The 449,427-nt window shown below is 70.4% G+C and carries 442 protein-coding genes, 9 tRNA genes, 1 other RNA gene and 2 pseudogenes (1 of these 454 cut by a window edge); 203 read left to right on the top strand and 251 right to left on the bottom strand.

Going from position 1 to position 449,427, the window contains the following annotated elements; all coding sequences use genetic code 11:
• Positions 1–2,079, top strand: the 3' portion of a protein-coding gene (locus E4V99_RS15975; RefSeq protein WP_167758140.1) for a DEAD/DEAH box helicase family protein. 864 nt of this gene lie to the left of the window's left edge; the window shows 2,079 of its 2,943 coding nt (coding positions 865–2,943); the start codon falls outside the window, past its left edge; its stop codon occupies positions 2,077–2,079.
• Between the two features lie 428 nt (positions 2,080–2,507).
• Here E4V99_RS15975 and E4V99_RS15970 read toward each other — a convergent pair whose 3' ends face one another.
• Entirely contained in the window at positions 2,508–4,016 is a 1,509-nt protein-coding gene (locus E4V99_RS15970; RefSeq protein WP_135071100.1) for an amidohydrolase family protein, read from the bottom strand.
• A gap of 117 nt (positions 4,017–4,133) precedes the next feature.
• Here E4V99_RS15970 and E4V99_RS15965 point away from each other — a divergent pair, with 117 nt between their 5' ends.
• Genes E4V99_RS15965 through E4V99_RS15920 form a run of 10 tightly spaced genes read left to right on the top strand, consistent with a single transcriptional unit; the run spans position 4,134 to position 18,975 of the window.
• The gene (locus E4V99_RS15965) at positions 4,134–5,522 is read left to right on the top strand and encodes a serine hydrolase domain-containing protein (RefSeq protein ID WP_135117820.1); all 1,389 of its coding nucleotides are present in this window, start codon (positions 4,134–4,136) and stop codon (positions 5,520–5,522) included.
• A gap of 35 nt (positions 5,523–5,557) precedes the next feature.
• The gene (locus E4V99_RS15960; protein ID WP_135065649.1) at positions 5,558–7,153 is read left to right on the top strand and encodes an ABC transporter substrate-binding protein; all 1,596 of its coding nucleotides are present in this window, start codon (positions 5,558–5,560) and stop codon (positions 7,151–7,153) included.
• A 37-nt stretch (positions 7,154–7,190) separates the two neighbouring features.
• A complete protein-coding gene (locus E4V99_RS15955) occupies positions 7,191–8,186 on the top strand; it encodes an ABC transporter permease (RefSeq protein WP_135117819.1) in 996 nt (331 codons plus the stop codon).
• Position 8,187: 1 nt separating this feature from the next.
• The gene (locus tag E4V99_RS15950; protein WP_135117818.1) at positions 8,188–10,086 is read left to right on the top strand and encodes a dipeptide/oligopeptide/nickel ABC transporter permease/ATP-binding protein; all 1,899 of its coding nucleotides are present in this window, start codon (positions 8,188–8,190) and stop codon (positions 10,084–10,086) included.
• Entirely contained in the window at positions 10,083–10,850 is a 768-nt protein-coding gene (locus E4V99_RS15945) for an ATP-binding cassette domain-containing protein (RefSeq protein WP_135065658.1), read from the top strand. Before E4V99_RS15950 ends, E4V99_RS15945 begins: the two co-directional genes overlap by 4 nt.
• Positions 10,847–14,275, top strand: a complete 3,429-nt coding sequence (locus E4V99_RS15940) for a serine hydrolase (RefSeq protein ID WP_135117817.1) — start codon at positions 10,847–10,849, stop codon at positions 14,273–14,275. The genes E4V99_RS15945 and E4V99_RS15940 overlap by 4 nt, the downstream gene beginning before the upstream one ends.
• Positions 14,272–15,396: a M20 family metallopeptidase gene (locus E4V99_RS15935; protein ID WP_135117816.1), complete on the top strand. Its 1,125-nt coding sequence runs from the start codon at positions 14,272–14,274 to the stop codon at positions 15,394–15,396. Before E4V99_RS15940 ends, E4V99_RS15935 begins: the two co-directional genes overlap by 4 nt.
• Positions 15,393–16,205 (top strand): GNAT family N-acetyltransferase, encoded by an 813-nt coding sequence (locus E4V99_RS15930; RefSeq protein WP_135065667.1) that lies wholly within the window; start codon positions 15,393–15,395, stop codon positions 16,203–16,205. The genes E4V99_RS15935 and E4V99_RS15930 overlap by 4 nt, the downstream gene beginning before the upstream one ends.
• The gene (gene menC / locus E4V99_RS15925; protein ID WP_135065670.1) at positions 16,202–17,308 is read left to right on the top strand and encodes an o-succinylbenzoate synthase; all 1,107 of its coding nucleotides are present in this window, start codon (positions 16,202–16,204) and stop codon (positions 17,306–17,308) included. The genes E4V99_RS15930 and menC overlap by 4 nt, the downstream gene beginning before the upstream one ends.
• Before the next feature lie 17 nt (positions 17,309–17,325).
• Entirely contained in the window at positions 17,326–18,975 is a 1,650-nt protein-coding gene (locus tag E4V99_RS15920; protein ID WP_135065673.1) for a helix-turn-helix domain-containing protein, read from the top strand.
• A 13-nt stretch (positions 18,976–18,988) separates the two neighbouring features.
• On the opposite strand, the gene E4V99_RS15915 is transcribed toward E4V99_RS15920, so the two are convergent.
• The gene (locus tag E4V99_RS15915; protein WP_135065676.1) at positions 18,989–19,939 is read right to left on the bottom strand and encodes an ADP-ribosylglycohydrolase family protein; all 951 of its coding nucleotides are present in this window, start codon (positions 19,937–19,939) and stop codon (positions 18,989–18,991) included.
• A gap of 176 nt (positions 19,940–20,115) precedes the next feature.
• Between E4V99_RS15915 and E4V99_RS15910 the strand changes: the two genes are divergently transcribed.
• Positions 20,116–20,847, top strand: coding sequence for an HNH endonuclease family protein (locus E4V99_RS15910; RefSeq protein WP_135065679.1), 732 nt, complete (start codon positions 20,116–20,118; stop codon positions 20,845–20,847).
• A gap of 16 nt (positions 20,848–20,863) precedes the next feature.
• On the opposite strand, the gene E4V99_RS15905 is transcribed toward E4V99_RS15910, so the two are convergent.
• Positions 20,864–21,370 carry a DUF4188 domain-containing protein gene (locus E4V99_RS15905; protein WP_135065682.1) on the bottom strand — a complete coding sequence of 169 codons (507 nt, stop codon included), beginning with the start codon at positions 21,368–21,370 and terminating at the stop codon, positions 20,864–20,866.
• 71 nt (positions 21,371–21,441) lie between these two features.
• Here E4V99_RS15905 and E4V99_RS15900 point away from each other — a divergent pair, with 71 nt between their 5' ends.
• From E4V99_RS15900 to E4V99_RS15855, 10 genes are all read left to right on the top strand, one after another.
• On the top strand, positions 21,442–22,050 hold the full coding sequence (locus E4V99_RS15900; protein ID WP_135065685.1) for a MerR family transcriptional regulator: 609 nt from the start codon (positions 21,442–21,444) through the stop codon (positions 22,048–22,050).
• An 82-nt stretch (positions 22,051–22,132) separates the two neighbouring features.
• The gene (locus tag E4V99_RS15895; RefSeq protein ID WP_245233214.1) at positions 22,133–23,416 is read left to right on the top strand and encodes an HNH endonuclease signature motif containing protein; all 1,284 of its coding nucleotides are present in this window, start codon (positions 22,133–22,135) and stop codon (positions 23,414–23,416) included.
• Positions 23,417–23,704: 288 nt separating this feature from the next.
• Complete coding sequence (gene rpsA / locus E4V99_RS15890; RefSeq protein ID WP_135065688.1) at positions 23,705–25,180, top strand: 30S ribosomal protein S1; 1,476 nt, start codon at positions 23,705–23,707, stop codon at positions 25,178–25,180.
• Between the two features lie 124 nt (positions 25,181–25,304).
• On the top strand, positions 25,305–25,550 hold the full coding sequence (locus E4V99_RS15885) for a hypothetical protein (RefSeq protein WP_135065691.1): 246 nt from the start codon (positions 25,305–25,307) through the stop codon (positions 25,548–25,550).
• Entirely contained in the window at positions 25,547–26,533 is a 987-nt protein-coding gene (locus E4V99_RS15880; protein ID WP_135117815.1) for an SRPBCC domain-containing protein, read from the top strand. Before E4V99_RS15885 ends, E4V99_RS15880 begins: the two co-directional genes overlap by 4 nt.
• 570 nt (positions 26,534–27,103) lie before the next feature.
• Positions 27,104–27,457 carry a metalloregulator ArsR/SmtB family transcription factor gene (locus E4V99_RS15875; protein ID WP_135117814.1) on the top strand — a complete coding sequence of 118 codons (354 nt, stop codon included), beginning with the start codon at positions 27,104–27,106 and terminating at the stop codon, positions 27,455–27,457.
• On the top strand, positions 27,454–28,095 hold the full coding sequence (locus E4V99_RS15870) for a cation transporter (RefSeq protein ID WP_245233213.1): 642 nt from the start codon (positions 27,454–27,456) through the stop codon (positions 28,093–28,095). Before E4V99_RS15875 ends, E4V99_RS15870 begins: the two co-directional genes overlap by 4 nt.
• A 29-nt stretch (positions 28,096–28,124) precedes the next feature.
• Positions 28,125–29,345 (top strand): MFS transporter, encoded by a 1,221-nt coding sequence (locus E4V99_RS15865; RefSeq protein WP_240742863.1) that lies wholly within the window; start codon positions 28,125–28,127, stop codon positions 29,343–29,345.
• Between the two features lie 42 nt (positions 29,346–29,387).
• Positions 29,388–30,038, top strand: coding sequence for a YoaK family protein (locus tag E4V99_RS15860; protein WP_135065703.1), 651 nt, complete (start codon positions 29,388–29,390; stop codon positions 30,036–30,038).
• The gene (locus E4V99_RS15855; protein ID WP_135117813.1) at positions 30,035–30,526 is read left to right on the top strand and encodes a hypothetical protein; all 492 of its coding nucleotides are present in this window, start codon (positions 30,035–30,037) and stop codon (positions 30,524–30,526) included. Before E4V99_RS15860 ends, E4V99_RS15855 begins: the two co-directional genes overlap by 4 nt.
• A gap of 32 nt (positions 30,527–30,558) precedes the next feature.
• On the opposite strand, the gene E4V99_RS15850 is transcribed toward E4V99_RS15855, so the two are convergent.
• Positions 30,559–30,885 carry a hypothetical protein gene (locus tag E4V99_RS15850; protein WP_135117812.1) on the bottom strand — a complete coding sequence of 109 codons (327 nt, stop codon included), beginning with the start codon at positions 30,883–30,885 and terminating at the stop codon, positions 30,559–30,561.
• Between the two features lie 125 nt (positions 30,886–31,010).
• Here E4V99_RS15850 and E4V99_RS15845 point away from each other — a divergent pair, with 125 nt between their 5' ends.
• From E4V99_RS15845 to E4V99_RS15835, 3 genes are all read left to right on the top strand, one after another.
• Positions 31,011–31,553: a GIY-YIG nuclease family protein gene (locus E4V99_RS15845; RefSeq protein WP_135117811.1), complete on the top strand. Its 543-nt coding sequence runs from the start codon at positions 31,011–31,013 to the stop codon at positions 31,551–31,553.
• A gap of 151 nt (positions 31,554–31,704) precedes the next feature.
• Positions 31,705–33,345, top strand: coding sequence for an ATP-binding protein (locus tag E4V99_RS15840; protein WP_135117810.1), 1,641 nt, complete (start codon positions 31,705–31,707; stop codon positions 33,343–33,345).
• Positions 33,342–34,508 (top strand): hypothetical protein, encoded by a 1,167-nt coding sequence (locus tag E4V99_RS15835; RefSeq protein WP_135117809.1) that lies wholly within the window; start codon positions 33,342–33,344, stop codon positions 34,506–34,508. The genes E4V99_RS15840 and E4V99_RS15835 overlap by 4 nt, the downstream gene beginning before the upstream one ends.
• Positions 34,509–34,513: 5 nt before the next feature.
• Here E4V99_RS15835 and E4V99_RS15830 read toward each other — a convergent pair whose 3' ends face one another.
• Positions 34,514–34,882: a response regulator gene (locus E4V99_RS15830; RefSeq protein WP_135117808.1), complete on the bottom strand. Its 369-nt coding sequence runs from the start codon at positions 34,880–34,882 to the stop codon at positions 34,514–34,516.
• 122 nt (positions 34,883–35,004) lie between these two features.
• Between E4V99_RS15830 and coaE the strand changes: the two genes are divergently transcribed.
• Entirely contained in the window at positions 35,005–35,598 is a 594-nt protein-coding gene (coaE, locus tag E4V99_RS15825) for a dephospho-CoA kinase (protein WP_135065724.1), read from the top strand.
• A gap of 66 nt (positions 35,599–35,664) precedes the next feature.
• Positions 35,665–37,746 carry an excinuclease ABC subunit UvrB gene (gene uvrB / locus E4V99_RS15820; protein WP_135065727.1) on the top strand — a complete coding sequence of 694 codons (2,082 nt, stop codon included), beginning with the start codon at positions 35,665–35,667 and terminating at the stop codon, positions 37,744–37,746.
• A 4-nt stretch (positions 37,747–37,750) separates the two neighbouring features.
• Here the strand turns inward: uvrB and E4V99_RS15815 are convergent, their stop codons facing one another.
• Positions 37,751–37,987, bottom strand: a complete 237-nt coding sequence (locus E4V99_RS15815; RefSeq protein WP_135065730.1) for a hypothetical protein — start codon at positions 37,985–37,987, stop codon at positions 37,751–37,753.
• A gap of 35 nt (positions 37,988–38,022) precedes the next feature.
• Here E4V99_RS15815 and E4V99_RS15810 point away from each other — a divergent pair, with 35 nt between their 5' ends.
• From E4V99_RS15810 to E4V99_RS15760, 11 genes are all read left to right on the top strand, one after another.
• A complete protein-coding gene (locus E4V99_RS15810; RefSeq protein ID WP_135065733.1) occupies positions 38,023–38,454 on the top strand; it encodes a MarR family transcriptional regulator in 432 nt (143 codons plus the stop codon).
• Positions 38,455–38,545: 91 nt separating this feature from the next.
• Positions 38,546–41,461 carry an excinuclease ABC subunit UvrA gene (gene uvrA, locus E4V99_RS15805; protein ID WP_135065736.1) on the top strand — a complete coding sequence of 972 codons (2,916 nt, stop codon included), beginning with the start codon at positions 38,546–38,548 and terminating at the stop codon, positions 41,459–41,461.
• A 20-nt stretch (positions 41,462–41,481) separates the two neighbouring features.
• The gene (gene uvrC, locus E4V99_RS15800) at positions 41,482–43,374 is read left to right on the top strand and encodes an excinuclease ABC subunit UvrC (RefSeq protein WP_135117987.1); all 1,893 of its coding nucleotides are present in this window, start codon (positions 41,482–41,484) and stop codon (positions 43,372–43,374) included.
• Positions 43,375–43,395: 21 nt separating this feature from the next.
• Positions 43,396–44,274 (top strand): RNase adapter RapZ, encoded by an 879-nt coding sequence (gene rapZ / locus E4V99_RS15795; RefSeq protein WP_135065742.1) that lies wholly within the window; start codon positions 43,396–43,398, stop codon positions 44,272–44,274.
• 55 nt (positions 44,275–44,329) lie between these two features.
• Positions 44,330–45,307, top strand: coding sequence for a DNA-binding protein WhiA (whiA, locus tag E4V99_RS15790; protein ID WP_135065745.1), 978 nt, complete (start codon positions 44,330–44,332; stop codon positions 45,305–45,307).
• A 131-nt stretch (positions 45,308–45,438) separates the two neighbouring features.
• The gene (locus E4V99_RS15785) at positions 45,439–46,065 is read left to right on the top strand and encodes a superoxide dismutase (protein ID WP_135117807.1); all 627 of its coding nucleotides are present in this window, start codon (positions 45,439–45,441) and stop codon (positions 46,063–46,065) included.
• A 101-nt stretch (positions 46,066–46,166) separates the two neighbouring features.
• Positions 46,167–47,171, top strand: coding sequence for a type I glyceraldehyde-3-phosphate dehydrogenase (gene gap, locus E4V99_RS15780; protein WP_135065751.1), 1,005 nt, complete (start codon positions 46,167–46,169; stop codon positions 47,169–47,171).
• Positions 47,172–47,179: 8 nt separating this feature from the next.
• Positions 47,180–48,397 carry a phosphoglycerate kinase gene (locus E4V99_RS15775; protein ID WP_135065754.1) on the top strand — a complete coding sequence of 406 codons (1,218 nt, stop codon included), beginning with the start codon at positions 47,180–47,182 and terminating at the stop codon, positions 48,395–48,397.
• Positions 48,385–49,176, top strand: coding sequence for a triose-phosphate isomerase (gene tpiA / locus E4V99_RS15770; protein ID WP_135065757.1), 792 nt, complete (start codon positions 48,385–48,387; stop codon positions 49,174–49,176). Before E4V99_RS15775 ends, tpiA begins: the two co-directional genes overlap by 13 nt.
• 61 nt (positions 49,177–49,237) lie before the next feature.
• Entirely contained in the window at positions 49,238–49,486 is a 249-nt protein-coding gene (secG, locus tag E4V99_RS15765) for a preprotein translocase subunit SecG (RefSeq protein WP_135065760.1), read from the top strand.
• 1 nt (position 49,487) lies between these two features.
• Positions 49,488–49,844 (top strand): RNA polymerase-binding protein RbpA, encoded by a 357-nt coding sequence (locus tag E4V99_RS15760; protein ID WP_135065763.1) that lies wholly within the window; start codon positions 49,488–49,490, stop codon positions 49,842–49,844.
• Between the two features lie 22 nt (positions 49,845–49,866).
• On the opposite strand, the gene pgl is transcribed toward E4V99_RS15760, so the two are convergent.
• Genes pgl through tkt form a run of 6 tightly spaced genes read right to left on the bottom strand, consistent with a single transcriptional unit; the run spans position 49,867 to position 57,995 of the window.
• A complete protein-coding gene (gene pgl, locus E4V99_RS15755; protein ID WP_135065766.1) occupies positions 49,867–50,658 on the bottom strand; it encodes a 6-phosphogluconolactonase in 792 nt (263 codons plus the stop codon).
• On the bottom strand, positions 50,651–51,601 hold the full coding sequence (locus tag E4V99_RS15750) for a glucose-6-phosphate dehydrogenase assembly protein OpcA (RefSeq protein ID WP_135065769.1): 951 nt from the start codon (positions 51,599–51,601) through the stop codon (positions 50,651–50,653). Before E4V99_RS15750 ends, pgl begins: the two co-directional genes overlap by 8 nt.
• Complete coding sequence (gene zwf, locus E4V99_RS15745; RefSeq protein WP_135065772.1) at positions 51,598–53,148, bottom strand: glucose-6-phosphate dehydrogenase; 1,551 nt, start codon at positions 53,146–53,148, stop codon at positions 51,598–51,600. The genes E4V99_RS15750 and zwf overlap by 4 nt, the downstream gene beginning before the upstream one ends.
• Positions 53,149–53,158: 10 nt before the next feature.
• Positions 53,159–54,784: a glucose-6-phosphate isomerase gene (locus tag E4V99_RS15740; RefSeq protein WP_135065775.1), complete on the bottom strand. Its 1,626-nt coding sequence runs from the start codon at positions 54,782–54,784 to the stop codon at positions 53,159–53,161.
• A complete protein-coding gene (tal, locus tag E4V99_RS15735; RefSeq protein WP_135065778.1) occupies positions 54,781–55,902 on the bottom strand; it encodes a transaldolase in 1,122 nt (373 codons plus the stop codon). Before tal ends, E4V99_RS15740 begins: the two co-directional genes overlap by 4 nt.
• Positions 55,899–57,995, bottom strand: coding sequence for a transketolase (gene tkt / locus E4V99_RS15730; protein ID WP_135117806.1), 2,097 nt, complete (start codon positions 57,993–57,995; stop codon positions 55,899–55,901). The genes tal and tkt overlap by 4 nt, the downstream gene beginning before the upstream one ends.
• A 213-nt stretch (positions 57,996–58,208) precedes the next feature.
• Between tkt and E4V99_RS15725 the strand changes: the two genes are divergently transcribed.
• Positions 58,209–59,135, top strand: a complete 927-nt coding sequence (locus E4V99_RS15725; RefSeq protein ID WP_135065784.1) for a heme o synthase — start codon at positions 58,209–58,211, stop codon at positions 59,133–59,135.
• A 75-nt stretch (positions 59,136–59,210) separates the two neighbouring features.
• Here the strand turns inward: E4V99_RS15725 and E4V99_RS15720 are convergent, their stop codons facing one another.
• Positions 59,211–59,645 (bottom strand): dinucleotide-utilizing enzyme, encoded by a 435-nt coding sequence (locus E4V99_RS15720; protein ID WP_135065787.1) that lies wholly within the window; start codon positions 59,643–59,645, stop codon positions 59,211–59,213.
• Between the two features lie 102 nt (positions 59,646–59,747).
• Positions 59,748–60,851 (bottom strand): COX15/CtaA family protein, encoded by a 1,104-nt coding sequence (locus E4V99_RS15715; protein WP_135117805.1) that lies wholly within the window; start codon positions 60,849–60,851, stop codon positions 59,748–59,750.
• A 244-nt stretch (positions 60,852–61,095) separates the two neighbouring features.
• Between E4V99_RS15715 and sufB the strand changes: the two genes are divergently transcribed.
• From sufB to E4V99_RS15635, 16 genes are all read left to right on the top strand, one after another.
• A complete protein-coding gene (sufB, locus tag E4V99_RS15710) occupies positions 61,096–62,514 on the top strand; it encodes a Fe-S cluster assembly protein SufB (protein WP_135065793.1) in 1,419 nt (472 codons plus the stop codon).
• A complete protein-coding gene (gene sufD / locus E4V99_RS15705) occupies positions 62,515–63,702 on the top strand; it encodes a Fe-S cluster assembly protein SufD (protein WP_135065796.1) in 1,188 nt (395 codons plus the stop codon). It abuts the gene before it with no gap.
• On the top strand, positions 63,699–64,025 hold the full coding sequence (locus tag E4V99_RS15700) for a non-heme iron oxygenase ferredoxin subunit (protein WP_135065799.1): 327 nt from the start codon (positions 63,699–63,701) through the stop codon (positions 64,023–64,025). Before sufD ends, E4V99_RS15700 begins: the two co-directional genes overlap by 4 nt.
• Positions 64,026–64,799 (top strand): Fe-S cluster assembly ATPase SufC, encoded by a 774-nt coding sequence (gene sufC / locus E4V99_RS15695; protein ID WP_135117804.1) that lies wholly within the window; start codon positions 64,026–64,028, stop codon positions 64,797–64,799. It abuts the gene before it with no gap.
• A gap of 27 nt (positions 64,800–64,826) precedes the next feature.
• A complete protein-coding gene (locus tag E4V99_RS15690) occupies positions 64,827–65,156 on the top strand; it encodes a metal-sulfur cluster assembly factor (RefSeq protein WP_135065805.1) in 330 nt (109 codons plus the stop codon).
• Positions 65,157–65,196: 40 nt separating this feature from the next.
• A complete protein-coding gene (locus E4V99_RS15685; RefSeq protein ID WP_135117803.1) occupies positions 65,197–66,357 on the top strand; it encodes an aminotransferase class I/II-fold pyridoxal phosphate-dependent enzyme in 1,161 nt (386 codons plus the stop codon).
• A complete protein-coding gene (locus E4V99_RS15680) occupies positions 66,354–67,727 on the top strand; it encodes an MFS transporter (RefSeq protein WP_135065811.1) in 1,374 nt (457 codons plus the stop codon). The genes E4V99_RS15685 and E4V99_RS15680 overlap by 4 nt, the downstream gene beginning before the upstream one ends.
• Positions 67,728–67,736: 9 nt before the next feature.
• A complete protein-coding gene (locus E4V99_RS15675) occupies positions 67,737–68,468 on the top strand; it encodes a TetR/AcrR family transcriptional regulator C-terminal domain-containing protein (RefSeq protein ID WP_135117802.1) in 732 nt (243 codons plus the stop codon).
• A 76-nt stretch (positions 68,469–68,544) separates the two neighbouring features.
• A complete protein-coding gene (locus E4V99_RS15670) occupies positions 68,545–69,318 on the top strand; it encodes an ABC transporter ATP-binding protein (RefSeq protein ID WP_135117801.1) in 774 nt (257 codons plus the stop codon).
• 6 nt (positions 69,319–69,324) lie between these two features.
• Positions 69,325–71,838: an FtsX-like permease family protein gene (locus E4V99_RS15665; RefSeq protein ID WP_135117800.1), complete on the top strand. Its 2,514-nt coding sequence runs from the start codon at positions 69,325–69,327 to the stop codon at positions 71,836–71,838.
• A 76-nt stretch (positions 71,839–71,914) separates the two neighbouring features.
• On the top strand, positions 71,915–72,859 hold the full coding sequence (locus E4V99_RS15660) for a siderophore-interacting protein (protein ID WP_135117799.1): 945 nt from the start codon (positions 71,915–71,917) through the stop codon (positions 72,857–72,859).
• Positions 72,856–73,869, top strand: coding sequence for an iron chelate uptake ABC transporter family permease subunit (locus E4V99_RS15655; protein ID WP_135117798.1), 1,014 nt, complete (start codon positions 72,856–72,858; stop codon positions 73,867–73,869). The genes E4V99_RS15660 and E4V99_RS15655 overlap by 4 nt, the downstream gene beginning before the upstream one ends.
• Positions 73,866–74,915, top strand: coding sequence for an iron ABC transporter permease (locus E4V99_RS15650; RefSeq protein WP_240742864.1), 1,050 nt, complete (start codon positions 73,866–73,868; stop codon positions 74,913–74,915). The genes E4V99_RS15655 and E4V99_RS15650 overlap by 4 nt, the downstream gene beginning before the upstream one ends.
• Positions 74,912–75,727: an ABC transporter ATP-binding protein gene (locus E4V99_RS15645; protein WP_245233212.1), complete on the top strand. Its 816-nt coding sequence runs from the start codon at positions 74,912–74,914 to the stop codon at positions 75,725–75,727. Before E4V99_RS15650 ends, E4V99_RS15645 begins: the two co-directional genes overlap by 4 nt.
• Before the next feature lie 29 nt (positions 75,728–75,756).
• The gene (locus E4V99_RS15640) at positions 75,757–76,791 is read left to right on the top strand and encodes an ABC transporter substrate-binding protein (protein ID WP_135117797.1); all 1,035 of its coding nucleotides are present in this window, start codon (positions 75,757–75,759) and stop codon (positions 76,789–76,791) included.
• A 142-nt stretch (positions 76,792–76,933) separates the two neighbouring features.
• On the top strand, positions 76,934–78,532 hold the full coding sequence (locus tag E4V99_RS15635) for an ABC-F family ATP-binding cassette domain-containing protein (RefSeq protein WP_135065833.1): 1,599 nt from the start codon (positions 76,934–76,936) through the stop codon (positions 78,530–78,532).
• Positions 78,533–78,541: 9 nt separating this feature from the next.
• Here the strand turns inward: E4V99_RS15635 and E4V99_RS15630 are convergent, their stop codons facing one another.
• From E4V99_RS15630 to E4V99_RS15615, 4 genes are read right to left on the bottom strand one after another with little or no spacing between them, the layout of a single operon-like run.
• Positions 78,542–79,354, bottom strand: a complete 813-nt coding sequence (locus tag E4V99_RS15630) for an SURF1 family protein (RefSeq protein WP_135117796.1) — start codon at positions 79,352–79,354, stop codon at positions 78,542–78,544.
• Entirely contained in the window at positions 79,351–79,554 is a 204-nt protein-coding gene (locus tag E4V99_RS15625) for a hypothetical protein (protein WP_135065839.1), read from the bottom strand. Before E4V99_RS15625 ends, E4V99_RS15630 begins: the two co-directional genes overlap by 4 nt.
• Positions 79,551–79,916 carry a DUF3099 domain-containing protein gene (locus E4V99_RS15620; RefSeq protein ID WP_135065842.1) on the bottom strand — a complete coding sequence of 122 codons (366 nt, stop codon included), beginning with the start codon at positions 79,914–79,916 and terminating at the stop codon, positions 79,551–79,553. The genes E4V99_RS15625 and E4V99_RS15620 overlap by 4 nt, the downstream gene beginning before the upstream one ends.
• Positions 79,917–79,955: 39 nt before the next feature.
• A complete protein-coding gene (locus tag E4V99_RS15615) occupies positions 79,956–80,435 on the bottom strand; it encodes a DUF4190 domain-containing protein (RefSeq protein WP_135065845.1) in 480 nt (159 codons plus the stop codon).
• Positions 80,436–80,562: 127 nt separating this feature from the next.
• Here E4V99_RS15615 and fabG point away from each other — a divergent pair, with 127 nt between their 5' ends.
• Positions 80,563–81,273, top strand: coding sequence for a 3-oxoacyl-ACP reductase FabG (gene fabG, locus E4V99_RS15610; protein ID WP_135117795.1), 711 nt, complete (start codon positions 80,563–80,565; stop codon positions 81,271–81,273).
• 22 nt (positions 81,274–81,295) lie between these two features.
• On the opposite strand, the gene E4V99_RS15605 is transcribed toward fabG, so the two are convergent.
• Complete coding sequence (locus tag E4V99_RS15605) at positions 81,296–81,988, bottom strand: alpha/beta fold hydrolase (protein ID WP_135117794.1); 693 nt, start codon at positions 81,986–81,988, stop codon at positions 81,296–81,298.
• Positions 81,989–82,019: 31 nt separating this feature from the next.
• Positions 82,020–82,658 (bottom strand): phosphoserine phosphatase SerB, encoded by a 639-nt coding sequence (gene serB / locus E4V99_RS15600; protein ID WP_135117793.1) that lies wholly within the window; start codon positions 82,656–82,658, stop codon positions 82,020–82,022.
• 95 nt (positions 82,659–82,753) lie between these two features.
• On the opposite strand from serB, the gene E4V99_RS15595 reads away from it, so the two are divergent.
• Positions 82,754–83,227 carry an S-ribosylhomocysteine lyase gene (locus tag E4V99_RS15595; protein WP_135117792.1) on the top strand — a complete coding sequence of 158 codons (474 nt, stop codon included), beginning with the start codon at positions 82,754–82,756 and terminating at the stop codon, positions 83,225–83,227.
• A 6-nt stretch (positions 83,228–83,233) separates the two neighbouring features.
• Here the strand turns inward: E4V99_RS15595 and glgC are convergent, their stop codons facing one another.
• Positions 83,234–84,478: a glucose-1-phosphate adenylyltransferase gene (gene glgC, locus E4V99_RS15590; protein WP_135065860.1), complete on the bottom strand. Its 1,245-nt coding sequence runs from the start codon at positions 84,476–84,478 to the stop codon at positions 83,234–83,236.
• A 77-nt stretch (positions 84,479–84,555) separates the two neighbouring features.
• Between glgC and glgA the strand changes: the two genes are divergently transcribed.
• The 3 genes from glgA to E4V99_RS15575 all read left to right on the top strand — a co-directional run bounded on the left by glgA (position 84,556) and on the right by E4V99_RS15575 (position 86,905).
• Positions 84,556–85,749 (top strand): glycogen synthase, encoded by a 1,194-nt coding sequence (glgA, locus tag E4V99_RS15585; protein WP_135117791.1) that lies wholly within the window; start codon positions 84,556–84,558, stop codon positions 85,747–85,749.
• Positions 85,750–85,758: 9 nt separating this feature from the next.
• Entirely contained in the window at positions 85,759–86,544 is a 786-nt protein-coding gene (locus tag E4V99_RS15580) for an ABC transporter ATP-binding protein (RefSeq protein ID WP_135117790.1), read from the top strand.
• Positions 86,545–86,653: 109 nt separating this feature from the next.
• A complete protein-coding gene (locus tag E4V99_RS15575) occupies positions 86,654–86,905 on the top strand; it encodes a type B 50S ribosomal protein L31 (RefSeq protein WP_135065871.1) in 252 nt (83 codons plus the stop codon).
• A 62-nt stretch (positions 86,906–86,967) separates the two neighbouring features.
• On the opposite strand, the gene E4V99_RS15570 is transcribed toward E4V99_RS15575, so the two are convergent.
• The gene (locus E4V99_RS15570; protein ID WP_240742866.1) at positions 86,968–87,702 is read right to left on the bottom strand and encodes a 3'-5' exonuclease; all 735 of its coding nucleotides are present in this window, start codon (positions 87,700–87,702) and stop codon (positions 86,968–86,970) included.
• A gap of 63 nt (positions 87,703–87,765) precedes the next feature.
• Here E4V99_RS15570 and E4V99_RS15565 point away from each other — a divergent pair, with 63 nt between their 5' ends.
• The gene (locus E4V99_RS15565) at positions 87,766–88,659 is read left to right on the top strand and encodes an alpha/beta hydrolase (RefSeq protein WP_135065875.1); all 894 of its coding nucleotides are present in this window, start codon (positions 87,766–87,768) and stop codon (positions 88,657–88,659) included.
• Here the strand turns inward: E4V99_RS15565 and E4V99_RS15560 are convergent.
• Complete coding sequence (locus E4V99_RS15560) at positions 88,619–89,182, bottom strand: CGNR zinc finger domain-containing protein (protein WP_135117789.1); 564 nt, start codon at positions 89,180–89,182, stop codon at positions 88,619–88,621. The two genes, E4V99_RS15565 and E4V99_RS15560, sit on opposite strands and share 41 nt — an antisense overlap.
• A gap of 76 nt (positions 89,183–89,258) precedes the next feature.
• On the opposite strand from E4V99_RS15560, the gene E4V99_RS15555 reads away from it, so the two are divergent.
• Positions 89,259–90,233 (top strand): DMT family transporter, encoded by a 975-nt coding sequence (locus tag E4V99_RS15555; protein WP_135065881.1) that lies wholly within the window; start codon positions 89,259–89,261, stop codon positions 90,231–90,233.
• On the opposite strand, the gene E4V99_RS15550 is transcribed toward E4V99_RS15555, so the two are convergent.
• Positions 90,205–90,678, bottom strand: a complete 474-nt coding sequence (locus E4V99_RS15550) for an Lrp/AsnC family transcriptional regulator (RefSeq protein ID WP_135065884.1) — start codon at positions 90,676–90,678, stop codon at positions 90,205–90,207. The two genes, E4V99_RS15555 and E4V99_RS15550, sit on opposite strands and share 29 nt — an antisense overlap.
• A gap of 176 nt (positions 90,679–90,854) precedes the next feature.
• Between E4V99_RS15550 and pdhA the strand changes: the two genes are divergently transcribed.
• The 10 genes from pdhA to E4V99_RS15500 all read left to right on the top strand — a co-directional run bounded on the left by pdhA (position 90,855) and on the right by E4V99_RS15500 (position 101,549).
• Positions 90,855–91,976, top strand: a complete 1,122-nt coding sequence (pdhA, locus tag E4V99_RS15545; RefSeq protein WP_135117788.1) for a pyruvate dehydrogenase (acetyl-transferring) E1 component subunit alpha — start codon at positions 90,855–90,857, stop codon at positions 91,974–91,976.
• A complete protein-coding gene (locus E4V99_RS15540) occupies positions 91,973–92,983 on the top strand; it encodes an alpha-ketoacid dehydrogenase subunit beta (RefSeq protein WP_135065887.1) in 1,011 nt (336 codons plus the stop codon). The genes pdhA and E4V99_RS15540 overlap by 4 nt, the downstream gene beginning before the upstream one ends.
• Entirely contained in the window at positions 92,980–94,248 is a 1,269-nt protein-coding gene (locus tag E4V99_RS15535) for a dihydrolipoamide acetyltransferase family protein (RefSeq protein ID WP_135065890.1), read from the top strand. The genes E4V99_RS15540 and E4V99_RS15535 overlap by 4 nt, the downstream gene beginning before the upstream one ends.
• The gene (locus E4V99_RS15530; protein ID WP_135117787.1) at positions 94,245–95,816 is read left to right on the top strand and encodes a carboxyl transferase domain-containing protein; all 1,572 of its coding nucleotides are present in this window, start codon (positions 94,245–94,247) and stop codon (positions 95,814–95,816) included. Before E4V99_RS15535 ends, E4V99_RS15530 begins: the two co-directional genes overlap by 4 nt.
• A 5-nt stretch (positions 95,817–95,821) precedes the next feature.
• Positions 95,822–97,780, top strand: coding sequence for a biotin carboxylase N-terminal domain-containing protein (locus tag E4V99_RS15525; protein WP_135117786.1), 1,959 nt, complete (start codon positions 95,822–95,824; stop codon positions 97,778–97,780).
• Complete coding sequence (locus E4V99_RS15520; protein ID WP_135117785.1) at positions 97,770–98,939, top strand: acyl-CoA dehydrogenase family protein; 1,170 nt, start codon at positions 97,770–97,772, stop codon at positions 98,937–98,939. The genes E4V99_RS15525 and E4V99_RS15520 overlap by 11 nt, the downstream gene beginning before the upstream one ends.
• A gap of 9 nt (positions 98,940–98,948) precedes the next feature.
• Positions 98,949–99,428, top strand: a complete 480-nt coding sequence (locus tag E4V99_RS15515; RefSeq protein WP_135065902.1) for a MaoC family dehydratase — start codon at positions 98,949–98,951, stop codon at positions 99,426–99,428.
• Positions 99,425–100,234 carry a CoA ester lyase gene (locus E4V99_RS15510; RefSeq protein WP_135065905.1) on the top strand — a complete coding sequence of 270 codons (810 nt, stop codon included), beginning with the start codon at positions 99,425–99,427 and terminating at the stop codon, positions 100,232–100,234. Before E4V99_RS15515 ends, E4V99_RS15510 begins: the two co-directional genes overlap by 4 nt.
• 320 nt (positions 100,235–100,554) lie before the next feature.
• The gene (locus tag E4V99_RS15505; RefSeq protein WP_135065908.1) at positions 100,555–101,004 is read left to right on the top strand and encodes a hypothetical protein; all 450 of its coding nucleotides are present in this window, start codon (positions 100,555–100,557) and stop codon (positions 101,002–101,004) included.
• 32 nt (positions 101,005–101,036) lie between these two features.
• A complete protein-coding gene (locus tag E4V99_RS15500; protein ID WP_167747757.1) occupies positions 101,037–101,549 on the top strand; it encodes an RNA polymerase sigma factor in 513 nt (170 codons plus the stop codon).
• Between the two features lie 75 nt (positions 101,550–101,624).
• Here E4V99_RS15500 and E4V99_RS15495 read toward each other — a convergent pair whose 3' ends face one another.
• The 3 genes from E4V99_RS15495 to E4V99_RS15485 all read right to left on the bottom strand — a co-directional run bounded on the left by E4V99_RS15495 (position 101,625) and on the right by E4V99_RS15485 (position 104,546).
• Entirely contained in the window at positions 101,625–102,950 is a 1,326-nt protein-coding gene (locus E4V99_RS15495) for an HNH endonuclease signature motif containing protein (RefSeq protein WP_135117784.1), read from the bottom strand.
• 114 nt (positions 102,951–103,064) lie between these two features.
• Entirely contained in the window at positions 103,065–103,670 is a 606-nt protein-coding gene (locus tag E4V99_RS15490; protein ID WP_135117783.1) for a histidine phosphatase family protein, read from the bottom strand.
• Between the two features lie 9 nt (positions 103,671–103,679).
• Positions 103,680–104,546 (bottom strand): Sir2 family NAD-dependent protein deacetylase, encoded by an 867-nt coding sequence (locus E4V99_RS15485; protein ID WP_245233211.1) that lies wholly within the window; start codon positions 104,544–104,546, stop codon positions 103,680–103,682.
• 72 nt (positions 104,547–104,618) lie between these two features.
• On the opposite strand from E4V99_RS15485, the gene E4V99_RS15480 reads away from it, so the two are divergent.
• Positions 104,619–105,428, top strand: a complete 810-nt coding sequence (locus E4V99_RS15480) for an RNA methyltransferase (protein ID WP_135117782.1) — start codon at positions 104,619–104,621, stop codon at positions 105,426–105,428.
• Positions 105,429–105,441: 13 nt separating this feature from the next.
• On the opposite strand, the gene E4V99_RS15475 is transcribed toward E4V99_RS15480, so the two are convergent.
• Positions 105,442–106,182 (bottom strand): alpha/beta fold hydrolase, encoded by a 741-nt coding sequence (locus tag E4V99_RS15475; protein WP_135117781.1) that lies wholly within the window; start codon positions 106,180–106,182, stop codon positions 105,442–105,444.
• Between the two features lie 73 nt (positions 106,183–106,255).
• On the opposite strand from E4V99_RS15475, the gene E4V99_RS15470 reads away from it, so the two are divergent.
• A complete protein-coding gene (locus tag E4V99_RS15470; RefSeq protein WP_135117780.1) occupies positions 106,256–106,954 on the top strand; it encodes a YafY family protein in 699 nt (232 codons plus the stop codon).
• Between the two features lie 191 nt (positions 106,955–107,145).
• Here the strand turns inward: E4V99_RS15470 and E4V99_RS15465 are convergent.
• Positions 107,146–107,958, bottom strand: a pseudogene (locus E4V99_RS15465) (SGNH/GDSL hydrolase family protein); the annotation flags it as partial.
• Positions 107,959–108,087: 129 nt separating this feature from the next.
• On the opposite strand from E4V99_RS15465, the gene E4V99_RS15460 reads away from it, so the two are divergent.
• The 3 genes from E4V99_RS15460 (at position 108,088) to E4V99_RS15450 (ending at position 111,644) form a co-directional block, all read left to right on the top strand.
• Positions 108,088–109,998 carry a DEAD/DEAH box helicase gene (locus E4V99_RS15460; RefSeq protein ID WP_135117778.1) on the top strand — a complete coding sequence of 637 codons (1,911 nt, stop codon included), beginning with the start codon at positions 108,088–108,090 and terminating at the stop codon, positions 109,996–109,998.
• Entirely contained in the window at positions 109,995–110,519 is a 525-nt protein-coding gene (locus tag E4V99_RS15455) for a hypothetical protein (protein WP_135117777.1), read from the top strand. Before E4V99_RS15460 ends, E4V99_RS15455 begins: the two co-directional genes overlap by 4 nt.
• An 81-nt stretch (positions 110,520–110,600) precedes the next feature.
• Positions 110,601–111,644, top strand: coding sequence for a VIT1/CCC1 family protein (locus E4V99_RS15450; RefSeq protein WP_135117984.1), 1,044 nt, complete (start codon positions 110,601–110,603; stop codon positions 111,642–111,644).
• Between the two features lie 115 nt (positions 111,645–111,759).
• On the opposite strand, the gene gdhA is transcribed toward E4V99_RS15450, so the two are convergent.
• Positions 111,760–113,106 carry an NADP-specific glutamate dehydrogenase gene (gene gdhA, locus E4V99_RS15445; RefSeq protein WP_135065938.1) on the bottom strand — a complete coding sequence of 449 codons (1,347 nt, stop codon included), beginning with the start codon at positions 113,104–113,106 and terminating at the stop codon, positions 111,760–111,762.
• 165 nt (positions 113,107–113,271) lie between these two features.
• Positions 113,272–113,356: transfer RNA gene (locus tag E4V99_RS15440), tRNA-Leu, on the bottom strand.
• 129 nt (positions 113,357–113,485) lie between these two features.
• On the opposite strand from E4V99_RS15440, the gene E4V99_RS15435 reads away from it, so the two are divergent.
• Both E4V99_RS15435 and E4V99_RS15430 read left to right on the top strand, forming a co-directional pair.
• Positions 113,486–114,787, top strand: coding sequence for a M20/M25/M40 family metallo-hydrolase (locus E4V99_RS15435; RefSeq protein ID WP_135117776.1), 1,302 nt, complete (start codon positions 113,486–113,488; stop codon positions 114,785–114,787).
• A 9-nt stretch (positions 114,788–114,796) separates the two neighbouring features.
• A complete protein-coding gene (locus E4V99_RS15430) occupies positions 114,797–115,627 on the top strand; it encodes an undecaprenyl-diphosphate phosphatase (RefSeq protein ID WP_135117775.1) in 831 nt (276 codons plus the stop codon).
• A gap of 3 nt (positions 115,628–115,630) precedes the next feature.
• On the opposite strand, the gene E4V99_RS15425 is transcribed toward E4V99_RS15430, so the two are convergent.
• Positions 115,631–116,500: a PAC2 family protein gene (locus E4V99_RS15425; RefSeq protein WP_135065947.1), complete on the bottom strand. Its 870-nt coding sequence runs from the start codon at positions 116,498–116,500 to the stop codon at positions 115,631–115,633.
• A 99-nt stretch (positions 116,501–116,599) separates the two neighbouring features.
• Here E4V99_RS15425 and E4V99_RS15420 point away from each other — a divergent pair, with 99 nt between their 5' ends.
• The 9 genes from E4V99_RS15420 to lnt all read left to right on the top strand — a co-directional run bounded on the left by E4V99_RS15420 (position 116,600) and on the right by lnt (position 126,511).
• Positions 116,600–117,283 (top strand): HAD family phosphatase, encoded by a 684-nt coding sequence (locus E4V99_RS15420; protein ID WP_135117774.1) that lies wholly within the window; start codon positions 116,600–116,602, stop codon positions 117,281–117,283.
• Entirely contained in the window at positions 117,280–118,293 is a 1,014-nt protein-coding gene (locus E4V99_RS15415) for a tRNA (adenine-N1)-methyltransferase (RefSeq protein ID WP_135065953.1), read from the top strand. The genes E4V99_RS15420 and E4V99_RS15415 overlap by 4 nt, the downstream gene beginning before the upstream one ends.
• Positions 118,294–118,302: 9 nt before the next feature.
• Positions 118,303–119,250 carry an FKBP-type peptidyl-prolyl cis-trans isomerase gene (locus tag E4V99_RS15410; RefSeq protein WP_135065956.1) on the top strand — a complete coding sequence of 316 codons (948 nt, stop codon included), beginning with the start codon at positions 118,303–118,305 and terminating at the stop codon, positions 119,248–119,250.
• An 85-nt stretch (positions 119,251–119,335) separates the two neighbouring features.
• Positions 119,336–120,328, top strand: coding sequence for a WYL domain-containing protein (locus E4V99_RS15405; protein WP_135065960.1), 993 nt, complete (start codon positions 119,336–119,338; stop codon positions 120,326–120,328).
• The gene (locus E4V99_RS15400; protein WP_135065963.1) at positions 120,325–121,296 is read left to right on the top strand and encodes a WYL domain-containing protein; all 972 of its coding nucleotides are present in this window, start codon (positions 120,325–120,327) and stop codon (positions 121,294–121,296) included. The genes E4V99_RS15405 and E4V99_RS15400 overlap by 4 nt, the downstream gene beginning before the upstream one ends.
• Positions 121,297–121,376: 80 nt before the next feature.
• Complete coding sequence (tatA, locus tag E4V99_RS15395) at positions 121,377–121,628, top strand: twin-arginine translocase TatA/TatE family subunit (RefSeq protein ID WP_135065966.1); 252 nt, start codon at positions 121,377–121,379, stop codon at positions 121,626–121,628.
• 72 nt (positions 121,629–121,700) lie between these two features.
• The gene (gene tatC, locus E4V99_RS15390; protein WP_135065969.1) at positions 121,701–122,459 is read left to right on the top strand and encodes a twin-arginine translocase subunit TatC; all 759 of its coding nucleotides are present in this window, start codon (positions 121,701–121,703) and stop codon (positions 122,457–122,459) included.
• Complete coding sequence (locus E4V99_RS15385; RefSeq protein WP_135117773.1) at positions 122,456–124,942, top strand: DEAD/DEAH box helicase; 2,487 nt, start codon at positions 122,456–122,458, stop codon at positions 124,940–124,942. The genes tatC and E4V99_RS15385 overlap by 4 nt, the downstream gene beginning before the upstream one ends.
• Before the next feature lie 39 nt (positions 124,943–124,981).
• The gene (gene lnt, locus E4V99_RS15380; protein ID WP_135117772.1) at positions 124,982–126,511 is read left to right on the top strand and encodes an apolipoprotein N-acyltransferase; all 1,530 of its coding nucleotides are present in this window, start codon (positions 124,982–124,984) and stop codon (positions 126,509–126,511) included.
• 75 nt (positions 126,512–126,586) lie between these two features.
• Here the strand turns inward: lnt and E4V99_RS15375 are convergent, their stop codons facing one another.
• The 4 genes from E4V99_RS15375 to E4V99_RS15360 all read right to left on the bottom strand — a co-directional run bounded on the left by E4V99_RS15375 (position 126,587) and on the right by E4V99_RS15360 (position 129,393).
• On the bottom strand, positions 126,587–126,964 hold the full coding sequence (locus E4V99_RS15375; protein WP_135065978.1) for an RNA polymerase-binding protein RbpA: 378 nt from the start codon (positions 126,962–126,964) through the stop codon (positions 126,587–126,589).
• A 106-nt stretch (positions 126,965–127,070) separates the two neighbouring features.
• Positions 127,071–127,847 (bottom strand): glycerophosphodiester phosphodiesterase family protein, encoded by a 777-nt coding sequence (locus E4V99_RS15370; RefSeq protein ID WP_135065981.1) that lies wholly within the window; start codon positions 127,845–127,847, stop codon positions 127,071–127,073.
• Positions 127,848–127,849: 2 nt separating this feature from the next.
• Positions 127,850–128,923 carry an SPFH domain-containing protein gene (locus E4V99_RS15365; protein ID WP_135065984.1) on the bottom strand — a complete coding sequence of 358 codons (1,074 nt, stop codon included), beginning with the start codon at positions 128,921–128,923 and terminating at the stop codon, positions 127,850–127,852.
• Entirely contained in the window at positions 128,920–129,393 is a 474-nt protein-coding gene (locus E4V99_RS15360) for an NfeD family protein (protein WP_240742868.1), read from the bottom strand. The genes E4V99_RS15365 and E4V99_RS15360 overlap by 4 nt, the downstream gene beginning before the upstream one ends.
• 119 nt (positions 129,394–129,512) lie before the next feature.
• Between E4V99_RS15360 and E4V99_RS15355 the strand changes: the two genes are divergently transcribed.
• The 3 genes from E4V99_RS15355 to E4V99_RS15345 are packed head-to-tail and all read left to right on the top strand — an operon-like array spanning position 129,513 to position 132,803.
• The gene (locus E4V99_RS15355; protein WP_135117771.1) at positions 129,513–130,277 is read left to right on the top strand and encodes an SDR family oxidoreductase; all 765 of its coding nucleotides are present in this window, start codon (positions 129,513–129,515) and stop codon (positions 130,275–130,277) included.
• Positions 130,278–130,279: 2 nt separating this feature from the next.
• On the top strand, positions 130,280–132,274 hold the full coding sequence (locus E4V99_RS15350) for a S9 family peptidase (protein ID WP_135117770.1): 1,995 nt from the start codon (positions 130,280–130,282) through the stop codon (positions 132,272–132,274).
• Between the two features lie 46 nt (positions 132,275–132,320).
• On the top strand, positions 132,321–132,803 hold the full coding sequence (locus E4V99_RS15345) for a GNAT family N-acetyltransferase (protein ID WP_135117769.1): 483 nt from the start codon (positions 132,321–132,323) through the stop codon (positions 132,801–132,803).
• Here E4V99_RS15345 and E4V99_RS15340 read toward each other — a convergent pair.
• From E4V99_RS15340 to E4V99_RS15330, 3 genes are all read right to left on the bottom strand, one after another.
• Positions 132,778–133,335, bottom strand: a complete 558-nt coding sequence (locus E4V99_RS15340; protein ID WP_135065997.1) for a DUF308 domain-containing protein — start codon at positions 133,333–133,335, stop codon at positions 132,778–132,780. The genes E4V99_RS15345 and E4V99_RS15340 overlap by 26 nt on opposite strands.
• A gap of 82 nt (positions 133,336–133,417) precedes the next feature.
• Positions 133,418–133,930 (bottom strand): hypothetical protein, encoded by a 513-nt coding sequence (locus E4V99_RS15335; RefSeq protein ID WP_135117768.1) that lies wholly within the window; start codon positions 133,928–133,930, stop codon positions 133,418–133,420.
• Positions 133,927–135,078: a serine/threonine-protein kinase gene (locus E4V99_RS15330; RefSeq protein WP_245233209.1), complete on the bottom strand. Its 1,152-nt coding sequence runs from the start codon at positions 135,076–135,078 to the stop codon at positions 133,927–133,929. The genes E4V99_RS15335 and E4V99_RS15330 overlap by 4 nt, the downstream gene beginning before the upstream one ends.
• 149 nt (positions 135,079–135,227) lie before the next feature.
• On the opposite strand from E4V99_RS15330, the gene E4V99_RS15325 reads away from it, so the two are divergent.
• Positions 135,228–135,782, top strand: coding sequence for a hypothetical protein (locus E4V99_RS15325; protein ID WP_135117767.1), 555 nt, complete (start codon positions 135,228–135,230; stop codon positions 135,780–135,782).
• 71 nt (positions 135,783–135,853) lie between these two features.
• On the opposite strand, the gene E4V99_RS15320 is transcribed toward E4V99_RS15325, so the two are convergent.
• Entirely contained in the window at positions 135,854–136,594 is a 741-nt protein-coding gene (locus tag E4V99_RS15320) for a hypothetical protein (RefSeq protein WP_135117766.1), read from the bottom strand.
• 217 nt (positions 136,595–136,811) lie between these two features.
• Complete coding sequence (locus E4V99_RS15315) at positions 136,812–137,453, bottom strand: TetR/AcrR family transcriptional regulator (protein ID WP_135117765.1); 642 nt, start codon at positions 137,451–137,453, stop codon at positions 136,812–136,814.
• Positions 137,454–137,535: 82 nt separating this feature from the next.
• On the opposite strand from E4V99_RS15315, the gene E4V99_RS15310 reads away from it, so the two are divergent.
• The 5 genes from E4V99_RS15310 (at position 137,536) to E4V99_RS15285 (ending at position 140,923) form a co-directional block, all read left to right on the top strand.
• A complete protein-coding gene (locus E4V99_RS15310; RefSeq protein WP_135066023.1) occupies positions 137,536–138,402 on the top strand; it encodes an NAD(P)H-binding protein in 867 nt (288 codons plus the stop codon).
• Positions 138,403–139,008: 606 nt separating this feature from the next.
• On the top strand, positions 139,009–139,275 hold the full coding sequence (locus E4V99_RS15300; protein WP_135117764.1) for a hypothetical protein: 267 nt from the start codon (positions 139,009–139,011) through the stop codon (positions 139,273–139,275).
• A complete protein-coding gene (locus E4V99_RS15295) occupies positions 139,275–139,808 on the top strand; it encodes a sigma-70 family RNA polymerase sigma factor (RefSeq protein WP_135117763.1) in 534 nt (177 codons plus the stop codon). The genes E4V99_RS15300 and E4V99_RS15295 overlap by 1 nt, the downstream gene beginning before the upstream one ends.
• A gap of 210 nt (positions 139,809–140,018) precedes the next feature.
• The gene (locus tag E4V99_RS15290) at positions 140,019–140,252 is read left to right on the top strand and encodes a hypothetical protein (RefSeq protein ID WP_135117762.1); all 234 of its coding nucleotides are present in this window, start codon (positions 140,019–140,021) and stop codon (positions 140,250–140,252) included.
• A gap of 176 nt (positions 140,253–140,428) precedes the next feature.
• Positions 140,429–140,923 (top strand): DUF2199 domain-containing protein, encoded by a 495-nt coding sequence (locus E4V99_RS15285; protein ID WP_135117761.1) that lies wholly within the window; start codon positions 140,429–140,431, stop codon positions 140,921–140,923.
• Positions 140,924–140,990: 67 nt separating this feature from the next.
• Here E4V99_RS15285 and E4V99_RS15280 read toward each other — a convergent pair whose 3' ends face one another.
• The 5 genes from E4V99_RS15280 to E4V99_RS15260 form a co-directional block, all read right to left on the bottom strand.
• Entirely contained in the window at positions 140,991–141,323 is a 333-nt protein-coding gene (locus E4V99_RS15280; protein ID WP_135117760.1) for a hypothetical protein, read from the bottom strand.
• Positions 141,324–141,645: 322 nt separating this feature from the next.
• The gene (locus E4V99_RS15275) at positions 141,646–142,242 is read right to left on the bottom strand and encodes a GrpB family protein (RefSeq protein WP_135117759.1); all 597 of its coding nucleotides are present in this window, start codon (positions 142,240–142,242) and stop codon (positions 141,646–141,648) included.
• Positions 142,243–142,296: 54 nt separating this feature from the next.
• Entirely contained in the window at positions 142,297–143,043 is a 747-nt protein-coding gene (locus E4V99_RS15270) for a MerR family transcriptional regulator (protein ID WP_135117758.1), read from the bottom strand.
• The gene (locus E4V99_RS15265; protein WP_135117757.1) at positions 143,036–144,289 is read right to left on the bottom strand and encodes an MFS transporter; all 1,254 of its coding nucleotides are present in this window, start codon (positions 144,287–144,289) and stop codon (positions 143,036–143,038) included. The genes E4V99_RS15270 and E4V99_RS15265 overlap by 8 nt, the downstream gene beginning before the upstream one ends.
• Before the next feature lie 107 nt (positions 144,290–144,396).
• A complete protein-coding gene (locus E4V99_RS15260; protein ID WP_135117756.1) occupies positions 144,397–144,843 on the bottom strand; it encodes a DUF2975 domain-containing protein in 447 nt (148 codons plus the stop codon).
• A 97-nt stretch (positions 144,844–144,940) separates the two neighbouring features.
• On the opposite strand from E4V99_RS15260, the gene E4V99_RS15255 reads away from it, so the two are divergent.
• From E4V99_RS15255 to E4V99_RS15245, 3 genes are read left to right on the top strand one after another with little or no spacing between them, the layout of a single operon-like run.
• Positions 144,941–145,342, top strand: a complete 402-nt coding sequence (locus tag E4V99_RS15255; protein WP_135066054.1) for a metalloregulator ArsR/SmtB family transcription factor — start codon at positions 144,941–144,943, stop codon at positions 145,340–145,342.
• Positions 145,342–145,860 carry an SRPBCC domain-containing protein gene (locus E4V99_RS15250; protein WP_135066057.1) on the top strand — a complete coding sequence of 173 codons (519 nt, stop codon included), beginning with the start codon at positions 145,342–145,344 and terminating at the stop codon, positions 145,858–145,860. Before E4V99_RS15255 ends, E4V99_RS15250 begins: the two co-directional genes overlap by 1 nt.
• A gap of 4 nt (positions 145,861–145,864) precedes the next feature.
• The gene (locus E4V99_RS15245) at positions 145,865–146,428 is read left to right on the top strand and encodes a dihydrofolate reductase family protein (protein WP_135117755.1); all 564 of its coding nucleotides are present in this window, start codon (positions 145,865–145,867) and stop codon (positions 146,426–146,428) included.
• A 43-nt stretch (positions 146,429–146,471) separates the two neighbouring features.
• Here the strand turns inward: E4V99_RS15245 and E4V99_RS15240 are convergent, their stop codons facing one another.
• The gene (locus E4V99_RS15240) at positions 146,472–147,140 is read right to left on the bottom strand and encodes a DUF4166 domain-containing protein (protein ID WP_135117754.1); all 669 of its coding nucleotides are present in this window, start codon (positions 147,138–147,140) and stop codon (positions 146,472–146,474) included.
• Positions 147,137–147,763 carry an SRPBCC family protein gene (locus E4V99_RS15235; protein WP_135117753.1) on the bottom strand — a complete coding sequence of 209 codons (627 nt, stop codon included), beginning with the start codon at positions 147,761–147,763 and terminating at the stop codon, positions 147,137–147,139. The genes E4V99_RS15240 and E4V99_RS15235 overlap by 4 nt, the downstream gene beginning before the upstream one ends.
• Positions 147,764–148,042: 279 nt before the next feature.
• Here E4V99_RS15235 and E4V99_RS15230 point away from each other — a divergent pair, with 279 nt between their 5' ends.
• The gene (locus tag E4V99_RS15230; protein WP_135117752.1) at positions 148,043–148,384 is read left to right on the top strand and encodes a hypothetical protein; all 342 of its coding nucleotides are present in this window, start codon (positions 148,043–148,045) and stop codon (positions 148,382–148,384) included.
• 86 nt (positions 148,385–148,470) lie between these two features.
• On the opposite strand, the gene E4V99_RS15225 is transcribed toward E4V99_RS15230, so the two are convergent.
• Entirely contained in the window at positions 148,471–148,842 is a 372-nt protein-coding gene (locus tag E4V99_RS15225; RefSeq protein WP_135117751.1) for a VOC family protein, read from the bottom strand.
• Positions 148,843–149,073: 231 nt separating this feature from the next.
• Here E4V99_RS15225 and E4V99_RS15220 point away from each other — a divergent pair, with 231 nt between their 5' ends.
• A complete protein-coding gene (locus tag E4V99_RS15220) occupies positions 149,074–149,454 on the top strand; it encodes a hypothetical protein (protein ID WP_135117750.1) in 381 nt (126 codons plus the stop codon).
• Positions 149,455–149,479: 25 nt separating this feature from the next.
• On the opposite strand, the gene E4V99_RS15215 is transcribed toward E4V99_RS15220, so the two are convergent.
• Genes E4V99_RS15215 through E4V99_RS15200 form a run of 4 tightly spaced genes read right to left on the bottom strand, consistent with a single transcriptional unit; the run spans position 149,480 to position 151,999 of the window.
• Positions 149,480–149,743, bottom strand: a complete 264-nt coding sequence (locus tag E4V99_RS15215; protein WP_135117749.1) for a hypothetical protein — start codon at positions 149,741–149,743, stop codon at positions 149,480–149,482.
• Positions 149,744–149,755: 12 nt separating this feature from the next.
• Positions 149,756–151,192 (bottom strand): AAA family ATPase, encoded by a 1,437-nt coding sequence (locus tag E4V99_RS15210; protein WP_135117748.1) that lies wholly within the window; start codon positions 151,190–151,192, stop codon positions 149,756–149,758.
• Between the two features lie 43 nt (positions 151,193–151,235).
• A complete protein-coding gene (locus E4V99_RS15205) occupies positions 151,236–151,478 on the bottom strand; it encodes a hypothetical protein (RefSeq protein ID WP_135066081.1) in 243 nt (80 codons plus the stop codon).
• Complete coding sequence (locus tag E4V99_RS15200) at positions 151,475–151,999, bottom strand: helix-turn-helix transcriptional regulator (protein WP_209305638.1); 525 nt, start codon at positions 151,997–151,999, stop codon at positions 151,475–151,477. The genes E4V99_RS15205 and E4V99_RS15200 overlap by 4 nt, the downstream gene beginning before the upstream one ends.
• Positions 152,000–152,174: 175 nt before the next feature.
• Here E4V99_RS15200 and E4V99_RS15195 point away from each other — a divergent pair, with 175 nt between their 5' ends.
• From E4V99_RS15195 to E4V99_RS15175, 5 genes are read left to right on the top strand one after another with little or no spacing between them, the layout of a single operon-like run.
• Complete coding sequence (locus E4V99_RS15195) at positions 152,175–152,978, top strand: ATP-binding cassette domain-containing protein (protein WP_135117746.1); 804 nt, start codon at positions 152,175–152,177, stop codon at positions 152,976–152,978.
• Positions 152,975–153,745 (top strand): ABC transporter permease, encoded by a 771-nt coding sequence (locus E4V99_RS15190; RefSeq protein WP_135117745.1) that lies wholly within the window; start codon positions 152,975–152,977, stop codon positions 153,743–153,745. The genes E4V99_RS15195 and E4V99_RS15190 overlap by 4 nt, the downstream gene beginning before the upstream one ends.
• Before the next feature lie 13 nt (positions 153,746–153,758).
• Positions 153,759–154,562, top strand: coding sequence for a MerR family transcriptional regulator (locus tag E4V99_RS15185; RefSeq protein WP_135117744.1), 804 nt, complete (start codon positions 153,759–153,761; stop codon positions 154,560–154,562).
• Positions 154,563–154,616: 54 nt separating this feature from the next.
• Positions 154,617–155,054, top strand: coding sequence for an alternative ribosome rescue aminoacyl-tRNA hydrolase ArfB (gene arfB, locus E4V99_RS15180; RefSeq protein ID WP_135117743.1), 438 nt, complete (start codon positions 154,617–154,619; stop codon positions 155,052–155,054).
• Positions 155,055–155,080: 26 nt separating this feature from the next.
• Entirely contained in the window at positions 155,081–155,524 is a 444-nt protein-coding gene (locus E4V99_RS15175) for a VOC family protein (protein WP_135117742.1), read from the top strand.
• 10 nt (positions 155,525–155,534) lie between these two features.
• Here E4V99_RS15175 and E4V99_RS15170 read toward each other — a convergent pair.
• Together E4V99_RS15170 and E4V99_RS15165 are read right to left on the bottom strand one after the other, a co-directional pair.
• A pseudogene (locus E4V99_RS15170) lies at positions 155,535–155,888 on the bottom strand (pyridoxamine 5'-phosphate oxidase family protein); the annotation flags it as partial.
• A gap of 24 nt (positions 155,889–155,912) precedes the next feature.
• A complete protein-coding gene (locus E4V99_RS15165) occupies positions 155,913–156,341 on the bottom strand; it encodes a hypothetical protein (RefSeq protein ID WP_135066105.1) in 429 nt (142 codons plus the stop codon).
• A 72-nt stretch (positions 156,342–156,413) separates the two neighbouring features.
• On the opposite strand from E4V99_RS15165, the gene E4V99_RS15160 reads away from it, so the two are divergent.
• The 4 genes from E4V99_RS15160 to E4V99_RS15145 all read left to right on the top strand — a co-directional run bounded on the left by E4V99_RS15160 (position 156,414) and on the right by E4V99_RS15145 (position 159,503).
• On the top strand, positions 156,414–156,782 hold the full coding sequence (locus E4V99_RS15160; RefSeq protein WP_135066108.1) for a hypothetical protein: 369 nt from the start codon (positions 156,414–156,416) through the stop codon (positions 156,780–156,782).
• Positions 156,779–157,408, top strand: coding sequence for an ABC transporter ATP-binding protein (locus tag E4V99_RS15155; protein WP_135117740.1), 630 nt, complete (start codon positions 156,779–156,781; stop codon positions 157,406–157,408). The genes E4V99_RS15160 and E4V99_RS15155 overlap by 4 nt, the downstream gene beginning before the upstream one ends.
• On the top strand, positions 157,405–158,895 hold the full coding sequence (locus E4V99_RS15150; protein ID WP_135117739.1) for a hypothetical protein: 1,491 nt from the start codon (positions 157,405–157,407) through the stop codon (positions 158,893–158,895). The genes E4V99_RS15155 and E4V99_RS15150 overlap by 4 nt, the downstream gene beginning before the upstream one ends.
• Before the next feature lie 125 nt (positions 158,896–159,020).
• Positions 159,021–159,503: a hypothetical protein gene (locus E4V99_RS15145; protein ID WP_135117738.1), complete on the top strand. Its 483-nt coding sequence runs from the start codon at positions 159,021–159,023 to the stop codon at positions 159,501–159,503.
• Here the strand turns inward: E4V99_RS15145 and E4V99_RS15140 are convergent.
• The 7 genes from E4V99_RS15140 to E4V99_RS15110 all read right to left on the bottom strand — a co-directional run bounded on the left by E4V99_RS15140 (position 159,472) and on the right by E4V99_RS15110 (position 166,329).
• On the bottom strand, positions 159,472–160,281 hold the full coding sequence (locus tag E4V99_RS15140) for a DeoR/GlpR family DNA-binding transcription regulator (RefSeq protein ID WP_135066121.1): 810 nt from the start codon (positions 160,279–160,281) through the stop codon (positions 159,472–159,474). The two genes, E4V99_RS15145 and E4V99_RS15140, sit on opposite strands and share 32 nt — an antisense overlap.
• On the bottom strand, positions 160,278–161,381 hold the full coding sequence (locus E4V99_RS15135; RefSeq protein WP_209305637.1) for a galactitol-1-phosphate 5-dehydrogenase: 1,104 nt from the start codon (positions 161,379–161,381) through the stop codon (positions 160,278–160,280). Before E4V99_RS15135 ends, E4V99_RS15140 begins: the two co-directional genes overlap by 4 nt.
• A complete protein-coding gene (locus E4V99_RS15130; RefSeq protein WP_167758138.1) occupies positions 161,378–162,112 on the bottom strand; it encodes a glycerophosphodiester phosphodiesterase family protein in 735 nt (244 codons plus the stop codon). Before E4V99_RS15130 ends, E4V99_RS15135 begins: the two co-directional genes overlap by 4 nt.
• 70 nt (positions 162,113–162,182) lie before the next feature.
• Positions 162,183–163,484, bottom strand: coding sequence for an ABC transporter substrate-binding protein (locus E4V99_RS15125; protein ID WP_135066127.1), 1,302 nt, complete (start codon positions 163,482–163,484; stop codon positions 162,183–162,185).
• Positions 163,485–163,524: 40 nt separating this feature from the next.
• Positions 163,525–164,433: a carbohydrate ABC transporter permease gene (locus E4V99_RS15120; protein WP_135117736.1), complete on the bottom strand. Its 909-nt coding sequence runs from the start codon at positions 164,431–164,433 to the stop codon at positions 163,525–163,527.
• Complete coding sequence (locus tag E4V99_RS15115; protein WP_135117735.1) at positions 164,430–165,308, bottom strand: sugar ABC transporter permease; 879 nt, start codon at positions 165,306–165,308, stop codon at positions 164,430–164,432. Before E4V99_RS15115 ends, E4V99_RS15120 begins: the two co-directional genes overlap by 4 nt.
• The gene (locus E4V99_RS15110; RefSeq protein WP_135117734.1) at positions 165,301–166,329 is read right to left on the bottom strand and encodes an ABC transporter ATP-binding protein; all 1,029 of its coding nucleotides are present in this window, start codon (positions 166,327–166,329) and stop codon (positions 165,301–165,303) included. The genes E4V99_RS15115 and E4V99_RS15110 overlap by 8 nt, the downstream gene beginning before the upstream one ends.
• Before the next feature lie 219 nt (positions 166,330–166,548).
• On the opposite strand from E4V99_RS15110, the gene E4V99_RS15105 reads away from it, so the two are divergent.
• The 4 genes from E4V99_RS15105 to E4V99_RS15090 are packed head-to-tail and all read left to right on the top strand — an operon-like array spanning position 166,549 to position 170,079.
• On the top strand, positions 166,549–167,580 hold the full coding sequence (locus E4V99_RS15105) for a zinc-binding dehydrogenase (RefSeq protein WP_135066139.1): 1,032 nt from the start codon (positions 166,549–166,551) through the stop codon (positions 167,578–167,580).
• On the top strand, positions 167,577–168,515 hold the full coding sequence (locus E4V99_RS15100) for a hexose kinase (protein ID WP_135117733.1): 939 nt from the start codon (positions 167,577–167,579) through the stop codon (positions 168,513–168,515). Before E4V99_RS15105 ends, E4V99_RS15100 begins: the two co-directional genes overlap by 4 nt.
• Positions 168,512–169,387, top strand: coding sequence for a class II fructose-bisphosphate aldolase (locus E4V99_RS15095; protein ID WP_135117732.1), 876 nt, complete (start codon positions 168,512–168,514; stop codon positions 169,385–169,387). Before E4V99_RS15100 ends, E4V99_RS15095 begins: the two co-directional genes overlap by 4 nt.
• Entirely contained in the window at positions 169,381–170,079 is a 699-nt protein-coding gene (locus tag E4V99_RS15090) for an MgtC/SapB family protein (RefSeq protein WP_135066148.1), read from the top strand. Before E4V99_RS15095 ends, E4V99_RS15090 begins: the two co-directional genes overlap by 7 nt.
• Before the next feature lie 66 nt (positions 170,080–170,145).
• Here the strand turns inward: E4V99_RS15090 and E4V99_RS15085 are convergent, their stop codons facing one another.
• Positions 170,146–170,406, bottom strand: coding sequence for a DUF6458 family protein (locus E4V99_RS15085; RefSeq protein ID WP_135117731.1), 261 nt, complete (start codon positions 170,404–170,406; stop codon positions 170,146–170,148).
• A gap of 160 nt (positions 170,407–170,566) precedes the next feature.
• Between E4V99_RS15085 and E4V99_RS15080 the strand changes: the two genes are divergently transcribed.
• Positions 170,567–171,133: a dihydrofolate reductase family protein gene (locus E4V99_RS15080; RefSeq protein ID WP_135117730.1), complete on the top strand. Its 567-nt coding sequence runs from the start codon at positions 170,567–170,569 to the stop codon at positions 171,131–171,133.
• Between the two features lie 119 nt (positions 171,134–171,252).
• Here the strand turns inward: E4V99_RS15080 and E4V99_RS15075 are convergent, their stop codons facing one another.
• Genes E4V99_RS15075 through E4V99_RS15065 form a run of 3 tightly spaced genes read right to left on the bottom strand, consistent with a single transcriptional unit; the run spans position 171,253 to position 174,466 of the window.
• Positions 171,253–172,017 carry an SGNH/GDSL hydrolase family protein gene (locus E4V99_RS15075; protein WP_135066157.1) on the bottom strand — a complete coding sequence of 255 codons (765 nt, stop codon included), beginning with the start codon at positions 172,015–172,017 and terminating at the stop codon, positions 171,253–171,255.
• Positions 172,018–172,052: 35 nt separating this feature from the next.
• Entirely contained in the window at positions 172,053–173,435 is a 1,383-nt protein-coding gene (locus tag E4V99_RS15070) for an MFS transporter (protein ID WP_135117729.1), read from the bottom strand.
• Positions 173,435–174,466 (bottom strand): LLM class flavin-dependent oxidoreductase, encoded by a 1,032-nt coding sequence (locus tag E4V99_RS15065; RefSeq protein WP_135066163.1) that lies wholly within the window; start codon positions 174,464–174,466, stop codon positions 173,435–173,437. Before E4V99_RS15065 ends, E4V99_RS15070 begins: the two co-directional genes overlap by 1 nt.
• Before the next feature lie 192 nt (positions 174,467–174,658).
• Here E4V99_RS15065 and E4V99_RS15060 point away from each other — a divergent pair, with 192 nt between their 5' ends.
• From E4V99_RS15060 to E4V99_RS15050, 3 genes are all read left to right on the top strand, one after another.
• Complete coding sequence (locus E4V99_RS15060) at positions 174,659–176,026, top strand: hemolysin family protein (RefSeq protein WP_135117728.1); 1,368 nt, start codon at positions 174,659–174,661, stop codon at positions 176,024–176,026.
• Positions 176,019–177,065, top strand: coding sequence for a hemolysin family protein (locus E4V99_RS15055; protein ID WP_135117727.1), 1,047 nt, complete (start codon positions 176,019–176,021; stop codon positions 177,063–177,065). Before E4V99_RS15060 ends, E4V99_RS15055 begins: the two co-directional genes overlap by 8 nt.
• A gap of 63 nt (positions 177,066–177,128) precedes the next feature.
• On the top strand, positions 177,129–177,758 hold the full coding sequence (locus E4V99_RS15050) for a phosphoribosyltransferase family protein (protein ID WP_135117726.1): 630 nt from the start codon (positions 177,129–177,131) through the stop codon (positions 177,756–177,758).
• A 6-nt stretch (positions 177,759–177,764) separates the two neighbouring features.
• Here E4V99_RS15050 and E4V99_RS15045 read toward each other — a convergent pair whose 3' ends face one another.
• Positions 177,765–179,438 (bottom strand): DUF885 domain-containing protein, encoded by a 1,674-nt coding sequence (locus tag E4V99_RS15045; protein ID WP_135117725.1) that lies wholly within the window; start codon positions 179,436–179,438, stop codon positions 177,765–177,767.
• A gap of 416 nt (positions 179,439–179,854) precedes the next feature.
• Positions 179,855–182,491, bottom strand: a complete 2,637-nt coding sequence (gene polA / locus E4V99_RS15040; protein WP_135117724.1) for a DNA polymerase I — start codon at positions 182,489–182,491, stop codon at positions 179,855–179,857.
• 57 nt (positions 182,492–182,548) lie between these two features.
• Between polA and E4V99_RS15035 the strand changes: the two genes are divergently transcribed.
• The gene (locus E4V99_RS15035) at positions 182,549–182,980 is read left to right on the top strand and encodes a hotdog fold thioesterase (protein ID WP_135066181.1); all 432 of its coding nucleotides are present in this window, start codon (positions 182,549–182,551) and stop codon (positions 182,978–182,980) included.
• A 24-nt stretch (positions 182,981–183,004) separates the two neighbouring features.
• Here the strand turns inward: E4V99_RS15035 and E4V99_RS15030 are convergent, their stop codons facing one another.
• From E4V99_RS15030 to fdhD, 38 genes are all read right to left on the bottom strand, one after another.
• Entirely contained in the window at positions 183,005–183,616 is a 612-nt protein-coding gene (locus E4V99_RS15030) for a response regulator (protein WP_135066185.1), read from the bottom strand.
• Between the two features lie 88 nt (positions 183,617–183,704).
• A tRNA-Leu gene (locus E4V99_RS15025) sits at positions 183,705–183,787 on the bottom strand.
• 70 nt (positions 183,788–183,857) lie between these two features.
• Positions 183,858–185,306, bottom strand: coding sequence for a pyruvate kinase (gene pyk, locus E4V99_RS15020; RefSeq protein WP_135066188.1), 1,449 nt, complete (start codon positions 185,304–185,306; stop codon positions 183,858–183,860).
• A 58-nt stretch (positions 185,307–185,364) separates the two neighbouring features.
• A complete protein-coding gene (locus tag E4V99_RS15015; protein ID WP_135066191.1) occupies positions 185,365–186,831 on the bottom strand; it encodes a glutamate synthase subunit beta in 1,467 nt (488 codons plus the stop codon).
• Complete coding sequence (gene gltB, locus E4V99_RS15010) at positions 186,824–191,401, bottom strand: glutamate synthase large subunit (protein WP_135117723.1); 4,578 nt, start codon at positions 191,399–191,401, stop codon at positions 186,824–186,826. Before gltB ends, E4V99_RS15015 begins: the two co-directional genes overlap by 8 nt.
• Positions 191,402–191,457: 56 nt before the next feature.
• Entirely contained in the window at positions 191,458–192,441 is a 984-nt protein-coding gene (lgt, locus tag E4V99_RS15005) for a prolipoprotein diacylglyceryl transferase (protein WP_135117722.1), read from the bottom strand.
• Positions 192,442–192,477: 36 nt separating this feature from the next.
• Entirely contained in the window at positions 192,478–193,278 is an 801-nt protein-coding gene (gene trpA, locus E4V99_RS15000) for a tryptophan synthase subunit alpha (protein ID WP_135117721.1), read from the bottom strand.
• Positions 193,275–194,537, bottom strand: coding sequence for a tryptophan synthase subunit beta (gene trpB / locus E4V99_RS14995; protein WP_135117720.1), 1,263 nt, complete (start codon positions 194,535–194,537; stop codon positions 193,275–193,277). Before trpB ends, trpA begins: the two co-directional genes overlap by 4 nt.
• On the bottom strand, positions 194,534–195,310 hold the full coding sequence (gene trpC / locus E4V99_RS14990; RefSeq protein WP_135066206.1) for an indole-3-glycerol phosphate synthase TrpC: 777 nt from the start codon (positions 195,308–195,310) through the stop codon (positions 194,534–194,536). The genes trpB and trpC overlap by 4 nt, the downstream gene beginning before the upstream one ends.
• 2 nt (positions 195,311–195,312) lie before the next feature.
• A complete protein-coding gene (locus E4V99_RS14985; protein WP_135066209.1) occupies positions 195,313–195,543 on the bottom strand; it encodes a DUF6704 family protein in 231 nt (76 codons plus the stop codon).
• Between the two features lie 88 nt (positions 195,544–195,631).
• Positions 195,632–196,216, bottom strand: a complete 585-nt coding sequence (locus E4V99_RS14980) for a Trp biosynthesis-associated membrane protein (protein ID WP_135117719.1) — start codon at positions 196,214–196,216, stop codon at positions 195,632–195,634.
• The gene (gene hisI, locus E4V99_RS14975; RefSeq protein WP_135066215.1) at positions 196,213–196,572 is read right to left on the bottom strand and encodes a phosphoribosyl-AMP cyclohydrolase; all 360 of its coding nucleotides are present in this window, start codon (positions 196,570–196,572) and stop codon (positions 196,213–196,215) included. The genes E4V99_RS14980 and hisI overlap by 4 nt, the downstream gene beginning before the upstream one ends.
• Positions 196,569–197,333, bottom strand: a complete 765-nt coding sequence (gene hisF / locus E4V99_RS14970; protein WP_135071136.1) for an imidazole glycerol phosphate synthase subunit HisF — start codon at positions 197,331–197,333, stop codon at positions 196,569–196,571. The genes hisI and hisF overlap by 4 nt, the downstream gene beginning before the upstream one ends.
• 17 nt (positions 197,334–197,350) lie before the next feature.
• Positions 197,351–198,193 carry an ATP phosphoribosyltransferase gene (gene hisG, locus E4V99_RS14965; RefSeq protein WP_135066218.1) on the bottom strand — a complete coding sequence of 281 codons (843 nt, stop codon included), beginning with the start codon at positions 198,191–198,193 and terminating at the stop codon, positions 197,351–197,353.
• Between the two features lie 44 nt (positions 198,194–198,237).
• A complete protein-coding gene (locus tag E4V99_RS14960; RefSeq protein ID WP_135066221.1) occupies positions 198,238–198,501 on the bottom strand; it encodes a phosphoribosyl-ATP diphosphatase in 264 nt (87 codons plus the stop codon).
• A gap of 34 nt (positions 198,502–198,535) precedes the next feature.
• Positions 198,536–199,225: a ribulose-phosphate 3-epimerase gene (gene rpe / locus E4V99_RS14955; protein WP_135117718.1), complete on the bottom strand. Its 690-nt coding sequence runs from the start codon at positions 199,223–199,225 to the stop codon at positions 198,536–198,538.
• A gap of 51 nt (positions 199,226–199,276) precedes the next feature.
• On the bottom strand, positions 199,277–200,641 hold the full coding sequence (locus tag E4V99_RS14950; protein WP_135117981.1) for a transcription antitermination factor NusB: 1,365 nt from the start codon (positions 200,639–200,641) through the stop codon (positions 199,277–199,279).
• A gap of 2 nt (positions 200,642–200,643) precedes the next feature.
• Positions 200,644–201,564 carry a methionyl-tRNA formyltransferase gene (fmt, locus tag E4V99_RS14945; protein ID WP_135117717.1) on the bottom strand — a complete coding sequence of 307 codons (921 nt, stop codon included), beginning with the start codon at positions 201,562–201,564 and terminating at the stop codon, positions 200,644–200,646.
• An 8-nt stretch (positions 201,565–201,572) separates the two neighbouring features.
• Positions 201,573–203,543, bottom strand: a complete 1,971-nt coding sequence (locus E4V99_RS14940) for a primosomal protein N' (protein ID WP_135117716.1) — start codon at positions 203,541–203,543, stop codon at positions 201,573–201,575.
• A 27-nt stretch (positions 203,544–203,570) separates the two neighbouring features.
• On the bottom strand, positions 203,571–204,764 hold the full coding sequence (gene metK, locus E4V99_RS14935; protein WP_135117715.1) for a methionine adenosyltransferase: 1,194 nt from the start codon (positions 204,762–204,764) through the stop codon (positions 203,571–203,573).
• Positions 204,765–204,869: 105 nt separating this feature from the next.
• On the bottom strand, positions 204,870–205,124 hold the full coding sequence (gene rpoZ / locus E4V99_RS14930) for a DNA-directed RNA polymerase subunit omega (protein ID WP_135066236.1): 255 nt from the start codon (positions 205,122–205,124) through the stop codon (positions 204,870–204,872).
• A 132-nt stretch (positions 205,125–205,256) separates the two neighbouring features.
• On the bottom strand, positions 205,257–206,069 hold the full coding sequence (locus tag E4V99_RS14925; protein WP_135117714.1) for an ABC transporter permease: 813 nt from the start codon (positions 206,067–206,069) through the stop codon (positions 205,257–205,259).
• Between the two features lie 2 nt (positions 206,070–206,071).
• A complete protein-coding gene (locus E4V99_RS14920; RefSeq protein WP_135117713.1) occupies positions 206,072–207,103 on the bottom strand; it encodes an aliphatic sulfonate ABC transporter substrate-binding protein in 1,032 nt (343 codons plus the stop codon).
• Positions 207,100–207,957: an ATP-binding cassette domain-containing protein gene (locus E4V99_RS14915; RefSeq protein WP_135117712.1), complete on the bottom strand. Its 858-nt coding sequence runs from the start codon at positions 207,955–207,957 to the stop codon at positions 207,100–207,102. Before E4V99_RS14915 ends, E4V99_RS14920 begins: the two co-directional genes overlap by 4 nt.
• 99 nt (positions 207,958–208,056) lie before the next feature.
• Complete coding sequence (gene gmk, locus E4V99_RS14910; protein WP_135066249.1) at positions 208,057–208,953, bottom strand: guanylate kinase; 897 nt, start codon at positions 208,951–208,953, stop codon at positions 208,057–208,059.
• Positions 208,946–209,794, bottom strand: a complete 849-nt coding sequence (gene pyrF / locus E4V99_RS14905) for an orotidine-5'-phosphate decarboxylase (protein WP_135117711.1) — start codon at positions 209,792–209,794, stop codon at positions 208,946–208,948. Before pyrF ends, gmk begins: the two co-directional genes overlap by 8 nt.
• The gene (gene carB, locus E4V99_RS14900) at positions 209,791–213,078 is read right to left on the bottom strand and encodes a carbamoyl-phosphate synthase large subunit (RefSeq protein WP_135066255.1); all 3,288 of its coding nucleotides are present in this window, start codon (positions 213,076–213,078) and stop codon (positions 209,791–209,793) included. The genes pyrF and carB overlap by 4 nt, the downstream gene beginning before the upstream one ends.
• The gene (carA, locus tag E4V99_RS14895; RefSeq protein ID WP_135117710.1) at positions 213,078–214,244 is read right to left on the bottom strand and encodes a glutamine-hydrolyzing carbamoyl-phosphate synthase small subunit; all 1,167 of its coding nucleotides are present in this window, start codon (positions 214,242–214,244) and stop codon (positions 213,078–213,080) included. Before carA ends, carB begins: the two co-directional genes overlap by 1 nt.
• Positions 214,241–214,738: a hypothetical protein gene (locus tag E4V99_RS14890; protein WP_135066261.1), complete on the bottom strand. Its 498-nt coding sequence runs from the start codon at positions 214,736–214,738 to the stop codon at positions 214,241–214,243. The genes carA and E4V99_RS14890 overlap by 4 nt, the downstream gene beginning before the upstream one ends.
• The gene (locus tag E4V99_RS14885; protein ID WP_135117709.1) at positions 214,735–216,045 is read right to left on the bottom strand and encodes a dihydroorotase; all 1,311 of its coding nucleotides are present in this window, start codon (positions 216,043–216,045) and stop codon (positions 214,735–214,737) included. The genes E4V99_RS14890 and E4V99_RS14885 overlap by 4 nt, the downstream gene beginning before the upstream one ends.
• The gene (locus E4V99_RS14880) at positions 216,042–217,010 is read right to left on the bottom strand and encodes an aspartate carbamoyltransferase catalytic subunit (RefSeq protein ID WP_135066267.1); all 969 of its coding nucleotides are present in this window, start codon (positions 217,008–217,010) and stop codon (positions 216,042–216,044) included. Before E4V99_RS14880 ends, E4V99_RS14885 begins: the two co-directional genes overlap by 4 nt.
• A 3-nt stretch (positions 217,011–217,013) precedes the next feature.
• Complete coding sequence (gene pyrR / locus E4V99_RS14875; protein WP_135066269.1) at positions 217,014–217,547, bottom strand: bifunctional pyr operon transcriptional regulator/uracil phosphoribosyltransferase PyrR; 534 nt, start codon at positions 217,545–217,547, stop codon at positions 217,014–217,016.
• Positions 217,548–217,748: 201 nt separating this feature from the next.
• Positions 217,749–219,311, bottom strand: a complete 1,563-nt coding sequence (locus E4V99_RS14870) for a Rieske 2Fe-2S domain-containing protein (protein ID WP_135117708.1) — start codon at positions 219,309–219,311, stop codon at positions 217,749–217,751.
• Between the two features lie 78 nt (positions 219,312–219,389).
• Entirely contained in the window at positions 219,390–222,326 is a 2,937-nt protein-coding gene (locus tag E4V99_RS14865) for a DEAD/DEAH box helicase (RefSeq protein WP_135117707.1), read from the bottom strand.
• A gap of 46 nt (positions 222,327–222,372) precedes the next feature.
• Entirely contained in the window at positions 222,373–222,783 is a 411-nt protein-coding gene (gene nusB, locus E4V99_RS14860; RefSeq protein ID WP_135066278.1) for a transcription antitermination factor NusB, read from the bottom strand.
• Positions 222,784–222,786: 3 nt separating this feature from the next.
• Entirely contained in the window at positions 222,787–223,347 is a 561-nt protein-coding gene (gene efp, locus E4V99_RS14855) for an elongation factor P (RefSeq protein WP_135066281.1), read from the bottom strand.
• 86 nt (positions 223,348–223,433) lie between these two features.
• Complete coding sequence (aroQ, locus tag E4V99_RS14850) at positions 223,434–223,892, bottom strand: type II 3-dehydroquinate dehydratase (RefSeq protein WP_135066284.1); 459 nt, start codon at positions 223,890–223,892, stop codon at positions 223,434–223,436.
• Positions 223,889–224,782 (bottom strand): formate dehydrogenase accessory sulfurtransferase FdhD, encoded by an 894-nt coding sequence (gene fdhD / locus E4V99_RS14845; protein WP_135117706.1) that lies wholly within the window; start codon positions 224,780–224,782, stop codon positions 223,889–223,891. Before fdhD ends, aroQ begins: the two co-directional genes overlap by 4 nt.
• A gap of 556 nt (positions 224,783–225,338) precedes the next feature.
• On the opposite strand from fdhD, the gene glp reads away from it, so the two are divergent.
• Complete coding sequence (gene glp / locus E4V99_RS14840; RefSeq protein ID WP_135066289.1) at positions 225,339–226,577, top strand: gephyrin-like molybdotransferase Glp; 1,239 nt, start codon at positions 225,339–225,341, stop codon at positions 226,575–226,577.
• Positions 226,574–227,440: an NTP transferase domain-containing protein gene (locus tag E4V99_RS14835; RefSeq protein ID WP_135066292.1), complete on the top strand. Its 867-nt coding sequence runs from the start codon at positions 226,574–226,576 to the stop codon at positions 227,438–227,440. The genes glp and E4V99_RS14835 overlap by 4 nt, the downstream gene beginning before the upstream one ends.
• Positions 227,441–227,444: 4 nt before the next feature.
• Here E4V99_RS14835 and E4V99_RS14830 read toward each other — a convergent pair whose 3' ends face one another.
• From E4V99_RS14830 to E4V99_RS14780, 11 genes are all read right to left on the bottom strand, one after another.
• Positions 227,445–229,766, bottom strand: coding sequence for an FdhF/YdeP family oxidoreductase (locus E4V99_RS14830; protein WP_135117705.1), 2,322 nt, complete (start codon positions 229,764–229,766; stop codon positions 227,445–227,447).
• A 35-nt stretch (positions 229,767–229,801) separates the two neighbouring features.
• Positions 229,802–230,875, bottom strand: coding sequence for a 3-dehydroquinate synthase (gene aroB / locus E4V99_RS14825; RefSeq protein ID WP_135066298.1), 1,074 nt, complete (start codon positions 230,873–230,875; stop codon positions 229,802–229,804).
• Positions 230,872–231,402 carry a shikimate kinase gene (locus tag E4V99_RS14820; protein ID WP_135066301.1) on the bottom strand — a complete coding sequence of 177 codons (531 nt, stop codon included), beginning with the start codon at positions 231,400–231,402 and terminating at the stop codon, positions 230,872–230,874. Before E4V99_RS14820 ends, aroB begins: the two co-directional genes overlap by 4 nt.
• Positions 231,389–232,618, bottom strand: a complete 1,230-nt coding sequence (gene aroC / locus E4V99_RS14815) for a chorismate synthase (protein ID WP_135066304.1) — start codon at positions 232,616–232,618, stop codon at positions 231,389–231,391. Before aroC ends, E4V99_RS14820 begins: the two co-directional genes overlap by 14 nt.
• 4 nt (positions 232,619–232,622) lie before the next feature.
• Positions 232,623–233,477: a shikimate dehydrogenase gene (locus tag E4V99_RS14810; protein WP_348630754.1), complete on the bottom strand. Its 855-nt coding sequence runs from the start codon at positions 233,475–233,477 to the stop codon at positions 232,623–232,625.
• Positions 233,447–234,898: an endolytic transglycosylase MltG gene (mltG, locus tag E4V99_RS14805; RefSeq protein ID WP_135117704.1), complete on the bottom strand. Its 1,452-nt coding sequence runs from the start codon at positions 234,896–234,898 to the stop codon at positions 233,447–233,449. Before mltG ends, E4V99_RS14810 begins: the two co-directional genes overlap by 31 nt.
• A 1-nt stretch (position 234,899) precedes the next feature.
• Positions 234,900–235,373 (bottom strand): Holliday junction resolvase RuvX, encoded by a 474-nt coding sequence (ruvX, locus tag E4V99_RS14800; RefSeq protein WP_135066312.1) that lies wholly within the window; start codon positions 235,371–235,373, stop codon positions 234,900–234,902.
• Positions 235,370–238,036: an alanine--tRNA ligase gene (alaS, locus tag E4V99_RS14795; protein ID WP_135117703.1), complete on the bottom strand. Its 2,667-nt coding sequence runs from the start codon at positions 238,034–238,036 to the stop codon at positions 235,370–235,372. Before alaS ends, ruvX begins: the two co-directional genes overlap by 4 nt.
• Positions 238,037–238,102: 66 nt before the next feature.
• A complete protein-coding gene (locus tag E4V99_RS18655) occupies positions 238,103–238,513 on the bottom strand; it encodes an ATPase (protein ID WP_245233207.1) in 411 nt (136 codons plus the stop codon).
• A 73-nt stretch (positions 238,514–238,586) separates the two neighbouring features.
• Complete coding sequence (gene rpsD, locus E4V99_RS14785; RefSeq protein WP_135066318.1) at positions 238,587–239,216, bottom strand: 30S ribosomal protein S4; 630 nt, start codon at positions 239,214–239,216, stop codon at positions 238,587–238,589.
• A gap of 209 nt (positions 239,217–239,425) precedes the next feature.
• On the bottom strand, positions 239,426–240,772 hold the full coding sequence (locus E4V99_RS14780; protein WP_135117702.1) for a replication-associated recombination protein A: 1,347 nt from the start codon (positions 240,770–240,772) through the stop codon (positions 239,426–239,428).
• A gap of 107 nt (positions 240,773–240,879) precedes the next feature.
• Here E4V99_RS14780 and E4V99_RS14775 point away from each other — a divergent pair, with 107 nt between their 5' ends.
• The 3 genes from E4V99_RS14775 (at position 240,880) to E4V99_RS14765 (ending at position 243,208) form a co-directional block, all read left to right on the top strand.
• Positions 240,880–241,203, top strand: coding sequence for a dioxygenase (locus tag E4V99_RS14775; protein ID WP_135117701.1), 324 nt, complete (start codon positions 240,880–240,882; stop codon positions 241,201–241,203).
• Between the two features lie 87 nt (positions 241,204–241,290).
• Positions 241,291–242,556, top strand: a complete 1,266-nt coding sequence (locus E4V99_RS14770; protein ID WP_135066328.1) for a DUF349 domain-containing protein — start codon at positions 241,291–241,293, stop codon at positions 242,554–242,556.
• A gap of 91 nt (positions 242,557–242,647) precedes the next feature.
• Positions 242,648–243,208, top strand: coding sequence for a hypothetical protein (locus E4V99_RS14765; RefSeq protein ID WP_135117700.1), 561 nt, complete (start codon positions 242,648–242,650; stop codon positions 243,206–243,208).
• 7 nt (positions 243,209–243,215) lie between these two features.
• On the opposite strand, the gene E4V99_RS14760 is transcribed toward E4V99_RS14765, so the two are convergent.
• From E4V99_RS14760 to E4V99_RS14725, 8 genes are all read right to left on the bottom strand, one after another.
• A complete protein-coding gene (locus tag E4V99_RS14760) occupies positions 243,216–245,468 on the bottom strand; it encodes a bifunctional (p)ppGpp synthetase/guanosine-3',5'-bis(diphosphate) 3'-pyrophosphohydrolase (RefSeq protein WP_135066334.1) in 2,253 nt (750 codons plus the stop codon).
• A gap of 57 nt (positions 245,469–245,525) precedes the next feature.
• Positions 245,526–246,515, bottom strand: coding sequence for a protein translocase subunit SecF (gene secF, locus E4V99_RS14755; protein WP_135066337.1), 990 nt, complete (start codon positions 246,513–246,515; stop codon positions 245,526–245,528).
• Positions 246,515–248,236: a protein translocase subunit SecD gene (gene secD / locus E4V99_RS14750; protein WP_135066341.1), complete on the bottom strand. Its 1,722-nt coding sequence runs from the start codon at positions 248,234–248,236 to the stop codon at positions 246,515–246,517. Before secD ends, secF begins: the two co-directional genes overlap by 1 nt.
• Before the next feature lie 33 nt (positions 248,237–248,269).
• Complete coding sequence (locus tag E4V99_RS14745) at positions 248,270–248,716, bottom strand: preprotein translocase subunit YajC (protein WP_135066343.1); 447 nt, start codon at positions 248,714–248,716, stop codon at positions 248,270–248,272.
• Positions 248,717–248,793: 77 nt separating this feature from the next.
• On the bottom strand, positions 248,794–249,819 hold the full coding sequence (gene ruvB / locus E4V99_RS14740) for a Holliday junction branch migration DNA helicase RuvB (protein WP_135066346.1): 1,026 nt from the start codon (positions 249,817–249,819) through the stop codon (positions 248,794–248,796).
• On the bottom strand, positions 249,812–250,432 hold the full coding sequence (gene ruvA, locus E4V99_RS14735; RefSeq protein ID WP_135066349.1) for a Holliday junction branch migration protein RuvA: 621 nt from the start codon (positions 250,430–250,432) through the stop codon (positions 249,812–249,814). The genes ruvB and ruvA overlap by 8 nt, the downstream gene beginning before the upstream one ends.
• Positions 250,433–250,441: 9 nt before the next feature.
• Entirely contained in the window at positions 250,442–251,044 is a 603-nt protein-coding gene (ruvC, locus tag E4V99_RS14730) for a crossover junction endodeoxyribonuclease RuvC (RefSeq protein WP_187270370.1), read from the bottom strand.
• Positions 251,045–251,112: 68 nt separating this feature from the next.
• Positions 251,113–251,874, bottom strand: a complete 762-nt coding sequence (locus E4V99_RS14725) for a YebC/PmpR family DNA-binding transcriptional regulator (protein WP_135066351.1) — start codon at positions 251,872–251,874, stop codon at positions 251,113–251,115.
• A gap of 32 nt (positions 251,875–251,906) precedes the next feature.
• On the opposite strand from E4V99_RS14725, the gene E4V99_RS14720 reads away from it, so the two are divergent.
• Together E4V99_RS14720 and E4V99_RS14715 are read left to right on the top strand one after the other, a co-directional pair.
• Positions 251,907–252,839: a phosphotransferase gene (locus tag E4V99_RS14720; RefSeq protein ID WP_135066354.1), complete on the top strand. Its 933-nt coding sequence runs from the start codon at positions 251,907–251,909 to the stop codon at positions 252,837–252,839.
• A gap of 56 nt (positions 252,840–252,895) precedes the next feature.
• The gene (locus E4V99_RS14715; protein ID WP_135066357.1) at positions 252,896–254,275 is read left to right on the top strand and encodes an aminotransferase class V-fold PLP-dependent enzyme; all 1,380 of its coding nucleotides are present in this window, start codon (positions 252,896–252,898) and stop codon (positions 254,273–254,275) included.
• Here E4V99_RS14715 and E4V99_RS14710 read toward each other — a convergent pair.
• The 3 genes from E4V99_RS14710 to pdxS are packed head-to-tail and all read right to left on the bottom strand — an operon-like array spanning position 254,259 to position 256,302.
• Positions 254,259–254,783 carry a DUF1697 domain-containing protein gene (locus tag E4V99_RS14710; protein ID WP_135066360.1) on the bottom strand — a complete coding sequence of 175 codons (525 nt, stop codon included), beginning with the start codon at positions 254,781–254,783 and terminating at the stop codon, positions 254,259–254,261. The genes E4V99_RS14715 and E4V99_RS14710 overlap by 17 nt on opposite strands.
• A gap of 41 nt (positions 254,784–254,824) precedes the next feature.
• Positions 254,825–255,415 (bottom strand): pyridoxal 5'-phosphate synthase glutaminase subunit PdxT, encoded by a 591-nt coding sequence (gene pdxT, locus E4V99_RS14705; RefSeq protein ID WP_135066363.1) that lies wholly within the window; start codon positions 255,413–255,415, stop codon positions 254,825–254,827.
• Between the two features lie 2 nt (positions 255,416–255,417).
• Positions 255,418–256,302 (bottom strand): pyridoxal 5'-phosphate synthase lyase subunit PdxS, encoded by an 885-nt coding sequence (gene pdxS, locus E4V99_RS14700; protein ID WP_135066366.1) that lies wholly within the window; start codon positions 256,300–256,302, stop codon positions 255,418–255,420.
• A 90-nt stretch (positions 256,303–256,392) separates the two neighbouring features.
• Between pdxS and E4V99_RS14695 the strand changes: the two genes are divergently transcribed.
• Positions 256,393–257,721, top strand: coding sequence for an aminotransferase class I/II-fold pyridoxal phosphate-dependent enzyme (locus tag E4V99_RS14695; RefSeq protein ID WP_135117699.1), 1,329 nt, complete (start codon positions 256,393–256,395; stop codon positions 257,719–257,721).
• 12 nt (positions 257,722–257,733) lie between these two features.
• On the opposite strand, the gene E4V99_RS14690 is transcribed toward E4V99_RS14695, so the two are convergent.
• Entirely contained in the window at positions 257,734–258,930 is a 1,197-nt protein-coding gene (locus E4V99_RS14690) for a DUF418 domain-containing protein (protein ID WP_135117698.1), read from the bottom strand.
• 66 nt (positions 258,931–258,996) lie between these two features.
• On the opposite strand from E4V99_RS14690, the gene pdxY reads away from it, so the two are divergent.
• A complete protein-coding gene (gene pdxY, locus E4V99_RS14685; RefSeq protein ID WP_135117697.1) occupies positions 258,997–259,848 on the top strand; it encodes a pyridoxal kinase PdxY in 852 nt (283 codons plus the stop codon).
• Positions 259,849–259,851: 3 nt separating this feature from the next.
• On the opposite strand, the gene E4V99_RS14680 is transcribed toward pdxY, so the two are convergent.
• The 3 genes from E4V99_RS14680 to thrS all read right to left on the bottom strand — a co-directional run bounded on the left by E4V99_RS14680 (position 259,852) and on the right by thrS (position 263,068).
• Positions 259,852–260,427, bottom strand: a complete 576-nt coding sequence (locus tag E4V99_RS14680) for a hypothetical protein (protein ID WP_135117696.1) — start codon at positions 260,425–260,427, stop codon at positions 259,852–259,854.
• Positions 260,428–260,504: 77 nt separating this feature from the next.
• Entirely contained in the window at positions 260,505–261,068 is a 564-nt protein-coding gene (locus tag E4V99_RS14675; protein ID WP_240742872.1) for an HIT domain-containing protein, read from the bottom strand.
• Positions 261,065–263,068, bottom strand: a complete 2,004-nt coding sequence (thrS, locus tag E4V99_RS14670; RefSeq protein WP_135066381.1) for a threonine--tRNA ligase — start codon at positions 263,066–263,068, stop codon at positions 261,065–261,067. Before thrS ends, E4V99_RS14675 begins: the two co-directional genes overlap by 4 nt.
• A gap of 215 nt (positions 263,069–263,283) precedes the next feature.
• On the opposite strand from thrS, the gene E4V99_RS14665 reads away from it, so the two are divergent.
• The gene (locus tag E4V99_RS14665) at positions 263,284–264,420 is read left to right on the top strand and encodes an SLC13 family permease (RefSeq protein WP_240742873.1); all 1,137 of its coding nucleotides are present in this window, start codon (positions 263,284–263,286) and stop codon (positions 264,418–264,420) included.
• Positions 264,421–264,501: 81 nt separating this feature from the next.
• Here E4V99_RS14665 and E4V99_RS14660 read toward each other — a convergent pair whose 3' ends face one another.
• Both E4V99_RS14660 and E4V99_RS14655 read right to left on the bottom strand, forming a co-directional pair.
• Positions 264,502–264,993 carry a hypothetical protein gene (locus E4V99_RS14660; protein ID WP_135117695.1) on the bottom strand — a complete coding sequence of 164 codons (492 nt, stop codon included), beginning with the start codon at positions 264,991–264,993 and terminating at the stop codon, positions 264,502–264,504.
• A gap of 179 nt (positions 264,994–265,172) precedes the next feature.
• Entirely contained in the window at positions 265,173–265,487 is a 315-nt protein-coding gene (locus E4V99_RS14655) for a hypothetical protein (RefSeq protein ID WP_135117694.1), read from the bottom strand.
• A gap of 90 nt (positions 265,488–265,577) precedes the next feature.
• On the opposite strand from E4V99_RS14655, the gene E4V99_RS14650 reads away from it, so the two are divergent.
• Positions 265,578–266,399, top strand: a complete 822-nt coding sequence (locus E4V99_RS14650; RefSeq protein WP_135066393.1) for a zinc-ribbon domain-containing protein — start codon at positions 265,578–265,580, stop codon at positions 266,397–266,399.
• 99 nt (positions 266,400–266,498) lie between these two features.
• Here E4V99_RS14650 and E4V99_RS18515 read toward each other — a convergent pair whose 3' ends face one another.
• Genes E4V99_RS18515 through E4V99_RS14640 form a run of 3 tightly spaced genes read right to left on the bottom strand, consistent with a single transcriptional unit; the run spans position 266,499 to position 268,306 of the window.
• Positions 266,499–266,666, bottom strand: a complete 168-nt coding sequence (locus E4V99_RS18515; RefSeq protein ID WP_167747762.1) for a hypothetical protein — start codon at positions 266,664–266,666, stop codon at positions 266,499–266,501.
• Between the two features lie 58 nt (positions 266,667–266,724).
• Positions 266,725–267,438: a type II CAAX endopeptidase family protein gene (locus E4V99_RS14645; RefSeq protein WP_135066396.1), complete on the bottom strand. Its 714-nt coding sequence runs from the start codon at positions 267,436–267,438 to the stop codon at positions 266,725–266,727.
• A 25-nt stretch (positions 267,439–267,463) separates the two neighbouring features.
• Complete coding sequence (locus tag E4V99_RS14640) at positions 267,464–268,306, bottom strand: alpha/beta hydrolase (protein WP_135066399.1); 843 nt, start codon at positions 268,304–268,306, stop codon at positions 267,464–267,466.
• A gap of 222 nt (positions 268,307–268,528) precedes the next feature.
• Between E4V99_RS14640 and E4V99_RS14635 the strand changes: the two genes are divergently transcribed.
• Positions 268,529–269,002, top strand: coding sequence for a carboxymuconolactone decarboxylase family protein (locus E4V99_RS14635; protein WP_135066402.1), 474 nt, complete (start codon positions 268,529–268,531; stop codon positions 269,000–269,002).
• A gap of 190 nt (positions 269,003–269,192) precedes the next feature.
• Here E4V99_RS14635 and E4V99_RS14630 read toward each other — a convergent pair whose 3' ends face one another.
• The 4 genes from E4V99_RS14630 to E4V99_RS14615 form a co-directional block, all read right to left on the bottom strand.
• Complete coding sequence (locus E4V99_RS14630; RefSeq protein ID WP_135066405.1) at positions 269,193–269,693, bottom strand: hypothetical protein; 501 nt, start codon at positions 269,691–269,693, stop codon at positions 269,193–269,195.
• A gap of 125 nt (positions 269,694–269,818) precedes the next feature.
• Positions 269,819–269,893 (bottom strand) — tRNA-Val (locus E4V99_RS14625).
• A gap of 24 nt (positions 269,894–269,917) precedes the next feature.
• Positions 269,918–269,991, bottom strand: a tRNA-Cys gene (locus tag E4V99_RS14620).
• A gap of 63 nt (positions 269,992–270,054) precedes the next feature.
• Positions 270,055–270,127: transfer RNA gene (locus E4V99_RS14615), tRNA-Gly, on the bottom strand.
• Between the two features lie 148 nt (positions 270,128–270,275).
• Here E4V99_RS14615 and E4V99_RS14610 point away from each other — a divergent pair.
• Positions 270,276–270,348, top strand: a tRNA-Val gene (locus tag E4V99_RS14610).
• 241 nt (positions 270,349–270,589) lie between these two features.
• Here the strand turns inward: E4V99_RS14610 and E4V99_RS14605 are convergent.
• Positions 270,590–271,096 (bottom strand): type II toxin-antitoxin system PemK/MazF family toxin, encoded by a 507-nt coding sequence (locus tag E4V99_RS14605; RefSeq protein ID WP_135117693.1) that lies wholly within the window; start codon positions 271,094–271,096, stop codon positions 270,590–270,592.
• A gap of 76 nt (positions 271,097–271,172) precedes the next feature.
• A complete protein-coding gene (locus E4V99_RS14600) occupies positions 271,173–272,396 on the bottom strand; it encodes an ammonium transporter (RefSeq protein WP_135117692.1) in 1,224 nt (407 codons plus the stop codon).
• 237 nt (positions 272,397–272,633) lie between these two features.
• Here E4V99_RS14600 and E4V99_RS14595 point away from each other — a divergent pair, with 237 nt between their 5' ends.
• On the top strand, positions 272,634–272,861 hold the full coding sequence (locus tag E4V99_RS14595) for a hypothetical protein (protein ID WP_135117691.1): 228 nt from the start codon (positions 272,634–272,636) through the stop codon (positions 272,859–272,861).
• A 424-nt stretch (positions 272,862–273,285) separates the two neighbouring features.
• On the opposite strand, the gene zapE is transcribed toward E4V99_RS14595, so the two are convergent.
• A complete protein-coding gene (gene zapE / locus E4V99_RS14590) occupies positions 273,286–274,326 on the bottom strand; it encodes a cell division protein ZapE (RefSeq protein ID WP_135117690.1) in 1,041 nt (346 codons plus the stop codon).
• A 122-nt stretch (positions 274,327–274,448) separates the two neighbouring features.
• Here zapE and E4V99_RS14585 point away from each other — a divergent pair, with 122 nt between their 5' ends.
• The 3 genes from E4V99_RS14585 to E4V99_RS14575 are packed head-to-tail and all read left to right on the top strand — an operon-like array spanning position 274,449 to position 276,551.
• Complete coding sequence (locus E4V99_RS14585; protein ID WP_135066414.1) at positions 274,449–275,354, top strand: sulfurtransferase; 906 nt, start codon at positions 274,449–274,451, stop codon at positions 275,352–275,354.
• A 50-nt stretch (positions 275,355–275,404) separates the two neighbouring features.
• Entirely contained in the window at positions 275,405–275,845 is a 441-nt protein-coding gene (locus E4V99_RS14580) for a SufE family protein (protein ID WP_135066417.1), read from the top strand.
• Position 275,846: 1 nt separating this feature from the next.
• Positions 275,847–276,551 (top strand): dihydrofolate reductase family protein, encoded by a 705-nt coding sequence (locus E4V99_RS14575; RefSeq protein WP_245233206.1) that lies wholly within the window; start codon positions 275,847–275,849, stop codon positions 276,549–276,551.
• Here the strand turns inward: E4V99_RS14575 and E4V99_RS14570 are convergent.
• Positions 276,520–277,743 carry an alpha/beta fold hydrolase gene (locus E4V99_RS14570; protein WP_135066420.1) on the bottom strand — a complete coding sequence of 408 codons (1,224 nt, stop codon included), beginning with the start codon at positions 277,741–277,743 and terminating at the stop codon, positions 276,520–276,522. The two genes, E4V99_RS14575 and E4V99_RS14570, sit on opposite strands and share 32 nt — an antisense overlap.
• Before the next feature lie 19 nt (positions 277,744–277,762).
• Here E4V99_RS14570 and E4V99_RS14565 point away from each other — a divergent pair, with 19 nt between their 5' ends.
• The 4 genes from E4V99_RS14565 (at position 277,763) to E4V99_RS14550 (ending at position 282,973) form a co-directional block, all read left to right on the top strand.
• Positions 277,763–278,359 (top strand): DUF3000 domain-containing protein, encoded by a 597-nt coding sequence (locus E4V99_RS14565; RefSeq protein WP_135066423.1) that lies wholly within the window; start codon positions 277,763–277,765, stop codon positions 278,357–278,359.
• Positions 278,352–279,548 (top strand): HRDC domain-containing protein, encoded by a 1,197-nt coding sequence (locus E4V99_RS14560; RefSeq protein ID WP_135117689.1) that lies wholly within the window; start codon positions 278,352–278,354, stop codon positions 279,546–279,548. The genes E4V99_RS14565 and E4V99_RS14560 overlap by 8 nt, the downstream gene beginning before the upstream one ends.
• Before the next feature lie 72 nt (positions 279,549–279,620).
• Complete coding sequence (locus E4V99_RS14555; protein WP_135066429.1) at positions 279,621–280,826, top strand: thiolase family protein; 1,206 nt, start codon at positions 279,621–279,623, stop codon at positions 280,824–280,826.
• Between the two features lie 8 nt (positions 280,827–280,834).
• Positions 280,835–282,973 (top strand): 3-hydroxyacyl-CoA dehydrogenase NAD-binding domain-containing protein, encoded by a 2,139-nt coding sequence (locus E4V99_RS14550; RefSeq protein ID WP_135071155.1) that lies wholly within the window; start codon positions 280,835–280,837, stop codon positions 282,971–282,973.
• Positions 282,974–283,349: 376 nt separating this feature from the next.
• Here the strand turns inward: E4V99_RS14550 and dxs are convergent, their stop codons facing one another.
• From dxs to dut, 5 genes are all read right to left on the bottom strand, one after another.
• Positions 283,350–285,308: a 1-deoxy-D-xylulose-5-phosphate synthase gene (dxs, locus tag E4V99_RS14545; RefSeq protein ID WP_135066432.1), complete on the bottom strand. Its 1,959-nt coding sequence runs from the start codon at positions 285,306–285,308 to the stop codon at positions 283,350–283,352.
• Positions 285,309–285,483: 175 nt separating this feature from the next.
• Positions 285,484–288,351, bottom strand: coding sequence for an aconitate hydratase (locus E4V99_RS14540; RefSeq protein WP_135117688.1), 2,868 nt, complete (start codon positions 288,349–288,351; stop codon positions 285,484–285,486).
• A gap of 133 nt (positions 288,352–288,484) precedes the next feature.
• Positions 288,485–289,192 carry a DUF3159 domain-containing protein gene (locus tag E4V99_RS14535; RefSeq protein WP_240742882.1) on the bottom strand — a complete coding sequence of 236 codons (708 nt, stop codon included), beginning with the start codon at positions 289,190–289,192 and terminating at the stop codon, positions 288,485–288,487.
• A 59-nt stretch (positions 289,193–289,251) separates the two neighbouring features.
• Positions 289,252–289,848 carry a DUF3710 domain-containing protein gene (locus tag E4V99_RS14530; RefSeq protein WP_135066441.1) on the bottom strand — a complete coding sequence of 199 codons (597 nt, stop codon included), beginning with the start codon at positions 289,846–289,848 and terminating at the stop codon, positions 289,252–289,254.
• Complete coding sequence (gene dut / locus E4V99_RS14525; protein ID WP_135066444.1) at positions 289,845–290,300, bottom strand: dUTP diphosphatase; 456 nt, start codon at positions 290,298–290,300, stop codon at positions 289,845–289,847. Before dut ends, E4V99_RS14530 begins: the two co-directional genes overlap by 4 nt.
• A gap of 18 nt (positions 290,301–290,318) precedes the next feature.
• Between dut and E4V99_RS14520 the strand changes: the two genes are divergently transcribed.
• Positions 290,319–290,804 (top strand): DUF3093 domain-containing protein, encoded by a 486-nt coding sequence (locus E4V99_RS14520; RefSeq protein ID WP_308195119.1) that lies wholly within the window; start codon positions 290,319–290,321, stop codon positions 290,802–290,804.
• On the opposite strand, the gene E4V99_RS14515 is transcribed toward E4V99_RS14520, so the two are convergent.
• Entirely contained in the window at positions 290,779–291,072 is a 294-nt protein-coding gene (locus E4V99_RS14515; protein ID WP_135066447.1) for a DUF4193 domain-containing protein, read from the bottom strand. The two genes, E4V99_RS14520 and E4V99_RS14515, sit on opposite strands and share 26 nt — an antisense overlap.
• A 227-nt stretch (positions 291,073–291,299) precedes the next feature.
• Here E4V99_RS14515 and sepH point away from each other — a divergent pair, with 227 nt between their 5' ends.
• On the top strand, positions 291,300–292,322 hold the full coding sequence (gene sepH / locus E4V99_RS14510) for a septation protein SepH (protein WP_135117686.1): 1,023 nt from the start codon (positions 291,300–291,302) through the stop codon (positions 292,320–292,322).
• Positions 292,323–292,326: 4 nt separating this feature from the next.
• Here the strand turns inward: sepH and E4V99_RS14505 are convergent, their stop codons facing one another.
• Positions 292,327–293,454 (bottom strand): alkaline phosphatase family protein, encoded by a 1,128-nt coding sequence (locus E4V99_RS14505; protein ID WP_135117685.1) that lies wholly within the window; start codon positions 293,452–293,454, stop codon positions 292,327–292,329.
• Between the two features lie 85 nt (positions 293,455–293,539).
• Between E4V99_RS14505 and E4V99_RS14500 the strand changes: the two genes are divergently transcribed.
• Positions 293,540–295,996, top strand: coding sequence for a DNA topoisomerase IV subunit A (locus E4V99_RS14500; RefSeq protein ID WP_135066456.1), 2,457 nt, complete (start codon positions 293,540–293,542; stop codon positions 295,994–295,996).
• A gap of 46 nt (positions 295,997–296,042) precedes the next feature.
• On the opposite strand, the gene E4V99_RS14495 is transcribed toward E4V99_RS14500, so the two are convergent.
• A complete protein-coding gene (locus tag E4V99_RS14495; RefSeq protein WP_135117978.1) occupies positions 296,043–298,115 on the bottom strand; it encodes a DNA topoisomerase IV subunit B in 2,073 nt (690 codons plus the stop codon).
• 164 nt (positions 298,116–298,279) lie between these two features.
• Here E4V99_RS14495 and E4V99_RS14490 point away from each other — a divergent pair, with 164 nt between their 5' ends.
• A complete protein-coding gene (locus tag E4V99_RS14490; protein WP_135117684.1) occupies positions 298,280–298,504 on the top strand; it encodes a hypothetical protein in 225 nt (74 codons plus the stop codon).
• A gap of 27 nt (positions 298,505–298,531) precedes the next feature.
• Here E4V99_RS14490 and E4V99_RS14485 read toward each other — a convergent pair whose 3' ends face one another.
• Together E4V99_RS14485 and E4V99_RS14480 are read right to left on the bottom strand one after the other, a co-directional pair.
• On the bottom strand, positions 298,532–299,590 hold the full coding sequence (locus tag E4V99_RS14485) for an alanine racemase (RefSeq protein WP_135117683.1): 1,059 nt from the start codon (positions 299,588–299,590) through the stop codon (positions 298,532–298,534).
• Complete coding sequence (locus E4V99_RS14480; protein WP_245233205.1) at positions 299,587–300,240, bottom strand: alanine racemase C-terminal domain-containing protein; 654 nt, start codon at positions 300,238–300,240, stop codon at positions 299,587–299,589. Before E4V99_RS14480 ends, E4V99_RS14485 begins: the two co-directional genes overlap by 4 nt.
• A gap of 46 nt (positions 300,241–300,286) precedes the next feature.
• Between E4V99_RS14480 and E4V99_RS14475 the strand changes: the two genes are divergently transcribed.
• The gene (locus tag E4V99_RS14475) at positions 300,287–301,309 is read left to right on the top strand and encodes a sugar-transfer associated ATP-grasp domain-containing protein (protein ID WP_135117681.1); all 1,023 of its coding nucleotides are present in this window, start codon (positions 300,287–300,289) and stop codon (positions 301,307–301,309) included.
• Positions 301,310–301,712: 403 nt separating this feature from the next.
• Here E4V99_RS14475 and E4V99_RS14470 read toward each other — a convergent pair whose 3' ends face one another.
• The 3 genes from E4V99_RS14470 to E4V99_RS14460 form a co-directional block, all read right to left on the bottom strand.
• Entirely contained in the window at positions 301,713–302,411 is a 699-nt protein-coding gene (locus E4V99_RS14470) for a coenzyme F420-0:L-glutamate ligase (protein WP_135066471.1), read from the bottom strand.
• A gap of 12 nt (positions 302,412–302,423) precedes the next feature.
• Entirely contained in the window at positions 302,424–303,758 is a 1,335-nt protein-coding gene (locus tag E4V99_RS14465) for an RNA polymerase sigma factor (protein ID WP_135066474.1), read from the bottom strand.
• Positions 303,759–303,986: 228 nt separating this feature from the next.
• The gene (locus E4V99_RS14460; protein ID WP_135117680.1) at positions 303,987–304,922 is read right to left on the bottom strand and encodes a PAC2 family protein; all 936 of its coding nucleotides are present in this window, start codon (positions 304,920–304,922) and stop codon (positions 303,987–303,989) included.
• Between the two features lie 83 nt (positions 304,923–305,005).
• Here E4V99_RS14460 and E4V99_RS14455 point away from each other — a divergent pair, with 83 nt between their 5' ends.
• The 3 genes from E4V99_RS14455 to sucB are packed head-to-tail and all read left to right on the top strand — an operon-like array spanning position 305,006 to position 309,720.
• Complete coding sequence (locus tag E4V99_RS14455; RefSeq protein ID WP_135066481.1) at positions 305,006–306,475, top strand: leucyl aminopeptidase; 1,470 nt, start codon at positions 305,006–305,008, stop codon at positions 306,473–306,475.
• Positions 306,472–307,845: a dihydrolipoyl dehydrogenase gene (lpdA, locus tag E4V99_RS14450; protein WP_135117679.1), complete on the top strand. Its 1,374-nt coding sequence runs from the start codon at positions 306,472–306,474 to the stop codon at positions 307,843–307,845. The genes E4V99_RS14455 and lpdA overlap by 4 nt, the downstream gene beginning before the upstream one ends.
• Positions 307,846–307,902: 57 nt before the next feature.
• Entirely contained in the window at positions 307,903–309,720 is a 1,818-nt protein-coding gene (gene sucB / locus E4V99_RS14445; RefSeq protein WP_135117678.1) for a 2-oxoglutarate dehydrogenase, E2 component, dihydrolipoamide succinyltransferase, read from the top strand.
• Here sucB and E4V99_RS14440 read toward each other — a convergent pair whose 3' ends face one another.
• Positions 309,721–311,001, bottom strand: a complete 1,281-nt coding sequence (locus E4V99_RS14440; RefSeq protein WP_167758137.1) for a hypothetical protein — start codon at positions 310,999–311,001, stop codon at positions 309,721–309,723. It lies immediately after the preceding gene.
• Positions 311,002–311,124: 123 nt separating this feature from the next.
• Between E4V99_RS14440 and E4V99_RS14435 the strand changes: the two genes are divergently transcribed.
• Entirely contained in the window at positions 311,125–311,835 is a 711-nt protein-coding gene (locus E4V99_RS14435) for a DUF4191 domain-containing protein (RefSeq protein WP_135066493.1), read from the top strand.
• A gap of 30 nt (positions 311,836–311,865) precedes the next feature.
• Here E4V99_RS14435 and E4V99_RS14430 read toward each other — a convergent pair whose 3' ends face one another.
• Positions 311,866–312,267, bottom strand: a complete 402-nt coding sequence (locus E4V99_RS14430) for an RDD family protein (protein ID WP_135117676.1) — start codon at positions 312,265–312,267, stop codon at positions 311,866–311,868.
• A 135-nt stretch (positions 312,268–312,402) separates the two neighbouring features.
• Between E4V99_RS14430 and glnA the strand changes: the two genes are divergently transcribed.
• Positions 312,403–313,827 carry a type I glutamate--ammonia ligase gene (gene glnA, locus E4V99_RS14425; protein ID WP_135117675.1) on the top strand — a complete coding sequence of 475 codons (1,425 nt, stop codon included), beginning with the start codon at positions 312,403–312,405 and terminating at the stop codon, positions 313,825–313,827.
• Between the two features lie 160 nt (positions 313,828–313,987).
• Here glnA and E4V99_RS14420 read toward each other — a convergent pair whose 3' ends face one another.
• The 8 genes from E4V99_RS14420 to E4V99_RS14385 all read right to left on the bottom strand — a co-directional run bounded on the left by E4V99_RS14420 (position 313,988) and on the right by E4V99_RS14385 (position 321,476).
• Positions 313,988–314,713 carry an FCD domain-containing protein gene (locus E4V99_RS14420; protein ID WP_135117674.1) on the bottom strand — a complete coding sequence of 242 codons (726 nt, stop codon included), beginning with the start codon at positions 314,711–314,713 and terminating at the stop codon, positions 313,988–313,990.
• The gene (locus tag E4V99_RS14415) at positions 314,710–315,702 is read right to left on the bottom strand and encodes a fumarylacetoacetate hydrolase family protein (RefSeq protein ID WP_135117673.1); all 993 of its coding nucleotides are present in this window, start codon (positions 315,700–315,702) and stop codon (positions 314,710–314,712) included. The genes E4V99_RS14420 and E4V99_RS14415 overlap by 4 nt, the downstream gene beginning before the upstream one ends.
• Positions 315,699–316,559: an ABC transporter ATP-binding protein gene (locus E4V99_RS14410; RefSeq protein WP_245233204.1), complete on the bottom strand. Its 861-nt coding sequence runs from the start codon at positions 316,557–316,559 to the stop codon at positions 315,699–315,701. The genes E4V99_RS14415 and E4V99_RS14410 overlap by 4 nt, the downstream gene beginning before the upstream one ends.
• Positions 316,559–317,398, bottom strand: a complete 840-nt coding sequence (locus tag E4V99_RS14405; RefSeq protein WP_245233203.1) for an ABC transporter permease — start codon at positions 317,396–317,398, stop codon at positions 316,559–316,561. The genes E4V99_RS14410 and E4V99_RS14405 overlap by 1 nt, the downstream gene beginning before the upstream one ends.
• Positions 317,395–318,132 (bottom strand): ABC transporter permease, encoded by a 738-nt coding sequence (locus E4V99_RS14400; RefSeq protein ID WP_245233202.1) that lies wholly within the window; start codon positions 318,130–318,132, stop codon positions 317,395–317,397. Before E4V99_RS14400 ends, E4V99_RS14405 begins: the two co-directional genes overlap by 4 nt.
• Positions 318,133–318,228: 96 nt before the next feature.
• Positions 318,229–319,161, bottom strand: coding sequence for an ABC transporter substrate-binding protein (locus E4V99_RS14395; protein WP_280790888.1), 933 nt, complete (start codon positions 319,159–319,161; stop codon positions 318,229–318,231).
• 84 nt (positions 319,162–319,245) lie between these two features.
• Entirely contained in the window at positions 319,246–320,154 is a 909-nt protein-coding gene (locus E4V99_RS14390; protein ID WP_280790887.1) for a 3-keto-5-aminohexanoate cleavage protein, read from the bottom strand.
• Between the two features lie 503 nt (positions 320,155–320,657).
• A complete protein-coding gene (locus tag E4V99_RS14385; protein ID WP_135117670.1) occupies positions 320,658–321,476 on the bottom strand; it encodes a GNAT family N-acetyltransferase in 819 nt (272 codons plus the stop codon).
• A gap of 124 nt (positions 321,477–321,600) precedes the next feature.
• Here E4V99_RS14385 and E4V99_RS14380 point away from each other — a divergent pair, with 124 nt between their 5' ends.
• On the top strand, positions 321,601–321,945 hold the full coding sequence (locus tag E4V99_RS14380) for a hypothetical protein (protein WP_209305635.1): 345 nt from the start codon (positions 321,601–321,603) through the stop codon (positions 321,943–321,945).
• A 6-nt stretch (positions 321,946–321,951) separates the two neighbouring features.
• Here the strand turns inward: E4V99_RS14380 and E4V99_RS14375 are convergent, their stop codons facing one another.
• A complete protein-coding gene (locus tag E4V99_RS14375) occupies positions 321,952–322,521 on the bottom strand; it encodes an Lrp/AsnC family transcriptional regulator (RefSeq protein WP_245233200.1) in 570 nt (189 codons plus the stop codon).
• 133 nt (positions 322,522–322,654) lie between these two features.
• On the opposite strand from E4V99_RS14375, the gene E4V99_RS14370 reads away from it, so the two are divergent.
• The 7 genes from E4V99_RS14370 to E4V99_RS14340 all read left to right on the top strand — a co-directional run bounded on the left by E4V99_RS14370 (position 322,655) and on the right by E4V99_RS14340 (position 329,249).
• A complete protein-coding gene (locus E4V99_RS14370; protein WP_245233199.1) occupies positions 322,655–324,241 on the top strand; it encodes an ABC transporter substrate-binding protein in 1,587 nt (528 codons plus the stop codon).
• A 1-nt stretch (position 324,242) separates the two neighbouring features.
• Positions 324,243–325,307, top strand: a complete 1,065-nt coding sequence (locus tag E4V99_RS14365) for an ABC transporter permease (protein WP_245233198.1) — start codon at positions 324,243–324,245, stop codon at positions 325,305–325,307.
• On the top strand, positions 325,304–326,233 hold the full coding sequence (locus tag E4V99_RS14360) for an ABC transporter permease (RefSeq protein WP_135117668.1): 930 nt from the start codon (positions 325,304–325,306) through the stop codon (positions 326,231–326,233). The genes E4V99_RS14365 and E4V99_RS14360 overlap by 4 nt, the downstream gene beginning before the upstream one ends.
• A complete protein-coding gene (locus E4V99_RS14355; RefSeq protein ID WP_135117667.1) occupies positions 326,230–327,054 on the top strand; it encodes an ABC transporter ATP-binding protein in 825 nt (274 codons plus the stop codon). The genes E4V99_RS14360 and E4V99_RS14355 overlap by 4 nt, the downstream gene beginning before the upstream one ends.
• Complete coding sequence (locus E4V99_RS14350; protein WP_135117666.1) at positions 327,051–327,899, top strand: ABC transporter ATP-binding protein; 849 nt, start codon at positions 327,051–327,053, stop codon at positions 327,897–327,899. The genes E4V99_RS14355 and E4V99_RS14350 overlap by 4 nt, the downstream gene beginning before the upstream one ends.
• A gap of 69 nt (positions 327,900–327,968) precedes the next feature.
• Positions 327,969–328,904, top strand: coding sequence for an isoprenylcysteine carboxylmethyltransferase family protein (locus E4V99_RS14345; RefSeq protein ID WP_135117665.1), 936 nt, complete (start codon positions 327,969–327,971; stop codon positions 328,902–328,904).
• A 99-nt stretch (positions 328,905–329,003) separates the two neighbouring features.
• Complete coding sequence (locus E4V99_RS14340) at positions 329,004–329,249, top strand: hypothetical protein (RefSeq protein WP_135117664.1); 246 nt, start codon at positions 329,004–329,006, stop codon at positions 329,247–329,249.
• Here E4V99_RS14340 and E4V99_RS14335 read toward each other — a convergent pair.
• The 4 genes from E4V99_RS14335 to E4V99_RS14320 are packed head-to-tail and all read right to left on the bottom strand — an operon-like array spanning position 329,240 to position 334,800.
• A complete protein-coding gene (locus tag E4V99_RS14335; protein ID WP_245233197.1) occupies positions 329,240–330,190 on the bottom strand; it encodes a DUF1731 domain-containing protein in 951 nt (316 codons plus the stop codon). The two genes, E4V99_RS14340 and E4V99_RS14335, sit on opposite strands and share 10 nt — an antisense overlap.
• A gap of 29 nt (positions 330,191–330,219) precedes the next feature.
• On the bottom strand, positions 330,220–333,216 hold the full coding sequence (locus E4V99_RS14330) for a bifunctional [glutamine synthetase] adenylyltransferase/[glutamine synthetase]-adenylyl-L-tyrosine phosphorylase (protein ID WP_135117662.1): 2,997 nt from the start codon (positions 333,214–333,216) through the stop codon (positions 330,220–330,222).
• Between the two features lie 13 nt (positions 333,217–333,229).
• Positions 333,230–334,570 (bottom strand): glutamine synthetase family protein, encoded by a 1,341-nt coding sequence (locus tag E4V99_RS14325; protein WP_135066553.1) that lies wholly within the window; start codon positions 334,568–334,570, stop codon positions 333,230–333,232.
• Positions 334,571–334,590: 20 nt separating this feature from the next.
• Positions 334,591–334,800: an SPOR domain-containing protein gene (locus E4V99_RS14320; protein ID WP_135066556.1), complete on the bottom strand. Its 210-nt coding sequence runs from the start codon at positions 334,798–334,800 to the stop codon at positions 334,591–334,593.
• Between the two features lie 93 nt (positions 334,801–334,893).
• Between E4V99_RS14320 and ppgK the strand changes: the two genes are divergently transcribed.
• On the top strand, positions 334,894–335,688 hold the full coding sequence (ppgK, locus tag E4V99_RS14315) for a polyphosphate--glucose phosphotransferase (protein WP_135066559.1): 795 nt from the start codon (positions 334,894–334,896) through the stop codon (positions 335,686–335,688).
• Between the two features lie 8 nt (positions 335,689–335,696).
• Here ppgK and rnpB read toward each other — a convergent pair.
• The 4 genes from rnpB to E4V99_RS14295 all read right to left on the bottom strand — a co-directional run bounded on the left by rnpB (position 335,697) and on the right by E4V99_RS14295 (position 338,978).
• Positions 335,697–336,070: RNase P RNA component class A (rnpB, locus tag E4V99_RS14310), an RNA gene on the bottom strand.
• 40 nt (positions 336,071–336,110) lie between these two features.
• A complete protein-coding gene (locus E4V99_RS14305) occupies positions 336,111–337,838 on the bottom strand; it encodes a bifunctional 3'-5' exonuclease/DNA polymerase (RefSeq protein ID WP_245233196.1) in 1,728 nt (575 codons plus the stop codon).
• Entirely contained in the window at positions 337,810–338,250 is a 441-nt protein-coding gene (locus E4V99_RS14300) for a reverse transcriptase-like protein (protein ID WP_135117661.1), read from the bottom strand. Before E4V99_RS14300 ends, E4V99_RS14305 begins: the two co-directional genes overlap by 29 nt.
• On the bottom strand, positions 338,247–338,978 hold the full coding sequence (locus tag E4V99_RS14295; RefSeq protein ID WP_135066565.1) for a C4-type zinc ribbon domain-containing protein: 732 nt from the start codon (positions 338,976–338,978) through the stop codon (positions 338,247–338,249). Before E4V99_RS14295 ends, E4V99_RS14300 begins: the two co-directional genes overlap by 4 nt.
• Before the next feature lie 189 nt (positions 338,979–339,167).
• Here E4V99_RS14295 and dgt point away from each other — a divergent pair, with 189 nt between their 5' ends.
• Positions 339,168–340,679, top strand: coding sequence for a dGTP triphosphohydrolase (gene dgt, locus E4V99_RS14290; protein ID WP_135117660.1), 1,512 nt, complete (start codon positions 339,168–339,170; stop codon positions 340,677–340,679).
• A 4-nt stretch (positions 340,680–340,683) separates the two neighbouring features.
• Here the strand turns inward: dgt and E4V99_RS14285 are convergent, their stop codons facing one another.
• The gene (locus tag E4V99_RS14285) at positions 340,684–341,286 is read right to left on the bottom strand and encodes a glucose-6-phosphate isomerase family protein (RefSeq protein WP_135066571.1); all 603 of its coding nucleotides are present in this window, start codon (positions 341,284–341,286) and stop codon (positions 340,684–340,686) included.
• A 99-nt stretch (positions 341,287–341,385) separates the two neighbouring features.
• On the opposite strand from E4V99_RS14285, the gene xylB reads away from it, so the two are divergent.
• Genes xylB through E4V99_RS14265 form a run of 4 tightly spaced genes read left to right on the top strand, consistent with a single transcriptional unit; the run spans position 341,386 to position 345,725 of the window.
• Positions 341,386–342,876 carry a xylulokinase gene (xylB, locus tag E4V99_RS14280; protein WP_135066573.1) on the top strand — a complete coding sequence of 497 codons (1,491 nt, stop codon included), beginning with the start codon at positions 341,386–341,388 and terminating at the stop codon, positions 342,874–342,876.
• Complete coding sequence (locus E4V99_RS14275; protein WP_135117659.1) at positions 342,876–343,826, top strand: NAD(P)-dependent oxidoreductase; 951 nt, start codon at positions 342,876–342,878, stop codon at positions 343,824–343,826. The genes xylB and E4V99_RS14275 overlap by 1 nt, the downstream gene beginning before the upstream one ends.
• 10 nt (positions 343,827–343,836) lie before the next feature.
• The gene (locus E4V99_RS14270; RefSeq protein WP_135117658.1) at positions 343,837–344,766 is read left to right on the top strand and encodes a shikimate dehydrogenase; all 930 of its coding nucleotides are present in this window, start codon (positions 343,837–343,839) and stop codon (positions 344,764–344,766) included.
• Positions 344,766–345,725, top strand: coding sequence for an aryldialkylphosphatase (locus tag E4V99_RS14265; protein ID WP_187270372.1), 960 nt, complete (start codon positions 344,766–344,768; stop codon positions 345,723–345,725). Before E4V99_RS14270 ends, E4V99_RS14265 begins: the two co-directional genes overlap by 1 nt.
• A gap of 76 nt (positions 345,726–345,801) precedes the next feature.
• On the opposite strand, the gene E4V99_RS14260 is transcribed toward E4V99_RS14265, so the two are convergent.
• The 3 genes from E4V99_RS14260 to E4V99_RS14250 form a co-directional block, all read right to left on the bottom strand.
• The gene (locus tag E4V99_RS14260; RefSeq protein WP_135066579.1) at positions 345,802–346,803 is read right to left on the bottom strand and encodes an ABC transporter substrate-binding protein; all 1,002 of its coding nucleotides are present in this window, start codon (positions 346,801–346,803) and stop codon (positions 345,802–345,804) included.
• 61 nt (positions 346,804–346,864) lie between these two features.
• Positions 346,865–347,896 carry an ABC transporter permease gene (locus E4V99_RS14255; RefSeq protein WP_187270373.1) on the bottom strand — a complete coding sequence of 344 codons (1,032 nt, stop codon included), beginning with the start codon at positions 347,894–347,896 and terminating at the stop codon, positions 346,865–346,867.
• Complete coding sequence (locus tag E4V99_RS14250; RefSeq protein ID WP_135117657.1) at positions 347,893–349,398, bottom strand: sugar ABC transporter ATP-binding protein; 1,506 nt, start codon at positions 349,396–349,398, stop codon at positions 347,893–347,895. The genes E4V99_RS14255 and E4V99_RS14250 overlap by 4 nt, the downstream gene beginning before the upstream one ends.
• Positions 349,399–349,594: 196 nt before the next feature.
• Between E4V99_RS14250 and E4V99_RS14245 the strand changes: the two genes are divergently transcribed.
• On the top strand, positions 349,595–350,467 hold the full coding sequence (locus E4V99_RS14245) for a sugar phosphate isomerase/epimerase family protein (protein ID WP_135117656.1): 873 nt from the start codon (positions 349,595–349,597) through the stop codon (positions 350,465–350,467).
• A 56-nt stretch (positions 350,468–350,523) separates the two neighbouring features.
• On the opposite strand, the gene E4V99_RS14240 is transcribed toward E4V99_RS14245, so the two are convergent.
• From E4V99_RS14240 to E4V99_RS14230, 3 genes are read right to left on the bottom strand one after another with little or no spacing between them, the layout of a single operon-like run.
• A complete protein-coding gene (locus E4V99_RS14240; RefSeq protein WP_135117655.1) occupies positions 350,524–350,943 on the bottom strand; it encodes an RbsD/FucU domain-containing protein in 420 nt (139 codons plus the stop codon).
• Between the two features lie 28 nt (positions 350,944–350,971).
• Positions 350,972–351,934 carry an aldo/keto reductase gene (locus E4V99_RS14235; RefSeq protein WP_135117654.1) on the bottom strand — a complete coding sequence of 321 codons (963 nt, stop codon included), beginning with the start codon at positions 351,932–351,934 and terminating at the stop codon, positions 350,972–350,974.
• Complete coding sequence (locus E4V99_RS14230; RefSeq protein WP_135117653.1) at positions 351,921–353,216, bottom strand: enolase C-terminal domain-like protein; 1,296 nt, start codon at positions 353,214–353,216, stop codon at positions 351,921–351,923. The genes E4V99_RS14235 and E4V99_RS14230 overlap by 14 nt, the downstream gene beginning before the upstream one ends.
• A gap of 125 nt (positions 353,217–353,341) precedes the next feature.
• Here E4V99_RS14230 and E4V99_RS14225 point away from each other — a divergent pair, with 125 nt between their 5' ends.
• Both E4V99_RS14225 and E4V99_RS14220 read left to right on the top strand, forming a co-directional pair.
• The gene (locus E4V99_RS14225; RefSeq protein ID WP_135117652.1) at positions 353,342–354,202 is read left to right on the top strand and encodes a fumarylacetoacetate hydrolase family protein; all 861 of its coding nucleotides are present in this window, start codon (positions 353,342–353,344) and stop codon (positions 354,200–354,202) included.
• Positions 354,199–354,978 (top strand): SDR family oxidoreductase, encoded by a 780-nt coding sequence (locus E4V99_RS14220; protein ID WP_135117651.1) that lies wholly within the window; start codon positions 354,199–354,201, stop codon positions 354,976–354,978. The genes E4V99_RS14225 and E4V99_RS14220 overlap by 4 nt, the downstream gene beginning before the upstream one ends.
• Before the next feature lie 23 nt (positions 354,979–355,001).
• Here E4V99_RS14220 and E4V99_RS14215 read toward each other — a convergent pair whose 3' ends face one another.
• A complete protein-coding gene (locus E4V99_RS14215) occupies positions 355,002–355,889 on the bottom strand; it encodes an amidohydrolase family protein (RefSeq protein ID WP_135117650.1) in 888 nt (295 codons plus the stop codon).
• 47 nt (positions 355,890–355,936) lie between these two features.
• On the opposite strand from E4V99_RS14215, the gene E4V99_RS14210 reads away from it, so the two are divergent.
• Complete coding sequence (locus E4V99_RS14210; RefSeq protein WP_135117649.1) at positions 355,937–356,614, top strand: FadR/GntR family transcriptional regulator; 678 nt, start codon at positions 355,937–355,939, stop codon at positions 356,612–356,614.
• A 6-nt stretch (positions 356,615–356,620) separates the two neighbouring features.
• Here E4V99_RS14210 and E4V99_RS14205 read toward each other — a convergent pair whose 3' ends face one another.
• The gene (locus tag E4V99_RS14205; RefSeq protein ID WP_135117648.1) at positions 356,621–357,289 is read right to left on the bottom strand and encodes a transaldolase family protein; all 669 of its coding nucleotides are present in this window, start codon (positions 357,287–357,289) and stop codon (positions 356,621–356,623) included.
• Positions 357,290–357,394: 105 nt separating this feature from the next.
• Between E4V99_RS14205 and E4V99_RS14200 the strand changes: the two genes are divergently transcribed.
• From E4V99_RS14200 to E4V99_RS14180, 5 genes are all read left to right on the top strand, one after another.
• On the top strand, positions 357,395–358,342 hold the full coding sequence (locus E4V99_RS14200; RefSeq protein WP_135117647.1) for a ribokinase: 948 nt from the start codon (positions 357,395–357,397) through the stop codon (positions 358,340–358,342).
• A gap of 12 nt (positions 358,343–358,354) precedes the next feature.
• On the top strand, positions 358,355–358,753 hold the full coding sequence (rbsD, locus tag E4V99_RS14195) for a D-ribose pyranase (protein WP_135066615.1): 399 nt from the start codon (positions 358,355–358,357) through the stop codon (positions 358,751–358,753).
• Entirely contained in the window at positions 358,754–359,575 is an 822-nt protein-coding gene (locus tag E4V99_RS14190) for a GntR family transcriptional regulator (RefSeq protein ID WP_135066618.1), read from the top strand.
• Between the two features lie 99 nt (positions 359,576–359,674).
• Positions 359,675–360,313: a bifunctional 4-hydroxy-2-oxoglutarate aldolase/2-dehydro-3-deoxy-phosphogluconate aldolase gene (locus E4V99_RS14185; RefSeq protein ID WP_135117646.1), complete on the top strand. Its 639-nt coding sequence runs from the start codon at positions 359,675–359,677 to the stop codon at positions 360,311–360,313.
• A 240-nt stretch (positions 360,314–360,553) separates the two neighbouring features.
• Positions 360,554–360,629 (top strand) — tRNA-Val (locus tag E4V99_RS14180).
• A 107-nt stretch (positions 360,630–360,736) separates the two neighbouring features.
• On the opposite strand, the gene E4V99_RS14175 is transcribed toward E4V99_RS14180, so the two are convergent.
• A complete protein-coding gene (locus E4V99_RS14175) occupies positions 360,737–361,057 on the bottom strand; it encodes a transcriptional regulator (protein ID WP_135117645.1) in 321 nt (106 codons plus the stop codon).
• Positions 361,054–361,485 (bottom strand): hypothetical protein, encoded by a 432-nt coding sequence (locus tag E4V99_RS14170; RefSeq protein ID WP_135117644.1) that lies wholly within the window; start codon positions 361,483–361,485, stop codon positions 361,054–361,056. The genes E4V99_RS14175 and E4V99_RS14170 overlap by 4 nt, the downstream gene beginning before the upstream one ends.
• A gap of 218 nt (positions 361,486–361,703) precedes the next feature.
• Between E4V99_RS14170 and aceE the strand changes: the two genes are divergently transcribed.
• From aceE to E4V99_RS14140, 6 genes are all read left to right on the top strand, one after another.
• Positions 361,704–364,430 (top strand): pyruvate dehydrogenase (acetyl-transferring), homodimeric type, encoded by a 2,727-nt coding sequence (aceE, locus tag E4V99_RS14165; protein WP_135066645.1) that lies wholly within the window; start codon positions 361,704–361,706, stop codon positions 364,428–364,430.
• Between the two features lie 7 nt (positions 364,431–364,437).
• On the top strand, positions 364,438–365,658 hold the full coding sequence (locus E4V99_RS14160; protein ID WP_135117643.1) for a helix-turn-helix domain-containing protein: 1,221 nt from the start codon (positions 364,438–364,440) through the stop codon (positions 365,656–365,658).
• Between the two features lie 82 nt (positions 365,659–365,740).
• Positions 365,741–366,661, top strand: a complete 921-nt coding sequence (locus E4V99_RS14155; protein ID WP_135117642.1) for an ACP S-malonyltransferase — start codon at positions 365,741–365,743, stop codon at positions 366,659–366,661.
• The gene (locus E4V99_RS14150; protein ID WP_135066654.1) at positions 366,658–367,659 is read left to right on the top strand and encodes a beta-ketoacyl-ACP synthase III; all 1,002 of its coding nucleotides are present in this window, start codon (positions 366,658–366,660) and stop codon (positions 367,657–367,659) included. The genes E4V99_RS14155 and E4V99_RS14150 overlap by 4 nt, the downstream gene beginning before the upstream one ends.
• Before the next feature lie 71 nt (positions 367,660–367,730).
• A complete protein-coding gene (locus E4V99_RS14145) occupies positions 367,731–367,979 on the top strand; it encodes an acyl carrier protein (RefSeq protein WP_135066657.1) in 249 nt (82 codons plus the stop codon).
• Positions 367,980–368,027: 48 nt separating this feature from the next.
• Complete coding sequence (locus tag E4V99_RS14140; protein WP_135066660.1) at positions 368,028–369,266, top strand: beta-ketoacyl-[acyl-carrier-protein] synthase family protein; 1,239 nt, start codon at positions 368,028–368,030, stop codon at positions 369,264–369,266.
• 135 nt (positions 369,267–369,401) lie between these two features.
• Here the strand turns inward: E4V99_RS14140 and E4V99_RS14135 are convergent, their stop codons facing one another.
• The 3 genes from E4V99_RS14135 to E4V99_RS14125 form a co-directional block, all read right to left on the bottom strand.
• Entirely contained in the window at positions 369,402–369,905 is a 504-nt protein-coding gene (locus tag E4V99_RS14135; RefSeq protein WP_135117641.1) for a DUF3145 domain-containing protein, read from the bottom strand.
• A 163-nt stretch (positions 369,906–370,068) separates the two neighbouring features.
• A complete protein-coding gene (locus E4V99_RS14130; protein WP_135117640.1) occupies positions 370,069–370,599 on the bottom strand; it encodes a DUF1269 domain-containing protein in 531 nt (176 codons plus the stop codon).
• A gap of 132 nt (positions 370,600–370,731) precedes the next feature.
• Positions 370,732–373,593: a cation-translocating P-type ATPase gene (locus E4V99_RS14125; protein ID WP_135117639.1), complete on the bottom strand. Its 2,862-nt coding sequence runs from the start codon at positions 373,591–373,593 to the stop codon at positions 370,732–370,734.
• A gap of 208 nt (positions 373,594–373,801) precedes the next feature.
• Here E4V99_RS14125 and E4V99_RS14120 point away from each other — a divergent pair, with 208 nt between their 5' ends.
• Complete coding sequence (locus E4V99_RS14120; protein ID WP_167758135.1) at positions 373,802–374,242, top strand: Hsp20/alpha crystallin family protein; 441 nt, start codon at positions 373,802–373,804, stop codon at positions 374,240–374,242.
• Positions 374,239–374,385: a hypothetical protein gene (locus E4V99_RS18510; RefSeq protein ID WP_167758134.1), complete on the top strand. Its 147-nt coding sequence runs from the start codon at positions 374,239–374,241 to the stop codon at positions 374,383–374,385. The genes E4V99_RS14120 and E4V99_RS18510 overlap by 4 nt, the downstream gene beginning before the upstream one ends.
• 82 nt (positions 374,386–374,467) lie before the next feature.
• Here E4V99_RS18510 and E4V99_RS14115 read toward each other — a convergent pair whose 3' ends face one another.
• Entirely contained in the window at positions 374,468–375,241 is a 774-nt protein-coding gene (locus E4V99_RS14115; RefSeq protein ID WP_135066675.1) for a hypothetical protein, read from the bottom strand.
• A gap of 214 nt (positions 375,242–375,455) precedes the next feature.
• On the opposite strand from E4V99_RS14115, the gene E4V99_RS14110 reads away from it, so the two are divergent.
• Positions 375,456–377,471 carry a DUF262 domain-containing protein gene (locus tag E4V99_RS14110; RefSeq protein ID WP_135117637.1) on the top strand — a complete coding sequence of 672 codons (2,016 nt, stop codon included), beginning with the start codon at positions 375,456–375,458 and terminating at the stop codon, positions 377,469–377,471.
• Between the two features lie 97 nt (positions 377,472–377,568).
• On the opposite strand, the gene E4V99_RS14105 is transcribed toward E4V99_RS14110, so the two are convergent.
• Positions 377,569–378,042, bottom strand: a complete 474-nt coding sequence (locus tag E4V99_RS14105) for a MarR family transcriptional regulator (protein WP_135117636.1) — start codon at positions 378,040–378,042, stop codon at positions 377,569–377,571.
• An 80-nt stretch (positions 378,043–378,122) separates the two neighbouring features.
• Here E4V99_RS14105 and E4V99_RS14100 point away from each other — a divergent pair, with 80 nt between their 5' ends.
• Positions 378,123–379,031, top strand: a complete 909-nt coding sequence (locus tag E4V99_RS14100) for an alpha/beta hydrolase (protein ID WP_135117635.1) — start codon at positions 378,123–378,125, stop codon at positions 379,029–379,031.
• Here the strand turns inward: E4V99_RS14100 and E4V99_RS14095 are convergent.
• Together E4V99_RS14095 and E4V99_RS14090 are read right to left on the bottom strand one after the other, a co-directional pair.
• Positions 379,029–379,102: transfer RNA gene (locus E4V99_RS14095), tRNA-Ile, on the bottom strand. The genes E4V99_RS14100 and E4V99_RS14095 overlap by 3 nt on opposite strands.
• A 43-nt stretch (positions 379,103–379,145) precedes the next feature.
• On the bottom strand, positions 379,146–380,138 hold the full coding sequence (locus E4V99_RS14090) for a DMT family transporter (protein ID WP_135066687.1): 993 nt from the start codon (positions 380,136–380,138) through the stop codon (positions 379,146–379,148).
• Positions 380,139–380,180: 42 nt separating this feature from the next.
• Between E4V99_RS14090 and def the strand changes: the two genes are divergently transcribed.
• The 3 genes from def to E4V99_RS14075 all read left to right on the top strand — a co-directional run bounded on the left by def (position 380,181) and on the right by E4V99_RS14075 (position 381,815).
• A complete protein-coding gene (gene def, locus E4V99_RS14085) occupies positions 380,181–380,747 on the top strand; it encodes a peptide deformylase (protein ID WP_135066690.1) in 567 nt (188 codons plus the stop codon).
• A 77-nt stretch (positions 380,748–380,824) separates the two neighbouring features.
• Positions 380,825–381,511: an HAD family hydrolase gene (locus E4V99_RS14080; protein ID WP_135117634.1), complete on the top strand. Its 687-nt coding sequence runs from the start codon at positions 380,825–380,827 to the stop codon at positions 381,509–381,511.
• A gap of 40 nt (positions 381,512–381,551) precedes the next feature.
• Positions 381,552–381,815, top strand: coding sequence for a hypothetical protein (locus E4V99_RS14075; RefSeq protein ID WP_135066696.1), 264 nt, complete (start codon positions 381,552–381,554; stop codon positions 381,813–381,815).
• A 15-nt stretch (positions 381,816–381,830) separates the two neighbouring features.
• Here the strand turns inward: E4V99_RS14075 and E4V99_RS14070 are convergent, their stop codons facing one another.
• Positions 381,831–382,025, bottom strand: coding sequence for a hypothetical protein (locus tag E4V99_RS14070; protein WP_135066699.1), 195 nt, complete (start codon positions 382,023–382,025; stop codon positions 381,831–381,833).
• Between the two features lie 335 nt (positions 382,026–382,360).
• Between E4V99_RS14070 and E4V99_RS14065 the strand changes: the two genes are divergently transcribed.
• The gene (locus E4V99_RS14065) at positions 382,361–383,134 is read left to right on the top strand and encodes a tyrosine-type recombinase/integrase (protein ID WP_209305633.1); all 774 of its coding nucleotides are present in this window, start codon (positions 382,361–382,363) and stop codon (positions 383,132–383,134) included.
• Here E4V99_RS14065 and E4V99_RS14060 read toward each other — a convergent pair.
• The 3 genes from E4V99_RS14060 to E4V99_RS14050 form a co-directional block, all read right to left on the bottom strand.
• The gene (locus tag E4V99_RS14060) at positions 383,057–383,302 is read right to left on the bottom strand and encodes a hypothetical protein (protein ID WP_135117631.1); all 246 of its coding nucleotides are present in this window, start codon (positions 383,300–383,302) and stop codon (positions 383,057–383,059) included. The genes E4V99_RS14065 and E4V99_RS14060 overlap by 78 nt on opposite strands.
• Before the next feature lie 88 nt (positions 383,303–383,390).
• Positions 383,391–383,588 carry a hypothetical protein gene (locus E4V99_RS14055; protein ID WP_135117630.1) on the bottom strand — a complete coding sequence of 66 codons (198 nt, stop codon included), beginning with the start codon at positions 383,586–383,588 and terminating at the stop codon, positions 383,391–383,393.
• A 31-nt stretch (positions 383,589–383,619) separates the two neighbouring features.
• The gene (locus E4V99_RS14050) at positions 383,620–384,201 is read right to left on the bottom strand and encodes a hypothetical protein (RefSeq protein ID WP_135117629.1); all 582 of its coding nucleotides are present in this window, start codon (positions 384,199–384,201) and stop codon (positions 383,620–383,622) included.
• A 46-nt stretch (positions 384,202–384,247) separates the two neighbouring features.
• Between E4V99_RS14050 and E4V99_RS18505 the strand changes: the two genes are divergently transcribed.
• A complete protein-coding gene (locus tag E4V99_RS18505) occupies positions 384,248–384,391 on the top strand; it encodes a hypothetical protein (protein WP_167758133.1) in 144 nt (47 codons plus the stop codon).
• On the opposite strand, the gene E4V99_RS14045 is transcribed toward E4V99_RS18505, so the two are convergent.
• The 25 genes from E4V99_RS14045 to dusB form a co-directional block, all read right to left on the bottom strand.
• A complete protein-coding gene (locus E4V99_RS14045) occupies positions 384,388–385,689 on the bottom strand; it encodes an SGNH/GDSL hydrolase family protein (RefSeq protein WP_135117628.1) in 1,302 nt (433 codons plus the stop codon). The genes E4V99_RS18505 and E4V99_RS14045 overlap by 4 nt on opposite strands.
• The gene (locus E4V99_RS14040; protein ID WP_135117627.1) at positions 385,682–385,924 is read right to left on the bottom strand and encodes a hypothetical protein; all 243 of its coding nucleotides are present in this window, start codon (positions 385,922–385,924) and stop codon (positions 385,682–385,684) included. Before E4V99_RS14040 ends, E4V99_RS14045 begins: the two co-directional genes overlap by 8 nt.
• Positions 385,925–385,935: 11 nt before the next feature.
• Positions 385,936–386,229 (bottom strand): hypothetical protein, encoded by a 294-nt coding sequence (locus tag E4V99_RS14035; RefSeq protein WP_135117626.1) that lies wholly within the window; start codon positions 386,227–386,229, stop codon positions 385,936–385,938.
• On the bottom strand, positions 386,226–386,900 hold the full coding sequence (locus E4V99_RS14030; RefSeq protein ID WP_135117625.1) for a peptidoglycan DD-metalloendopeptidase family protein: 675 nt from the start codon (positions 386,898–386,900) through the stop codon (positions 386,226–386,228). The genes E4V99_RS14035 and E4V99_RS14030 overlap by 4 nt, the downstream gene beginning before the upstream one ends.
• Positions 386,897–387,664 (bottom strand): tail fiber domain-containing protein, encoded by a 768-nt coding sequence (locus E4V99_RS14025; RefSeq protein ID WP_135117624.1) that lies wholly within the window; start codon positions 387,662–387,664, stop codon positions 386,897–386,899. Before E4V99_RS14025 ends, E4V99_RS14030 begins: the two co-directional genes overlap by 4 nt.
• Position 387,665: 1 nt before the next feature.
• The gene (locus E4V99_RS14020) at positions 387,666–389,312 is read right to left on the bottom strand and encodes a hypothetical protein (protein ID WP_135117623.1); all 1,647 of its coding nucleotides are present in this window, start codon (positions 389,310–389,312) and stop codon (positions 387,666–387,668) included.
• The gene (locus E4V99_RS14015; RefSeq protein WP_135117622.1) at positions 389,309–389,674 is read right to left on the bottom strand and encodes a hypothetical protein; all 366 of its coding nucleotides are present in this window, start codon (positions 389,672–389,674) and stop codon (positions 389,309–389,311) included. Before E4V99_RS14015 ends, E4V99_RS14020 begins: the two co-directional genes overlap by 4 nt.
• On the bottom strand, positions 389,671–390,882 hold the full coding sequence (locus tag E4V99_RS14010) for a hypothetical protein (protein ID WP_135117621.1): 1,212 nt from the start codon (positions 390,880–390,882) through the stop codon (positions 389,671–389,673). The genes E4V99_RS14015 and E4V99_RS14010 overlap by 4 nt, the downstream gene beginning before the upstream one ends.
• A gap of 1 nt (position 390,883) precedes the next feature.
• Positions 390,884–391,369, bottom strand: a complete 486-nt coding sequence (locus tag E4V99_RS14005) for a hypothetical protein (RefSeq protein WP_135117620.1) — start codon at positions 391,367–391,369, stop codon at positions 390,884–390,886.
• A gap of 1 nt (position 391,370) precedes the next feature.
• A complete protein-coding gene (locus tag E4V99_RS14000) occupies positions 391,371–391,769 on the bottom strand; it encodes a hypothetical protein (RefSeq protein WP_135117619.1) in 399 nt (132 codons plus the stop codon).
• Between the two features lie 5 nt (positions 391,770–391,774).
• Entirely contained in the window at positions 391,775–392,152 is a 378-nt protein-coding gene (locus E4V99_RS13995; RefSeq protein WP_135117618.1) for a hypothetical protein, read from the bottom strand.
• Complete coding sequence (locus E4V99_RS13990) at positions 392,142–392,510, bottom strand: hypothetical protein (protein ID WP_135117617.1); 369 nt, start codon at positions 392,508–392,510, stop codon at positions 392,142–392,144. The genes E4V99_RS13995 and E4V99_RS13990 overlap by 11 nt, the downstream gene beginning before the upstream one ends.
• Positions 392,511–392,530: 20 nt before the next feature.
• The gene (locus E4V99_RS13985; protein WP_135117616.1) at positions 392,531–394,282 is read right to left on the bottom strand and encodes a hypothetical protein; all 1,752 of its coding nucleotides are present in this window, start codon (positions 394,280–394,282) and stop codon (positions 392,531–392,533) included.
• A 3-nt stretch (positions 394,283–394,285) separates the two neighbouring features.
• Positions 394,286–395,374, bottom strand: coding sequence for a hypothetical protein (locus E4V99_RS13980; protein WP_135117615.1), 1,089 nt, complete (start codon positions 395,372–395,374; stop codon positions 394,286–394,288).
• Positions 395,375–395,425: 51 nt separating this feature from the next.
• Positions 395,426–397,039 (bottom strand): hypothetical protein, encoded by a 1,614-nt coding sequence (locus tag E4V99_RS13975; protein WP_167758132.1) that lies wholly within the window; start codon positions 397,037–397,039, stop codon positions 395,426–395,428.
• A 252-nt stretch (positions 397,040–397,291) separates the two neighbouring features.
• On the bottom strand, positions 397,292–397,603 hold the full coding sequence (locus E4V99_RS13970; RefSeq protein WP_135117613.1) for a hypothetical protein: 312 nt from the start codon (positions 397,601–397,603) through the stop codon (positions 397,292–397,294).
• A 483-nt stretch (positions 397,604–398,086) separates the two neighbouring features.
• The gene (locus tag E4V99_RS13960) at positions 398,087–398,281 is read right to left on the bottom strand and encodes a hypothetical protein (RefSeq protein ID WP_135117611.1); all 195 of its coding nucleotides are present in this window, start codon (positions 398,279–398,281) and stop codon (positions 398,087–398,089) included.
• A 100-nt stretch (positions 398,282–398,381) separates the two neighbouring features.
• On the bottom strand, positions 398,382–398,576 hold the full coding sequence (locus tag E4V99_RS13955) for a hypothetical protein (RefSeq protein ID WP_135117610.1): 195 nt from the start codon (positions 398,574–398,576) through the stop codon (positions 398,382–398,384).
• On the bottom strand, positions 398,573–398,860 hold the full coding sequence (locus E4V99_RS13950) for a hypothetical protein (protein ID WP_135117609.1): 288 nt from the start codon (positions 398,858–398,860) through the stop codon (positions 398,573–398,575). Before E4V99_RS13950 ends, E4V99_RS13955 begins: the two co-directional genes overlap by 4 nt.
• Before the next feature lie 116 nt (positions 398,861–398,976).
• Positions 398,977–399,159, bottom strand: a complete 183-nt coding sequence (locus tag E4V99_RS13945) for a helix-turn-helix domain-containing protein (protein ID WP_135117608.1) — start codon at positions 399,157–399,159, stop codon at positions 398,977–398,979.
• 352 nt (positions 399,160–399,511) lie between these two features.
• Positions 399,512–399,584: transfer RNA gene (locus E4V99_RS13935), tRNA-Asn, on the bottom strand.
• Between the two features lie 62 nt (positions 399,585–399,646).
• Positions 399,647–400,420 carry an ATP-binding cassette domain-containing protein gene (locus E4V99_RS13930; protein ID WP_135066702.1) on the bottom strand — a complete coding sequence of 258 codons (774 nt, stop codon included), beginning with the start codon at positions 400,418–400,420 and terminating at the stop codon, positions 399,647–399,649.
• A 32-nt stretch (positions 400,421–400,452) separates the two neighbouring features.
• Positions 400,453–402,318: a DNA primase gene (gene dnaG / locus E4V99_RS13925; protein WP_135066705.1), complete on the bottom strand. Its 1,866-nt coding sequence runs from the start codon at positions 402,316–402,318 to the stop codon at positions 400,453–400,455.
• On the bottom strand, positions 402,318–403,655 hold the full coding sequence (locus E4V99_RS13920) for a deoxyguanosinetriphosphate triphosphohydrolase (protein ID WP_209305632.1): 1,338 nt from the start codon (positions 403,653–403,655) through the stop codon (positions 402,318–402,320). Before E4V99_RS13920 ends, dnaG begins: the two co-directional genes overlap by 1 nt.
• Positions 403,645–404,817, bottom strand: coding sequence for a tRNA dihydrouridine synthase DusB (dusB, locus tag E4V99_RS13915; protein ID WP_167758131.1), 1,173 nt, complete (start codon positions 404,815–404,817; stop codon positions 403,645–403,647). Before dusB ends, E4V99_RS13920 begins: the two co-directional genes overlap by 11 nt.
• 53 nt (positions 404,818–404,870) lie before the next feature.
• Between dusB and E4V99_RS13910 the strand changes: the two genes are divergently transcribed.
• The gene (locus E4V99_RS13910; protein ID WP_135066713.1) at positions 404,871–405,371 is read left to right on the top strand and encodes a glutathione peroxidase; all 501 of its coding nucleotides are present in this window, start codon (positions 404,871–404,873) and stop codon (positions 405,369–405,371) included.
• Between the two features lie 7 nt (positions 405,372–405,378).
• On the opposite strand, the gene E4V99_RS13905 is transcribed toward E4V99_RS13910, so the two are convergent.
• The 3 genes from E4V99_RS13905 to recO form a co-directional block, all read right to left on the bottom strand.
• Positions 405,379–406,065: a DsbA family oxidoreductase gene (locus E4V99_RS13905; protein ID WP_135117606.1), complete on the bottom strand. Its 687-nt coding sequence runs from the start codon at positions 406,063–406,065 to the stop codon at positions 405,379–405,381.
• A 66-nt stretch (positions 406,066–406,131) separates the two neighbouring features.
• The gene (locus tag E4V99_RS13900) at positions 406,132–406,938 is read right to left on the bottom strand and encodes an isoprenyl transferase (protein ID WP_135071185.1); all 807 of its coding nucleotides are present in this window, start codon (positions 406,936–406,938) and stop codon (positions 406,132–406,134) included.
• Complete coding sequence (gene recO, locus E4V99_RS13895; RefSeq protein WP_135066719.1) at positions 406,938–407,663, bottom strand: DNA repair protein RecO; 726 nt, start codon at positions 407,661–407,663, stop codon at positions 406,938–406,940. Before recO ends, E4V99_RS13900 begins: the two co-directional genes overlap by 1 nt.
• 60 nt (positions 407,664–407,723) lie before the next feature.
• Here recO and E4V99_RS13890 point away from each other — a divergent pair, with 60 nt between their 5' ends.
• The gene (locus E4V99_RS13890) at positions 407,724–408,422 is read left to right on the top strand and encodes a TRIC cation channel family protein (RefSeq protein WP_135066722.1); all 699 of its coding nucleotides are present in this window, start codon (positions 407,724–407,726) and stop codon (positions 408,420–408,422) included.
• A gap of 162 nt (positions 408,423–408,584) precedes the next feature.
• Here E4V99_RS13890 and leuA read toward each other — a convergent pair whose 3' ends face one another.
• Entirely contained in the window at positions 408,585–410,345 is a 1,761-nt protein-coding gene (gene leuA / locus E4V99_RS13885) for a 2-isopropylmalate synthase (RefSeq protein ID WP_135066725.1), read from the bottom strand.
• Positions 410,346–410,537: 192 nt separating this feature from the next.
• Here leuA and E4V99_RS13880 point away from each other — a divergent pair, with 192 nt between their 5' ends.
• Positions 410,538–411,140 carry a hypothetical protein gene (locus E4V99_RS13880; RefSeq protein ID WP_135066728.1) on the top strand — a complete coding sequence of 201 codons (603 nt, stop codon included), beginning with the start codon at positions 410,538–410,540 and terminating at the stop codon, positions 411,138–411,140.
• Here E4V99_RS13880 and era read toward each other — a convergent pair.
• The 12 genes from era to E4V99_RS13820 all read right to left on the bottom strand — a co-directional run bounded on the left by era (position 411,137) and on the right by E4V99_RS13820 (position 422,065).
• Entirely contained in the window at positions 411,137–412,045 is a 909-nt protein-coding gene (gene era, locus E4V99_RS13875) for a GTPase Era (RefSeq protein WP_135066731.1), read from the bottom strand. The two genes, E4V99_RS13880 and era, sit on opposite strands and share 4 nt — an antisense overlap.
• Entirely contained in the window at positions 412,045–413,016 is a 972-nt protein-coding gene (gene bsh / locus E4V99_RS13870; RefSeq protein WP_135066733.1) for a choloylglycine hydrolase, read from the bottom strand. The genes era and bsh overlap by 1 nt, the downstream gene beginning before the upstream one ends.
• 62 nt (positions 413,017–413,078) lie before the next feature.
• A complete protein-coding gene (locus E4V99_RS13865; RefSeq protein WP_135066736.1) occupies positions 413,079–414,416 on the bottom strand; it encodes a hemolysin family protein in 1,338 nt (445 codons plus the stop codon).
• Positions 414,413–414,880 carry an rRNA maturation RNase YbeY gene (gene ybeY / locus E4V99_RS13860; protein ID WP_135066743.1) on the bottom strand — a complete coding sequence of 156 codons (468 nt, stop codon included), beginning with the start codon at positions 414,878–414,880 and terminating at the stop codon, positions 414,413–414,415. Before ybeY ends, E4V99_RS13865 begins: the two co-directional genes overlap by 4 nt.
• A complete protein-coding gene (locus E4V99_RS13855) occupies positions 414,877–416,004 on the bottom strand; it encodes a PhoH family protein (RefSeq protein WP_135066745.1) in 1,128 nt (375 codons plus the stop codon). Before E4V99_RS13855 ends, ybeY begins: the two co-directional genes overlap by 4 nt.
• Positions 415,961–416,308: an HIT domain-containing protein gene (locus E4V99_RS13850; protein WP_135066747.1), complete on the bottom strand. Its 348-nt coding sequence runs from the start codon at positions 416,306–416,308 to the stop codon at positions 415,961–415,963. The genes E4V99_RS13855 and E4V99_RS13850 overlap by 44 nt, the downstream gene beginning before the upstream one ends.
• Positions 416,309–416,387: 79 nt before the next feature.
• Positions 416,388–417,119 carry a 16S rRNA (uracil(1498)-N(3))-methyltransferase gene (locus E4V99_RS13845; protein ID WP_135066749.1) on the bottom strand — a complete coding sequence of 244 codons (732 nt, stop codon included), beginning with the start codon at positions 417,117–417,119 and terminating at the stop codon, positions 416,388–416,390.
• A 3-nt stretch (positions 417,120–417,122) separates the two neighbouring features.
• Complete coding sequence (gene dnaJ / locus E4V99_RS13840; protein ID WP_135066752.1) at positions 417,123–418,247, bottom strand: molecular chaperone DnaJ; 1,125 nt, start codon at positions 418,245–418,247, stop codon at positions 417,123–417,125.
• Between the two features lie 51 nt (positions 418,248–418,298).
• Positions 418,299–419,339 carry a heat-inducible transcriptional repressor HrcA gene (hrcA, locus tag E4V99_RS13835; RefSeq protein ID WP_135066755.1) on the bottom strand — a complete coding sequence of 347 codons (1,041 nt, stop codon included), beginning with the start codon at positions 419,337–419,339 and terminating at the stop codon, positions 418,299–418,301.
• Between the two features lie 78 nt (positions 419,340–419,417).
• A complete protein-coding gene (gene hemW / locus E4V99_RS13830) occupies positions 419,418–420,635 on the bottom strand; it encodes a radical SAM family heme chaperone HemW (RefSeq protein ID WP_135066758.1) in 1,218 nt (405 codons plus the stop codon).
• Entirely contained in the window at positions 420,635–421,285 is a 651-nt protein-coding gene (locus E4V99_RS13825) for a DUF1990 family protein (protein ID WP_135066761.1), read from the bottom strand. Before E4V99_RS13825 ends, hemW begins: the two co-directional genes overlap by 1 nt.
• 57 nt (positions 421,286–421,342) lie before the next feature.
• Positions 421,343–422,065 carry a DUF899 family protein gene (locus tag E4V99_RS13820; RefSeq protein ID WP_135117605.1) on the bottom strand — a complete coding sequence of 241 codons (723 nt, stop codon included), beginning with the start codon at positions 422,063–422,065 and terminating at the stop codon, positions 421,343–421,345.
• Positions 422,066–422,134: 69 nt separating this feature from the next.
• Between E4V99_RS13820 and E4V99_RS13815 the strand changes: the two genes are divergently transcribed.
• Positions 422,135–422,812, top strand: a complete 678-nt coding sequence (locus E4V99_RS13815; RefSeq protein ID WP_135066767.1) for a winged helix-turn-helix transcriptional regulator — start codon at positions 422,135–422,137, stop codon at positions 422,810–422,812.
• A 6-nt stretch (positions 422,813–422,818) separates the two neighbouring features.
• Here E4V99_RS13815 and lepA read toward each other — a convergent pair whose 3' ends face one another.
• Complete coding sequence (lepA, locus tag E4V99_RS13810) at positions 422,819–424,666, bottom strand: translation elongation factor 4 (protein WP_135117604.1); 1,848 nt, start codon at positions 424,664–424,666, stop codon at positions 422,819–422,821.
• Between the two features lie 293 nt (positions 424,667–424,959).
• Between lepA and E4V99_RS13805 the strand changes: the two genes are divergently transcribed.
• From E4V99_RS13805 to rpsT, 3 genes are all read left to right on the top strand, one after another.
• The gene (locus tag E4V99_RS13805; protein ID WP_245233195.1) at positions 424,960–429,030 is read left to right on the top strand and encodes an ExeM/NucH family extracellular endonuclease; all 4,071 of its coding nucleotides are present in this window, start codon (positions 424,960–424,962) and stop codon (positions 429,028–429,030) included.
• A 110-nt stretch (positions 429,031–429,140) separates the two neighbouring features.
• The gene (locus E4V99_RS13800; RefSeq protein WP_135117602.1) at positions 429,141–429,860 is read left to right on the top strand and encodes an alpha/beta hydrolase; all 720 of its coding nucleotides are present in this window, start codon (positions 429,141–429,143) and stop codon (positions 429,858–429,860) included.
• A 112-nt stretch (positions 429,861–429,972) separates the two neighbouring features.
• Positions 429,973–430,233, top strand: a complete 261-nt coding sequence (gene rpsT / locus E4V99_RS13795; RefSeq protein WP_135066779.1) for a 30S ribosomal protein S20 — start codon at positions 429,973–429,975, stop codon at positions 430,231–430,233.
• A gap of 85 nt (positions 430,234–430,318) precedes the next feature.
• Here rpsT and holA read toward each other — a convergent pair whose 3' ends face one another.
• The 3 genes from holA to E4V99_RS13780 are packed head-to-tail and all read right to left on the bottom strand — an operon-like array spanning position 430,319 to position 434,274.
• Positions 430,319–431,356 (bottom strand): DNA polymerase III subunit delta, encoded by a 1,038-nt coding sequence (gene holA / locus E4V99_RS13790; protein WP_135117601.1) that lies wholly within the window; start codon positions 431,354–431,356, stop codon positions 430,319–430,321.
• A 9-nt stretch (positions 431,357–431,365) separates the two neighbouring features.
• Positions 431,366–433,687, bottom strand: coding sequence for a ComEC/Rec2 family competence protein (locus E4V99_RS13785; RefSeq protein WP_245233194.1), 2,322 nt, complete (start codon positions 433,685–433,687; stop codon positions 431,366–431,368).
• Positions 433,684–434,274 carry a ComEA family DNA-binding protein gene (locus E4V99_RS13780; RefSeq protein ID WP_240742648.1) on the bottom strand — a complete coding sequence of 197 codons (591 nt, stop codon included), beginning with the start codon at positions 434,272–434,274 and terminating at the stop codon, positions 433,684–433,686. The genes E4V99_RS13785 and E4V99_RS13780 overlap by 4 nt, the downstream gene beginning before the upstream one ends.
• Before the next feature lie 266 nt (positions 434,275–434,540).
• Between E4V99_RS13780 and E4V99_RS13775 the strand changes: the two genes are divergently transcribed.
• Positions 434,541–435,140 carry a peptidase M23 gene (locus E4V99_RS13775; protein ID WP_245233193.1) on the top strand — a complete coding sequence of 200 codons (600 nt, stop codon included), beginning with the start codon at positions 434,541–434,543 and terminating at the stop codon, positions 435,138–435,140.
• 35 nt (positions 435,141–435,175) lie between these two features.
• On the opposite strand, the gene leuS is transcribed toward E4V99_RS13775, so the two are convergent.
• Together leuS and pabB are read right to left on the bottom strand one after the other, a co-directional pair.
• A complete protein-coding gene (gene leuS / locus E4V99_RS13770; protein ID WP_135117600.1) occupies positions 435,176–437,755 on the bottom strand; it encodes a leucine--tRNA ligase in 2,580 nt (859 codons plus the stop codon).
• A 69-nt stretch (positions 437,756–437,824) separates the two neighbouring features.
• Complete coding sequence (gene pabB / locus E4V99_RS13765; RefSeq protein ID WP_135066788.1) at positions 437,825–439,123, bottom strand: aminodeoxychorismate synthase component I; 1,299 nt, start codon at positions 439,121–439,123, stop codon at positions 437,825–437,827.
• Between the two features lie 42 nt (positions 439,124–439,165).
• Here pabB and E4V99_RS13760 point away from each other — a divergent pair, with 42 nt between their 5' ends.
• Genes E4V99_RS13760 through E4V99_RS13745 form a run of 4 tightly spaced genes read left to right on the top strand, consistent with a single transcriptional unit; the run spans position 439,166 to position 442,438 of the window.
• Complete coding sequence (locus E4V99_RS13760) at positions 439,166–439,828, top strand: DedA family protein (RefSeq protein WP_135066791.1); 663 nt, start codon at positions 439,166–439,168, stop codon at positions 439,826–439,828.
• 5 nt (positions 439,829–439,833) lie between these two features.
• A complete protein-coding gene (locus E4V99_RS13755) occupies positions 439,834–440,877 on the top strand; it encodes a phosphatase domain-containing protein (RefSeq protein WP_135066794.1) in 1,044 nt (347 codons plus the stop codon).
• 28 nt (positions 440,878–440,905) lie between these two features.
• A complete protein-coding gene (locus tag E4V99_RS13750; protein WP_135117599.1) occupies positions 440,906–441,619 on the top strand; it encodes an SOS response-associated peptidase in 714 nt (237 codons plus the stop codon).
• Between the two features lie 9 nt (positions 441,620–441,628).
• Positions 441,629–442,438 carry an alpha/beta hydrolase gene (locus E4V99_RS13745; protein WP_135066800.1) on the top strand — a complete coding sequence of 270 codons (810 nt, stop codon included), beginning with the start codon at positions 441,629–441,631 and terminating at the stop codon, positions 442,436–442,438.
• 3 nt (positions 442,439–442,441) lie between these two features.
• Here the strand turns inward: E4V99_RS13745 and E4V99_RS13740 are convergent, their stop codons facing one another.
• On the bottom strand, positions 442,442–443,872 hold the full coding sequence (locus tag E4V99_RS13740) for an FAD-dependent monooxygenase (protein ID WP_135117598.1): 1,431 nt from the start codon (positions 443,870–443,872) through the stop codon (positions 442,442–442,444).
• A 171-nt stretch (positions 443,873–444,043) separates the two neighbouring features.
• Between E4V99_RS13740 and E4V99_RS13735 the strand changes: the two genes are divergently transcribed.
• On the top strand, positions 444,044–444,967 hold the full coding sequence (locus tag E4V99_RS13735; protein WP_245233192.1) for a 3-methyladenine DNA glycosylase: 924 nt from the start codon (positions 444,044–444,046) through the stop codon (positions 444,965–444,967).
• Positions 444,968–445,611: 644 nt separating this feature from the next.
• Here E4V99_RS13735 and E4V99_RS13730 read toward each other — a convergent pair.
• The 4 genes from E4V99_RS13730 to E4V99_RS13720 form a co-directional block, all read right to left on the bottom strand.
• Entirely contained in the window at positions 445,612–446,811 is a 1,200-nt protein-coding gene (locus E4V99_RS13730; RefSeq protein ID WP_245233191.1) for a glycoside hydrolase family 3 N-terminal domain-containing protein, read from the bottom strand.
• Between the two features lie 35 nt (positions 446,812–446,846).
• Positions 446,847–447,002, bottom strand: a complete 156-nt coding sequence (locus E4V99_RS18500; protein ID WP_167747769.1) for a hypothetical protein — start codon at positions 447,000–447,002, stop codon at positions 446,847–446,849.
• On the bottom strand, positions 446,999–447,904 hold the full coding sequence (locus tag E4V99_RS13725) for a DUF5996 family protein (protein ID WP_135117597.1): 906 nt from the start codon (positions 447,902–447,904) through the stop codon (positions 446,999–447,001). The genes E4V99_RS18500 and E4V99_RS13725 overlap by 4 nt, the downstream gene beginning before the upstream one ends.
• A 141-nt stretch (positions 447,905–448,045) precedes the next feature.
• Positions 448,046–448,561, bottom strand: a complete 516-nt coding sequence (locus E4V99_RS13720; protein ID WP_135117596.1) for a hypothetical protein — start codon at positions 448,559–448,561, stop codon at positions 448,046–448,048.
• A gap of 78 nt (positions 448,562–448,639) precedes the next feature.
• Between E4V99_RS13720 and E4V99_RS13715 the strand changes: the two genes are divergently transcribed.
• A complete protein-coding gene (locus tag E4V99_RS13715; RefSeq protein ID WP_135066812.1) occupies positions 448,640–449,170 on the top strand; it encodes a TetR/AcrR family transcriptional regulator in 531 nt (176 codons plus the stop codon).
• Positions 449,171–449,427: the final 257 nt, after the last annotated feature.

Raw genomic sequence — 449,427 nt, 5'->3', positions numbered from 1 at the left:
CTCGCCTTCCTCGCCGCGCATGCCGAGGGCCTCGCCGTGCTCCTGCGGACCACGTTCGCCCGTGACACGGGGCTGCAGTTCCTCCTCGACGTCCTGCAGCCCGAGCCCGATCCCGAGCCGCCGCGGTCGGCGCTGGAGCCGCCGCCGTTGCCGGAGGACCCCGTGGACGCGCGGCTGGCCGCGGCGTTCGCGGCGGATTTCGCCGGTGCCGAGGCGGCGTCGGCGATGCTGGGGACGGTCGCTCCGCAGCATCCGCTCGTCGCGCGGATCCCCGACGTCGCACGTCGACCGCCGAGCACCGACGAGTCGCTGCGCCTGCTGGCCCGCTTCGCGCTGGATCGGGTGCTGCCCGATCCCGCCGCGCAGGCGCAATGGCACCGCATCCGCCGCCTGCTGGCCGATTTCGGCTACGCGCTCACCGACCGGGGCGTGCGACGGACGCGTGACCCGGTGGATACGATGCTCGCCTCCTCGCTCGGGAAGGACTACGGTGCGTGCGACATCCTCCGCCTGGAGCAGGCGGCGCTGGGCGAGCGGCTGCGCGCCCTGGTCGTCACGGATTTCGCCGAGCACGGCAACACGCACGGCGGGCTCGTCGGCACCGCCGGAGCGCTCCGCACGTTCGCGACGCTGGTGGCGGATGCAGGGACCTCCCGCCTCACCCCGATCCTCGTGACCGGGGGGCGCACGCGCATCGCCACGCGCGATGCCGACCGGCTGGTGCCGGCGCTGGAGGAGCTGGTCGGCGTGCCGGTCGCCGCGGCCGCGCTGCTGGAGTCGCCGGACGCGTCCGAACTGCACGCGCCCGGCGTGGGTGCCGCGTTGCTCGTGCGCGCCGCATCCGTCCTCCTCACCCGCGGCGCCGTGCAGGTCGTGGTCGGCACGCGCGGGCTGTTCGGTGAGGGCTGGGACTGCCCGGCGGTCAATACGCTCATCGACTTGACGGCCGTGTCGAGCGCGTCGGCGACCCAGCAGCTGCGGGGGCGCACGCTGCGCCTGGACCCGGCGTGGCCCGACAAGGTCGCGCACAACTGGACCGTCACCGCGCTCCTGCCTTCGTCCTTCCCGCTGCAGGCCCAGCCGGACGCGACGCGGCTGCGCCGCAAGCACGCGCGGCTGTGGGGGCTCGACGTCGATGATCCGGCGCGCGTGGTGCGCGGGCTCTCCATCGCCCTGTCGGCCGGCCAGCGCGCGGCGGTGGATGCGGTGCTGGCGAAGGACGAGAACGCCTCGGTCCAGGCCCTGAACGCCGCGTCGCCGCTTCCGGAGCGCCGCGCCACACGCGCGCAGTGGCGCATCGGTGCGGAGTACGCCGATCGGGAGGTCGTGTCCGCCCTCGTGCCGCGACGGCCCCACACCCCGGTGTTCCGCACCAGCGCGCCGGCCTCCCGCGCCGTCGGCGCCGCGCTCGGCGGCGTGCTGGCCGCATCCGCCGTCGCCGGTGCGGTCGCGGCATCCGCCGGGGCACTGGTCTCCCCGGAGCTCGGGATCGTGGCCGGCATCACGGTGGTGGTGGCCGGGATCGGCAACGCGGTGCCGCTGGCGGCGACGTGGCGGCAGACCCGCGCGCAGGCGGCTGCGGGGTCGGAGCCGTACCGGCGCATCGCGGCGCTCGTGTGGGCGGCGCTGCGCCGCGCGGGCCGCGTCGCCGACACGGAGCCGGCGATCGTGGTGGTCGAGGCGGATCCGCAGGCCGGCCTCATCCCGCTGACGATCGAGGCGCCCTCGGCGGCGCGGGCGGATCAGCAGGTGTTCGCCGACGCGATGGCGGAGTTGCTGGGGCCGGTGCGCACGCCCCGCTTCCTGCTCGAGACCGGACGCGGGGGCCGCTCTGCCGCGGTGCGATTCGCCCTGCGTCGCGCGGCTCGGCGCGAGCCGGCGGGGCACTTCCTCGCCGTGCCCTCGCTCGTCGGACGTCGCCGGGAGGATGCCGAAGCCTTCGCCGCCGCATGGGAGCGCGAGGTCGGGCCCTGCGTGCTGCACGCCATGGACCGCCCCGGTCAGCTCGCACTCCTGGCGCGGGCGCGACGGGGCGGGCCGGAGACCCCGGCGCCGGCCACCCGGGAGGAGTGGCGGTAGCAGCCGCTGTCCGGCACCCCCGCTGCGTCCGCCCCTCACGCCCGCCTCATCCGCCCCCCTCGTCCCGCCTCGCGCCTGCGCGTCCCGCCTGCCCCGCTGCCCGAACTCCTCAAATCTCGGGCATTGCGGTGCAGTTGCAGCCGATTCCGGCCGCGATGTCCGCGGATTTGAGGAGTTGGGGTCGGCCGGGGGCGAGGAACGGGGGACGACAGGGGCGGACCCCGGTCGCGCGTGGTCAGTGGGCCGGCGGCATGTGCCGCGTGCGGCCGCTGCCCGAACTCCTCACTTCGGCCGCCGCGACGCCCGGTTTGGCCGGTTTTGGCCGCGCGTGCCCTCGGTTTTGAGGAGTTCGGGATGGGGGCCCCGAGCAGTGCGCAGGGCGGAAGGGTGGCAGGCCCGGGCGGCCGGGCCGAGCGGTGCGGCGCGGGTCAGCGCGGCCGGCCCCGCACGGCGCGGCCGGGGTAGGCGGCGGGATCGAGCTGCCCGTCGCGGATGACGAAGCTCCCGCCCACGAGCAGGTGACGGACGCCGCTGGAGGGACGCACGGGATCCGCCGTGGAGGCGTTGTCGGTGAGCGCGTCCGGGTCGATCACGACGAGGTCGGCATCCGCGCCCGGCTCGAGCCGGCCCCTCGTGCGCATCGCCGGGGCGACCTCGTCCAGCACGCGGGCAGGCAGGTACGCGCAGCGGCGGAACGCCTCGACCCAGTCCCACAGGCCGTGCTCGCGGACCATGAGCCGGATGCTGCGGGCGAACGTGCCCGCCGTCCGCGGGTGCGTCGACGCGCCGGCCGGCAGCGGCCACTCGCGCGAGTCGGGCCGGCCGTCCGGCCACTCCAGGGGCATCGCGTCGCTGGCCACGATCGCGTCGGGGAAGGCCAGCGAGCGGCGCAGGCGCGCGCGGTCGGCCTCGTCGCGCTCGTCCAGGAACTCCACGAAGCACGTCGCGGCCGGGTCGGACTCCCGCACCTGCCGGAGGCGCCGCTCGTCGGCGATCCGTTCGCCGCTGCCGAGCATGACGATGCTCGACGGCGACAATCCCGTCTCCCGCAGCCGCTCGGGGGAGAGGAAGGCCGCGCCCACGCTCGTGCTGCCCATGCCGTACGGGTATGCCTCCACGGTGATGCGCGAGCCGGACGCGCGCGCGGCCTCCAGGTCGCCCAGCACCCGGTCGACGTGCCGGCGGGACGTGCTGTTGACGTGGCAGTGGTGCATGGCGGCACCCGTCTCTGCCGCGGCGAGCGCCACCTCCCGCGAGCCGTCGATCGGCGTGGTGGGGTCCAGCTCGATGAGATCGCGCACGTGCGTGAAGGTCGGCGCCCCCGCGGCGGCGGCGAGCCTGGCCACCGCGACGTACTCGGCGGGGTCGGATCGCGGTGCGTAGCCGAGCAGTACGCCGATGCCGAGGGCGCCGGCGGCGAGCTCGCCCTCGAGGAGGCTCAGCCACGCGGCGCGCTCGCGGGGCGACGACGTGCGCTGCCACCGGGCGTCGCCGAGCAGGGCGGAAGAGGCGTGGAAGTCGGCGGCGGGCGTGACGCCCGCCAGTACCTGGCCACGCGCATCCGACCACGACGCCGAGAATCCGTAGTTCAGCACGCGGCCCTCCGCCGCGGCGGCGGCGTACGCGGCGTCGATCGGCATGAGGCCGGCCTCGAGGTCGAGCGTCGTGGTGACGCCGTCGAAGGCCTGCAGCCGCTGCCCCGCGATGGAGTGGACGTGGCTGTGCAGATCCACGAACCCGGGCCCCACGACCATCCCCGTCACGTCCACGACCGTGCCGCCATCGACCGTGCCGCCACCGGGATCGCCCGCACCGGCCCCGCCGGTACCGGCGGTGACCCGTTCCACGCGGCCATTACGGATGACGACGTCGGCGACCGTCTCCGTCCCGGCGACCGGATCGATGACGCGGCCGCCGCGCAGGATCGTCGTATTCATCACGGTCCATCATTCTCGTCCGCAGCCGCTGCGACCTGTGCGATCGAACGAGGTTCGCGTGTCATATCCGTCGAATCGAACCAACGACCGCCCGACAGACGTCCCTATGGTGAGACCATGCGTACCCCCGATGACATCGCCGCGTTTCTGGACGCGGACTTCGCCCGCCTGGTCTCGGAGCACGGGGTACCCGGTGCCGCGGTCGCCGTCCTGAAGGACGGCGTGATCGTCGATCGTGCGGCCGGCGTGCTGAGCACCGCCACGGGAGTCGACGCCACCCCCGACTCGGTCTTCCAGATCGGTTCCATCACGAAGGTGTGGACCACGACCCTCGTGATGCAGCTCGTCGACGAGGGGCTGCTGGATCTGGATGCGCCGTTGCGGCAGTACCTGCCGGCCTTCCGCGTCGCCGACGAGGCGGCCGCCGCCACGATCACGACGCGTCATCTGCTGAGCCATGTGGGCGGCTTCGAGGGCGACATCTTCACCGACACCGGACGCGGCGAGGACGCCATCGAGAAGTACCTCGAGCATGTCGCCGTGCTGCCGCAGGTGTTCGCGCCGGGGCAGATCTTCTCCTACAACAACGCGGCCTTCACCGTGCTGGGGCGCCTCATCGAGGTGCTGCGCGGGACGCATTGGGAGGCTGCCCTCACCGAGCACCTGGCCGCGCCCCTCGGGCTCACCTCCGTCGCCCCGAGCGCCTACGAGGCGATTCTGTTCCGTGCGGCCGTCGGGCACATGGGCGAGGGCGAGGACGGCGCCCCCACGCCGGCGCCGGTGTGGGCGCTGGCGAAATCCAACGAACCTGCCGGATCGATGCTGGCCATGACGGCGCGCGACCTCGTCGCCTTCGCGAAGATGCACCTGGACGGCGGACTGGCCGCAGACGGCACCCGGGTGCTGTCGGAGGAGTCGGTGCGCGCGATGCAGGAGCGGCAGATCTCCCTTCCCCGCCTGACCGGAATGGGTGAGGCATGGGGTCTGGGCTGGGAGATCTTCGTCGAGGGCGCACCCACGGTCATCGGTCACGACGGCGGCACGATCGGGCAGTCCGCCTTCCTCCGCGTGGTTCCCGAGGCGGGCCTGGTGGTGGCTCTCCTGACCAACGGCGGCGACGTCATGGGCCTGTTCGGCGACGTCGTCAAGACGATCGTGACGGACGTCGCCGGCGTGGAGCTCCCCGGCTTCCCCACCGTGCCCACGGAGGAGGTGCCCGTGGATGCGGCACCGCTCGTGGGGTTCTACTCCAATTCCACGTTCGACATGACCGTCAGCGTCGACGACGACGGGCGGATCTGGCTCGACAGCATCCCCAAGGGCATCGCCGCGGAGATGGGCGAGGAGGCCGAGCACGTGCAGCTGGTGGGCCTGGATGCCGACTCGCTCATCGCGGTCGAACCCACCATGAAGGAGATGCACGTCGTGTACGCCTTCCTCGGTGAGGACGGCGACGGACGCCGCACGCACATGCACTACGGACGCGCGATCTCGCGCGCCGACTGACAGGCGCACCACCCGACTCAGAAGAGAGAACCCGCATGAAGACGTTCACGAGACCCGCGCTGGCGACGGCGACCGCGATCATCGGCGTCGTCGCCCTGGCCGGATGCGCCGGCGGTGGCAGTGGCGGCGGCGGCGGTGATGCCGACTACGTCGAGGACGGGACGTTCACGCTGTCGATGGTGGCCGACCCCGGGGCGCTGGATCCGCAGATGTCCGCCGTCAGCGCGCTGTTCCAGCTGAGCCAGTTCGCCTACGACTCGCTGGTCTCCCTCGACGAAGAGGGCGAGATCCAATCGCAGCTCGCGTCGGAGTGGGAGCTCGAGGGCGACACCGTCACGCTGACCCTCAACGAGGGCATCACGTGTTCGGACGGCTCGGAGTTCACGGCCGACACCGCGGCGCAGAATCTGACCTGGATCGGCGACCCCGAGAACCAGAGCCCCTTCCTGGGCACGTTCTTCCCGCCCGGTGCGACGGCCGAAGCAGACGGCAGCACCCTGACCATCACGCTGGCCGGCCCTGCGCCCTTCGTGCTCCAGGGCCTGGCGAACCTCCCGATGGTGTGCGAGGCCGGCATGGAGGATCGCGGACAGCTGAGCGATGGAACGCTCGGCACAGGCCCCTACGTCCTGACCGAGGCCGTCCAGAACGACCACTACACGTACGAGGTGAACGAGGACTACGCGTGGGGCCCCGGCGGTGCCACGACGCAGGAGCAGGGCCTGCCCGCCACCATCGTGGCGCGGGTCATTCCCAACGAGACCACCGCGGCCAACCTCGTCATGTCCGGTGAGGTCAACGCGGCCGCCATCGTCGGCCCCGATGCCCAGCGCCTGGATGGCGCGGGCCTGTACTCGCAGCAGGTCGAGGCGCTCGTGGGCGAGCACTGGTTCAATCAGGACGACACCCGCCCCACGAGCGACCCCGCGGTGCGGATCGCGCTGACGCAGGCGCTCGACCTCGCCGAGCTGCAGAAGGTGCTCACCAGCGGCGCGGGCGCCCCGGCCACCCGGCTCACGGTCGTCGAGCCCTCATCTTGCGACTACGACGCGGTCAGCGGGAACGTCCCGGCCACCGATGTGGACGCCGCCGCTGCGGCACTGGATGCTGCGGGATGGGTCGAGGGCGCCGACGGCGTCCGTGAGAAGGACGGGCAGAAGCTCGCCCTGTCCTTCCTGTACGCCAACACGCTCGGCACCGGCGGCACGTCGGCGGCCGAACTGGCCGTCAGCGCGTGGGAGGAGATCGGCGTGCAGGTGACCGCGACGCAGAACGACTCCACGACGCTGTCCAACGCCATCTTCGGCACCGGGGACTGGGACATGGCCTGGGTGCCGCTGAACGTCAACAACCCCGACCAGGTCGTCGGCTTCGTCTCGGGACCGACGGCGCCGGAGGGCACCAACTTCGCCGGCATCCAGAACGCCGACTACGAAGCCGCCGTCGCCGAGGCGATGACGATCCCCGGCACCGAGGGATGCGACGCGTGGCAGGCGGCGGAGGAGGCCCTGTTCCAGGCCGCCGACGTGGTGCCGTTCGCCAACAACGTGGTGAAGACCTTCGGCAACAAGGCGGAGTTCACGATGATCGACACGGTCATCCCGACGAGCATCCGCCTCCTCGCGCAGTAACCGCGCCCGCCTACCGGCGCCGGAAGGAACGTCCCCCATGAGCACTGCAGTCGCCCCGCCCCGCGAGGAGGTGCGCCGCGCCCGCGATTCCCGCTGGCCGCGGTTCATCCTCCGGCGGACGGGGCGACTGCTCGTGTCGCTGTGGATCCTGGTGACCGCCGCGTTCCTGATGATCCACCTCATCCCGGGCGACCCGGTGCGCACGGCGCTGGGGCCGACGGCCTCCGCCGAGCTGGTCGCCGCCAAGCGCGAGTCGCTCGGGCTGAACGATCCGCTGCCCGTGCAGTACATCGACTACCTCCGGGGCCTCCTCGTCGGCGACTTCGGCACGTCGATCCAGTCGAACCTCCCGGCCATCGACGTGATCACCGTGCGGCTCCCCGCCACCGCGAGCCTCGCCCTGCTCGCGTTCGCCTTCGCCGTGGTCATCTCCGTTCCGCTGGGCGTCATCATGGCCGTCGCCACCCGCCGCGGCCGGCGGCGCAAGCTCGAACTGGGCTTCGCCACGAGCAGCGTCCTGGTCTCCGCCATCCCCGACTTCCTCCTGGGCGTCGCGCTCGTGGCCGTCTTCGGCGTCTCGCTCGGATGGCTCCCGATCGCCGGGCGCAGCGGCCCCGAGTCCTACATCCTGCCGGTCATCGCCCTCTCGCTCGGGCCCGCCGCCGTGCTCGCGCGCATCGTCCGCGTCGAGATGCTCGGGGTGCTGGAGGCGGACTTCGTCCGCACGGCACGCGCCAAGCGGCTGCCGGCGTGGCGCATCCACCTCACGCACGCTCTTCCCAACGCCGTGACCGCCGCCCTCACCCTGGGCGGGCTCCTGCTGGGGTCCCTCGTCGTGGGCACCGTGCTGGTGGAGAACGTCTTCGCGTGGCCGGGGCTGGGCTCCACGATCGTGTCGGCGATCCAGACGAAGGACTACCCGATGGTGCAGGCCACGGTGCTCGTGTACGGCGCCGGCGTGCTGATCATCAACACGGTCGTCGACGCCGTGCTGGCCGCGCTCGACCCGCGCACGACCGTGGGGGAGCACTGACATGCGCATCCTGCGCCGCACCCTTCTGACGCCGCTGGGCGCGACGGCCGCCGTCCTGCTCGCCCTCGTGCTGCTCACCGCGGTCTTCGCGCCGATCCTGTGGGGCGCTCAGGCCGACACGTTCGACACCGATGACATCCTCGCCGGCCCCTCGGGGGAGCACCTGATCGGCACCGACGGGCTGGGGCGCGACCTCCTCCTGCGGGTGCTGGTGGCCACGCGCCTGTCGGTCGTCCTCGCCCTCACCGCCACGTTCGTCGCGGTGAGCGCGGGCCTGCTGCTCGGCGTCGCCCCCTACCTGCTGGGGCGGGCCGGCCGACCGGTCACGTGGTTCGTGGGGATCGCCGTGGCGTTCCCGGGCCTGCTCCTCGCACTGTTCTTCGCCGTCATCTTCGGAAGCGGCTGGGTGGGTGCGACCCTCGCGATCGGCCTCGCCGGTGCGCCGGCGTTCGGGCGCCTGTGCCAGACGCTCGTGGCCGGCATCGCGGCGCGCGACTTCGTCGCGGCCGCGCGCGTGGGCGGCGTCGGGCGCGTGCGCGTGCTGTTCCGCCACATCCTGCCCAACATCGGCGAGCCCCTCATCGTCAACGCGACGATCGGCGCCGGCGGTGCACTGCTGTCCTTCGCGGGGCTGTCGTTCCTCGGCCTGGGCGTGCAGCCGCCCGAGTACGACTGGGGGAGGCTCATGATGGAGGGCCTCTCCGGCATCTACATCAACCCCCTGGCCGCGCTCGCGCCCGGCCTCGCCGTCGTCATCGCCGGCCTCGCGTTCAACCTCGTGGGGGAGGCGGCCGCACGCGCCCTGGGAATCCGCAGCACGGGCCTCATCGCGACCCTCGCCGGCGTGCAGCCGCGCCCGCCGCGCACCGCATCCGCGCCCGACGCCGACGAGGTGCTCGCGGTGCGCGATCTCACCGTGACCTTCCCCGGTGCCGACGGCCCCGTGTCGCCGGTGCGCGGCGTGAGCTTCACGATGCGCCGCGGCGAGGTCGTCGGGATCGTGGGGGAGTCGGGGTCGGGCAAGTCGCTCACCGCGCTGTCCATCGCGCAGCTCGTCGAGTCGCCGGGGGTGGTGGATGCCGAGAGCCTGCGTTTCCTCGGGACCGAACTCCTCGAGGGCGGCCCGGCCGAGCACCGACGGCTGCTCGGCACGTCGCTGGCGATGGTCTTCCAAGACCCCATGACGAGCTTCAACCCGACCCAGCGCATGGGTGCGCAGCTGGGCGAGGTCGCGATCCACCACGGCGGCATGACCCGCCGACAGGCGCATGCGCGGGCCGTGGACCGCCTCGGCGCCGTCCGCATCGCCGAGCCCGGACGGCGCGCGAGGCAGTATCCCCACGAGTTCTCCGGCGGCATGCGCCAGCGCGCGATGATCGGCATGGGCCTCATGGGCAGCCCCAAGCTGATCATCGCCGACGAGCCGACGACGGCGCTCGATGTGACGGTGCAGCGACAGGTGCTGAACCTGCTGAAGGCCATCCGCGACGAGGACGACGTCGCCATCCTGCTGATCAGCCATGACGTCTCAGTGGTCGCCGAGATCTGCGACCGCGTGCTGGTGATGTACGCCGGGCGCATCGTGGAAGACCTCCCCGTGTCGCAGCTGGCCCGCGCGCGCCACCCGTACACGCGCGCGCTGCTGGCGGCCGTGCCCGACATGGAGACCGACCTGGACCGTCCGCTCGCGACGGTGCCCGGCCGCCCCGTCGATCCGGCTCATGTGCCCGCGGGCTGTGCCTTCGCGGCGCGCTGCCCGCTCGCCGACGCGCACTCCCGCGCCGTGGAGCCCCCGCTGGTGGCGGATGCCACGGGCGCCCGGGTCGCGTGCTGGCATGCGGGTGAGCCCCTCCCTGTCCCGGTCGTGCCGGCGCGCGACCCGGAGGAGGTGGTGGCATGAGCGAACTGCGTTTCGAGGGCGTCGGCGTCCGGTTCGGATCCGGCCGTTCGGCCACGACCGCCGTGGACGACGTGAGCTTCACGATTCCCGATGGACAGGTGCTCGGGCTCGTGGGCGAGTCGGGGTCGGGCAAGTCGACGGTCGCCCGCGCGGCGGTGGGACTCGTTCCCCTCTCCCAGGGCCGCATCCTCCTGGACGGCCGGCCGATCGACCCGCGCCGTGGTCGCCGTCCGCTGCAGATGGTGTTCCAGGACCCGTTCTCCTCGCTCGACCCGCGCATGACGATCGGGGCGAGCATCGCCGAGATCCTGCCTCGGGGGATGAGCCGTTCCGCCCAGCGAGCCGAGGTCGAGCGGCTCCTGGACCTCGTGCACCTGGACCCGGCGCGCGCCGGTGCGTATCCGGCGGACCTGTCGGGTGGTCAGCGTCAGCGCGTCGCGATCGCGCGGGCTCTCGCCGGCCGGCCGCAGGTGCTCATCGCCGATGAGATCACCTCGGCGCTGGACGTGTCGATCCAGGGGGCGATCCTCAACCTCGTCCGCGAGCTCCAGGCCGAGCTCGGGCTGTCGATGCTCTTCATCTCCCACAACCTCGCCGTCGTGCGTTACGTGGCCTCCCGCGTCGCGGTGATGCACCGCGGCCGCATCGTCGAGCAGGGTCCCACGTCCGAGGTCCTGAGCGACCCGCGCGACGACTACACCCGCGAACTCCTGGCCGCCATCCCCGGCCGGATCCCGCTTCACGCGCAAGGAGAACACCCGTGACTCGCAGACTGCGTATCGGCGACCTGGCCGCTCTGACGATCCCCGCCCAGCCGGCGCTCTCGCCCGACGGCGCCCGGCTCGCGTACGTCCTCGGCGGCGTCGACACGCAGGCCGACCGGCCGGTGAGCTCCCTGTGGCTGGCCGAGCGGGGCGCCGAGCCGCGACGGCTGACGCTGGGCTCCGCGGATGCGGCGCCGGTGTTCTCCCCGGATGGCCGGACGCTCGCGTTCCTGCGCGAGGGACAGGTGTGGACGCTGCCGCTGGCGGGGGGAGAGGCGCAGCAGCGCACGAGCCTCCCGCTGGGTGCCGGCGCTGCGGTGTGGAGCCCCGACGGCGCGACGATCGCGTTCGCGGCGCCCGTGGACCTCCTCGCGGACGGGGACGAGACGGACGAGGATCGCGCCGCACGCGGATCGAGCCCCATCGTCACCGACGGCGCCGGGTACCAGGCCGACGGCATGGGTTTCCTCCGCGGCATCCGCACCCAGCTGCATGCCCTGGATATCGCGTCCGGCGAGGTGCGGCAGCTGACCGAAGCCGACGCGTTCGCCTCAAGCCCGGCCTGGTCACCCGACGGCACGCGCCTGGCCTACGTCGCCAAGCCGGTCGGAGTGGACGATCTCACCTATCGCTCCGCGGTGCACGTGCTCGATCCGTCCGACCCCGCCGCGCCGCCGGCGGTCGTGGCGTTCGAGGGCGGGGTGGCGGCGACCGTCGCCTACGCGCCGGATGGACGCATGGTCGTCGCGGGGTGGCCGGGGGAGCCCGCCGGCATCGCGCGGCTGTACCGCGTCGACCCGGCCACGGGCGAGGCGGCCGAACTGGCCGCATCCCTCGATCGCAACATCATGCCCGGCGGGCCCGGCTACCCCGGCGGGCTGCCGCAGGTGTCGGCGGCCGGCGAGGTCGTCTTCGCCGCCCGCGACCGCGGCTGCACGCACGTGTACGCCGTGTCGCTGGAGGGCGGGGAGCCCCGGGTCGTGCACGGCGGCGACGCGCACGTGGTCGCAGGGCTCGCCGTCGCGGGCGACCACGCGGCGATCGTGCTGTCCACCGCGACCTCGTTCGGCGAGGTCGTGCGCATCGACCTCGCCTCGGGCGCCGAGCAGGTGGTCACCGATCACGGCGCCGCCCTGGACGGCGTCGAGCTGTTCGTGCGCGAATCGCGCGACTTCACCATCAGCGACGGTGTCACGGTGCAGGGCTGGCTGCTGCGCGATCCGGACCGCGCCGGATCGGGCCCCGCCCCGCTCCTCGTCGACGTGCACGGCGGCCCGCACAACGCGTGGAACGGCGCCGTGGATGACATGCACCTTTACCACCAGGAGCTCGTCAGCCGCGGATGGAGCGTCCTCATGCTCAATCCGCGGGGCAGCGACGGGTACGGCGAGGAGTTCTTCACGGCGGTTAACGGCCGCTGGGGCGAGGTGGACGCGAAGGACTTCCTCGAGCCGGTCGACCAGCTCGTGGCCGAGGGCGCCGCCGACCCGGAGCGCCTCGCCGTCACCGGGTACAGCTACGGCGGGTTCATGACGTGCTACCTGACCAGTCGCGACGACCGGTTCGCCGCAGCCGTGGCCGGCGGGGTCGTCAGCGACCTGATCAGCATGGGCGGCACGGCCGACGAAGCGCATCTGCTGAACGTGTTCGAGGTGGCGGCGATGCCGTGGGACCCGCGCGACCGCGAGCGCATCGCCGCGATGAACCCGTACGCGCAGGTCGACCGCGTGCAGACGCCGACCCTCGTGCTGCACGGGGGCGCCGACGTGCGCTGCCCCGTGGGGCAGGCCGAGCAGTGGCATCTGGCGCTGCGGGAGCGCGGCGTGCCCACCCGCCTCGTGCTCTACCCCGGCGGCAGCCACCTCTTCCCGCTCTCGGGAACGCCGAGCCACCGGATCGACTACAACACGCGCGTCGTGGAGTGGGTGGAGCAGTACGCGGCGGATGCGGCGGGCCCCCGTCCTGCCGCGATCGACGCGGCACACTGGCAGCGGCGCCTGACGGCGCTGGCCAAGCGCCACAAGGTCCCCGGCGCGCAATTGGGTATCCTCCGACTGGGCGACGGCCGCGCCGACGATGTCGTGGTCGCCGCTCATGGCACGCTCAACAAGAACGTCGAGACGGCGCCGGTGGCGAAGGACTCGATCTTCCAGATCGGGTCGATCTCCAAGGTGTGGACGGCGAGCGTCGTCCTGCGCCTGGTGGATGAGGGCAGGCTCGCCCTCGACACCAGGGTGAAGGACGTCATCCCCGGGTTCCGGCTGAGCGAGGACGAGCTCACCGACGGCATCACCGTGTGGCACCTGCTGACGCACACGAGCGGGCTGGACGGCGACGTGTTCACCGACACCGGGCGCGGCGACGACTGCATCGAGAAGTACGTCGGCCTCCTCGACACGGCGGGCATGAACCATCCGCTGGGCGCCACGTGGTCGTACTGCAACTCCGGCTACTCCATCCTCGGGCGGATCATCGAGATCCTCACCGGCAGGACGTGGGACGCGGCGATGCGCGAACTGCTGTACGAGCCGCTGGGTCTCACGCACACCGTGACGCTCCCCGAGGACGCGATCCTCCACGGCGCGGCCGTGGGACACGTCGAGGTGGCGGGGGAGCAGATCGTGACCCCGGCGTGGCTCCTGCCGCGCGGGATCGGCCCGGCCGGGCTCATCACCTCACGTGCCGAGGACGTGCTCGCCTTCGCCCGGCTGCACATGACCGGGGGCGTCACGGCCGCGGGGGAGCGACTGCTCAGCGAGGACACCGTCGCGCAGATGCAGGCGTTCCAGGCCGAGGTACCCGACAAGCACGTCCTGGGCGACTCGTGGGGGCTGGGCTGGATCCGGTTCGACTGGAACGGCGACCGCCTGTACGGGCACGACGGGAACACCCTCGGGCAGGCGGCGTTCCTGCGCATCCATCCCGAGTCCGGCGTGGCCGTGACGCTGCTGACCAACGGCGGCAACACGCGCGACCTGTACGAGGAGCTCTACCGTGAGATCTTCGCCGAGCTCTCCGGTCTGGACATGAGCCACCCCGTCACGGTCCCCGCCGAGCCGGTCGAGGTCGACCTCGCACCGTTCGTCGGCACGTACGAGCGTGCCTCGGTGCGCATGGAGGTCTTCGCCGGCGAGGACGGACCGCGGCTGCGCACGACGATGCTCGGGCCGCTGGCGGAACTCGAGCCGCACACCGTCGAGGAGTACCCGCTGGTGCCCCTGGACGACCACCTCTTCGCCCTGCGCGCCCCCGGCACGCAGACCTGGATGACCCTCACCTTCTATTCCCTGCCCACGGGCGAGGAGTACCTCCACTTCGGTGCGCGGGCGACCCCGAAGGTGTCGGACCGGGTCTCGGCGCCGGATGCCGCGACGGCGGCGGATGCGGCGGGCGCACCGGCGGAGAAGGTCGACGTCCCGGCATGATCACCGCTTCCTCCGACGTCGCGACCGACGTGCTCGTCGGCACGCTGCGTCGCCTCGTCGAGTGCGAGTCGCCCTCCGCGGACTCCGCGGCCGTGGCGCGCTCGGCCGACCTCGTCGCCGCGATCGGGGACGAGCTGTTCGGCCGCGTGCCCGAGCGCATCGTCGTGGACGGCGTCTCCCACCTCCGATGGCGGTTCGGCGCGCACACGCGCGTGCTCGTCCTGGCCCATCACGACACGGTGTGGCCCTCGGGCACGCTGACGCGCCTGCCCTTCGCTGTGCACGAGGGGACGCTCACAGGTCCGGGATGCTTCGACATGAAGGCCGGGCTCGCCATGGCGCTGCACGCCGTGGCGGGGCTGGACGACCGTGACGGCGTCACGGTGCTGGTCACCGGCGACGAGGAGGTCGGCTCGCCGGCCTCGCGCGCCCTCATCGAGGACACCGTCCGCGGGGCGCGCGCCGCACTCGTGCTCGAGGCATCCGCCGACGGTGGGGCCCTCAAGCTCGAGCGCAAGGGCGTGTCGCTGTACGAGATCGGAGTGCACGGACTCGCCGCGCACGCGGGCCTCGAGCCCGAGCGCGGCGTCAACGCGACGGTGGCCCTCGCGCACGCGGTCCTGGCCGTGTCGGCCCTCGCCGACCCGGCGCGGGGGACGACGGTGACCCCCACCGTGGCGCGCTCGGGTGCGACGACCAATACCGTCCCGGCGCTGGCGACCTTCGCGGTCGACGTGCGTGCGCGCACGGCCGCCGAGCAGGATCGCGTGGATGCGGCGGTCCGCTCCCTCACCGCGGAGGTCCCTGGTGCACGCCTGGAGGTGCGCGGCGGGGTCAACCGGCCGCCCTTGGAGGCCGCGGCATCCGCAGCCCTGTTCCAGCGGGCGCAGCGCATCGCCGCGCGCCTGGACCTCGAGCCCCTGCGGGGGACCGCGGTGGGCGGCGCGAGCGACGGCAACTTCACCGCCGGCATGGGAGTGCCGACGCTCGACGGCCTGGGCGCGGTGGGCGGGGGCGCCCACGCCGAGCACGAGCACGTCGTGGTGGCCGACCTGGCTCCGCGCACGCAACTGCTGCGCGCGCTTCTCGCCGAGCTCGCCGCAGAGCAGGAGACACCATGACCGATCTGATGTTCGCCGACGTCGTCGTGGCCACGGCGCTCACGGCCGCCGAGACGGCGGCGGAGGCCGCCGGCGTGCGGGTGCGCGAAGTGGCCGGCGTCGCCGAGCAGGCCGCCGTCGTCGACCTGCTGTCGCAGATCTGGGGGCGGGGGCCGGAGAACCCCGCCGTTCCGCCCGAGCTGCTGCGCGCCCTCGGCAAGGCGGGCAACTACATCGCGGGCGCGTTCGCCGGCGACGACCTCGTCGGCGCGACGATCGGGTTCCACTCGGCGCCGGACCGGCATGCGCTGCACAGCCACATCGCGGGGGTCGCGCCATCCCATATCGGCCGATCCGTGGGTTTCGCGATGAAGCTGCACCAGCGCGGGTGGGCGCTCTCGCGCGGCATCGACGCGATCGAGTGGACCTTCGACCCGCTCGTGTCACGCAACGCGTACTTCAACATCGCCAAGCTGCACGCGCTGCCGGTGGAGTACCTGACCAACTTCTACGGCGCCATGTCGGACGCGATCAACAGCGACGGCGACACCGACCGGCTGCTCGTGCGGTGGGATCTGCGCGACGACGACGTCGCCGACGCGGCGGCGGGGCATCCGCCGGCCGTCTCCGCCCACGGCCCGTGCCACGCGACCGTCGCGGTGCCCGACGACATCCAGCGGATGCGCCGGACCGATGTCGACGCGGCACGCGCGTGGCGCCGGACGCTGCGCGAGCAGCTCACCGCTCACCTGGAGTCCGGCGGCCGGGTCGTCGGCTTCGACCGTGCCGAGGGGTACATCATCAGGCTCGGAGAGGGAATCACCGTATGAAGATCGAGGGCTTCGAACTGCGCCGGGTGGCGATGCCGCTGGCGTCGCCGTTCCGCACGTCGTTCGGCACGCAGACCGACCGCGACATCCTGCTGGTGAAGGCGGTGACCGATGCGGCCGAGGGCTGGGGCGAATGCGTCACGCTGCCGAACCCGGTGTACTCGCCTGAGTACACCGAAGGCGCCGTCGACGTTCTGAAACGGTTCTTCATCCCCGCCCTCGGGGCCGCCGGCATCGGGGACGCGAACGCGGTCGCCGAGGTGCTCAAGCCCTTCAAGGGCCACCGCATGGCGAAGGCGGCGCTGGAGACCGCCGTGCTCGACGCCGAGCTGCGCGGGGAGGGCCGCTCGTTCGCGCGCGAGCTCGGTTCCGTGCGCGACACCGTGCCGTGCGGGGTGTCGGTGGGGATCATGGACTCGGTGCCGAAGCTGCTGGAGGCCGTCGGGGGGTACCTCGACGAGGGCTACGTGCGCATCAAGCTCAAGATCGAGCCCGGCTGGGACGTCGACGTCGTGCGCGCCGTGCGGGAGCGCTTCGGCGACGACGTGCTGCTGCAGGTCGACGCGAACACCGCGTACACGCTGCGCGACGCGCCCCACCTCGCCAAGCTCGACGCCTTCGACCTGCTGCTGATCGAGCAGCCCCTCGAGGAGGAGGACGTCCTCGGGCACGCCGACCTCGCGAAGATCGTGAAGACGCCCATCTGCCTGGACGAGTCGATCACCTCGGCGCAGACGGCGGCCGCCGCGATCCGCCTGGGCGCGACGAGCATCATCAACATCAAGCCCGGCCGGGTCGGCGGGTACCTCGAGGCCCGCCGCATCCACGACCTCGCCTCAGCGCACGGCATCCCGGTGTGGTGCGGGGGGATGGTCGAATCGGGCCTCGGGCGCGCCGCGAACATCGCGCTGGCGTCCCTGCCCGGCTTCACGCTGCCCGGCGACGTCTCGGCGAGCGGGCGCTTCTACGCCACCGACATCACCAAACCCTTCGTCATGCACGACGGCCACCTCACGGTGCCGTCGGGTCCCGGTCTGGGGGTGACCCCCGTGCCGCACATCCTCGACGAGCTGACCACCGCCGTGGAGTGGGTTCCGATCTGACGGATATGCTCCACCTCATGAGTGCGGGCCGGGCGGAGGGCTTTGCGCGGTCGAGTCTGGGTCGCGTCATCGACGACCTCGGCGTCACCCTCCTCGACGTCGCGCACGGCCGCATCGACGCCGAGCGCGATGTGGGCGGCGTGGTCATCCACGACCCCGCCGACGAACCGGTCTACCCGCCCGGCGCGATCGTGCTGGGCGTCGGGGTGCGCGGCGCGCAGGGCATCACGGCGCTGCTGCACGAACTCGGTGCGCACGCCGTGGCGGCGCTCGTCGTCCGCTCACCCGTCGAGGTGACCGAGGAGGTGCGCGGGGCGTGCGACGCGCACGGGATCGCCCTGCTGGGCCTCGCGCGCGGCGCGACCTGGACGCAGTTGGCGGCTCTGCTGCGGTCGCTGCTGGCGGAGGACGACATCGGCGAGACCCACGTGGAGTCGCTCGGCGGCCTTCCCTCCGGCGACCTGTTCGCCGTCGCCGGTGCCATCGCGTCGCTGCTGGATGCACCGATCACGATCGAGGATCGCTCCTCGCGCGTCCTCGCCTTCTCGGGGCGTCAGGAGGAGGCGGACGCGTCGCGAGCGGAGACGATCATCGGCCGTCAGGTGCCCGAGCGGTACGCCCGCGTGCTGACGGAGATGGGCGTCTTCCGCGACCTGTACCGCGACGACCGCCCCGTCGTGGTCGACCCCATCCGGCTCGGGGAGGGGGCGACGACCCAGCGCGTCGCGATCGCCGTGCGCGCCGGCGACGAGGTGCTCGGATCGATCTGGGCCGCGATGGACGGTCCCCTCACCGCCGAGCGCACGGCCACGCTGCGGGATGCGGCGAAGCTCGTCGCGCTGCACCTGCTGCGCGTGCGCGCCGGCGCCGACGTGCAGCGGCGCCTGCGCACCGAACTGGTCAGCACGGCGCTGGAGGGCCGCGGCGGCGCGAGCGACGCGCTCGGGCGCCTGAGCCTCACCGGACGCCGCGTGTGCGTGATCGCCGCGGCGCTGGTGGCCGGCGAACGCGGCACTGCGCCAGCGGACCAGCAGCAGCTCGCCGAGCGCGAGAGATTCACCGACGCCCTCGCCGTGCACCTTTCGGCCGTGCAGCCCGGTGCCGCAGCGGCGCTCGTCGGCGACGTCGTCTACGCGATCCTCCCCGCCGCGGGGGAGGAGGCCGAGGAGCGGTCGGTGCGCGTGCTGGAGGAGTTCCTCGAGCGCGTCGGCACCCGCATGCCCGCCGTTGTGGCCGTCGGCCCCGCATCCGATGACATCGCCGGGCTCGCCCGGTCGCGCGCGGCGGCTCTCCGGGTGCTCCGGGTCCTCCGGGAACAGGCCGCGGCGGCGGCCGTGCGGCGCCCCGTCGCGCGCGTGGCCGACGTGCAGACCGACTCCCTGCTGCTCGAGCTGCGCGACCTCCTCGCCGCGCGCGGTGACCGGCTGAGCGGACCGGTGAGCCGGCTCGTCGAGCACGACAGCCGCGGCGACGGACGTCTCGTCGAGACACTGCAGGCGTGGCTGGACTCCTTCGGGGATGTCGGTGCGGCGGCGGCGGCATCCTTCGTCCACCCCAACACGTTCCGCTACCGGCTGCGCCGGGCGGCGGAGGTGTCGGGGCTCGACCTCAACGACCGCGACGCGCGGTTCGCCGCGATGCTGCACTTGCGGATGCTGGGACGCTGACGCGCACGGCGTTTCAGGGGGTGTGGCGTTCGGCCGCCGTCGCAGCCAGGTGCGCGAGGTCATCCGCTCCCAGCCCCGGCCACCCGTGCAGCATCCGCCGCCACGGCTCCGGCACCGCGCCGGCCCCGTAGACCGCCCCGGCCAGGGAGCCGGCGATGGCGGCGACGGTGTCGGTGTCATTGCCGCCGCGCACGGCGCGCTCGAGTGCGTCCACGAGCGACGCGGACCCGGCGACGGCCGACAGCGCCGCCTGGAACGCGCGCACGACCCATCCGTTCTGCGCGGCGAAATCGCGCGGGTGCGTCCCCGGCGCCAGGGCCTCGTCGATGATCGCGGCCCAGCGATCGCGACGCGTGGCCGGCAGCCATGCCACCTGGGCGCGCACGTCGAGGTCCCCGGTGAGGATCGCGTGGCGGATCGCGAGACACCACAGCGCGCACGCGTCGGCGTTGTCCTCCTCCCAGTGGGTCAGGCGCGCCACGCGGCCGGCGTCGTCGACCAGCGCCGCAGGGTCGTCATCGAGATGGCCCAGCGCGACGGGGCCCGTGCGCATGAGCGAGCCGTTGCCGCCGCTGCGTCCGGCGGCCAGGTGCACCGCCTCGGAGGTGGCGAGCGCGTCGCTCTCCGTCGGGGTGGGGCCGAGGCGCTCGAGCACCGCGCGGGTCTGCGCGCCGACGTCCTTCGCCGTGGCCGCCCATCCGATCCACGCGGTCACGATCCCCGCCAGCACCCGCTCGTCGTCGAGCCGGTCGCCGGCGGCGAGGGCCTGCAGGATCGGCACCGCCATGCTCGTGTCGTCGGTCCATTCGCCGACGTCGTGCCCGAACGTGCCCCGCCCGAACTCGACGGGCGTCGTGTCGGCGAGCGCCGGTCCGAACTCGTACTGCGCGCCCAGCGCGTCGCCGGCGGCCGAGGCGACGACGGCGCCCACGGCGCGATCCAGTCGGGCGGTGGTCAAGGTCATGGCGGCTCCCGGTGGCTGTCGCGGGTCGAGGGGCACTCCGCATCGTACGGCGGCGTGGTCGGATCGGACGTCTATGATCTGGATCGGGACGGGGACGGGATCGCCTGCAACAGCTGATCCGCCCCAGCACGGCGTGTGTTCGACGTCGTGATGGTGCGAAAGATCGGTGAAGCGCAGTGAGTTCGACGAGACGTCTTCCGCGCGCCCGCCGGCGCGCCCGCGGCGCCGCCCGCACGCTGGTCGCTGTGCTCGCGGGTCTTGTGCTGTGCCTGGGGCTGACGCTCGTCGCCCCCGGGTGGTTCGCCGATCCGGCCCCCGGCACGGCTTCCGCGCCCGTGGATGCGCGCGCCGACGTCGAGCGCGCCCGCGAGACTCTCACGGCGCTGGACACGGTGCCCGGCCAGTCGATCGCCCGCTACTACCGGGAGGCCTTCGGGACGGCGTGGCACGATCTCGACCGGAACGGATGCGACACGCGCAACGACGTCCTGCGCCGCGATCTGGACGACGCCGTCCTGAAGGAGGGCACCAACGGCTGCAAGGTGCTCAGCGGCGTGCTCGTGGATCCCTACACCGGCGACCGCGTGGAGTTCGTCTCGGGGACGGACACGTCGGCACGGGTGCAGATCGACCATCTCGTCCCGCTCGCGTGGGCGTGGCGGCACGGCGCGGAGTTCTGGAGCGACGAGGACCGGCTGGCCTTCGCCAACGACCCCGACAACCTTCGCGCGACGGCCGGCGCGGTGAACCAGTCGAAGGGCGATTCCGGACCGGTGGAGTGGATGCCGCCGGCCGAGGCGTCGCACTGCGCGTACGCCGCCGATTACATCGCCGTGCTCGGTGAGTGGGACCTGGGCGTCACCGGCGATGACCGCACGGCGCTGGAGCAGGTCCTGGCCCGCTGCTGAGCACCGCGCGACCCGTTCACCCGGCCGCGGAGGGCGCCGCCGCGCTGGTGCGCCCTTCGGCGTAGCGATCCCGCGCGCGGTCGTGGCGCTTGGTCACCGGCACGAGCTCGGTCGCCTTCGGCAGCCCCATCGGCTTCGTCGACACGTACACGCTCTCGGCGCGCTCGACGAGGAACGTCTCGTGCCAGATCCCCACGGCGCCCGGCGCCTTCCGCGCCATCCGGTTGAAGCGCGTCCAGGCCGGCCGGTGCTCCTGCGTGGGGGAGGAGGCGTATCGATAGAGCTTGTCGATCGAGGACCAGTACTGCACGACGTACGGTCCTCGGGCGCCGAAGAGGATGGCGTAGCCGAGCATGCCGGAGTCCACCTCGACGCTGAGCTCCCGCAGCATCCGTGGCATGGCCACGAATGTGGGGAGCCACAGGTCCGGCCGCCACCACCGGTTGATCTCCATGCCGATGTGGAACACCACGAGCTCGCCCTCGTAGCGGTGCGTCGCCCGGCCCGGCACGATCCGACTCATTGTCTGCTCCCATCTCGATAGCTTCACTATCCAGATTGGATAGCGCTACTATCTGTGTCAAGGGGTGAGGGATGCGGATCTCGGAACTTTCCGCGGCGACCGGTGTGCCGGTGCCGACGATCAAGTACTACCTGCGCGAGAAGCTGCTGCCCGAGGGCACTCGTACCTCGGCGACGCAGGCGAGCTACGACGAGGTGCACGTCCAGCGGCTGCGCGTGATCCGGGCGCTCGTCGACTCCGGCGTCAGCATCGCCGAGACCCGCAATGTGATCGCCGCGCTGGATGCTCCGCCGCCGACCCCGTACGAGCTCCTCGGAGTCGCGCACGCCGCCGTCGCGCCGCCCGCGGAGGACGGTATCGACACCGCGGCGGCGGAGGATCTCTTCACGCAGCTGGGCGGCAAGCCGGAATCGTGCGATCCGGCGCAGCTGGCCGGACTGGCTCACGCGCTGCGGAACGTCGAGCGCGCGGGGTTCCGGATCCCGCCCGACGTGCTCGCGGCCTACGTCGCCGCGGCCCGCCTGATCGCCGAGGCCGAGATCGCCGGCATCCCCACGGACTCGGCGGAGTCGGTCGTCCGCTACGTCGTGCTGGGTACCGTGCTGCCGGAGCAGGTGCTGCTCGCCCTGCGCCGCGTGGCGGAGCAGGTGGTGTCCGCCGAGCGATTCGGCGCCGACTGACATCTCCCGCCTTCCTTCGTCACCGGCTGAGTCAGGGGGCGGCAGCCGTTCGAGTGTCGGAGGTATGTTCTAGTCTTCAGGCATGAACACGGATCGCATCGACCGGCTGGAGAGCGTCCTCGGCGACGCGCCGTGGGATGACGAAGACCGCTCCGCCGAGCCACCCGACCCGATCGACCTCGTGACGGAAGTATCGACGATGATGTCGGTGTTCGCCGCGGAGCGGTTCGAGCGGGTCGACGCGATGCACCGTGAGGCTCTGCGGGAGCTCGCGACGTTCCGAGGGTCGAGCCTCGAGATCATCGAACGATCGCTGCGCCTGGAGCTGGCCGCCGCGCTCCAGATGACCGAGCGTGCCGCCGACCGGCTGCTGGTCACGGCGGACGGGCTCGTCGGCCGGTACCCCGCGATGCTCGCCTCGCTGCACGCCGGGCGTACGACCGAGCGCCATGCGGAGGTGTTCGTCGAGCTCGTCGACACCGTCGAGGCGGTCTTACGTGATCAGGTCGTCGCCGTTGCGGTCGAGCTCGCCGAGGCGCACCCGCTCGGCACCTTCCGCCGTCTGCTGCAGAAGCTGGTCGCCACGGTGCGCGCCGCTTCCCTGGAAGAGCGGCACCGCGAGGCGGTGGCCGCGCGCCGCGTGGTCATCGAGCCGAGCGAAGACGGCATGGCGTGGCTGCTCGTGCACCTGCCGGCCGTCGAGGCGCAGGCCGTGCACGCCCGCATCACCGGCATCGCCCAGATCCTCCGTGCGCAGGACGGCGAAGAACGCACGCTCGACCAGATCCGGGCCGACGTCGTGGGCGACCTCCTGGTGGACGGCGTCGTCGAGGCGCACCCGGGGGTCGCCCGGGGGATCCGGGCCACGGTGGCGGTCACCGTTCCCGCTCTCGCCCTCCTCAGCGACGAGCTCGCGGCGCAGAGCGAGCCGGCCACGGTCGAAGGCGTGGGCCCGATCCCTATCGAGCGGGCCAGGGAGCTGTGCGGCACCGCTCGCACCTGGACGCGGATCCTTACCCATCCGGAGCGCGGCACCGTGCTCTCGGTCGGGCGGAAGAAGTACAAGCCTCCGGCCGCACTCCGGGACCTCGTCCGCTGGCGGGCCGGTCGATGTATGAGCCCCGGATGCGGCCTCCCCGCCTCCCGATGTCAGATCGATCACCAGACCGCGTGGGAGGACGGCGGGCGAGCAGAGCTCTCCAACCTCGCGCCGCTGTGTCAGGGCCACCACACCGTGAAGCATCGCGGCGGCTGGCGGGTGCGACAGGTGGAGGGCGGGGGTGGTGCGATCGAATGGACGTCACCTCTGGGCCGGCGCTATGTCGTCGAACCCGAACGTCGGGTCCCCGTCTTCCGCGCCGCGTGACCAGCGCCGCGATCGCGGCCGCCGAAACGCCTCGGCGCAGGAACATTTCGCCCGGCCCCGGCGTTTGCTAGTCTTGAGTGTCACTCGTGTGGCTCGTTCCGCACGTCCAGGCCCCGGCCGCAGTGACATCGCACGAAACAATCCGCTTCGCTTCGGCTCACGCCGTCTCGTCTCGGTCGTCGCGCGAACTCGTTCGACGATCGTATGGCTGCGGACTGCCTCATCCCTCAACCGGGGGAGAGGCACGAGCAGAAGCCCGACACCAACCCCAATAGGACAACCCACTACATGACTACCGCAACGACCGCCCCGGCCACCAAGCAGGTCGCGATCAACGACATCGGCTCTGCTGAGGACTTCCTGGCCGCGGTCGAAAAGACCCTGAAGTTCTTCAACGACGGCGACCTCATCGAAGGCACCGTGGTGAAGATCGACCGCGACGAGGTCCTCCTCGACGTCGGATACAAGACCGAGGGCGTCATCCCCTCGCGCGAACTCTCGATCAAGCACGACGTCGACCCCAACGAGGTCGTCAACGTCGGCGACCACGTCGAGGCGCTGGTTCTCCAGAAGGAGGACAAGGAAGGCCGCCTCATCCTGTCCAAGAAGCGTGCGCAGTACGAGCGCGCGTGGGGCGACGTGGAGAAGATCAAGGAGACCGACGGTGTTGTCACCGGCTCCGTGATCGAGGTCGTCAAGGGTGGCCTCATCGTCGACATCGGCCTGCGTGGCTTCCTCCCCGCGTCGCTCATCGAGCTGCGTCGCGTCCGCGACCTCACGCCGTACCTCGGCCAGGAGATCGAGGCGAAGATCCTCGAGCTCGACAAGAACCGCAACAACGTGGTTCTCTCGCGCCGCGCGCTGCTGGAGCAGACGCAGTCCGAGTCGCGCTCGAACTTCCTCAACAACCTGCACAAGGGCCAGGTCCGCAAGGGCACGGTCTCCTCGATCGTCAACTTCGGTGCGTTCGTCGACCTGGGCGGCGTGGACGGCCTCGTGCACGTCTCCGAGCTCTCGTGGAAGCACATCGAGCACGCGTCCGAGGTCGTCGAGGTCGGCCAGGAGGTCACCGTCGAGATCCTCGAGGTCGACCTGGACCGCGAGCGCGTCTCCCTGTCGCTGAAGGCGACGCAGGAGGACCCGTGGCAGGTCTTCGCCCGCACCCACGCGATCGGCCAGATCGCACCGGGCAAGGTCACCAAGCTCGTTCCGTTCGGTGCGTTCGTCCGCGTCGCGGACGGCATCGAGGGCCTCGTGCACATCTCCGAGCTGTCGGGCCGCCACGTCGAGCTCGCGGAGCAGGTCGTCTCCGTCGGTGAAGAGGTCTTCGTCAAGATCATCGACATCGACCTCGAGCGTCGCCGCATCTCGCTGTCGCTCAAGCAGGCGAACGAGTCGGTCGACCCGTTCGGCACCGAGTTCGACCCGGCCCTGTACGGCATGGTCACCGAGTACGACGAGCGCGGGGAGTACAAGTACCCCGAGGGCTTCGACCCGGAGACCAACGCCTGGCTCGAAGGATTCGACGAGCAGCGCGAGAAGTGGGAGCAGGAGTACGCCGCTGCCCAGGCTCGCTGGGAGGCCCACAAGGCTGCCGTCGCCAAGGCCCTCGAGGCCGAGGCGAACGCTCCGGCCGGTGGCTCCTCGGATGGTGCCGTCTCGACCGGTGGCGGAGGCTCGTACACCTCGGAGTCGGCTTCGGCCGGCACCCTGGCCGACGACGCCGCTCTCGCCGCTCTGCGCGAGAAGCTGTCGGGTCGCTGATCCAGAACTGAGCTCACGCTCCACGAAGCGGGCCGGAACCTTCGGGTTCCGGCCCGCTTTCGCGTTGCCGCCGGCATAAGCAACTCCGGTTGACAAGCCTGGCGGAGCAACGTAGGTTGACAGTATGCACGCCGGAGAGATCGCCGGGCGGGCGGCGGACACGAGCGACCCGCGCGCGGGACTCCGCGCGGTGGCGTCGCTGCGCGTCCTCGCCGACGCGCTCGAGCTGCGCCAGGTCGAGGCGGGCCTGCGGGCAGGCATGAGCTGGCAGCAGGTCGCCGATGCGCTCGGAGTCTCCCGTCAGGCGGTGCACAAGAAATACGCCAAGAGGATCGACCAGACCATCCCCGTCCCGAGGAGGAATACGTGAGCAAGCTCGCCGATGTCGCCAAGACCGCGCAGAGCCTTTCGCTGACGGCGATGGAGGAGGCGTCGCGGGTGGGTCTGCGCACGAGCGACATCGACCATCTCTTCCTGGCCCTGGTTCTCAGCGACCAGCATGCCGGCCGTGTGCTCCGGGGGAGCGGCATCACGCTCGAGGAGGCCCGTCGGGCGGTCGCCGAGCAGCACGCCGCACAGCTCGCGTCGGTCGGTATCAGCGTCGGCGCTGCGGACCCCGGACGCATCGTCTTCAACGAGACCGGCGGATACACCTGGAGCGACCGCGTGCTGGACATCTTCAAGGAGTCCTGCCGCGGCGGCAAGCGCGGCGACGCCGCGGCCGTGCTGCGCGAACTCCTGGACGAGCCCAGCGGGATGATCGCGGAGGTGCTGTATCGGCTCGGCACCTCGCCGGACACGATCCGCCGGCGCCTCGACGAAGACGCCCCCACCGCGCGGCCTGCGGTACCTGTCTCCACCGACGGGCTGACCGGCCACGCCGAATTATTCGTGCCCGCTCCGGTCGACGAGGTGTGGACGCTCTTGGCCGATCCGTTCCGCATGCCGGACTGGGAGCCGAGCATCGGAGGCGTCGTCGACGCCGGCGGACCGGTCCGCCCGGGCGATGTCCTCACCGCGTACCGCCGTGATCGTCGTCCGGACGGGAAGCCCCTGCGTATCGCGCCTGCCCTTCGACGCATCCGGGTGGAGGTCGATGCGGTGCAGGAGCAGTTCTCCATCGCGTGGTCGTTCTCGACCCCCGACGCCCCCGACGCCAACACCCGGTACGTCCGGATCTCACTCGCTCCGACCGACGGCGGAACCCGCCTGCGCATGACGCAGGCGTGGCAGCGGCAGCCCGCGCGCCGCGTCGGCCCCGTCCGGGCCCGGCTCCTGCGCCCTCTGTACCGGTTCGTGACCTGGATGCAACTGTCCCAGCTCTGCGTCGCGATCGGCCGCGTCTTCCGCTGACCGCCCCGGTGGCCCCGCCGCGCTCCCGCGCCACTCTCGGCCTCCGGCCCGCCCCTCGCGCTGCTCCTCGTCTCGCTCCTCGTCCCGCTCCTCGTCCGGCCCGAACTCCTCAAATCCGGGGCCCCCGCGGTCGGAAGAGTGCGGAAATCAGCCCACGCCGCGCGTTCTTGAGGAGTTCGGGCGGGCAGGGTGTTCGCTCACGGGACCTTCGACGCCGTGCGCACCTCCGTCTCGCCGGGAGTGCCCCTGTACCCGCGCGCGGGTGCGCCTCCATCGCGGCCCCACTCGCCGGGTTCTGCCTTCGTCGCGCCGGAACTCCTCAAATATGCGCTCCGCGTGGCGAGAAGCGCCTCGAACCCGGCGGATGCCGGGCGGGTTTGCGGAGTTCGGGTGCGGCACGGCGCGCGCGCAACGCTCGCGCCGACGCGATCGCCGCCGACAGCGGACTGGACCGCGGCACCGGCTCCTTCGCGCCGTTCCGTCCCCACGCGAGGCTGCGCCCCGGACCGCGCCCGGCTCATCGCCCTGCGCGGACACGCGACTGTACAGTGACGGCTGTACAATCAGCTCATGCTGACCGCGCAGACCGGACTGGACGTGATGAACCGCCTGGGGCGGGCGATGGCGGATCCCACGAGGTCGCGCATCCTAATGACGCTGCTGGCGGGGCCCGCGTATCCGGCTGAGCTGGCCCACGACCTCGCATTGACGCCCTCCAACGTCTCCAACCACCTCACATGCCTGCGCGACGGCGGCATCGTCGTCGCCGAGCCGGAGGGACGGCGCACGCGGTACGCCGTCGCGGATCCGCATCTCGCCGCCGGGCTCCTCGCGCTGCTGGAGGTCACTCTGGCCGTGGACGAGAGCGCGCCGTGCGTGGATCCGTCCTGCTCGGTCGACGGATGCTGCCAGGGGCAGGCGTGACGGCCCTCTCGCCCGACCGTCGGCGACGACTGCATCGACGGGTCCGGGCGATCGTCGCGATCACGATCGGGTACAACGCGATCGAGGCGATCGTGGCCATCACCGCCGGCGTGCTGGCGTCATCGGCCGCGCTCATCGGCTTCGGGCTGGACTCCGTGATCGAGGTGCTCTCGGCCGTCGCCGTGGCATGGCAGTTCACCAGGGCCGATCCGGAACGGTACGAGCGCGTCACCGTTCGCGCGATCGCGCTGGCGTTCTTCGCCCTCGCCGCCTACGTCACCGTGGACGCAGTCGTGAGCCTCATCAGCGGCGAGGGCCCCGACGCCAGCCCCCTGGGGATCGGCATCACCCTGCTGAGCGTGATCGCGATGCCCGTGCTGGCATGGATCGAGATCCGCACGGGGCGGGAGCTCGGATCCCGCAGCGTGCTCGCAGACGCCCGGCAGCTCGTGCTGTGCGTGTACCTCTCCGGCGCAGTGCTCGTGGGTCTCCTGGCCAACCCCCTCCTCGGCTGGTGGTGGGCCGACTCCGTCGCCGCGCTCGTGGTCGCCGTCCTCGCCGTGCGGGAGGGGCTGGAGGCGTGGCGGGGTGACCTCGAGTCGCCCTTCGACGCCCTCAGCGACCTCGAGGACGAGTAGTCCTTCCCGCAGGCAATAACGTGAGAGGAGTGAGCGGCTTCAGCGGACACCTGCCCGGAACCCGCGAATACCGCCGCCTGCTCGCCGGACTCTTCTTCGCCGGCATCGCCACCTTCGCGCAGCTGTACTCGCCGCAGGCGGTGCTGCCCATGATCGCCGCCGACCTCGGGGTCGCCCCCGCGACGGCGGCGCTGTCGGTCTCCGCCTGCACCCTGGGCCTTGCCGCGGCGGTGATCCCGTGGTCGATGGTCGCCGACCGCGTCGGGCGGGTCCCGGCGATGGCGCTCGGGATCCTCGCCGCGACCCTCCTGGGCGTGGCCGCCCCCTTCGCGGGCGACATCGCGTTGTTCCTCGTCGTCCGGCTGCTCGAGGGGATCGCCCTCGGCGCCGTCCCGGCCGTCGCGCTGGCCTACCTCAGCGAGGAGGTCGATGCCGGGCACGCCGCGGCCGCGGCGGGCAGCTACGTCGCCGGAACGACCGTGGGCGGCCTCGCCGGACGGCTCGTCGCCGGACCGGTCGCCGACCTCACTGAATGGCGCGCGGGGCTGTGGGGTGTCGCGGGGCTGTGCGCCGCATCCGCCGTCCTGTTCCTGTGGCTCGTGCCGAGGGCGCGTGGGTTCGTGCCGCACCGCCACCTGGCCCAGCGCGGACCGGGCATCGCCGCGCGCCTCGCGGTGAACCTGCGGTCGCGCGTGCAGCTCGTGCTGTACGCGCAGGCGTTCCTGCTCATGGGTGGATTCGTCGCGGTCTACAACTACTTGGGCTTCCACCTCACCGCCCCGCCGTTCGTGCTGCCGGCGTGGGTCGTCACGCTGCTGTTCCTCGCGTACCTCGCGGGGACTCTGGTCTCGCCGTGGGCGGGCACGCTCGTCTCGCGGCACGGGCCGCTGCCGGTGCTGCTGGCGTCGGTGGGATGCAGCGTCTTCGGGCTGATCCTGATGTTCGTGCCGCTCGTGCCGGCCCTGCTGGTGGGACTGGTCGTCTTCACGGCCGGATTCTTCGGCGCCCATACCGTCGCCTCGGGCTGGGCGCCGTCGGCTGCGCGGCCGGACACACGGGCGCAGGCGTCGTCGCTGTACTACCTCGCATATTACGGGGGGTCCAGCGTCTTCGGCTGGGCTCTCGGCTGGCTCTTCGCCGATGCCGGGTGGGCGGTCTTCGTCGCCGCCGTCATCGCCATGTGCGCCGTGGCGGGCGTTCTCGCCACGCTCACCCTCCGCCGCGCCCCGGGGCCGCGACCCCGCGCCTGAGCCGTCCATGGGCCGGCACGGGGCGGCGATACGCTCCCATGCATGGTGAAGTCACTGACCCGGCGTCGTCTGGCCACGGCATCGCTGCTCGCCGCGATCGCGGGGTACATCGACGGTTTCGGGTTCCTCTACCTCGGCGGGTACTTCGTGTCGTTCATGAGCGGCAACACCACGCGCGCGAGCGTGGATCTGTCCACCGCGTCGCTCCCGGCTGCGGCATCCGCGCTGCTGCTGATCGGATGCTTCGTGGCGGGTGCCATGGCCGGCACGGCGATGCCGCGCGGGCACGGCCGGGGACCGGTCCGCGTGCTCGCGATGGTCCTGACGCTGGTGTGCGTGGCCGCCGCCGTCGCGGCGGGGGAGTGGCGGTGGGCGGCGGGAGGCGTGCTGGCCTTCGCCATGGGCGCCATGAACACGGTGTTCGCCCAGGACGGGGACATTCCCTTCGGCGTCACCTATATGACGGGTGCGCTCGTGAAGCTCGGTCAGGGTCTCGTGCGCGCGGCCCGGGGCGAGCAGCACACGGGGTGGCAGCGGCAGCTGCTGATGTGGGCATCCATCGCGTGCGGTGCCGTGCTGGGCGCCGCGGCGCTGGGCTGGCTCGGTGCCGCCGCGCTGTGGGTGGTGGCCGCGGTGCTCGTGGTGATGCTTGCGGTACCCGCTCTGCGACGGTCGCTGGGTTCGGTCGCATGACGGGCACGAGCCGGTCCGGCGCCGACTACTGGCGGGGCGCAGGGGTCATCCTGGGCTGGAACCCCTCGCTGTGGGACGAATGGCCGGGTTCGTACGCCGCGGTGGTGGCACGCGTCGCCGAAGGCGCGCCGTTCGTGACGCAGTGGTCCGTGGGCGCGCGGAAGGAGGTGGAGCCCGGAACGGATGCGTGGCTTCTGCGTCAAGGCGGCTCCTACGGCCTGATCGGGCACGGCACCGTCAGAACGCATCCCTACCAGGACGTCCACTTCGCCGACTCCCGACGCACCGCGAGCTTCGTCGACGTGGCCTTCGATGAGCTCGTGATAGAGGCCGACCGGGTGCCGCGCGATGTCCTCGAAGTGGTGGTTCCCGAAGTGGCATGGCGCTTTCAGTTCCGCTCGGGCAATCGCATCCCACCCGGCCCCAATCAGCGCCTGCGGGAGGTGTGGGCCGACGCTGCCCGCGCGCCGGACGAACCGCGGGGCTAGGTGCCGGATGCGCCGGACCGTCGATCGCCGGGTCACTCCGTATGCGGCCTGCGCAGCCGCTCCGGGTGGAGGATCTCCTGGACGAGGATCCAACCGTAGGAGGCGTCCACCCCCTCCTTGTTCTTCCACATCCACGCCGTGGACAGCAGCGAGAACAGGACGATCAGCACCGCCACAGCCGCGCCCAGCCATGGCTCACGGGGGCCGACCATGACGACCGCGATCGCGAGGGCGGTCGCCAGCGTCAGCGCGACGGTCACGGGCACGGCACGGATCCTCGGCACGCGTGCGATGCCGAGCAGGAGCCCCGTGCACGCGCCGGCGAGCAGCAGGGCAGCTGTGGTGAGCAGGGTGGTCATGCTTCCTCGCGTCCGCCGGTGGGGGGAATACGGCGACGCTCTCCGACCCTAGGCCGCACGGACGGCGGCTGTCTGTAGGGCGAACGGGGGACAGCGGTGTCGGCGCCGCGACGTACTGTCGAGACGTGCGATGCCTGGTGGACGGATGCGGCGAGGCGGTGTTCCCCGCGACGCCGCTGCCGCTGTGCGAGCGACACCTCGCCGTCGCCGGTGAATGGGACCAGCGCGTGCACGGCGTCACCGACCTGCTGCCCTCGCCGTGCCTGGTGTGCCGGTCGCGACTGGGGGTGCGGTGGCCGTCCGGCTGGCTGTGCGCCGCGTGCGAGTGGCGCTACGGCGACGTCCCCGACGACGACCTGCCGCCCCCGCGCGTGGACGTGGTGTACTACCTGCGGTACTCCGACCGCGTGAAGATCGGCACGACGGCGAACCCCCGTCAGCGCCTGGCCGCCATCCGACACGACGACCTGCTCGCCTTCGAGCGCGGCGACCGCACGCTCGAACAGCGCCGTCAGGGCGAGTTCGCCGCCGACCGCTTCGAGGGTACGGAGTGGTTCCGCCTCTCCGAGCGTCTCGCCGCCCACATCGCGGTGCTGGCCGCCGGCGTCGGCGACCCCTGGATGCTGTGGACCCGCTGGCGCAGCGAGGCGCTCGCCCGCCGGGGCTGAACACCGTCGTCGGCACAGGATTCAGCCGGTACAAAGGGTGCGCACGTACCGTCGCACCGCGCCCGTCCCGGCTCCCCCCGCCGGGGCGGGCGCCCCATCCGTGTCACGTCGCGACGGGGATGGAGGTGCACGGGGCGCTACTGTCATGCGCATGGCCTTGCTGTCCGGCGGTGCGCGGCGGGTCCGCGATGAGGAGAGCACGCGCGACCGGACGGTGCTGCTCAATCAGTTCCTGCTGAGCGGGGTGACCCTCGTGGTCACCGTGGTGGCGCTGCTGCTGGGGGAAGTTCTCCGACCCGCCAGCCACATCATCGGCGTCGCCGTCATCTACCTGGGCGCCGTGGCGGCGGTGCTCATCCCATGGACGCGCCTGCCCCACTGGGCCGCCGGCATCCTGCCCATCATCGACATCGTCGCGATCGGGTTCATCCGCGAATCCGCGCCGACGGCCGGTCTCGGACTGCTGTGGGCGTTCCCCGCGATGTGGATCGCCTCCGTGTACGGCTTCATCGGCGTGATCGCCTCCACCGCCGCGACCACCGCGATGCTGATCGTGCTCACCGCCCTGGACCCGGCGGCCCGCCTGACCGCCTCGCTGTTCCTGCTGCCGATCCTGATCGCCGCGCTCGGAGTGCTCGTGGCCATCTACACGCGCCGCTCGCACGTGCAGCGGGAGCTGCTGGAGAAGCAATCCGCCTACCTCAAGCGTTCCGTCGACCGGGCGCGCCGGCAGGAGGCGGTCGTGACGGAGGTCCTGGATGCGGTCGACTTCGGCGTCACGCGCATCACCCGCTCCGGCGACCTCGTCCTGACCAACGAGGCGCACGCGAGGCTGCAGGGCAGCTCCACCTGGAGCGGGGAGGACATCCCGGCGTTCGCGGCCGACGGCACCACGCGCCTGGACGCCGACGAGGCGCCCCTCGCCCGCGCGCGCCGCGGCGAGACCTTCGAGAACGAGCTCGTCTGGTACGGCATGCCGGGGGAGGGCCGCCGCGCCCTCATCGTCACCGCGCGGCGGCTCACCGACCTCGACGGCAGTCCGGCGGGGGCGATCGTGATCTCGCGCGACGTCACCAACGAGGAGCAGGCGCTGCGCGCGCGTGAAGACCTCGTCGCCTCGGTCTCCCACGAACTGCGCACGCCGCTGACCTCGATCGTGGGGTACCTCGAGCTGGCGCTGGACGCACCCGAGCTGTCGCCGCAGACCCGCCGCGACCTCGAAGTCGCCGAGCGCAACGCGGGCCGCCTGCTCGAACTGGTCGCCGACATCCTGGTGGTCTCGGCCTCGTCCCGCCAGGGCGTGCGGCTCCTCGTGCATCCCGAGCGCGTCGACCTGTCGCAGATCCTCGCGGCGGCGGTCGAATCGATCGGGCCCCGCGCGGCGGAGCGGCACATCACGATCGACATGTCCGAGGTGCGCCCCGTCTCCGCATCCGTGGACCCCCACCGCATCCGCCAGGTCGTGGACAACCTGCTCTCCAACGCGGTGAAGTACAACCACGACGGCGGCGTCGTCCGCGCAGGGCTCAGCAGCGACGACACGGATGCGTGGATCACCGTGGCCGATGAGGGTCCGGGCATCTCCGTCGACGAGCAGCCGCACCTGTTCGAGCGCTTCTTCCGCTCCGACTCGGTGCGCAACTCCACGACCCACGGATCCGGGCTCGGCCTGGCCATCAGCCGCGACATCGTGCACGCGCACAACGGCGAGATCTTCGTGCACACCCGGCCGGGCGCGGGCGCGGCGTTCACGGTGCGCCTGCCCATCACGTTCCAGGAGGAGACCCGATGACCTCGATCGACGTGTTCACGATCACGACCGCCACCGCGCTGGTCGTCCTCGTCTCCGGCGTGCTCTACCTCGTCGAGACGCTGCTGCGCAAGGAGGGCGGCGCGGGGCGGCTGTGGGCGATCGCGTATCTCGCCGGCATCCTGAGCGTGCTGTGCTACCTCGTGTGGTCGATCGAGGCCGACGCGTACATCGCGGTGGCGATCGGCAACGGCGCGTTCGTGGCGACCACCGGCTTCCTGTGGCTCGGGTGCCGGGCCTACAACCGGCGCGACGTGCGCGGGGCCGGCGTGGTCCTGGTCGTGGGGATCACCGTGGTCGTGGCCGCGGTCCTGTCGGCGGGGCTCGAGGGCGGTGCATGGGCGGGCGCGGTGGCGATGTTCCTCGGGAACGCCGCCTTCGCCGCCCTGGGCGCGGTCGAGACGCGTCGGGGTGCCCTGGCGGCGCAGTGGAGCGGCATCGGCCTGACGATCGTCCTGTCGGCCGAGACCGTGTGGTTCGTCGTGCGCACGGGCGTCTTCCTGGTCGCCGGGCCCGACAGCGAGCTGTTCCGCGCGTGGTTCGACACCCCGGTCGCGTCGCTTCTGACCATGGCGCTGACCATCACGGCGGTCGTGACCACCTCCGTGCTCCGGGCCGGGGAGTCCAGCCTGCGCGGGCAGCGCGAGACCGTGACGCTGCACATGGCGCTGGACGGCGTGCTGCTGCCCGGATCCTTCCGGGAACTGGCCTCGCGCCTGGTGCGCAGCGCCCGCTACAACGACGAGACGATCTGCGTCATCGCGCTGCGCATGGACGACCTCTCCCGCATCGGCACGGCGTTCGGGCCGGGTGAGGCGGAGGCGGTCGCGGCGGCCTGGCGCGCCGGCGCGCGCCGCCACGCGCCCAGTTCGGCGATCGTGGGGGAGGGCGACCGCCGGACGGTGCTCGCCGCGTTCGTCACGACGTCCTTCGCCGACGTGCGGCGCATCGCCGCCGCCCTCCATCAGCGGACGCTCGACGACATGTCCGACATCGGGCTGTCGGTGATCCCCGCCGTCGCCGTCGGGGTGGCGCTGTCCGACCAGGTCGGCCACGACTTCGACGCACTCGTGGAGGCGGCGCAGGACGCCGCCCGCCGTTCGGCCTCGAGCACGGATGCCTCGGTGATCCTCTCGGAGGGCTGATCGCGTCAGTCGCGGCCGACGATCTCCTCCACGTGTGCGCGCAGGTCGCGCGGGCGGAACGGCTTGGCGATGTAGTCGTCGGCGCCCGCCTCCCGGCCCAGCCGCACGTCGCTCTCGTCGGCGCGCGCAGTGACCATGAGGATGCGCGTGTCGCTGAAGGCGCGGATGCGGCGGGCCGTCTCGTAGCCGTCGATGCCGGGCATGCTGACATCCAGCGTCGTGACGGCGGGGGAGAGCTGCCGGACGAGCTCGATGCCCTCCAGTCCCGCCGAGGCCGTGTGCACGTCGAAGCCGGACCCTGTCAGCACGGTGCAGATCAGGGACCGGATATCCGCGTCATCCTCGATGACGACCGCGACACGCGCGTGGGGCATGCGTCACCTTCGGGAGGCCGCCGGTCTCGGGTGACCCGCGGTATAGCAGGATCGTAATACAGGAGCGCATCGACACGTCAACACGACTCCCCGCGCGGGACGGGCATGGCATGCTCGAGGTCATGCCATTGATCGCATTGACCGGCGGCATCGCCTCGGGCAAGTCCACGATCGCGGGTCGTCTCGCCGAGCACGGGGCCGTGATCGTCGACGCCGACCAGATCGTCCGCGACGTCCAGCAGCCCGGGTCGCCCGTACTCGAGCAGATCGCCGCATCCTTCGGCGCCGATCTCGTGCGTGCCGACGGCAGCCTGGATCGTGCCGCCCTGGGCGCCAGGGTCTTCGCCGACCCCGCGCAGCTCGCCGCGCTCAACGCCATCGTGCACCCGGCGGTGCGGGCCGAGTCCGCCCGGCGGTTCGCGGAGGCCGCTGCCGATCCGCACGCGGTGATCGTGTACGACGTGCCGCTGCTGGCCGAGGCGCGCGCGAGCGATCCGTGGGACCTCGTCGTCGTCGCGCACGCCCCCGCCGAGATCCGGGTGCAGCGCCTCATCCGCGAACGCGGGATGAGCGAGGCCGACGCCCGCGCCCGCATCGCCGCCCAGGCCTCCGACGAGGACCGCCTCAAGCTCGCCGACGTCGTCATCGACACGACCGGAACACTCGAGGACACCCGGAGCCGGGCCGATGCGCTGTGGGAGCGGCTCTCGGGCTGAGCCCTGCCCCCTCCGCGCTGGGCGAACGGCCGCCCGGGCGTCGGAGGGCCGCCCTACGCTGGAAGCATGCAGGCCACCCGATCCGTCCGTCCGTTCGAGGTCGTCAGCGAATACGAGCCGTCCGGCGACCAGCCGCAGGCGATCGCCGAACTCGCCGCCCGCATCAACGCCGGCGAGACCGACGTCGTCCTGCTGGGCGCCACCGGCACCGGGAAGTCGGCCACCACGGCGTGGCTGGTCGAGCAGGTCCAGCGCCCCACGCTCGTGCTCGCGCACAACAAGACCCTGGCCGCGCAGTTGGCGAACGAGTTCCGCGAGCTCATGCCCAACAACGCCGTGGAGTACTTCGTCTCGTACTACGACTACTACCAACCCGAGGCGTACGTCCCGCAGACCGACACCTTCATCGAGAAGGACTCCTCGATCAACGCCGAGGTGGAGCGCCTGCGGCACTCCACCACCAACTCCCTCCTGAGCCGGCGCGACGTCATCGTGGTCTCCACCGTCTCGTGCATCTACGGCCTCGGGTCGCCCGAGGAGTACCTCCGCGCCATGGTCGCGCTGCAGGTGGGGGAGCGGTACGACCGCGACACCCTCATCCGCAAGTTCATCGCGATGCAGTACAACCGCAACGACGTCGACTTCTCCCGCGGCAACTTCCGCGTGCGCGGCGACACGATCGAGATCATCCCGGTGTACGAGGAGTTCGCCATCCGCATCGAGATGTTCGGTGACGAGATCGAGGCGCTCTACATGCTGCACCCCCTCACCGGAGACGTGCTGCAGCGGATGGAGGCCATCCCGATCTTCCCCGCGACGCACTATGCGGCGGGCACCGACACCGTCAAGCGAGCGATCGGCACGATCGAACACGAGCTGGCCGAGCGACTCAAGGAACTGGAATCGCAGGGGAAGCTCCTGGAAGCGCAGCGCCTGCGCATGCGGACCACCTTCGATCTCGAGATGCTGCAGCAGCTGGGCTTCTGCTCGGGTATCGAGAACTACTCCCGCCACCTCGACGGCCGCGGTCCCGGCGATCCGCCGCACACGCTGCTGGACTTCTTCCCCGACGACTTCCTCATGGTCATCGACGAGTCGCACGTCACGGTGCCCCAGATCGGGGCGATGTACGAGGGCGACGCCTCGCGCAAGCGCACGCTCGTCGAGCACGGCTTCCGGCTGCCCAGCGCGATGGACAACCGGCCGCTGAGGTGGGACGAGTTCAAGAACCGCGTGGGGCAGACGGTGTACCTCTCCGCCACACCGGGACGCTACGAGATGGGCATCGCCGACGGCGTCGTGGAGCAGATCATCCGTCCGACGGGCCTCGTCGACCCCCAGATCATCGTGAAGCCCTCGAAGGGACAGATCGACGACCTGCTCGAGCAGATCCGCGTGCGGGCGAGCCGCGACGAGCGCGTGCTGGTGACCACGCTGACGAAGAAGATGGCCGAAGAGCTCACCGACTTCCTCGGCGAGCATGGGGTGCGGGTGCGGTACCTCCACTCCGACGTCGACACGCTCCGCCGCGTCGAGCTCCTCACCGAGCTGCGTGCGGGTGTCTACGACGTCCTCGTCGGCATCAACCTCCTGCGCGAAGGCCTGGACCTGCCGGAGGTCTCGCTCGTCGCCATCCTCGATGCCGACAAGGAGGGGTTCCTGCGCAGCGGCACGTCGCTCATCCAGACCATCGGGCGCGCCGCGCGCAACGTGTCCGGCGAAGTGCACATGTACGCCGACAAGATCACCGACTCGATGGCCAAGGCCATCGAGGAGACTGATCGTCGCCGTGAGAAGCAGATCGCCTACAACACCGAGCACGGCATCGATCCGCAGCCGCTGCGGAAGAAGATCGCCGACATCACCGACGTGCTCGCCCGCGAGGCCAGCGACACCAAGCAGCTGCTCTCGCGTCGCGATGCGGCGGCGTCGAAGAACGGCAAGGGCAAGTCGCCCACGCCGCAGCTGCGCCGCACGGGCATCGCGGCGGAGGGCGCCGACCAGCTGGAGGCGACCATCGCCGATCTGAGCGAGCAGATGCTGGCCGCCGCGGCCGAACTGAAGTTCGAGCTGGCCGGGCGCCTGCGCGACGAGGTCCAGGACCTCAAGAAGGAGCTGCGCGCCATGGAGCGCGCCGGCCACGCCTGACGGGTCAGGGGCAGTGCATGAGGGGCTTGGGGCCCGAGCGGTCGAACGTGTGCTCCGACATGGGAGAGCCGCACAGGGGGCACGGGCGGCCCGTGCGCGTGGGCTCGGGCGTCGTCTCGTACGGGCCGACCGAGGCGGGGCCGGCGACGCGGATGAGCCGGGAGTTGAGGTAGCTGTACCAGCCGCCGGCCTTGCGGACGCGGTCACGCAGCGGAGGCTTGTCCGCATCCTTTCGTGCCATGATGCTTAGTGTACTAACGATCGGAAGGGGTGCGGATGTCCGCCGACGATCTCCTCGCTCTGGAGAACCAGGTGTGCTTCGCGCTGGTCACCGCCGCACGCAACGTCGTGTCGATCTACCGTCCCGTCCTCGAGCCGCTCGGGCTGACGCATCCGCAGTACCTCGTGATGCTCGCGCTGTGGGAGCGTTCGCCGCGATCGCTGGGCGAGCTCGCCGCCGAGCTGGCGATGGACCCGGCGACGCTGTCGCCGCTGGTGAAGCGGCTCGAGGCGCAGGGTCGCGTGAGCCGCGGGCGACGGGCGGGGGATGAGCGCGTACTCGAGATCACCCTGACCGATGCCGGCCGCGAGCTCCGAGCGCAGGCGCTCGACGTGCCGCAGCAGGTCATGGCCGCCACCGGCATGACCCCCGACGCCCTCGCCGCCCTCCGCGACGGCCTCGCACCGTTCGCCGGCCGCCGCGGCTGACGAGCTCCGCGGGGTGAACCTGGGAGCCGGCAGGATGTGCGCTGGGCGCGAACCCAGACCCCGTGTCGGAGGCCCCGCCTAGACTTGACGGGTGCCCATCCTTCCTGTCGCCCTGCCCGGAAACACCAGTGGAAAGCTCAGCGTGCGGGGTGCGCGCGTCCACAATCTGAAGGACGTCGACCTCGACATCCCGCGCGATTCGCTCGTGGTCTTCACCGGCCTGTCCGGCTCCGGCAAGTCCAGCCTCGCGTTCGACACGATCTTCGCCGAGGGCCAGCGCCGCTACGTCGAGTCGCTCAGCGCGTACGCACGTCAGTTCCTCGGCCAGGTCGACCGGCCCGATGTGGACTTCATCGAGGGACTGAGCCCGGCCGTCTCGATCGACCAGAAGTCCACGAACCGCAACCCCCGATCCACGGTGGGCACGATCACCGAGATCCACGACTACATGCGTCTGCTGTGGGCGCGCATCGGCGTGCCGCACTGCCCCGTGTGCGGAGCGCAGATCCAGCGCCAGACCGTGCAGCAGATCGCCGACCAGCTTCTCGAACTGCCCGAGCGCACGCGCTTCCAGATCGTCGCGCCGGTGGTGAGCCAGAAGAAGGGCGAGTTCGTCGACCTCTTCAAGGAGCTCAGCGCCAAGGGCTACGCGCGCGCGGTCGTGGACGGCGAGCTCGTGCAGCTGGCCGAACCGCCGACCCTCAAGAAGAGCTACAAGCACGACATCGCCGTCGTCGTGGATCGCCTCGTCGCCGGCCCCGACATCCTCGGTCGCGTCACCGACTCCGTCGAGACCGCCCTGAGCCTTGCCGGCGGGGTCATGCAGGTCAACTTCGTCGACGAGGAGGGGGATGCCGCGTGGCAGTCCTTCTCCGAGAAGCTCGCGTGCCCCAACGGCCACCCGCTGCAGCTGACCGAGATCGAGCCGCGTACGTTCTCCTTCAACGCGCCCTTCGGGGCCTGCCCGACCTGCTCGGGACTCGGCACGCGCATGTCGGTGGACGTCGACCTCATGCTCGGCGACCCTGAGCTGTCGATCCGCGAGGGCGTCATCATCCCCTGGACGACGCAGGGCAAGGGCCTGTTCCAGTACTACGAGCGCCTGCTGGAGGGTCTCGCGCGCGACCTGGACTTCTCCCTCGACACCCCGTGGCACCGCCTGCCGGCCGACGTGCAGGACGCGGTGCTGCGCGGGGAGAACTACAAGGTCACCGTGAAGTGGAAGAACCGGTACGGCCGCGAGATGCGGTACGCGTCGGGATTCGAGGGCGTCGTGCCCTACATCGAGCGGCAGTACCTGCAGGCCGAGTCCGACACGCAGCGGCAGCGCTGGTCGGAGTTCCTCCGCGAGGTGCCGTGCCCCGTGTGCGACGGCGACCGCCTCAAGCCGGAGGTGCTCGCGGTGCTCGTGCACGGCCACTCGATCGCCGAGGCATCGCGCCTGAGCCTCTCCGACGCGCAGGCCTTCTTCGCCCAGCTCGAGCTCACCGACCGCGAGGCGCACATCGCCGCCCAGGTGCTGCGCGAGATCCGCGTGCGGCTGGAGTTCCTCATCGAGGTCGGGCTCAACTACCTCAACCTCAGCAGGTCGGCCGGATCGCTCTCCGGCGGCGAGGCGCAGCGCATCCGTCTCGCGACCCAGATCGGCTCCGGCCTCACCGGAGTGCTGTACGTGCTGGACGAGCCCTCGATCGGCCTGCACCAGCGCGACAACCGCCGCCTCATCGACACCCTCGTCAAGCTCCGCGACCTCGGCAACACGCTCATCGTCGTCGAGCACGACGAGGAGACCATCCACGCCGCCGACTGGATCGTCGACATCGGACCGCGCGCGGGCGTGGACGGCGGCCACGTCGTGCACTCCGGGCCCCTCGACGCGCTCCTCGCGGAGGAGGGGTCGATCACCGGCGACTACCTCGCCAAGCGCCGCGAGATCCCGACGCCGAAGAAGCGCCGGCGCATAGACAAGAAGCGGCAGATCTCCGTCGTCGGCGCGCGCGAGAACAACCTCAAGAACGTCACCGCCGACTTCCCCCTCGGAGTGCTGACCGCCGTCACCGGCGTCAGCGGCTCGGGCAAGTCGTCGCTCGTGAACGACATCCTGTACGAAGTGCTCGCCACGCGCCTGAACGGTGCGCGCCGCGTGCCCGGCAAGCACACGCGCGTGACGGGCCTGGACAACCTCGACAAGGTCGTCCACGTCGACCAGGCGCCCATCGGCCGGACGCCCCGGTCCAACCCCGCCACCTACACCGGCGTGTTCGACCGCATCCGCACGCTCTTCAGCGAGACGCCCGAGGCCAAGGTGCGCGGCTACCAGCCCGGACGGTTCAGCTTCAACGTCAAGGGCGGACGCTGCGAGGCGTGCGCGGGCGACGGCACGATCAAGATCGAGATGAACTTCCTCCCCGACGTCTACGTCGACTGCGAGGTGTGCCACGGCAAGCGGTACAACCGCGACACCCTCGCCGTGCACTACAAGGGCAAGAACATCGCCGAGGTGCTGGAGATGCCCATCGAGGAGGCAGCGGAGTTCTTCGAGCCGATCCAGGCGATCCACCGCTACCTCAAGACGCTCGTGGACGTCGGTCTCGGATACGTGCGACTCGGACAGTCGGCCACGACCCTCTCCGGCGGCGAGGCGCAGCGCGTGAAGCTCGCCACCGAGCTCCAGCGTCGCAGCAACGGCCGCTCGATCTACGTGCTCGACGAGCCCACCACGGGTCTGCACTTCGAAGACGTGCGCCGGCTCCTGGAGGTGCTCAACAGCCTCGTCGACAAGGGGAACACCGTCCTGGTCATCGAGCACAACCTCGACGTCATCAAGTCGGCGGACTGGATCATCGACCTCGGCCCCGAGGGCGGCTCCGGCGGCGGGCAGATCGTGGCCACCGGCACGCCGGAGCAGGTCGCGCGAGCACAGGGCAGCCACACCGGCGCGTTCCTGGCCGAGGTGCTGGGGATGCGCGAGGCACGCGAGCCGGAACTCGAGCGCAAGGCCGGCTGAGGGTGGCATCCCGCGAGCGGATGTCGCAGCTTCCGTACCGCCCGAAGCCCGGCGAGATCCCCACCAATCCCGGCGTCTACCGGTTCCGCGATGCCGACGGGCGCGTGCTGTACGTCGGCAAGGCGAAGAACCTGCGGGCGCGCCTGTCGAACTACTTCGCACCGCTGCGTTCGCTGCACGAGCGGACGCGGCGCATGGTCACCACTGCCGCATCCGTGGAGTGGACGGTCGTGGCCAGCGACGTGGACTCCTTACAGCTGGAGTACATGTGGATCAAGGAGTTCGATCCGCCGTTCAACGTGCGCTACCGAGACGACAAGTCGTACCCGTTCATGGCGATCACCCTCGCCGACGAGGCGCCGCGGGTGATCGTCACACGCAACCGGCGCATCCCCGGCGCCAAGTACTTCGGGCCCTACCCGAAGGTGTGGGCGGTGCACGACACGATCGACCTGATGATCAAGGTCTTCCCGATCCGCACGTGCAGCGACGCGTCGTACCGCAAGGCCATGCAGTCCGGGCGGCCGTGCTTCCCCGGGCAGATCGGACGCTGCGGCGGACCATGCTCGATGAAGGTCACGATCGAGGAGCACCGCGCGATCGTCGACGACTTCGTCGCCTTCATGGCCGGCGGCGACCAGCGTTTCACCAAGGCGCTGACCGCGCGGATGCGGGAGGCCTCGGCCGCGATGGACTACGAGGCGGCCGCGGGCTACCGCGACAAGCTGCAGGCCATCGAGGCGGTGCTCAACAAGAGCGCCCTCGTGCTCGCCCCCGACACCGACGCCGATCTGTTCGGCATCGCGGAGGACGAACTGGCTGCCGCCGTGCAGCACTTCGTCGTCCGCGGCGGCCGCGTCCGGGGTGTGCGGGCCACCACGATCGAGAAGGAGATCGACATCTCCGGAGCGGATCTGGTGGACCAGGTGCTCCAGCGCACCTACGGAGACGCCGCCGCCGCCGACATCCCCAAGCAGGTGCTCGTGCCGACCCTGCCCGAAGACACCGCCGAGCTGGAGGCGTGGCTGCGCGAGCGGCGCGGCACGAATGTCACGATCCAGGTGGCTCAGCGCGGGCGCAAGGCCGAGCTGCTGAAGACTGCGACCCTCAACGCGCAGCAGGCGCTCATGCTCCACAAGACGCGCCGCACGAGCGACTACGTCGCGCGGTCGCAGGCGCTGACCGATCTGCAGGAGGCACTCGACCTCGCCGAGGCGCCGCTGCGCATCGAGTGCTACGACGTGTCGCATCTGTCGGGTACGAACGTCGTGGCCTCGATGGTGGTCTTCGAAGACGGGCTGCCGCGCAAGGATCAGTACCGCTCGTTCGGGGTCGCCGAGACCACCGACGACACCGACTCGCTGTACCAGGTGCTCACGCGGCGCCTGGCCTACCTCGACCGGCCGGAGGAGCCGGAGGAGGCGGATGTGGTGACCGATCCGGATGCGGAGGTCGTCACCACCCGCAAGCGCCCGCGCTTCGCCTACCGGCCGCAGCTGCTGGTGGTCGACGGCGGGAAGCCGCAGGTGGAGGCCGCCGCGCGGGCGCTGGCGGACGCCGGACACGAGGAGATCGCGCTGTGCGGGATCGCCAAGCGGCTCGAGGAGGTGTGGCTGCCGGGGGAGGAGTACCCGGTGATCCTGCCGCGCACGAGCGAGGCGCTGTACCTGCTGCAGCGGCTGCGGGACGAGGCGCACCGCTTCGCGATCCGGCATCAGCGCACGCGTCGCAAGCGCGACATCACCAGCGTGCTGTCGGAGGTGCCCGGCCTGGGGGAGGCGCGCATCAAGGCGCTGCTGCGGCATTTCGGGTCGGTCACGGCGCTGCGGGAGGCATCCCCCGAGCAGATCGCCGAGCTCCCCGGCATCGGCCCGAAGCTCGCGGAGGCGGTCCACGCCCATCTGGCTCGCTAGGCTGGGGTCCCGGGGGTGGTCATGACCGATCAAGCACGTCACAGCGGCGAAGTGCTGATCGTCACCGGCATGTCCGGTGCCGGACGCACGACGGTCGCCAACGCGCTGGAGGACCTCGGCTGGTACGTCGTGGACAACCTGCCGCCGCAGATGTTCCGCCCGCTGCTGGAGCTCACCGAACTGGCCGGCGGCGCCGTCCCGCGCGTGGCCGTCGTGGTCGATGTGCGCGGCGGCGAGCTGTTCTCCGACCTGCCCCGTGTCATGGAGATCCTGCGCGCCGGGCGGCAGGTGCGGGTGGTGTTCCTGGACGCCGGCGACGACGTGCTCGTGCGCCGGTTCGAGGCGGTGCGCCGGCCGCATCCGCTGCAGGGCGACGGCACGATCCTGGACGGGATCCGCCGCGAGCGCGAGCAGCTGGCCGAGGTGCGCGCGTCGGCCGACGTGCTCATCGACACCTCCACGACCAACATCCACCAGCTCACTTCCCGCGCGGTCGAGCTGTTCAGCGAGGAGGGTGCGGCCCGTCACACCGTCACGCTCATGAGCTTCGGGTTCAAGTACGGCCTGCCCACCGATGTCGACATGGTCGCCGACATGCGGTTCCTGCCCAACCCGTACTGGAAGGACGACCTGCGCCCCCTCAGCGGCGAGGACGCTCCGGTGCGCGAGGAGGTCCTCGCCCAGCCCGGCGCCGCCGAGTTCCTGGACGCCTACGCGGCAGCGCTGGCTCCCGTGCTCGCCGGGTATCAGCGGGAGAACAAGCGGCACTCCGTCGTGGCCATCGGCTGCACCGGCGGACGGCACCGCTCGGTCGTGATGGCGCGGGAGCTGGCAGAGCGCCTGCGCGGCACTCCGGGAGTCGCCGTGCGGGTCGCACACCGTGACCTGGGTCGTGAGTGAGATGGGCGCCGAGTAGTCTGGACTGTTGTCCCCACCCGCCGTCCCGAGGAGAATTGTGCCGCTGACCGCCGACGTGAAGGCCGAGCTGACCACCGTCCGCGATCCCCGACCGACGGCTCGCGTCGCCGAGCTGACGGCGCTGCTGCGCTTCTCCGGGGGGCTGCACTCGATCGCCAACCGGGTCGCCGTGGAGGCCGAACTCGACTCCGAGCTGCTCGCGCGCCGCGTCGCGCGCGACCTCATGGAGCTCTACGGCGTGCGCCCCGAGCTCGTCCACGTGCAGGGCTCGGGCGGACGCACCGGCGGGCACTACGCCGTGCGCGTCATCGAGGCGGGGGAGACCCTCGCGCGTCAGACGGGCCTGCTCGACCAGCGCCGTCGCCCGGTGCGGGGCCTGCCCAACAAGCTCACCACCGGCTCCCGCGCCGACCTGGCCGCGGTGTGGCGCGGCGCGTTCCTCGCGGCGGGCTCGCTGAGCGAGCCGGGCCGCTCGGCGTCACTGGAGATCGCGTGCCCCTCGCCCGAGGCCGCGATGGCGCTCGTGGGCGCCGCGCATCGCATCGGCGTGCCCGCGAAGGCGCGTGAAGTGCGCGGGGTGCCGCGCGTGGTCGTGCGCGACGGCGAGGCGATCCGGGCGACCCTGGCCGAGATGGGCGCCCGCCGCACCGCCGCCGAATGGGACCAGCTGCGTCAGCGCCGAGAGGTGCGCGCGGGCGTGAACCGCCTCGTCAACTTCGACGACGCCAACCTCCGCCGCTCGGCGCAGGCCGCCGTCGCCGCGTGCGCCCGTGTCGAGCGCGCGCTGGAGATCCTCGGCGACGACGTCCCCGACCACCTCCGCGAGGCGGGCGACCTGCGCCTGGCCCACCGCGACGCGAGCCTGGACGAGCTCGGCCACCACGCCGACCCGCCGCTGACGAAGGATGCCGTGGCCGGCCGCATCCGCCGGCTCCTCGCGATGGCCGACAAGAAGGCCGAGGCCGAGGGCATCCCGGGCACCGAGTCGGCCGTCCCCGTCGGCGCAGAGGACTGACGAGCACCGCAGCTAGCGCGCGCCGTGGCGGGAAGCAACCGGGGTGCGCGCGCGTTGGCGCTCACTAGGATGAAACACGTCATCCTCGCTGCGCCGGGGTTCTCGGCGCGCGCCGAACGGAAGAAGAGAATATGGCGAAGTACACCTTGCCCGACCTCCCTTACGACTATGCCGCGCTGGAGCCGCATATCAGCGGCAAGATCATGCAGCTGCACCACGACAAGCACCACCAGACCTACGTCACGGGTGCCAACACCGCGCTGGAGCAGCTCGCCGAGGCCCGCGAGACGGGCAACCTCGCCAACGTCAACAAGCTGACCAAGGACCTCTCGTTCAACCTCGGCGGGCACGTCAACCACTCCATCTTCTGGACGAACATGTCGCCGGACGGCGGGGACCAGCCCACGGGTGAACTGGCCGCGGCTCTCGACGACGCCTTCGGCTCGTTCGAGAAGTTCCAGGCCCACTTCACCGCTGCCGCGCTGGGCGTGCAGGGCGCAGGCTGGGCCGGCCTGTTCTGGGACTCCATCGGCGAGAACCTCGTCATCCAGCAGATCCAGGACCAGCAGGGTCAGATCGCCGCGGCCACCGTGCCGCTGCTGCTGCTGGACGTGTGGGAGCACGCGTACTACCTCGACTACCTCAACGTCCGCGCCGACTACGTCAAGGCGTTCTGGAACATCGCGAACTGGGCCAACGTCCAGGACCGCTTCGCGACGGCCCGAGTGAAGACCGCAGGTCTGCTGGTACTGTCGTAAACGGCGGAGGTGTCCCGGTGGGACCCCCGCCGGGACACCGTCGTCCACCCTGGAACAGCATTTCCCACCGCGCTTCGCGCACAACATTCAGGAGTGACTCCGTGACCGTCAAGATCGGGATCAACGGCTTCGGCCGGATCGGACGCAACTACTTCCGCGCGGCGCTCGCACAGGGTGCCGACCTCGACATCGTCGCGGTCAACGACCTCACCGACAACAAGACCCTCGCCCATCTCCTGAAGTACGACTCGGTCACCGGCCGCCTCGACGGCGACGTCTCGTTCGACGAGAAGTCCATCACGGTCAACGGCAAGTCCTTCCAGGTGTTCGAGGAGCGCGATCCCGCGAACCTCCCCTGGGGCGAGCTGGGCGTGGACATCGTGATCGAGTCCACCGGCCGCTTCACGAAGGCCGAGGATGCGCGCAAGCACCTCGAGGCCGGCGCCAAGAAGGTCCTCATCTCCGCCCCCGCCACCGGCGAGGACGGCACGTTCGTCATGGGCGTGAACGAGCAGGACTACGACGCGGCGACGATGCACATCATCTCCAACGCGTCGTGCACCACGAACTGCCTCGCGCCGCTGGCGAAGGTCTTCAACGACGCGTTCGGCATCGAGCGCGGTCTCATGACCACGGTGCACGCCTACACCGCCGACCAGAACCTGCAGGACGGCCCGCACAAGGACCTGCGCCGTGCGCGCGCCGCCGCCGTCAACATCGTCCCCACCTCCACCGGTGCCGCCAAGGCGATCGGCCTCGTGCTGCCCGAGCTCAAGGGCAAGCTCGACGGCTTCGCGCTGCGCGTTCCGATCCCCACCGGCTCGATCACCGACCTGACGGTCACTTCATCCCGCCCGGTCACGGTCGACGAGGTCAAGGCCGCGTACAAGGCTGCCGCCGAGGGGCCCCTGAAGGGCATCCTGAAGTACACCGAGGACGAGATCGTCTCCAGCGACATCGTGACCGACCCGCACTCGGCCATCTTCGACTCGGGTCTGCTCCGCGTCCTCGGCGACCAGGTCAAGCTGTCGGCGTGGTACGACAACGAGTGGGGTTACTCCAACCGCCTGGTCGACCTGACCGAGTACGTCGCCGATCGCCTGTAAGGCCCATCATGGCTCTGCGCACCCTCGCCTCTCTGGGGTCGCTCGCAGGCAAGCGCGTCGTCGTCCGTTGTGACCTGAACGTCCCCCTGCGGGACGGGGTCATCTCGGACGACGGGCGCGTGCGTGCGTCGCTGCCCACCCTCAACACGCTCATCAACGCCGGCGCCCGCGTCGTCGTGTGCTCGCACCTCGGCCGACCCAAGGGTGAACCCGACCCGCAGTACAGCCTCGCCCCCGTCGCCCAGCGGCTGTCGGAGCTGCTGGGCAAGCCCGTCGCGTTCGCGCGCGACACCGTGGGCGAGTCCGCCCACGACGCCGTGGCCGCCCTGGCCGACGGCGACGTCGCGGTCCTGGAGAACCTCCGCTTCAACGCGGGGGAGACGGCCAAGGACGACGCGGAGCGCCGCGCCTTCGCCGAGCAGCTCGCCGACCTCGGCGACGCGCTGGTGTCCGACGGGTTCGGCGTCGTGCACCGCAAGCAGGCCAGCGTCTACGACCTCGCCGAGATCCTCCCCTCCGCGGCGGGGCTGCTCATCGAGGCCGAGGTCGACGTGCTGGACCGCCTCACCGAGAACCCGCAGCGTCCGTACACGGTCGTGCTGGGCGGCTCGAAGGTGAGCGACAAGCTCGGCGTCATCGAGCACCTGCTCCCACGTGTGAACCGCCTGCTCATCGGCGGCGGCATGATGTTCACGTTCCTCGCCGCGCAGGGCCACAAGGTCGGCGCGAGCCTGCTGGAGCAGGACCAGATCGACACCGTCAAGGGCTACCTCGCTGATGCGGCGGAGCGGGGCGTGGAGATCGTGCTGCCCGTGGACGCCGTCGTGGCGGCATCCTTCTCCGCCGACGCCGACCACGTCGTCGCCGAAGCCACCGCGCTGGAGGACACCCCCTTCGGAGCATCCGGCATCGGCCTGGACATCGGACCGCGCACGGCGGAGACCTTCGCCCGGGCGATCGCCGACAGCCGCACCGTGTTCTGGAACGGTCCCATGGGCGTGTTCGAGATGGCGCCCTTCGCCGCAGGGACACGCGCCGTCGCGCAGGCCCTGACGGAGGTCGACGGCCTCAGCGTCGTCGGCGGCGGGGACTCCGCAGCCGCCGTGCGCCAGCTGGGCTTCTCGGACGACCAGTTCGGCCACATCTCCACCGGCGGCGGTGCCAGCCTGGAGTTCCTCGAAGGCAAGAAGCTTCCCGGACTGGAGGTCCTCGGATGGGCGCAGTAGCCCGCACCCCTTTCATCGCAGGCAACTGGAAGATGAACCTCGACCACCTGCAGGCGGTGGCGTTCGTGCAGAAGCTGCACTGGACGCTCAAGGAGGCCAAGCACGACGCCGGCACCGTCGAGGTGGCGGTCTTCCCGCCCTTCACCGACCTGCGCACCGTGCAGACGCTCATCGACGCCGACAAGATCCCGTTCGGCCTGGGTGCGCAGGATCTCTCCACGCACGACTCCGGTGCGTACACGGGTGAGATCTCGGGGCAGTTCCTGGCCAAGCTCGACGCCCGGTACGTCATCATCGGCCACTCCGAGCGCCGGCAGTACCACGCCGAGTCCGACGAGATCGTGGCGCAGAAGGTGCAGGCCGCGCTCCGTCACGGACTGATCCCCGTCATCTGCGTGGGCGAGACCGCGGAGGACCTGGAGGAGTTCGGCGCGAGCGCCGTGCCCGTCGGGCAGCTGCAGACGGCTCTGGCCGGAGTGCCCGCCGACGCCGACATCGTCGTGGCCTACGAGCCGGTCTGGGCCATCGGCTCGGGACAGGCCGCCACGCCGGATCAGGCGCAGGAGGTGTGCGCCAAGCTCCGCGAGGTCGTCGGCTCCGCGCTCGGCCCGGATGCGGCGGCGCGCACGCGCGTGCTCTACGGCGGGTCGGTGAAGTCGGGAAACATCGCCAGCTTCATGCGCGAACCCGATGTCGACGGCGCCCTCGTGGGCGGCGCGAGCCTCGTCGTGGACGAGTTCGCCGCGATCGTCCGCTTCCAGAAGCACGTCGGCGTCTAGCGCTCCGACTACACTGGACCCTTGTGCGACCGGGGAGGGTCGCCACGAAAGGCTTTCGACTGTGCAGATCATCGAGTTCGTCCTGCAGGTGCTGCTGGGCATCACCAGCCTCCTGCTGACCCTGCTGATCCTGCTCCACAAGGGGCGCGGCGGGGGGCTGTCCGACATGTTCGGCGGCGGCATGACCTCCGCTCTGGGCTCGTCGGGGCTGGCCGAGCGCAACCTCAACCGTTTCACCATCGTCCTGGCCCTCGTATGGTTCGTGACCATCGTCGGGCTGGGCCTCATCACGAAGTTCCAGGGACTCTGACATGGCGACAGGCGGCAACGCGATCCGGGGCACGCGCGTAGGTGCGGGCCCGATGGGCGAACAGGACCACGGCTTCCACGCCGACCGCATCACGGTCTCGTACTGGGATGCGCTGGGCAATGAGACCGTGCGGCACTTCGCCGCGGGCATCCCCGAGGAGGAGATCCCCGAGACGATCGACTCGCCGCACTCGGGGCTCCCGGCCGGCCGCGACAAGGCGAACCCGCCGGCGCTGGCCAAGACCGAGCCGTACAAGACGCACCTGGCCTACGTGAAGGAGCGCCGCACCGAGGAAGAGGCCGAAGCCCTCCTCGACGACGCGCTGCAGTCGCTGCGCGAGCGCCGCGGCCAGGCCTGACCCTCGTCCCCGAGGCCGAGGGTCAGTACTCGCGGTCGATGAGGGTGGGCGGTACCTGCGCGGCGGCCGCCTCGTCCACGAAGAGGATCGTGCGCTTGCGTCCCTTCGCGCCCGCGGCGGGAACGCTCAGGTAGCTGGCTCCGGCCAGCGCCAGGCCGAGGGCCGACGCCTTGTCGGCACCGGCGAGCACCATCCACACGCGCTTGGACGAATTGATCACGGGGCGCGTGAGCGAGATGCGCTCGGGGGGCGGCTTGGGCGAATCGCGTACGGCCGCCGTCGCGCGGTCGGTGATCTGGATCTCCGGGCGGTCGGGGAACAGCGAGGCGATGTGCCCGTCGGGTCCCACCCCCAGGAAGCAGATGTCGAAGCTCGGCCAGGGCCCGGTCTCGGAGCGGTCCGCCGGGGCGAACTGCGCGAGCTCGTCGGCGTACGCGGTGGCCGCGGCATCCAGGTCCAGCGTCTCATCGCTCGAGGCCATCGCGTGGATGTTCTCGGCCGGCAGGTCCAGGCCCTCGAGCAGGGCGTCGCGCGCCTGACGCTCGTTGCGGTCGTCGGAATCGCGCGGGACCCAGCGCTCGTCGCCCCACCAGAAGTGCACGCCGGACCAGTCGATCCGTGCGACCCGCGGGTCGGCGGCCGCCGCGCGCAGCACGGCACCGCCCATCGACCCGCCGGTGAGGCAGATGTGGACGGTCTTGCCGCGCTCCACCTGCTTGCTCACGCGGTCGATGAAACGCCGGGCGACCGAGGTCGCCAGCGTCTCGGCGTCGTCGCTGATGACGACGCGCTTCTCGGTACCGGCATCAGCCACGATCGCTCCCGTCCCGGCCACGGGCCAGCAGCTCCATGCCCTCGGTGATGACGCGACCGTACAGCACGTCGGGGTCCAGGCGCCGCAGCTCCTCCGCGAGGCACTCGCGCAGCGTCCGCCGCGGGAATGCCAGCTCGTGGGAGGGCTGGCCGGGCTGGGTGAGCACGGCCACCCCCGGCGTGGGGCGCTCCAGCAGGGTGTCGCCGTTGGATCGGGTGAGTCGCACGCTCTTGATGCCGCCGCGCCACTGGTCGGTGGGGACGTACTCCGAGTCGACGGGCACCCCGAGCTTCAGGCGCAGCCATGCCGCCAGGAGCACCGTGGAGGGGGAATCGGCGGCGCCGCGCACCTGCACCGCCGTGACCGGCACGTACGGAGGCTGGTCGAGGACGGCCGCGAGCTGCTCGCGCCAGCGCGTGAGGCGGGTCCAGGCGAAGTCGGTGTCGCCGGGGGAGTGGTGGCTGCCGAGGGCATCCACCCACGCGGCCGGGTCGGGCTGGTTCGAGGCGTCGGTGATCCGTCGCTGGGCGATGCGGCCCACCTCCGACTCCGCCGGCGAGGCGGGGGGATCGGCCGGCCACCACGCCACGACGGGCGCGTCGGGCAGCAGGAGCCCCGTGACGAGGCTCTCCGCGTTCGAGCCGGCGGCGCCGTAGACCCGGAGCACGACGACCTCGCTCGCGCCGGCGTCGCCGCCCACGCGGATCTCGGCATCCAGGCGCGGACGGCCGTCCTCGTCGTTGATCATGAGGACGATGACGCGCATCGGATGCTCCCGCGATGCGTCGTTGGCGGCCTCGATGACCTCCTCCTCCGCGCCGTGATGCGTCACGATGATGAGCGTCAGCACGCGTCCGAGGGCGACCGCGCCACCCTCCTCGCGCACGTTGACGAGCGCCTTGGAGATCTTGCTGACGGTCGTGTCGGGCAGGTCGATGATCACGGGCGCCTCCAGGTGCGGCCGTCGCGGGCGAGGAGTTCATCGGCCGAGGCCGGACCCCACGATCCCGGCGAGTACTGTTCGAGGGGTCCGCCCTGTTCGGCCCAGTACTCCTCGATCGGGTCGAGGATGCGCCAACTGAGCTCGACCTCCTCGTGACGGGGGAACAGGGGCGGGTCGCCCAGGAGCACGTCCAGGATGAGGCGCTCGTAGGCTTCGGGGCTGGCCTCGGTGAACGCGTGCCCGTAGCCGAAGTCCATCGTGACGTCGCGGACCTGCGTGCCGTCGCCGGGCACCTTGGATCCGAAGCGGATCGTGACGCCCTCATCCGGCTGCACGCGGATGACGAGCGCGTTCTGCCCGAGCTCCTCGGTCTGGCTGCGGCTGAACAGCAGCTGCGGGGCGCGCTTGAAGACCACGGCCACCTCGGTGACGCGCCGGCCGAGGCGCTTGCCCGTGCGGAGGTAGAACGGCACGCCCGCCCAGCGGCGGGTGTTCACCTCGAGCTTGACGGCGGCGTAGGTCTCCGTCGTGGAAGCCGGGTCCATGCCGTCCTCTTCGAGGAAGCCGGTCACCTGCTCCCCGCCCTGCCACCCGCCGGCGTACTGTCCGCGTGCCGTGGCGAGGGAGAGGTCTTCGGGCAGGCGGACCGCGGCGAGCACCTTCTCCTTCTCGGCGCGCAGGTCTCGCGCGTTGAAGCTGATCGGCTCCTCCATCGCGGTGAGCGCCATGAGCTGCAGGAGGTGGTTCTGGATGACGTCGCGCGCCGCGCCGATGCCGTCGTAGTACCCGGCCCGTCCGCCCACGCCGATGTCCTCGGCCATCGTGATCTGCACGTGGTCGACGTAGTTGCGGTTCCAGATCGGCTCGTACAGCTCGTTGGCGAAGCGCAGCGCCAGGATGTTCTGGACCGTCTCCTTGCCGAGGTAGTGGTCGATGCGGAAGATCGAGTCGGCCGGGAAGGCCGTCTCCAGCGCCGCGTTGAGCTCACGGGCCGATTCCAGGTCGTGCCCGAACGGCTTCTCGATGACCACGCGCCGCCAGCCGGAGTCGCCGTCGGCGGTGCTGCCGACGAGGCCCGATTCCTTCAGCTGCTGCGCCACGAGAGGGAACGCCTTGGGCGGGATGGAGAGGTAGTACGCGTGGTTGCCCATGGTGCCGCGTTCGACGTCGAGGCTCTCGACGGTCTCGCGCAGGCGGCGGAACGCATCGGGATCGTCGAACTCGCCCGGCACGAAGCGGATGCCCTCCAGGAGCTCCTTCCACGTCTCGTCGCGGAACTCGGTGCGCGCGTACTGCTTCACGGCGTCGTGGACGACCTCCGCGAAGTCCTGGTCCTCCCAGTCGCGGCGGGCGAACCCGACCAGCGCGAAGCCCGGGGGCAGGAGCCCGCGGTTGGCGAGGTCGTAGACGGCGGGCATGAGCTTCTTGCGCGACAGGTCGCCGGTGACCCCGAAGATCACGAGAGCGCTGGGGCCCGCGATGCGGCTGAGCCGGCGGTCCTCCGGGTCGCGCAGCGGGTTGTGTCCCTGCGAGATCTCGACGGTCATGCGCGTACCCTCACTGTGCGGCCTCGAAGAGGGAGAGCACGTCGACCTGCGGATCCGTGAGGGTCAGGGTCACGACCGGACGTCCGTGGCCCTCGGCCAGGACGGTCGCATCGCCGGCGGCCTGCGCCTGGATCAACTCCCCGAAGGTGAAGGGGCGACCGGGGATCTCCAGCTCGACGTCGGACTGCTCCGTGATCTGCAGGAACACCCCTACGGCGGGTCCGCCCTTGTGGTATTGGCCGGTGGAGTGCAGGAACCGTGGTCCCCATCCGAACGTCGTGGGCCGCCCGGAGTCGGCGGCGACGAGCTCGCGCAGGCCGTGCAGCTGCGGCACGGCCAGGCGGTTCACGTACGCCTGTACGGCGACGTATCCGTCGGCGGGGATGCGCGCCCACAGCGCGTCCAGCACGCCCGCGAGCGTGCCGGAGGCGGCCAGGGCGGGGTCGCTCACCCGCACCTCGACGCCGTCGTCGGTGACGAAGGCGGGAGCCGTGGGTTCGGGGCGGGCCTCCAGCAGTCCGCGCGCGGCGGCCTTGGCCGACTCGACGTCGGGCTGGTCGAACGGGTTGATCCCCAGCATCCGGCCCGCGATCGCGGTGGCGTACTCCCACACCACGAACTGCGCACCCAGGGAGCCGCTCACCAGGATCTCGCCGAAGTGGCGCTCGAAGAGGTGGAAGGCGTCGGCGTCGTCCACGAGCCGCAGGATCTGCAGGTCGGCGGGCGGGTTCTCCACCTCGGGGGAGACCGGCAGCAGGACCACGGGGAGGATGCCCGTGCCGTTCTTCCCGGTGGACTCGGCGATGAGCTGCTCGATCCAGTCGGGCAGGCCCACGATGTGGGTGCCGTCGCTGACCAGGCCCAGCTTGTCCTTGCGCGGATCGCCGCCGGCGATCGCGGCGGCCAGGGTGAGCGCCGGATTATCGCGGCCGTCGATGGCCACTTCCAGGAGGGTCGCCTCGGCCTCGTCCAGCAGATCGCCGATGTCGACGCCGGCCAGCCCCGCCGGCACGAGGCCGAAGGCGGTCAGCGCCGAGTAGCGCCCACCCACGTCGGGGTCGGCGTTGAACACGCGGTACCCGTCGGCGCGCGCGGACTGATCCAGCGGCGAGCCGGGGTCGGTCACCACGACGATGCGCTCGAGCGGGTCGATGCCCAGGTCGCGGAACGCCGCCTCGAAGGCGCGCTTGGCCGAGTCGGTCTCCACGGTCGAGCCCGACTTTGACGACACCACCAGCACGGTCTGCTGGAGCCCCCCGGCCTCGGCGTCGCCGTCGATCGCGGCGAGCACCTGTCCGGGGGAGGTGGAGTCCAGGATCACCAGCGGCACGCCGGCGGTCTGGGCGATCACCTCGGGGGCGAGCGAGGAGCCGCCCATCCCCGCCAGCACCACGCGCGTCACGCCTCGGGCGACGAGCTCGGCGCGCAGGGCCTCGATCTCGGGGACGAGGGGTCGCGAGACAGATACCGACTGCACCCAGCCCAGGCGCCGGGATGCCTCGTCCTCGGCGGCGGCGCCCCACAGCGTGGCGTCACCGGCGGTGACGCCCGACGCCACGAGCGAGGCGGCCAGCCCCGGCACGATCGAGTCCACGAGCTCCTTGGGTCGCCCGGAGACGTGGATCTCGAAACTCATCGAGCGGCCTCCGCGGTGCCCGCTTGCAGCGCCGTGGAGACCGTTTCCTGCAGCTCCTGCCACGAGGCGATGAACTTCTGGACGCCCTCATCCTCGAGCACCTGGGTGATGTCGGCGAAGTCGACCCCGGCGTCGGCCAGCTGGGCGAACACCTCGCGCGACTGCTCGTACGTGCCGGTGACGGTGTCGCCGCCGATGACCCCGTGATCGAACGTGGCCTCGAGCGTCTTCTCGGGCATCGTGTTCACCACACCGCGCGCGACGAGCTCGGTCACGTACAGGGTGTCCGGCAGAGCCGGGTCCTTGACGCCGGTGGAGGCCCACAGCGGGCGCTGCACCGTGGCGCCGGCGTCCAGCAGCGCCTTGGCGCGGTCGGAGGCGAACTCCTTCTGGTACAGCTCGTAGGCCAGCCGCGCGTTGGCGAGTCCGGCCTTGCCCTTGAGCGCCTCGGCCTCGGGGGTGCCGACGGCGGCGAGGCGCTTGTCGACCTCCGTGTCCACGCGTGAGACGAAGAACGACGCGACGGACTGCAGCGTGGAGATGTCGTGGCCGGCCGCCTTCGCCCGCTCGACGCCCGTGAGGTAGGCGTCGATGACCTCGGCGTACCGCTCGAGGCTGAAGATGAGGGTCACGTTGACGGAGATACCGGCGGCGATGACCTCGGTGATGGCGGGCAGGCCGGCCTTCGTCGCCGGGATCTTGATCAGGACGTTCGGCCGGTCCACGCGCGCGGCGAGGTCCTTCGCCTGTGCCACGGTCGCTGCGGTGTCGTGGGCGAGCTCGGGCGAGACCTCGATCGACACGCGACCGTCCACGCCCCCGGTCGCGGCGAACACCGGCGCGAACACGTCGGATGCGGCGCGCACGTCGTCGGTCGTGATCTCGAAGATCGCCTCGTCGGTGCTGGCGCCCTTGGCGGCCAGCTGCTGGACCTGCGCCTCGTAGGCCTCGCCCTGCGACAGTGCGCCGGCGAAGATCGTCGGGTTGGTCGTGACGCCACTGACGTTGCGCGTGGCGATGAGGTCGGCGAGGTTGCCCGTCAGGATCCGCTGGCGCGACAGGTCGTCGAGCCAGATGCTGACGCCTTCGTTGACGAGCTGGGCGGTGGGGGTGCTCATGCGTTCTCCTCGATGCTCTCGCGTGCCGCCTGCGCGACGGCCTCGGCGGTGATGCCGAACTTCTGGAACAGGGTCTTGTAATCGGCCGAGGCACCGAAGTGCTCGATGGAGACCGAGCGGCCGGTGTCGCCGACGATGCCTCGCCACGGAAGGGCGATGCCGGCCTCGACCGACACGCGCGCGCGCACCGACGGCGGCAGGACGGAGTCGCGGTACGCGGCGTCCTGCTCGTCGAACCACTCCAGCGACGGCGCAGACACCACGCGCGCGTTCACGCCCTCGGCGGCCAGCTGGTCGCGGGCGGCCACGGCGACCTGCACCTCGGATCCGGTCGCGATGAGGATGACGTCCGGCGTGCCGCTGGGGGCTTCGGCCAGCACGTAGGCACCGCGAACGGCGCCCTGCGCCGACGCGAACTCGTCGCCGCTGGCGTCGCCCTCTCCACGCGGGAACACCGGGATGTTCTGACGCGTGAGCGCCAGGCCCGCCGGTCCCGCCGTCCGCCGCAGGATCTCCAGCCACACCACGGCCGTCTCGTTCGCGTCGGCGGGGCGCACGAGCGTGAAGTTCGGGATGGCGCGGAGGGTAGCCAGCTGCTCGATCGGCTGGTGGGTGGGCCCGTCCTCGCCGAGGGCGACGGAGTCGTGCGTCCACACGAAGATCGACGGGATGTTCATCAGGGCGGCCAGGCGCACCGGCGGGCGCATGTAGTCGCTGAAGATGAGGAAGGTGCCGCCGAACGCGCGCGTCGGGCCGTGGAGCACGATGCCGTTGACGATGGAGCCCATCGCGTGCTCGCGGATGCCGAAGTGCAGCACGCGGCCGTACGGGGCCCCGTCCCACTCGTGCGTGGACCACTCCTGCGGGATGAAGGACTTCGCGTCCTTGATGGTGGTCAGGTTCGACTCGGCCAGGTCGGCCGACCCTCCCCACAGCTCGGGGAGCTCGGCGGCGAGGGCGTTGATGACGGTGCCGGAGGCCGCGCGCGTGGAGACCTCTTTGCCCGCCTCGAACGCCGGGAGGGCGTCGGCGATGTCGGCAGGGAGCTCCCGTGCCTGCAGGCGGTCCCACAGCGCCTTGCGCTCGGGGTTCGCCGCGGCCCACGCGTCGAACGCCTCCTGCCATGCGGCCTTCTCCGCCTCGCCGCGGGCGATGAGGCCGCGCGTGTGCTCGAGGACGTCGTCGGCGACGGCGAAGGTCTGCTCGGGGTCGAATCCGAGCACCTCCTTCGTGGCGCGCAGCTCGTCGGCGCCGAGGGCGGAGCCGTGGATCTTGCCGGTGTTCTGCTTGCCGGGGGAGGGCCACCCGATGATCGTCTTGAGGATGATGAGGGACGGCTTGTCGGTCTCGCCCTTGGCTGCCTCGATGGCGGCGTACAGCTCGTGGACGTCTTCGGCGTACTCGCCGGTCTTCTTCCAGTCCACCGTCTGCACATGCCAGCCGTACGCGTCGTAGCGCTGGGCGACGTCCTCGGTGAAGGCGACGTTCGTGTCGTCCTCGATGGAGATCTGGTTGGAGTCGTAGATGACGACGAGGTTGCCGAGGTTCTGGTGGCCCGCGAGCGAGGACGCCTCGCTCGTGACGCCCTCCTGGAGGTCGCCGTCGGAGGCGATCACGTACACGAAGTGGTCGAACGGGCTCTGGCCCGCGGGCGTCTCGGGGTCGAAGAGGCCGCGCTCGTAGCGGGCGGCGTAGGCGAAGCCGACCGAGGACGCCAGGCCCTGACCGAGCGGGCCGGTCGTGATCTCCACGCCGTCGGTGTGGCCGAACTCCGGGTGCCCCGGGGTCTTCGAGCCCCACGTGCGCAGCGCCTGCAGGTCGGAGAGCTCCAGGCCGAAACCGCCCAGGTACAGCTGGACGTACTGCGTGAGGGAGGAGTGACCCGCCGAGAGGATGAAGCGGTCACGTCCCGGCCAGTGCGGGTCGGCGGGGTCATGGCGCAGGACCCGCTGATACAGCAGGTACGCGGCGGGGGCGAGGCTCATCGCGGTGCCGGGGTGGCCGTTGCCCACCTTCTCCACGGCATCCGCCGCAAGCACCCGCGCGGTGTCGACCGCGCGCCCATCGATTTCATCCCATTGCAAGTCCGACACCCGGTCGCCTTTCTCGATCCCTGCGCCCAACCGCATGCGATCCGCGGCCTCGATCGTCGAGGGTCAGGGGGAGATGCGCTGGGCGCGCGTTGGTTGTCAGCATAGCGAAGGAGGGCACCGCCGGGGCCGGGATGACGCTCGCGGGCGGGCCGGGGCACACGCGCCCATGGCCTAGACTCGGAAGGACCTGGACAGAGCGCGATACGGGGAGCGATGGACATCTCTACGACGACGCACACGGCCCTGCCGACGGTGCGTCGCTCCGCCGGACGCACCGTGCGTGCGTACATCACGCTCACCAAGCCGCGCGTGCTCGAGCTGCTGCTGGTGACCACCGTTCCGGTGATGATCCTCGCCCAGAACGGCCTGCCGGATCTGTGGCTGGTGCTGGCGACCGTCATCGGCGGTTCGCTCAGCGCGGGCTCTGCCGCGGCGTTCAACATGTACCTGGACCGCGACATCGACGCGCACATGCAGCGCACCGAGAACCGGCCGCTCGTGACCGGCGAGGTCTCTCCGCGCGGCGCGCTCATCTTCGCCTGGACCCTCGCGGTGGTCTCCACCGTGTGGCTCCTGCTGACGACGAACTGGGTCGCTGCAACCCTGTCGGCCACCGCCATCTTCTTCTACGTCGTGATCTACACGATGATCCTCAAGCGCCGCACCGAGCAGAACATCGTGTGGGGCGGCATCGCGGGCTGCTTCCCGGTGCTGATCGGCTGGTCCGCGGTGACCGGGACGCTCAGCTGGGCCGCCCTCATCCTGTTCGTGCTGGTGTTCCTGTGGACGCCGCCGCACTACTGGCCGCTGTCGATGAAGTACAAGGACCAGTACGAAGAGGTCGACGTGCCCATGCTCGGCGCCACGCGCAGCGGCTCGCAGGTGGGCCTGCAGGTCATTCTGTACGCGTGGGCGACCGTCGCGTGCTCGCTGCTGCTGATTCCGGTGGCATCGATGGGTCTGCTCTACTCCGTGTCGTCGCTGGTGTTCGGCGGCTGGTTCATCTACGAGTCGCACCGGCTGTACTCCCGCGCCGTGCGAGGCACCGAGCCGCGTCCGATGCGCGTGTTCCACGCATCGATCACGTACCTGACGCTGCTGTTCGTGGCCATCGCGGTCGACCCGCTGCTGCCCTTCTGACGCGGCACCCGCCGAAACGGACGATCCCGCCGGAAACCGCATAGCGGTTCCTCGGCGGGATCGTCTCCTCGTGGATCAGTCGCGCGCGCCCCGGGGCGGCGGCGCGTCGCTGGGGGTCTCCACATCGGGGTCCTCCGCGATGACGGGGGCAGCATGAGTGGAAGCTTCGCCTGCTGCGGGGGAGAGGACCTCGTCGGCTGCGGAGTCGTCCTCGGTCCACTCGACCGTCTCCACGACCTCACCGGTGGGCAGCAGCGAGCGCAGGGCCGCGAGCGTGAGGGCCAGCAGCAGGCCCACGAGACCGGCGCCGAGGACGACGGCACCGGCCGTGGCGGCGGGCGGGCCGATGTAGACCGCGATGGCCCCTTCGGCGGTCTGGCTGCGGATACCGGATTCGATGCGGCCGAGGTGGTCGAGGACGAGCCAGGCGCCGACACCCGTGAGGGCGAGGGATCCGACGACGAGCACCCAGAACGGGATGCTGCGCACGAGGCTGGGGCGGGAGGTCATAACGGGGGCTCCTAGCGTGGATTGCCGGGCCCGATCGGCCGCGGCATCCCTCCAGCTTGACCGATGGGGCCGGATATCACCACGGCCCTGCCGATGGATCCGCTATGAGTGAACCCTGTCGCGTGCTGCGACCGGGCGCTTGAGCCGCAGCACGAGCACGGTGTACGCCGCTGCCGACAGTGCGGCGAGCACCATGTGGATGCCGACGAGGATCTCGGGAAGCCCCGCTCGCGCCTGCCACACCCCCACCGCGACCTGCACCGCGATCGCCGCGACCAGGACGAGGAGCCAGCGGCGCGGCTCGAGCCGGAGGAGCCAGGCCGAGACGGTGAGCGCGGCAACGAGGGCGGCGAGGATGTACCCGGGCCACGCGTGCACGTGCGCGAGCACGGTGGCGTCGAATCCCTCGCGGACGATGTCGGCGTCGCCGGAGTGGGGGCCGGAGCCCGTGGTGAGCACGCCGAAGAAGATCGTCGCGGCCAGCGCGACGCCGGTGACATGGGTGAGGGCCGCGAACCACGCCGGCACGACCCGCACACGCGGACCGGCGGCCGTCCGCATCCGCACGAGGTAGGCGGCGGTCACGCACGACAGCAGCAGCGATGCCGTGTAGTGGAAGCCCACCACGAACGGGTTCAGATCGCTCACGACGGCGAGTCCGCCGACGACGGCCTGCGCCATGACCCCGGCCAGCGTGATCCACGCGAGGGCGGCGAGGTCGCGACGCCGCGGCGTGCGTCGCAGCGAGTCGATCGCGGCGATGACGACCGCGAGCAGCAGCGCGCCGGACGCGAAGCCGAACGCGGGCAGCCCGAACGGCGCCGTGACGGCGTACGCCGCCACGGCGGCGATCACCCCGACTCCGGCGGCCCACAACGCGCGCGTGACGAGGGGGCGTCCGGCGACGGCGTGCAGCGTGAGGAGGAGGACGGCCAAGGCGAGGATGCCGACGACTCCGGTCATGGTCCGGTTGCCGAACTCGATGATGCCGTGGATCCCCTGTTCGGGGAGGGGGACGAGCGACTCCGGCGTGCACAGCGGCCACTCCGTGCAGCCGAGGCCGGAGCCGGTCAGTCGCACGGCGCCGCCGGTTCCGATGATGATGACCTCCGCCGCGAACGACAACCACGCCAGCACCCGCAGGGCGCGGGAGGGGGTGACGTCAGGGACCTCGACCGCGGGGAGGGGGGTGGCGGTGCGGGACATCAGAGCGACGTTCTCCTCGAGGGGTGCGGCGGGCCGGGCGGCGGCCCCGGGGAAGGGCCGGAACCTGTAGAATCAAGGGGTTCGGGATGCGGCGCTTGCGCGTTCCGCATCACTGACAGTCTAGGCGCGAGAACTGCGCCACAGAGCGGGCCCACCAGCGGCGTCCCCCCTCCGGAACTCCACGGAGGACGTGGAATGCCGGAGCGGATCACACCGTTGCGGCCCGAGAGGAGAGTGACCCGATATGGCTGATGTCCTGATCGACCGGCCCGAACTCGAGAGCCTCGGAGTCTACGAGTTCGGATGGCACGACCCCGACGCTGCGGGCGCGAGCGCGAAACGAGGTCTCAGTGAGGCCGTCGTGCGTGACATCTCCGCGCTCAAGGCCGAGCCGGAATGGATGCTGAAGACCCGTCTGAAGGGGCTGCAGCTGTTCGGTCGCAAGCCGATGCCGACGTGGGGCGCCGACCTCAGCGACATCGACTTCGAGAACATCAAGTACTTCGTCCGCTCCACCGAGAAGCAGGCGCAGACGTGGGAAGACCTCCCCGACGACATCCGCAACACGTACGAGCGCCTCGGCATCCCCGAGGCCGAGCGCCAGCGCCTGGTCTCCGGCGTCGCCGCGCAGTACGAGTCCGAGGTCGTGTACCACCAGATCAACGAGCAGCTCGAGGCCCAGGGCGTCATCTTCATGGACACCGACACGGCGCTGCGCGAGCACCCCGAGTTCTTCGAGGAGTACTTCGGCACCGTCATCCCCGCCGGCGACAACAAGTTCGCGGCGCTGAACACCGCGGTGTGGTCGGGCGGCTCGTTCGTCTACGTGCCGCCGGGTGTCCACGTGGAGATCCCGCTGCAGGCGTACTTCCGGATCAACACCGAGAACATGGGGCAGTTCGAGCGGACGCTCATCATCGCCGACGAAGGCTCCTACGTGCACTACATCGAGGGCTGCACGGCGCCGATCTACAAGAGCGACTCGCTGCACTCGGCCGTCGTGGAGATCATCGTGAAGAAGAACGCCCGCGTGCGCTACACGACGATCCAGAACTGGTCGAACAACGTGTACAACCTCGTCACCAAGCGTGCGGTCGCGCACGAGGGCGCGACGATGGAGTGGGTCGACGGCAACATCGGCTCGAAGGTCACGATGAAGTACCCGTCGATCTTCCTCATGGGCGAGCACGCCAAGGGCGAGACGCTGTCGGTCGCCTTCGCGGGCCCCGGCCAGCACCAGGACGCCGGCGCGAAGATGATCCACATGGCTCCGTACACGCAGTCCTCGATCGTCTCGAAGTCGATCGCACGCGGCGGCGGGCGAGCCGGCTACCGCGGTGAGGTGCGGGTGGACGCCAACGCCCATCACTCCGCCAACACCGTGCGCTGCGACGCGCTCCTGGTGGACTCCATCTCCCGCAGCGACACCTACCCGGCCATCGACATCCGCGTCGACGACGTGCAGCTCGGCCACGAGGCCACCGTCTCCAAGGTCAGCGAGGAGCAGCTGTTCTACCTGCAGTCCCGCGGCATGCCCGAGGACGAGGCGATGGCGATGATCGTGCGCGGGTTCATCGAGCCGATCGCGCGGGAGCTGCCCATGGAGTACGCCCTCGAACTCAACAAGCTCATCGAGATGGGCATGGAAGGATCCGTCGGCTAAATGACGACCACGACCACCCCCCTGCCGGGAAGCCGAGCGCACACCGACGGAGGATGGGGCCGGGCCGACGCGCCTGCCGCGCCCATCCAGACGCGTTCGGAGCGACCCTGGTCCTTCGACCCCGCCGACTTCGGGGCCCCCTCGGGCCGCGAGGTGAACTGGAAGCACACTCCCATCGAGCGCCTGCGCGGCGTGCTGACGCCGGGCGAGGACTCCTCCGCCGTCCGCATCGACGCCGGCGCCGCAGCCGCCTACGTCGTGTCCGACACCGGCACGCGGGGGGAGTTCTTCCGCCCGGAGGACCTGCCCGCCGCGATCGCGTGGCAGCGTGACACCGCGGGCCTGCACGTGCGCATCCCCGCCGGGCAGGAGCTGCCCGAGCCGTTGCGCATCGATCTCGTGGGTGAGCGCACCGACGGCTTCGGCGCGGCCCACATCGTGCTGGAGGCGCAGCCGAACGCACGCGCCACGGTCGTGCTGTATCACTCCGGCTCGGCGCAGTACGCGCAGAACGTCGAGATCCTCGTGCGCGACGGCGCGGCTCTCACGGTCATCACTGTGCAGCGCTGGGACGACGACGCCGTGCATGCGGCCACCCACCAGGCCCGCGTGGACCGCGACGCCAAGCTCACCCACGTCGTGGTGACCCTCGGCGGCGGCGTCGTGCGCGTGAACCCGTCGGTGGAGCTGTCCGGACCGGGCGCCGAAGGCCGCCTGTTCGGACTGTCCTTCGCCGACGCCGGCCAGCACTTCGAGTCGCAGGTGTACCTGCACCACAAGGGCCCGCACACCGTCGGCGACGTGCTCTACAAGGGTGCGCTGCAGGGCGTGGGCGCCCGCAGCGTGTGGATCGGCGACGTACTGATCGGCCGGGATGCCGTGGGCACCGACTCGTACGAGGCCAACCGCAACCTCGTGCTCACCGACGGAGCCCGTGCCGACAGCATCCCGAACCTCGAGATCGAGACGGGCGAGATCGTCGGCGCCGGGCACGCGAGCGCGACGGGCCGGTTCGACGACGAGCAGTTGTTCTACCTGCAGGCGCGCGGCATCGACGAGGAAGAAGCCCGGCGCCTGGTGGTGCTCGGCTTCCTCAGCGAGATCGTCCAGCGCATCGGCGTGCCCGATCTGGAGGCGGAGCTGACCGAGGCGATCGAGCGCGAACTCCTCGAGGGAGCCGCGCTGTGAGCGCCGAGCGGGCCTGCGCCCTCAGCGAGCTGGAGACCGACACGCCGCTGCGCGTGGAGATCGGCGGCAAGCCCATCTCGATCGTGCTCGATTCCGACGGCGAGGTGCACGCGATCGGCGACACGTGCACGCACGGCGACATCTCCCTCTCCGAGGGATTCGTCGACGGCGACACTCTGGAGTGCTGGGCGCACGGCTCGGCGTTCTCGCTGCGCACCGGACACCCCCTGAACCTCCCGGCCTTCGAGCCGGTGCCCGTCTACGTCGTCGAGATCGACGGCGACGACGTGCTCATCGACCCCACCCGAACGAAGGAAGTCTGAATGTCTGTCCTCGAGATCCGCGACCTGCACGTGACGGTCGAGACGGATGCGGGCACCACGCCCATCCTCAACGGCGTCACGCTGACGATCCGCACGGGCCAGACCCACGCGATCATGGGCCCCAACGGCTCCGGCAAGTCCACCCTGGCGTACACGATCGCCGGTCACCCCAAGTACACCGTGACCTCCGGTTCGATCACGCTGGACGGCGAGGACGTGCTGGCCATGAGCGTGGACGAGCGTGCCCGCGCGGGCCTGTTCCTGGCGATGCAGTACCCGGTGGAGATCCCCGGCGTCACGGTGACGAACTTCCTCCGCACCGCCAAGACGGCGATCGAGGGGGAGGCGCCCAGCATCCGCGGGTGGACCAAGGACGTCAAGGAGGCCATGAAGAACCTCCGCATGGACCCCAAGTTCGCCCAGCGCAACGTCAACGAGGGCTTCTCCGGTGGTGAGAAGAAGCGTCACGAGATCCTGCAGCTCAAGCTGCTCAAGCCGAAGATCGCCGTGCTGGACGAGACCGACTCCGGCCTGGACGTCGACGCGCTGAAGATCGTGTCGGAGGGCGTCAACCGCGCGAAGGCCGAGAGCGACCTGGGCGTGCTGCTCATCACGCACTACACCCGCATCCTCCGCTACATCCGTCCCGACTTCGTGCACGTCATCGTCAGCGGGCGCATCGTCGAGGAGGGCGGCCCCGAACTGGCCGACCGGCTCGAGGAAGAGGGCTACGACCGCTTCATCACCGAGGCCGGCACCTCGGTCGATGCCTGACGGCGCCCCGGCGCGTAGGATCGTTACATGACCGCAACACTCGCTCCCGAGAAATTCGACGAGGTCACCGAGGCCCTCAAGGACGTCATGGACCCCGAACTGGGGATCAACGTCGTCGACCTGGGTCTCATCTACGACCTCGGGTGGGACGACGAGAACGACGCGCTGGTCATCCACATGACCCTCACGTCGGCCGGCTGCCCGCTCACCGACGTGCTGGAGGAGCAGACCGCACAGGCCCTGGACAACGTCGTGGAGCGGTTCCGCATCAACTGGGTGTGGATGCCGCCGTGGGGTCCCGAGCGGATCACCGACGACGGGCGCGACATGATGCGCGCGCTCGGCTTCGCGATCTGAGCGGCTCGCCGCGCGCCCGCGCTCGTCGTAGGCTCTTGCAGTGAGCGTCACCCCCCTTCAGGCCCTGCCCCTCGATCAGTTGCGTGAACGCACCAGCGCGAAGTGGCGGACCTACCCCGACGAGGTGCTGCCGCTGTTCGTGGCGGAGACCGATTTCCCCCTCGCCCCCGCGATCACTCGCGCCCTCGCGGACGCCGTGCGCCTGGGCGACACCGGCTACACCGGGCCGGACCCGGGGCTGCGGGCCGCGTACGCGGGCTTCGCGCGGCGCCGCTTCGGCTGGAGCCCGGACCCTGCCCGCATGAGGTCGACGTGCGACGTCATGATGGGCATCGTCGAGGTGCTTCGCGGCGTCCTGGACCCGGGCGACCGCGTGATCGTGACGCCGCCGGTGTACCCGCCGTTCTACGACGGCATCCCCGAGGCCGGCGGAGTCGTCGAGCGCGCGCCGCTGCGCGACACGGGGGAGGGCTGGGAGCTGGACCTGGACGGCATCGATGCGGCGCTGGCCGGCGGCGCGCGTGCGGTGCTCCTGTGCAACCCGCACAACCCGACCGGCACCGTGCACTCCCGCGAGACCCTCGCCGAGCTTGCCGCGATCGCCGCGCGACACGGCGCCGTCGTCCTCAGCGACGAGATCCATGCCCCGCTCACGCAGCCGGAAGCGACGTTCACGCCGTTCCTGTCGGTGTCCGAGGAGGCCGCCCGCGTCGGGTTCGCGCTCGTCAGCGCCAGCAAGGCGTTCAATCTCGCCGGGCTCAAGTGCGCGCTCATGGTGGCCTCATCCGAGGAGCACGCGGCTGTCCTGCGGGCGATGCCCGCCGAGGTGGAATGGCGTACCGGCCACTTCGGTGCCCTGGCCTCCGTCGCCGCGTTCGCGCCGGAGAGCGACGCGTGGCTGGACGCCCTCCTGGCTGCGCTGGATGAGAACCGGCGGCTTCTGGCCGAGCTCCTCGCCGAGCACGTGCCCGGAGCGCGCTATCGCATCCCGGACGCGGGCTTCCTCGCGTGGATCGACCTGTCGGCACTGGGATGGGGCGAGAACCCGGCCCGCCGCATCCGCCGCGAGGCGCGCGTCGCGCTGCACCACGGCCCGATGTTCGGCGACGAGGGCACCGGTCATGTGCGGCTGAACTTCGGCTGCAGCCCGGAGGTGCTCCGCGAGGCCGTCGCGCGCATCGGCGCGCTGGTGCGCTCGTGACCACCGACACGCGGACGGCGACGGGCATCTGGAGCGCGCAGTACGTCTGGGTCACTGTCGGCGCGCTGGGCCTCATCCTCCTGGCCGCCATCCAGTCGCTGGCCGTCACGACCGTCATGCCGGTGGTCAGCGCCGATCTGGACGGCGAGGCGCTGTACGCCGTCGCCTTCTCGGGGACCCTCGCCACGAGTGTCATCGGCATGGTGGTCGCGGGGGCCTGGTGCGACCGGGCCGGCGTGCTCGCGCCGCTGACCACGGCGGTGGTGCTGTTCCTGGCGGGGCTCGTCGTCGCAGGCCTTGCCGGCTCGATGGAGCTCCTCGTCGTCGGCCGCCTGGTCCAGGGGCTGGGCACGGGCGGTCAGACCGTCGCGCTGTACGTCGTCGTAGCGCGGGTGTATCCGGCGGCGCTGCACGGACGGGTGTTCGCCGCCTTCGCCGCCGCGTGGGTCGTGCCCTCGCTGATCGGCCCGTTCCTGGCCGGCGCGGTGACGGAGTTCCTGCACTGGCGCTGGGTGTTCCTCGGGGTGGCGGGGCTCACCGTCGTCGCGTACGTCATGGTCGTCGCGCGGCTGCACGCCCTCCCGCTGCGCCCGGACGAGCCGGCGCGCGGAGGCATCGGATCGCGCCTGGCATGCGCCGTGGCCGTCGCGGTGGCGGCCCTCGCCCTGGGGCTCTCGGGCGCGCTCGGGGCCTGGGCGTGGGCCGGAGTGGCGGCCTCGGTCGTGGTGATCGTGGTCGCGGTGCGCCCGCTCCTCCCGGCCGGAACGCTGCGTGCCGGCCGCGGACTGCCCAGCGTCGTGCTGATGCGCGGCCTCATCGCCGGCGCACTGTTCGGCGCCGAGGTGTACGTGCCCTACCTGCTGATCGACGACTACGGGTTCTCGCCGACGTGGGCGGGCCTCGGACTGACCGCCGCCGCGCTGGCATGGGCCGCCGGCGCGGAGGTGCAGGGGCGCGTCGGTGACCGGCTCGGCAACGCGCGCCTGACCGGGATGGGGATCACGATGCTGGTGGCGGCGACCACGGCGGCCTTCCTCACGACGGTGCTGCACCTGCACCCCGGTGTCCTGATCGCCGGGTGGGCGCTGGCGGGAGCGGGTATGGGGCTGATGTACTCGCGGCTGACCGTTCTGACGCTCGCCTACTCGACGCCGCAGACCCAGGGCTTCTCCTCATCCGCCCTGTCGATCTCCGATGCGCTGGGCTCGGCGATGACGATCGCCATGATGGGCCTGGTCTTCACCGCGCTGGCCGGGTCGGGCCTGGGGTTCCCCGCCGTGTTCGCGATCGCGACGGCGCTCGCCCTCCTGGCCCTGGTCCCCGGACTCCGGCTCGGGCATGCGCGCGAGCTCCGCGGGGGCCGAGGATAGGCTGCCACGATGACCGAGCGATCCACGGGCGCGCCTCTCCCGCGCGGGCTGCGCCAGGCCTGGGGGCTGGACACGACGGCCGGCCGGCCGGGACCGAAGGCGATGCTGAGCCTTGCCGGCATCGCAGCCTCGGCGATCGCGCTGGCCGATGCCGAGGGGGCTGAGGCGCTGTCCCTGGGGCGGATCGCCGAGCGGCTGGGGGTGACCACGAACGCCCTGTACCGGTACGTCGACTCCCGCGACGACCTGGACGTCATCGTGCACGACCACGCGCTCGGCGCTCCGCCGCGCATTCCGGAGGGCGCGGACTGGGTGGAGGCGGCGGCTGCATGGTGCCGCGCCCTGCGGGACAGGTACGCACGCCACCCGTGGCTCAGCGACATGCGCGTCCGCATCCCGTTCGCGCCCCACTCGCTCGCGTGGCTGGAGGATCTCCTCGAGCGCCTGGAGGGCAGCGGGCTCGGTGACCGGGAGAGGCTGCAGGCCGCCGGACTCCTGGACGGATATGTGCGCACGCGCGCCGGCGCGGCCCGCGATCTCCTGCGGGCAGACGCCGGCACGCCCGACGCGGGCGAGGTCATCGAGCGGATCGGACCCGACCTCTTCGCGGCGCGTGTCCCGCGAGTGGCCTCCCTCATCTCCGCCGGCCTGTACCGCACTCCGCACGAGGTCGCGGAGGAGGACTTCGAGTTCGGGCTGGACCGGATCCTCTCCGGGCTCCGCCGACTCGCCGGCGGCTGACGCCCCTCTTCCCGCGCACATCCGATCTGTGTACGCTACGAACTGTTCGTAGTGATCACAGATCGGGGAACGCGGCATGAGCGCGACGGCGACGAGCGAGCGGGGAGCAGGTGCCACCCCGGTGGCGCTGGAGCAGATCACCAAGACCTACGGTGCGGGCGCCGGCACGGTGCGGGCTCTGGACGGGGTCAGCCTCGTGCTGCCGGAGGGCTCGTTCACCGCGGTGATGGGGCCGTCCGGATCGGGCAAGAGCACGCTGCTGCACTGCGCGGCGGGACTGGATGCGCCGACGACCGGCCGCGCCGTCCTGGTCGGGCAGGACCTGACCGGGCTCTCGGAGGACGCGCTGACCCGGTTGCGCCGGGATCACGTCGCATTCGTGTTCCAATCCTTCAACCTCATCCCCACCCTGACGGCCGCGCAGAACGTCGCCCTCCCCGAGATCCTCGCCGGCCGCCGGCCCGACGAACGCGCCATCGACGCCGCCCTGGACCGCGTCGGGCTGGCCGACCGGTGGCGCCACCGCCCGAGCGAGCTCTCCGGTGGGCAGCAGCAGCGCGTGGCGATCGCGCGGGCGCTGGCAGCCAGGGCGGCGGTCCTGTTCGCCGACGAGCCCACCGGCGCCCTGGACACGCGAACAGCCGCCAGCATCCTCGAGCTGCTGCGCGCAGCCGCCGTCGAGGACGGGCAGACGATTCTGATGACCACGCACGACCCGGTGGCCGCCTCCTCCGCCGACACCGTGATCTTCCTCGTCGACGGGCGAATCGTGGAGCAGATGACCCGGCCCTCCGCCGACCGGATCGCAGCCCGCCTCTCCCACCTGTCCTCCGACGAGAGGGCGCGGTGATCCCGCATGCTCACTCTCATCCTGGCGGGTCTGCGTCAGCGCGCCGCTGCCGTCGTCTCGATCGTCATCGCGGCAGGGCTCGGCTCGGCGCTCATCGTGCTCAGCGGAGCCATGTTCGAAACCGGCATCCGACTCGCCGCGCCACCTGAGCGCGTCGCCGGTGCCGACCTCGTGCTCATCGGCTCCCCGAGCTACGCGATGCTCGACGCGGAGGGGCGACTCACGACCGATCTGCGCCCATTCCCCGAGCGGCACCGGCTTCCGGAAGAGTTCGTCGCCGACGCCGCGCAGCTGGACGGCGTCGAGCAGGCCGTGCCCGTCCGGTTCTTCGACGCCGTCGTCCGCACCCCCGAGCGTGCCGTCACGACGGCCGGACAGAACTGGGCCTCGGCCCCCGTGAGCGGTCTGGAGATCCCGCGCGGTTCGAAGCCCGGCGCCGGCGAGGCGGTCCTCACGGCGGCGGCCGCCGCATCGCTGGGCGTGGAAGCGGGCGACCGCCTCACCGTGACGGTGGCGGGTCGAACCGGCGCCGTCGAGGTCACGACGGTCATCGGTGACGCCGCACACGCGTCGACGCTGTTCCTCGGCGACGCGGCGCTGCCGGATGAGGGCATCGACGCGCTCGGTGTCGTTCGGTCCGACGGCGCGGCGGAAGCCGACGTGCGCGCGGCGCTGGAGTCGCACTTCGCCGATGTGCGCGTGCTGACCGGCGAGGGGAGGGGCGCCGCGGAGGACCCCGCCGTGTCCGCCGCGCGCACGCCGACCATCGTGATCGGAGCGGTCTTCGGCGGCATCGTGCTGACGGTGCTGGCCACCGTCGCATCCGGGATCGTCGCGCTCTCGGTGCGCCAGCGTGGCCGCGAGATCAGTCTGCTCCGCGCCACCGGTGCCACCGGACGCCAGGCGCGCGCGCTGCTGGTGGGCGAGGCGTCCCTCGCCGGGATCGTCGGAGCGCTCATCGGACTCGCCCTCGGCGTCCCGCTCGCGCACGGCCTGTTCGCCGCCATGCGGGCGTGGGGTGTCGTGCCGGGCATCCTGCAGCTGCGCGTGGGGGTGATCCCCTTCGCGATCGCACTGGTCACCACCACGGCGGTGGTCTGGTTCGCCGCGCGCCTGGCCGCCCGCCCCGCGCGCCGGGCACGCGCGATCGACGCGATGAGGGAAGCGGAGCTTCCGCGAGCCCGTGTCGGGTTCGTCCGGTGGCTCCTGGGGCTCGTGTTCGGTGGTGGCGCGGTGGCCCTGGCGATTCTCACGTGCTTCTTGCCGCCGTCGCTGGTCTCCGCCACCGCGGGCCCCGCCGTGCTGGCCGGGGCGATCTCGGCGTCGTTGCTGGCCCCCGTGCACCTGCGCCTGGGGAGGCTCGTGCTGCGCCCGGTCATCGGGGGACTCGACCGCGGGCTGGGCGGCCTGGCCGGTGTCAACGTCCGATCCCGCATCGCCACCTTCTCCACGGTGACCGGCGCGGCCGCCCTCGTGGTCGGGATCGGGGCGGGGAACCTGGTCTCGCAGGCGATGATCACCACCGCGGCCGCGCGGGCGCAGGTGCAGACCATCTCCGCCGAGGTCGTCGCCTGGGGGCCCGCCGGGACCGCCGCCGAGCTCGCCGATGACATCGCGGCGCTGCCCGAGGTGGACGCCGTCAGCCGCTTCGTCGCGTCCGGCGGCTGGATCGAGCAGCCGCACGATCCCTCCCATCCCGACCGTCCGTGGCCGCTGCGAGGGCTCGACGGTGCGGGGGTCCCGTACGTGCTCGCCAACGAGCTCGTGGCGGGCGACTTCACCGACCTCACGGGCCGCACCCTCGCGCTGCCCGCGACCACCGCCACGGAGCTGGGTGTGGCCATCGGCGACACCGTCGACTTCCGGTTCGGGGACGGCGCCGCCGCCGAACTCCGCATCGTCGCCACATACGACGACCTGCCCGGATACGAGCATCTTCTCCTGCCCGCCGACCTGCTCGCCGCGCACACCACCGCGCGCGTCGCGGAGACGGTGCTGATCGCAGGGAGTGAGGGAACCACGCCGGCCGCGCTCCATGCGGCGGTGGAAGGGGCCGTCGCCGAGCAGCCGGCCGTCGCCGTGGGCGACCGCGCCGCCCTGGAGAACGCTCTCCAACAGGGTCTCAACGTCAACGCCCTCATCAACGGCCTGATGATCCTGGTCGTCCTGGCTTACGCGATGATCGCCGTCATCAACACCGTCGCCGTCTCGACGCTCGGCAGGCGGCGGGAATTGGCGATGATGCGCCTCACCGGCGCCACCCAGCGTCAGGTCACCGCGGTCCTCCTCATCGAGACCGGCCTCGCGGCCGGCACGGGGCTCGGCGTCGGCCTGGTCGTCGCGTGCGCGGCGATCCTGCCCACCGCCCTCGTCGTCGGGGCACACCTGTTGGCACCCCTGCCGCTGGCGATCCTCGTCGCCGTGGGCGTGGCCGTGGCGGCGATCACCCTGCCGATCACGGCGGTCGCGGCCCGGCGCGGGATGGCAGGGCGGCCCACGGACGCCATCGCGCGGTCGTGACTTGAGACCCTGCCTGACTTCTCGATGTCGAGAGGACGCCTTGGCAGTCGAGGGCAGGTAAGGCTAGCCTAACGTTGTGACTTCTCCGGCTGACGTGCTCGTCCGTCCCGCGTACCGCCCGTATCTCGCGCGCGTCGCGGGCGTCCGCCGGCTCTCGCCCGCGTTCCTCCGGGTGACCTTCACGAGCCCCGACTTCGCCCACGTCGGCACCGCACGCCTCGATCAGCGCGTCAAGCTCGTCCTGCCGCGGCCGGACGGGTCGCTGTGCGACGTGGGGCAGACCGACCCCGAGATCATCGCCGCGGGCACGTGGTACCAGAGGTGGCGCGACCTGCCCGCGCACGAACGCGGCCCGTTCCGGACCTACACGATCGGGCGCACCGACCCCGATGCGGGCGAGGTGGACATCGACTTCGTCCTGCACCACGATGCCGGCCCCGCCGGGTCCTGGGCGGAGCGGGCCGCCGTGGGCGACGAGATCGTCCTGGTCGGTCCGGACGAGCGCAGTGAGCAGCGCCGGCTGGGGATCGACTGGCACCCTGGGACGGCGCGCCGGCTGCTGCTGGCCGGCGACGAGACCGCCGTGCCTGCGATCGGTGCGATCGTGGGCGCGCTCGGGGACGACGTGGACGCCGACGTCTTCGTGGAGGTGCCGACCTCGGCGGACGTGCTGACGTGGACGGTCCCCGCCCGCACGCGCGTGCGCTGGATCGGCCGCGACGGGGCCGATCACGGTGTGGGACTCATCGACGCCGTGAGCCGGTGGTGCGCGGGCAACCCGGACTGCCTGGAGCGCGCAGCCGCGCCGCGTCCCGAGGTCCTCGCCGACATCGATGTGGACCGCGATCTGCTGTGGGATGCGCCGGAGGACGGCGAAGGGGAGTTCTACGCCTGGATCGCGGGCGAGGCTGCGACCGTCAAGACGCTGCGGCGCATGCTCGTCAGCGCGCACGGTGTGGACCGCAAGCGCGTCGCCTTCATGGGCTACTGGCGCCTGGGACAAGCCGAACGGCAGGAATGAGCGCCACCGCCCGTCAGCGCCGGGCGCGATCGGCCGCGGGAGGAGCGATCGTCCTGCTCGTGGTCATCGTCGCGGCGAGCCTCATGATCGGCGCTCGCCCGGTGCCCCCCGCCGTCGTATGGGAGGCGTTCGTGCGCCCTGACATGTCCCTCCCGGACCACGTCGTGATCCTCACGCAGCGGCTGCCGCGAACCGTGATCGGGATCGTCGCGGGAGCGGCGCTGGCCGTCGCCGGGACGCTCATGCAGGGGCTCACGCGTAATCCGCTCGCCGACCCGGGGCTGCTCGGCGTCAACGCCGGCGCCTCCGTCGCCGTCCTCGCGGCCATCACGCTGCTGGGCATCACGCAGCCCGCCGGCTTCGTGTGGTTCGCATTCGGCGGCGCTGCGGCCGCCGCGATCGTCGTCGCTCTGATCGGCACGCGCGGCCCCGAAGCGGGCAACCCCGCCAAGCTCGCCCTGACCGGCGCGGCCGTGACAGCCGGGCTCACCGCCGTCACGACCCTCATTCTCACGACCTCCGTCCTCGCCCTCGACGTCTACCGGTACTGGTCGGTCGGCGGCCTCACCGCGCGGGGCCTGGACACCGTCGCCGTCGTGGCGATCCCCGTGGTGGTGGGGGCGGTCATCGCCTTCGCGAGCGCGCGCGGCCTGGACATGATCGCGATGGGCGAGGCGACGGCATCCGGACTGGGCGCGCATGTCGGCCGGACCCGCGCGCTCGGCGTCATCGCCGCCGTCCTGCTGTGCGGCGCCGCGACGTCCATCGCGGGACCCATCGTCTTCCTCGGACTCGTCGTCCCGCACGCGCTGCGGGCGATCGTCGGCTCCGATTACCGCCGCCTCCTCCTGATCGCGGCGCCCGCGGGCGCGGCGCTGCTCGTCCTCGCCGACATCGTCGGGCGGGTCATCGCACCGCCCGGGGAGATCCAGGCGGGCCTCGTGGTCGCCTTCCTCGGCGCGCCGGTGCTCATCGCGCTCGTCCTGCGCCGCCGGCAGGTGGCGCTGTGATCGCCCCCGCGGTCGGACGCACGCTCACCGCCGGCCCGCTCGAACGCGTGCGCCGGCGCCGGACCCGGCGCAGCCGCGTGGTGGTGGGCGCCCTGGTCCTGGTGACCCTCGCGCTCGTCGTGATCGCGCTGTCGACGGGGGACTACCCGCTCTCGCTCGCGCAGCTGTGGCGCACCGTGTGGGGCGGCGGCGAGCGCGTGGAGGAGTACGTGCTGTTCCAGGTGCGCGCCCCGCGCGTGGCGATGGCCGTGGCCGTCGGCGCGTGCCTCGGGGTGGCCGGCGCGCTCCTGCAGGCGCTGCTGCGCAATCCGCTCGCCAGCCCCGACCTGCTCGGCGTCAGCGGCGGCAGCAGCGTCGCGGCGGTGTTCGTGCTGCTCGTGCTGGGGATCACCGGACCCGTCCTCGCCGTCGCGGCGTTCGCCGGCGGTCTCGCCGTGGCGATCCTGCTGCTGTGGGCGGCGCGGCGATCCGGAGAGGGCGGGTTCCGGCTCATCCTCGCCGGCATCGGCATCTCCTTCCTCACGGTGTCCATCACGGGGTACCTCATGGTGCGCGCACAGGTGGAGCTCGCCGCCTCGGCGCTGGTGTGGATGACCGGTTCGCTCTCGGCCACCGCGTGGTGGCACGTGGCGGTGATCGTCCTCGTCGGCGTGCTCACCCTGCCGGCCGTCCTGGCTGCCGCGCGCTGGCTGCCCATCACGCAGCTGGGCGCCTCGGCGGCGTCGGGTCTGGGCGTGCGGCCTGAGACCGCGCGCCTCGTCACGGTCGTCGCGGCGGTGCTGCTCACGGCGGTCACGTGCGCGTTCGCCGGCCCGATCTCGTTCATCGCACTGTGCGCACCCGCGATCGCGCGGCCGCTGCACGGTCACGGCGCGATCGCGATCGGCTCGAGCGCGCTCGTGGGGGCGACCCTGCTCACGGCCGCCGACCTCGTGGCGCAGTTCGCGCTGCCGGGCTACTCCCTGCCGGTGGGTGTGGTCACCGGTGCGCTGGGGGCGGTTTTCCTCCTGTGGATCCTCGCGACCTCGAAAGGACGCCAATTGTGAACGCCGCACCCGTCCTGCGCGCGCGTGCCCTGACGGCCGGCTATCCCGGCCGCCGCGTGCTGCACGACCTCGATCTGGAGATCACCCCCGGGCGCGTCACGATGATCATCGGCGCGAACGCGTCGGGCAAGTCGACGCTGCTGGGCGCACTCGCGCGCCTCAACGCGCCCTCGGCCGGAACCGTGGAGCTCGACGGCGTGGATGTCGCGGGCATCCCGAGGCGCGCGTTCGCCCAGACCGTCGGGCTGCTGCCGCAGCAGCCGATCGCCCCCGACGGCATCACGGTGGCCGAGCTGGTCTCGCGCGGCCGACACCCCCACCGCGGCGTGTTCCAGCGCTGGAGTGCGCAGGACAGCCAGCGCGTCGACGACGCGATGGCGAAGACGGGCCTGACCGATCTGGCCGACCGCTCCATCGGCGACCTGTCCGGGGGGCAGCGCCAGCGGGTGTGGATCGCCATGGCGCTGGCACAGAACCCCCGCATCCTGCTGCTGGACGAGCCGACCACGTTCCTGGACCTGAGTCACCAGCTCGAGGTGCTCGACCTGCTCGTCCAGCTGAACCGGACCGAGGGGACGACGATCGTCGTCGTCCTGCACGAACTCAACCTCGCGGCCCGCTACGCCGACGACCTCGTCGTGATGTGCGAAGGGCGCATCGTCGCCCACGGCGCCCCGGCCGACGTGCTGACGACCGACGTGGTCGCGACCGCGTTCGCGCTGGACGCGCTCGTCATGCCCGATCCGCTCACCGGTACGCCCCTGGTCGTGCCGGTCCCCGGCGGGGCGCACGCGCACCCCGATCCGCGATGAACCCGATGAACCCGATGAAAGGAACACCCATGACCCGCTTCTCCCGCAGGCTGGCAGCCCTCGCTGCCACCGGAGCCGTCGGAGCGCTCGTCCTGGCCGGTTGCGCCTCGGCTGCGCCGCAGTCCGCCACGTCCGCCGGCAGCGCGGGCGACTCGGAGGCCTTCCCCGTCACGATGGAGCACATGTACGGGACGACGACTCTCGAGTCCGCCCCCGAGCGGATCGCGACGTGGGGATGGGGCGCGACCGACGCCGTGCTGGCGCTGGGCATCGTCCCGGTCGCGATCTCCTCGATGGACTACGGCGGGGGAGAGGACCGCATCACGCCGTGGGTCGAGGACAAGATCGATGAGCTCGGCGGCGAGACCCCCGTCATTCTGGACAACGCGACGTACGAACTGTCGGTCGAGGAACTGCTCGCGGCCGACCCCGACGTGCTCATCGCCCCCTACTCGGGGTTGACGCAGGAGGAGTACGACGCGGTCACCGGCGCCGGCATCCCCGTCGTCGCGCCCGAGGAGGCGCTGTGGGCCACGCCGTGGCGCGACGTCGTGACCGAGACCGGCACGGCACTGGGCATGGCGGACGAGGCGCAGCAGGTGCTCGACGACCTCGACGCGCAGATCGCCGAGGCCGCCGCCGAGCACCCCGAGTTCGAGGGCACCTCGATCGCCTACGCCGCGGACGACGTCGACACGTTCTACCTCTACCTCCCCTCCGACGCGCGGGTGGAGATCCTCGAGGACCTCGGCTTCGTGACGGCCGACACCGTCACGGCGATGGACACCGGGGAGTCGACCTTCTACACGACGGTGAGCGCGGAGAACCTCGACGCGATCGACGCGGAGGTCATCTTCACGCAGACCGACTCCGAGGAGCAGCTGCAGACCTTCCTCACCTCCGACCGCACGCGCATCATCCCGGCCGTCCAGAAGGGCGCGGTCGCCGCGATCGTCGGCGAGGAGAACGTCGCGGCGATCTCCCCGACCGCTCTGACCATCCCGTGGATCCTGCCGCGCATGGTCGAGCAGCTCGCCGAGGCCACCGCGGTCGCACAGGGCTGACCCCACGCGCGAAGGGTCCCGGCTGCGGCCGGGGCCCTTCGCGCGTGCGCATCCTGGGAGGAGCATGCGGCGCGGCGACTTATACTAGGGGGCTGACCATCGGTCACCTCCTGACCTCCTCCCTGAAGATCGGACTTCCGCTGTGCTCGCCGTGCACGATCTCGAGATCCGCGTGGGCGCCCGCGTACTCATGTCCGACGTCTCGTTCCGCGTCTCCGACGGCGACAAGGTCGGGCTGGTCGGACGCAACGGCGCCGGCAAGACCACCCTGACGAAGGTGCTCGCCGGCGACCTGCTGCCCAGCGAGGGACGCGTCGACCGCTCGGGCGAACTCGGCTATCTGCCCCAGGACCCGCGCTCGGGCGACCCGGAGATGCTCGCGCGCACCCGTATCCTCGACGCCCGGGGCCTGGGGACCCTGGCCCTCGGCATGCACGAGGCATCGCTGCAGATGGCCGACGATGACGTGGATGTCGCGGCACGGGCCATGCGGCGCTACGGCAACCTCACCGAGCGCTTCGAGGCGCTCGGCGGCTACGCGGCCGAAGCTGAGGCCGCCTCGATCGCGCACAACCTCTCGCTTCCCGACCGCATCCTCGACCAGCCCCTGAAGACGCTCTCGGGCGGCCAGCGGCGCCGTATCGAGCTCGCGCGCATCCTGTTCTCCGACGCCAGCACCATGATCCTGGACGAGCCCACCAACCACCTCGACGCGGACAGCGTCGTGTGGCTGCGGGAGTTCCTCAGGGGGTACAAGGGCGGGCTGATCGTGATCAGCCATGACGTGGAGCTGGTCGGCGAGACGGTGAACCGCGTCTTCTACCTCGACGCCAATCGCCAGGTCATCGACGTCTACAACATGAACTGGAAGAACTACCTGCGTCAGCGGGTGGCCGACGAGGAGCGCCGCAAGAAGGAGCGCGTCAACGTCGAGAAGAAGGCCACGGCATTGCAGCTGCAGGCGGCTCGGTTCGGCGCGAAGGCGTCCAAGGCCGCCGCGGCTCATCAGATGGTCGCTCGTGCGGAGAAGATGCTGTCGGGCCTGGACGACGTGCGTCAGGAGGAGCGCGTCGCGAAGCTGCGATTCCCGAAGCCGGCTCCGTGCGGCAAGACCCCGCTCATGGCGCGCGGACTCTCGAAGTCGTACGGGTCGCTGGAGATCTTCACCGACGTCGACCTCGCGATCGACCGCGGCTCACGCGTGGTGATCCTCGGCTTCAACGGTGCCGGCAAGACCACGCTGCTGCGCATGCTCGCGGGCGTGGACAAGCCCGACACCGGGGTCATCGAACCCGGCCACGGCCTGAAGATCGGCTACTACGCCCAGGAGCACGAGAATCTCGACGTCAACCGTTCGGTGCTCGAGAACATGATGTCCGCCGCGCCGGACATCACCGCGACCGAGGCTCGCAAGGTGCTCGGTTCGTTCCTCTTCACCGGCGACGACGTACTCAAGCCCGCCGGCGTGCTCTCCGGCGGCGAGAAGACGCGCCTGTCGCTGGCGACGCTCGTGGTCTCCAGCGCCAACATGCTGCTGCTGGACGAACCGACCAACAACCTCGACCCCGCCTCCCGTGAGGAGATCCTCGGGGCCCTCGCGCACTACGAGGGCGCCGTCGTGCTCGTCTCCCACGACGAGGGCGCCGTCGAGGCGCTCAACCCCGAGCGCGTGCTGATCCTCCCCGACGGCGTCGAAGACATCTGGGGTCGCGACTACGCCGACCTCGTCGCCCTCGCCTGACGCGGCGGATCACGCGTCGATGAGCGCGTCCTCGGCCTCCGCGTCGCGGTCGCGGCGCCGGGGACGGCGGGTCGCGGCGTCCTCTCGCGCGTGGCGGCGCTCGGTCACCAGGATGTACAGGATGAACGCGAAGCCCATGATCGCGAACAGGATCCACTGCACGGCGTAGGACAGGTGCGGCCCCGGGTCCTCCGACGGTGAGGCGATCGTGCCGGGCGTGGTCGCCGGCGCCGGGTCCTCGGACACCAGCATCCCGTAGGCGCCGGTCTCCAGCGGATGACCGCCGACCATGTCGGCCAGGAGCGGCAGGTTGATGGTGGGCACCTGTCCCTCCGGCGCCGTGCGGCCGGATGTGGGCAGCGGCTCGCCCGGACGCAGACGCACGATCACGGTGGCCTCCCCGGTGGGCGGGGCCGGCACGACGTCGGGATCGGGCTGGTTCTCGCCCGGGGGCACCCACCCGCGGTCCACCAGCAGGCCACGGCCGTCGTCGAGCAGGAAGGGCACGAGCACCTCGAACGCCGCCGTCCCGCCGTGCGGGCGATTGCGGACCAGGACCTGCTCCTCGGCGAGGTACTCGCCCGTGAGGATCACGGGGGTCCACTCGTCGGATGCGGCCAGCTCCCCGCCCGGCGCGAGCACGTCGGCGAGCGGCACGGGCGTCTTGTCGTAGTTGGCCTCCACCAGAGCGAGCTGGCGGCCGCGCTCCTCACCGCGCGAGAACTGCCAGTTCGCGAGGAAGCCGCACGCGATCGCGAAGACGACGGCGACGGCGACGTACGCCGTCCAGCGCACGAGCGGGGGCGCGGCTCGGCGGCTCATGCGCTGGCTCCTTCGGGGGTGAGCGGGCCGACCTCGAGCGGGAAGTCGCGTGCGGCCAGGAAGTCGCGGAGGTAGCCCACGTGCGCGTCGCACGCGACCCACTCCTTGCGCCGGTCGGGGGTGTGGATGCGCGGGTTCCGCCACGTGATCAGCCACGTCGCGGTGTCGCGGCATCCGGCTCGGGAGCACTCGGCGGTCATCGTTCGTCCTCCGGTCCCGGGTTCAGCCGTGGCGTCTCGCTGATCCGGATCACACCCGGCGCGGCCGGGGGAGCGGGCGCCTCGGCGGCCGGCGTGGCGATCTGGCGGTCGGGACTCTCGGCCTCTGCGCGCCGCGGATCGGCCCCGACGTTCGCGATCACGACGGCGATGTAGGGCAGGAAGACCGCCGCCGCACCCAGGACCCACGTGTACCAGCCGTACGGCGTGATGAGCACCATCGCGATGAAGCACGCGATGCGGATCCCCATCGTGATCATGTACTTGGCCAGCCGCGCGCCCGCCTCGTCGCGCGGAGCGCGCGGAAGCGATGTTGCGGAGGGCGTGCGGGGGGACGGTTTCACGGTCCTCCCAGCCTACGCCGGGCCCGCCTGGGCGGGATCTCAGGCGCTGTACGTGGTGGTCGCCGCCCCCATGATGCCGATGAACAGAAGGAAGGGGAGCACCACCAGCAGGACGAACATCAGCACGGTCAGGGCCACGCCCGCCCAGCCGATGATCGTCCCGGCCATCGCCATGCCGTATCCGGCTTCGCCCGAGGTCTTCAGGCGCTTGAGCGAGAGGTGGCCGAGGATGACGCCGGCCACCGCGGCCAGCCCGAGCACGATCGTGAAGGAGAAGACGATGCCCACGATCGAGCACACCAGCGACGCGACGGCCATCCCGTTCGTCTTCGGCCGCGGGTAGGCGGGGACGCCGTAGCCCTGCGGGGCGGAGTAGGGCTGGCGCGCGGGGTACCCCTGCGGCACCTGCGGCGCGCCGTAGCCCTGCGGGTAGGCCGGCGGTGCGTACACCGCGGGCGGCGGCGGGGTCGGCGCGCGGGGGACGGTGTCGTCGTCAGGCGGCGAGGTGGGGTCGCTCACGCGAGGCCCCCCTTTCTTCTCGAGTGCTCCCACATTCCCAGTGGCGCCGCCGTGGTGTCAAACACGGCGGATGCCGCTCGCCTAGGCTGGGGCCGTCCTCATCCCCTCGCCGAAACGGAGTGTGCCCATGGCGACCGATCGTGTCGTGCTCGTGACCGGAGGAAACCGAGGGATCGGGCGCGCGATCGCCGAGCGCTTCGTGAGCGAGGGATACCGCGTGGCGGTGACCGCCCGCTCGGGCGACGGGCCGATGGGCACCCTCACCGTGCGCGCCGACGTCACCGACGCCGCGGCCGTGGATGCCGCGTTCCGTGAGGTGGAGGCCGCGCTCGGGCCGGTGGAGATCGTCGTCGCCAACGCCGGCATCACGAAGGACACCCTCCTCATGCGCATGAGCGAGGACGACTTCGACTCGGTCGTCGCGACCAACCTCGGCGGAGCCTTCCGCGTCGTCAAGCGCGCCTCCAAGGGGATGCTGCGGGCGCGCTGGGGGCGCGTCATCCTGATCTCCAGCGTCGTGGGCCTGCTGGGGTCGGCGGGGCAGGTCAACTACGCCGCATCCAAGAGCGGACTGGTGGGCTTCGCCCGCTCGCTCACGCGCGAGCTCGGCGGTCGCGGCATCACCGCGAACGTCGTGGCGCCGGGGTTCATCGAGACCGATATGACCTCGGAGCTTCCCGAGGAGACGCAGGCGGAGTACAAGCGGAGCATCCCCGCCGGCCGCTTCGCGACCCCCGACGAGGTCGCGGGCGTGGTGACGTGGCTCGCGTCGGAGGACGCCTCCTACATCTCCGGCGCCGTCATCCCCGTCGACGGCGGTCTCGGCATGGGGCACTGACCCGCGCCGGGGTGACGCGTGCTCAGCGGACGGCGGCGGCGATCGCGCGGCCGAGTTCGGCCGGCTGCGAGAACTGCGGCCAGTGCCCCGAGCTCAGCTCGACGATCGTGAGGTCCTCGAGGGCGGCCAGATCGGCGGCCCACGGGGCGGGCTGGGCCCTGATGGCACTGAGGTCAGCCGCGGGCATGGTGCCGGTGAGCATCGTCACCGGGATCGCGTAGCGCCCGGGGTCGGCGAGGGGGAGCGGATCGGTGGGCACGCGCGCGGGAACCGAGAGGGCACGGGATGCCGCATCCGCCCGCGTCTGCTCGTCCAGGTCGCCCACCTCGGCGTCTTCGAACGCGTCCCACCCGGGGAAGGGGACGACTCCGTCGACCACGGGGAACTCCCAGATGCTGCCGCCGTCGGAGGGCGGGAAGGTGTCGACGAAGATGACCCGGGCGACCCGGCCGGGGCGCGCGTCGGCCGCGCCCCACGCGACGTTGCCGCCCCCGGAGTGGCCCACCACGACGACGTCGCCGGGGAAACAGTCGATCTCGGCGACCACCGCGGCGACCCAGTCGGCGATGCCGATGTCGGCGGAGCGCTCGGCCGGCTCGCCCACGCCGGGCATCGTCAGCGGATGAGCGGTGTGACCGGCGGCCTCGAGGCCGGGGACGACGTCGTCCCACGTGGCGGCATCGAGCCAGAGGCCGGGGATGAGGATGATGTCCATGGCGCGACGCTACCGCCGGCCGCTGACATCGTCACGGCAGCAGCGGGATGACGTGGGAGAGGTCGATCGGGCCGATCACCAGGTCGGCGCGCTCGCGCACGGCGGGTTTGGCGTTGAAGGCCAGGCCGAGGCCGGCCTCGGCGAGCATGAGGAGATCGTTCGCGCCGTCGCCGATGGCGATCGTTCCGCCGGCGGGCACCCCGAGCTCGCGTGCCCACTCCCGCAGCGATGCGGCCTTGGCGGCGCCGTCGACGATGGCACCGGACACGCGTCCGGTGAGCACGCGGTCCGCGCTCTCGAGGCGGTTGGCGCGCCAGCGGTCGATCCCGAGCGCCGGGGCGATCTCGTCCAGCACCTCGTGGAAGCCGCCGGAGACCACCGCGACCACGCCGCCGCGGTCGTGCACCGCGGCGACCAGCTCCCGCACGCCGGGGGTCGGCTCCACGCGGGCCGCCACGCGTGCGAACGCCGAGACCGGCACGCCCCGCAGCTCCGTCACGCGCGAGCGCAGGCTCTCGGCGAAGTCCACCTCGCCGCGCATCGCCGCCTCGGTCGCCGCGGCGACCTCCGCGCCGCGGCCGGCCTCCTCGGCGATCAGCTCGATGACTTCATTGCGCAGGAGTGTGGAGTCGGCGTCGAGGACGACCAGGAGGGGAACAGCGTCGGGCACGGCCTCGACCCTAGCGCGCCGTGGCGGACAGCACGTCGTAGGCTCGAACGGTCGCGTGCGCGCGATGCCCCCTGAACCACGCGAGGAGTACCGCCATGGCCGACGTCGAGAGCTTCACCCTGGACCACACCGCCGTCAAGGCGCCCTACGTGCGCCTCATCGGCACCGAGACCGGCCTGCGCGGCGATGTCATCTCGAACTTCGACGTGCGCTTCGTCCAGCCCAACGAGGGGGAGATCCCCACCGCCGGCATCCACACGATCGAGCACATGCTCGCCAGCCTCCTGCGCGATCGCCTCGAGGGGATCATCGACATCTCGCCGTTCGGCTGCCGCACCGGCTTCCACCTCATCACGTGGGGTGAGCCGGCCCTGGACGACGTCGTCGCGGCGCTGCGGGAGGGCCTGCGCTTCATCGCCGAAGAGGCCGTGGAAAGCGACATCCCCGGCGTCGACGCGGTGAGCTGCGGCAACTACCGCGACCACAGCCTGCACACCGCGCGCGAGTGGTCGGCGCTCATCCTGCAGCAGGGCATCAGCCTCGACGCCTTCGAGCGCGTCGGGGTCTGAGCCCGCTCAGGCGTCGATGCGGACGCCCTTGCCGACGACGGTGATGCCGCTGTCGGTGACGGTGAAGCCGCGCGCGATGTCCCGCTCGCGGTCCACGCCCACCGTGGCGCCGTCGGCGAGGGAGACGTTCTTGTCCAGGATCGCGCGGTGCACCCGCGCGCCCGCGCCGACGTGCACGTAGTCGAACAGGACCGAGTCGGTGATCGTGGATCCGCCGCCCGCGAGGGTCCACGGCCCCACGACGCTGCGCTCCAGGTGCGTGCCCGACAGGACGGACCCGAGCGAGACGATCGAGTCGATCGCGTTGCCGATGCGGCCCACCGAGTCGCGCACGAACTTCGCCGGCGGCGCGTTCACCGTCTGCGAGTAGATCGGCCAGTCGGTGTTGTACAGGTTGAAGATCGGCAGCGTCGCGATGAGATCGGCGTGCGCGTCGTAGAACGAGTCGATGGTCCCCACGTCGCGCCAGTAGGCCCGGTCGCGGTCGGTGGAGCCGGGCACGTCGTTGCGCTTGAAGTCGTACACCGCCGCCTCGCCGCGCTGGACGAAGTACGGCACGATGTCGCCGCCCATGTCGTGGTTGGAGGTGGGTGACTCACCGTCGACCTGCACCGCCTCGATGAGGGCGTCGGCGTCGAAGATGTAGTTGCCCATCGAGGCGAGCACCTCGTGCGGGGCATCCGAGAGCCCTTCCGGATTCTGCGGCTTCTCCAGGAAGTCGCGGATGCGGACGTTGTCGGTGGGGTCGACGTCGATGACGCCGAACTGGTTGGCTAGCGAGATGGGCTGACGGATGCCGGCGACGGTCGCCCGCGCCCCGGATTCGATGTGCGCCTCCAGCATCTGGCCGAAATCCATGCGGTAGACGTGGTCCGCGCCGATGACCATCACGATGTCGGGCTTCTCGTCGGTGAGCAGGTTCATGCTCTGCAGGATCGCGTCGGCCGAACCCGAGAACCAGCGCTTCCCCAGGCGCTGCTGCGCCGGCACGGAGGCGACGTACGCGCCCAGCATCGGCGACATCCGCCACGTCTGGGAGATGTGCCGGTCGAGGCTGTGCGACTTGTACTGCGTGAGCACGACGAGCTGGCGGAGCCCGGAATTGATGAGGTTCGAGATGGCGAAGTCGATGAGGCGGTACTGCCCGCCGAAGGGCACCGCGGGCTTGGCGCGGTCGGCCGTGAGGGGCATGAGCCGCTTGCCCTCGCCCCCGGCGAGGATGATTCCGAAGACTTTGGGAGCTGCAGGCATGGCACCACCCTAGGGCGGGCCCCGCTGCGCGACCACCCGGTGCTCGCCCCCTTGACAGCTGTACTACCGTTCGTCACATGCGCGTGGACATCGTGACCAAGGAGTACCCCCCGGAGATCTACGGCGGCGCCGGTGTGCACGTCACCGAGCTCGTGCGAGCGCTGCGTCGCACGATCGACGTGCGGGTGCGCGCGTTCGGCGCGCCGCGCGAGGAGGAGGGCACGACGGCCTATTCCGTGCCCGGAGAACTGGCGGCGGCGAACGGTGCGCTGCAGACCCTCGGCACCGATCTGGAGATCGTCCCCGATGTCGCGGGTGCCGACGTCGTGCACAGCCACACGTGGTACGCCAACTTCGCGGGGCACCTGGCGTCGCTCCTGCACGGGATCCCGCACGTCGTGACCGCCCACAGCCTCGAACCGCTGCGCCCGTGGAAGGCCGAACAGCTCGGCGGCGGGTACGCCGTGTCGAGCTACATCGAGAAGACCGCGTACGAGGGCGCGGCGGCGATCGTCGCCGTCAGCGAGGGGATGCGCGCCGACATCCTCCGCAGCTATCCGGAACTCGACCCGGCCAAGGTGCACGTCATCTACAACGGCATCGACACGCAGGCGTGGCATCCCGTCGAGGACCCCGCGTTTCTCGCGGAGGCGGGGATCGACCCGGCGCGGCCCTCGGTCGTCTTCGTCGGCCGCATCACGCGGCAGAAGGGCCTGCCCTACCTCCTGCGCGCCGCCGAGCAGCTGCCCCCGGAGGTGCAACTGGTGCTGTGCGCCGGAGCGCCGGACACCCCCGAGATCCTCGCCGAGGTGAAGGAGCTCGTGCGCGGGCTCCAGGCCACGCGCGAAGGCGTCGTGTGGATCGACCGGCTGCTGCCGCGGCACGAGCTGTCCGCGATCCTCAGCGCCGCGACGACGTTCGTGTGCCCGTCCGTGTACGAGCCGCTGGGGATCGTCAACCTCGAGGCGATGGCGTGCGGCGCCGCGGTCGTCGGGACCGCCACCGGCGGCATCCCGGAGGTCGTCGCCGACGGCGTGACCGGGCGGCTCGTGCCGATCGAGCAGGTGCAGGACGGCACCGGCACGCCGGTGGTTCCGCAGCGCTTCGTGGACGACCTGGCCCGCGTGCTGACCGAGGTCGTCACCGATCCCGACCGCGCCGCCGCGTACGGGGACGCGGGGCGGCGCCGCGCCGTGGAGGAGTTCGGGTGGGACCGGATCGCCGCGCAGACGGCCGCGCTGTACGCCGGACTGACCGGCGCCGGCCGATAGGCTGGGAGCATGCCTGAAGTCCTGGAGTTCTCCGACGTCGTCGTCCGCCGGAACGCCCGCGACATCGTCGCACACCTGGACTGGACCGTCGCAGACGACGAACGGTGGGTCATCCTGGGGCCCAACGGCGCGGGCAAGACGACGGTGCTCCAGCTGGCCGACACGCTGCTGCATCCGACGTCGGGCTCGGTGACGATCCTCGGCGAGCGGATGGGGCGCACCGACGTGTTCGAGCTGCGTCCGCGCGTCGGCTTCGCCTCCTCGGCGATGGCGCGGCGGCTGCCGCCGGAGGAGACCGTGCTCAACGTCGTGCTGACGGCGGCGTATTCGGTCACCGGCCGGTGGCGCGAGGCGTACGAGGACATCGACGAGCGCCGCGCGCTGCGAGTGCTGTCGGAGTGGAGCCTCGACCACCTCGCCGACCGCACGTTCGGCACCCTCTCGGACGGCGAGCAGAAGCGCGTTCAGATCGCGCGGGCGGTCATGACCGACCCCGAGCTCCTGCTGCTGGACGAGCCCACCGCGAGCCTCGATCTCGGCGCGCGGGAAGAGCTGCTCACGCTCCTGTCCGGGTACGCGCAGGCGCCCACGACGCCGGCGATGGTGATGGTCACCCACCACGTGGAGGAGATCCCGGTCGGGTTCACGCATGTGCTGCTGCTGCGCGACGGCGCCGCGATGGCCGCCGGACCCGTTCCGCAGACGCTCACCGCGGAGAACCTCACCGCGACCTTCGGCGTGCCCATCGTCCTCACGGAGGACGGCGGTCGCTACGCCGCGCGCGCCGCATCCTGACGTGTTCCCGGCGGCGAGCCGGTACTGATAGAATCGACCCTTGGTGCCCTGTGCACCGCAGACTTTTCCCGGCCCCGCCGAGGGGCCTCGTCCACAACGAGGATCACGCATGAAGACTGACATCCACCCCGAGTACCGCGCCGTCGTTTTCCGCGACCTCGGCTCGGGTGAGACCTTTCTCACCCGTTCGACCGTGACCAGCGACAAGACCATCGAGCTCGACGGCACCGAGTACCCCGTCATCGACGTGGAGATCTCGTCCGCCTCGCACCCGTTCTACACGGGCAAGCAGCGCATCATGGACTCCGCCGGTCGCGTCGAGAAGTTCAACCAGCGCTTCAAGAACTTCGGCGGTCGCTGAACCGTTCCGTTCTTCCCGAAGGCCCCGCTCCGGCGGGGCCTTCGGCGTTCCCGAGGCGCCGCTCAGCGGATGGGCCAGCGACCGTCGACGGAGTCGTCGGGGTCGAGCCGCCCGATCTGCACGAAGTACTCCGTGAGGCTCTCCGCCTGCGACCGCGCCCACCCGATCTGCCGCGTGTGCAGTTCGTCGAGGGTCGGTGGCAGCCACGCCGCATACCGGTCGGCGAGGGCGAGGGCCACGCGTCCGGCGGCGACGGCGTCGGCGGATGCCTCGTGCGCGCCGTCCAGCCGCACGGCGTAGTGCTGCGCCACCACCGAGAGCGTGCGCTTGCCGCGGCGGTAGCGGTCGCAGCGCTTGTCGACCACGAGCGGGTCGATGACGGGGGAGGGCGACTCCAGGGGTGCGACGCCGTGGCGGAGGGCCTCGTGCTTGAGCAGCGAGAAGTCGTAGGGCGCGTTGTACGCCACGACCGGGATCCCCGCCGCGAAGATGCCCGCGAGCGCGTCGACCACCTCGGCGACGACGGTGGCCGCATCCCGCCCGTGCGCGCGGGCGTGCTCGGTGGAGATGCCGTGGATGGCGGCGGCGCCGTCGGGGATCGGCACGCCGGGGTCGGCGAGCCAGTCGCGTGCCGTGAGCACGGCTCCGTCGGCGTCGAGCACGCCCACGTGGGCCGTGACGATCCGATCGCGCGTGACGTCGACGCCGGTCGTCTCCAGGTCGAAGACGCCGATGACGCGCGTCCACTCGGGCGCCTGGAACAGCGGGAGCTGATCGGGGCGTGCCGCGCGGTGCATACCCGACACGGTATGCGCGGCATCCGACATCGGACCGGAGGCGCACCCTTCTAGACTCGAAGCATGCCCAACCCGTATGCCGACCTGCTCTCCCGCGTCGCCGTCGAGCGGCGCGAGACCGAGGTGCTGGGCGGCACGACGGCGTACTGGGTCTACGGCGAGGCGGATGCGGCGACCACCGTGGTCGCCGTGCACGGCTTCCGCGGCGATCACCACGGACTCGAACCCGTCATCGCCCACCTTCCCGGTGTGCGGGTCATCTCGCCCGACCTCCCGGGATTCGGTGAGACCGCCCCCGTCCCCGGCCGCGCGCACGACCTGACGCTGTACACCGAATGGCTCACGGCGTTCGCAGCCGCCGTGGCGCCGGGGGCGGTCGTGCTGGGCCATTCGTTCGGCTCGATCGTGTCGGCGGCGGCCGTGGCGGAGGGGCTCGAGACGCCCGCCCTCGTGCTCGTGAACCCCATCGGCGCCCCCGCGCTGGAGGGCCCGCGCGGGATCCTCACGCGCCTGGCGGTGTTCTACTACTGGGCCGGCGCGCACCTGCCCCGCCGCGTCGGCGAAGCGCTCCTGCGCAACCGCGTGATCGTGCGCGTCATGAGCCTGGCGATGGTCAAGACCAAGGAGCCGGGGCTGCGCCGCTTCGTCCACGAGCAGCATGACGCGTACTTCTCACGGTTCTCCGACCGTGACGTGCTGCACGACGCGTTCGTGGCATCCGTCTCGCACGACGTCAGCGGCTACGCCGCCCGCATCACGCAGCCGGTGCTCCTGGTCGCCGCCGTCCGCGACGACATCACTCCGATCGAGGCAGAGCGGCGCCTGGCGACGGTCTTCCCCCGCGCGGAGCTCGTGGAGATCGCCGATGTGGGACACCTCATCCACTACGAGACGCCGGCGGCCGCGGCCGGCGCGGTCACGCGCTTTCTCTCGCCTTCCGGCGCCGGTACGCGTTGACGTTCATGCGGTTGCCGCAGTTGCCGGTGTCGCAGTAGCGCTTGGATCCGTTGCGGGAGTAGTCCACGTACACCGACGCGCAGTCGTCGGCCCCGCACAGCCGGATGCGGTCGTACTCGTCGGCGCGGATGACGTCGACGAACGCCATGGCCGTCTCCACGAGGATGCGGGTGGCGATCGGCGCATCGTCGTCGGTGGCGTGGATGTGCCACTCGGGGAATCCCTCGTGCGTCACGAGCTGGGGGAGGGCCCGGCCGTCGGCGAGCATGCGGTTGACCAGCGGCACGGCCGCGTCCCGTCCCACGGTCCACAGCTCGTACAGGCGCGGGCGGATGCTGCGGAGGGCCGCGAGCTCCTCGGCGTTCCGGTCCATGCGTCCCGTGTAGGAGTTGCCGGTGAGGAACGCCTCCAGGTCCGCCGGCGTCGTGAACGCGTCCGATCCCTCCGACGAGGCCTCCGGAAGCGTGTTGACGAGATCCACGGCGGCGGCGAGCGCGACGCGGGTGTCATGGATGAATACCACGTTGACTCCTGACGGTGTGACGGCGTAGGGTGGCGTGTCACTAGCGTACATACTTTCACTCCTGACAGGTGTCGTCATGACCTCCATCCCCGGAACAGCGGACCTCGCGCGGGCGCGCACCCTCGGTGTGGTCATCGGCCTGGCCTCGGCGGTCTCGTTCGCCTCCAGCGGGCCGGTCATGAAGCCGCTCCTGGAGGCGGGCTGGTCGGTCGGTGCTGCGCTCCTGCTCCGGATGGGCGGAGCGGCGCTGCTGCTGTCGCCGTGGCTCATCCGCGCGATCGCCCGCGACCCCGGCATCCTGCGCCGTCACGGTCTTCTGATGGTGGGGTTCGGTCTCACCGGTGTCGCGGGATGTCAGCTGTTCTATTTCTCCGCCATGCAGCGCATGCCGGTGGCCATCGCTCTCCTGGTGCAGTACACCGCGCCGGTGATGCTCGTGGCGTGGGTCTGGATGCGCACGCGTCGTCGTCCCTCTGCGGTCGTCCTCGCCGGCACCGCCCTGGCGATCGTGGGCCTGGGGCTGGTGGTCGATGTCACCGGCGCGGCCTTCGACCCGTGGGGGGTCGCGCTCGCACTCGGGGCCGCGGTGTGCATGGCGGCGTACTTCGTCATCGCCGAGCGCACGAGCGACACGATGCCGCCGCTGGTCCTCGCGGCCGGCGGATTGGCGGTGGGTGCCGCACTCATGGCGGTCCTGTGCGCCAGCGGTGTGCTGCCCTTCGTCGCGCCGGCGGCGAGCACCGACCTCCTCGGTGCCGCCGTGCCGTGGTTCGTCTCCGTCGCGTGGGTCGTGCTCGTGGCCACCGCGCTCGGGTACGGCCTCGGCGTCCTGGCCGTCCCGCGGATCGGGGCGCGCCTGGCGTCCTTCGTGGGACTGACCGAAGTTCTCTTCGCGATGCTGTTCGGCTGGCTGCTGCTGGGCGAGGCGCCCGCCCCCGTGCAGGGCGTGGGCGGCGTCCTCATCCTGGCCGGCGTGGTCCTCGTGCGTGCCGACCGCGCAGCCGTGCCGAAGGGGGAGGTCGCTATCGCTCGGGCCGTGCCAGCTCCATGAGGGGCACGACGCGGTAGGGGATGACCTCGCCCATCACGAGTGAGGTCTCGGTGCGTTCGACCCCCTCCACGGCGAGGATGCGGGCGTCGACGTCGAAGAGGTGTCGCGTGTCGCGGCAGGCCACCCGTGCGACCAGATCGATCTGACCGCTCATGCCGTGGGCCTGCAGCACTTCGGGGATGCGTTCGAGGTCGCCGACGATGCGGGGGAGCGCGGCCTGACGCACCGTGATGTGGATGAACGCCTCGATGGGGAATCCCAGGGCCGCCGGCGACAGCGACCGCTCGAACGACAGCACGACCTCGGCGCGCTCGAGCCGGGTCATGCGCGCCTGCACGGTGTTCCGGGAGAGCCCGAGGCGCTCGGCCAGCGCCACGACCGTGGCGCGCGGGTCGTCGGCGAGCGCGCGCAGGAGGTCGAGGTCGACAGCATCCAAGCGTGACATGGTGCGCAACCCTAGCAGGCTGTCCCGCCCTGGATGAAGCATCGTGCTCAACCGCGTGGAAGATGCTTGAGCTAGGTGCGCCCCGGACGTATGGTCGCGGTGTCGGCGACGCTGCCGCCACCGGACGCTCTGCAGCCCCACGAAGGCGGCAGGGCCCACCTGGAGGGAAGACGACGATGCTCACCCCTGCTCCTGTCCCCGATCTCGCGCTGAGCGTGGACGACGCCGCGCGCGTGCTCACCCCCGACGGCGAGCGCGTCCCCGACGCCACGCTGGATCCGTGGCTGGGCTCGCCCGATCCCGCCCTGCTGCGCGCGCTGTACCGGGACATGGTCCTGACCCGCCGCGTGGATGCGGAGGGCTTCGCGCTGCAGCGGCAGGGCCAGCTGGGCCTGTGGCCGCCGTGCCGCGGTCAGGAGGCCGTGCAGATCGGCACGACGCACGCACTGGCCGCGGTCGACATGATCTTCCCCAGCTACCGCGAGACCGGCGTCGTGCTGGCCCGCGGCGCGCGTCCCGAGGAGTTCGTCCTGGCCTGGCGCGGCGAGAGCCACACCGCCTACGACACCCGGCGGCTGCGGATGGCGCCCATGCAGGTGATCATCGGCGCCCACGCGCTGCACGCGACCGGGTACGCGATGGGCATCCAGCGCGATGGCGCCGACGAGATCGCGGTGGCGTACTTCGGCGACGGCGCGACCAGCCAGGGCGACGTCAACGAGGCGCTGGTGTTCTCCGCGTCGTACCAGGCTCCCGTGGTGTTCGTGTGCTCGAACAACCAGTGGGCGATCTCCGAGCCCGTCGACGTGCAGTCCCGCGTTCCGCTGGCCGCGCGCGCTCCGGGATTCGGCATCCCCAGCCTGCGGGTCGACGGCAACGACGTGCTGGCCTGCTACGCCGCGATGCGGTGGGCGCGCGAGCGTGCGCGCCGCGGCGAGGGACCCACGTTCCTGGAGGCGGTGACGTACCGGATGGGCCCGCACACCACCGCCGACGACCCCACGCGGTACCGCGACGCCGCCGAGGTGGAGCGCTGGGAGCGCCGCGACCCGATCACCCGGTTCGAGACCTACCTGCGCACGCAGGGTCTGCTGGACGACGACGCCGTGGCCGAGGTGGCCGCCGCCGCCGACATGCTGGCCGCCGCCGTCCGCGCCGCGTGCATCGGGGCACAGACCCGCCCCGGTGTCGAGGTGCTCGACGACGTGTACGCCGAGCCGCATTCGGGCCTCGCGGAGGAGCGGCGCGAATATGCCGCGTACCTCGCCGGCTTCGCCGAGACGGAGGAGAGCGCATGAGCACTCTGACCCTCGCCCGCGCCGTCAACGCGGGCCTGCGCGCCGCCATGACCGACGACGCCCGCGTGGTGCTCCTGGGCGAGGACATCGGAAAGCTGGGCGGTGTCTTCCGGGTCACCGACGGGCTGCTCGATCAGTTCGGCGCCGCTCGCGTGATCGACACGCCGCTGGCGGAGTCGGGCATCATGGGCACCGCCGTGGGCCTGGCCTACCGGGGGTACCGACCGGTGGTCGAGATCCAGTTCGACGGGTTCGTCTACCCGGCCTTCGACCAGATCGTGTGCCAGGTCGCCAAGCTCCACTACCGCACGGGCGGGGCGGTGCGGATGCCGCTGACCATCCGCATCCCGTGGGGCGGGGGCATCGGTGCAGCCGAGCATCACTCCGAATCGCCCGAGGCCTACTTCGTGCACACCGCCGGGCTGCGGGTCATCGCGGCATCCGATCCGCGCGAGGCCTACGTCCTGCTGCGGCAGGCGATCGCCAGCGACGACCCCGTGGTGTTCTTCGAGCCCAAGCGCCTCTACCACTCCAAGGGCGAGGTGGACACCGACCTCGATCTGGCCGACGAGCCGCCGATGGGCCTGGCCCGCGTGGTCCGCGAGGGCACGGACGTGACCCTCGTCACCTACGGCGCGCAGGTGCCGGTCGCCCTGGACGCCGCCGTGGCGGCGGAGGAAGAGGGGGTCTCGATCGAGGTGGTCGATCTGCGCTCGATCTCGCCCGTGGACTACCGCACCGTCACCGCGTCGGTGCGCAAGACCGGCCGCGCCGTCGTGACTCATGAGGCGGCGCGCGAAGCGGGCGTCGGGGCAGAGATCGTGGCCAGCATCGCCGAGCGCTGCTTCGAGTACCTCGAGGCGGCGCCCCAGCGGGTGACCGGGCACGACATCCCCTACCCGCCCGCCAAGCTCGAAGGCCACCACCTCCCCGACCTCGACCGCATCCTCGCCGCGGTCGACCGTGTCATGGACCGTCCGCACACCATGGCAGGAGCGTCGCAATGATCCAGGAATTCCGCCTGCCCGACCTCGGTGAGGGTCTCACCGACGCCGAACTGGTGCAGTGGCTCGTCGCCGAGGGCGAAGCCGTCGCACTGAACCAGGCCCTCGCCGAAGTCGAGACCGCCAAGGCCGTCGTCGAGCTGCCGTCGCCGTTCGCCGGTGCCGTGCAGCGCCTGCACGCCGCCGCCGGCGACACGATCGAGGTGGGCGCACCACTGGTGACGTTCACCCTCGCCGGTGCGGATGCTGCGCCGCCGACCCCGCCCGCCCCGCAGGCCGAGCCCGAGCCCGAACCGCCGGCTGCCCGGCAGGCGACACTCGTGGGATACGGCGCGCTGGACCGCGCCGGCCGTCCACGGCGACGTGCCCGGCGAGGCGCGCCCGTCGAATCCCCGCCGTCGATGCCGCCGCGCCGCGAGGGCGAGCGCGAACGCCCGCGCTCCAGCCCGCCGGTGCGGCGCCTGGCCAAGACGCTGGGGGTCGACCTGGAGAGCCTCGAGGTGGGCGAGCGGCCGATCACCCGCGCCGATGTCGAGGCAGCGGTCCGTCCGGCACCGGCCGGCGATCCGCGGGTCACCCGCATCCCGATCCGGGGGGTGCGCAAGCACACCGCGGCCGCGATGGTCCGCAGCGCCTTCACGGCCCCGCACGCGGCGACCTTCGTCACGATCGACGTCACCGAGACGCAGCGACTTCTCGAGGAGCTCGCGCGCGACCGCGCACTGCAGGGGCACCGCATCGGGATCCTCGCCGTCGTGGCCAAGGCGGTGTGCCTGGCGCTCGGGCGTACGCCCGTGCTGGGGTCGCGCTGGGACGAAGCCGCCGGCGAGATCGTGCAGCCCTCGTACGTCAACCTCGGGGTCGCGGTGGCCACCGACCGCGGGCTCGTCGTGCCGAACGTGCCCGATGCCGACGGGCTCAGTCTCGTCGGGCTCGCCGACGCCCTCGCGGAGGTCGTCACGACGGCCCGGGCCGGCGCCCTCACCCCCGCGCAGCTGAGCGGCGGCACCTTCACGATCACCAATGTGGGTGTCTTCGGCGTCGACGGGGGCGTGCCCATCCTCAACCCGGGGGAGGCGGGCATTCTCGCGGTAGGCGCGGTGCGGCGGCAGCCGTGGGAGCACGAGGGTGCGGTGGCGCTGCGGGACGTCGTGACCCTCAGCCTGTCGTTCGACCACCGCCTCGCCGACGGCGCGGAGGCGGCCGGGTTCCTCATGGACGTCGCGGGAGTGCTGCGCGCGCCCGGCCGTGCGATGCTGCTGCGATGACGCAGACGGCGACCGCATCCACCCAGTCCGATCTGGCCGATCAGCTCCGTCGACGCCTGGCCGAGGCGGCTCTCGGGGGGCCCGAGACCGCGCGCGAGCGCCACGTCGCCCGCGGAAAGCTGCTCGCGCGTGACCGCATCGACCGGCTGCTGGACGAGGGGAGCGCGTTCCTGGAGGTGGCACCGCTGGCCGCCGAGGGGATGTACGGCGGCGACGCCCCGGGCGCGGGCGTGGTGGCCGGGATCGGACTCGTCCACGGGAGGTTCGTTCTGGTGGTCGCCAACGATGCGACCGTCAAGGGCGGCGCGTACTTCCCGCTCACGGTGAAGAAGCACCTGCGGGCGCAGGAGATCGCCTTCGACAACCGGCTGCCGTGCATCTACCTCGTCGACTCCGGCGGGGCCTACCTGCCGATGCAGGACGAGGTCTTCCCCGACCGCGACCACTTCGGCCGCATCTTCCGCAACCAGGCGCGCCTGTCGGCGGCGGGGGTGCCGCAGATCGCAGCCGTGATGGGCTCGTGCACGGCCGGTGGTGCGTACGTCCCGGCCATGAGCGATGAGACCGTGATCGTGCGCGGTCAGGGCACGATCTTCCTCGGCGGGCCGCCGCTGGTGAAAGCCGCGATCGGCGAGACGGTCACGGCCGAGGAGCTCGGCGGCGGGGAGGTGCACGCGCGCCGGTCGGGCGTCGTGGACCACCTGGCCGACGATGACGATCATGCCCTCGAGATCGTGCGCGACATCGTCGCGACCCTCCCGCCGCCGGCCCGCCGCGCGTGGGAGGTGACCGCATCCGTGGCACCGGCGGAGGATCCCGCGACCCTTTACGACGTCGTCCCGGTCGAGGTCGGTCGCCCGTACGACGTGCACGCGGTGCTGGACCGCCTCGTGGACGCCGGATCCGTGCACGAGTTCAAGCGGGAGTACGGCACGACCGTCGTCACCGCCTTCGCCCGCATCCACGGCCACCCCGTCGGGATCATCGCCAACAACGGCGTGCTGTTCAGCGAGTCGGCGCTGAAGGCCGCGCACTTCGTCGAACTGTGCGATCAGCGCGGCATCCCGCTGCTGTTCCTGCAGAACATCTCCGGCTTCATGGTCGGCCGGGATGCCGAGGCCGGGGGCATCGCGAAGGACGGCGCCAAGATGGTCACCGCCGTGGCGACGACGCGCGTGCCGAAGCTCACCGTCGTGATCGGCGGATCGTTCGGGGCCGGCAACTACGCCATGTGCGGGCGCGCCTACGACCCGCGATTCCTGTGGACGTGGCCGGCCAGCCGCATCTCGGTGATGGGCGGAGCGCAGGCCGCGGCCGTGCTGGCCACCGTCAAGCGGGATCAGCTGGACGCGCGCGGTCAGGAGTGGCCCGCCGACGATGAGGAGGCCTTCCGCGCCCCGATCCAGGAGCGCTACGACGCGCAGGGCGACCCGTACTACGCCACCGCTCGCCTGTGGGACGACGGCATCCTCGACCCCGCCGACACGCGCACGGTGGTGGGCCTGGCCCTGGACGTCGTCTCCCGCGCGCCCCTTCCCGAACCCCGCTTCGGCCTCTTCCGGATGTGACCCCCATGGACTCCACGCCCCCTCCCTCCGCCGCGCCCATCGAACGGTTCGGCACGGTGCTCGTGGCCAACCGCGGGGAGATCGCCCGCCGGGTCATCCGGACCCTGCGCCGCCTCGGCATCCGCTCGGTGGCGGTGTACAGCGACGCCGACGCGGGGGAGCCGCACGTGCGCGAGGCCGATGTCGCGGTACGGATCGGGCCACCCCCCGCGCGCGAGTCGTACCTCGATATCGACGCCGTCCTCACCGCCGCCCGGGCGACCGGGGCGGATGCGATCCACCCCGGGTACGGGTTCCTCTCCGAGAACGCCGCGTTCGCGCGCGCGTGCCGGGAGGCCGGCGTCGTCTTCATCGGACCGGGGGAGCGCGCGATCGAGATCATGGGCGACAAGATCCGCGCGCGCGATCACGTCGCCGCCTCCGGCGTGCCGATCGTTCCCGGTTTCGGCGCCGAAGGCATGAGCGACGCTGAGGTCGCCGATCGCGCGGCGGAGGTCGGCTACCCGCTGATCGTGAAGCCCTCGGCCGGCGGCGGCGGGAAGGGCATGGAGGTCGTCCGGGATGCGGCAGACCTGCCGGCGGCGCTGGCGACGGCGCGACGCGTGGCGGCGGCCGCGTTCGGCGACGACACGCTGCTGATCGAGCGCTTCGTCGCCGAGCCGCGGCACATCGAGGTGCAGGTGTTCGCCGATGCCGCCGGCGCCGTCGTGCACCTCGGCGAGCGCGAGTGCACGCTGCAGCGCCGTCACCAGAAGGTCATCGAGGAGGCTCCCTCGCCCATCGTCGAGCCGGCCCTGCGCGCGCGCCTGGGCGAGGCGGCCTGTGCGGCGGCGGCGAGCGTGGACTACGTCGGCGCCGGCACGGTGGAATTCCTCGTCTCGGGGGAGAACCCGGAGGAGTTCTTCTTCCTGGAGATGAACACGCGCCTGCAGGTGGAGCACCCCGTCACCGAGTCTGTCACCGGCCTCGACCTCGTGGAGCAGCAGGTGCGCGTCGCGCAGGGGCATCCGCTCGGCCTGACCCAGGACGACGTCCGCCTGACCGGATGGTCCATCGAGGCGCGCGTGTACGCCGAGAGCCCCGAGCGCGGATTCCTTCCCGCCACCGGCACGGTGCTGGACTGGCGCCCCGCACCGGCGGCCCGCACCGACTCCGCGATCGAGACGGGCAGCGTCGTCGGCGTGGACTACGACCCTCTCGTGGCGAAGGTGATCGCCACGGCTCCCGACCGCGCGACCGCCGTGGCACGCCTGGACGCCGCCCTCGCCGATACGGTCCTGCTGGGCGTGGAGACGAACATCGCGTACCTGCGTACCGTCCTCGCCGACGAGCGGGTGATCCGCGGCGACCTGGACACGGGGCTCCTGGATCGCCTGCCGCCGACGCGGCCGGCGGCGCCCGCGCCCGCCGTGCTGGCGGCCGCGCGCGACGTTCTGCGCCCCGCGGCGGGGGAGTTGTGGGAGGCGCGCGACGGCTGGCGCGCCGGGGGCGTGCGCCGGCCCGTCGCCGCGCTGTTCGACACCCCCGCCGGCGTCGCCGAGGTGAGCGCCGACGAGGCCGCGGCCGCCGACGCCGTCACAGTCCGCGACGCCGACGGCACCGTGTGGGTGCACGCGGGCGGCGCCACCGTACCCGTCGCGCCGCTGTCGCGACGGGACGCGACCCTCCGCCGCCGCGCGGCCGCCGATCCCGCCCACGTCGCCCCCGCCCTGACGGCGCCTCTTCCCGGCACCGTGGTCGCCCTCCACGTCGCCGACGGCGATCGCGTGCGAGCGGGCGACAAAGTGCTCACGATCGAGGCGATGAAGATGGAGCACGCCCTGTCCGCCCCCCGCGACGGGGTGGCGCGACTGCGCGTCCCGATCGGGGCATCCGTGGCGCGCGGGGAGCGCGTCGCCGACGTCGAGACGCCCGCCGACGACCCTTCCGACCCCCAGGCTCAGGAGGCCTCCCATGCACACTGACACCCTGACCCACGGCCTCAGCACCGAGGAGCGCGAACTGGCCGGCATGGTCCGCGCGTTCGCTGACGAGGTCGTCGCGCCGCGTTCGTACGAGGCCGATCGTGACGCCACCCTGCCGCTGGACATCGTCGCGCAGATGGGGGAGCTCGGGCTGTTCGGCCTTCCCTTCCCCGAGGACGTCGGCGGGCAGGGCGGCGACTACACCGCCCTGTGCCTGGCGATCGAGGCGCTCGGGCGTGTGGACCAGTCCATCGCGATCACCCTCGAGGCCGGGGTCAGCCTGGGCGCGATGCCGGTGTTCCGCTTCGGCACCGACGCGCAGCGGAGCGACCTGCTGCCGGATCTGCTCGCCGGGCGTGCTCTGGCCGGCTTCGGCCTGACCGAGCCCGAGGCCGGCAGCGATGCCGGAGCCACCCGGACGACCGCACGCCTGGAGGACGGGCACTGGGTGATCGACGGGGCGAAGCAGTTCATCACCAACTCCGGCACGGCGATCACCCGATTCGTCACCGTCACCGCGGTCACCGGCCGCACCGCCTCCGGGAGCCCCGAGATCTCCGCCATCATCGTGCCGCACGGCACCCCGGGGTTCGTCGTCGGGCCCGGGTACGACAAGGTGGGCTGGCACGCATCCGACACGCATCCGCTCGCCTTCGACGGCGCCCGCGTGCCGGAGGGGAACCTGCTGGGTGCGCGCGGTCGCGGTTACGCGAACTTCCTGCACATCCTCGACGAGGGGCGCATCGCGATCGCCGCTCTCGCCACCGGAGCGGCGGAGGGATGCCTCGAAGCCGCCGTCGACTACGCCAAGACCCGCACGGTGTTCGGCGAGCGGCTCTCGTCGCGACAGAGCATCCAGTTCCTCCTGGCCCGCATGCGCGCGCGCGTGCACACCGCCCGGCTGGCGTGGCTGCACGCCGCGCGCCTGCGTGACGCGGGGGAGCCGTTCAAGGAGGAGGCGGCGATCGCCAAGCTCGTCAGCGGCGAGGCGGCCATGGACAACGCCCGTGACGCGACCCAGGTGTTCGGGGGCAACGGCTTCATGAACGAATACCCCGTGGCCCGTCACTACCGCGACTCGAAGATCCTCGAGATCGGCGAGGGCACGACGGAGGTGCAGCTCCTGGTCATCTCCCGGGCGCTGGGGCTCACCGGGTAGCGTGAGGACGTGAGCGGAATCGTGCAGCGCGGCCTCTGGTTCGAGGAGTTCGAGGTCGGAGCGCGATATCTCCACCGCCCGGGGCGCACGGTGACGCAGGCCGACAACATCCTCTTCTCCGCCCTCACCGCCAACCCGCAGGCCCTGCACGTGGACGCCGCCTACGCCGCCACGCAGCCGTTCGGACGTCCGCTGGTGAACTCCATGTGGACCCTCGCGACGATGGTCGGCGCCTCGGTGGCGCAGCTGACGCAGGGGACGCTCGTGGCCCAGCTGGGGCTGGAGGACATCGCCTTCCCCGCGCCGCTGTTTCCCGACGACACCCTTTACACCGACACCGAGATCCTCGCCACGCGCGCATCGGCGTCGCGCCCGGGCCAGGGCATCGTGACGATGCGGCACACCGGGCGGTCGCAGGACGACACCGTCGTCGCGCGCGCCACGCGCGCCGTGCTGCTGTGGCGCGAGGATGCAGAGGGCCGGCCGTGACCGAGTTCGCCCTCGGGCCCGCCCTCCTGTTCTGCCCCGCCGACCGCCCTGAACGGTTCGCGAAGGCCGCCGAGCGCGCCGACGCCGTGATCCTCGACCTCGAGGACGCCGTGGGAGCCGAGGACAAGACCGCCGCCCGCGGGCATGTCATCGAGGCGGAGCTCGACCCGGGCCGCACCATCGTGCGCGTCTCGGCGCCGGGGACGGCGGCATTCGTGGCCGACATGGCGAGCCTGTCGCAGACGGATTTCCGCACGATCATGGTCGCCAAGGCCGAATCGGCGAAGTCGGTGCGGGCGATCGACGCGCGGTTCTCCGTCATCGCGCTGTGCGAGACGGCGCGCGGGGTCGCTGTGGCCGACAAGCTCGCCGCATCCGATCGGGTCGTCGCCCTCATGTGGGGCGCGGAAGACCTCGTCGCAAGCCTCGGCGGCACGTCCAGCCGCGACGCACGCGGGCAGTACCGCGACATCGCCCGTCACGCCCGCTCTCGCGTGCTGCTGGCCGCCCGCGCCCGGGGGAAGGCCGCGATCGACGCGGTGCATCTGGACATCGCCGACACCGACGGCCTCCGGGCTGAAGCCGAGGATGCGGCCGCCTCCGGTTTCACCGCCACCGCCTGCATCCACCCGTCCCAGGCGGAGGTGATCCGCGCCGCCTACCGGCCCGATCCTGCGATGGCCGAGTGGGCGGCGGGTGTGCTGCGGGCCGCGGAAGGTCAGGGCGGCGTGTTCCGCTACGAGGGGCGCATGATCGACGAGCCCGTGCTCGTGCACGCCCGCCGCATCCTCGCCCGGAGCGCGTGACGCCCTGGATGCAGTTCCGCGGAACGTCGCGAACGCTCTGGAGGAAGCGGTTCTCGGTCGTCGTGTCACACTTCGTGGACTGCCGGGCATTTCTTCTGTGACAGCGGGGATTCCGCGGTCGCCAGATGGATTGGGTAGCCGTGAGCAAGCGCAGTGTTGATGAGGTCTTGTCGGGCAGCAGCCCGGCGTTCGTTTCCTCGGTCGCGACAGAGGCGGCGCTTGACGCGCTCGTCCTGGAGTCGCGGAACGCTGGGGGGCGGTCACGAACGAGACGTCGGAATCGCCGCCTTATGTGGTTTGTTCCGGGAGCGGTCGTTGCGGTGAGCGCGCTGACGGCAGGTGCGGTCGTGGCGGATCAGATGACACGGCTGGATGTTCCCATCGCGGTCGAGTACACGACCGACACGGGTGTGACGGTGTCCTGCACCGCTCACATTGCGAGCTCCCTCTTCTCGCCGCGACTGGCGGAAGTCACCGAGTACTACACGGCACACGAGTTCGCCGCCGACGGGATCGGTCAGCGGATCTACAACTACGCTCTCGTCCTCGCCGGGGAGAAGGAGGGCACGTCCGCCGACCTGCCCGACTCGGTCGGATGGCTTCCCGGCGACGAGAATGACGGAGGCTGGGAACCTCAGTCGGGCCGTAGCGCACTCACCGAGTCGATGCTCTACTTCATCGTGCTCGACGTTGAGAACGAGCTCGGACTGGCCGCGGGCCGAGCTGGCGCGGCCGAGCTCCAGGCCGACTGCACGGGACAACTGCATTGACCGTCGCAGTGACGCGGTCTACTCCCGCGCCGGTGAACGGAGATCTGGCTGATGCGTTCCGTCGCGAGGCGAGCGGCTTGCTCGGGTTTTTCATCAAGCGTGATGTTCCCGCCGAGGACGCGGCCGATCTGGTGAGCGATACGTTCCTCGCAGCCTGGCAATCCAGCCGAACGAGCAGAGTCGAGCCTGATCTGCTTCGTGCGTGGCTGTTCGGCATCGCCCGCAAGGTGCTGTCCCGATATCGTCGCGGACGCAGCCGACGATCCGCGTTGAGCGACAGGTTGCGGGCGACGCTCGCGGCAGACGATATGACCCAGCAGACCCCGGTCGCAGGCGGCCACGAGCTGGGCGAGCACGTCCGGTCTCTCATCGCTTGCCTTCCCGAGATCGATCAGGAGATCGTGCGGCTCGTCTACTGGGACGGGTTCACTCAAGAAGAAGTCTCGACCGTCCTCGGCAAGCCGGCCACCGCGGTTCGCGCTCGACTGTCTCGCGCGCGAAAAGTGTTGCGAGATCAGCTGGCTGAGAGCGGTGACGTCGAGTGACGCATCCCCACGCGTCATTGATGACGATGGAGCGTCCGGCGGGCAGCCGGAGCGCGTGACGCGGAGCGATACGGCCTAGAACGGGGGTGGGTCGGCGTCGGGAACGAAGGCCACACGCGGGGGCGCTTTGTCGGTGTAGCGGCGGTGGAGGGGCGAGGTCCAGCGGATGGTGCCGTCGGGTTCCTGCGCGGCCGTCCACTCGGTTTCGGTCTTGAGGGTGTGATGTCGTTTGCACAGACAGGCGAGATTGCCGGCGGTTGTGCGTCCGCCGAGGGCCCAGTCGAGATTGTGGTCGTGATCGCAGCGGCGGGCCGGCTGGCGGCAGCCGGGGAAGCGGCAGTGGATGTCGCGGGCGGCGAGGAAGCGCTCGAGGATCGTGCCCGGGCGGTAGCGGTCGACGGTGAGCACCATGCCGGTGATGGGGTGAGTGAGGATGCGGTCCCAGCCGGGCGCCGTGCCCATGAGCTGACGCGCGGTGTCAGCGTCGATGGGTGACGTGCCGTCGATGCTCGCGCCGCGGTCGGCGATACCGGCGGCGGTGAGGGCGGGGACGGTGACCTGGACGCTGGCGCGGATCGCGCCGAGACCGCCGGGAAGGATGTCGGTGGTGTGGTCGATCGCGGGCTGGCCGGTGAGGAGCATGTCGCACACGAGGTCGGCGCGGATCTGATCGAGGGTGCGGGTGTCGACAACGACCGAATCGGCAGGGACCAGTTCAGACTCGGCCTCCACTGCGTCGGGGTGGGCGGTGGCGGCACGGATCGCGCGGGCCTGCTGGGTGAGGCGGTCGTGGATGCCGTGCAGGAGGGTGGTGGGCCCGATGATCTCCAGTTTGGCCAGCCCGTCGTGCAGCTCGGAGAGGGTGACGGTGCGTGCCTTCTCGGCGCGTTCGAAGCGGGTGGTGATGGATTCGGGGTGGAGGTGCTCGGCCAGACCGCGCGCATAGTCGCGTGTGCGGGCGACCGTCTCGGCGGCGGCCCATTCCAGCACGACCTGTTCGAACGCGGCGCGGTCGGACTCGTCGGTCAGGACGCACCCGGCGTCCTGGATGACCGCGGCGTGACGCGCGGTGATGCGGCCGGTGGTGAGGGCGTCGATGGTGGCGGGGAAGCGTTCGACGAGATCCAGCGCGTCACTCATGCGCGATTGGGCCACGCGGTCGCTCCAGCGCACGGCCGCGCCGATCTCGGCGGCGATGGAGCGCAGCTCCATCTCGCGGGCGCGCTGGGTGGCGTGCTTGCCCTCCATCCGTCGCAGCGCGATCCGCATCGCCCCGGCCAGCTGTGCGACTTTCACCGCTTCGAGGACGGCGATCTCCTCTTCCGCGTCGCGCAGCTCGTCGACGATCGCGGCGAGTCGCGCGTCTTCGTCCGGATCTTCGATACTTGCGAGGGCTGCCATACCACAAGTGTCGCACCTAGTTCCGACATCGCCCGATGCGGAAGGGACCGTCTGGGGATAAGTGGTCCCCGTCAGTCGTGGGGGAGGAGCGGTCGGAACGGCGCGGGGCTGAACTCAGACCGCGGCGCCCACGTACGACAGCAGCCGGAGGCGCTCGCGCTCGATGAGGAACGTGTGCGCCGATCCGTTGGGCAGCCGCTCGCCCTCCGCGGGCAGCTCGTCGCTCGTGGCGTGGCGGATGACCTGACGGATGAGGGCGCCGTGGGCGACCGCGACGACCTCGGGCGCGCGAGGGGCGGTCGCGCGACGGGCGTCGTCGACGGCGGTGCGGATGGCGCGCAGCGCCCGGTCCCGCACGTCGGGCCACGGCTCGGCGCCCGGCACCTGTGCGGTACTCCACTGTCCCCACCGCTCGCGGAACTCCACGGCGTCCACTCCCTCGGCCTCCCCGTAGGAGCGCTCGCGCAGGCCGGGGTAGCGGTGCGGTGCGGCCACCCCGAGGACCTCGGCGATGATGTCGGCCGTCTCGGCGGCGCGCGAGAGGTCGCTGGAGACCACCACGATGGGCGTGTCGTCCTCGCGACGCTCGGCCAGCAGCATCCCCGCTTCGCGGGCCTGGGCGCGGCCGGTGTCGTTGAGGGGGATGTCGGTGGACCCCTGGATGAGGCCGTTGCGATTCCAGTCGGTCTCGCCGTGGCGGATGAGAGTCAGGAGCGTCACCGCACGAGCCTATCCGGCGTGCGCCTCCGACCTCCCTGTGAGCGCATCGCGCAGGGCGGAGAGGACTTCGCTCGTGCCCGCGTCGAACTTGATGCTCGCGCGGGCGTCGGCGCGCGTGACCCCTCGGTTGATGATCACGACGGGGATGCGGCGCCGCCGGGCCCGCTCGACGAGCCGGATGCCGGAGTTGACCACGAGGGAGGATCCGGCGACCACGAGCGCCTGGCTCGCGTGCACGAGCTGCTCGGCCTCGCGGAACTTCTCGGTCGGCACGAACTCCCCGAAGAACACCACGTCGGGTTTGAGTACGCCACCGCACACGGTGCAGGCCGGGATGCGGAACCCCTCGACCCGGTCGGGGCTCACGTCGCCGTCCGGTCCGAGCGGCAGGTCCTCGTCGGTGCTGAGCCACGGGTTGTCGGCTTCCACGCGGGCGGCCAGATCGCGCCGGTCGAACACCTGGCCGCAGTGCGTGCAGAACACGCGCCGCATCGTGCCGTGCAGCTCGACGACGCGACGGCTGCCCGCTCGCAGGTGCAGGCCGTCGACGTTCTGCGTCACCACGCCGGTGGCCACGCCGGCCTGCTCGAGGTCGACGATCGCGCGGTGCCCGGCGTTGGGCTGGGCCGCCGAGAAGGCGCGCCATCCGAGGTGGCTGCCCACCCAGTACCGGCGGCGCGCGTCCTCCCCGGCGAGGAACTGCTGCGCCGTCATCGGGGTGCGCACGGGGGCGCCCTCGCCGCGGTAGTCGGGGATGCCCGAATCGGTGGAGACCCCGGCTCCGGTGAGGATCGCGAGCCGGCGGCCGCTCAGCAGGTCGATCGCGCGTTCGAGCGCATCAGCTGTCGCTGCATCCTGCGCGAACACTGCCGGCACGGGCCCACCTCCCTGTTCGAGTGTAGGCGCGCGGGACGGTGAGGCTGCCGTGCTGCTGGCAGAGTGGAGGGCATGCGCATCGTCGAGATCGGGGACGCCGCCGACCCGCGGCTGGGCGACTACCGTGACCTCACGGACGTGGCACTGCGGCGCGTGCGGGAGCCGGCCGAGGGGCTGTACATCGCCGAGTCCGCCAAGGTGCTCGCGCGCGCCCTCGCCGCGGGCCACCGGCCGCGTTCGCTCCTCGTGCAGGAGAAATGGCTGGACGACGCGCGCGCGCTGCTCGAGGACGTCGAGCACGACGCGGTGCCGGTGTACGTCGTGCCGGAAGAGGTCGCCGAAGGCGTCACGGGGTACGCGGTGCACCGCGGGATCCTCGCCGCGATGCACCGCCCGCCGCTGCGCGCGGTGGCCGACGTCGTGGCCGACGCGCGCCTGGTCGTGGTCCTGGAGGACATCGTCGATCACACCAACGTCGGGGCGGCGTTCCGCAGCGCCGCGGCGCTCGGCGCCGATGCCGTGCTCGTGACGCCGCGGTGCGCGGATCCGCTCTACCGCCGCAGTGTGCGGGTGAGCATGGGGACCGTCTTCCAGGTGCCGTGGACGCGCCTGCCGGAATGGGACGAGGCCGGTCCGCTCCTGCACGAGGCAGGCCTGCATCTGGCAGCCCTCGCGCTGTCGGCGGATGCCGTACCGCTGGACGAGTTCGCCGCCGACCGTCCGGAGCGCGTCGCGCTGCTCCTGGGCGCGGAGGGCGACGGTCTCAGCCGGCGCGCGCTGGCGGCGGCGGACACGGTCGTGACGATCCCCATGGGCGGGGGAGTGGACTCCCTCAACGTCGCCGCGGCATCCGCCGTCGCGCTGTGGGCGCTGCGGCACTAGCCGTCCCGGCGGTTCAGCCGGCTCGAGAAGCCGCTGACCGGATGGCCTCGGCGAGGTCGCGGGCGCGGCTCCACATGGGCCAATGCCCCGTCGGGAGGTCGATGACGTCGAGGTGCTCGAGGTTCGCGACCTCGGCGAACATGGCGTGGCCCGCGCGCGCCAGCTCCAGCACCTGCGCGCTCGGGATCGAGCAGCACACCAGGGTGGTCGGGACCTTTCGGCGGTCATCGTTCGTGAGCTCGAGGGGCTGGCGCAGCACGGGGCCGGGCTCGGGGACGGCCCGGGTCCGGAAACGCTCGAGGACCTCTGCGCTCAGGCCTTCGAGACTCGCCTGCTGGGCGAGGGCCTCGAGAGGCGGCAGCGGAAGCTCCGCCACTGCCTCCGGGAGGTCGGGGGCGAAGACGCTTCCCGTCGCGACAGGGCCGGAATCCACCCACACCACCCGGTGAACGAGCTCGGGATGCCGATCGAGGACGAGGCTGACGGGGAAGTTCGCCCCGCTGTGGGCGACGAGAGTCGTGGGCTGGTCCTCGGAGACCCCGAGCTGGGCGAAGATGTCCAGGACCGCTGCGGCCTGATCGTCGAGCGTCTTCGTCGCACGGTCGGGATCGTCCCCGTCTAGGCCGGGCAGGGTCATCGCGACCGCACGGGAACGGTCGGTGTTCAGGTGTTCCAGGACGTCATCCCACGCCCAGGCGCCCAGCCAGTGGCCGGCGATGAGGACGATGGACGGACTGTTCGTCGTACGGGTCATGTGACCATCTTCGACGGTGCTCCGGCCAACTGTATGTCACTATTTGTGGCATGAATGTGACTCGGGCGGCACGGTGAAGCGGGCGGAACGACTCCATGCCCTGTCCGAGATGCTGCGCCGGAGCGGATCACGGGGATGCTCGGCCGAGCGGCTGGCGCGAGAGTTCGGCGTGTCGGTGCGCACGGTCAAGCGAGACCTCGCGGCGCTGGACAACAGCGGCGTGCCGGTATGGTCGCGTCCGGGCCCGGGCGGTGGCTACGGGTTGGCAGTGGGGGCGTCCCTGCCGCCGGTCAGCCTGTCCCCGGCGCAGGCCGTGGCGCTCATGGCCGCCGTGTCGGCCGCACCCGATGCGCCCTACGCGGATCTGGCAGCAGCCGGGGTCGGGAAGATCCTCGACGTCCTCGACCCCAGAACCCGCGCCCGGGCCGACGAGCTGGCCGGCCGCGTCTGGGTCAATGCGATCGCCCCCTCTTCCCGCGCGCTCAGGTCGGCACTGGAGGAGGCGATGGCCGAGCAGCGGGTCGTCCGCATCCGCTACACAGCCAGGGACGGGGCCACCACCACCCGCGACGTCGAACCCGTGCTGTTCGCCTCCACGAACGGCCAGTGGTATCTCGTCGGTTGGTGTCGGCTGCGTGACGCGATGCGGTGGTTCACGGTGTCGCGCATCGAGCGAGCCAGCGTGACCCAGACGGCGTGCAGCGGACATACCGTGCAGGAGGTCGGAGAACCCCCGGCGGGCGCCCGGCCGGTGCACGGCCGGCTCGGGTGAGTCGCTCCCATCGACCTCTCCGGTCAGGACGACGAGGCGCCCGTGGTCCCCTCATCGGAGCCGGTGCCGGCGTTCCGGGCCTCCGTGGCGCGGGCCCGCGCCTCCGCCTCCGCGGCGCGTGCTCCCGCTGCGGCAGCGGCTTCCGGGTCGGCGCCGGCCGCGGCGGCAGCAGCAGCGGCAGCGGCCGCGACGACGGGAAGGGGCTCGGGCCGCTTGGGGCGGACGTGGTCGCCGGAGGACTGGTGGCGCAGGCGGCGCAGCGCCCACGGCACGAGGTGTTCCCGTGCCCATACGAGATCGTTGGCACGGGCCGCGCGCCACGTGATGGCCGGGAGCGGATCGGGCTGCATGGGCTGCAGGTCGTTCGGCACGTGCAGGGTCCGCAGCACCATGCGGGCCACCTCGTGATGCCCGAGCGAGTTGTAGTGCAGGCGGTCGTCGTCGAAGAACCGCATGTCCTGCACGGTCTTCAGTCCCCACTGGTCGGCCACGATGCAGTCGTTGGCCGCGGCGATCGCGCGGATGTTCTCGTTGAAGATGGCGACCTTACCGCGGATGCCACGGAACACCGGCGTGAAGTTGGTGTCGATGCCGGTGAAGACCACGAGCGTCGCGCCGGTCGACGCCAGCCGCACCACGGCGTCTTCGAACATCTCCGCCACTGCGTCGGGGTCGGAGCCGGGGCGGATGACGTCGTTGCCGCCGGCGGAGAAGGTGATCAGGTCGGGATGCAGCGCGATCGCCGGCTCGATCTGGTCGGCGACGATCTGGCCGATGAGTTTTCCCCGCACCGCGAGGTTGGCGTACGCGAAGTCGTCGACCTGGGCGGCGAGCACTTCGGCGACACGGTCGGCCCAGCCGCGATTGCCGCCGGGCGAGGCGGGCTCGGGGTCGCCGATGCCTTCGGTGAATGAGTCGCCGATCGCGACGTAACGCCGCCACGGGTGCGGCTCGGTGATCGTGGGGGTGGGATCCGGGGTGGGGACGTCGGGCTGATTCGTCATCGTTCCTCCGATGACCCAGGCTACCGCGGGCCCTCCGACATGTCCTCGGCGGGGTGCTCCACGTCCTCGTGCGGAGGGGTCGGAACCATCGCTTAGGGTAGTGAGTCGCGCCGGTCAGGAGAGGGAGGAATGTTGGACGACGACCTGATCATCGCTCCCGACCACACCTCCGACCGCGGCACCGCGAATCCGCACGACGACGCCTCCCACGAGCACGAGGGGCACTTCGGCAGCTTCGCGGCAGAGCACCTCTCACCGACCTACCCCCAGCGCGCGCCGTGGGGCACCGCCCAGCGCCTGCGCGCCTGGCAGGCCGAGGCGCTGGACGTGTACTTCGGATGCGACGGCCCCGACGGGGTGGGCAAGGGCCCGCGCGACTTCCTCGCGGCCGCGACCCCCGGCGCCGGTAAGACGACCTTCGCCCTGCGCCTGGCGAGCGAACTCTTCCGCCGCGGCGTCGTGGACCGCATCGTCGTGGTCGCCCCCACCGAGCACCTCAAGACCCAGTGGGCCGACGCCGCCGGGCGCGTGGGGATCCGGTTGGATCCGGCCTTCAGCAACCGCCACGTCGCGCCCTCGCGGCAGTACCACGGGGTGGCGGTGACGTACGCCCAGGTCGCCGTGAACGCCGCCGTGCACGAGCGCATGACGCTGGATGCGCGCACGCTGGTGATCCTCGACGAGGTGCACCACGGCGGCGACGCGCTCAGCTGGGGCGACGCGCTCCGCCAGGCGTACCGCCGCGCGACCCGGCGCCTGCTGCTGTCGGGCACGCCGTTCCGCAGCGACACCGCCCCGATCCCGTTCGTGGAGTACCACCCGGACGCCAAGGGCATCCGCGTGTCCCGCACCGACTACGCGTACGGATACCGTCGCGCGCTGGAGGACGGCGTCGTGCGGCCGGTGATGTTCCTCGTGTACGCCGGTCAGATGCGGTGGCGCACGAAGGCCGGCGAGGAGATGGAGGCCCATCTCGGGCAGGACAACACCAAGGACATCACCTCCCAGGCGTGGCGGACGGCGCTGGATCCGAACGGCGAGTGGATCCCCGCGGTCCTGCGTTCGGCGGACCGGCGTCTGACGGAGGTCCGCCAGCACATTCCGGACGCCGGGGGGTTGGTCATCGCGACCGACCAGACCGCCGCCCGTGCGTACGCGGCTATCCTCGCCGACGTCACCGGCGAGCAGCCCACCGTCGTCCTCTCCGACGAGGCGGAGGCCTCCGCCCGCATCGAGCAGTTCTCCCAGAGCACGAGCCGGTGGATGGTGGCGGTGCGCATGGTGTCGGAGGGCGTGGACGTGCCCCGGCTGGCCGTGGGGGTGTACGCGACGTCGGCGGCGACGCCGCTGTTCTTCGCGCAGGCCATCGGGCGTTTCGTGCGCGCGCGGCGCCGCGGCGAGACGGCCAGCATCTTCCTGCCGAACGTTCCCATCCTCTTGGCCCTCGCCGGCGAGCTCGAGCGCCAGCGCGATCACGCGCTGGACCGCGACTCCGACGATGACCAGTGGAACGCCGAAGAAGACATGATGGACGCGGCGGAGCGCGAGGAGAAGGCCTCCGACGGGCTCACCGAGGAGTTCACCTTCCAGGCTCTCGGTTCGCACGCCCACTTCGACCGCGTCGTCTTCGATGGCAAGGACTTCGGCCAGCTGGCCATCCCCGGCACCCCCGAGGAGGAGGAGTTCCTCGGGATCCCGGGCCTCCTCGAGCCCGACCAGGTGCACGAGGTGCTCATGTCGCGCGTCTCGCGGCAGTCCCGCCACCGCACCGCCCGGGAGGCCCGCGAGTCGGCCGCGCCCGCGGAGGGTGCGACGGCGGCGCCGGAATCGACGCTGCCGCAGCCGCTGCACCGTTCCCTCAAGGAGCAGAGGCAGCTGCTGAACAGCCTCGTCGGGCTCTACGCCCGGCAGACCGGTGAGGCGCACGGGCTCGTGCACGCCGAGCTGCGGCGGCTGTGCGGCGGCCCGGCCGTCTCGCACGCGACCGTGGCTCAGCTGCAGGCACGCATCGACCTGCTCCGCCGCCGCGTGCACTCGTGAGGGCGCGCGGCTACGACTTCACGTCGCGGTGGCGCGTGGCAGCCGGACCGCCGCAGTGCTGGGCCGCGGCCGAACGGATGCTGCGCCCCGGTGCGGCGACGTGGTGGCCGGGCGTGTCCGTGGCCGGCGCGCCGAGCCGGATGGCTCCGGGGGAGCGGATCGCCCTCGTGGTGCGCAGCCCCTTCGGCTACCGCCTGCGCGTGCACCTCACGGTCGTGAGCCTGGCGCCGGGCCGTCGCCTGGTCGTCCGCAGCGACGGCGACCTGGCGGGAGTGGGCACGGTGGAGCTGGCGCCGGCGGGCGCCGCGGCGACCGAGATCATCGTGCGATGGTGCGTCTCGACCCGGCGGCCCTGGATGAACGCGACCGCCGCCGTGCTCCGCCCCGTCTTCGTCGCTGCGCACGCGGTCGTCATGCGAGCCGGCGAACGGGGCCTGCGTCGCGCCGTGGCGCGTGCTTCGGAGCCCCGAAATGCTGGCAGTTCCGCCCTCGCGTCCGGTGCGGCTGTGCCGCGCGGATAGCGTGGAAGCATCCCCACCAGATCGGAGCCTGTCGTGACGCGCGCCCCTTCCGCCCCGACCGAGAGAGATCGGCGTCGCTGGATGCGGTACCTCGTCGACGAGCGGGCTGAGGCGGGTCTGTACCGGGAGCTGGCCACCCGGCGCGAGGGTGAGGAGCGTGACATCCTCCAGGCCCTGGCCGACGCGGAGGACCGCCATGCCGCGCATTGGATGGACCTGCTCGGTGGCGAGCCCGCGCGGCTGCCGCGCCCCGGAACGGGCACGCGAGTGCTCACGTGGATGGCACGGCGGTTCGGGTGGCTGTTCGTCCTCGCCCTCGCCCAGAACGCGGAGGCGCGCTCGCCCTACGACGACGAGCCGTACGCGTCGGCCGCGATGGCGGCGGACGAGAAGGTGCACCACGAGGTCGTGCGCGGCCTCGCCGCACGGGGGCGCCGGCGACTGTCGGGCACGTTCCGGGCCGCGGTGTTCGGCGCGAACGACGGACTCGTGTCCAACCTGGCGCTCGTGCTGGGCATCGGGGCGACCGGCGTCGCTCCGGCGTTCGTGCTCTTCAGCGGCATCGCGGGGCTCCTGGCGGGCGCCCTGTCGATGGCGGCGGGGGAGTTCGTCTCGGTGCGGTCGCAGCGCGAACTGCTGCAGGCCACCGAGCCCAACGAATACGCCGACGAGGCGCTGCCGCACCTCGACCTCGACGCCAACGAGCTGGCCCTGGTGTACCGCACGCGCGGGCTTCCGGCGGCGGAGTCGCTCGCCCGAGCGCGCCGTGTCGTGGCGGCGGCGCAGGAGACCGGCCGCGGCGCCCCGCGCGCGGGCGAGCCGGCCGCGACCGATGCGCACGAGATCGTCGGGGGCGCGTGGCGCGCGGCCGCCTCGAGCTTCCTCTTCTTCGCCTCCGGTGCCGTGCTGCCGGTGCTGCCGTGGGTCTTCGGGCTCTCCGGCCCCACCGCTGTCATGGTCGCCCTCGTACTGGTCGGGCTCGCGCTCCTGGGCACCGGCGCCACGGTGGGGCTGCTGTCGGGCGCGTCGCCGCTGCGCCGGGCGCTCCGCCAGCTGCTCATCGGCTACGGCGCCGCTGCCGTCACATACGTCCTGGGGCTGGCCTTCGGGGTCGCGGTGGCGTGACCCCGCGAGCCTCCTGCTCCGTCGTTCAAAACTCAGGAGAATCCGGCGGTTTGGGGCTCCCCGGGGCCGCGATGCAGCGGAATCTCCTGAGTTCTGCGCGGGGGTGACCGGCGGCTCAGATGTGGCCGAGGGCCATCATCGCGTCGGCGACGTGGATGAATCCGGCGATGTTGGCGCCGGCGACGTAGTCGCCGGGCACGCCGTATTCGTCCGCGGTCTCCAGGCAGCGGTCGTGGATCGAGCGCATGATCTGCTCGAGCCGCTCCTCGGTGTGCGCGAAGGTCCACGAGTCACGTGAGGCGTTCTGCTGCATCTCGAGGGCGCTCGTGGCGACGCCGCCGGCGTTGACGGCCTTGCCGGGCGCGAAGCGCACGCCGGCTTCGCGCAGCGTGCGGATCGCGTCGGGCGTCGTGGGCATGTTCGCGCCTTCGGCCACGATCGTGCAGCCCCCGCGCGCGAGCGCCGCCGCGGCATCCGCGTCCAGCTCGTTCTGCGTCGCACAGGGCAGGGCGATGTCGCAGGGCACGTCCCAGATCGAACCGCCCTCGATGAAGCGCGTGCCGGGACGCTCGTCGGCGTAGTCGCTCATGCGGCCGCGACGGGTGTTCTTGATGTCTTTGAGCAGCTCCAGGTCGATGCCGGCCTCGTCCACGACGTATCCGGCAGAGTCCGAGCACGCCACGACGACGCCGCCGAGCTGGTGCACCTTCTCGATCGCGTAGATGGCGACGTTGCCCGAGCCGGACACGACGACCCGCTTGCCGTCGAGGGAGTCCCCGGCGTCACGGAGCATCTCGTCGACGAAGAAGACCACGCCGTACCCGGTCGCCTCCGTGCGCACCTGCGATCCGCCCCACGTGAGGCCCTTGCCGGTGAGGACGCCCGACTCGTACCGGTTCGTGATGCGCTTGTACTGACCGAACAGGTACCCGATCTCGCGTCCGCCCACGCCGATGTCGCCGGCAGGGACGTCGGTGTGCTCGCCGAGGTGACGGTACAGCTCCGTCATGAACGACTGGCAGAACCGCATGATCTCGCCGTTCGAGCGGCCCTTCGGGTCGAAGTCGCTGCCGCCCTTCCCACCGCCGATGGGCATGCCCGTCAGAGCGTTCTTGAAGATCTGCTCGAACCCGAGGAACTTCACGATGCCCAGGTACACGCTCGGGTGGAACCGGAGCCCGCCCTTGTACGGTCCGAGCGCGGAGTTGAACTCCACGCGAAAGCCGCGGTTCAGCTGCACGTGCCCGGCGTCGTCGGTCCACGGCACCCGGAAGATGATCTGGCGCTCCGGCTCGCACAGGCGGCGGATGATCTCCTCGTCCGCGTACTGCGGATGCTTCGCCACGACGGGCTCGAGGCTCTCGAAGACCTCGCGGACGGCCTGGTGGAACTCCGCCTCTCCGGGATTGCGGCGGACGACTTCTTCGAAGACGGGGACCAGGCTGGGCTCGAGAACGGACACGGATGCTCCTTCGGGTGGTGCTCTGCCGCACGCGCGACAGGCGCGCCAGCAGCGGGCGCACCGTGTTCGACGCTATCCCCATCCCGGCCGAGCGGGAAACCGGGGGTCCGACGACCCGGTGCGGGAATGGGAAAAGGGCCCCTCTCGGGGCCCTTTTCACATCTGTGCGCGAGGGGGGACTTGAACCCCCACGCCCTATACGGGCACTAGCACCTCAAGCTAGCGCGTCTACCTATTCCGCCACCCGCGCATGGGTGAAGTTGCTTGCGCAACGAAGATCGAGATTAGCACGCCGCCGGCACCCGCCGATAATCGTCGGCGCGCCCGCGCGGCGTGGCAGGGAAACGGACCGGCTGCGCCCGGCCGGTAGCGTAGGCGCATGTCCTCGAGCGAGTCCGCGCACCCGGAGGTGGCCCGCATCGCCGCCGATCTCATCCGCTTCGACACCTCGAACTACGGCGGCGGGCGCGCCGAAGGCGAGCGGGAGGCCGCGGAGTACGTCGGCGCCTATCTGGAGGGCCTGGGGCTGCGCCCCGAGTACTACGAGCCGATCCCGCGACGCACGAACGTCTCCGCCCGCGTGCCCGGTCGTGATGCGAGCAAGCCCGCCCTGGTCCTGCACGGCCACCTCGATGTCGTGCCCGCCATCGCCGAGGATTGGAGCGTCGACCCGTTCGCCGGCGAGATCCGCGACGGCGTGCTGTGGGGGCGCGGGGCGGTGGACATGAAGGACATGGACGCCATGATCCTCACCTCGGTGGCCGACATCCTGCGCTCGGGCGCGCAGCCCGAACGCGACCTCGTCCTCACGTTCTTCGCCGACGAGGAGAACGGCGGCGTGGAGGGCTCCGCCCTGGTCGTGCGCGACCGGCCGGAATGGTTCGCCGGTGCCACGCAGGCCATCAGCGAGGTGGGGGGCTACTCCATCCCGGTGGCCGACAGTCGCGCGTATCTGCTGCAGGTGGGCGAGAAGGCCCTCATCTGGATCCGGCTCGTCGCGCGCGGGCGGGCGGGCCACGGCAGCCGGCTGCATCCCGACAACGCCGTCACGGCTCTGGCCGAGGCCGTCGCAGCCCTCGGGCGCACGGCGTGGCCGGTGCGGCTGACCGACACCACCACGCAGTTCCTCGCCGGCCTGGAGCGGCTGACGGGGGACGACGCCGGCGACCCCGACGCCCTCACCGAGCGCGCGGGCGACAGCGCGCCGTTCCTGCGCTCGACGCTGCGCACCACGACGAACCCGACCGGGCTGACCGCCGGGTACAAGCACAACGTCATCCCCGACCGGGCCGAGGCGCTCGTGGACGTGCGCGCGCTTCCGGGCACCGAAGACGCCGTGCTGGCGCAGATCCGGGAGATCGTCGGGCCGCACGTCGAGGTGGAGATCGTCCACCAGGACATCGGGCTCGAAGTGCCCTTCCGCGGCGATCTCGTCGATGCCATGGTGGCGGCGCTGGACCGCGCCGACCCGGGCGTGCCGGTCCTGCCGTACCTCATGGGCGGGGGCACCGACAACAAGGCGCTGTCGACGCTCGGAATCGACGGCTACGGCTTCGCGCCGCTGCGCCTGCCGGCGGATCTGGACTTCACCGGTATGTTCCACGGTGTCGATGAGCGCGTCCCCGTCGACGCGCTCGTCTTCGGCCAGCGCGTGCTCACCGATCTCCTCCGGACCTACTGAAAGGCGCGCATGCACGTTCTCGAGGCCATCATCCTCGGACTCGTCCAAGGGTTGACCGAGTTCCTGCCCGTCTCCTCCAGCGCGCACCTGCGCATCATGGGGGAGTTCCTGCCCTCGGCCACCGATCCCGGCGCCACCTTCACCGCGATCACCCAGATCGGCACGGAGCTGGCCGTGCTGGTGTACTTCTGGGGCACGATCGTGCGCATCATCACGCGGTGGGCGCAGTCCCTGACCGGACGGGTTCCGCGCAACGATCCGGACGCACGGATGGGGTGGCTCATCATCCTCGGGACGATCCCCATCGGCGTCCTCGGCTTCCTGTTCCAGTCGGTCATCCGCGACACGTTCCGCAACCTGTGGCTCGTGGCGACCGTTCTCATCGTCTTCGGCCTCCTGCTGGGTGCCGCCGACAGATGGGGCAGGCGCACGCGCGAACTGGACAGCCTCACCTACCCCCACGGGGTCGCCCTCGGCTTCGCCCAGGCGCTCGCCCTCGTCCCCGGCGTGTCCCGCTCGGGCGCGACGACGACCCTCGGCCTGGCCCTCGGCTACACGCGTCCCTCCGCAGCCGAGTACGCGTTCCTGCTCGCGGTGCCCGCCGTCTTCGGCAGCGGCTTCTACGAGCTGCTGCAGAGCTTCCAAGAGCCCGGAGGGCCGTACAACCTCGCCGAGACCGGCATCGCGACGGTCGTGGCGTTCGGGGTGGGCCTGGCGGTCATCGCGTTCCTCATGCAGTACATCAAGAAGCGCAGCTTCCTGCCCTTCGTGATCTACCGCGTGGTGCTCGGCGGTGTGCTCATGGTCCTGCTGGCCACGAACGTGCTGCAGCCGTACTGACGCTCAGCGGCGCGGCGGCTCGTCGCGTCCGGGCTTGGTCGGACCGTCGCCCCGGCGGCGCAGGTAGCGCTCGAACTCCTGCGCGATCGCGTCGCCGGAGGCTTCGGGGGAGTCCCACGTGTCGCGCGTGCGCTCGAGCTGGCGGATGTACTCCGTCATCTCCTCGTCGTCGGCTGCGGCCGCGTCGATCGACGCCTCCCACGCCGCAGCCTCCCCGGCGAGGTCGCCGCGGGGGACCTGCGCGCCCGTGAGGTCTTCGAGGCGGTCGAGGAGTGCGAGGGTGGCTTTGGGTGAGGGAGTGTGTCCGGCGACGTAGTGGGGGACGCTCGCCCACAGGGTCGCGGCGGGGATGCCGGCGGCGTCGGCGGCCACGGCCAGTGCGCTGAGGATCCCCACAGGCCCCTCGTACGTGCTGCGCTCCAGGCCCAGCACGTCGCGCAGGCGCTCGTTCTCGCTGCCTGCGAAGACCGAGATCGGACGCGTGTGGGGGACGTCGGACATCATCGACCCCAGCGCCACGAATCCCGTGATGTCTTCGCGCAGCGCCACGTCCACGAACTCGTTCGCGAAGGCCTGCCATGCGCGCGCGGGCTCGGCGCCGGTGAGCAGCCACAGCTCGGTGCCGGCGCGCGTCGGACGCGCGGGCTTGTACAGGGTGGCGTCGGGCCACCGCAGCATCCGCCGCCCCTCGCCGTCGCTGACCATGTGCGGGCGCGTGTACTGGTAGTCGAAGTACAGCTCGGGGTCGACCGTGAACACCGGCTCGTACTCGCCCTGTTCGCGCAGCAGCGCCACGGCGGCCGAGGCGGCCTCGCCCGCGTCGTTCCACCCGTCGAAGGCGGTGACCAGAACCCGGCGACCCAGTGCGTCCACGCAACCTCCTCAGCCTGCGGCAGGTCCTCCCAGGATAGGCGCATCGCACGGGCGCCGGGCCGGGCAGGCAACGGCGGGCCCGCTCGTTACGATGGTCGGATGACTTCTTCCCTCCCCGCCGCCGTCCTGTGGGACATGGACGGCACGCTCGTGGACACCGAACCGTACTGGATGGCAGCGGAGACCCCGCTCGTCGAGCGATTCGGGGGCACGTGGTCGCACGAGCAGGCCCTCCAGCTGGTGGGACGGGGCCTCGCCGACTCCGCACGCGTCCTGCAGGACGCCGGGGTGAAGATGAGCGTCCCCGACATCATCGACGCGCTCACCGACAGCGTCATGGCGAGCCTCGCCGCCAACGGCGTGCCGTTCCGCCCGGGCGCACGCGAGCTGCTGGCGGATCTGCGGGCGCAGGGCGTGAAGACGGCACTGGTGACCATGTCGGTGCGCCGCATGGCCGACAGCGTGGTGGATCACATCGACTTCGACGCCTTCGACGTCGTGATCGCCGGTGACGAGGCGACCCGTCCCAAGCCGAATCCGGACGCCTACCTCCAGGCATGCACGATGCTGGAGGTCGACCCGGCGGACACCGTGGCGATCGAGGACTCCCCGAACGGGCTGCGCGCGGCCGTGGCCAGCGGTGCGGTCTCCCTCGGCGTCCCGCTCCTGCTCTCCCTGACCGGCGTCGGCGCGCACGAGCTGTGGCCGACGCTGGACGGACGCACCACCGACGACCTGCGCGCTCTCCACGCCGCCCACGCCCCGGCGGGGAGCCGTCGGTGAGTGAGACCCCGCACCTGAGCGGGCCGTTCCGCATCGGCGACCGCGTGCAGCTGACCGGACCCAAGGGGCGCCTGCACACCGTCACGCTCCGCGAGGGTGGAGAGCTGCACACCCACAACGGCGTGCTCCCGCATGCCGGCATCGTCGGTCAGCCCGACGGCAGCGTCGTGGTCAACAGCGCGGGTCACGAGTATCTCGCCCTGCGTCCCCTGCTGCGCGACTTCGTCATGTCGATGCCCCGCGGCGCCGCGATCGTGTACCCCAAGGATGCCGCGCAGATCCTCGCGCAGGCCGACGTGTTCCCCGGCGCCGTCGTCGTGGAGGCCGGGGTGGGCTCGGGCGCGCTCGCGCTGTGGCTCCTGCGCGCGATCGGCCCGGCCGGGCGCCTGGTCTCCTTCGAGCGTCGTGAGGAGTTCGCGGAGGTCGCGCGTGCCAACGTCGAGACGTTCCTCGGCGAGCAGCCGGCCACGTGGGACCTGCGGGTGGGCGACCTCGTCGAGGCGCTCCCGGAGGCCGTGACGCCGGGGAGCGTGGACCGGGTCGTGCTGGACATGCTCGCGCCCTGGGAGTGCATCGACGTCGTCGCCGACGCGCTCACCCCCGGTGGCGTCGTGCTCTGCTACGTCGCCACGGCCACGCAGCTCAGCCGCGTCGCGGAGTACCTCCGCGGGACGGGACTGTTCACCGAGCCCGAGGCCAGCGAGACGATGGTGCGCGGATGGCACGTGGAGGGCCTGGCCGTGCGCCCCGACCACCGCATGGTCGCGCACACGGGCTTCCTCATCACGGCGCGCCGGCTCGCTCCCGGCGCCGTCCCGCCGGACGTGCGCAAGCGCGCACTGAAGAAGCCGTCCTACGCCGATGAGGACGTGGAGATCTGGACGCCCGGCGCCGTCGGGGATCGCGAGATCACCGACAAGAACCTGCGCAAGCGCATCCGCGAAGCCCAGCGCGCCGCCGAGGGCGTCCGCCAGGCAGCGGGGCAGGGCGACGCGGAGCCCACCCCCTAGACTGTTCCGGTGCGCAGAACCCCCGCTCTCCTCACCGCCACGGCATTGATCGCCGTGGGTCTCGTCGGCTGCTCGACATCGCCGGAGGCCTCCTGCAACCCCACGCAAGGGGCCAGTGGGGCGCTGGATCTGGTCGAGGTGACCGGGGCCGCCGACTCCGAGCCGCGCGTGGACGTGCGCACGCCGTTCCATGTCGATTCCACCGTCTCGAAGGTGATCGAGCGCGGCGACGGCGCGGCCATCGAGGACGAGAACCAGCTCGTGGTGCTCGACATCACCATCAGCGGCGGCGAGACCGGCGAGACGGTCATCGCGACGCCCTACAACGGCGACCTCACGCGCGCGTTCAGCCTCTCGGAGTGGCTCCAGGGCTTCCCCGGACTCGTCGACGCGCTCGAGTGCGTGACCGAGGGCTCGCGCGTGGTCGTCGGACTGGCCCCGGACAGCCTGGCCGAGGGGGCCGCACCAAGCCTGGGCCTGGCCGAGGACGAATCGGCCGTCGCGGTCGTCGACGTGCGGAAGGTGTACCTCCCCAAGGCCGACGGCGCCGATCAGTTCATCGAGGGCCACGGACTTCCCACCGTCGTGCGTGCGCCCGACGGTCGCCCCGGCATCATCGTTCCCGAGGCGACGCCTCCGGCAGAAGTCACCGTCGAGGTGCTCAAGCGCGGAGACGGCCCCGAGGTGACCGCCGACGACGTCGCACTGGCGCACTCCACGGGCGTCGTGTGGGAGACCGGCGAGGTCTTCGACACCACGTGGAACTCCGCGCCCCGCGCCGTGTCGGAGCAGACCCTTCCCCCCGCGGTCGTATCGGCCCTGGAAGGCCAGACGGTTGGCTCGCAGGTGCTCGTCGTCCTCCCGCCGGAGGAAGGCTTCGGAGATCAGCAGCAGGGCGCCATCCCCGGCGGATCATCGCTGGTCTACGTCATCGACATCCTCGGCATCGAAGGCTGATCACGGCCGCCGGGCGGCCACCCCGCGCACCGTCGAGCCACGCCGCAGGCGTGACCGGCGACGGCTCCGACCCTAGGATGACAAGGTGCCTACGCGACCGGTGAAGAACGCCCCTGAGGAGCGCCTGGTCAACCTCGTGGTGGCGCTCATGGCCACCGAGCAGGGGCTGACCAAAGACACGATCCTGTCCTCCGTCGCCGGGTACCGCGAGCAGGCTGAGGCCGGCGCATCCAAGGATGCGCTGGAGAAGATGTTCGAGCGCGACAAGGAGAGCCTGCGCGGCCTCGGCGTGCCCATCGAGACGATCGGCGACTACGCCGACCCCGACGACCTGCGCGAGGCGCGCTACCGCGTGCCCACCGCCGAGTACGCCCTGCCCGCCGACATCACCTTCACCCCCGCAGAGGTCGCGCTGCTGAACATCGCCGGCAGCGTGTGGGGGTCGGAGTCGATGTCCGCCGACGCGCGCAGCGGCCTCCGCAAGATCCGGGCGCTGGGAATCCCGGTGGACGAGCCGATCATCGGCTACGCGCCGCGGATCAGCCTGCGCGACCCCGCGTTCCCCGCCCTGCAGTCCGCGATCGAGCAGAGCCGCATCGTGCGCTTCCCCTACCTGCGCCCGGGCGACCGGGCAGCGCGGGAGCGGCGCATCCGTCCCCTCGCCCTGGTGGAGTACGAGGCGCGGTGGCACGTGTTCGGCCATGACCTCAATATCGACGCCGAGCGCACGTTCCTCCTCGCCCGTATCGTCGGCGACGTCCAGATCACGCGCGACCGGTTCGACCCGGCGCTGCGCCAGGATGCGGGGGAGCGGGCGCTGTCCGGACTGCAGGCGGTCGCCGCCTCCCAGACGGCGCTGCTGGAGGTGCACCCCGGCACCGAGGCGGCCCTGCGCCTCCAGCGCCGTGCGACGCCGGCCGAGCAGGGGATCCGCGTACCGTACGTGGACGTGCACGTGTTCGCCGATGAACTGGCCTCGTACGGCCCGGAGGTGCGCGTCGTGGCGCCCGTGGAGCTGCGCGACCAGGTGATCCGTCGCCTGGAGGCGACGCTGCGCCTGCACGGAGACGCCGCATGAGCGCCCGCAAGCCCATGCTGGCCACCGACCGGGCGGCACTCATGCTGCAGCTCGTGCCGTACCTCATCGGCAAGGGCGAGGTGTCGATCGCCGAGGCCGCCGAGGAGTTCGAGGTGACCCCCGAGCAGATGCGCGCCATGGTGGAGCGCCTCACCGTCATCGGTCTGCCCGGCGAAGGCGGTTTCTGGCAGCTCCCGAACGAGCTGTTCGACATCGACTGGGATCTGCTGGACTCGCAGGATGTCATCTCCATCACCAACACCGTCGGTCTGGAGAGGTCACCGCGTCTGACGGCGCGCGAGGCGGCGGCGCTCCTCGCCGGTCTCCAGCTGGCCCGCACGCTCCCGGGCGTGGGGACGAACGAGCTCGTCAACGGCCTGCTCGCCAAGCTCGCCCGCGGAGCCTCCGCCACGCCCGCCGACGTCATCGTGGCCCCCGGGCCCGTCGACGGCGTCCGGGACGTGGTCGACGAGGCCCTGCGGCGGCGGGTCGCGGTGTCGTTCACCTACAAGGCCCCGGACGCCCCCGCCACCACCCGCACCGTCGACCCGGTCAAGGTGCACATCGCGAGCGGCCAGTGGTACCTGCAGGGGTGGTGTCACATGCGCGAGGCGATGCGCACGTTCCACCTCGAGCGGGCGAGCGGGTTCACCCTCACCGACATCCCCATCACGCACGGTGCGGAGCCGGTGCCCGCGCTGTTTGAACCGGGCGAGAACGACGTGGTGGCGCGCATCCGTTTCCCCGCGGCCCTCGCGCCCCTGCTGGGCGACTACCTGGATCGGGCCGCGACCCAGAAGGCGGGCTCGGTCATGTCGGCGACGCTGCACGTCGCCGACGAACACAGCCTCAAACGCCTCGCCGCTCGGCGCGGAGGAGACGTGGAGATCCTCGACCCGCCGGCAGCCCGATGCGCGGCAGCCGCCTGGGCGCAGGCCGGTCTCGCGCAGTATCGCGGCGAGGGCTGATCGCCGCACCGCTGTGCTTCGGCCGCCGCGGCGGCACGAGAGTTACACTGGAGGAATCCCGTCACCCTCGAGGAGATCTCATGCTCGGCAACGCGTTCGGCCCTTGGCACCTCCTGATCATCCTCGCTGTCATCCTGCTTCTGTTCGGCGCGGCCAAGCTCCCCGCGCTCGCGAAGAGCATGGGGCAGTCGGCACGTGTGTTCCGCGGCGAGATCAAGGCGATGAAGCAGGACGATCCCACCGACACGGCGTCGGCGGACCGCCCCGACGCGCGCACGACGGCGAACAGCACGGCGGACCGGCCCGGCGGGACGCCCGACTCCACCCCCTGACCCGTCGTGGTCGCGACCGATCCGCCACGGGTGGGGGAACAACCCGGCAAGCCGCGACGGCGTGACCGTCGCATGTCGCTCGGCCAGCATCTCATCGAGCTGCGCAAGCGGCTGATGATCGCCGCGGCGGCGCTGGTCGTGGGCATGGTCATCGCGTTCTTCATCACCGACGGGGTGATCGACGTGCTCACCGAGCCCATCCGCACCGTCGCCGCCGATCGGGGCACCGACCTCGTCGCCCTCAACTTCGACACCGTGACGTCGGCGTTCGACATGCGCATGCGGATCGCCTTTGCGATCGGCCTGCTGCTGTCGGCGCCGATCTGGATGTGGCAGATCTGGGCGTTCATCATGCCGGGGCTCACGCCCAAGGAGACCCGCTACACGGTCGGCTTCGTCGCCGCCGCCGTGCCGTTGTTCTTCGGCGGGTGCGTCGTCGGGGTGATCATCATGCCGCACATCATCGAACTGATGGCCACCTTCGTCCCCGACCAGGGGGCGCAGCTGTTCACCGCCGTCACGTACTACGACTTCGTCTTCAAGCTCCTCATCGTGATCGGCGTCGCGTTCGTGCTGCCGGTCTTCCTCGTGGCGCTGAACCTCGCCGGCGTCATGAGCGGGAGGGCGATCCTGAAGGGCTGGCGCGTGGCCGTGCTCGTCGCCACGATCTTCGCCGCCCTGGCCACCCCCGCCGCCGATGTCGTGAGCATGCTGCTGCTGGCCGGCATCCTCGTCGTGCTGTTCTTCGCCGCGGCCGGCCTGTCGATGCTCTTCGATCGTCGGCGCCGACGCCGGGAGAGCGCACTCCTTCCCCCGGAGACCGCCGCGTGAGTCAGCCCAGCCCCGCCGAGCGCTTCGCCCGTGCGTCGCAGCGTGCACAGCATCCGCTCACCACGGAGTTCGCCGCGATGCAGCGTTTCGAGCTCGACGATTTCCAGATCGCCGGATGCCAGGCGCTGGAGGAGGGCCGCAGCGTTCTGGTGGCCGCCCCCACGGGGGCGGGCAAGACGATCGTGGGCGAGTTCGCCGTGCACCTGGCGATGCAGGAGCCGGGGGAGAAGGCGTTCTACACGACGCCCATGAAGGCGCTGTCGAACCAGAAGTTCAGGGAGCTCGTCGACGTGTACGGCCCCGACGAAGTGGGCCTCCTCACGGGCGACACCAACATCAACGGCTCCGCGCGGATCGTCGTGATGACCACCGAGGTGCTGCGGAACATGCTGTACGCAGACTCGTCGGCCCTGCGCGGACTCCGGTACGTCGTCATGGATGAGGTGCACTACCTCGCCGACCGGTTCCGGGGCGCGGTGTGGGAGGAGGTCATCATCCACCTGCCTCCGTCGGTGCGCCTGGTGTCGCTGTCGGCGACGGTCTCCAACGCCGAGGAGTTCGGCGATTGGCTGGACACCGTGCGCGGCGACACGCAGGTGATCGTCTCCGAGGTGCGCCCGGTGCCGCTGGAGCAGCATGTGCTCGTGCGCGGTGACCTCCTGCCGCTCTTCGACGACCGGGCGGGTGTCGCCACCGCCCAGGTCAACCAGGAGCTCCTGCGCATCCGATCCGGATCCGGGGCGACCTACGAGAACAACCGGCGCAGCCAGGCGTACCGTTCGGGCCGGCAGGCGGGGACCATCCCGCAGGGGCGCCGGGGCCCGCGCCCGGGTCAGCGCCCGGTGCGCTCGGCGAACTTCCAGCGCTTCGAACGGCTCGACCGCCCCCAGGTGGTCGACCTGCTCGCCCGCTCCAACCTGCTGCCGGCGATCTTCTTCATCTTCAGCCGCGCCGGCTGCGACGGCGCGGTGCAGCAGGTGCGGCGGGCGAACCTGCGGCTGACCACGGCGGAGGAGCGGCAGGAGATCCGCGAGATCGTGGAGGAACGCACCCGTACGCTGCGCGAGGAGGACCTCGCGGTGCTGGGCTTCTGGGAGTGGCGCGACAACCTGGAGCGCGGCGTCGCCGCGCACCACGCCGGCCTTCTGCCGGCGTTCAAGGAGGTCGTGGAGGAGCTGTTCCAGCGCAAGCTCGTCAAGGCCGTCTTCGCGACGGAGACCCTCGCGCTGGGCATCAACATGCCCGCCCGCACGGTCGTGCTGGAAAAGCTCGAGAAGTTCAACGGCGAGGCGCGCGTGGCGATCACGTCGGGGGAGTACACACAGCTCACCGGCCGTGCCGGGCGTCGGGGCATCGACGTGGAGGGCCACGCCGTCATCCAGTGGACCGAGGGACTGGATCCGCAGTCGGTGGCGGCCCTCGCCTCGCGGCGCACCTACCCGCTGAACTCCAGCTTCCGCCCCACCTACAACATGGCCGTGAACCTCATCGACCAGTTCGGCCGATCGCGGGCGCGCGAGATCCTGGAGTCCTCCTTCGCGCAGTTCCAGGCCGACCGGGCCGTCGTGGGGCTCGCCCGGCAGGTGCGGGAGGCGGAGGAATCGCTGGCCGGGTACGAGCAGGCCATGACGTGCGACCGCGGCGACTTCCGGGAGTACTCCGCGATCCGCCGCGAGCTCTCCGATCTGGAGAAGCTCAACCGCCGCGACGCCACCGCGTCCCGCGTGACGCGGGAGAAGCGGCAGCGCGAGCTGCAGTCGCTGCGCAAGCGCATGCAGCGCCACCCCGCCCACTCGTGTCCCGATCGGGAGAACCACGCCCGCTGGGCGGAGCGGTACTGGAAGCTGAAGCGTTCGACCGACAAGCTCCGTTCCCAGATCCGCTCCCGCACCGGCACCGTGGCGCGCACGTTCGACCGCGTCGTGGATGTGCTCACCGAGCTGCAGTACGTCGTCGTGGACGACGACGGCACGACGCGGTTGACGCCGGCGGGGCGCACGATGCGCCGCATCTACGGCCAGCGCGACCTACTCGTGGCGGAGTCGCTGCGGCGGGGCCTGTGGAGCGGGCTGGATGCGCCGGCGATGGCGGCGATCGCGTGCTCGCTCGTGTACGAGCCGCGCCGCGACGACGCCGGCCCCGGCGAGCACGGGCTGCCGCGCGGCGTCTTCCGGCCGGCGCTGGATGCCACGCAGACGTTGTGGCAGGAGCTCGACGACCTCGAACGGGAGCATCGCCTCCCGGGTACCGAGCCGATCGCGGCGGGTCTGGCCGGCGCGATGCACCAGTGGGCCCGAGGGGGACCGCTGGACCAGGTGCTCGTGGACGCCGACATGGCCGCGGGCGACTTCGTCCGCTGGGCGAAGCAGACCATCGACCTGCTCGACCAGCTCTCCCTCGTCGCCGACGGCCCCGTCGCCACGGTCGCCCGCCGGGCCCTGGACGGGGTTCGGCGCGGCATCGTCGCCTATTCCACCGTCTGACACAGCCTCCGGTCAGCATCCCGCGGTTAGGGTCGAAGCGTGCCCCGACCCCGTCCGCCGCTGCCGTTGTGGGCCGCGGTGCTCACCGCCGCCGTCGGCGGGATCGCGCTGGATGCGGCGTTCCCCGACATCGGCGTGTGGCCGCTGGTGTTCGTGGGTGTCGCGTTCGCCCTCGTGTCCCTGATGGGGCGGAGCGTCGGCGGCGCTCTGCTGGTGGGTGCGGTGTTCGGCGCCGCGTTCTGGTTCGTGCACGTGTCGTGGGCGACGCGCTACCTGGGCGTCGTGCCGTGGCTCGCCCTCGCCGGCGTGGAAACGGTCTTCTGGGCCGTGGGGTCGGTGCCGATCGCCCTCGCCTACCGGTGGCTCCCACGCATCCTTCCGGGCCGTTGGGCGCAGCTGACCGCGCTGCCCGCGCTCGTGGCCGGCCTGTGGACGATGCGCGAGCTGTGGACCGGTTCGTGGCCGTATACGGGCTTTCCGTGGGGCCGCATCGGCATGAGCCTGTCCGAGAGCCCCCTTTCCGGCATCGCGTCGTGGACGGGGGTCGCCGGGCTGACCTTCCTCGTCGTCGCCTTCACCGCAGCCGTGGTGGAGTGGCTGCGCGCAGCCCGTTTCCGCGACGTGCGGACGGCTCTGCCCGCTGCTGCCCTCGGTGTGCTGCTGGTCGCCCTGCCGGCCTTCCCCACGACGCCGGCGGGGACGCTCAGGGTGGGCAGCGTGCAGGGCAACGGGCCGAGCGGATACTTCGATCCCCGCGGGCCCGGCGATCTGGTCAACGCCCAGCTGGCGGCCACGGCGCCGCTGATGGGGGAGGAGCTCGACCTGCTGGTGTGGCCCGAGGGCGGCGTGGACTCCGACCCGCTGCAGACCCGCGGCACGGCCCGCACGCTCGATGCCCTGTCCGAGCGCATCGGGGCGCCCCTGCTCATCAACGCCGCCACCGGGCGCGGTGCCGACGTGTTCAACACGTCGATGCTGTGGACGGCCGAGGACGGGCCCGGACAACTGCACGACAAGACGCATCCCGTGCCGTTCGGCGAGTGGGTGCCGGACCGGTGGTTCTTCGAGATGATCGTGCCGGATCTGGTCGGCCTCATCGGACGCGAGTACACCCCCGGGACGAATCCGCCCGTCCTCGATCTGGACGGTGTCCCCATCGGCCTGGCCATCTGCTTCGACGTCATCTACGACGACGTCATCTGGGAGGGGGCGCGCGACGGCGCCCAGCTGTACGTCTTCCAGACCAACAACGCCGACTTCCGCGACACCGACGAGAACCTGCAGCAGCTCGCCGCCGCGCGCATGCGGGCGATCGAGACGGGCCGCTCGGTCGTGAACATCTCCACGGTGGGCACGAGCCAGGTGATCGCTCCGGACGGTGCTGTGATCGACGCGCTGCCCGCGGGGGAGGCGGGGGCGATGCTCACCGATGTGCCGCTGCGCGAAGGCCTTACGCCGGCTTCGGTCGTCGGACCGGCCGTTCAGGTGATCCTGGGATGGGGGAGCCTGCTGGCGATCCTGGTCCTGGGCGCGCTGGCCTTCTGGCGAGAGCGCCGCGCGCGGAGCTGAGAACCGCCGACGAGGTGTCGCCGGTGAACGACGATGCCGGCCCCCGAAGGGACCGGCATCAGGGTGGGCCTGCGCTCAGGCCGAGAGCTTTTCCGGGGCGCTGCCGCCTCCCCGGCGCGCACGGATGTAGGCGAGGCGCTCTTCGAGAAGTTCCTCGAGCTCGGGGAGCGTGCGCCGCTCGAGCAGCATGTCCCAGTGCGTGCGGGGCGCCTTGTCCTCGCTGTGGTCGACGGTGGCAGTGCCTTCGCCGATGCGCAGCAGCGCCTCGGCGCCGCACGTGCGGCACTCCCAGGACGGGGGCACCTCCGCGTCGGCGGCGAATGTCAGTGTCGTGTCACGTGCACAGGACGTGCAGGTGTAGGTGTGCTGTGTACGGTCGTGAAAAACGACGCCCTCTTCGCTCTGTAGGCTCTGGGCGCCGAGTCGCACTCCGCGAAGACTGCGGTCTGCCATTGTGTGGTCCTCTCGTCGCTGTTCAGGTATAACGCTCCGCGCTGAGGGAACCATCCGAACGGGACCTGCTCATCAGGCATTCACAGAGGATGCTCAGGGGGATTCTTCAGGCGGACAGGGCGAGCGCGACGTCGGCGCGGTCGGTGACCAGACCATCCACTCCCGCGCGCCGCAGGCGCCGCATGTCCTCCGGATCGTTGACCGTCCAGACGTGCACCTCGACGTCGTGCGCGTGCGCGGCGTCCAGCAGCCGGGGCGTCAGCACACGCAGACGCCGATGCCGCTCAGGGATCTGCAGCGCGTCCAGCCCCCGCAGCGCCGTGTCGGTCGCCCGACGGCTGCGTACGGTCAGCGCCGCCAGCAGGCGGCCGAGGGTGCGGGAACCGGGGGAGGTGGCCGGGAGGATCGGCGCGCCCGCCCGTTCGGCGGCGGCGAGGGCCGCCAGTCGCCGCTCGTCGGAGAAGCTCGTGAGGAGCACGCGCTCGGCGTGCGGCGCGACCAGTCGGCCCACCGCCTCCTCCGCGCCGTCCGCCTTCACGTCCAGGTTGAACCGCACCTCGGGGAAGGCATCCAGCGCCTGCTCGAGCGTCAAGAGGCCGCCGCGGTCGGCCAGCAGGTCGGCCAGCTCGTGCAGGCGCAGGTCGGCGACGCGGCGCGGGTCGCCGGCGATGCGGGAGAGGTCGTCGTCGTGCAGGAGCACGACGACCCCGTCGGCGGTCAAGTGGCAGTCGGATTCGACGAACTCGACTCCCGCGGCGTGGGCGGCGGCCACGGCGGCGAAGGAGTTGTCGACGACTCCTGCGGCCGCCGCATCCGGGGTCACGAGGCCGCGGTGGGCCAGGACCCGCGGCGTTCGCGCGCCGCGGAGGTAGGGGTGGACCATGGCTACGCCGGAGCGCCGGGGGCCATGTCGTCGGTGCCGCTGGGGACGCTCGAGCGAGCCTGGGCGGCGATGTCGTCGGCAGCGGACGCCGCCTCGCGCGCAGCGGCGACGGCTTCGTCCGCGCCGCCGCGGGGAGGTGCGGACTGCGGGGCCCGCGCGGCACGGCGAAGCGCAGGCTCGGGCTGGCGCCCGCCGAACGCGTCGCCGATGCCTTTGAGCGCCTCGGTGAGCTCGCTCGGGATGATCCACAGCTTGCTCGACGGGCTCTCGCTGATCTTCGGCAGGGTCTGCAGGTACTGGTAGGCGAGGAGCTTCTCGTCCGGGTCGCCGGCGTGGATGGCGTGGAACACCATCTGGATCGCCTCCGACTCGCCCTGGGCGCGCAGCACCGCGGCCTGCTTGTCGCCTTCGGCGCGGAGGATCTCCGCCTGCCGGCGGCCCTCCGCTTCCAGGATCTGCGACTGCTTCGAACCCTCCGCCGTGAGGATGGCCGCACGACGGTCGCGCTCGGCGCGCATCTGCTTCTCCATGGAGTCCTGGATGGAGTGCGGCGGATCGATGGCCTTGAGCTCGACGCGGCCGACGCGGATACCCCACTTGCCCGTGGCCTCGTCCAGCACGACGCGGAGCTGGCCGTTGATGTTGTCGCGGCTGGTGAGGGCCTCTTCGAGGTTCAGACCACCGACGACGTTGCGCAGCGTCGTGGTGGTCAGCTGCTCGACCGCGCCGAGGTAGTTCGCGATCTCGTACGTGGCCGCGCGGGCGTCGGTGACCTGGAAGTAGACGACTGTGTCGATGGAGACGACGAGGTTGTCCTCGGTGATCACCGGCTGCGGCGGGAAGGACACGACCTGCTCGCGCATGTCGATGAGCGGCCGGACGCGGTCGATGAACGGCACGAGCAGGTTCAGACCGGGCGTGAGGGTCTTGTGGTAGCGGCCGAGCCGCTCGACCACGCCGGCGTTGGCCTGCGGGATGATCCGGATGCTGCGGAAGATCACCACGAGCACGAAGATCAGAACGGCGATCGCCAGCGCCCAGCCGATCACGGCGGGGACGACCTCTTGTGCGCTCATTCGGTCAGCTCCTGCGGTCGTGGGCGGACGTAGGCGGTGGCACCGTCGATGCGCGCCACCCGGACGGGCGTGCCGGGCTCGATCTCGCCCTGGCCGTCGCTGCGGGCGGTCCAGATGTCGCCGTTGGCGAGCTTGACCTGCCCGGCGAACGTGGAGACGGTCGCCAGGACGCGGCCATCCAGTCCCAGCAGCGCGTCGACGTTGGACGGACGGGTGTCGGAGCCGCGGTGCAGGCGTTTCAGCAGCGGTGGCCGTAAGGCCAGCAGCAGGACCGCGGCCACGGCGGCGGCGAGGATCACCTGGAGCCACAGCGGTGCGCCCAGGAGGTCGGAGCCCAGGCCGGCGAGTCCGCCGATCGAGAGCATCAGGAAGGTCAGATCGAGCGTGAGCATCTCGATGACCAGGCAGATCAGCATGAGCACGAGCCAGCCGATCCATGCCCATTGCGCGATGTTCTGGAGTAGCTCCACGGTGGGCCTCCCCTCTTTCCGAACGTACCATGCGGGGTGTGCGCAGGGCCCGGATTGGTAGGGTCGAACAGCCGTGCGCGACTACCGCGGCGCGGCTCCCGTCGAACCAGGAGACCCCCGTGCCCCAGATCCTTCCGCCCGACTCGCTCCGGGGTAAGACCGCACTCGTGACCGGATCCTCCCGCGGTATCGGGGCTGACACGGCGCGCTATCTCGCGGAGGCGGGCGCGAACGTCGTGGTGAACTACCGCAACAAGGCGCCGCGGGCCGAGAAGCTCGGTGCAGAGCTGCGCGGTCTGGGCGTCGAGGTCCTCGTGGTGGGCGCCGACCTGACCGACTCCGACTCGGTGCAGGCGATGTTCGACGAGGTGCAGCGCGCATTCGGCAGCCTGGACATCCTCGTGCTGAACGCCTCCGGCGGCATGGAGGCGGGCATGGGCGAGGATTACGCGCTCGCGCTGAACCGTGACGCGCAGGTGCGCGTGCTCGAGACGGCGATGCCGCTCCTCGGCGACGGGTCCCGGGTCGTGTTCGTGACGAGCCATCAGGCCCACTTCATCCGCACGACGCCGACGATGCCCGAGTACGAGCCCGTCGCCCTCTCCAAGCGCGCGGGGGAGGACGCGCTGCGGGAGTTCGTCCCCGAGCTGGCCGAGCGCGGCATCGGCTTCGTCGTGGTCTCGGGCGACATGATCGAGGGCACCATCACCGCGACACTTCTCGAGCGTGCCAACCCCGGTGCGATCGCTTCGCGTCGGGAATCGGCCGGTCGCCTCTACAATGTGTCGGAGTTCGCCGCCGAGGTCGCCCGCGCCGCGGTGGAGCCGGTACCCGCCGACAACACGCGGCTGATCGGCGACACGTCGTCATTCGGGCAGGAGTGACGATGCGCGCCGACGACATCGAGGCCCTCGTCTCCCTCGGACGTCCCGCCATCGCCCGCGACGCCTCGTTCGCGATCGTGGCATCCTCGCGTCCCGACATCGCCGCGAACCGCAACGTCGGGCAGCTGTGGCGCATCGCGCTTCCCGACGGAAAGCCGCGCCGGCTCACCCGCGGCACGGCGGATGCGGCGCCGGAGATCGCGCGCGACGGCACCAGGGTGGGGTTCCTGCGCGCAGACGCCAAGGGGCGCCCGCAGATCTTCGTCGTGGCATCCGGGGGAGGGGAGCCGGTGCAGGCCACCGACGCGCCCTCCGGCGTCGAGGCGTTCGCGTGGTCGCCCGACGGCACGCGCCTGGCCTACACCGCCCGCATCGCCGAGAACGGCCGCTACGGCACCGTGGAGGGGCTGGATGCGACAGCCGAAGCGCCGCGTCGCATCACGGCCATCCGGTGGAACGCCAACGGCCTGGGCTACCTCGCCGACCGCCCCGCGCAGCTGTTCGTCGTGGACGCGCCCGACCTCGAGGCGGAGCCCTTCTACGAGCCGGCCCCGCGCGTGCTCGCCGAGGGTGAGGAGGCGCCGGCCAAGCCGGTCGTGACGTCCGAGGCGGTCGCCCTGACGGAGGGCCCGGTCAGCTGGGGCGCACCGGCCTGGACCGCCGATGGGCGCGAGATCCTGGTCGTCCCCGACGTGCTCGAGCACGATGCGCCCGACCTGCGGCGACCGGTCGTGGCCGTCGCCGTCGAAGGCAGCGCGACGCGAGAGGTCGTTCCCACGGCGGCGAATCTCGACGTGAACGACGTGGCCGTCGCCGACGACGGCACGGTCTTCCTGCTCGCCAACGACGTCGGCCCCCGCGGTCTGGACTTCGTCGCGCCGGGAGTGGCGCTGTGGATCGTGGCCGACAACGGCCCCCGCATCCTCACCGATCCCGAGACGATCGATCTCGGCGAGGTCGGCAGCCGGGCGACCCCGATCGGATCCGACGTCCTCGTGCAGGACCGCACGCGCGGCCGAGTGCGGCTGCTGCGCATCACGCGGGACGGCGACGTCACCGAGGTCCTCGGCGGCGACGTGGAGGTCGCGGGAGTCGCGGCGGCGGGGGAGCGGATCATCGCTTCCGTCAGCACTCCGGAGTCCCTCGGGGAGCTCGTGCTGATCGATGGCGCAGGATCGCCGCGCGTGATCACTGACTTCGGTGCCGCCCTCACGCGGGCGGGCCTGGTCGCGCCGCGCGAGCTGGAGGTGCCCGCGCGCGACGGCTACCCCGTGCACGGCTGGATCGCCACCCCGGAGGGGGAGGGTCCCTTCCCGGTGCTGCTGCAGATCCACGGCGGCCCCTACGCCACCTACGGGGTGCACGCGTTCGACGAGACGCAGGTGCTCGTGGACGCCGGCTACGCCGTCGTCTACTGCAACCCGCGCGGCAGTGCCGGCTACGGGCGGTCGCACGGCCGCGCCATCCGCGGGGCCATGGGCACCGTCGACTACACCGACATCATGGACTTCCTCGACGGCGCTCTGGCAGCCGATGAGCGCTTGGACGCCGATCGCGTCGGCGTGATGGGCGGATCGTACGGCGGCTACATGACGGCGTGGATCATCGCGCACGAGTCGCGCTTCGCCGGCGCGATCGTGGAGCGGGGGTTCCTGGACCCGGTGTCGTTCCAGGGGACGAGCGACATCGGCACGTTCTTCGGCGACGAGTACGTGGGGACGGACCCCGACGCCATGCGGGCGCAGAGCCCCATGGCGGTCGTTGACCGCGTGACCACTCCGACCCTGGTGATCCATTCGGAGCTCGACTTCCGCTGCCCGCTGGAGCAGGCGACGCGGTACTACAGCGCGCTCAAGCGTCAGGGCACCGAGGTGGAGATGCTCATCTTCCCGGGGGAGAACCACGAGCTCACGCGCGGCGGGCAGCCCCGTCACCGCGTCGAGCGGTTCGCGGCGATCCTGGACTGGTGGGCCCGTCACCTGCCCACCGGCACGTGACCGGAATCGGGTCGAGTCGGAGGTCTCGCCGCCGTACCCTGACGGCATGACGATCGACATACGAACCATCGCCGCCGGCGACGAGGCCGGATGGTGCGAGCTCTACGAGGGCTACCGGGCGTTCTACGAGATCCCGTCCGACGCGACGGCGGTGAGGACGGCGTGGGAGTGGGTGGCAGCAGGGGAGCACGGGTTCATCGGGCTCGTCGCGGTCGACGATGGGCGGATTGTGGGGCTGGCGAATCTCCGTCGGTTCGCCCGACCTTCCACGGCGGGGATGGGTCTGTACCTCGATGACCTGTTCACGGCCCCCGATGCACGCGGTTCCGGCGTGGCTACCGCACTGCTGAAACGGGCGGGGGAGATCGCGGCGCAGGAGGGCGCGAACGTCGTCCGCTGGATCACCGCGGAAGATAACGCCACCGCGCGCCGCGTGTACGACACGGTGGCATCGGCCACCCCCTGGGTCACCTACGACATGCAGCCGGCGGCGCGCACGGGAGTCACAGACGACTCCGGCCGAACATGAACGCGCGCACGATCTGGAGGACCCCGAGCACGATGAGTCCGATGCCGAGGAACACCCACAGCAGCGCCACGTAGGCCGGTGTGAACACGAGGACGATGCCGGCGAGGATGCTGACGATCGCGAAGAAGATCGTCCAGCCCTTCGATGCCGCGTCGCCCAGCGTGGAGAGGGAGACGACGCCCTCGACGATCCACAGGATTCCCACGAAGACGCCCAGGAAGACGGCGAATCCGACCGTCGCCGCAGCGAGGTTGATCAGAGCCACCACGCCCGCGACGACGAAGAGAACGCCCAGAGCGATGTAACCCACGCGGCCCCACCCGCCGAGGGCGCGCGAGAAGATGCCGAGCGCGGCATACACCAGCCCTGCCACGATCGTCCAGATGGCGATGATGGCGACGGCGACCTCCGCGGTACGCCCGGGCCACACGAGGATGAGGATTCCCACGATGAGCGACAGCGCACCGCTGACGCCCAGGGCGGTGCGGATCGAGGTCACGGCGCCGCGCTCGAAGGACGTGTCCAGAGACATGGCACCCTCCTTTCTGTGAGGAAGCTGAGACGCTTCCGGCTCACCATAGGGCACCGCTGCACGCAGGGGGAGAGGCCCCGGATCAGGGGCCCTTCTGGGGGTCCTTGCCGCTGTTGCCCTTACCCTTCCCGTCCTCGCCCTTCTCCTTCTCCTTGCCCTTGTCCTTCCCTTTGCCCTTGTCCTCGTTCTTGTTGCCGTTGTCTGTGGGGTCGTCCTCGTCCTGAGCAGGGTCGGTGTCGCCAGCCGGCGTCTCCACCGGAGTCTGCTCGTCGGGGACGACCGTCGCGGGCTGCTCCGGTTCGGGTGCCGGGGTCGCGAGCGCGGCGAGGTCGGCTCGGACGAGCGCGATGCTCGCCAGGACGCTGGCCGCGTCATCCGCCGTCAGGGCGCCGGCCTCACGCGCCGCCCGGACGCGCGACTCGAGCTCGTCGATGGATGTCGTCGCTCCGCTGAGGTCGCCGGCGGCAGCCGATTCGGCAGCGGCGACTACGATCGTGCGCAGGTCTTCACCGGGCGACGGCGGGCTGCCGCATCCGGACAGCGCCACGGCGGCGGCCAGCAGGAGACCGACGAGGGCCGGTGCTCGGCGCGTCATGGCGACACCTGGTCCAGGAGCTGACGCATGTGCTCTCCGAGGGGCTCGGGCAACGCGGGGAGCGTCGGATCGGGCGCCGGAGTGCCGCCCCACACCATGGCTGCGGCGAGCCCGGCGACGAGGAGGACGGCGGCGACGATGAGCCACACGGCGCGCCGTCGTGACGGTCGCGCGGGCTCTGCCGGGATCTCCGACGTCTCGTCGGCGGGCAATACCGCCGTCCGGTCGGTGACGTCCTGCGGCCCGGCCTCTGCTCGGGGCGCGGGCAGGGTCACCGGCACCGGGTTCCAGCCCTCGCTCTCGTCGGTCTTCAATCGCATGGCGGCGCGCTGGACCGCGTGTGCGTCGGGCCGGTGGGCGGGATCCATCGCTGTCATCGCCGACAGGAGGACGCGCCATCCGTGGGGGAGCGTGGCCGGCACGTCCGGTGAGCGCACGAGCCGTGCGACGAGTGCTTCATGGGGCGTGGCCTGCGCGTACGCGCGTCGCCCCGTGAGCGATTCGAGCAGCACGAGCCCGAGCGCATACACGTCGGCCGCCGCCGTGGGCGTCTCGCCTCGCGCCTGCTCGGGACTGAGATACGCGGCGGTACCGATGAGGGTCCCCGTCGCGGTAACCCGCGCGGAGTCGATGAGGTACGCGATCCCGAAGTCGGCCAGCGTGGCGCGCGGCGGCTGGGAGGGCATCGGGGCGGGGCGCAGCAGGACGTTGGACGGTTTGACGTCGCGATGCACGATGCCGCGCTCGTGGATGACGTGCAGAGCCTCGGCCAGATCCGCGGCAACGGATGCGGTGGTGACGGGGTCGAGCGGTGCGCCGGCGATCCGATCGCCGAGGGTGGGGCCGTCGATGAGCTCCATCACGAAGTACGCCGGATCCTCGTCCAGCCGCGCGTCGAAGAGCGTGACCAGTGACGGGTGGGTCAGGGACGCGAGTACGCGGGTCTCCGACGCCACACGCGCGCGGTCGGCGCCATCGGAGGTGCTCGCGGTGAAGACCTTGACGGCCACGGCGCGCTCCAGGTGCTCGTCGATCGCGCGATACACGCTGGCGTACCCGCCGCGTCCGATGAGCGCCTCCAGACGGTAGCGACCGCCCAGTACCCGTCCGGGCGCGGGGGCAGCGGGGGAGTGCGCGAGATCCGTCACGGCGTCATTCCCGCCCGTGCGGGTTCTCTCGCGATCGTGTGCACGGCCACAGACTACGGCTCCGGCGTACGCCGCAAGAGGTGCGTGCGCAACGCGCTCCGGACTGCTAGTACCGTCGGGGAAACGGAATCGCTGTACGGGGAGGGTTCATGTCGGCTGCAGCCTCCGGTGAGCGCGCGATGCGCCGCCCCGCATCGCGGCGCCGGCTGTGTCTGGCGGTGGCCATCGTGGGGCTGCTACTGTCCGGCTGCGCAACGAACGCCGCACCGGGCACACCGTCAACCCCTGGGGGCGCTGCATCCGCGTCTGCGACACCGACCGCCGCGTGCCCGCAGGTCGAAGGCGTCGACCTGCCGCCGGAGTGCGCGCCCTACGATCAGGAGGCGGCGATGGCCCTCAACGATCGTCACCGCGAGCGGGTGGAGCTGGACGAGGACGCGCAGGGCGCGAACGCGGAAGTGGTTCCGTCGCTCACCGCCGCGCTCGAAGACCTCCGTGTACGCGGCGCTGCGACGGAGGACAGTGTCCGCGCCGCGCTCTCGGACGCCGGACTGATCGACGCTCAGGTGCGGGGCGACTACGGCCGCATCCTCTTCGGGGCGGTGGGGCCCGGGGGCGGGTGCGTCTTCGGCGAGGTGGCGGACGCCGTCGCTGTCGACGTGGGCGGCTACATCCTCGACGGTGGGTGTCTGCCGGCGCAGTGACGCGGGTCCGCCCTCGAACTCATCTCCGACGGGTGAACGCACTCACGCTGTGGGCGGCGTGCCCATCGCTGTCACCGCCGCGTCGGGGGCGCTGACCGTGGGCTCTTCTCACCGTCGAGGAGCCACCAATCGCCGAGCCGCGCTGCGGCGGCGCGCTCGACGAGCGCATCGTCCACAAGGTCCCGCCCACGCAGGACGTCGAGAATCTCGCGGCGCTCGGCGAGCAGCGCCTGCTGTTCATCGCTGGGCAGCGCACGCATGCGCGCGCCGACCGCAATCAGCCTTGTCTCCCGCACGGTGTGGCTGCGCGAGGCGACCAAGCGTGCGACCAGGCCGACAGCGCCCAGCACGCCCGTGGCGATGATGGGCACCGCGAGCATCACCAGATCCGCCGGCCCGGAACGCGCGGTGTGCCACCACATCGCGACGGCTGCCGCCGCTACCGCGAGCGACGCAGCCGCGATTCCGTAACCATCTCTCGGGCGGCCGGAGCGCCACCAATCGGCCAGCGCCCACGCCTGACCGACCGCGGCGATCCAGAAGCAGATCGCAGCGACCGAGCGCGCGAGATCGGGGCTCATGAGGCCGGTGCCGGAGAACACATCGGCCCCCGAGCCGCCGATAGGGGCCAGCACCCCGCCGAGCGGAGCCACCAGGGTGATCCCCTTCACGAGCAGGACGATCGTCGAGAGCGCCATCCCACTCCGCAGCGATGGAGTCTCGAGCGCCTGCAACCACTCGAGCGTGGCCAATCGCACACCGTCCTCGAACCGATCCTCGCGAGCGGTGCGGACGGCGCTGGATTCGGTCACAACACTGGTTGTAGCAGAGATGGGTGCAGCCGTGCGGATCGCCTTCGCCGGGGTGCGCACGTGGACCACTCGGATGCGCAGTTCGGCCAGACTGGCGATTGCCGATAATGCACATTATGTCAGTTCATAGTTACTCCGATTGCACTTTCTGCAATCAGAGTGGAAACGGGTAGCCCCCGAGCCACTCCCCGACTGCCCGTCTGACCAGGACGTTCTCTTATGCGCCAAAGGCTCGAAGGAAGGTGTCGACGGCGCGACTCGTTGACTCCCGCAACTCCGCGCTCGTCACGTCCCTTGTCCCGAGCTGTGTGCGGTTCTCGGCGGGCGTAACAAGAAGCGCCCAGAATTGCTCTGCGGCCACTGCTGGGTCGGCGTCCCGGAGCTGACCCCGGCGCATCAGTTCCGACAGCCGGTCGGCCAGAGCAGCCATGACGCGTTCGGTGACATTTGTGCGCACCGATTCCAAGACGTCGGGAAAAGTTGCCCTCCCTGCGACGAGAAGGCGTCGGTACCACACAGTCTTGGGATCGAAGTATCGGATGAGGAGCTCGAGCCCGACATGCTCGAGGGCAGCGCGGATGTTGTTCGACGGCGTGACGAGAGTCGCGACGATCTCCAGGTGGTCACCCAGCGCACGGTCTCCGTCGGCCCTGAGAACCTCGCGGAACATCCGTTCCTTATCGCCGAAATGGTTATAGATCGTCGCTTTGGCCACCCCTGCTTCAGCAGCGATCGATTCGACGCTCGCCTGCTCATAGCCGACGTCCGCGAAGATCCGGAATGCCGCGTCTAGCATCGCTAGCCGCTTGTCGATCCTGCCGCGAGTTCCGGGCACCTCACCAATTACGTGGTCTCTCATCGCATACACGCTATCTCATTAGAATAGACTGGCGAGTCTAGTTCGTTAGACCGATCAGTACACGTTCGGATAGGGGAACAACATGAGCACAACCATCGCTGTAACGGCCGCCACCGGCGGTCTCGGCCGACTCGTCATCAATAACCTTCTGCGGAGAGGAGAGGACTCGCGCCTGGTCGCAATCGCACGGGACGCAGAAAAGGCATCCACGCTGCCCGTCGGCGTTGAAACGCGAATCGCTGACCACGACGACCTCGCGGCCGTAGCCGCGGCGCTTGAGGGCGTCGACACAGTTCTGCTGATCTCAGGCAACGAGTTCGGCAAGCGGATGATCCAGCATCGGAACGTCATCAACGCAGCGTCCCAAGTCGGGGCCTCCAGGCTCGTCTACACAAGCGCTCCGCACGCCTCGACCAGTACGGACTTCATTACCGCCGAGCACCGTGCGACAGAGGCGATCATCCAGGAGTCCGGCTTGATCTCGACAATCCTGCGGATGAACTCGTACCACGAGAACTACCTCACAACGCTGGAGCTCGCAGCAGCGACCGGTGAGATCGTCGGAAGCGTCCACGCGGGCCACGTGGCCAGCGCCGCGAAGGACGACTATGCGGATGCAGCAGCCGTCGTGCTCTTGGCGCCCGATCCACTGAAGGCGATCTACGAGCTCACCGGCACCGTGGCATGGGACTATCCCCAACTCGCAGAAGCAGCAGCTGCAGTGCTCCGTCGGCCAGTGAAGTATGTGGATCTCGACTCCGAAGAGCACCACACTCGCCTGCTCGCCTCCGGGATTGATGAAACGACCGCGGGCTTCCTCGTTCAACTCGACGCAGACCTGGCGCGCGGCGTGTCAGCGGAAGTCACCAACGAGCTCGAGCAGCTCATAGGCCGACCGCCCACGCCGCTGATTGACGGTCTCCGCGCGGCATGGGAATCAACGCGCTAGCACCTGAAAGGGGCGCGAACAACGATTCGGCACTGGCGTGCAATGCACGGTGCCGAATCGTTGTGCTGCGCGCACGGCTCCGGCCTTAGTGTGAAAACGGATAACGGTCTTCACCAGTAGAAGTTGCGTTACCCGTTCGAGGTTTCCCCAAACTGGTCCCCTGCGTCATGACTCGGTGGAGTCACCGGCTGCTCCGCTGAGGAGACCTCGAGCACGATGCGACGTTGTGCCTCGATGATCCCCGGGCCCTGGTCGGGCGTCGGCGCGGGAACTGGAATCCCCTGCTCGGCCTCCCAGATCGGGTGCGCTTCGAGTGGGTGTGTCTGTGTTTTCGGAGCGTGTTGCGCGCGACTCCGAAGGCCCACATTCGTGCCTCGGGTGAGGATCGCGGGAGGTCTGCCCGTCGTTCCCACACGACGCTGAGGGTGTCGTTGAGCAGGTCGGGAACGTCTTCTTGAGCGGTGCGGCGCGCGAGGTACCGCAGAAGGTCGACTCCGATGTCTTCGATGACGGTGGTCGCCCATTTCGCGTCGGCTTCGTGGGTGTTCACCGGTACGGCCCTTTGCAGGTGCTGTCCATGCGCCACGTGCCGACGACCCGATAGTCGTGGACGCGAAGGCCATCGTGTCCGGGATCGACCTCGAAGCTCTCGACACCACCGGGGCGGAGGCGGAGCTGCGCGCGGACTACGCGCAGGCTACGGACATCAACAACACCCCCTTCCCGATCACCGTCAGCGACGACGAGCTCAAGCAACACGCGGTGAACAAGATCCTGGCCGAAACCCTGTGGGCGGGCCTCGAGGAACGCGGCCACAAGATGTGGCCCGGCCACGAGGTCAGCCTCGCTGGTCAAACCACCAACTGCAGTTGATGGCAAAGAACACAACGGACATCGAGGGTCATGTCCGCACGAACGAGCACGACTTGCTCCGCTACTTCCAGCGACGCATCCCCAACGGCGCTGACGCCGCGGAGGCGTTCGGCGAACTGCTTCTCACCGCCTGGAAGCTGAGGCGGCACGCGCCCGCCGATCCAACCGAAGGGCGAATGTGGCTATTCGGTGTTGCGCACAACGTTCTGCGCGACTCGCGGCGGCGGTCTGCCAGGCACTCGGCCGCAGTCAAGCGGCTTGCAGCCGACATGCGCACGCTCGCGGTTCCGGTATGGGATGACGCCGCCATCGACGTGCGAGACGCCATCGACCGACTCAAACCCGACGACGCGGAGCTCATCCGGCTCATCTACTGGGACGGATTCCCCTCACACGCTGCCGCCCGCGTGCTCGGCATCAACCCATCCACAGCCCGATCACGTCTGACGCGCGCGAAGCTCGAGCTGCGCGCCGCACTCGAACCACGCCAAGCAGAGAGAGAACAAAATCATGCCGGACGTCCGACCGTCTGACCTCGCCTTGCCGCCGACCGATCAGATCCACGTGACACTTCCGCCGGCGACTGGTACAGCAGAACTGCGGTAGTCGCTGGCCTCAATCGCGGAGCTCGTGGAAGCGATCACATAGGAAACGGGTAACGCGCTCCCCCGGCAAAGGTCGCGTTGGCCGAAGCCACCCCTCCCACCCTTACGAAGTCAGCTCGCCCGGTCTACTTTGACTTCATGGACAACGGAGCATGGCTGGTGGCGCTCATCCCTCTGCCGGCCGTTCTGCTTGTGCTCGGAATGATTGCGGCGATCATCCTGTTCGGAATGGTTTTCGCTTTGAATCAGACCGTTGGGTTGATCATCTCGGGCACGCTCACCTACATCCGCCGCAGAAAGACCGCCGCTGTCCAGGCATCGTCACATGAAAAGGAAGCGGATATCGCAGCAGGCCGCTATAAGGATTGGTAGGTCAAGGTCAGCGCCTTCGCCGCTGGTTGGTGCACGCCCCCCCAGTAGCGGACTGTCTGCCCGCCGTATCTCTCCGTGGTCGCGCACCGTTGCGCGGTCCACTCCCCCTCGCTCGCCTCTGACATTAGCCCGTCGCTCAACAGCATGGCCTGACGGTTCGGCTCTATGGTCGCGGTATGGAGTTGGATACCTGTGCGGATTGCGGCCGGTCCCTTGACGCCCACGACCGGCACATCAAGTTCGCCCTTCCGGACCCGGTCCTGGACGCTGGTGAAATTGACGCAGCGGACATGTGGATGTCAGGACCGGATGCGAAGTCGTCGACGCTGATGCAGGTACAGAACGTCGGAGCATTCGTCCGCGCTCTTCTTCCCGTCGCTCTGACGGATGAGCACGTTGTCACGTACGGCGTATGGATAGCAATCGACCCAGCCGAACTCGGTAGCGTCTTCGATGTCTGGTGGAAACCTGAGTATCGGGACCTCGTCCTTGACGGCTATCTCGCCAATTCAGTTCAGCCTTGGGGACTGCTGGGCTCGCCCGTCAGTATCGCGGTTCGAGATCCGGAGAGGATCCCCTACTGCACCCAAAGCAGTGCGGATCAGCTCCAATCAGTTATCGCCGACACGTGGAATCACGACCTCGTACTCGCCGCCTACTGGGGGACCTGATCCCCGGGTCACGCGCGTCTCATCGCTCGCCTGTGCCCCGACACGGGTGATTTCTCCCGTTCAGGCGCTATCCACCCGTGAAGCCCTCACCGAAGATCTGATAGCCGACCGCGTCACAGGCATCGACAGGAGAGGGGACTGTGTTCGGCACCGGCTTGCCGATGCCGGTTACGCCCTGGGTTCCCGCAGGGATGGGAGGGTACTCCGTCTTCAGTGCCGCGATGGCATCGCTGACGGCGCCCTCGCCCCGCGTGGGAACCCGGTCGAGGACCCGCGTGGCTAGCCGCATCCAACCGTCGTACTCCTTCTGCGACATGCGCCCCTCGTAGAGGCCCGCCCCCGCGTTCTGAAGGATGGTCGAGACGTCGGTGAACGCCTCGCACGTCTCGATATCCGTCACGGTTGATGTGCTCGTGGCCGGGGAAGGGGCGATGGTCGGTGTTTGAGATTCGGACGTGGAGGCGGCGGGCCCTGACGCGGTGCACCCGGTGATCCCCGCGGTGACGGCGAGGGCGCACGCCGCCAGAACAGTGCGGCTCACCAGGAAACCAGAAGAGAACCTGAGCATGACCGGAGCCTAGCGCCGCACCATTCATCCGCCCGGATAATCGCAGAGGCCGCCGCTATTGCTCTGACTCCCGGTCAGAGCCACGAGTGCCATGCCTCCGAGCGCCGTCATTGACATTGCCGTGCGATTCGGTGCCATCCGCCGTCGTCTGACCTCAAGCTCGGGCCCATTCCTCGAACTCGGCTTGTACGTCGTCGAAGTACTCCGTCTTGGCTCGCGTGTAGTCGTCGTAATCCGCTGCGCCGACTTCCTGCGTGCTCAGGCGACGCTTCACGGCTTCGTACCGGTCGCGTTGCCCGTCATGCGCGCGGAGCCAGTCTCGGAACCAGACCGCGTATCGACCCCATGGAGAGTCGCGGCGGCGAACATGCAGAATGACCCGCTCGGAGACGTTGACGAGGAGCGACTTCTCCCACATGGCATCGTCGACCGGTTCGGATCCTCTCGGTATGTCCCGGTGAACGCCTGGCGAATCGGGCCGGGCGCCCACGGCGCGTTCGAACCCGAGCCCTCCCAGCCTCGCCGACACATCGCGGTCGGATGGCAACGGTGAGATTCTGATCTGGAGGTCGAGGTGCGGCTTGGCCGCGAGCCCCGGAACCGACGTCGAGCCGATGTGGTCGTAGTCCGCATCCGCAGCGCCCGGCACATCGGCGAGACGTTCCCGGATTGTACGCAGCAGGTCCGCTGCTCTCACGGGCCAGGACTCGTCGTATTCGTGCAGTTCCGCAGGATTCGATGGCTGTCCCATGCTCCCGACCCTATGCAGATCACCGGCGCGCTCCACCTGCTCCCCCGCGATCGGCTAGGTGTCGAACGCGGCAACGAGCCGCGCAAGAGTGCTCCGCTGCTGCTCGTTGAGCACGTCCTCGGTGTACTCGTCGAACAGGGTCGCGGATCCGGTCAGGTCGTACGGCTCCGATCCGTCGGTGAAGTCCTCCAGGATCGGGCCGAACACATCCACGAAGCTGTCGACCAGCGCGGAGATCTCCTCCTCTGTGCTCCCCGGTCCGAGCCGGTCGAACCGCGCCACGATGTCGGTCACGGCGGGGACGACCGTGAAAGCGCTGATCCGTTGATAGAGATTCGCGAGCGAGGGCAACCCCTCTTCCCCCACGAGGTGGGCCAGCAGCACCGATTGGTCGCGGTCGATCTTGGCGAGGTCGGGCGATATCCCCGCGGCTGCGAAGATCGCGATGAACGGGGCCAGCTCGGGCGGAACATCCGGCGGCGCGTCATGGATGCGGAGGCGCGCGATGAGCTCGCGCTGCTCGGTGAGTCGCTGGATCTGCGCGGCGAACTCAGCATCCAGCTCGTCCAGCAGCCCGCCCCCATCCGACGCCGCGTCGTCGAGAAGCTGCGGCATCCGCTCCAAGGGGACGCCGAGGGAGGCGAGGCGCTTGATCCGCAGGACCCGGATGAGGTCGTGGACGTCGTAGCTGCGGTAGCCGTTGGTGCGACGCTCGGGTTCAGGGAGCACGCCGACCTGGTGGTAGTGACGCAGCGCCCGGACGGTGACTCCCGCGAGGCGCGCCAGCTCTCCGCTATGCACTGTGGATCACCGCCGCTCCCCCGGTGCCGGCCTCTGCCGGCTCGGGTTCCAGGTTACGCAGCGAGCGCGCGAGCACGCTCAGGGCCAGCGCGACCAGACCCACGCCCACCAGGGCGACCGCCGCGACGTTCACCCCCGCGTACTCGGTGAGGACGGCGGCGGTCAGAATGCCGATCGGCGGGGCGGCGGTGAGGATCGCGTTCTGCGTGCCCATGATCCGCCCGCGCATCTGCTCCGGGATGCGCTCGATCATGAGCACGCCCATGAGACTGGCGAACAGGCCACTGGCCACGCCGACGACGAAGGCCCCAGCGAGGACGATCCACACCGACGACAGTGCGGCGATGAGCACGAAGCCGAGGGCGCTGCCGAACACGCCGGCGAGAAACCAGCCGCGTCGACGCCCGCGAGCGCCGGCGATCGCGTAGACCGTGCCGCCGACTAGCATCCCGCCGGCGAGGGCACTGAGGACGAAGCCCAGCATGCCGGGCTGCTCGACGAGGGTGAAGTACACCGGCAGGATGAGCCCCTGCAGGGAGGCGAGCACGATCGCCGAGGCGACGCTGAGGCCGGTCGTGACGATCAGGAAGCGGCTTCGGAACAGCACGCGCCATCCGAGGCGGAGCTGCGCCCATCCGTTCCCGGTCGCCGCGGGCTCCCCCTCCGCAGCGGTGATGTCGCCGACGCGGCGCGGGATGAGCAGCGTCAGCAAAGCCGCGACCAGGGAGGTCGCCGCGGTGATCCACAGCACCGTGGACCCCTCGAACAGCACCATGAGCGTTCCGGCGGCCGCTGGGCCGAGCAGCAGGGCGACCGCGCCGAGGGCCTCGCGGATTCCCAGGAGCCGCTCCGAGGCGATCCCACCGTGGCGGACGATCGCGGGAAGCAGGGCATCCCGCGCGGTCATGCCCGGCACGTCGCCGAGTGAACCGATGATCCCGAACAGGACGAACCAGCCCAGACTCAATCCCGAGAGCATGTCGACCAGCGGCAGCGCCGCGACGGCGGCCGCCGAGACGAGATCGGTCACCACCGACGACGTGCGGCGATTGATGCGGTCGATGACGACCCCCATCAGCAGCCCCGCGAAGACGGCAGGAACGGCCGTCGCCGCGGCAACCGCGCCGGCACCGAGCGCGCTGCCGGTGACCTGCAACACGATCAAGGGCAGGGCCACTCCGGCAATCGAGTTGCCGAGCAGCGACAGGAGGTAGGACGCCAGATAGGCGATGGGAATGAGCCTCATGCGTCCAGTCGAAACCGTGACGTAGGGGCGGGGTCAAGCCGCCCGATCAGGGGAACCGAAGAGTGCGGGCCACCTGGACCACTTCCCCGCCACTCGCACGCGGCTTCTCAGTTCCGGTGCCATACCCTTTCGAAGTTGGCGAGGTACGCACCCCCGAGTGCGGCGCCGACGAAACCGGTCATCGCGCCACCTCCGAGGGCCAGCATGACTCCCGGTGTGGCCCAGTTAAACGAGAGCAGCGCCAGCCCTGCCGACGCGGAGAGCAGCGAGAACACTGCCGCGGTGGCAATGAGGGCGCGTATCCATCCCCGCCCCTGCTCCGACACGCGGCCGCCGTTTCCGACGATGCCGAGCAGCTTCCAGGCGATCAGCAGGGCGAGCTGAACGCACACCAGCAGCGCCACACTCCAGGTCACGCCGAGGGTCTGGAACGGCGCCGTCTCAGGGAAGACGGACACGGTGCGACCCAGCTGGCTCGGGATCCACCACACCTGTGCAGCAATGGTCACCGCGAAGCCGGCGACGAGGGCGAACCGCATGCCGTTGATCGTCATGCCGGTGAGAGTACTCCCCGCGAGACTGCTCGCACCCTTGACGGGTGTTCTTCTGCCGGATACATTTCACGCACACGTTAAATGTCAGGGGGTGGAAGTGGCCGGCACCGACCAACTCAGCGTCGTCTTCTCGGCGCTGGCGGATCCGACTCGGCGCGCGATCCTCTCGGGTCTGGCAGAGCGCGACGCCACCGTCACAGAGCTCACGGAGCCCCTTCCGATCTCGATGCCGGCCGTATCGCGGCATCTGAAGGTGCTGGAGCAGGCAGCGCTCATCTCCCGCACGCGTTCGGGGAAGTGGCGTGCGAGCCATCTGGAAGCTGCGCCTCTGCGGGAGGCCGCCGACTGGATCGAGCGCTACCGGCAGTTCTGGGACTCGTCGCTCACGCGCCTCGACGCCCACCTCGCCGCCGTGCAGGCCGTCGAACACGCCACGCCCGCGGCGGAGCCCAGCCCGCGAACGCCCATCGATCCGGCCACGGATTGGGAGGAGCCCTGATGCAGACCGACAGCCCGCAGATCGACATCTCACGCGTGCTCGACGCGCCGCGAGCACTCGTCTATCGAGCCTTCACCGATCCGGAGCATTTCGTGGCCTGGTGGGGCCCGATCGGCAATTCGCTGCCGCGTGAAGAGGTCGACTTCGACATCCGCCCCAGTGGGCATCAGCGATGGACGGAGGTCTCGGCAACGGATCCCGGCATACGAGTCCGGGTCACCGTCGACCTCACGGCCGTCGCCGACGGCGAGCTTCTCGATGGGGTCATGCAGGTCAGCGGGCGGATCCCCCGCGGCGTCGAGCCGTTCGAGACGAGGATCCGGTACGAGTTCTCCGACGCGACCGGCGGGAGGACGCGACTGAGAATCCGGCAGTGGCTCCCCCACCGCCTGACCGGCAACGCCACGCAGGGCTGGCGCGAAGCTCTGACCAAGCTCGGCACCGCGCTGGTCGGTGCGCAGAAGGTGGCGCCGACGAACCCCGCGGCACGTCCCCAACACCCCCTCACGAAAGGCTGACGCCATGCGGAAACTGACCTTCGCCATGAACACGAGCTTGGACGGCTACATCGCCGCGCCCGGCGAAGACCTCGGCTGGAGCGTGCCGAGCGACGAGCTGTTCCAGTGGTGGTCCGACCGGGTGGCCGCGACGAGCCTGGCGCTGTACGGGCGCAAGATGTGGGAGACGATGAGCGCCGACTGGCCGACCGCCGACGAGCAGCCGGGCGCGACCCCGGCCATCATCGAGTTCGCCGGCCGTTGGCGCGATATGCCGAAGATGGTGTTCTCGTCCCGGGCCATCCCGGTGGACTGGAACGCCCGTCTGGTCACCAGCGACGCAGTCACCGAGATCGCGCGACTCAAGGCCGAAGGTGGCGGTCCGATGGACATCCTCGGCGCGGCACTCGCCGCGGCCGCCATGCGGGCCGGGCTGATCGACGAGTACATCCTCGTCACGCATCCCGTCTTGTTAGGCGGCGGTAAGCCGTTCTTCACCTCTCTGGACGATTGGGTGCACCTGAACCTGGTGGAGACCCGAACCTTCCCCGACGGCGTGCTGCTGACGAGGTACGAGACCATCCGCTGACGCCTGCCTCGCAGCGCCGACCTGCCGCCGCTGTGGCAGGGGCTCAAGTCCGGCGTTCGTGACGACGAGGCTTGAGCCGCGCGGGGACGTCGGTGGCCGGCATCCACTCGCACTCGAAGGCGCCGTGGTATCCGAACAGGAACCCGAACCTGTGGTTGCGCACTTCGAGATCGACGTGGAAGAGCTGGTCGGCGTCGTCGTAATACTCGCGCAGGCGGGCGCGACCGCTGAACAGCATGGGGAAGCGGAACCCCACCGGCCCTTCGTGGAACCGCTGCGCGTCGGAGGTGAGGACCAGTCCTCCGCGGTCATCCACCCGCAGATCCAGGTCGACTGCCAAGTGCTGATGCGTGCCCAGGTAGTCGACGATCCGATCGCCGTCGAGGATCATCGTCGCGTCGAAGCGGCGTCGCTTGGCTCCCAGGGTGTACTCGCGCACGAAGGTGACGGTTTCGCGTCCGAACGGATCGAGGTACGGGTAGTTCTCGATCACGAACGGGACGTCGGTACCGGTGTCGGGGATGAGGATGTTCCGCATCCTCCCGATCTGCAGGAACGGAACGGTCCACCATGGCCCCCGTCGGATCGCCGACATGAGACCGCGCCCCACGCACGCTTCCCCGGAGGAGAGCCCGACGCCGAACCGCCGTTGCATCATGGGGTGCAGTCGACCGTACTCGGCGCCGAGTGCCGTCTCGAAGATCGACGTCACCGTGCGCTGCCCGGGTCAGGCAGCGCAGCAAGCGACTCCGGAGCGCCGGCGAGGTGATCGCTCCGGCGCGAGCCGCCAGCCGGCGTGCGGCGGCACCGGGCTGCGCGAGGTCGGTCGGATCGCCACCACCACAGCACGCTCCACAGCGGCCACCGCTCGGGCGGGACGCCGGTCTCCAGCCAGATGCGGAGCCGATCGAAGCTCCACGCGGTCGCCCAGCCCAGCAGGGGCCGCACGACGGCGTCGAGCACGCCCCATCCCGGCGTGTAGTCGTAACCGGTGATGAATACCGTGCGATTGCCGTCGGGGATGTACCGCCAGTAACCGCCACCTGAGGCGATGGGCGAGAGCCGGTCGTCGGTGTGGAAGCGCAGGGCGGAGGTGCGGGTGCCGTCGGCATGGTGGCGCTCGCCGATGCTTACACCGGTGCCCCGCACCGAGTGGAACGGAACTCGCCGCTCGTAGGTAAACGCCGTCGCACCACCGCGTGCCGCGCCGGTCGGGACGATGTGCGTGAACCTCACGTCCCATCGCACGTGCTCCGCGGGATTCTGTGTGGCGCTCCAGAGGAGATCGATCGCGGCCGCGATGGACGTCTCCACGTAGATGCCCCCGCGCGCCACACCTCGACGTTACGGCAACCCGGGCGCGTCGCCGGCGAGCCTCCTCCCCGTGTCCGCAGCCGTCGCAGCAGAAGCGGCCTCGCCGATGCGGACCCGTAGGGCGCGGCCTATCCGCTACCCCGTCGCCCGAACTCCTCAAACTCTGGCCGCCCATGACCGTTCCGCGGGTGATTGGGCCCAGCGAGCCGCAGATTTGAGGAGTTCGGGCGCGGCGCGGGGCCCACGACGACAGAGCGGCTGCTTGCATCTCGCACCCAGGTCCGGGTTTACCGTTGCTCCATGACCGACTCGCACACGACGTGGGCGCCGGAATCGTGCGCGCTTCCCTCCGTCGAACGCCCGCTTCGGGAGGAGGAATTCGCTGACCTGTTCCGGAATGAGCTCATCTCCGCTGCGCTGACGGCGCCGGGTCAGGCTGATCTGCTGCTGAACCGGGATTCCCGGGGACGTGCGGAGGAGCTGATCGCGCGGGAGACCCACTGCTGTTCCTTTTTCGACTTCACACTCACGGATGAGGCGGACGCGCTCCGCGTCGCGATCCGCGTACCGGAGGCCTACGTCGACGTGCTCGCGGCGCTCGTGGGCGCGGCCGAGCAGGCCGCCGGCCGGTCGCGCTCATGACGGCGCTCCGTGCCCGCGAGCTCGCCTCGCGCGCGGGCGTGAATCCGGACACGATCCGCTGATACGAGCGACGCGGACTCCTCGGGCTACTGCTGTGCGGTGCCGACGCGGAGCAGGTTGCCGTTGCCGTCGACCAGGGCGAATTCCCGCATCCCGTAGTCGGTATCGGCAGGCTCGGTCACGCGCGTGCCGGCCGCCGGGTCGGGACGGACCACGCCTGCCCAGTCGCGGAAGAGAGCGTCGGCGTCGTCCACGAAGAGGTAACACGAACCCGCCGTCCGGAGCGGATCCACCGAGGGGTCCGCGACGAAATGCAGCTCGATGTCGCCGCGTCCGACGATGAGGTAATCCCACTCCTCGGGCGGTGCGCCGCGATTGTCGAAACCGAGGCGCTGGTAGAACCGCAGCGTCTCAGCGAGGTCTCGACTGGGCAGGATCGGGACGGCGCGCTCGGACATGAGGGCAGGGTACCGGCGGGTGCAGGCGCCCGCCAGAACCTGCCCGCCCGCCGCCTCGGCTGCGAGCAGCCGGGTGGGGTGCACCCGCGACCACAGCCACCCGAACTCCTCAAACTTGTGCCGCTCATGCCGGTTCCGGGGGTCATTCGGCGCCGGGCGCCGCGGATTCGAGGAGTTCGGGCGCGGCATGGGGCTCCCGTTCGCGAGGCCGGGGTGGATAGGGTCGCAGGCATGACGACGCCCTCCACGACGGAATACGTTCCCGCGGCGAAGCGGCGCCGCCGCGTAGGCCGTGGCACGGTACTGATCCTCGGCGTCGTGGTCATCCCCGTCGTTCTGGGTGCAGCCCTCAACAGCTACGGCCCGCTCACTGAGGACACCGCCATCTGGATGGCATTCGCCACGGTGGCGGGGAAGACGATCACCATCCTGAGCGCGATCATCGCCGTCACCCTCACCATTCAGCGGAGGTACGCGTGGCCGGCCATCCTCGGCATGGTGCTCATCGCCGCGTTGATCACCACGTGGGCGATCGGCGGCATGGCCTCCGCCGGCGACCTCCTCCTCGAGCGTCTCGACCTCGTCGCGGAAGTCGATCGGTTGAATCGATGATGACCCGCGAGGTGCTCGGGGCGGGTCATCGTCGGCGCAACGGATACGAGGAGATCAGCCAGGCAGCCGCCGCAAGCACGATGCTCAGGATGACCCAGGCCACGATGCTCGTGGGCAGGCCGATCAGCGAGGTGTGGAAGTCGGCGCAGTAGGACTTCTCCGGGTCCTCCGAGTCGACGCAGATCCCTCCTGACACGAGCGGGGCGGACAGCACGGCCGCTGCGGCGAGCGCCACGAGCATCCACACGAGTGGCCGGATGCGGCGGCGTCGGCCTGAAGGCGCCGTCATGCCGACACGTCCTCAAGGCCCACCAGCGGCGAACCACCCGGACCCGGAGGGCTGATGTATGGCGCCTGGAGGCTCGTGGCCGTCGTCCGCGGCGCCCAGCATGGAGCGGGTGAGCTGCTCCCGGGCGCTGAGCAACCGCTCGAGCTCGACCGCGAGGTCTTCGTCGCCGACAGTCCTCCCGTGCCGGGTGGCGCGGAGCACGCTGCGGCGGATGAGCTCTTTCGCGAACGAACCGGTCACGCCCTCCGCCGCCTCTGCCGCCGCATCCAGCGCGCTCTCGGTGAGCGGAAGGCTGTGGGCGTACCGGCGGAAGAGCCTTCGTCGCTCGGCCAGCGCGGGAAGCGGGATCTCGACCGCCAGATCGACGCGTCCCGGCCGCTCCGCCAGCGCACGCTCGAGCACCTCGACGCGGTTGGTCGTCATGATGAACGCCACGTCTGCATCGCCGTCGAGGCCGTCGAGCGCGTCGAGCACCTCGAACAGCAGCGGCTGTGGCGAGTGGTTCCTCTCCATGGCCACGAGATCGATGTCTTCGAGCACGACGATGGCGGGCTGGAACGTGCGGGCGATCTCCGCTGCAGCGGTGACGAATCGGATGCCGGACCCGGTCAGCATGATCGCCGTCGTATCGGGAGTCGTGCTGAGCAGGTGGCGAACGGTGAGCGTCTTGCCCGTTCCCGGAGGCCCGTACAGAAGCACGCCGCGCTTGAGGTGCTGTCCGGCCGTGCGGAGCTCGTCGCGGTGGGCGCCGATCTCCACCACGTGCTGGACCGTCTGCTCGAGCACCCCGTCCGGGAGCACGATGTCGTCTTGACCGACGTCCGGTCGCCGGAGGAACGTTGCGCCTGCCTCACGCCCGTACTCCGTCGGCTGGAACGACAGCACCTGCCCGCGGAGGACGCTGTGGTCGATCATCGCTTTCCGAAGAACCTCGAGGAACCGGGTCACAACGGAGGGGTCGGTGGCCATGATCTCGACCATCGCCGTGGTCCGGCCGTACTGCGGGGATGCTGCCCGCTGAGTGAGGGCGAGAGGGTGGCCCTCGAATCGGAGCAGCCGGACGCCGAGCGACACGACACGCCTCGTCGCATCCGGACCGGTCGCCCGTTCCGCGTAGTCCACCGATCCTGGCGCGTAGCGGACGTAGGGGTTGCTGATCCACTCCGCCAGGTCCTGCTGGTGGCGCTGCTCGCCGCCGCTGACCCCGATCAGCCGGCTGTCGTCACCCGAACCGATGACTTCCAGAGCGATGTCGGCGTCCACCAGCCGGTGGTCGGCGATCGGCTCGTGCACGACAGAAACACCGGATGCGTCGGTGCCCAGGTGGTCGCTGATCACGTCGCCGAGCGGGGTCAGGGTCGGCACCCGCTCGCGTTCGGTGAGCTCGTTCACGTGCCGCAGGTACCGCCCCACGGTCAGCATCAGCTCGCGGTCGTCTTCGCTCAGCACGGGGCCTCCCCACCTCGAAGCCCCACCGTAGCGCGCTCCCCCGTCAGGCCGAGCGCGGCCGACTGAGCCGGGCGTGAAGCTCGGCCTCCGCAGCCAGGCGGCGATACCGCTCGTGCTGATCCGGCTCGTCGCCGACATCGTCACGGGAGGCGACCTCCCACGTGGCGTCGTCGTGCGTGGCTTCGAGCAACGCCACGACATCGCGGTATACGGCGGCGAATGCGTCGGGCGGTCCGAACACGTGGAGCGTCAACTCCCCAAGCGTGAAGCCGTCGGTGCTCGTCACCGTGCCTCCTCGGTGGCTTGGACGTCGGATGCTCGCTGCCGGGCGGGCTGCGCTCGGCGCTGCTGCTTGGTCCGAGACAGCGGGAACCGCGCCTCGAGGCGGGGTTCGAGATGGATCCGGCGCAGGGCGTGCAGGATGAGGTAGCCGCCGGACCAATACGCGAGGAACACCACGAGGCCGTAGGGACCCAGCGTGAAACTGAGCAGACTCAGGACGATGCCCATCCCCACGTAGAGCCATGTCCAGGCCGCCGTGATGCGATCGCGGCCGGCCTGCTGTTCGTCGGCACGGGCCTCCAGGGATTCCATGCGACTGCTGAGCTGCGGGTCGTCGATCACGGCGAACAGGTCCCTCACCTCGACGCGCAGGGCACCTGCGACGAGCGAGAGCGTCTCGAGACTGGCGTCCTGCCCGGCCTCCAGCCGTTGGATGGTGCGCAAGCCGACACCGCTCTCGGCGGCGAGCCGCTCCTGCGTCCATCCGTGGTGCTGCCTGAGTTCGACGATCCGTGTCACGTTCACAGGTCTCATGCTGCCTTCGCCCCTTCGTCATGACCACGCCACCCAGCCGCCAGTTGTCCGCCGTCGGCCCGCCACCCCATTCCATCGCGGATCGACCGCCTCCGCTTGACCATGACGCAGCGTCATGGTCATACCGTCTGTCGCACGACGAATGCGGTCGAGCGAAGGAGAGCAGATGACACAGACGAAGGCCCCGGAGTGGGCGATCGAGGTGAAGGGACTGCAGAAGTCCTATCGCGGCGTGCAGGTCCTCCGCGGAGTCGACTTCACGGTGTCTCCCGGCAGTATCTTCGCGCTCCTCGGATCCAATGGTGCGGGGAAGACGACAGTGGTGCGGATCCTCTCCACCCTGCTGAAAGCCGACGGCGGGTCGGCCCGGATCGATGGATTCGACGTCGCGGCACGCCCGCAGCAGGTGAGAGAGTCCATCAGCCTCACCGGCCAGTTCGCCGCCGTCGACGACGTGCTCAGTGGTCGAGAGAACCTGGTCCTGGTGGCGCGGCTGCGCCACCTGAGGAACCCGGGCAAGATCGCCGATGAACTGCTCGCCCGGTTCTCGCTCACCGAGGCCGCCGGCAGGAGGACAGCCACGTACTCCGGTGGCATGCGCCGGCGCCTCGACATCGCCATGAGCCTCATCGGTGCGCCACCGGTGATCTTCCTCGATGAGCCGACGACCGGCTTGGACCCCCAAGCGCGGAGGGAAGTGTGGCAGACCGTGAAGGACCTTGCCGGCCACGGCACGACGGTCCTGCTGACCACGCAGTACCTCCATGAAGCCGAACAGCTGGCAAGCCGGATCGCGATCCTCCACCAAGGCCGCATCATCGTCGACGGCACGCTTGCTGCGCTCAAACAACTGCTGCCGGCGACCAAGGTCGAGTACGTCGAGAAGCAGCCGTCCCTGGAAGAGGTGTTCCTCGCGATCACCGGCGAGCGGGACGACGCCGGGTACGGGGAGAACGGCGGGGACCGATGAAGTCCGCAACCCGCTTCATCGGCGATACCGCCGTCCTCACCGGTCGGTCGCTGCGGCACATCCTGCGCAGCCCCGACACGATCATCTCCACGACGATCATGCCGATCGGATTTCTCCTGCTGTTCGTGTTCGTCCTGGGCGGCGCGATCCAGACCGGCTCGGAGGGGTCGTACATCGACTATCTGCTCCCGGGCATCTTGGTGATCACGATCGTGTCGGGCATCGCCTACACCGCGTTCCGCCTGTTCCTCGACTTGCAGCGCGGCGTCGTCCAACGTTTCCAGTCCATGCCGATCGCACGATCCGCTGTGCTGTGGGCGCACGTGCTGACATCGCTCGTCGCCAGTTTCGTCTCACTCGTGCTCGTGCTGCTGACCGCGCTGCTCCTGGGCTTCCGCGCCGACGCCGGTGTTCTCGCGTGGCTGGCCGTCGCGGGCATCCTGATCCTGTGCGCGCTCGCACTCGCATGGCTGGCGATCATTCCCGGCCTCACGGCGAAGAGCGTGGACGGTGCGACGGCCTTCTCCTATCCGCTCCTCTTCCTGCCGTTCCTCAGCTCCGCCTTCGTCCCCACCGGGACGATGCCGCCGCCGGTGCGCTGGTTCGCGGAGAACCAGCCGGTCACCTCGATCGTGAACTCGCTGCGCGAGATTCTCGCGGCGCGGCCAGTGGGAGGCGATCTCTGGGTCGCCCTCGCCTGGTGCTCCGGCATCCTGATCGTCGCGTACGTGGTGTCCGTGGCGCTCTACCGCCGCACAGCCGGCTGAGGCAAAGTTAGCCATGCTCTCCATCGGCCAGCTCGCCGCCTATGCGGGAGTCACCGTCCGGACGGTGCGCCACTACCACCAGATCGGCTTGCTCCCCGAGCCCTCACGTGATCACTCCGGCTACCGCGTATACGACGCGGACGCCGTCATACGGCTCATCCGCATCCGCACGCTCGCCGAGGCCGGCGTGCCGCTCGCCCGGACGCATCAGCTCCTCGACGCCGGGGAAGAGGAGTTCGAAGCAGGCATCGACGACATCGACCGGACGATGCGTGCAGAGATCCGGCGATTGCAGCGAAGCCGCCGACGCCTGCGGCAGCTGGCTGCCGGAGATCAGCTGACATTGCCGCAGAGCGTTGTCGGGTATCTGGCTCGGCTGCGCGGGCTCGGCATCGACGAGCGATACATCGACGCGGAGCGCGACAGCTGGATTCTGATCACCGCCCAAGATGGTGGTTACCCCGTTGACGCGGTCATCGCTCAGAAACACATCGGGCTGGACCACCCAGACGTGGTGGCGCTGTACCGCCTCGTCAGTGACGCGTTCGACTGGCCAGTGGACGACCCGCGCATCGAAGACATCGCCGAGCGTGTCGACAGAGTCTCCCGCGAAGCCTCTGAGACGGGCGACATGATCGGACCGGCTCACCTTGAAGCGACCTTCGTCGACTTTCTCGACGGCGCGGCGACTCGGGCGAGCCCCCTCGCCGAACGACTCGACACGATCCTCAAGCGGCGTGGATGGGACGGATGGACGCATCTCGGACACGCCGCCGTGCCGGCGAACCACGTCGAAGACATCCGCTCCGATCCATGACCGTTCCTCGAAACCATTCGCACGGCCCCCTCGGCGCAGGAGCATGATGGATGCATGCCCGCCGCCCACCGTCCCGGCCTTCCCGTGGGCAGGGGGATCACCATCCCGGAGTCGGAGCTGACGTGGCGGTTCTCGCGTTCCTCCGGACCGGGCGGGCAGGGGGTGAACACGGCCGACTCCCGCGTGGAACTCGTGTGGGATGCGGCGCGCTCGGCCGTCCTCTCCCCCATCCAGCGTGAGCGGATTCTGGAGCGCCTGAGCGGCCGACTGGTCGACGGCGTGCTGACGGTCACCGCATCCGAGCACCGCGCACAACTGCGAAACCGGGAGGCCGCACGCGCCCGGCTGGCCGATCTCGTGGCCGACGCCCTGCGCCCGCCGACGCCGTCGCGGCGACCGACCGCTCCCAGCCGGGGCGCGAAGGAACGACGGCTGGGAGCGAAGAAGAGACGCACCGACGTCAAGCGCCTGCGCCGGCCGCCGCTCGACTGATCGCAGCCCTGCCAAAAGGAGAACCGATGACCATCAGGATCGACAACGTCGGGATCGCCGTCCGCGACATCGAGGCGACGATCGCCTTCTTCACCGACCTCGGGCTCAGCGTCCTCGGTCGCGACACCGTCAGTGGGGAGTGGGCCGATATCGCCGTCGGCCTGGACGGGAATCATGTCAAGATCGCGATGCTTCAGACGCCGGACGGTCATGGTCGCCTGGAGCTGTTCGAGTACATCCACCCTGAAGCGATCGACACGTCACCGACGCTTCCGAACGAGATCGGGATGCACCGGGTCGCATTCGCCGTCGACGACCTCGACGACGCTCTGAGGACCGCCGCGAAGCACGGGTATCACCCGCTTCGTGGCGTGGGCACCTATGAGGACATCTACCGGCTCACATACCTTCGCGGTCCTAGCGGGATCATCGTCATGCTGGCTCAGGAACTTCACCCCGCGGCGTCTTGAGCGCAGCGCCTCACGTGACCTCGACCCGTTCGTCGTGGTCGTCCAGGACGAACGCTTTCCGGGCGACGGCACGGTAGAGGCGGTGCCGGGCCGGGGCGCGGAGCTTCGCCGGGTCCCACTCCCCCAGTCCCTGCGCCTTGGACCGCGCGTTGTACAGCGCGAACGCATCCTCGAAACCACCCTCGTCGACCTGCGTGGCGTCCGCGGAGACGTACAGGGCGCTCCCCTCCCCTGGCGGCTTTGCAGAGTCGAAGATCACCAGCGACACGCTCGGGTTCGCCGAGATGTTCCGCGAGTGCCGCGCCCCGGGCTTGGACGCCCAGACGAACATCTCGAGCTCCCGGTGGGCGAACCACACCGGTGTCGCCCACGGCGCGGCCGCGACCGGTCAGCCCGACGTCGACCGCTGCGCCTGGGGGTGGCGGCGCGATGCGAGAGTCGCGAGCCCGGCCGCGACGCCCTCCTCCACCACCGGCCACTGCGGCTTCGCCTTGCTCGTGAAGCCCTCGAAGAGGACGAAACCGAGCCCGGCCGACGCGGTCAGGAGTGCGATGCCGCCCCACGCGACCCACGTGCCGGCGGGCGATGTCATTCCGACGGCGATGGCCAGCACGGTCACGCCGGCGAGCGCTGCGGCACCGGCGGCGTACCACCAGCGGCGGCCCGGTCGGCGCGGCTGCATCCATTTCCGGACGGCGGGGTTCAGCACCGCGATCAGCTTCCGGCGGGCGGTGTCCTCGTCCATCTCCGCATCGGCGAATGACGCGGCCGTCGCCCGGCCCAACTCCTGTGCCTTTCGGCGCACATCGTTCTTCATGACGCCTTCACGCTACCAACTGTGGTCCGATCAGCCGGTGCGGCTCCCGTTCGGCATCGCTACCCTCAAGACGTGGAAGCGGATTGGATCGAACACCGACGCTCAATCGACGGGGAACGCGTGGGATGGATGAAGCCGCTGGGCGAAGGGTTCGTCGCGATCGATCTGCTGGGTCGTCCGCGGACGGACGTCGTGGAATGGATGGTCGCGGAGCAGGTCCTGGACGACCTCGGACTCGGATACCTCGCCGACCCGCATGAGTTGCGGTTGGACGACGGGTCGTGGCTCCGCGTCCGGATCGCAGAGGTGTCACCCGTCGGCATCCGCGTGAAGAAGGATGACTGGGGCGATATGAACGCACCCCAGATTTACTACGCGGTGCCATTCCCGGTGACCGAGGAACTCCTCCGCCCGCTGTCGCACCGAGAGGGGCCCGCGTGATCGAGCTGCACGAGGTGACCGTCTCCGTGGGGGATGTGGTGCTGCTGGCACCGGTGTCCGCCTCTGTCGGGCCGGGCGATGTCCTCGTCGTTCGTGGGCGGAACGGCACCGGCAAGTCCACGTTGCTGCGGGCGATGGCCGGCGTCCGGACGCCGACGAGCGGAACGATCCGGATCGGCGATGACATCGTCACCGAGCGCGACCGCCGATTCCGTCGGCGGGTCGCCGCCATGATCGGGCTCCCGCCGATCGCCCCGGATCTGACCGTCTCTGATCACGTGCTCCTGGTGGCATCGACGTGGCTGGACGATGCGCTCGCGGCTACCGAGCTCGCGCGTGGAGTGCTCGACGAGTTGGGGCTCACGCCCTTGGCGGCGCGCTTTCCCCACGAGTTGTCCTCCGGACAGACGCAGCTGTTCGCACTCGGGCTCGTGCTGGCCAGGCCGTTCGACGTGCTCATCATCGATGAGCCGGAGCAGCGGCTCGACCCCGAGCACATCGATATGGTCATCGATGCGCTGCGCATCCGGCGGGACAACGGTGCGACCGTTGTCGTTGCGACGCACAATCCGCGGCTGGCCGACGCGCTCGCAGACCACACGCTCTGGCTGGGCGAAGCGGCATGACCGGTCGCGTCTCTGCGCCACTTGGTATCTGGCGTTCACGCAATACCCGCACACGAGGTGATCACGCCTACCTCGCGTACCTGATCGTGATGGTCACGCTGGTCGCCATCGCTCCCCTCGTGCGCGCGATCGTGGTGAGCATGACCGGCGCGGACGGGATCGCGGTCCTCACCTCGCCTGAGGCGCCGAGCGTCACGATGCTCGCAGTCTCGGGCATGTGGGCGTCTGCGCTGTTGCTGGGCAGAGTCCGCGGTCCTGCGCTGAGACCTCCATTCGTGACGCACGCGCTGGCCTCGAGTGACCTCCCCCGAGCCACCTCCTTCCGTGGACCGCTCCTCCGATCGGGGACGATGGTGGTTGCGCTCACCACTGTCGTAGGCGTCCTCATCGGCGCGAGCCTTGTCTCAACCGGATACAGCACACCCGGCGACGCTGGGCTGTTCGTCCTCGCCAGCACCTGCGTCGGCGTCATCTCTTCTCTCGCCTGGCTGGTGGGTCAGGCGATGCCCCGCACGGCAGCGCTCTTCTCCCCGATCGTCTTCGCGCTGGGCGCGGTCACCAGCACTGTCGCGGAGATCCAGCCCTTCACCCTATGGGGATGGGTCGGTCTCGCATACCCGGTCGGCGCTGCGCCGGGACCGCTCGCGCCTCTCCTCGCCGTGACCGCGGCTGCCGTCGCCGCCGCGCCGGCTCTGATGAACAGGCTCAGCATCACACCCCTGGCTGCACAAGCAGCGCGATGGGAGGCCGCGACCTCCTACGCAAGCGGCATGGAACTGGCTGCAGCCGCAACCGTCTACCAGGCGGCACCGAAGGTCGGACGCCACCTGCGTGCTGTCAGACCCGCCCTGCGAAGCCCGGTCGTCTTCCTTCTCCGCGACGCCGTCGGCGCCGCACGCACACCCGTCAGGCTCGCTGCGGGTGCACTCGCCCTCGCTGCGGCAGCGGCGCTCTTCACGCTCTCCCTCGTCTCGGAGACGCCCGATTGGGCACTCAGCGGGGTCGCCGGTGTGATCCTGTTCACCGGGCTGGGTCCGTTCACCGATGGCATCCGGCACGCCGCGAGTGTCGCATCGGACCTTCCTCTCTACGGAATCAGCGACGCACGGCTCCTCACCTACCACGCGCTCTTCCCGGTCATCACAACGATGATCGTGCTCGTCGTCGTCACCGTGATCTGCTCGCTCCTCATCGGACACGCTGCGCCGGCGATCCTCGGTTCCCTGCCGCTCGGGATGTTCGCGGTCCTCGCGCGCATCGGCAACGCGTTGAAGGGGCCACTCCCACCCGCGCTGCTCACTCCGATTCCCACACCCATGGGCGACCTGGGTGCCGCCGCGCGCCTCACGTGGGCGATGGACGGTGTCCTCCTCACCGCGTTGGCCGGGGCATCCGCCGCGCTCGTCTTCCAGTCACCCGTTCTGCTGCTCGCAGTCGGCGTCGCCCTCACCGGCCTCACCATCCACCGCTGGCGCCACCGGGTATGAACGAGCCTCTCAGCGTGACTGGGGAGAGAGGTTCCGCCCGTCGATGTGCGCCGGGTGCGCAACCACTGCCAGGATGAGCGCATATGCCCGTGTCGATCACGTGCAACGTGTGTCGAAAGGGAGTCATGAGCCGCAGCGCCGCCGGCCGCCGTCTGTCACTTGCGCTTGTGGCGGTGGTCGCGACCGTGCCCCTGCTCACGGGCTGCGTCGTCGTGCGCGAGGAATGGAATGCCTTGCAACGCGAGCGCAGTGGTACCCAGGCCCCCGGCGTCGTCAAGCCGGCGATCCTCGCGGCCGACCCGCGGGTGGATGAGGTGCTGACGCTGCAGGTCGGCCCCTCCGGTTTCGCGCGGATCATGACCGTTGTCATTTCCGTCAGCGGCGATGAGCCGGTCGAGACCAGCACGGCCCTGGCTGTGCTGACCGCGGCGGCCAGCACCGCACAGTCGGAGATCCACTACCTGGAACTCGGGGCGCGGCCGGCCTCCGACACGTCTCAGCTGCTGAACCTCGAGGACGCCGCGGCAGGGCTTCCGTCCGACCTGGACTGGAGATGGCAGGACTCGAAGATCGTCGTCACGAACCCCGACGTTCTGGACGAGCGCTGACCACGCGCACCTCGACGCCCGCGCCGCGCAGGCGCTCCACCTCGTCGGCCGGGGCCTTCGAGTCGGTGATGATCATGTGCACGCGCTCGGCCGGGGCGATCCGATAGAACCCCACGTGGGCGAACTTCGTGTGATCAGCGAGGAGAACGACCCGTCGAGCGCTGTTCATCATCGCCCGCACGACGCGGGCCTCCTCCATGTTCGGCGTGGTCAGTCCACGCTCGAGACTGACGCCGTTCGTACCGATGAACGCGAAATCGCACATGACTCCGTCCAGCGCCCGCTCGGCTACCTCCCCCACCAGCCCGTAGGTGTGCGGGCGGATCGTGCCGCCGGTGAGGAAGACTTCCGCCTCGTGCGGCATGAAGGTGGTGGCGATGTTCACGGCATTGGTCACCACCGTCAGGCCGGTCCGATCCAGCAGACGAAGCGCGAGGCGTCCGACGCTCGTCCCGGTGGCGAGGGCGACCGTGACGCCGTCGCCGACGAGACTCGATGCCTCCAGCGCGATGGCGTTCTTCTCCTCGGCGAACTGATCGTCCTTCTCGACGAAGGAGGGCTCCGCCAGCAGGCCGGCGCTCAGCACGGCGCCGCCATGGCTGCGGACGACGAGGCGGTCCCGCTCGAGCTTCTCCAGATCCTTCCGGACCGTCACTTCCGACACACCGAGCTCGTCGGAGAGGAAGGATACTTCGACGCTCTTGTGCTCACGGAGGAAATCGAGGATGTACTGGCGCCGCTCGATCCCCAGCAGGCGTCTGCCACCCTCGCGCATCATCGGCCATCAGCCCCTGTCGAACGGAAGTACTCGTTGTTGTATAGCAGGACTTTGCCGCGCACGGCCTCTCCCGAGCGGTACAGGTCGAAGGCCCCGTTCGCGTCCTCGAGCGGGAAGCGGGCGGCGACCAGCGAATCGCAGGTCAGACGTCCGCTCTCGAACGCACGGACCGATGACGTCCACTCCTCCCCCGGGAACGGGCTGCTGTAGGACATCCATGACCCGATGACCGTGGCCTCCTTGCGGTGCAGCAGCTCGAACACGTGCGGATCGAACGAGACGGGCCGCGTCGGCGTGCCGACGGAGACGATCGTCCCCTTGCTGGCCACCAGCTGGAGCGCGGTGGTGAGCGCAGGCGACACTCCTGACGACTCGATGACGAGGTCGAAGCCACGGCTGCCGGTCTGCTCCCGCCAGTCGTCCTGCTCGAGATCGGTGCGCTGGACGAGGTCGGCCCCGAGCGCAGTGGCCGTCGCCAGGCGCGCCTCGTCGATGTCGAAGACCGTGACCTGGTCGGCGCCCAGGAGCCGAGCCCATTGCGTCGCGAAGACACCGATGTTGCCGGCGCCGATCACCGCGACATGGCCGCCACCGTCGTACCGCGCGAGGCGGAAGGCATGCAAGGCGACCGAGGATGGCTCGATCATCGCGCCGGATTCGAAGCTCATCGAGTCGGCGAGGCGGAGGAGGTTCCGTTCGGGCACGACGACGTATTCGGCCCAGGAGCCGTTCACCCGCGAGCCGAGGAACGAATAGTTGCGGCACTGGCTGTAGTGACCGGATGCGCAGTCCCGGCACTCGTCGCACGGCAGGAGAGGCACTCCGGCGACGCGGCTGCCGAGAGCGATGCCGGTGCCCTCCCCCACCTCAGCGATCACACCGGAGAACTCATGACCGAGGATGATCGGGTATCGCCGCGCTCCCGTGCCCAGGACGCGAGGCAGGTCGGATCCGCAGATGCCGCTCACCATCACCTGGACCAGGGCTTCCCCCGGCCCCGGCACGGGTCGTTCGACGTCACGGACTTGCAGCTGCCCCGGGCCGTGCAGGACGGCGGCGCGCATGAGCAGGTCGGCGTTCGCCGATGCGGATGCGCTCACTTGGCGGTGTCCTGATGCAGCTCGGGATGCGCGAGGTAGAAGTCCGCCCAGCGCTCGAGCTCGTTCGTGGTGATGAGGGTGTGCGGGTACTTCTCCGCGATGAGCTGCATGTCCGCCAGGGAGTCCACGACCCACGGACCGACGATGTAGCCGCGTTCGGTGATCATGCGGTCGTACTGGGCGGTCAGCATCTTCACCGGCACCCCGAGCAGCTCGCAGCGCATCTCCGCCATGAAGTCGAACACGTAGGGCATGGCGCAGCTGCTGGTCAGGCCCAGCGGGATGTCGGCATCCAGGGTGCGCAGGCGCTGGATCGAGAAGTGATCGAAACTGATGATGATGCAGTCCTCGCCCACCCCGCTCTGGCGGATCAGATCCAGCGACGTCTCCTCGAGTCGGGGATACAGGTCACCCGCCTGTTTGAGCTCGACCATCGGGGTGATCCTGCCCTTGACGACGTCGAGCGCCTCCTCCAGCGTCGCGATCCGCTCTCCGCCGGCGATCTCGAACGACTTCAGTTCTGCGAGGGTGAAGTCGCGCACAGCGCCGGAGGCGTCCGTGATCCGGTCGACGTTGTAGTCGTGCATCAGGACGGGCACACCGTCCTTGCTCAGCTGGACGTCGAACTCGACGTGGCTGTAGTTCAGGTCGACGGCTGCCCTCAGTGCGGTCAGGGTGTTCTCGGGGTACTTCGCCGAGTATCCCCGATGCGCGATTGCTCTGATCTTCACTTCTCTTCCCTCGTTCGGACGCTCGGGCGGGCGGCGATCCGCCCGCCCGAGCGCGTGCGATCGGTCGCTGTCAGTCGGCGAGGATCGCGTTGGCACGCTCGATGAAGGCGTCGAGGGAAGTCTCGATGTCGGCATCGTCGTACATGATGGCCTGGATGGTCTTCAGGAACTCCTGGTCGATCTCCGCGAAGTGCGGGCTGTTGTTGGTGTCGATGGAGTTGGCGAGCTGGTCGTAGGCGACCTTGCGCTGCGGCTCCGCTTCGAACAGCTCGACGAACTCGTCGGACTCGGCGATCGCCGGCGTGAACGGCACGTAGCCGGTGTCCTTGATGAAGCGCTGGCCGCCCTCGGCGTCGTTGATCAGCCACTCCAGGAAGGTCCACGCCGGGTCCTGCTTGTCGGAGTCGGCGAGCATCACCAGGTTGGCACCGCCGGTGGGCGCGGCCGCACGGTCGCCCTCGGGCAGGAATGCGGTCTGGTAGTCGAAGGTGGCGTTCTGCAGGTAGCCGCCGATGCTGCCGCTGGAGTTCACGACCATGCCCACCTGTCCGCCGAGGAACATCTGCCCCACGACGTTGCCGGAGTCGGTGGTCGGCGGGTAGTAGAGCGCGCCGCTGTCCTGCATCCGCTTGATGAACTCGAACGCTTCGACGCCTTCTTCGTCGAAGCCGATGGCGGTGCCGTCCTCGTTGAAGAAGCTGCCGCCCTGCTGGACGATGAGCGAGATCGGCCACCAGCTCTCGTAGTTCATGGTGATGCCGTAGCGGCTGGTCTCGCTGCCGTTCTTGACGACGAGGGCGTTGGCGACCGCCTCGGTCTCCTCCCACGTGGTGGGGACTTCGAGGCCCAGCTCATCCAGCGCGGTCTGGTTCACGTGCAGCATCGGGCTCGAGCGGTTGAACGGGATCGCGTTCAGCTCGCCATCGAAGGTGATGTTGCCCATCAGGCCCTCGACGAAGGTGTCCTCGGACATGTCGGAGGACTCCAGGAACGGGTTGAGGTCCGCCAGCACCTTCGCCTCGGCCAGGAGCGGCACGAAGGCGCGCTCGACCATGGAGATGTCGGGGCCGGTCCCGGCGGGGATGGACTGCTGGAGCTTCGTCAGCGTCTCGGGATACGAGCCCTGGAACGTGGCCACGACCTCGACCTCGTCCTGCGACGCGTTGAACGACTCCACGACGGCGTCGATGCTCTCGCCGTTCGTGCCGCTCATCGAGTGCCAGAACTGGATGGTCGTGGTCTCCCCCTCGGGTGCCACGCCGCTGTTGCTGCCGGTGGCGGAGTCATCGCCTCCGGAGCATCCGGCCAGCAGAGTGAGCGAGGTGACGGCGGCGATGCCGATGCCTGCGCGCAGGAGTCTTTGCGTTTTCATACGTCCTTCTTCCATGTGTGTTGCGATGCGGGGGGATGGATCACTTGATGCCTGAGTACGCGAAGGCACGGATGATGTGCTTGGCGGCGAAGAAGTACACGATCAGGATCGGCACGACGAGCACGACGTTGCCGGCCATGATGATGTTCCACTGGCTGATGCCCTCCGATTCCCGGAGCATCGCGATGCCGATGGGCAGCGGACGCACGGCGGCGGAGTCGGTCATCACGAGCGGCCAGAAGTAGTCGTTCCAGTGGGAGACGAAGCTGAACAGCACCACGGTGGCCAGCGCCGGGATCGACATCGGCACCATGATGCGCAGCATGATGCGCCACTCGCTGGCGTTGTCCAGGCGCGCGGCCTCGATGATCTCCCGCGGGATCTGCATGAAGTACTGCCGCAGGAGGAAGACGCCGAACGCGTTCGTCATCGCCGGGATGATCTGGGGCAGCAGGGTCTGGATGAGCCCCCACTCCGCCATCATCAGGTAGACCGGGATGAAGGTGACCTGGCCGGGGATCATGAAGGCCAGCAGCACCATGCCGAACAGGATGTTCTTGAAGCGGAACTCGTAGACCGCGAACGCGTACGCCGCCGGGATCATCAGCGCGAGCTGGATGACGAGGATGCTCGCCGTCACGATCACCGAGTTGCGGAAGTACGTCGGGAACGGCCCGGAGGTCATCGCCTCGAGGTAGTTGCCGAACTGCGGGACCTCGGGGATGAGGGTGATCGGGAACGAGGAGCTCTCCGCGCTGGTCTGCAGCGAGGTCGACAGCATCCACAGGAATGGCGCGATGAATCCGGCCAGGAGGACCAGTTTGAGCACGGCGGCGAAGACCCGGCCGATGCGCTGGGCGAGAGGCCTGCGCGGCGGGAGGGAGACCTCGGGCTGCGGTTCGGGAGGGCCGGGTTCGGCCAGGACAGGTGCTGCGAGTCCGACGCTCATTGGTAGTGCACCTTCTTCGAGAGAATGCGGAAGTAGATGATCGTGAACACCGCGACGAGGACCATGAGCACGATGCCCGAGGCCGAGGCGTAGCCGATGTTGCTCGTGCGGTTCTGGAAGATGTAATAGGCCAGCGACGTGGTCGAGTTGTTCGGTCCGCCGCCGGTCATGATGTTGACGGTGTCGAACACCTTCAGTGCGCCGATCGTGGAGATGATCAGCATGAAGAAGAGCTGCGGCGACAGCATGGGCAGCGTGATCTTGAAGAAGACGCGGATGGGGCCGGCATTGTCCAGGGCGGCCGCCTCGTACAGCGACGCGGGGATGGAGTGCAGTGCGGCGAGCACGATCAGCGTGAAGTAGCCGGTGCTGTGCCACACCGAGACGATGATGATCGAGAGCATCGACGTCTCGGAGCTCTGCAGCCACATCGACGTCGGCAGCCCGAGCGATTTCAGCACCGTGTTGATCAGGCCGAAGCTCGGCTCCATCATGAGCAGCCACACCAGCGAGATCGACACGATGGAGATGACGTGCGGGATGAAGATGCCCGCCTGCACGATCGCGCCCAGCCTCGTGTGGCGCTTGAGCAGGAGCGCGAACAGCACAGCGAGGGTCAGGGTGATCGAGACGGTCCCGAGCGTGTAGACGAGGGTGTTCCGCAGGGCGACGTAGAAGTCTTCCCGCTGGAAGATCTCGATGTAGTTCTCCAGCCCGATGAACTCGCTCATCGCCGGGTTCAGCAGGTTGTAGTCGTTCAGACTCAGCTGCCCGAGATAGGCGATCGGGTAGAAGACGAACAGGGCGATGCCGACGATGACCGGCGCCACCATGGCATAGGGCCGCAGGCGCGGCCAGAGCGTTCCATTACGCATGCGCAGGCCTCGCCTCCGCGACCGGCGCGTCGATCCGCACGCCGTCGGCGCCGAACCGCACCAGGTGCTCCTCGCCCACGGCCAGATGCACCTCACGGTCCACGTCGATCCCGGGGTCGGTCGACTTCACCATGAACACGTCGTCGCCGCCGCGCACCTGGTACACCGTCTCCGACCCGAGCATCTCGCGGGTGACCACGCGACCCTGAGCGGTGAAGGCGCCGTCGATCGGTGCGTAGGAGAGGCGCGCATTCTCGGGGCGGAAGCCCAGCCGGATGCCGTCGGCGCCCGCGCGCGTCACGTTCATCGGGGGGATGCCCATGAACTCGGCGGTGAAGACGTTCGCCGGCTGGCGGTACATGACCTCCGGCGGCGCCATCTGCTGGATCTTGCCGCCGTTCATCAGCACGATGGTGTCGGCCATCGACATCGCCTCGCCCTGGTCGTGGGTGACGTAGACGAAGGTGGTGCCGAGCATCTTGTGCAGCTCGATGAGTTCCACGCGCATCTGGAAGCGGAGCTTCGCGTCGAGGTTGGAGAGCGGCTCGTCCATCAGGAAGACGCCAGGCTTCTTCACCATTGCGCGGGCCAGGGCCACGCGCTGTCGCTGACCGCCCGAGAGCGTGCTGGGCTTGCGATCGAGGTAGTCGGAGAGGCCGACGGTCTTGCTGATGCTCTCGACCAGCTGCCGGCGCTCGTCGCGTGACACCTTGTTGTTCTTGAGGCCGAACTCGATGTTCCCGCGCACCGACATGGTGGGGTAGATCGCGTAGTTCTGGAAGACCATGGCGATGTCGCGGTCGCCGGGGCGCGCATGAGTGACGTCTTTGCCGTCGATCAGCAGCTGTCCGGCGGTCTGGGTGTCCAACCCCGCGATCATCCGCAGCAGCGTGGTCTTGCCACATCCGGAGGGGCCGACCAGGACGGTGAACGAGCCGTCCTCGATCGTCAGGTCGAGATCACCGATGACGGTGTTCTCGCCGAACCGCTTGGTCACGCCTTTGAACTCGATTGATCCCACGCGTTCTTCTCCACTCTGAGTCCTCGCCACTGACACGCGCATGGCTCACGCCAAGGTTTCGTTTCAAAGCGAAACGTGCGAAATCAAGTTGCGTTTGGTTTCGACCCTAATAGGATCGACGCACAGCGACAAGTCACGACGGTTGCGGCACCTGCGCCTCTCCCCTGACCCGACTCGCATCCCCCGTCGCACAGCAGCGACGCCTACGGAAGGAGCGCCATGCTCGGCGTGTATCTGCCCGGTGACAGCACCGTCGACCTTCGTCGGATCGAGGACCCGGCTCCGGGGCCTGGGCAGGTCGTCATCGCCGTGCGTGCGTCCACGATCTGCGGATCCGATATCCGTGCCATCTATCGCGAGCACGTTCAGGGCGATCCTGCGGAGTCGTATCAGAACGTCGTCGCGGGCCATGAACCTGCCGGGCAGGTGGTCTCGCTGGGCGACGGCGTGTCCCGACTTCAGGTCGGAGATCGCGTCGCGGTCTACCACATCAGCGGATGCGGCCAGTGCGACGACTGCATCAGCGGGTACCAGATCAGTTGCACCTCTCCGCAGCGTGCGGCTTATGGCTGGCAGCGGGACGGCGGCCACGCCGAGTTCATGCTCGCCGACGAACGCGACTGCATCCTCCTGCCCGACGGGGTGACGTACCAGGATGGCGCGTGCGTCGCCTGCGGTTTCGGCACCGCCTACGAAGGGCTGCTCCGGGCCGGAGTGAGCGGTCGCGATTCGCTGGCCGTCGTCGGGCTCGGTCCGGTCGGGCTCGCCGCCGGGCTGCTCGGCGGCAAGCTGGGGGCAACGCCCCGCATCGGCTTCGACCCCAGCCCCGAGCGCCGCGAGTTCGCCCTGCGCGTCGGCGCCGTGGATGCGGCGGTCGACCCGACCGATCCGGCACACCGGGTGGTGCCCGAATGGCATGTCGCGGTGGACTGCTCGGGGAGCACCGCCGGGCGCGCCACGGCGCTGGCCACGCTGCGAACCCGCGGCCGGCTCGTCCTCATCGGAGAGGGCCATGGGTTCCAGGTCGAGGAGGCGAGCCCGCAGCTCATCCATCGCCAGCTCACGGTGCACGGATCGTGGGTGACGAATCTCGCCCACATGCGGGAGCTCGTCGAGCGTCTGCCCGCCTGGGGGCTTCACCCCGAGGTGGTCGTCTCCCACGCCTTCGGGCTCCAGGACGCGGATGAGGCGTACCGGATCGCCGACGCCGGGCAGTCCGGCAAGGTGGCGATCGTGCCCAACCCGGCATGATCCTCACACTCACGCCCAATCCGGCTCTCGATCTCACCTACCGGATCCACGCGCTTCAGCCCGGCGAGACCCATCGCGTGTCGGCGGGATCCGCGCGAGCCGGCGGCAAGGGGGTCAACGTCGCCCGCGTCCTGCGCACTCAGGGCTCCCCCGTGCGCACGGTCCTCACCGCAGGCGGCGCCACCGGCGCGCAGGTCGTCGCCGACCTGCAGGAGTCCGGCATCGCGCACGAGGCAGTCCCAGTCGGCTCCCCCACGCGGCGCACGATCGCCGTCGTCGAGGACGGCGACGGCACCACCACGCTGCTCAGCGAGTCCGGAGCCGCGTTGTCCGAGGACGAACGCGCGCGACTGCATGCTGCGGTGCAGAGCTCACTGCCGATCGCGTCGTGCCTCGTGATCTCCGGCAGTCTGCCGGCCGGCTTCCCGCCTGAGGAGATCGCGGCGATGGTGGCGAGCTCGCGCAGCCGGGGCGTCCCGGTGATCGTCGACACGTCGGGTCCGGCTCTGCTCGCTGCGGCAGCGGCCGGCGCCGACCTGCTGAAGCCGAACGCCGCGGAACTGGCCGAAGCGACCGGTGAACGCGACCTCGCGGCCGGAGCGCAGGCCCTCCTCGATCTCGGCGCGGACACGGTCCTCGTCTCCCTGGGCGAAGAAGGGATGCTCGCGGCGCACTCCGCCTCGGCGTGGACGCGCGCTGCGCTCCCCCGCGTCCTTCGTGGCAATCCGACCGGTGCCGGCGACGCCGGCGTCGCCGCCGCGGCGATGCTGCTGGCCCAGGGAGCGCCCACAGCGGCGGATCTGCTGCGCGCGGCGACGTCCTGGTCGGCGGCCGCGGTGCTCATGCCACTGGCCGGCGAGATCTCCCCCACCCACCGGGAGCTCGCCATCGAGGTCGCCCTCCACCCGTACCCCGACTCCGAGGAGCGTCCGTGACCCTCGTTCCCACCCGCACCCTGATGTCCTCCGCGCGCGCTGCCGGGCGGGGGCTGGGTGCGTTCAACGTCATCCATCTCGAGACGGCATCCGCTCTCGTGCGCGCCGCTGAGCACGCCGGACTGCCGGTCATCCTGCAGCTCTCGCAGAACTGCATCGCCTACCACGGCGACCTCGACCCGATTGCGCGGGCCATGCTGACGATCGCCGAGCGCTCCAGCGCTGAGATCGCCGTGCACCTCGATCATGCCGAGGATCTCGCGCTCGTCCACCGCGCGGTGGACCTCGGCTTCGGTTCGGTCATGTACGACGGTTCCGCGCTCGACTTCGCCGACAACGTCGCACACACCCGGCGGGCGACGGCGTACGCGCACGCGAGTGACTGCTACGTCGAGGCGGAGCTGGGGCGGGTCGGCGGCAAGGACGGCGCCCACGCGCCGGGCGTTCGCACCGATCCCACCGAGGCGAAAGACTTCGTCGATGCCACGGGAGCGGATGCCCTCGCCGTCGCGGTCGGGTCTTCACACGCGATGCGGGAGCGCACTGCCGAACTCGACCACGACCTGATCCGACGGCTCCGCTCCGCCGTGCCCGTCCCGCTGGTCCTGCACGGGTCGTCCGGAGTTCCGGATGGACAGATCGTCCGGGCCATCCGGGCCGGCATGACGAAGATCAACGTCTCCACACAGCTGAACACGCGCTTCACTGCCGCCGTGCGGGAGGTGCTGGCCGGGCGACCCGACGTCGTCGACTCGCGCGTCTACATCGCGCGCGGCGCAGACGCCGTGACCGCGGAGGCTGAGCGGTTGCTGCGGGTCTTCGCTCTCGAGCCCGACACCACGAGCCATCCGGCGGAGGACACGGCATGCTGATCGATCTGTACACCGAATCGACCCTCACCGAACTGGCGCTTCTGGGGCTGGCCTTCCTCCTCTCCGCGGTCATCGGAGTCGAACGTCAGCGCAAGCTCAAGAGCGCCGGTCTGCGCACACACACCCTCGTCGGGCTGGGCTCAGCGGTGTTCACGCTGGTGTCGGCCTACGGATTCAGCAACGTCGTGGGCGCGGATGTCGTCCTCGATCCCTCCCGCATCGCGGCGCAGATCGTGTCGGGCATCGGTTTCCTGGGCGCGGGGGTCATCTTCGTGCAGAAGGGCACCGTCAACGGCCTGACCACGGCCGCCAGCATCTGGATGACCGCGGCGATCGGAATGACCTGCGGCGCAGGGATGCCCCTCATCGCCGTGGCCGCGACCATCCTGCACCTGCTGACGGTGGGAGCGCTGAGCTATGTCGGCCGGCGCATCCGCCCCGAGTTGCCTGAACCCGTCTTGACCATCCGGTATCGCCGCGGGTACAGCGTTCTGCGGCAGGTGCTGGAGACCTCCGCGCAGTCGGGCTACCACTCGGCCCTGGAGGAGGCCTCGCACGAGGAGGACTCGAATCTCCGTGAGCTGGTCATGCGCTTCACCGGCGATCTGGACAAACTGCCATCTCTCGCGGGGCAGCTGTCCGAGCTCGACGGCGTCGTCTCTGTGGCCATGACCGACCGCGGCGTGGACTGAACCTCTTGGAGCGCGGACACGAAAAGAGCGGCCGCGGGGCTGTGCGCCGCGGCCGCTCTGTGTCGATCAGACGACGTCGTCGCCGCTGGATCGCGTCGACTGACGCGTGACCCGCTCCCCGGCGTTCGGGTCGACCGCCGTTCGCGTGACCGTGTCGGTCGACCGGCGGCGCATCATGAGCACGAGGCCGATGACGAAGACGACGGCGCCGGCTCCCATGAGGATGTATCCGATGAGGTCGAGGTTGATCCACTCGAGCTGCACGTTCACAGCGAACGCCAGAATGGCTCCGATGATGAACAGGGCGATTCCTGCTCCGATGCTCATGGTCTCCCTTTCCGGCGCGCGGACGCGCGCCCCCGCGGCGCGGTGCCGCGTCCCCATGATGGCGGTCCGCGTGCCCCCGCTCCGAGGGCTTGACATCCGCTGCGGCGACGGGGATCCGTCGTTCGCGGACCGTGTCGGCGGCCGCACCTAGCGTTGCGGGATGGTCACCACTGTTTTCTACACCGCTGTCACCGCCAACGGTTTCCTCGCCGACGAGCACGACTCCCTCGACTGGCTCTTCGCCGTGCCGGGCGCTGAAGACGCCGAGAACGACATGGGCGATTTCCTGGCTACCGTGGGCGCGTTCGTCATGGGTGCGGCCACGTACGAATGGGTGCTGCGTCACGAGGAGGAGCAGCGTCCGGGGATGTGGGCCGAGAGCTACGGCGCGCTCCCCTGCTTCGTCGTGACGCACCGCACCCTGGCCGTGCCGCCGGGCGCGAATGTGCGCTTCGTTCAGGGCGAGGTCGCATCCTTCTGGCCCGATCTCGTCGAGGCCGCCGGTGACGGAGCGCTGTGGCTGGTCGGGGGCGGCGACCTGGTGGGCCAGTTCGACGACGCCGGACACCTCGACCAGATCCGCCTCTCCGTCGCGCCGGCCTTCCTGCCGGCGGGAAAGCCGCTGCTCCCCCGCCGCATCGGGCCCGAGCGTCTGCAGCTGGAGTCCGCCCGCGCCTCCGGTCAGTTCGTCGAAGTCGCGTACCGCGTCCTGCCCGCGGCGCCCTAGCCGCGGTCCGGGTTCGCCCGCCCCGCCCCGTGGCGTTGCGCAGAATTCAGGAGACACGCCGTAGGGCGGGGCTCGGAGGCCGCTCGGAAGCCGGATTCTCCTGAATTCTGCGCGAGAAGTCAGGCGGATGCGGGGGTCACGGTGACCCAGGCGGGGAACTTCGGCGTGCGGCCGTCACCGGAGGAGGTTCCGGTGAGGCGCCGACGGACCCACGGGCCCACGTGGGCGCGGTAGTAGGCGGCTCCGGCCAGACGCTCGGCCGCGGAGATCTCCGGCAGCGAGTCCCACTCCGCAGGCACGGTCAGGCCCAGCGCGCGGAGCACCCGCGCCGCGACACGATGATGACCGCGCGTGTTCATGTGGAGGCGGTCGGCCGACCAGTACCCGGGAGTGGACAGCTCGCGGTCGGGCCAGTTCAGCGCCTGGATGACATCCGGCCGGTCGGCGACGCGACCGGTGACGGCGGCCGAGAGCAGATCGCCGCGGCGCTGCACGAGCCGCCCGAGGGGTAACTGGGCGGACGGATTCGCGCCGGAGAGCAGGATGACCCGCACGCCCTCCTCATCGCAGCGCCGCAGCACGTGGGTGAAGGCGTCGGCGATGTGCGCGATGTCGGCGCGCGGGCGGAGCATGTCGTTGCCGCCGCCGTTGAACGACAGGTGCGTCGGATGCAGCGCCAGCGCCGGCTCGAGCTGCTCCCGCACGATCGGCCACACGAGCTTGCCGCGAATGGCGAAGTTCGCGTACTCGATGGGTTCCCCCAGCGCCTGCGCCCAGCCCTGTGCCGCCAGGTCGGCCCACCCGCGCACGGTGCCGTCGGGCAGCTCGTCCCCCACCCCTTCGGTGAAGGAGTCGCCGATGGAAGCCAGGCGTACGGAAGTCACCTCGCTACCCTACGGCCGTGCGGCGGCGGCTTGGATCAACGATCGTCGAGCGCGCGGCCGCGACGGTCGGCCAGACCCCACGTCGCGAGCACCGCGACGGCGAAGAACGCCGCGAAGACCACGAACAGCACGGGGGCACCGCCGGCGGCGAGCAGTGGCGGCACGGCCAGCGGCGCGATGATCGACGCGATCCGCCCCACGGCCGCCGCCCATCCGCTCCCCGTCGCCCGCAATGACGTCGGGTAGGTCTCGGGCGAGACGGCGTACAGGGCGCCCCACGCGCCGAGGTTGAAGAACGACAGGGCCATTCCGGTCGCGATCACCATCGCCTCGCTGGTGGCCGTACCGAAGAGGATCGCCGCGACCGCCGATCCGGCGAGGAACGCCGCGAGGGTGATGCGCCGCCCCCACACCTCGATGAGCCACGCCGACACGGCATAACCCGGCAGCTGGGCCAGCGTGATGATGAGGGTGAAGCCGAACGAGCGCACGAGGTCGTACCCGGCGTCGACGAGGATCGTCGGGATCCAGATGAAGGCGCCGTAGTACGAGAAGTTGACGCAGAACCACACGACCCACAGGCTCAGCGTGCGGACCCGGAACTCCGGCGACCACAGCGCCCTGACGCGCTCCCCCGCCCGTGGCGCCGCGACGGCCGGGACGGGAGACGCGTGCACGTCCGGCGTCGCGGGGAGGGCGGGAACCCGCCCATCCCGCGCCGCCGGCACGCGGATGCTGCCCTCCAACTCCGCGACGATGCGCTCGGCCTCAGCGTGGCGCCCGCGGCGCGCGAGCCAGCGGGGCGATTCGGGCAGCCCCCACCGGACGACCAGGGCGTAGACGGCCGGGACCGCGCCCAGGGCGAACGCCCATCGCCATCCATCGGCCGACGCCGGTACGACGAAGTACCCGATGATCGCGGCGGCGGTCCACCCGACGGCCCAGAACGCCTCCAGGATCACGATGAGGCGCCCCCGGATGCGCGCGGGCGCAAATTCGCTGACGTACGTGGAAGCGACCGGGAGTTCGGCACCCAGACCGAGACCCACCAGGAAGCGCAGGACGATGAGGACGGCCAGTCCCCCGGCCAGGGCGCTGGAGCCCGTCGCCACGCCGTACACGAGCAGGGTCAGCGCGAACACCTGGCGGCGCCCGAAGCGGTCGGCCAGCAGCCCACCGAGGCTCGCCCCCACGGCCATGCCCGCGAAGCCGGCGGATGCGATCCACGCCGTCTCCCCCGGCTGCAGGGCCCACTGCTGAGCGAGAACGGCCAGGACGAACGAGATGAGCCCCACGTCCATGGCATCCAGCGCCCAGCCGATGCCCGAGCCGGCGAGCACGCGGGCGTGGCCGCGCCCGAACCGCAGCCGGTCCAGCCGCTCCGAGATCGTGGCAGGCGACGTCGAGGCTTCGGTCATCAGGAAAGCATGTCACGCACGAGTGGCTGCACGCGGGTGCCGTACAGCTCGATGCTGCGCAGCGCCTGCTCCTGGGGAAGCCCGCCGGTGCCGATCTTCATGTCGAAGCGGTCGGCGCCCAGCGTCCGGACGGTATCGGCGATCTTGCGCGCGACCGTCTCGGGAGACCCGACGTACATCGAGCCCTCCGGCCCCACGTCGTGCTGGAACCGGAGCCGGTTGTACGGGGGCCACCCGCGCTCACGGCCGATGACGGTGTAGTTGTGCTCGACACCGGGGTAGGCCTGCTCCCATGCCTCCGCATCCGTCTCGGCGACGTGACCGGGAGAGTGGATGCCGACGCCTGCGCGGTCGTGTCCGAACGAGTCCAGCGACCGGTGGTACAGGTCCACGAAGGGGCGGAACCGGTGCGCGGGGCCGCCGATGATGGCGAGCATGAGCCCGAACCCGTGCCGGGCTGCCCGGACCGCCGATTCGGGGCTGCCGCCCACGCCCACCCAGGCCGTGAGGCCGGACTCGGTCTTGGGGTAGACGTCGGCGTTGTCCAGGGCTGAGCGCGTGGAACCAGACCACGTCACCGGCCGCTCGTCGAGCAGCCGGCGGAAGAGGTCGAGCTTCTCCTCGAAGAGCACCTCGTAGTCGGCCAGGTCGTACCCGAACAGCGGGAAGGACTCGATGAAGGAACCTCGTCCCAGAATGACTTCCGCGCGGCCGTGCGAGACGGCGTCGAGGGTCGCGAAGCGCTCGTAGACCCGGACCGGGTCGTCGGAGGACAGCACGGTGACGGCCGTGCCGAGGTGGATGCGGGAGGTGCGGGCGGCTGCGGCGGCCAGCACGATCTCGGGGCTGGACACCGCGAACTCGGGCCGGTGGTGCTCGCCCACGCCGAAGAACGACAGACCCACCTCATCCGCGCGAACAGCCTGGTCGACCACCTGCCGGATCGTCGCTGCGTCGCTCGCCCGGCCGCCACCGGGCACCATGGCGACATCGCCGAACGTGTCGATCCCCAGTTCCACCGCGTGCGCCATCCGCCATCTCCTGACTGTTCCCGTGCATGAACTCTGCGCCGTCCGCGGGCATTCCCGCCACGTTCTCAGCACACGCTTAAATCTTCGCCACTACTGTGGATCCATCATGGATGACCCTCCCTCTCATAGTCCTACGCCCTCTGGCCACCCATCCGCCGCTGCGGAACGTTCTCGGGTCAGGGGGTGTAACGAATGAACGAGTGGATCATGCTCGCCATCGGTCTCGTCCTGACCATCGGCACGGGGCTGTTCGTGGCGAGCGAGTTCGCGCTGGTCAACCTCGACCGGCACGAGCTCGAAGCGCGACGCGCCCGCGGCGAACAGGGCTTGGACGGCACGATCAAGGCCCTCAAGGTCACGTCGACGCACCTCTCCAGCGCCCAGCTGGGGATCACGCTGACGACCCTGCTGACCGGGTACACGTTCGAACCCGCCGTCAGCAGCCTGCTGCGCGGCCCGCTTCTGAGCGTCGGCCTGCCCGAGGGCGCCGTCACGCCGATCGGCGCCCTCGTCGGCATCCTGCTGGCGACGCTGTTCTCGATGATCATCGGCGAGCTCGTGCCGAAGAACTTCGCCCTGGCGGTCCCTCTTGCCACCGCGAAGCTCGTCACGCCGTTCCAGCGCGCCTTCACGGCGGTGTTCAAGCCGCTCGTGCTTCTGTTCAACAACACCGCGAACGCCGTCATCCGCGCCATGGGGATCGAGCCCAAGGAGGAGCTGTCGGGCGCCCGCAGCGCGGATGAGCTGTCGTACCTCATCCGGCACTCCGCCACGGCGGGTCTGCTGGACACGTCCGACGCGCAGCTGCTGCGCCGGACGCTGCGATTCAGCGAACGGGACGCGTCCGAGGTGATGACTCCGCGCGTGCGGATGGCGAGCGTGGATCTGGCCGACACGGCCGATGTGATCATCGCCCGCTCCCGCGCCACCGGGTACTCCCGCTTCCCCGTGATCGACGGCACACCCGACCGCGTGGTCGGCGTGGTGCACGTCAAGCACGCCTTCGCCATCCCGCTCGACGAGCGCACCTCCGTGCGCGCCGACGCGCTCATGAGCGACGTGCGGACCGTCCCGGAGGGGATGGGCGCAGACGACCTCCTCGCGCTGCTGCGCGCGGAAGGGCTGCAGATCGCGGTCGTGGGCGACGAGCACGGGGGCACCGCGGGCATCGTGACTCTCGAGGACCTCGTGGAGGAGATCGTCGGCGAACTCGAGGACGAACACGACCGCACGCGCACCGGCGTGCTGCGCTCGGGTCGCTCGATCACCTTCGACGCGCAGTGGCGCCCCGACGAGGTGCTCGACCGCATCGCGGTGGAGATCCCCGACGGCGCCGACTACGACACTGCGGGCGGCTTCGTCACCGACGCACTCGGGCGCCTGCCCGAACTCGGCGACGAAGTCCGCACCGCGCACGGCACGCTGCGCATCGAGCGCATCGACGGCCACCGCATCGTGCGGCTGCGCTACCTTCCCGACGACCCGGAGCACGATGCCAGCCTCATGAACCGACACGACCGGATGGTCCAGGCCCTCGCGAGCGGAGCCGGCCATGAGTGAGTACGTTCCCGGAATCATCTGGCTCTTCGTCCTGCTGCTGGGCAACGCCTTCTTCGTCGGAGCGGAGTTCGCCGTCATCTCGGCCCGCCGTTCGCAGATCGAGCCGCGTGCGGCCCGTGGCAGCCGCGCGGCCAAGACGACGCTGTGGGCGATGGAACACGCGACGCTCATGCTGGCCACCAGCCAGCTGGGCATCACGGTGTGCTCGCTGCTGATCCTCAACGTCTCGGAGCCGGCGATCCATCACCTGCTCGAGATCCCGCTGGGGCTGACGGGTCTCACGCCCGAGCTCATCAGCATCATCGCCTTCGCCGTCGCGCTGGCCCTGGTCACCTTCCTGCACGTGGTGTTCGGTGAGATGGTGCCGAAGAACATCGCGTTCTCGGTGCCCGATCGCGCGGCGCTGATCCTCGCGCCCGCTCTGGTCGCCGTGGCGCGGGTGATCAAACCCGTCATCTGGACGCTCAACACCGCCGCCAACGGCATCCTGCGCCTGTTCGGGGTGCAGCCCAAGGACGAGGCGACCAGCACGTACACGCTCGACGAAGTCGCCAACATCGTCGAGCAGTCGCGCCGGGAAGGAACGCTGCGCGACGACTCGGGCACGCTGGCCGGTGCGTTCGAGTTCACCGAGAAGACCGTCGCGGATGTCGACGTTCCTCTGGAGTCCATGGTGCTCCTCCCCGCCGGCGCCACGCCGGCCGATGTGCAGCGGGCGGTGGCGGCGCACGGGTTCTCCCGCTACGTCGTGGCCGGTTCCGACGGCGAACCCGTCGCGTACGTGCACATGAAGGATGTGATGGACCTGGATCGCCCGGAGGAGTTCTCCGCGCCCATCCCGGAGAAGCGCCTGCGCCGCCTGGCGTCGCTGCCGCGCACGGCGGAGCTGGAGGATGCCATGGCGATCCTCCGCCGCCGGGGCGCGCATGTGGCACGCAGCCTGGACGCCGACGGGCGCACCGTCGGGCTGCTCTACCTCGAAGACGTGCTCGAAGTGCTCGTCGGCGAGATCGACGACGCGACGGCGACCGCGGCCTGAGCTGAGACCGGGTGGCGGTGTCCGCCGCCACCCGGTCTCAGCCGTCGGAGGTATCCTCCCGGCATGGCGTTGTTCGCCGACCGGGTTGATGCCGGCACGCAGCTCGCCGCGTCGCTCCGGGCATGGCGGGGGCGGGATGCGGTGGTGCTCGGCATCCCGCGCGGCGGTGTCGTCGTCGCGGCCGTCGTCGCATCGGCATACGGGTGGCCGCTGGACCGGGTACCGGTGCGCAAGCTCGGGGCCCGCGGCAACGCCGAGCTGGCCGTCGGAGCGATCGCCGAGAACGCGCGGGTGCTCTCCGAGCCGATGCTGCGCCTGACCGGCACGACGCCGGCCGACCTGCAGCGCGTGGAGCAGGCCGAACGTGCCGAGCTGGCCCGCCGGAGCGCCGCGTACCCGTCCCCCGGGATCGACCTCGGCGGGCGCGTCGCGATCATCGTCGACGACGGCATCGCGACGGGCTCGACCGCTCTCGCAGCATGTCGTGCTGTTCGGAGCCGGGGCGCGGCCGACGTGGTCCTGGCCGCCCCGGTCGCGCCGTACGACTGGGCTCCGGACGACGGCGTCGTCGACACCTTCGTGTGCCCGCATCGGCCGCGTGAGTTCCGCGCCGTCGGGCAGTTCTACGATGCGTTCCCGCAGACCACGGACGAGGAGGTCGCGCGCCTGCTGGCGCCCGACCCCCCCACGTGAGCCCGCTCAGGGCAGGAGCGCCTCCCGCAGCGTGTCCAGCCCGACGCCGCCGAGGTCGAGCGCGCGCTTGTGGAAGCCCTTGATGTCGAACGCGTCGCCCTGCGCGTCGGCGTAGCCGTCTCGGATCTGCTCCCAGATGCGCTGGCCCACCTTGTAGGAGGGCGCCTGCCCGGGCCAGCCGAGGTAGCGGTTGACCTCGAAGCGCACGAACTCGTTCGACATGTTGACGTTGCGCAGCATGAACTCCAGCGCGTAGTCGTGATCCCACGTGCCGGTGCCGTCCAGGCGCGGCTTCTCCAGGTGCACGCCGATGTCCAGCACCACGCGGGCCGCCCGCATCCGCTGGCCGTCGAGCATGCCGAGCCGGTCGGCGGGGTCGTCGAGGAAGCCGAGGGACTGCATGAGTCGTTCGGCGTACAGGGCCCAGCCTTCGGCGTGGCCTGAGGTTCCGGCCAGGAGTCGGCGCCAGGAGTTCAGCTGGGCGCGGTTGTAGACGGCCTGGGCGATCTGCAGGTGATGCCCCGGCACGCCCTCGTGGTACACGGTGGTCAGCTCGCGCCACGTGTCGAACTCGGTCACGCCCTCCGGCACCGACCACCACATGCGGCCGGGGCGGGAGAAGTCGTCCGTGGGACCGGTGTAGTAGATGCCGCCCTCCTTCGTGGGGGCGATCATGCACTCCAGCGTGCGGATGGGGTCGGGGATGTCGAAGTGCGTGGCGCCCAGCTGCTCGATCGCGCGGTCGCTGGTCTCCTGCATCCACTTCTGCAACGCGTCCGTGCCGCGGAGCTTTCGTGCGGGGTCGGCCTCGAGGAAGGCGACGGCCTCCTCGACGCTCGAGCCGGGAAGGATCTCCTCCGCGATCGCCTCCTGCTCGGCCACCATCCGGGCCAGCTCCTCGACGCCCCATTCGTACGTCTCGTCCAGGTCGATCGTCGCGCCCAGGAACCGGCGGGAGTGCAGCGCGTACAGCTCGCGGCCGACAGCATCCTTCTCCCCCGCGACGGGAGCCAGCTCGCCCCCCAGGAACGACGCCAGTTCGCCGTAAGCCACGCGGGCGGCGTTGGCGTTGTCGGCGAGCTCCCGCGCCAGGGAAGCGGGGAGCTGGCCCTCCTGCGGCCCGGCCTCGGCGGCGAACTCGGCGAAGTAGCCGTGGTCGGCGGTGTACCGGTCGATCTGCGTGACGACTTCGAGCACCTGCCGGCGGGCGGGGACGACACCGCGGGAGATTCCCTCCCGCAGCGTCTCGATGTAGCCGTCCAGGGCCGCCGGCAGCGCCTTCAGACGCGTGGAGATGACCGACCAGTCCTCTGTCGTGGCGGTGGGCATGAGGTCGAACACCATGCGGATGTCCTGCGCCGGCGAGGCGATGACGTTCAGGTCGCGCAGGTGCCACTGCGCGTCGTAGAGATCGAGACTCAGCCGCAGCTCCCGCGCGAGATCGGCCTTCGTGACCCGGTCCACGTCGTCGACCGGCTCCGCCGCATCCAGCGCCGCCAGGGCGTCACGCGTGGCCGCCGCCGTGCGGGCGTGGCCGTCGGGCGAGTAGTCCCCGAACCGGTCGTTGTACTCCGAGCGACCGATGTAGGTCGCGGCGGTCGGCTCGAGTTCGGCGATGGTGTCCACCCACGCGTCGGCGATCGCGTCGATCGGCGTCGGGGTACGGGATGCATCAGTCATGCATCGAGCCTACGGATGGCCCGCCGCGCGGCCAACCCGGCGCCCCCGGCGGCTCGCGAGCCGGGGAGGCGACCGTCGGGGCGCGGTCGGGGTGCCGGCGTCCCGACTGTGCCCGGACTCCTCAAATCCGCGGCCTCAAGTGCCCGATCGGCCCGGTTACGGGCGTGGGCGGCGCGGGTTTGAGGAGTTCGGGAAGGGGTGGGGTACTTCGCACGTCGCTGGCGGGGCAGTGGGCGTCCGTGGCGGCGCGGGAGGAGTCCGTGGCAGCGCGGGACGAGTCCGGCGGCCCGACCGTGCCCGAACTCCTCAGATCCGCCGCCGCGAGGGGCGGATCGGCCCGGTTACGGGCGCGGGCGGCACGAGTTTGAGGAGTTCGGGAAGAGGGGGGCAGTACCTCGCCCGGCTCCCGGGAGGGGTCAGTGGCCGGCTTCGTTCCAGTCGGGGCCGCGCCCGATCTGCACGTCCAGCGGCACGGACAGGTCGGCCGCGTCGCCCATGCGGGTGCGGACGATCTGCTCGGCGGCGTCCCACTCCCCTGGCGCGACCTCCAGCACGAGCTCGTCGTGGATCTGCAGCAGCACGCGCGAGCGCAGACCCGCCTCGCCCAGGTCGGCGTGGATGTGGAACAGCGCGATCTTCATGATGTCGGCGGCGCTGCCCTGGATGGGGGCGTTCAGCGCTGCCCGCTCGGCGTTCTCGCGCAGCACGCGGTTGGGGCTGTTGAGGTCGGGGAACGGCCGGCGTCGCCCGAAGATCGTCTCGGTGTATCCGTCCACGCGCGCCTTCTCCACCGACGTGCGCAGGTAGTCGCGCACCGCGCCGAACCGGGCGAAGTACTCCATCATGAGCTCGCGGGCCTCGGACTGGTCGATGCGCAGCTGCTTGGACAGGCCGAACGCCGACAGCCCGTACACGAGGCCGTACGACATCGCCTTGACCTTCGTCCGCATGGCTGGGGTGACGTCCTCCTGGGCGACGCCGAACACGCGGGCGCCGACGAAGCGGTGCAGGTCCTCCCCCGAGTTGAACGCCTCGATGAGTCCCGGGTCACCGGAGAGGTGCGCCATGATCCGCATCTCGATCTGGGAGTAGTCGGCCGTCAGGAGCGTCTCGTATCCCTCGCCCACCTCGAAGGCCGCACGGATGCGGCTGCTCTCCTCGTTGCGGATCGGGATGTTCTGCAGGTTCGGGTCGGTGCTGGACAGACGCCCGGTCTGGCTGCCCGTCTGCAGGTAGGTGGTGTGGATGCGGCCGGTGTCATCGATCGCGACATCCAGCGACTCGATGATCTGCCGCAGCTTCGTGGCCTCGCGGTGCTGCAGCAGGAGCGCGAGGAACGGATGCGGGTGGGTCTCCTGCAGGTCGGCGAGGGCCGCGGCATCCGTGGAGTACCCCGACTTCGTCTTGCGGGTCTTGGGCAGCTCGAGCTCGTCGAAGAGCACCTCCTGCAGCTGCTTGGGCGAGCCGAGGTTCACCTCGCGCCCGATCGCCGCGTAGGCCTCCTGCGCGAGGGCGTCGGCGCGCGCGGCGAGCTCCCCTGAGAAGGTCGAGAGCTTCTCGTGCGACACCGCGACGCCGGCCAGCTCCATGGCCGCGAGGGCCTGCAGGGTGGGCAGCTCGATGTCGGTGAGCACCGTCGCGACGGGGGCGGGCAGCTCGGCGCGGAGGGCATCGGCCACGCGCAGGAGGAACCATGACAGCTGGCCGGGGGTGGCGCCCTCGGTCTCGGGGACGAGCTGGGTGGGGTCGGCCTCGGGGAGCTTCTCGCCGAGGTAGCGCGCGACGAGGTCGGCGAGGTTCTTGTCGGGGAAGCTCGGACGCAGGAGCCATCCGGCCAGGAGGACGTCGAGCGACAGCCCGCCGACGTCGATCCCCTCCCGCAGCAGCGCCTTGACCTGCGGCTTGGCGTCGACGAACACCTTCGGGCTGTCGGATGAGAGCCAGTCGGCCAGGGCGTCGCGGGTCTCGGCCGTCCAGTCGGCCTCGACGGCGCCCGCGGCCGTCGCCAGCCCGATGCGCGTCGGACGGCCGCCGGTGAGCACGAGCGTGACACCGACCTCGTCCGCGGCGTCGGCGGTCCATGCCGCGAGGGCGGCGGCGTCGGCCTGCACTGCGGCGGGGGCTTCGGCGACGGGGATGCTGGCATCCGACCCCGTCGCATCCGCCCCGGCGACTTCGAACACGCGCGGGAGCAGCGTGCGGAACTCCAGTCGGGCGAAGATGTCGCGCACGGCCTGGGCGTCGATCGGACGCACCTCGAGGTCGGCGGGCGTCACCGGCAGTTCGACGTCGCGCAGCAGGCGGTTCAGGCGGCGGTTACGGCGCACGTCCTCGAGGTGCTCGCGGAGGTTGTTGCCGACCACGCCGGTGACCTTGTCCGCGTTCTCCAGCAGCGCGTCCAGCGACCCGTACTGCGTCAGCCACTTCACGGCGGTCTTCTCCCCCACCTTCGGCACCCCGGGGAGGTTGTCGCTCGTCTCCCCCACCAGCGCGGCGATGTCGGGGTACTGCTCGGGCGGCAGACCGTACTTGGCCACCACGGTCTCGGGGTCGTAGCGCTTGAGTTGCGAGACGCCCTGCACGTTGGGGTACAGCAGGGTCACGTCGTCGGTGACGAGTTGGATGGTGTCGCGGTCGCCCGAGCACACCAGGACGTGGAATCCCTGCTCCGCCCCCTGCGTCGCGAGGGTGGCGAGGATGTCGTCGGCCTCGATGCCCTCCTTCTGCAGCACCGGGATGCTCATGGCCGCGAGGCAGTCCTGCAGGATCGGGATCTGGCCCTTGAACTCGCTGGGCGTCTCGGACCGGTTGGCCTTGTACTCGGGGTACTGGTCGGTGCGGAAGGAGTGGCGCGCCATGTCGAAGGCGACGGCGAGGTGCGTGGGCTTCTCCGCCTTGATGAGGTTCACCAGCATCGAGAGGAATCCGTAGATGCCGTTGGTGTGCTGCCCATCCTTCGTGGAGAAGTTGTCGACCGGCAGTGCGAAGAACGCACGGTAGGCGAGCGAATGGCCGTCGACGACGAGGAGGGTAGGCTTTGCGGAGTCCGTCACCCAATCAGCCTAACGACGGGAACGGACATCTCTGCCCGCTCCCCGACGAAGGCGATGATGAGCTCGACTGCCCCCGACACCGACTCCGGACTCGCCTGGGTGGCCCAGCGCGGCATGGGCGCCCTGGCCGAGAAGATGGGCTTCGAATGGGTCGAGTTCACCGTCGAACGGGCCGTCGCCACGATGCCCGTGGAGGGCAACACGCAGCCGGTAGGTCTGCTCCACGGCGGCGCGTACGTCGTCCTGGGCGAGTCACTCGGATCGATGGCCGCGAACCTGTACGCCGGTCCCGGCCGCCTCGCTGTGGGCGTGGATATCAACGCCACGCACACGCGTTCTGCGACATCGGGTCGCGTCACCGGCGTCTGCACGCCGATCCACCTGGGCCGCTCCCTCACGGTGCACGAGATCGTCGTCACCGATGAGCAGGGGCGTCGGTGCTCCACCGTGCGCATCACCAACCACATCAAGGATGCGCCGGCCGAGTGAGCCGACGCATCCTCGTGCGGGGTGTCAGGACTTCTTGGGCGCCAGCTGCTCGATGATGGCCTTGGCCACGTCCTGCATGGTCAGGCGGCGGTCCATCGAGGCCTTCTGGATCCAGCGGAACGCCTCGGGCTCGGTGAGGCCCATCTTCTCGTTGAGCAGGCCCTTGGCGCGGTCGACGAGCTTGCGGGTCTCGAAGCGCTCGACCATGTCGGCGACCTCGGCTTCGAGCGTGATGATCTGCTCGTAGCGGGCGAGGGCGATCTCGATCGCCGGCAGCAGGTCGTTGGGCGTGAAGGGCTTCACGACGTACGCGAGCGCGCCGGCTTCGCTCGCGCGCTCCACGAGCTCCTTCTGGCTGAAGGCGGTCAGCAGCACGACGGGCGCGATGTGGTTCTTGCTCAGCCGCTCGGCGGCGCTGATGCCGTCGAGCTGGGGCATCTTCACGTCCATGATGACGAGGTCGGGACGCAGCTCGGTGGCCAGCTGCACGGCGGTCTCGCCGTCGCCGGCTTCACCCACGACGTCGTAGCCGTTGTCTCGGAGGATCTCGACGATGTCCAGCCGGATCAGCGACTCGTCCTCGGCCACGACGACACGGCGGGGGGCGGATGCGGCGGGGGGCTCTTGCTCGGTCACGTATCCATCCTAGAACTGAGAGCGACGGCATCTTGTCGTCGGTGGGACATTGCCCCGCGAACCCGCCTCATGGCGAGGTCCGGGGTCGTACCGGTGGTGGGACTCGAACCCACACGTCCTTGCGGACAGAGCATTTTGAGTGCCCCGCGTCTGCCATTCCGCCACACCGGCCTGCATGTCGGCATCGACCCTAGCGCACGCGCGCGGGTGGGCCCCGTGAGGCCGCACCCGCGCGCCTGCGTCAGTTGTCGGCCTGATAGATGGGAGCGGCGCCGTGAACGGCGTCGCCGACCCGGTGCACGCGTACATCGTTCGTCGACCCGGCGATTCCGGGAGGCGATCCGGAGATCACGACGACCTTGTCGCCGACCTTGGCCAGCTCACGTCCCAGCAGGTACTCGTCCACCTGGACGAACATGCGGTCGGTGTGCGGCACGTGCTCCACGAGAGTGGCGTGCACGCCCCACGTCAGTGCGAGCCGGCGGCGGATGCCCGGCTCCGGTGTGAACGCGAGCATCGGGATCATCGAGCGGATGCGCGCCAGCCGGCGAGCGGAGTCGCCGGACTCGGTGAAGACGCACAGGAACTTCGCCTCGACGAAGTCGGCGACCTCCACGGCGGCGAGGGTGATCGCACCGCCCTGCGTGCGCGGCTTGGCGCCAAGAGGTGCGATGCGGTCGAGCCCGTGCTCCTCGGTCGAGGCCACGATGCGCGCCATGGTCTCCACGACGGTGACGGGGTACTCCCCCACGCTGGTCTCGCCGGAGAGCATGACGGCGTCGGCGCCGTCGAGCACCGCGTTGGCGACGTCGCTGGTCTCGGCGCGCGTCGGGACGGGGCTGGCGATCATGGACTCCAGCATCTGCGTGGCCACGATGACCGGCTTGGCCATCCGGCGGGCCAGCTCCACCGCGCGCTTCTGCACGATGGGAACCGCTTCCAGCGGCAGCTCGACGCCGAGGTCGCCACGGGCGACCATGATGCCGTCGAAGGCGTCGATGATCTCTTCGAGGTTGTCGACGGCCTGCGGCTTCTCGATCTTCGCGATGAGGGGGATGCGGCGCCCCTCCTCGGCCATGATGACGTGGGCGCGCTCGACGTCCTGCGCGGAGCGGACGAACGACAGCGCGATGAGGTCGGCACCGGCGCGCAGCCCCCAGCGCAGGTCGGCCTCGTCCTTCTCACTGAGGGCGGGCACGTTGACGGCGACGCCGGGGAGGTTGATGCCCTTGTTGTTGGACACCGGTCCGCCCACCACGACCTCGGTGGTCACGGTGCGCTCGTCGGACTCGATGACCCGCACTCGCACCTTGCCGTCGTCGATGAGGAGGAAGTCGCCGGGCGCGACATCCTGAGGGAGACCCTTGAACGTCGTGGAGACCAGGTCTTTCGTCCCGGGGACGTCATCGATCGTGATGGTGAAGATGTCGCCGGCGGACAGCTCGTGCGGGCCGTTCTGGAACCGGCCCAGACGGATCTTCGGCCCCTGCAGGTCGACCAGGATCGCAACCGGGCGCCCCGCATCATCCGCCGCTCGCCGCACGTTGGCGAAGTTGGCCTCGTGCACGGAGTAATCGCCGTGGCTGAGGTTCAGTCGGGCCACGTCGACGCCCGCGTCGATGATGGCGCGAACCATCTCGTAGGACGAGGTTGCCGGGCCCAGGGTGGCGACGATTTTGGCGCGTCTCACTATGTGTGTACTCCACGGAAGAGGAAGGGAAAGGTGGTCGGGGGTGGCGTTGGCCAGCCTACGCGGGCTGCAGACCGATCGCGACATCAGCCGGGCGCACCGGGGACGGCAGCGCCGTGGCGCCCATGAGGTGGCGATCCACCGCCGCCGCGGCGGCACGGCCCTCGGCGATCGCCCATACGATGAGCGACTGACCGCGGCCGGCGTCGCCGGCGACGAACACGCCGTCGGCGGTCGTGGCGTAGTCGTCATCGCGCGCGACGCTGCCGCGTGCGGTGAACTGCGCGCCGAGCTGATCCTCCAGCGCCGTGCGCTCGGGGCCGGTGAAGCCCAGGGCGATCAGGACCAGGTCGGCGGGGATCTCACGCTCGGTGCCGCTCTTGGGCACCCGCCGCCCGTCGACGAACTCCGTCTCGGCCACGCGCAGCGCGCGGACCTCGCCCGCGCCGTCGCCGAGGAACTCCACGGTCGAGGCGAGGTAGGTCCGCTCGCCGCCCTCCTCGTGCGCGGAGGACATCTCGAACAGCGTCGGGGTCATCGGCCACGGCTGATGCGACGGGCGGGCCTCGGGGGGCTGCACGCCGATCGCGAGGTTCGTCACGCTCAGGGCGCCCTGCCGATGCGCCGTGCCGATGCAGTCGGCGCCGGTGTCGCCGCCACCGAGGACGACGACGTGCTTGCCGTGCGCGCTGATCTGGTGGTCCACCTGGTCACCGGCGACGGCGCGGTTGGATTCGACGAGGTACTCCATCGCGAAGTGCACGCCGGCGAGGTCGCGGCCGGGGATCGGGAGGTCGCGCGGCACCGTCGCGCCCGTGGTCACCACGACGGCGTCGTACCGGCTGCGCAGGTCCGACCAGGAGATGTCCACGCCGATCTCGACGCCCGCGCGGAACCGCGTGCCCTCGTCGCGCATCTGACGCAGGCGCGCCTCGAGGTGACGCTTCTCCATCTTGAAGTCGGGGATGCCGTAGCGCAGGAGCCCGCCGATGCGGTCGTCGCGCTCGTACACCGCGACGGTGTGCCCTGCCCGCGTGAGCTGCTGGGCGGCGGCCAGGCCCGCGGGGCCGGATCCGACGACGGCCACGGTCTTGCCGGTCAGCCGCTGCGGCGGCTCGGGCTCGACCCAGCCGTGCGCGAACGCCTCGTCGATGATCGAGACCTCGACCTGCTTGATCGTCACGGCCGGCTGGTTGATCCCCAGCACGCACGAACTCTCGCACGGGGCGGGGCACAGCCGCCCGGTGAACTCGGGGAAGTTGTTGGTGGCGTGCAGCCGCTCGATCGCGGCGCGGCCCTCGCCGCGCCACATGAGGTCGTTCCACTCCGGGATGAGGTTTCCCAGCGGACACCCCTTGTGGCAGAACGGGATGCCGCAGTCCATGCAGCGTCCGGCCTGGCGCCGGACCATCGCGGGGTCGGCGGCCTCGTAGACCTCTTTGTAGTCCATGATGCGCACGGGCACCGGCCGCCGCGGCGGCAGCTCGCGCTGCGTGGTCTTCAGGAAACCCTTCGGGTCAGCCACCGGTCACCTCCATGATGCGGGTCCAGACGACGTCGCCGTCGGGGTCGAGGCCTTCGTCCACGGCCGCCTGCCGCGTCTGCAGGACGGCGGCGTAGTCGCGGGGCACGACGCGGACGAAGTTCGCCAGCTCGGCGTCGAAATCCGCCAGCAGGCGCTGGGCGAGCTCGGAGCCGGTCTCGGTCACGTGCTCCTGCAGCAGGTCGCGGAGCATCTCGGCGTCGCCGGAGCCGAGCGCGCCCAGCTCCAGCTCGCCCGAGGCGAGCGCCTCACGGTTCACCAGCGCACGGTCCAGGCGATACACGTACGCCGTGCCGCCGGACATGCCGGCGCCGAAGTTGCGCCCGGTGGCGCCGAGGATCACCGCGAGCCCGCCGGTCATGTACTCCAGCGCGTGGTCGCCGACGCCTTCGACGACCGCGGTCGCCCCGGAGTTGCGCACGAAGAACCGCTCCCCCACGACGCCGCTGAGGAACATCGATCCCTGGGTGGCGCCGTATCCGAGCACGTTGCCGGCGATGACGTTCTCGGATGCGGCGAACGTCGACTCGCGCGGCGGGCGGATGACGACCTTGCCGCCGGACAGGCCCTTGCCCACGTAGTCGTTGGAGTCGCCCTCGAGCCGCAGGGTGATGCCGGCGGGCAGGAAGGCCCCGAACGACTGGCCGGCCGAACCGGTCAGCGACACGTCGATCGAGCCGGAGGTCAGTCCGTTGGCGCCGTGCGCACGGGTCACGTGGTGGCCCAGCATCGTGCCCACCGCGCGGGCGGTGTTGCGGATGGGCAGCGCGATCTCGACGGTGCCGCCGTGCGCGATGACATCCTGGGCGCGCTCGATGAGGGCCACGTCGAAGTGATCGTCGAGCTCGTGGTCCTGTGCCCGCTGCGCCCTGCGCGGCTCGTCGGGGGCGAAGTGCGGGCCCTCCAGGATCGGGCTGAGGTCGAGCCCACCGGCCTTCCAGTGCTCGACGGCGCGGTCGACATCGAGCAGCTCGGCGTGACCGATGGCCTCATCCAGCGAGCGGAAGCCGAGGGCGGCGAGGTACTCGCGTACCTCCTGCGCGATGAACTCCATGAAGTTCACGACGAATTCGGGCTTGCCGGTGAACCGGGACCGCAGGACGGGGTTCTGCGTCGCCACGCCGACCGGGCAGGTGTCCAGGTGGCATACGCGCATCATGACGCATCCCGACACCACGAGCGGGGCAGTGGCGAAACCGAACTCCTCCGCCCCCAGGAGGGCGCCGATGATGACGTCGCGGCCGGTCTTGAGCTGCCCGTCCACCTGGACGACGACGCGGTCGCGCATGCCGTTGAGCATGAGGGTCTGCTGCGTCTCGGCCAGGCCCAGCTCCCACGGCGTCCCGGCGTGCTTGAGGGAGTTCAGCGGGCTGGCGCCGGTCCCCCCGTCGTGGCCGGAGACGAGGATGACATCCGACAGCGCCTTGGCGACACCGGCCGCCACCGCGCCGATGCCGGACTGGCTCACGAGCTTCGTGTGGATGCGGGCGCCGGGGTTGGCGCGCTTGAGGTCGAAGATGAGCTGCTTGAGGTCTTCGATGGAGTAGATGTCGTGGTGCGGCGGAGGCGAGATGAGCCCGACTCCGGCGGTCGCGTGCCGCGTGCGTGCGACCCACGGGTACACCTTGGCGGGCGGCAGCTGTCCGCCCTCGCCGGGCTTGGCGCCCTGGGCGAGTTTGATCTGGATGTCGTCGGCCTGCGTGAGGTAGAGGCTCGTCACGCCGAAACGTCCGGACGCGACCTGCTTGATCGCGCTGCGCCGCTCGGGATCGAGGAGGCGATCGACGTCCTCGCCGCCCTCACCGGTGTTGGACTTCGCCCCGATGCTGTTCATCGCGATGGCGAGGGTCTCGTGCGCCTCCTTCGAGATGGAGCCGTAGCTCATCGCCCCGGTGGAGAATCGCCGCACGATGGAGGAGACGGGTTCGACCTCGTCCAGCGGCACCGGTGCGCGCTCGCCCGTGCGCAGCCCGAACATCCCGCGCAGCGTCTTGAGCTCGCCCGCCTGGTCGTCGACCAGACGCGTGTACTCGCGGAAGATGTCGTACCGGCGCTCGCGCGTGGCGTGCTGCAGGCGGAACACCGTGTCGGGGTTGAACAGGTGCGGGGCGCCGTCGCGGCGCCACTGGTACTCGCCACCGGTCCACAGCCGCTCGTGCGCGCGCACCGCTTCGTCTTCGGGGTAGGCGAAGTCGTGGCGGGCCTGGTTCTCGGCGGCCACGTGCTCGATGCCGATGCCGCCGAGCTTGGTCTCGGTGCCGGTGAAGTACTTCTGGACGAACTCCTCCGACAGTCCCACGGCCTCGAACACCTGCGCGCCGGCATAGGAGGACACGGTCGAGATGCCCATCTTCGACATGATCTTCAGCACGCCCTTGCCCAGGGCGTAGATGAGGTTCTTCACGGCCTTCTCGGGCGTGACGCCCGTGATGAAACCTGCCCGCACGAGGTACTCGACCGTCTCCATCGCCAGGTAGGGGTTCACGGCGGATGCGCCGTACCCCAGCAGCGTCGCGACGTGGTGCACTTCGCGCACGTCGCCGGCTTCCACCACGAGCCCGACCTTCATGCGGTTCTGGCGACGGATGAGGTGGTGGTGCACCGCCGAGACCAGCAGGAGCGAGGGGATGGGGACGAGATCCTTGTTGGAGTCGCGATCGCTGAGGATCAGGAACTCCGCGCCGTCGGCGATGGCCTCATCCACTTCGGCGCTGATGGCGTCCAGTCGCGCCTCGAGTGCGCCGGGACCCTGGTCGAAGTGGTACAGGCCGCGGATGGTGACCGAACGGCGCCCCGGCAGAGCCTTGTCGATGTTCTGGAGCTTGGCCAGCTCGTCGTTGTCGATGACGGGGAAATCCAGCGTGATGACGCGCGTGTGGTCCGCGCCCCAGTCCAGCAGGTTGCGTTCGGGACCGAGACCGAGCCCGAGGGACGTGACGACCTCCTCGCGGATGGAGTCCAGCGGTGGGTTGGTCACCTGCGCGAACTGCTGCACGAAGTAGTCGAACAGCAGGCGCGGCCGCTCGCTGAGGACGGCGACGGGCGTGTCGCTGCCCATCGCGCCGAGGGGCTCGGCACCGGTCTGGCCCATGGGGGTCAGGAGGATCCGCACCTCCTCCTCGGTGTAGCCGAACGTGCGCTGACGGCGCGTGATCGAGGCGATCGGGTGCACGATGTGCTCCCGCTCGGGAAGGTCGGCCAGGCGCACGCGCCCGGCATCCAGCCATTCCTGCCACGGGCGCATGCCGGCGAGGTCGGCCTTGATCTCCTCGTCCTCGATGATGCGACCCTGCGCGGTGTCCACGAGGAACATCCGCCCCGGCCGCAGACGGCCGCGCCGCTTGATGCGGGCGGGCTCGAAGTCCAGGACGCCCGTCTCGCTGCCGATGACGATGAGGCCGTCGGTGGTCTCGGTCCAGCGGCCGGGACGCAGCCCGTTGCGGTCGAGGGTCGCTCCCACCAAGGTGCCGTCGGTGAAGATGAGCGCGGCGGGGCCGTCCCACGGCTCCATCTGCATGGAGTGGTACTCGTAGAAGGCGCGCAGCTGCGGATCCATGTCCGGCTGCTTCTCGTAGGCCTCCGGCACCATCATCATCATGGCGTGCGGCAGGCTCCGCCCGGTCAGGGTGAGAAGCTCGAGCACCTCGTCGAAGGACGCGGAGTCGCTCGCACCCTCGGTGCAGATCGGCAGCAGTGGCGTGACGTCGCCCAGCAGCTCGGACTCCAGCTGCGACTGGCGTGCGCGCATCCAGTTGCGGTTGCCGTTGACGGTGTTGATCTCGCCGTTGTGGGCGAGCATCCGCAGCGGCTGCGCGAGCGGCCACGACGGGAAGGTGTTGGTGGAGTACCGAGAGTGCACGACGGCCAGTTCGGAAGCGAAGCGCTCGTCCTGCAGGTCGGGGTAGAACGGCTCCAGCTGCAGGGTCGTGACCATGCCCTTGTATCCCAGCGTGCGGCTGGAGAGCGAGACGAAGTACGCGTCCAGCTCGTGGTCGGCGCGCTTGCGCAGGCGGTACACACGCCGATCCAGCGCGATGCCAGAGAGCGCCGGGGCATCGCCGTTGGCCGGTCGCGACACGAACAGCTGCTCGAAGGCGGGCCGGGCCTGGTAGGCGAGCTTGCCGAGGTTCCCCGTCTCGACGGGGACCTCGCGCCAGCCCAGCACGACGAGGTTCTCGCTCTGGGCGATCCGCTCGATGCCGGCCTTCTGCGCGGCGCGTTCGTCCGCATCGCGCGGCAGGAAGGCCAGCCCGGCGGCGTACTCCCCCGCCGGAGGCAGGTCGAAGTCGACGACGGCGCGCAGGAAGGCATCGGGCATCTGGGTCAGGATGCCGGCACCGTCGCCGGTGCCCGCATCCGAGCCGATCGCTCCGCGGTGCTCGAGGTTGCGCAGCGCCGTCAGGGCCAGGTCGATGATGTCGTGACCGGGCTCACCGCGCAGGGTCGCGACCATCGCCAGCCCGCACGCGTCCTTTTCGAACGCCGGGTTGTACATGCCCTGCCGGGGAGGCAGAGCTCCTCCCACGGCGTCGGAACGGTTGCTCGAGGCCATACCATCCGTCCTCACGTTGATGCTCAAGATGGGACGACGTCGGCCCAGAAGATGTCCTAACTCGTGGCGGTCGTGCTTGTGGCGCTGCCGACGCGGGTCTCCGTCGCGGGCGGCTCGCTCACGTCGACGAAGTCGTTGGGGTCAGCCGATTGTACAGCGCCTTTCGCCTCCGCTTCGCGTCCCGGCTTGTACGGCGACGGCTCGTAGCCGGGGTGGCGGCGGCGCTGCACGAAGAAGATCACCAGACCCAGCACCACGCCCGCGATCGCGGCCCACACGTTGGTGCGCAGACCGAAGTAGATCTCGCTCGGATCGATGCGGATCGACTCCCACACGATGCGCCCGGCGCTGTACCAGATGAGGTAGACCGCGAACAGGCGCCCCCACTGCAGCCGGAAGCGCCGTCCGGCCCACAGCAGCACCGCCACGCCCAGCAGGTTCCAGATCACTTCGTAGAGGAACGTGGGGTGGAACAGCGTGCCCGGCTCCAGGCCTGCCGGGAAGGCGGGGTTGTCGGAGTCGATCTCCAGTCCCCACGGCAGGTCGGTGGGCTGGCCGAACAGCTCCTGGTTGAACCAGTTGCCGAAGCGGCCCAGCGCCTGCGCCAGCAGGAGCCCAGGAGCGATCGCGTCGGCGAGCGTCCAGAAGCGGATCCCGGTCCAGCGGCACCCGAGCCACGCGCCCACGGCGCCGCCGATCAGGGCGCCGTAGATGGCGATGCCGCCCTCCCAGATCCGGAACACCGCCCACACGTCCGCGCCCTCGCCGAAGTAGAAGCCGGGGTGGGTCAGCACGTGGTAGATCCGCGCCCCGATGATCGCCAGCGGAACGGCGAGCAGGGCGATGTCGATGACGACCCACGGCTCGGCGCCGCGGCGGGTCAGGCGCGCATTGGTCAGCAGCGTCGCGGCGATGATCCCGACGATGATGCACAGGGCGTAGAAGTGGATCCGCAGCGGGCCGAGGTCGATGTAGCTGATCTCGGGGCTCGGGATGCTGCCGAGCACGCCACTGAGGGCGCTCGAAGGGGCGAACGTCATGGGTTCGAGTCTAGGGCGCGCAGGGCGTGCGGGTGATCAGCGCGACGCGGGCTGCCGCACGGTGCCGCCGGCGAGGGCGCGGGCGGTCTCGCCGAGGCCGTCGAGGCCACGGTCCCGCAGTGCGCGCACGAGTGCCGTGCCCACGATCGCGCCGTCAGCGTAGTCCACGACGCCGGCGACGTGGTCGGGCGTGGAGATGCCGATGCCCACGCACGCGCGCTCGGCTCCCGCCGCGCGCAGGCGTCCGACGAGCGTGCGGGCGGCAGCATCCAGGTCGGCCCGCTCGCCGGTGATGCCCATCGTCGACACGGTGTACACGAAGCCCGTGGATGCCTTGGCGATCATGTCCAGTCGTTCGTCGCTGGAGGTGGGCGCGGCGAGGAACACGCGGTCAAGGCCCGTCCGCTTGCTCGCGGCGATCCACTCCCCCGCCTCTTCCGGCGTGATGTCGGGTGTGATCAGACCCGCCGCTCCGGCGTCCACCAGCGCGTCGGCGTATCGGTCGACGCCGTACTGCACGACGGGGTTCCAGTACGTCATGACCAGGACCGGGATCTCGACCCGGCTCGTGATCTCCGCGAGCGCGGGGAACAGGTCGCGCAGCCGGAAGCCGCCCGCCAGGGCCGCCTGCGTGGCCTCCTGGATGACCTCGCCATCCATGACGGGGTCGCTGTAAGGCGGACCGATCTCGAGCACGTCCGCGCCGCTGCGGGCCAGCTCCACGGCGGCTTCGATCCCGGTGCGCACATCGGGGAAGCCGGCCGGCAGGTAGCCGATGAACGCGCCGCGGCCCTGCGCGTGCGCCGCGTCGATGGCGGCGGCGACCCGCGAGGTCACAGCTCCACGCCCTCTCCGCTGGCCGCCTCGTCCGCGGGCGGGACGTTGACGATCTCGGCCTGCTGCGCGTCGTACAGCTGGAAGTAGCGCGCGGCGGTGTCCATGTCCTTGTCCCCCCGGCCCGACAGGCAGACCGCGATCACCGCGTCGGGGCCGAGCTCGGGCCCCAGGCGCAGCGCTCCGGCCAGAGCGTGCGCCGACTCGATCGCCGGGATGATGCCCTCGGTCCTGCTGAGCAGGCGCAGCGCCTGCATGGCCTCGTCATCGGTGGCCGGGATGTACTGGGCCCGGCCGATGGAGGCGAGCCACGCATGCTCGGGCCCGACCCCCGGGTAGTCCAGGCCGGCCGAGATGGAGTGCGACTCGACGGTCTGGCCGTCCTCGTCCTGCAGCACGAACGTCCGCGCACCGTGCAGGACGCCCGGCCGACCCCGCTCGATCGAGGCCGCGTGCCGCGGCGTGTCGACGCCGTCGCCGGCCGCCTCCACGCCGTACAGGCGCACGTCGTCATCGTCCAGGAAGGCGTCGAACATCCCGATCGCGTTGGATCCCCCGCCCACGCAGGCGAACACCGCGTCCGGAAGGCGCCCGACGTCCTCGAGGAGCTGGGCGCGGGCCTCCTCGCCGATCACCTTCTGGAAGTCGCGCACCATCGCGGGGAACGGATGCGGTCCCGCCGCCGTCCCGAAGATGTAGTTGGTCGTCTCCACGCTGCCCACCCAGTCGCGGTACGCCTCGTTGATGGCGTCCTTGAGGGTGCGCGAACCCGTGCGCACCGGGATGACCTCGGCGCCCAGGAGACGCATCCGTGCGACGTTGAGAGCCTGGCGCTCGGTGTCGACCTCGCCCATGTAGATCGTGCAGTCGAAGCCGAAGAGGGCGGCGGCCGTGGCCGTGGCCACCCCGTGCTGCCCCGCGCCGGTCTCGGCGATCACGCGGGTCTTGCCCAGTCGGCGGGTCAGCAGTGCCTGGCCGAGGACGTTGTTGATCTTGTGCGAGCCGGTGTGGTTGAGGTCTTCGCGCTTGAGGAAGATGCGAGCGCCGCCGGCGTGCTCGGCGAAGCGCGGCACCTCCGTGATCGGCGAGGGGCGCCCGGCGTAGCTGTGCAGCAGACCGCGGAACTCCTCCAGGAAGGCGGGGTCGGCCATGGCCGATTCGTAGACGGCGGTGAGCTCGTCGATGGCGGCGATGAGGGATTCGGGCATGTAGCGCCCGCCGAAGTCCCCGAAGAACGGGCCGGTTTCCGAACGCAGGCTCATGCGGATGCTCCCAAGAAGGCACGAAGGGTCGCGACGGGGTCCCCGGTGACGAGGGCTTCCCCGATCAGCACGGCGTCGGCGCCGGCTGCGCGGTAGTGGGCGACGTCGTCGGGACTGAGTACGGCCGATTCGGCCACCTTGATCGCGTCGGCCGGCAGACGGTCGACGAGGCGTCCGAACAGGTCGCGATCCAGGGCGAACGTCGACAGGTCGCGCGCGTTGACCCCGACCAGGCGCGCTCCGATGTCGGCGGCGCGCGCAGCCTCGTCGGCGGAGTGCGTCTCCACCAGCGGGGTCATCCCGAGGTCCAGGACGAGCTGGTGCAGTTCGGCGAGCAGCGGCTGTTCGAGCGCGGCCACGATCAGCAGGACCAGGTCGGCGCCGGCCGCACGGGCCTCGAGCACCTGGTACGGCGTCGCGATGAAATCCTTGCGCAGCACCGGCAGCGAGACGGCGGCCTTGACCGCCTCGAGGTCGGCGAGGCTGCCTTTGAACCGGCGCTCCTCGGTGAGCACCGAGATCGCGGATGCGCCGCCCTCCTCGTACAGCCGGGCCTGGGCGGCGGGGTCGGGGATGTCGGCGAGGTCGCCGCGCGAAGGGCTCGCGCGCTTGACCTCGGCGATGATCCGGACGCGGTCGGCCGGTGCGAGCGCGGCCAGCGCGTCACGCGCGGGCGTCTGGCTGAGCGCGGCACGCTCGACCTCGGCCGGCGGCCGCACGAGGGACCGCCGCTCGGCGTCCTCCACGGCGCCGGCGGTGAGGTCGGCGAGCATGTTCAATGCTCTTTGGGGGTGTACTTCGCGCCGCCGACGCCGTAACCGGCCTTCGACATGCCCCAGCCCACGAGCAGGCCCACGACCACCAGGGCGGCGGAGGCCCACACGAGCCACTGGAGATCGAGGAAGAACGCGGTGGTCCCGATCGCGATCGCGACGAGCATGATCGTCACGGCCGTCCACGCGGCCGGCGAGTGTCCGTGACCGGGGTCGCCGATGTTGCTGCTCATGGGTCTCCTTCGGGTGCGGGCACGGCGTGTCGTGTGCCGTGCAAGTCTATCGGTGCCTCCGCCGCCTCCGAGCACGGCGCGGCCGGACTCAGCGCGTGGGGTCCTCGCCGCGCGAGAGGTCGTCCCACGAGTCGATGGCGTCGGACGGTCGTGAGCCCGCCGGCCCCGGGGCCGTGCGGTATCGCCGGTCGGCACCGCTGCGCCAGCGGCGTGCCGTGACGATCGTGAACAGGCTCGCGGCGGCCAGAACGATCTGCGCGGCGAGGGTCAGCGCCGGCCACGGGGTGGTTCCGATGCTCTCCACCAGGCGCCCCACGCCCTCGACGCCGGAGATCCCGGTCGCCGCGCTCACGGTGGCGGCGACCGCGGTGACCGGCGGCGCGAATGCGATGACCGCCGACAGCCATCCCAGGACGGCGGCGATGGCGAGCCCGATGGCTCCGAACACGACGCGCACCACGGTGCCCACGATCGACAGCGCCGCCCCGAGTGCCAGTGCGGCGAGGCTGAGGGGCGTCAGGACCGGCAGGGCCGCGGCCCCGGGGACCAGGAGCGGCTCAGCGGAGCCGTCGGCGAGCACGACGGTGAGCCAGGTCTGGGTCGCCGAGATCACGCCGGTTGCCCCCGCAGCGAGGGTCGCGACGACGGCGATGAGACGCGCGCGCCGGATCATGACGTCGCGTCCGCCACCGGCTCGAGGTCGTCCGCGTCGAAGCACGTCCGGGTGCCGGTGTGGCAGGCGGGGCCCACCTGTTCCACCTGGATGAGCAGCGCGTCTCCGTCGCAGTCCAGGCGCGCGCCGCGCACGAGCTGGATGTGACCGGAGGTGTCGCCCTTGCGCCAGTACTCCTGCCGTGACCGCGACCAGAAGGTCACGCGCCCGCTGGTGAGCGTCCGGCGCAGCGCCTCGGCATCCATCCATCCCAGCATGAGCACCTCGCCGGAGTCCCACTGCTGGATGATCGCCGGCGCGAGTCCTTCGGGGGTGAAGGCCACCCGCGCGATGCGCTCTTCCACGCTCTCGGTCATCGGCGCACCTCGATTCCGTCCGCGGCCAGGGCCGCTTTCACATCTCCCACGGTGAGGGCGCCCGTGTGGAACACCGATGCGGCAAGCACCGCGTCGGCGCCGGCGTGGATGGCGGGGGCGAAATGCTCCACCGCTCCGGCGCCGCCCGAGGCGATGACGGGGACGCTGGCGACCTCGCGCATGAGCGCGACCAGTTCCAGATCGAAGCCCGCCTTCGTGCCGTCGGCGTCGATGGAGTTCACCAGGAGTTCGCCGGCGCCGCGCTCGATCGCCTCACGCGCCCACGCGAGCGCGTCCAGTGAGGTCTCGGTGCGACCGCCGTGGGTGGTGACCACGAAGCCGGAGGGGGTCGTGGCGGACCGCTTGACGTCGAGGGAGAGGACGAGCACCTGCGCCCCGAACCGGTCGGCGATGTCATCCACCAGCGAGGGCCGGGCGATCGCGGCGGAATTGACGCCGACCTTGTCGGCGCCCACTCCGAGCAGCCGGGCGACGTCGTCGGCCGAGCGGACGCCGCCGCCGACGGTGAGCGGGATGAAGACCTCTTCCGCGGTGCGCCGGACGACGTCGTACGTCGTCGCGCGCTCGTCCACCGTCGCTGTGACGTCGAGGAACGTGATCTCGTCGGCGCCCTGATCGAAGTACAGCCGGGCCAGCTCCACCGGGTCGCCCATGTCGCGGAGGTTCTCGAAGTTCACGCCCTTGACCACGCGACCGGCGGCCACATCCAGGCAGGGGATGACGCGGCGGGCGAGGGACATCGTGAGGGCCTCCCCGGTCACAGCCGCGCCGCGTGGATCTCGGTCACGAGGATCGCACGGGCTCCGATGGCGTACAGCGCGTCCATCACCTGGTTCACGCCGCGGCGGGGGCTCATGACGCGCACCGCGACCCATTCCGGATCGCGCAGCGGCGAGATGGTGGGTGACTCGATCCCCGGCGCGACGGCGACGGCGTCGTCGACCAGCCGCGCGGGCAGGTCGTAGTCGATGAGCACGTAGCGGCGGGCCACGAGGACGCCCCGCAGGCGCCGCAGCAGGGTGTCGGTGCCCTCGGCGTCGCGGGGACCGGCGATGAGCACCGCCTCGGAGTGCAGCAGCGCCGGGCCGAAGATCTCCAGCCCCGCCTGACGCAGCGTCGTGCCCGTGGACACGACATCGGCGACGGCATCGGCGACGCCCAGTTGTACGGCGGATTCGACCGCGCCGTCCAGCGGGACCAGGTCGACGGCGATGCCGCGTTCGTCGAGGAATCCGTCGACCAGACCCGGGTAGGCCGTCGCCACGCGGGTGCCCTCGAGGTCGGCGAGCTCGGTGAAGCGTCCGGGCGGGCCGGCGAAGCGGAAGGTGGAGTCGCCGAAGCCGAGCGCTTCGATCTCGCGCGCCCCGGGCATGCGGGCATCCAGCAGGAGATCGCGGCCGGTGAGGCCCACGTCCAGGGCGCCGGAGCCGACGTAGGTGGCGATGTCGCGAGGGCGGAGGTAGAAGAACTCGACCTCGTTCGCGGGGTCGATCACATGGAGGTCTTTGGGGTCACGCCGGCCGGTGTATCCGGCCTCCGAGAGCATCTCGGAGGCGGTGTCGGCGAGCGAGCCCTTGTTCGGCACGGCGATGCGCAGCATGACGGGGCTTTCGTAGGAGGGGTGAACGGGCCGGCGAGGGATGCTCAGAGATGTCGGTAGACGTCCTGGAGGGTGAGGCCCTTGGCGAGCATGAGCACCTGCAGGTGGTACAGCAGCTGGGAGATCTCCTCGGCCGTGGCGTCGTCGGATTCGTACTCCGCGGCCATCCACACCTCGGCCGCTTCCTCGACGACCTTCTTGCCGATCGTGTGGATTCCCGCATCCAGTTGCGCGACGGTCCCCGAGCCGGCGGGACGCTCGGTGGCCTTCGCGCTCAGCTCAGCGAACAGGGCGTCGAAGGTCTTCACACAGCCAGAGTATCGAACCTGCGGCGCCTCCCGGTCAGGGTGCGGCGTGGTGACGGCGCGCGAGGCTGCGCAGGTGCGCGATCGCGGCGTCCGGATCGTCGGATCCGAACACGGCCGATCCGGCGACGAACGTGTCGGCGCCCGCCTCGGCGGCCTGGGCGATCGTGGACTCGGAGATGCCCCCGTCGACCTGGAACCACACCGCCGAGCCGCGCCGTCGCGCTTCGGCCACGAGCGCACGCAGCTTGGGCATCGTCTCCGCGCGGAACGACTGACCACCGAACCCGGGTTCCACCGTCATGACCAGGACCTGGTCGAACTCGTCGAGCACGTCGTACAGCGACTCCCCCGCTGTGTCCGGCTTGATGGCGACGCCCGCGCGCGCTCCGGCGGCGCGCAGGGTCCGTGCCAGGGTCACCGGCTCGGCGGAGGCCTCCAGATGGAAGGTGACAGAGGCCGCCCCCAGTTCGGCATACCCGGGTGCCCAGCGCTCGGGTTCGTCGATCATGAGATGCACGTCCAGCGGCACGGGGCTGGTCTCCTGGATGCGCCCGACCATCTGCGGACCGAACGTGAGGTTGGGGACGAAGTGGTTGTCCATGACGTCCACGTGCACGAAGTCCGCCCCGGCGATGCGCGCGAGCTCGGACTGCATGTTCACGAAATCGGCGGCGAGGATGCTGGGGTTGATCCGGACGGCGCCGGACTCGCGGGAGGGGGTCACGGCTCCATTATCGTCACCGCGTCCATCGTCACGGCGTCCATCGGGACGGTGTCACGCGCGCTTGCGCAGCAGCGCGATCGACATCGCATCGGTGCCGTGCCGGTGCGGCCACAGCTGTGCGCGCCCGGATCCGTCACTCTGATCGGGCAGCTCGATGGGAGATCGGGAGACCTCGCGCAGCACGGCGCGCGCGTCGAGCTCCTCGACGGCGTCCCCGAGCTCGCGGCGGACGTCGGCGACGACGCCGGCGGTCTCGGCCAGGTGCGGCGAGCACGTGACGTACGCGACGATGCCCCCCGGGCGCAGCCCCTCCACCGCGGCGAGCACGAGCTCGCGCTGCAGCGTCGCCAGCGGTGGGACGGCGGCGGGCGTCTTGCGCCAGCGCGCCTCCGGGCGGCGCCGGAGGGCGCCGATCCCGGTGCACGGCGCGTCGACGAGGATGCGGTCGTAGGCGCCTGGCGTGGAGGCGGCGCGGGTGCGTCCGTCCTCCTCGGAGACGGGGACCTCCATCGGCACGGCCGCGACCGAGCGGCGCACCAGTTCGGCGCGTGCGGGGACCAGTTCGTTGGCCTCCAGTGACGCGCCGGCAGCGAGCGCTTCGGCCGCCAGCAGGGCCGTCTTGCCGCCGGGTCCTGCGCACAGGTCGAGCCACCGCTCCCCGGGGCGGATCGCGCTCGCGCGGCTGAGGGCGAGGGCGGCCAGCTGCGAGCCCTCGTCCTGCACGCGGACGCGCCCGCCGCTGGCCGACACGGCGGCGTCGGGGTCGCCGCCGGCCAACGGGAACGCGTACGGCGAGTACTGGCCGCGCGGTGCGTCGGCGGGGACGGGGGCGAGCCCGGGAAGAGCGGCGAGGGTCACCCGTGGCGCGGCGTTGTCGGCCATGAGCAGCGCGTCCAGCTCGTCCGCACGGCCTTCGGCGGCCAGGGCGCGGCGGAAGGCGCGCACGATCCACACGGGATGCGAGGACGCAAGGGAGATGCGCTCGTCGTTCGAGCGCGCGGACTCGCCCACGCGCTGCAGCCACTCGCCGGGCGTTCCGCGCGCCACGCGGCGGAGCACCGCGTTGGCGAAGCCGGCGGGACCCTTCCCGCCGGCGCGGCGCACGAGTTCGACCGACTCGTTCACGGCGGCGTGGGAGGCCACTCTCGTGGACAGGATCTGGTGCACCCCCAGGCGCAGCGCGTCGCGGACCGGCGGATCGATGTCCTCGATGCGGCGGTCGGCGGCCAGGGCGATCACGGCGTCGTACGTGCCCCGACGGCGCAGAGTGCCGTAGGTGAGCTCGGTCGCGAGGGCGGCGTCCTTGGCGTCCAGACCGGCGCGCTCGATCGCATGCGGTAGCAGGAGGTTCGCGTACGCGTCGGCCTCGTCCACGGCACGCAGGACGTCGTAGGCGACCCGTCGTGCGCCCTGCACGCTCACGATCCCACCCGCGGACGCTCGGCGCGCAGGCCTCGCCACCAGTCGCCGGCGGCCATGGCGCCTCGGCCGGCCGGCTGCACCGTGACCAGCTGCACGGGGCGCGTGGCGGTCCCGGCGAGGACGCGGCGGTCGGTGAGGGCGAGCTCACCAGGCGCGAGCGCCGGCGCGTCGGCCGGTGCGGCGGCGCCCTGCACGATCTTCAGTCGCGCGCCGTCGACGGTGGTGTGCGCGCCGGGTTCGGGGGTCACGCCGCGGATGCGGGCGAGGATGCTCTCCGCGTCCGCCGTCCAGTCGATCGCGCCGTCGGCGAGGGTGAGCTTGGGGGCGAAGGTGGGTTCTCCGACCTGCGGGACGGCGGCGGCGCGGCCGTCGGCGATGTCGTCGACGACGCGAGCGAGCAGCCCGGCGCCCGAAAGCGCGAGCGCGTCGAGGGCCTCGCCGGCGGTGAGGTCACCCGCGGGAGAGGCCTCCTCGGCGAACACCGGTCCGGCGTCCAGCTCAGGGACGAGCTGGAACACGCTGGCGCCGAGAGTGTCGTCGCCGGCGATGAGCGCCCGCTGTACGGGCGCTGCCCCCCGCCAGCGCGGCAGCAGGGAGAAGTGCAGGTTGATCCATCCGTGCGCGGGGGTCGACAGCAGGGGTTCGCGCACCAGGCCGCCGTAGGCGACGATGACGCCGAGATCGGGGGCCAGCGCGGCCACGGCGCCGGTGACTTCGGCATCCAGCCGGTCGGCCTTGATCACGTCGATCCCCAGGTCGGCCGCGGCCTGCGCCACCGGAGAGGGCGTGAGCACGCGCTTGCGACCGAGCGGGGCGTCGGTGCGCGTGAGCACCGCGACGACCTCGTGCGGCCCGGCCGCCAGGGCGCGCAGAGAGGGGACGGCCGCGGTGGGCGTGCCGGCGAAGACGAGGCGCATGGTTCTCCTCACAGGTCCGGTTCGGGGATGTCGAACCGGACTCTGAGTGTATTGCGGGCAGGGGTGCCCTTCCCGCGCGTGCGGGCACGCGCCCGTGCGGCGTCGGCCACGACGGCTGCCCGCAGGCTCTCCGCGACGGCGCGGCCGGTGGCGTAGTCGAAACGGACGAGGGCGCGCGCGGTGGGCGTGTCGGGGGCGCTCGTGCGAGGGACGGGTCCGAGGATCGCGTGCGGCCCGAGGTCGGGCACCTCCGCGCGCAGCTCCGCCAGCGCCTCGTCGACGGCGCGGAGGGGGCCCTCCACCGAGGCCAGCCGCACGGCGGGCGGCATGTGCAGCGGTGCGCGTTCGGCGAGCTCGCTGCGGGCGTAGGTGGCCTGCGTCCACGTTGCCAGGGCGCGGGCGACCGGCCCGGTGACGCCGACGAGGTGCACGGGTGCGCCGGGCGCGGCGAGGGCGGCGGCATCGGACCACCAGCGCAGGCAGTCCTCGCCGATGCGGAGCGCTTCGGACAGCAGCATCCGCTCGCCGTCGAGCAGGACGATCGCCGCGTACCCGCCGGGGGCGAACGGCTCGGCCCCGCGCGTGGCGACCACGAGCGCCGGCCGGGCCTCGATCTCGGCGACGGGGTGCGCGCCGTCGGAGACGATCACACGCACCCCGGGGAAGGCGCGCCCGAGCTCGTCGGCCGTGCGCTCGGTGCCGGAAGAGGCCATCCGCAGCTTCTCCGACTGGCAGTGGGGGCACGTCCATCCGTGGGCGGCGCGTCCGCACCACGCGCACGTGGGGACCGCGCCCGGACGCGCCGCGCGCAGCGGACCCGCGCACGCCGCGCAGCGCGCCGGACGCCGGCACTCCGCGCACACGAGCGAGGGCGCATATCCCGGGCGGGAGACCTGGACGAGCACCGGGCCGTGCGCGACGGCCTCGCGCGCGGCCTGGAAGGCGCTCGAGGGTACGCGCGACCCGCGCTCCCCCTCCCGGGTCGCGCTCAGCACCACTCGGGGCGATGTGCGGCGGGCGGCGGCGATCTCGCGCACCCAGCGCACGTCCACGAGGCGCTGGACGTCGGTCGTGCGGGTGTGACCGGCGAACAGCAGCGCCGACCCCTCCAGCTCCTGGCGCACCAGCGCGGCGTCGCGGGCGTGCACGCCCGGGCTCAGCGGCTCCGACAGCAGCGGGTCGCCGTCGTCCCAGATCGCGACGAGGCCCGCGCGTACGGGCGCGTACACCGCCGAGCGGCGTCCGATGACGACGCACGGAGCGTCGGCCAGGGTGCGCAGGAACTGCGCGTACCGCGCCGGCCCGGACTGATCGGAGTCGTCGCGGACGACCGCGTCCGGCGGGACGAAGGCCGCCAGCGCGCGCTCCAGCTGGGCCTGGTCGCGGTAATCGGGCACGACGAGGATGGCACTGCGTCCGTCGGCCAGCTCGCGTGCCGCAGCCGCCGCCAGGAGCACCGCCCACGCCCCGGCCGGAACATCGCGCGCGGGCCTGGGCGGAGCATCCACGGCCATGCGCTCCCCCGCCCGGATGCCCGCGGTGAGTTCGGGGTACTCCGCCAGCACGGCGTCGGCGCGGGCGAGCGCGTCCGCGTCCACCTCCGGCGGGCCCGGCGGATCGGCCGCCAGCCACGCCTTCTCGGCGCGGACCATGCGCTTGGGGATCGCCAGGCGCAGGATGTCGGCGGCCGAACCGGCGGCGCGATCGGCGACGCGGCGGGCCAGCGCGTACAGCGCGGGGGGCAGCACCGGCACGGTGGACACGACGGTCTCGAGCATCGAGAGCGGGCGATCGCCGTCGTCCTCGTCGTCGACCTCGACGACGAACCCGTCGATCATGCGTCCGGCCGAGCGCAGCGGGACGCGCACGCGCACGCCGGGTTCTACGTCGACGCCGTCCGGGAGGGCGTAGTCGAACAGCCGGTCGAGCTGCGGCAGGGGGGAATCCAGCAGCACGCGCGCGACGCGTCGGGCGGTCATGTGCTCGCCCCGCCGAGCGGGTGCACGTCAGAGCCCGGCGGCGGTGCGCAGCTCGTCGACGCGGTCTGTGCGCTCCCACGTGAAGTCGGGCAGCTCGCGGCCGAAATGACCGTATGCGGCGGTCTGGGCGTAGATGGGGCGCAGCAGGTCCAGCGAGTCGATGATGGCCTTGGGGCGCAGATCGAACACGTCCAGGATCGCCCGCGTGATCGATTCGTCGGGCACGCGGCCCGTGCCGAAGCTCTCCACGTACAGGCCCACCGGGCTCGCCTTGCCGATGGCGTAGGCGATCTGCACCTCGAGGCGGTCGGCCAGACCCGCCGCGACGGCGTTCTTGGCGACCCAGCGCATCGCGTACGCCGCCGAGCGGTCGACCTTCGACGGGTCCTTGCCGCTGAACGCGCCACCGCCGTGGCGGGCGGCTCCCCCGTAGGTGTCGATGATGATCTTGCGTCCGGTCAGGCCCGCGTCGCCCTTGGGTCCGCCGACGACGAACGGGCCTGCGGGGTTGATGTAGTACTTCACATCCGGCAGGTCCAGTCCCGTGTCGGCCAGGACGGGCTCGATCACCTCTGCCCGCACGAGCGCCCGCAGCTCCTCCTGGGAGATGTCGGGGTGGTGCTGGGTGGACAGCACGACCGACTCCACGGTGCGCGGAGTCTGCCCGTCGTACCCGAGGGTGACCTGCGTCTTGCCATCGGGCCGCAGGAACGGCAGTCGCCCGTCGCGCCGTGCGTCGGCGAGGCGCTCGGCCATCCGGTGGGCCGTCCAGCTGGCCATCGGCATGAGCTGCGGGGTCTCGGTGGTGGCGAAGCCGAACATGATGCCCTGGTCGCCGGCGCCCTGCTCGTCGCGCGGATCGACCGAGCCGCGCTCGCGCTGCTCGAACGCCTTGTTCACCCCGGCGGCGATGTCGGAGGATTGCGCCCCGATCGACACGCTCACTCCGCACGACTCGCCGTCGAATCCCGTGTCGCTCGAGGTGTAGCCGATGCGGTTGACCACGTCTCGCACGATCGCGGGGATCTCGACGTACGCGCTCGTGGAGACTTCGCCGGCGACGTGGACGAGGCCCGTCGTGACGAGCGTCTCCACCGCGACGCGCCCGGTGGGGTCCTCACGGAGGATCGCGTCCAGGATGCTGTCGGAGATCTGGTCGCAGATCTTGTCCGGGTGCCCCTCCGTGACGGATTCGGAGGTGAACAGCCGCAGTTCGGTCATGGATGCTCCCTCGGGCGCAGGCCGGAGTCGGGTGGATCGGGTACGGGCACGAGTATGCCCCGGGCGGCGGACAGCCGACCGGGGCGACTCAGGCCCGGCGTGGGGTCACTCGGCGTGACGCAGGCGCAGCTTGTCTTCGTGGATCTCGTGCAGCGCGATCGTCAGCGGCTTGTCCTCGACGGTGGAGTCCACGAGCGGCCCGACGTTGTCGAAGAGGTTGCCCTCGTGCAGGTCGGAGTAGTAGTCGTTGATCTGGCGCGCACGCTTCGAGGCGTAGATCACGAGCTGGTACTTGGAGTCCACCTTCTCGAGCAGGCTGTCGATGGGGGGATCGATGATGCCCTGGTTCGTTCCGGCCATGGGAGGTCCTCCTGAAGGGTGGCGGATGGGGTGTCGCGGACGCATCCGCGGAGATCTACGGTGTGACGGCGCGGGATGCGCGCACACGCATCCCGCCATTCTACGCCGGATCCGCCGGGAGCCGCTCCCGATTCACGTCCACCGCGCGAGGAGCCGGCGCTGTGCGACGGTGACGAGGCCGTTGCTCGCGGCGCCGAGCACAGCCAGCAGCACGATGGCCAGGAGAATGCGGTCGACGCGCCCCGTGCTCTGGGAGTCGGTGAGGAGGAACCCCAGACCCATCGCGGCGGCCACGAGCTCGGCGGCGACGAGGAACAGCCAGGACTGAGCCAGCGCCAGGCGCAGGCCCGACACGACGGCCGGCACCACCGCAGGAAGCTGCACGGCGCGCAGCAGTGCGCCGCCGCGCAGGCCGAAGGTGCGGCCCATCTCCACGAGGTGCGGATCCACGTACCGCAGCGCCGGGCTCACGGTCGTGAACACGGGGAAGAACGCGCCGATCGCGATGAGGGTGACCTTGGAGTCCTCCCCGATCCCCATCCACAGCACGAGCAGGGGGACCAGCGCGAGCGACGGGATCGCGCGCAGCGCCGCGAGGGAGGGCGTCAGTACGACGTCGCCGATGCGCGTGAGCCCCACCATCGCGGCGACGAGCAGGCCGGCGACGGATCCGATGGCGAAGCCCAGCAGGATGCGCTGCACCGAGATGGCGACGTGCAGCCACAGCTGCCCGCTCTCGGCGAGCTGCACGGCGGCTTCGACCACCGCGGCCGGGGGCGGGAGCCGGTAGGGCGGCACGAGGCCGGACGCCGTGACCGCCTGCCACACCGCGAGCACCGCGAGCGGCAGCAGCATCCCGCCCGCGATGCGTGCGGCGCGACGCCGGCTCGGCCGCGTCGGCCGGGCAGCAGGAGCCGCGGCGGTGGCGGTGGCGGTGGCGGTCATCGTCACTCCGTCGCGGCGCGGGCGAAGTCGGGGTGGACGATGCTCTGCAGGGCGGCGTCGACGGCGGACTGACCGCCGGAGACGGCATCGGAGTCGACGAGCACGGGTGCGATCCGCTCCAGCACGTCCCGCTGCGCCGCGCCGGGGACGCCGTCGACGTCGAGGTTCGTCCGTTCCCGGATGACCGTGGTCGCCACCGCGAGGTCGATGCCGGCGATCTCGGCCAGGAGCTCGGCCGTCTCCTCGGGGTGGGCGATCGCCCACGTGCGGGCCTGTTCGTAGGCGTCCACGACGACCTGGGCGAGGTCGGGATGCTCGGTGATGAACTCCTCGGTGGCGTTGAGGAAGCCGAAGGAGTTGAAGTCCACGTCGCGGTACAGCAGCGTGGCCCCCGATTCCACCTCCGCCGCGGCCATGATCGGGTCAAGGCCCGCCCATGCGTCGACGGAACCGGCCTCCAGCGCGGATCTGCCGTCGGCGTGCTGGAGGTTCTGCACCGCCACGTCGCCGACCGACAGGCCTTCGGCTTCGAGGGCCTGGAGGAGGAAGAAGTACGGGTCGGTGCCCGCGGTGGCGGCGATGGTCGCGCCCCGCAGGTCGGCAACGGACGTGATCGGGCTGCCCGCGGGCACCACGATCGCCGACCACTCCGGCTGCGAGTACACGTCGATCACCTGGATCGGGGACCCGTTCGCGCGGGCCAGCAGAGCGGCCGATCCCGCCGTGGACCCCACGTCGAGCGACCCGGAGCGCAGCAGCTCGTTGGCCTTGTTCGATCCGGCCGACTGCACCCATTCCACGGTGACCTCCTCGCCGAGCGCCACCTCGAGAAGTCGCTGGTCCTTCACGACGAGGCTCAGCGGGTTGTACGTGGCGAAGTCGATCGACAGGGTGTCGGACGACCATCCCGCCGCAGCGTCCTCGGCAGGGGCGGCGGCTCCGGCTCGTTCACCGGCGAGGCATCCCGTGGCGGCCAGCATCATCGCGCCGGCGAGGACGATCGCGGGGACGGTGCGGCGGATGACGGGGCTCATCGGTTCTCCTGGGGGGTGGGGTGGTGGGTGTCGACGCCGAGCCCCTCCAGGAGCTCAGCACGCAGGTGGGCCAGGGCGCGGTCGGCGCGATCGCGCGGGCGGCGGCCGGGGACGCTCAGCGTGCGGGCCACCGAGCCGCCGCGCTCGTCCAGCGATCGCAGCAGCAGCACGCGATCGGCCAGATACAGTGCTTCCTCCACGTCGTGCGTGACGAGGACCACGGTGGTGGGCCGGGCGTCGTGGATCTGCCGCAGCAGCTCCTGCATCCGCAGGCGGGTCAGCGCGTCCAGTGCGCCGAACGGCTCGTCCAGCAGCAGCACGTCCGGGTCGCGGGCCAGGGCGCGGGCGAGCGCGGCGCGCTGGGCCATCCCGCCGGAGACCTCACGGGGTCGCTGGGCGGCGGCGTGGTCGAGACCGACGAGGTTCAGCAGTTCGGCCACCCGCTCGCGGGCGGCGCGCGCGGCGGTTCCGCGCGGCAGCCCGAGCGCGACGTTGTGCGCGATCGTGCGCCACGGCAGCAGGCGCGGCTCCTGGAAGGCCACCGCGGTGCGCTCGTCGGTATCGGTCACCGGCGCGCCACTGACCTGCACCGTGCCGGCGGTGGGGGCGTCGAGGCCGCCGATCAGTCGCAGCAGGGTCGATTTCCCCGCACCGGAGGGCCCGATGACGGCGACGATCTCGCCGGCGGCGATGTCGAGGTCGATCCCCCGCAGCACGTCGCGCGCTCCGTGGGCGGTCGGGAACGTGCGCCCGAGTCCGCGCGCCCGCACGGCCGGAGTCACGACCTCCGCCGTCGAGGCGCGGGCGGCCTCGTCCGGCAGGAGGGTGCGTGGATCCGTGGTGGTGGCGGGCATCGCCCCATGCTCGCGCACGGGCGCCGGATCTCCAGGGGCGGCGTAACGTCGCGACATCCGCCGCTCCGGTAGCCCGGGCGGCCGGTTCCGCGGGGTGGGTCAGCGGGCCAGCGCCACGACCTCTTCTGCGGCGGTGGCCACGTCGTCGTTGACGACGCGGTAGTCGAACTCGTTCTGCGCCGCCAGCTCGGCGCGAGCCGTGCGCAGGCGACGCGCCCGCTCCTCGGCATCCTCCGTGCCCCGCCCGACGAGGCGGTCGACCAGCTCGTCCCAGCTGGGCGGGAGGAGGAACACCAGCGTGGCCGTCGGATCGGCCGCGCGCACCTGCCGGGCGCCCTGCAGATCGATCTCAAGCAGTGCCGTGCCGCCCTCCGCGAGCACCTTCTCCAGCGGGCCGCGCGGCGTGCCATAGCGGTAGCGGTTGTGGACGGTGGCGTGCTCCAGCAGCGCGCCGGTGCTCACCAGCCGGTCGAACTCGGCGTCGTCGACGAAGTAGTAGTGCTCCCCCTCGACCTCACCCGGCCGCGGCGGGCGCGTCGTCGCCGACACCGAGAGACGGATCTCGGGGTGGTGCTCCTTGATGTAGGCGGCGACCGTACCCTTGCCCACGGCCGTGGGTCCGGCGAGGACGACCAGCCGGCTGCGCCCCGCGCGCGGCTGCGGCTCGGGCCAGCGCCGGTCAAGGAACTCCATCAGGTCGCGCCGCTGGCGCGCACCCAGGCCCCCCAGGCGCTTGACGGGAGAGATCGCCAGGTCGGCGAGGATGCGGTCGCGCTTGCCCTCACCGATGGCGGGGATCGCGGTGAGGAACTCCGGCACGCGCATCGCCCCCGCCGGCGACTCCGGGTCAGCCAGGGCGCGGCGAAGCAGCTCCTGCGGCGTGATGACGCGCGTGGTGACGTCGCGCTTGAGAGCGGCGCGCTCGCGGCGCGCGGCGACGGCCCGCCGGGACGCGGCGGCGCGGTCGACCTCGGGCGGTCGGCGTGCTTCAGTCATCGGTGGCCTCTCGGTACTGCGCGGAGCGCTCGTCGATGCGGGCGGCGAGGCCGCCAGGACCGGCGGACAGGATGCTGCGGCTCTCGCTGGCGAGCACCGCCCCGGCGCGCGAGCCGAACCGCACCCGGAGGTCGCGCGGCTGGGCGCCCTGCGCGCCGAACCCGGGCGCGAGGATCGGGGCGACCGGATCCTCGGTATGGAGGCCCAGGCCCGCTGCGACGAGGTCCACGGTGGCGCCGATCACGACGCCGATGCTCCCCCACCGGTCTTCGTGCGTGGTGGCGGCGTTGAAGGCCGTGACCTGGTCCACCACGAGGGCGGCAACGGTGTCGTCGGCGACGTCGGCGCGCTGTAGTTCGCGGGCCTCCGGATTGCTCGTGGCGGCCAGGACGAACACGCCCTTGCCCGCCAGGATCGCCTGGTGGAGGGTCCCCTCCAGCGCTTCGACCCCGACGTAGGGGGTGACCGTCAGCGCATCCGCCTCCAGCGGCGCTCCGGGCTCCAGCCACGCCGCGGCATATCCGTCCATCGTGGAGCCGATGTCGCCGCGCTTGGCGTCGGCGATGACGAGGAGCCCCGCCTCGCGGCCCGCGCGCAGCACGTCCTCCAGCGCGGCGAAGCCGGCGGCCCCGTATCGCTCGAAGAAGGCAACCTGCGGCTTCACGACGCCGACACGGCCGGCCGCCGCCTCGATGACGCGCAGCCCGAAGTCGCGCGCGGCTGCGGCCGTGGCATCCATCCCCCACTCCGCCAGCAGGTGCTCGTGCGGGTCGATGCCCACGCACAGCGGACCGTACGTGTCGTGTGCGCGCTGCAGCCGCTCGCCGAAGCTCACGCTCATCCGCGGCCCGCCCGGTCGGCGGCGTACTCCTGCAGGCTCCGCACGCGGAAGCCCTCGCGCAGCACGCCGAGGGCGCTGACGGCGGCGCCGAGCACGGCCATCGTCGTGAACAGCGCCTTGTCGGCGGCGACGGCGGCCGCGCGGATCTCGTATCCGTCGGCGCGCGCCAGCCCACCGCTGGGGGTGTTGACGATCATGTCGATCTCGCCGGCGTTGATGAGGTCGACGATGTTCGTCTCCCCCGATTCCTGCGTCGCGGAGTACTTGTTGACCAGCCGCACGTCGATGCCGTTGCGCGCGAGGATCTCCGCCGTGCCCTCTGTGGCCACGAGCGAGAACCCGAGCTCCTGCAGGCGGTGGGCGGGGAGGATGACCGCGCGCTTGTCGGCGTCGGCGACGGAGATGAACACCGTCCCCGACAGCGGCATACCGCCGTACGCGGCCTCCTGGCTCTTGGCGAAGGCCGTCGGGAAGTCGCGGTCGATGCCCATGACCTCACCCGTGGAGCGCATCTCCGGCCCGAGCACGGAGTCCACCGTCTGCCCGTCCTTCGTGCGGAAGCGCTTGAACGGCAGCACGGCCTCCTTCACCGCGACGGGAGCGTCCAGCGGCACGCGCGATCCGTCCTGCGGCGGGAGCAGCCCTTCGTCCTTCAGCTCGGCGATGCTCGAGCCGGCCATGATGCGCGCCGCCGCCTTGGCCAGCGGGATGCCGAGCGCCTTGGAGACGAACGGGACCGTGCGGCTCGCGCGGGGGTTGGCCTCGATGACGTAGAGCACGCCCGCCGAGATCGCGAACTGCACGTTCAGCAGGCCCCGCACGCCCACGCCCTCGGCGATCGCGAGGGTCGCGGTGCGCACGCGGTCGATCTCGGAGCGCCCGAGGGAGATGGGCGGCAGCGTGCAGCTGGAGTCGCCGGAGTGGATGCCGGCCTCCTCGAGGTGCTCCATGACCCCGCCGATGTACAGCTCCCGGCCGTCGTAGAGGGCGTCGACGTCGAGCTCGATCGCGTCGTCGAGGAAGCGGTCCACCAGCAGCGGCATGCCGGGGCCGATGATGGCCTGGTCGGCGATACGGACGAAGTAGTCGCGGACGCTGGGGGTGTCGTAGACGATCTCCATGCCGCGTCCGCCGAGGACGAAGCTGGGCCGCACGAGCACGGGGTAGCCCACCTCTTCCGCGATCGCGACGGCACCGTCGACGTCGATCGCCGTGCCGCTGCGCGGTGCGACCAGGCCCGCTTCATCCAGCAGGCGCGAGAACAGCTCGCGCTCCTCGGCGAGGTCGATCGCGGCAGGGCTCGTGCCGAGGATGCGGTAGCCGGCAGCCTCGATGCCCTTGGCGAGGCCCAGCGGCGTCTGCCCGCCGAGCTGGCAGATGACCCCGAGGATCTCGCCCGACGCCGACTCCGCGTGCAGGATCTCCAGCACGTCCTCGAGCGTGAGCGGCTCGAAGTACAGCCGGTCGGAGGTGTCATAGTCGGTGGAGACGGTCTCGGGGTTGCAGTTGACCATGATCGTCTCGAACCCGGCGTCCGACAGCGCGAAGGACGCGTGCACGCACGAGTAGTCGAACTCCACGCCCTGCCCGATGCGGTTGGGGCCCGATCCGATGATGACGACCTTCGTCCGGTCGGAGGCTTCCACCTCGGTCTCGAAGTCGTAGCTGGAGTAGTGGTACGGCGTCAGGGCGGGGAACTCCCCCGCGCACGTGTCGACGGTCTTGTAGACGGGGCGGATGCCGAGGGCTGTGCGCACCCCGCGCACCTCCGCCTCCTCGTCCCCGCGCAGCTGGGCGATCTGGGCGTCGCTGAACCCGTGCTCCTTCGCCAGGCGCAGGGTCGCCGCATCCAGCTCGCCGGCCGTGCGGACGAGCTCGGCGACCTCGTTGATGAGCACCATCTGGTCGAGGAACCACGGATCGATCGCGGTGGCCTCGAAGGCCTGCTCCACGGTCGCGCCCTTGCGCAGCGCCTGCTGCAGCACGACGATGCGACCGTCGGTGGGGGTCTTCGCGATCTCCAGGAGCTCGTCCACCGAGCGAGGCTCGTCGCCCCAGTGGAAGCTGGAGCCGCGCTTCTCCAGCGACCGCAGCGCCTTCTGCAGCGCAGTGGTGAAGTTGCGCCCGATCGCCATGGCCTCCCCGACCGACTTCATGGTCGTGGTGAGCGTCGTGTCGGCGGCGGGGAACTTCTCGAAGTTGAACCGCGGCACCTTCACCACGACGTAGTCCAGCGTCGGCTCGAAGCTGGCCGGGGTGACCTTCGTGATGTCGTTGGGGATCTCGTCCAGGCGGTAGCCGATCGCGAGTTTGGCGGCGATCTTGGCGATCGGGAAGCCGGTGGCCTTGGACGCCAGAGCCGAGGAGCGCGACACGCGCGGGTTCATCTCGATGACGATGATGCGGCCGCTGGCGGGATCGACGGCGAACTGGATGTTGCAGCCGCCGGTGTCCACACCCACGGCGCGGATGATGTCGATGCCGATGTCGCGGAGCTTCTGGTACTCGCGGTCGGTCAGGGTCAGCGCGGGCGCGACGGTGATGGAGTCGCCCGTGTGCACGCCGACGGGGTCGACGTTCTCGATGGAGCACACCACGACGGTGTTGTCGGCGGTGTCGCGCATGAGCTCGAGCTCGTACTCCTTCCACCCGAGGATCGACTCCTCCAGGAGCACCTCGGAGGTGGGCGAGTCGTGCAGCCCCGCCCCGCCGATGCGGCGCAGGTCGCGCTCGTCGTAGGCGAAGCCGGACCCGAGGCCGCCCATCGTGAAGGAGGGGCGCACGACGAGCGGGTAGCCGAGCTCCTCGGCGCCGGCGAGCAGCTCGTCCATGGTGTGGCAGATGACCGACTTGGCGACATCCGCGCCCGATTCGATCACGAGCTCCTTGAAGACCTGGCGGTCCTCCCCCTTGCGGATCGCCTCCACCTTCGCGCCGATGAGCTCGACGCCGTACTTGTCCAGGATGCCGCGGTCGTGCAGGGCCATGGCGGCGTTCAGCGCGGTCTGGCCACCCAGGGTCGGCAGGATCGCGTCGGGCTTCTCCTTGAGCAGGATCGTCTCGATGACCTCGGGCGTGATCGGCTCGATGTAGGTCGCGTCGGCGAAGTCGGGGTCGGTCATGATCGTCGCCGGGTTCGGGTTGACCAGGATCACGCGCACGCCCTCTTCGCGCAGCACGCGGCAGGCCTGGGTTCCCGAGTAGTCGAACTCGGCGGCCTGACCGATCACGATCGGGCCGGAGCCGATGACGAGGACGGAGTGGATGTCGTCGCGCTTGGGCATCAGTCGTTGTCCTTCTGGGTTGCGTCGCCGCGGGCGGCGAGCACCATGTCACGGAAGCGGTCGAAGAGGTAGTTGGCGTCGTGCGGGCCGGCCGCCGCCTCCGGGTGGTACTGCACCGAGAAGGCGGGGATGTCCAGGGCTCGCAGTCCCTCGACGACCTGGTCGTTGAGTCCCACGTGGCTCACCTCCACGCGGCCGTATCCGGCGGGGCTGTCGGTGGCGCCGTCCAGCGGTGCGTCCACGGCGAAGCCGTGGTTGTGGGCGGTGATCTCCACGCGCCCGGTCGTGCGGTCCATCACGGGCTGGTTGATGCCGCGGTGACCGAAGGGGAGCTTGTAGGTGCCGAAGCCGAGCGCGCGGCCCAGCAGCTGGTTGCCGAAGCAGATGCCGAAGAACGGCAGGCGGTCATCCAGCACCGCGCGCAGCAGTTCGACGTGGTCGTCGGAGGCGGCGGGGTCGCCCGGGCCGTTGGAGTAGAACACCGCGACGGGGTCGATCGCACGGATGTCGTCGATCGAGACGTCCTGCGGGAGGACGTGCACATCGAACCCGCGGTCCGCGAGGTTGTTGATCGTGGCCTGCTTGACGCCGAGGTCGAGCACCGCGAGGTTGCCGATCCGCTCGCCGCGGGCCGGCGTGACCTGCGCGGCGGCGACCGAGACCTCGGCCGACAGGTTGCGTCCCGACATCTCGGGGGCCTCCTGAACGATGCGCAGCTGCTCGTCGGGGTCGATGTCGGCCGCGTCGCCGGAGAAGATGCCGCCGCGCATGCTGCCGCTGGAGCGGATGCGGCGGGTCACCGAGCGCGTGTCGATGCCGCTGATGCCCACGACCCCGTCGGCCACGAGGGCGTCATCCAGCGATTCTTCGGCACGCCAGTTCGACACCACGCGGGAGGGGTCGCGCACGATGTAGCCCGACACCCAGATGCGCCGAGACTCGGTGTCTTCGGTGTTCATGCCGGTGTTGCCGATGTGCGGCGCCGTCTGCAGCACGATCTGGCCGGCGTAGGAGGGGTCGGTGAGGGTCTCCTGGTAGCCGGTCATGCCGGTGGCGAAGACGACTTCGCCGAGGGTCGTGCTGCGGGCGCCGTAGGCGCGGCCGGGGTAGCGGCTGCCGTCCTCGAGCACCAGGACGGCGGGATCGGTGGAAAGACCGGGGTTCATGCGTTTCCTGTCGGCAGAAGCGGGCGGATGGCGTCGGCGAGGGCGCGCGCGGACGCATCCTGGGGACGGAGGTAGGTGTCCACGACGGTGTCGGGGTCGATGCGCCACGACACGCGCGTGAGGCCGTCGCGCTCCACGACGCGGTCGATCGCGACGGTGGCCTGGGCGGCGTCCACGAGGCGGTCGATCCCCAGGAACATGCGGGGCTGACCGGGCAGATCGAGGATGACGCCGGCGTCGGTGACGGTGACCTGCACGCGGGAGCGGAAGCCGAGACCGCGGATCGCGAGCCGCTCGAGCGGCTCGTCGTGACGGGTCGTGGCGACGTACAGGCCGGGGAAGACGGCGCGCACGGCGGCGTCGGCGGGCGCCTCGCCGATCGGGGCGGAGTAGCCCGCGTCACGCCGCGTCCGCCGCATCCACGCCCACGCCAGCAGCGCAAGGGCGACGAGGGCGACGCCGATCATGACGGCGAGGGCTGCTTCGCGGCTCATCCGCGCACCCCCGGCGTCTGCAGCAGCGCGCCGTCGGCGACCGTGGCGGTGCCGGCGTGGAAGGTCCAGCGCACCTCGCCCGGGAGCTCGCGGCCCAGGTAGGGGGAATTCACGCTGCGCCCGTGCAGGTCGTCGCGGCCGAACGTGCGGCGCGGGCGCGGGTCGTACAGGGTGAGCGAGGCGGGTTGACCCGCCGTCAGCGGCGTGCCGGCGTCGGTGCGCCGGCCGATCTGCGCGGGGGTGCGCGACATCACGCGCGCCACGTCGGCCCACGTCAGCATCCCCGTGTCGACCATCGCCAGCTGCACCACCCGCAGCGCGCTCTCCAGCCCCACCATGCCGTTGGCGGCGGCGGGCCATTCGCACGCCTTGGCCTCGGCGGGGTGCGGCGCGTGATCGGTCGCGACGATGTCGATGGTGCCGTCGGCCAGTCCCTCGCGCACGGCGAGCACGTCCTCCTCGCGGCGCAGCGGCGGGTTGACCTTGAAGTGCGGGTCGTACCCGCGGGCGAGCTCTTCGGTGAGGAGGAGGTGGTGCGGCGTCACCTCCGCCGTGACATCCACCCCCCGGCGCTTGGCCCAGCGGATGATGTCCACCGACCCCGCGGTGGAGAGGTGGCACACGTGGAGTCGGGAGCCGACGTGCTCGGCCAGGAGCACGTCGCGCGCGATGATCGATTCCTCGGCCACGGCCGGCCACCCGGTCAGGCCGAGCTCGGCCGAGACCGATCCCTCGTTCATCTGGGCGCCCTCGGTCAGGCGCGGGTCCTGGGCGTGCTGGGCGATGACGCCGTCGAAGGCCTTCACGTACTCCAGCGCGCGGCGCATGATGAGCGGATCCCACACGCAGAACCCGTCGTCGCTGAAGACGCGGACGCGGGCGCGGGAGTCGGCCATGGCGCCCAGCTCGGCGAGGCGCTCGCCCTTCTGACCCACGGTCACCGCGCCGATGGGCTGCACCGAGACGAACCCGGCCGCTTCGCCCAGGGCCAGCTCCTGCTCCACGACGCCGGCGGTGTCGGCCACGGGAGAGGTGTTCGGCATCGCGAACACGGTCGTGAAGCCGCCCGCCGCAGCGGCGCGCGAGCCGCTGAGGATCGTCTCGGAGGCCTCGTACCCCGGTTCGCGCAGGTGGGTGTGCAGGTCGACGAGCCCGGGAAGGGCGACGAGCCCGTGAGCGTCGACGACCGTCGCGCCGGCGCGGGTCACGCCGGTTCCGACGTCGGTGATGACGTCGTCGGCGATGACGATGTCGGCGGTTCCGCCGCCTTCGATCGCGGCGCCGGTGAGGACGAAGGCCTCGGTCATCGGTCGTCCTCTCGTTCGCTTGCGGCGCGCTCCCCCGCAAGCAGCAGGTACAGCACGGCCATCCGCACGGACACGCCGTTCGCGACCTGCTCGAGCACCGTCGAGCGATCGGAATCGGCGGCTTCGGCGGAGATCTCCAGACCCCGGTTCATGGGTCCGGGGTGCATCACAATGCTACCCGGAGGCAGCGCCGCCAGCCGCCGCGCGTCCAGCCCCCACCGGCGGGAATACTCCCGCTCAGTCGGGAAATACGCCGCATTCATCCGCTCGAGCTGGATGCGCAGCATCATGAGGGCGTCCGGGGCGGCCGCGATCGCGTCGTCCAGGTCGTATGTGATGCGCACGGGCCACTGGGAGACGTCCTGCGGGACGAGCGTGGGCGGGGCGACGAGGGTCACCTCGGCCCCGAGCGTCGTCAGCAGCCAGACGTTGGAGCGCGCCACGCGCGAGTGCAGCACGTCACCGACGATCGTGACGCGCAGACCCGCGAGGTCGCGGCCGCGGCTGGCGTCGCCGTGGGTGCGCTTGCGGATGGTGAAGGCGTCCAGCAGCGCCTGCGTGGGATGCGCGTGAGTGCCGTCGCCGGCGTTGACCACGCCCGCGCTGATCCACCCGCTCGTGGCGAGGGTGCGCGGCGCGCCGGAGGCGCCGTGCCGGATGACCACCGCATCCGCCCCCATGGCCTGCAGCGTCTGGGCGGTGTCCTGGAGCGACTCCCCCTTCGACACGCTCGACCCCTTGGCGGAGAAGTTGATGACGTCGGCGGAGAGGCGCTTGGCCGCGGCTTCGAAGGAGATGCGGGTGCGCGTGGAGTCTTCGAAGAAGAGGTTCACGACCGTCTTGCCGCGCAGCGTCGGGAGCTTGCGGACCTCGCGGCGCTGCGTGTCGGACATGTCTTCGGCGACGTCGAGGATGCGCAGCGCCTCGTCGTACGTGAGGGTGCGGGTGTCCAGGAGATGCCGCATCGCTCAGCGCCCCTCGATCGTGACGGACTCTTCGCCGTCGGTCTCGGCGAGACGGACGAAGACGCGCTCCTCGCGCGAGCTCGGCAGATTCTTGCCGACGAAGTCGGGGCGGATCGGGAGCTCGCGGTGCCCGCGGTCCACGAGCGTCGCGAGGCGCACGGCGGTGGGCCGGCCGATGTCCTGCAGCGCATCGAGGGCGGCGCGGATGCTGCGGCCCGAGAACAGCACGTCGTCGACGAGGACGACGACCTTGCCGTCGATGCCGCCGGGCGGGATCTGCGTGGGGTGCGGGGCTCGCGTGGGGTTTCGGTGCAGGTCGTCGCGGTACATCGTGACGTCGAGCGATCCGACCGGCACCTGCACTCCGGCGAACTCGCCGACGAGGTTCGCGATGCGCTGGGCCAGGGGCACGCCGCGCGTGGGGATCCCCAGCAGGACGAGGCCGTCCGGCCCCTTGTTGGACTCGAGGATCTCGTGCGAGATCCGAGTCAATGCTCGGGCGATGTCGGCCTCATGCAGCACGGTGCGCGTGCTCATCCGCCGCTCCCTTCTCCGCCTCACGGGACGGTGTTAAAGGTGGCTCGTCCCTCCACCCTACCGCCCGTCCATCCGCGCCGCCGCTCCCCATCCGCGAGCCTGCACGCCCGCGGCGAGACCGCGGCCTTATGTCACGGTCTCGCCGGGTGCGTGCAGTCTCGCGGTACCAGGCCGAGGCCCGGGCCGGCCCGGGCGAGCGGGTCAGGCGGCGGGGGCCGCGGCGGCGGGGTCGGCCTGGGCGGAGCGGATGGGGTGACCCTGCGTCGTGAGGCAGCGGCCCGAGGTCAGGTCCCACTTCCAGTCGTGGAGGCTGCACGTGAGCACGCCGTCCTCGATCTTGCCGGTCTTGGACAGATCCGCGCGCAGGTGCGGGCACCGGCGCTGCACGACCCAGTCGTCGAGCTGGATGTCCTCGGTCTGGTCCGACTGCTCGGCGTACCAGTTCTCCACGTACTCGATCCGGTCGCGGGAGAGGCACTTCAGGAACGTCGTGAGGAACTCGTTGAACTTGCCGCTGCGCCCGACCTCGAACTGCATCGAGAGGAAGATCGAGTTCGACCAGTCGATCTCGTGATCGCGGATGTTCGTGGACACCAGGTCGGCGGGGATCGTGTACCAGTAGATGCACTCCTCCCCCGCGTACTCGCGCACCTTGGCCTTGGGGAAGTCCACGACCATGTCCAGCTCGCCGATGCGGAAGCGGACGTTGCCGCCCACGCCGTTGCGCACTGTGCGGGCACGGCGCAGCAGCGGCTCCCACCACTCCTTGATTGCCGCGAGCATCTCCGACGGCGGCAGCACCTCCGCGCGGGAGGCCTCCTCGGCGCGGATCTCGTCCTGCCGGGTGTCGCGCTGCTCGGCGAGGTAGGCCCACTTGTCGCCGAAGACGCGCTCGATCTCCGCCTCGCTGAAGAGCGTCTGGGTCACCTCCACCGCGCTGCCGTGCACATCCACCTGCGTGCCGGGGAGGAACAGGTGCCCCTTCTGCTCGGGACGCATCTGTGCCATGTGCTCGAGGAACTGGCGGTGGTCGGTGAAGATCGAGTCGTTCTCCAGCCCCAGGCCGTTGTAGCGGAACAGCTCCTCGCGCAGGAACATCGGCGGCCCCGCCATGGGGAACACGTGCTCGGCGTCGACCTTCTCGATGTAGTACATCGCGCGCTTGTTCTGCGCGTCGCGCTTGAGCTGGGCGAAGTTCTGCTTCGCCTCCTGCGGCAGGTCGTAGACCATGGGCCACCAGATGGCTCCGGAGACCTGCGTGAAGTACGCATCCGGCTTGCTGAAGCTCAGCAGCGTCTCGAGGTCGAGGGGGTGCGAGTCGTTCTGGTTCAGGATGCTGGCGGTGCCGTCGTCCACCGACAGCGACGAGTCGCCGATGGGGCCGTCGCTGGGTGCGCGCAGCGGCGTCACCATGATCTTCAGGTCGCCGTACTCCAGGACCTCGCCCGAGCGGGTGTAGACGATGTTGTCGTACCCGAGCCGGCGCAGGTCGTTCTCGAGGTCGTCGGTCGGGTAATCCGGCAGCAGCACGCGGATGTCCTTCGACACGTAGCGCTCCAGCAGCGCCGGGTCGAAGTGGTCGCGGTGGCGGTGGGAGATGTAGAGGAAGTCCGCCGCGCCGAATCGCTCCCAGTCCAGCCCCCGGTTGTCGGGGAAGGGGAACCACGACCCGAAGAAGCTCGGGCCCAGGACCGGGTCGCAGAGGATGCTGCCGCCGGCGGTCTCGATGAACATGCCGGCGTGGCCGAGGCCCGTGATTCTCATCTCGCTCCTGTCCGTTCGAACCCGTCGATTCTACGTGGGGTGCACCTGAGCGAGCGGTGGGCGGGCCGGGGAAAGGGCTCAGGCCTCCAGAAGACCGCGGATGTCGTCGGCGTCCAACGCGCCGGAGAACGGGTCGCCGTCGTCCAGGACGGAGCGGAACAGCTCGGATTTGCGCTGCTGCAGCGCCGCGACCTTCTCCTCGATCGTCCCCGCCGAGAGGAGCCGGTAGACGAACACGCTCCGGGTCTGCCCGATCCGGTGCGTGCGGTCCACGGCCTGCGCCTCGGCGGCGGGGTTCCACCACGGGTCGAGGATGAAGACGTAGTCCGCCTCGGTGAGGGTGAGGCCGAATCCCCCGGCTTTGAGGCTGATCAGGAAGGCCGCCGCATCCCCCCGCCGGAATCCGTCGACGACGCCGGCCCGGTCGGCCGTGGACCCGTCGAGCGAGGCGTACGCGATGCCGGCGGCATCCAGCCGCTCGGCGGCCATCGCCAGGAACGACGTGAACTGGCTGAACACCAGTGCCCGGTGGCCCTCCGCGGCGACCTCGGTGAGCCGGTCCAGCAGCGCGTCGAGCTTGGCCGAACCCAGGTGCGCGTCGTCGGGCGACACGAGCGCCGGGGCCAGGCTCAGCAGACGCAGGAGGGTGAGCGAGCGGAAGACGACCATGCGGTTGCGGTCGAGGTCGTCCAGGAGCCCGAGCACCTTGCGCCGTTCCCGCTGCAGCACGGCGTCGTACCGTGCGCGGTGAGCGGGCGCGAGCTCGATGTGCACGTCCTGCTCCTGCCGCGGCGGCAGCTCGGGGGCGACGAGCTCCTTCGTGCGGCGCAGCACGAACGGACGGATGCGGCGGCGCAGGCGCTCCACGCGGCGTGCCCGGTGGCGCGCGGCGGCATCCGTGGCGATCGGGGTGTTCGCGGCGGCGGAGGCGTGCTCGATAGGGCGGACGTACTCTTCGCGGAACCGGCGGGCAGAGGGGAACAGTCCCGGCGCGGTGAGCGAGAGCAGTGCCCACAGGTCGGTGAGGCTGTTCTCCAGCGGAGTCCCGGTGATCGCGACCGTCATGCCGCGGCGCAGCCCCGCGACGGCCTGGTGGAGCTTGGTGCGCGGGTTCTTGGCGAACTGGGCTTCATCCAGCAGCACGCCGGCCCACTCGTGCGCCGTGAACGCCGCCGCATCCAGCCGCAGCACCGCGTAGGACGTCACGACGAGGTCGGCCTCGGCCGCCGCCTGGGCCAGCGACGTGCGCGAGCGCGCGCCGGTGGCGTCGACGGTGCGCACGACCAGGTCGGGCAGGAACCGCGCCGCCTCCTCGGCCCACGTGGCCAGTACCGACGTGGGGGCCACGACCAGGAACGGCCGCCGCTCGCCTGCGCCCCGGGCGTGCGCGACCAGAGCCAGGGTCTGCAGCGTCTTCCCCAGCCCCATGTCGTCGGCGAGGATCCCGCCGAGCCCGTGCCGCCACAGGAAGGCCAGCCACGAGAATCCCGCCTGCTGGTAGGGCCGCAGCCGTGCCCGCAGCGCGGCCGGCGGTGGCGGGGGCTCGATCGCGTCGGTGTCGCGGAGGCCGGCGACCGTCGCCTGCCAGGCCAGAGCGGGTTCCGCCTGGTCGGCGAGGTCCTCGAACTCGGTCCACAGGCTCACCTGCGTGCGGGCGATGCGGGGCCCGGTCTCCCACTCGGCGAGGGATGCGGCCTCCTCGACCAGCTCCCTGAGCCGATCCAGCGCGGGGTGGGCGAGCGAGAAGAACGCACCGTCGGAGAGCATCATCCGCGCCCGTCCGCGGGCCAACGCCGTGAACAGGGAGCCGAACGGGATCGTGCGGCCCTCCACGACCACGAGGATGCCCAGATCGAACCAGTCCGGATCGGGGCTCTCCACGGCGGTGATGGTGATGGCGGGGTCGCCGGTGAGCTCGCGATAGGCGGGCCGCTCCCCCGTGATCTCCACCCGCACGCGCGGCAGGGCTTCGAGGGCAGGGAGGACGCGCGCGGAGAACTCCGCGGCATCCAGATCGCGGACGGTGGCGGCCGACGCGAACGGTGACGCGCTGGCGTGGGCCCACGCCGCGCGCACGTGCTCGGCGAGCTCGGCCTCGGGACCGGCGAGGTCGCGGCCGGCGAAGGGCACGGGCGGGCGGCCGGGGCTCACCCACGTCATGTCGTAGCGGATGGTGTGGGCAGGACGGAACTGCACCGCCACCCGCAGCGACGGCCGTCCCGGTGGCGGCAGCACAAGGCCGTCGGCGGCGGTCACCGCCGTCCGCCGGGCGAGGACGGGATACAGCTCGTCGAGGAACTCCGCCTTCTCAGCGGCGGGGATCATCAGGCCCGGTGACCCCAGGAGCGCCGGGAGCGGGTCGGGCAGGTCGGCGGGGGCGAGGACGACGGGGATCGGGTCGCGGTGCAGCGCGAAGGCGTACAGGCCGCTCGTGCCGATCGGGCGCACCGCCTCGGCCGCCGCATCCGCCCCGTCGATCTGCACGGTCGCGCGCAGGAGCACGGCGCCGCCCGGTTCCGGGTGCAGGGTCACGCCGACGCGGGCGGCGCCGGCGAGGGAGACCTCCTGCTGCGGATGCGTCGCCACGACGGGGATCCCGAGCACCTCGGCGGCGGACAGGTGCGGCCACACGTGCGCCGACGCCGCGGTGTCCAGCGTGATCCACTCCGGCCCGGGCGAGAAGCTCCCCGCGATGCGGGGCGCCGACGCGATCCCGATCAGTTCGGTGAACCATCGCGCGTGGGCGGCGCGATAGCGCTCGGGGAAGCGGCGGATCGAGCCCCACGACACATCGCCCCGAATCCATCCGCCCCGCGCGCCCGGGACCAGCGGACGAAGGGCGATCGACAGCTCGTCCTGGCGGCGCGCGAGGGCGCGCGGGGTGGCGGCCGCGACGGCGCGCGGCTCCCATCGACCGGGGTCGTACGCGTCGCGCTGACGCAGCTCGACCCCCAGGCCCAGGGGCGTGGCTGCGGAATCCTCCGAAACGGGGATCAGAGCGCGCCAGGACGACATGGCCGCATCCTCCCGGGTATGTGCGACACGCCGGCCGGCCGCGGCCTCAGCTGCCGCGCGAGATCCGGGCGAGCACGCCGTGCACGAACGTGCCGGAGTCGTCGGTGGAGAACTCCTTGGCCAGTTCGACGGCCTCGTCGATCGCGACGGCGACGGGGACCTCGTCGTTGTAGAGGATCTCCCACGTGCCGATCCGGAGCAGAGCGCGGTCCACCGCGGGCATGCGGGCCAGGCTCCAGTCCTTCGCGAACGTCGTGATCTGCTCGTCGATGGCGTCGTGGTTGTCGATCACCCCGTCGACGATCTCGCGGGCGTACAGCCACGACGATTCGCGCGCGGGTTCGCTGGCGGCACGCTTGGCCTCCGCGGCGAGCACGGTGGAGATGTCCTCCCCGCGCACGTCGGCGGAGAAGAGGATGTCGAGGGCGCGTTTGCGCGCCTTGGTGCGAGCGCTCACGCGTCAGTTGACGCGGCCGAGGTAGTCGCCCGTGCGGGTGTCGACCTTGACCTTCGTGCCGGTCTCCAGGAACAGCGGAACCTGGATCTCATACCCGGTCTCCACCGTCGCCGGCTTCGTGCCCGCCGACGAGCGGTCGCCCTGCAGGCCCGGCTCGGTGTAGGTGATCTCCAGGACCACGGATGCGGGCAGCTCGACGTACAGCGGGTTGCCGTTGTTCAGGGCGATCTGCACCTGCTGGTTCTCGAGCAGGAAGTTCGCCGCATCCCCCACGACGGAGGCGGGGACGGAGAGCTGGTCGTAGTCGGCGACGTCCATGAAGACGTAGCTGTCGCCGTCGTTGTACAGGTACGTGAAGTCGCGGCGGTCGACGTTCTCGATGTCGATCTTGGTGCCGGCGTTGTACGTGCGGTCCACGGTCTTACCCGTCACGACGTTCTTGAGCTTCGTACGCACGAACGCGCCGCCCTTGCCGGGCTTGACGTGCTGAAACTCCACGACGCTCCAGAGCTGACCGTCGATGCTGAGGACGACGCCGTTCTTGATGTCTGCGGTGGAAGCCATGGGGAAAGAGGGTCCGTTCGTCGGGGAGGGGGCCGGACGCGGCCCGGCTCAGCATTCTACGCGATGGTGCGCGGCCTGCCGGGGCCTCAGCCGTCGGCCTGCCCGGCGATGACGTCGCACAGCAGCCGCACGGCCCGCGCATACCCCGGGACTCCTTCGCCCACGACGTGCACGACGGCCACATCCGCGATGTAGGAGTGCTGCCGGAACGGCTCCCGCGCCGACAGGTCGGAGATGTGCACCTCCGCGACGGGAAGCGCGACGGCCGACAGCGCATCCCGCAGTGCCACCGAGGTGTGGGTGTAGGCCCCCGCGTTGATGACGATGCCGGCGCAGTCCTCGCGCGCGTCGTGGATCGCGTCGATCAGCACGCCTTCGTGGTTGCTCTGCACGGCCCGGACGGTGAACCCGCGTGCAGCGGCGGCCTCGGTCGTGACGCGCTCGACATCGGCGAGGGTGTCGGTGCCGTAGATGTGCGGTTCGCGCGTGCCCAGGAGGTTGAGGTTCGGACCGTTGACCAGCAGCAGGCGGTGGCTCGTCGTCACGCGTGCACACTACCAGCGAGCCGGTCGGCGGCCGGGGCGTCGGATGCGGTGTCGGATGCGGTGATCACGCGGTCGGCGCGCGTGTACACGTTGAGCGTCTGGCCGCGCGAGAACCCGACGAGCGTCAGGCCCCGGGAGTCGGCCAGGTCCACGGCGAGGGAGGACGGTGCGGACACGGCGGCGAGGATCGAGATACCCGCCATCGCGGCTTTCTGGACAAGTTCGAAGCTCGCCCGTCCCGACACCTGCAGCACGGTGCCGCGCAGGGGAAGGCGGTGCGACAGCGCGGCCCATCCGACGACCTTGTCCACGGCGTTGTGCCGTCCGACGTCTTCGCGCAGGACGAGCAGCTCCCCCGTCGCCGCGTCGAAGAGTCCGGCCGCGTGCAGGCCGCCGGTCTTGTCGAAGACGGCCTGTTGCGCGCGGAGGGCGTCGGGAAGACCGGCAAGCACCGGCAGGTCGATCCGCGCGTCGTCTCCGGAGACGTCGTACGCCGACACCGTTTCGACGGCGTCGATCGAGGCCTTGCCGCATACGCCGCACGAGCTGGTCGTGTAGAACGACCGCGCGATATCGGGAGAGGGCGGTGCGACGCCGGCGGCGAGGGTCACATCGAGCACGTTGTACGTGTTCTCCACGCCCCCGGTCCCCGGGCCTCCGCAGTGGATGGCGCCGGCGAACTGATCGCCGCGCGAGATCACGCCCTCCGACACGAGGAACCCGGCGGCCAGCTCGACATCGTGGCCGGGGGTGCGCATCGTGACGGCCAGCGGCGTGCCGCCGACGCGGATCTCCAGGGGCTCCTCGACGGCGAGGGTGTCGGGTCGTCGGCGCTGCGTCCCGTCCACGCGCAGCGTGACGATCGGCTTGCGTACCGTGATGCGTCCCATCTCAGCCTCCGATGGCGATGTCCTCCGAGCCTAACGTCGCGGGCCGGCCGTGGGCCCGACCGAACTCCGCAAAACGCCTCCGTTCCCGGCCCGGACCCGGCTCCCCCGGCCCTTTGCGGCTCGTTCTTGAGGAGTTCGGGCAGCGGCGTGCGGCGGCGCGATGGTCGAGTCCCTTGCCGCCGACGCGGGCCGGCTCGAGTCCAGCCGGCTCTTGGCGCCGCGGGCCGGCGGCACCACTGCCGACCCGAACTCCGCAAACCACGTCGGCCAGATGCGCGAAACCGGGTGCTTCGGCCGTTTCCGGCTCGATGTTGCAGAGTTCGGGCAGCGGCGTGCGGTGATGCGATAGTCGAGTCCCTCGCCGCCGGGGCGGGACGGCTCGGGTCCAGCGGGCTGCTGGCGTCGCGAGCCGGCGGCACCACTGCCGACCCGAACTCCTCAAAGCGAGCTCGTCTGCGACGCGAAACGGGGTGTTCGGGCACCATCCGGCTCAGTCTTGAGGAGTTCGGGCAGGAGCGCGGAACGGCGAGGGCAGCGGGGCGGATAGTGTGGCGGCATGGTGCGCACCGTCGAGGAGCAGTGGGCCGACGTCGCCGCAGCGGTGCGGATGCTGCCTTCGGTCGAACTCCCCCTGGCCGACGCCGCCGGCCGCACGCTGGCGGCCGACGTGACTGCCGCGGTGGACATCCCGGTGTGGGAAAACTCGGCGATGGACGGCTTCGCGGTGCGCTACGACGACGTCGTAGCCGCGGCGGCGGATGCGCCGGTCTCCCTGCGCGTGGTCGCCGACGTCCCCGCCGGCTCCGACCTGGACCCTCCCCTGCGGCCGGGCGAGGCCGCCCGGATCATGACCGGCGCTCCCGTACCCGCTGCCGCCGACGCCATCGTCCCGTTCGAAGACACCCGCGGCGGCCTCGCCGACTCGCTGCACACCGTCGCCGTCCTCGCCGCCCCGTCCGCGCGCGGCGCGCACATCCGTCGCCGCGGCGAAGACGCCACCCGGGGAGACGTCGTCCTCCCCGCCGGCGTGCGGCTGGGGTCGTGGCAGCTCGCGGCGGCCGCGGCGGCGGGCGTGTCGGCCGTCCCGGCGACCCGCGCGCCGCGCGTGGCGGTCTTCTCGACCGGGGACGAGCTCGTCGCCCCCGGAGAGCCGTTGCGACGCGGGCAGATCCCCGAGTCCAATGCCACCCTCCTCGCAGCGCTCGTGGCCGAGGCCGATGCCGAGGTCGTGCTGCGTGGTGTCGTCCGCGACGACGAGGACGAGTTCCGCGCCGCCCTCGCGGCGGCCGCCGAACGCGGCGCAGACGTCGTCCTCACCTCGGGAGGGGTCAGCGCGGGCGCGTTCGAGGTCGTCAAGAACACCCTCGGGGATGCCGCGGACATCCGGTTCTCGGCCGTGGCGATGCAGCCGGGCAAGCCCCAGGGCTTCGGCGTGCTCCCCGGCGGCGCGCTGTTCTTCGGCCTCCCGGGCAACCCGGTGAGCGTGGCGGTGTCGTTCGAGGTGTTCGTGCGGCCGGCGCTGCTGCGGATGCAGCGGCGCAGTCACGTGCACCGCCCGGTGCTGCGCGTGCGCGCCGCCGCGGGCTGGCGCACTCCGTCGGGTCGGCGTCAGTACGTCCCCGTGCGCCTGGACCGGACGGATGCTGCGGGCTGGACCACGGAACCGGCCACCGCGGGCGGATCGCGGTCGCACCTGGCCGGCGGCCTGGGGCGGGCGGAAGCGTTCGCCGTGGTTCCCGCCGACGTCGAGAAGGTCGAGCCGGGAGACACCGTCGAGGTCATGCTGCTGACATGAGCACCGGCGGGCAGTTCTCCTTCGACGCCGTCGTGCTGGCCGGGGGGCGGGCGGCACGCATGGGCGGGGTCGCCAAGCCGGCCCTCACCGTGGCGGGCCACTCGCTCCTGGCGCGCACCGTCGCGGCCGCCCGGGCAGCCGGCGCCTCGCGCGTGATCGTGGCGGGCCCGGCCGTGGCCGGAGTGGAGGATGTCCGGTGGGTGCGGGAGGTACCCTCGTTCGGGGGGCCGGTCGCCGGCGTCGCCGCGGCGCTCGCGCAGTCGACGGCGCCCTGGGCGATGATCCTCCCCGCCGACCTGATCGACCCGGAGCGGGCGGTCGCAGCGCTGACGGGCCAGATCCCCCACGCGGATGGGGCGTGCCTGGTCGATGACGGCGGGCGCACGCAATGGCTCACCGCGATCATCCGGACCGCTGCGCTGCGGCGCCGCGTGGCGGAGCTGGGGGCCGGCGTACGCGACGCGCCCGCGCGGGCCCTGCACGAAGGATGGGACATCGCGCTCCGCCCGACCGCCGTGGCGGCGACGGACGACGTGGATACGTGGGATCATCTCGGCGAGGCGCGCCGGCGGTTCGGCGCCCGGAAGGAGAAGACCATGTCCGAGCGCACCCTGCCCCCCGAAGCCCTCGAGGAATGGGGCCGCGCCCTGCGGGAGCGGTTCGGGCTCGCCGAAGAGGATCTGCCGATCGGCCTGATCCTCGATCTCGCGCGCGACGTCGCGAACGGCGTGGCGCGCCCGGCGGCGCCCTTCAGCGCGTATGTCGCGGGGCTCGTCGCCGGTCGCGCCGGCGGATCGCCGGAGCAGGTCCGCGACGCCGTCGCGGCGATCACGACCCTCGCCGAGGGCTGGGACGGGCGCTGAGCGCTCAGCCCTCGCGGCGCTCCACCCGCACGAGCACCGACTTCGACGTGGGGGTGCCGCTGCCGTCGGCGGTGGAATCCAGTGGGACAAGCACGTTGGTCTCGGGATAGTAGGCCGCGGCGTTGCCCCGTGGCGTGTCGTACGCCACGACGCGGAACCGCTCCGCGCGCCGTTCCTCCACGGAACCGTCCCTGGCCGGCCATTCCGACACGAGGTCGACGATCTCGCCGTCCTCGATCCCCTGAGCGTGGAGGTCCTCCCGGTTGACGAAGACGACGCGCCGGCCGCCGTAGACCCCGCGGTAGCGGTCGTCCTTGCCGTAGATGGTGGTGTTGTACTGATCGTGCGAGCGCAGCGTCTGCAGAAGCAGGCGTCCCGCGGGGATGACGGGGTACTCGAGCTCGTTGACGGTGAAGTGGGCCAGGCCGTCGGGCGTCGCGAAGGTGCGGTCGTCGCGCGGCCCGTTGGGCAGGATGAACGTGCGGCCGCCGGCGATGCGCTTCTCGTAGTCGGAGAACCCCGGCACGACGCGGGAGATGTGCTCGCGGATGAGCGCGTAATCCTCTCCCAGCCGCTTCCAGTCGGCGCGCGGGACGTTCGGGGAGTCCTCCCGCCCTGCGAACACCAGCTCGCACAGCCGGGCGATGATCGCCGGTTCCGACATCAGGTCGTCGGCGGGCGGACGCAGCCGGCCGCGGGAGGCGTGCACGGCGCTCATGGAGTCCTCCACCGTCACGCGCTGCTCGCCGCCGCGGCGCACGTCGCGATCGGTGCGGCCCAGCGTGGGGATGATCAGCGCGCGACGCCCGGTGACCACGTGCGACCGGTTCAGCTTCGTCGACACCTGCACCGTGAGGTCGACGCGGCGCAGTGCGGCCTCGGTCACGAGGGTGTCCGGCGTCGCGCTGGCGAAGTTGCCGCCCATCGCCAGGAACACGCGGGCGCGTCCGTCGCGCATGGCGCGGATCGCCTCGACGGTGTCATAGCCGTGCTTGCGCGGCGCGTAGAAGTCGAACTCCGCGTCCAGGGAGGCGAGGAAGCCCTCGTGCGGCTTCTCGTAGATGCCCATCGTGCGGTCGCCCTGCACGTTCGAGTGACCGCGCACGGGGCACAGGCCCGCGCCGGGTCGGCCGAGGTTGCCCTGCAGCAGCAGCAGGTTGACCACGTCGCGCAGGGTCGCCACCGAGTGCTTGTGCTGCGTGAGGCCCATCGCCCAGCACACGATCGTGGACTTGGCGGTCCGCACGAGCTCGGCGATGCGGCGGATCTCGGCCTCCGGGATGCCCGTCGCCGTCTCGAACTCCGGCCACGATGCGTTCTGCATCGCGTCGCGGAACTCGTCGAAGCCGCTGGTGTGCCGCGAGAGGAAGTCGGTGTCCAGCACGCCGCCGTCCCTCGCTTCCACCTCCAGCAGGTGTGCCGCGATCGCCTGGAACAGGGCCTGATCGCCGCCGAGGCGGATCTGGACGAACTCGTCGGCGAGCTTCGTGCCGCCCAGGATGACACCGCGCGGCGTCTGCGGGTTCTCGAAGCGCATGAGACCGGCCTCGGGCAGCGGATTGACGGCGACGATCGTCGCGCCGTTGCCCTTCGCCTTCTCCAGTGCACTGAGCATGCGCGGGTGGTTGGTGCCCGGGTTCTGCCCCGCGACGATGAGGAGGTCGGCGTGATGGATGTCTTCGAGGGAGACCGTGCCCTTGCCGATGCCGATCGTCTCCACGAGCGCGGATCCGCTGGACTCGTGGCACATGTTGGAGCAGTCGGGCAGGTTGTTCGTCCCCAGCCCGCGCACCAGCAGCTGGTACAGGAACGCCGCCTCGTTGGAGGTACGACCGGAGGTGTAGAAGATCGCCTCGTCGGGGTCGTCCAACTCCCGCAGAGCGTCGGCCACCGTCGACAGCGCGTCGTCCCACGAGATGGGCCGGTAGTGGGTGGCGCCTTCCTCCAGGATCATCGGATGCGTCAGGCGACCCTGCTGCCCCAGCCACCAGTCGTCGTGCTCGGCCAACTCGGCGACGGAGTGCTCGGCGAAGAAATCGGGGCCGACGCGACGGATGGTCGCCTCCTCGGCGACCGCCTTCGCGCCGTTCTCGCAGAACTCCGCGAGGTGGCGCTTGTCCTCCTCGGGCCACGCACACCCGGGGCAATCGAACCCGTCCTTCTGGTTCACCCGCATGAGGGTGCGCGCGGTGCGTGTCACCCCCATCTGATCCACGGCGATGTCGAGGGCGTGCAGCACGGCGGGAACGCCGACGGCCTTGCGCTTGCGGGAGCCGACGGTGACGTCGGACTCATCGATGTCGTGGGTGGGGGGCTTCGTCGCCATGATCCGAGCCTAAACCTTCGGCGGACGGTGGTCGCTCAGCCGGCGACTTCCTGGTACGCGGCGAACAGCAGCGACTCGTCGGGCGCCTGCAGCACGGTCGGGCGCGCGACGTCGTCGAGCACGATGAAACGCAGCATCCCGCCGCGGCTCTTCTTGTCGCGCTGCATCGTGGCCAGCAGCTGCGGCCACGCCCCGGCGCGATAGGTCATCGGCAGGCCCAAGGCGCCCAGGATGTCGCGGTGGCGCTGGACGACGTCGTCGGGGAGCCGGCCGGCGAGTCGGGAGAGCTCGGCGGCGAAGGTCATGCCCACCGAGATGGCGGCGCCGTGGCGCCAGCGGTAGCGCTCGGCGTGCTCGATCGCGTGGCCCAGGGTGTGGCCGTAGTTCAGCACTTCGCGAAGGCCGGCTTCGCGAAGATCCTCGCCGACGACGCGCGCCTTCATGTCGATGGCGAGCTCGAGTGTGCGGCGGAAGGCGTCGCTGCGCGGGTTCACGACCTCGACGGGGTCGGCTTCGATGAGGTCGAGGATCTCGGGATGCCAGATGAAACCCGCCTTGACGACCTCGGCGTAGCCGGCGACGCGTTCGTTGGGCGACAGCGAATCGAGCAGGTCCAGATCGCACACCACCGCGTGCGGAGGCCAGAACGCGCCGACGAGGTTCTTCCCCTCGGCGGTGTTGAGTCCGGTCTTCCCGCCCACGGCGGCGTCGACCATGCCGAGCACCGTGGTGGGCACCTGCACGACCGGCACGCCGCGCAGCCACGTCGCGGCCACGAAGCCGGCGAGGTCGGTCACCGCTCCCCCGCCGAATCCGACGACCACGTCGGTGCGCGTGAAATCGGCCTGCCCCAGGACCTGCCAGCAGAAGGCGGCCACCTCCACGCGCTTGCCCTGCTCGGCGTCGGGGATCTCGGCCAGGAGCACCTCCCGGTCGGTCAGCAGCGCCTGCCGCAGCGCCTCCGCACGCTCGGCGAGCGTCGGCGGGTGGACGATGAGGACCTTCCGCGCGGCGGCGGGCAGCACGTCGCCGAGGCTGCCGAGCAGACCGCGGCCGACGGTGACGTCGTAGGGGGTCGCTCCGGAAACAGTGATGGTCGTGAGGGTCATGCGGTGCTCGATCCGGTCGGTGCGGACGCGAGGGCCCACTGGGCCACGGCGTCCACGACGGCCCGCAGCGGGCCATGGGAGGTGTCGAAGGTCACGTCGGCCAGCGCCTCGTAGATCGGGCGGCGGGCCTGGAAGATCTCCATCCATCGGGCCGTGCCGTCCTCGCCTGCCAGCAGCGGCCGCGATCCCCCGCGGATGCGGCCGGCCACGACGGCGGGGTCGACGGTGAGGAGGACGACGCGCACGGGCGCGAGGTCGGCGCGGGTGTCGGGATGCAGCACAGCTCCGCCCCCGAGGGAGACGATGCCGCCGCTGCGGAGGGCGTCGCGCACGGCCTCGCGTTCCAGAGACCGGAAGCCCCCCTCGCCGTGCTCGGCGAACAGGTCGGGGATGGGCCCGTGCGTGCGAGCGAGCACGGCGTCGGTGTCGGTGAAGCTCACGCCGAGCTGCTTGGCGACGCGGCGCCCCACGCTGGATTTGCCCGCCCCCATCGGACCGATGAGGGCGATCGTGTCAGATGCCGCCATCGGTGGCGGCCGCCGCGGCATCGCTGGCCGGCGTCGTGCGCAGTGCCGCCGGGAGAGCGTCGAGGTAGGACAGCAGATTGCGGCGCGTCTCCCCGACGCTGTCGCCGCCGAACTTCTCCAGGACGGCCTCGGCGAGCACGATCGCCGTCATCGCCTCGGCGACGACGCCGGCAGCGGGCACGGCGCACACGTCGGAACGCTGGTGGTGGGCGGTTGCCGACGTCCCGGTGGCGACGTCGATGGTGCGCAGGGCGTGCGGCACCGTGGCGATGGGCTTCATCCCGGCCCGCACGCGCAGCACCGTCCCGGTGGACATGCCGCCCTCGGTGCCGCCGGCGCGGTCGCTCGCGCGAGCGATGCCCTCCGCCGTCGCGAAGAGTTCGTCGTGGGCTTGCGATCCGCGGCGCGTCGTCGTGAGGAAGCCGTCGCCGACCTCGACCCCCTTGATCGCCTGGATGCTCATGAGCGCCTGCGCGAGCTTGCCGTCCAGGCGCCGGTCCCAGTGCACGTGCGAACCGAGCCCCGGCGGCAGGCCGTAGGCGAGCACCTCGACGACGCCGCCGAGGGTGTCGCCGGCCTTGCGCGCGTCGTCGACCTCGGCGACCATGCGGGCGCTGGTACCGGCGTCGAAGCACCGCAGCGGATCGGCGTCGAGGGCGTCCACGTCGTCGGGGGCGGGCAGGGCGGCGTCCTCGGGGACGCGCACGGGGCCGATGGAGAGGGTGTGGCTGACCAGCCGGATGCCCAGTTCGGAGAGGAACGCGCGGGCCACGGCGCCCAGCGCGACGCGGGCTGCGGTCTCACGGGCGCTGGCGCGCTCGAGGATCGGCCGGGCCTCGTCGAAGTCGTACTTCTGCATGCCGACGAGATCGGCGTGACCGGGGCGGGGGCGCGTGAGCGCGGCGCCGCGCCCGCGGGACTTCTCCGTCAGCTCGGCCGGCTCGGGGCTCATCACCTCGACCCACTTGGGCCATTCGGTGTTCCCGATGCGCAAGGCGATGGGGCTGCCGAGGGTGAAGCCGTGCCGCACGCCCGAGGAGATCGTGAGCTCGTCCTCCTCGAACTTCATCCGCGAGCCGCGGCCGTAGCCGAGCTTCCGGCGGGCGAGGTCGGCGCGGATCGCGTCGGAGGAGATCGGCACGCCGGCGGGAAGACCCTCCATGATGGCGACCAGTTCGGGGCCGTGGGATTCGCCGGCCGTGAGCACGCGGAGCATTGCCCTAGTCTCCCACGAGCGCTCGGCGCATCGCGGCCAGCACGGTCGTCTCCTCCGGGAGGGCGGTACCAGGCTCGCCGCAGACGAAGACGCGCACCTGCAGGAGAGCCTGATGCAGCAGCATCCCGTGTCCGGAGAAGGCGACGCCCCCCGCCCGCTCCCATGCGTGGGCGAGCGGGGTGGGCCAGTGGCCGTAGACGACGTCCACGAGCACTCCGCCCGCCGCTGCCAGCCGGTCGGCCCCCGCACCCAGATCGGTGCCGCCGGGGAGCGTCGCGATCGTGACCTGGACGCGGCCGGGGGACGGATCGTCGAACCCGGCGGGGATCACGGCGACACCGAGGGACTCACCGAGCGCGATCAACGCGGTCACGGCCTCGGGGCGCCGCGCGACCACCTCGACGCGGCGCGCCCCGAGATCGGCGAGGGCGACCAGCGCGGAGGTGGCCGTGGCACCGGCGCCGAGGATCCGGGCGGCGGGAGCCTCCTCGACGCCCTGCTCGCGCAGCGACCGCACCAGGCCGCCCACGTCGGTGTTGAAGCCGTGCCGCTCCTCGCCGAGCAGCAGCGTGTTCACCGCGCCCGTCGCCCGAGCATGACGGTCCAGGACCTGCGCCGCCCGGGCCGCGGCGTGCTTGAGCGGCATCGTCAGCGACAGTCCCCGCCACCTGGCGTCGAGGCCCGCGAGTTCGGGGTCGAAACGGTCCTCGCCCACGCGCCGGCGTCCGTACTCCCAGTCCAGCCCGAGGACGCGGTACGCCGCGGCGTGCAGCTGCGGCGACCGGCTGTGCGCGATCGGATCCCCCCAGACGGCGAGCCTCGTGCCCGTCAGCATCCCTTGCCCGGATTGTCCTTGCACCACGAGATCCACTGCTGCCGCGCCGCTTCGTGCTCGTCGGCGGTGGTGGTGAACAGGGTCTCGCCGGTGTCGAGGTTGACCGTGACGAAGAACAGCCACGGTCCGTCCGCGGGGTGCATGGCCGCGTCGATCGCCGCGTCGCCGGGGTTGGCGATCGGACCGGCCGGCAGTCCGTCGATCACGTACGTGTTCCACGGGTTGTCGTCGAACTGCGCCTCGTCCGACGTGCTGGCCGAGCCGGCGTGCAGCTCCCCGTACCCGTACTGGGCGGTGGAGTCCATCTGCAGCTTCATGCCCTGGTCGAGGCGGTTCTGGATGACGCGGGACACCTTGGCGAAGTCGTTCGGCCTGCCCTCGCGCTCCACGATGGAGGCGATGGTGAGCACGCGCTGCCGGTCGGCTTCGGGCACGCCGGCCTGATCCAGGGATTCCACGGTGCGCGCGACCAGCCGGGCGATCACGTCGCTCGCGGTGGCCGCGGGGTCGAACGTGTAGGTGGCGGGGAAGAGCCATCCCTCCAGCGAGTCCGACGGCACGCCGAACGCCGACGGATCCGCGGCGGCGGCCTGCAGTTCTTCCAGCGGCATCTCGAGCTGCTCGGACAGCGCCGTGAGGGTCTGCTCGGCGGTGAGCCCTTCGCGCAGCTGCGCGGTGTTCTCCATCCGGCTGGCCGGATCGGCGAGCGTGTCCAGGACGGCGGCGGCGTTCATCTGCAGCTGCAGCCGGTAGACGCCCGGCTGGAAGGTGAACGTGACGCTGTTCTCGATCATGTAGTCGTACAGCGCCTCCGGCGTCTTGGTCACCCCGGCGTCGAACAGCTTCTGCGACACGGGTCCGCCGGTGTCACCGCTGGCGATCGTGATGGTGGTCTCACCGTGCGCGAGCCCCGGCTCGTAGTCATTCGGCTCCTCCCAGCCCATGAACGAGCGGATGCCGTCTTCATACGTGTTCCACACCCACAGGCCTCCGGCCGCCACGCCGCCGACGAGGGCGAGGACGATGGCGAGGGCGATCCAGCCGGCAGTCCGCCGGCGCTTCCTGCTGGGCCGAGGCGGCGGGGCACCCAGGTCGCTCGTGGACCGCTCCCCCGAGAACAGGTCGTCGAGCGTCGCCGACGGCGCCGAGCGGCCATGTCCGGTCGACCGCCCGGCGGCGGCGCCCACGGATTCGCGCTCACGGGCGGCGACCGGTGCCGGCTCCGATTCACGCTCCGCGTCCGAGGCGGGTACGGATTCACGCACACGGGCGGGGACGGTGTCCTCGCGTGGAGCGGTCGTGTCGTTCTGGCGGCGCTGGGCCGCGCGTGCCTCACGACGGGACTTCGGTGTGGCGTCGCGGGCTGTGCTGCGCCGATTCGGGTCGGGCAGCTTTCCGTACAGATCCGCGAACGGATCATCGAATCCAGACGGGGTGTCGGGCATGTCAGGCGGGCTCCTGTCCCGGAGGGAGTGCCACTCCGGCCGGGTTGCCGGAGCTTCTCTCGACATCGAGCGCCTGCTGGAGGAGGACGACGGCGGCGACTTGGTCAACAATGTTACGAGAACGACGCTGGGAACGCCCGGCGGATCGCAGCGCGCTGTGCGCGGTGACCGTGCTGAGGCGCTCGTCCACCAGTCGCACGGGGGTCGGCGAGGCCGCCGCCAGCGCGGCGGCGAAGTCGCGGGCGTCGGTCGTGGACGGGGTGTCGGCGCCGCTCAGGCTCGTCGGGAGGCCGACGAGGAACTCCAGCGCCTCGTACTCGGCAGCCAGCTCCAGCAGTCGCCGGATCGTGGCGTCCGAGCGCGGGACGGTCTCCACGGGCACGGCCAGCAGGGCGTCGGGATCGCTGCGGGCGACCCCGACGCGCGCCTTCCCGACGTCGACGCCGAGCCGGATGCCGCGGCGGATGAGCGTCACTCCCCCGTCGCGGCCAGCTCTGCGGCCACGGCGTCCAGGGCTGCGCCGAGCGCTGCTGCGTCGGTGCCGCCGCCCTGCGCGACGTCGTCGCGCCCGCCGCCACCGCCGCCGAGGGCAGCCGCGGCGACCCGGGCCAGCGCCCCGGCCTTCGCGCCGACGGCGCGCGCGCCCTCGTTCGTGGCGACGACCACCGTCGCGCGCTCGCTCAGCGTGGCGCCGAGGGCGATCACGGCGGGGCCGTCGCCCATCCGGTCACGCACCTGCAGGGCGAGCGAGCGGACGTCGTCGGCGGAGGATGCGGCGCCGATCGACTGCGCGACGACGCGGACGCGTCCCGCCGTCGTGGCGGTGTTCGCCAGCTGCGGCACGCGGTCGGCCAGCGCGCGGGCCTCGAACTGCGCGATGCGCTTCTCCGCCGCCTTCAGGCTCGCCGTCAGCTCCGCGATGCGGGCGGGGAGCTGATCGCGGGGGGTCTTCAGCGACGACGTCAGCTGCGAGACGATGGCGCGCTCGGCGGCGAGGTCGCGGAATGCGTCGAGACCGACGAGGGCCTCCACGCGGCGGTTCGATGCCCCGACGGAGGACTCCCCGACGAGGTTGATGAGCCCCACCTCCGCGCTCGAGGACACGTGGGTCCCCGCGCACAGTTCACGCGACCAGGGACCGCCGATGTCGACCATGCGGACGGTGTCGCCGTACTTCTCGCCGAACAGCGCCACGGCGCCCAGCTCGCGCGCCTGATCCAGCGGCAGCACGCGCGTGGTGACCTCCAGGTTGTCGCGCACGGCGTTGTTGGCGATCTCCTCGATCTCCGACCGCGTCTCGGGCGACAGTGCCTGTCCCCACGAGAAGTCGAAGCGGAGGTAGCCGGCGCGGTTGAGCGAGCCGGCCTGCGTGGCCGACTTGCCCAGCGTGTCGCGCAGCGCCGCGTGGACGAGGTGCGTGGCGGAGTGCGCCTGTCGGGCGGCACGACGGTTCGCCGCATCCACCACCGTGGTGGCGGGCTCGCCCACGGCGACCTCACCCGTGGTGATCTGCACGGTGTGGCTGATGAGGCCGGGCACCGGCTTCTGCACGTCGAGCACGTCGGCTTCGTAGCCGGGGCCGACGATGACGCCCTTGTCGGCGACCTGACCGCCCGACTCGGCGTACAGTGCCGTCTCGGCGAGGATCACCTCGGCGACCTGCCCGGTGCGGGCGCGGTCGACCGAGACGCCGTCCACGAGCACCCCCAGCACGCGCGACTCGGTCTCCAGGTCGGTGTAGCCGGTGAAGACGGTCTCGCCTTGGGCGCGGAAGTCGCGGTACACGCTCTGGTCGGCGAACGCGCGCTTGCGCGACTTCGCGTCGGCCTTGGCGCGGTTGCGCTGCTCGAGCATGAGTGAGTCGAAGGCCGCGCGATCGACGGAGAGCCCGGCCTCCTCGGCGATCTCCAGGGTGAGATCGATCGGGAAGCCGTACGTGTCGTGCAGCAGGAACGCCTCGGGTCCGGAGAGCGTCGAGCCGCCGGCCTTCTTCGTGTCCTCCACGGCGAGGTCGAGGATCGTCGAGCCGGCCGCGAGGGTGCGGAGGAACGTCTCCTCCTCCGCGATGGCGTACTGGGAGATGCGCTGCCAGTCGGTCTCCACCACCGGATACGCCGACTTCATGGCGTCGCGGGAGGCTGCGAACAGCTCGGGGAACGTGGGCGCGTCCACGCCCAGCAGGCGCATGGCCCGGACGCTGCGGCGCATGAGGCGGCGCAGGATGTACCCGCGGCCGTCGTTGGCCGGCGTCACGCCGTCCGAGAGCAGCATGAGCGAGGAGCGCACGTGGTCGGCGACCACGCGGAAGCGCACGTCGTCCTCGTGGTCGGCGCCGTAGCGCCGGCCGGAGAGCTCCACGGCGCGGTCGAGGACGGGGCGCACCTGATCCGTCTCGTACATGTTGTCGACGCCCTGCTTGATGAAGGCGACGCGCTCCAGGCCCATGCCGGTGTCGATGTTCTTCGCCGGCAGGTCGCCGATGATGTCGAAGTCGACCTTGGAGCGGACGTTCGTGATCGCGTACTGCATGAACACGAGGTTCCAGATCTCCGTGAACCGGTTGTCGTCCACGGCCGGGCCGCCCTCGCGCCCGTACGCGGGGCCCCGGTCGAAGTAGATCTCGGAGCAGGGCCCTGCCGGGCCCGGCTGGCCGGTGGACCAGTAGTTGTCCTCGCGGCCGAGCCGCTGGATGCGCTCGACGGGGAGGCCCGCGATCTTCTGCCACAGCTCGGCGGCCTCGTCGTCGTCCTGGTACACGGTGACCCACAGGTCGCGCTCGGCGAAGCCGAGGCCGCCGTCGGACTCCGAGGCGGTGAGCAGCTCCCACGCGTAGGAGATCGCCCCCTCCTTGAAGTAGTCGCCGAACGACCAGTTGCCCAGCATCTGGAAGAACGTGCCGTGCCGGGCGGTGTGACCGACCTCTTCGATGTCGTTCGTGCGGATGCACTTCTGCACGTCGGCGGCGCGCCGGTAGGGCGCGGGCACGACCCCCGTCAGGTACGGGATGAACGGGACCATCCCTGCGACGGTGAACAGCAGCGACGGGTCGTCGGTGACGAGGGAGGCGGAGGGAACGATCGTGTGGTCGTTCTTCTCGAAGTAGTCGAGGTAGCGCTGGGCGATCTCAGCGGTCTTCATTCAGCGGGCCTTTCGGGAGGCGCAGTCATCCGGCCCGCTCGAGCGGGCAGGGAGGCAGGGGGATGGTCAGGAGGAGGCGGGGCGCGAGTCCTCGGCGCCGGCGGATGCGGACCCCTCGGTGGCGCCGTCGGCCGGCGTGGCGGCATCCACGGCGTCCTCGGCCGCCGGGGCCATGGCTTCCTTCGCGGTGTCGGTCGCGGAGGCCACGGCATCCTTGGCGGTCTCGTACGCCGTCGCGGCGGCGTCCTTCACCTCGGTCGCGGGGCCGGCGAAGCGGGCTTCCTGCTCGCGGTAGGCGGCACCCAGGCGATCGGTGAACTCGGTGATGCGCGCATCCACCTGGGCGAGCACCTCGTGCCCGCGCGGGTCCTTGTTCATCAGATGAGCGGCAGCGAATCCGCCGGTGACACCGAGCACAAACCAGAGCACGTTCTTCACGATCGTCACTTCCTCGGATCGGGGCCGCACACGCGGCATCCCCTCATCGTAGACGGCAGACGCCGAAGGGCGCCGGGAGAACCCGACGCCCTTCGTGCACGATGAGCGTGGCTCAGCGCGCGGCGTAGTACTCGACGACGAGCTGCACGTCACACGTGACGGGCACCTCGGCGCGCTTGGGGCGACGCACGAGGCGGGCCTGCAGCTTGTCCAGCTCGACCTCGAGGTAGCCGGGGACGGGGGGCAGCACCTCGGCGTGCCCGCCGGCGGCGGCGACCTGGAAGGGCTCGAGGCCCTCGCTCTTGGCCTTGACGTGGATGAGCTGACCCGGCTTCACGCGGAACGACGGGCGGTCGACGGTCTGGCCGTCCACGAGGATGTGGCGGTGCACCACGAGCTGGCGCGCCTGCGCGGTGGTGCGGGCCAGGCCCGAACGCACGACGAGGGCGTCCAGACGCATCTCGAGCAGCTCGACCAGGTTCTCACCGGTCAGGCCGTCGGTGCGGCGGGCCTCGTTGAAGGCGATGCGCAGCTGCTTCTCGCGAATGCCGTACTGCTCGCGCAGACGCTGCTTCTCACGCAGACGGACGGCGTAGTCGCTGTCCTGCTTGCGCTTGGTGCGCCCGTGCTCGCCGGGAGCGTAGGGGCGCTTCTCGAGGTACTTGGCTGCCTTGGGCGTCAGCGCGATGCCGAGCGCGCGGGACAGGCGGACCTTACGGCGGTCCTGAGACTTCGTTGCCACGAAGGATTCCTTCCGAAGACGTGGCCGCGCACTTCGCGGCTCACGGACGTATCAACCCCTTCCGCCCGTCCGGTTCGCACGCCGGGGCGCACCGTACGGTGGTTCAGGAAGAGGGGGATGCCCGAAAACTCGGTTTCGAGCCGATTCAGTCTACCAGAGCACTCCTGCGCTCCCCCATCCGCGGCATCTTCTCGGGAGCGCGGGTGAGATCAGGTGCCGTCGACGATGCGGCGGATCTTCTCCAGGCGCGCCGACACGTCGCGCTCGGTGCCGTGGGTGGTCGGCTGGTAGTAGCGGCGCCCGCGCAGCTCGTCGGGCAGGTACTGCTGCGTCACGATGCCGATGTCGCTGTCGTGCGGGTACTTGTAGCCCTTGCCGTGTCCGAGGCGCTTGGCCCCGGGGTAGTGCGCGTCCCGGAGGTGGGGCGGCACCCGCCCGAACCCGCCGGCCCGGACGTCGGCGATCGCGGCGTTGATCGCGTTGTAGGCGGCGTTGGACTTCGCGGTGGTGGCGAGGTACGCGGTGGCCTCGGCGAGCGGGATGCGGCCCTCGGGCATGCCGATGAAGGCGACGGCGTCGGCTGCCGCCACCGCGATCTGCAGGGCCTGCGGGTCGGCCAGCCCGATGTCCTCGGCGGCGGAGATGACCAGCCGCCGCGCGATGAACCTCGGGTCTTCGCCGGCTTCGATCATGCGCGCCAGGTAGTGGATGGCCGCGTCGACGTCGGAGCCGCGGATCGACTTGATGAAGGCGCTGATGACGTCGTAGTGCTCATCGCCCTGCCGGTCGTAGCGGAGCAGCGCGCGATCGACGGCCTGCCCGATGTGCTCGGCGGTCACCACGGGCGTCGCCGCGGCCTCGCCCTCTTCGGCCTCTTCGGCGTCGTCGGAGGCGACGGATGCGGCGGCCTCGAGCGCCGTCAGTGCCCGGCGGGCGTCGCCCGACGCGAGGCGGATGAGCGCGGCGCGCGCGTCGGGCTCGAGCGTCACCGCGCCGGCGAGGCCGCGCGGGTCGGTGACGGCGCGGTCGACCAGGAGCCCGAGATCCTCGTCGTCGAGGGGCCGCAGCGTCAGCAGCAGCGACCGTGACAGCAGGGGCGAGATGACCGAGAACGACGGGTTCTCGGTGGTCGCGGCGATCAGCACGACCCATCCGTTCTCCACGCCCGGGAGCAGGGCGTCCTGCTGCGCCTTGGTGAAGCGGTGGATCTCGTCGAGGAAGAGGATGGTGGACTGGCCGTACAAGTCGCGCTGGTTCAGGGCCTCCTGCATGACCTCGCGGACGTCCTTGACGCCTGCCGTGATGGCGGACAGTTCGACGAAGCGGCGCCCCGATGACCGTGCGATCGCCTGCGCGAGCGTGGTCTTGCCCGTGCCGGGCGGGCCCCACAGGATGACCGAGGAGGCAGAGGTCGACGTGTCGGAGGACGCCAGCGCCACGAGCGGGGAACCGGGGCGCAGGAGATGCCCCTGGCCGGCGACCTCGTCGAGGGAGGTCGGCCGCATCCGCACCGCGAGAGGGGTCTGCCCCCGGAAGAGCGCAGCGGAGGACGTCATCGCTCCAGGCTATCCGGGCCCACCCCCACGGATCCCGCTTTTGGCCGCGGCCGGGCGCCCTGCGTAGGATGCTTCGCGCCGGGGAGCACCGGGCGGAGGAGGATGCTGTGGCCGGCAAGGGGCGCGACGAACGCGAGGCGCGTGAGCGCGCACGGGTCTACCAGGCCCGCCGGCAGTATCACGAGGGCCAGAGCCGTCGCCGACGCCGGGACAACCTGCTGGCAGCGGTCCTCGGCGGAGCCGTCATCCTCGCCGCCATCGGCGGACAGGTGGCCTACTTCACCGTCGGCCCCGGCACGCCGGAGCCCTCCCCCAGCGCCACCCCGACGACGCCGGCGCCCTCGAGCGAGACCGCGCCGCCCGCCGAGCCCACCGCGCCCTCAGAACCGAGCCCCGCAGAGACGCCGGGCGAGATCGCGCCCACGCCGTGACGGGTGCCCTGCGCCACCGCCGGGTGACGTACTAGGCTCAAGGGGTCCCTAACCGTAGGCGGCCCGAGCCGCGATGAGGTGCCTTCCGTGACTGCCGACGCCGAGACTTCCGACACCACCCCCGCCCCGCAGACCGCATGGGGCCGCGTCGATGACGACGGCACCGTGTCGGTGCGCGAGGGCGAATCCTGGCGCGTCGTGGGGCAATACCCCGACGGCACGGCCGAAGAGGCCCTCGCCTACTACCAGCGCAAATTCACCGACCTCGCCGGCGAGGTGACACTGCTGGAGGCGCGCGCACGCCGGGGCGGAGCATCCGCCGCCGACCTGCGCTCGACGGCGAAGACGCTGCGCACCCGCATCGCGGATGCTGCGGCCGTGGGCGATCTGGAGAACCTCCGTACGCGACTGGACGCGCTCACCGCGACCCTCGCCGAAGCCAGCGAAGCCGAGACGGCCGCCGCCAAGGAGGCCGTGGAGGAGGCCGTGCGCGAGCGCACCGGCATCGTCGAGGCCGCCGAGGCTCTGGCCGCGCGCGACCCGCAGACGGTGCAGTGGAAGCAGGCGTCGGAGGAGATGACGGCGCTGTTCGACCGGTGGCAGAGCCACCAGCAGAACGGACCGCGCCTGCCCCGTGCCGTCGGCCAGCAGCTGTGGCGCCGCTTCCGCGACGCGCGCGCGACGGTGGATCGTCACCGCCGCGAGTTCTACGCGAGCCTCGACCAGACGCACAAGGCCGCCCGCGACGCCAAGACCCGCCTCGTAGAACGTGCCGAGGCCCTCGCCCCGCGCGGTGAGGATGCGATCGGCGCCTACCGTGACCTCCTGGACGAGTGGAAGAGCTCCGGCCGCGCCGGCAAGAAGGTCGACGACGCACTGTGGGCCCGATTCAAGGCCGCCGGCGATGCCCTGTACGGCGCACGGGCCCAGCGTGAGGCCGCCGACGTGGAGGCCTCCAAGGAGAAGATCGAGGCCAAGCGCGCGCTCCTGGCCGAAGCCGCTCCGATCGTCGACGAACGCGACCTCACCCGTGCGCGCTCCCTCCTGACGGCCATCCAGCGCCGCTGGGACGAGATCGGCCGCGTGCACCCCCGCGACATCGAGCGCGCACTGGATGACGAGCTGCGCGCCGTCGAGCAGAGCGTCCGCACGCGCGAGGAAGCGGACTGGAAGCGCAACAACCCCGAGACCAAGGCGCGGGCCAATGACATGACCCGCCAGCTGACCGAGGCCATCGACAAGCTCGAGGCCGAGGTCGCCGAGGCCGAAGCACGCGGCGACGCCCGTGCCGCCACGCAGGCGCGCGAGGCGCTCGAGGCGCGCCGTACGTGGCTGCGGGCCGTCGGCGGCTGACCGCTTCTCCCCTCTCGCCGCCATCGAGCGGCTCTCCACAGCTTCGCGGCGCACGCGTCGCGGGCGGCGTGCGCACCGCAAGACTGCCGATGTGGCATCCCCGTTCCTGTACTTCCCCGGACGGCGCCTGTCGCAGGCGGAGCTGACGGCGGCGTGCCTGGACGGCCACCTCGTCGCACTCGGCGAGGGATTCGTTCCCGCCGACGTGGTGGAGACGGCGCCCCTGCGGGCGGCGAGTCTCACGACGCTCCTGGGCGACGCGATGGCCGCGTCGCATCTGTCCGCCGCATGGGTCTACGGCGCCGTGGACGACCCGCCCGCCCGCCACAGCGGCCAGCGGGCTGCGCCGCAACGGCTGCATCACGTCATCGACCGGCGCCTGGTCTACCACGACCCCCGTGTCGGAGCCGATGACCTCCGCCGCGTCGGCGGCATCCTCGTGACCACGCCCGCGCGCACGGCCGCCGACCTCGCCCGGACACCGGGCGAAGCGCACGACGACGCCCTGCGCTCGTGGGCGGCGCGCGAACCGGAGATCGCCGGGCTGGGGCTGGCGTGGCTCGCCGCGCATCCCCGCATCCCGCACCGGCGGCGGGCGGCCGACCTGCTCACCGAGCTGGCGGATGCGTCGGCGCCGAGTGCGTGCGGATGATCGCCGGTCAGGAGGACGTGACGCGGTAGACGTCGTACACCGCGTCGATGCGGCGGACGGCATTGAGCACGCGGTCCAGATGCACGGTGTCGCCCATCTCGAACACGAACCGGCTGATCGCCAGGCGGTCGTTGGTGGTCTGGACCGTGGCCGAGAGGATGTTGACGTGGTGCTCACTGAGCACGCGCGTCACGTCGCTGAGCAGCCCGGAGCGGTCGAGTGCTTCCACCTGGATGTGGACCAGGAAGACGCTCTTGGACGTCGGGGCCCACTCCACGTCGATCATGCGCTCGGGGTCCTCGCGGAGCGACTTGACGTTCGTGCAGTCGGTGCGGTGCACCGACACACCGCTGCCGCGGGTGACGAACCCGACGATCTCGTCGCCGGGCACCGGAGTGCAGCACTTGGCGAGCTTCACGAGGATGTCGGGAGCCCCGCGCACGAGCACTCCGGAATCGCCGCCGCGCGGCGCCTTGCTGCGTCCGACCTGAGGCAGCTCGATGGGGCCGGTGGAGGTGTCGTTGGCCCCGACGAGGGCGGTGACCTTCTCGATCACCGACTGCGTGGAGACATGGCCCTCCCCCACGGCCGCGTACAGCGCGGCGACGTCCTCATACCGCAGCTGGTGGGCGACCTCGGTGAAGGAGTCCTGGCTCATGAGGCGCTGCAGCGGCATGTTCTGCCGGCGCATCGCGCGGGCGATCGCTTCCTTGCCCTGCTCGATCGCCTCTTCGCGCCGCTCCTTGGTGAACCAGCCGCGGATCTTGTTGCGCGCGCGTGTGCTCTGGACGAAGCTCAGCCAGTCCTGGCTCGGGCCGGCGTCGGGGTTCTTGGAAGTGAACACCTCCACGACGTCACCGCTCTTGAGCTCGGACTCCAGCGGCACCAGCCGGCCGTTGACCTTGGCCCCCATCGTGCGGTGACCGATCTCGGTGTGCACGGCGTAGGCGAAGTCCACCGGCGTGGCGCCGGCGGGAAGGCCGATCACCCGCCCCTTGGGGGTGAAGACGTACACCTCCTTCGCGCCGATCTCGAACCGCAGCGCGTCCAGGAACTCGCCCGGATCGGCGGTCTCGGCCTGCCAGTCGGAGATGTGCGCGAGCCACGCCATGTCGGTGTCGACCGCCTTGCCGTCGGTCTTGCCGCCGGCCAGCCGCTCCTTGTACTTCCAGTGCGCAGCGACGCCGTACTCGGCCTGCTGGTGCATCTCGTGCGTGCGGATCTGGATCTCCACCGTGCGGCCGCCCGGACCGATGACGGTCGTGTGCAGCGACTGGTAGAGGTTGAACTTCGGCGTGGCGATGTAGTCCTTGAACCGCCCCGGCAGCGGCGTCCATCGCGCGTGGATGGCGCCGAGGACGGCGTAGCAGTCGCGCACGGTGCCGACGAGCACGCGGATGCCGATGAGATCGTAGATGTCGTCGAACTCGCGGCCGCGTACGACCATCTTCTGGTAGACGGAGTACAGCTGCTTGGGCCGCCCGACCACGCGTCCACGGATCCGGAGCTCGCGCAGGTCGGCGTCGACGGCGGCGATGACGTTCTGCACGTACTGCTCCCGCTGAGGGGTGCGCTGCTTCACGAGGCTTTCGATCTCGGCGTAGAGCTTGGGGTGCAGGACGGCGAAGGAGAGCTCTTCAAGTTCGGTCTTGATCGCCTGGATGCCGAGGCGGTGCGCGAGCGGCGCGTAGATCTCGAGCGTCTCGGTGGCCTTCTTCGCGGCCTTCTCCGGCGGCACGAAGCCCCATGTGCGCGCGTTGTGCAGGCGGTCGGCGAGCTTGATGACGAGGACGCGGATGTCGCGCGACATCGCCACGATCATCTTGCGGACGGTCTCGGCCTGCGCGCTCTCGCCGTACTTGACCTTGTCGAGTTTGGTGACGCCGTCCACCAGCATCGCGACCTCGTCGCCGAACTCCGCCGCGAGCTCGTCGAGCGGATATCCGGTGTCTTCGACGGTGTCGTGCAGCAGCGCGGCGGCGATCGCCTTGGGCCCGAGCCCCAGGTCGGCGAGGATCTGTGCGACCGCGAGCGGGTGGGTGATGTACGGCTCGCCGCTCTGGCGCTTCTGCCCCTCGTGCTTGCGCTCGGCGACCGCGTAGGCACGCTCGATGATGCCGAGGTCGCCCTTGGGGTGGTGGGTGCGCACGGTCCGCAGCAGCTGGTCGACGCCGTCGCGCTTGGCCGAGCGCGAGAAGATCCGGGGGACGAGGCGGCGCAGTGATGAGGTCTGGGTCACCGGTGGCACGATCTCGGTCATGGTGCCACCTCCCCTGTTCGCTTCGTAGCGCTCATCCTACGCCCGCGCCAAGCCGGATCAGGCCGGGACGCCGGCGCGCTCGCGCGACTCCCGCACGCGCGCGTCGCGCTCCTTCAGCGCCGGTTCGCTCTCACGCATGAGCGAGTACAGCGGCGCGGCGACGAACAGCGTCGAGTACGCCGCCACGATCGTGCCGACGAAGATCGACAGCGAGATGTCGCTGAGGGTGCGGGCGCCCAGCCAGATCGCGCCGATGAACAGGATCGCACCCACCGGCAGCACGGCCACGACGGTCGTGTTGATCGAGCGGATGAGCGTCTGGTTGACGGCGAGGTTGACCGATTCCCCGAACGTCCGGCCGGAGATCTCGCCGTCGTCGCGGGTGTTCTCCCGGACCTTGTCGAAGACGACCGTGGTGTCGTACAGCGAGTACGACAGGATCGTGAGGAATCCGATCACCGCCGCAGGCGAGATCTCGAAGCCGCAGAGGGCGTAGATCCCGACGGTGATGATCAGGACGTCGACGACGCCGACCATGGCCGCGACCGACATCTTCCACGTGCGGAAGTACAGCGCGAGGATGAGGAAGGTCAGCGCGAGGAAGATCGCCAGTCCCCACAGCGACTGCCGGGTGACGTCGGCCCCCCAGGACGGCCCGATGAAGGATGCCGTCACCTCTGCGGTGGAGACCTCGTAGGCGTCGGCGAGAGCCGAGGAGACCTCGAGCGTCTCGGCGTTGCTCATCTGGTCGGTCTGCACGCGCACGGCGGAATCGCCGACGGTGGTCACTCGGGTGGTCGCATCGGGGACGACGGATTCGACCGCCTCGGACGCGAGCGTCTGGTCGGGCGCGGTGAGCCCGGAGACGGTGAACTGCGACCCGCCGGTGAACTCGATCGACAGCTGGACGGGGCGGAACAGTGGGACCAGCGCCGAGCCGATCACGAGGATCGCGGCGATGATGAACCACAGCCGACGGCGGCCGACGAAGGGGAAGGACGTCTTGCCCGTGTAGAGGTCGTTACCGAGCTGACCCATGGTGCGCATCAGTCGTCATCCTCCTTGACGGCCGTGAGCGTATCGCCGCTCCGGCCTTTCGAGCCCGACAACTCGGCCTGTTTGCGTTCGGCGATCGTCTGGCGGCGCTGCGCCTCCCCGCGCGAGCGCGCGGCACGGCCGCGCTCGGCCACCAGCGGCGCGCGGAACTGGGCCCGCCCCCGATACACGGCACCGAGTGATTTCGGATCCATGCCCGAGAGCGGATGCCCCGATCCGAAGAAGCGCGTGCGGGCGAGCAGCTGCATCACCGGGTGGGTGAAGAGGATGAAGATGACGATGTCGATGACGGTGGTGAGCCCGAGCGTGAACGCGAAGCCCTTCACGGTCGCGTCGGCGAGGATGTACAGCACGACGGCGGCGAGGATGTTGATCGACTTGGAGATGTAGATCGTGCGCTTGGCGCGCGACCATCCGTCCTCCACCGCGCTGGTGATCGACTTGCCGTCACGCAGCTCGTCGCGGATGCGTTCGAAGTACACGATGAACGAGTCGGCGGTGAAGCCGATCGTCACGATCAGACCCGCCACACCGGCCAGCGACAGGCGGAAGCCCATGCGCCACGCGAGGATGCACAGCGCGATGTAGGTCAGGACGCCCATCACGGCGAGGGACGCGATGATGACCGAGCCCAGGGCGCGGTAGACCACAAGGGAGTAGATCGCGACCAGCGCGAGCCCGATGAGACCGGCGATCAGGCCGATCTGGAGCTGCTGCGAGCCGAGCGTCGCCGAGATGGTGTCGGAGCTGACCACCGCGAAGCTCAGCGGCAGGGCACCGTACTTCAGCTGATCGGCGAGGGTCTTGGACGACTCCTGCGTGAACGAGCCGCTGATCGACGGGTTGCCGTCGAGGATCACGCCGTTCATCTGGGGCGCCGAGAGCACCGATCCGTCCAGCACGAACGCGAACTGGTCCAGCGGCGGCGTGGCCCCGAACAGGCGCTGGCTGATCTTGCCGAAGACCTCGGTGCCCTCGTCGTTGAAATCGAGGTTCACGACCCAGCGGCCGTTCTGGGGGTCGACGCCGTTGGTGGCGTCGTCGATCGACGTGCCGTCCAGCTCGACGGGTCCGAGGATGTACTTGATCGTCTGTCCGGCGTCGCACGTGATCAGGGGCTGATCGGCGGGCGCGTCCGCAGGGTCGTTGGCGGGGTTCGCGCAGTCGTACGCGAGGAACTGCGCCTGCAGGGCAGGGGTGATCCAGGCCAGATCGCTGCCGTTGGTGGGCTCGGCGGTCGGGGTGGCCGGCAGTGCGGGGTCCGGTGACGGGTACGGCGTCTCGGCGCCGTCCTCGCCCACGAAGGTCGTCGCCGGCGCCCCGGCGTACAGCACGGAACGCAGCTGCAGCTGCGCGGTCGCCTCGATGCGCTCGCGCGTCTCGGGGTCGGCCTCACCGGGGATCTGCACGACGATGTTGCGTCCGCCCTCGGTGGTGATGTCGGCTTCGCCGACGCCCGTGGCATCCACACGCTGGCGGATGATCGTCACCGCCTGCTGCATCTGCTCGGCGGAGGGGGCGGCCCCGTCGGCGGTCTGCGCCTCCAGGATGATCTGCGTACCGCCCTGGAGGTCGAGCGCCAGCTCAGGGGTCCACGAGCTCTGCTGGAAGACGTGGACGCCCAGAGCGTTCACGCCGAACAGCACGGCCGTGATGGCCAGCAGTCCGGTCAGCGCGCGCCACGCGGATCGAACGGGAGTGGAAGGCGCCACGAAGTCAGCTCTCTGTACGTGGAAGCGGGGAGGTCAGGCCTGGGGCTTGTCCGTGGGCTCGCCGTCGGCGTCGCGTGCGCGCTTCTGGTCGTCGCTGAGGGAGGTGATGTCACCGTCTGCGACGCCGGCGACGTACTCCGCCTCGGTCTCCTCGGCTTCGATGTACTCGTCCTCGGTGACGGTGCCCTCGGCGGCGTTCACGATGCGGAGGATGGCCTGGCTGTGCACCTTGATGTCGACGCCGGGGGCGATCTCCACGCGTGCGGGCTTGTCGAGGTCATCGGGGTCGTACTCGACGATGGTGCCGTACAGGCCGCCCTGCAGCAGCACCTCAGCACCCGGAACGGTCTGGCGCGCCTTGGCCTCCATCTCCAGCTTCTGCTTCTGCATGCGACGGCGGGAGCTCCAGAACATGAAGATCAGGAGAAGGACGAGCAGGATGATGAGCCCGTAATTTGCGAAGAAGTCCGCGAGTTCCATCAGTCGGGCACCTTTCGGTTTGGGCGCGCCGCTGCGGCACTGCCATAAGGGAAGTTGGCGGCGATAGCCTTCAGCGATTATAGGTCATGCAGTCGCAGCGCACCGTCGTCCGCGTGCACGCCCAGGTGCGCGGCGGCTGCCGGCGTGGCGATGCGCCCGCGCGGCGTCCGCCCCATGAAGCCGATGCGCACCAGGTACGGCTCGACGACCGACTCGATGGTCTCCGCTTCCTCACCCACGGCCACCGCGAGGGTCGACAGGCCCACCGGTCCCCCGCGGAACCGTCGCACGAGGGCGTCCAGCACGGCGCGGTCGAGGCGGTCGAGCCCGATGGCGTCGACGTCGTACAGGGTGAGGGCGGCGCCGACGGCATCGAGGTCGGCATCCAGTTCGCCGTGCACCACGAGGTAGTCGCGCACGCGCCGCAGCAGACGGTTGGCGATACGCGGGGTGCCCCGCGATCGCCGCGCGATCTCGGCGCGGGCGCGCGGGGGAAGGGGGACGCCCAGCATCGCGGAGGAACGCTCCACGACCCGCTCGATCTCCTCGGGCTCGTAGTACTCCAAGTGGGCGGTGAACCCGAACCGGTCGCGCAGGGGGTTGGGCAGCAGTCCGCTGCGCGTGGTCGCGCCCACGAGCGTGAACGGCGCGAGGTCGAGCGGGATGCTCGTGGCCCCGGCACCCTTGCCGACCATGATGTCGATGCGGAAATCCTCCATCGCGAGATAGAGCATCTCCTCCGCCGAGCGCGCCATGCGGTGCACTTCGTCGATGAAGAGCACTTCACCCGGCGTGAGGCTCGACAGCAGTGCCGCCAGGTCGCCCGCGTGCTGGATGGCGGGGCCGCTGGACAGCCGCAGCGGCCGCTCGCTCTCGTGGGCGACGATCATCGCGAGCGTCGTCTTGCCGAGGCCCGGCGGACCGGACAGGAGGATGTGGTCGGGCGATCGCTGCTGGATGCGCGCGGCGTCCAGGAGAAGCTGGAGCTGCCCGCGCACCTTGTGCTGGCCGACGAAGTCGGCCAGCGACGTGGGGCGGAGAGCTCCCTCGATCGCGAGCTCGCCCTCGTCCTCCGGCGCACCGGCGTCGCGCACGTCATCCACCGGCGGGCTCCCGGCGTGCCGGTCCCAGCACCGACAGCGTCAACCGCAGGAGCGCCTGGACCGACGCGCGATCGGTCTCGGATGCTCCGTCGGCGACGCTCGCGACGGCCTCGGCGGCGACGCGTTCGGACCACCCCAGGCCGATGAGCGCCTGGGCGACCTGCGCCGGGATGGCGCCCGCGGCTCGAGCCGTCGCCGGCGCGGCAGACCGGGGCGGCGCGAGCTTGCCGGCCAGCTGGACGACGATGAGCTTGGCGGTCTTGGGGCCGATGCCGGACACCCGCTTGAACGGCGCGTCGTCGTCGGCGGCCACGGCCTCGGCGATCTGCGGCACGGTGAGCGATGACAGCACGCCCAGCGCCGACTTCGGGCCGACGCCGGTGACACTCAGCAGCTGGCCGAACACGACGAGCTCTTCGCGGGTTTCGAAGCCGAACAGCGCAAGGGCGTCTTCGCGGACGATGAGGTTCGTGTGCAGGTGGATGTCGGAGCCGACCGCGACCGTCCGGGCGAGCTGCGGGACCACCGCGACGCTGAAGCCGACGCCACCGACGACGACGACCAGCGCGTCATCGTCGACGTGCGCGACGGCGCCCGTGAGAGAGGAGATCATGGACCGAGCCTACGTGCGGGTTCGGATCTTTGTTCGAGCGACACGCGTGGTCCGCTGCTCGGCGTCGCGCCAGGCCTTCTGTGCGGGGGTGAGGGCTCCCCCCGTCACCGCGGCGGCGCCCGGCCCTGACCGCCACGCGTGACACAGCGCGAGGGCGAGGGCGTCGGCGGCATCCGCCGGCTGCGGGAGTTCGTCCAGGCGCAGGACGCGGGCCACCATCGCCTGCACCTGCCGCTTGTCGGCCGAGCCGTAACCGGTCACGGCCGCCTTGACCTCGCTGGGGGTGTGCGTGGCGGCGGGCAGGCCGTGCTCGGCGGCCAGGAGCAGCGCGATACCGCTGGCCTGAGCTGTGCCCATGACGGTGTGCAGGTTGTCCTGCGCGAACACCCGCTCCACCGCCACCACGTGCGGGGAATGCGCGGCCATGACCTGCCGCAGGCCCGCCGCGATCACGGCGAGGCGCCGCTCGATCGGCAGGTCGGTTGCCGAGCGCACGACGCCCACGTGCACGAGGCGCGCGCTGCGGTCGGGGGCCACGTCCACGATCCCCACACCGCATCGGGTCAGCCCGGGGTCGATGCCGAGGACGCGCAGGGGCGGGCGGGAGGTCACTCCCCCACGCTAGGCGGCGTCACGCGCGCACCTCGCGAGGCGCGCCCGGAGGGCGGCGTGCGGGCCGCTCAGTCCTCGTCGTTCTCGAGCTCGGCCTGGACCTCGGGCGTGAGGTCGAAGTTACTGAAGACGTTCTGCACGTCGTCGCTGTCCTCCAGCGCGTCGATGAGGCGGAACACCTTGCGAGCCGTGTCGGCGTCGATCTCGACCTTCAGGTTGGGCACGAACTCCACATCCGCCGACTCGTAGTCGATGCCCGCATCCTGCAGGGCGCTGCGGACGGTCACGAGGTCGGAGGCCTCGGTGATGACCTCGAACCCCTGCCCGTGGGGCTGGATCTCCTCGGCGCCGGCATCGAGAACCGCGAGCATCACGTCGTCCTCGGTGGTGTTCTCCGAGGACACGACGATGACGCCCTTGCGCGTGAAGTTGTACGCGACGCTGCCGGGGTCGGCGAGGTTGCCGCCGTTGCGGCTGAGGGCCGTGCGCACCTCGGCGGCGGCGCGGTTCTTGTTGTCGGTCAGACACTCGATCATGAGCGCCACGCCGTTGGGCCCGTACCCCTCGTACATGATCGAGGTGTACTCGACGGCCTCCCCGCCGATGCCCGCCCCACGCTTGATGGCGCGGTCGATGTTGTCGTTGGGCACCGAGGTCTTCTTGGCCTTCTGCACCGCGTCGTACAGCGTCGGGTTGCCTGCGAGGTCGGCGCCGCCCATCTTGGCGGCGACCTCGATGTTCTTGATGAGCTTGGCGAAGGACTTGGCACGGCGCGAATCGATGATCGCCTTCTTGTGCTTGGTCGTCGCCCACTTGGAGTGGCCGGACATGCAGGCAATTCTATGCGGGGCACAATGGGCCGATGAGCGCACCGGGAAATCCGCCCCCGACGGGGCGGGTCGCCTGGGCTGATCTTCCCGCCGCCGTGCGACACGCGATCACCGCTCGCGCGGGCGGCGACGTCGTCGCCACCGACCTGGCGGCGACCGGGTTCAGTCCGGGTTTCGCGGGCGTCCTGCACCTGGCCGGCGGCGGGCGGCTGTTCCTGAAGGCCGGTGACGGCGCGACGAACGCGGAGACCTTCCGCCTGCACACGCGGGAGGCGGAGATCGCGCGGGCACTCCCCGCCGGCGTCGCGCCCGCCCTGCGCTGGAGTCTCGTGCGGGACGGCTGGGTCGTCCTGGCCTTCGATGCGGTGGAGGGTCGTCACCCCGGCGGGCCCTGGACCGCTGCCGACCTCGGCCTCGTCCTTGCTGCCCACGCCGCGCTGGCGGCGCATCCCGCTCCCCCGGTGCTGGCTCCCATCGGACCGCGCCTGAAGGAATCCCTCGTCGGGTGGACCCGCCTCGGCGCCGCCAGAGGGGCCGGCGTGCCCGCCTGGGCAGCCGCGCATGTCGAAGAGTTCGCCCGGTGGGAGCGGGAGAGCGTGGCCGCCGACACCGCCGGCGATGCGATCGTGCACATGGACCTGCGCAGCGACAACGTCCTCATCGACGGTGACACCGTGCACGTGCTCGACTGGCCCCACGCCGGGCGCGGCGCACCGTGGGTGGATGCCGTGTTGTTGGCACCGACCGTGTCGCTCGAGGGCGGCCCCGCGGCCGCGGAGGTGTTCGCACGCTCTCCTCTCGGCGCCGGCGCGGATCCGGGTGCGGTGCGGCGGATGGTCGCCGCCTGGGCGGGCTGGTTGCTGTGGTCCTCCGGCCGGCCCGATCCTCCCGGCATCCCGCATCTGCGTGCGTTCCAGCGTGCGCAGGCGGCGGTGACGCTGGAGTGGCTGCGGCAACTGCTCTGACGCGCGTCGCCGCCGGCTCTCTTGTCCCCCGTCTCACCCGGGTCCACACTGACGTCGTGGACGAACGCGAACGTGCGCTGCAGGCCGCGCACGCCGCCGCCTCGGAGTTCCTGGCCACTCTGCCCGAGCGGCCGGTGTGGCCGCGGGCGGGGCTCGAGGGGATGCTCCAGCGCGTCGGCGGACCTCTTCCGGAGCAGGGACGGCCCGCGGACGAGGTGGTGCGAGAACTCGCCGAACGCGCCGACCCCGGACTGGTCGCGATCCCCGGAGCGCGCTTCTTCGGGTTCGTGATCGGCGCGACCCTCCCCGCGCCGCTCGCCGCCGACTGGCTGGTGTCCACGTGGGACCAGAACTCCGGGTCGAGCACGCTGACCCCCGCGACCGTGGCGCTGGAGCAGGTCGCCGGCGAGTGGATCCTCGACCTGCTCGGGCTCCCCGCCACCGCCTCGGTCGGTTTCGTCACCGGCGCGCAGGTGTCGAACTTCGTGTGCCTGGCCGCCGCCCGGGCCGCCGTCCTCCGCCGGCGCGGGTGGGACCTCGGCCGGCAGGGACTGCACGGCGCGCCGCGCGTGCGGCTCGTCGTGGGCGCGCACCGCCACGGCTCCGTCGATCGCGCCGCGCGGTTCCTCGGCATCGGGCAGGACGACCTCGTCGTCGCGGCCGCCGATGAGGAGGGCCGGATGCTGCCGGCCGCCCTCGGCCGTGCCCTGGAGGACTGCGGCGACGACCCCCTCGTGGTGTGCCTGCAGGCCGGCGAGGTGCACACGGGGGCGTTCGACCCCTTCACCGAGTTGGTGCCGCTCGCCCGCGCGGCCGGCGCCTGGGTGCACATCGACGGCGCCTTCGGTGCGTGGGCGGCGACATCCCCCGCCCTCGCGCACCTGACCGCCGGAATGGACGGTGCGGATTCGTGGACGACCGACGCGCACAAGACCCTCAACGTCCCCTACGACTGCGGCATGGCGATCGTGCGCGATCCGGCCGATTCCATCGCGGTGTTCCGCACCGGCGGCGACTACCTCATGTACTCCGGCCTGGATCCATGGGACCTCACGCCCGAGCTGTCACGCCGGGCCCGCGGCGTGCCGGTGTGGGCGGCACTGCGCAGCCTCGGCCGTGCGGGGGTCGCGGATCTCGTCGAGCGGATGCATCGCAACGCCCTCGCCCTGGAGCGCGGGCTGCGCGACATCCCCGGCGTGACGATCATGAACCAGGTCGACTACACGCAGGTGATGTTCCGCCTGGAGGACGACGCCGACACCCGCGCACTGGGGGCGGCGATCCTCGAGGAGGGGACCGCTGCCGTCACGGGCGCGGAGTGGGCCGGTCGCGCCGTGCTGCGCTGCGCGATGTCGTCGTGGTCGACGCAGGAATCCGACATCCGGCGCACCCTCGAGGCGTTCGCCCGGCTGGTGCCCCTCACGCGAGGATCTTGAGCACCGTGCGCAGGTTCCGGTTGGTCGTGCGCTCCTTGTAGGCGCGCTTGGCGATCAGCTTGGCGAACGGGGTGTCGGTGCTGGATCCCTTGGCCGGGTTCCAGTAGACGACGCCGGGGCCGCCGGCCACCGGATCGAGGTCGGCATCGAGGGATGCGGATGCGGCGACGAGCTCGTCGCGGGTCGCCGCATCCGCGCAGAAGAGCACCCACGGCTGGCGCGAGTCGTCGCCGGCGTCGAAGGGGAAGGCGGCCGCGGCCGCCGCCAGCTCGTCACGGCGGAACACCAGCACCCACGCGTCATAGGCGAATCGATCGCGCAGCGCCTGCTCGATCCGCGTCTTCAGGTGCGCTCGCGACTCATCGGCGGTGAAGGTCGCGTTGCCGCTGGCGAGGACCGTGCGCACGTCGGTCAGGCCGAGGCCCGCGAGCTCGTCGCGCAGATCCGCGCTGCGCACGGTGATCCCGCCGACGTTCACCCCGCGCAGCAGCGCCACCCACTCGGTCACGCGCTCAGCGTAGGCCGCTCCGCGGGTGCCCCGCGACGGGATCAGCGGTTGCGCACGTGCGCGAGGAACCGCTCGTGGAACCGCGTCTCCCCCGTGACCTCGGGGTGGAACGCCGTGGCCAGCAGCGGTCCCTGCTCGACCGCGACGACACGCCCGTCGGCGAGCGAGGCGATGCCCCGCGCGCGCTCCCCCACGCGCTCGACGAGGGGCGCACGGATGAAGGCGGCATGCACGGGGCCGTCGAACCCCATCACCGCCAGCTCCGTCTCGAAGGAGTCGCCCTGACTGCCGAAGGCGTTGCGGGCCACGCGCACATCCAGTCCCCCGAAGGTCTCCTGCCCCGCGATGCCGCCGGTGATCTCATCGGCGAGGAGGATCATCCCCGCGCACGTGCCGTAGACCGGCAGCCCCGCGGCGATCGCGTCCCGCAGCGGCTGCTGCATCCCGAACGCGCGCGCGAGCTTGTCGATGACGCTGGACTCCCCGCCGGGAAGGACGATGCCCTCGACGGCGGCGAGTTCGTCGGGGCGGCGCACCGGTACGACGTCGGCGCCCAGCGCCGTGAGCACCCGCACGTGCTCGCGCACATCGCCCTGCAGCGCGAGCACGCCGACGCGGAGCCGAGCGGTCATCGCTACCAGCCGCGCTGGGCCAGCCGGTGCGGCGCGGCCAGGTCGCTGACGTTGATCCCGACCATCGCCTCGCCCAGGCCACGCGAGACCTCCGCCAGCACGGCCGGCTCGTTGAAGAACGTCGTCGCCTTCACGATCGCCGCCGCACGCCGGGCGGGATCGCCGGATTTGAAGATGCCCGAGCCCACGAACACCCCGTCCGCTCCCAGCTGCATCATCAGCGCGGCGTCGGCGGGCGTGGCCACGCCGCCGGCGGTGAACAGCACGACCGGAAGCGTGCCGGTCTCCGCGACCTCCGCGACCAGCTCGTACGGCGCTTGCAGCTCCTTCGCCGCGACGTACAGCTCATCCTTCGTCAGCGACCGGAGCCGGTTGATCTCACCGGTGATGGTGCGGATGTGCTTGGTCGCCTCCGACACGTCGCCCGTGCCGGCCTCACCCTTCGATCGGATCATGGCGGCACCCTCGGTGATCCGCCGGAGGGCTTCACCGAGATTGGTCGCACCGCACACGAAGGGCACGGCGAACGGCCACTTGTCGATGTGATTGACGTAGTCCGCCGGCGAGAGCACTTCGGACTCGTCGATGTAATCGACGCCCAGCTCCTGGAGCACCTGCGCCTCGACGAAGTGCCCGATCCGGGCCTTGGCCATGACCGGGATCGACACGGCCGCGATGATCTGGTCGATGAGGTCGGGATCGCTCATCCGCGCGACGCCGCCCTGCGAGCGGATGTCGGCGGGCACCCGTTCGAGCGCCATGACCGCCACGGCGCCGGCGTCCTCGGCGATGCGGGCCTGATCCGCGGTGACGACGTCCATGATGACCCCGCCCTTCAGCATGTCAGCGAGTCCGCGCTTGACTCGATCCGTGCCGGTGGTGACCATGTCGACGTCCTTTCGAAGAGGGTCTGATGCCATGACGAGCTTTGACCTAGGCCAGAACATAGCACGGCATGTTCCGTAGACTTCCGCGTGATGAAGGAAGAAGTCCACGCCGAGATCCTCGGGCGCTCGGCGAGCGAGATCGCCGACAGCATCCGCGCCCTCGTGGAGCGCGGTGACCTGCGCCCCGGCGACACCCTCCCCCCGGTGCGCGCGCTGGCCGAGCAGCGGGGCGTGAACCGCAACACGGCCGTGGCGGCATACCGGCAGCTCTCCCACGCCGGCCTCGTCGTGGCCGGCGGCCGCGCCGGCACGCGGATCGCTCACCGATCCGCCGTTCCCCAGGAGGGGTTCGCCCCGGACAGCGTGCTGCGGGACGTCGGGACCGGAAACCCCGACCCCGCTCTCATCCCCGATCTCTCCACCGCCCTCGCGCGGGTGACCGGACGCCCCGTGCTGTACGGGGAGCCGGTGATCGACCGCGACCTCGAGGCGTGGGCCCGCCAGTGGCTCGGTGCCGACCTCGCGCCGGCCGAGCTCGCGGTCACCGTCACCAACGGCGCCGTCGACGCCGTGGAACGACTGTTGGCCCAGGCCCTCACCCGGGATGATGCCGTCGCGCTGGAAACGCCCTGCTTCCTCTCCGCCATCCACACCGTCCGCCTCGGCGGCTACCGGGCGGTGCCGGTGCCCGTCGACGACGAGGGCATGACGGTCGCCGGGCTGCAGGCCGCGCTGGATGCCGGTGTGCGCGCCGTGGTCTGCACCCCGCGCGCTCAGAATCCCACCGGCGTGAGCCTCAGCGCCCAGCGCGCCGCCGACCTGCGCGCGGTGCTCGCGCAGCATCCGTACGTCCTCGTCATCGAAGACGACCATTTCTCGATGCTCTCCCGCCGGCCCTACCACTCGATCATCGGCCCGGCGCACCGCCGTTTCGCCTTGGTTCGGTCGGTCTCGAAGTTCTTGGGGCCGGACATGTGCCTCGCGGTGGCCGGTACCGACCCCCGTACGGCCGAGCGGCTGGCCATGCGCCTCAGTCCCGGCACGACGTGGGTGAGCCACCTGCTCCAGCGCCTGACTCACGCGCTCGTCACCGATCCCGACGTCGGCGAGCTGCTGGTCCGCGCCTCGGCGCACTACGCCGACCGCAACGCCGCCTTCGCCGAGCGTCTCCGCGCCCACGGGGTGGCCTGCGATCCCGGCGACGGACTCAACCTGTGGGTTCCGCTGGCCGCGCCCGCCCGCGTCGTCTCCGAGCAGCTCATGCGCCGGGGGTGGCTCGCGCGCACCGGCGACGAGTTCGCGCTGGACGGCGCGGCGCAGAGCCCGCATCTGCGGGTGACCGTCCACGATCTGGCGGATGCGGATGCCGACCGCCTCGCGGCGGATATCGCCGAGGCCACGACCCCCGCCGGGCGCTGACGGCGCGCGGATTCAGCGCCCTCGCGCGGGCGTGACGGTGTCGCGCGCGGGGCGGGAGCCGATGTTCGCCGCGCGCTTCCACAGCCATTCGACGGGGCCGAGGGGGAAACGGCGCAGCCAGAGGTGTGCCAAGAGGACGACGACGGCCGTGATGGCGAGGAAACCGGCCACCGTGACCGGGATGCGCCACTCCGCGGCGGCCTCGGCGAGTCCCAGCCCCCACCCGTAGAACAGGGCTCCGCCGAGCAGGTTCTGCAGCATGTACGCGCTCAGCGCCACCCGGCCCACCTCACGCGCACGCCGCGCCGCCCACCCTTGTGTGCCGCGCCGCAGGCACACCTCGGCGATGAGCGCGAGGACGCCCAGGGCGACCAGCGGCGCGACGACGTATCGCTCCGCCAGCAGGCCGGGCTGTCCCCCGGCCACGCCGAGGGCGACGTCGACGGGGAAGGCGACCGCTCCGGCGATCATGAGCCTGCGCCGGAGACCCGCGCCCTCCGCCGCGAAGATCCCCGCGCGCAGCAGGGCGGCGCCGATGAGGAACATGGCGAGTGTCAGGAAACCGATGAGCACCGGCTCGGCGCGGAACAGCACGATGTTGTCGAGGCGGAATCCGGCGAGGCCCAGGAACGAGTCGGTCGCGTACGGGCTGGGTCCGGGCGGCAGACTGCCGGTGGACGGGTTCAGCGCGACGAGCACGACTATCCCGGTGATGAGGACGAGGTGCAGGGCGCCGAAGGCGGCGATCATGATCCGCTGCGTCCGCGGCCGGGTCATCAGCAGCCACGCGACGATGGCGCCGGTGACGGCGTAGCCCATCAGCACGTCGAACTCCGCGATGAGGATGTAGTTGACCACGCCGTCGAGGAACAGCAGGGCGGCCCGCCACAGGTAACGCCCCGGCCACCGGCGACCGGCACGCTGTGCGGCGTCGTGCTGGATGAGCACGCCCATGCCGAAGGCGAGGGACAGCAGCGCGAGGAACTTCCCCTGCGACAGCGCCATGAGCGTGAGCTGCGCCACGCCCTCGGCCGCGCTCGTGCCGGGTGGGACCGGGGAGGCCAGCAGGCCGACCAGACCCCAGGGATGGGAGAACACCCAGATGTTCGTGCCGAGCGTCCCGATGATCGCCACACCGCGCACCACGTCCAGCGAATCGATGCGCGGCCGGGAGGACCTCGGAGCGGGCGGGACGGTCGCCTCGTTCATGTCGCAGAAGCGTATCCGCCGACGCGGGAGGCGTGAAGGCCTGCGCGGAAGTGGGATGATCGAGCGGTGAAGATCCTGTCGATCCAGTCCGCCGTCGCGTACGGTCACGTCGGCAACTCTGCAGCGGTGTTCCCGCTGCAGCGCATCGGCGTGGAGGTGCTTCCCGTCTACACGGTGAACTTCTCCAACCACACCGGATACGGGGCATGGCGGGGACCGCTGATCGATCCGGTGGATGTCGCCGCGGTGATCACCGGCATCGAGGAGCGAGGCGTGTTCCCGCAGATCGACGCCGTGCTGTCGGGGTACCAGGGCGGCGTGGGCATCGGCGATGTCATCGTCGATGCGGTCGGGCGGGTCAAGGCCGCCAACCCGGACGCCCTGTACGCGTGCGATCCGGTGATGGGCAACGCCAAGTCCGGGTGCTTCGTGGCACCGGCGATCCCCGAGCTGCTGCGCGAACGGGTGGTGCCGGTCGCCGACATCATCACGCCGAACCAGTTCGAGCTCGGCTTCCTCACCGGCACGGAGCCGGACACCCTGGAGTCCACGCTGGATTCCGTCGACGCCGCGCGTGCCATGGGTCCGCGCACCATCCTCGTCACGAGCGTGGAGCGCCCCGACCGCGAGCCCGAAACGATCGAGATGCTCGTGGCGGACGACTCGGGTGCGTGGATCGTCCAGACGCCGTTGCTGCCGATGAAGGCCAATGGGTCCGGCGACGTCACGGCAGCTCTGTTCACCGCACACTACGTGCGCACGCGGGATGCTGCGGACGCGCTCGCGCGCACCGCATCCAGCGTCTTCGACCTGCTGCAGCGCACGTTCGATTCAGGTGAGCGGGAGCTCCAGCTCGTCGAGTCGCAGGAGGCATACGCGCACCCGCGCCTACAGTTCGCGGTGCGCCAGGTCCGCTGAGACTCAGCCGTACAGGGCGGTGTAGGCCGCTTCCCACTGGGGTGCGTCTGCGGGGCAGACGAAGGCGGTGCCGAACACCATGATGCTCGCGAGCCCCTGAGTCGCGTCGGCATCGCCACCGGCGATCTCGGCGATCAACGGCGAGCTGTCGATGTGCAGACGCGCGGTGTCGACGTCGATCTCGTGGCCGTTGAGGATCGACGTCTCGCACGCGTCGAGTGTGACGGCGAGGGCGACGCCGTCGTAGAACTCGTCCCACGTGCCGCCCTGGGTCTCGACGTACGCCCGCTGCTGGTCGAGGAACTCCTGCTGCTCGGGCGTCTGCGGTGTCGGCAGCGAGCCGTCGCTGGGCTGCCCCTGCGCGGCGAAGAACGCATCGCGTTCGGCGAGAGCATCCCCTGCCGGCCCGGTCGCCGTCTCCTGCGGGGCGGGGGTCGTCTCCTCCGGCGCCGACTCCCCCGTGCTCGAGGGTTCCGGGGTGGGTTGGGCCGGCGTGCAGCCTGCGATCGAGAACGTCGCGGCGGCGACCAGGACGAGAAGGCCGGCGGCACGTGCGGGGCGCGGTGGGGCGGAGGTCATCCCCTCACGGTACCCGCGCGGCATCCCCGCGCCCGGCTGTCCACAGCCTCGGCCCGCCCGGGGAGCTCAGGCCCGGCTCAGCGAGCGGGCGCGGGCCAGGCGTCGGCGACGGCCTGACGGACTTCGCCGAGCAGCTGCGGCAGCGCCTTGGTCTTGGCGATGATCGGGAAGAAGTTCGCATCCGTCGCCCACCGCGGCACGACGTGCTGGTGCAGGTGCGCGGCGACGCCCGCGCCGGCCACGGCACCCTGGTTCATGCCGATGTTGAAGCCGTCGCACCGCGACACCGTGCGCAGCACCCGCATCGCGGTCTGCGTCATCGCGCCGATCTCGGCGACTTCCTCCGCCGTCGCCTCGTCGTAGGTCCCGATGTGGCGGTACGGGCAGATCAAGAGGTGACCGGAGTTGTAGGGGAACAGGTTCAGCAGCGCATAGGCCGTCTTCCCGCGCGCGACGATGAGGCCGTCTTCGTCGCTCTTCAGAGGCGCCTCATCGAATGGGCACGCCTCGCGCAGCGGCTCGGGCCCGGCCTGGATGTAGGCCATGCGGTGCGGCGTCCACAGGCGCTGGAACTCGTCGGGCACGCCGGGCAATTCGGCGGCGGCGATGAGCCGCGCGTCCTCCTCCGGCGCCTCGGTCACGCGAGGTCCTCCGCCGTGTTCACGAGGGCGTGCGTGGCGATGGCGTCGCGGATGCGGCGCACCGCGTCATCCACCGGAACGCCGTTCTCCTGGCTGCCGTCGCGGAAACGGAACGACACCGTGCCCGCGGCACGGTCCTGCTCCCCCGCGATCAGCAGCAGCGGCACCTTCTGGGTGGTGTGCGTGCGGATCTTCTTCTGCATGCGGTCGTCGCTGTGGTCGAGCTCGGCCCGCACACCCTCGGTCCGCAGGCGCTCCACGATGTCGCCGAGGTAGTCGGCGAACTCGTCGGCCACGGGGATGCCGACGGCCTGAACCGGCGCGAGCCATACCGGGAACGCGCCGGCGTAGTGCTCGAGGAGGATCGCGAAGAACCGCTCGATCGAGCCGAACAGAGCCCGGTGGATCATGATCGGCCGGTGCTTCTCGCCGTCGGGCCCGGTGTACTCCAGGTCGAAGCGTTCGGGGAGGTTGACGTCGACCTGCACGGTGGACAGCTGCCACACCCGGCCCAGCGCGTCGCGGGTCTTGAGGTCGATCTTGGGCCCGTAGAAGGCCGCCTCGCCGGGAACCTCGGTGACCTTCAAGCCACTGGCGTGCGCGACATGGCGCAGAGCGTTGGTCGAGTAGTCCCAGAACTCATCCGAGCCGATCCACTTCGACTTCTCGTCGTCGCGCATGGACAGTTCCAGCTCGAAGTCGTCCAGGCCGAAGTCGCGCAGCATCGAGAGAACGAACTCGAGCACGCGCGTGGTCTCGGCCTCGAGCTGATCCGGGGTGACGAACAGGTGCGAGTCGTCCTGCGTGAATCCACGCACGCGGGTGAGCCCGTGCAGCGCGCCGGAGAGCTCGTTGCGGTACACCGTGCCGTTCTCGGCCAGGCGCATGGGCAGGTCGCGATAACTGCGCGCCCGCTCCTTGTAGATGAGGATGTGCATCGGGCAGTTCATGGGCTTGAGGTAGTAGTCCACGCCCTGCTTGGTGATCTCCCCCGCGGCGTCGCGCTCCTCGTCCAGCCGGATGGGCGGGAACATGCCCTCCTTGTAGGTCACGAGGTGGTTGGACTGCAGGAACAGGTCCTGCTTGGAGATGTGCGGGGTGTAGACGTACGTGTAGCCGCCCTCGATGTGCCGGCGACGCGCGTGCTGCTCCATCTCGCCGCGGACGACGCCGCCCTTGGGGTGCCACACCGACAGGCCGGAGCCGATCTCGTCCGGGAACGAGAAGAGGTCGAGCTCCTTGCCGAGCTTGCGGTGGTCGCGCTTGCCGGCCTCCTCCAGGCGGTGCTGGTAGGCGCGCAGCTCGTCCTTCGTCGGCCACGCGGTGCCGTAGATGCGCTGCAGCTGCGGGTTCTTCTCGCTGCCGCGCCAGTACGCGCCCGCGATGCGCGTGAGGTCCCACCCGTTGCCGATCATGCGGGTGCCGGGCACGTGCGGGCCGCGGCACAGGTCCTTCCACACCGTCTCGCCGTCGCGGTTGACGTTGTCGTAGATGGTGAGCTCGCCCGCGCCCACCTCCACGTCGGCGCCCTCGGCCGCGGTGCCGCCCTTGAGCTCGATGAGCTCGAGCTTGAACGGCTCGTCGGCGAGTTCGGCGCGGGCCTCCTCGTCGGTGACGACGCGTCGGACGAAACGCTGGCCCTCGCGGACGATACGCTCCATCTCCTTCTTGATCGCCTTGACATCCTCCGGCGTGAAGGGCTCGGCGACACCGAAGTCGTAGTAGAACCCGTCGGTGATCGGCGGACCGATGCCGAGGTTGGCCTGCGGGTTGATGCGCTGCACGGCCTGCGCGAGCACGTGCGCGGTCGAGTGCCGCAGGATCGACAGGCCCTCGGGGCTGTCGATGCGCACGGGCTCGACCTCATCGGTCTCCTGCACCGTGGTGGCGAGGTCTTTCAGCTCGCCGTTGACACGGAGGGCGACGACCGAACGGTCGGGGAACAGGGCGAAGCCGTCGGCGGGGTACGACACGTCCGACGGCGAGGCGACATCAGTCACGGGAACTCTCCTGGGGTGGCTCGGGATCTAGGCTACCGGGCCGCCCTCGAGGAGCCCGGCGCAAGGGTGTCTCAGCTTCGGGCGCCGCTGCGCCCCGCCCGCTCAGGCGCCGAGCGTTCGCGCCGGACGGCGCACGGATGCCGCGGCATGAGGGCTGCGCAGCATCCGGAGTTCCATGGCGCGAGTCTACCGCCGCGGCACGGAATGATGGAGCGGTGAAGCTGGGGCTGGCAGGCGGTGCACTGTGCGTCATCGGGGGCATCGCCGTGCTCGCCGGGGTGCTGCCGCCCTCCGAGCTCGCGACCATCGCGGAGCGCGTGTGGCCGGTGCTGCTGTTCGTGGTGGCCGTCACGATCGTGGCGGAGCTGGCCGCGGTCGCGGGCCTGTTCGACCTCGTCGCGGAGAAGCTGGCACGCGCGGCGCGAGGGCGGACCGGGATGCTGTGGCTGCTCGTGCTCGTCCTGGCCATCGTGACGACGGCCTTCCTCTCGCTGGACACCACCGCGGTGCTGCTGACCCCGGTGGTGGTGACGATGGCCCGGCAGCACCGGCTCGACCCGCTGCCGTTCGCGTTCGTGACCGTCGTGCTGGCCAACACCGCATCGCTCGTGCTGCCGGTCTCGAACCTCACGAACCTGCTCGCCGCCGAGCGGGCGGACTCGATGGATCCGTGGCGGTTCCTCGCGCTCCTGGGCCCGTCCGCCGCCATCGCGATCGTGGTGTCGGCGCTGCTGCTGACGGTCGTCTTCCTCCCGCGCCTCCCTCGCCGCCACGAAGCCGCGGCGCCGCCGGAGATCTCCGACCCGGTGCTGCTGCGGGTGGCCGGCGTCGTGGTCGCCGTTCTGCTGCCGCTGCTCGTGGTCGGCATCGCGCCGTGGATCCCGGCATCCGCCGCGGCGGTCGTCCTGGGCGCGGCCTACGTGTGGCGGGCGCCCCGCGTGATCCGCCCGGCACTCATCCCCTGGTCGCTCCTGCTGTTCGCGGGCGGGCTGTTCGTCGTGGTGGGTGCGGCGGAGCAGGGGGGACTCGGCGCCATCACGTCGACGCTGGTGGGCGAGGACAGCGTGTGGCAGGTGGCGGGGGCGGGCGTCCTCGCCGCCAACGCGGTGAACAACCTGCCGGCCTTCCTCGCGCTGGAGTCCGCGGCCGGAGGCGGAGAGCGCCTCGCGGCCCTGCTGGTCGGCGTCAATGCGGGGCCGCTGCTGACGCCGTGGGCGTCGCTGGCCACGCTCCTGTGGTTCGGACGACTCACGGCCATGGGCGTGGAGGTCCGGTGGTCGCGATTCGTGGCCCTCGGGCTGATCGTGGCCCCGCTCACCGTCGCAGCGGCGGTGCTGCCGCTGGCGCTCTGACGCGTCCGTTCGCGGGGGCCGTTCCACGCCGGGACGACGAGGGGGCGCCCCCGTTTCCGGCGACGCCCCCTCATGCGCAGGTCAGGAGCAGATCTCAGCCATCTCCGTGGCCGACGCCTGGAGCTCGGTGGCGCTGGTCTGCAGCGCCGTCACCTGCTCCTGCGTCGGGGTGCCCGACTGGATGGCCACGAGCTGATCGCTCAGCGATGCGAACTGGGTCTGGAACGTGGTGATCGCCGTCTCGACCTCGGGGTTCGTGATCTCCTCCACAGCCCCGGCCAGCTGAACGTTCACCTTCTCCATCGCGGCGGTCACGACCGCGACATCCGTGGGGTTCGACATCGCGTCGTTCAGGTCGCCCTGCACGGAGGAGACGGCCTCGTTGGCGATGCCGCACGCCTCCTCGACGGACTGGTCCTCCTCCTCGGCGGGCGCGGCCTCCTTCGTCGGCTTCTCCTGGCTGGTGGAGCCCGATCCGGTGGATTCCTTCTCGCTGGCCGTGTCGGCCGGTCCGGCGCATCCGGTCAGGGCGAACATCCCCGCAGCAGCGAGGACGGCGAGGGTAGGAATCATGGGCTTTCGCATCGGTGGTCTTCCGTTCGTGGTTCGGGTGGCGCACGGGCGTGCGTCGCTCTGACTCTGCCAGACCTTGCGGCGAGGGACGTTCCCACTTGCGCCGCGCTCCCGGATTCGATAGCGGTGCATAGCCGCGTCATAGGAAAGTGCGACTCCTGCCGCGGCCCACCACACGCTCAGCGGGCCGTGTGCCGGTCCACCGCCGACGCCCAGACCCAGGTGCGCAGTTCTCGCTCCCCCACGCGGAATGGGATGCCGATGGCGCGCGGTGTCCAGCGCAGCGCCTCCGCATCCACCCGCACCGGAGTATCGCCGAAACGCACCCACGCGCGCACGGGTTCCGGGCGGGGCGTGATCGTGAGCGGATGCTCCTCGAGCTCGAGTTCGTCAGGGGTGAGCGTCTGCAGCGGACCGTCGCGCGACACGCGCTCCAGGATGCGGTCGTCCATCCGCGCGTCGCCGCGATGTGCGTACCTGCGATTCGTGCCCACGGCCGGTGCCTCCTTCCGGCCGCCTTTGACCTTAGCCAGAGGCGCCGACACGGCCCGGCCCGTGGGGGTGGTCGCGGGTACGGTCGGCGCATGGCGGAGCGCGTGGAGCTGTGGTGGGCGCGCCGGCAGTTCTCCAAGGGCGCCGACGTGCCGTATCCCGTGGGCGCGTACCGGGAGGCGTGGGCTCCGTTCCCGATGCTGATCCGGCAGTACCATCCGGAGCTGAACGCGGGGATCACCCTCACGCAGATCCCACCGGCTGCCGACGTGCTCCTGTGCTGGGAGTGCGACGGGGGTCACCGCTTCGCCGCCACCCCCGCCGAACAGCGAAACCGTCCGGGGCGCGAGCGCCGCCGTTCGGCGTGGTGCCCCGCGTGCGCTGCTCTGGCCCGGCCGCCACGGGTGCGTACCCCCGACTCCCCCGCGCGCCAGCCCCGGCCCACGCGCGAGCTGTGCCCGAAGACGCCGTCCGTCGCGCCCGGTGAGGCGTTCGTGAGCGCGTGCGCACCGAAGCCCGCCTCCGCCGTCGAAGCGCGTCTGCGCAGCGACCTGTTCGAACGGCTCTCCGTCACCGCTGGGCGCAACGCCGTGCGGACGAGCCGCCCGTTCTTCGATCACGTCGAGGTGTGGCCCGACATCCTGCTTCCCGAACTGCGGATCGCCGTCGAGTACGACAGCACGGGCCGGCATGGCCTCGAACACGTCGGCAAGCGCGAGCAGGCCGATCTCAGGAAGGACCGGCTGCTGCGCGCCACGGGCTGGGAGGTCGTCCGCATCCGCACCGGCCGGTTGGAGAAGCTCGGTCCGCACGATCTGCAGCTCGCGTCGCTCGGTCGAACCGCAGTGGCGCGTTTGATCGACACGTTCCGCGACATCCGCGGGGCGTTGGTGGTCGACGCGTACCTGCGGTGAGTACCCGAGACAGGAGAATCGCCCAATCAGGACCCCTGCCGCCCCGCGGGGCCTGATCTGGGCGATCTTCCTGTTCTGGGGTCAGCTTCGGCTGCTGCGCTACGTGTACAGCTTCAGTTCATCCGCAGTGAAGTAGTTCTGTGTCTGCGGCGTGATCAGCACGAGGTAGCGCTCGCGCTTGCGGTCGATCCAGATGACGGTTCCGACGTTGCCGGTCATCCTGGATCCGGTGGCCTGTACGGTGTCACCGACTTTGAATTCGTTCACGAGTTCCTCCTTGAGATTTCGAGAGGCAAGCGGGTGGTCGGCGCCGCGCCGGACGACGTCACGAGGTGACGAGTCCCACGATCACCGGGAGCACGAAAGCGATCGCGTTGTTCGTGCCGTGAAGGATGACGCCCGGCCAGATCGAGCCCGACGCGCGGTACAGCAGAGCCGTGAGGACCCCGACGACGAAGGCGACCGGCAGGACGGGGTTGATGCCGTGGGCGATCGCGAACACGGCAGCGCTCCCGATGATCCCCACCCACGCTCCGTATCGTGCGAGGAGAGCGTTGGCCACCACACCACGGAAGAAGCTCTCTTCCCCGACAGGGGTCAGGATCGCCCCGGCGACCAGGCCCAGGACCAGTGACAACCAGCCTCCCGATGCGGCGGCCTGATAGCTGGCCTGCACGTTCTCCGCGTCGGCGGTGACGGCCGTGTAGATGACGGCGACGAGCACCCCGAGCACGTACGCAGCCACACCCAGCACCGCGCCGATCACCAGATGACGTGGCTCGGCGCGGCGGAAGCCGAACGCCGCCAGACCGCGGATGCGGATCAGCACCGCGACCACGAGTGCCACCAGACCCATCACCCCCGATGCGAGCAGGCCCACGACTCCGGCGACGGCGGGGTCCGTCACCCCGGGGAGCAACCACACGACCAGAAGGATCATCAGGCCGTACGCGGCGCCGCCTGCCAGCATCTCCGGCCACCCTGGCGCGGTCGGCGTGGCGCGTTTGGGCGCGGTGACGTTGCGCGATGCATTCACCATGGTTCTCCTTCGGACGTTGCGGCGGTTACTTCGCAAGGAAATCGGTCAGCGCGCGGTTCACTTCGTCGGCATGCGTCCAGAGCAGCCCATGGGGAGCCGCTTCGATCTCCACATAGTCGGCAGCCGGCACGGCCTGGCGGAAGCGGCGAGCGGTCGCTTCGATCGGGAGGATGTTGTCCTTCGTTCCATGCAGGATGAGCGTGGGCTTGCCCGCCGCCCGCACGACCTCGAGGTCACCGCGGAAGTCCTCGATCCACGACGACACGACCGCGTACGCGGCAACGGGTGCGCTCCCCGCCGCGACGTTCGCGCTCGCGGTCACGGCCTGCGCGCTGATGAGGGACCCGAGGTTCTCGTCGAGGTTGTAGAAGTCGTCGAAGAAGTCGGTGAACCAGGCGAAGCGGTCGGCCTGAGCCGCGGCCTCGATGCCGTCGAAGACGGCCTGAGGCACGCCCTCGGGGTTGTCATCTCGCTGCACGAGGAAGGGCTGGAGCGAGGCGAGGAAGGCGAGCTTGGCGACGCGCTCGTGTCCGTAGCGGCCGACGTAGCGGGCGAGTTCACCGGTGCCCATCGAGAATCCGACCAGCACGACGTCGCGCAGGTCCAGGCTTTCGAGCACCGTGTGAAGGTCGGAAGCGAACGTGTCGTAGTCATAGCCGGTGCTGACCTTCGACGACTGGCCGAACCCACGGCGGTCGTACGTGATGACACGGTAGCCCTGGGCGAGCAGTTCGCGGGTCTGACGTTCCCAGCTATGCCCGTCGAGCGGATAGCCATGGATCAGGACGACGGGCTGGCCGGCTCCCTGATCTTCGTAGTACAACTCGATCGGGGCGCTGTTCTCGTTTCCGACGGTGATGTATGCCATGAGTGCTGTCCTTTCGATTCGGCGCGGCGGAGTGCCGCGCCGGCCGCAAGCACACACCGTGTTGTCGGAACCGGGTCAAGCGCTTTCGACTCGGTGCGCGCGACGACGTGGAGGGCTGCGCGAGCGCCGTCGGTGTGCGGCACTTGACCCTGTGCCGAGAACATGGGGTGTCGTTCTGGAAGAGCGCCCAGGAGTGCTGATGAGTAGACGGAGGAGAGTCACATGCGTCCAGTGGTGGACAAGGTCATGCCCGAGGCGTGGAAGGCGGTCGTGGCGTTCTCGTCGGTGATCCGCGAGGGTGCGGCTCAGCAGGGGGTCTCTGCGCAGGAGTCGGAGCTGATCAAGGTGCGGGCGTCGCAGCTCAACGCGTGTACGTTCTGCCTCGACCTGCATTCGCGCGAGGCGCGCCAGGCCGGGATACCGCAGCAGAAGCTGGACGTGTTGCCGGCGTGGCGCGAGAGCGGCATCTTCAGCGAGCGGGAGAGAGCTGTGCTCGCCATAGCCGAGGCGACCACTCAGCTGCCGTTATCCGCGGGGTCGGCCGACGACCTGTCGGGGGCCCTCGCCGTTCTCGGCGAGCCGACGTTCGTGGCCGCCGAATGGGTGGCGATCGCCATCAACGCCTTCAACCGCATCTCCATCCTGAGCGAGCATCCGGTCCGCCCCCGGGATGCCGACGGGAAACTCGTCCGCTGACCCGCCCCCGACCCGCGAGCCATTGGTGATCGACGCGGGGTGATCCGCCCCGAGAACAGGAGGATCGCGCGAAACAGGGCGGCTGCGGCCTCGCGGGGCCTGACCTGGGCGATCTTCCTGTTCTGGGGAACACGTCCATCGCATGGGCACTAGTCATCGCCGGCTGCAGCGATGCCCGCAGCGCAATGAGTCAGCAAGGAACATCGGCAACGGGCCCGCCTGGCGCGACCCATTGACCATTCGCGAGCTGATCTGGGGCGTCGAGATTGAAGGTGGCCAAGTCATTGGCCGTGCCGGGGGCCACCTGGTCCGCGTCTAAGAAGACGACGAGCGGATAGCTGTCGAGGGGGATGGAACCTGACGTGTGGTACTCGAGCCCGATCGGCGGTTCGCGCGTCGTGAACTCCTGCTCCGTTCCGAATCGGAACAGCCCCTCCCCCTGAGCCGCGGTGAAATGTTCCTTCTCACCATTGATTACGACCCGATAAGTGATCTTCAGCGATTCGAACTCCGGGGTCGTCTCCCCGCACCAGCGGAACACGACCTCCCCGTCCCGCTCCGTGAGAAAGACCGGCGCCGAATTGGGCCTCGAAGGAAAGACCAAAGCGCACCCGGTGAGGCTGATCAAGGTCGCCGCACCCACAACCGCCGCCAGGAAGGGTCGCCAGCGTGCTCTCCAGTTGTTCCGCATGAGTAGCCACCCAGACCAAGGTCAACCTCGACGTGATCCGCGCAAGCGTAGCGTCCCGTAAGGAGGCAGCACCCGCCCCCGTCCCCAGGAACGAGAAAACCCCCGGTCTCCCGGGGGTTTCAAGGTGGTGCGCGATACTGGGATCGAACCAGTGACCTCTTCCGTGTCAGGGAAGCGCGCTACCGCTGCGCCAATCGCGCCTGAAAGGCTATTCGTTTGTTGAGTGGAGGTGGCGACGGGATTCGAACCCGTGTAAACGGCTTTGCAGGCCGGTGCCTAGCCGCTCGGCCACGCCACCGTGTGTGGTTCGACCCACGTGTCGCGATCGGCTTTCGGGTTTCCCCGGGTGGCGATCCACTCGAGCGGATGACGAGACTCGAACTCGCGACCCCAACCTTGGCAAGGTTGTGCGCTACCAACTGCGCTACATCCGCGTGTCCCGGTCACCCGGGCACTTGATCGACTTTAGCCGATCCTGAGCCCGTGCGCCAAACCGGCGCACCCCGCGCGTGTCTCCCCCGCGCGGTTCGATCAACCTGGCTGCATCCGCTAGGATCGTTGAGGTCCTGCACAGGGCCGCACGGGCGATTGGCGCAGTTGGTAGCGCGCTTCCTTCACACGGAAGAGGTCATCAGTTCGAGTCTGGTATCGCCCACATCAGAGAGGCCCGGAATCACGCGATCGCAGCGGATTCCGGGCCTTCTTCTCGGGGCCCCTGCCGGGTCGCTTTTTGCTCCCGTCTGATTCGTCGGGCCGCCGGCGCATCGGGTGGCGCGAGCTTGCTGCCCCCTCAAGGTGCGCAAAACTCAGGAGACACGCCGTGGCGGGAGCGCCGCGAAGGCGCTGGTGCGGCGTGTTTCCTGAATTCTGAACCGGCCCGAGTCGGCGCCGGGATGTCAGCGACCGGAACGCCAGCCATACCGGCGCTGCAGCGCGTCGGCGACCTGAGCGAAGCGGACGGCATCGAGAGCGGATGCCTCGCGGCGCATGCCGCGCTCGTGCACGCTGTAGAGCTGGCCGAGGTCGACCCACGACGGTCGGCGCCGGCTGTCCCACTCCCCCGGGCCGAGCGCCACGTGGTCAACGGAACCCGGATGCGGCGTGCTCGTCAGGCGCACGGCGTAGACGCGGTCGCGGCTCTGTCGTGCGATGACCAGCACCGGGCGGTCTTTCCCGCGGCCGTCGCGCTCTTCGTACGGCACCCACGTCCACACGATCTCCCCCGCGTCCGGCGCACCGTCCGCATCCGGCGCGTAGCTGAGCACGACGCCGCGTCGGCCCGGCGGGGCCACCTGCACCGTGGCGGTCGCGCCTGAGCGGCCGGGTTCGGCGCTCTGCGGTGCCACGCGGGCCGGGGACGGTCGCAGGAGACGCCTGAGCGCGGAGACGAGGCGGGATGGCACCGCCCCACCCTAGCGACCGCCCACGCGCACGAGAGGGCCCCGCGGACGGATCCGCGGGGCCCTCCTGTGGGGGATGTCAGTCGTTGACGATGGCGTAGCCCGCCTCGCCGTGGACCGAGGTGTCCACGCCGGCGATCTCGTCCTCGTTCTTGACACGGAAGCCGATCGTCTTCTCAATCGCGAAGCCGATGATGAAGGCGACGACGAAGGAGTACACCAGCACACCGGCTGCAGCGATCACCTGGAGCACCAGCTGCTCCCACCCGCCGCCGAGGAACAGTCCGGTGCCGGTGGCGAAGAAGCCGAGGTAGATGGTGCCGATGAGGCCGCCGACGAGGTGGATGCCCACGACGTCGAGGGAGTCGTCCAAGCCCCACTTCCACTTCAGCTCCACTGCGAGGGCGCAGACGGCGCCGGTGACGATTCCCAGCAGCAGTGCCCAGCCGGGGGCGAGTGCGGCGCAGGCCGGCGTGATGGCGACCAGACCCGCAACGGCACCGGAGGCTGCACCGACCGAGGTGGCCTTGCCGTCCTTGACCTTCTCGATGATCATCCAGCCGATGACGGCGGCGGCGGTGGCACCGATCGTGTTGATGATGATGAGGCCCACCGAGGAGTCCTCGGTGCCGAGCAGGCCGAACGTGCCCTCGGCACCGGCGTTGAACCCGAACCAGCCGAACCACAGGATCGCCGCGCCCAGCATCACCAGCGGAACGTTGTGCGGCTTGTGTGCGCCCTTCTGGAAGCCCACGCGCTTACCGAGCACGAGTGCCAGCGCGAGCGCGGCAGCACCGGCGTTGATGTGCACCGCGGTGCCACCGGCGTAGTCGATGACGGCGGCGTCGAAGCCGAAGACCTCGCCCAGGTTGAAGATCCAGCCACCGCCCCACACCCACGCGGCGACGGGGAAGTAGACGACCGTGGCCCAGATGCCTGCGAAGATCATCCACGATCCGAACTTCGCGCGGTCGGCGATCGCGCCGGAGATCAGCGCGACGGTGATGATCGCGAACGTCGCGCCGTAGGCGGCGCCGACCAGCCCGTTGTCATCGAGGGAGGCGAGACCGAAGTCGGAGAACGGGTTGCCGGCGAACGACCACGTGCTCTCCACCGCGCTCATGTTGAAGCCGTAGAGGATCCACAGCACGCTGACGAGTCCGAGCGCACCGAAGCTCATCATCATCATGCTGACGACGCTCTTGGCCTTGACCAGCCCGCCGTAGAAGAACGCCACCCCGGGCGTCATGAAGAGCACGAGCGCCGTTGCGGCGACGGCCCAGGCAAGATTTCCGCTGTCCATGAGAATCCTCATCCATGTGTCGTGTAACTCAGGACCCGGGCATCCGCAGAACATCGGGTAGCGGACGGTTCGGGCGAGCCCAGTTTCGCGACGAGCGGTTTCCGGGGGCGTGCGCAACGTGTTTCGCGTTGGTTACACGGTGGGCCCGCCGGTAAACATCGTGTTTCGACGGCCAGGGAGGATCACACGAATCCGCGCCGTCTGGCGTACGCGCAGCGCGTGCCCGATCATCTCCTCATGGGCATGGCGGAACTGGACGCGGAGGATCTGAGAGCGATTCACGGTGTTCTCGCGGGCGTGAGCGCTCTCGCATTGGCGGGATCGCTCGAGGAGAACTCGGTGCGAGTCCTCTCGCGCATGTTGCGCAGAGGAAGCGCGCCGAGCGACGACGGCACCGACTCGATCGCCTTCGTGCACCGCGAAATCGAAGCCCTCGCGCTGCGTCTCGGTGCCCTGATCGAGTAGCCGAACCACCTTCGAGACGACTGGCGTCCTACGCGTCGATCCAGACAGTCGCGTTCACCTCTGCCAAGTGCTTCAACGTCTTGGCGTCGATGGTCTCCGCACCTGACGGGAGGGTCAGAAAGAGCCGAACAAATGCGGTCGGAGCGTGGAGGACATCGGGAGGAATCGACGCGAGACGGTCAAGTAAATGATTGATCGTCGCCGCAAGGGTCTCTGCACGACGATCCCACGATGGTTCATTGAACGTGGTCGTCCCCAGGTGGTAACGGTGCTCATCAATCGGGCCCTCCGACTCCTGAAGGTAGTCCTCGAGCCGCTCAGTTCGCCCCGCACCGAAGACGGAGAGGCCCACGGTGACCCAGCAGTCAGGGTCGCCGTCACTGAGAGCTTTTGATCGCGCCGAGAGGGGCGGATGCCGCGGGGATCAGGCGTGCGTGAGGGCGACCAGGCGCGAGATCGCGCGCAGGTACTTCTTGCGATAGCCGCCGGCGAGCATGTCGGCGCCGAAGACCTCGTTCAGAGGGGTGCCGGTGGCACGCAGAGGGATCTGTGCGTCGTAGGCGCGGTCGATGAAGGCGACGAAGCGGAGGGCGGCGGACTGGTCTGCCAGCGGAGCGACATCGCGCAGGCCGATGAGGTCGACGCGATCGACGAGCCGGATGAACCGCGAGGGATGCACGCGCGCGAGATGGCCGATGAGTGCGGCGAAGTCATCGTCCGACGCGACGCCGCTGGTGCCGGCTGCCTCGACATCGGCGGCGTACTCCTCGGGCGTGCGCACGACCGCGGACCCGTCGATCGCGCGCTGGCGGTAGTCGGTGCCGTCGATGCGGATCGTGTCGAAGCTGGAGGCCATCGCGTGGATCTCGCGGAGGAAGTCCTGCGCCGCGAACCGGCCCTCGCCGAGGGCGTTCGGCGGCGTGTTGGATGTGGCGGCCAGTCGCGTCCCGGAGGACACCAGCTCTCCCAGCAGCCGGGTCATCACCATCGTGTCGCCCGGGTCGTCGAGCTCGAACTCGTCGATGCAGAGCAGATCGGAGCCGCGGAACAGTTCCACGGTGTTCTGGTAGCCGAGGGCGCCGACGAGGGCGGTGTACTCGATGAACGAGCCGAAGTACTTCCGGCGGGCCGGCAGGGCGTGGTAGATCGCCGCGAGGAGGTGGGTCTTGCCGACGCCGAACCCGCCGTCGAGGTACACGCCGGGCTTGGTCTCCGGCGCCTTCTTTGCGCGGCGGAACAGTCCTCCGCGGGCCGCTGCCGGGCCGTGTCCGGAGAAGGCAAGCAGACGCTCTTTGGCGTCCTGCTGGGACGGATAGGTCGCATCCGCGCGATACGAATCGAAGGTGGCTTCGTCGAACTGCGGTGGCGGCACGAGCGCGGCGACCATCTCCGAACCGGTCACCTCCGGCGTCCGATCGACCAGATGGACGATCCCCGTCCCGGAGGAGGTGCCTGTGGAGGTCATTGCCCGTCCTGTGTCGCCGTCTTTAGTCGAGTGTGAAGCCCGCACCCCGCAGCGGATCTAGGGTCGAAGGGGCGCCATCCAGCCTACGCCGAACCCTTCCCCGTCCCGACCGAGGAGCAACGATGACCGTCGAGTACGACACCACGTCCCCCAAGTTCGCCGAGTACGCCGCGCCCGAGCGCCTCGTCTCCGGCGACTGGCTGCAGGAGCACCTGGGCACCCCGGGACTGGTGGTGGTCGAATCCGACGAGGACGTGCTGCTGTACGAGATCGGGCACATCCCCGGCGCGGTCAAGGTCGACTGGCACACGGAGCTGAACGACCCGGTCGTGCGCGACTACATCGACGGCGCCGGATTCGCCGAACTCATGAGCCGCAAGGGGATCTCCCGCGACGACACGATCGTGCTCTACGGCGACAAGAACAACTGGTGGGCCGCCTACGCCCTGTGGGTGTTCTCGCTGTTCGGTCACGAGGACGTGCGCCTGCTGGACGGCGGACGCGACAAGTGGATCGCCGAAGGACGCCCGATGACCACCGAACCCGCCGGACGGCCTGCCGCGGAGTACCCCGTGGTCGAGCGCAACGACGCGCTGCTGCGCGCCTACAAGGACGATGTGCTGGCCCATCTCGGCAACCCGCTGGTGGACGTGCGCAGCCCCGAGGAGTACTCGGGCGAGCGCACGACGGCACCGGCGTACCCCGAAGAGGGCGCGCTGCGCGCCGGCCACATCCCCACCGCCCAGAATGTGCCGTGGGGCAAGGCGGTCGCCGAAGACGGCGGCTTCAAGCCGCGGGCCGAGCTGGATGCGATCTACCGCGAGGGCGCCGGCCTCAAGGACGGCGACGCGATCGTGGCCTACTGCCGCATCGGGGAGCGATCCAGCCACACGTGGTTCGTGCTGCAGCACCTCTTGGGCTTCGACAACGTCCGCAACTACGACGGGTCGTGGACGGAGTGGGGCAGCGCCGTGCGGGTCCCGATCGCGACCGGCACGGAGTCGGGGACGCTTCCACAGGCCCGCTGACCCCGGCGCAACCCAGCCGCAGGGGCGCGGGGCGTGGGATGATGGCAGGGATGACCGAAACCCTTCTGCCCACGGCCCTGGCGGGCATCCGCGACGAGTTCCTCGAGCTCGAGGAGCCCGAGCGTCTCCAGCTGCTGCTGGAGTACTCCCAGGAGCTCCCGGCGGTGCCCGCGAAGTACGACGGTCACCCCGAGATGTGCGAGCGCGTCGTGGAGTGCCAGTCGCCGGTGTACATCGTCATCGACGTCGACTCCGATGACCGCGTGGCCATGCACGCCACTGCTCCGGCGGAGGCTCCGACCACGCGCGGGTTCGCCAGCATCCTGGTGCAGGGCATCAGCGGCCTGAGCGCCGACGAGGTGCTCGCGATCCCCGACGATTTCCCGCAGAGCATCGGGTTGACCCGCGCGGTCAGCCCCCTCCGCATCGCCGGGATGACCGGCATGCTCATGCGCGCCAAGCGCCAGGTGCGCGCCAAGCGCGCGGCCTGACGTGCAGGTCACGCAGGTCGTGCCCGCCGGCGGCGGTGCGCACGACATCGGCACGCCCGAGGGACGCGCCTGGCTGGAGCGTCTGTACGCGCGCGACGACACCCGCTATGTGCGGCTGAACATGATCACGAGCCTCACCGGCGCCGCGGCCGGATCCGATGGCACGAGCGAGTCGCTGACGAGCCGGACGGATCGCGCCCTGCTCGGCATCATCCGCGCGGCGGCCGACGTGGTCGTCGTCGGTGCCGCGACGGTGCGCGCGGAGGGATACGTCCTCCCCCGGCGTGCGCGCCTGGCGATCGTCACGGTCAGCGGCGACCTCGACGGCCATCGGCTCGGCGACGCGGTGGACGGCCTGCTGCTGATCTGCCCGGAGACCCGCTCCGCCGAGGTGCGGGATCGCTCGGGGCTTCCCGGCGCACAGGTGCTCGCCATCCCCGGCGGCGAAGACATCGAGCCCGCCGCGATCTGCGACGCCCTCGACGCCCACGGCCTCCCGCGCGTCGTGTGCGAGGGCGGGCCGACGCTGGCCGCCCGGTTCGCCGATGCGGGTGTCATCGACGAGTACTGCGTCTCGGTGACACCCGCGCTCGACGCGGCAGACCGCCCGTTCCTGCCGATCGCTTCCCACGTCGACACCGAGGTGGCGGGGATGCTGGTCGACGAGGCGGGCTTCAGCTACCTGCGTCTTCGCGCTCGACGGTGAGGCCCTGCCGCCGCAGCCACTCGGTGATGGCGTGGGACCACCGCTCCTGGTCGTAGTTCCACAGCTTCGTGTGGCGCGCGACGGTGAAGGTGTGCATCTCGACCAGATCGGGTCGGGCCTCCGCGAGCTCGTGCGACGCGTCCGAGGGGACGAACCCGTCGTCGTCGCTGTGCAGGAGCAGGATCGGATGGTGCAGCTCGCTCGCGCGCGCCACCCCGTCCAGGCGATCGAACGGAATCGCGCCGCCGGTGCGGGCGACCGGGGCGGCCCACTCCGACCCCAGCGCACCCAGGGCCATCCCCGTCACGGGCGCAGGGAGGTGCAGCTGACGCGCCTGGTACTGCAGGACGACGCGCCAGTCCACGACCGGGGAGTCCAGGATGAGGCCGACGAGCATGTCCTGGTGCGGGGAATTGAGCTCGAGCTGGAGGGCGATGGCACCGCCCATCGACCACCCCATCACGATCACCCGGCGCGCACCGAGGCGCCGTGCCTGGCCGATCGCCGCATCCACGTCACGCCACTCCGTCGCGCCCAGCGCGTAGGTCCCCGTGCGGCTGCGCGGCCCCTCCCCGTCGTTGCGGTAGGACACGAGCATCGACGTGTAGCCCAGCGAATGGAACAGCGGCACGGCACGGAGGGCCTCTGCGCGCGTCGTGCCGCGTCCGTGCACCTGCACGACCCACAGATCCGAGTCGACCTCCGCGGGGAAGATCCACGCCGGGCACGGGCCCAAGGGTGAGCCGACCAGTTCGTCGCGGAACGGCAGCTGGAGGTCTTCGGGCCGGTCGTAGTACCAGCCGCTGAATGCCGCGTCGGGTGAGAGGTGCGCTGCCGAGTCCACGTGCGTGAGCAGCTTGCGCTTGACGGTGCCCTGATCTTCGGACAGCACGGATCCGAGCTTGACGTACGGGAGGGTGCCGGAGGTGAACAGGCCGTAGCGTCCCGGCAGCTCGGTGTCGGCGTTGCGCGTGAGGGTGACCGTCTGCGCGCTGGTGTCCAGGTCGACGATGCGGGTGTCGGTCACGCGGTCGGCCGGGGTGACCACGCGCCGGGCCACCCGGAGCGAGATCGCCCCGATGGCGGTCAGCACGGCGCCCAGGGAGATCCCCAGAAGCGCGATCGCCGCGTGCAGGGCGCCCGCGTACCGAGGGGAGGCGCCGGAGCTTGCGGCGCGCCTGGAGGCGTTCATCGAGGCCTCACTCTAGTCTGTGGCCGTGACCGAGCTTCCTCCCGACGGGACGTCGAGCGTCTTCGTCGAAGCCGCCGATCAGTTGCGGTCGCTCACGTTCCGATCCGACTTCGCCGTGCGCGAGATCCCTGCGCCCGCGGGACTGGCCCCTGACGCCCTCGCGCTGGCCGGCGATGTGCGGCCCGACGAGAGCGGCGCCGACTCCCCCTACGGAACCGGCCGCTTCATCCTGCTGCATGACCCCGACGAGCCCGAGCCGTGGGGCGGTGCGTGGCGCATCGTGTGCTTCGCCCAGGCGCCGCTGGAGGCCGAGATCGGCATCGACCCTCTCCTGGCGGATGTCGCGTGGTCATGGCTGACCGACGCGCTGGGATCGCGCGGCGCGGGGTATCACTCGGCGTCGGGCACCGCGACCAAGACTCTGTCCAAGGGCTTCGGCTCCCTCGCCGTCCAGGGCGACGGGGCGCAGATCGAACTGCGCGCCTCCTGGACACCTCAGGCGCCCTTCGGGCCGCACGTGGAGGCGTGGGCGGAACTGGTGTGCATGCTCGCCGGCCTCCCGCCCGGCAGCGAGGGGATCGCCGTCTTCGGCGCGCGGAGGTCTGTGGGTGACTGAGTATTCCGTGATCGCCGACGAGGAGGCGTTCTCGGCGGCCGTTGACGCGCTCGCTGCCGGAACCGGGCCCGTCGCCGTCGATGTCGAGCGCGCCTCCGGCTTCCGCTATTCGCAGCGCGCCTACCTCATCCAGGTCTTCCGCCGCGGGGCGGGCATCTACCTCTTCGACCCCGTCGAGATCGCCGACTTCGCGCCTCTCCAGGAGGCCATCGGCGACGCCGAGTGGGTGTTCCACGCCGCCAGCCAGGATCTCCCGTCCCTGCGCGAGCGCGGGCTGGATCCGCTCGAGATCTTCGACACCGAACTGGCCGCCCGGCTTCTCGGGCACGAGCGCGTGGGACTCGGGGCAGTCGTGGAGTCCACACTCGGCATCACGCTGGCGAAGGCCCATTCCGCCGCCGACTGGTCGACGCGCCCCCTGCCGCAGTCCTGGCTCGAATACGCCGCGCTGGATGTCGCGCATCTCGTCGACGTGCGTGACGCCCTCGTCGCGCAGCTGAGCGAGCAGGGCAAGACCGAGTACGCCGCGCAGGAGTTCGAAGCCGTCCGCGCCCGGCCACCCAAACCGCCGCGGGACGATCCGTGGCGCCGGATGAGCGGCCTGCACACCGTCCGCGGACGGCGCGCCCTGGCGGTGGCCCGGTCGTTGTGGCTCGCGCGTGAGGAGTTCGCGCGCGAGCAGGACGTGGCCCCGGGACGCCTGGTGCCCGACCGCTCGCTCGTGGCCGCGGTGATCGCCGACCCCCAGTCCAAGCCGGAGCTGGCCGCCATCAAGGACTTCAACGGGCGCGCCAGCCGCACCCAGCTGGATCGGTGGTGGAACGCCATCGTGGCCGGACGCGAGGCGACCGAGCTGCCGCCGGACCGAGTGCCCTCCGATTCCCTCCCGCCACCGCGGGCGTGGGCCGATCGCAACCCCCAGGCCGATGCCCGCCTGCGCGCGGCGCGCCCCGTCGTGGAGGCACGCGCGCAGGAGCTCGGGATGCCGACGGAGAACCTGCTCACGCCGGAAGTGCTCCGTCGCGTGGCATGGGCTCCGCCCGTCGAGATCACGGCGGACTCCATCGGCGAAGCGCTGCACGAATTGGGCGCGCGTCCCTGGCAGATTGAGCAGACCGCACAGTCAATCGCGGATGCCTTTGTGGAATCCGTCAATCCGCCTGTCGACGCGACGCCGGACCCTTCGTAGGTTCGATCCAACCGATTCGGGGGCTCACGGCCCGCCTCATAGGCTGACGGCATCCCTACTTTTGGAGGCAGAGTGGCCGAGATCTCGGACGTCTTCTTCGTCGATGGCATGCGCACGCCGTTCGGCCGCGCCGGCGAGAAAGGCATGTACTGGAACACCCGCGCCGACGACCTCATCGTCAAGGCGATCATCGGACTCATGGAGCGCAACGGCTCCGTGCCGAAGGACCGCATCGACGATGTCGCGATCGCCGCGACGTCGCAGACCGGTGACCAGGGCCTGACGCTCGGGCGCACGGCTGCGATCCTCGCGGGTCTGCCGATGACCGTGCCGGGCCTTGCGATCGACCGCATGTGCGCGGGAGCCATGACCGCCGTCACCACGATGGGCGCCTCGATCGGATTCGGCCAGTACGACGTCGCCCTCGCCGGCGGCGTCGAGCACATGGGTCGCCACCCCATCGGCGCCAACGCCGACCCGAACCCGCGGTTCGTCGCCGAGAAGCTCGTCGACCCCGGCGCCCTGAACATGGGTGTGACGGCCGAGCGGATCCACGACCGCTTCCCCCACCTGACCAAGGAACGGGCCGACCGGTACGGCATGCGCAGCCAGCAGAAGCTGCAGGCGGCGTACGAGGCCGGCAAGATCCAGCCCGACCTCGTCCAGGTGGCGATCAAGGATGCCGAGGGCGCCTGGAACCTCGCCACCGAGGACGAGGGCCGCCGCCCCGAGACCACGATGGAGGGACTGGCGAGCCTGAAGACGCCGTTCCGCCCGCACGGACGCGTCACCGCCGGCACCTCTTCGCCCCTGACCGACGGCGCCACGGTGTCGCTGCTGGCCGGCTCGGCCGCGGTGAAGGAACTGGGCCTCGCGCCCAAGATGCGGATGGTGTCGTTCGGGTTCGCCGGCGTCGAGCCGGAGATCATGGGCATCGGCCCGATCCCCTCGACCGAGAAGGCGCTCCGCAAGGCGGGCCTGACGATCGACGACATCGGACTGTTCGAGTTGAACGAGGCGTTCGCCATCCAGGTCATCTCGCTGCTGGATCACTTCGGCATCGCCGACGACGACCCCCGCGTGAACCCCTGGGGCGGTGCGATCGCGGTCGGCCACCCCCTGGCAGCATCCGGTGTGCGCCTCATGATCCAGCTCGCGGCGCAGTTCGCCGAGCGTCCGGACGTGCGCTACGGCCTCACAGCGATGTGCGTGGGGCTGGGCCAGGGCGGCTCGATCATCTGGGAGAACCCCTACTTCGACGGCAAGAAGCGGAAGTGACGGCAGGAATGACCAACTACGACGACATCGACTTCACCGTGCTGGAGTCCCTGTCCGCCGACGAGGTCGTCACGCACGCCCGTGTGCGCGACGTGCGGCTGGCTTCCGGCAAGGTGCTCGCCCTCATCACCCTCGACAACGGCCGCGACCACACGCGCCCCAACACGCTCGGACCGGCCACCCTCGCCGAGCTGGGGGCGACGCTCGCGCAGCTGAAGTCCCGCGCCGCCGCCGGCGAGATCCATGCGGTCGGCATCACCGGCAAGCAGTACATCCTCGCCGCGGGCGCGGACCTGTCGGAGGTCTCCAACCTGCCGTCCAAGGACGTCGCGCGGCTGATCGCGCAGCGCGGCCACCAGGTGCTGGGCTCGCTCTCGGAGCTGGGCGTGCCGTCCTTCGCGTTCGTGAACGGCCTGGCGCTCGGCGGCGGGCTGGAGATCGCGCTGAACTCCACCTACCGCACGGTGGATGCCTCGGCCGCGGCAATCGCGCTGCCGGAGGTCTTCCTCGGCATCATCCCGGGCTGGGGCGGCGCATACCTGCTGCCGAACCTCATCGGCATCGAGAACGCGCTCGAGGTGGTCATCTCCAACCCGCTCAAGCAGAACCGCGTGCTCAAGCCGAAGCAGGCGTTCGAGCTGGGGATCATGGACGCCATCTTCCCGGCGTCGAACTACCTCGAAGACTCGCTGCGCTGGGCCGACGGCGTGCTCACCGGCGCCGTCAAGGTCACGCGCAAGAACGAGCCCGGCAAGATCGAGCGCCTCACCAAGTGGCCCATCGCCGTCAAGATGGCCCGCAACATGCTCGAGAGCCGTATCGGCACCGTGCCCCGCTCCCCCTACGTCGCGCTCGATCTGCTCGACAAGGCCAAGAGCGGCACGAAGGCGGAGGGCTTCGCCCGTGAGGACGAGGCTCTCGCCGACCTCATCGTGGGCGACCAGTTCGCCGCATCCATGTATGCGTTCGATCTCGTGCAGAAGCGCGCCAAGCGGCCCGTCGGCGCCCCCGACAAGGCGCTGGCGAAGAAGGTGCAGAAGGTCGGCATCATCGGTGCGGGGCTCATGGCGAGCCAGTTCGCGCTGCTGTTCGTGCGCAAGCTGCAGGTTCCGGTCCTGATCACCGACCTCGACCAGGCGCGCGTGGACAAGGGCGTCGCCTCCGTCCACGAGGAGATCGGCAAGCTCGAGGCCAAGGGCCGGCTGGACGCCGACGGCGCGAACCGTCTGCGTGCGCTCGTGAGCGGCACGACCGACAAGAGCCAGTACGCCGACTGCGACTTCGTCATCGAAGCGGTCTTCGAAGAGGTCGGCGTCAAGCAGCAGGTGTTCGCCGAGATCGAGCCGCTTCTGGCCGAGGACGCGATCCTGGCGACGAACACGTCGTCGCTGTCGGTCGAGGAGATCGGCGCCAAGCTCGCCCACCCCGAGCGCCTGGTCGGCTTCCACTTCTTCAACCCGGTCGCCGTCATGCCGCTGATCGAGATCGTGCGGACGGCGAACACCTCGGATGCGGCGCTGTCGACCGCGTTCGTGGTGGCGCGGACCCTCGGCAAGAATGCGGTGCTCACCGCCGACGCGCCCGGCTTCGTCGTCAACCGGCTTCTGGCGAAGGTCATGGGCGAGGCCGCGCGCGCGGTGTACGAGGGCACCCCGCTCCTGACCGTGGAGAAGGCGTTCGCGCCGCTCGGACTTCCGATGACGCCGTTCCAGCTCATCGACCTCGTCGGCTGGAAGGTCGCCGCGCACGTGCAGGACACGATGGCCACGGCGTTCCCGGAGCGGTTCTTCGCGTCGGAGAACTTCCACCAGCTGGCCGAACTGCCCGAGGTCGTGGAGAAGGACAAGAGCGGCCGCGTCACCGGCTGGACCAAAGCCGCGCAAAAGGTGCTGAAGACCGGCTCCTCCCCCGCATCCGAGGACGCCATCCTGCGCCGCGTGCAGGACGGCCTCGCCCAGGAGATCCGCCTCATGCTGGATGAAGGCGTCGTGCCCGAAGTCGAAGACATCGACCTGTGCCTCATCCTCGGTGCCGGGTGGCCGTTCATCGACGGCGGCGCCTCGCCGTACCTCGACCGGGAGGGCGCGTCGGAGCGCGTGTTCGGCGACACGTTCCACCACCCGCCCATCCGCGGCATCGGCGGCTGAGCAGCACCCGCCGCATCGGCCGTTGAGCAGCATCCGCCGCATCGGCGGCTGAGCAGTATCCGCGAAAGGGCGGCCCTCCGGGGTCGCCCTTTCCCTTTGCCCCGCTCCCCTCCGCCCCACGTTCGCGCCTGTTCGGTGCATTCGCCACGCTTCAAAGCGGCGCGAACGCACGAAAGTGGCGCGGACGCGTGGCGCGGGCGCGGATGCCGCGGGGCTCGGTCATCCCACGTTCGCGCCTGTTCGGTGCATCCGCCACGCTTCAAAGCGGCGCGAACGCACGGAAGTGGCGCGGACGTGTGGCGCGGACGCGTGGCGCGGGCGCCGAGCCGCACGGAAGTGGCGCGGACGCGTGGCGGGGAAGGGCGTACGGTGCGGGTCAGCGCTCCTGGGCGTCGCGGCGGGTGGCGACGTCGAGCAGCCACACCGGCTCCTGCTCCGTCGGCCGGGCCACCGGGATGCGCGTGCCGAGCACCTGCGAGACAACGTCCTGCGCGATCTTCGCGGCGGTCAGGCCGGCATCCTCCAGCACCTGCTCGCGCGAGGCGTGCGGGATGAACTCGTCGGGAACGCCCAGCTCGTCCACGGCCGTGTCGATGCCCGCTTCGCGGAGCACCTGGCGTACGCGCGTGCCGATGCCACCCACGCGGATGCCGTCCTCGATCGTGATGACGAGGCGATGGCGCCCGGCGAGCTCGACGATCGAGGGCTGCACGGGAATGACCCAGCGCGGGTCGACCACCGTGGCCCCGATGCCCTGCGCGCGCAGGCGCGTCGCGACATCCATCGCGACGTGCGCCATGGGACCGATGCCGATCAGCAGGACGTCTTCCGCATCGGACCGGGCGAGCACGTCGACGCCGTCGGCCAGGCGCTCCAGGGCCGGCAGATCCGGCGCGGCCGCGCCCTTCGGGTAGCGCACGACGGTGGGGGCGTCGTCCACGGCAACGGCCTCGCGCAGCTCCTCCTGCAGGCGTGCGGCATCCCGCGGTGCGGCGATGCGGATGCGGGGCACGAGCTGCAGCATCGCGAGGTCCCAGATGCCGTGGTGGCTCGGGCCGTCGGGGCCGGTGACCCCGGCACGATCCAGCGCGAACGTCACGCCCGCTCCGTGCAGCGCGACGTCCATGAGCACCTGGTCGAAGGCGCGATTCATGAAGGTCGCATAGATCGCGACGACCGGATGTAGCCCACCGAACGCCAGGCCCGCGGCCGATGCCACGGCGTGCTGCTCCGCGATCCCGACGTCGTAGACCCGGTCGGGGAAGCGCTCGGCGAACAGCTGCAGGCCGGTGGGGCGCAGCATGGCGGCGGTCATCGCGATGACGTCCTCACGCTCGCCGCCGATCTCGACGAGCTCACGGGCGAACACATCGGTCCAGTCGTTGCCGCTGCTCGCCGACAGCGGCTCGCCGGTGATGGGATCGATCTTGCCCACCGCGTGGAACTGGTCGGCCTCGTCGCTGAGGGCCGGGGCGTAACCGCGGCCCTTCTCGGTGATCGCGTGCACGATCACCGGCGCACCGTAGGACTTCGCCAGCTCGAGCGTCTCCAGCAGCACCTCGAGATCGTGGCCGTCCACCGGCCCGAGGTACTTGATGTCGAGGTTGGAGTAGAGGGCGGCGTTGTTGGTGAAGCGCGAGAGGAAGCCGCGCGTGCCGCCGCGCACGCCGCGATACAGCGCGCGGGCCGCCGGGCCGAGGCTGCGGAAGAGAGAGTCGGATCCGCGGTGCAGCGTCCGGTAGGCGTCGTTCGTGCGCACGCGGTTGAGGTAGCGTGCCATCCCGCCGATGGTCGGCGCGTAGGAGCGCCCGTTGTCGTTGACGACGATGACGAGGTTGCGGTCGTTGTCATCGGTGATGTTGTTGAGCGCCTCCCACGTCATGCCGCCGGTGAGAGCGCCATCGCCCACGACCGCCACCACATGACGGTCATGGCGTCCCGTGCGGCTGAACGCACGGGAGACGCCGTCGGCCCAGCTCAGTGAACTGGATGCGTGGGAGGACTCCACGACGTCATGCGGGCTCTCGGAGCGCTGGGGGTAGCCGGCCAGGCCGCCGCGCGAGCGCAGACGGGAGAAATCCTGCCGCCCGGTGAGGAGCTTGTGGACGTAGGACTGGTGGCCGGTGTCGAAGATGATCGGATCCGCCGGCGAGTCGAAGACGCGGTGCAGGGCGATCGTGAGCTCGACCATGCCGAGGTTCGGACCCAGGTGTCCGCCCGTGCGGGAGACGTTCTCGACCAGGAACGCCCGGATCTCCGCGCTCAGCTGCTGGAGCTGGGTGAGATCCAGCGCGTCGATGTCACGGGGACTCGTGATGGTGGGCAGCAGCTCCATGGGATCCTTCTCCGACCGGTCGCAGCGCCGGGGCGCCGTCCTCCGAGTTTAGCCGCGCGCCCCTGTACGGGGCCTGCGCGGCGCACGAGCGGCCCGGCGTGTACGATCTGCGCCCACCCCTCCGGGGATACGGAAGCGGCCCCGAGGTCTCCCCCGGGGCCGCGTCGTGCGGGACTCAGACCAGTGAGCGCAGCACGTACTGCAGGATGCCGCCGTTGCGGTAGTAGTCCGCTTCACCGGGCGTGTCGATGCGGACGATCGCGTCGAACTCGACCGTCTCCTTGCCCTCGGGCGAGAACTCGCTCGGCTCGGCCGTGACGCGCACCGTCTTGGGCGTGACGCCCTCGTTCAGCTGCTCGAGGCCCTGGATGGAGACGATCTCGGTGCCGTCCAGGCCCAGCGACGACCAGCTCTCGCCGGCCGGGAACTGCAGCGGGACGACGCCCATACCGATGAGGTTGGAGCGGTGGATGCGCTCGAAGCTCTCGGTGATGACCGCCTTCACGCCCAGGAGGCTCGTGCCCTTGGCCGCCCAGTCGCGCGACGAGCCGGAGCCGTACTCCTTGCCGCCGAACACCACGAGGGGCGTGCCCTGCGCGGCGTAGTTCTGGCAGGCGTCGTAGATGAACGACTGCGGGCCGCCGGGCTGGGTGAAGTCGCGCGTGTAGCCGCCCTCCACGATGGCGCCGTCGTTGACCGCGCGCACCAGCTCGTTCTTGAGGCGGATGTTCGCGAAGGTGCCGCGGATCATCACCTCGTGGTTGCCTCGGCGCGATCCGTAGGAGTTGAAGTCCTTGCGGTCCACGCCGTGCTCGGCCAGGTAACGGCCCGCGGGGCTGTCGACCTTGATGTTGCCGGCCGGGCTGATGTGGTCGGTCGTGACCGAGTCACCCAGAGCCGCCATGACGCGCGCGCCGGTGATGTCGCGCACGGGGGTGAGCTCCATCGTCATGCCCTCGAAGTACGGGGGCTTGCGCACGTAGGTGGATGCCTCGTCCCACTCGAACACGTCACCGGTGGGCGTGGGCAGGTTCTGCCAGCGCTCGTCACCCTCGAAGACCGTCGCGTACTGACGCGTGAACATGTCCTCGTTGATCGACGAGTCGATCGTCGCCTGCACCTCGGCGGCGTCGGGCCAGATGTCCTTGAGGAAGACGTCGTTGCCCTCGGTGTCCTTGCCCAGCGGATCGGTCTCGAAGTCGAAGTTCATCGAGCCGGCGAGGGAGTACGCGATCACCAGGGGTGGCGACGCGAGGTAGTTCATCTTCACGTCGGGGTTGATGCGTCCCTCGAAGTTGCGGTTGCCCGAGAGCACCGCGGTGACCGCGAGGTCGTTCTCGTTGATCGCGGTCGAGACCTCTTCGATGAGCGGTCCCGAGTTGCCGATGCAGGTCGTGCAGCCGTATCCGACGGTGTAGAACCCGAGGTCTTCGAGGTCCTGCGTGAGGCCGGCCTTCTCGTAGTAGTCGGTGACGACCTTCGATCCGGGCGCGAGGGTGGTCTTCACCCACGGCTTGGCCTTCAGGCCCTTCTTGACCGCGTTGCGAGCCAGCAGGCCCGCGGCGAGCATGACCGAGGGGTTGGAGGTGTTGGTGCACGAGGTGATCGCCGCGATCGTGACGGCGCCGTGGTCGAGCATGAAGGACTCCCCGCCCTCCAGCGTCACCTTCGTCGGCTTCGAGACCGTGGAGGGTGCGTGGCTGAGCGACTGGGCGTCGTGCTCGTGCTGGTGGCTGACCTCCGAGGGCGGCTCGCCCTGGCTGGTCTCGTCCTGCGGCGTGAAGCCGATGGGGTCCGAGGCCGGGAAGGTTCCTTCCACCGCCGCATCCACCGGCGTGTGCGCGCCGGGCTCGGCGTAGTCGAGCAGATCGTGCTCGAACTGCTCCTTGGAGCGGGACAGCTCGATGCGATCCTGCGGGCGCTTGGGGCCAGCGATGGAGGGGACGACCGTGGACAGGTCCAGCTCCATGTACTCGCTGAACACCGGCTCGACGCCCGGGTCGTGCCACAGGTGCTGCTCCTTGGCGTATGCCTCGACGAGGGCGACCTGCTCCTCGCTGCGGCCGGTCAGGCGCAGGTAGTCGAGGGTCACGTCGTCGACGGGGAACATCGCCGCGGTGGAGCCGAACTCCGGGCTCATGTTGCCGATCGTGGCGCGGTTGGCCAGCGGGACGGATGCGACGCCCTCGCCGTAGAACTCCACGAACTTGCCCACCACGCCGTGCTTGCGGAGCATGTCGGTGATCGTGAGGACGACGTCGGTGGCGGTGACGCCCATGGGGATCGCGCCGGTGAGCTTGAACCCGACGACCCGCGGGATCAGCATCGACACGGGCTGGCCGAGCATCGCGGCCTCGGCCTCGATGCCGCCGACGCCCCAGCCCAGCACGCCCAGGCCGTTGACCATCGTGGTGTGCGAGTCGGTGCCCACGCACGTGTCGGGGTAGGCGCGCAGGACGCCGTCGACGGTGCGGTCGTAGACGACCTTGGCGAGGTGCTCGATGTTCACCTGGTGCACGATGCCGGTGCCGGGCGGGACGACCTTGAAGTCGTCGAACGCCGTCTGGCCCCAGCGGAGGAACTGGTACCGCTCGCCGTTGCGCTCGTACTCGATCTCGACGTTGCGCTCGAGGGCGTTGGGGGTGCCGAACAGGTCGGCGATCACCGAGTGGTCGATGACCATCTCGGCGGGCGAGAGGGGGTTGATGCGCGAGGGGTCTCCACCCAGCGCCGCGACGGCCTCACGCATCGTGGCGAGGTCGACGATGCACGGCACGCCGGTGAAGTCCTGCATGACCACGCGGGCCGGCGAGAACTGGATCTCGGTGTCGGGTTCTGCCGCGGCATCCCACGATCCCAGTGCCCGGATCTGCTCCGCCGTCACGTTCGCGCCGTCTTCGGTGCGGAGCAGGTTCTCCAGCAGCACCTTGAGGCTGAACGGGAGCTTCTCGTAGCCCTCGACGGTGTCGATGCGGAAGATCTCGTAGTCGGTGCTGCCGACCGTCAGGGTGCTTTTCGCACCGAAGCTGTCAACCGTGGACACGTTCGTCTCCTTCGTCGGCGGATGCGGGGGCGAACCCGCCCTCTTCATCTTCCCCGCCGCATGTCGCGGCGGCTAGGAAGGCTGTCCTAACCGGGAAGACGAGAGAATTTATCTCGATGTCAAGATAAATGTATCAGGTTTGCCGCGGCGGGTAGAGCGTCCGGACGGCAAGCCACGTGACCGCCACGAGCGGCGCGAACAGCGGTAGGCCCATGATGATCTTCAGGGTTCCCAGCGCGGTGACGTCGCCGGCGAAGTAGAGCGGGAGCTGCACCGCCAGGCGCGCGAAGAACAGCGCTGCCCACGCCACCGACAGCCAGAAGAACACGCGGCGTTTGCGCGGCTCGCCCCGCCAGCGCGTGCCCTCGTTCATGAGGAAGCCGACGGCCAGTCCGATCAGCGGCCACCCGATGAGGGCGGAGACGAGGAAGGCGGTGCCGTAGGCGCCGTTGGTGATGAAGCCGAAGACGAAGTTGTCCTGACCGCGCCCGGTCAGAAGGGCGAGCCCCGCCGCGGCGGCCGTGGCGACGAGGCCGCCCAGAGCTGCGCTGGCGGGCGACCGCTGCGCGAGCCGGATGACGCTGAACACCACGGCGATCCCGACCGAGACGCCGAGGCTCAGCCAGAGGTTCCCCTGCCCCGCGCGATCGTCGTAGGTCAGCGTGAACAGCACGACGAACGCGAGGCTGGGCAGGACGGATTCGAGGATGCCGCGCCATCCGCCCATCGCGGTCCACACGGCGGCGCCCGTGGACTCCGCGCCCTCGGCATTCAGGCCCGCTGCCCGGGCCGCCGCCTGACCGAGCGCCGTACGCAGCGCCTCGGAGGCGGGGGGCGGGATGTCGGGCGTGGATGCGCCGGCGTCGCCGTCTGCGCGCCCGTGCGGCCGCTCGGAGTCGGTCACGCCGAACCTGGCACGGCGGGCATCTTCAGCGGGATCAGATCGCGCGGCGGCATGGGGGCGCTCCCGCGCACCACGACGATCGAGCGGAACAGGTCCTCGACCTTCGCCGCGGCATCCGTGTCGCTCGTGGCGGCTCCGCCGATCACGCCGCGCAGGAACCACCGCGGACCGTCCACACCGACGAAACGGGCCAGGCGCTTGCCGGTGCCGTCGGCGCCCGCGACGACGGGGACCTCCGCGAGGAGCTCGGGCCCCAGCGGTCCCTCGCGCTCTTCGACGCGGCCGCCCTGCTGGCGGACCTGCTGGCGGATCTGCTCACGCGTCTCGGTCCACAGGCCGGCGGTGCGCGGGGCTGCGAACGGCTGCACCTGCAGCGTCGAGTCGGCGTAGTCCAGGCCCACCGCCACGATGCGCTTGGTCTGCTCCTCGACTTCGAGGCGGAGGTTCAATCCTTCGCGCGGCAGCACCTTGATGCCGCCGAGGTCGATGTAGGGCCGGACCGGGTTGGCTTCGGACTCGTCGAACGGGCCGGCGCTGTCGCGGTCGGCAGGGGCTTCCTTGCCGACGGGGGCCTCGGGGGACAGATCGGTCATGCGCGGACCCCTTGGGTGCTCGAGTAGCCGGTGGACCCGAAGCCGCCTTCGCCGCGCGAGCTGTCGGGCAGCGTGTCGACGGGTAGGAAGCGCACCGGTGGAACCGGCATCACGATGAGCTGGGCGATCCGATCCCCCACCGCTACGTCGAACGCCTCGCGTGCGTCGGTGTTGAGGAGGGAGACCTTGATCTCGCCGCGGTAGCCGGCGTCGACCGTGCCGGGTGCGTTGACGATGGTGATGCCGTGCTTGGCGGCCAGGCCGCTGCGCGGCACGACGAATGCGACGTGGCCGTCCGGAAGGGCGATGCGGACGCCGGTGCCCACGAGGGCGCGCTCCCCCGGCTCCAGCCGCACGGCCTCGGCCGCGGTGAGGTCGGCGCCGGCGTCACCGGGGTGCGCGTACACGGGAGCCGCGGCGGCGATAATGGGGACGTCGACGGTATCGGTCACCCCATGAGGGTAATGCAGATGGGAAGGTGCAGCATCCGCGGTGCAATCACTTATCGCGAGCGGCTGAGCCCCTCCCTGTGGGTTCTCGTGGCGGCGGCCGTGTGCGGTCCGATGGCCGCTCTCGTGCTGACCCCGGTGGATCGCACGGTCGCGCTGATCGTGGGGGCGATCGTGGGGATCGGCATCGTCGTGGGCCTGATCGCCCTGTCGCCGGTCGTCGAGGTGCGGGAGGGCGTGCTGCACGCCGGGCCCGCCCGCATCGACGCGGACCTGCTGGGCGAGCCGGTCCCGGCGACGGGCGAGGAGGCGCGGCAGGCGCGGGGGGCTCTGATCGACCGGAGGTCGTGGATGCTGCTTCGGGGCGGGATCGATGGGGTGGTCACGGTGCCCGTGACCGACCCGGACGACCCCACTCCGGCGTGGGTGATCTCCACGCGCACCCCGGAGCGGTTGTCTGCGGCGATCCGCCGCGCTCAGGTCAGGCCGCGCACTCCCGGCAGATAGGGCCGGAGCCGCCGTCGTGGTCGAGCTGCGAGCGGTGCTTCACGAGGAAGCAGTTGGAGCAGGTGAACTCGTCCTCCTGCGGCGGGAGGACGACGACGTCGAGCTCGACGTCGGAGAGGTCGGCCCCGGGCAGTTCGAAGCCCGAGGGGTTGTCGGCATCCTCGACGTCGATCGCGCCGGAGGTCTTGTCCGGGACGCGCTCCTTCAGGGCCTCGATCGACTCGCTGTCGTCCTCGGTCTTGCGGGGTGCGTCGTAATCGGTCGCCATGCGTGAACGTCTCTTCTTTCAGGGGGTGGAACAGGGGGGTGCCGTGCCCGATCGGGCGGCCATAGTTTGCATGACGGCCCGTCGTTTCGCAAATGCGCACGGCCGTGACGGCATCGTCGTCATCAAGGGAACACCGGCAAAACGCGCGGCGCGCCCGCGATATTCCCGGCCTCGGGCGATGGCTGTGTCAGCATGGGCGCTGACCGCAGATCGAAGGGGTGTTTCGCATGGAACAGCTCAAAGTCATCGGCACCGAGGAGAATTTCCTGGTCCTGGCGACGGAGTCCGGTGAGAGGTTCACTCTCGCCGTCGACGAGGTGCTGCGCGGCGAGATGCGCCGAGCGCGGCGCGAACGCACGGCAGAGGACCGAGGCCCACGCCCCAGTCCCCGCGAGGTGCAGGCGCACATCCGCGCCGGCATGTCGGCCCCCGAGGTCGCCGCCCTCATGGGCGCACGCCTGGAGGACGTCGTGAAGTTCGAGCGGCCGGTGCTCGCCGAGCGCGACCACGTCGTCGGTCAGGCCCTCGCCGTCCCCGTGCTCCTGGGGGGCGAGCTCGAACACGAGCACGTCACCTTCGGTGCGGCCGTCCGCGCCAAGCTCGCCGAGGCTCACGCCACGGGCGAGCGGTGGACCAGCTGGAAGGAATCGACCGGCTGGGTGGTCAAGCTCGAGTTCACCGCGAACGCCATCGACCACGACGCGCGCTGGGGTTTCGACCCCCGCCGCAGCACGCTCTCGCCGCAGAACGCCGACGCGATCCAGCTCTCGCGTCAGGGTTCCCTGCCCGAGGGGCTCATCCCCCGCCTGCGGGCGCTGGACGTGCCCCTGGCCAAGGATGACACCCGCTTCGACAGCGGGGCGTTCGGGCCCCGCCGCATCGAGCAGCACGACACCGAGCCGGTGCCGGAGGCTGCGGCGCCGCCTCATGCGACGCAGGACGCCGCCCGTCGCGCGCCGGATGCCTCGGTCACCTCGACCGAGACCGCCGATCTGCTCGAGGCGCTCCGTCGCCGACGCGGACAGCGTGAACCCCTGCCGGGCACCGAGACCGAGCCGCAGCGGACGTCGGCGCCCGTGGCACTGTTCGATGCGCTGGAGCCGGGCTACGACGGATCGGGTTCCTCTCCCGACACGGAGGCATCCGCCACCCCGGCACCCTCGTCCGATTCGGGTGGCCGCCGCCGGGGCCGCACGTCGATGCCGTCATGGGACGAGATCGTCTTCGGAGCGCGCGGCGACGAGAGCTGACCGCTCAGGCGAACGCGCCCAGCCGCAGCAGCGGCACGATCCGCTCCTCGACCGTGAGCGACCCGTGCTGCCCGACCATGCGCTGCGACGCCTTGTCGGGTTCGCGGTCGTCGTAATAGGCGACCGCCGCGCGTGCGGCCACCAGCACGTCCCCCATCCGCTCGGTGACCTCGGCGTCGACGCGCCCGAACAGACCGGCCCCCACGGCCTCGGCCCTGGTGAGGACCCAGGCCCTGCTGGATTCCGCCGCCGCCCACGCCGCGTGCACGTCCGCGGCACGGCCCGGCTCGGCGTACAGGTGCAGCATCCGGGGCTCGCCCCCGACCACGGCGACGCCGTCCCACAGGGGTGAGTCCTCGCCGAAGAGCAGCCGGCGGTGCGCGGGCACGTCGACCATGCCGTGGTCGGCGGTGATGAGCGCGCCGTCGGCGGGGTCGAGGGCCGCCGAGAAGCGTGCGGCCGCGGCATCCACCCGCTCCAGCGCGGACGACCACTGATCCGACTCCCACCCGTGGCGGTGCCCGACGCTGTCGAGGTCGGGCGCGTACAGGTACACCAGGGCGCCGGGATGCTCCGCCGCCACGCGCGCGGCCGTCTCGACGCGGTCGCCCAGGTCGTCGACGCCGAAGATGTCCGCCCCGCGCATCGTCGCCGCGGTGAACCCCGTGCCGCGGTACTCCGAACGCGTCACGACGAACGTGGGGCGTCCCAGCTCCTTCTCACGCTCGAGGATCGGCGTCGAGCGCTGCCACGTGAGGGGATCGAGGCCATCCGTCTCCCATCCGCGCAGCTGGTTGGGAGCCGTGGCGGTGCCGGGTACGCGCACGCGATAGCCCACGATCCCGTGCTGCCCGGGATCCGTTCCCGTCAGCAGGCTCGTGAGAGCGGCCGCCGTCGTGGAGGGGAAGACCGTACGCGCGACAGCGCTGCGCGAAGACAGCGACGACAGGAAACGCGCGTGGCCGCGCCGCCCGGCGAGGTTGGCGGCGCCGAGCCCGTCGATCACGAACACGATGGCGCTGCGGGCAGGTGGCAGGAACTCGGATGCGCCGCCCAGTGCGGCCAGCGCATCGGTCAGCACACCGGTGAGGCTCCGGGCTCGCGGCGGGTACGCCGGTAGGCTGAGAGGCATCCGGGCCAGTCTCGCACAGGCGGGCGGCCCCCCGTCGAGGCGCAACCGCCTCGCCCGACTCCGCCGACCCGAGGCCCACACGGACATGCCCTCTTCCCGCCCCTCCCCTGCCGTCGAAGAACGCATCGAAGACGTCGATCTCTCCACCGAGATGCAGGGGTCCTTCCTCGAGTACGCGTACTCGGTGATCTACTCCCGAGCCCTGCCCGACGCGCGCGACGGCCTCAAACCCGTGCAGCGGCGCATCCTGTACCAGATGGCCGAGATGGGCCTGCGGCCCGACCGCGGCCACGTCAAGAGCGCCCGCGTCGTGGGCGAGGTGATGGGAAAGCTGCACCCGCACGGTGACGCGCCCATCTACGACGCCCTCGTGCGTCTGGCCCAATCGTTCTCGCTGCGCGTGCCGCTGGTCGACGGCCACGGCAACTTCGGGTCGCTCGACGACGGCCCCGCCGCCCCGCGCTACACCGAGGCACGTCTCGCCCCGCCCGCGCTCGCGCTCACCGCCGATCTGGACGAAGACGTCGTCGACTTCATCCCCAACTACGACGGGCAGTTCCAGCAGCCCGAGGTGCTTCCGGCGGCGTTCCCGAACCTGCTCGTCAACGGCGCATCCGGCATCGCCGTGGGCATGGCCACGAACATGGCACCGCACAACCTCATCGAGGTGGTTGCGGCGGCCGTGCATCTCCTGCAGCATCCGGAGGCCACCCTCGAAGAGCTCATGGAGTTCGTCCCCGGGCCCGACCTCCCCTCCGGCGGGATCATCGTCGGACTCGACGGCATCCGCGACGCGTACGCCAACGGGCGCGGCACGTTCCGCACGCGCGCGAAGGTGTCGGTGGAGTCGCTGGGCCCGCGCCGCACGGGGCTCGTCGTCACGGAGCTCCCCTACCTGGTCGGACCCGAGCGGGTGATCGAGAAGATCAAGGACGCCGTCACCAGCAAGAAGCTCGCCGGCATCGCCGACGTCACCGACCTCACCGACCGCACCAACGGGCTGCGCCTGGTCATCGCCATCAAGACCGGGTTCGACCCGAATGCGGTGCTCGAGCAGCTCTACCGCCTGACGCCGATGGAGGACTCCTTCGGCATCAACAACGTCGCCCTCGTCGACGGTCAGCCGCAGACCCTCGGCCTGCGCGACCTGCTGCGGGTGTACCTGGATCACCGCATCCGGGTCGTCACGCGGCGCAGTGAGTACCGCCTCGCCCGCCGCCGCGAACGCCTGCACCTGGTCGAGGGGCTCCTGATCGCGATCCTCGACATCGACGAGGTCATCCAGGTGATCCGCACCTCCGACGACAGCGAGCAGGCCCGCGCGCGGCTGATGGACGTGTTCGATCTGAGCCAGCTGCAGGCGGAGTACATCCTCGAGTTGCGCCTGCGGCGCCTCACGAAGTTCTCCCGCATGGACCTCGAAGCCGAGCGCGACACTCTGAAGGCCGAGATCGACGCACTGGTGGAGCTGCTGGGTGACCCGGCGCTGCTGCGCGCGCAGGTCGCGCGGGAGCTGGAGGCCACGTCCGAAGCCCTCGGCACGCCGCGTCGCACCATGCTCCTGAACGGCGGGCCGGTGACCGCGCGCTCGTCGCGGGCCGCAGCCGCCGCCGACCTGCAGATTGCGGACGCGCCGTGCCGCGTCTTCCTCTCCGCCACGGGACGGATGGTGCGGGCCGAGCGGTCCCCGGACGCCCCGAACGAGGGCATCGTGACGCCGGCACGCAGGTCGAAGCATGACGCGATCCGTTCGGCGGTGGACACCACCACCCGCGGCGACGTGGGCGCCGTCACGAGCGCAGGACGCCTGGTGCGCTTCTCCCCCGTCGACCTGCCCTCCGTCCCCGGTAACGCCGTGCAGCTGGCCGCCGGCACGAAAGCGGACCAGTACCTCGGGCTCACCGGGGGCGAGCATGTGGTGGCGATCGTGCCGCTCGTGGCCGATCCGCCCATCGCCCTCGGCACTGCCCAGGGCGTGGTCAAGCGCGTGTCGGCGAGCGAACTGCCGTCGAACAAGCACGACGTCTCGATCATCACGCTGCGCGAGGGCGACCGTGTCGTGGGCGCGGCACCGGCCTCCGACGGTGCCGAGCTCGTCTTCATCTCCGCCGACGCGCAGCTGCTGCGCTTCGACGCATCGTCCGTGCGCCCGCAGGGGCGCGCCGCCGGCGGCATGGCCGGTATGCGGCTGGCCGACGGAGTGGAGGCGGTCGGGTTCTCGGCGGTGGGAGCATCCGCCTTCGACGCGGTCGTGGTCACCGTCGCCGGGTCGGCGTCGGCGATCGCGGGCACCGACGCGGGCAGCGCCAAGGTCTCGGCGTTCACCGAGTACCCCGCGAAGGGCCGCGGCACCGGCGGCGTGCGCGCGCAGCGATTCCTCAAGGGCGAAGACGTGCTGACCCTCGCGTGGGTGGGATCCGACCCGCGCGCCGTGGGCTCCGACGGCGCCGTGCGGCAGCTGCCGCCCTCCGGCGCCAAGCGCGACGCGTCGGGGACCCCCCTGGACGGCGTGATCGGCGCCCTCGGCACGACCGTCCGCTGACGTCGGTCGGCGAGAGCCCGGCCGACGGGTTCTCGCCGACGAAGGGTCAGGCGTCGATGCGTTCGCGCGCGAGTCGGTCGCTGGCCTCGACGATGAACTCGCGGCGCGGGGCGACCTCGTTCCCCATGAGCAGTTCGAAGACGCTCGCGGCAAGCTCCGCGTCCTCCACCCGCACGCGGCGCAGCGTGCGGCCGGCGCGGTCCATCGTGGTGGTCGCCAGCTGATCGGCGTCCATCTCGCCGAGGCCCTTGTAGCGCTGCACCGGTTCCTGCCAGCGCTTGCCCGACTTCGTCAGCTTCGTCAGCAGGGCGTGCAGCTCCTGCTCGCTGTAGGTGTAGATCGTCTCGTTGGGCTTGGTGCCCGGGTTCATCACGACCACGCGGTGCAGCGGCGGCACGGCGGCGAAGACGCGTCCGGCCTCCACGAGTGGACGCATGTAGCGGAAGAACAGGGTGAGCAGGAGCGTGCGGATGTGCGCGCCGTCCACGTCGGCGTCGCTCATCAGGATGACCTTGCCGTATCGGGCCGCGTCGAGCTCGAAGGATCGGCCCGAGCCCGCGCCGATGGTCTGGATGATCGCGGCGCATTCGGCGTTGGAGAGCATGTCGCTGACCGAGGCCTTCTGCACGTTCAGGATCTTGCCGCGGATGGGCAGCAGCGCCTGGTACTCGCTCGAGCGCGCGAGCTTGGCGGTGCCCAGCGCGGAATCGCCCTCGACGATGAACAGCTCGGAGTCGGCGACGTCGTTCGAGCGGCAGTCCACGAGCTTCACTGGCAGCGACGAGGACTCCAGGGCGTTCTTGCGCCGCTGGGTCTCCTTGTGCGTGCGCGCCGAGATGCGCGACTTCATCTCGGAGACGACCTTGTCCAGCAGCAGGGCCGTCTGCGCCTTGTCGTCGCGCTTGGTGGAGGCGAAGCGCGCGGCGAGCTGCTTCGTGACCACGGACGACACGATCTGGCGGACCGCCGGGGTGCCGAGGATCTCTTTGGTCTGTCCCTCGAACTGCGGCTCGGGCAGCCGCACGTTCAGCACGGCGGTGAGCCCCGCGAGGATGTCGTCCTTCTCGAGCTTGTCGTTGCCCACCTTCAAGCGGCGGGCGTTCTGCTCGACCTGGCCGCGCAGCACCTTCATGAGGCCCTGCTCGAACCCCTGCTGGTGCGTGCCGCCCTTGGGGGTGGCGATGATGTTGACGAAGGAGCGCATCACGGTGTCGTACCCGGTGCCCCACCGCAGCGCCACGTCGACCTCGCACTCGCGCTCCACATCCGTGGGCACCATGGCGCCCGTCGGCTGGAGCACCGGGACGGTCTCGGTGAAGGTCCCGGACCCGGTCAGGCGCCACGTCTCGGTGATGCCGGCGTCGGGTGCCAGGAACTCGGCGAACTCCGAGATGCCGCCGTCGAACCGGTACGCGGTCTCCACGGGTTCGGCCCCGCGCTCGTCGCGGACGACCATCTCCAGGCCCGGCACGAGGAACGCCGTCTGGCGCACGCGCTGCTCGAGCTCCTCGAAGCCGAAGGCGACGTTCTTCGTGAAGATCTGACGGTCGGCCCAGTACCGGATGCGGGTGCCGGTGACGCCCTTGCGGGCCTTGCCCACGACGCGCAGCTCGCTGCTCTTGTCGAACGGGGTGAACGCAGCATCCGGGGTGGGGCCGGCGAACACGCCCGGCTCGCCCCGGTGGAACGACATCGCGTACGTCTTGCCGCCGCGGTCGACCTCGACGTCGAGGCGCTCGGAGAGGGCATTGACCACGGATGCGCCGACGCCGTGCAGACCGCCGGAAGCGGCGTACGAGCCGCCGCCGAACTTGCCACCGGCGTGCAGCTTCGTGAAGACCACCTCGACACCCGACAGGCCCGTGCGCGGCTCGATGTCGACGGGGATCCCGCGGGCCCGGTCGCGCACCTCGACGCTGCCGTCGCCGTGCAGGATGATGTCGATGCGGTCGCCGTGCCCGCCGAGGGCCTCATCGACGGAGTTGTCGATGATCTCCCACAGGCAGTGCATGAGGCCACGGGAGTCGGTGGACCCGATGTACATACCGGGGCGCTTGCGGACGGCTTCGAGGCCTTCGAGCACCTGAAGGTGGTGGGCGGAATACTCGTCGGTCACAATCTCCCACGATAACCGCGACCTCCCCCACCGGGCTGCAGACACACGGCGCCCGGGGGCCGTCGTACGCGGTGAGCGAAATGCCGTGCACGGCGGGCGCCGGTGCCCTCAGGGCGTGGTTGTATGAGTTGAGCGAAGAACCGCGAGCACCGGAGGAGGGTACCGAGATGAACACGCTATCGACACCGACCGACAACGCCGCCGTCCTCGAGTACCGTCTCACCGCAGCCGACCGGTGTGACTCGTGCGGGGCTCAGGCATACATCGCCGCAGAGGTGAACGGCAGTGAACTGCTGTTCTGCGCGCACCACGGACGCAAGTACGAGGAGAAGCTGCGCAACGTGGCCACCTCGTGGCATGACGAGACCGCGCGTCTCACCGAGAGCGCCTGACCGGCCTCAGCTGACCGGCGCACAGGCTCAGCCGACCGGCGCACCCGGATAGATCCGCTCGATCCGGGGCGAGATCCGCACCGCGATCTCCTCCCCGATCGTGGCGATCCGCTCGGCCAGCTCCGTGGCGGAGTGCAGTCCGCCCGCGCCGAGCACGACCACCTCGTCGCCCGCGGTCATCCCGTCCCATCCCTCGACGATCAGCCGGTCCGGCCGCACCGTCACCACGCGGCGCACACCCGCGGGCGTGCGCACGCTGAGCATCCCGCCGAGCGGTGAGGGGATGCCGTCGAGGCTGCCCACGCCGACGTGTGCGTGTGTGCCGTCGGTGCCGATCACATGCGCCCGCAGCGAGGCGATCGGGACGATGCCCAGAGCCTCGGCATCCGGGCCGCCGGCTGGTGCGATCCCGTAGGCGAACGCTCCGATGCGGACGAGGTCTTCGCGGAACTCCGGCCGCGTGAAGCCGGCGGCGCTCGCGGCGAGATGCGCGTAGCCCGGCCGCAGCCCCGCGGCCGCGAGTGTCTCCCGCGCGTGCAGGAACAGCGCACGGGCGGCGTCGTCCTCGGCATCCGACGCCTCGGCGATGTGACTCCACACGCCTTCCACGCCGAGCACTCCGGCCCGCTCCAGTTCGGCGGCCCGTGCGACGGCGTCGGGCCACTCCTCCGGGCGGATCCCGTTGCGATGCAGCCCCGTGTCCACCTTCAGATGCACGCGTGGGCGCAGGGCGCCTTCGGGGCGCGTCCCGAGCGCTGCGAAATCCTCGAGCAGGAGCGCGTTGCCGACGCCGACATCCAGGTCGGCGTCCACCGCCGCGGCCAGGTCGGCTTGGGACTCCAGCATCCACACGAAGATCCGTGCGTCGGGGCCGAGCACGTCGCGCACGGCCCGCCCGGTGCCGGTGTCGAACGCGCCGAACCAGCGCACGCCTTCCGCGTGCGCACGGCGCACGATGGGCAGGAGCCCGTGACCGTACGCGTCGTCCTTCACCACGAGCATGTGGTGCGCCGGCGCGATCCGCTCGCGGACGAGGCTCAGGTTCGCGGCGAAGGCGTCGAGGTCGACGATCAGGCGGGCGGTCATGCGCGCACCTCCCGTACGGCGCGGAGGCCGGACGCGGTGATCAGCTCGCCGGCCGTCCACCCCGTCGCGTCGGCCCATCCCGCCAGCGACGGCGCCTGATCGCGCGGGTCGCCGAAGAACACGACCTCGTCGCCGCGGGAGACCGGATGCTCCGTGATGTCCACGACGCAGACATCCATCGCCACCCGTCCCACGAGCGGATGCAGCGCCGCACCGATCCGCACGGCCACGCGGTTTCCCAGCATCCGGACGATCCCCTGGGCGTAGCCGCCGGTGACCAGCGCGACGCGGGTGTCGGCGTCGGCGCGGTGCGCATAGCCGTATGAGACGCCCTCCCCCGCGCGCAGGTCCTTCGTGGACAGCACGCGCCCCGTGAGCGTCAGGACCGGGCGCGTCTGGGCGTCGGGGGCCGGGAGGCCGAACAGCGTGTCGGCGTCGAGCGTCTCGGGGTCCAGGTCCAGACGCGCGAGGACGCCGGCCACCCAGTCGGCGCCGTGCCCCCACGCGTCTGCGTAGAGCGCAGACACCTCACCGCGCCCCCGTTCGAGCGCCGGTCGCGCATTGTGCTCGAGGGCCGCAGTGGACAGCCGCGCCACCGTGGCCGCTCCACCGGGCACGGCCCGGGGAGTTCCGAGGTGCGGCGCAGTCACGCCCCCTAGACTATCCGGGTCCCCTCCCGCCCACCCCGGAGACCGCATGCCTGGAAGAGGCTTCGCCCTCGCGCCCCGAGTCCGCTACCTGATCGGCCGCGCACGCCGCATCGACGTCGGATCCGTGTTCGAACGAGCCCGTGAGGCCTCGCAGCAGCACGGGAAGTGGATGCCCGCGGTGGTCGTGGACATGCTGTGGCAGGCCGGGTTCCGCAATGTCGGATTCCAGGACTACATCGACTACGACTTCGCGATCCTCACCCCCGCCGAGCGGGCCACGTACATGACGCATCCGGTGTCGAACCAGATCTCGCAGAAGTACGACCACCCCGACTACCGGCACCTGTTCCAGGACAAGATCGCCTTCGACCGGGTGTTCAGCGAGCACCTGCACCGGGAGTGGATGGTCGTCGAGGACGACAATGCCGACGCCGTGCGCGCGTTCACGGAGCGCCACGGCACGATCGTCACCAAGGAACCCGTGGGCCAGGCCGGGACGGGCGTGCACCGCTACCACGCCGCCGAGGTCGAGGACTGGAGCGCGTTCCACGCCGGGCTCCGGGAGCGAGGTGAGCTGCTGCTCGAACAGGTGATCCAGCAGCATCCGGACCTCGCCGCGGTGTGCCCCGGAACGGTCAACACCACACGCGTGACGGCGTTCTTCGACGGGACCACGACGCACATCCTGGCGATGGCGCAGAAGTTCGGACGCGGCGCGGTGAGCGACCAGATGACCTTCGGCGGCTTCTACACGATGCTCGACGACGACGGCCATGCCGTCGGGGCCGGCTACGACTCGCACGGCCACGTGCACGAGCACCATCCCGACTCGGGCTTCCGCATCGCGGATTTCCAGCTGCCGATGATGGATGAGGTGCGGGCATTCGTCGACCGTGTCGCCCGGGTCGTGCCGCAGGTGCAGTACGTCGGCTGGGACATCGTGGTCACCCCGACCGGCCCGGTGCTCGTGGAGGGCAACTGGGGCGCGGGCGTGTACGAGAACAAGCCTTCGGTAACGGGCATCCGCACCGGCCACAAGCCGCGCTACCGCGCCGCGATCGGCTTCTGACCGCTCCGGTCTGAGCCGCGGAAGCGACCCGCTCCTGCGGGGCCGTCCCTGAGCCTGCCGAGGGCGTCCGGGACGCCCTCGGGCATCCCGAACTCCTCAAGAACACGGCCTGGCACGGCACAACCGGCCGAGACGGCAGCGGATGCGCCGGAATTGAGGAGTTCGGGCGGGCAGGTGACGCGTGATGGCCCGGCGACGCCGGACCCTCGCATCGCGGGACTCAGGACCCAACGGCGCGCACATTCTCGGCGACGATGCTCGGCCGCGGCGCCCGGGACGCCTTCGGGTATCCCGAACTCCTCAAGAACGCGGCCGCGCCCGCACAAACCGGCCGAAACGGCAGCGGATGCGGCGGGATTGAGGAGTTCGGGCGGGGCGGAGCGAGGCCGGGCGGCCGAGAGGGTCAGGCGGGGCGGACGACGCCCAGAGGCGTCGACTCGTGCCCCTGGCCGAGCGGATTGTCCTTGAGGATCGCGAGGAGACGGCGCTCCCCGGCCTTGTCGAGGGTGGACCCGAGGATGTTGCCACCCAGGTCGTTGATGTCGACCACGGCCACCTCGGCGCTGCCGCCCAGGAGCGACTTCAGGTGCGCGGCGACCTGGCGGGGACGCTCGGGACCCAGGACGACGGCCTTGTTGTACGGCGGGATCGTGCCGCTCGTGGGGCCGTCGATCGCGCGAGCCTTGTCGCCGGCGATCCGGTAGAAATCGCCCTTACGACCGAATGCCTTCGTGACGGCCGAGACGGCGGCGGCGAAGAGGATGCGGGGAACCCCGCACTCGCGGAGCGCCATCTCCATCGTCTCCGGCATGCCCAGGCCGATGCCGTAGGGCGTGCGCACCACGAACCGCGACAGGAAGCGCGCCAGCCGTCGAGGGTGGATGTCCTCCACCAAGTACGACCGGCCCTGCGTGATCGCGACGATCTTCTCCGTCACGAACAGGATGTCCCCGGGCTGGACGACGTCCGACGCGTACTCGCGGATGAAGGCGTCGAGGTCGTCGCCCGGCATCACGACCCGCGTGCGGATCGGGATGCGGGCGAACGACGCACCGTCGAGGGCGACCGTCAGCGCCTTGCCGGCGTTGGCCTCACCACTCACGGATCAGACCGCTCATTCGAGGTAGTCCCGCAGCGACTGCGAACGGCTGGGGTGACGCAGCTTCGCCATCGTCTTGGACTCGATCTGACGGATCCGCTCGCGTGTGACGCCGAACGTGTCGCCGATCTGGTCGAGCGTCTTGGGCTGGCCGTCGCCGAGGCCGAAGCGCATGCGGATCACGCCTGCCTCGCGCTCGGACAGCGAGTCCAAGAGCGACTCGAGCTGACGCTGCAGCATCGTGAAGCCCACGGCATCCGCGGGAACGACGGCCTCGGTGTCTTCGATGAGGTCACCGAACTCGCTGTCGCCGTCCTCACCGAGAGGCGTGTGCAGCGAGATGGGCTCACGGCCGTACTTCTGCACCTCGACGACCTTCTCGGGCGTCATGTCCAGCTCGCGGCTGAGCTCTTCGGGCGTGGGCTCGCGGCCCAGGTCCTGCAGCATCTGCCGCTGGACACGGGCGAGCTTGTTGATGACCTCGACCATGTGCACCGGGATGCGGATGGTGCGGGCCTGGTCGGCCATGGCGCGCGTGATGGCCTGACGGATCCACCACGTCGCGTAGGTCGAGAACTTGAAGCCCTTGGTGTAGTCGAACTTCTCCACTGCGCGGATGAGGCCGAGGTTGCCCTCCTGGATGAGGTCCAGGAACTGCATGCCGCGACCGGTGTAGCGCTTCGCGAGGGAGACCACCAGACGGAGGTTCGCGCCCAGCAGGTGCGACTTCGCTCGCTGGCCGTCACGGGCCACCCACTGCAGGTCCAGGCCCAGCTGGCTGGTCTTCTCCGCCGCCGACATGTGCGACAGCTTCTCCTCGGCGAACAGGCCCGCCTCGATGCGCATCGCGAGCTCGACCTCTTCGGCCGCGTTCAGCAGCGGAACCTTGCCGATCTGCTTCAGGTAGTCCTTCACCGGGTCGGCCGTGGCGCCGGTGATCTGCGCCGAGTAGACGGGGACGTCGTCCTCGTCGGTGGAGGAGATGACGATCGCGCCCGTGGGCAGGGGCTCGGTGAAGACCGGCTTGGTGGTCTCCTCCTCGTCCTCCTCCTCCGAGGCGTCGGGGGTCGCCTTGGCGGCGGACGGAGCAGCGTCCTCGGCGACGTCGTCGCCGGCCGCCTCGTCGCCGTCCTCGAGGTCGGCGTCGAGTTCGACGTCCTCGATCTCCTCGTCGTCGTCGCCGGCCTTGGTCTTGGCCTTGCCCTTCGCCTTGGCGGGTGCCGCCTTCGACTTCGCGGGCGCCTTCTTCGTGGTCGTCTTCTTCGACGACGCAGCGGTGGTCTCGTCGACCGCGTCGAGTTCGGTGTCCTCGCCGCTGTGGGAGCGGGTCTTGGTGTTCGTGCCTGCCACGTTTCGCCTTTCACCGGGGTCGTGGGTCGCACGCTCGCCGGTCGTTCTCGGACACTAGTAAGACCCTTGTCAAGTCCTTGGAGGGAGCGGGGGCTCTCTCCGACGGCCGACAACGGGTCAGGTCCTTCATTGTCTCATACCTTCTCCGACCGGCATTACGCGCGGAGAATACACCAGACAGAACCGGCAGAGCCCGGCCGATATTCCTGGATCTGCCGAGAAAGTCGCTCAGCCCAGTCCCGGGCCCCCGCGCTTGTCCTCGTCGCCGCTGGGCCTGCTCGCCAGGAACCGTTCCAGTTCGGCCGCCAGCTCGTCGGCGCTGGGCAGGTCGCCGGTGTGGATGATGGGCGTGGCGTGCGTCGAGCCGGCCATGTAGGAGTCGTAGCGCTCCTCCAGGCCCTCGAGCATCCGCGTCAGCTCATCGCTGCCCGAGACCTGCTCCTCGACCTTTTCCAGATACTCGCGGTTCTCCTCGCGAACCCCGTCTCCGTCGAAGACCAGCCCGGTGGCCACCGTGATGCTGTCCATGCCGGCCAGCGCGGCGGCGGGATACTCGGTGTCGCCGAGGTAGTGCGGGATGAGCAGCACGAATCCGGCGACTTTCGCGCCGGCCTCGGCGAACCGGTACTCCAGGAGGTGCCCCACCGTGGCGGGGACGCGCGTGTGCGGGCGCCAGATCGAGTGCGCCTCCACCAGGTCCCCGCGGGTGCCGCTGACGGTCGTGCCGATCGGGCGGGTGTGCGGCACGGGCATCGGGATCGCGTGGACCCACGTGACCGACGACACCTGCAGCCCCGCGCTCAGTTCGATGACGGCTTCGGCGAACGCGTCCCAGGCGAAGTCCGGTTCGTACCCGGCAAGCAGGACGAACGGCTGACCGAGCGCGTCGTGGGCGAGCGAGAGCTCCAGCCGGGGCGGGCGATACCCGGTCAGGTGGTCCTCCTCGAAGGAGACCACAGGGCGGCGGGCACGGTAATCCAGCAGCACGTCGTTGGAGAACACGAAGACGGGGGCAGGTTCGAGATCGTCGCGGAAGTACTCGATGAGCCGCGACACGGCCGAGCCGGCGTCGGTGAAACCGGTCAGCGCGATGACCAGCGGAAGCCCGGACGGCACCGGCGGGGCCGAGGCGGCGCGTTCGTACAACGGCGCGGGATAGGGCATACGTCAACTCTACGAGCGTGCGCAGCACGAGGCACATCGCGCCATCCCGCTCACAGCGAACACGCGAACCTAGGATGGGACGCATGCCGTTCCCCTCCGTGGCGCACAGCAGCGCCCCCCTCCATGAGATTCCCGCAGACGCCGTCCTCCTCGTGCTGCCGGCTGTTCAGGACGACACGCAGATCGCCGAGTGGCCCGGACTGACCGACGCGATGGCCGCCGTCGGCTTCACCGGCGCGGCGGGATCGTTCCAGCGGGTGTCCCTGCCCGGACAGACGACACCGCTCGCGGTGGTGGGCGCCGGATCCGCACCGACCGCGGCGGCCCTGCGTTCGGCAGCGGGCCACGGCATCCGTCAGCTGACCGGATTCGCGCGCGTCGCCGTGGGCGCGCCGGCGACGCCGGATGCGTCGTGGCGGGCGCTGGCCGAAGGCGCGGCTCTGGGCGGATATAGATTCGCCGGGTACAAGTCAGAGACGCCGCCCGCACGCGCGGCGGAGGTCACCGTGGTCACTGCGGCCGCGCCCGATCCGGCCGACGTGGCCGCGGTCGCTGCCATCGCCGACGCCGTCGCCCTGGTGAAAGACCTCGTCACCACCCCGGCCGAATGGCTCGGCCCGGCAGATCTGGCCGCCCGAGCGAGTGAATCGGTCGCCGAGTTGCCGGTGAAGGTCACCGTGTTCGACGAGGAGGCGCTCCGCGACGGCGGGTACGGCGGCATCCTCGCGGTCGGCCAGGGATCGGACCGTCCCCCGCGACTGGTACGGCTGGAGTACTCCCCCGCCGAGGCGGAGCGCTCGGTGGCGCTGGTGGGCAAGGGCATCACGTTCGACACCGGCGGCCTGTCGCTCAAGCCTGCGGCGTCGATGGTCGGGATGAAGTACGACATGTGCGGGGCGGCCACCGTGCTCGCCGTCGTGCGCGCCGCGGCAGCGCTGCGTCTGCCGGTGCGGGTCACCGCCTGGATGTGCATCGCCGACAACATGCCCTCCGGCCGCGCCACCCGCCCCGGAGACGTCGTGCGCACGTTCGACGGCACGACCGTTGAAGTCTTGAACACCGACGCCGAGGGCCGGGTGGTGCTCGCCGACGGCCTGGCCGCGGCCAGCCGGGAGCATCCGGACCTGCTGATCGATGTGGCGACCCTCACCGGTGCCATCACCGTGGCCCTGGGCAACCGCCACACCGGCGTCATGGGTGAGGATGCCGCCGTGGCCCGTTACCTCGACGCCGCCGCCCGCGTCGACGAGCTCGCGTGGCAGCTCCCGCTGCCCGAGCACATGGTGGACGAGCTGGACTCCCCCATCGCCGATCTGCAGAACGCCAAGATCGGCGACCCCGCCGGCGGATCGCTGTTCGCCGGCCTGTTCCTGCGCCACTTCGTCGGCCGCACGTCCGACGCGGAGGACGCGCCGCGCATCCCGTGGGTGCATCTGGACATCGCCGGCGTCGGCATGAACAAGGGTGCCCCGTACGGATTCACCGACAAGGGCGTGACGGGCGCGACGGTACGCTCCCTCATCGAGCTGCTCTCCGCGGAGGCGGCCTCATGACCGAGCACACCGCCGACCTCGTCGTCCTCGGCGGCGGGAGCGGCGGGTACGCCGCCGCCCTGCGCGCGGCCGAGCTCGGTGCCAAGGTCGTCGTGATCGAGAAGGACAAGGTCGGCGGCACGTGCCTGCATCGGGGCTGCATCCCCACCAAGGCGCTGCTGCACTCCGCCGAAGTGGCCGACACCGCCCGCGATGCCGCCGCCGTCGGCGTGCGGGCGAGCCTGGACGGCATCGACACGTCCGCCCTCCGCAGCTACCGCGAGGGCATCGTCGCCAAGAAGCACCGCGGATTGCAGGGGCTGCTCTCCGCACGCGGGATCACGGTCGTCGCCGGTGAAGGGCGACTCGAGTCGGGACCTGCCATCCGGGTGGGCGGCGACCTGTACCGCGGTACGGATGTCGTGATCGCGACGGGTTCGTACAGCCGGACGCTGCCGGGTCTGGAGATCGGTGGGCGCGTCCTGACCAGCGAGCAGGCGCTCGAGCTGGACGAGATCCCGAGCCGCGTGGCCGTGCTGGGCGGCGGCGTGATCGGCGCGGAATTCGCCAGCATGTGGCGATCCTTCGGCGCGGAAGTGACCATCATCGAGGCGCTGGATCACCTCGTCCCCGCTGAGGACGAAACCGCCGGCAAGAGCCTCGAGCGGGCCTTCCGCAAGCGCGGGATCGACCTGCGGCTGGGCACCCGCTTCGGGTCGGTCGCGCAGAGCGCCGACGCGGTCACCGTGCAGCTGGAAGACGGAACCGCCGTGGAGGCGGACTACCTGCTGGTCGCCGTCGGCCGGGGTCCGGCCACATCCGGCCTCGGGCTGGAAGAAGCCGGCGTGGTGCTCGACCGCGGATTCGTCCGCACCGACGAGCGCCTGCGCACGGACATGCCCCACGTCTGGGCGGTCGGCGACGTCGTGGTGGGCCTGCAACTGGCCCACCGAGGGTTCCAGCAGGGCATGTTCGTGGCCGAGGAGATCGCCGGCCGCTCCCCCGTCCGCATCCCCGAGCACCACATCCCGCGCGTGACCTATTCGCACCCGGAGGTGGCCTCGGTCGGGTGGACCCAGGCTCAGGCCACCGAGCAGCATGGCGCCGACGCGCTGGAGGTGACCGAGTACAACCTCGCCGGCAACGCCCGCAGCGAGATCCTCGGCACCGCCGGTGTGGCGAAGGTGATCCGGCTCAAGGGCGGCCCCGTCGTCGGCGTGCACCTGGTCGGGGATCGCGTGGGCGAACTGATCACCGAAGCACAGCTCGTGGTCGGCTGGGAGGCCCACCCCGAAGACGTCGCGCCCTACGTCCACGCCCACCCCACCCAGAGCGAAGCATTGGGCGAGGCGTTCCTCGCATTGGCGGGTTCTCCGCTGCACACGCTCTGAGGGTGCTCGGCGCGTCACTAAGCTAGACATGAATCCGCTTCCGAAGGAGACAACCTCATGAGCACTTCCGTCGTCCTCCCCGCGCTCGGAGAGAGCGTCACCGAGGGAACGGTCACCCGCTGGCTCAAGAAGGTCGGTGACACGATCCAGGAGGACGAGGGCCTGCTGGAGATCTCCACCGACAAGGTAGACACCGAGATCCCGTCCCCCGTGAGCGGGGTGCTCGAGGAGATCCTCGTCCAGGAGGACGAGACCGTCGAGGTCGGCGCCATCCTGGCGAAGATCGGCGACGGCTCAGGCTCTGCCAGCGATGACGCCCCCGCCGCCGAGGCCCCCGCGCAGCCGGCCGAGACTCCCGCCGCCGAGGCTGCGCCCGCCGCTGCCGAGGCCGCTCCGGCCGAGCAGCCCGCGCCCGCCGCTGCCGAGGCCGCTCCGGCTGAGCAGCCCGCCGAGCAGCCGGCAGCCGAGGGTGGCGAGAGCCGCGACGTGGTACTGCCCGAATTGGGCGAGAGCGTCACCGAGGGCACCGTCACGCGCTGGCTCAAGCAGGTCGGCGACGACGTCGCCGTCGACGAGCCGCTCCTGGAGATCTCCACCGACAAGGTCGACACCGAGATCCCGTCTCCCGTCGCCGGTGTGCTGCAGGAGATCCTGGTCAAGGAGGACGAGACCGTCGCCGTAGGCGCATCGCTCGCCCGCATCGGCAGTGGAGCCGCTCCCGCGGCGGCCGCCGAGTCCGCCCCCGAGGCGCCCTCGACAGAGAAGCCCGTCGAGGCGGATCAGCCTGCCGCCCAGCCCGAGCCCGCAGCCGCCGAGCCGGCGAAGCAGAGCGAGCCGGAGAAGCCCGCCGAAGCCCCCAAGGCCGCTCCGGCGCCCCAGCCTTCCGCGGAGGCGGGAGCATCCACGCCCGCTCCCCAGCCCCCGTCGGCGTCCTCGGAGTCGCTCGCCGCGTCGGCCGACGAGATCACCTACGTCACGCCCCTGGTCCGTCGCCTCGCGCAGCAGCAGGGTGTGGATCTGACGAAGGTCACCGGCACGGGCGTCGGAGGTCGTATCCGCAAGGAAGACGTGCTGAAGGCCGCCGAGGCGGCGGCGAAGGCTCCGGCCGAGCAGGCACCCGCGGCCGCCGCTCCCGCAGCCGAACCGCTCGAGGTCTCTCCCCTGCGCGGCACGACGCAGCCGATGTCGCGCCTGCGAAAGGTCCTCGCCGAGCGCGCGGTGGCGTCGATGCAGGCGACGGCGCAGCTCACCACCGTCGTCGAGGTGGATGTCACCAAGCTCGCCAACTACCGCGACCGGGTGAAGGGGCAGTTCCAGGAGAAGACCGGCGACAAGCTGTCGTTCCTGCCGTTCTTCGTCCTGGCCGCGGCCGAGGCCCTGCAGGCCTACCCCGTGATCAACTCGACGGTGGACGGCGAGAGCATCGTCTACCCGCCGTCGGAGAACATCTCGATCGCCGTCGACACCGAGCGCGGCCTGCTCACCCCCGTCGTGCGTGACGCGGGCGGGAAGAACCTCGCCCAGATCGCGCACGAGATCGCCGACCTCGCCGCTCGCACGCGCAACAACAAGCTCAAGCCCGACGAGCTCGCCGGTGGCACCTTCACGGTCACGAACACGGGATCGCGCGGCGCGCTGTTCGACACCCCGCTGGTGTTCCTCCCCCAGTCGGCGATCCTCGGCACCGGCACCGTCGTCAAGCGCCCCGGCGTGGTCAGCGTCGACGGGAAGGACGCCATCTCGGTGCGTTCCTACGTCTACCTCGCCCTGTCGTACGACCACCGCGTCGTCGACGGCGCGGATGCGGCACGCTTCCTCTCCGCGGTCAAGTCCCGCCTGGAGGCCGGACAGTTCGAGGCGAACCTCGGCATCTGATCAGGCTGGCGGATCCGCGACGTCGAACACGTCGCGGATCCGCCATCCCGCCGGTGTCGCAACGATCGTGACGAGCTGGGAACGCACGTCCGGTGCGTCCACCCGCAGCACCGCGAGGCCGCCGAAGTCATCCAGCAGCGTCACCGTTCGCGCGGGGGCGTCCACGGCCCCGGCCGGCAGCGACTGCGCGGCATCCTCCTGTGCCGCCTCGCGACATGTCGGATCGTCGCATGCGGCGCGTGCGTCCAGTACCCGAAGCAGGGCGGTCGCAGGATCCTCCGCCTGAAGGTCAGTCGCGGGTTCTGAGCCCGGCTCCCCCATCTCCGCCGCCGCACTCTCCGAGGGCGTGGGAGACGGCTCGCGAACCTCCGCGCCCACCGCAGGGGATGGTTCCGCTCCATCGGGCCAGCTGAGACCCACCACGAGGACGATGACGGCAAGGCCGGCCGCCAGGAGCGCCGGCCGTGCACGTCCGGAGGCGCGACGCGCCAGCTGCGTCCTGGTGCGGTGCACCAGGTCGGATGCGGCATCGCTGAGCACGGCATCGGAGGAGAACTCGAGGAGACCCCACCACGGACGCCGCGGTGCTTCGTGCTCCGCGGGGAGCGGGTCGGGCGACTGAGCCCTGACACCACCGCGCCTCGCTCCGACGATGTCCGTGGCCAGCGGCTCGGGCTGCGCCCCGCCGAACAGGGCGTCCTCCCACCGCTCGATGTCGCGGACGAGCGCGCGCGGCTCCGTCACGGCGCCGGCCAGCTGCGCGAGCACCTCCGCGAAGCCCTCGTGGGATGCTTCCTTCGCGAGCGTGGCGACGATCTCCGCAGACGCCCGGACGGCGGAGACGTCGCCGGACGCGTAGACCAGCACCGGCATCCCCTCCGCCGTCACCCACCACGACGCCGTCTCATCGTCGAGATCCTCGACGTGCGCGGTCTGCATTCCCCGCAGCACGCTCACGGCGATGGTGAGAGCCTCGCCGTCGGCGAGCGGGACGGAGGACCCGCCGCGACGGGACAACAGACGGTCGAGCCGATCGGCGAGAACCGGAAGCACGACGTCGTGCCCGTCGCGTCGCCGGACGATGTCGGCCGGCGCGAGAACGTGTGCGTCTGCAGGCAGGCGCCACGCGGGCCAGTCCCGCAATAGATCGCGGTCGACGAGGTAGGCCATGCCCCCGCCCGGCGCGCGGGCCAGGACGCCGTCGAAGGGCACGTCCGGCGGACCGACGGCCCGCATGAGCGGGAAGGCGGTGTACGCGGAGGAGTCAGGCAGCGACGGCACCGGGCCATCCTCGCCGCGCCGCGCCACCGCATCCGCGTTCCCCCGCACCGCCGGGGACAACCCCGCGCACCTGCCGGCCTGTGCAGGACAGGACGCGCGCCCACCGTAGCTAGAATCAGATGCATGGCCGCTCGCAGTTCCGCACCCGAGAAGCGCCCCGGCTTCTTCTCGCAGCTCCGCACCCTTTTCCGGTTCACGCGCGAGGCCTACCGCTGGCTTCCCTACGCACTGATCGGCATCCTCCTGGCCGGCGTCGCCCTCGGCGTCGGAGTGGGTTTCCTCATCCCGCCGGTCGCGGTGTGGAGCATCATCCTGTGGGGTGTCACGGGCCTGATGGCCGGTGCCCTGGGCGCCATGATCACCATGACCCGGCTCTCGACCAAGGCCATGTACCGGAAGATCGACGGGATGCCCGGAGCCGCCGGGCACGTCCTGTCCACGGGCCTCGGGCGCAAGTGGAGCGCGTCGGAGATGCCCGTCGGGGTCAACCCGCGCACTCAGGAGGCCGTGTACCGCGCCGTCGGCCGAGGCGGAGTCGTCATCATCGGAGAAGGCGCACGCGGGCGCCTCACGCGCCTGGTCAACGACGAGCGATCCAAGGTGCAGCGCGTGGCCTCCGGCGTGCCGGTCCATGTCTTCTACGTCGGCCACGGCCCCGACGAGGTGCAGATCAAGGATCTCGCCTCCACCATCAAAGCGCTGCCGAAGAAGATCGACCGCGCCACCATGGCCGCCGTCATCAAGCGCATCGACTCGATCTCTCAGTCGGTCACATCGCTGCCCATCCCCAAGGGTGTCGACCCGACGAAGGTCCGCGCTCCGCGCCCCCGCTGACCTACCGCAGTCCGCGCCGGCCAGGCGCCGTCAGGCGCGGACGAGGACCGTCCCGGCGGCCTTGTCGTGCAGGCCGCGGTTGTCGGCGTCCCAGATCACAGCGGGGATGACCAGAGCCAGCAGCACCGAGCGCACGATCGGGCGCCACAGGCCCGGCCATCCGGCCGGAACACGCTGCACCCGCATCCCGAACAGCCGGTGACCGGGGCTTCCCCCGATCGTGGGGATGAAGAGGATCTGCACGATGACGAAGATCGTCGTGGTCGCGAGGGCGTCGTACGAGAAGAACGCCATCGAGATCACCACCGCGCAGCCCCAGTCGACGATGATGGCGAGCACCCGGCGACCCAGCGGGGCCAGGCTGCCGCGACCCTGCGCGGGCAGCCCCAGTTGTTCGCCGGGGTAGGAGTCGGCGGGGAGTTCGTCGGGCATGGCTTCAGCCTAATTCGCCACGCGTAACATGCCGGAAACATAGGAGACACTGCCGGGCAACGCCCCCTGGGTAGGTTCAAGGAGCCAGCCTTGGCAGGCCGGCGCGTCCCGATGCCCTACCTCTGGAGTCTTCACATGTTCAAAGATTCATCCGAGGTGCTGAAGTTCATCCAGGACGAGGACGTCAAGTTCCTCGACATCCGTTTCACGGATCTCCCGGGCGTGCAGCAGCACTTCAACATCCCCGCATCCACGGTCGACGAAGACTTCTTCACGGTCGGACAGCTGTTCGACGGCTCCTCGATCCGCGGGTTCGCGAACATCCACGAATCGGACATGCAGCTGATCCCGGATGTGACGACCGCTTACCTCGACCCGTTCCGCGAGGCCAAGACCCTCATCATGGTCTTCGACATCTACAACCCGCGCAACGGCGAGATCTACTCGAAGGACCCGCGTCAGGTCGCCAAGAAGGCCGAGAAGTACCTCGCCTCCACGGGGATCGCCGACACGGCCTACTTCGCCCCCGAGGCCGAGTTCTACATCTTCGACGACGTCCGCTACGAGGTGAAGCAGAACACGAGCTTCTACTCCGTGGACTCCGAAGAAGGCGCGTGGAACACCGGCCGCGCCGAAGAGGGCGGCAACCTGGCGAACAAGACCCCCTACAAGGGCGGCTACTTCCCCGTCTCCCCCGTCGACAAGCAGGCCGACCTGCGCGATGACATCAGCCTCAAGCTCATCGAGGCGGGCCTGCAGCTCGAGCGTGCGCACCACGAGGTCGGCACGGGCGGCCAGGCCGAGATCAACTACCGCTTCGACACGATGGTGCACGCGGCCGACGACATCCTGAAGTTCAAGTACATCGTCAAGAACACCGCGCTGGAGTGGGGCAAGGTCGCGACCTTCATGCCCAAGCCGCTGTTCGGTGACAACGGATCGGGCATGCACACGCACCAGTCGCTGTGGAACGACGGCAAGCCGCTGTTCTACGACGAGACCGGTTACGCCGGGCTCTCCGACATCGCGCGCTGGTACATCGGCGGCATCCTGGCGCACGCGCCGGCGATCCTCGCCTTCACCAACCCGACGCTGAACAGCTACCACCGTCTGGTGAAGGGCTTCGAGGCGCCGGTGAACCTGGTGTACTCGGCGGGCAACCGCTCCGCGGCCATCCGCATCCCGATCACGGGCTCGAACCCCAAGGCCAAGCGCATCGAGTTCCGCGCGCCGGATGCCTCGGGCAACCCGTATCTCGCGTTCGCGGCGCAGCTGATGGCCGGCATCGACGGCATCAACAACCGCATCGAGCCGCACGAGCCGGTGGACAAGGACCTGTACGAGCTGCCCGCGGAAGAGGCGAAGAACATCCCGCAGGTTCCGAACTCGCTGTTGGACTCGCTCGAGGCCCTGCGCGCCGACCACGAGTTCCTGCTCGCGGGTGGCGTCTTCACCGAGGAGCTCATCGAGACCTGGATCGAGTACAAGATCGAGAACGAGATCCAGCCGATCGCCCAGCGCCCGCACCCGTTCGAGTACGAGCTGTACTTCGGCGTCTGATTCCCCGTCAGGTCACGAAGAGCCCTCCGAGCCGCGCTTGGGGGGCTCTTTGTCGCTCTCGAGTTGCCTGCCTGTGCGAGCGTGCTACAGTCTGATCCCTCCATCGTCTTGTCATACGGCGCGGTGCCGTGCTTGGACCGAGGTGGCGTGCGCTAATCCATCAGGAACCTGGTCGATCGCGCGGCGACCGCTCGAACGCGTCATGCACCGCCATCGCGGCGTCGATGGCATCGGGGTCTCCCCGCTCGATCACATCCACCAGCGCTTCGTGCGCCTTCACGCGCCGTGCTTCGAGGTCCTCCCGCGAGGCTACTTGAGGGCTCTGCGCAGGGGCAGTGTTCTCGCGGAGGTAGTCGATGAGGTGAACGTAGGTCACACGCAGGAAGGCATTTGGGGTGATCTCGCCGATCCTGCGGTGCAGCCGCCAGATCAACGCGAGGGTCTGCATCTGGTCGTCCACGTGCTCGCGGGTAAGACGGATGAGTGCGCGTAGCTCGGACACGTCAGCGTCCGTGCGCCACAGCACCGCGTCCCGGATGACCATAGGTTCGAGCTGATCCCGCACCGCCATCGCATCCGCGGTCTTGCCGCTCACGAGAAACAAGCGCTTGACCGTGTAATTCGCCTCCGGGTCAGCCACGAAGACGCCCCCGCGTGGACCCGGCTTCACTGTGACGATCCTCCGTTCCTGGAGGATCTTCAGCGCCTCGCCCACCGTCGAGCGCGCGACCCCGGTGGCGGTCTGCAGGTCGGACTTGCTCGCCACGAAATCGCCGGGGGCGAGTTCACGTTGGGCGATCAGGTCCTGGACGTACAGCGCAGCGACCGCAGCCCGAGATGTCACCGTGCGCAGCTTCGGCTCGCCCGGCTCCTGGATATCGCTCATGCTCGCCTCTGCAACCCTCCCCGCGCTCGCCGGCGGTCCCCCGGGCGGGCTGCCGCGACGGGCGGCGCGGAGACGGCCGGGCCCACTCGGTTAACGATCCTACCGAGGCCCTCGACGACGATGCGAACCTCGTCGCCCTCTCGAAGCGGCGGTGGTGTTAGGCCGCCGTTTCGTCCCCACAGCTCGCCCAGGCATCCGCCGTTTCCCACGGTGCCCGAGCCGAGCACGTCGCCGGGGGTCACGACCGAGTTGCGGGACGCGTACGCGACGAGTTCAGGGAACGTCCACCCCATGTTCGACAGGAGGTCTGTGCCGATGAGTTCGCCGTTCACGAAGGCCTCGGCTCGGAGCTCGAGAAATCCCTCAGCGTCGAGATATCCCGCGACCTCGTCCGCGGTGACGATCCAGGGGCCTAAAGATGTGCCGAAATCCTTACCCTTCGCCGGCCCGAGATGGACTTTCATCTCGCGGGCTTGCACGTCGCGCGCCGACCAGTCGTTCAAGATGGTGTACCCGAAGATGAGACCCGCCGCCGCCTCGGGAGTCAGGTTGCTCGCACCTCCTGCCTGCCCTCCGACGACGACCGCGACCTCGAGCTCGAAGTCCAGCCGCTCGGAGACCGGGGGCGAGAGCATCTCACCGTCGCCGAGAATTGTGTGCGGGTTCGTGAAGTAGAAGGTCGGCGCCTGGTACCACTCCGCGGGAACGTCGCTCGTCCCCTGGACTCCCGCGGTGATGCCCTCGACATGCTCTTCGAACGTGACGAAGTCGCGGACGCTGGCCGGACGCAGCGGGGCGAGCAGGCGGACCTCCGCAAGCGGGACGCCCGCACCGGCGGCTGTCGCGGCATCGAATCGGGCCCGCAGGTCGGATAGCCCCGCACCGAGGGCATCGGCGACAGACCATCCGTCGAGGAACTCGATCGCACGGCCGTCGTGGATGAAACCCTCGGCGACCCTCTCAGTGCCTTCCCATCGGCCGATCTTCACGGGAGCTCCTTCACGGTGTGCGCCTGCGCGGTGTCCGGGGACTCGGGGCGGTACCCCTTCTTCGCCTTCCGGACGAGGTCGTAGATGTGGGCACGAAGGCGGGCGAACTCTGGCGCACTGCGTGTCACGATCTGATCGCGCTCGTCTGGCAGATCGATCTGGACGTCTTCAAGGATCACCGTGGGACGGGCGGACAGCACGAGAACGCGCTGTCCGAGGTAGATCGACTCGTCGATGTCGTGCGTCACGAACAACAGTGTCATTCCCAGCCGATGCCAGAGCTGACGAACCAGGTCTTCGAGATCCGCGCGGGTCTGGGCATCGACGGCAGCGAACGGCTCGTCCATCAGCAGGATGTGAGGCTCGCACGCGACGGCGCGAGCGATCGCGACGCGCTGCTGCATGCCGCCGGAGAGCTGCCAGGGGTACGCGTCGGGGACGTCGGCGAGGCTGACGGCATCCAACGATTCCTCCACACGACGCTGACGCTCCGGCTTCCCCAGCTTCATCTCCTTCAGGGGAAGCTCGACGTTCTCACGGACCGTGAGCCACGGGAACAACGACCGCGCGTACTCCTGGAACACTACGGCGATTCCCTCCGGCGGGCCGGACACCCGTCGGCCCTCCAATGTGACTTGACCGGCGCTGGCGGGCAGGAGACCGGAGATGCAGCGCATGAGTGTGGTCTTTCCGGCGCCTGAGGGACCCACGATGCACACCATCTCGCCGGCCCGCACCTCGAAGGTGAGGTCGCGGATCGCCTCGGTCTCTCCTTGTGCGGAGCGATAGGTCTTTTGAAGGTGCTCGACACGGAGCATCTCCGATCCGCTTTCGCGACGGACGGGTTGATCGGCCATCAGTTACCTCCGCGTTGTGACTGACGCTGGCCGTGGTACCAGAACAGCAGCCGGCGCTCCATCAGTCGGAATATCAGGGACAGGGTGACGCCGAGAAGCCCGAGCACGATGATTCCGCTCCACATCTCGGGAATCGCAAACGAACGCTGGAAGAACACGACCGTGTAGCCGAGTCCCTCGTTCGCGGCGAACATCTCGGAAAGCACCATGAGGATCACGGCGATCGCGAGCCCCTGGCGGGCGCCCGTCACGATCTGAGGGGAGGCGCCCCGGAGTGTGACGGCGAGACGCCGTCGCGGGCCCAGGCGATAACTTCTCACGGTGTCCCGCAGCACATCATCGAACGCGCGCACGCCCTCGATGGTGTTGAGGAGGATGGGCCAGACGGTGCCGAAGACGATGACCCAGATCTTCATGGGCGCGCCGATGCCGAGGAAGAGCATAAGCACCGGGATGAGCACCGGCGGGGGGACTGCACGGAAAAACTCGAGGACCGGTTCGGTGATGGATCGAAGAGATCGAGACAGTCCGATGGCGACACCCAAGGCGATGCCGATCAGGAGCGCGAGCCCGTAGGCGATGAGTAGCCTCACGATGGACGGCACCACATCGTGGGTGATCCGATCCGACTCGAACCAGGTCTTGCCGAACAGCCCGAAGATCTCGCTCAGGGGCGGGAAGTAGATGCTGTCCGCGCGTTCGGACGTAATCCACCAGACGACGATGAGGACTGTCGGCAGGCCGAAGACCATCAGCACGCGCCTGAGCCACGAGTACCCGGGGATCGGTCGCCGGCGCGCGACGGCATCCGGCGTGTCGACGGAGTCCCGGATGCTCACAGTGCCTGCTCCAGTCGCACCGAGGGATGCCAGTGCAGCACCCGGCGCTCCAGGAGCCGGATCCCGAGGTTGACCAGAAGAGCGAGAAGGCTGCACACGATGGCCAGGGCATACATCCCGGCCACTTGGCCGGACTGCTGCGCGAGGGAGAGCAGACTGCCGAGACCGGGAGACCCGATGATCAGCTCCCCGGTGATCGTCAGCAGTAGAGCCACCGTCGCCGCCAGTCTGAACCCGGTGAGGGCATAAGGCAGCGTCGTCGGCCAGACGACCCGCAGGCCGACGGTCAACAGCCGGAACCGGTAACTCCGGGCGGTGTCGCGCGCGACCGGGTCCACGTCTTGAACGCCCGCGAGCACCTGGATGATCACCATCCAGAAGGACGAGAAGATGATCAGGAACACCGTCGACGCGCGTCCGGGGCCGAACACGATGACGGCCAGTGGGATCAACGCCACCGACGGGATCGGTCGCAGGAACTCGATGGTGGATGCGGTGGCGTCCCGAAGCACTGCGACCGAGCCGATGATCATGCCGAGCACGACCCCGGCGACCAGGGCGATGGACACACCCGTCCCCCACGTGATGAGCGTGTCGGCGAGGGCCTGCCAGAAGACCGCTGTCTGCAGCCTCTGGACCAGGGCCGGCACGATCTCGGAGAACGGCGGCAGGAAGCGCGGATTGACCAGTCCGACGCTAGGCAGGATCTGCGCCAGCGCGATCAGTGCGAGCACACCGACTCCCCCGAGGAGGATCCGGGAATCCCTCAGGGAGCGGAGCCGTGCTCGTCCCGTTCGCATCGAGGCCATGGCCGGACTGGTCACAGACCGCTACTTCGTGCTGACGACGAGGTCGTCGGCGTCGAGTTCGGAGTCGATCACGCCGTAGCTGAGCATCTGATCGGCGATCTGCTGAAGAAGGTCACCATCGATCTCGGGTGTCCAGATCTCAGGTCGGATGGCGGCAACCACATCCTCCGGCATCTCCACGTAACGCACGATCGCGTCCTTGTAGTCGTCTGGATTCTCTTCACAATAGGCGACCGTCTCGAACACGGCCTCCTGGAAGCCCTTGACCACCTCGGGGTTCGCTTCGGCGTACTTGCGTGCGGCGAAGGTCACGAGCGCGGGTTGCCCGGGGATCGCCTCGACTGACGGGTAGGAGACGACGCGGTTCCCTTGCTCCACGAGCAGTCCCAGGAACGGCTCGAGAGTCCACACCGCGTCGACGGTCCCCGCCTCGAGCTGCGCGCCCATGTCGGGCAGGCCGATTTCGACGAAGGAGACGTCTTCGGCGTCTCCTCCCGCCTTCTTCACGGAATCCCGGATGTTGAGCGCACCGCTTCCGTTGAGCGTCGTGACCGCGACGGAGTGCCCGGGAAGGTCCGCGGAGCTCTGGATGTCAGAGTCGGCTCTCACGACGACGGCCGCTGCGTCAGGTCCTTCGGTCGGGGACGAGTTGATGCCGGTCACCGCGACGACGTCGATCCCCTGCGCGGCCGCGAGAAGCACCGTGGGAGGGCCGGAGACGCCGAACTCCGTCTGGCCGGCCGCGACCGCCGGCATGATGGCAGCGCCGGACTGACTGGCCTGGTACTCGACGTCGAGGCCGTGCTCCTCGAAGGTGCCGCGTTCGATCCCGAGCTGGAGGCACGCGGTGACGGAAATCGTCGTCGATCCCAACCGCACGGGAGTCAGACCTGGATCTCCCGACGGGTCTCCACCCGAAGCTCCACTGGAAGCACAGGCCGAGAGTGCCAACATCGCCACTCCCGCGCCTGCTGTCAATGCAACAAATCTGCGCACAGTCGTTACCTTTCGTTGGTTGTTGTCCTTTACTGCGAACTGTTACTGAGAAACGGCATCGAGGCCGAGAATCGTGCGAGCCTCGGCCGGCGTCGCGGGGCGGCGCCCGAAGACCTCGACGATCTTGGCGACGGCCTCGACGATGTCGTGGTTCGTCCGTGCGAGAGAACCGTCTGGCAGATAGAGGCTGTCCTCCATGCCGACGCGGATGACGTCGCAGTCCAGAGCGAGAGCGAGTGCCGGCCAGGTGTACTGGTGCAGCCCCGCACCGAGCACGCCCCACTTCGCATTCGGGAAGAGCCGTTTCATGTACGACTGAGCGTGGACGAGCCTCTCCGGATCTGCCGGGCTGAAGCACAGACCGCCGCCGAACGTGAACCACAGGTTCGACGCATTCCGGTCCAGGAGCCCCTGGTCTGCGTACAGGGCCAGCCGGTCCATGACGTGCAGACCGGTCACCTCGTACTCAAGCGTCGATCCCTTGCCGTAGACCTCTTGGATGGTCTCCTTCAGGTAGCGCGGCGAGTTCATGTAGGGGACCTCGTCGAAGTAACCGCCGTCCGGGTGCCAGAAGTCAGCAGATCCCGCGGCGATCCCGTAGACGTCAGGCGCTTCATCCAGATTCAAGAGCCCGAGGCGATCGTCGTCGTTCGGCCAGCGCCACTCACCCGTCTTCGGATCCTGCGTCACACCGGATCCGTTCGTGGTCTGCACGAGGATGTCCGTCTGATCCCTGATCTGCTTGATGATCCGATTGAACGCCTCCGGCTTGATCGTGTTCTTGCCGTTCTCGTCGCGCGCGTGGACGTGCACGAGTGCCGCGCCAGCGTCCCGGCAGCGGCGCGCCTCCGCGCTGATCTCGTCAGCGGTGAGCGGCACCTCCACGCCTGGACGCGGCATCTGCATGCCCCCGGTCGGAGCGACGACGATGACTACGGGCCGAGATGACATGCGATCTCCGATGCTTTCGTGTGGTGGAGGTATGGGCGGGCGGCACGCCGAGACTGCGGTTGTACGGGCAGTCGCCTGCGTCACGGGAAGATGATCCACTCATCCCCGAAGCGAAACCTCGTGGGGAGGAGGATCACGGAAGTGCTGCGAGCGCAGGGCTTCCGCCGATAGAGCACATGGCGTCCATGTGTTCACGTGCTGTCACAACCATCTCCTCGTTGAGTCAGGACCGGCGGTCCTTATTGGCGACTCGATTAAATTACAATCATCATGATCAATTAGCAATAGCCGATCCCCACTTTCTCCGCGAGGAGTTGATCGAGACCTGGATCGAGTACAAGATCGAGAACGATACTCAGCCGATCGCCCAGCGCCCGCACCCCGTTCGAGTACGAGCTGTACTTCGGTGTCTGACGCTCCATCGGTCACTGGCCCTCCGAACCCCGCGCGCAAGCGGCGGGGTTCGGAGGGCCTTCGCCTGTCCGGCCCCCATCGGGTGAGGCTCAGCCCGGCCGCCAGGTGAACAACCGGATAGTGCACACCTGACGGAACCCGATCGACTGGTAGAGCGAACGGCCCATGGCGGACGAGGTGAGCACTGCGTGGTTCATGCCCGCATCGCGCACGAGACGCATCGCGGCTCGTGTGATCTCGGCGCCGATCCCCTGCCGGCGAACATCCGGCACCGTCATGACGAAGTACAGACCGCCGACCCCTGCTGCGATCAGCACCGTTGCGGTCCCGACCGCCCGGCCGTCCCGTCGGACAAGGAGATGGCGGAGATCGGGCCGGTCGAGACCGATGCGAAGGAACATCTCACCTACCCACTCAGCCTCACGAAGGCCTTCACCGAACCCGCTCCCCATGGCGGAAATCCACTCCTCCAGGTCCCCGACCTCGCGCACGACCTGCACATCCAGGCCGGTCGTGGGCTGCACCGGAATGTGGTCCAGCCGTGCCGCCATGCCCGGCTCCTGGCCGTCCGGGTCGAAGCCGGCGCGTGCCAGTCGGGCCGGCAGATCGTCGGGGCGCATGGACGGCCCGACGTGCCATGTGCCGGGTACGCGCGCGCGACGCAGCCGCTCGCGGCTCTCCATGATCACGGCGTCGACCGAAGGATCGACCAGTTGCGCCGCAACGACGGCGTTGTGATAGTCGAGCGGGGAGCCGCCGAGAGTCCATGACACCTCATCGTCTCGACGACGGTGTCCGCCGCCCGCATCTCCCATGCGGAGCAGCAGTTCCGCGGTGTTGCGCTCGACCGCGTGCGCCAGCGCGACGTCATCGGCTTCAGCCGACAGGGGTGGTTCGGTCGGATGCATGGACACTCCTCCGCGGGACCCCGTTCAGGTTGCCACCGCCCTCCGACAGCGGCGCGCCGGTATTACTGTGCCGGTTGGCAGTGCCGGTTTGACAGCAGCTAGGCGCCTCCGGTGATATCGAGGGATGCCCACCTCAGTGATCGACCTCGACGGGCTGCGCTTCGCGATGGTCTCCTCGACCGCCAGCATCGTCGACCCGCACGCCCCCACGACCTTCACCTACCACCAGGAGGGCCAGCTCGTATGGGGCGAGTACACGGGTGACACCGTCACGGAGGGCCGCTTCGTGGGCTCCGTCGAGGGCGACCTCGTGAGCATTTCCTTCGCGCACGCCCTCGCCTCCGACGGCACTGTCGTGCGAGGCAGCGCGGACAGCCGGATCGAGCACGCCGACGATGGCCGCATGCGTCTGGTCGAGAGCTTCGCGGTCGGTGGCGTCGAGCACGAGAGCATCTGCATCCAGTTGTGAGCCGGATCAGCCCACCGGGCGGTCGGCGCTGGTCGCGACGAAGCTCACGAGCCCTCCCTGGGGAGGCCGCTCGCGGGCGGGGATATCGGTGGGAAGCACATAGGGCTGCTCGAACACCTCGTTGAGGATGAGGACGGTCTCCACCCGCGCGACGTGCGGCAGCGAGGCGATGCCGCCGGCCACGAGCGCGTAGATGCCCTGCACATCGATGCTGCGCACGAGCAGCATGATGTCGTGCTCGCCGGTCGTGATCTTGGCCGACTCCACCTCGGGCAGCTTCCGCACCGCGGTGAAGAACTCCTCCCAGCTCTGCGGATGCACCGAGCAGAAGACGAGGGCGCACACGCCGAGGCCCGCCTTCGCCGCATCGACGCGGGCCGTGTATCCGGTGATGACGCCGGCGCGCGTCAGGGCCTCGACCCGGCTGTACGCGCTCGCGCGCGAGATGCCGACCCGGGCAGCCAGCGCCGCAATCGAAACACGACCGTCATCTCGGAGCACGCGGAGGATGTCATAGCCGATTTCGTCGATCTGAACGGCTGATCGTCCAGCCGAGTGCATCCGCGGTTCGCTCATATTGGACATTCTGCACTCCCACGCCACGGAGGCTCAACGGAACTCGTCAGCCGGGCGCTGAATCTCGGATAGAGTGCCCGAAAACCCGATGGACGCCTCGAGATGTCCAAGTACCGACCAGGAGGACCCGCCTGTGGCCCGACCACACGCCCGTGCCGCCGCCGCGCTCATCGCGGTTGCCGCCCTCGCTCTCGCCGGCTGTTCCGGCGGAAACTCTGCCGGCAACGGCACCAACGGTGAGGGAGCCTCCTCGACCCTCGTCGTCGACACCGCCTTCTCGCTCGAGACCGGCGACCCCGGCCGCAACTACGTGCCGACCGGCAACCTCGTCCTGCACGCCGTCTACGACACGCTGCTGACGTTCACCGGCGACGACACCACGCCGCAGCCGTCCCTGGCGACGATGGAACAGAACGAGGATGCCACCGAGTTCACCTTCACCCTCGACGAGGACCGCGTCTTCGCCGACGGCTCGCCGGTGACCGCCGACGACGTCGTGTTCTCCCTCAACCGGGTGGCGGGCATGACCGACTCGAAGGCGAACTTCCTCATGGCCGGGATCACGGTCGAGAAGGTCGACGACGCCACCGTCGTGCTCAAGACGGAGAAGCCCTCACTGCAACTGCCCGCGATCGTCACGAACCCGTCGCTGTCGATCCTCAACTCCGAAGAGGTCCAGGCCAACGGCGGCGCCGCCGACACCACCGACGCCGCGCAGGAGTTCCTCGACGGCGCGTCCGCGGGCTCGGGACCGTACCTGCTGGACTCCCTCGACCTCACCACGCAGGTGGTGCTGGTGGAGAACCCGGAGTACAACGGGCCCAACCCCGCCGCGTACGACAAGATCGTGGTGCGCAACGTGACCGAGAGCGCCACCCAGCTGATCAACCTCAAGGGCGGCGACTCGAACGTGGCCGTGGATCTGAGCGGCGACCAGGTCGAGAGCCTCGGTGACGACTTCACCGTCGACTCCGTACCGTCTGCCGAGACGATCTTCCTCCTCATCAACCAGAACGCCGAGGTCGCCCCTGCCACGGCGAACCCCGCGTTCGCCGAGGCCGTCCGCTACGCGCTGGACTACGACAAGATCCTCGAGCTGGCCGGTGCCGGCGCGGCGCAGGCGTCCGGTGTCATCCCGCCGATGTTCGCCGGCGCCCTCGAGGACGGTGTCGCTCAGGATCTCGACCGTGCCGAGGCCGCACTGGCCGAATCCGGATACGCCGGCGAGACGCTGAAGCTGCAGTTCCCCAACGACAACCCCGTCGGGGGCGTCGAGTTCACCCCTGTCGCCGAGCGGGTTCAGGAGCAGCTGAAGGCCATCGGCATCAACATCGAGCTGGCCCCCGCTCCCTTCGCCACCGAGATCGACCCGTACGTCAACGGCACCGGGGCGTTCTCGATGTGGTACTGGGGTCCGGACTACGCCGATTCCTCTTCGTTCCTGCCCTTCGGGCCGGGCGAGAAGGTCGGCCTGCGCGCGGGCTGGCCCGCCGAGGCGGCGCCGGAGATCGCCGCCCAGGTCGAGGCGGCGCGCAACGCCACCTCGGTCGACGAGCGCAACCAGGCCTTCTCGGCCTACGCGACGGCGATGCAGGAGAGCGGCCCGTTCGTTCCGCTCATCGTCCCGGGCAACAACGTCGCGAGTGACACCTCGGTGACGGGACTGACCTACAACCCGACGTGGACGCTGGATCTCACGGCACTCTCCCCCGCCGAGTGACGTGACCGCAACCACCACGCCCGCCCGTCGCACCGGTACCGGCCGCCACTCCCTGGCCCGGTTCCTGGTGCGGCGGGCGGGCACCTCCGTTCTGCTCCTGCTCGGCGTCGTCCTCGTGACGTTCCTACTCACCGTGATGGTCCCCGGCGACCCGGTGCGCGCAGCGCTGGGTGAAGGGGCATCCTCCAACCCGGCGACGGTCGCGGCGTACGAGGAGAAGTTCGGACTGAACAAGTCCGTCCCCGAGCGCTTCGTCGTCTATCTCGGCAACATGCTCAGCGGGGACCTGGGCACCTCCATCACGACCGGTCGCCCCGTCGCCGACGACCTGGCCAAGGCCGTTCCCGCCACCGGTGAAGTGGCGTTCTACGCGATCATCCTGAGCCTCGCCGTCGCCGTCGTGCTGGGCACGCTCGCCGCCTACCGTCGCGGCAAGGCGACCGACCAGGTCGTGCGCGTCGTGTCGCTCGTGGGCCTGAGTATCCCGACGTTCTGGATGGCGATCCTGGCGTACAACTTCTTCTTCCTCGAGCTCGGGTGGGTACGGGGGTCGGGCCGGCTGTCGCCGACGATCACGCCGCCCCCGCGCATCACCGGCTTCTACACCATCGACTTCCTCCTCAACGGCGACTCCGTCGGGTTCTTCGACGCCGTCAGCCATCTCGCGCTGCCGGTGTTCGTGCTGAGCCTGTTCACGATTGCGCTCCTCACCCGCTTCATCCGTACCTCGGTGCTCGAAGTGCTCGATGCCGACTACGCCCGCGCCGCCCGCGCCAAGGGGCTGAGCGGCCCGCGCGTGGTGTTCGCCTACGTCCTGCGGGGGGCGGCGCTTCCCATCCTGACCATGGTGGGCATCGCGTTCGGCACGCTGCTGTCGGGCACGGTGCTCGTGGAGGCGGTCTTCGCCTGGCCGGGCCTGGGGACCTACGCGTACAACGCGGCCAAGGGCCTGGATCTGCTGGCGGTCACGGGAGTCGGGCTGATCATCGGCGTCATATACCTCGTCATCAACTTCGTCATCGACGTCCTCTACGGGCTGCTCGATCCCCGGGTGAGGCTGTCATGAACCTGATCCTGCCCGTACGTGCGGCGCGCCCCCGACGGCGCCTGCCCGCCGCATGGCGCACTCCGCTCGCCATCATCGGCGTCGTCATCGCCGCCGCCTGGATCGTCGTCGCCGTGCTCGCGCCGTGGATCGCCCCGCACGGCCCGCTGGCACAGGACCTCCCCCGCCTCATGCCACCGAGCGCCGAGTCGATCATGGGCACGGATGCGAACGGCCGGGACGTCTTCTCCCGCCTCATCACGGGCGCCCGCACGACGATCCCGCTCGCGCTCATCCTCGTGGTGTGCGCGCTGCTCATCGGCACGATCATCGGCGCCGTCGCGGGATACATCGGCGGCTGGGTCGACGAGGTGCTCATGCGCATCACCGACATGGTCATGGCCTTCCCGACCGTGATCCTGGCGATGGTCATCGCCGCCTCCCTCGGGCCCTCGATCATGAACGCGGTCATCGCCGGCATCGTCGTCGCGTGGCCGCAATACGCGCGCATCACCCGGTCGCTCGTACTCAGCCTGCGCACGCAGAACTACGTCGTCGCCGGCCGGCTCCTCGGCTACTCGCCGCTGCGGTCGCTGCGCGTGGACATCCTGCCCAACGTCGCCGGCCCCGTCCTCGTGCTCGCCGCCCTCGACATCGGCACGGCGATCCTGCTGCTGTCCGGCCTGTCCTTCCTCGGACTGGGCGCACAGCCGCCCGCGCCCGAGTGGGGAGCGATGATCTCCGCGGCGATGCAGCACATCGACGCGTGGTGGCTCGGGGTCTTCCCCGGGCTTGCGATCCTCACCGTCGTGATGGCGTTCAATTTCATCGGCGATTCGCTGCGCGACGCCCTCGACCCCCTCGCCACGACCTCGCGCCCGGCCCAGAACACCGCGCCCGAGAGCGCGGACACGGCCGAGTCCGCTCCGACGGAGGGCGTGCGATGAACGCCCTGAGCATCCGCGACCTGCGCGTCGAGCTCGGTCCGCGGGGTGCCCGCACCGAAGTGGTGCGCGGCATCGATCTGACCCTGCGCCCCGGCGCCATCCAGGGGCTCGCCGGCGAGTCGGGCTCGGGCAAGAGCATGACGGCGATGGCCGTCCTCGGGCTCCTGCCCGCCGGCGGAACCGTCAGCGGGTCCATCCGGCTGGGCGAGGAGGAGCTGGTCGGAATGTCGGGCCGGCGATATCGTGCCGTCCGCGGCAGCCGGATCGGCATGGTGTTCCAGGACCCCTCGGCGAGCCTGCACCCGCAGCTGACCGTGGGCGCCCAGCTCACGGATGTCATGCGCACGCACCTGCGGCTCTCCCGCAGTGACGCGCGGTCTCGTGCCGTGGACCTGCTCGAGCGGGTGCGTGTGCCGCACCCCGAGGCGGCGCTGAAGAAATTCCCGCACCAGTTCTCCGGGGGCCAGCGCCAGCGTGTGGCGATCGCGATCGCGCTCGCATGCGATCCCGAGGTGCTCCTGGCCGATGAGCCCACGACGGCGCTGGATGTCACCGTGCAGGCCGGCGTGCTGCACCTGCTGCGCGACCTCGCGGCCGAACGAAACCTCGCGGTCCTCCTGGTGACCCACGACCTGGGTGTCATGAGCGCGGTGGCCGATGATGTCGCCGTCATGCGCCACGGGCGCATCGTCGAGTCGGGGACGCGGGCGCAGGTGTTCACCGCCCCGACGCACGAGTACACGCGCCAGTTGCTGGCGGCGATGCCGGACGCGCAGGAGTCGCTGGTGGACACGGCCGCCACCGGAGAGGACGAGCGATGAGCACACCGATCCTTCAGGTGGACGACCTCGTCGTCGAGTACGGCGGGCGGGCCGCGGTGCGCGCCGTCGACGGCGTGTCGCTGCGCATCGCCCCGGGAGAAGTCCTCGCCCTCGTCGGTGAGAGCGGCTGCGGGAAGTCGTCCACGGCGCGCGCCGTCATCGGCATGGAACGCGCTCACGCGGGGACGATCGCCTACCACGGCGCTCCCGTCCCGCCGCTGGGGCTCCGCACACGGCCCCGTGCGCTGACGGCCATGCAGATGGTGTTCCAGGACCCCAACTCCTCCCTCAACCCCCGCGTGCGCGTGGCGCAGCAGATCTCCGACGGCGCCCGCGCCGCCCGGAGCCGGGGCGTGGCATCGCCGCGACCGGAGGAGTGGCTCGAAGCCGTCGGCCTCCCCGCATCCTTCGCCGGCCGGTTTCCCCACCAGCTGTCCGGGGGTCAGCGCCAGCGTGTGGCCATCGCGCGGGCCCTGGCCGCGCGGCCCGACCTCATCGTCGCCGACGAGCCGATCTCGGCATTGGACGCCTCCGCACAGGCAGCTGTGGCGGGCATGATGCGCGAGCTGTGCCTGGACTCGGGATCGGGGATGCTGTTCATCTCGCACGATCTGTCGGTGGTGCGCCTCATGGCCGACCGGGTCGCCGTCATGTACCGCGGCCGCATCGTGGAATCCGGACCCACACCGCTGGTGTGGGCGAATCCCCTGCACCCGTACACGCGCGACCTGCTCGCTGCGATCCCCCACCCCGACGGAACGGGGACGCTGCCCTCCGCGCCCGCAGCCGAAGCGCCGGAGGCGTGGTCGGAGGACATCCCGGCAGCCCGGGACCGGGCGGCGTAGGAGACACCGGCGATCCGCCATCCCGGATGATGTCGCAGTACGCCGCACGGGGCCTGTTACTGTGCACCGATGGGGTGGGGTCGCGCGTACTTCGGTGTGCAGGCGACGGCGGGGGCCGTGTGGTGGATCACGGTGTTCCTCTCCTCCGACGTCCGCACCGCGACGCTCGGTGAGCTCGACCCGGTGGTCGTCGCACTGTGGGACGTGCCGCTCTTCGTCCTCATGTCGGCGCTTGCCGCGTTCGGCGGACGCATCGCTGCCGTCGTCGCCACCGCGTGGACCACGCTGGTCGCGACCGCGCTGGCGGGCTACGCGACGATGACGACTCTGGCCGGAGCGGGAGCGGTGCTGATGATCGCCTCCGCCGCAGCCTCCGTCGTGGCGCTGTTCCTCCTGTGGACCGGCCGCGTGCCCACGGAGCGGCTGCTGATCGGTCCCCTCCGGTTCCGCACGGCGAGCCCCGCTGCCACACGCTTCCGGCATGTGCGCGCCACCGCCGTGCAGGTCGCGATCTTCTGGGGTGTGCTGCTCGGCGTCGTCCCGCTCGTGATCGGGGCCTTCGAGCAGCGATGGCAGCTGTCGGTGGAGTTCCCGCTCGCCGTCACCGTGGCGGGGTGGATCGTCTTCGCGCTCGCGAGCGCACTGGGGATCTGGGCGGCGGTGGTGATGTCCACGCGCGGCGCCGGCACGCCGCTGCCCTCGGATACGGCGACGCGCTTCGTCGTCGGCGGCCCCTACCGGTTCGTCCGCAACCCCATGGCGCTGGCCGGCATCGCGCAGGGCGCGGCAGTGGGGTTGATGGTGTCATCGTGGCTCGTCGTGATCTACGCCGTGTGCGGATGGCTCGTGTGGAACTTCATCGTGCGCCCTCACGAGGAACGCGACCTCGAAGCGCGATTCGGCGGCGCGTTCCGCCGGTACCGCGAGCAGGTGCGCTGCTGGTGGCCTCGACTGCGACCGATCCCCGCATCCGTCACAGCGGGTGTCCCCCAGCCGAGTCGCTGACGGAGAGCGCCCGCCGCGCGGCCCGCGCAATCGCTCTGCACATCCGGCGGTCCGCGTCAACCGCGTACGCCGACCGGCCGAGCGGGGCCACCCTTCACCATGACAACCGAGATCCACTACGGCGGTTGCGCCTATCCCCTGGCCGATCCGACGGTCTCGGCGACCACCGTCGTCCGTGAGATCGCACGGCGCCTGCAGGGCGATCCGGCAGACCGCCCCTTCCAGTTCGCCTCGTCGGAGGGGATCGTGACGATCTTCCTGGCTCCGGGAGTCGCGGTGGCCGTGAACGAGATTCCCGAAGTGGTCCCCGAGGGGCGGCCGGCACCGCCGCCCCCTCACGTGTGACGCAGTGTCCGCACCGCCCCGTCGAGCTCCGGATGCCGGAACTCGAATCCCGCACTCGCCAGAGTTTCCGGCAGCACCCAGCGGCTCTTCAGCACGAGCTCGGGTTCGGTGCGCAGCGCCCACATCGCCGGCTCCAGCATCCATCGGTAGGCGGGAAGCCCCACCGGCATGCCGACGGCACGCCGCAGCGTCCGCATGAGGGTGCGATTGTCGACCGGATGCGGCGCCGCCAGGTTGATCGGGCCGCTGAGATCGTCCCGCTCGATGAGGAAGTGCGTCGCCGCCAGCACATCGTCGAGGTGGATCCAGCTGAACCTCTGTCGCCCGCGGGTGCGGTGCCACGCCGAGCGGCCGTCGCCGGAGGGTTGCGGCCCGATGCCGCGGTAGCGGCGGTGCGGAAACCACCATCCGTCGATCTGCGGCCCGCCCAGACCCACGCGCGCCAAGCGCAGCAGCATCCGCGTCGCCGGTCCGTCGCCGATCACGATCGCCATCCGCAGGGCCACGCGGCGCGTGTCCGGCAGGTCGCCGCTGAAGAACTCCCGCTCCCACGCGCGCGCCACATCGACCGAGAAGCCGGTGCCGAGCTCCCCCGCCTCCTCGGTGTGGGGACGGTCCATCGCATGCCGGTAGATCGTGGCGGTCGAGGCGTTCAGCCACACGCGCGGCGGCCGGGCCGCGGCACCGACGGCTCGGTGGAGCTGCCGGGTCGTCTCGACACGCGACCGCAGGATCTCCCGCCGGTTCGCGTCGGTGTAGCGGCAGTTCACCGACTTGCCGGCGAGGTTCACCAGCGCATCGGAGCCCTCGATGAGGGCTGCGATGCCCGCCGCGTCGCCCCACACCGCGTCGCCGGTGCGGCCGATCGTCCGCACCTCGTAGCCGCGCCCCCGCAGCGACTCCGTCAGCGCGGTGCCCACGAAGCCGCTCGACCCCGCCACGACGGCGCGAGGCTTCGCCCCTCCCCCGCTCACCCGTAGAAGAGCTTCTCGAAGACCCGCCGGGCGCGACGGGTGGTGGCGAGGTAGTCCTCCTCGACGCGCGTGGCCGAACGCGGGGGGTACTCCAGGATGCGGCCGATGCCGTCGAGCTTTGCCCGGTCGGTGGGCAGGACGTCGCTCGTCTGCCATGACAGCAGCGTCGCCGCCGATCGCAGCCGGCTCGCCAGGCGCCAGGCCGCCGCGAGCCGCTCCGCCTCGGTGTCGCCCACGAGACCGGCCGCCCGGGCGGCCTCGAGGGCGGCGAGGGTCGAGGTCGTCCGCATCCCGGGGACGGCGTGGGCGTGCTGGAGCTGCAGGATCTGCACGAGCCATTCCACATCGCTCAGCGACCCGGGCCCGAGCTTCAGGTGCCGCGCGGGGTCTGCGCCCTGGGGCAGCCGCTCGTTCTCCACCCGCGCCTTGATGCGTTTGATCTCCCGCAGACCGTGCGGATCCGCCGCCTCAGGGTAGCGGACCTCGTCGGCCAGCTTCATGAAGGCGTCGATCAGCTTGACGCTGCCGGCCACCCCACGGGCACGCAGGAGCGCCTGCGCTTCCCACGACAGCGACCAGCGCCGGTAATACTCGGCGTACGCGTCCAGCGACCGGGCGATGGGACCGTTGCGCCCCTCGGGCCGGAGGCCCGCGTCCAGCTCCAGCGGCAGCCGGTGGTCCTCGGAGTACTGACGCAGCGCGCTCACCAGCTGCAGCGCGAGCTGATGCGCACGCTGCGGGTCGACCCCGTTGGGGCGGTAGACGTAGATGACGTCGGCGTCCGAGCCGAAACCGAGTTCACCGCCGCCGAAGCGGCCCATTGCGATGACGGAGAAATCGAGCGCTTCGTCCTCGGGAGGCACGATCTCGCGCCGGACCGCGCGGAGGGCGGCCTGGATCGTCGCCTCCGTGATCGTCGTGAGCGCGCCGGCGAGCTCGTCGATCGTGAGCACCCCCAGTACGGCGGCCATGGCGGTGCGCAGCATCTCCCGCCGCCGCAGCGTGCGCACCGACCGCATCGCATCCTCCACCGAGGTATGCCGGGTCTGGATGGCGCGGGCCTCCTCCTGCAGGGCGACCCCGCTGCGCGGCCGCAGCAGGTCGTCGTCGTCGAGCCACGCCGCAGACTCGGGGATCCACTCCATCAGCTCGCCGACGTAGCGCGACCCCGACAGCAGCCGGGTGAGGCTTTCTGCGGCACCCGAGGAGTCCCGCAGCATCCGCAGGAACCAGGGGGTGTCGCCCAGGCGCTCGCTGATGCGACGGAAGGCCAGGAGCCCGTAGTCCGGGTCCACCCCGTCGGCGAACCAGCGGATCATGATGGGCATGAGGTGACGCTGGATCGTCGCTTTGCGGCTGAGCCCCGTCGTGAGGGCCGCGATGTGCCGCAGCGCCCCGGCGGGATCCCGGAAGCCGATCGCCGCGAGACGATCGTGCGCCTGCTCGGGCGACAGCGACCGCTCCTCCTCCGCCAGCCCGGCGACGGCGCTCAGGAGGGGGCGGTAGAACAGCCGCACGTGGATGTCGCGCACCTCGCGCTTGATGGCCTCCCACCGCTCCTGCACACCGGCGCCGGTGTCGGCCAGGCCCGTCGCCCGCGCCAGCGACCGCAACTCTTCCGGGCGGGTCGGCATGAGGTGGGTGCGTCGCAGCGCACGCAGCTGCAGGCGATGCTCGATGAGGCGCAGCATCCGGTAATCGCGCGCGAACGCGCCCGCGTCGGAACGGCCGATGTACCCCTCGGCCACGAGCGCGTCCAGCGCCTCGAGGGTGCCGCGTTGTCGGATGCGCTCGTCGGTGAGCCCGTGCACGAGCTGCAGCAGCTGCACGGTGAACTCGACGTCGCGGATGCCGCCGGGGCCGAGCTTGACCTGCCGCGGCACTTCATCGGCGGGGATGTTGTCGGTGACCCGCTCGCGCATGCGCTGCACACTGTCGACGAAGTTCTCCCGCCCGGCGCTGGTCCACACCTTCGGCTGCACGGCGTCGACGTACGCGTCGCCCAGCACCCCGTCGCCGGCAAGGGGCCGCGCTTTCAGCAGCGCCTGGAACTCCCAGCTCTGGGCCCACCTGTCGTAGTACGAGAGGTGGGAGGCGAGCGAACGCACGAGCGCGCCCTGCTTTCCCTCCGGTCGGAGGTTCGCGTCAACCTCCCACAGCGCCGGCTCGATCTCGGGGCCGGAGATCCCTCTCATCGTCTGCACCGCCAGGCGCGTGGCGATGTCGATCGCACGCGCCTCGGTCACGATGTCTTCGTCGGCGGTCCCCCCGACGAAGATGACGTCGACATCGCTGACATAGTTCAGCTCCCGGGCGCCCGCCTTGCCCATGCCGACGATCGCGAGCCGGGTGGCAGCCACCTGCTCGCGCGGGAACAGGGTGGAGGTACCACCCGATCCCGACACGCGCGCCCTCGCGACGGCGAGGGATGCCTCCAGCGCCGCGCCCGCGGCATCCGCCAGACGCGCCGACACCCGATCGACGACGTCGGCCGGATCGGGCTGGGCAAGGTCGAACGCGGCGATGCGCGCGAGCACGCGCCGGTACGCCACCCGCAGCGCCACCCACGCGTCCTCGCCTCCGGATGCGGCGAACCCCTCGCTCTCCCCCACGGCTTCCGCCAGCTCGCGGCGCAGGGAGGCGTCATCGGGCAGGAGGTATCCGGCACCGCGCAGCCGGGCGAGCTCATCCGGGTGGCGCAGAAAGAACCCCGCGAATCCGCTCGATGCCCCCACCAGGCGCCACAGCGCGGCCCACCCCAGCACATCGGCGGCCAGGGCCGTCACGGCTTCGGGGTCCCGGCGCGCGATCCGCACCACCGCGCCGAGACCGTCGTCGGGGTCGGATCCCAGCGAGGCCGCGTCGGCGAGGTTCTCCCGCGACAGGCCGGTCGCCGAGGCCAGTTCCGTCAGCAGCTCGTCGGCCTCGCCCAGGCGCGTGAAACCGCGGCGCGCGAGCGCCGTGAGCGCGGTGGTGCGTTCGCGCGACGTCATCGGCGGGATGGGGTCAGAGCATCTCGAGGTTGCTGTGCAACTCGAACGGCGTCACCTGGGAGCGGTACTGCTGCCATTCGCGACGCTTGTTCAGCAGCACGTAGTTGAACACCTGCTCGCCGAGCGTCTCGGCGACGAGCTCCGACTCCTCCATGTAGCTCAACGCGTGGTCGAGGCTCTGCGGCAGCGGGGCGTAGCCGAGCGCCCGGCGCTCCGCGTCGCTGAGCGACCACACGTTGTCCTCGGCCTCGGCGGGTAGCTCGTACTCCTCCTGAATACCCTTCAGGCCCGCCGACAGCATGAGCGCGTACGCGAGGTAGGGGTTCGCCGCCGAATCCAGCGCCCGGTACTCCACGCGTGAGGACTGACCCTTGTTCGGCTTGTACAGCGGCACCCGCACGAGCGCGGAACGGTTGTTGTGGCCCCAGCAGATGAAGCTGGGGGCCTCGTCGCCACCCCACAGCCGCTTGTAGGAGTTGACGAACTGGTTCGTCACGGCCGAGATCTCGTTCGCGTGGCGGAGGAGCCCCGCGATGAACTGACGGCCGACGCGGGAGAGCTGGTACTGCGCGCCCTCCTCGTAGAACGCGTTCATGTCGCCCTCGAACAGCGACATGTGGGTGTGCATGCCGCTACCGGGCTGACCGCTGATCGGCTTCGGCATGAACGTCGCGTACACGCCCTGCTCGATCGCGACCTCCTTGATCACCGTGCGGAAGGTCATGATGTTGTCGGCCGTCGTGAGCGCGTCGGCGTAGCGCAGGTCGATCTCGTTCTGCCCCGGCCCGCCCTCGTGGTGGCTGTACTCCACCGAGATGCCGAGGTCTTCCAGCATCCGCACGGAGCGGCGACGGAAGTCGTGCGCCGTGCCACCGGGGACGTTGTCGAAGTACCCGGCGGAGTCCACCGGCACGGGGCGCCCATCCGGCCCGAGGGCCGAGGACTTCAGCAGGTAGAACTCGATCTCGGGGTGGGTGTAGAACGTGAACCCGGCGTCGGCGGCCTTGGCCAGTGTGCGCTTGAGCACGTGGCGGGGATCGGCGACGGCAGGAGCGCCGTCGGGCGTCGTGATGTCGCAGAACATCCGGGCCGTCGGGTCGATCTCGCCGCGCCACGGCAGGATCTGGAACGTCGTGGGATCGGGATGGGCGAGCAGATCCGACTCGTACGACCGGGTCAGGCCCTCGATGGCCGACCCGTCGAACCCGAGCCCCTCGCCGAAGGCCCCCTCCACTTCCGCCGGCGCGATCGCGACGGATTTGAGCGTGCCGATGACGTCCGTGAACCACAGGCGCACGAACTTCACGCCGCGCTCCTCGATCGTGCGCAGTACGAAGTCCCGCTGCTTGTCCATACTTCCCCTTCGTTCCCGGTTCAGTCCCGGGAGCCTTTCGCGCCCCAGTTGTCCTCGCGCGCCTCGTCCTCGGCCCATGCGCGCGAACGCTCCTTCAGCAGTTCGGGTGCGCGGGCAGCCTCTTCAGCCGTGTCGAACGGTCCTGCCCGGTCGATCGCCGGGGACGCGTACCCGCGCTCGACTTCGCCGGTGGAGAGGTTGTACCAGTACTTCTCGTCTTCGGTGCTCACCTTGACTCCCTGCGTTCGCGTGCGCCCCGGATCGGTCCGGGCACCTGGGTCGATCCTACTGACCCGCGCCTGCTGCCTGGATAGGCTGGGCCCATGGCAACGAAGGCGACTCGTGCGGTCGGAGTGGACATCGGCGGAACGGGCATCAAGGCGGGCATCGTCGACCTCGAGGCCGGTGAGCTTCTCAGCGACCGGATGAAGGTCCCGACCCCGCGCGGGGCGGAGCCCGACGATGTCCTCACCGCCGTGCGCACGGTCCTCGACCGCCTCGAGGTCGCCGACGACCACGATGTCGCCCTGGGTGTGGCGTTCCCGGCCATCGTGAAGAACGGCCGCACGCTGTCGGCCGCCAACGTGTCGGAGAAGTGGATCGGGTTCGAGGCAGAGAAGTTCTTCGAAGACGGCCTGGGCCGCGACATCCACTTCGCCAACGACGCCGACGTCGCCGGCATCGCCGAGGTCCGCTACGGTGCCGCGAAAGGCGTCGACGGGCTCGTGCTGCTGACGACCCTGGGCACCGGCATCGGGTCGGCGATGATCTACGACGGCGTACTCATCCCCAACAGCGAGCTCGGCCACCTGCAGCGGGCCAACCACAAGCGCGACGCCGAGGGGTACGCCGCGTACTCCGCGATGGAACGAGAGAGCCTCTCGTGGGAGCAGTGGGCGCAGCGCCTGCAGTGGTACTACGACTACGTGGAGTTCCTCTTCAGCCCCGACCTGTTCATCGTCGGCGGCGGTGTGTCCAAGCATGCGTCGGAGTTCCTGCACCTGCTCGATCTGAAGACGCCCATCGTCCCCGCCGTGCACCGCAACAACGCCGGCATCATCGGCGCCGCCGCGCTCGGCCTTGCCGTGCCGGAGGCCGTCCCGGCGGTCACCGAATAACGAGAGGGCGAATGGGCCGGCCTGTACGCCGGGTTCTGTCCGGGAGCCGAAGCTCCGTGGACGGTCATCTCTCTCGGCGACACGTTGCCGTGCCGCTCCAGCGGTCTACCCGGGGACTCGGCGGGCCGCGTCACCATCCCCTGTCTGACCTTGCTCCGGGCGAGGTTTGCCGTGCGGATCGTGTCACCACGATCCCGGTGGTCTCTTACACCACCCTTTCACCCTTACCGCGTCCCTCGCGGGATGCGGCGGTCTGCTCTCTGTGGCACTGTCTCGCGGATCGCTCCGGGTGGGTGTTACCCACCGCCCTGCCCTGTGGAGCCCGGACGTTCCTCGGCGCGATGCGGCGAACCGCACGCGACGCGACCGTCCAGCCGACCCATTCGCACCCCGAGTTTAGCCGTCGGCGCTCTGACCCGCCGTCACTTCGCGCTCGCGGACTCCACGACCGACAGGTCCAGCGGGAAGTCGACCGGGAAGTCGCCGAACAGCAGACGCCCCGCGGATGCGGCGGATTCCCGCACGCACGTGGCCACGGCGTCGGCATATGACAGCGGAGCGTGCACGATGATCTCGTCGTGGAGGTAGAACGCCAGGTGCGGGCGGCGCGCGAAGGCCGGGCCCGAGCGTGGCGCGGCCTCGTGCTCCGCGACATCGGGCAGAGCCGCCAGTCGGAGCCGCAGATCGGCCAGCCACGCGAGGGCCCACTCCGCCGCGGTTCCCTGCACGATGAAGTTGCGGGTGAAGCGCCCGCGGTCGCGGGCGCTCCGGCGGGCCCGCGTACGGTCGGTGTCTTCGGCATCGGCGCCGCTCGCCTCCGACTGCGACGCCGCCCACGCAGCATCCGGTGGCGGTGAGGTGCGCCCCAGCCACGTGGACACCGTGCCGCCGTCCTCGCCCGTGCGCGCCGCTTCGTCCACGAGCCGCATCGCGCGGGGAAAGGCACGACGCAGGCGCGGGACGAGCCGGCCGCTGTCGCCGGTGGTCGCGCCGTACATCGCACCGAGCAGCGCCACCTTCGCCTCAGCGCGAGTCGGCAGTGCGCCTTGCGCGACGATCCCCGCGTACAGGTCGCGCCCGCGCGCCGCCTCGGCCAGAGCCGAGTCGCGGGCCATCGCGGCCAGGATCCGCGGCTCCAGCTGCGCTACGTCGGCGATCACCAGGCACCATCCGGGATCGGCGCGCACGGCGGCGCGCAGCTGACGCGGGATCTGCAGGGCACCTCCGCCCGATGACGCCCATCGCCCGGTCACGACACCGGCCGGCACGTAGACGGGCCGGAACCGTCCGTCGCGCACCCATTCCGCCAGCCACGCCCACCCGTTCGCCGTGTACAGGCGCATGAGCCGCTTGTACTCGATGAGGGGCACGATCACCGGATGCTCGTGCCGCTCCAGTTCCCAGCGGCTGGTGGAATCGACGAGCACACCGGCACGGTGGAGGGCCCGCAGCAGCTTCGGGTGGGAATCCAGCCCGACGGTCGGGTCGCCCAGCGCCGCTCGCACCTCGCCGGCGCACTGCTGGATGCGGGCCGGCAGCCCGCCGCCCTCTCGCTCCCCCAGCGTCTCGCGCAGGATCGCGTCATGGGCCGACGCATCCCACGGCAGACCCGCCGCCCGCAGTTCGCACGCCAGCAGGGCGCCCGCCGACTCCGCCGCCGCGAGCAGCCGCAGCGCGCCCGGCGCGCCGGAGCGCGCCATCGCCGCCCGCTGCCGCGCCAGCTCGGCCATGGCCGACGCGATGTCATCGGGAGGGCCCGCGGCATGTTCACCGAGGTCGAACAGCGCCGCCTCTCCCCCGGGCGGGGTGGGCGTCGCGTCCCATTCGCGTGCGCGGCGCAGCCCTGCATCCTCGGTCACTGCCGCGGCATCACGAACGATCGCGTGCACGAGGCGCAGGTCATGCGCCTTCGACACCCGGATACCGGCGGCCAGCAGCGTGTCGTACCACCCCGGCGTGTCGTGCCACACCCACCGCGGCGCATCCGCCGACTCCCGCTCAGCCACCCACCGCGGCAACGCGGCCGCAGTCAGCTCGATGCGCGCGCGCTCCCGCCCGTCGGCATCGAGGTCGACGGCGACGACGCGGCCGTCGGCTCGACCGAGAACGGTCCAGACGCGGTCAGCGCTGTCCACGCGGGTCGAGGTCACGGCGGAAGCTCTCGCGGCGGTCCATCGCCTCGTTCGCGGCCTTGTCGGCGCGCGCGTTCGACAGCCGCGGCACCCATTCGTAGGTCACCGAGCGGCCTGCGATGAGCGTGTTCGCCTCCTGCACGAGCGCCCGCATGTCGGGATGCTTCACCTTCCAGCGTCCGGTCATCTGCTCCACGACGAGCTTCGAGTCCATCCGGACGTGCACCGAGGCCTCGGGATCGCGGTCGAACGCCGCGGAGAGGCCGGCGAGAAGTCCGTTGTACTCGGCCACGTTGTTGCTGGCGACCCCGACGTACACGCCGAGTTCGGTGACGACGTGGCCATCGGGATCCATCACGACCGCGCCGCCCGCGGCGATGCCGGGGTTACCGCGGGACCCTCCGTCCGCCTCGACGACGAGCGTGGTCACAGACCGGATTCCTCCGTGCGGACGAGGATCGCTCCGCACTCCGGGCACGTGATGACGGCGTCGTCGGCAGCCTGCCGCACCGCACTCATATCCGTGCCGGAGAGCACCATCATGCAGGCCTCGCACGTGCCCCGGCGCAACAGCCCGGCGCCGGGCCCCCGCGCGGAGATCCGGTCGTACATCGCGACGAGGTCGTCGGCCATGGCTGCGGCGATCGCTGCACGATCGCGCTCGGCGGCCTCCAGATCGCGCGTCGCGTCGGCGACGGCGGTCTTGGCCTCGGCGCTGAGTCGTGCGCCCTCGTCGTTGGTCGCGGCGATGAGGGTCTCCTGCGCGGTGACCTCGCTCTCGGCCGTTTCGAGCCGCTCCATGACGGAGAGTTCGCCGTCTTCGAGGTCGGACTTCCGCCGCGCCAGCGAGGCCAGTTCGTTCTCGAGGCTCTGCGCCTCCTTGGCGTTGGCGCTCGTGGCCAGCCGCTGGGCGTCGCGCTCTGCGCGCGCGTCCACGACGGCCACATCCGCCTCGATGCGCGCCAGCTCGGCACGCAGGTCGTCGCGAAGGCCGATCAGACGGGTCAGCTCGTGGGTCTGCGTCGTGCGCTGCGCGAGCAGCTCCTGCACGCGTGCCGCCTGCGGTGGATTGGCCTTGGCGGCGCGCAGGCGTTTGATGCGCCCGTCGAGTTCGGCGAGATCGAGCAGTTTGCGCTGGTCGGCGGGGTCGGCGTTCACGTTCCCAACCTACCGCCGGGGGGCGACGGCGACCTCGCCCATCGGTGCGGGAGCGATGATCGTCACGCGGGCGGCGCGCAAGGGGTGCAGGAGAGGGCGGATGCCGTGGCTACACTTCGGGCGGAGCGCCCCGGTGGCACGGCGACCGTGCGACCGATGCGCAGAGCCCCGTGAGCCGAGAGGAACTTCGTGGAAGACGGACAGACCGCCACAGAGCAGGGCAGCACGGCGCGCGTGCACCCCGAGCACGGCCGTCAGGCCGGTGATCCGTTCGGCCTGGACCTGCAGCGCATCCAGTTCTCCCCGTACTTCTCCCGGCTCTCCGCCGTGACGCAGGTCGTGTCTCCGTCCATCTCCGGCGCTCCGGTGCACAATCGGCTCACCCACACCCTCAAGGTCAGCGCCATCGCGCGCGCCGTCGCCCGCCACCTGAACGAACGCTCCCGCCGGTCCGGTGGCCCTGAGGTGTGCAACGAGACCGTCGTGGAGTGCGCCGCGCACGCGCACGATCTCGGGCACCCTCCTTTCGGTCACCTCGGGGAATCGGTGCTGAACCGGGTCGCCCGCGAAGAGCTCGGCCTCACCGACGGGTTCGAGGGCAATGCGCAGACCTATCGCATCCTCACCGCACTCGATGTCACCGAGCACGTCCCCACGGGCCTGAACCTCACGGCAGCGGTGCGGGTGGCCACCGCGAAGTACCCGTGGACGCCCGCGGTGAACAGCGAGCAGCTGGGCGAGCGCGGGGTCCCGCGAGGCATGCGGCGGACCGCTGAGCGCGGCCTGCATGTCTTCAAGTACTCGGCGTACGAGATCGACGGCGCGGATCTGGAGCAAGCGCGCGATCACCTCGGGATCGCCCCCTTCCGGCAGTCGGTGGAGGGCGCGGTGATGGACATCGCCGACGACATCGCGTACTCGGTTCACGACGTCGACGACTTCTACCGGGCGGGGATCCTCAACCACGCCCCCATCGCGGCGGAATTCGACGGCTGGCTGGAGTCCGCCGCCCAGTGGCGCCGGCGCGGCGACGACGACGTGCGGGCGGAGACGGAGCGCGGTGCGGCCATCGAGCGGCTGCGCCGCAAGATGCGCCGCGACGACCCGTGGGTCGCCGACGACGACGCCTTCCACAATGCCGTGTCGACCGTGCATGAAGAGCTCGTGGACGACCTGCTCGGCCGGCCGTTCGACGGCTCGCTGAGCGCCGAGCGGCAGCTGGCCACGTTCACGGACCGGTGGATCCGGGCGCTCCAGGCCTCCGCGGCGCCGACCTCGGCGGACGACCCGCGCTCGGGGCCGGTCCGGCTGTCGACGACGGCGTGGCACCACGTCGAAGTGCTGAAGTTCGTGCACAAGCACTTCGTCCTCAGCCGCCCCGATCTCGCGATCCACCAGCGGGGGCTCAGCCGCGTGCTGACCCGCTCCGTGGACGCCCTGACGGCCTGGCTCGAAGACGAGCACGACCGCAGGCGAGTCCCCCGGCGGCTGCGTGAACTGATCGAGCTGGCGCGGGAGGGCTACGAGCGCCGCGGCCGGGATGAGCAGTCCGCGCGCACCGCGGCGGAACGCAATCGGATGGCCCGGGCCCGGGGCATCCTCGACTATGTCGCCTCCCTGACGGATGCGCAGGCGATCACGTTCTCCGAGACCATCTCCGGGCGTGGAGAGCGGCTCTGGTCACTGGGCCAGAGCCTCTGATCGCCTACGACCGGTACCCGGCGTGATCGGGGTTGGGCTTCAGCGCCCACCCGTCACCGTCGGCCACCACGAGGTTCTTCATCCCGCCTGCGTCGGCGATGAGCGCGTAGTCCTGTCCGGCATCTGCGGCATAGCTGAACAGGGTGACGAACGGTTCGTCCCCGACGTTCACGCTGCGATGGATCCAGTGCCCCGGCACATTCACCGCCTTGCCCGGCGTGAGCTCGATCGCCGACTCCTGCCCGTCGACGGTCTCCAGCAGCATCACGCCCCGTCCGCTCAGGCAGTAGTACAGCTCCGCCCGATCGGCGACGGCGTGCAGGTGACCGCGAGTGACGGCGAACTCCTCCCCGTACCGGCCGGGGAGAAGCGTGCTCGTCCCGACGATCAGTGCGCCGGGCCCCTCCTGGTAGCGCTGATCGTCGACCCAGTAGACGAGCGCATCCGCTCCGCGCGCCGCGGCGGCGTCCCGCCACGCCTGCTCATCGCGGTACACGCCGCTCATGTCACCGAGGAACTTCTCGTAGCGCCGCGAACGACCCTCGATCCCTCCTTCCGGCGAGATCTCGAGCAGGGTGGGGATGTCCACTGCGGTTGGCGTGCTCACGACGGCTCTCCTACGACTTGTAACTACAGGACTTGTAATTACAGGTATACTCCAAAACAGCACGATCCGGAACCGCACTCACCGAAGCAGGCACTCACTGTGATCATCGCCCACGACCTCGGCACCACCGGGAACAAGGCCTCGCTCCACCACGACGACGGCCGTCTGGTGGCATCCACGACAGTCCGCTACCCGGCGCACTTCGCCGCCGGCGGCATCGCCGAGCAGAATCCGCAGGACTGGCTGGATGCCGTCGTCTCGGCCACCCGCGAGCTTGTCGAGCGCACCGCTACCGCGGCATCGGACGTACACGGCCTCGTCGTCAGCGGTCAGATGATGGGCGCCGTCCTCCTGGACGGCGAGGGCACGCCGGTGCGACCCGCGATCATCTGGGCCGACACCCGGTCGGGCGCGCAGCAGCGCGAGCTCGAGCGGGTGCTCGGCGCCGAGCACGCCTACGAGATGCTCGGACACCGGCTGAACCCCACCTACTCGGTCCCGAAGATCATGTGGGTGCGCGATAACGAGCCCGATGTCTGGGCTCGCGTCCGACGATTCTGCGTCGCCAAGGACTACATCGTGCTCGGCCTGACCGGACGCCTGGCCACCGACCGCTCCGATGCCTCGGGCACCAACGCCTACGACCAGCGCACCGGCGACTGGTCCGACGAGGTTCTCGCGGCCGCGGGCCTGGACCGCACGCTCTTCCCCGAGATCCTCGACTCGACCGCGATCGCTGGAACACTGACGGATGCCGCAGCGGCCGCACTCGGCCTGCACACCGGCGTCCGCGTCGTCATGGGCGGCGGCGACGGCCCGATGGCCGCCGTCGGTTCCGGCATCGTCGCTCCCGAGGACGGCGCCTACGTGTGCCTGGGCACCTCGTCCTGGATCTCGTTCGCCAGCCCCGCCCCGGTGCGCGATGCCGGAATGCGCACCTTCACGTTCGACAACGTCGTCCCCGGCGGCTTCGTGCCGACAGCCACCATGCAGGCCGGGGGCGCTTCCATTCAGTGGATCTCCGAGGCGCTCTCCCCCGACCCCGCACACCCCGAGACCGCGCGGCTCACCGCAGAAGCGGCCGGCGACCTCGACACCGAGGATCTCTACTTCCTGCCGTACCTGCTCGGCGAACGCTCACCCATCTGGGACCCGAACGCCCGCGGCGCGTTCGTCGGCATCGGGCGCCACCACACCCGCCGGCACCTCGTCAAGTCGGTGCTCGAGGGCATCGGGTACAACCTCCTCACCAGCATCCATGCCTTCCGCGAGTCCGGCGCCTCGATCGACCGGATCGACGCCGTGGGCGGCGGGGCGCAGAGCGACGCGCTGCTGCAGATCCTCGCCGACGTGTGGGGCGTGCCGGTGCGCCGGCGCACCATCGTCGAGGAAGCGAACAGTCTCGGTGCCGCCGTCACCGGCGCGGTGGGTCTCGGACTCGCCGACTTCTCCGCCGCGCGGGCGCTCAGCGAAGTGACCGCCGAGTTCACGCCGGACGCCGGTCGCCACCGCGTGTACGCATCGCGCCACGCCCGCTTCACCGCCGCATACGACGCCCTCGCGCCGTGGTTCGCCGGAGGGGCGGGCTGATGGGCATCATCCTCGCCACCAGCCGCTCGTTCTCGGACGGCGACATCGACCTCCTCGCACGTGCGGCGCACGCCGGTCACCAGATCGTCCGCGGACCCGCCCACCATGATCTCGACGAGCTCGCCCCGCTGCTGGCGACAGCGGACGCGTGGATCGCCGGCACGGGCCCCGTGACCGCCGCGCATCTGGACGCCGCGCCGCGCCTCAGGATCGTCGCCCGCTACGGTGTCGGCACCGAAGCCGTCGACCTCGGCGCTGCCGCAGAACGCGGCATCATCGTCACCAACACCCCCGGCGCCAACGCGGACGCCGTCGCCGATCACGCGGTCGGCCTCATGCTCGCCGCCCTCCGCCTGATCCCCGACGGCGATCGCCGCGTGCGGCGGGGGGACTGGAGCGTCCGCCGGGGGCGCGAACTCGGCGCCGCCACGGTCGGCATCGTCGGCTTCGGCCGCATCGGCCAGGGCGTGGCGCGACGACTGAGCGGCTTCGGCCCGCGCATCCTCGCCGCCGATCCATTCGTCCCTGCCGAGCGGTTCCCCGCACTCGGCGCCGAGCGCGTCGAGCTCGACGAATTGTTCCACTCCGCCGACCTCATCACGCTGCACGCCCCCGGCGGACAGCGACTGGTCGACACGCATCGGCTCGACGGCATCCGCCGCGGCGCGATCATCGTGAACACCGCCCGCCCCGACCTCGTCCACGAGGCGGCCGTCGCGCGCGCGCTGGCAGACAGCCGCCTTGCCTGCTACGCCGCCGACACCCTCGACGGCGACACCGCCGCATCCGCGAGCCCTCTGCTCGCACCCGAACTCGCCGAGCGCGTGATCATCACCCCACATCTGGGCGCGCAGACCACGCAGGCCGTCGACAACATGGGCTCCCTCTCGCTCGACGACGTGATCGCCGTGCTCGCGGACGCCGCGCCCGCCCACCCCGTCTCCCCCTGAAAGGGCCGTCATGACACACACCCCCGACGCCGATTACATGGGCTTCGTCGGCGTCACCACTGCATCCTCGTCGATCATGAAGGTCTTCCCGCTGTGGGCCGACATCCTCGGACTGCCTACCCGCACGCTGATCGGGCACGACCTGCCGATGGATGCCACCACGGAGCAGTACCGCGCGATCGTCGAGCAGATCCGCGATGACCCCCACCATCGCGGCGCCCTGGTGACCACGCACAAGATGAACGTGTACGCCGCGGCATCGGATCTGTTCGAGGACCTCGACCCGTTCGCGGTGTCGTGCGCGGAGATCTCCAGCATCGCCAAGCGCGGCGACATCCTCTCCGGACGCGCGAAGGACCCCATCACCGTGGACCTGGCGCTGAACGACTTCCTTCCGGCCGATCACTTCGCCCGCACCGGCGCACACGTCATCATCCTCGGCGCAGGAGGTTCGGGCACGGCGCTGAGCTGGGCGCTGTCCGAGCGCGCGGACGCGCCCGCGAAGGTGACCGTGACCGCCCGCGATGACGCCAAGCTCGATCACCTGCGCGAGGTGCACCGTCAGCACGGCACCCGCGACGGGCTCATCGAGTACGTCCGCACGGACTCGATCGCCGATGCCGCCCAGCTCGTCGCCGCCGCTCCCGCCGGGTCGCTCACCGTCAACGCCACCGGTCTCGGCAAGGACCGCCCCGGCTCCCCTCTTCCCGATGACGTCGCCTTCCCCGAGGGCGCCTACGTGTGGGAGTTCAACTACCGCGGCTCGCTGGAGTTCCTGCACCAGGCGCGTGCGCAGCAGGAGAGCCGCGCGCTGCACGTCGTCGACGGCTGGCGGTACTTCATCCACGGCTGGTCGCAGGTCGTCGCCGATGTGTTCGAGCTGACGCTGACGCCCGAGGTCGTCGAGCAGCTCGCGGAGGCCGCCGAAGGAGCCCACTGATGATCCGCACGGTGCTCGCCGACCTCGACGCGGCGGAGATGGGCCCGACGAACTATCACGAGCATCTCTTCCAGGTCACCCCCCTCCTGCCCGGTGACGAACTCGACGACGAGGACGCCTCGCGCACCGAGGCCGGGCTGCTGAAGGCGAGCGGTTTCGCCGCGATGGTGGACGCCACCCCCTTCGGCCTCGGACGCGACCCGGAAGCGGTGGCACGCATCAGCGCGGCGACCGGACTGCACGTCGTCGCAGCGACCGGGCGGCATCGCGAGGCGCACTACGGCTCCGACCATCCGATTCGGGCGTGGCACGCGGAGCAGCTCGCGGAACTGTTCATCGCCGACGTGACCACCGGCATGCCCGTCGATGACGCCATCGTCCTCGAGAGCCCCGACGTACCGTTCGCCCATGCGCCGGACGGTAGCCCCGTGCGCGCCGGCCTGCTCAAGGGCGGCATCGACTACTGGCGCATCAGTGCGTTCGAACGCACGACCCTCGAGGCTGTGGCCACGGCGCACCGCGCGACGAACGCACCGGTCATGGTGCACCTCGAATTCTGCACGGCGGCGCACGAGGTGCTCGATCTGCTCGCGGCGGAGGGCGTGGCATCCGATCGGGTCGTCCTCGCACACGCCGACCGCGATCCGGACGCCGGCCTGCACGCCGCGCTGACAGAACGAGGGGCGTACCTCGGCTATGACGGTTTCGCTCGGCCGCGCACCCGCAGCGACGCGGAGCTGCTCGCACTCACGGTCGAGGCCGTCCGACGTGGCGCGGGCGACCGCATCCTCCTGGGCGGTGACGTCGCCCGCCGCACCCGGTACGTCTCGTACGGCGGCATGCCCGGGCTCGCCTACCTCGGCGACCGCTACCTGCCTCGACTGCGGGACGCCGTCGGCATCGGCGCCGTCGAGCGGATGCTGGTCGCCAACCCCGCCCGCCTGCTCGATCTCGCCTGACCCGCCGCCGCGCACCCCAGCGTGACACGAAACGGCCCTCACCCGAAGGTGAGGGGCCGTTTCAGGTCAGATCAGATCACTCGTAGAGGACTGCGGCGATCTTCTCGTCTTCCATGTTGGAGGCGTCGTACCAGTACGAGCCCGTGTCGTAGAACTCGTCCAGCGACTCGCCCATCGCGGCGTCGTACGCGGCCTGGACGACCTGCGCGCCGATGCCGATCGGGTCCTGAGTGATGGCGCCCGCCATGGTTCCGTCCTTGATGGCGTTGATCTGGGCCGCACCGGAGTCGAAACCGATGATGGTGATCTTGCCCTTCTCCAGGCCGAGCTCGTTCGCCGCGTTCACGACGCCGATGGCCGAGCCTTCGTTGGTGCCATAGATGCCCTTGAGGTCGGGGTGCGCGGCGATGATGGCCTTGGCGATGTCCGCAGACTTCAGGTGGTCGCCGTCGCCGTACTGGATGTCGACGATCTCGATGTCCGGGTAGTCCGATTCGATCTTCTCGACGAAGCCGTCGCGGCGCTCGACACCCGTGGAGTTGATCTGCGAGTGCCCGACGATGGCCACCTCGCCCTCTCCGCCGATGAGCTCTGCCATGTTCTCAGCTGCCAGCGCGCCGGCGACCTTGCTGTCGGTGGCGGCCAGGCTCAGGCCGACATCGCCGTTGCAGGGCGCGTCGAAGTAGACGACGGGGATGTCCTTCGACTTCGCCTGCTCGAGCGGGGCGACGCACGCCTCGGGGTCGAGCGCGGCGTACGCGATCGCGTCGGGGTTCTTGTCGATGGAGGCCGTCAGCATCTCGAGCTGCTGGGCGATCTCGGTCTCCGCGGCCGGGCCTTCGAAGGTGATCCGGATGCCGAGCTCTTCCGCCTTCTGCTCCGCGCCCGTCTTCACGGCCTGCCAGAACTGGTGCTGGAAGCCCTTGGAAACGAGGGCGATGTACATCTCTCCGTCGCCGCTGCCCCCCTCGGGGGCGGCGCCCTCCTCGATGACCTCGCCGCCGCCGGCGCAGCCGGCCATGACGAGTGCGGATGCGGCCACCAGGGCCGCGAATGCGGTCTTCTTGCCGAATTTCATGGAAACTCCATTGTTGTGTGAGTGCCGGCGTCTGCCGGCGGTGTGGACAGGAAGGGAACGATCAGGTGCGCTGGCGGTTGCGCAGCGAGTCGAAGAACACGGCCAGCAGCACCACGACGCCGACGACGATGTTCTGCCATTCGGTCTGGATCGACATGATGCGCAGGCCGTTGACCAGCACGCTCATGATGAGCGCGCCGACGACGGTGCCCAGGATCGAGCCGCGGCCGCCGAGCAGCGACGTGCCGCCGATGATCACGGCAGCGATGGCCTGGAGCTCGTACCCGGTGCCGATCTGCGGCTGCGCCGAGTCGAGACGGGAGGCGATGATGATGCCCGCGATGCCGGTGAAGGCGCCGGCGAACATGTAGATGAACACCGTCCAGCGGCGGGTGTCCACACCCGACAGCCGCGTCGCCTCCTCGTTGGAGCCGATCGCGAAGGTGTACCGGCCGAGCAGGGTCTTCGACAGCACGATGGCGGCGATGATCGCGAGGACGGCCGTGATGAGGACCGCATTCGGGATTCCGGGGATGATCACCCCGAGCGCGATCTTCTTGAAGTCCGGTGCCGAGGTGGAGAAGTAGATCGGCGCGACGCCGGAGATGACCAGGGCGAGCCCGCCGGCGATCATCATCATCGCGAGTGTCGCGATGAACGGGGGAAGGCGCAGGAAGGTCACGTTCAGGCCGTTGATGAGCCCCATCAGGACACCGGTCGCGATGCCGCCGAGCACGCCGACCCACACCGGCAGGCCCCAGTTCGTGACGAACACGCCCGTCATGACGGCGCACAGCGCCATTCCGGTTCCCAGCGACAGGTCGATGCCGCCGGTGATGATGACGAAGGTGGTGCCGAGGGCGAGGATGCCGATCACTGCGGTGGACAGCAGCACCGTGGCGATGTTGCTGGCCGTGAAGAAGTTCGGGCTCGCGACGGAGAAGAAGATCACCAGGACGATGAGGGTGCCGAACGCCAACGACTGCTGCAGCTGGCGCTTGAGGAACCCGGCGACGTCACGTTTGTCGGTGTTCTCGGCGACGGCCTGCTGGATGACGGTGGTCGTCTCTCCGGAATGCTGTGGGGTGCTCATCGGTCTTCCTCCCCGTGGGCTGCGAGTTGCATGATCTTCTCCTGGCTGGCTTCCTCGTTGCGGAGCGTTCCGGTGATCCGGCCGTTCGCGAACACCGCGATGCGGTTGGCGACGCGGAGGATCTCCGGCAGCTCCGACGAGATGACGATGATGGACTTGCCCGCGTCGGCGAGCTGCTGCATGAGCCGGTAGATCTCTTCCTTCGCGCCGATGTCGATGCCTCGGGTCGGCTCGTCGAAGATGAGGATGTCGCAGTCGCGCATCAGCCACCGGGCGATGACCACCTTCTGCTGATTCCCGCCCGAGAGCAGCTTCACGATCTGGTTCACCGACGGCGTCTTCACGCGCAGCTGCTGCACGTACTGCTTGGTCTGGTTCTTGGCCTTGCCGTCACCCATCCAGCCCAGCGCGCCGGCGTAGTTGCTCAACGAAGCGAGGACCGTGTTGAAGGTGACGTCCTGCTCGAGCATGAGCCCCAGCTGCTTGCGGTCCTCGGAGAGGTATCCGACGCCGCGGCGGACGGCATCCTGGGGCTGGTGGATCCTGGCATCGCGCCCATTGATCCGGATGGTGCCTCCGCTGCGCGGGTCGGCGCCGATGACCGCGCGTGCCGTCTCGGTGCGGCCCGCGCCCATGAGGCCGGCGAACCCGAGGATCTCGCCCCGGTGCAACTGGAACGACACGTCCTTGAGCAGGGTCTTGGTGGACAGTCCGGCCACGTCGAGGACGACGGGCGCGTCCTGGTGGTCACGCGCCGCAGGACGCGTGCCTTCGTCGATGACACGACCGACCATCATCTCGATGATCTTCGGGATGCTGATCTCATCCTTGTCGAGTGATCCGATGTATTGGCCGTCACGCAGCACACTCACCCGATCTGCGAGCCTGCGCAACTCGTCCATCCGGTGCGAGATGTAGACGATCCCCGTGCCGTCCGCCTTGAGCTGCTCGATCAGCGTGAACAGCGTCTCGACCTCGCTGTCGGTGAGCGCCGAGGTGGGCTCGTCCATGATCAGCACCTTGGCGTTGAACGAGAGGGCCTTGGCGATCTCGACCATCTGCTGCTCGGCGACGGTGAGCTCACCGACCTTCTGCCGAGGGTCGAGCCGGATGTTCAGGCGAGTGAGGAGTTCGGCGGCCTGGCGGTTGAGGCGGCGCTCCGACAGGATCCCGGCCGACCTCGGCTCGCGGCCGATGAAGATGTTCTGCGCGACGGTGAGATCGGGCATCAGGTTGAGTTCCTGGTGGATGATCGTGATGCCGAGCTGCTGGGCCTGCAGGGGGCTGGTCAGCTCCACCTGCGTGCCCTCGAAGGTGATCGTGCCCTCATCGCGGGTGTAGATCCCGGACAGGATCTTCATGAGCGTCGACTTGCCGGCGCCGTTCTCGCCGACGAGGACCAGCACCTCGCCGGCGCGTACCTCGAGATGCACGTCTTTGAGTGCCTGCACCCCGGGGAATCCCTTGCTGACGCCTTCCACCCTGAGGATGGGATCACTCATGTGCTCACCTGCTTCCTTGGAGGGCTAAGGGTTGATTCCTTCGTGGAATCCATTTCAAACATCGGATCAATTGTGCCGCCCCGTCTGGGCCGGCGCAAGTTGTATCTAAATGTACCTAAGGGCTCCCCCCACATGGTATGCCTGTAATAACAACTTGGTCACGGCTGCGTTCGGATGCGCAGGGCAGGAGGACGACATGATCATCGGTGCGCACGGGCTGGTCTTCACCGGAACCTTCGACGAGGCGGGCCTGCGGCGCGCGATCGAGGGCACGAAGCAGGCGGGATTCGACCTGATCGAGATCCCGCTGATGGATGCGGAGGGGTTCGACTCCGCTCTCGCCGGGCGGATGCTGCGCGACAACGACCTCGGCGTGACGGCGTCCCTGGGTCTCACCCCCGCCACCGACCTCACGAGCGAAGACCCCGCCGTCGTCGCCGCCGGCGTCGCGATGCTGGAGCGCTGCCTCCATCACGTGGCGACCATGGGCGGCGACGTCCTGTGCGGGGTGATCTACTCCGCGATGGGCAGGTATCCGGCCCCGGCGACCTCGCGCGGCATCGACAACAGCCGGCAGGCGATCAGCGGGCTTGCCGCGAAAGCCGCCGAGCGCGGCATCCGCCTCTCGCTCGAGGTCGTCAACCGCTACGAATCCAACGTCTTCAACACCGGACGCGGCGCGCTCCGATTCCTTGAGGGCGTCACAGGTGATGTCTCGGTACACCTGGACACCTACCACATGAACATCGAGGAGTCCGACTTCTTCCAGCCCGTGCACGACGTCGCCGCGGCCGGTCGGCTCGGCTACGTGCACATCGGCGACAGCCACCGCGGTTACCTCGGGACCGGCACCGTCGACTTCGCCACTTTCTTCCGCGCTCTCGGGGACGTCGGCTACGACGGCCCCGTCGTGTTCGAGTCGTTCTCGTCCGCCGTGGTCAGTGCCGAGCTCAGCAACACGCTGGGCATCTGGCGCAACCTCTGGCAGGACTCCGATGACCTCGCCGCCCACGCCAACCGCTATATCCGCGACGCCGTGCACGCGGTGCAGACGATCGACCTGCACTGACCTCCGCTCCCCGCGTCGGGGTGCGGGGTCAGGCCGGCTGAACACGTCGAAGCCGCTTACGCGGACGGGTGGCCGACGACGCCTTTGCGCAGCAGCGCGTTGCCGTACTTGCGCGTCTCACCGGTGCGCACCATGAGATACGCGGGCCGGGCGGCGTCGTAGTAGGCGAAGCGCTCCACGAACCGCGTCGTCTCCACCGTGGTCCCCGCGGCCGCCATCAGCTCGTGCTGCACATCGAGCACCTCGCCGTCTGCCGACTGCATGAGGTCCAGACCGGGCGCATCATCGAGAGGGATGACGGTGCGGATCGCCGCCAGCACCTCGGGCGTGGTCGTGCCGGGCAGGTCGATGACCCGCTCCCCCAGCCCCCACGCGGGGAAATGCGCGTCGGCGATCACGACGGCATCGGAGTGACCCATCCGATCCAGGTGCAGCAGCAACTCGCCCGTCAGCAGCGGGTCGATTCCTTCGAGCATGTGTCCTCCTCGATTCGGGTGCGAGCAGTCAGGCCGGGATGAGTCCCTCGTGGGCGAGCTCCGCCCAGAAGTCCTCCGGGATGGCCAGCGCTGCCAGCTGCGCGTTCTGACGCACCTGCGCCGGTCGGGAGCTGCCGAGCACCACCGACCGCACCGCCGCGTCCCGCAGCGGGAACTGGATGGCGGCCGCCGGCAGCGGCACGTCGTGCGCACGGCACACCGCGACGATGCGCTGCAGCCGATCCCAGACCTCATCGGGGACGCCGCCGTATTCGTACCGGCCGTCGCGCGTCGGCTCAGCCTGCGCGAGCAGCCCGGAATTGAACACGGATGCCGCGACCACGCCGGCCCCCCGCGCGCGGCAGGCCGGGAGCACCTCTTCGGCGGCCGGCTGCTCGAGCAGGGTGTAGCGACCGGCGACCATGATCATGTCGAGGTCCGCCGCCCGCACGGCGCGGGCCAGCGCGTGGCTGGTCATGGAGCCGATGCCGATCGCGTCCACCGCGCCCTCGGAACGGAGTCGTTCCAGTGCGGGGAACGCTGATGCGACCGCGAGGTCGAGATCATGGCGCTCCGGGTCGTGCAGATACACGAGGTCGATCCGATCGAGGCCGAGCCGCTCGTGGGACTCGGCGAGCGAGGTGCGGATGCCGGCTTCCGAGAAGTCCCACTCGCGCCGCAGGTCGTTCGGCACGAAGAAGTCGTGGTCGGTGTCCAACCCCCCGTCGAATGCGGGGTTGGGACGCAGCAGCCGCCCGGCCTTGGTCGAGACGAAGAACTCCTCGCGGGGCTTCGTCCGCAGGAACGCTCCGAGGCGGCGCTCGGAGAGGCCGAGACCGTAGTGCGGCGCGGTGTCGTAGTAGCGGACGCCGCTCTCCCACGCGGCATCCAGAACCGCCCATGCCTCATCGTCGCTGAGCTGCCGGAAGAGGTTGCCGACGTTCGCCGCGCCGTAGCCGAGCGTCGGGACCACGCGCTCAGTCGGTGACATGCGCACCCGTCCAGGCGTACTTCTTCACGCTGTCGGCCTTCATCTCCATGCCGGTTCCCGGCGCGGAGGGCGCCATGTACGACCCGCCCTGAATGTCGGTCGGGACGACGAAGTGCTCGTGCAGGTGGTCGACGTACTCGATCAGCCGCCCCTCACGCGTGCCGGTCACCGCGACGAAGTCGAACATCGAGAGGTGCTGCACCGCCTCGCACAGACCGACGCCGCCGGCGTGCGGGCACACCGGAACGCCGAACTTCGCCGCGAGCAGCAGATTGGCGATGTTCTCGTTGACGCCGGCGACGCGGACGGCGTCGATCTGCATGACCTCGATCGCCCCGGCCTGCAGCAGCTGCTTGAAGATCACGCGGTTCTGCGCGTGCTCCCCCGTCGCGACGCGGATCGGAGCGATGCCGCGGGCGATCTCGGCGTGCCCCAGGATGTCGTCGGGGCTGGTGGGCTCCTCGACCCAGGCCGGGTTGAACTCGGCCAGGGCGCCGACCCATTCGATCGCCTCGGACACCTCCCACCGCTGGTTCGCATCGATCGCGATCGGGAAGTCGGGCCCGACGACCTCGCGCGCCTTCCGGAAACGACGGATGTCGTCGTCCAGGTCGGCGCCGACCTTGAGCTTGATCTGGGTGAAGCCGTCGGCGATGGCCTCGCGGGCCAGTCGCTCGAGCTTCTCATCGGAGTATCCGAGCCAGCCGGGGCTCGTGGTGTACCCCGGGTAACCGGTGGCCACCAGCTCGGCTTCGCGCTGCTCGCGCCCTTCGACGCCGGCGCGGAGGATCTCCAGGGCCTCGGCCCGGGTGAGGGCATTGGAGAGGTAGCGGAAGTCGACGAGATCGACGATCTCCTCCGGGGTCATCCGCGAGAGCAGCTGCCACAGCGGGAGACCTGCACGCTTCGCCTTGATGTCCCACAGCGCGTTGATCACCGCGCCGATGGCCATGTGCATCACGCCCTTCTCCGGGCCCAGCCACCGCAGCTGCGAGTCGCCGATGATGTCGCGGAAGGTTCCGCCCATGTCATCCAGCAGCGGTTCGATCTCGCGACCGACGAGGTGACCGCCGAGCGCGTCGATCGCCGCGACCTGCACGTCGTTGCCGCGACCGATGGTGAAGACGAAGGAGTGACCCGCGATGCCGTCCTCCGCATCCGTGCGGATCACCGCGTACGCCGCCGAGTAATCCGGATCGGGATTCATCGCGTCGGAGCCGTCCAGGCTCAGCGACGTCGGAAAGCGGATGTCGGTGGTCTCGAGTGCGACGATGCGGCTCACTGCGGTCCTCTCCTGCGTGCAGCGTGACTTTCCTGCACAGATCTCTTGGAGTGTAAACATCCGATGTCTATACTGTCAATCAGACGTGCCGCCTGATCGCGGCTCCCCAACGAGGTAGGAGAACCATGAAGTTCGCCCGGCTTGGCGCCCCCGGATCCGAGATCCCCGTCCTGGTGGATGGCGACCACTACTTCGATCTGCGGCCCCTGACATCCGATGTCAACGGAGAGTTCCTTTCCACCGACTTCCGCGAGCGCGTGGCGGCGGCCCTGGCAGCCGGCGAGCTTCCCGAGCTGGAGAACGCCGGTGACCTCCGCATCGGCGCACCGATCGCCCGTCCCAGCGCCGTGGTCTGCATCGGGATGAACTACGCGGCCCACGCCGCCGAGTCGGGTTCGGAGCCGCCGAAGATCCCCATCATCTTCCTGAAGACGCCGAACACGGTCGTCGGCCCGAACGACCCCGTGACGATCCCCCGAGGCAGCGAGAAGACGGACTGGGAGGTCGAGCTGGGCGTCGTCATCGGCGCCCGCGCCGCCTACCTCGACTCGCCCGCCGAGGCAGACGCGCATATCGCCGGCTATGTGGTCGCGAACGACGTGTCGGAGCGATCGTTCCAGCTCGAAGTCTCCGGCGGACAGTGGTCGAAGGGCAAGATCGCCGCCGGATTCAACCCCACCGGCCCCTGGCTGGTCACCGCCGACGAGGTCGACGCGTCCAACCTCAACCTGCGCAGCTTCGTCAACGCCGAGCCGCGCCAGGATTCGAACACCTCGGACATGATCTTCGACGTGCGCACCATCGTGCACCACCTTTCTCAGTACATGACGCTCGAGCCCGGTGACCTCATCCTCACCGGCACCCCGGAGGGCGTCGCCCTGTCGGGCAAGTACCCGTACCTGGTCGACGGCGACGTCGTCGACATCGAGATCGACGGGCTCGGCCATCAGCGCCAGACCTTCGTGGCCTGGGAGGCACAGAGATGACGCAGGCAACCTCGCACCCCACCGCAGCACCGGCGCTCGACGGGCTCGTCGCTATCGTCACCGGCGGCGCATCCGGAATCGGCGCGGCGATCGCGGCCCGCCTGCACGACGACGGCGCGCGGATCGCCGTCCTGGACCGCGATCCCTCCGGCGCCGACGAGCGCTTCGCGGCATTCCGCGCCGACGTCTCCGACCGCGCGAGCGTGGATGCCGCCGTCGCTGCCGTCGCCGAGCAGTTCGGGCGCATCGACATCGTCGTGAACAACGCCGGCATCGGCGCCGTCGGCGACATCACCGCGAACGACGACGACGAGTGGGCGCGCGTCCTCTCCGTGAACGTCACGGGCATCGCACGCGTGACCTCGGCCGCCCTGCCGTGGCTGCGCCGGTCGCCCGCTGCGGCGGTGTGCAACACCGCTTCGATCGCGTCCACCACCGGTCTGCCCCAGCGTGCGCTGTACACGGCGTCGAAGGGCGCCGTCTCAGCGCTCACCCGCGCGATGGCCGCCGATCACCTGCGTGAGGGCATCCGCGTCAACGCCGTCAACCCCGGCACCGCCGACACCCCGTGGGTCGGGCGGCTGCTCGGTCAGGCCGCCGACCCGGAGGCCGAGCGGGCCGCCCTCGAAGCGAGGCAGCCGCACGGCCGGCTGGTCAGCCCGGACGAGGTCGCCGCGGCTGTGGCGTACCTGGTGTCGCCGGCAGCCGGGTCGACCACCGGCACGTTCATCGAGGTCGACGGAGGCATGGCGCAGCTGCGCCTGCGTCCCGAGTAGGACGCGCCCGCGGGCCGGCCGTCCTACGGCAGCCGGTAGAAGCGCTCGGCGTTGCCCCACATGATCGCGTCGACGTCGAGACCGTGCGACGCAGCCCAGGACGCCACGGTATCCACCCAGGTGCCGATGGCGTCCCCGTCGATCTTTGCGTCGCCGCCGCCCGCGCAGCCGGAGGCCCTCACCGCCGAGACCGGCCAGTCGCTGCCCACCATGAGTCGTTCGGGCCCGAAGGCGTCGAGGGCGACATCGAGGAACGGCTGCACGTGCGCGGGGGTCCACTCGCCGCCGGCTTCGGCCGGGAGGCCGGACAGCTTGCAGAACACCTGCTCGTGGACGGCGAGGGCGTGCAGGGCATCCGTCCATTCCGGCGAGGGCATCGCCGGCGCCCGCGCCGTTCCGACAGTGGGCTTGCCGAGATGATCGAGCACCGTCCGCAGATCCGGCACGTCGCCGGCCAGCGCGGCGACATCCCGCAGCTGAGCCGCCCCGCGCACACACGCGTCGAAGGTCATGTCGCGCGCCACGAGTGCCGCGACGCCGGAGCGGAAGGCGCGGGAGGACGCGAACCCGTCCGACTCCCCCTGCAGCAGATGGCGCACCCCGACCACCAGGCCGTGATGCGCGAGAGCATCCAGATCCTCCTCGGTTCCGGCGCCGCGATCGAGGCGCACACCGGCCACGATGCCGCGGATCCCGGTGCGCCCAGCCAGGGATCCGACCCACTCGACCTCGTCGATGAACTGCTCAGGCGCGCAGTCGGCCTGCACGAAGACCGCCCCGTGCTCGTGTTCGGCGCGACGCGAAGCTGCGAGCTCGTCCGCGGCGAACCGGGCACGCAGCGCCCCCTCCAGCCACGCATACTCCAGAACCTCGGGGTCCCACAGGTGCAGATGCGAATCGAGAACGCGCATGCCACCATCCTGCCCCAGACATCGGATGAATAGTTATGATGACGCACATGGCTGTCACCGACGAGGCGATCGAGAAGATCAAGGCGATGATCGTGTCCGGCGAGCTGCGCCCCGGCGACCGACTGCCCCCCGAGAAGGAGCTCGCCGAGCGGCTCGGCCTCTCTCGCAACTCGATGCGCGAGGCGGTGAAGGCACTCGAGGTCATCCGGGTGCTCGACGTGCGACGCGGCGACGGCACGTATGTGACCAGCCTCGAACCGCACCTGCTGCTGGAGGCGATCTCCTTCGTCGCCGACATGCATGACGACGACTCGCTGCTGGAGATCTTCGCGGTGCGACGGATGCTGGAGTCCCAAGCCACCGGCCTGGCCGCGACCCTCGGCACCGAGGACGCCATCGCGGTGCTGTACGAGGAACTCGAGTCCGTGCAGGCCGGGGTGAGCATCGACGACCTCGTCGAGCACGACATCCGCTTCCACCGCGAGATCGTGCGCATGGCCGGCAATGCCTATCTCGCGAGCCTCATCGAGAGTCTCAGCGGCCAGACCGTCCGGGCACGCGTGTGGCGCGGCCTGACCGAGCAGGGCGCCGTCGAGCGGACGCTGTCAGAGCATCGTGCCATCGCGGACGCGATCGCACAGCGCGATCCGAACCTGGCGACCTCGCTCGCCACCGCGCACATCGCCGGTGTGGAGCGCTGGCTGCGCCAGGCGGCGGCCGCCTGACGCGCGCTACGCGCCGATGCGCTCCATCGCGGCGTCGAAGTCCGCTGCCGAGCTGTCGCTGACCTCGTGGAAGAGCAGCTCGTCGAGCACGTCCGGTGCAGCCGTGAAGTACGGCACGCCGGCCAGGCGCAGTGAGACGATGTCCTCCGCCGAGCGCAGGCTCGCCGCGAGCACGTTGGTCTCGCTGCCCGCGCACACGGCCTGCATCCTGGCGATCAGCGCGCCACCGTCGACCCCGGCGTCGCGCAGACGCCCGAGGTAGGGGGCGATGTAACGGGCGCCGATGTTCGCCGCAGCGAGCGCCTGGCCCGCGGAGTAGACCGCGGTCACCAGCACGCTCACCCCGTCATCGACCAGAGCGGATGCCGCGGCGAATCCCGCGGCGGTCGCCGGCACCTTCACGGCGACCCGATCGCCGAGCGCCCGGATCGTGTCGGCGTTGCGCAGCAGCTCATCGCGGCCCTGGCCCCAGGTCTGGAAGAAGATCTCGCGTGCGCCCTCGCTCACCCATCGGGCGTAGAGCTCGGGGATCTCAGCCGTCGTTCGTCCGCCGCGCTCGAGGATCGTCGGGTTCGTGGTCACCCCGTGCACGACGCCGGCGGCCAGCAGCCGGGACACCCGCTCGAGGTCGGCGCTGTCGACGTACAGACGTGGGGCGATGGCGGGAGCAGACATGGGAGGACTCTTCAGGCGTGGAGGGGGTCGCAACCTGTCGTTACAGGTCTGGATTCGGCTAATGTAATGACAGCTGTCGGCGAAGTCAAAAGAGATCAGAGCGCGATGCCCACCTCCCCCACTGCAGGACGCACCGGCGTCGTCATCGTCGGCAGCGTCACGGCAGACGTGACGACGTTCTCGCAGCGCCTGCCCGCCCGGGGCGAGACGATCCTCGGGGATCAGTTCACGCTCTTCCTCGGCGGGAAAGGCGCCAACCAGGCGGTCGCCGCGGGCCGCGCAGGGGCGCAGACCTCCTTCGTCGGCTGCGTCGGCGACGATCTGTTCCACGACCTCATCGTCGACGGACTCACGGAGGCCGGCGTCGATCTCGCCCACCTGCGCACGGTGCCCGGTCCGACCGGCATCGCGCACATCCGCGTGGATGCTTCCGCGCAGAACGACATCGTCATGGTGCCGCTCGCCAACGCGGAGCTGAGCACGGAACAGATCGACACGGCTCTGGACGCCTTGGCGGATACCAGCTCGGTTCTGCTCACCCAGCTGGAGACGCCGTCCGCACTCACCGCCCACATCACTGCACGCGGACAGGAGCTCGGCTTCACGGTCATCCTCGATCCGGCGCCCGCCGCACCGCTTCCGGCCGAGGTATGGCGCAGCATCGACATCGTCACACCGAATGAGACCGAGGCATCCGTACTCAGCGGCATCGAGGTGACCGATCCCCCGAGCGCCGAGCAGGCCGGACGCTGGTTCCTCGATCAGGGCGCAGGGGCTGCGGTCATCACCCTCGCCGGGCAGGGCTCGTGCGTCGTGACCTCCGACGGCGCGACGATCGTCCCCGCGTACCCGGTCGACGCGGTCGACACCACCGCCGCCGGCGACGCCTATGCCGGTTACCTCGGCGCAGCGCTCGCGAACGGTGTGCCCCTCACCGATGCCGTGCGTCTGGCCACCGCGGCGGGAGCACTCACGGTCACCAAGCACGGCGCGTCCCCGAGCCTCCCCGTCCGCCGCGACGTCGACGCCTTCCTGGCCTCGCGCGCATCCTGAGCAGGAGCCCTCATGCGAAAGACATCGACGACGATCAACCCCGCGCTCTCCCGCGTCATCAGCGAGACCGGTCACACCGACCTCATCGTCGTCACCGATGCCGGTCTGCCGATCCCGCCCGCATCCGAGCGGATCGATCTCGCCTATCGCCCCGGCGCCCCGGCGTTCTTCGATGTGCTGGACACGGTGCTGGCCGAGATGGTCGTGGAAGGGGCGACGGCGTCCGCGGAGATCGCCACCCACAGTCCCGAGGTGCTGGCGCAGCTGCGAGAGCGGCTGCCCGGCATCGAGATCGAGCTCGTCCCCCACGTCGACTTCAAGAAGCTCACGCGCGGCGCTCGTGCGTTCGTCCGCTCCGGTGAGTTCACGCCGTATGCGAACGTGATCCTGCACGCGGGGGTGGCGTACTAGATGTCCGCCACGGCAGGCGCGGATGCGATCGATCGCCACTCCGCCGCCCCCATGTACGACCAGCTGCGGCAGCTGATCATCGACGGCATCGAACGCGACGGCCTGCAGCCCGGGGATCCTCTTCCCGGAGAGCACCGGCTGTGCGAGCGGTACGGCATCTCGCGCACCGTCGTCCGGCAGGCGCTCGCGCAGCTGGAGCACGAGGGTCTGGTGGAGCGGGTCAAGGGCAAGGGCACGTTCGTCTCCCGCCCTCGCACGAGCGAGTCGCTGGTGCACACGCTGATCGGCCTGTTCGACGATGTCGAGCGGCGCGGTGGTCACGTGCACAGCGACATCCTCCGGCACGAGCGCGAGAAGGCCGATGCGGATGTCGCGGCGGCGCTCGAGGTGCCGGTGGGCTCTCCCGTGGTCGCGCTGGAGCGGCTGCGCCACGTAGACGGGGAGCCGTGGTCACTCTCCACGACATGGATGCCGGAACAGGTCGGCGCGCTCACGCTCGGGGTGGACCTGTCCGAGGCCTCCCTCTACCGGTTGCTCGCAGAGCACGGCATCCGGGCGACCGACGGTATCCGCTCGGCGGAGGCGACCGTCGCCACCCATGACCAGGCACAGCATCTCGACGTCAGCGCCGGATCGGCGCTGCTGCGCTTGCGGAGCATCAGTCGCGACGCGTCCGGCACCCCCATCGAATACTTCATCGCACTGCATCGTGGCGATCGATCCCGTTTCGAGTTCCAGCTGCGGCAGGAGCAGTCCCAGGCCTCGCTGCTGCATGTCGATGACACCGGCGGGACCTCCCGGGCGGGCACCGTCTCCGGCTGAGGCGCTTGGGCCGGGCGATGACGGCGGACAACGGTGCCCGCTCAGTTGTCATTACAAGTCGAGATCCGGAAGAATGGGCACAATCTCTCAAGGAGCCTCATGACCGACCGTCTCGCCCGCGCCCGCACCACCGGGGTCCTCGCCGTGCTGCGCGCCCCCTCTCCGGAACTCGCCCTGGAGACGGCGGAGGCGATCATCCGCGGAGGTGTGACCGGCATCGAGGTCACCTACTCGACTCCGGATGCGCCCGCCGTGATCCGTGAGCTGGTCTCACGACACGGCGACGCCGCATATGTCGGCGCCGGTACCGTGACCACCACGGTGCAAGCGCAGGACGCCGTCGCCGCCGGCGCGGAGTTCCTCGTGAGCCCCGGAACCCTCCCCGACCTCACCCGCGCGATGCGCGACACCGGCGCGGTGGTCATGACCGGCGCGATGACCCCGACCGAGGTCATGGCCGCGCTCGCGCTCGGTGTCGACGTGGTGAAGATCTTCCCGGCCTCCCTCGGGGGGCCGTCGTACCTCGGCGCTCTGCGCGGACCGTTCCCCGACGCTCCGCTGATGCCCACCGGCGGCGTCAAGCCGGGTAACCTCGCCGATTGGTTCGCGGCCGGCTCCGTCGCCGTCGGCGCCGGAGGCGACCTGGCCAACTCCGCATCGATCGCCGCGGAGGACTGGGACGACATCACCCGCAGAGCGGCAGACTTCGCCGCAGCCCTCGCCGCCGCTCGCGGCTGAGCGCGCTTCCGGCCGGATGGTCGGCCGGCGCGACGCCGGCACCGCTCCCCGGCCGCCCCTCCCCGCTCGCGCAGAATTCAGGAGATTCCGCCGCATTCCGCCCCCACAACCCCCCAAACCGCCGGATTCTCCTGAGTTCTGACCGACACGGAGTGGGACCCGCCGAGCCCGCGGCGAAGTCGGTGGCTCGCGGTCCGTGAGCCCGGACGGGCACCGGCGCCGCCCTAGACTGGTCGGCGAGGGCCTTTAGCTCAGCTGGTAGAGCGCCACGTTTACACCGTGGATGTCGTCGGTTCGATCCCGGCAGGGCCCACCATCACGCCGGCGCGTGGGCGCACTTCGCCACGGCTGGAGGGCGCACTGGAGCAGGACACCGTGACAGGTGACCGTCCTCCCGGCGAGGCTCGCCTTCTGGTCGGGCGATCAGGGCTGCTGAGGAGAACCCGCTTCCGCGGAGGTGGCCTGTGTGGCGACGATCTCGCGCAGGGCCGTCACGTGGCAGCGGTAGGCGTTCCTGCCTTCATCGGTCAGCGTCAGCCAGATGCGCCGCGAGTCGCCGCGCGATCGCTCCTGCCGGACATATCCGGCATCCACCAGGGCGCCGACCTGCTTACTCAGGGCGGATGGGCTCAACCCCACAGCGTCTCTGATGACGGACATTTCGACGCTCCCCGCGCTCTCGAGCATGGCGCAGACCTTCAGGCGGTGCATCGGATGGATCACCGCATCGAGCTGTCCGCTCATCCGCGCGTGCTCCGGAAGTGCAGGACTGCGCCGACGGCGTAGCTGGAGGCGGCCCCCACGGCGCACGCGATGATGACCCAGTCCAGATCCGCCAAACGGGCCAACAGTGCACCGACCACGAACGCCGCGGCAGCGGTGACGAGCACGCGGAATCCGCGGCTGGTGGGAATCGCGAACGGCGTTCCCACCTGTCGCCCGGCCCCGTAGTTGACGGCAACCAGACAGAAAGCGAGCACGCCGATCAGAAGGGCGCCGATCGCGGAGGAATCCACGAGTCCCGCCAGCGCCACCCCACCCAGGAGCACGGCGTTGATCGGATACAGCCACATCGGCCAGGGACGGTCTCGAACCGCGGTCTGCGCCTCGGCGACGGCGTCGAGGGCAGCGGCGGCCTCGCCGGGACCGGGCGTCGGATCGATAGTTTCCATAGCGGAAACGGTAACAGATAGTTGCCGAAATGGAAATGATTCTGTTCGGCCCGCGCGATGCGGCCGCCCGCGCGCGCTCGCCGGGGTCCCATCCGGCGGTCCGGTTACCGCCGGACTCGGTAGGCTGGTCGAGGTGCGCGTTGTACAGAGCGGACAACGCTTCGTGCGCACCCTTGGCGATTGCCTGGCACGATCTGCCAGCCGAAGAAAGGTCTTCCGTGACTGTTCACGATCAGGATCCGTACTCACAGGGACCGCTCGACAGCGATCCCGACGAGACCGCTGAATGGCAGGAATCCCTCCAGCAGCTCGTGCAGGCCAAGGGCCACGGACGCGGCCGGGAGATCATGCTGAGCCTCCTGAAGGCGTCCAAGGACCTGCACCTGGGCGTCCCCATGGTCCCCACCACCGACTACATCAACACGATCGCCCCCGAGAACGAGCCGGAGTTCCCCGGCGACGAGGAGATCGAGCGCCGCTACCGCGCGTGGATCCGGTGGAACGCCGCGATCACCGTGCACCGTGCGCAGCGGCCCGGCATCGGCGTGGGCGGGCACATCTCCACGTACGCCTCGTCGGCGGCGCTCTACGAGGTCGGCTTCAACCACTTCTTCCGCGGTCATGACCACCCCTCCGGTGGCGACCAGATCTTCATCCAGGGCCACGCCTCCCCCGGCACCTACGCCCGCGCGTTCCTCGAGGGACGCCTGACCGAGGCGCAGCTCGACGGCTTCCGTCAGGAGAAGTCGGCCGCGCCCAACGGCATCCCCTCCTACCCGCACCCCCGTCTCATGCCGGAGTTCTGGCAGTTCCCCACCGTCTCGATGGGCCTGGGACCGATCAACGCCATCTACCAGGCGATGACCAACAAGTACCTCACCAACCGCGGTATCAAGGACGCCGGCGACTCGCACGTGTGGGCCTTCCTCGGCGACGGCGAGATGGACGAGGTCGAAAGCCGCGGACAGCTGCAGGTCGCCGCCAACGAGGGCCTGGACAACCTCACCTTCGTCATCAACGCGAACCTGCAGCGCCTGGACGGCCCCGTCCGCGGAAACGGCAAGATCATCCAGGAGTTGGAGAGCTTCTTCCGCGGCGCCGGATGGAACGTCATCAAGGTGGTGTGGGGGCGAGAGTGGGACGACCTCCTCAAGCGCGACACGGATGGCGCGCTGCTGAACCTCATGAACGCCACCCCTGACGGTGACTACCAGACCTACAAGGCCGAGAGCGGCGCCTACGTGCGCGAGCACTTCTTCGGGCGCGACGAGCGCGCCGCCGCGCTCGTGAAGGACTATTCCGACGAGCAGATCTGGAACCTCAAGCGCGGCGGTCACGACTACCGCAAGGTGTACGCCGCGTTCAAGGCTGCCGTCGAGCACAAGGGCCAGCCGACCGTCATCATTGCCAAGACCATCAAGGGCTACGGCCTGGGTCCGCACTTCGAGGGCCGCAACGCGACCCACCAGATGAAGAAGATGACCCTCGACGACCTCAAGCTCTTCCGCGACGCGATGCACATTCCGATCAGCGACGCCCAGCTCGAAGAGAACCCCTACCTGCCGCCGTACTACAACCCCGGCGCCCAGGACGAGACGATCCAGTACCTGCTCGAGCGCCGCCGCGCCCTCGGTGGGTTCCTGCCCGAGCGTCGCACGCACCATGTGGGCCTGTCGCTGCCCGGTGACGACGCCTACGCCCTGCCCAAGAAGGGCTCGGGCACGCAGGAGGTCGCCACGACCATGGCGTTCGTGCGCCTGCTGAAGGATCTGCTGCGCGCCAAGGACTTCGGCCACCGCATCGTGCCGATCATCCCCGACGAGGCCCGCACCTTCGGGATGGACGCTTACTTCCCGACCGCGAAGATCTACAACCCGAACGGTCAGCACTACACCTCGGTCGACCGCGAACTGCTCCTGGCCTACAAGGAGAGCCCGCAGGGTCAGATCGTGCACGTCGGCATCAACGAGGCCGGCGCCCTCGCGGCGTTCACCGGCACGGGGACGTCGTACTCCACGCACGGCGAGCCGCTCATCCCGGTGTACGTCTTCTACTCGATGTTCGGGTTCCAGCGCACCGGCGACGCCCTGTGGGCGGCGGGCGACCAGATGGCGCGAGGCTTCCTCATCGGCGCCACCGCCGGGCGCACCACCCTCACCGGCGAAGGCCTGCAGCACGCCGATGGTCACTCGCCGCTGCTGGCGTCGACCAACCCGGCCGTGATCACCTACGACCCCGCGTACGGGTACGAGATCGCGCACATCGTCCGCTCCGGCATCGAGCGGATGTACGGCGGCAACCACCCCGACCCCAACGTCATGTACTACCTCACGGTGTACAACGAGCCGATCGTGCAGCCCGCCGAGCCGGAGGACGTGGACGTGGACGGGATCGTCCGGGGCCTGCACCGCATCTCCTCGGGTTCGGGCGACGGCCCCCGCGCGCAGGTCCTCGCCTCCGGCGTGGGCGTGCCGTGGGCCCTGGAGGCCCAGCAGCTACTGAAGGACGACTGGGGAGTCGCTGCCGACGTGTGGTCGGTGACCTCCTGGAACGAGCTGCGCCGCGACGGCCTCTCCGTCGATTCGCACAACTTCCTCCACCCCGAGGAAGCGCCGCAGACGGCGTACGTCACCGAGAAGCTCGCCGGGGCCCCCGGCCCCGTCGTCGCCGTCAGCGACTTCGAGCACGCCGTCCAGGAGCAGATCCGCCCCTGGGTGCAGCACAACTACTTCACACTCGGTGCCGACGGCTTCGGCTTCTCCGACACCCGCCCGGCCGCGCGCCGCTTCTTCAAGATCGACGGGCCGTCGATCGTGGTGCGGACGCTCCAGGCACTCGCTGCCGAAGGCGCCGTGGATCCGCAGCTGTCGGTGCAGGCGATCGAGAAGTACCGCCTGCACGACGTGACGGCCGGCACGAGCGGGAACGCCGGCGGCGAGAGCTGACCCACGGATGACCGCGGGTAAGGCCGAGCCCGCCGAGAAGGCCGAGACGCTGGCGTGGCTGCGCCGGATCTCGGGGGATCTGGCGACGGCGACCATCAAGCGCCTCGACGACTCCCTGCCCTGGTACGCCGAGATGCCACCGGCCCGCCGCTCAGCGGTGGGCCTGGTGGCGCAGGCGGGCATCACGTCCTTCATCCAGTGGTACGACGACCCCACCTCCACCCCGTGGATCGCCGCCGACATCTTCGCCGCCGCGCCGCGTGAACTGCTGCGCAGCGTGAGCCTGCAGCAGACGCTGCAGCTCATCCGGGCGACCGTGGAGGTGACGGAGGAGCGCGTCACCGGCCGCAGCGAGGACGTGCGCGACGCGATCCTGCTGTACTCGCGCGAAGTGGCCTTCGCCGCCGCAGACGTCTATGCCCGCGCGGCAGAGGCGCGCGGGCTGTGGGACGCACGCCTCGAAGCTCTCGTGGTCGATTCGATCCTCACCGGCGAAGCGGACGAGGAGCTGCCCAGCCGCATCGCGGCGCTCGGGTGGCACGGTCACGGGGAGGTCGCGGTGCTCGTGGGCACCACTCCCCCGCAGCTCGACGTCGATCAGCTCCGGCGCACCGCTCGCAAGCTGGGCGTGGACGTGCTGATCGGCGTGCAGGGCACGCGGCTGGTCCTCGTCGTGGGGCGGGCGCAGCTGGCACGCAACGAGGAGACCAGCGCCGAGCTCCCGTTCGCCGAGATCGCCCGCCGCCTGGAACCGGGGTTCGGCACAGGGCATCTCGTTCTCGGCCCCACCGTCCCTGCGCTGGTCGATGCCGGGCAGAGCGCCCGCGCCGCCCTCGCGGGGTTCGCCGTGGCGCGCGCCTGGCGCGGCGCCCCCCGTCCCGTCGAGGCGGACGACCTGCTGCCCGAGCGGGCCCTGGCCGGCGACCCCCTCGCCAAGCAGACGCTCGTCGAGCGTATCTACCGCCCGCTGCACACCCACAGCACCGATCTCGTCTCCACCTTGTGGAGCTACCTCGACAACGGCCGTTCCCTCGAGGCGACCGCGCGAGAGCTGTTCGTTCATCCCAACACGGTGCGCTACCGCCTCAAGCGCGTGTCCGTGGTCATCGGCTGGGATGCGACCGGCCCGCGCGAAGCACTCATCCTCCAGACGGCCCTGATCCTCGGCGCGATCGGAACGGATGCGACGCGCCGCCGCCCCACCACCCTCCGAAGGACACCGCAATGATGTGGAGTGCCCACAAAGGTCTCGCCGATACTTGTCCGATGATCTCCGAAAGCGTGCCGCTCTTCCTTGACAGGATGGAACGGTGATCATCGCCGTCTTCCCCGGACAGGGCTCGCAGACCCCCGGATTCCTCTCTCCGTGGCTCGCCCTCGACGGTGCGCGGGAGCGGCTCGAGCGCGCGTCGGAGGCCGCCGAAGTCGATCTCATCGCCGCGGGCACGGAATGGGACGCCGACCGTATCCGCGATACGAAGGTCGCCCAGCCGCTCATCGTCGCGGCGAGCCTGCTGTCGTGGGCGGCGCTGGTCGATGAGGCCGGGACCTCGTCAGCCGGGGTCGCGGGGCACTCCGTCGGCGAGATCGCCGCGCTCGTTGCCGCCGGCGTGCTCTCGGAGCGCGAAGGGATGCGGCTGGTCGGTCTACGCGGACGGGCGATGGCGGATGCCGCTGCCATGGAGCAGACCGGCATGAGCGCCGTGATCGGCGGCGACCACGCCGCCGTCCTCGCGCACCTGGAGAACCTCGGTCTCACCGCGGCCAACCACAACGGCGGCGGCCAGATCGTCGCGGCAGGGAGCCTGCCCGCACTGGCCGAACTCGCCGACGCCCCCGTCACCGGCAGCCGCGTGATCCCGCTCCAGGTCGCCGGCGCGTTCCACACGCGGTACATGCAGCCGGCGGTGGAGGTGCTGCGCACGGCGGCTGCCGGGCTCACCGCGCCGGCTCCCGCCCTCACGCTCTGGACCAACGCCGACGGATCGATCATCGCCGACGGCCGCGCGGCCCTCGACCTCCTGGTGTCGCAGGTCGCCTCGCCCGTGCGCTGGGATCTGTGCATGGAGTCGTTCGGTGCGCACGGCGTCACCGGCGTCATCGAACTCGCCCCCGCCGGTACGCTGACGGGGCTGGTCAAGCGGGGCCTGCGCGGCACCCCTACCGTCGCCGTCAAGACACCTGACGACATCCCCGCCGCCGTCGCGCTCCTGAAGGGACACACCGCATGACCGCCGTCCTCCGGCAAGCGCAGGGCCCGGCCCACACGCGTATCTACGCCTACGGCGCCGCGCGCGGTGAGAACGTCGTCCCCAACGACGACCTCGTGGGACCCATCGATTCCAGCGACGAGTGGATCCGCCAGCGCACCGGCATCATCACGCGCGTGCGGGCCGCCGCCGATACGACCGCGATCGAACTGGCCACCGCCGCTGCCGCCGAGGCCGTGGAGCGCTCGGGCGTCCCCGCATCCGACATCGGCGCCGTCATCGTGGCCACCGTGACGAACCCGAAGCAGACCCCCTCCGTCTCGGCCATCGTCGCCGACCGCATCGGCGCCAATCCGGCCGCCGCCTACGACGTCAACGCCGCGTGCGCGGGCTTCGCCTACGGCGTCGCGCAGGCCGACGCGCTCGTGCGGGCAGGCGTCGTGCGCCACGCCGTGGTCGTGGGCGCCGAGAAGCTCAGCGACATCGTCGACCCCACCGACCGCAGCATCTCCTTCCTCCTGGGCGACGGAGCCGGCGCCGTCGTGATCGGCCCGAGCGACACCCCGGGCATCGGTCCGACCGTGTGGGGCTCCGACGGATCCAAGTCCGACGCGGTCGGGATGAACCACACCCTCGTGGACTTCCGCGAGGGCCGCGCGCCGTGGCCGACACTGCGCCAGGAGGGCCCGACGGTCTTCCGCTGGGCGGTGTGGGAGATGGTGAAGGTCGCGCGGCAGGCTCTGGAAGCCGCCGGCGTGGAAGCATCCGACCTGGCGGCCTTCGTGCCGCACCAGGCCAACATGCGCATCATCGACGAGTTCGCCAAGCAGCTGGGGCTGCCCGACACCGTTGTGATCGGCCGCGACATCGCCACCACCGGCAACACTTCGGCCGCATCCATCCCCCTGGCCACGCACCGGCTCCTGGAGGAGCACCCCGAGGTCAGCGGCGGACTCGCGCTGCAGATCGGTTTCGGCGCGGGCCTGGTGTACGGCGCGCAGGTGATCGTGCTCCCGTAGCCTCCGCGGCTCGGACTCTAGACTGAACAAGGCCCTCCGGGGCTCGCGAACCCCAAGAACAGGAGAAACCCATGGCATTCACCAACGAAGAGGTCCTCGCCGGACTCGCCGAGCTCATCACCGACGAGACCGGCATCTCGGCCGACGAGGTCGCGCTGGAGAAGTCCTTCACGGATGACCTCGACATCGACTCGATCTCGATGATGACGATCGTCGTGAACGCCGAGGAGAAGTTCGGCGTGACCATCCCCGACGACGAGGTCAAGAACCTCAAGACCGTGGGCGACGCCGTCACCTACATCACCACGAACCAGGCGTAATCGCTTGCCGGTGGGGGTTCGCCCCCGCCGGTTCCCTGAGGAACCCCAATGAGCACCTCTCGCATCGTCGTCACCGGCATCGGCGCATCCAGCCCCATCGGCGGAACCGCGCCGGAGAGCTGGTCCGCCCTCCTGGCCGGGGAGTCCGGCGCCCGCAGCCTCGAGCACGACTGGGTCCAGGAGTACCAGCTCCCCGTCACCTTCGCCGCCGAGGCGAAGGTGCGGCCCGACACGATCCTGCAGCGGCCCGTGGCCAAGCGCCTCGACCCGGCCTCGCAGTTCGCCATGGTCGCGGCGATGGAGGCGTGGGAGGATGCCGGCAGCCCCGAGGTCGACCCCGACCGGCTCGGCGTCGACTTCGCCACCGGCATCGGCGGCGTGTGGACCCTGCTCGACGCGTGGGACACCCTGCGTGAGAAGGGTCCGCGCCGGGTCATGCCGATGACGGTGCCCATGCTCATGCCCAACGCCGCCGCCGGGAACCTCTCGCTGCACTTCGGAGCGCGTGCGTACGCGCGCACCGTGGCCAGCGCATGCGCATCGAGCACGGAGTCGCTCGTGAACGCCCTCTCGCACCTGCGGGACGGGCTCGCCGACATCGTGATCGCGGGAGGCACCGAGTCGGCGATCCATCCGATCACCCTCGCCTCCTTCGCCTCGATGCAGGCGCTGTCCAAGCGCAACGACAGCCCGGAGACGGCCTCGCGACCGGCCAGCATCGATCGCGACGGCTTCGTGATGGCTGAGGGGGCGGCCGTACTCATCCTCGAGACCGAGGAGCACGCCCGCGCGCGCGGCGCGAAGATCTACGGCGCCCTCGTGGGCGGCGGCGTGACCGCGGACTCGCACCACATCACCGCCAACGACCCGGAGGGCAGGGGCGCGGCGCGCGCCGTGCGCCTGGCGCTGGAGATGGCCGGCGCGTCCCCCGATGACGTGACGCACATCAACGCCCACGCGACGTCGACACCGGTCGGCGACCCCAACGAGTATCAGGCGCTGCGCGCCGTGTTCGGCAGCCGCGTCGACGACATCCCGGTGTCGGCGACGAAGGCCTCCACCGGACATCTGCTCGGAGGAACCGGCGCACTGGAGGCCATCTTCACCGTCCTCGCCCTGCGCGACCGCGTCGCGCCGCCCACCATCAACCTCACCGAACAGGATCCCGACGTGCCGTTCCGGATCTCGGGTGAGCCCATGGAGCTCGGCGCGGGCGACCACCTCGCCATCAGCAACTCGTTCGGATTCGGCGGGCACAACGCCGTGGTGGCCTTCGCCTCCGTGTGACCCTTTCATGACGAAGACCCCGTGCTGAGGCACGGGGTCTTCGTCATCTGTCGGGCGGGCGACACGGTGTCCCAGCCGCCGGGTGTCGTCACCGGCCTCCGGTACCCACGCGTCGCACCGCCCGAGGTCTGCGGGTCATCCCACCTTGTGCAGCCAGACCACCGCGGCGTCATCACTGGCGTGCCGGAAGGGCTCGAGCTCCTCGTCCCACGCGGCGCCCAGCGCCACCTCCAGTTCGCGGTGCAGCTCGTGAGCGTCACCTGCGGAGACCTCCATGGCATAGCGCAGGCGGTCCTCCCCGATCACGACGTTGCCCGCGGCATCGGTCTGGGCGTAGTGGATGCCCAGACCCGGCGTGTGCATCCAGCGTCCGCCGTCGCTGCGGGGAGTCGGGTCTTCCGTCACCTCGAAGCGGAGGTGCTCCCAGCCGCGGATGGCCGTCGCCAGTGCCGCGCCGGTTCCCAGCGGACCCTCCCAGTAGAACTCGGCCCTGCGGGCGCCGGCCAGCACCGGTTGGTCCACCCATTCGAAATTGACGGCCCGGCCGAGGGAACGACCGACCGCCCACTCGAGGTGGGGGCACAACGCGCGTGGCGCCGAGTGGATCAGAATCACTCCGCGCGAAGACGTGCTCGCCATGATCTCTCCTTCGTCAGGTACGTCTTCCCCTACGACCTGACCGGATACCGGCGTATTCGGTTGTGCTGCCGCCATTATCGCCCCCCGATGCGCGAAATGACAACCACGCGCGGCGCGACCCGCCGATGCGACTTCCACGCGCCTCGGCGGGTCGGGCGGACGTTCAGGCGATCAGAGCCTCGACGAGCTTCTCGTCTCCTTTGTTGACCGCCTTCACGACGGCGTCGTAGTCGCCCTTCTCGATCGCCTTGGCGATGTGCTTGCTCGCCTTCTCGACGGCCTTGTCGACGCGGTCCAGATAGAGGTCGTCGACGACGGCGACGATCGCCGAGGATCCCACGGGCAGCCACTCGTCGGCGTCCACTCCGATCTGCTTCTCTTCGTGGCGCTGGATCAGCTCGCCCGCTCCGGCACCGACGCCGGCTCCCACGACCGCCCCGATCACGCCGGTGAGCAGCAGGGGCGGTGCGAACAGCCCGATCACCAGACCGGCGACGGCGCCGATCGTCGTTCCGTACGCGACCACTCGACCGCCGTGCTCCTTCACATGCACCTTGCCTTCGGCATCACGCGAGAGGACCACGGCTGCCACGACATTGAGGTCGTCGGTCTGCTTGATCTCGGTGAAGTCGTCCTTCGCGGACGATTCGTCGTCGTACGCCGCGACGACCAGGGAGTAGTTGGGGTCTGCCATGGGGGAAGTCCTTTCCGTTGCCCTCACTGTCCGCCGGACATCGGATCGAGGCCAGAGCACTAGGTCCTGACGAGGCAACGCTCACCGCCCACCGGTTCCGCACGAGGCCGACGCGGGCGGACACGCCCCGGATCAGGGGGCGGACGCGGCGTGGGCGAGTTCCCTGCGGCGCGCGCGCACCCGCACGACCAGCTTCCGGGCCTCCTCCACCCACAGGACGATCGACGCCATCGCCAGGCACACGATCCAGTGCCCGAGCGGGAGCGTCTCGGTGCCGAAGGCCGCCTGGAGCGGCGCGAGCGACACGACGGCCACCTGCAGGACGACCGCCAGTGCCACGGCACCCCACAGCCATGGATTCGAGAAGAGCCCGCGCACCACGCTGGACTCCGCCGACCGGGCCGTGAAGGCGGTGATCAGCGCGGCGAAGACGAGTGTGGTGAAACCCGCCGTGCGCGCCACATCCAGGCTGTCGGTGCCGCCGGGGATGAGGCCGCCCGGCAGGAAGATGTCCATCGTCAGCAGGGTCACGATCGAGATCACCAGGCCCGTCACCGCGATCCCGACCCACATGCGGCCGTCGATGGCACGGTCGTCGAGACCGCGCGGGGCACGCGCCATGACATCGTCGATCTCGGGATCGACGCCCATGGCCAGGGCGGGTCCGGAATCGGTGACGAGGTTGATCCACAGGATCTGGGTCGCCAGCAGAGGCAGCACGAGCTCGCCCTCGCTCGCGGCACTGAGCCCCAGCGCTCCGGCGAACACGATGCCGAAGAAGACGGTGAGGACCTCGCCCATGTTCGAATACAGCAGGTAGCGCAGGAACTTCCGGATGTTGTCGAAGATGACCCGCCCCTCGCGCACGGCCTCGACGATGGTCGCGAAGTTGTCGTCGGCGAGCACCATGTTCGCCGCTTCCTTCGTCACCTCGGTTCCGGTGATCCCCATCGCGATCCCGATGTCGGCGGATTTCAGCGCCGGCGCATCGTTCACCCCGTCGCCGGTCATCGCGACGATGTAACCGTCGTCCTGCAGGGCGTCGACGATGCGGAGCTTGTGCTCGGGCGCGACGCGCGCGAACACAGAGTAGGCCCGCACCGCCTCCCGCAGTCCGGCGTCGTCCATGCCGTCCAGGCGCGCGCCGGGGAGCGCCTCCTCCCCGCCGGCGATGATGCCCAGGTCGCGGGCGATCCGCGCCGCGGTGACCGGATGGTCGCCGGTGATCATGAGAACGCGGATGCCGGCGGCGTGGGCCTCGGCGATCGCGGGGCGCACCTCCGGGCGCGGCGGATCGATGATGCCGACCACCCCGACGTAGACCAGATCCCGCTCGTGCGCTTCGTCGATCTCGACCGCATCGCCTTCTGCCTGCAGTTCGGGCGCGACGCGGTAGGCGACTCCCAGAGTGCGGTAGGCAGCCTGCGACAGGGCGTCGACGTCGGCGAGGGCGCGCGCGCGGCGGGCCGCATCCAGGGGCACGACGGATGAGCCGACCTGGACGTGCGTGCACCGCTCCAGCAGAACGTCCGGCGCTCCCTTGCTGAAGATCACCACCGCGCCGTCGCTGTTGCGGTCGGCGGTGGACATCATCTTGCGCTCCGAGCTGAACGGCACCTCCCCCACCCGATCGAAACGGGAGACGAACTCTCCCGCGCCCTCGAGTTTGCGCGCCGCGACGAGGAAGGCAGCCTCCGTGGGGTCTCCCTGGATGGTCCAGGTCCCGGCATCCTCGGTCAGTTGTGCGTCATTGGCGAGGGCACCGGCAGCCAATGCGAGCTGCGCTTCGTGCCGCAGGTCGCCGGCGGTGAGATCGCCTCCGGCAACGGTGACGCGCCCCACCGGCGCGTACCCCACCCCTTCGATGTCGACGGCGCCGGATGCGGTCAGCACCCGCTGGATCGTCATCTGGTTGGTCGTGAGCGTGCCGGTCTTGTCGGTGCAGATGGCCGACGCCGATCCGAGGGTCTCGACGCTGGAGAGCTTCTTGACCACGGCATTGCGTTTGGCCATGCGCTGAACACCCAGGGCGAGGACCACTGACAGGACCGCGGGCAGACCCTCGGGCACCGCCGCAACGGCGAGGGACACCCCCAGAAGCAGCACCTGCACGAAATCGGCGGCCGTGTCGATGCCCTGGATGAGCGCGATCGTGATCATCACGACGATCGCGATCACGATCACGATGCGCCCGAGCAGCTTCCCGATGTGGTTGACCTCGTTCTGCAACGGCGTGGCATCCTGCACCGTCTGATCGAGCATGGTCGCGATGGCGCCCATCTCCGTCGACATGCCCGTCGCCGTCACCACCGCCCTGCCCGTGCCCCGGTTCACGGCAGTGCCCTTGTACACCATGTCGGCGCGGTCGCCGAGGGGGATGGACTCGGTCCCGTGGAGGGTGTCGGGCCGCTTCTCCACCGCTTCGCTCTCACCCGTGAGCGACGCCTCCGCGATCCGCAGCGTGTTGGCGCTGAGAAGGCGGCCATCGGCCCCGACCTCATCGCCCTCCGCCAAGACCAGGACGTCACCGGGAACGAGTTCCGCGCTGGGGACCGTGGTCTTCTGTGCGTCGCGGAGCACCGTCGAGCGGGTCCTCGTCATGACCGAGAGCGCAGCCACCGCATCCTCGGCCCGTGCCTCCTGGATGATGCTCAGGGCGACGTTGACGAGGATGATGATGAGGATCACGAGCGCGTCGATGGGCACTCCGTGGGCGCCTTCCAGGACCCACGCGATCACCGAGATGGCCACCGCCGCCAGGAGCAGCAGCGTCAGCGGATCGGCGAGCTGGGTCAGGATGCGCCGCCACAGGGGATTGCGCTCCGCGCTGCGCAGTTCGTTCGGACCGACCTCGGCGAGACGTCGGGCGGCCTCCGCCGCCGACAGGCCGCGATCGGGATCGACATCCAGCGCCCGTGCGATGGCCGCCGCATCCGTGCGGACAGGATCGGGGATGCGGTACGGCGATGTCGCGGCTTCCGGGGGGTGCGCCATGCCCCCAATCCTCAGGTGACCGCACAGCACCCGCAAGGGTCGCCCACGGGCGCGCACAACGGGGCGCCGGCGCAAGCGTGCCGGAGGTCTGTCGACAGGACCAATGGCACTTCCCGGCCCTCTCCAAGTGCGTGAGGGTGGCCGTGCTGCTCCGGCAGCGCACACGGCGGACCGACGTCCGGCGCGCACTCGGCGAAAGGACGAAACGATGGCACGCAATCTGGTTCGATTTGACCCGTTCACAGGGCTCGACGCCCTCCGTCGGAGCGTCATGAACGACCTGCTCCCCGACGTGCGCGGCAAGGTGCCGACCACGGACATCTACACCGAAGGCGACAAGTCGCTGATCGTGGAAGCACACCTCCCCAACTTCGACGAGAAGGACGTCACGGTCACGGTCGACCGCGGCGCACTGGTGATCTCGGCGGAGCGACGGGAGAAGGAGGAGGACAAGGACAAGAAGTACGTCATCCGCGAGAGCAGCAGCAGCTTCTACCGGAGCATCGCCCTCCCCGAGCAAGCGGAGGAGGGCGACATCAGCGCGAAGTTCACCAAGGGCGTGCTGAAGGTCACCATCCCACTCAGCGGAGGCACGACGCCGCGCAACATCGCCATCGGCGGTGGCGCCGAGGGGCAGGCCACGTCATGACCGACGTGTCCACCGGCGCCCGGTCCGTCTCCCGCGTGCGCGAGGTCACCCCCAGCGACGTCCACCTTCCCCCGACCGAGCCGATCGACGTGACGGCGCTCATCGCCGCAGCCACCGCAGCCGGCCAGCCCGGCGCCCGCTGATCCGCCGCCGGCCTCGTTCACCGAGACGCCGAGGGGCGCCCCGATCGCATCGGGGCGCCCCTCGTTTCGTCGGTGAGGCGGGTCAGGCCTCGCTCATGACGGTCTGGTCGGCCTGACCTCGGGCCGCGAGGGCCGCGGCACGCGCCGCGAGGCGACGGGTCTGCTCCGCCTGGCCGGCCTCGAGGATCTCCTGCGACACTTCGTAGTTCGGCACGTGGGTGCGGCCGTTGTACTTCTCGATGTACGCGTCGAGCTCGGGGCCGGACGTCCACGACGTGATGAGGCAGTACCGCGGGTCCTTGCCCGGGTGGGTCGCGGCGTGCCACAGACGCTGCGTGTCGACGATCAGCTGCGCGCCGGCCGGCAGCGCGATCCGGTACTCCACGCTGGGGTCGGTGCGGTTGTCGCGCAGGACGAAGAAGCTGTCCTTGTCGTCGGTGAGGTTGAAGAACCCGCGCACGACCCAGCCGGTGCCATCCGGGTTCAGGCGGTTGTTGTCGTCCTGGTGCAGGTTGTAGAGGCAGTCGGCGTAGGTGTTCGGCTGCAGCTCGATGATGCGGCAGCGGCCGACGTTCGCGCCCGGCTCCTGTGCGCGGCGGACGAGGTTAGGCGCCTTCTCGACCTGCGAGGGGATCCAGATGCCGTCCTTGTCGGTGCGCGGCGTCTTGCCGCTCCAGAAACCGCCGCACTCGATCTCGCCGTCCTTGGAGGCCAGGGGGGCGAACCGGGTGTCTCCGGAGGACTTCCAGTCCACGTACTCCAGGTCGAGCCACTCCTGGGGGTCGAGTTCCTGGTTGTAACGGTCGAGGACGACGTAGCCGGTCTCTTCGAGAGCGGCGGACTTGATGTAACCCATGAGGTGAGTCATGCCTTCCGTAGGGGGCCAGTACGTTTTTCCAGGCCCTGGTAAGGCAAGCCTACCTGCGGCCTCTGCGAGCCCTCGGGGAGGCGGGCCGGGGAAAATCGCGCTCCCCGTTCGTTCAGGCCCCCTCGGTTAGACTCGCGTGGGCTTCCGTGCGCCGATCCGGACGACACGCGGCCCATTCGTGCGAGTGGAGGTCGAACGGGTCATGGTCAGCGCCACGAATGTCGATGCGAACGCGGTCAACACCGTCGGCTGGCTCTCCTCCCCCGGCACGAACATCGTCGTCCCGGTCTACCAGCGGCAGTACCGGTGGGACATCGGCGGATGCGAGCAGCTGCTCGCCGACATCCGTGCCGTCGCCGACGCCGATGAGAGGACGATGCACTTCATCGGCTCCATCCTCTCCGCCGCCAACAGCGACCGCGCCGACGGGGCCGCCGAACTCGTTCTGATCGACGGGCAGCAGCGCATCACGACCCTCATGCTGCTGGTCGCCGCGCTGCACCACACCGTGCGCGGCACCGACCCCGCTCTGGCTGCCGACCTCGAACGCGTGCTGGTGCGGGCGGCCGACCCCGCGCGGACGAAGCTGCGCCCGCACCGCGCCTGGGCCGACCTGTTCGAAGCCGTCGTCCTGGACCGGCTCGAGGACGGCGGGGATCGGGAGTCGCGCTTCAACGACAACTACTCGTTCTTCCGCAGTCAGGTGAGCCTGGATGAGGCGCCCCGCATCTGGCGCGGACTGCAGAAGCTCGAGCACGTCGCGATCACCCTCGGCGCCGGCGCCAATGCGCAGCAGATCTTCGAGAGCCTCAACTCCACCGGTGAGCCGCTGCGCGACCACGAACTGATCCACAACTACGTCCTGATGGGGCTCACGCACGCGGAGCAGACGGAGATCGAGGACGAGTTCTGGGTGCCCATCGAGCAGAACACCGGCGACTCGATCGCCGCGTTCTGGCGCCACTACCTCGTCATGCGGACAGGGCGCGAAGTCACCACGATCGGCGAGCGGGGCGTGTACGACGCGTTCCGCGCCGAGTTCCCGCGGCTGGAGCGCGCGGGTCTGCGCGCGGCGGCGGCGGAGTGGAAGGCGTACTCCGAGATCTACCGCGTGCTGCTGGACCCCGCCCACGCCGCCGATCCCGACATCGCGCGTGAACTGCACTACCTCAACGTGTTCGGGCGCGGCATGTACCCGCTCATCATGCAGGCGTACGGCGATCACGAAGCCGGTGCCCTCTCCACCCCCGACCTCGTCCGCACCATCCGCTACGTCCAGTCCCTGCTCCTGCGGCGCACCGTCTCGGGCCTCACCAACGCGCGCCTCGTCGCGCGGCTGTGCCGGGCCCGGGCGGACGGCAACGACGCGCTGGAGCGTGCGATCTCGCGCATCACCCCTTCGGATGAACGGGTTCGAGTGGGTCTGAAGTACAGCGATCTGCCGCATCCGGCGTACGTCCTGGGCCGCCTCGCCGGCGTCCACGACCCCGCGGACCTGGAGGTCGAGTTCATCTTCCCGCTCGCACCCGGCGATGCTTGGTCGGGCGACGGGGCGCGGCCGTGGTCGCAGTACAGCGAGGACGAGCAGAACAGTCATCGGGCGCTCGCGAAGACCCTGGGGAATCTGACCCTGCTCGAGGAGGGGCTCGCCGAGCGCGCCGCCGACCGGTCGTTCCCCGACAAGCGGGATGCCGCGTACGCCCGCAGCTCGATCGACCTGTCCAGCGAACTCGCCGACGTTCCCGCGTGGGGCACCGCCGCGATCTCCGCCCGCTCCGCCGCGCTGAGCGAGCGGTTCCTGCAGTTGTGGGCGAAGCCGCCTGTCGTGGCCATCGACGACGACGACCTCACCCCCATCCTGGATGCCAGGAAGCGCCGTGGATGGCCACGCGGCTGGCAGCGGGAGTGGGACTACGTCGAATACCGGGGCGAGCACTGGGAGGTCTACGACGTCAAGCACCTCTTCAACCGCATCTTCAAGCGCCTGTGGGCCGACTCCCGCGAGTCGGTGATCGATTTCAGCGCCCGCCGCGGCGGCCCCGTGTACGACGCGCAGTCGTGGAACGGGCAGTGGGACGCCCTCGACGACGCCCACTTCCTGTACATGGGGTGGGACTCCCGATACATGCTCGCCGCCGTGCAGGGGGTGCTCGAAGAAGCCGGCTTCGCGTCGGAGGTCTTCGTGAAGTACTCGTACATCGGCAACGCGATGCCCTGACACGGGCGGAGGACGCTGCTGCGGCGCGCCCGCCCGGGAACGCTGCGGAGGGCGCGCGCGTGGGTAGGCGCATGGTTGCGTGAGGGCCGCCCAGCGGCTATCCCTCGAGGTCGCTGACGTCCCATGCGGGCGAATCCGTGCGGGGCACATGCTCCCCCACGAGGGTGCGGAGGGTCTCGACGACGCTCGCCAATGACGCCGCCCCCACCCGCTCCTCCCACTGTGCCCGGAGCTCGTCGAAGATCTGCTCCCCCTCGCGGAGCATGGTCAGTCCGCGATCGGTGACGCGAACGCGAAGGCGGCGCCGATCGGCTGGATCGGGCTCGCGTGTGACATATCCGCGCTCCTCGAGCACGGCGATCGTCTTGGCCGCCGCCTGCTTCGTCACCGAAGTCGCGCGCCCCAGATCGGAGGCGCTGTCGGCGCCGGCGATGATCGCCCGCAGAGCGAAGTCGTGGAGCGGCCGGACGTCTTCGAATCCTCGTGCCGCCAGCTCCGTCGTGGCCTGGGCGGCGAGGGTGCGAAAACCGCCGAGGAGGAGCAGGGCGAGTTCGGCGCCGGACCTGGACATCCACCCAGCGTACGGAATATCCCCGAAGACAACCGGGTTGTCTACTATGAAGACAACAACGTTGTCCATTAAGGAGCATCATGACGATCATCGCGCCCGCCGGAGCCACGATCACCGGCGTCACCCACCACCTGGCGGCCATCAACGGCACTGAGCTGCACTACGTGACCGCGGGCGACAGCGGTTCACCCATCCTCCTCGTGCACGGCTGGCCGGAAACCTGGTGGGCGTTCCGCACGCTCATCCCCCTGCTCGCACGCACGCACCGCGTGTTCGCCATCGACCTGCGCGGCTTTGGAGACTCCGGGGCCGGGGAGACGGAGTACGGAGAAGCCGTCTCCGCCGAAGACCTGCACCAGCTGGTGGCGCACCTCGGCGCGGGCCCGGTGCACGTCCTCGGGCAGGACATCAGCGGCGGCACGGTCTTTCGCTTCGCCGCAACCCACCCCGCCGACGTGCGGAGCCTCATCGCCATCGAGAGCACGCTGATGGGCTACGGACTCGAAGCCCTCGCCGACGTCAACGGCTTCGGTTCGTGGCATGTCGGCTTCCTCGGCACGCCGGGGATCGCGAGCATGTTGATTCCCGGTCATGAGCGGGACCTCATCGCGGGCTGGGCGTATGCCCGCATGAACGGCACACCCGGGGCCGTCTCGGAGAGCGACCTCGACGAGTTCATCCGCACCTACTCCCGCCCCGGCGCGTGGCGCGGTACGGAGGGCCTCTATCACCAGCTCTTTCTCGACAAGGGCGAGACCAGGGCTCTCGCCGAGGCCCACCCGATCACAGTGCCCGTCCTCGCCGTCGACGGCGCGAACGCCCCGTTCACCGCGAAGACCTTCCGCCAGGTGACCGCGGGCGAAGTCACCTCGGTCCATATCCCTGGCGTCGGACACCTCGTGGCGCAGGAGGCACCCGATGCGCTGGCCGCGGCCATCCTGCACTTCACAATGCGGGTCGAACAGATGCGGGTCGAACAGATCCGGTAGGGCGGGTGGGACTTGAACCCACGATCGTCGGGTTATGAGCCCGCTGCCTTGACCAGCTTGGCCACCGCCCCCTGATCCTCCGAGCCTACCGGCCCGGACGGAGGGGGGCGGTGATCAGTCTCGGCGAGGCTTCTTGCTGCTCCGGCCGCGCGGGATGGGGAGCTCTTGGGAGTCGCTCACGATCTGCGGGTGATGCCGCGTGAGCTGGATGACTCCCCACATCGCCACGGCGCCGGCGATGGCGAAGCCCACCAGCGCCCACACCGGCGCGGTCGAGGCCTCCCCCAGCACGAGCAGTCCGATCAGCACCGCCACGAGCGGATCGATGACGGTGAGCCCGGCGATCACGAGGTCGGGCGGCCCGACCGAGTACGCCGTCTGCACGAAGTACGCGCCGATGGCGACGGCGGCCAGCAGCGCCACGACGCACAGCAGCGTGAGCCACTCGAAGTCGCCGCTCTGGATGCGGCTGATCACGACCTTGGCGAGCGTGGCGACGAAGCCGTAGATGACACCGGCCGCGGTGATGTAGAACAGCGCGCGCATCCGCTTGCGCAGCCACAGCCACAGCACCGCGAAGACCACGATGACCACGGCCAGGATCGCCAGGATGATCACCAGTTCACGGGAACCGACCTGATGCTCGGTGGCGAAGAAGGCGGCGATCGTGACGAAGGTGAGGATGCCGCCGATGCACGCGACGATGGCGATGATCGACTGACGCGTGGGCTTGTGCCCCGACAGGCGGGCGTTCAGCAGGGTTGTCACGACGAGCGCGACGGCACCCAGGGGCTGCACGAGGATCAGCGGCGCCACCGACAGCGCGCCCAGCTGGCACACGATCGCGAGCCCCAGCATGACGGTGCCCATGACCCACGAGGGCCGGCGAAGCAGCCCGAGGAGCTGCCCGCCGTTCAGGCCTGAGGTGCCGGCCTTGCCGGAGAGCCGCTCCACCTTCGCCACGCCGCGGTGCTGATACTGCGCGCCGAAGGACATGAAGATCGCACCCAGCAACGCCAAGGGGATCCCGAGCAGGATCCCGGGGTCGCGGAAGATGCCGACGAGTTCGTCGGTGACATCCCCCAGCGAGAGGTCGACGCCAATCACCCCTCGACACTATCCGCCCGAGCCGCTCGATAGGCTCAAGGCGTGGCCGTTCTCCCGATTCGCATCATGGGCGATCCCGTCCTGCACGCTCCCGCCGACCCTGTGACCGAGATCACCGACGACATCCGCCGGCTCGTCGCCGACATGTTCGAGACGATGGATGCCGCGCCCGGCGTGGGCCTCGCCGCGCCGCAGGTGGGTGTGGGACTGCGGCTGTACGTATACAGCTACGCCGACGACGAGGGCGCACCCTGGCGCGGTGTGATCATCAACCCCGAGCTGTGGATGCGTCCGCTCGAACCCGGCGCCCCCGACCCCGACGACGAGTCGGAAGGATGCTTGTCGTTCCCGGGCGAGCGATTCCCCCTCCGCCGTTCGGAAGAGGTCGTGGTCACCGGCACCGACCTCGACGGCGAGGCTGTGCGCATCCAGGTGTCGGGCTGGCGCGCACGGATCATGCAGCACGAATTCGATCACCTCGACGGCGTGCTCTACATCGACCGCCTGGATGACAGCGACTGGAAGACGACGCAGAAGATCGCCCGCAAGCGCGGATGGGGGCGCCCCGGCAACGCGTGGCTCCCGGGCGTGGACGACCTGGACGCCTGACCCCGCGCCACCTGGCACATCCCGCCGGAGCTCGCCACCCCGTACGTGCGCCGGAAGCCATGCGCTTGAGTGGGGGCATGGAAGCATCCGATCGTTCGACGCCCCTGGCCGTGCTGTTCGACATCGACGGGACTCTCGTGGATTCGAACTACCTCCACGTGGATGCGTGGTCCCGCGCGTTCGCCGAGGCGGGCACCCCTGTCGACACATGGCGGATCCACCGCGCCATCGGGATGGACTCCGGCAAGCTGCTGGACGAGCTCCTCGGCGACGCCGCCGACTCGGCCGGACCGGTCGCGAAGAAGGCGCACGCGCGGTTGTACGCGGGCATGTCCGAGCGCCTGCGCGTTTTCGCCGGCGCACGGGAGCTTCTGCAGGTCCTCGCCGATCGCGGGCACACCATCGTCCTGGCGACCTCCGCCCCGCCGGAGGAGCTCGAGATGCTGCTGGAGGTGCTCGACATGGGCGACACGCTGGACGTCGTCACCTCGGCTCAGGATGCCGAGACCGCGAAGCCCGATCCCGACATCCTCACCGTCGCCGTCGAGCGCGCGGGCGTGAGCCCCGACCGCGCCGTCATGGCCGGTGACGCGGTGTGGGATGTGCAGGCAGCGGCGCGCGCCGGCGTCCCGTGCGTCGGCGTGCTCAGCGGTGGGACCGGGCGGGACGAGCTCCGCGCGGCCGGCGCGGTCGCCGTGTACGACGACGTCGCGGGCCTGCTGCGCGAACTGGATGCCAGCCCGCTCCGCAGCGCCCCGGAATAACGCGCTGACCTGGAGTGTTGTGCCCAGCGGAGGAGAAGGTATGAAAGGTGATCGAGTAGAGATCGTGGTCGACGCGGGCGGTGGTGTCGCTCGCACGTATGACATCGAAGCCAGCCGTGCAGGCCGTCGGCTGGACGTGACCCACGGCCGGGGTCTGGTGGAGGTCTCCGAGGTGACCCGCTCGGGCACACCGGTGCGCACGGCCCGATTCATGGCGAACCGGGTGATCGCGCTCGTGGAGCACCCCGCCGATGAGAGCGCCGCCCGACCGGAGGAATACGCGCCGCTGCGCCGCGCCGCGTGACGCGGGCGCGCACCGTCAGGCCGAGTGGGCCTCGCGGTGCGCGTCTTCCATGGCCGTCGACTTCAGCTGAAGGATGGCGAGGGCTTCGTGGAGGGCCCCCACGGGGGCCTCGATCTCGTCGAAGTGGTGCAGGAAGCCGTTCGCGTCGCGTGCGGTGACCGTGACGAACGCGTGTCCGTGGCGCGGTACGCGCTGACCCTTCGTCCGCATCCTGCGCTCCCCCATCCGCCCCGCTCCTTCCGCTGGATCCGAGGCTACCCGGCACCCGTGCACTGCGGCGGCCGGACACGCGAGAACCGCTTCCCGATGTCGTCGCTCGCGTCGCGTGCAGGAGCAGACAAAGGGAAAGGCCCGGGGTGGAAGCCCGGGCCTTAGGTGAGAGCCGCGTTAGATGACGCGGTACTCTCGCTCCCCGGCTTGGACTCGAACCAAGAACCTATCGGTTTGCAGCTCGTCGCGTAAGACACGCGGCGACAATCCGATGAGTCTGCTATGGGTATGTTATGAACGCTGACTCATATCTCCCCCTGTATGAGAGGTGGCTGATGGCGTCGGATCGGCAGGACTCGACCATCGGCCTACGGATGCGACACATCCGCGATCTCGCGTCCCGGTTCGATCTGATGACGGTGACTGCGGACGATCTGCACGAGGTGCTCGCCGCGCGTCGCGAACTCTCACCCGAGACGCGGAAGTCTCAGCTCGCGAGCTGGCGTGTCTTCTTCGGATGGGCGCACAAGCGCGGGATGCGGGCCGATGATCCAACCGGAGAGATCCGCACCATCCGCGTGCCCGTCCGCGTCCCGAGGATCGCGCCCGACGACGAGATACAGCGCGCCATCGAGCGCGCCAACCCCCAGCACCGGGCGATGATCCTCCTCGCCCGGTACGCCTGCCTACGCCTGACCGAAGTGACCCGGCTGCACACCGACGACCGCGCCGGGGACATGCTGCGCATCCTCGGGAAGGGCGACAAGGAACGGATGGTGTGCGCGAACGAGCCGCTCCTGCTCGCGCTGCGCCGACTGGAGCTTGCGCAGGGACGCGGCTACTACTTCCCCGGCCTCACCCGCGAGCACATGCACCCCATGAGCGTCAACAAGATCATCACGAGGGTGACCGGCTGGAATCCGCACAGCCTGCGCCACGCCGGGGCGACCGCCGCCTACAACGCCACCGGCGACCTGCGCGGCGTGCAGGAGATGCTCGGGCACGCCTCGCTCGCGACGACGCAGCGCTACCTACACCTGGACGCTGCCAGCCGCCGACGCCTCGCCGCCGCGACCGTCATCCCCCGCCGCGACCGTCTCGCCGCCTGAGATCCGCAACGGCACCGCCGAGGTCACCGACACGGCCGTCGTGCTGCTCATGGTGTGCTCACGGAGCGCGGAGAGGATCGCGGCCCGCACGACGTAGTACAGCGCCGCCAGGGTGAGAGCTGCACCGATCAGCCAGCCAACGACGAGTCCGAGGAGTTGAGCGTCCATGCGCATGAGCGTAGCCCCTGCCATCTCGTGGCAGGGGGCTACGTGACAGGAACAATCTGAGCAAGCGAGGGCCTGTCAGGTCTCACGGTTAGGACAGGACGTGAGTCCCACCGTTGGGGGTGCTGAGGAACTGAACCAGTGCGTCGGCATACTTTCCGGCGATGTCGTTGAGCTGCGCGTTCTTTTCGTCGTCCGGCACGTCGCTGCCGAAGGTGCTGCTGTAGGCGGTCTGGAGGTTCAGGAGGGTGTGGGCGATGGTCTTCTGGCCATTGGTCGCTTCGGTCATGGCGCGAGCATAGTGTGGTGATGTGCTGGGATCAGGCGGTGCAGACAAACTGGCGGTACGCGTCCCGAATGAATTGCTCTAGCGCATCCAGGTAAGCGCTCACAACGTCGACTGCTTCACCATCCGCGACCTCCATCCGAATGTCCACGCGCATGTCCCGAGGCAGCTCGACGTAATAGCGTTCGGTTCTCCCGTCACCGAGGTCGACCGTCCACCCCGATCCGCCGCTGGAGTCACCCATGAAGAATCCGGTGGCTCCCGGCGGCGGATTGGTCTGCAGCCTAGCCAAATCGGCGAAGTTGAGATGCTCGATGTAGAGCGAGGCGGTCGGACTCACCTGCGCTTTATGCAGTATCTCGGTTCGCACCTTATATAGGCGTCGGAAGCGCGGGTCTTCACCAAGTGCAGCGGTCCGCGGCTCGTACCACGAATTGAAGTCGGGTACATCGCTCCTCATGTTCTCCAAGGCATTGGTCACCGCTCTACCGAACACCACAGCGCTCCGGTAGCCAGCCAACCGCCGAGACCCGTCGCTGCTCCGCATGTCCGAGAGCCCATGTTTCGCGGTAGCGAGAAGCTCCCATGCACTGTTTATCGCCGCTTCCGGTTTCATGGGCCTCAGTGTGCCGCAATGAAGTCGACTGCGTACAATCGGCCGCATGAAGCTCTGGGACCGGATCAACGCGTGGGCGGCCGTACAGGTCGCACGCGACGATATGGATCTCCACTGCCCGCACCAGCCGATCGGCTCCTGCGGACGCCCGGAGTGCGACGATCAGGTAACCGCCGACTACTACAACTAGCTAGTCAGCAACGACACAACCGCCTGCGCCCCCGCTCGGTAGCCGATGCGGTTCGGGTGTGCTGCGTCCGTCATCTGCCCGTAGATGTTCGCGGTGTTCCAATCCCCGAACCGTTCGAGGAGGTCGATGAGTGGAACGTTGTTCGACAGAGCAAGCTCGTAGAGCGCCTGCGTATAGGCGGTGAACGACGGCACCGACGAGGCGGGAAACGCCGTCAACAGAACCACATCGTGGTTCCCCGACTTGCACGCCGTGATGATCGCCTGGATGTTCGCTTTGTATGTCGCCGGAGCGATGCCCGCGAAGGCGTCGTTCGTTTCGCATAGGACGAAAATGCAGTCCGCCTGCCATGTATCCCGGACGAAGCGAATGTGCTTGAACCAGTCGGTCTGATTGATCTCCGCGCTCTTGCTGCCCGACACCCCGACGTTGGCGATACGGACGCCAGTGGGGCTCGACGTGTTGTACACCTCAATGCCGAGCACCTGTGGGTTAAGCGTGGCCGCCTTGGCTAGCGAGACGGTATGGGTCGTGTTCGCCAGCCCGGTCTTGCTGTAGACGCCCACGCTGTTCCCCGTGGTGGGCGTCACGGTCTCAGGCGTGCCACCGTCGATCGTCACAGAGAAGGCGCCGCCCGTGTTGAGGTAGTACACGTCCACGCGGGTGCCGGTCTTGTCGCTCACGAAGACAGCGGGCGTGGTGGTGCTCGTGGTGTACGCCGACGACTGCGTGCCCGCGAAGGCCGACCAGTCGGTGAGGGTCCACCGGGCGTCAGCCAACTGCTTGTTCATGGGGTCGAATCCGGTGCCGTTTGCAGGGAACCCGATGGCGTTGAGAGCGTCTCGCAGTTGCACCGGCCAGGACGTTACGGGCGTCGCCCCGAAACCCGCGACGGTCGAGTCGCCGAGGAATGCCAGACGACACCACCCCTGCCCAGCCGCCGCACGCGCCAGGTTGGCGCGAGTGCGGCGAAGTGCACTCGCGTTCGCTCGGTAGAAGCCGCGAAGCTTGTCGAGCGACGTGGCGGCGTCCACGGCAGGAGCCACGACGGCTGGTGCCTCCTGAGCCACGACACCCGCAATCGTGCGTGAAAGCTCCTGTTCCGAGAGGCGCGTCTGTAGCGTCTCCAGCACCTCGCCGAGGTCGGTGCCCTGCTCGGCGATGATGTCGGCCAGCTCGTCAACGGGCACCTTGAACAGGCGCGCGAGCGCGTCCATCGTGGGCGGCGGGAACAGTTTGCTCCCGGCGTCCACGAGCGGGATAGCCATCCCGGCCGGGATGTCGGGGAAGTCAGCCATTCGCGGAGCCCTTCGGGATGTTCGGGGTCACGACGGCGAGGCCGAAGACACCGGAGAGGAAGATGAGCACGGCCGCTGTGGGACCGGTCCAGGTCGACCAGTCGACGGCCGGTGTCGCGCCGTCGAACACGAGCGCCGCGCCGAGGGCGACATCGGCCGCGCCGATGGCGACCTGCGCGACCCGGCGAACGGTCGGGTTCGCGACGACGACGTTGGGCGTGAGGTTGTTGTCCATGAGGGTTCCTTTCAGAAGGGCTTGATGACGGACCATGCGAACGAGAGGCCGGCGACGATCACGGCGCACACCGACCACCACGGCGCGGACTTCGCGCGCAACTCGGCGCGGAGATCCCCGATCTCCCGGCCGAGCCCCTGCAAGCGGCCGTTGACGTGATCGTTGCGTTGCGCCCATTCGCGGTGGCTGACCTTGTTGTCGTGGGAGTCGGTGACCGTACGGCGCAGCTCGCGGATGTCCTCGCGAAGCTCCGCGATGTCCTCGCGGATGTACGTGAGCTCGCTCGGCTCCCCGACTGCGCTCATGCGAGCCCGCGGATTTTCTTCTGTAGCGCCTCGATCTGCGCCTCCTCCGACACGGTGCCGAGGTTGGACGGTCCACCGCCGCCGACGAATACGGCGTCATAGCCGCCCTTCCCGTCCGAGAAGACGGCGAACGTGCCGCCGCGCCGCGCGCCGACCTTGCCCTTGATACGGATGTAGTTCACGGGTTCCTCCTGCTGTGTGGTGGTGGGTACGACGATGGGGGTTGAGGTGCCGCTGTTGGCGAGAGCTGCGGCGGTGAGGTAGGTGCGCACGTCGCGGATGAGCGGGCGGGCGTCCCGTTTGCGGCCGTTCACGGCATGCTCGACGTGACAGCACGGTCCCGAGGTCCAGCCGCTCGTGCCCTCCAGGCCCACCGTTGCGCCCTGCGCGATGGTGGAGCCGACTCGGTACGGCGACGCGGCGTGCAAGTGGGCGTAGGACACCTGTCCCCACTGCGTCTCAGTGTCGATGCGGTGGCCGTAGCCGTGCCCGCTGCTCGGGCGCCACACGGCCGTCACGCGCCCGTCGAGGAGCGCGACGACAGGTGCGGTGCCCGGGCGGGTGCTGTGGGAGAGGTCGGTGCCCTCGTGAATGCGGCCGTTGGGGCGAGGTTCCCCGTACTGCCCGGTGACGTAGCGGTCGTCGTAGTAGGCCAGCACGCGGGCGCTCATGCCTGGCCCCCTTCGAGGTCGGCCACGCGCTTGTGCAGCTGCGCGACCTGCGAGAGCAGGAGCCCGATGAAGTCGATGGACTCCACCTGCCCGTCGATGACGACGGCGAACGCGGCCTGATCGGGGTGCTCGGCGAGCTGCTCGGCGATGTATCCGTAACGCCACGTGTGGTCGTCGGGCACGTTGCCGTCAGCGCGCATCTGGAACCGATGGAACACGGGCCAGATGTCGCCGAGGTCGTCGGGGTCGACCGCGGAGATGTGCTTCTTGTAGCGCTCCGACGAGGCACCCCGCGCGATCCGGCCGTCTGCGTTGATGTAGGCGACGGTGTAGCCGCTGGATGCGGCATAGCTGGAGGGGAGGTAGACCTGCCCGAACGTGACATCCTGTCCGGGCTTCACGCCGCCCGCGACGGAGTCGACGTAGTCCTTGCGGGTCAGGTGGCCGGCCCCGGTGCCCTGCGTCTCCGACCAGAACGTGCGCCCGACGATGCCGCCCGAGCCGTCGCGCTGCACGACGGTGTTGGCGGTCGCGGCGGTGGTGATCGTCGGCCTGCCGGTCACCCGCGACCACGGCACCGAGACCGTCGAGAGCGCCGAGTCGACGTAGGCCTTCGCGGCCTGGAAGAACTGCGCGATGTAGTCGCGCGTCTTGTTCATCTGCACGTTGCCCTGCTGCACCTTCCCCGGCCCACCGGGCTCGGGGCTGGTGGCGGGCACGAGATCCATGCCCGCGGCCTGTGCTTCGTCTCCGATGTTCGCCATGTCAGGCGTCCTCCCAATCGAGATCCGGGTCGACATCCGCCCAATCGGTGGTGCCGTTCATGTCCAGCCAGTCACCGGGGGCGATGTCGATAAGCCCGGTCGTTTCGAGATCCATGAGCATCTCTGCGAGATCCCACCGGACGGCCGCGACCTGCCCGAGGGTGTCGGGTGCGCCGGGGAGGCTGATCTGCGCCACCATCCCCGGTGTCGCCGTGGAGCGGGCCAGGACGCGGACGCTCTGAGTGCGCCCGGTGCCCACGAGACGGAACAGCATGGCCTGCGCGATCCCCGGCACGTACGGCCGGTTCAGCTCCACCGTCCGGACGCTCCCCGGCGTGCCGGCGACATCGGCCCTCTCGTACGAGGTGCCGTTACGGGTCCACTTGAACATGACGATGATGCCCGTCACCCACACGTTCTCATCGTCGGCGGTGAGAGTGTCCTCACCCTCGGAGGCGGTGGAGGCGGCGACGTTGATCTGATCGGGGATGCTGCGCGCCTCGGGGAGGTCCAGGTGCCATAGCCGCGCCTCGTCGCACCACAGCACCATGCCGACGCTCGTCACGAGCGGGAGCAGGAAGTCCCAACCGGACTCCCCCGCATCCCACACGAACGCATACGGGTCGCCGGGGTCGCCGACCGGTGTGCGCACGCTGGGAGAGTCGTCGGGATCGCCCTCGAATGCGTAGGTGTACTCGTCGTCGCCGAGATCCCCGCCCGTGAAGGGCTCCACCGGGAAGCGCGGGTCACCCTCATAGAGCAGGCCAGCGTCGAGGACGATCACGCGGCCCAAGGTCGAGCCGTTGATGCTGATGTAGGGGGCGACCTTCGCGGCGTTCGCGGGGGCGCGGGCGCTGACGGTGAGGGTGCGATATTCGCCAGACTGCATCTGCACGGGCGGACCGAAGACGCTGTTGATCGGAGCGTTGTTGTTGTCCAGGAACCGGAGGACGAGGCGGGCCGTCTCACCGGCCCGGTAGGGCACCTCACACCGGGCCTTCACGGAGGCGTTGTAGGTGGCCTCGGGGCTCGCGTTGAGGTCGTACTTCGTCGTGTCGACCATGAATACGGCCCCGTTGGCGCCGGTCATCGCCGCGCGCACGTAGCCACTGCTGCCCTGCGCGACGTAGGAGATCGTGCATCCGCCGCCCGCGGTCCAGTTGTTCACGTTCCCCGCGAGGGCAGGGTTACGGAGCAGGTTGGTCGCCGGCCACCGTGGCGTCACGTCGGCGTCGGGACCGGGTGCGAGAACGGCATCGGGGACGGCCTGCGCGAGCACGTGCTGCACGATGGCCCGGATGCTGTGCGCGAGGGTGAAGGGGGTGGCGTCCTCGGTGAGCGGCTTGTACTTGATGAGGATCGCCTCGTCGCTCGCGAGGGTGAGGGTGACGGTCTTCGCTCGGTGGTCGACGGTGCGCTGCCGGAGGCCGAGATCGAACGCGCGCCCGCCGAACGTCAGCGGGCACCGGACGCCGCTGCGGGGATCGAGCGAGCCGAGGATGTCGGCAGGCAGGAGCGGGAGCACGACGGATGCGGAGGCGTACGGCACCGCCCCACGGTCGAGGGTGAGGGTGCTCCCCCGCGCCGGGGTGAGCTGCGCCCCGTCGAGGAGCACGCTCGCGTCAGGAGTCAGGACGGGCGTGCTCACGTCAGGATCTCCTGATACCCGACATCGAACGTCCACACGTGCCGCACGGCGTCATGGATGGCGACGCCGAGCTGCCCGTACCGGATGAACGTCATGTTCAGCGCGGGCCGCTCCTCATCGAGCAGCGCGAACGTCGTCGGCCGGCGCAGCATCTCGCGTGCCGCCTCGGCGTCGATGTCCGATCCGAACGCCATGCCGACCGTGCCCGCGGCGGGGCGGTCGCCGACGAGGGTTACTGCGATCGATCCGTCGATCAGCTCGTGCACGACGTTGCCCGACTCCGAGGGGCGGGCGTAGCCGGTGACCACGGCCGGGGAGAACGAGTCTCCGGTGCCGTCCTGCGCGGTGATGGTGACACTCATGGGAGCAACTGCCTCTTGTCGGCGGCGATGGCGGTGTAGGAGATGAGTGCGCGCTTCATCTTCGGGGACCAGTTGTCCCACGCGGACGAGTCGACATCGACCTTGACGCGGGTGTTGACCGTCTCAGGGATGCCGTCGAGATCGCCCTTGAAACCCTGGATGTTCTGCGTTGCCTGGCCCGTCTTCGCGTCGATGAGGATCTGTGTGTTGTCGGGCAGGGTGTACAGCTCGTTCCCCAGCTCATCGACCTCCAGGGACGCCTCGCCCGCATCGCGGACGACGCCGCGCAGCGCGTCGGAGACTGCCCGTGCGCGCTCCTGGCCCGCCGACATCTCCCCGGTGAGTGCCTCGTAGGCGGCTGCGCCGCGCTCGACGGCATCGGCGAGGTCGTACGCCTTCCCGGCGTTGGAGTCGACCTGCGTCTCCTGCTCGGCGAGGAGACGGTTGGCCTCCTCCTGACGGGTGTTCAGCGTCTCCCGGACGGCGGCGAGGGCGGCACTGTCGCCGGCCATCGCGCGGAGGGCGGTTCCCTCGTCTACCCCCCAGTCCTTCGCGTTCTGCGCGGCGACCTTGTACCGCTCGGGGTCGGTGCTCATCGCGATCACGCTGCCGGTGACCTGCGCGGCCGAGACGACGCCACCGAACGAGTCGATGTAGACCGACGCCCAGTCGGCAATCTTCTGCTCGTTCAGCTCCTGCTCGTCGCCGAGACGCTCGAACGCGCCGATCAGGAGACCGATACCGGCCGCGCCCGCTGCGGTCGCCACGAGTCCGGGGATGCCGCCGAGGGCACCGGACCCGGCGAGCCCACCGAGGGTGTCCTGCGCGATCTGCGGGAGGTCTTCGAGGTCGCCACGGAACGAGGAGAACGTCTCACCGAGGTTCTGTTTCAGCTCGTCGCCGACCTCACGGGCCTTGTCGTTCATGCCGTCGAGGCCGTCGTCGGCGGACCTCTTAGCCGACCGGTAGCCGTCGCGGAACTCCCGCTCGATGGTGCGCGCGGTGTCCTTCGTCTCGTCGGCGAGCTTCTCCGTCTGCCGCTGCGCGTCCTTCATGTCGCGTTCGAGCTGCTCGGGGCCACGGGAGCGGCCCAGCTCCTCCAGCGCCTTCTCGGCATCTTCGAGGGGGTCGATGATGCCCGACTCGACGCCCTGCTTGAAGGCGCGAGTCTCCGAGGCGATGGGGATCTCGATGGGGTTGCGGGCCATGTCAGACCTTCTCGATGGCTTCGTGGATGGTGCGATAGGCCGTCTGCACCCACAGGGACGCGATGCGGGAGACGCTGACCTTCGCGGCGGGGTGGGCCACGTGGCCGCTGCGCCGGGGTGCGCCGAACGTCGGGCCGAGACGCCGCTTGTAGGCGGTGCCCTTGCGGCTGCGCGTCGTGACCGTCTTACCGGGGTTCGCGCCCCACTCGATGGCCTGCGCGAGGTCCGAGATCGCCGTGCCCGACGACAGCCGACCGACCGCACCGGCCCGGAGGAACACGTTCTGCTGCGTCACACCGACACGAGCGGACTGCGCGAGACGGGACTGGAGGCGGGTGCCCGCCTGCTCGCGGGTGGTGTCCTTCCAGATCGGCTCTGCGTTGCCCTTGGTGTGCTGCGCGATCTGCTTGCGCACGTCCGCATCGAGCCCCCGCATGGCGTGCATGAGCACGGCCAGCGGGGAGTCGATGAGGAGTGAGATGCGCATGTCAGGCGCCGGGCGTGAATTCGGGCTTGCCGTTGACCTGGAGCGTCTTCGAGAACGCGGCGGGGGTGTTGATGGTGCCGCCGATGGTGACAGCGGCGGCGATGACCGTGCCGGCCCACGTGCCACCGGGCACGTCGATGGTGACCTCGATCTCCTCGCCCTCGTGCTCGATCAGGAAGTGCGACAGGCTGTTGACCGTCTCCCAGTCCTGCGCGCCCGCGAGCTGTAGCGTCCACGAGGAGTCACCGCCGAAGTTGGTCGACTTGCCGTCGAGGTCGGTCCACGTCGAGGTCGGCTGCGTCGGCTCGAACTGCGCCTGATTGAGGTGGGCGGTGTACTCGTCGTCACCCACCGATACGGGGGCCTTGAAAAGCACGGGCTTGGCTGCGATCTTCGCCATGATGGCTACTCCTGTTCTTCGGTGCTGATGAGTTGGACGGTGATGATCCACGCGAGGTAGTCGCCGACGCCGCGCTTCTCGGCGCGCGACCACGCGACCTCGACCGACGTGTCGAGCCCTCGGACGAGGGTGCGGGCGGTGGGGTCGAGGTCGTCTTCGGCCTTCGCATAGTCGGTGAGGTGGGACACAAGCGCGATCTCGTGCCCGTCGATGAGTGCGCCTGCGGGCATCTGCTCGTGGCTCATGGTCGTGTAGTCGATGAACACGGCAGGCTGCGAGAGGGTGCCGATGTTGCGGACGGTGTACTTCTCGATGCGCCCCCGCCACGCCTCGGGGAGCATCGGCTCGATGAGCGCGGCGAGACGCTCGCGGCTAGAGGACATGAGGCTTACCGTCCACCGGGCGGATGATGCCCTTGATGGTCTTATCGAGCGGGCGCGGGGTGAAGCTGAAACCCTCGCCGCCGATGTCGCCGGTCGAGGACACGCGGCCGGCATTCCAGAGGTTGATGGCCTGCTGGAGCTGCGCGTACACGTACCGGGTCGGCGTGGTGGTCGCGGGGGTGATATACCCGTCCTCGACCACCACGCCACCGGTGGGGGCGGGAGCGTAGGCGAGAACCTGCTCACGGGCGACATCGAGGAGCATGCCGCACGCCTCCAGGTTCGTCAGTGGCGCGTCAGGCCACGCCGCGAGGAGCCGAGTCTGCTCGGCCTCGTCTTTGACGCTGTACCACTCCATTTCCTACGCCCCCGTGCCGGTCAGCCAGCGGCCTTGGGGGTGCCGAAGGCGATGACGGCCTCGGGGCGGACCGGGAACGTCTCCAGGTACCCGACGATGGCCTTGTCGATGCCGCCGCGTGCGATGTCGAGCGCGTCGAGGCGGATGGGCGTTTCGCCCTGCTCGCGGAACTCGATGGCGGTCTTCGCGGAGCTGACCACAGCCGGGGCGGTGTTGTCGAAGCCGGCCGCGTCGAACGCCGCGTCGGGCGCACGCTTGACGACCACCGTGTCAGCGGTCGCGTCTCCGGTGCCCTTGACGGCGAAGGAAACGTACTCGGGCACCTGGTCCTTCGGGGTAAAGCGCAGCTGACGCCACGCGGCCCGGTTGACGAGCACGAATCCGGGGTCGTCGTCAGCGTCGGTGACGGCGTCGATGCCGTCGATCACCATGCCCATTGCGGTGGAGTACTCCTCGGGGTAGTCCTCCGTGTCGGCTTCGAGGATGCGCGATCCGTCCGCGCTGATGACGCCGTTGGCGTTGACCGATCCGGAGCCGAGGCCGATGATGTCGGTCAGGGCGTCGAGGTCGGTGATCTTGGCGTAGGAGTCGACGACGCCCTGGATGAATGCTTCGATGACCTCCTGTCCGCCTTCGAGGTCCCAGAACTCCCGTGCGATGTCGGCGGCGTAGCCGTAGGCGCGGCGGGTGGCGGCGATAGTCGACGTGCTCGCGGTGCCGGTCGGCATGTTGGACTTGTTGCCGCCCCAACGCTGCACGAGGGCGGTGCCCTGGTCGATCTTGAAGCCCTTGCGACCGGAGACGTTGATGCCTCCGTAGAGGTGCGTGGCGAGGTCGATGAACCGCCGCTCGTACTTCTTGCCCTGCCAGACCTTGCCCACCCATGCGGGCTGGATGACACCGCTCGCGGGGGTGGTGAGTCCGCCCGTGGCGTTGACCTTGATGTCGGCCAGCTCCGCGAGGAGCGTCTGCGCGGCGGCGTAGTCACCGTCGAGCGAGCCGGGGGTCTTCAAGGTCGCCATGGCGGCGAAGATCGTGCCCAGCTCGTAGGCCTTCGTGATCCCATCCACGGGGGTGGTGGGCGCCGACGCGAGCAGGGTGCTCGGAACGGCAGGGGTGGCGGCCGGAGACTGCCCCGGCTCGATTGCGGTTGCGGTCACAATGGACCCTCCTTCTTGGTTGTCCTCTGCCGGGGTGGCTTCGGGGGCGTAGGTCGCTTGCTCGCCTTCGGGCGTGCTCACGGTGATGTCGACCGGGAGCGAGGTGGAGAGCACCGACAGGTGACCGTCCTCGTCTGGCCCGAGGGTGGAATCGAGCTGCACAGCTTCGGTGTCCTCGGCGGCGAGGAGCGTTGCGCCTGCGAAGGCCGGCCGCTCTACGAGGGCGGCTCCGAAGACGCGGCCGGAGATGGCGCGCCCTCCGCTGATCTTGACCTCGGCAGCTTCGACCGACAGGTTCTTGCGCTTGCCGTTGCGGGCGTCCTCGAAGGCCTTGCGGCCGCGGTCGTCGTTGCGGAACTTGAACGATGCGAACAGACCGGCATCTGGCTGCTCCCAGACACGGGACAGCCCACCGACGACCTCCTCGCGCTTGTGCTCGACGTTGAGCGCGCTCCCCAGTACGTCCTCGGGGATCTCGAACGCGCCGGGTGTCACCTCGAACTCACCGAGGTTGGACCGCGCCTTGACCCCGTAGGGGACGAGGAGTCCGGTCGCGGTGAGATCCTCCTCCGAGAACTCAAGTGTTCCGGCGTCGATGATGACTGCATCCATTGGTCAGGCCTCGCTCGCGGGGTTGCTGGTCGGTGTGGGGCTGGTGATGTAGCTGGTGAGATCGCCACGGATGGCGTGGTCGGCAGGGCTCACGTCATCGAGGCTCATGCGCGCCTCGAACGCGAGAACGAATCGCTTAGCCGCGCTGTAGTCCCAGAACTCATTGCGGCTGACGCCGTTGGCTACGCCGCTGTAGCTGATCTCGGAACCGCCGCTGCCGCCCTGCTTCATGCCTTCGAGCAGTCCCGCTTCGGTGCCGGTGTGGTTCGCGATGTCGAGGCGTACAGCGTTCCGGCCCGACTCGAACAGGTCCACTTCGCCGTTCATGCCGGGGAACTCGACCGGGAACTCGGCAACCTTTAGCGCGACCGAGCCGTTAGCGGCTTTCCGTCCTTCGACGTACTGGTCCCGGTACTCCTTGCGCTCCTCGGGGGACCAGCTCTCCCACACATCCTTCGGGATGCCGAGGAACGTCAGGGGTACAGGGTTCTCCAGACGGTCCATGTAGGCGTTCTCGATGAGCCGCGCCTGACGCACGGTGTCCACGCCATCGATCAAGAGCCCGTTCTCGCCGTAGCCCAGCGGGATCGCCACGACGCGAGCGCGGTACGCCGGGGGAACGATCCCGTTCTCGACTTCGATGGTGCGTCCGTCCGCGCTCGCGCTCCAGGCGCCGAAGGGAATGTGCAGCGCATCGGACATGTCGCTGGTGAAACCGACCGCGGCCCACCCGTTGAAGAACAGATCGGAGGCGATGCCGTACTTTCGGTGATAGGGCGAGACGCCGCTGCGCGAGTTGCCCAGCCATTCCGGCTGGTCATCCGTGGGGACACCCTTCGCATCGGTCAGCCGGAAGGGAGTCTGCGCGAAGAGTGTGCAGTGGATGCCGTGCGCACGCTTGATCGCCGGGACGCGCAGGGCCGTGTCGCGGGTGACCGGCACGAGCCCCGTCTCTCGCATCTCGGAGGCGATGAGCTGGTCGACCGTGATCTGTGTCATCACATCGGTCGGCTGCCACGGCGAGGCAACGGCGATGGGGACGGACGGTGCCGGCTTGTATGCGTCGGCGATCCGCCGCCCGAAGATTCCCACGTGTGCATCATTGCGCATTTGCGCATCTACGCGCAACGACACGCCGGGGCGTCACTCGAACTGGAATGCGTCCCGAGGGCTGATCTTCGTCGTCGTGGAGTCCAGGAAGTGCAGCGCGAGCGAGCACGCCTCGACGGGCGTGATGTCGTCCTCGTAGTGGTCCTTCCGGCGTCCGAAGCCGAAGCCGCCCGCCGTCCCGATGGGACGCTTGACGGCGTACTCCAGCGCGTTCTCTAGCGGTCCCTGCTCGCGGAAGTACACGAGCGAGCCCTGCTCGAAGCCCTGGAGCGTCTTCGTCGCAGCTCGGCGAACGTCGCTCGTGGTGGCCGGCGTGAGCGCGGGCCGGGGGGTGGCGCGCGAGAGCGTCTCCACCTCGACGCCCACGGCCTGCGAGAGCTGGTCGAAGATCACCGGGACGCGGTACTTGCGCGCGAGGGTGAGCACCTTCATCGCGAAGCCCTGCACGCCCGACTGATGGTGCAGCAGGCCGATGGCGGTGCGAGGCGGGCGGGCGTCGTCGCGCTGCCCGTCGAGCTTCCAGGCGGTCGACGCGAGATCCTCCTGCTCCTCGTAGCGCCACGCCACGCCCACCGAGGCCCACAGGCCGTCAGGGTGCACCGAGATCGCGAGCGTGAAGTTCTCGGGAGCGGGCGGCATCTTGACCGACAGCGCGGCGCGCTCGCGCAGCGCGGCCGAGATCAGGCCCGTCGAGACGCCCTCGCTGCCGAACATGCCGCCGTACTCGGCGAGGAACTGCGTGCGCCCGAACTTGCGGAAGTTGCGCTCGACGGCCTCGATGGGCGTGGTCCAGCCGACGCCGGGGTGCGCCCGCTCGATCAGCTCGCGCATGCGGGCGCGAGGGTGGTCCTCGCTCGACTCCCAGTCCTCCAGCTCCTCGGGGTCGGTGGACTCGGGGATGCCGCGCCACACCACCCCGGCGTCGGGGTCGTTCAGGTTGTCCCACAGCAGGTTGCCGTCGCGGAACTTCGCGGCGGTGCCGGGGATGACGAACTGCGCGCCAGGCTTGGTGTCCATCGTCGGGAGCACGGCCACGGTGATGTCGTCGGAGAGCTCCACGTCGGCCTCGCCGCCCTCGTCGGCCACGCCCATGTCGAAGCCGCCCGAGCGGAAGCCGTCGCCGTTGGGCGAGTACACGTTGAAGAACGAGCCGTTGGGCCACGAGATCGCCTCGGAGCCCTTGCCGAGGTTGATCGAGAACGGCATGTCCTTGGGGTTCGGGTACAGCCGCATGATGGGCGCCACGATGTCCTTGCGGAACCGCTCGGACGCCTTCGCGCCGGTCGTGCACATCGTCCAGCCCACCTGGTAGTCCTCGCGCAGCGTGCACCGGCCGAGCACCACGGCTTGCACGCTCGTGGTCTTCGTGGAGCGGCGGGGGTCACAGATGGCCGTGATGAACCGGCCGGCGTTGAGCACGTCGGCGATGAGGAGCTGCTCGGGCGACGGGCCGGTGCCGCCGTCGCCGGCCCGCACCTTCTGGTCGAGGCGCAGCAGGCGCGCGCCCTCCACGAACTCGGCGCGCGACTGGTCGGTGGTCACCATCTCGGTGAGCCGAACGGCGGGCACCGCCTCGGCGTGCGCACGCCATTCGAGCCAGTTCTCCTCGCGGAGCAGGTCATCGAGGGTGGGGCTAATCGGTGTCATGGTCACGTTTCCAGATAGCGGCGGATGGTCACGGGTTCAGGGGGGGATGTCGCTGTAGAGCCGTAGGCGGGGGTGCGAGCGCCGCACCAAAAAAAACCGGCTCGATCACGACGTAAGCGCGGGTGAGATCGTGGCTCACGTGCCCCCGGTGCTCGCCGTCGTGATCGGCAGGAAGCGAGCACTCGTAGTAGCCGGCCACGACAGCGCAGCGCCCGACGATCCACGCCGCGTCCATGTCGAAGAGAGGGAGGCTCACTGCGAGTCCGACTCACGCTCATCGACACACGGCTCGCAGTCGCATTCCTCGTCGCTTCCGTTGTGCATCCAGATGAGCGAGGCGACTGCAACACGCGGGCTCCCGTAGACGTCCATCCAGATCTCGATGAAGTACTCGCCATCGCTCCACGTTGCCCACATCGTCCGACCTCGACCCGGCCGGATCTCGTCGTCCCAGCGCACGCGCCAGTAATGGTCATCCAGGTCCAGCGGGACAGTGCTCGTCTCGACGTACAACTGCGCCTCAGCGACCGCACCAGGCCACGCCGCTGCCTGCCGTTCGGTCATAGATTCATTCATCGTTCTTCGCTTTCTCGCGCGGTTACCAAGTAGAGATTTCTAGGAGTGTCTTGGTAGGTAGGTTCTTGGACGGTTCTATGTGCGACAGCAGTTGTCACCCCTGGACGCCCGGATCTGTCACCCCTGGATCGGCTAGGGGTGACACACCTGTCACCCCTAGATTCAGTCATCACGAGGGCCGTGGTGAGCACGTCGTACACGGTCGGGCGGTAGCGCGGATCGAGGTGCTCGACGTAGCGCTGATCGCCCTCACGGATGAGGCCCGCGATGCGCAGCTCACGGAGCGCGCGCTGCACGGTGCGCTCGGAGCATTCGAGTGTGTCGGCGATGGTGGACACGTTCGGGTATGCGCCGTAACCGAGCTTGTCGGCGCGGTCGGCGAGCTGGAGGAGCACGCGGAACGGTGTGCCGTTGCAGCGCGTGAGCGGGAGGTTAGCGGCCCAGATATATGCTTCAAGGCTCATACGATCATCACCACGGAAGCAACCCCTTCGACTGTGCGAGGCGTGCCGACTGACGTGCTTGCCCGAGCCGCCCACCGTGCGCACGGTTGCCCTGACACCGGCCCGACTTGTATCGGTGCTCCGGTGCGAGGTTCTCGCGCCCGTGCCCGCCGAGGGCGTCGATGTGGCCCACGTCGTAGCTCTGCTCGGGATCGATCGGCATGCCGCACCGCCCACAGACGACCTCGTTACCGAGGGCACGGGCACGGGTGACCTGCTGACGGACTATGCGCGCGTTCTTCCGGTACTCCGGATCGCGATGCTTAGCGGTCACCGTGGCACCTGCAGTTGCATGTCGAGCAGGCCCGGTGCTGGCCGTCTCGGCAGTCGAGCGACCAGTAGCGGGCCGTGCGTCGAGCGGCGACGACGGCACGCCGCTCCAGGCCCGCCCAGACGACGGCGAGGCCGAGCCCGAGGACGAAGGCGACATCGGGCGAGATGTAGTCGGGATAGATCACTGCGGCCTCCGAACGATGGGCGGTGTGTCGAGGCAGTGCAGGAACCGGCGCGCACCCTCGATGTTGCGGATGAGCAGGTCGGCGGCGTCGGCGTACGCGGTGGCGATGTCGGGATCCCCGCCCGTGAGCGTCTGCCGTGCGAGCTGCGAGAGGTGCCGAGCGGTGCGGGTGAGGTTGCGCACTGCGTCACGTTCGGCCCACAGTGTGGATTCGGTGGCGAAGCGGTCGGCCATCTCGAACAGGACGTTCGATGTGGCGATGCGCTCGATGTCCAGGTCAGGCATGCTGTTCCTCCTGCTGGAGTTGTGTCGGTCGGACGGGTGCGCCGTGCCAGAGGTGCCGGCCGTCGTCGCGGACGGTGCAGAACGCGCACCACCCGCTGGTCGGGTCGAATACGTGCTCATGCATTGGCCCGCTCCCGTGCGAGCTGCTGCACGTCGTCAGGGTCGAACAAGCGCGCGCCGCGGTATCCGGGCATCTCGAAGATCGGTTTCAGTAGCCCGGCCTTGACCCAGCGGTTTACGGTGGACTGTGTTGCGCCGGTGATCTTCGCTACGTCGCGAGAGGTGATCGGGTCTGCCATACGTGCAGGGTTGCACAAATGCGCACGACGCGCAATCTCACGCGCCGTGCAACCTTGCGCAACCTTCTACCTTGTGTGTAACCTTGCGCGCATGTCACTGCACATGATCCCCGGTCGCATCCCTCAGTGGGATGTCTCCGACCGGTTCAGGAAGGCACGCGAGTCGGTCGATCTGACGCAAGCTCAGATGGCCGAGCGCACAGGCATTAGCCGGCGCACCATCTCTTACATCGAGGCAGGCGTGAAGACTCCGGGCGTCAAGGAACTCAACCTGTGGCAGATGGCCACGGGAGTTCCGCGCAAGTGGCTGGAAACGGGAGAAGCCCCACACGATGGTGGGGCTCCCGATCCGCTCCCCGGCTTGGACTCGAACCAAGAACCTATCGGTTAACAGCCGATTGCTCTGCCAATTGAGCTACCGAGGAATATGCTCCGCGTCGTGCGCGCAACCCCACCATGCTAGCAAAGCATCGCGCCAGTTCCGAACTCAGCGCACCGCCGCGCGTTGCGCGTCGGTGCCGTCGGGGGTCCACAGGAGCGCGTCGGCCCCGTGCCCGTACGCGACGGGGTGCCCGCCGCGCAGCACCAGCACGTCGGCGTCCAGTTCGCGCGCCGCATCCGCATCGTTGGTGACCATCAGCGCGGCCATCCCGTGATCGTCGCGGCGGCGGAGAATCGCGTCCCGCGCCGCCGTGCGCACCTCGATGTCGAGGTTCGCGTAGGGGTCGTCGGCGACCAGCAGCCGCGGCTCGAGCACGAGGGCACGCGCCAGAGCGACACGCTGGCGCATGCCGGCGCTCAACTCGTACGGGTACTTCGCCGCGGCGCCCAGGGGCAGCTGCATCTCGTCCAGGAGCGTCGCCACGCGCACGGCAAGCGCACGCCCGTTGACGCGTCGGTCGCGACTCGTGATCGGCTCGGCGATCACCTCCGACACGGTCAGCCGCGAGGGCAGATCGGCGCCGGCGCGCTGCGGCATGTAGCCCACCACATACGTGAGCTGACGGCGTGCGCGGCCGGGATGGCGCGCGTCGATGCCCTCGACGGTGGCTGAGCCGCCCGCGGCGCTCAGGCCGTCTTCGGTGCGACCAGCGAGGAAGGCCGCGAGCGTCGACTTGCCGGCACCGGTGGGGCCCATGACGGCGAGTACGCCTCTGCGGGGCAGAGTGATCGACACCCCCTCGACCACGCGTGCGCCACCACGAGCGACGGACAGATCGTCGGCGCGGACGGCGATATCCGCTTCGGTGAGGCGACGCACCCGTCCATCCTGCCGTGCGGAGGAGCGGTGCGCTACTCGGCTTCGATCAGGCGCTGCCGCTCGCGGTCGAGATCGCGCAGCCGGATGCGGAAACCCCTGCCCTCCTCGGAGTCGGCGGGCACGCGCTGGATGGCACCCAAGAGGTCGGTCTTCTCGCGTTCGAGAGATCGTACGACCAAGCGGCGCGCGAGGTCGTTCGCAGACGCCACGGCGTGGTTCTCGTCGCGCGCCGGGAAGTCGGCGGTGAGGAGCTCAGCCGCGAGAGAGCGGAACGGCTCCCGCACAGACCCCACGACGTCGGCGGCCCATCCCGGCCGCGTCACATCGGCACCCGCGGCGATGGCGGCACGCACCACCTCCAGCGCGGGCGAACGGAACGTCACCGCCAGAGCGCGCGACAGCATGACGGGGTCCACCCGGTGTCCGTACTGCAGGAACGACATCAGGGCATCGCGCTCGAGCGCCGTGTCGCGGTCCCGCGGCAGCGAGGCGATCGACACGCGCACCTGCACCGGCTGCTCGTCCCCGGCAGCGGCCGCGCGCTGCGCGGGCGCGGGCTCGGCGCTCCCCGTGCGCGCCGCCGCGCGTGCGGCCCGCTCGACGGCGGAGGCGACCTCCGGCAGATCCAGTCCGAGCCGGCGCGCCAGCACGCGCGTGTACCCCGGCCGTAGCGACGGGTCGCGGATCTCCGCCACGATCGGGGCCGCGGCGCGGAGGGCTCCCGCGCGGCCTTCCACCGTGGCGAGGTCGAAACCGGCCAGGCGCTGGTCGATGACGAACTCGAACATCGGGGCCTTCGTGTCCAGCAGCGCCCGCACCGCGCCGTCCCCGCGCTCGAGCCGCAGGTCGCACGGGTCCAGGCCGCCCGGCGCGACGGCGACGTACGTCTGGGCCGCGAACCTCTTCTCCTCGCCGAAGGCCCGGAGCGCGGCCTTCTGGCCCGCCGCATCCGGATCGAACGTGAAAACCACCTCCCCCGACGCCGAGTCGTCGCCCATGACGCGTCGGAGCACCGTGATGTGGTCGGTGCCGAACGCCGTCCCGCACGTGGCCACCGCGGTCGTGACACCCGCCAGATGACAGGCCATGACGTCGGTGTACCCCTCGACCACGACCACCCGGTGGGCGCGGGAGATCTCCCGCTTGGCGACGTCGAGGCCGTAGAGCACCTGCGCCTTCCGGTAGATCGGCGTCTCAGGGGTGTTGAGGTATTTCGGGCCGGGATCGTCGTCGTAGAGCTTGCGTGCGCCGAACCCGATGACCTGACCGGTGACGTCGCGGATCGGCCACACCAGGCGCCCACGGAACCGGTCGTACACGCCACGCTGCCCCTGCGACACCAGCCCGGCCTGGGTGATCTCCTCGCGCGTGAACTTCTGCGCCAGCAGGTGATCGGTCAGCGCAGACCATCCCTTCGGCGCGTATCCGACACCGAAGTGCGCGGCGGCACCGGCATCGAAACCGCGCTCACCGAGGAAGCGACGGCCCGCCTCCGCGTCGGGGTCGGACAGCCGCGCACGGTAGAACTCCGCCGCGGCGGCGTTGGCGGCGTACAGGCGCGACCGTCCGCTCGTCTCGGGCGCGGCTCCGCCGTCCTCGTAGTGCAGTGTGTAGCCGACCCGTGCCGCCAGTCGCTCGACCGCCTCCGTGAACGAGACGTGGTCCATGGCGCGCAGGAACGAGTACACGTCGCCGGACTCGCCGCATCCGAAGCAGTGGTAGTAGCCGACCTGCGGGCGCACGTGGAAGCTCGGGCTGCGCTCGTCATGGAACGGGCACAGTCCCTTGAGCGATCCGACCCCCGCGGCCTTCAGCGCGACCCGCTCCCCCACGATGTCGGCGATGTTCGTGCGGGCCTTGACCTCGTCGATGTCGCTCTGGCGGATGCGGCCGGCCATCAGCGTCCGGCCCCGCCCGAGCGGGCCGCCCCCGGAGCCCAGATGCCGATGGATGCAGCATCCACCTCGCCCACGAGCCTGCTGTGCCATGCCAGGGCGAGCTGATCGGTGAGGCTGGCGACCTGGTCGACCACGACGCGTTTGCGCTGCGCATCGTCAGCCGCCGCACCGAAGTCCGCCGCGTGCAGCGGGTCCAGCGCCTCCGGGGCCTCCCACAGGGCGGTCGCGAGCCGCTTGAGCACGCGGCGCTGCTCCTTGTACAGCGCCCGGCGCCCCTCGATCGAAACGACGGTGGCACCGATGATGCCCTTGAGCACGGCCATCTCGGCCTCGATCACGCGCGGCACCACCACGTGGGCACGGTAGCGCGTGAGCGTCTCGACCGGATAGGCCTCGCGCGTCGCGGTGGTCGCCGCCCGCGCGAATCGCCCGATCAGATCGCTCGTGAGGTTCTTCAGCCGCGCCAAGGCGGGGCGCGTGCCGTCGAAGCCGTCGATCCACTCGGGGAGCCGCATGAGACGGAAGAGGGCGTCTTCGAGCTCGTCGCGGGCGAAGTCGTATCCCACCCACGTCTGGATCGCCGAGAGCAGCGCGCCGTGCTCGGCCGTGTCGGACAGGAGGGACGGATCGAGGTAGCGGTTCGTGATGGCGTCTTCGAAATCGTGCACCGAGTAGGCGATGTCGTCGGAGAGGTCCATCACCTCCGCCTCGATGCAGCGCACCCGGCCCGGCGCACCCTCTCGCATCCACCGGAACACCGGCTCGTCCTCGGGGTACACCCCGAACTTCAGCCGGCCGCCCGGGTCGGGCACGGGATGATCCACCGTCCACGGGTACTTGCACGTCGCATCCAGGCTCGCCCGAGTGAGGTTCAGTCCGTGACTGCGTCCCTCGGCGTCGATCACCTTCGGCTCGAGACGGGTCAGGATGCGGAGGGTCTGCGCGTTCCCCTCGAAGCCGCCGATGTCCTCGGCCCACTCGTTGAGCGCTCGCTCGCCGTTGTGACCGAACGGCGGGTGGCCGAGGTCGTGACTGAGGCATGCCGTGTCGACCACGTCGGGCGAGAGCTGCAGCGCCGTGGCCAGTTCGCGACCCACCTGCGCGACCTCGAGCGAGTGCGTCAGGCGGTTGCGAGCGAAGTCGGCGGGGCTGGCGGGGCTGAGCACCTGCGTCTTGGCGGCGAGGCGTCGCAGCGCGGCGGAGTGCAGCACCCGGGCGCGATCACGCGCGAAGTCGTCGCGACGGGATCGGTGCTCCTCCGGCTGGAAGCGGTCGGCGTCGGGGTCGCCGTAACCGGCGGGGCGGGCAGACCCGCCGGTGACGAGGTCAACCGCCACTGGAATCCAGCTCCGCTTCGGCCAGGTCACGGGAGGCGGCGTCGCCCAGTTCGCGGGAGAGCAGCCACCCGTCCGGGAGCGCGGCGCGCTTGGGGCTGCCGGCGCGACCGCGCTGGCCCTCGGCGGCCGCACCGGGGTAGGGCGCATCGAGTTCGAGGCCGGCCAGCAGCTCGTCGATCTCCGCGAGGGTCGACACCGTGGCCAGCGCGGCGCGCACATCGCCGCCCACCGGGTAGCCCTTGAAGTACCACGCGACGTGCTTGCGGATGTCGCGGCACCCGCGGGCTTCGTCCTCCAGGAATTCCACGAGCAGCTCGGCGTGGCGACGGAACGCGCGCGCGACGAAACCGAGAGTGGCATCCACCGGCGCACCGGCCGCAGCGGTGGCAGAGCCCAGCGCGCGTGCGAGATCGCCGAACAGCCACGGGCGGCCGAGGCAGCCGCGCCCCACGACGACGCCGTCGCATCCGGTCTCCGCCATCATGCGCACCGCATCCTCGGCCGACCAGATGTCTCCGTTGCCCAGCACGGGGATGCTCGTCACCGCGTCCTTCAGCGCCGCGATCGCCGGCCAATCCGCGACGCCGGAATAGAACTGCGACGCCGTTCGGGCGTGCAGGGCGACGGCGGCGACGCCGGCGTCCTCGGCGATGCGGCCGGCCTCCAGGAACGTGAGGTGATCGTCGTCGATACCCTTGCGCATCTTCACGGTCACGGGGACGTCCCCGCCGGCACGCACGGCACGCGTCACGATGTCGCGGAACAGCGACGTCTTCCACGGCAGCGCCGCTCCCCCGCCCTTGCGGGTGACCTTGGGCACGGGGCATCCGAAGTTCAAGTCGATGTGATCGGCGCGGTCCTCTTCCACCAGGATGCGCACGGCCGCCTCGACCGTGGCGGGGTCGACGCCGTAGAGCTGGATCGAGCGTGGCGTCTCGGACTCGTGATGGCGGATGAGGCGCATCGTGGTCGCGTTGCGCTCCACGAGGGCCCGCGTCGTGATCATCTCGCTCACGTAGAGACCTGCGCCGTACTCGCGACACAGCCGGCGGAACGCCGTGTTGGTGATGCCGGCCATCGGCGCGAGCACGACGGGCGCGTCGAGCACGTGGGGGCCGATGCGCAGGGGGCGCGTCGGGGCGAGGGCGGTGGTCACCGTCATATTCTCCCAGACGAACGGAGCCCGCCGCCGCGCACAGGACGTAACCTGAGGAGATGACGACGGAGTCCACAGATCTGCGCAGCATCCCCTTCCGCACTGCCGAGGGGAGCACCGCCACGCTGGGCGACTACGGCGACGGTGTCGTGATGGTCGTGAACGTCGCCTCCAAGTGCGGGCTGGCTCCCCAGTACGAGAAGCTCGAGCAGCTTCAGCGCACCTACGGCGACCGCGGACTGACGGTGCTCGGCTTCCCCTGCAACCAGTTCCTGGGCCAGGAGCCGGGTTCGGTGGAGGAGATCCTGGAGTACTGCTCCACGACGTGGGGCGTGACCTTCCCGATCATGGACAAGGTCCGCGTCAACGGATCGGCGGCCGCGCCGGTCTACAAGGCGCTCAAGAGCGCGCCCGACCTGGACGGCAAGCATGGTCCCGTCCTGTGGAACTTCGAGAAGTTCGTGATCACGCCCTCCGGCGGTGTGCACCGGTTCCGCTCGCAGGTCGCCCCCGATGACGAGGCGATCGTCTCCGTCATCGAGGACGCGCTCCCGCGCTGACCTGCCGTCACCCCGCCGCAGCGTTCGCCGGCTGCCCGGCGCGCTCCGCCCACAGCTGACGCGTGATCTGGGCGAAAGCCTCGGGGGGCTGTGCGCCGCTGACACCGTACTGACCGTCGATCACGAACAACGGCACGCCGTTGATGCCATAGGCGACCGCCTGCTCCTGATCGGCCCGCACATCGCCGAGGTGGCGCTGCAACTCCAGCGCCGCGCGCGCCTCGTCGGCGGGGAGGCCGACGTCGGCTGCGAGCGACACCAGCTCGTCGGTGCGGCCGAGATGGCGTCCTTCGATGAAGTACGCGGACATCAGCCGCTCGACCATCTCCAGCTGGCGGCCGTGCGCCTTGGCGAAGTGCAGGAGTTCGTGGGCCTTCACTGTGTTGGTGTGCTGGAGCAGATCGAACCGGTACGCGAGCCCGGCTTCGGCGGCGACACCGGTGACCCGCTCCAGCATCTGGCCGGCCTGCTCGCGGGAGATTCCCTTGTGCCGGGAGAGGTAATCGGCCTGGCTTCCCTCGAAGTCGACCGGAGTATCCGGAGACAGCTCGAACGAGTGGTACTCCACCTCCACACGCGGGGCGTCGGCGTCGGCCGCCACCTCCGCGAGGCCGCGCTCCAGGTTCCGCTTGCCGATGTAGCACCACGGGCAGGCGATGTCACTCCATACGTCGATCTTGATCGCTTCACTCACGACACCTGCAACACTCCGCCGCCCATTGCGTATTCCCGCCGCGGCATGATCCGCAGTGAGGTTTCGTCAGATGCCGCCCGGAGAATCCACGGCGGAACCGAAGCGCCGGTCGCGGTCCAGGTACAGGTCGATCGCCTCCCACAGGTGGGTGCGCCGGAAGTCGGGCCACAGCGTGTCCAGGAAGACGAGCTCCGCGTACGCGGACTCCCACAGCAGGAAGTTCGACGTGCGCTGCTCACCGCTGGAGCGCACGAACAGATCGACGTCGGGCATGTCGGGCTGGTACAGGTGACGCGCGACCATCCGCTCGGTGATGGCGGATGGCTTCAACCGTCCCGCGGCGATCTCCTCCCCCATCCGCCGCATCGCATCGACGAGCTCGACGCGCCCGCCGTAGTTGACGCACATCGTGAGCGTGAGAACGTCGTTGCCGGCCGTGAGCTGCTCGGCGAACTGCAGCTCCTTGATGACCGATCCCCACAGCCGGGGCTTGCGGCCTGCCCACCGCACGCGCACGCCCCACTCGTTGAGCTGGTCGCGCCGGCGGTGGAGCACGTCGCGGTTGAACCCCATCAGAAAGCGGACCTCGTCGGGCGAGCGCTTCCAGTTCTCGGTCGAGAACGCGTAGACCGACAGGTGCTTCACACCCGCCTGGATGGCGCCTGCCACGACGTCCAGCAGCGCCGCCTCCCCCGCCCGGTGACCCTCGACGCGGGTGAGGCTGCGGCGGTTCGCCCAGCGGCCGTTGCCGTCCATGACGATCGCCACATGCCCGGGCACCGTGCCCCGCGGGTACGACGGCGGGTACTCGCCCGTCCAGTCCACGGGCCGGAAGGGCACCGCGTCGCGATGCGTGTACGGCTTGGGTGCCATCATCCGGCTTCCACGTGGGCCAGCGAGCGGATGCCCCGCTCCAGATGCCACTGCGCGTACGCCGCGATGAGTCCGGAGGCTGCGCTGGTCGCCGCCGGTGCGGCCTCATCCACCTGCTGCCAGTCGCCGCGCAGGAGCGAGCGCAGCAGCGACGCCGTCGGGGCCGCCACGCGCGCCGAACCCACCGGTGCGCACGCGGCGCACACCATCCCCCCCAGTTGCGCGACGAATGACTCGTGCTGGCCGGGGGCGGCGCACCGGGCGCATTCGTCCAGCCCCGGCGCCCAGCCGGACAGCGCCATGGCCCGCAGGAGGTACGAGTCCAGCACGCTGCGCGACGCGTGCTCTCCGCGGGCGAGTGCGCGCAGACCGCCCACCAGGAGGAGATACTGCTGCGGAGTGGCCTCGGCCTCGTTCAGGCGGTCGGCGGTCTCCACCATGGCGTTGGCGGAGGTGTACCGGTCATAGTGCACGGCGATGTCGGCGCCGTACGACCCGAGGGACTCCGCCTGCTGCACGACGTCGAGTGAGCGGCCCTTGTACAGCATCACGTCGGCCACCATGAAGGGCTCCAGGCGTGATCCGAACCGGGACGACGTGCGGCGCACGCCCTTGGCCACCGCGCGGATCTTCCCGTGCCGGCGGCCGAGCATCGTCACGATGCGGTCCGCTTCGCCCAGCTTGTGGGTCCGCAGGACCACGACCTCGTCGCGGTAGGTGGGCACCGTCCCATTATCCGCCCGCCCGAGGGTTCCCCGCGAAGCGCGCGCCAGGAGAATGGGTCCATGACGTCGCAGATGCTCATCATCCCGCTGTGGGCCGACCTCCTCGCCGTGGGCCTGGGCGGCGTGCAGGGGGCGCTGTTCGCTTCAGGCTTCCGCGGTCAGCAGCGGCTGGACCTGCTGGGGGTGGCGATCATCGGCATCATGATCGGGATGGGCGGCGGCCTCATCCGCGATCTGCTGCTGGGAGTGGTTCCGGCGACGCTGCAGAGCAACTGGTATCTGCTCACCGCCTCCGGCGCCGCCCTGGTGGGGATGCTGCTGGCCGGGATCTTCCAGCGGCTGAACGCCGCCATCATCGCGCTGGACGCGCTCGTGATCGGCCTGTTCGGCGCGTTCGGGACGAGCAAGGCGCTCGCCCTCGGCCTCCCGCCGGTGCCCGCTGTCTTCGTCGGCGTGTGCTCGGCGGTGGGCGGCGGAGTGCTGCGGGACATGATGATGGGCCTGCCGGTGGCCATCATGCACGTCGGATCGCTGTACGCCGTGGCCGCCGGCGCGGGCTGCGCCGTCCTGGCCAGCGCCGACGCCCTCGGCGCGCCGCTGGAGTACGCGGCGGTCGCGGGCATCATCGTGACGACGGTGATCCGCATCCTCGCGGTGATCTTCGACGTGTCGCTGCCCGAGCAGCGCATGCTGCATCGGCGCAAGGTCGCCGTGGAGACCTCGGCGATCCCGGTCGTGCGCCGGCACGACGCCGACTGACCCGGTCCGCCCCTCCCTTCCCGCCCTCCCCTTCCCGCGAGACCGCACGCCGCCGACGAGACCGCGACATCATGTCGCGGTCTCGCCGGTGGCGTGCAGTCTCGCGGCGGCGGAGCGCGCGGGTCGGCGGAGGCGGGCGGGCCCGGCGGGTGCGTCGGAGGGTCAGACCGCCGCGAGCGAGGGCGCCTCGCGGCGAGCCCGGATGGCGCGGTTCACCGCGGAGACGACCGCTTTCAGCGACGCGGTCGAGATGTCCCCGTCGATGCCGACGCCCCACAGGCGCTGGTCGTCGACCTGCAGTTCGACGTAGGCCGCGGCCTGCGCGTCGCCGCCGGCGCTCAGGGTGTGCTCGACGTAGTCGTACAGCGAGATGTCGAACCCGCGCGTGTGCAGGATGTCCAGGAACGCCGCGATCGGGCCGTTCCCGTGGCCGGTGGCATCCTCCACGTCGTCGCCGTCGCGGAGACGGACGTTCAATTCGACGTCGCCGGTGAGATCGCTGGAGGTGCGCGTGCCGACCAGCTCGAACCGGCCCCAGCGGTCGTCCGCGACGGAGGTGGGGAGGTACTCGTCGGTGAAGACGTCCCAGATCTGAGCGCTCGTGACCTCGCCGCCGTCGGCGTCGGTCTTGGCCTGGATGACACCGGAGAACTCGATCTGCAGCCGCCGTGGCAGGTCGAGGGCGTGATCGGTCTTCAGCAGGTAGGCGACGCCGCCCTTGCCCGACTGCGAGTTGACGCGGATGACGGCCTCGTAGGACCGGCCGAGATCCTTCGGGTCGACCGGCAGGTACGGCACCGCCCATTCGATCTCGTCCACGGTGACGCCCGCCGCCTGCGCGCGGGCCTCCATCGCCTCGAAGCCCTTCTTGATGGCGTCCTGGTGCGACCCGCTGAACGCGGTGAACACGAGGTCGCCGGCCCAGGGGCTGCGTTCGGGCACGGGCAGCTGGTTGCAGTACTCGACCGTGCGCTTGATCTGGTCGATGTCGCTGAAGTCGATCTGCGGGTCGACGCCCTGCGTCAGCAGGTTCACGCCCAGCGCGACGAGGTCGACGTTGCCGGTACGCTCCCCGTTGCCGAAGAGGCATCCCTCGATGCGATCGGCGCCGGCCATGTAGCCCAGTTCCGCGGCCGCCACGGCGGTGCCGCGGTCGTTGTGCGGATGCAGCGACAGGATGACGTTCTCGCGGTGGTTCAGGTGCCGCGACATCCACTCGATCGAGTCGGCGTACACGTTGGGGGTCGCCATCTCCACCGTGGCGGGCAGGTTGATGATGACTTTGCGCTCGGGGGTCGGTTCGAACACCTCGAGCACCTGGTTGCAGATGTCGGCGGCGAACTCGAGCTCGGTGCCGGTGTAGCTCTCCGGGGAGTACTCGTAGAAGACCTCGACCTCGGGCACGGTCTTCTCGTACTGGCGGCACAGGCGCGCGCCTTCCAGGGCGATGTCGATGATGCCCTGCTTATCGGTGCGGAAGACGACCTCGCGCTGGACGATGCTCGTGGAGTTGTACAGGTGCACGATGGCGCGCTTCGCGCCGGCCAGCGACTCGTACGTGCGGGCGATGAGGTGCTCGCGCGCCTGGGTCAGCACCTGGATGGTGACGTCGTCGGGGATGAGGTCTTCTTCGATGAGCTGACGGACGAAGTCGAAGTCCAGCTGGCTGGCGCTGGGGAACCCGACCTCGATCTCCTTGTATCCCAGCCGCACGAGCAGCTCGAACATGACGCGCTTGCGCTCGGGGGTCATCGGGTCGATGAGGGCCTGGTTGCCGTCACGCAGGTCGACGGCGCACCAGCGCGGCGCGGCGGTGATGCGCGCATCCGGCCACGTGCGATCGGGCAGATCGACGCGGATCTGCTCGGAGAACGGACGGTACTTGTGCGTCGGCATGCCCGACGGCTGCTGGGTGTTCTTCATGAGGGGTCGCTTCCGGTTGTCGAGGATTCGGGCCGACGACAAGCTCCGCGACGAGGAAGGCCCTTAGAACGAGGCCTCGCCGCGGCAGCTAAGAAGGAGCAGCCCGCCGGAAAGCACGCTGTCAGGCTACACCCGCTCGCGCGCGCGGTCGAACGCCGTGAGACGATCTGGGCTGTGGAGACACTCTCGGGTATGCGCCTGATTCTGCGTTCGGCCCTCTTTCTCCCTCTCTGCGCGGCGGTGGCTCTGGCCTCCGGATGCGCGACCAGCCCGTCGGCCACCGGAGGGCAGGAGCCGGCGCCGCCGGCGGAAGTGGTCGAAGGCTCGGGGATGGTGCTCGACCAGGGCGACGGCGCGGAGCTGTGCCTGGGACCGGTGGCCGAGTCCTTTCCCCCGCAATGCCGCGGCATCCCGCTGGACGGCTGGTCGTGGGACGAGGCCGTGCCCGAGAACTCGTCCGGCGATGTGCGCTGGGGCATGTACGCGGTGCAGGGCCGCTACGACGGCGAGACGCTCACGGTGACGACGGATGCGACGCCGCTGGCCCTGTACGATCCGGAACCCTTCCCATGGCCGGCCGGCACCGGCACTGCTGAAGAAGCGGAACTGTCCCGGATCGGCGAGGAGGCCCTCGGCCGATACGGCGACGCCTTCCTGTCCGCCGGTTCGCGCGACGGCCGGCTGGAGGTCGTCGTGGTCTGGGACGACGGCACGTGGCAGCGCCAGGCCGACGCCGAGTACGGCGACGGTGTGGTGGTGGTGACCTCGGCGCTGCGCCCGGTGCGGGAGGGCTAGAAGCCCAGGCGACCCAGCTGCTTGGGGTCGCGCTGCCATTCTTTGGCCACGCGCACGTGCAGTTTCAGGAACACCCGCGTGCCGATCAGCGGCTCGATCTGCGCCCTCGCGCGCGCACCCACGTCCCGCAGCCGGGAGCCCTTGTGGCCGATGATGATCGACTTCTGGCTGTCGCGTTCGACGACGACGCTCGCGTGGATGTCGGTCATGGATCCGGTCTCCCGGGCGGCGATGTCGTCGATCGTGACGGCGATCGAGTGCGGGAGCTCGTCGCGCACGCCCTCCAGCGCCGCTTCGCGGATGATCTCGGCGATGCGGTCTTCCAGCGACTCGTCGGTGACGACGCCTTCCTCGTACAGTGCGGGCCCCTCCGGCATCAGCGAGAGCAGCCCGTCAGCGAGCACGTCCAGCTGATCGTGGGTGAGGGCGGACAGCGGGATGACCGCGTGCCAGTCCTCCCGCAGCGCGTCGACCTCGATCAGGCGTTCGGTGATCTGCTCGCGGGATGCCGCATCGGTCTTGGTCACGATGGCGACCTTCTTCGCACGCCCGTATCCCGACAGCGAATCCGCGATCCGTCGGTCGCCGGGCCCGACCTTCTCGGTCGCCGGTACGCAGAACGCGATGACGTCGACGTCGCCGAGCACCTGCTCGACGAGGTCGTTGAGGCGCTGGCCGAGCAGCGTGCGCGGCCGGTGGATCCCAGGGGTGTCCACGATCACCAGCTGCCCACCGGGCCGGTTGACAATGCCGCGGATGGCGCGGCGTGTCGTCTGCGGCTTGTCGCTGGTGATCGCGACCTTCTCCCCGACGAGGGCGTTGGTCAGCGTGGACTTGCCCACGTTGGGCCGCCCCACGAAGGTGACGAAGCCGGATCGACGGTCGAGTGCGGAGGCGTGGTCCATCAATTCTGCATGTGTATCTGTTGGCCCTTTATCAGCGGGTACGAGGCCAGGGCGGTGCCGTCGAGGTCTTCCTTGTGCATGTCGACGCCGGTGACCTGGCTGTTCTCGTAGGTCGTGTAGTAGTAGATGCCCTGATCGGTGTTGCAGCAGGACGAGTAGATCGTGATCTCGAACTTGTCCCCGACATGCACGCATCCGCGCTGCTGGGCGACGGAGCCGAGGATGTGGAAGAACTGGCTGATCGACTCCGATTCGGAGTCGCCCGAGACCGAGTTCATCTTGGTGAACACGGCCTTGACGAATCGGGAGGAGGACGACAGATCCCCGGGCAGGCCGATCGCTCCCATGCCGCGGCTGTAGGTGTCCAACGGCAGCTCTTCGGAGAACCTGTTCTCCGGAGGGTAGGTGGACAGGTGCATGAAGTCGTTCAGCTTGAAGCTCTGGATGTCGAAGGTGGGGTTGTTGGCGAGGACTCCGGTGGGGTTGTCGTAGACCTTCAGCCCCTCCTTCACGCTCTCCACAGTAATCGACTCGTTCCGGTCGGAGATGATCCAGTGCAGCGGCGAGAGCGGGTAGGCGTCACTGAAGTTGATCTTCACGAGGTTCAGCGATGCGAGCGCCGTGCGCGCTTGCGCCACCGTCTCGAACTGCCCGAGGATCCACGGGATGAACTCGAACGGCGTGACGTTGGTCTTGCCCTCGGCTTCGGGCTTGTAGTCGGCGTTGTCGGGGAAGTTCAGCCCCGCCATGCTGAGGCCCTTCTCATTGGTCGCGTCGTAGTACAGCGGATAGTCGTCCACGACCGTCGCCATCCCGATGATGGCGTGATGCGTGGGAAGGGTCTGCTCCTTGCGGAATTCGAAGGGGAAGTTCCGCGGCGTGACGGTGACCGCCTCGTTGTAGGAGTACTCAAGGTCCAGGTTGCGACCGAAGTAGTGGTCGTTGGTCGTGTAATTGGTTGCCGTGCACATCTGACTGCCTCCGACTTTCTTCAGGACCGAGCGTCGGTGAGAAAGGCGCTGGGGCACTCATCCTAGGCAGGGTTGTCAGTGTCCCGTCTAGAGTCCACCCGGATCTCACCGGTGCGCGGACGCGTCGGTGGCTCCTCGGATGCGGGCTCCTCGGCGCGCTCGACGAACACCGTGGAGATCCCCCGGCCGCGTCCGCGGGAGGCACCCCCGGTCATCACCAGCCCGGCGTACTCGGCGGTCGCCCCGGGCTGCGGGATGCGTCCGAGAGCCTTGCCGAGCAGTCCGCCGATCGAGTCGACGTCCTCGTCCTCCACCTCGATGCCGAACAGGTCGCCCACCTCGTCCACGCCCAGCCTGGCGCTGACGCGGAACTTTCCGGGCTCGATCTCGGTGATCTCGCTCGAGCGTGCGTCGTATTCGTCGGAGATGTCGCCCACGAGCTCCTCGATGAGGTCCTCCAGGGTGACCAGGCCCGACACGCCGCCGTACTCGTCGATGACGAGGCACACGTGCACGGCATCGCGACGCATCTGCTGCAGCAGCGTCTCGGCGCGCATCGACTCGGGGACGAACACCGCCGGACGGGCGATGCGGCGGATCGGAGCATCCCGCCACCCCTGCTCGTCGCGGAACCCGAACTGCACGAGGTCCTTCAGGTACAGCATCCCCACCACGTCGTCGGCTTCGTCGTCGATCAGCGGGACGCGCGAGATCCCCTTCTCCAGGAACAGCGTGAGCGCCTCGCGGGTGCTGGCACCGGCGTCGACCGCGACCATGTCGGTGCGCGGCACCATCACCTCGCGCACGTAACGGTCGGTGAAATCGAAGACGGAGTGGATGAGCTCGCGGTCGTCCTCTTCGATGAGTTCATTCTCGGCCGCTTCGTCGATGATGCTGAGCAGCTGCTCCTCGGAGGCGAAGGAGGAGCCGGGTGAGACGCCGGGCGTGACGCGGTTGCCGAGCGCCACCAGGCCGTACGCGAGCGGGCCGAGGATGATCCGCAGGCCCCGGACCACCGGCGCGGTGGCGCGCAGGAGACCCCGGGCGTGCTGGCGTCCTACCGAGCGGGGGCTGGCACCCACGGCGACGAAGGAGATCCCGGTCATGATGATGGCGGCGGCCAGCGTCGCCCACCACAGGTTGTCGAACAGCAGCACGAAGGCGACCGTGACCAGCACCGCGGCGCTGGTCTCCGCCAACACGCGGATGAAGGAGACCGCGTTGGCGTGTGCGTCGGGGTCGGCGGCGATCCGCCGCAACGACGCGGCGCTCCGGCCCTCGGCGGCGAGGTCGGCCAGGTCGGAGCGTGAGGTCACACCCAGCGCGGCCTCCACCGCGACCATGAGGCCGCCGAAGGCGACCAGCAGGAGCGCGCCGACGAGCAGGAGCGCTTCGGTCATGCGCGACGGCGGCGTTCAGCCGACTGGAAGCCCACGATGAGGTCCTTCTGCAGCGCGAACATCTCCCGCTCCTCGGCCGGCTCGGCGTGGTCGAACCCCAGCAGGTGGAGCAGGCCGTGCGTCGTGAGGAGGATGAGCTCGTCCTGGGTCGAGTGCTTGGCGGCGGCCGCCTGAGCCTCGGCCACCTGGGGGCAGAGGACGATGTCGCCCAGGAGTCCCGCGGGCGTGGGCATGTCTTCGGTGCCGGGGCGCAGTTCGTCCATCGGGAAGCTCAGCACGTCGGTGGGGCCCGGCTCATCCATCCACTGCACGTGCAGCGCCTCCATGGCGCCTTCGTCGACCAGGACGATGGCGACGTCGGCGTCGGGGCTGACGTGGAGTTCGTCGAGGTTGTACTCCATGAGGCGCAGCAGCACCTTCTCGTCCACCTCGACGCCGGACTCGTTGTTGATCTCGATGGTCATGATCGGCCTCGCCTCGGCATGTGGTCGCGCGGCCCACCGGTGCGGCCGGAGCGGCGCTCGGCGCGATTGGCGAACTCCCCGGCCTCGTCCCGCTCGCGCTTGGCGACCAGCCGCTTCTCGTCGTACTCGCTGTACGCATCCACGATGCGCCCGACGAGCGTGTGGCGCACGACGTCGTCGCTCGTGAGGTAGGCGAAGTGAATGTCGTCGACCTCGGAGAGGATGCGGGTGACCAGGCGCAGGCCGGAGGTGCCCTGGGGCAGGTCGACCTGCGTGATGTCGCCGGTGACGACCATCCGCGTGCCGAAGCCCAAACGCGTGAGGAACATCTTCATCTGCTCGGGCGTGGTGTTCTGGGCCTCGTCGAGCACCACGAACGAATCGTTGAGGGTGCGCCCGCGCATGTACGCGAGGGGTGCGACCTCGATCGTTCCCGTCGCCATGAGCTTGGGCACGATCTCGGGGTCGATCATCTCGTTGAGCGCGTCGTAGAGCGGTCGCAGATAGGGGTCGATCTTGTCGGTGAGCGTGCCGGGGAGGAATCCGAGCCGCTCGCCGGCCTCGACGGCGGGACGGGTCAGGATGATGCGGCTGACCTCTTTACGCTGGAGCGCCTGCACGGCCTTGGCCATCGCGAGGTACGTCTTGCCCGTGCCGGCCGGCCCGATCCCGAACACGATGGTGCTCTCGTCGATGGCGTCGACGTAGGCCTTCTGCCCGAGCGTCTTGGGCCGGATGACCTTGCCGCGCGACGACAGGATCGCCTCGCCGAGCACTTCGGAGGGCCGCGGGCCGCCGCCGGCGTCGGCGCTGCTGCGCAGGATGCGGCTGGAGCTGGAGACGTCGGCGGGGTCGAGCCCGTGCCCGGCCTTGGTCATCGCCAGCAGTTCGTCTACGAGCGACCGTGCGCGGGCGACCGCGTCGGAGGGCCCGGTGAGGGTGATCTCGTTGCCGCGGACGTGCACGTCGACGTCGGGATGCTCCTTCTCCACGACCCGCAGCAGCCGGTCCTGCGGGCCGAGGAGCTGGACCATGGCCACGCCGTCGGCGTAGACGTGGTCCACGGTGAGGTCGGACTCGTCAGGCACCGAGGCTCGCTTCGTCGAGGTCGCCGCCGAGCACATGGGCGTGGACGTGGAACACCGTCTGTCCGGCCTTGGGCCCGGTGTTGAACACGAGCCGGAAGTCGCCGCCGGCGTGCTCGGCGGCCACGCTGTTGGCAAGGCCCACCAGCTCGGCGAGGAGGCTCGGGTCGCCGGCGGCCAGCTCGACGACGTTGCGGTACTCACCCGTCTTGGGGATGACCAGCAGGTGGACGGGAGCCTTGGGGGCGATGTCGCGGATGACGAAGGCGTTCTCGGTCTCCGCGATGATCTCGCCGGGGATTTCGCCCTCGAGGATGCGCGTGAAGATCGACGGTTCGCTCATTGGTCCAGTCTATTCACCGGCCACCCCCACGAGGCGAGCCCCCGCAACCGGCTCAGCGGCCGGTGGGGAGGGAGCGGAGTCACCAGCGGCGGAGGGCGACGTTGGCCACCGAGAGCGCCGCCGCGCCGGCGGTCGAGGTGCGCAGCACCGTGGTTCCCAGGCGCACCGGCTCCGCCCCCGCCGTCGACAGCGCCGACAGCTCATCGGGCGATACACCACCCTCGGGCCCGACCACGAGGGCGACGTCGCGCGGATCCGCCCCCAGGTCCAGGGCTGCGAGCGGCCGCGTCGCCGACGGCTCGAGCACCAGCATCCGCACCCCCGGCAGCATCCGCGTGAGACCGGCGGTGTCGACAGGTCCCTCCACGTCGGGCAGCCACGCGCGGTGAGCCTGCTTGGCCGCCTCCCGCACGATGGTGCGCCAGCGGGCGAGGGCCTTGTCGACCTTGCCGTCCCAGCGCGACACGCTGCGCTCCGCCTGCCACGGGATGATGCCGTCCACGCCCAGCTCGGTGGCAGCCTGCACCGCGAGCTCGTCCCGGTCGCCCTTGGCCAGAGCCTGCACGAGGATCAGCCGCGGCGTGGGGGCGTCGACCGTCGTGCGTGTGGCCACGCGCACCACGACTTCGCGCGCCGACACGTGCGCCGCCGCGCCCTCCAGCCACACACCGCGGCCGTCGCCCACCGTCACCGTCTCCCCCGCACGCAGACGCCGGACGTTCGCGGCGTGGTGCGCCTCGGTTCCGGTGAGCACGACGTCATCGCCCGGCTGTGCATCGGCGGCGGCGTCGGCGAGGAAGTGCAGCGCCACGGGTCAGCTGTTCCGGAACCGGTCGCGCAGCTTGGCGAACAGGCCCTGGTGGAATTCCGCGAGGCGCGGCCCGGGCGCCTTCGTCCGGCGGGCGAACTCTTCGATGAGGGCACGCTCCTTGCCGTCCAGGCGCGTGGGGGTCACGACGTGCACGCCGACCCTCAGGTCGCCGCGCTGCGTCCCGCGCAGCGGGGTGATGCCGCGGCCCTTGATGGTCAGCACATCACCGGACTGCACGCCGGGACGCAGCTCCAGCTGCACTTCGCCGTCCAGCGCCTCGATCGTCGTCTCGGTGCCCAGGATGGCGTCGGGCATCGACACCTCCAGCGTGGCGAGCAGGTCGTCGCCCTCGCGGCTGAACACGTCGTGGGCGGCGACATGGATCTCCAGGTACAGGTCGCCGTTGGGCCCTCCCGCAGGGCCCACCTCGCCGGAGCCGGGAAGCTGAAGGCGCAGCCCCGTCTCCACGCCGGCGGGGATGTCCACCGACACGGTGCGGCGCGCCCGCACACGCCCCTGACCCTGGCAGGTCGCGCACGGGTACGGGATGGTCGTCCCGTAGCCCTGGCACGTGGTGCACGGCTGCGAGGTGACGACGTTGCCGAGGAGGCTCCGCACGGTGCGCTGCACGTTCCCGCTGCCGTGGCAGATGTCGCACGTGACCTCGGATGTGCCGGGCTGGCAGCACGAACCCTGACACGTCTCGCACAGCACGGCGGTGTCGACCTCCAGGTCGCGGTGCGTGCCGAAGACGACGTCGCCGAGATCCAGGTTGACCCGCACGAGCGCATCCTGACCCCGTTCGCGCCGCGACCGGGGCCGGCCGGCGCGTCCGCCGCCGCCGGCACCGCCGAAGAAGGTCTCGAAGATGTCGCTGAAGCCACCGAATCCCGCGGCCCCACCCGCGCCGGCGAACGGATTCGAGTCGCCGCCCATGTCGTACCGGCGGCGCTGATCCGGGTCGCTCAGCACGTCGTACGCGTGCGTGACGAGCTTGAAGCGCTCCGCCGCATCCTCACCGGGGTTGACGTCGGGGTGCAGCTCGCGTGCCAGTCGCCGATACGCGCGCTTGATCTCGTCGGGTGCCGCGTCGCGCGCGACGCCGAGGACCTCGTAATGGTCAGCCACAGTCGCCTTCCTGCCCGCTCTCAGCGGGATCGTTCGGAGACCGGATGCGCCTCAGCGGCCGTTCTCGTCCTCTTCGAGCATCCGGGTCAGATAGTGCGCGACGGCACGGACCGCCGCGAGGTTGGAGGGGTAGTCCATCCGGGTGGGACCGAGCAGCCCGACGCGGGCGCCGCTGGCGGGTGCGTCGTAATCGCTCACGAGGACGGATGCCTCGGTCAGGCCGAACGGCTCGTTCTCACGTCCGATACTCGCCGACAGGCCCTGATCGTCGGCGACCATCTCGCTCATCAGGCGCAGCAGCGTCACCTGCTCCTCGATCGCCTCCAGGAGCGGGTAGATGCTGCCCCGGAAGTCGGATTCGCGGCGCGCGAGCGTGGCGGCACCGGCCATGACGAGGCGATCCTGCCGGAATTCCTCCAGCTCCTCGGCCAGGACCCGCAGGATCGGCTGCGCCATCGCATCGACGCCGCCGGCAGGGGTCGCGCCGCCGCTGAGGATCGTGGCAAGTCGCTCCGACGCATCCCGCACGGAATGCCCCACGACGAGACCGCCGATGCGGCTGCGCAGCTGCGCGAGGTCGGCGTCGGTGGGCTCTTCGCGGGAGAAGGCCATCCGCTGCGTCACGCGTCCGGTGTCGGTCACGACGACCACGAGCATGCGGCCACCGCCGAGGCTCACGAGCTCGACGTGGGTGACGTTCGCCGTGGCGAACGAGGGGTACTGCACCATGGCGACCTGGCCCGTGAGCCGGGTGAGGGCCCGGACCGTGCGTCCGAGCAGGTCGTCGAGGTCGCCGGAGTCGTCGAGGAAGGAGGCGATCGCCGAGCGCTGTGCCCCGGAGAGCGGACGCAACTCGGCCAGGTGATCGACGAAGACGCGGTAGCCCTTGTCGGTGGGTACGCGCCCGGAGGAGGTGTGCGGAGCGATGATGAGCTCCTCGTCCTCCAGCAGCGCCATGTCGTTGCGGATGGTGGCCGCCGACACGCCGAACGCGTGCCGCTCCACGATCGCCTTGCTGCCGACCGGTTCCCTCGTGTCGACGAAGTCCTGCACGATGGCCCGCAGCACTTGGAGCCCGCGTTCGGTGACCATGGCACTCCTCTCCACCGACTGGCACTCTTACACTCTGAGTGCCAATTCTAGCGGAGAAGTCCGAACGGCCGCCGAGGCTCACTGCGTGAGGGTGCGCACCACGGCATCGGCGAGCAGGCGACCCCGCCGCGTGAGCACGACGTGACCGCGCACCGCGTCGGCGCCCTCGACGAGGCCGTCGGCGACGAGACCGGCCACGGCGTGCCGCCCCTCGCCGAGCAGTTCCGCGACCGGGTAGCCCTCCCGGATGCGCGAGCGCAGCAAGACCTCTTCCAGGCGCCGGGATGCCGCATCCGGCCGTTCCCGCCCCGCCGCCGGCGACGTGCCCTGCGCGAGCCGGGCGGCGTACGCGGCGGGATGACGCACGTTCCACCACCGCAGGCCGGAGACATGACTGTGCGCGCCCGGACCGTAGCCCCACCAGTCGGCGCCGCGCCAGTACGCGAGGTTGTGACGGGAGCGGTGCTCGGGCCCACGTGCCCAGTTGGAGACCTCGTACCATTCCAGGCCGGCCGCGCCGAGCAGGTCGTCGGCCAGCTCGTACATGTCGGCCTCGAGGTCATCGTCGGGCTCGGCCAACTCCCCGCGGCGGATCTGACGGGCCAGCTTCGTGCCGTCCTCCACGATCAGCGCGTAGGCGGACAGATGGTCGGGCTCGAGCGAGATCGCCTCCTCCAGCGAGGCGCGCCAGTCCTCCAGCGACTCCCCCGGCGTGCCGTAGATGAGGTCGACGCTGACGTCCAGTCCTGCGCGGCGGGCGGCGGCGACGGCCGTGCGGACGTTGGCCGGATCGTGCGTGCGATCCAGCGCCGCCAGCACGTGCGGGCGGGTGGACTGCATGCCGATCGACATGCGGGTCACCCCGGCCGCGGCCAATTCGGCGGCCACCGCATCCGTCACGGTGTCAGGGTTGGCCTCCACCGTCACTTCGGCCCCCGGCACGAAGCCGAACGCGCCGCGCACGCCGTCGAGCATGCGCGCGAGGTCGCCGGCGGGAAGGAGCGTGGGTGTGCCGCCGCCGAGGAAGACGGTGGATGCGGCGCGCAGCGGTCCCGCGGCCGCCATGACGCCGACCGACAGGGCGACCTCGCGCAGCAGCGTGTCGGCGTACTGGTCCTGCCGAGCACCGCGCAGTTCGGAGGACGTGTAGGTGTTGAAGTCGCAGTACCCGCACCGCACGCGGCAGAACGGCACGTGCAGGTAGACGCCGAAGTCGGCGCCGGCATCCGTGTGGAGGTCGGCCGGAAGCGCGCCGTCGGCGGGCGCCGGGTCGCCGAGAGGAAGGGCGGCGCCCATCAGGACGACGTGGCGTACAGCGGCGAGATCGCCCGCAGGTAACGCTGGAAGAGCTCGCGCCGGCGGTGGCGGACGAGACGCGGATAAAGACGGTAGATCAGCGCGGCGGGTGCATCGAAGGCGCGCACGGTGAACCACACCTCGTCGTTGTCGCGCCACTCCACCAGGAAGAACTCCTCGCCGCTCACGACGGAATCCCCCACGGTGCCGAGGATGAACCCGACCCGGCGGGGCTCCTCGACGACGGAGATCACCCGCAGCTCCGCGTCGGCGCGCAGGCGCCGCACGCGTCCGTGCAGGCGGACGGTCGTCCCCGGTGCCACGAACGGCATGCCCTCGGCGTCGAACCGCTGCTCGGATTCCAGGCGGCTGGGCGCGATCGGATTGCCCTCGGCGTCGTACCCGACCCCGGTGTACATGGGCCCGGGGGCCGGCCGCACATCGGTGATCGTGAGCCCGCCCTCCCGCTGCGCCGCCCACGACAGCAGCGCCTCGCTCGCGGTGGTGAAGCGGTCTTCGCCGCTGCCGATCCGCCAGCTCTCCTCGGCCGGGATCGAGCGCTCGGGCGGGTACTGGAGGAGGTCGGGGGCCTGCGTGCCCCCCACGGCGGCGTAGTCCACCGTCTCGTCTCGAAAAGTCCCGCGGCGCATGCCTTCCAGGCTACTTCGCGTTGCCGCGTGATGTCTGCGAGCGCTCCGGCCGCGGCGTCAGGGATGCACGTGGGCGTGCTCGTGGCTGTGCACGGGCGTGACTCCCGGCCGCGTCCACTGCGCCGTCGGCCGCCCCTCGCTGCGCCAGAACGAGTGCGGTGAGACGGGCCACCCCTCCGGGGAGTCCTCCCACTCCTCGCGGCGCCCGTAGGGGGTCAGGTCCAGCAGGTGCAGCGAGCTCATGATCGTCTCGACACCGCGCCCGTACGTCTCGTACGTGAGGAAGACGCGGTCACCGTCCCGCAGGTAGCACGCGATCATTCCCCCGCCGGCGATCGCCGGGTCGCTGATGCCGCGCGTGGAGTACCAGGGATGCACGTAGCCCATGAACTCCCGGAACGGTGCGACCTCTTCGTACGGGCCCTCCGTGAAGACGGCGAACGACACCCCGGCCTTGCGGAGGTAGACCGCATCCCGGAAGTCCCAGATGCTGATCGTGCACCCCTCGCACTGCCCCTCGAACGGCTGTCCGTCGAACCACATGTGCTTGTAGACGACGAGTTCGTCGCGGCCGTCGAAGATGTCCAGGAGCGAAATCTCTCCGCTCGGTCCCCTCAGGGTCACCGGGTCGATCTCCGTCATCGGGAGCCTTCGGCGCTCCGCGGCGATCGCGTCGCCCTCGCGAGTGTGCGCCTTCTCGCGTGCGAGCAGGACGGCGCGACGGCGGTCCCACTCCTCGCCGTCGACGATGGGGGGCAGTGGTGTGCGGGGTGCGTCCATGCGACGTACGATAAACCTATCGTCCAGTCGTGTAAAGATTGCGACGACATCTCGGGAGGGCAGGCCGACGTGCCGATCAAGCACACCTACGCCGAGCACGGCGACGCCTGTCGCGCGGCCAACGCGCTCGACATCGTGGGCGACCGCTGGTCGTTGATCATCGCCCGCGAGGTGATGCTCAGCCCCAAGCGGTTCGCCGACCTGCTCGCCTCGGTGCGCGGCATCACCCCGAGCGTCCTCACCGAGCGGCTGCGTGCGCTCACCGGATCGGGCGTGATCGAGAAGGTCGTGCTCCCCGATCTCGGGCGCACCCGGATCTACCGGGCCACCGACTGGGGACGCGGCCTGGAACCGGTGCTCGAATCGCTCGGCCGGTGGTACACGAGCGGGCCCGAGCCCCAGACCGAGGGTGGGATGACCCCGGACGGCGTCGTGCTCGCGATGCGGACGATGGCCCCCGCCACGTCCGCGTCCGTCGCTCCCCTCGCCCTCGTGCTCTACGACGAGCGCGTCACCGATTCGCCGTCGTTCGGCTACGCCGTCACCTCCGCCGATGGGCGTCTCACCGTCACCCCGGGCCTCCCCGCGTCCGGCGCCCCCACATCCGTCCGCGCCGACGCGACGGCGTGGAGCGAACTGCTCTTCGGCAGCACGCCGCTCGCGTCCGCCGAGGCCACCGAGCAGGTCGTCATAGCGGGCGACCGCGACGCGGTCGCCGATCTCATCGGCCTCTTCCGGGCCGGGTGAGCGTCGCTACTTCTGCTTGCCTTCGACGTCGCCGGAGAGCGCGGCGATGAACGCCTCCTGCGGCACCTCGACGCGACCGACCATCTTCATGCGCTTCTTGCCCTCTTTCTGCTTCTCGAGGAGCTTGCGCTTGCGGGTGATGTCGCCGCCGTAGCACTTGGCCAGAACGTCTTTGCGGATCGCCCGGATGTTCTCACGGGCGATGATGCGCGCACCGATCGCGGCCTGGATCGGGACCTCGAACTGCTGCCGTGGAATGAGCTTGCGCAGGCGCTCGGTCATCATCGTGCCGTACGCGTAGGCCTTCTCACGGTGCACGATCGAGGAGAACGCGTCGACCGCTTCGCCCTGAAGCAGGATGTCGACCTTCACGAGGTCGGCCGTCTGCTGGCCGGCCGGTTCGTAGTCGAGACTCGCGTACCCCTGCGTCCGGCTCTTCAGGTGGTCGAAGAAATCGAAGACGATCTCGCCGAGCGGCATGATGTACCGCAGCTCCACGCGGTCCTCGCTGAGGTAATCCATGCCGAGCAGCGAGCCGCGGCGCGACTGGCACAGTTCCATCACGGTGCCCACGTAGTCCTTGGGCAGGAGGATGCCGACCTTGACGATGGGCTCGGACACCTCTGCGACGCGCCCATCCGGATACTCGCTGGGGTTGGTCACCGAGATCGTCTCGCCGGTGTCGGTCGTGACCTCGTACGTCACCGACGGTGCGGTGGTGATGAGGTCGAGATCAAACTCACGGGACAGCCGCTCGGTGATGATCTCCAGGTGCAGGAGACCCAGGAAGCCGCAGCGGAACCCGAAGCCGAGCGCGACTGAGGTCTCCGGTTCGTACTGGAGCGACGCATCCGACAACTTCAGCTTGTCCAACGCCTCGCGGAGGTCGCCGTAGTCGCTGCCGTCGATCGGGTAGATCCCGGAGAACACCATCGGCTTGGGGTCGGTGTAGCCGGGGAGCGCCTCGGACGCCGGCTTGCGCGCGGTCGTGATGGTGTCGCCGACCTTGGACAGCCGCACGTCCTTCACGCCCGTGATGAGGTAGCCCACCTCGCCGACGCCGAGGCCCCTGCTGGGCACCGGCTCGGGACTCGACACGCCGATCTCGAGCAGCTCGTGCGTCGCGCGGGTGGACATCATCTGGATGCGCTCGCGCGGCTCGAGCTTGCCGTCGATCATGCGCACATAGGTCACGACGCCGCGGTACGAGTCGTACACCGAGTCGAAGATCATGGCGCGCGTCGGCGCGTCGGGGTCGCCCTGGGGGGCGGGGATGTCCCGCACGATGCGGTCCAGCAGCTCTTCCACGCCCTGGCCGGTCTTCCCGCTGACCCGCAGCACGTCCTCCGGCTCGCCGCCGATGAGGCCGGCGAGTTCTGCCGCGAACTTCTCGGGGTCCGCCGCGGGAAGGTCGATCTTGTTTAGCACGGGGATGATGTGCAGATCGTTCTCCAGCGCCAGGTACAGGTTCGCCAGGGTCTGGGCCTCGATGCCCTGGGCAGCGTCGACGAGCAGGATCGCCCCCTCGCATGCGGCGAGGGACCGACTGACCTCGTAGGTGAAGTCGACGTGACCGGGCGTGTCGATCATGTTCAGGGCGTAGGTGCCGGACTCGGACGCCCACGGCATGCGCACGGCCTGGCTCTTGATCGTGATGCCGCGCTCGCGCTCGATGTCCATGCGGTCCAGGTACTGGGCGCGCATGTCGCGGTCGGCGACGACACCGGTGATCTGCAGCATCCGATCGGCCAGCGTCGACTTGCCGTGGTCGATGTGGGCGATGATGCAGAAGTTGCGGATCAGCTCGGGAGGGGTCGCAGACGGCTCGAGAGGCTTCAGGGCACGGGGTGACATGTCCCGTCGATTCTACGGGGGCGGCGCCTGAGGAACGGGCAGCGTCGTTTCCCGGCCCTCCCGCCGAGAGTGCATCGAGTCGGCGAGAGTGCACCGGATCCGAGGCACTTTCGCCGAGGTGATGCACTTTCGAGGCACGAAGAAGGATCGTCGCCCGATCGCCACGAGTTGTTCACAGGGCCGAAACCGCGTGTCGGAGGGCGTCCCTAGGATCGGACTCAGGTCCCCCCGACCTTCCCCACCTGCGGGCGCATCGCAACGAACGCGTGCACTCCCTCTCGGAAGAAGATCCTGTGACGACGCATCCCCTCGTCCCTGCCCACCGTCCGACGCGCACGGGGAGGCGGCGTGCGCTGCTGTCCGCCGCGCTCGCCGCGGCCCTGACTCTCGGCACGGCGGCGTTCGGCGTCCCCGCGTCCGCCGCGGGCGCCCCCACCGCCGTTCCGATCGCCGACATCCAGGGCACCGTCGACGCGACGCCCTGGGCCGGCCGGACCGTCACCACCGAGGGCGTCGTCACCGCGCACTACGCCACCGGCGGGTACGACGGCTACGTCATCCAGACCCCTGGCACAGGCGGCGCGCTGGATCTTCCGGCCCACGCGGCCTCGGACGCGATCTTCGTGTACGCCCCGGGCGCCGTCGGCGAGGTCGCCCCGGGCCAGACGGTCCGCGTGACCGGTGAGGCCGGCGAGTTCCAGGGCCTCACCCAGTTGCGAGTCTCCCCCGGCGGCGCACAGGTCATCGCCGACGGCGAACCGCCTCTTCCCATCACCACCCCGTGGCCATCGGAGCCGGCACCGCGCGAGAGCATCGAGTCGATGCTCGTGCTGCCCGCCCCGGAGACGTTCACGGTGACCGACACGTACGGCATCAACCGGTTCGGCGACGTCGCGCTGGCGGCGGGCAGCGAGCCACTGCGGCAGCCGACGGATGCCGCGCGTCCAGACTCGGCGGAGGCCGCCGCCGTCGCCGCCGACAACGCCGCGCGGCTCGTGCTCCTGGACGACGGCGCGTCCGGCACCTTCGGAACGTCGTCGAACACGAGCACGCCGCCCTACCTCTCCACCGCCGAGCCGGTCATCGTCGGCGCGGGCGTGACGTTCAGCGAGCCGGTGATCGCCGACTTCCGCTTCGACGCATGGCGTCTGACGCCCACCCGGCACATCGTGGGAGACGGCTCGGGCCAGGACGGGGTCATCTTCGAGAACACCCGCACCGACGCGCCCGCGCCGGTCGGCGGCGATATCAGCGTCGCCTCCTTCAACGTCCTGAACTACTTCACGACCCTCGGCGACCAGACGTCGACGTGCCGGGCCTTCTCCGACCGCTCGGGCGATCCGGTCACCGTGCGCGACGGATGCGATCAGCGCGGCGCGTGGGAGGAGGAGGACTTCCAGCGCCAGCAGAGCAAGATCGTCGCGGCGATCAACGCGCTGGACGCGTCTGTGGTCGGCCTCATGGAGATCGAGAACTCCGCGAAGCTCGGCGAGTCCGCCGACGAGGCGACGACCAGTCTCGTCGCGGCGCTGAACGCCGGCGCCGGGCGCGACAAGTGGGCCGCCGTCCCATCCTCGGCGCAGCTTCCGGACATCGCGCTGCAGGACGTCATCACCAACGCGATCATCTACCAGCCCGCCCTCGTCACCCCGCAGGGCACGGCGCAGGCGCTGGGCACCGCATCCGCGCCGGGACAGCCGTTCGAGCAGGCGCGCGAGCCGATCGCGCAGGTGTTCGCCCCGGCAGCGGGCGGCGAGGACGTGCTCGTCGTGGTGAACCACTTCAAGTCCAAGGGGTCCCCTGCCACCGATGCTCCGGGCGATCAGGAGGAGAACAGCAACGGGCAGGGCGCGTCCAACGCCACGCGCGTCGCGCAGGCCGGAGCGCTCACGGCATGGGTCGACACGATCCAGGGCGACACGGAGTCGGTGGTCCTCGTCGGGGACTTCAACTCCTACGGTCAGGAGGACCCGCTGCAGGTGCTCTTCGACGCCGGCTATGTCGACGCGGAGGCGCACTTCGACCTCGGCGAGTCCAGCTACTCCTTCGACTCCCTCTCCGGCTCCCTGGACCATGTTCTCCTCAACGAGGCCGCCGTCGCGCGGGCCACCGGCGCGGACATCTGGGGGATCAACTCCGGCGAGGCCCTGTACCTCGAGTACAGCCGGCACAACTCGTTCCCGACGCTGTTCGAGCAGCCCGGCCCCTACCGCTCGAGCGACCACGACCCGATCACCGTGGGCCTGGCTGCCGGAACCGCAGCGCCCACGCAGATCGACGTCCTCACGATCAACGACTTCCACGGCCGCCTCGAGGCCAACCCGTCGGGGGACGAAGCCGGTGCCGCCGTCATCGCCGGAGCGGTGCGGGCGCACGAGGCAGCGAACCCGAACACGCTGTTCGTGTCGGCCGGCGACAACATCGGAGCATCCACCTTCACGTCGCTGATCCAGCAGGATGCGCCGACCATCGACACGTTGGTGGCCGCAGGACTGGACGTGAGCGCCGTGGGCAACCACGAGTTCGACCGCGGATTCGACGACCTCGTCGACCGCGTGCTCCCCCGCTTCGGCGGCAACACCGACCCCGCCGCCGTGACGCCCGCGCAGCGCGCCGCGGGCGCGGCGTTCGGCCTCGGCGCCAACGTGTATGCGAAGGGCACGAAGAACCCCGTCCTGGCGGAGTACGTCATTCAGGACGTCGACGGCGTGGCGGTGGCCTTCATCGGCACCGTGACCGAGGACACCTCGGGCATGGTCGATCCCGCCGGTGTCACCGACGTCGACTTTGGCGACCAGCGGGAGGCCGCCGACCGCGTCGCCGCCGAGCTCACGGCGGCGGATGCGGCGGATGTCATCGTCCTGCTGACCCACTCGGGCGCCGCCACATCCGGCGACTGCGCGGCACTCGCGGCCGACCGCGCCGGCTTCGGCGCCCTGGCGGGCGGGGTGTCGCCCGACATCGACGCCATCGTCTCGGCGCACACGCACCAGACCTACGCGTGCGACGTCCCCGTCGACGGCGCCCCAGGTCAGACCCGCCCCGTCGTCCAGGCGTCGGAGTACGGCAAGGCGATGGGCAGGCTGCAGATCGCCTACGACGAGCAGGCGGACCGACTCGTCTCGATCGCCGCGACGACGTTCCCGCTGAAGGGCGCGTACACCGCCGACGCCGACATCGCAGCCCGCGTGGACGCGTACGTCGCCGAGGCGGATGTCATCGGCGCCGAGCCCATCGGCCGCATCAGCGGCGACATCCTCCGCGGCGGGACGCCTCCGGGCAACGACCGCGGCGTGGAGTCGTCGATGGGCAACTGGGTCGCCGACGTCTACCTGTGGGCCACGAGCGAGAATCCCGCCTTCGCCGGGACGCCGGCCCAGATCGCCCTCATGAACCCGGGCGGGCTGCGGGCCGATCTGCTGCGAGGCGAGGACGGCATCGTGACGTACAAGGAGGCGGCGCTCGTCCAGCCGTTCGCCAACACCCTCGTGACCGTGACGCTCACCGGCGCGCAGATCGAGGAGATCCTGCAGCAGCAGTGGAAGGCGGAGGGCGATCGCCCGAAGCTGCATCTGGGCGTGTCGGAGGGCTTCGCCTACGAGTACGTCCAGGACCCGGACGACCCGCGCACAGGACGCGTCGTGTCGATGTCCTACCAGGGTGCGCCGATCGCCCCGACCGACAGCTTCACAGTCGTCACGAATTCGTTCCTCGCGAACGGGGGCGACGGCTTCCTCACCTTCGCCGAGGGAACCGACCGCGCCGACACCGGTCAGGTCGACCTGGACGCGACGCTGGCCTTCTTCGAGGCGTTCGACCTGGTCGACCCGTCGCCGCTGGGGCGCGCCGTGGCGACGTCGGACGTGCCTGGTGAGCCGGGAGAACCCGGTGAGCCGGGTGAGCCTGTAGAGCCGGGCACAGGGACGCCGCCTGCTCCGGTGAACCCGGGTGGCGCCCCGCCGGAGCCGGGCGAGCAGAGCGGCGGCGACTGGGCCGACGTCGTCCTGAGCAACGGAGGGCGGGTCGAGCAGGGCGGTACCCTCACCGTCGCGATGTCGGGTCTGACCCCGGGACAGCAGGTCGCCGCGACGGTGTTCAGCGACCCGATCGCGGTCACGGGCATCCCCGCCGCCGACGCCGCGGGGCGCACGTCCTTCGCCGTCGCGATCCCGTCCGATTTCGACCTCGGCGCGCACCGCCTCGTGATCACGTCCGCAGGCCTTGATCCGATCAGCGTCGGCCTGTCGGTGGTGCCGCGCGGGGCGCTGGCGGTCACCGGCTCCCAGCCGCCGCTCGGTATCGCCCTCCTCGGCGCGTTCCTCCTTGTCGCCGGCGGTTTGGCGTTCGCCCTGCGGCGCGCCTGACCCTCATAGCGAGAGTGCATCGACTCGGCGAGAGTGCACCGGATTCGGGGCACTCTCGCCGTCTTGATGCACTTTCGGGGCGCGTGGGAGGCGTCGTTAGGCTGGAGGACATGACGGTCCAGGTGGTGCTCGTGCACGGCATCCGGACGTCGGCCACGATGTGGCGCGCACAGGTGGAATACCTGCGGGAACGCGGGACGCCGGTGACGGCCGTCGATCTCCCGGGGCACGGATCCCGCCTCGGGGGGACGTTCAGCCTGGAGGGCGCCTTCGACACCATCGACACCGCCGTCCGCGCGGCCGCCGAGCGCGGACCCGTCCTGCTGGTGGGCCACTCGATGGGCGGACTCCTGTGCATCGAGTACGCCGGCGCCGCCGACGCGCCGCCGGTCGCGGGCCTGGTCGCCGCGTCCTGCACCGCCATCCCACGGGGCGTGGGGCTGTCCGCCTACCGGATGATCGCGCGGGGCTTCGACGCGCTGCCGGGCCGCGGCATCAGGATCACGAAGTACATGCTGAGCAGGACGCTCCCCGCCGAGACCCGGGAGGACTTCGGCGCCGGCGGCTACGCCTTCGACGCGCAGGATGCGGCGATGGCCAGTCTGTCGGTACTGGACCTGCTCACGGCCCTCCGCCGCATCCGCGTGCCGCTGTGGTTCGTCAACGGTCAGTACGACCAGCTCCGGATCAACGAGCGACTGTTCCGCAAGATCGCTCCCGATGCTGAGCTCATCGTGGTGCCGCGCACCACCCACCTGGTCTCGGCGATGCGACCCGAGGTCTTCAACGCGCTGCTGAACCTGGCGATCACGACCATCGACCAAGACTGATAGACTCGGTGATTGGCTTGCGTGTGGGTTCCCACCCTCACGACCGCCGTGCGACACCCCTCTCTTGTCTCGCGGCATTGACCAGATCACTCCGAACGAAAGACCGTCGAACGTGGCGAATATCAAGTCGCAGATCAAGCGCAACAAGACCAACGAGAAGGCGCGTGCGCGCAACAAGGCCGTCAAGAGCGAGCTGAGGACCGAAGTGCGTCGTACGCGCGAGGCCATCGCCGCCGGCGACAAGGCCGCCGCGCAGAAGGCACTGGTCACGGCGACCAAGAAGCTCGACAAGGCCGTGAGCAAGGGCGTCATCCACGAGAACCAGGCGGCGAACCGCAAGTCGGCCATCGCCAAGCAGGTCGCAGCCCTTTAAGACCCTGTCGAAGGCCCGTCCCGTTCGCGGGACGGGCCTTCGTCGTGCCCGGGCGCAGCGAACCGCGAAGGCCCGCCGCGAACGCTCAGGCGGCGAACGGCGCGCGCGTGGCGATCACGGTGATCATGCGCTCCAGCGCGAACACCGGATCGCGCGAGGCGCCCTTGACCTCCGCATCCGCCCGCGCGGTGGCGTGGATCGCCATGCCGAGGGTCACCTGCGACCACCCGACGAGATCGCGCCGCGCGCGGTCGACTTGCCAGTCCTTCATGCCCAGGCGCGCGGCGAGGGCCCGCGAGGGTTCTCGGCTCCCGGCGACGCGGGCCATCGTGCGGAGTTTGGATGCCACGGCCGCGACGAGGGGCACCGGGTCCGAGCCCGACGCCAGCGCGTGCCGCAGCGCCAGCAGGGCGTCCCCATACCGTCCGGCGATCGCGAAATCGGCGACGGTGAAGGCCGAGGTCTCCACGCGCCCGCCGTAGTACCGCTCGACGATCCGGTCGTCGATGTCGCCGGGGACGTCGGCGATGAGCTGCTGGCACGCGGAGCCGAGTTCGGTGAGGTCGTCGGCGAATGCCGATACCAGAGCGCGCAGCGCCGTGGGGGCGATCCGCTTGCGTGCAGCGGAGAACTCCCCCGCAGCGAAGTCGTAGCGGTCGGAGTCGCGTTTGATCGCCGGGCAGGCGATCTCGATGCCGCCGCCCTCGCCGGCGCGGATGGCGTCGAGGAGCTTCTTGCCCCGCACGCTCGCCCCGGTGTGCCGCAGGATGACGGTGGCCCCCTCCTGGGGCTGCGCGAGGTAGCCCACGGCCTCGGCCAGGAACGCGTCGGAGCACCGCTCCACGCCCGACACGCGGACCAGCCGCGGTTCACCGAACAGCGACGGCGACGTGACGGCCAGCAGGGTTCCGGGCGCGTAGTCGTCTGCGCGCAGGTCGGTGACCTCGAGACTGGGATCCTCCGCCTTCAGATATTCGCGGATGCCGGCCGTCGCCCGCTCGGCGCAGATCTCCTCGGGCCCCGAGATCAGCACGATCGACGCGGGCTGCGGATCGCGCCACGACACCTGAGGGATCGCCGAGCGCGCTTTCGCAGGCGCGCCGCGCCGGGATGTCGAAGCCATGCGACCAGCCTAATGACCGGGTGCGACGCCGCGTTCCCGCCACAGCCGCAGCGCATCGTCCTGCCGCCACACCGCGACGGTCCCATCGACGTCGGTGCGCGCCACCCGCGTGCCGCCGGTGCGCAGCAGGGTCAGGAGGCTGGCCCGCGGATGCCCGTAATCGTTGTCGCGGCCGACCGGGATGAGGGCGAGCTCGGCGTCGATCGCGTCGTAGAGAGCGGGGTCCTGGTCGGCGCTGCCGTGGTGGGCGACCTTCACCACGGCGTAGTCCTGCGAAGATGCACTCGCCCGCATGCGCGCCTGCGGTTCGGCCGAGAGGTCGCCCAGCAGCACCGTCGCCGGCAGACCGCCTCCCCGCACATCGATCGCGATGCTCGCGTCGTTTCCCGCCTCACGCACGGATGCGGCCGGCCACAGCGCACGCACGGTGGCGGCGCCCAGCGGGACGGCGTCGCCCGCGAGTGCCTGGTGGTGCTCGGCTCCGGCCGCCTCCAGCCGGGCCAATGCGCGGGCGCCGTCGGTGTCGGGCGGGCCATGCCACACGCGGGCCACCCGCCCCATGACGGCCTCCACTCCCCCGGCGTGGTCGGCGTCGAAGTGCGTGAGCACGAGCAGATCGAGCCGGTCGATACCGAACCGGTCCAGGCACTGCTGGAGGAGGTCGGGGGCGGGCCCGGTGTCGATCAGCGCCACGGACGACTCCGAGCGCACCAGCACGGCATCCCCCTGCCCCACATCGCACATCGCGATCTGCCATGCGGCCGGAACCGTCCACGGCGCGGCCACGCTCACCAGCGCCGCCTGCGCCGCGCCCCATCCCGCCGTCGCCGTGAGCACCGCGATGCTCGCCCCGCGCAGCATCCGGCGTCCACGCATGCCCGCAGGCATCAAGAGCGCCGCGATCAGTGCGGCGCACACGATGCCCAGCGCTACGGCCCCGGGAACCCCCTCCAGCCAGGGCAGCCGCTGCGCGGGGAGCGCGGCGACCGTCTCGGCGATGCCGGCGATCCACGCCGCGGGAACCCACGCGATCGCCACCAGGCCGTCCCGCACCACCGGCAGCGGCGCCGCCAGACACGCGAGGAGCCCGGTGACCGTCGCCAGCGGCGCGGCCGGCCCGGCGAGCATGTTGGCCGGCACACCCAGGAGCGCCACGTGCGGATCGAGCACGATCAGGAGCGGCCCGCACGCCAGCTGCGCCGCGAGCGGAACGGCGATGGCCAGCGCGAGCATCCGCGGCATCCACCGACCCAGAACGGCGGCGAGGGGGCCGGCGAGCACGAGCAGCGAGGCGGTGGCGGTCGCCGAGAGGGCGAAACCCCACGTGAGGGCGAGCCACGGGTCGAGCATCAGCAGCACGGCCACGGCGACGCTCAGGACCGCCAGGCCCGACCCCGCGCGACCCAGCGCCATCGCGAGCATCGCGATCGAGGCCATCGCACCGGCGCGCACGACACTGGGTTCGGGGGTCACGAGCAGGACGAACAGGGCGAGCGCGCCGAGGCCCGCGGCCGCGCGCACCCCCCGGCGAGCCCCGCACAGTGCTGCGATGCCGAATGCCAGCCCGACCACGATGGCGCAGTTGGCGCCGGAGACGGCCGTCAGATGCGTCAGCGCGGCGCTGCGCATCGACTCCTCCAGCGTGGCGTTCACCGCCGCGGTGTCGCCGAGGGCCAGACCGGGGATCAGCGCCGCCCCCGGGGGCGGAAGACGTGCAGCCGCATCCGCCAGGCCGCGGCGCAGCTGGGCGAGCGGTGCCAAGATCCCCGCGGGCGGGTGCACCACCTCCACGGGAGCCGATGCACGGATGACGGCCACCTCCCGCTCCCCCGCCTCGGGCGGAAGCGGGACGCCGGGCACCCGGACTCGTGCGCCCAGGTCGACGCCCGCCAGAGACGCCGCATCGGCCGCCCGCACCCCCACGCGGACCACGACCGCGCTGGAGACGGCCTCGGCGCCGGCGCGGATGGTGTGGGCGGTCGCGTCGAACCACACGTCTCCGGACGAGGACGGATCGAGCCGGCCCGTCACGACGGCCTCCACCACGACCGCGCGCCCCGGTTCCGCGACTGAACGCGCCTCCGCACGCGAAGGCTCCACGACCCCGACGTGCGCGCACACCGCGCCGCCGACGGCAAGGCACACCGCCACGACGCCCCACCCCGCGCGTGGCCGGGTGGTCACCAGCATCCCGCTGATCACCGTCGCCGCGCCGGCACACAGGGCGACCGCCGCCCAGCCCGCCCACGGCGGGGCGAGGACCGCGAACGCCGCGGCCGCCCACGCGGTCGCCGCCACCGGCACCACGCGCGCGCCGCGCCGCGCGTTCACACCCGCACCTGCTCACGCAGGCCCGCCAGGAGCTTCTCCCCGATCCCGGGCACGGCCAGAAGGTCCTCGACGCTCGCGAACCGCCCGTTCTCCTCCCGCCACGTCAGGATGCGGTCGGCCAGCGCAGGCCCGATCCCGGGGAGCTCCTCCAACGCCGCCGCATCCGCGGTGTTCAGGTCGACGACCGGATCGCCCGGTGACGCCGCTGCCGGGTCCGGCACCGCACCCACGACGGGGACGAGGAGCTGCTCGCCGTCCTGCACCGCGCGCGCGAGGTTGACGGCGCCGCGGTCGGCGTCGGGCGCGAAGCCACCCGCAGCCGCGATCGCGTCAACGGCCCGCGCGGCCGGCTCCAGCGCGTACAGCCCGGGCGCGGCGACGGCCCCGGCGACATGGACGTACACGACCGCCGAGGCCGACGGCGCGGACGGCGCCGCGGAGGCCAGCGGCACGGTCTCGGCCGCGCCGGAGGAGCCCCGGACGATGCCGATGCCGACGGTCACGGCGAACACCGCCAGCACCAGGACGATGGCCGCTCCCACGCCCAGCCGCCGGCGGGCCCGGCCCCGCTCATGTCCCGACTCCACGCGCGTCACGCTAGGGCGCGGCGGAGCGCGGAGGGCGGCGGGTCGAGCCGTCCGTGGATCGTGGTGCCTGCGATGGCGACTGGGGAGGAGAGGCCTTCGGCGAGCCGTGCGAGAATCCGGGAGTGACGCGCGCGAGTGGTACCTCCTCAACCGCGGCACGGAAGCGCACGGGCACGCGCACGCCGCGCCGGCGTACACGCGTGCGCACGCGGCGCCGAGGCACCCGTGCAGCACGGGCGAGGCGTGCCCGCCGCGTGCGGATCGCGGTGACCTCGGTGCTCACCGCCGCCGGCGTCGTGCTGCTCGCCGGCGTCGCCGCCCTGATCGGCACGGCCGTCCAGACCTTCGAGGACGCGGCGCAGAACCGAGACGAGATCGGTGGCTTCTCCGCCCCCCCGCCCCCGGTGGCGCCCCCGCCGGCGTACGACGCCGACCAGCTCGGCAATGCGGCAACCATCATGGCTGCGGGCGGTGATCTCGGGTTGTCGCGGCGCGATCAGGCCATCGCCGTGATGACTGCGATGGGCGAGTCGTCACTGCGCAACATCGCCTACGGCGATTGGGAGACCAGCGGCGTGACCAACCCCGATGGATCGCGCACGACGTCGATCGGCCTGTTCCAGCAGCAGGACGGCTGGGGCACTCGCGAGCAGCGCCTCGACCCGTACACCGCCGCGACCCTCTTCTATGCCGCCATGCTCGAGAAGGTCCCCGAGCCCGAGCGGCAGCAGACCGAACCGACCCTCGTCGCCCATCGCACGCAGATCAACCGAGACCCCCAGCACTATGCGAAGTACTGGTCTCTTGCCGTCCGCGTCGTCGAGGAGCTCTCCGGAGAGCAGATCCCCGGTGTCGCCGCCCCCTGAGCGCGGCCTCGACCGCGCTCAGGGTCGCGAGCAGATCACTTCGTGGAGAAGCTGACGACCTTCGGCGCGCGCACGACGACACGGGCGACCTCACGGTCACCGAGAGCACGCTGGACCTTGACGTCGCCGCGGGCCAGCGCCTCCAGCGCGTCGGCGTCGATGCGGGCGGGCACCTCGAGAGTGGCACGCACCTTCCCGTCGACCTGGACCACGGTCGTGACCGTCTCTTCCACCAGCAGTGTCGGGTCGGGCGAGCGCCACGTCACGAGACCGACGAACGGCTCGTAGCCGAGCACGGCCCACATCTCCTCTGCGGTGTGCGGTGCGAACAGATCCAGCACCATGGCCGTCACCTCCGCCGCCTCCCGCACGGCCGGATCGCTCGCGCCCGGTCCGGAGTCGATGGCCTTGCGCGTGGCGTTGACCAGCTCCATCAGTCGCGCGACGACGACGTTGAACTTGGTCTGCTCGACCAGTCCCGGCGCGTCGGCGAGCAGACGGTGGGTCACGCGGCGCAGCGCCGCATCGCCCTCCGCCCACACCACGTCGGGGCTGCTGTCGACGTCGTGCGCGACGCGCATCGCCCGGGCGAGGAACTTCGCCGCTCCGGTCGTGGAGACGTCGTCCCAGTCCTTGTCGTCCTCCACCGGCCCCGCGAAGGCCAGCGCGACGCGCAGCGCGTCGGCGCCGTGGGTGTCCAGCTCCTCCTGGAACAGCACCAGATTGCCCTTGCTCTTGGACATCTTCGTGCCGCCCAGGATGACCATGCCCTGGTTGATGAGGTTCGAGAACGGCTCGGTGAACTCCACCATGCCCATGTCGAACATCGCCTTGGTCACGAACCGCGCGTACAGCAGGTGCAGGATCGCGTGCTCGACGCCGCCGATGTAGAAGTCGACCGGCCCCCACTTGTCCGCCTCGCGGCTGGAGAAGGGCTGGGTCTCATCGCCCGGAGAGAGGAAGCGCATGTAGTACCACGAGGAGTCCACGAACGTGTCCATCGTGTCGGGGTCGCGCCGGGCGGGTGCGCCGGTCTCCGGGTCGACGGTTTCGACCCATCCTGTCGCCGCGCCCAGCGGCGAGGTGCCCTTGGGCGTCAGGTCGAGCCCTTCGACGTCGGGCAGGCGCACGGGAAGCTGGTCCTCGGGGACGGGCATGATGCGGCCGTCGTCGGTGTGGATCATCGGGATCGGCGTGCCCCAGAACCGCTGGCGCGAGATCAGCCAGTCGCGGAGCCGATACGTCTTGGCGGCGCGGCCGCGGCCCGTCGACTGGAGGATGTCGATGACCCGCGCGATCGCCGTGCGCTTGGAGAGCCCGTCCAGCGGCCCGGAGTTGATCATCCGGCCCTCGCCGGTGAGAGCGACGCCCGTGCGGGCGGGGTGGACCTCATCCAGCTGCCCTCCGAGCGGATCGATGGGCACACCGTCCTCGTCCACCTCGATGACCGGGATCGCACCCGTCACCGGCGCCGTCGTGTCGACCACGACGGTCACGGGCAGATCGAACGCGCGGGCGAAGTCCAGGTCGCGCTGGTCGTGCGCCGGAACGGCCATGACCGCTCCGTGCCCGTAGTCGGCCAGCACGTAGTCCGCCGCCCAGATCGGCAGCCGCGCGCCGTTGACCGGGTTGATCGCGTAGCGCTCGAGGAAGACACCGGTCTTGGGCCGGTCGCTGGACTGGCGGTCGATGTCGGTGGTCTTGCGCACGCCGTCCAGATAGCCCTGGAAGCGCATGCGGGCCTCCGGCGAGGCGTCCGCCACCAGCTCGGCGGCCAGGTCGGAGTCGGGGGCGACGACGAAGAACGTTGCGCCGTACAGCGTGTCGGGGCGCGTGGAGAACACCGTCACGCAGCCCGGGCGGCCTTCGATCTCGAAGTCGATGTCGGCGCCGACCGAGCGGCCGATCCAGTTGCGCTGCATCTGGATGACCTTCTGCGGCCAGAAGCCCTCCAGCTGGTTCAGGTCGTCCAGCAGGCGGTCGGCGTAGTCGGTGATCTTGAGGTACCACTGTGTGAGCTTCTTCTTCACGACCTCGTTGCCGCAGCGCTCGCAGCGACCGTCGACGACCTGCTCGTTGGCGAGCACGGTCTGATCGAACGGGCACCAGTTGACCGGGCTCTCCTTGCGGTACGCCAGCCTCCGCTCGTACAGCTTCAGGAACAGCCACTGGTTCCAGCGGTAGTACTCGGGGTCGCTGGTGTGCAGCACGCGGCTCCAGTCGAAGGAGACGCCGTAGTCGTGCAGGCTCGCCTTCTGCTGGGCGATGTTCGCGTACGTCCACTTCACCGGGTCGGCGCCGCGCTGGATGGCGGCGTTCTCGGCCGGCAGCCCGAAGGAGTCCCACCCGATGGGATTCAGGACGTTGTAGCCGCGGTGACGCCAGAACCGCGCGACGATGTCGGAGTAGAGGTAGTTCTCGGCGTGGCCCATGTGCAGGTCGCCCGAGGGGTAGGGGAACATCGCCAGGACGTACTTGCGCGGACGGGAATCCTCCTCGCCGCCGGCACGGAACGGGTCGTGCTCGGCCCAGAGGTCCTGCCACTTCCGCTGGATCGCGTGCGGGTCGAATCCGCCGCTCTCGGCAGCGGTCGGGGGGGTCGTGGTTCGGGACACGGAGAAGCCAATCTGGAACGTCGGGTTTCACGCCGAAGGCGCTCTGTCAACGTTACCGGACCGCCGTCCTCACCAGCCGGGAGGCAGCCCCGCGCCCAGCGCGGCCAGGGGGGCCCGCGCCTTCAGCGCCACCTCCGCGACCTCGGCCTCGGCCTGGGAGCGCCACGTGATGCCGCCGCCGGCGCCGACGTACGCTCCGCCGGGGCGGGTGAGGATGCTGCGGATCACCATCGCGAGGTCCCCCGACCCGTCGCTCCCGATCCACCCGAAGCATCCGGCGAAGACGCCGCGCGGCCCGCCCTCCAGCTCGTGGAGGATCGACATGGCCGACAGCTTCGGCGCCCCCGTCATGCTGCCGGCCGGGAACGTCGCCGCCAGGACGTCACCGACGGTCGTTCCCGGATCCAGCGTTCCGGCGATCGTGCTGACCAGCTGGTGCACCGTCGGATACGTCTCCACCTCCAGCAGCCGTTCGACCGTGACGCTGGCCGCATCGCACACGCGCGAGAGGTCGTTGCGCATCAGGTCCACGATCATGACGTTCTCGGCGCGCTCCTTCGGATCGCTCCGCAGATCGTCCACGAGCGCCGCATCCGCCGATGCATCCGCGCCCCGCCGCCGTGTCCCCTTGATCGGATGCGTGCGCAGTGTCCCCTCCGCCAGTTCCAGGAACCGCTCCGGGGTCGCGCTGACCAGCGCGACGTCCCCGAACCGGAGGAGGCCGCCGTGGTGGGAGGGCGCCGCCCGGCGCAGGCGGTCGTAGACGGTGAGCGGGTCGAACTCCCCCGCGATCTCGAAACGCGTCGTCAGGCACAGCTGGTAGGCGTCGCCTTCGCGGATGGCGTCGCGGCAGCGCTCGATCAGCGCGGCGTACTCCGCCGGGGCATGCCGCGCGGTGGCGCGCGCCTCATCCGCCGCCCCGGGCGCCGCGACCGGCGGCGCCGCCAGCAGCCGCTCTGCCACCTCGTGCCCGCGGCCCGATTCCGACACGACCCACACCTGCCGGGCAGCGTGGTCGAACGCGATCAGCTCGTCCGTCCGAACCCACATCTCGTCGGGGATCCCGTCACCGCGGCCGCGGACGGGGGCGCCGGCCGCCCCTGCTCCGGCCTCATATCCCACCCAGCCGACCCAGCCGCCGAGGAACGGGCCGGCCGGCGACTGCTCCGGATGCTGCGTCGCGTCCACCGCTCGCACCCTGGCCGGATCGTCTTCGGGCTCACCGGCACCCACCCAGCTCCACCCCGCTTGCGCGTCCGGACCGGCATCGAGCCAGAACACGTGGGAGCGGCCGGCGGCGAGAGCGGCGAACGCGGCCGCGGGGTCGACCCACCGTGGGAGGGGCGCGGCGGAAGTCGGCGGAAGCACGCTCTCAGGCTAGAGGGGGTGAGCAGCTCTAGGCTCTCTCCCGTGAACGAGATCCTCACCGGCGTGCTCGACGTGGTGCAATCGGTGGACCCCGTCCTGCGCACGCTCGTCGCCGGCCTGGCGATCCTGCTGGAGACCAGCGTCCTGGTGGGCCTGGTCGTCCCCGGCGACACGATCGTCATCGTCGCCGCGACGGCGGTGTCGTCGGTCGTCGAGGCCGTCGCGCTGGGTGTGGCCGTCCTCGTGGGAGCGCTCATCGGCGAGAGCATCGGCTTCGCCCTCGGCCGGTTCCTCGGTCCCCGCATTCGGAGCTCCCGGCTGGGCAGGCGCATCGGGGAACGCAATTGGGAGCGGTCGGAGCGCTATCTGCGGCGCCGCGGCGGCCCCGCGATCTTCCTGTCGCGGTTCCTGCCGGTGCTGCATTCCCTCGTGCCGCTCACGGTGGGGATGAGCGGCTACAGCTACCGGCGATTCCTCGCGTGGACCGCCCCGGCATGCCTGATCTGGTCGTCGCTGTACATCTCCGTCGCCGCTCTGGCTGCCGGAACGTACCGCGAGCTCGCCGACACGCTGCACTCCGCGGGCTACATCTTCGTCGGCGTGCTCGTGGCCTTCCTCGTGCTCGTCTACGTCGGGAAGAAGGTCATCGAACGCCTCGAGCGACGACACCTGGACGCGTCGGAGTCCGAGGACGTGGAAAGCTAGGGGGGATGTCCTCCTCCCCGCCCGAACGCACCAAGGTCCTCTGGCTCGCCCGTCTCGAACGGCGCGTGCACTCCTGGCGCGAACGCCGAGCGCGCGCGAGGGGCCTCCGACCCCAGGTGACCGGCTTCCCGGGCTACGGCGGGGAGGACTGGGTGCGCGTGGTCGGGCGGGTCCTCATCGCCCCGCCGATGCGCAAGGACGCCTCCGGGGAGTACGCCAGCGTGCGCGGATGGCGCAGCTTCGTCGCCGTCCCGGTCGGGTATGCGCAGGTGCGGATCGCTGTGGAGGGCGCCGTTCACGACGTGGTCGCCGATCGCGGCGGCGTCATCGACACGGTGATCCCTGCGCGCCTCGATCCCGGCTGGCAGACCGTGACCATGTCGGTGGAGGGCAGCGAGCCCGTCGAGACGCGCGTGTTCATCGTCGCCTCCGACGTGCGTTTCGGTGTCGTCTCCGACGTCGACGACACCGTCATGGTCACCGCTCTGCCCCGGCCGCTGCTGGCGGCGTGGAACTCCTTCGTCGTCGACGAGCACGCCCGCCAGCCGGTGCCGGGAATGGCGGTCCTGCTGGAGCGGCTCACGCGCGAGAACCCCGGCACACCCGTCCTGTACCTCTCGACGGGGGCATGGAACGTCGCGCCCACCCTCATCCGCTTCCTCCGCCGACACCTCTTCCCGCCCGGGTCCATCCTGCTCACCGACTGGGGGCCCACGCACGACCGCTGGTTCCGCAGCGGACAGGACCACAAGGCGAGCAACCTCCAGCGCCTGGCGGCAGAATTCCCCCGCATCCGCTGGCTCCTGGTCGGCGACGACGGCCAGCACGACGATCAGATCTACACGAAGTTCGCCATCGAGCATCCCGGCCACGTCGCCGCGGTGGCGATCCGCCGGCTCTCGCCGACGGAGGCGGTGCTCGCCGGTGGCCGCACGGTGGTCGACGACCACTCCGCCGCCAACGTTCCGTGGGTCACCGAGTCCGACGGGGCAGGTCTGCTGGAGCGGCTGGAGGCCGTGGGGATCGTCTCCACCGACCCGCACGCCTGAGGTCGGCGGTCTCGCGTACCGTTGACGCATGTGCGGTCGATTCGTCGTTGCCAACGTCGGTTCCGAGCTCGTGGGCGTGCTGCGCGTGGATGCGGCGGCGGAGGATCTGCCCGAGCCCTCGTACAACATCGCCCCCACCGCTTCCGTGGCGATCGTCCTCGACTCGGCCAAGACCGACCCGCCCACTCGTCGCCTGGAGCCGGCACGGTGGGGGCTCGTGCCGAGCTGGGCGAAAGATCCCAAGATCGGCGCGCGGGCGTTCAACGCGCGCAGCGAAGAGCTCGAAGACAAGTCGATGTTCCGCCGCGCGCTGCACAAGCGCCGGGCCGTGATCCCTGCGACCGGCTATTACGAATGGAAGGCGACCGATTCAGGGAAGGTCCCGCACTTCATCCACCCCGCCGCGGGCAGCCCCATGTTCTTCGCCGGGCTGTACGAGTGGTGGAAGAACCCCGCCGTCCCGGACGACGACCCGGACCGCTGGCTGCTGAGCTTCACGATCCTCACCCGCGACTCCATCGGGCGCCTGGGTTCGATCCACGACCGGATGCCGCTGTTCATGGACCCCGACCATGCCGACGCGTGGCTCGACCCCTCCACCGAGAACGTGCGTGACGTGCTGGACGCCGCCATCGACGCCGCCCCGGCGATCGCCGAGACCCTCGAGGACCACGTCGTGTCCAAAGCCGTGGGAAACGTCCGCAACAACGGCCCTGAGCTGATCGAGCCTGTCGAGGAGTGACCCGCACCCGTGACGAGACCCGCCCTCACCGCGCGGGGCGAATGGCCGCCGGGACTGGCGTACTTCCGCCTCGGCGCCGGCGCGCAGACGGTGTTCTTCCCCGGGCTCTCCGGAACGCCTGACCTCCCCTCAGGTGCGGACATGTGGATGCAGCGGCAGCTGCTGGCGCCACTGACCCGGGGCCGCGAGCTGATCTGGATGAACCGGCGCAGGGACCTCACCCCTCCCACCACGATCGCCCGCATCGCGCAGGACGGCGCCGACGTGATCCGCGCCCAGCTGTCGCCTCCGGTGGACGTCATCGGGCTGTCCACCGGCGGCAGCGTCGCGCTGCAGCTCGCCGTGGACCATCCCGAGCTGGTCCGGCGTCTCGTCGTGGCCGCCTCGGCGTGCCGGCTGAGCGATGAGGGGCGCCGTGTGCAACGCCGCCTCGGCGCCGCCGTGCGCGCCGGCAGGCCGCGGCAGGCGGGCGCCGCCGGCATCGGCGCAATGGCCGCCGGGTCGTGGGGTGCCGCCGTGTTCGGCGCGGTGGGCTGGCTCATGGGGCACACCGTCTTCGGCCGCTCCGGTCCCGACCTCCTCGCCGTCGTCGACGCCGAGGACACGTTCGACGTCACCGACCGGTTGGGCGAGATCACCGCCCGCACGCTGATCGTGGGAGCCGAACGCGATCGGTACTACTCCGCGGAGCTGTTCCGCCGCACGGCCGAAGGCATCCCGGACGCGCAACTGGTGCTGTATCCGCGCACGGGCCACCTGGGCACGACGCTGCGGCGGCGGTACTACCGGGACGTCCGGGAGTTCCTCGACGGCCCGTGAGCATCAGGAGAGCGGAGCGCCGAACCACCGTTCGAGCGCAGACGTGAGACCGGCTTCGTCCTCGCCGGCCCACGCGATGTAGCCGTCCGGCCGCAGCAGCACGGCGGCCGCATCCACCCCGTCGCTGTGCTGCCGCACGTGATCGACGCGGTCGGCCCACCCCGCGACGGCGGTGAGCCTGCCGGTGCGATCCAGCAGCAGGCCGCGCCCGCGGCGCATGTGCTCGTACAGGCGTCCCCGCCCCAGCGGTACGTCGCGCATGCGGCGACCGACGAGGTCGGGTCCGGGCCCGAGGTCGTACCGGATGCCGATCCCGGTGATCTTCTCCACGAGATGACGGTTGACCCCGTCGACGCTCATGAGTTCGGTGAGCAGCCCTCGCACGGCCCGGGGACCGGGGTCGGCGGACTGCAGCACCCCCAGTGCGCGGGTGGTGGCCAGCACGTCGGCGGCGACCGGACGGCGTTCGCTCTCGTAGCTGTCCAGCAGCCCCGCGGGCGCGCGGCCGGTCACCTCGGCGGCGAGCTTCCAGCCCAGGTTGACGGCATCCTGGATGCCGAGGTTCAGTCCCTGCCCGCCCTGCGGCGGATGCACGTGCGCGGCATCGCCGGCCAGCAGCACGCGCCCCACGCGGTACCGGTCGGCCAGCCGGGTGGCATTGCTGAAGCGCGACAGCGAGCGCGGGTCGTGCACCCCGAAATCGGTGCCGGCGTAGGCCTGCAGCTGCCCCCTCACCTCCGCCAGGGTGGGCGGCGTGGCGCGGTCCTCGGCGACGGCGCCGGCGCGGACGAGCACCCGGTAGAACCCGTCACCCGACGGCCCCAGCCCGAAGTCGTGGTGGACGCGGCGCACCTCCGCCATGGTCGCGGCGATGTCCTCCCCCGAGGCGGTCACCCGCATCTCGCCCAGCAGCCACTCCGCGCTGGCCGCCTCACCGTCGAAGGCGATCCCGAGCAGCCGGCGCACGGTGCTCCGTCCGCCGTCGCATCCGACCGCGAAGCGGGCGCGCAGCACCGACCCGTCCCCGAGCGTCACGTCCACCCCCGTCGCATGCGCTGCGAGAGCCGTCACCTCTGCGCCCCGCTGCACCCGGGCGCCGAGCCTCAGCGCGTGCTCCGTCAGCAGCCGGTCGGTCACGGGCTGCGGAATGCCCAGCACGTAGCCGTGCGCCGTGTCCAGGTCATCGGGCCACGGCGCGTCGATGCCCGCGATGAACCCCGCCATCCGGTTCTGGGTGCCGTGCGCCAGGAACTCCTCCAAGAGTCCGCGCTGATCCAACAGCTCGATGCTCCGCACGTGCAATCCCAGCGCCCGCACCTGCCGCGTCGGTTCCAGGTCCCGCTCCAGGACGAGCACCTCCACGCCGTGCAGCCGCAGCTCGGCGGCCAGCATCATCCCCGTCGGCCCCCCGCCGACGATGATCACATCAGTCATCCCGTGTCCTCTCCCCCGCCCGATCGTGGGCGCGACCGCCCATCCTGCTCCCGCACCGGGGTCTTGCCGCAAGCCCCCGTCCGGGCGATATCCTGGACCTGGCAGGGTGATCCCCTGCCTTTCGCGTTCCGGGCCGGGTCGGCGGACCTGGGCGGCGCCTATCCTCGAAGGATGCCCGCCGACGCTTCCGACCCCGTAGTGCTGGACGCCGCGGTGCTCGATGCTGCGGTGGTGGACGCCGAGGTGGTGGAGCCCGTGGTGCTGGATGCCGCGGACTGGCGCGCACGGGCCGAGGCCCATGCCGAACGGGCCGACGCGCTGACCGCTGGCCGCCGGGCTCGCGCCGCGCGGGGGCAGACGCATCCCGTCGAGGACTTCCTCTTCACGTACTACTCCTACCGCCCCGCACTGTTGCGCCGGTGGCACCCCGGGGCCGGGGTCGAGCTGGCCGACGCCGGCGAGCGCATCGCGTGGCGGTGGTACCGTCCGGGCGCCGCGCCCGGCAGCGCCCGGGTCGACGTCGAACGCCACGGTGCCGAACGCGGCGACCTGGTCCGCAGCATCCGCGGGGTGCTGTCGGCGACCGCAGGACGCACCGCGGTGTTCGGATGCTTCGGACTGCACGAGTGGGCGATGCTGTACCGAAGCCCGGATACCCGTCACAGTGCTCCGCTGCGCCTGGGGCAAGCGGGCACCGACGCCGTCGTGGAGGCGCACGACCTGAAGTGCACGCACTTCGATGCGTTCCGTTTCTTCACCCCGGACGCCGTCCCGCGCAACCGCGACGCCCTCTCCCGCGAACGGCAGATCGCCTTCGAGCAGCCCGGGTGCCTGCACGCGGGGATGGACGTGTATCGGTGGGCCATGAAGCTCGGTCCGCTGGTGCCCGGCGAGCTGCTGCTGGACTGCTTCACGCTGGCCCGCGACATCCGCGAACTCGACATGCGCGCCTCCCCGTACGACCTCAGCGAGTGGGGCTACGCCCCCGTCGCCATCGAGATCCCCGACGGCAAGGCCGAGTACGTACGACAGCAGCGCGGCTTCGCCGAGCGTGCGGGTGTCCTCCGCGCTCGGCTCCTGGCTCTCGTGGCCTGACCGGCCCGCGCAGGCCCGCCGCGCCCCGCCCGACCCGGCCCGTACCCGAACTCCGCAAAAGCGCTGGGCGAGGCTCAGCCGCACCCCGGAATCCGGCGGCCCCGCGCCCGTCCGGCGGCCGGATTTGAGGAGTTCGGGCACGATGGCGCACCGCTCCCCGGGCACCGCGCGAAGCCCGCGTCGGCGTCGTCCGCCCCGTCGTCGGCGTCGGCGTCGGCGTCGGTGTCGGCGCGGGGGGCCCCGACCTACCCGCCACCCGCACCGCCTCAACTCCTCAAAAACCCAGCTCCAAGCGCAGCCCACCCTCGGAATCCCGCGACCCCGCGCCCGTCCGGCGGCCGGATTTGAGGAGTTCGGGCACGCGGCCCGTCGAGCCCGCGGCGTCGTCGCGGCGTCGACGGCGTCGCGGCGTCGACCGTGTCGGGGGGGGGGGGGACGCCCCGACCTACCCGCCACCTGCTCTGCCCGAACTCCGCAAATTCTCGGTACGCGGCACAGCCGAACCCCGGAATCCCGCGGACCTCCGCCACTGTGGCGGGCGGATTTGAGGAGTTCGGGCACCGGCGCGGAGTTGGGGCAGGACGGGCGCCACTCGGGCACCGGCCGCGCCCCGGGTCGGTCGCCGTCTTGCGGGGCGGGGTGTCTCAGCCCGCGGGGGTGCACTCCGGGCACGGGACGAAGCCCGCACCGGCGTCGGCGCGGGCGAGCCGCAGCGCCGCCACACGGGTGGCGGCCTCCTCGAGCCGGGCGGCGGGCAGCGCACCCGACTCGACGGCAGCGACGATGCCGCCCACCATGCGGGGAGCGGAGTCGGCCGTGCTGAACATGACCGAGAGCACGAGGTCGCTCCCCGCGGCCAGGGCGGCGACGGCGTTGGCGACGGGATCGGCGTAGGCCGGATCACCGGAGGCCTGCAGCATCCCGAGATCGTCGGTCACTGCGACCCCCGTGAAACCCAGCTCCTCGCGCGCGATGCGATGCCACTCCGGCGACAGGGACGCCGGCAGCTCGTCCACGGCGGGGTACCGGAGGTGTCCGAACATCAGCAACGGAGCACCGGCCTCGATGCCCGCGGCGAAGGGCACCGCATCGGTCGATCGCCACTGCGCGAGTGTCATCCCGCTCTCCGGGATGCCCGCGTGAGAGTCGCCGGGCGCCGCACCATGCCCGGGGAAGTGCTTGAGGGTGGATGCTGCCTGCACGCCCTCCCCCGCCACGGCGGCCGTGACACGCTCCGCGGTTGCTGCGGGGTCGGCCCCGAGACTCCGGCCGAAGATGAACATCGACCGGTCGCCGGTGACGTCGGCCACGACGCCGAAGTTCACGTTCAGGCCGGCACGATCCACCAGCGCCGCGCGAGCGGCGAACGCGTCCCGCGCGGCATCGGCGCCGGCATCGCGCAGAGTACGTGCGCCGGGGAAGCCGTCCCACGGGAGGCGGGAGACATCGCCGCCCTCCTGATCGATCGCGATGAGCGGCGGGAACGAGGGGTTCGCGGTGAGGGCATCGGTGAAGGCGCGCAGAGACTCCTCATCGCCGGGGACGTTCGACCCCATCAGGATGAACCCTCCCAGCCCGTTGCCGGACACGTACGCGGACGCTGTGCCTGGGTCGACCGTCGGGATGTGCCCCATCACGACGCTCGCCGCCTTCTCCCCCAGCGCCATCTCCGCGGTGAGCTCGGCGGCGCGCTCGAGCCGCTCCTGCGCACCCTCCGGCGCCGCCACGACACGCACCTCGGGGGTGGTTTCCTCGCTGTCAGCGTGCACGGGCAACGGCGGGACGGCCACGGCTAAGAGGAGGACCGCGGCGGTCCCGAGCAGTGCGCGCGGGAGCCGGATCATACGCGCGAGCCTACGCGGCGTGCCTGGCGGTCTCCTCAGTCCGCGGGGCCGCCGTCCTCACGCTCGGAGTGCGAGACCGGCATCCACGCGCCGGTGCGCAGCGCGTCGCGGGCGACCGCGATCTCCTCCGCGCCGCCCGGCTCGGCGTCGCTCCGGGCACCCGCCGGCCGCCGGTCCTCTGCGGCGGTCATGCGCGACCGGTCTCGCGGGGCCACGTGCCGGAGGCGGACGCGCGCCGATAGGTGGCGTCGAGGAATCCGCGCAGCGCGGCGTCCGGATCGTCGGCCGCGCGCACCCGCTCGTACGGCAGCACGAACTCCCCCAGGTCGCCGTCGAAGTACGCACCGTCGACGTCCAGGGCCCGGTCCCGGTATCCGGGCGGTTCGGGGTAGGCGTACGAGTAGAAGGCCCCCTCGGCCGCCCCGCCGGGCCAGTATCCGGCGCTGGAGACCTCGGAGTCGTAGGCCTCGTGCATGACACGATCGGGACAGTTGGGCGCGCCGCCCGGATGCTGGGGAGCCGGTCGCCCGGAGAACCGGGAGGTGGCGAGGTCGAAGGCGCCCCAGAAGAAGTGCACGGGGCTCGCCTTTCCGCGGTAGGCCGCGCGGAACCCGTTCAGCACGCGCGACGCGGAGACCAGCGACACCCAGAACCGGCGCGCTGCCTCCGGGTCGTACGGGGCCGGCCGGGTGTCCTGATCGAACGGCACCACGTCGGGCAGCTCGACGGGCACGGAGTGCAGCTCGACGTCGGCCCCGAGCTCGGCGAGGAGGCCGGTGAACTCGGCGTAGAACTCCGCGATCGTTCCCGGGCGCAGCGCGATGTCACCCTCGCCCCCATCGGTGTGCAGCATCCGCAGCCGGTGGTCCACGAAGTCGAACCGGATCTCCAGCCCTCCGGCTTCCAGCGGCATGAGCGACGTGGTCAGCCCGCGGCTGTCGACGTACAGCGGCACGTTCCACCAGTGGTTGACCAGGGGTGTGAGAGCGAGGCGCACCTTGCCCGCCATCTGCGTCCACAGATGCAGCGTGTCCCGGGTGCCATCCCACTCCTGCACCGGCAGTGCGGGCCACGCGTTCTCGGTGCTGGGCATGGGCATCCGTCCCTCTCTCGCGGCACGGTGCGCCGCTCACGTCCAGGATGACCGCATCACTGCCGCATAGCGAGAGGCGACTTCGTCATGGGTTCTCGAGAACGGCCGACAGAACCACATCCCGCTCCTTCTGGGCCTGCGTCAGGCGGCTTCCCGCGCCCCGCCTGCACCGGAGGCCTGCAGGAGCCTCGCGCCGGCGCGCAGCGTGGGCGCGGCCAGGCGCCGGTGGATGCGGGATACCTGCGCCCACACGAACCGGCGGCGACGGGAGTGGAACGCGAAGGCGGTCGTCAGACTCACCGACCCGGCGGATGTTTCGATCAGGAGTCGACCGACCGAACCGGGGCCGACGGCACCGAGGAGGACGTGCGTCGCGTGTGACGCGTGGATCCGCCATCCGGCCACCGCATCCGGGCGGTCGTCGGGTCCCACCTCCAGTCCGAGCACCGTGTGGAAGATCAGCATGCGGCTGGCCCGGTCGATGCCCTTTTCGAACGTCGCCTCCGCCCACCTTCGGGCATCGGCGCGAACGTCGGTGACGAGGGTGAATCGATCCGCATACGTCGGGGTGATGTCCAGGAGATCGGGTGTGTCCGCGACCCGCAGGATCCCGCCGTGGACGTGCACTCCCGAAGCGGCGGGGGTCGTGCGGGTCATCGCACCTCCAACTATTCGCGGGCGTACAGTTGAGACTGTATCCGCCACGGGCGGGGGCGACAAGGGGCGGGAGTCGGCATGGTGAACCTGAAGACGACGAGGTCCGCATGGATCGACGCCGCCGTCGCCCTCCTCACCGACGAGGGCGTCGAGGCCGTCGGGGCCGAAGCGCTCGCGCGTCGCCTGGGGGTGAGCAAGGGCGGCTTCTACGGCTACTTCGGCGATCGGGCGCGATTCCTCGCCGAGCTGCTCTCGACGTGGGAGCACGCCGCCACCGACGGGATCGTGACCCGCGTCGGCGTCGACGGCGACCCTCGCGAGCGCGTACGGGAGCTGGCCCGGGCGCTGCGGTCTGAGGAGCCCTCCATCCTGAGCGTGCAGACCGAGGTGGCGATCCGGGACTGGGCACGGCGGGATCCGGGCGTCCAGGCCGCCGTCCAACGGGTCCAGGTTGCGCAGGCGGCGTTCCTGCACGCACTCTTCCGCCAGTACTGCACCGAGCGCGAGGCACGCTACCGCACAGTGGTGGCGATGTCGGTGCGCCTGTCGACGCATTTCCTTCCGGACGAGGAGTCCGTCGATCTCGTGGTCGCCGAACTGCTCCGCTGAGACCGGATGGCTGCCTCTCCACGCGCCCTGAGGCGTGACGCCGGCACCCCGACGAGAAGAGCCCCCGCGATCGCGGGGGCTCTTGTTGTGGACCTGAGGGGACTCGAACCCCTGACCCCCTGCACGTTGTGTGCCCGTGGCTGGTTGCTTGAAATCTCGGGGCAAACCGCCCTTTGACCTGGGATAAGACTAACGGATGTTTGACCGTATCAGACCACCATTTACCGCTCCGGAGTGCCCGTGAGTGCCCGTTCGGC

Source organism: Microbacterium sp. dk485 (assembly GCF_004570445.1).
In the GTDB taxonomy this organism is placed as follows: Bacteria; Actinomycetota; Actinomycetes; order Actinomycetales; family Microbacteriaceae; genus Microbacterium; species Microbacterium wangchenii.
The sequence above is the reverse complement of the archived record's forward strand: the minus strand, read 5'-3'. Positions and strand labels throughout refer to the sequence as shown.

What these genes read in the sequence shown, in the direction of transcription:
- E4V99_RS15970 (WP_135071100.1), bottom strand. Translation starts at nt 4,016, where the DNA reads ATGAATACGACGATCCTGCGCGGCGGCCGCGTCATCGATCCGGTCGCC.
- E4V99_RS15965 (WP_135117820.1), top strand. Translation starts at nt 4,134, where the DNA reads ATGCGTACCCCCGATGACATCGCCGCGTTTCTGGACGCGGACTTCGCC.
- E4V99_RS15960 (WP_135065649.1), top strand. Translation starts at nt 5,558, where the DNA reads ATGAAGACGTTCACGAGACCCGCGCTGGCGACGGCGACCGCGATCATC.
- E4V99_RS15955 (WP_135117819.1), top strand. Translation starts at nt 7,191, where the DNA reads ATGAGCACTGCAGTCGCCCCGCCCCGCGAGGAGGTGCGCCGCGCCCGC.
- E4V99_RS15950 (WP_135117818.1), top strand. Translation starts at nt 8,188, where the DNA reads ATGCGCATCCTGCGCCGCACCCTTCTGACGCCGCTGGGCGCGACGGCC.
- E4V99_RS15945 (WP_135065658.1), top strand. Translation starts at nt 10,083, where the DNA reads ATGAGCGAACTGCGTTTCGAGGGCGTCGGCGTCCGGTTCGGATCCGGC.
- E4V99_RS15935 (WP_135117816.1), top strand. Translation starts at nt 14,272, where the DNA reads ATGATCACCGCTTCCTCCGACGTCGCGACCGACGTGCTCGTCGGCACG.
- E4V99_RS15930 (WP_135065667.1), top strand. Translation starts at nt 15,393, where the DNA reads ATGACCGATCTGATGTTCGCCGACGTCGTCGTGGCCACGGCGCTCACG.
- menC (WP_135065670.1), top strand. Translation starts at nt 16,202, where the DNA reads ATGAAGATCGAGGGCTTCGAACTGCGCCGGGTGGCGATGCCGCTGGCG.
- E4V99_RS15920 (WP_135065673.1), top strand. Translation starts at nt 17,326, where the DNA reads ATGAGTGCGGGCCGGGCGGAGGGCTTTGCGCGGTCGAGTCTGGGTCGC.
- E4V99_RS15915 (WP_135065676.1), bottom strand. Translation starts at nt 19,939, where the DNA reads ATGACCTTGACCACCGCCCGACTGGATCGCGCCGTGGGCGCCGTCGTC.
- E4V99_RS15905 (WP_135065682.1), bottom strand. Translation starts at nt 21,370, where the DNA reads ATGAGTCGGATCGTGCCGGGCCGGGCGACGCACCGCTACGAGGGCGAG.
- E4V99_RS15900 (WP_135065685.1), top strand. Translation starts at nt 21,442, where the DNA reads ATGCGGATCTCGGAACTTTCCGCGGCGACCGGTGTGCCGGTGCCGACG.
- E4V99_RS15895 (WP_245233214.1), top strand. Translation starts at nt 22,133, where the DNA reads ATGAACACGGATCGCATCGACCGGCTGGAGAGCGTCCTCGGCGACGCG.
- rpsA (WP_135065688.1), top strand. Translation starts at nt 23,705, where the DNA reads ATGACTACCGCAACGACCGCCCCGGCCACCAAGCAGGTCGCGATCAAC.
- E4V99_RS15885 (WP_135065691.1), top strand. Translation starts at nt 25,305, where the DNA reads ATGCACGCCGGAGAGATCGCCGGGCGGGCGGCGGACACGAGCGACCCG.
- E4V99_RS15875 (WP_135117814.1), top strand. Translation starts at nt 27,104, where the DNA reads ATGCTGACCGCGCAGACCGGACTGGACGTGATGAACCGCCTGGGGCGG.
- E4V99_RS15860 (WP_135065703.1), top strand. Translation starts at nt 29,388, where the DNA reads ATGGTGAAGTCACTGACCCGGCGTCGTCTGGCCACGGCATCGCTGCTC.
- E4V99_RS15855 (WP_135117813.1), top strand. Translation starts at nt 30,035, where the DNA reads ATGACGGGCACGAGCCGGTCCGGCGCCGACTACTGGCGGGGCGCAGGG.
- E4V99_RS15850 (WP_135117812.1), bottom strand. Translation starts at nt 30,885, where the DNA reads ATGACCACCCTGCTCACCACAGCTGCCCTGCTGCTCGCCGGCGCGTGC.
- E4V99_RS15840 (WP_135117810.1), top strand. Translation starts at nt 31,705, where the DNA reads ATGGCCTTGCTGTCCGGCGGTGCGCGGCGGGTCCGCGATGAGGAGAGC.
- E4V99_RS15835 (WP_135117809.1), top strand. Translation starts at nt 33,342, where the DNA reads ATGACCTCGATCGACGTGTTCACGATCACGACCGCCACCGCGCTGGTC.
- E4V99_RS15830 (WP_135117808.1), bottom strand. Translation starts at nt 34,882, where the DNA reads ATGCCCCACGCGCGTGTCGCGGTCGTCATCGAGGATGACGCGGATATC.
- coaE (WP_135065724.1), top strand. Translation starts at nt 35,005, where the DNA reads ATGCCATTGATCGCATTGACCGGCGGCATCGCCTCGGGCAAGTCCACG.
- uvrB (WP_135065727.1), top strand. Translation starts at nt 35,665, where the DNA reads ATGCAGGCCACCCGATCCGTCCGTCCGTTCGAGGTCGTCAGCGAATAC.
- E4V99_RS15815 (WP_135065730.1), bottom strand. Translation starts at nt 37,987, where the DNA reads ATGGCACGAAAGGATGCGGACAAGCCTCCGCTGCGTGACCGCGTCCGC.
- E4V99_RS15810 (WP_135065733.1), top strand. Translation starts at nt 38,023, where the DNA reads ATGTCCGCCGACGATCTCCTCGCTCTGGAGAACCAGGTGTGCTTCGCG.
- uvrC (WP_135117987.1), top strand. Translation starts at nt 41,482, where the DNA reads ATGTCGCAGCTTCCGTACCGCCCGAAGCCCGGCGAGATCCCCACCAAT.
- rapZ (WP_135065742.1), top strand. Translation starts at nt 43,396, where the DNA reads ATGACCGATCAAGCACGTCACAGCGGCGAAGTGCTGATCGTCACCGGC.
- E4V99_RS15785 (WP_135117807.1), top strand. Translation starts at nt 45,439, where the DNA reads ATGGCGAAGTACACCTTGCCCGACCTCCCTTACGACTATGCCGCGCTG.
- E4V99_RS15775 (WP_135065754.1), top strand. Translation starts at nt 47,180, where the DNA reads ATGGCTCTGCGCACCCTCGCCTCTCTGGGGTCGCTCGCAGGCAAGCGC.
- tpiA (WP_135065757.1), top strand. Translation starts at nt 48,385, where the DNA reads ATGGGCGCAGTAGCCCGCACCCCTTTCATCGCAGGCAACTGGAAGATG.
- E4V99_RS15760 (WP_135065763.1), top strand. Translation starts at nt 49,488, where the DNA reads ATGGCGACAGGCGGCAACGCGATCCGGGGCACGCGCGTAGGTGCGGGC.
- zwf (WP_135065772.1), bottom strand. Translation starts at nt 53,148, where the DNA reads ATGACCGTCGAGATCTCGCAGGGACACAACCCGCTGCGCGACCCGGAG.
- E4V99_RS15740 (WP_135065775.1), bottom strand. Translation starts at nt 54,784, where the DNA reads ATGAGTTTCGAGATCCACGTCTCCGGGCGACCCAAGGAGCTCGTGGAC.
- tal (WP_135065778.1), bottom strand. Translation starts at nt 55,902, where the DNA reads ATGAGCACCCCCACCGCCCAGCTCGTCAACGAAGGCGTCAGCATCTGG.
- E4V99_RS15725 (WP_135065784.1), top strand. Translation starts at nt 58,209, where the DNA reads ATGGACATCTCTACGACGACGCACACGGCCCTGCCGACGGTGCGTCGC.
- E4V99_RS15720 (WP_135065787.1), bottom strand. Translation starts at nt 59,645, where the DNA reads ATGACCTCCCGCCCCAGCCTCGTGCGCAGCATCCCGTTCTGGGTGCTC.
- E4V99_RS15715 (WP_135117805.1), bottom strand. Translation starts at nt 60,851, where the DNA reads ATGTCCCGCACCGCCACCCCCCTCCCCGCGGTCGAGGTCCCTGACGTC.
- sufB (WP_135065793.1), top strand. Translation starts at nt 61,096, where the DNA reads ATGGCTGATGTCCTGATCGACCGGCCCGAACTCGAGAGCCTCGGAGTC.
- sufD (WP_135065796.1), top strand. Translation starts at nt 62,515, where the DNA reads ATGACGACCACGACCACCCCCCTGCCGGGAAGCCGAGCGCACACCGAC.
- sufC (WP_135117804.1), top strand. Translation starts at nt 64,026, where the DNA reads ATGTCTGTCCTCGAGATCCGCGACCTGCACGTGACGGTCGAGACGGAT.
- E4V99_RS15690 (WP_135065805.1), top strand. Translation starts at nt 64,827, where the DNA reads ATGACCGCAACACTCGCTCCCGAGAAATTCGACGAGGTCACCGAGGCC.
- E4V99_RS15675 (WP_135117802.1), top strand. Translation starts at nt 67,737, where the DNA reads ATGACCGAGCGATCCACGGGCGCGCCTCTCCCGCGCGGGCTGCGCCAG.
- E4V99_RS15670 (WP_135117801.1), top strand. Translation starts at nt 68,545, where the DNA reads ATGAGCGCGACGGCGACGAGCGAGCGGGGAGCAGGTGCCACCCCGGTG.
- E4V99_RS15665 (WP_135117800.1), top strand. Translation starts at nt 69,325, where the DNA reads ATGCTCACTCTCATCCTGGCGGGTCTGCGTCAGCGCGCCGCTGCCGTC.
- E4V99_RS15655 (WP_135117798.1), top strand. Translation starts at nt 72,856, where the DNA reads ATGAGCGCCACCGCCCGTCAGCGCCGGGCGCGATCGGCCGCGGGAGGA.
- E4V99_RS15640 (WP_135117797.1), top strand. Translation starts at nt 75,757, where the DNA reads ATGACCCGCTTCTCCCGCAGGCTGGCAGCCCTCGCTGCCACCGGAGCC.
- E4V99_RS15630 (WP_135117796.1), bottom strand. Translation starts at nt 79,354, where the DNA reads ATGAGCCGCCGAGCCGCGCCCCCGCTCGTGCGCTGGACGGCGTACGTC.
- E4V99_RS15625 (WP_135065839.1), bottom strand. Translation starts at nt 79,554, where the DNA reads ATGACCGCCGAGTGCTCCCGAGCCGGATGCCGCGACACCGCGACGTGG.
- fabG (WP_135117795.1), top strand. Translation starts at nt 80,563, where the DNA reads ATGGCGACCGATCGTGTCGTGCTCGTGACCGGAGGAAACCGAGGGATC.
- E4V99_RS15605 (WP_135117794.1), bottom strand. Translation starts at nt 81,988, where the DNA reads ATGGACATCATCCTCATCCCCGGCCTCTGGCTCGATGCCGCCACGTGG.
- E4V99_RS15595 (WP_135117792.1), top strand. Translation starts at nt 82,754, where the DNA reads ATGGCCGACGTCGAGAGCTTCACCCTGGACCACACCGCCGTCAAGGCG.
- glgC (WP_135065860.1), bottom strand. Translation starts at nt 84,478, where the DNA reads ATGCCTGCAGCTCCCAAAGTCTTCGGAATCATCCTCGCCGGGGGCGAG.
- glgA (WP_135117791.1), top strand. Translation starts at nt 84,556, where the DNA reads ATGCGCGTGGACATCGTGACCAAGGAGTACCCCCCGGAGATCTACGGC.
- E4V99_RS15580 (WP_135117790.1), top strand. Translation starts at nt 85,759, where the DNA reads ATGCCTGAAGTCCTGGAGTTCTCCGACGTCGTCGTCCGCCGGAACGCC.
- E4V99_RS15575 (WP_135065871.1), top strand. Translation starts at nt 86,654, where the DNA reads ATGAAGACTGACATCCACCCCGAGTACCGCGCCGTCGTTTTCCGCGAC.
- E4V99_RS15570 (WP_240742866.1), bottom strand. Translation starts at nt 87,702, where the DNA reads ATGCACCGCGCGGCACGCCCCGATCAGCTCCCGCTGTTCCAGGCGCCC.
- E4V99_RS15565 (WP_135065875.1), top strand. Translation starts at nt 87,766, where the DNA reads ATGCCCAACCCGTATGCCGACCTGCTCTCCCGCGTCGCCGTCGAGCGG.
- E4V99_RS15555 (WP_135065881.1), top strand. Translation starts at nt 89,259, where the DNA reads ATGACCTCCATCCCCGGAACAGCGGACCTCGCGCGGGCGCGCACCCTC.
- E4V99_RS15550 (WP_135065884.1), bottom strand. Translation starts at nt 90,678, where the DNA reads ATGTCACGCTTGGATGCTGTCGACCTCGACCTCCTGCGCGCGCTCGCC.
- pdhA (WP_135117788.1), top strand. Translation starts at nt 90,855, where the DNA reads ATGCTCACCCCTGCTCCTGTCCCCGATCTCGCGCTGAGCGTGGACGAC.
- E4V99_RS15540 (WP_135065887.1), top strand. Translation starts at nt 91,973, where the DNA reads ATGAGCACTCTGACCCTCGCCCGCGCCGTCAACGCGGGCCTGCGCGCC.
- E4V99_RS15535 (WP_135065890.1), top strand. Translation starts at nt 92,980, where the DNA reads ATGATCCAGGAATTCCGCCTGCCCGACCTCGGTGAGGGTCTCACCGAC.
- E4V99_RS15530 (WP_135117787.1), top strand. Translation starts at nt 94,245, where the DNA reads ATGACGCAGACGGCGACCGCATCCACCCAGTCCGATCTGGCCGATCAG.
- E4V99_RS15525 (WP_135117786.1), top strand. Translation starts at nt 95,822, where the DNA reads ATGGACTCCACGCCCCCTCCCTCCGCCGCGCCCATCGAACGGTTCGGC.
- E4V99_RS15520 (WP_135117785.1), top strand. Translation starts at nt 97,770, where the DNA reads ATGCACACTGACACCCTGACCCACGGCCTCAGCACCGAGGAGCGCGAA.
- E4V99_RS15495 (WP_135117784.1), bottom strand. Translation starts at nt 102,950, where the DNA reads ATGGCAGCCCTCGCAAGTATCGAAGATCCGGACGAAGACGCGCGACTC.
- E4V99_RS15480 (WP_135117782.1), top strand. Translation starts at nt 104,619, where the DNA reads ATGCGCATCGTCGAGATCGGGGACGCCGCCGACCCGCGGCTGGGCGAC.
- E4V99_RS15475 (WP_135117781.1), bottom strand. Translation starts at nt 106,182, where the DNA reads ATGACCCGTACGACGAACAGTCCGTCCATCGTCCTCATCGCCGGCCAC.
- E4V99_RS15460 (WP_135117778.1), top strand. Translation starts at nt 108,088, where the DNA reads ATGTTGGACGACGACCTGATCATCGCTCCCGACCACACCTCCGACCGC.
- E4V99_RS15450 (WP_135117984.1), top strand. Translation starts at nt 110,601, where the DNA reads ATGCGGTACCTCGTCGACGAGCGGGCTGAGGCGGGTCTGTACCGGGAG.
- E4V99_RS15435 (WP_135117776.1), top strand. Translation starts at nt 113,486, where the DNA reads ATGTCCTCGAGCGAGTCCGCGCACCCGGAGGTGGCCCGCATCGCCGCC.
- E4V99_RS15430 (WP_135117775.1), top strand. Translation starts at nt 114,797, where the DNA reads ATGCACGTTCTCGAGGCCATCATCCTCGGACTCGTCCAAGGGTTGACC.
- E4V99_RS15420 (WP_135117774.1), top strand. Translation starts at nt 116,600, where the DNA reads ATGACTTCTTCCCTCCCCGCCGCCGTCCTGTGGGACATGGACGGCACG.
- E4V99_RS15400 (WP_135065963.1), top strand. Translation starts at nt 120,325, where the DNA reads ATGAGCGCCCGCAAGCCCATGCTGGCCACCGACCGGGCGGCACTCATG.
- tatA (WP_135065966.1), top strand. Translation starts at nt 121,377, where the DNA reads ATGCTCGGCAACGCGTTCGGCCCTTGGCACCTCCTGATCATCCTCGCT.
- tatC (WP_135065969.1), top strand. Translation starts at nt 121,701, where the DNA reads ATGTCGCTCGGCCAGCATCTCATCGAGCTGCGCAAGCGGCTGATGATC.
- E4V99_RS15375 (WP_135065978.1), bottom strand. Translation starts at nt 126,964, where the DNA reads ATGGCAGACCGCAGTCTTCGCGGAGTGCGACTCGGCGCCCAGAGCCTA.
- E4V99_RS15370 (WP_135065981.1), bottom strand. Translation starts at nt 127,847, where the DNA reads ATGGTCCACCCCTACCTCCGCGGCGCGCGAACGCCGCGGGTCCTGGCC.
- E4V99_RS15365 (WP_135065984.1), bottom strand. Translation starts at nt 128,923, where the DNA reads ATGAGCGCACAAGAGGTCGTCCCCGCCGTGATCGGCTGGGCGCTGGCG.
- E4V99_RS15350 (WP_135117770.1), top strand. Translation starts at nt 130,280, where the DNA reads ATGCGCGCCGACGACATCGAGGCCCTCGTCTCCCTCGGACGTCCCGCC.
- E4V99_RS15345 (WP_135117769.1), top strand. Translation starts at nt 132,321, where the DNA reads ATGACGATCGACATACGAACCATCGCCGCCGGCGACGAGGCCGGATGG.
- E4V99_RS15340 (WP_135065997.1), bottom strand. Translation starts at nt 133,335, where the DNA reads ATGTCTCTGGACACGTCCTTCGAGCGCGGCGCCGTGACCTCGATCCGC.
- E4V99_RS15335 (WP_135117768.1), bottom strand. Translation starts at nt 133,930, where the DNA reads ATGACGCGCCGAGCACCGGCCCTCGTCGGTCTCCTGCTGGCCGCCGCC.
- E4V99_RS15325 (WP_135117767.1), top strand. Translation starts at nt 135,228, where the DNA reads ATGTCGGCTGCAGCCTCCGGTGAGCGCGCGATGCGCCGCCCCGCATCG.
- E4V99_RS15315 (WP_135117765.1), bottom strand. Translation starts at nt 137,453, where the DNA reads ATGAGAGACCACGTAATTGGTGAGGTGCCCGGAACTCGCGGCAGGATC.
- E4V99_RS15310 (WP_135066023.1), top strand. Translation starts at nt 137,536, where the DNA reads ATGAGCACAACCATCGCTGTAACGGCCGCCACCGGCGGTCTCGGCCGA.
- E4V99_RS15295 (WP_135117763.1), top strand. Translation starts at nt 139,275, where the DNA reads ATGGCAAAGAACACAACGGACATCGAGGGTCATGTCCGCACGAACGAG.
- E4V99_RS15290 (WP_135117762.1), top strand. Translation starts at nt 140,019, where the DNA reads ATGGACAACGGAGCATGGCTGGTGGCGCTCATCCCTCTGCCGGCCGTT.
- E4V99_RS15285 (WP_135117761.1), top strand. Translation starts at nt 140,429, where the DNA reads ATGGAGTTGGATACCTGTGCGGATTGCGGCCGGTCCCTTGACGCCCAC.
- E4V99_RS15275 (WP_135117759.1), bottom strand. Translation starts at nt 142,242, where the DNA reads ATGGGACAGCCATCGAATCCTGCGGAACTGCACGAATACGACGAGTCC.
- E4V99_RS15265 (WP_135117757.1), bottom strand. Translation starts at nt 144,289, where the DNA reads ATGAGGCTCATTCCCATCGCCTATCTGGCGTCCTACCTCCTGTCGCTG.
- E4V99_RS15260 (WP_135117756.1), bottom strand. Translation starts at nt 144,843, where the DNA reads ATGACGATCAACGGCATGCGGTTCGCCCTCGTCGCCGGCTTCGCGGTG.
- E4V99_RS15250 (WP_135066057.1), top strand. Translation starts at nt 145,342, where the DNA reads ATGCAGACCGACAGCCCGCAGATCGACATCTCACGCGTGCTCGACGCG.
- E4V99_RS15245 (WP_135117755.1), top strand. Translation starts at nt 145,865, where the DNA reads ATGCGGAAACTGACCTTCGCCATGAACACGAGCTTGGACGGCTACATC.
- E4V99_RS15230 (WP_135117752.1), top strand. Translation starts at nt 148,043, where the DNA reads ATGACCGACTCGCACACGACGTGGGCGCCGGAATCGTGCGCGCTTCCC.
- E4V99_RS15225 (WP_135117751.1), bottom strand. Translation starts at nt 148,842, where the DNA reads ATGTCCGAGCGCGCCGTCCCGATCCTGCCCAGTCGAGACCTCGCTGAG.
- E4V99_RS15220 (WP_135117750.1), top strand. Translation starts at nt 149,074, where the DNA reads ATGACGACGCCCTCCACGACGGAATACGTTCCCGCGGCGAAGCGGCGC.
- E4V99_RS15215 (WP_135117749.1), bottom strand. Translation starts at nt 149,743, where the DNA reads ATGACGGCGCCTTCAGGCCGACGCCGCCGCATCCGGCCACTCGTGTGG.
- E4V99_RS15195 (WP_135117746.1), top strand. Translation starts at nt 152,175, where the DNA reads ATGACACAGACGAAGGCCCCGGAGTGGGCGATCGAGGTGAAGGGACTG.
- E4V99_RS15190 (WP_135117745.1), top strand. Translation starts at nt 152,975, where the DNA reads ATGAAGTCCGCAACCCGCTTCATCGGCGATACCGCCGTCCTCACCGGT.
- E4V99_RS15185 (WP_135117744.1), top strand. Translation starts at nt 153,759, where the DNA reads ATGCTCTCCATCGGCCAGCTCGCCGCCTATGCGGGAGTCACCGTCCGG.
- arfB (WP_135117743.1), top strand. Translation starts at nt 154,617, where the DNA reads ATGCCCGCCGCCCACCGTCCCGGCCTTCCCGTGGGCAGGGGGATCACC.
- E4V99_RS15175 (WP_135117742.1), top strand. Translation starts at nt 155,081, where the DNA reads ATGACCATCAGGATCGACAACGTCGGGATCGCCGTCCGCGACATCGAG.
- E4V99_RS15165 (WP_135066105.1), bottom strand. Translation starts at nt 156,341, where the DNA reads ATGAAGAACGATGTGCGCCGAAAGGCACAGGAGTTGGGCCGGGCGACG.
- E4V99_RS15150 (WP_135117739.1), top strand. Translation starts at nt 157,405, where the DNA reads ATGACCGGTCGCGTCTCTGCGCCACTTGGTATCTGGCGTTCACGCAAT.
- E4V99_RS15145 (WP_135117738.1), top strand. Translation starts at nt 159,021, where the DNA reads ATGAGCCGCAGCGCCGCCGGCCGCCGTCTGTCACTTGCGCTTGTGGCG.
- E4V99_RS15140 (WP_135066121.1), bottom strand. Translation starts at nt 160,281, where the DNA reads ATGATGCGCGAGGGTGGCAGACGCCTGCTGGGGATCGAGCGGCGCCAG.
- E4V99_RS15125 (WP_135066127.1), bottom strand. Translation starts at nt 163,484, where the DNA reads ATGAAAACGCAAAGACTCCTGCGCGCAGGCATCGGCATCGCCGCCGTC.
- E4V99_RS15120 (WP_135117736.1), bottom strand. Translation starts at nt 164,433, where the DNA reads ATGAGCGTCGGACTCGCAGCACCTGTCCTGGCCGAACCCGGCCCTCCC.
- E4V99_RS15115 (WP_135117735.1), bottom strand. Translation starts at nt 165,308, where the DNA reads ATGCGTAATGGAACGCTCTGGCCGCGCCTGCGGCCCTATGCCATGGTG.
- E4V99_RS15105 (WP_135066139.1), top strand. Translation starts at nt 166,549, where the DNA reads ATGCTCGGCGTGTATCTGCCCGGTGACAGCACCGTCGACCTTCGTCGG.
- E4V99_RS15100 (WP_135117733.1), top strand. Translation starts at nt 167,577, where the DNA reads ATGATCCTCACACTCACGCCCAATCCGGCTCTCGATCTCACCTACCGG.
- E4V99_RS15090 (WP_135066148.1), top strand. Translation starts at nt 169,381, where the DNA reads ATGCTGATCGATCTGTACACCGAATCGACCCTCACCGAACTGGCGCTT.
- E4V99_RS15085 (WP_135117731.1), bottom strand. Translation starts at nt 170,406, where the DNA reads ATGAGCATCGGAGCAGGAATCGCCCTGTTCATCATCGGAGCCATTCTG.
- E4V99_RS15080 (WP_135117730.1), top strand. Translation starts at nt 170,567, where the DNA reads ATGGTCACCACTGTTTTCTACACCGCTGTCACCGCCAACGGTTTCCTC.
- E4V99_RS15070 (WP_135117729.1), bottom strand. Translation starts at nt 173,435, where the DNA reads ATGACCGAAGCCTCGACGTCGCCTGCCACGATCTCGGAGCGGCTGGAC.
- E4V99_RS15065 (WP_135066163.1), bottom strand. Translation starts at nt 174,466, where the DNA reads ATGGCGCACGCGGTGGAACTGGGGATCGACACGTTCGGCGATGTCGCC.
- E4V99_RS15060 (WP_135117728.1), top strand. Translation starts at nt 174,659, where the DNA reads ATGAACGAGTGGATCATGCTCGCCATCGGTCTCGTCCTGACCATCGGC.
- E4V99_RS15055 (WP_135117727.1), top strand. Translation starts at nt 176,019, where the DNA reads ATGAGTGAGTACGTTCCCGGAATCATCTGGCTCTTCGTCCTGCTGCTG.
- E4V99_RS15050 (WP_135117726.1), top strand. Translation starts at nt 177,129, where the DNA reads ATGGCGTTGTTCGCCGACCGGGTTGATGCCGGCACGCAGCTCGCCGCG.
- E4V99_RS15045 (WP_135117725.1), bottom strand. Translation starts at nt 179,438, where the DNA reads ATGACTGATGCATCCCGTACCCCGACGCCGATCGACGCGATCGCCGAC.
- E4V99_RS15035 (WP_135066181.1), top strand. Translation starts at nt 182,549, where the DNA reads ATGAGCTCGACTGCCCCCGACACCGACTCCGGACTCGCCTGGGTGGCC.
- gltB (WP_135117723.1), bottom strand. Translation starts at nt 191,401, where the DNA reads ATGGCCTCGAGCAACCGTTCCGACGCCGTGGGAGGAGCTCTGCCTCCC.
- lgt (WP_135117722.1), bottom strand. Translation starts at nt 192,441, where the DNA reads ATGACGTTCGCCCCTTCGAGCGCCCTCAGTGGCGTGCTCGGCAGCATC.
- trpB (WP_135117720.1), bottom strand. Translation starts at nt 194,537, where the DNA reads ATGAGCCTGCGTTCGGAAACCGGCCCGTTCTTCGGGGACTTCGGCGGG.
- trpC (WP_135066206.1), bottom strand. Translation starts at nt 195,310, where the DNA reads ATGCTCGCCGACCTCACCGCCGGCGCCGTGGAGGACGCCGAGCGGCGG.
- E4V99_RS14985 (WP_135066209.1), bottom strand. Translation starts at nt 195,543, where the DNA reads ATGAGCAGCAACATCGGCGACCCCGGTCACGGACACTCGCCGGCCGCG.
- E4V99_RS14980 (WP_135117719.1), bottom strand. Translation starts at nt 196,216, where the DNA reads ATGATCCGGCGCGCGCGTCTCATCGCCGTCGTCGCGACCCTCGCTGCG.
- hisI (WP_135066215.1), bottom strand. Translation starts at nt 196,572, where the DNA reads ATGACCGAGAGCGTGGAAGAGCGCATCGCGCGGGTGGCCTTCACCCCC.
- hisF (WP_135071136.1), bottom strand. Translation starts at nt 197,333, where the DNA reads ATGTCCCTCGCCCGCCGCGTCATCCCCTGCCTGGATGTGGCCGCCGGT.
- hisG (WP_135066218.1), bottom strand. Translation starts at nt 198,193, where the DNA reads ATGCTGCGCATCGCCGTGCCGAACAAGGGCTCGCTCGCCGACACCGCC.
- fmt (WP_135117717.1), bottom strand. Translation starts at nt 201,564, where the DNA reads ATGCGCCTCGTCTTCGCCGGCACGCCCACCGCGGCCGTCCCCTCTCTG.
- E4V99_RS14940 (WP_135117716.1), bottom strand. Translation starts at nt 203,543, where the DNA reads ATGACCGCCCGACGCGTCGCGCGCGTGCTGCTGGATTCCCCCCTGCCG.
- metK (WP_135117715.1), bottom strand. Translation starts at nt 204,764, where the DNA reads ATGACCGAACTGCGGCTGTTCACCTCCGAATCCGTCACGGAGGGGCAC.
- rpoZ (WP_135066236.1), bottom strand. Translation starts at nt 205,124, where the DNA reads ATGGCCGGAACGAACCAGGGCATCATCGATCCCCCCATCGACAGCCTG.
- E4V99_RS14925 (WP_135117714.1), bottom strand. Translation starts at nt 206,069, where the DNA reads ATGACCGCCACCGCCACCGCCACCGCCGCGGCTCCTGCTGCCCGGCCG.
- E4V99_RS14920 (WP_135117713.1), bottom strand. Translation starts at nt 207,103, where the DNA reads ATGAGCCCCGTCATCCGCCGCACCGTCCCCGCGATCGTCCTCGCCGGC.
- E4V99_RS14915 (WP_135117712.1), bottom strand. Translation starts at nt 207,957, where the DNA reads ATGCCCGCCACCACCACGGATCCACGCACCCTCCTGCCGGACGAGGCC.
- gmk (WP_135066249.1), bottom strand. Translation starts at nt 208,953, where the DNA reads ATGACTGAAGCACGCCGACCGCCCGAGGTCGACCGCGCCGCCGCGTCC.
- pyrF (WP_135117711.1), bottom strand. Translation starts at nt 209,794, where the DNA reads ATGAGCGTGAGCTTCGGCGAGCGGCTGCAGCGCGCACACGACACGTAC.
- carB (WP_135066255.1), bottom strand. Translation starts at nt 213,078, where the DNA reads ATGCCCAAGCGCGACGACATCCACTCCGTCCTCGTCATCGGCTCCGGC.
- carA (WP_135117710.1), bottom strand. Translation starts at nt 214,244, where the DNA reads ATGAACCCCGGTCTTTCCACCGATCCCGCCGTCCTGGTGCTCGAGGAC.
- E4V99_RS14890 (WP_135066261.1), bottom strand. Translation starts at nt 214,738, where the DNA reads ATGAGCCGCGAAGCAGCCCTCGCCGTCATGATCGGCGTCGCCCTCGTC.
- E4V99_RS14885 (WP_135117709.1), bottom strand. Translation starts at nt 216,045, where the DNA reads ATGACCGAGGCCTTCGTCCTCACCGGCGCCGCGATCGAAGGCGGCGGA.
- E4V99_RS14880 (WP_135066267.1), bottom strand. Translation starts at nt 217,010, where the DNA reads ATGCGGCATCTCCTGGACACCCGCACCCTCACGTACGACGAGGCGCTG.
- pyrR (WP_135066269.1), bottom strand. Translation starts at nt 217,547, where the DNA reads ATGAGCACGCGCACCGTGCTGCATGAGGCCGACATCGCCCGAGCATTG.
- E4V99_RS14870 (WP_135117708.1), bottom strand. Translation starts at nt 219,311, where the DNA reads ATGAGAATCACGGGCCTCGGCCACGCCGGCATGTTCATCGAGACCGCC.
- E4V99_RS14865 (WP_135117707.1), bottom strand. Translation starts at nt 222,326, where the DNA reads ATGTCGTCCTGGCGCGCTCTGATCCCCGTTTCGGAGGATTCCGCAGCC.
- efp (WP_135066281.1), bottom strand. Translation starts at nt 223,347, where the DNA reads ATGGCTTCCACCGCAGACATCAAGAACGGCGTCGTCCTCAGCATCGAC.
- fdhD (WP_135117706.1), bottom strand. Translation starts at nt 224,782, where the DNA reads ATGGGACGCATCACGGTACGCAAGCCGATCGTCACGCTGCGCGTGGAC.
- glp (WP_135066289.1), top strand. Translation starts at nt 225,339, where the DNA reads ATGGTGCGCACCGTCGAGGAGCAGTGGGCCGACGTCGCCGCAGCGGTG.
- E4V99_RS14835 (WP_135066292.1), top strand. Translation starts at nt 226,574, where the DNA reads ATGAGCACCGGCGGGCAGTTCTCCTTCGACGCCGTCGTGCTGGCCGGG.
- E4V99_RS14830 (WP_135117705.1), bottom strand. Translation starts at nt 229,766, where the DNA reads ATGGCGACGAAGCCCCCCACCCACGACATCGATGAGTCCGACGTCACC.
- aroB (WP_135066298.1), bottom strand. Translation starts at nt 230,875, where the DNA reads ATGACCCTCACGACCATCACTGTTTCCGGAGCGACCCCCTACGACGTC.
- E4V99_RS14820 (WP_135066301.1), bottom strand. Translation starts at nt 231,402, where the DNA reads ATGGCGGCATCTGACACGATCGCCCTCATCGGTCCGATGGGGGCGGGC.
- aroC (WP_135066304.1), bottom strand. Translation starts at nt 232,618, where the DNA reads ATGCTCCGCGTGCTCACGGCCGGCGAATCCCACGGCCCCGAACTGGTC.
- mltG (WP_135117704.1), bottom strand. Translation starts at nt 234,898, where the DNA reads ATGCCCGACACCCCGTCTGGATTCGATGATCCGTTCGCGGATCTGTAC.
- alaS (WP_135117703.1), bottom strand. Translation starts at nt 238,036, where the DNA reads ATGAAGACCGCTGAGATCGCCCAGCGCTACCTCGACTACTTCGAGAAG.
- E4V99_RS18655 (WP_245233207.1), bottom strand. Translation starts at nt 238,513, where the DNA reads ATGCCGCGTGTGCGGCCCCGATCCGAGGAAGTGACGATCGTGAAGAAC.
- E4V99_RS14780 (WP_135117702.1), bottom strand. Translation starts at nt 240,772, where the DNA reads ATGACGTCCTCCGCTGCGCTCTTCCGGGGGCAGACCCCTCTCGCGGTG.
- E4V99_RS14760 (WP_135066334.1), bottom strand. Translation starts at nt 245,468, where the DNA reads ATGACCGAGATCGTGCCACCGGTGACCCAGACCTCATCACTGCGCCGC.
- secF (WP_135066337.1), bottom strand. Translation starts at nt 246,515, where the DNA reads ATGCGCACCATGGGTCAGCTCGGTAACGACCTCTACACGGGCAAGACG.
- E4V99_RS14745 (WP_135066343.1), bottom strand. Translation starts at nt 248,716, where the DNA reads ATGGAACTCGCGGACTTCTTCGCAAATTACGGGCTCATCATCCTGCTC.
- ruvA (WP_135066349.1), bottom strand. Translation starts at nt 250,432, where the DNA reads ATGATCTCCTCTCTCACGGGCGCCGTCGCGCACGTCGACGATGACGCG.
- E4V99_RS14725 (WP_135066351.1), bottom strand. Translation starts at nt 251,874, where the DNA reads ATGTCCGGCCACTCCAAGTGGGCGACGACCAAGCACAAGAAGGCGATC.
- E4V99_RS14720 (WP_135066354.1), top strand. Translation starts at nt 251,907, where the DNA reads ATGAGCGCACCGGGAAATCCGCCCCCGACGGGGCGGGTCGCCTGGGCT.
- pdxT (WP_135066363.1), bottom strand. Translation starts at nt 255,415, where the DNA reads ATGACCGCTCGGCTCCGCGTCGGCGTGCTCGCGCTGCAGGGCGATGTG.
- pdxS (WP_135066366.1), bottom strand. Translation starts at nt 256,302, where the DNA reads ATGGTCACCACCGGCACGGATCGAGTCAAGCGCGGACTCGCTGACATG.
- E4V99_RS14695 (WP_135117699.1), top strand. Translation starts at nt 256,393, where the DNA reads ATGAAGGAAGAAGTCCACGCCGAGATCCTCGGGCGCTCGGCGAGCGAG.
- E4V99_RS14690 (WP_135117698.1), bottom strand. Translation starts at nt 258,930, where the DNA reads ATGAACGAGGCGACCGTCCCGCCCGCTCCGAGGTCCTCCCGGCCGCGC.
- E4V99_RS14680 (WP_135117696.1), bottom strand. Translation starts at nt 260,427, where the DNA reads ATGACCTCCGCCCCACCGCGCCCCGCACGTGCCGCCGGCCTTCTCGTC.
- E4V99_RS14660 (WP_135117695.1), bottom strand. Translation starts at nt 264,993, where the DNA reads ATGATTCCTACCCTCGCCGTCCTCGCTGCTGCGGGGATGTTCGCCCTG.
- E4V99_RS14650 (WP_135066393.1), top strand. Translation starts at nt 265,578, where the DNA reads ATGGCGGAGCGCGTGGAGCTGTGGTGGGCGCGCCGGCAGTTCTCCAAG.
- E4V99_RS14645 (WP_135066396.1), bottom strand. Translation starts at nt 267,438, where the DNA reads ATGGTGAATGCATCGCGCAACGTCACCGCGCCCAAACGCGCCACGCCG.
- E4V99_RS14640 (WP_135066399.1), bottom strand. Translation starts at nt 268,306, where the DNA reads ATGGCATACATCACCGTCGGAAACGAGAACAGCGCCCCGATCGAGTTG.
- E4V99_RS14635 (WP_135066402.1), top strand. Translation starts at nt 268,529, where the DNA reads ATGCGTCCAGTGGTGGACAAGGTCATGCCCGAGGCGTGGAAGGCGGTC.
- E4V99_RS14630 (WP_135066405.1), bottom strand. Translation starts at nt 269,693, where the DNA reads ATGCGGAACAACTGGAGAGCACGCTGGCGACCCTTCCTGGCGGCGGTT.
- E4V99_RS14600 (WP_135117692.1), bottom strand. Translation starts at nt 272,396, where the DNA reads ATGGACAGCGGAAATCTTGCCTGGGCCGTCGCCGCAACGGCGCTCGTG.
- E4V99_RS14595 (WP_135117691.1), top strand. Translation starts at nt 272,634, where the DNA reads ATGGGCATGGCGGAACTGGACGCGGAGGATCTGAGAGCGATTCACGGT.
- zapE (WP_135117690.1), bottom strand. Translation starts at nt 274,326, where the DNA reads ATGACCTCCACAGGCACCTCCTCCGGGACGGGGATCGTCCATCTGGTC.
- E4V99_RS14585 (WP_135066414.1), top strand. Translation starts at nt 274,449, where the DNA reads ATGACCGTCGAGTACGACACCACGTCCCCCAAGTTCGCCGAGTACGCC.
- E4V99_RS14580 (WP_135066417.1), top strand. Translation starts at nt 275,405, where the DNA reads ATGACCGAAACCCTTCTGCCCACGGCCCTGGCGGGCATCCGCGACGAG.
- E4V99_RS14570 (WP_135066420.1), bottom strand. Translation starts at nt 277,743, where the DNA reads ATGAACGCCTCCAGGCGCGCCGCAAGCTCCGGCGCCTCCCCTCGGTAC.
- E4V99_RS14550 (WP_135071155.1), top strand. Translation starts at nt 280,835, where the DNA reads ATGACCAACTACGACGACATCGACTTCACCGTGCTGGAGTCCCTGTCC.
- dxs (WP_135066432.1), bottom strand. Translation starts at nt 285,308, where the DNA reads ATGGAGCTGCTGCCCACCATCACGAGTCCCCGTGACATCGACGCGCTG.
- E4V99_RS14530 (WP_135066441.1), bottom strand. Translation starts at nt 289,848, where the DNA reads ATGACCGATCTGTCCCCCGAGGCCCCCGTCGGCAAGGAAGCCCCTGCC.
- E4V99_RS14520 (WP_308195119.1), top strand. Translation starts at nt 290,319, where the DNA reads ATGGGAAGGTGCAGCATCCGCGGTGCAATCACTTATCGCGAGCGGCTG.
- E4V99_RS14515 (WP_135066447.1), bottom strand. Translation starts at nt 291,072, where the DNA reads ATGGCGACCGATTACGACGCACCCCGCAAGACCGAGGACGACAGCGAG.
- sepH (WP_135117686.1), top strand. Translation starts at nt 291,300, where the DNA reads ATGGAACAGCTCAAAGTCATCGGCACCGAGGAGAATTTCCTGGTCCTG.
- E4V99_RS14505 (WP_135117685.1), bottom strand. Translation starts at nt 293,454, where the DNA reads ATGCCTCTCAGCCTACCGGCGTACCCGCCGCGAGCCCGGAGCCTCACC.
- E4V99_RS14500 (WP_135066456.1), top strand. Translation starts at nt 293,540, where the DNA reads ATGCCCTCTTCCCGCCCCTCCCCTGCCGTCGAAGAACGCATCGAAGAC.
- E4V99_RS14490 (WP_135117684.1), top strand. Translation starts at nt 298,280, where the DNA reads ATGAACACGCTATCGACACCGACCGACAACGCCGCCGTCCTCGAGTAC.
- E4V99_RS14485 (WP_135117683.1), bottom strand. Translation starts at nt 299,590, where the DNA reads ATGACCGCCCGCCTGATCGTCGACCTCGACGCCTTCGCCGCGAACCTG.
- E4V99_RS14475 (WP_135117681.1), top strand. Translation starts at nt 300,287, where the DNA reads ATGCCTGGAAGAGGCTTCGCCCTCGCGCCCCGAGTCCGCTACCTGATC.
- E4V99_RS14460 (WP_135117680.1), bottom strand. Translation starts at nt 304,922, where the DNA reads ATGCCCTATCCCGCGCCGTTGTACGAACGCGCCGCCTCGGCCCCGCCG.
- E4V99_RS14455 (WP_135066481.1), top strand. Translation starts at nt 305,006, where the DNA reads ATGCCGTTCCCCTCCGTGGCGCACAGCAGCGCCCCCCTCCATGAGATT.
- lpdA (WP_135117679.1), top strand. Translation starts at nt 306,472, where the DNA reads ATGACCGAGCACACCGCCGACCTCGTCGTCCTCGGCGGCGGGAGCGGC.
- sucB (WP_135117678.1), top strand. Translation starts at nt 307,903, where the DNA reads ATGAGCACTTCCGTCGTCCTCCCCGCGCTCGGAGAGAGCGTCACCGAG.
- E4V99_RS14435 (WP_135066493.1), top strand. Translation starts at nt 311,125, where the DNA reads ATGGCCGCTCGCAGTTCCGCACCCGAGAAGCGCCCCGGCTTCTTCTCG.
- E4V99_RS14430 (WP_135117676.1), bottom strand. Translation starts at nt 312,267, where the DNA reads ATGCCCGACGAACTCCCCGCCGACTCCTACCCCGGCGAACAACTGGGG.
- glnA (WP_135117675.1), top strand. Translation starts at nt 312,403, where the DNA reads ATGTTCAAAGATTCATCCGAGGTGCTGAAGTTCATCCAGGACGAGGAC.
- E4V99_RS14420 (WP_135117674.1), bottom strand. Translation starts at nt 314,713, where the DNA reads ATGAGCGATATCCAGGAGCCGGGCGAGCCGAAGCTGCGCACGGTGACA.
- E4V99_RS14410 (WP_245233204.1), bottom strand. Translation starts at nt 316,559, where the DNA reads ATGGCCGATCAACCCGTCCGTCGCGAAAGCGGATCGGAGATGCTCCGT.
- E4V99_RS14395 (WP_280790888.1), bottom strand. Translation starts at nt 319,161, where the DNA reads ATGTTGGCACTCTCGGCCTGTGCTTCCAGTGGAGCTTCGGGTGGAGAC.
- E4V99_RS14390 (WP_280790887.1), bottom strand. Translation starts at nt 320,154, where the DNA reads ATGTCATCTCGGCCCGTAGTCATCGTCGTCGCTCCGACCGGGGGCATG.
- E4V99_RS14385 (WP_135117670.1), bottom strand. Translation starts at nt 321,476, where the DNA reads ATGCATCCGACCGAACCACCCCTGTCGGCTGAAGCCGATGACGTCGCG.
- E4V99_RS14380 (WP_209305635.1), top strand. Translation starts at nt 321,601, where the DNA reads ATGCCCACCTCAGTGATCGACCTCGACGGGCTGCGCTTCGCGATGGTC.
- E4V99_RS14375 (WP_245233200.1), bottom strand. Translation starts at nt 322,521, where the DNA reads ATGAGCGAACCGCGGATGCACTCGGCTGGACGATCAGCCGTTCAGATC.
- E4V99_RS14360 (WP_135117668.1), top strand. Translation starts at nt 325,304, where the DNA reads ATGAACCTGATCCTGCCCGTACGTGCGGCGCGCCCCCGACGGCGCCTG.
- E4V99_RS14355 (WP_135117667.1), top strand. Translation starts at nt 326,230, where the DNA reads ATGAACGCCCTGAGCATCCGCGACCTGCGCGTCGAGCTCGGTCCGCGG.
- E4V99_RS14350 (WP_135117666.1), top strand. Translation starts at nt 327,051, where the DNA reads ATGAGCACACCGATCCTTCAGGTGGACGACCTCGTCGTCGAGTACGGC.
- E4V99_RS14345 (WP_135117665.1), top strand. Translation starts at nt 327,969, where the DNA reads ATGGGGTGGGGTCGCGCGTACTTCGGTGTGCAGGCGACGGCGGGGGCC.
- E4V99_RS14340 (WP_135117664.1), top strand. Translation starts at nt 329,004, where the DNA reads ATGACAACCGAGATCCACTACGGCGGTTGCGCCTATCCCCTGGCCGAT.
- E4V99_RS14330 (WP_135117662.1), bottom strand. Translation starts at nt 333,216, where the DNA reads ATGACGTCGCGCGAACGCACCACCGCGCTCACGGCGCTCGCGCGCCGC.
- E4V99_RS14325 (WP_135066553.1), bottom strand. Translation starts at nt 334,570, where the DNA reads ATGGACAAGCAGCGGGACTTCGTACTGCGCACGATCGAGGAGCGCGGC.
- ppgK (WP_135066559.1), top strand. Translation starts at nt 334,894, where the DNA reads ATGGCAACGAAGGCGACTCGTGCGGTCGGAGTGGACATCGGCGGAACG.
- E4V99_RS14275 (WP_135117659.1), top strand. Translation starts at nt 342,876, where the DNA reads ATGGGCATCATCCTCGCCACCAGCCGCTCGTTCTCGGACGGCGACATC.
- E4V99_RS14270 (WP_135117658.1), top strand. Translation starts at nt 343,837, where the DNA reads ATGACACACACCCCCGACGCCGATTACATGGGCTTCGTCGGCGTCACC.
- E4V99_RS14265 (WP_187270372.1), top strand. Translation starts at nt 344,766, where the DNA reads ATGATCCGCACGGTGCTCGCCGACCTCGACGCGGCGGAGATGGGCCCG.
- E4V99_RS14260 (WP_135066579.1), bottom strand. Translation starts at nt 346,803, where the DNA reads ATGAAATTCGGCAAGAAGACCGCATTCGCGGCCCTGGTGGCCGCATCC.
- E4V99_RS14255 (WP_187270373.1), bottom strand. Translation starts at nt 347,896, where the DNA reads ATGAGCACCCCACAGCATTCCGGAGAGACGACCACCGTCATCCAGCAG.
- E4V99_RS14250 (WP_135117657.1), bottom strand. Translation starts at nt 349,398, where the DNA reads ATGAGTGATCCCATCCTCAGGGTGGAAGGCGTCAGCAAGGGATTCCCC.
- E4V99_RS14245 (WP_135117656.1), top strand. Translation starts at nt 349,595, where the DNA reads ATGATCATCGGTGCGCACGGGCTGGTCTTCACCGGAACCTTCGACGAG.
- E4V99_RS14240 (WP_135117655.1), bottom strand. Translation starts at nt 350,943, where the DNA reads ATGCTCGAAGGAATCGACCCGCTGCTGACGGGCGAGTTGCTGCTGCAC.
- E4V99_RS14235 (WP_135117654.1), bottom strand. Translation starts at nt 351,934, where the DNA reads ATGTCACCGACTGAGCGCGTGGTCCCGACGCTCGGCTACGGCGCGGCG.
- E4V99_RS14225 (WP_135117652.1), top strand. Translation starts at nt 353,342, where the DNA reads ATGAAGTTCGCCCGGCTTGGCGCCCCCGGATCCGAGATCCCCGTCCTG.
- E4V99_RS14220 (WP_135117651.1), top strand. Translation starts at nt 354,199, where the DNA reads ATGACGCAGGCAACCTCGCACCCCACCGCAGCACCGGCGCTCGACGGG.
- E4V99_RS14215 (WP_135117650.1), bottom strand. Translation starts at nt 355,889, where the DNA reads ATGCGCGTTCTCGATTCGCATCTGCACCTGTGGGACCCCGAGGTTCTG.
- E4V99_RS14210 (WP_135117649.1), top strand. Translation starts at nt 355,937, where the DNA reads ATGGCTGTCACCGACGAGGCGATCGAGAAGATCAAGGCGATGATCGTG.
- E4V99_RS14205 (WP_135117648.1), bottom strand. Translation starts at nt 357,289, where the DNA reads ATGTCTGCTCCCGCCATCGCCCCACGTCTGTACGTCGACAGCGCCGAC.
- E4V99_RS14200 (WP_135117647.1), top strand. Translation starts at nt 357,395, where the DNA reads ATGCCCACCTCCCCCACTGCAGGACGCACCGGCGTCGTCATCGTCGGC.
- rbsD (WP_135066615.1), top strand. Translation starts at nt 358,355, where the DNA reads ATGCGAAAGACATCGACGACGATCAACCCCGCGCTCTCCCGCGTCATC.
- E4V99_RS14190 (WP_135066618.1), top strand. Translation starts at nt 358,754, where the DNA reads ATGTCCGCCACGGCAGGCGCGGATGCGATCGATCGCCACTCCGCCGCC.
- E4V99_RS14185 (WP_135117646.1), top strand. Translation starts at nt 359,675, where the DNA reads ATGACCGACCGTCTCGCCCGCGCCCGCACCACCGGGGTCCTCGCCGTG.
- E4V99_RS14175 (WP_135117645.1), bottom strand. Translation starts at nt 361,057, where the DNA reads ATGAGCGGACAGCTCGATGCGGTGATCCATCCGATGCACCGCCTGAAG.
- E4V99_RS14170 (WP_135117644.1), bottom strand. Translation starts at nt 361,485, where the DNA reads ATGGAAACTATCGATCCGACGCCCGGTCCCGGCGAGGCCGCCGCTGCC.
- E4V99_RS14160 (WP_135117643.1), top strand. Translation starts at nt 364,438, where the DNA reads ATGACCGCGGGTAAGGCCGAGCCCGCCGAGAAGGCCGAGACGCTGGCG.
- E4V99_RS14150 (WP_135066654.1), top strand. Translation starts at nt 366,658, where the DNA reads ATGACCGCCGTCCTCCGGCAAGCGCAGGGCCCGGCCCACACGCGTATC.
- E4V99_RS14145 (WP_135066657.1), top strand. Translation starts at nt 367,731, where the DNA reads ATGGCATTCACCAACGAAGAGGTCCTCGCCGGACTCGCCGAGCTCATC.
- E4V99_RS14140 (WP_135066660.1), top strand. Translation starts at nt 368,028, where the DNA reads ATGAGCACCTCTCGCATCGTCGTCACCGGCATCGGCGCATCCAGCCCC.
- E4V99_RS14135 (WP_135117641.1), bottom strand. Translation starts at nt 369,905, where the DNA reads ATGGCGAGCACGTCTTCGCGCGGAGTGATTCTGATCCACTCGGCGCCA.
- E4V99_RS14130 (WP_135117640.1), bottom strand. Translation starts at nt 370,599, where the DNA reads ATGGCAGACCCCAACTACTCCCTGGTCGTCGCGGCGTACGACGACGAA.
- E4V99_RS14125 (WP_135117639.1), bottom strand. Translation starts at nt 373,593, where the DNA reads ATGGCGCACCCCCCGGAAGCCGCGACATCGCCGTACCGCATCCCCGAT.
- E4V99_RS14120 (WP_167758135.1), top strand. Translation starts at nt 373,802, where the DNA reads ATGGCACGCAATCTGGTTCGATTTGACCCGTTCACAGGGCTCGACGCC.
- E4V99_RS18510 (WP_167758134.1), top strand. Translation starts at nt 374,239, where the DNA reads ATGACCGACGTGTCCACCGGCGCCCGGTCCGTCTCCCGCGTGCGCGAG.
- E4V99_RS14115 (WP_135066675.1), bottom strand. Translation starts at nt 375,241, where the DNA reads ATGGGTTACATCAAGTCCGCCGCTCTCGAAGAGACCGGCTACGTCGTC.
- E4V99_RS14110 (WP_135117637.1), top strand. Translation starts at nt 375,456, where the DNA reads ATGGTCAGCGCCACGAATGTCGATGCGAACGCGGTCAACACCGTCGGC.
- E4V99_RS14105 (WP_135117636.1), bottom strand. Translation starts at nt 378,042, where the DNA reads ATGTCCAGGTCCGGCGCCGAACTCGCCCTGCTCCTCCTCGGCGGTTTT.
- E4V99_RS14100 (WP_135117635.1), top strand. Translation starts at nt 378,123, where the DNA reads ATGACGATCATCGCGCCCGCCGGAGCCACGATCACCGGCGTCACCCAC.
- E4V99_RS14080 (WP_135117634.1), top strand. Translation starts at nt 380,825, where the DNA reads ATGGAAGCATCCGATCGTTCGACGCCCCTGGCCGTGCTGTTCGACATC.
- E4V99_RS14075 (WP_135066696.1), top strand. Translation starts at nt 381,552, where the DNA reads ATGAAAGGTGATCGAGTAGAGATCGTGGTCGACGCGGGCGGTGGTGTC.
- E4V99_RS14070 (WP_135066699.1), bottom strand. Translation starts at nt 382,025, where the DNA reads ATGCGGACGAAGGGTCAGCGCGTACCGCGCCACGGACACGCGTTCGTC.
- E4V99_RS14065 (WP_209305633.1), top strand. Translation starts at nt 382,361, where the DNA reads ATGGCGTCGGATCGGCAGGACTCGACCATCGGCCTACGGATGCGACAC.
- E4V99_RS14060 (WP_135117631.1), bottom strand. Translation starts at nt 383,302, where the DNA reads ATGGACGCTCAACTCCTCGGACTCGTCGTTGGCTGGCTGATCGGTGCA.
- E4V99_RS14055 (WP_135117630.1), bottom strand. Translation starts at nt 383,588, where the DNA reads ATGACCGAAGCGACCAATGGCCAGAAGACCATCGCCCACACCCTCCTG.
- E4V99_RS14050 (WP_135117629.1), bottom strand. Translation starts at nt 384,201, where the DNA reads ATGAAACCGGAAGCGGCGATAAACAGTGCATGGGAGCTTCTCGCTACC.
- E4V99_RS18505 (WP_167758133.1), top strand. Translation starts at nt 384,248, where the DNA reads ATGAAGCTCTGGGACCGGATCAACGCGTGGGCGGCCGTACAGGTCGCA.
- E4V99_RS14045 (WP_135117628.1), bottom strand. Translation starts at nt 385,689, where the DNA reads ATGGCTGACTTCCCCGACATCCCGGCCGGGATGGCTATCCCGCTCGTG.
- E4V99_RS14040 (WP_135117627.1), bottom strand. Translation starts at nt 385,924, where the DNA reads ATGGACAACAACCTCACGCCCAACGTCGTCGTCGCGAACCCGACCGTT.
- E4V99_RS14035 (WP_135117626.1), bottom strand. Translation starts at nt 386,229, where the DNA reads ATGAGCGCAGTCGGGGAGCCGAGCGAGCTCACGTACATCCGCGAGGAC.
- E4V99_RS14030 (WP_135117625.1), bottom strand. Translation starts at nt 386,900, where the DNA reads ATGAGCGCCCGCGTGCTGGCCTACTACGACGACCGCTACGTCACCGGG.
- E4V99_RS14025 (WP_135117624.1), bottom strand. Translation starts at nt 387,664, where the DNA reads ATGGCGAACATCGGAGACGAAGCACAGGCCGCGGGCATGGATCTCGTG.
- E4V99_RS14015 (WP_135117622.1), bottom strand. Translation starts at nt 389,674, where the DNA reads ATGAGTGTCACCATCACCGCGCAGGACGGCACCGGAGACTCGTTCTCC.
- E4V99_RS14010 (WP_135117621.1), bottom strand. Translation starts at nt 390,882, where the DNA reads ATGGCCCGCAACCCCATCGAGATCCCCATCGCCTCGGAGACTCGCGCC.
- E4V99_RS14005 (WP_135117620.1), bottom strand. Translation starts at nt 391,369, where the DNA reads ATGCGCATCTCACTCCTCATCGACTCCCCGCTGGCCGTGCTCATGCAC.
- E4V99_RS14000 (WP_135117619.1), bottom strand. Translation starts at nt 391,769, where the DNA reads ATGGCGAAGATCGCAGCCAAGCCCGTGCTTTTCAAGGCCCCCGTATCG.
- E4V99_RS13995 (WP_135117618.1), bottom strand. Translation starts at nt 392,152, where the DNA reads ATGTCCTCTAGCCGCGAGCGTCTCGCCGCGCTCATCGAGCCGATGCTC.
- E4V99_RS13990 (WP_135117617.1), bottom strand. Translation starts at nt 392,510, where the DNA reads ATGGAGTGGTACAGCGTCAAAGACGAGGCCGAGCAGACTCGGCTCCTC.
- E4V99_RS13985 (WP_135117616.1), bottom strand. Translation starts at nt 394,282, where the DNA reads ATGGATGCAGTCATCATCGACGCCGGAACACTTGAGTTCTCGGAGGAG.
- E4V99_RS13975 (WP_167758132.1), bottom strand. Translation starts at nt 397,039, where the DNA reads ATGACACCGATTAGCCCCACCCTCGATGACCTGCTCCGCGAGGAGAAC.
- E4V99_RS13970 (WP_135117613.1), bottom strand. Translation starts at nt 397,603, where the DNA reads ATGACCGAACGGCAGGCAGCGGCGTGGCCTGGTGCGGTCGCTGAGGCG.
- E4V99_RS13960 (WP_135117611.1), bottom strand. Translation starts at nt 398,281, where the DNA reads ATGCCGATCGATCCCGAGCAGAGCTACGACGTGGGCCACATCGACGCC.
- E4V99_RS13950 (WP_135117609.1), bottom strand. Translation starts at nt 398,860, where the DNA reads ATGCCTGACCTGGACATCGAGCGCATCGCCACATCGAACGTCCTGTTC.
- E4V99_RS13945 (WP_135117608.1), bottom strand. Translation starts at nt 399,159, where the DNA reads ATGGCAGACCCGATCACCTCTCGCGACGTAGCGAAGATCACCGGCGCA.
- dnaG (WP_135066705.1), bottom strand. Translation starts at nt 402,318, where the DNA reads ATGGCCGGCCGCATCCGCCAGAGCGACATCGACGAGGTCAAGGCCCGC.
- dusB (WP_167758131.1), bottom strand. Translation starts at nt 404,817, where the DNA reads ATGACGGTGACCACCGCCCTCGCCCCGACGCGCCCCCTGCGCATCGGC.
- E4V99_RS13910 (WP_135066713.1), top strand. Translation starts at nt 404,871, where the DNA reads ATGACGACGGAGTCCACAGATCTGCGCAGCATCCCCTTCCGCACTGCC.
- E4V99_RS13900 (WP_135071185.1), bottom strand. Translation starts at nt 406,938, where the DNA reads ATGGCACCCAAGCCGTACACGCATCGCGACGCGGTGCCCTTCCGGCCC.
- E4V99_RS13890 (WP_135066722.1), top strand. Translation starts at nt 407,724, where the DNA reads ATGACGTCGCAGATGCTCATCATCCCGCTGTGGGCCGACCTCCTCGCC.
- leuA (WP_135066725.1), bottom strand. Translation starts at nt 410,345, where the DNA reads ATGAAGAACACCCAGCAGCCGTCGGGCATGCCGACGCACAAGTACCGT.
- E4V99_RS13880 (WP_135066728.1), top strand. Translation starts at nt 410,538, where the DNA reads ATGCGCCTGATTCTGCGTTCGGCCCTCTTTCTCCCTCTCTGCGCGGCG.
- era (WP_135066731.1), bottom strand. Translation starts at nt 412,045, where the DNA reads ATGGACCACGCCTCCGCACTCGACCGTCGATCCGGCTTCGTCACCTTC.
- bsh (WP_135066733.1), bottom strand. Translation starts at nt 413,016, where the DNA reads ATGTGCACGGCAACCAATTACACGACCAACGACCACTACTTCGGTCGC.
- E4V99_RS13865 (WP_135066736.1), bottom strand. Translation starts at nt 414,416, where the DNA reads ATGACCGAAGCGCTCCTGCTCGTCGGCGCGCTCCTGCTGGTCGCCTTC.
- ybeY (WP_135066743.1), bottom strand. Translation starts at nt 414,880, where the DNA reads ATGACCATCGAGATCAACAACGAGTCCGGCGTCGAGGTGGACGAGAAG.
- E4V99_RS13855 (WP_135066745.1), bottom strand. Translation starts at nt 416,004, where the DNA reads ATGTGCTCGGCGGCGACCTCGACGAAGCGAGCCTCGGTGCCTGACGAG.
- E4V99_RS13850 (WP_135066747.1), bottom strand. Translation starts at nt 416,308, where the DNA reads ATGAGCGAACCGTCGATCTTCACGCGCATCCTCGAGGGCGAAATCCCC.
- hrcA (WP_135066755.1), bottom strand. Translation starts at nt 419,339, where the DNA reads ATGGTCACCGAACGCGGGCTCCAAGTGCTGCGGGCCATCGTGCAGGAC.
- hemW (WP_135066758.1), bottom strand. Translation starts at nt 420,635, where the DNA reads ATGGGCGCCGCCCTTCCTCTCGGCGACCCGGCGCCCGCCGACGGCGCG.
- E4V99_RS13825 (WP_135066761.1), bottom strand. Translation starts at nt 421,285, where the DNA reads ATGCGCCGCGGGACTTTTCGAGACGAGACGGTGGACTACGCCGCCGTG.
- E4V99_RS13820 (WP_135117605.1), bottom strand. Translation starts at nt 422,065, where the DNA reads ATGGACGCACCCCGCACACCACTGCCCCCCATCGTCGACGGCGAGGAG.
- lepA (WP_135117604.1), bottom strand. Translation starts at nt 424,666, where the DNA reads ATGTCACCCCGTGCCCTGAAGCCTCTCGAGCCGTCTGCGACCCCTCCC.
- E4V99_RS13800 (WP_135117602.1), top strand. Translation starts at nt 429,141, where the DNA reads ATGACGGTCCAGGTGGTGCTCGTGCACGGCATCCGGACGTCGGCCACG.
- holA (WP_135117601.1), bottom strand. Translation starts at nt 431,356, where the DNA reads ATGGCTTCGACATCCCGGCGCGGCGCGCCTGCGAAAGCGCGCTCGGCG.
- E4V99_RS13755 (WP_135066794.1), top strand. Translation starts at nt 439,834, where the DNA reads ATGTCCTCCTCCCCGCCCGAACGCACCAAGGTCCTCTGGCTCGCCCGT.
- E4V99_RS13750 (WP_135117599.1), top strand. Translation starts at nt 440,906, where the DNA reads ATGTGCGGTCGATTCGTCGTTGCCAACGTCGGTTCCGAGCTCGTGGGC.
- E4V99_RS13740 (WP_135117598.1), bottom strand. Translation starts at nt 443,872, where the DNA reads ATGACTGATGTGATCATCGTCGGCGGGGGGCCGACGGGGATGATGCTG.
- E4V99_RS13735 (WP_245233192.1), top strand. Translation starts at nt 444,044, where the DNA reads ATGCCCGCCGACGCTTCCGACCCCGTAGTGCTGGACGCCGCGGTGCTC.
- E4V99_RS13730 (WP_245233191.1), bottom strand. Translation starts at nt 446,811, where the DNA reads ATGATCCGGCTCCCGCGCGCACTGCTCGGGACCGCCGCGGTCCTCCTC.
- E4V99_RS18500 (WP_167747769.1), bottom strand. Translation starts at nt 447,002, where the DNA reads ATGACCGCCGCAGAGGACCGGCGGCCGGCGGGTGCCCGGAGCGACGCC.
- E4V99_RS13725 (WP_135117597.1), bottom strand. Translation starts at nt 447,904, where the DNA reads ATGCCCAGCACCGAGAACGCGTGGCCCGCACTGCCGGTGCAGGAGTGG.
- E4V99_RS13720 (WP_135117596.1), bottom strand. Translation starts at nt 448,561, where the DNA reads ATGACCCGCACGACCCCCGCCGCTTCGGGAGTGCACGTCCACGGCGGG.
- E4V99_RS13715 (WP_135066812.1), top strand. Translation starts at nt 448,640, where the DNA reads ATGGTGAACCTGAAGACGACGAGGTCCGCATGGATCGACGCCGCCGTC.